Origin of the sequence: Polaromonas sp. SP1 (genome assembly GCF_003711205.1) — a bacterium.
Taxonomy (GTDB): Bacteria; Pseudomonadota; Gammaproteobacteria; order Burkholderiales; family Burkholderiaceae_C; genus Polaromonas.
In genome coordinates, this window is record NZ_CP031013.1 from 114666 (window position 1) to 567884 (window position 453219).

General features: G+C 62.7%; 425 protein-coding genes and 11 tRNA genes (2 of these 436 running past the window's edge). 219 read left to right on the top strand and 217 right to left on the bottom strand.

What is annotated here, in order from left to right:
- The 3 genes from DT070_RS00540 to DT070_RS00550 all read left to right on the top strand — a co-directional run.
- Positions 1-403: the end of a fumarylacetoacetate hydrolase family protein gene (locus tag DT070_RS00540; RefSeq protein ID WP_122953653.1), read on the top strand. The gene continues 464 nt to the left of window position 1, outside the view; only the last 403 of its 867 coding nucleotides appear in the window; the start codon falls outside the window, past its left edge; the stop codon is at positions 401-403.
- Between the two features lie 71 nt (positions 404-474).
- The gene (locus DT070_RS00545) at positions 475-1401 is read left to right on the top strand and encodes an alpha/beta fold hydrolase (RefSeq protein ID WP_122953654.1); all 927 of its coding nucleotides are present in this window, start codon (positions 475-477) and stop codon (positions 1399-1401) included.
- Between the two features lie 4 nt (positions 1402-1405).
- The gene (locus tag DT070_RS00550) at positions 1406-2383 is read left to right on the top strand and encodes a tripartite tricarboxylate transporter substrate binding protein (RefSeq protein ID WP_122953655.1); all 978 of its coding nucleotides are present in this window, start codon (positions 1406-1408) and stop codon (positions 2381-2383) included.
- Between the two features lie 106 nt (positions 2384-2489).
- On the opposite strand, the gene DT070_RS00555 is transcribed toward DT070_RS00550, so the two are convergent.
- Together DT070_RS00555 and orn are read right to left on the bottom strand one after the other, a co-directional pair.
- On the bottom strand, positions 2490-4421 hold the full coding sequence (locus DT070_RS00555) for a DEAD/DEAH box helicase (RefSeq protein ID WP_122953656.1): 1932 nt from the start codon (positions 4419-4421) through the stop codon (positions 2490-2492).
- 411 nt (positions 4422-4832) lie between these two features.
- Positions 4833-5396, bottom strand: coding sequence for an oligoribonuclease (gene orn, locus DT070_RS00560; protein WP_122953657.1), 564 nt, complete (start codon positions 5394-5396; stop codon positions 4833-4835).
- 35 nt (positions 5397-5431) lie between these two features.
- Here orn and DT070_RS00565 point away from each other — a divergent pair, with 35 nt between their 5' ends.
- From DT070_RS00565 to rsgA, 3 genes are read left to right on the top strand one after another with little or no spacing between them, the layout of a single operon-like run.
- Positions 5432-6721, top strand: coding sequence for a M48 family metallopeptidase (locus DT070_RS00565; RefSeq protein ID WP_122953658.1), 1290 nt, complete (start codon positions 5432-5434; stop codon positions 6719-6721).
- Positions 6718-7038, top strand: a complete 321-nt coding sequence (locus DT070_RS00570; protein ID WP_122953659.1) for a 4a-hydroxytetrahydrobiopterin dehydratase — start codon at positions 6718-6720, stop codon at positions 7036-7038. Before DT070_RS00565 ends, DT070_RS00570 begins: the two co-directional genes overlap by 4 nt.
- A complete protein-coding gene (gene rsgA / locus DT070_RS00575) occupies positions 7035-8018 on the top strand; it encodes a ribosome small subunit-dependent GTPase A (protein ID WP_122953660.1) in 984 nt (327 codons plus the stop codon). Before DT070_RS00570 ends, rsgA begins: the two co-directional genes overlap by 4 nt.
- A gap of 21 nt (positions 8019-8039) precedes the next feature.
- Here rsgA and DT070_RS00580 read toward each other — a convergent pair whose 3' ends face one another.
- From DT070_RS00580 to rpsP, 6 genes are all read right to left on the bottom strand, one after another.
- Complete coding sequence (locus tag DT070_RS00580) at positions 8040-9068, bottom strand: CobD/CbiB family protein (protein WP_122953661.1); 1029 nt, start codon at positions 9066-9068, stop codon at positions 8040-8042.
- A gap of 298 nt (positions 9069-9366) precedes the next feature.
- Positions 9367-10074: a CoA pyrophosphatase gene (locus DT070_RS00585; RefSeq protein WP_122953662.1), complete on the bottom strand. Its 708-nt coding sequence runs from the start codon at positions 10072-10074 to the stop codon at positions 9367-9369.
- A gap of 138 nt (positions 10075-10212) precedes the next feature.
- Positions 10213-10569 carry a 50S ribosomal protein L19 gene (gene rplS / locus DT070_RS00590; protein ID WP_007865865.1) on the bottom strand — a complete coding sequence of 119 codons (357 nt, stop codon included), beginning with the start codon at positions 10567-10569 and terminating at the stop codon, positions 10213-10215.
- Between the two features lie 142 nt (positions 10570-10711).
- Positions 10712-11491 carry a tRNA (guanosine(37)-N1)-methyltransferase TrmD gene (gene trmD / locus DT070_RS00595; RefSeq protein WP_122953663.1) on the bottom strand — a complete coding sequence of 260 codons (780 nt, stop codon included), beginning with the start codon at positions 11489-11491 and terminating at the stop codon, positions 10712-10714.
- A gap of 62 nt (positions 11492-11553) precedes the next feature.
- The gene (gene rimM, locus DT070_RS00600) at positions 11554-12162 is read right to left on the bottom strand and encodes a ribosome maturation factor RimM (protein WP_122953664.1); all 609 of its coding nucleotides are present in this window, start codon (positions 12160-12162) and stop codon (positions 11554-11556) included.
- A 24-nt stretch (positions 12163-12186) separates the two neighbouring features.
- The gene (gene rpsP, locus DT070_RS00605) at positions 12187-12447 is read right to left on the bottom strand and encodes a 30S ribosomal protein S16 (protein WP_092130837.1); all 261 of its coding nucleotides are present in this window, start codon (positions 12445-12447) and stop codon (positions 12187-12189) included.
- A 186-nt stretch (positions 12448-12633) separates the two neighbouring features.
- Between rpsP and DT070_RS00610 the strand changes: the two genes are divergently transcribed.
- Entirely contained in the window at positions 12634-13170 is a 537-nt protein-coding gene (locus tag DT070_RS00610) for a GNAT family N-acetyltransferase (RefSeq protein WP_122953665.1), read from the top strand.
- Positions 13171-13177: 7 nt separating this feature from the next.
- Positions 13178-13663: a hypothetical protein gene (locus DT070_RS00615; protein ID WP_122957176.1), complete on the top strand. Its 486-nt coding sequence runs from the start codon at positions 13178-13180 to the stop codon at positions 13661-13663.
- A 206-nt stretch (positions 13664-13869) separates the two neighbouring features.
- On the opposite strand, the gene DT070_RS00620 is transcribed toward DT070_RS00615, so the two are convergent.
- The 11 genes from DT070_RS00620 to DT070_RS00670 form a co-directional block, all read right to left on the bottom strand.
- Positions 13870-14907 (bottom strand): inorganic phosphate transporter, encoded by a 1038-nt coding sequence (locus tag DT070_RS00620; RefSeq protein ID WP_122953666.1) that lies wholly within the window; start codon positions 14905-14907, stop codon positions 13870-13872.
- Positions 14908-14924: 17 nt separating this feature from the next.
- A complete protein-coding gene (locus DT070_RS00625) occupies positions 14925-15572 on the bottom strand; it encodes a DUF47 domain-containing protein (protein ID WP_122953667.1) in 648 nt (215 codons plus the stop codon).
- Between the two features lie 396 nt (positions 15573-15968).
- Positions 15969-16331, bottom strand: coding sequence for a DMT family protein (locus DT070_RS00630; protein WP_122953668.1), 363 nt, complete (start codon positions 16329-16331; stop codon positions 15969-15971).
- 19 nt (positions 16332-16350) lie between these two features.
- Positions 16351-17313 (bottom strand): AEC family transporter, encoded by a 963-nt coding sequence (locus DT070_RS00635; protein WP_122953669.1) that lies wholly within the window; start codon positions 17311-17313, stop codon positions 16351-16353.
- 60 nt (positions 17314-17373) lie between these two features.
- Positions 17374-19470, bottom strand: a complete 2097-nt coding sequence (locus tag DT070_RS00640) for a TonB-dependent receptor (RefSeq protein WP_122957177.1) — start codon at positions 19468-19470, stop codon at positions 17374-17376.
- Positions 19471-19559: 89 nt separating this feature from the next.
- Positions 19560-19967 carry a hypothetical protein gene (locus DT070_RS00645; protein ID WP_164483693.1) on the bottom strand — a complete coding sequence of 136 codons (408 nt, stop codon included), beginning with the start codon at positions 19965-19967 and terminating at the stop codon, positions 19560-19562.
- Between the two features lie 367 nt (positions 19968-20334).
- On the bottom strand, positions 20335-20922 hold the full coding sequence (locus DT070_RS00650) for a DUF3299 domain-containing protein (protein WP_122953670.1): 588 nt from the start codon (positions 20920-20922) through the stop codon (positions 20335-20337).
- Between the two features lie 31 nt (positions 20923-20953).
- Entirely contained in the window at positions 20954-21238 is a 285-nt protein-coding gene (locus tag DT070_RS00655; protein ID WP_122953671.1) for a hypothetical protein, read from the bottom strand.
- A 7-nt stretch (positions 21239-21245) separates the two neighbouring features.
- Positions 21246-22457, bottom strand: coding sequence for an ABC transporter permease (locus tag DT070_RS00660; protein ID WP_122953672.1), 1212 nt, complete (start codon positions 22455-22457; stop codon positions 21246-21248).
- The gene (locus tag DT070_RS00665) at positions 22454-23110 is read right to left on the bottom strand and encodes an ABC transporter ATP-binding protein (RefSeq protein ID WP_122957179.1); all 657 of its coding nucleotides are present in this window, start codon (positions 23108-23110) and stop codon (positions 22454-22456) included. The genes DT070_RS00660 and DT070_RS00665 overlap by 4 nt, the downstream gene beginning before the upstream one ends.
- Positions 23107-23679: a Fur family transcriptional regulator gene (locus DT070_RS00670; RefSeq protein WP_228778618.1), complete on the bottom strand. Its 573-nt coding sequence runs from the start codon at positions 23677-23679 to the stop codon at positions 23107-23109. Before DT070_RS00670 ends, DT070_RS00665 begins: the two co-directional genes overlap by 4 nt.
- A gap of 225 nt (positions 23680-23904) precedes the next feature.
- On the opposite strand from DT070_RS00670, the gene DT070_RS00675 reads away from it, so the two are divergent.
- Positions 23905-24879 (top strand): succinylglutamate desuccinylase/aspartoacylase family protein, encoded by a 975-nt coding sequence (locus tag DT070_RS00675; RefSeq protein ID WP_122957181.1) that lies wholly within the window; start codon positions 23905-23907, stop codon positions 24877-24879.
- A 117-nt stretch (positions 24880-24996) separates the two neighbouring features.
- Here the strand turns inward: DT070_RS00675 and msrA are convergent, their stop codons facing one another.
- From msrA to DT070_RS00690, 3 genes are all read right to left on the bottom strand, one after another.
- Complete coding sequence (gene msrA, locus DT070_RS00680; RefSeq protein ID WP_122953673.1) at positions 24997-25536, bottom strand: peptide-methionine (S)-S-oxide reductase MsrA; 540 nt, start codon at positions 25534-25536, stop codon at positions 24997-24999.
- Positions 25537-25640: 104 nt separating this feature from the next.
- On the bottom strand, positions 25641-25976 hold the full coding sequence (locus DT070_RS00685; protein WP_228778617.1) for a hypothetical protein: 336 nt from the start codon (positions 25974-25976) through the stop codon (positions 25641-25643).
- A gap of 48 nt (positions 25977-26024) precedes the next feature.
- Positions 26025-26924, bottom strand: a complete 900-nt coding sequence (locus tag DT070_RS00690) for a LysR substrate-binding domain-containing protein (RefSeq protein WP_122953674.1) — start codon at positions 26922-26924, stop codon at positions 26025-26027.
- Between the two features lie 152 nt (positions 26925-27076).
- Here DT070_RS00690 and DT070_RS00695 point away from each other — a divergent pair, with 152 nt between their 5' ends.
- From DT070_RS00695 to DT070_RS00735, 9 genes are all read left to right on the top strand, one after another.
- Complete coding sequence (locus DT070_RS00695) at positions 27077-28273, top strand: acyl-CoA dehydrogenase (RefSeq protein ID WP_122953675.1); 1197 nt, start codon at positions 27077-27079, stop codon at positions 28271-28273.
- A gap of 100 nt (positions 28274-28373) precedes the next feature.
- Entirely contained in the window at positions 28374-29150 is a 777-nt protein-coding gene (locus DT070_RS00700) for a YdcF family protein (protein ID WP_122953676.1), read from the top strand.
- A gap of 139 nt (positions 29151-29289) precedes the next feature.
- Positions 29290-29988: a TetR/AcrR family transcriptional regulator gene (locus tag DT070_RS00705; protein WP_122953677.1), complete on the top strand. Its 699-nt coding sequence runs from the start codon at positions 29290-29292 to the stop codon at positions 29986-29988.
- Complete coding sequence (locus DT070_RS00710) at positions 29985-31199, top strand: efflux RND transporter periplasmic adaptor subunit (RefSeq protein ID WP_122953678.1); 1215 nt, start codon at positions 29985-29987, stop codon at positions 31197-31199. Before DT070_RS00705 ends, DT070_RS00710 begins: the two co-directional genes overlap by 4 nt.
- A 13-nt stretch (positions 31200-31212) precedes the next feature.
- Positions 31213-34428 (top strand): efflux RND transporter permease subunit, encoded by a 3216-nt coding sequence (locus DT070_RS00715; protein ID WP_122953679.1) that lies wholly within the window; start codon positions 31213-31215, stop codon positions 34426-34428.
- Positions 34429-34502: 74 nt separating this feature from the next.
- Positions 34503-35186 (top strand): protein-L-isoaspartate O-methyltransferase, encoded by a 684-nt coding sequence (locus tag DT070_RS00720; RefSeq protein WP_122953680.1) that lies wholly within the window; start codon positions 34503-34505, stop codon positions 35184-35186.
- A 41-nt stretch (positions 35187-35227) separates the two neighbouring features.
- Positions 35228-35587 carry a rhodanese-like domain-containing protein gene (locus DT070_RS00725; protein ID WP_122953681.1) on the top strand — a complete coding sequence of 120 codons (360 nt, stop codon included), beginning with the start codon at positions 35228-35230 and terminating at the stop codon, positions 35585-35587.
- Positions 35588-35652: 65 nt separating this feature from the next.
- Positions 35653-37011 carry a TolC family outer membrane protein gene (locus tag DT070_RS00730; RefSeq protein WP_194965976.1) on the top strand — a complete coding sequence of 453 codons (1359 nt, stop codon included), beginning with the start codon at positions 35653-35655 and terminating at the stop codon, positions 37009-37011.
- Between the two features lie 48 nt (positions 37012-37059).
- Positions 37060-38082, top strand: a complete 1023-nt coding sequence (locus DT070_RS00735) for a cupin-like domain-containing protein (protein ID WP_122953682.1) — start codon at positions 37060-37062, stop codon at positions 38080-38082.
- A gap of 128 nt (positions 38083-38210) precedes the next feature.
- Here the strand turns inward: DT070_RS00735 and DT070_RS00740 are convergent, their stop codons facing one another.
- The 3 genes from DT070_RS00740 to DT070_RS00750 form a co-directional block, all read right to left on the bottom strand.
- Positions 38211-39563 carry a 3-deoxy-D-manno-octulosonic acid transferase gene (locus DT070_RS00740; RefSeq protein ID WP_122953683.1) on the bottom strand — a complete coding sequence of 451 codons (1353 nt, stop codon included), beginning with the start codon at positions 39561-39563 and terminating at the stop codon, positions 38211-38213.
- The gene (gene waaC, locus DT070_RS00745) at positions 39560-40594 is read right to left on the bottom strand and encodes a lipopolysaccharide heptosyltransferase I (RefSeq protein ID WP_122953684.1); all 1035 of its coding nucleotides are present in this window, start codon (positions 40592-40594) and stop codon (positions 39560-39562) included. The genes DT070_RS00740 and waaC overlap by 4 nt, the downstream gene beginning before the upstream one ends.
- 207 nt (positions 40595-40801) lie before the next feature.
- Positions 40802-42187: a phosphomannomutase/phosphoglucomutase gene (locus DT070_RS00750; protein WP_122953685.1), complete on the bottom strand. Its 1386-nt coding sequence runs from the start codon at positions 42185-42187 to the stop codon at positions 40802-40804.
- Between the two features lie 221 nt (positions 42188-42408).
- Here DT070_RS00750 and DT070_RS00755 point away from each other — a divergent pair, with 221 nt between their 5' ends.
- The 5 genes from DT070_RS00755 (at position 42409) to DT070_RS00770 (ending at position 46198) form a co-directional block, all read left to right on the top strand.
- On the top strand, positions 42409-43917 hold the full coding sequence (locus tag DT070_RS00755) for a DNA-3-methyladenine glycosylase 2 family protein (RefSeq protein WP_122953686.1): 1509 nt from the start codon (positions 42409-42411) through the stop codon (positions 43915-43917).
- A 259-nt stretch (positions 43918-44176) separates the two neighbouring features.
- Entirely contained in the window at positions 44177-44701 is a 525-nt protein-coding gene (locus tag DT070_RS00760; protein ID WP_122953687.1) for a methylated-DNA--[protein]-cysteine S-methyltransferase, read from the top strand.
- The gene (locus tag DT070_RS00765; RefSeq protein ID WP_122953688.1) at positions 44698-45633 is read left to right on the top strand and encodes a DMT family transporter; all 936 of its coding nucleotides are present in this window, start codon (positions 44698-44700) and stop codon (positions 45631-45633) included. Before DT070_RS00760 ends, DT070_RS00765 begins: the two co-directional genes overlap by 4 nt.
- Before the next feature lie 8 nt (positions 45634-45641).
- Entirely contained in the window at positions 45642-45812 is a 171-nt protein-coding gene (locus DT070_RS21165) for a hypothetical protein (protein ID WP_164483694.1), read from the top strand.
- A gap of 35 nt (positions 45813-45847) precedes the next feature.
- The gene (locus DT070_RS00770; RefSeq protein ID WP_153976308.1) at positions 45848-46198 is read left to right on the top strand and encodes a hypothetical protein; all 351 of its coding nucleotides are present in this window, start codon (positions 45848-45850) and stop codon (positions 46196-46198) included.
- 22 nt (positions 46199-46220) lie between these two features.
- Here the strand turns inward: DT070_RS00770 and DT070_RS00775 are convergent, their stop codons facing one another.
- Positions 46221-46880, bottom strand: a complete 660-nt coding sequence (locus tag DT070_RS00775) for a DUF1345 domain-containing protein (protein WP_122953690.1) — start codon at positions 46878-46880, stop codon at positions 46221-46223.
- A 229-nt stretch (positions 46881-47109) separates the two neighbouring features.
- On the opposite strand from DT070_RS00775, the gene DT070_RS00780 reads away from it, so the two are divergent.
- On the top strand, positions 47110-48903 hold the full coding sequence (locus DT070_RS00780; protein WP_122953691.1) for a cytochrome c biogenesis protein DipZ: 1794 nt from the start codon (positions 47110-47112) through the stop codon (positions 48901-48903).
- 384 nt (positions 48904-49287) lie between these two features.
- Positions 49288-49713 carry an organic hydroperoxide resistance protein gene (locus tag DT070_RS00785; RefSeq protein WP_122953692.1) on the top strand — a complete coding sequence of 142 codons (426 nt, stop codon included), beginning with the start codon at positions 49288-49290 and terminating at the stop codon, positions 49711-49713.
- Positions 49714-50134: 421 nt separating this feature from the next.
- On the opposite strand, the gene DT070_RS00790 is transcribed toward DT070_RS00785, so the two are convergent.
- From DT070_RS00790 to pip, 13 genes are all read right to left on the bottom strand, one after another.
- Positions 50135-51463 carry an ATP-binding protein gene (locus tag DT070_RS00790; protein ID WP_122953693.1) on the bottom strand — a complete coding sequence of 443 codons (1329 nt, stop codon included), beginning with the start codon at positions 51461-51463 and terminating at the stop codon, positions 50135-50137.
- Entirely contained in the window at positions 51460-52197 is a 738-nt protein-coding gene (locus DT070_RS00795) for a response regulator (RefSeq protein ID WP_122953694.1), read from the bottom strand. Before DT070_RS00795 ends, DT070_RS00790 begins: the two co-directional genes overlap by 4 nt.
- 76 nt (positions 52198-52273) lie before the next feature.
- Positions 52274-52792, bottom strand: a complete 519-nt coding sequence (locus DT070_RS00800; RefSeq protein WP_122953695.1) for a thioredoxin family protein — start codon at positions 52790-52792, stop codon at positions 52274-52276.
- 326 nt (positions 52793-53118) lie between these two features.
- A tRNA-Asp gene (locus DT070_RS00805) sits at positions 53119-53195 on the bottom strand.
- Between the two features lie 103 nt (positions 53196-53298).
- Positions 53299-53374 (bottom strand) — tRNA-Glu (locus tag DT070_RS00810).
- 76 nt (positions 53375-53450) lie between these two features.
- A tRNA-Ala gene (locus DT070_RS00815) sits at positions 53451-53526 on the bottom strand.
- Positions 53527-53600: 74 nt separating this feature from the next.
- Entirely contained in the window at positions 53601-54995 is a 1395-nt protein-coding gene (gene gltX / locus DT070_RS00820) for a glutamate--tRNA ligase (protein WP_122953696.1), read from the bottom strand.
- Positions 54996-55003: 8 nt separating this feature from the next.
- On the bottom strand, positions 55004-56218 hold the full coding sequence (locus DT070_RS00825; protein ID WP_122953697.1) for an O-succinylhomoserine sulfhydrylase: 1215 nt from the start codon (positions 56216-56218) through the stop codon (positions 55004-55006).
- A 4-nt stretch (positions 56219-56222) separates the two neighbouring features.
- Entirely contained in the window at positions 56223-57752 is a 1530-nt protein-coding gene (gene purF, locus DT070_RS00830) for an amidophosphoribosyltransferase (protein ID WP_122953698.1), read from the bottom strand.
- A 34-nt stretch (positions 57753-57786) separates the two neighbouring features.
- Positions 57787-58272, bottom strand: a complete 486-nt coding sequence (locus tag DT070_RS00835; protein WP_122953699.1) for a CvpA family protein — start codon at positions 58270-58272, stop codon at positions 57787-57789.
- 18 nt (positions 58273-58290) lie between these two features.
- Positions 58291-59073: an SPOR domain-containing protein gene (locus DT070_RS00840; protein WP_122953700.1), complete on the bottom strand. Its 783-nt coding sequence runs from the start codon at positions 59071-59073 to the stop codon at positions 58291-58293.
- A gap of 69 nt (positions 59074-59142) precedes the next feature.
- A complete protein-coding gene (gene folC / locus DT070_RS00845; RefSeq protein WP_122953701.1) occupies positions 59143-60453 on the bottom strand; it encodes a bifunctional tetrahydrofolate synthase/dihydrofolate synthase in 1311 nt (436 codons plus the stop codon).
- Between the two features lie 39 nt (positions 60454-60492).
- The gene (pip, locus tag DT070_RS00850) at positions 60493-61452 is read right to left on the bottom strand and encodes a prolyl aminopeptidase (RefSeq protein WP_122953702.1); all 960 of its coding nucleotides are present in this window, start codon (positions 61450-61452) and stop codon (positions 60493-60495) included.
- Positions 61453-61670: 218 nt separating this feature from the next.
- Here pip and DT070_RS00855 point away from each other — a divergent pair, with 218 nt between their 5' ends.
- Both DT070_RS00855 and DT070_RS00860 read left to right on the top strand, forming a co-directional pair.
- A complete protein-coding gene (locus DT070_RS00855; protein WP_122953703.1) occupies positions 61671-62018 on the top strand; it encodes an ArsC family reductase in 348 nt (115 codons plus the stop codon).
- Between the two features lie 234 nt (positions 62019-62252).
- Positions 62253-62969: a glycine zipper 2TM domain-containing protein gene (locus DT070_RS00860; RefSeq protein ID WP_122953704.1), complete on the top strand. Its 717-nt coding sequence runs from the start codon at positions 62253-62255 to the stop codon at positions 62967-62969.
- 96 nt (positions 62970-63065) lie between these two features.
- Here DT070_RS00860 and DT070_RS00865 read toward each other — a convergent pair whose 3' ends face one another.
- Entirely contained in the window at positions 63066-63851 is a 786-nt protein-coding gene (locus DT070_RS00865; protein ID WP_122953705.1) for an anti-sigma factor domain-containing protein, read from the bottom strand.
- Positions 63851-64426, bottom strand: a complete 576-nt coding sequence (locus DT070_RS00870; protein WP_092130528.1) for an RNA polymerase sigma factor — start codon at positions 64424-64426, stop codon at positions 63851-63853. The genes DT070_RS00865 and DT070_RS00870 overlap by 1 nt, the downstream gene beginning before the upstream one ends.
- 213 nt (positions 64427-64639) lie before the next feature.
- Between DT070_RS00870 and DT070_RS00875 the strand changes: the two genes are divergently transcribed.
- The 5 genes from DT070_RS00875 (at position 64640) to DT070_RS00895 (ending at position 72598) form a co-directional block, all read left to right on the top strand.
- A complete protein-coding gene (locus DT070_RS00875) occupies positions 64640-64966 on the top strand; it encodes a pyrimidine/purine nucleoside phosphorylase (protein WP_122953706.1) in 327 nt (108 codons plus the stop codon).
- Between the two features lie 86 nt (positions 64967-65052).
- Positions 65053-66384, top strand: a complete 1332-nt coding sequence (gene argG / locus DT070_RS00880; RefSeq protein ID WP_122953707.1) for an argininosuccinate synthase — start codon at positions 65053-65055, stop codon at positions 66382-66384.
- A gap of 121 nt (positions 66385-66505) precedes the next feature.
- Complete coding sequence (locus DT070_RS00885) at positions 66506-69292, top strand: DNA methyltransferase (RefSeq protein ID WP_122953708.1); 2787 nt, start codon at positions 66506-66508, stop codon at positions 69290-69292.
- The gene (locus tag DT070_RS00890) at positions 69289-71412 is read left to right on the top strand and encodes a DEAD/DEAH box helicase (RefSeq protein ID WP_122953709.1); all 2124 of its coding nucleotides are present in this window, start codon (positions 69289-69291) and stop codon (positions 71410-71412) included. Before DT070_RS00885 ends, DT070_RS00890 begins: the two co-directional genes overlap by 4 nt.
- The gene (locus DT070_RS00895; protein ID WP_122953710.1) at positions 71405-72598 is read left to right on the top strand and encodes a GIY-YIG nuclease family protein; all 1194 of its coding nucleotides are present in this window, start codon (positions 71405-71407) and stop codon (positions 72596-72598) included. Before DT070_RS00890 ends, DT070_RS00895 begins: the two co-directional genes overlap by 8 nt.
- A 307-nt stretch (positions 72599-72905) precedes the next feature.
- Here DT070_RS00895 and DT070_RS00900 read toward each other — a convergent pair whose 3' ends face one another.
- Positions 72906-73718, bottom strand: coding sequence for a hypothetical protein (locus tag DT070_RS00900; RefSeq protein ID WP_228778616.1), 813 nt, complete (start codon positions 73716-73718; stop codon positions 72906-72908).
- A 39-nt stretch (positions 73719-73757) separates the two neighbouring features.
- A complete protein-coding gene (gene murB, locus DT070_RS00905; RefSeq protein ID WP_122953712.1) occupies positions 73758-74831 on the bottom strand; it encodes a UDP-N-acetylmuramate dehydrogenase in 1074 nt (357 codons plus the stop codon).
- A gap of 53 nt (positions 74832-74884) precedes the next feature.
- Here murB and DT070_RS00910 point away from each other — a divergent pair, with 53 nt between their 5' ends.
- The gene (locus tag DT070_RS00910) at positions 74885-75370 is read left to right on the top strand and encodes a YajQ family cyclic di-GMP-binding protein (protein ID WP_122953713.1); all 486 of its coding nucleotides are present in this window, start codon (positions 74885-74887) and stop codon (positions 75368-75370) included.
- A 5-nt stretch (positions 75371-75375) separates the two neighbouring features.
- Entirely contained in the window at positions 75376-76035 is a 660-nt protein-coding gene (locus tag DT070_RS00915; RefSeq protein WP_194965975.1) for a TIGR02281 family clan AA aspartic protease, read from the top strand.
- Positions 76036-76081: 46 nt separating this feature from the next.
- Here the strand turns inward: DT070_RS00915 and plsY are convergent, their stop codons facing one another.
- The 3 genes from plsY to DT070_RS00930 form a co-directional block, all read right to left on the bottom strand.
- A complete protein-coding gene (gene plsY / locus DT070_RS00920; RefSeq protein WP_122953715.1) occupies positions 76082-76714 on the bottom strand; it encodes a glycerol-3-phosphate 1-O-acyltransferase PlsY in 633 nt (210 codons plus the stop codon).
- A 93-nt stretch (positions 76715-76807) separates the two neighbouring features.
- Positions 76808-77320, bottom strand: coding sequence for an aminoacyl-tRNA deacylase (locus DT070_RS00925; protein WP_122953716.1), 513 nt, complete (start codon positions 77318-77320; stop codon positions 76808-76810).
- Positions 77321-77345: 25 nt separating this feature from the next.
- Complete coding sequence (locus tag DT070_RS00930) at positions 77346-78407, bottom strand: aldo/keto reductase (protein ID WP_122953717.1); 1062 nt, start codon at positions 78405-78407, stop codon at positions 77346-77348.
- 282 nt (positions 78408-78689) lie between these two features.
- On the opposite strand from DT070_RS00930, the gene DT070_RS00935 reads away from it, so the two are divergent.
- On the top strand, positions 78690-79355 hold the full coding sequence (locus DT070_RS00935) for an OmpA family protein (RefSeq protein ID WP_122953718.1): 666 nt from the start codon (positions 78690-78692) through the stop codon (positions 79353-79355).
- A gap of 195 nt (positions 79356-79550) precedes the next feature.
- On the opposite strand, the gene DT070_RS00940 is transcribed toward DT070_RS00935, so the two are convergent.
- Positions 79551-81347, bottom strand: coding sequence for an acyl-CoA synthetase (locus tag DT070_RS00940; protein ID WP_122953719.1), 1797 nt, complete (start codon positions 81345-81347; stop codon positions 79551-79553).
- 7 nt (positions 81348-81354) lie between these two features.
- Here DT070_RS00940 and DT070_RS00945 point away from each other — a divergent pair, with 7 nt between their 5' ends.
- From DT070_RS00945 to DT070_RS01025, 16 genes are all read left to right on the top strand, one after another.
- A complete protein-coding gene (locus DT070_RS00945; protein ID WP_122953720.1) occupies positions 81355-82290 on the top strand; it encodes an alpha/beta fold hydrolase in 936 nt (311 codons plus the stop codon).
- 116 nt (positions 82291-82406) lie between these two features.
- Positions 82407-85868, top strand: a complete 3462-nt coding sequence (locus DT070_RS00950; RefSeq protein ID WP_122953721.1) for a response regulator — start codon at positions 82407-82409, stop codon at positions 85866-85868.
- A gap of 122 nt (positions 85869-85990) precedes the next feature.
- Positions 85991-86815, top strand: coding sequence for a protein-glutamate O-methyltransferase CheR (locus DT070_RS00955; protein ID WP_122957184.1), 825 nt, complete (start codon positions 85991-85993; stop codon positions 86813-86815).
- Complete coding sequence (locus DT070_RS00960) at positions 86812-87429, top strand: chemotaxis protein CheB (protein ID WP_122953722.1); 618 nt, start codon at positions 86812-86814, stop codon at positions 87427-87429. The genes DT070_RS00955 and DT070_RS00960 overlap by 4 nt, the downstream gene beginning before the upstream one ends.
- Complete coding sequence (locus tag DT070_RS00965) at positions 87426-88640, top strand: hybrid sensor histidine kinase/response regulator (RefSeq protein ID WP_122953723.1); 1215 nt, start codon at positions 87426-87428, stop codon at positions 88638-88640. Before DT070_RS00960 ends, DT070_RS00965 begins: the two co-directional genes overlap by 4 nt.
- A 128-nt stretch (positions 88641-88768) precedes the next feature.
- A protein-coding gene (gene prfB, locus DT070_RS00970) for a peptide chain release factor 2 (RefSeq protein WP_122953724.1) occupies positions 88769-89873 on the top strand; the annotation gives its coding sequence in 2 pieces (ribosomal slippage) (positions 88769-88849 and positions 88851-89873; 1104 coding nt in all).
- A gap of 35 nt (positions 89874-89908) precedes the next feature.
- Entirely contained in the window at positions 89909-92632 is a 2724-nt protein-coding gene (pepN, locus tag DT070_RS00975) for an aminopeptidase N (protein WP_122953725.1), read from the top strand.
- Between the two features lie 120 nt (positions 92633-92752).
- A complete protein-coding gene (locus DT070_RS00985) occupies positions 92753-93760 on the top strand; it encodes a class 1 fructose-bisphosphatase (protein ID WP_122953726.1) in 1008 nt (335 codons plus the stop codon).
- A 23-nt stretch (positions 93761-93783) separates the two neighbouring features.
- A tRNA-Thr gene (locus DT070_RS00990) sits at positions 93784-93859 on the top strand.
- 162 nt (positions 93860-94021) lie between these two features.
- A complete protein-coding gene (locus tag DT070_RS00995; RefSeq protein WP_122953727.1) occupies positions 94022-94297 on the top strand; it encodes a hypothetical protein in 276 nt (91 codons plus the stop codon).
- 362 nt (positions 94298-94659) lie between these two features.
- Positions 94660-96201, top strand: a complete 1542-nt coding sequence (locus DT070_RS01000) for an ATP-binding protein (protein ID WP_122953728.1) — start codon at positions 94660-94662, stop codon at positions 96199-96201.
- Positions 96202-96685: 484 nt separating this feature from the next.
- The gene (locus DT070_RS01005) at positions 96686-98296 is read left to right on the top strand and encodes a ShlB/FhaC/HecB family hemolysin secretion/activation protein (RefSeq protein WP_122957185.1); all 1611 of its coding nucleotides are present in this window, start codon (positions 96686-96688) and stop codon (positions 98294-98296) included.
- A gap of 20 nt (positions 98297-98316) precedes the next feature.
- Positions 98317-100671, top strand: a complete 2355-nt coding sequence (locus DT070_RS01010) for a filamentous hemagglutinin N-terminal domain-containing protein (protein ID WP_122953729.1) — start codon at positions 98317-98319, stop codon at positions 100669-100671.
- Between the two features lie 11 nt (positions 100672-100682).
- Positions 100683-101156, top strand: a complete 474-nt coding sequence (locus tag DT070_RS01015; protein ID WP_122953730.1) for a hypothetical protein — start codon at positions 100683-100685, stop codon at positions 101154-101156.
- A gap of 44 nt (positions 101157-101200) precedes the next feature.
- On the top strand, positions 101201-101569 hold the full coding sequence (locus DT070_RS01020; protein ID WP_122953731.1) for a hypothetical protein: 369 nt from the start codon (positions 101201-101203) through the stop codon (positions 101567-101569).
- Positions 101570-101783: 214 nt separating this feature from the next.
- Positions 101784-102698, top strand: a complete 915-nt coding sequence (locus DT070_RS01025) for an amino acid ABC transporter substrate-binding protein (protein ID WP_122953732.1) — start codon at positions 101784-101786, stop codon at positions 102696-102698.
- Between the two features lie 150 nt (positions 102699-102848).
- Here the strand turns inward: DT070_RS01025 and DT070_RS01030 are convergent, their stop codons facing one another.
- Positions 102849-103694: a DUF2726 domain-containing protein gene (locus DT070_RS01030; protein ID WP_122953733.1), complete on the bottom strand. Its 846-nt coding sequence runs from the start codon at positions 103692-103694 to the stop codon at positions 102849-102851.
- 187 nt (positions 103695-103881) lie between these two features.
- Positions 103882-105219: a hemolysin family protein gene (locus DT070_RS01035; RefSeq protein WP_122953734.1), complete on the bottom strand. Its 1338-nt coding sequence runs from the start codon at positions 105217-105219 to the stop codon at positions 103882-103884.
- 37 nt (positions 105220-105256) lie between these two features.
- On the opposite strand from DT070_RS01035, the gene DT070_RS01040 reads away from it, so the two are divergent.
- Positions 105257-106126, top strand: coding sequence for a symmetrical bis(5'-nucleosyl)-tetraphosphatase (locus tag DT070_RS01040; protein ID WP_122953735.1), 870 nt, complete (start codon positions 105257-105259; stop codon positions 106124-106126).
- 2 nt (positions 106127-106128) lie between these two features.
- Here DT070_RS01040 and DT070_RS01045 read toward each other — a convergent pair whose 3' ends face one another.
- From DT070_RS01045 to DT070_RS01055, 3 genes are all read right to left on the bottom strand, one after another.
- Complete coding sequence (locus DT070_RS01045; protein ID WP_122953736.1) at positions 106129-107097, bottom strand: YihY/virulence factor BrkB family protein; 969 nt, start codon at positions 107095-107097, stop codon at positions 106129-106131.
- A gap of 93 nt (positions 107098-107190) precedes the next feature.
- Positions 107191-108642 (bottom strand): DEAD/DEAH box helicase, encoded by a 1452-nt coding sequence (locus DT070_RS01050; protein WP_122953737.1) that lies wholly within the window; start codon positions 108640-108642, stop codon positions 107191-107193.
- A gap of 330 nt (positions 108643-108972) precedes the next feature.
- On the bottom strand, positions 108973-109845 hold the full coding sequence (locus DT070_RS01055) for a neutral zinc metallopeptidase (protein WP_122957186.1): 873 nt from the start codon (positions 109843-109845) through the stop codon (positions 108973-108975).
- A gap of 147 nt (positions 109846-109992) precedes the next feature.
- Here DT070_RS01055 and DT070_RS01060 point away from each other — a divergent pair, with 147 nt between their 5' ends.
- A complete protein-coding gene (locus tag DT070_RS01060) occupies positions 109993-110670 on the top strand; it encodes a DUF4136 domain-containing protein (RefSeq protein ID WP_228778615.1) in 678 nt (225 codons plus the stop codon).
- A gap of 21 nt (positions 110671-110691) precedes the next feature.
- Here the strand turns inward: DT070_RS01060 and DT070_RS01065 are convergent, their stop codons facing one another.
- Complete coding sequence (locus tag DT070_RS01065; protein WP_122957187.1) at positions 110692-111543, bottom strand: 2-keto-4-pentenoate hydratase; 852 nt, start codon at positions 111541-111543, stop codon at positions 110692-110694.
- A 76-nt stretch (positions 111544-111619) separates the two neighbouring features.
- On the opposite strand from DT070_RS01065, the gene pcp reads away from it, so the two are divergent.
- Entirely contained in the window at positions 111620-112285 is a 666-nt protein-coding gene (gene pcp, locus DT070_RS01070) for a pyroglutamyl-peptidase I (RefSeq protein ID WP_206074060.1), read from the top strand.
- On the opposite strand, the gene DT070_RS01075 is transcribed toward pcp, so the two are convergent.
- Positions 112278-112571 carry a hypothetical protein gene (locus DT070_RS01075; RefSeq protein WP_122953739.1) on the bottom strand — a complete coding sequence of 98 codons (294 nt, stop codon included), beginning with the start codon at positions 112569-112571 and terminating at the stop codon, positions 112278-112280. The genes pcp and DT070_RS01075 overlap by 8 nt on opposite strands.
- A gap of 69 nt (positions 112572-112640) precedes the next feature.
- Positions 112641-113057, bottom strand: coding sequence for a hypothetical protein (locus DT070_RS01080; RefSeq protein WP_122953740.1), 417 nt, complete (start codon positions 113055-113057; stop codon positions 112641-112643).
- A gap of 169 nt (positions 113058-113226) precedes the next feature.
- On the opposite strand from DT070_RS01080, the gene DT070_RS01085 reads away from it, so the two are divergent.
- The 3 genes from DT070_RS01085 to DT070_RS01095 all read left to right on the top strand — a co-directional run bounded on the left by DT070_RS01085 (position 113227) and on the right by DT070_RS01095 (position 115101).
- Positions 113227-114138: a delta(1)-pyrroline-2-carboxylate reductase family protein gene (locus DT070_RS01085; protein WP_122953741.1), complete on the top strand. Its 912-nt coding sequence runs from the start codon at positions 113227-113229 to the stop codon at positions 114136-114138.
- 72 nt (positions 114139-114210) lie between these two features.
- Entirely contained in the window at positions 114211-114654 is a 444-nt protein-coding gene (locus tag DT070_RS01090; RefSeq protein WP_122953742.1) for a universal stress protein, read from the top strand.
- Between the two features lie 24 nt (positions 114655-114678).
- Positions 114679-115101 carry a universal stress protein gene (locus tag DT070_RS01095; RefSeq protein WP_122953743.1) on the top strand — a complete coding sequence of 141 codons (423 nt, stop codon included), beginning with the start codon at positions 114679-114681 and terminating at the stop codon, positions 115099-115101.
- Between the two features lie 68 nt (positions 115102-115169).
- Here DT070_RS01095 and dcd read toward each other — a convergent pair whose 3' ends face one another.
- The 3 genes from dcd to DT070_RS01110 form a co-directional block, all read right to left on the bottom strand.
- Positions 115170-115745 carry a dCTP deaminase gene (gene dcd / locus DT070_RS01100; protein ID WP_092130498.1) on the bottom strand — a complete coding sequence of 192 codons (576 nt, stop codon included), beginning with the start codon at positions 115743-115745 and terminating at the stop codon, positions 115170-115172.
- Between the two features lie 194 nt (positions 115746-115939).
- On the bottom strand, positions 115940-116833 hold the full coding sequence (locus DT070_RS01105) for a response regulator transcription factor (RefSeq protein ID WP_122953744.1): 894 nt from the start codon (positions 116831-116833) through the stop codon (positions 115940-115942).
- Positions 116826-120203, bottom strand: coding sequence for an ATP-binding protein (locus DT070_RS01110; RefSeq protein ID WP_122953745.1), 3378 nt, complete (start codon positions 120201-120203; stop codon positions 116826-116828). Before DT070_RS01110 ends, DT070_RS01105 begins: the two co-directional genes overlap by 8 nt.
- Positions 120204-120410: 207 nt before the next feature.
- Between DT070_RS01110 and urtA (DT070_RS01115) the strand changes: the two genes are divergently transcribed.
- The 8 genes from urtA (DT070_RS01115) to DT070_RS01150 all read left to right on the top strand — a co-directional run bounded on the left by urtA (DT070_RS01115) (position 120411) and on the right by DT070_RS01150 (position 128143).
- Positions 120411-121682 carry an urea ABC transporter substrate-binding protein gene (gene urtA, locus DT070_RS01115; RefSeq protein ID WP_122953746.1) on the top strand — a complete coding sequence of 424 codons (1272 nt, stop codon included), beginning with the start codon at positions 120411-120413 and terminating at the stop codon, positions 121680-121682.
- 113 nt (positions 121683-121795) lie between these two features.
- Positions 121796-122710 carry an urea ABC transporter permease subunit UrtB gene (gene urtB / locus DT070_RS01120; protein ID WP_122953747.1) on the top strand — a complete coding sequence of 305 codons (915 nt, stop codon included), beginning with the start codon at positions 121796-121798 and terminating at the stop codon, positions 122708-122710.
- Between the two features lie 39 nt (positions 122711-122749).
- On the top strand, positions 122750-123943 hold the full coding sequence (gene urtC / locus DT070_RS01125) for an urea ABC transporter permease subunit UrtC (RefSeq protein WP_122953748.1): 1194 nt from the start codon (positions 122750-122752) through the stop codon (positions 123941-123943).
- A 30-nt stretch (positions 123944-123973) separates the two neighbouring features.
- Positions 123974-124717 (top strand): urea ABC transporter ATP-binding protein UrtD, encoded by a 744-nt coding sequence (gene urtD / locus DT070_RS01130; RefSeq protein ID WP_122957189.1) that lies wholly within the window; start codon positions 123974-123976, stop codon positions 124715-124717.
- Between the two features lie 25 nt (positions 124718-124742).
- A complete protein-coding gene (urtE, locus tag DT070_RS01135) occupies positions 124743-125432 on the top strand; it encodes an urea ABC transporter ATP-binding subunit UrtE (RefSeq protein WP_122953749.1) in 690 nt (229 codons plus the stop codon).
- A 54-nt stretch (positions 125433-125486) separates the two neighbouring features.
- The gene (gene fmdA / locus DT070_RS01140) at positions 125487-126716 is read left to right on the top strand and encodes a formamidase (protein ID WP_122953750.1); all 1230 of its coding nucleotides are present in this window, start codon (positions 125487-125489) and stop codon (positions 126714-126716) included.
- A gap of 17 nt (positions 126717-126733) precedes the next feature.
- Complete coding sequence (locus DT070_RS01145) at positions 126734-127075, top strand: zinc ribbon domain-containing protein (protein ID WP_122953751.1); 342 nt, start codon at positions 126734-126736, stop codon at positions 127073-127075.
- A 30-nt stretch (positions 127076-127105) separates the two neighbouring features.
- Positions 127106-128143 carry an aliphatic amidase gene (locus DT070_RS01150; RefSeq protein WP_122953752.1) on the top strand — a complete coding sequence of 346 codons (1038 nt, stop codon included), beginning with the start codon at positions 127106-127108 and terminating at the stop codon, positions 128141-128143.
- Positions 128144-128157: 14 nt separating this feature from the next.
- Here the strand turns inward: DT070_RS01150 and guaD are convergent, their stop codons facing one another.
- The 10 genes from guaD to DT070_RS01200 form a co-directional block, all read right to left on the bottom strand.
- Entirely contained in the window at positions 128158-129444 is a 1287-nt protein-coding gene (gene guaD, locus DT070_RS01155) for a guanine deaminase (RefSeq protein ID WP_122953753.1), read from the bottom strand.
- A gap of 65 nt (positions 129445-129509) precedes the next feature.
- Positions 129510-129872, bottom strand: coding sequence for a 6-carboxytetrahydropterin synthase (locus tag DT070_RS01160; RefSeq protein ID WP_122957190.1), 363 nt, complete (start codon positions 129870-129872; stop codon positions 129510-129512).
- Between the two features lie 29 nt (positions 129873-129901).
- Complete coding sequence (gene queE, locus DT070_RS01165; RefSeq protein ID WP_122953754.1) at positions 129902-130537, bottom strand: 7-carboxy-7-deazaguanine synthase; 636 nt, start codon at positions 130535-130537, stop codon at positions 129902-129904.
- A 247-nt stretch (positions 130538-130784) separates the two neighbouring features.
- Positions 130785-132071 (bottom strand): YbfB/YjiJ family MFS transporter, encoded by a 1287-nt coding sequence (locus DT070_RS01170; RefSeq protein WP_369973908.1) that lies wholly within the window; start codon positions 132069-132071, stop codon positions 130785-130787.
- 59 nt (positions 132072-132130) lie between these two features.
- Complete coding sequence (locus DT070_RS01175) at positions 132131-133183, bottom strand: adenosine deaminase (protein WP_122953756.1); 1053 nt, start codon at positions 133181-133183, stop codon at positions 132131-132133.
- A gap of 153 nt (positions 133184-133336) precedes the next feature.
- Positions 133337-134494 carry a BMP family ABC transporter substrate-binding protein gene (locus DT070_RS01180; RefSeq protein WP_122953757.1) on the bottom strand — a complete coding sequence of 386 codons (1158 nt, stop codon included), beginning with the start codon at positions 134492-134494 and terminating at the stop codon, positions 133337-133339.
- Positions 134495-134629: 135 nt separating this feature from the next.
- Positions 134630-135550, bottom strand: a complete 921-nt coding sequence (locus tag DT070_RS01185; protein ID WP_122953758.1) for an ABC transporter permease — start codon at positions 135548-135550, stop codon at positions 134630-134632.
- On the bottom strand, positions 135550-136659 hold the full coding sequence (locus tag DT070_RS01190; RefSeq protein ID WP_122953759.1) for an ABC transporter permease: 1110 nt from the start codon (positions 136657-136659) through the stop codon (positions 135550-135552). The genes DT070_RS01185 and DT070_RS01190 overlap by 1 nt, the downstream gene beginning before the upstream one ends.
- On the bottom strand, positions 136656-138224 hold the full coding sequence (locus tag DT070_RS01195) for an ABC transporter ATP-binding protein (protein ID WP_122953760.1): 1569 nt from the start codon (positions 138222-138224) through the stop codon (positions 136656-136658). The genes DT070_RS01190 and DT070_RS01195 overlap by 4 nt, the downstream gene beginning before the upstream one ends.
- 92 nt (positions 138225-138316) lie before the next feature.
- Positions 138317-139249 carry a LysR family transcriptional regulator gene (locus tag DT070_RS01200; RefSeq protein ID WP_122953761.1) on the bottom strand — a complete coding sequence of 311 codons (933 nt, stop codon included), beginning with the start codon at positions 139247-139249 and terminating at the stop codon, positions 138317-138319.
- A gap of 70 nt (positions 139250-139319) precedes the next feature.
- Here DT070_RS01200 and xdhA point away from each other — a divergent pair, with 70 nt between their 5' ends.
- Both xdhA and xdhB read left to right on the top strand, forming a co-directional pair.
- Positions 139320-140798: a xanthine dehydrogenase small subunit gene (xdhA, locus tag DT070_RS01205; RefSeq protein WP_122953762.1), complete on the top strand. Its 1479-nt coding sequence runs from the start codon at positions 139320-139322 to the stop codon at positions 140796-140798.
- On the top strand, positions 140795-143320 hold the full coding sequence (xdhB, locus tag DT070_RS01210) for a xanthine dehydrogenase molybdopterin binding subunit (protein ID WP_122953763.1): 2526 nt from the start codon (positions 140795-140797) through the stop codon (positions 143318-143320). The genes xdhA and xdhB overlap by 4 nt, the downstream gene beginning before the upstream one ends.
- 12 nt (positions 143321-143332) lie before the next feature.
- Here the strand turns inward: xdhB and DT070_RS01215 are convergent, their stop codons facing one another.
- A complete protein-coding gene (locus DT070_RS01215) occupies positions 143333-143677 on the bottom strand; it encodes an antibiotic biosynthesis monooxygenase (protein ID WP_122953764.1) in 345 nt (114 codons plus the stop codon).
- A gap of 89 nt (positions 143678-143766) precedes the next feature.
- On the opposite strand from DT070_RS01215, the gene soxR reads away from it, so the two are divergent.
- Complete coding sequence (soxR, locus tag DT070_RS01220) at positions 143767-144246, top strand: redox-sensitive transcriptional activator SoxR (RefSeq protein ID WP_122953765.1); 480 nt, start codon at positions 143767-143769, stop codon at positions 144244-144246.
- A gap of 135 nt (positions 144247-144381) precedes the next feature.
- Here the strand turns inward: soxR and DT070_RS01225 are convergent, their stop codons facing one another.
- A complete protein-coding gene (locus DT070_RS01225) occupies positions 144382-145644 on the bottom strand; it encodes an Nramp family divalent metal transporter (protein ID WP_122953766.1) in 1263 nt (420 codons plus the stop codon).
- Positions 145645-146005: 361 nt separating this feature from the next.
- Here DT070_RS01225 and DT070_RS01230 point away from each other — a divergent pair, with 361 nt between their 5' ends.
- The 5 genes from DT070_RS01230 to DT070_RS01250 are packed head-to-tail and all read left to right on the top strand — an operon-like array spanning position 146006 to position 150169.
- Positions 146006-147670 (top strand): cbb3-type cytochrome c oxidase subunit I, encoded by a 1665-nt coding sequence (locus DT070_RS01230; RefSeq protein ID WP_122953767.1) that lies wholly within the window; start codon positions 146006-146008, stop codon positions 147668-147670.
- Positions 147660-148262 carry a cbb3-type cytochrome c oxidase subunit II gene (locus tag DT070_RS01235; protein ID WP_122953768.1) on the top strand — a complete coding sequence of 201 codons (603 nt, stop codon included), beginning with the start codon at positions 147660-147662 and terminating at the stop codon, positions 148260-148262. Before DT070_RS01230 ends, DT070_RS01235 begins: the two co-directional genes overlap by 11 nt.
- Positions 148263-148279: 17 nt before the next feature.
- Positions 148280-148894 (top strand): cytochrome c, encoded by a 615-nt coding sequence (locus DT070_RS01240; RefSeq protein ID WP_122953769.1) that lies wholly within the window; start codon positions 148280-148282, stop codon positions 148892-148894.
- 10 nt (positions 148895-148904) lie between these two features.
- Positions 148905-149546 carry an SCO family protein gene (locus DT070_RS01245; protein WP_122953770.1) on the top strand — a complete coding sequence of 214 codons (642 nt, stop codon included), beginning with the start codon at positions 148905-148907 and terminating at the stop codon, positions 149544-149546.
- Positions 149547-149548: 2 nt separating this feature from the next.
- Entirely contained in the window at positions 149549-150169 is a 621-nt protein-coding gene (locus DT070_RS01250) for a hypothetical protein (RefSeq protein WP_194965974.1), read from the top strand.
- Between the two features lie 25 nt (positions 150170-150194).
- Here DT070_RS01250 and DT070_RS01255 read toward each other — a convergent pair whose 3' ends face one another.
- On the bottom strand, positions 150195-151178 hold the full coding sequence (locus tag DT070_RS01255) for a hypothetical protein (RefSeq protein WP_122953772.1): 984 nt from the start codon (positions 151176-151178) through the stop codon (positions 150195-150197).
- 49 nt (positions 151179-151227) lie between these two features.
- A complete protein-coding gene (locus DT070_RS01260) occupies positions 151228-152583 on the bottom strand; it encodes a glycerate kinase (protein WP_194965973.1) in 1356 nt (451 codons plus the stop codon).
- 128 nt (positions 152584-152711) lie between these two features.
- Here DT070_RS01260 and DT070_RS01265 point away from each other — a divergent pair, with 128 nt between their 5' ends.
- Positions 152712-153044 (top strand): multidrug efflux SMR transporter, encoded by a 333-nt coding sequence (locus DT070_RS01265; RefSeq protein ID WP_122953773.1) that lies wholly within the window; start codon positions 152712-152714, stop codon positions 153042-153044.
- A gap of 20 nt (positions 153045-153064) precedes the next feature.
- On the opposite strand, the gene DT070_RS01270 is transcribed toward DT070_RS01265, so the two are convergent.
- Both DT070_RS01270 and xdhC read right to left on the bottom strand, forming a co-directional pair.
- The gene (locus DT070_RS01270; RefSeq protein WP_122953774.1) at positions 153065-154303 is read right to left on the bottom strand and encodes a urate hydroxylase PuuD; all 1239 of its coding nucleotides are present in this window, start codon (positions 154301-154303) and stop codon (positions 153065-153067) included.
- A 145-nt stretch (positions 154304-154448) separates the two neighbouring features.
- Positions 154449-155327, bottom strand: coding sequence for a xanthine dehydrogenase accessory protein XdhC (gene xdhC / locus DT070_RS01275; RefSeq protein ID WP_122953775.1), 879 nt, complete (start codon positions 155325-155327; stop codon positions 154449-154451).
- Between the two features lie 165 nt (positions 155328-155492).
- Between xdhC and DT070_RS01280 the strand changes: the two genes are divergently transcribed.
- Entirely contained in the window at positions 155493-156014 is a 522-nt protein-coding gene (locus tag DT070_RS01280) for a hypothetical protein (protein WP_122957192.1), read from the top strand.
- A 25-nt stretch (positions 156015-156039) separates the two neighbouring features.
- Here the strand turns inward: DT070_RS01280 and DT070_RS01285 are convergent, their stop codons facing one another.
- Together DT070_RS01285 and uraH are read right to left on the bottom strand one after the other, a co-directional pair.
- On the bottom strand, positions 156040-157068 hold the full coding sequence (locus DT070_RS01285) for a tripartite tricarboxylate transporter substrate binding protein (RefSeq protein ID WP_122953776.1): 1029 nt from the start codon (positions 157066-157068) through the stop codon (positions 156040-156042).
- 99 nt (positions 157069-157167) lie between these two features.
- Positions 157168-157521, bottom strand: coding sequence for a hydroxyisourate hydrolase (gene uraH / locus DT070_RS01290; RefSeq protein ID WP_122957193.1), 354 nt, complete (start codon positions 157519-157521; stop codon positions 157168-157170).
- 194 nt (positions 157522-157715) lie between these two features.
- Between uraH and DT070_RS01295 the strand changes: the two genes are divergently transcribed.
- The 8 genes from DT070_RS01295 to DT070_RS01330 all read left to right on the top strand — a co-directional run bounded on the left by DT070_RS01295 (position 157716) and on the right by DT070_RS01330 (position 166473).
- Positions 157716-158381: a GntR family transcriptional regulator gene (locus DT070_RS01295; RefSeq protein ID WP_122953777.1), complete on the top strand. Its 666-nt coding sequence runs from the start codon at positions 157716-157718 to the stop codon at positions 158379-158381.
- Entirely contained in the window at positions 158381-159316 is a 936-nt protein-coding gene (puuE, locus tag DT070_RS01300; RefSeq protein ID WP_122953778.1) for an allantoinase PuuE, read from the top strand. The genes DT070_RS01295 and puuE overlap by 1 nt, the downstream gene beginning before the upstream one ends.
- A gap of 2 nt (positions 159317-159318) precedes the next feature.
- Positions 159319-161094, top strand: coding sequence for a 2-oxo-4-hydroxy-4-carboxy-5-ureidoimidazoline decarboxylase (gene uraD, locus DT070_RS01305; RefSeq protein WP_122953779.1), 1776 nt, complete (start codon positions 159319-159321; stop codon positions 161092-161094).
- Entirely contained in the window at positions 161091-162332 is a 1242-nt protein-coding gene (locus tag DT070_RS01310) for an ArgE/DapE family deacylase (RefSeq protein ID WP_122953780.1), read from the top strand. The genes uraD (DT070_RS01305) and DT070_RS01310 overlap by 4 nt, the downstream gene beginning before the upstream one ends.
- Before the next feature lie 256 nt (positions 162333-162588).
- A complete protein-coding gene (locus tag DT070_RS01315) occupies positions 162589-163638 on the top strand; it encodes an ABC transporter substrate-binding protein (RefSeq protein ID WP_122953781.1) in 1050 nt (349 codons plus the stop codon).
- A 67-nt stretch (positions 163639-163705) separates the two neighbouring features.
- On the top strand, positions 163706-164611 hold the full coding sequence (locus tag DT070_RS01320) for an ABC transporter ATP-binding protein (RefSeq protein ID WP_228778612.1): 906 nt from the start codon (positions 163706-163708) through the stop codon (positions 164609-164611).
- Positions 164612-164613: 2 nt separating this feature from the next.
- Positions 164614-165381, top strand: coding sequence for an ABC transporter permease (locus DT070_RS01325; RefSeq protein WP_122953783.1), 768 nt, complete (start codon positions 164614-164616; stop codon positions 165379-165381).
- A 123-nt stretch (positions 165382-165504) separates the two neighbouring features.
- A complete protein-coding gene (locus DT070_RS01330) occupies positions 165505-166473 on the top strand; it encodes a LysR family transcriptional regulator (RefSeq protein WP_122953784.1) in 969 nt (322 codons plus the stop codon).
- Between the two features lie 996 nt (positions 166474-167469).
- Here the strand turns inward: DT070_RS01330 and DT070_RS01340 are convergent.
- The 15 genes from DT070_RS01340 to DT070_RS01410 form a co-directional block, all read right to left on the bottom strand.
- Complete coding sequence (locus tag DT070_RS01340; RefSeq protein ID WP_122953785.1) at positions 167470-168324, bottom strand: alpha/beta hydrolase; 855 nt, start codon at positions 168322-168324, stop codon at positions 167470-167472.
- A 31-nt stretch (positions 168325-168355) separates the two neighbouring features.
- Complete coding sequence (locus tag DT070_RS01345; protein WP_122953786.1) at positions 168356-169069, bottom strand: ABC transporter ATP-binding protein; 714 nt, start codon at positions 169067-169069, stop codon at positions 168356-168358.
- On the bottom strand, positions 169066-169821 hold the full coding sequence (locus DT070_RS01350) for an ABC transporter ATP-binding protein (protein WP_122953787.1): 756 nt from the start codon (positions 169819-169821) through the stop codon (positions 169066-169068). The genes DT070_RS01345 and DT070_RS01350 overlap by 4 nt, the downstream gene beginning before the upstream one ends.
- The gene (locus DT070_RS01355; RefSeq protein WP_228778611.1) at positions 169818-170813 is read right to left on the bottom strand and encodes a branched-chain amino acid ABC transporter permease; all 996 of its coding nucleotides are present in this window, start codon (positions 170811-170813) and stop codon (positions 169818-169820) included. The genes DT070_RS01350 and DT070_RS01355 overlap by 4 nt, the downstream gene beginning before the upstream one ends.
- Positions 170810-171730 (bottom strand): branched-chain amino acid ABC transporter permease, encoded by a 921-nt coding sequence (locus DT070_RS01360; RefSeq protein WP_122953789.1) that lies wholly within the window; start codon positions 171728-171730, stop codon positions 170810-170812. The genes DT070_RS01355 and DT070_RS01360 overlap by 4 nt, the downstream gene beginning before the upstream one ends.
- An 87-nt stretch (positions 171731-171817) precedes the next feature.
- Positions 171818-172987 carry an ABC transporter substrate-binding protein gene (locus DT070_RS01365; RefSeq protein WP_194965971.1) on the bottom strand — a complete coding sequence of 390 codons (1170 nt, stop codon included), beginning with the start codon at positions 172985-172987 and terminating at the stop codon, positions 171818-171820.
- A 165-nt stretch (positions 172988-173152) separates the two neighbouring features.
- Positions 173153-173701 (bottom strand): 3-hydroxyanthranilate 3,4-dioxygenase, encoded by a 549-nt coding sequence (locus DT070_RS01370; RefSeq protein WP_122953790.1) that lies wholly within the window; start codon positions 173699-173701, stop codon positions 173153-173155.
- A gap of 42 nt (positions 173702-173743) precedes the next feature.
- Positions 173744-174550: an aspartate dehydrogenase gene (locus tag DT070_RS01375; RefSeq protein ID WP_122953791.1), complete on the bottom strand. Its 807-nt coding sequence runs from the start codon at positions 174548-174550 to the stop codon at positions 173744-173746.
- Positions 174551-174579: 29 nt separating this feature from the next.
- Complete coding sequence (locus DT070_RS01380; RefSeq protein WP_122953792.1) at positions 174580-175158, bottom strand: CoxG family protein; 579 nt, start codon at positions 175156-175158, stop codon at positions 174580-174582.
- Entirely contained in the window at positions 175155-175991 is an 837-nt protein-coding gene (locus tag DT070_RS01385) for a xanthine dehydrogenase family protein subunit M (RefSeq protein ID WP_122953793.1), read from the bottom strand. The genes DT070_RS01380 and DT070_RS01385 overlap by 4 nt, the downstream gene beginning before the upstream one ends.
- On the bottom strand, positions 175988-176482 hold the full coding sequence (locus tag DT070_RS01390) for a (2Fe-2S)-binding protein (RefSeq protein ID WP_122957195.1): 495 nt from the start codon (positions 176480-176482) through the stop codon (positions 175988-175990). The genes DT070_RS01385 and DT070_RS01390 overlap by 4 nt, the downstream gene beginning before the upstream one ends.
- Positions 176483-176510: 28 nt before the next feature.
- Positions 176511-177467 (bottom strand): dihydrodipicolinate synthase family protein, encoded by a 957-nt coding sequence (locus DT070_RS01395; RefSeq protein ID WP_122953794.1) that lies wholly within the window; start codon positions 177465-177467, stop codon positions 176511-176513.
- Positions 177468-177487: 20 nt separating this feature from the next.
- Positions 177488-179584: a xanthine dehydrogenase family protein molybdopterin-binding subunit gene (locus tag DT070_RS01400; protein ID WP_206074049.1), complete on the bottom strand. Its 2097-nt coding sequence runs from the start codon at positions 179582-179584 to the stop codon at positions 177488-177490.
- Between the two features lie 258 nt (positions 179585-179842).
- Complete coding sequence (locus DT070_RS01405) at positions 179843-180334, bottom strand: DUF1854 domain-containing protein (RefSeq protein ID WP_122953796.1); 492 nt, start codon at positions 180332-180334, stop codon at positions 179843-179845.
- A gap of 14 nt (positions 180335-180348) precedes the next feature.
- Positions 180349-182688, bottom strand: coding sequence for an ABC transporter ATP-binding protein (locus DT070_RS01410; protein WP_122953797.1), 2340 nt, complete (start codon positions 182686-182688; stop codon positions 180349-180351).
- Between the two features lie 326 nt (positions 182689-183014).
- Between DT070_RS01410 and cphA (DT070_RS01415) the strand changes: the two genes are divergently transcribed.
- The 5 genes from cphA (DT070_RS01415) (at position 183015) to DT070_RS01435 (ending at position 190121) form a co-directional block, all read left to right on the top strand.
- Positions 183015-185237, top strand: coding sequence for a cyanophycin synthetase (cphA, locus tag DT070_RS01415; RefSeq protein ID WP_122953798.1), 2223 nt, complete (start codon positions 183015-183017; stop codon positions 185235-185237).
- A complete protein-coding gene (gene cphA, locus DT070_RS01420) occupies positions 185237-187834 on the top strand; it encodes a cyanophycin synthetase (protein WP_122953799.1) in 2598 nt (865 codons plus the stop codon). Before cphA (DT070_RS01415) ends, cphA (DT070_RS01420) begins: the two co-directional genes overlap by 1 nt.
- Before the next feature lie 132 nt (positions 187835-187966).
- Positions 187967-188797, top strand: a complete 831-nt coding sequence (locus DT070_RS01425) for an urease accessory protein UreD (RefSeq protein ID WP_122953800.1) — start codon at positions 187967-187969, stop codon at positions 188795-188797.
- Positions 188798-189054: 257 nt separating this feature from the next.
- Positions 189055-189525, top strand: coding sequence for a hypothetical protein (locus tag DT070_RS01430; RefSeq protein WP_122953801.1), 471 nt, complete (start codon positions 189055-189057; stop codon positions 189523-189525).
- Between the two features lie 254 nt (positions 189526-189779).
- Positions 189780-190121, top strand: a complete 342-nt coding sequence (locus DT070_RS01435) for a hypothetical protein (protein WP_122953802.1) — start codon at positions 189780-189782, stop codon at positions 190119-190121.
- Positions 190122-190143: 22 nt separating this feature from the next.
- Here DT070_RS01435 and alaC read toward each other — a convergent pair whose 3' ends face one another.
- From alaC to urtA (DT070_RS01480), 9 genes are all read right to left on the bottom strand, one after another.
- The gene (gene alaC / locus DT070_RS01440) at positions 190144-191355 is read right to left on the bottom strand and encodes an alanine transaminase (RefSeq protein ID WP_122953803.1); all 1212 of its coding nucleotides are present in this window, start codon (positions 191353-191355) and stop codon (positions 190144-190146) included.
- 103 nt (positions 191356-191458) lie between these two features.
- Positions 191459-191878 carry a DUF2809 domain-containing protein gene (locus DT070_RS01445; RefSeq protein ID WP_228778609.1) on the bottom strand — a complete coding sequence of 140 codons (420 nt, stop codon included), beginning with the start codon at positions 191876-191878 and terminating at the stop codon, positions 191459-191461.
- The gene (locus tag DT070_RS01450; RefSeq protein WP_228778659.1) at positions 191865-192710 is read right to left on the bottom strand and encodes a DUF817 domain-containing protein; all 846 of its coding nucleotides are present in this window, start codon (positions 192708-192710) and stop codon (positions 191865-191867) included. Before DT070_RS01450 ends, DT070_RS01445 begins: the two co-directional genes overlap by 14 nt.
- A 155-nt stretch (positions 192711-192865) precedes the next feature.
- Positions 192866-193558 carry an urea ABC transporter ATP-binding subunit UrtE gene (gene urtE, locus DT070_RS01455; RefSeq protein WP_122957197.1) on the bottom strand — a complete coding sequence of 231 codons (693 nt, stop codon included), beginning with the start codon at positions 193556-193558 and terminating at the stop codon, positions 192866-192868.
- A 78-nt stretch (positions 193559-193636) separates the two neighbouring features.
- The gene (locus tag DT070_RS01460) at positions 193637-194293 is read right to left on the bottom strand and encodes a TylF/MycF/NovP-related O-methyltransferase (protein WP_122953805.1); all 657 of its coding nucleotides are present in this window, start codon (positions 194291-194293) and stop codon (positions 193637-193639) included.
- A gap of 127 nt (positions 194294-194420) precedes the next feature.
- The gene (urtD, locus tag DT070_RS01465; protein WP_122953806.1) at positions 194421-195305 is read right to left on the bottom strand and encodes an urea ABC transporter ATP-binding protein UrtD; all 885 of its coding nucleotides are present in this window, start codon (positions 195303-195305) and stop codon (positions 194421-194423) included.
- Entirely contained in the window at positions 195302-196420 is a 1119-nt protein-coding gene (urtC, locus tag DT070_RS01470; RefSeq protein ID WP_369973909.1) for an urea ABC transporter permease subunit UrtC, read from the bottom strand. The genes urtD (DT070_RS01465) and urtC (DT070_RS01470) overlap by 4 nt, the downstream gene beginning before the upstream one ends.
- 256 nt (positions 196421-196676) lie before the next feature.
- Entirely contained in the window at positions 196677-198254 is a 1578-nt protein-coding gene (gene urtB, locus DT070_RS01475; protein WP_122953807.1) for an urea ABC transporter permease subunit UrtB, read from the bottom strand.
- A 244-nt stretch (positions 198255-198498) separates the two neighbouring features.
- The gene (gene urtA / locus DT070_RS01480) at positions 198499-199761 is read right to left on the bottom strand and encodes an urea ABC transporter substrate-binding protein (protein ID WP_122953808.1); all 1263 of its coding nucleotides are present in this window, start codon (positions 199759-199761) and stop codon (positions 198499-198501) included.
- Between the two features lie 484 nt (positions 199762-200245).
- Here urtA (DT070_RS01480) and DT070_RS01485 point away from each other — a divergent pair, with 484 nt between their 5' ends.
- The 5 genes from DT070_RS01485 (at position 200246) to DT070_RS21170 (ending at position 204212) form a co-directional block, all read left to right on the top strand.
- A complete protein-coding gene (locus tag DT070_RS01485; protein ID WP_122953809.1) occupies positions 200246-200740 on the top strand; it encodes a hypothetical protein in 495 nt (164 codons plus the stop codon).
- Positions 200741-200814: 74 nt separating this feature from the next.
- Positions 200815-201498 carry a hypothetical protein gene (locus DT070_RS01490; protein WP_122953810.1) on the top strand — a complete coding sequence of 228 codons (684 nt, stop codon included), beginning with the start codon at positions 200815-200817 and terminating at the stop codon, positions 201496-201498.
- Positions 201499-201643: 145 nt separating this feature from the next.
- Positions 201644-202198, top strand: a complete 555-nt coding sequence (locus DT070_RS01495) for a Panacea domain-containing protein (RefSeq protein WP_122953811.1) — start codon at positions 201644-201646, stop codon at positions 202196-202198.
- A 438-nt stretch (positions 202199-202636) separates the two neighbouring features.
- On the top strand, positions 202637-203329 hold the full coding sequence (locus tag DT070_RS01500) for a DUF4145 domain-containing protein (RefSeq protein WP_122953812.1): 693 nt from the start codon (positions 202637-202639) through the stop codon (positions 203327-203329).
- A 130-nt stretch (positions 203330-203459) separates the two neighbouring features.
- Positions 203460-204212, top strand: a complete 753-nt coding sequence (locus DT070_RS21170) for a hypothetical protein (protein WP_153976307.1) — start codon at positions 203460-203462, stop codon at positions 204210-204212.
- Positions 204213-204239: 27 nt separating this feature from the next.
- On the opposite strand, the gene DT070_RS01505 is transcribed toward DT070_RS21170, so the two are convergent.
- On the bottom strand, positions 204240-205112 hold the full coding sequence (locus DT070_RS01505) for a LysR substrate-binding domain-containing protein (RefSeq protein WP_122953813.1): 873 nt from the start codon (positions 205110-205112) through the stop codon (positions 204240-204242).
- Positions 205113-205291: 179 nt separating this feature from the next.
- Between DT070_RS01505 and DT070_RS01510 the strand changes: the two genes are divergently transcribed.
- The 4 genes from DT070_RS01510 to DT070_RS01525 all read left to right on the top strand — a co-directional run bounded on the left by DT070_RS01510 (position 205292) and on the right by DT070_RS01525 (position 207679).
- A complete protein-coding gene (locus DT070_RS01510) occupies positions 205292-205708 on the top strand; it encodes a nuclear transport factor 2 family protein (protein WP_122953814.1) in 417 nt (138 codons plus the stop codon).
- Between the two features lie 31 nt (positions 205709-205739).
- Positions 205740-206156 (top strand): YciI family protein, encoded by a 417-nt coding sequence (locus tag DT070_RS01515; protein WP_122953815.1) that lies wholly within the window; start codon positions 205740-205742, stop codon positions 206154-206156.
- A 67-nt stretch (positions 206157-206223) separates the two neighbouring features.
- Entirely contained in the window at positions 206224-206637 is a 414-nt protein-coding gene (locus DT070_RS01520) for a VOC family protein (protein WP_122953816.1), read from the top strand.
- A 112-nt stretch (positions 206638-206749) separates the two neighbouring features.
- A complete protein-coding gene (locus tag DT070_RS01525) occupies positions 206750-207679 on the top strand; it encodes an alpha/beta fold hydrolase (protein WP_122953817.1) in 930 nt (309 codons plus the stop codon).
- Here the strand turns inward: DT070_RS01525 and DT070_RS01530 are convergent.
- Complete coding sequence (locus tag DT070_RS01530; protein ID WP_122953818.1) at positions 207663-208604, bottom strand: LysR family transcriptional regulator; 942 nt, start codon at positions 208602-208604, stop codon at positions 207663-207665. The genes DT070_RS01525 and DT070_RS01530 overlap by 17 nt on opposite strands.
- Before the next feature lie 113 nt (positions 208605-208717).
- On the opposite strand from DT070_RS01530, the gene uraD (DT070_RS01535) reads away from it, so the two are divergent.
- Together uraD (DT070_RS01535) and DT070_RS01540 are read left to right on the top strand one after the other, a co-directional pair.
- Positions 208718-209275 (top strand): 2-oxo-4-hydroxy-4-carboxy-5-ureidoimidazoline decarboxylase, encoded by a 558-nt coding sequence (gene uraD, locus DT070_RS01535; RefSeq protein ID WP_164483695.1) that lies wholly within the window; start codon positions 208718-208720, stop codon positions 209273-209275.
- Positions 209276-209330: 55 nt separating this feature from the next.
- Positions 209331-210317 (top strand): tripartite tricarboxylate transporter substrate binding protein, encoded by a 987-nt coding sequence (locus tag DT070_RS01540; RefSeq protein WP_122953820.1) that lies wholly within the window; start codon positions 209331-209333, stop codon positions 210315-210317.
- Positions 210318-210416: 99 nt separating this feature from the next.
- On the opposite strand, the gene DT070_RS01545 is transcribed toward DT070_RS01540, so the two are convergent.
- A complete protein-coding gene (locus tag DT070_RS01545) occupies positions 210417-211397 on the bottom strand; it encodes a sodium-dependent bicarbonate transport family permease (protein ID WP_122953821.1) in 981 nt (326 codons plus the stop codon).
- A 164-nt stretch (positions 211398-211561) separates the two neighbouring features.
- Here DT070_RS01545 and DT070_RS01550 point away from each other — a divergent pair, with 164 nt between their 5' ends.
- The gene (locus DT070_RS01550; RefSeq protein ID WP_240642562.1) at positions 211562-212479 is read left to right on the top strand and encodes a LysR family transcriptional regulator; all 918 of its coding nucleotides are present in this window, start codon (positions 211562-211564) and stop codon (positions 212477-212479) included.
- 62 nt (positions 212480-212541) lie between these two features.
- Here the strand turns inward: DT070_RS01550 and DT070_RS01555 are convergent, their stop codons facing one another.
- A complete protein-coding gene (locus tag DT070_RS01555; RefSeq protein WP_122953823.1) occupies positions 212542-213420 on the bottom strand; it encodes a serine hydrolase in 879 nt (292 codons plus the stop codon).
- A gap of 146 nt (positions 213421-213566) precedes the next feature.
- Positions 213567-214661: a helix-turn-helix transcriptional regulator gene (locus DT070_RS01560; protein ID WP_122953824.1), complete on the bottom strand. Its 1095-nt coding sequence runs from the start codon at positions 214659-214661 to the stop codon at positions 213567-213569.
- A gap of 152 nt (positions 214662-214813) precedes the next feature.
- Here DT070_RS01560 and DT070_RS01565 point away from each other — a divergent pair, with 152 nt between their 5' ends.
- From DT070_RS01565 to DT070_RS01585, 5 genes are all read left to right on the top strand, one after another.
- Entirely contained in the window at positions 214814-215116 is a 303-nt protein-coding gene (locus tag DT070_RS01565; protein ID WP_122953825.1) for a putative quinol monooxygenase, read from the top strand.
- Between the two features lie 196 nt (positions 215117-215312).
- On the top strand, positions 215313-217319 hold the full coding sequence (locus DT070_RS01570) for an autotransporter domain-containing protein (protein WP_122953826.1): 2007 nt from the start codon (positions 215313-215315) through the stop codon (positions 217317-217319).
- A 105-nt stretch (positions 217320-217424) separates the two neighbouring features.
- Positions 217425-219413, top strand: a complete 1989-nt coding sequence (locus DT070_RS01575; RefSeq protein WP_164483697.1) for an autotransporter domain-containing protein — start codon at positions 217425-217427, stop codon at positions 219411-219413.
- A 21-nt stretch (positions 219414-219434) separates the two neighbouring features.
- Positions 219435-220430 (top strand): hypothetical protein, encoded by a 996-nt coding sequence (locus tag DT070_RS01580; RefSeq protein ID WP_153976306.1) that lies wholly within the window; start codon positions 219435-219437, stop codon positions 220428-220430.
- Entirely contained in the window at positions 220427-221053 is a 627-nt protein-coding gene (locus tag DT070_RS01585; RefSeq protein WP_122953829.1) for a hypothetical protein, read from the top strand. Before DT070_RS01580 ends, DT070_RS01585 begins: the two co-directional genes overlap by 4 nt.
- Positions 221054-221068: 15 nt before the next feature.
- Here DT070_RS01585 and DT070_RS01590 read toward each other — a convergent pair whose 3' ends face one another.
- A complete protein-coding gene (locus DT070_RS01590; protein WP_122953830.1) occupies positions 221069-221503 on the bottom strand; it encodes an SRPBCC family protein in 435 nt (144 codons plus the stop codon).
- A 371-nt stretch (positions 221504-221874) separates the two neighbouring features.
- Between DT070_RS01590 and DT070_RS01595 the strand changes: the two genes are divergently transcribed.
- Positions 221875-222861, top strand: coding sequence for a lysylphosphatidylglycerol synthase domain-containing protein (locus tag DT070_RS01595; RefSeq protein ID WP_122953831.1), 987 nt, complete (start codon positions 221875-221877; stop codon positions 222859-222861).
- An 876-nt stretch (positions 222862-223737) separates the two neighbouring features.
- On the opposite strand, the gene DT070_RS01605 is transcribed toward DT070_RS01595, so the two are convergent.
- The gene (locus tag DT070_RS01605) at positions 223738-224466 is read right to left on the bottom strand and encodes a glutathione S-transferase N-terminal domain-containing protein (RefSeq protein WP_122953832.1); all 729 of its coding nucleotides are present in this window, start codon (positions 224464-224466) and stop codon (positions 223738-223740) included.
- 110 nt (positions 224467-224576) lie between these two features.
- Here DT070_RS01605 and DT070_RS01610 point away from each other — a divergent pair, with 110 nt between their 5' ends.
- Entirely contained in the window at positions 224577-224810 is a 234-nt protein-coding gene (locus DT070_RS01610) for a SlyX family protein (RefSeq protein ID WP_122953833.1), read from the top strand.
- 7 nt (positions 224811-224817) lie between these two features.
- Here DT070_RS01610 and DT070_RS01615 read toward each other — a convergent pair whose 3' ends face one another.
- Entirely contained in the window at positions 224818-225192 is a 375-nt protein-coding gene (locus DT070_RS01615) for a GFA family protein (RefSeq protein ID WP_122953834.1), read from the bottom strand.
- Between the two features lie 131 nt (positions 225193-225323).
- Positions 225324-225818, bottom strand: a complete 495-nt coding sequence (locus DT070_RS01620; protein WP_122953835.1) for a hemerythrin domain-containing protein — start codon at positions 225816-225818, stop codon at positions 225324-225326.
- A gap of 324 nt (positions 225819-226142) precedes the next feature.
- Between DT070_RS01620 and DT070_RS01625 the strand changes: the two genes are divergently transcribed.
- Together DT070_RS01625 and DT070_RS01630 are read left to right on the top strand one after the other, a co-directional pair.
- Positions 226143-226385, top strand: a complete 243-nt coding sequence (locus tag DT070_RS01625) for a hypothetical protein (RefSeq protein ID WP_122953836.1) — start codon at positions 226143-226145, stop codon at positions 226383-226385.
- A 367-nt stretch (positions 226386-226752) separates the two neighbouring features.
- The gene (locus DT070_RS01630) at positions 226753-229176 is read left to right on the top strand and encodes a catalase (RefSeq protein WP_122953837.1); all 2424 of its coding nucleotides are present in this window, start codon (positions 226753-226755) and stop codon (positions 229174-229176) included.
- Positions 229177-229189: 13 nt separating this feature from the next.
- Here the strand turns inward: DT070_RS01630 and DT070_RS01635 are convergent, their stop codons facing one another.
- A complete protein-coding gene (locus tag DT070_RS01635) occupies positions 229190-230635 on the bottom strand; it encodes a DHA2 family efflux MFS transporter permease subunit (protein WP_122953838.1) in 1446 nt (481 codons plus the stop codon).
- A gap of 408 nt (positions 230636-231043) precedes the next feature.
- Here DT070_RS01635 and DT070_RS01640 point away from each other — a divergent pair, with 408 nt between their 5' ends.
- Positions 231044-231907, top strand: a complete 864-nt coding sequence (locus DT070_RS01640) for a hypothetical protein (protein WP_369973910.1) — start codon at positions 231044-231046, stop codon at positions 231905-231907.
- 65 nt (positions 231908-231972) lie between these two features.
- On the opposite strand, the gene DT070_RS01645 is transcribed toward DT070_RS01640, so the two are convergent.
- Genes DT070_RS01645 through DT070_RS01660 form a run of 4 tightly spaced genes read right to left on the bottom strand, consistent with a single transcriptional unit; the run spans position 231973 to position 234063 of the window.
- Positions 231973-232776, bottom strand: coding sequence for a thioredoxin family protein (locus tag DT070_RS01645; protein WP_122953839.1), 804 nt, complete (start codon positions 232774-232776; stop codon positions 231973-231975).
- Between the two features lie 52 nt (positions 232777-232828).
- Positions 232829-233206, bottom strand: a complete 378-nt coding sequence (locus DT070_RS01650) for a VOC family protein (RefSeq protein WP_122953840.1) — start codon at positions 233204-233206, stop codon at positions 232829-232831.
- A gap of 42 nt (positions 233207-233248) precedes the next feature.
- Positions 233249-233710 (bottom strand): SRPBCC domain-containing protein, encoded by a 462-nt coding sequence (locus tag DT070_RS01655; RefSeq protein ID WP_122953841.1) that lies wholly within the window; start codon positions 233708-233710, stop codon positions 233249-233251.
- The gene (locus DT070_RS01660) at positions 233593-234063 is read right to left on the bottom strand and encodes a helix-turn-helix transcriptional regulator (protein ID WP_122953842.1); all 471 of its coding nucleotides are present in this window, start codon (positions 234061-234063) and stop codon (positions 233593-233595) included. Before DT070_RS01660 ends, DT070_RS01655 begins: the two co-directional genes overlap by 118 nt.
- Positions 234064-234285: 222 nt before the next feature.
- Here DT070_RS01660 and DT070_RS01665 point away from each other — a divergent pair, with 222 nt between their 5' ends.
- Together DT070_RS01665 and DT070_RS01670 are read left to right on the top strand one after the other, a co-directional pair.
- The gene (locus DT070_RS01665) at positions 234286-235332 is read left to right on the top strand and encodes an endonuclease/exonuclease/phosphatase family protein (protein ID WP_122953843.1); all 1047 of its coding nucleotides are present in this window, start codon (positions 234286-234288) and stop codon (positions 235330-235332) included.
- A gap of 144 nt (positions 235333-235476) precedes the next feature.
- The gene (locus DT070_RS01670) at positions 235477-235866 is read left to right on the top strand and encodes a hypothetical protein (protein WP_122953844.1); all 390 of its coding nucleotides are present in this window, start codon (positions 235477-235479) and stop codon (positions 235864-235866) included.
- A gap of 151 nt (positions 235867-236017) precedes the next feature.
- Here DT070_RS01670 and DT070_RS01675 read toward each other — a convergent pair whose 3' ends face one another.
- Positions 236018-237571 (bottom strand): ABC transporter substrate-binding protein, encoded by a 1554-nt coding sequence (locus DT070_RS01675; protein ID WP_122953845.1) that lies wholly within the window; start codon positions 237569-237571, stop codon positions 236018-236020.
- A gap of 233 nt (positions 237572-237804) precedes the next feature.
- Between DT070_RS01675 and DT070_RS01680 the strand changes: the two genes are divergently transcribed.
- Positions 237805-238656, top strand: a complete 852-nt coding sequence (locus DT070_RS01680; protein WP_164483698.1) for an AraC family transcriptional regulator — start codon at positions 237805-237807, stop codon at positions 238654-238656.
- A gap of 98 nt (positions 238657-238754) precedes the next feature.
- Positions 238755-239204 carry a VOC family protein gene (locus DT070_RS01685; protein ID WP_122953847.1) on the top strand — a complete coding sequence of 150 codons (450 nt, stop codon included), beginning with the start codon at positions 238755-238757 and terminating at the stop codon, positions 239202-239204.
- Positions 239205-239284: 80 nt separating this feature from the next.
- Here the strand turns inward: DT070_RS01685 and DT070_RS21525 are convergent, their stop codons facing one another.
- Together DT070_RS21525 and DT070_RS01695 are read right to left on the bottom strand one after the other, a co-directional pair.
- On the bottom strand, positions 239285-244426 hold the full coding sequence (locus DT070_RS21525; RefSeq protein WP_164483699.1) for a PAS domain S-box protein: 5142 nt from the start codon (positions 244424-244426) through the stop codon (positions 239285-239287).
- A gap of 408 nt (positions 244427-244834) precedes the next feature.
- The gene (locus tag DT070_RS01695; RefSeq protein WP_122953849.1) at positions 244835-245776 is read right to left on the bottom strand and encodes a DedA family protein/thiosulfate sulfurtransferase GlpE; all 942 of its coding nucleotides are present in this window, start codon (positions 245774-245776) and stop codon (positions 244835-244837) included.
- A gap of 174 nt (positions 245777-245950) precedes the next feature.
- On the opposite strand from DT070_RS01695, the gene DT070_RS01700 reads away from it, so the two are divergent.
- The 11 genes from DT070_RS01700 (at position 245951) to DT070_RS01745 (ending at position 257248) form a co-directional block, all read left to right on the top strand.
- Positions 245951-248290, top strand: coding sequence for an ATP-dependent DNA helicase (locus DT070_RS01700; protein ID WP_122953850.1), 2340 nt, complete (start codon positions 245951-245953; stop codon positions 248288-248290).
- 71 nt (positions 248291-248361) lie between these two features.
- Entirely contained in the window at positions 248362-249351 is a 990-nt protein-coding gene (locus DT070_RS01705) for an aspartyl/asparaginyl beta-hydroxylase domain-containing protein (RefSeq protein ID WP_122953851.1), read from the top strand.
- Positions 249352-249611: 260 nt separating this feature from the next.
- The gene (locus DT070_RS21175) at positions 249612-249824 is read left to right on the top strand and encodes a hypothetical protein (protein ID WP_153976303.1); all 213 of its coding nucleotides are present in this window, start codon (positions 249612-249614) and stop codon (positions 249822-249824) included.
- A gap of 58 nt (positions 249825-249882) precedes the next feature.
- Positions 249883-250707, top strand: a complete 825-nt coding sequence (locus tag DT070_RS01710) for a VOC family protein (protein ID WP_122953852.1) — start codon at positions 249883-249885, stop codon at positions 250705-250707.
- A gap of 39 nt (positions 250708-250746) precedes the next feature.
- A complete protein-coding gene (locus DT070_RS01715) occupies positions 250747-251529 on the top strand; it encodes an IclR family transcriptional regulator (RefSeq protein ID WP_122953853.1) in 783 nt (260 codons plus the stop codon).
- Positions 251526-253205, top strand: coding sequence for a bifunctional 3-(3-hydroxy-phenyl)propionate/3-hydroxycinnamic acid hydroxylase (locus tag DT070_RS01720; RefSeq protein WP_122953854.1), 1680 nt, complete (start codon positions 251526-251528; stop codon positions 253203-253205). The genes DT070_RS01715 and DT070_RS01720 overlap by 4 nt, the downstream gene beginning before the upstream one ends.
- A 32-nt stretch (positions 253206-253237) precedes the next feature.
- Positions 253238-254248, top strand: coding sequence for a tripartite tricarboxylate transporter substrate binding protein (locus tag DT070_RS01725; protein WP_122953855.1), 1011 nt, complete (start codon positions 253238-253240; stop codon positions 254246-254248).
- A 37-nt stretch (positions 254249-254285) separates the two neighbouring features.
- Positions 254286-255134 (top strand): fumarylacetoacetate hydrolase family protein, encoded by an 849-nt coding sequence (locus tag DT070_RS01730; RefSeq protein ID WP_122953856.1) that lies wholly within the window; start codon positions 254286-254288, stop codon positions 255132-255134.
- Positions 255135-255136: 2 nt separating this feature from the next.
- On the top strand, positions 255137-255523 hold the full coding sequence (locus DT070_RS01735) for a nuclear transport factor 2 family protein (RefSeq protein ID WP_122953857.1): 387 nt from the start codon (positions 255137-255139) through the stop codon (positions 255521-255523).
- A 4-nt stretch (positions 255524-255527) separates the two neighbouring features.
- Positions 255528-256235: a class II aldolase/adducin family protein gene (locus DT070_RS01740; RefSeq protein ID WP_122953858.1), complete on the top strand. Its 708-nt coding sequence runs from the start codon at positions 255528-255530 to the stop codon at positions 256233-256235.
- 38 nt (positions 256236-256273) lie between these two features.
- On the top strand, positions 256274-257248 hold the full coding sequence (locus DT070_RS01745; RefSeq protein WP_164483700.1) for a tripartite tricarboxylate transporter substrate binding protein: 975 nt from the start codon (positions 256274-256276) through the stop codon (positions 257246-257248).
- A 30-nt stretch (positions 257249-257278) separates the two neighbouring features.
- Here the strand turns inward: DT070_RS01745 and DT070_RS01750 are convergent, their stop codons facing one another.
- The 6 genes from DT070_RS01750 to DT070_RS01770 form a co-directional block, all read right to left on the bottom strand.
- Entirely contained in the window at positions 257279-257956 is a 678-nt protein-coding gene (locus DT070_RS01750) for a hypothetical protein (protein ID WP_228778606.1), read from the bottom strand.
- Positions 257957-258362: 406 nt separating this feature from the next.
- Positions 258363-259181: a hypothetical protein gene (locus tag DT070_RS01755; RefSeq protein ID WP_228778605.1), complete on the bottom strand. Its 819-nt coding sequence runs from the start codon at positions 259179-259181 to the stop codon at positions 258363-258365.
- Positions 259182-259302: 121 nt separating this feature from the next.
- Positions 259303-259524 (bottom strand): hypothetical protein, encoded by a 222-nt coding sequence (locus tag DT070_RS01760; RefSeq protein ID WP_122953861.1) that lies wholly within the window; start codon positions 259522-259524, stop codon positions 259303-259305.
- Positions 259525-259768: 244 nt separating this feature from the next.
- Positions 259769-259942, bottom strand: a complete 174-nt coding sequence (locus DT070_RS21180; protein ID WP_153976302.1) for a hypothetical protein — start codon at positions 259940-259942, stop codon at positions 259769-259771.
- Positions 259939-260301: a hypothetical protein gene (locus DT070_RS01765; RefSeq protein ID WP_122953862.1), complete on the bottom strand. Its 363-nt coding sequence runs from the start codon at positions 260299-260301 to the stop codon at positions 259939-259941. The genes DT070_RS21180 and DT070_RS01765 overlap by 4 nt, the downstream gene beginning before the upstream one ends.
- Positions 260302-260314: 13 nt before the next feature.
- Complete coding sequence (locus tag DT070_RS01770) at positions 260315-260515, bottom strand: hypothetical protein (protein ID WP_122953863.1); 201 nt, start codon at positions 260513-260515, stop codon at positions 260315-260317.
- A gap of 178 nt (positions 260516-260693) precedes the next feature.
- Between DT070_RS01770 and DT070_RS01775 the strand changes: the two genes are divergently transcribed.
- Positions 260694-261311: a DUF502 domain-containing protein gene (locus DT070_RS01775; RefSeq protein WP_122953864.1), complete on the top strand. Its 618-nt coding sequence runs from the start codon at positions 260694-260696 to the stop codon at positions 261309-261311.
- 143 nt (positions 261312-261454) lie between these two features.
- Positions 261455-262807, top strand: a complete 1353-nt coding sequence (locus tag DT070_RS01780; protein WP_122953865.1) for a dicarboxylate/amino acid:cation symporter — start codon at positions 261455-261457, stop codon at positions 262805-262807.
- Positions 262808-262895: 88 nt separating this feature from the next.
- Here DT070_RS01780 and infA read toward each other — a convergent pair whose 3' ends face one another.
- The 4 genes from infA to DT070_RS01800 form a co-directional block, all read right to left on the bottom strand.
- On the bottom strand, positions 262896-263153 hold the full coding sequence (infA, locus tag DT070_RS01785) for a translation initiation factor IF-1 (protein ID WP_122953866.1): 258 nt from the start codon (positions 263151-263153) through the stop codon (positions 262896-262898).
- 64 nt (positions 263154-263217) lie between these two features.
- Complete coding sequence (locus DT070_RS01790; RefSeq protein ID WP_122953867.1) at positions 263218-263454, bottom strand: hypothetical protein; 237 nt, start codon at positions 263452-263454, stop codon at positions 263218-263220.
- Between the two features lie 468 nt (positions 263455-263922).
- Positions 263923-264954: a response regulator transcription factor gene (locus tag DT070_RS01795; protein WP_122953868.1), complete on the bottom strand. Its 1032-nt coding sequence runs from the start codon at positions 264952-264954 to the stop codon at positions 263923-263925.
- Positions 264938-268492, bottom strand: a complete 3555-nt coding sequence (locus DT070_RS01800; protein WP_122953869.1) for an ATP-binding protein — start codon at positions 268490-268492, stop codon at positions 264938-264940. The genes DT070_RS01795 and DT070_RS01800 overlap by 17 nt, the downstream gene beginning before the upstream one ends.
- 153 nt (positions 268493-268645) lie before the next feature.
- Between DT070_RS01800 and DT070_RS01805 the strand changes: the two genes are divergently transcribed.
- The 7 genes from DT070_RS01805 to ureG all read left to right on the top strand — a co-directional run bounded on the left by DT070_RS01805 (position 268646) and on the right by ureG (position 273770).
- Positions 268646-268948, top strand: coding sequence for an urease subunit gamma (locus DT070_RS01805; RefSeq protein ID WP_122953870.1), 303 nt, complete (start codon positions 268646-268648; stop codon positions 268946-268948).
- Between the two features lie 20 nt (positions 268949-268968).
- On the top strand, positions 268969-269586 hold the full coding sequence (locus tag DT070_RS01810; protein WP_122953871.1) for a HupE/UreJ family protein: 618 nt from the start codon (positions 268969-268971) through the stop codon (positions 269584-269586).
- 9 nt (positions 269587-269595) lie between these two features.
- A complete protein-coding gene (locus DT070_RS01815) occupies positions 269596-269901 on the top strand; it encodes an urease subunit beta (protein WP_122953872.1) in 306 nt (101 codons plus the stop codon).
- Between the two features lie 85 nt (positions 269902-269986).
- Positions 269987-271705: an urease subunit alpha gene (gene ureC, locus DT070_RS01820; protein WP_122953873.1), complete on the top strand. Its 1719-nt coding sequence runs from the start codon at positions 269987-269989 to the stop codon at positions 271703-271705.
- Between the two features lie 19 nt (positions 271706-271724).
- The gene (gene ureE / locus DT070_RS01825) at positions 271725-272381 is read left to right on the top strand and encodes an urease accessory protein UreE (RefSeq protein WP_122953874.1); all 657 of its coding nucleotides are present in this window, start codon (positions 271725-271727) and stop codon (positions 272379-272381) included.
- 6 nt (positions 272382-272387) lie between these two features.
- Positions 272388-273095, top strand: a complete 708-nt coding sequence (locus DT070_RS01830) for an urease accessory protein UreF (RefSeq protein ID WP_122953875.1) — start codon at positions 272388-272390, stop codon at positions 273093-273095.
- Between the two features lie 21 nt (positions 273096-273116).
- Positions 273117-273770 carry an urease accessory protein UreG gene (ureG, locus tag DT070_RS01835; RefSeq protein ID WP_122953876.1) on the top strand — a complete coding sequence of 218 codons (654 nt, stop codon included), beginning with the start codon at positions 273117-273119 and terminating at the stop codon, positions 273768-273770.
- A gap of 24 nt (positions 273771-273794) precedes the next feature.
- Here ureG and DT070_RS01840 read toward each other — a convergent pair whose 3' ends face one another.
- Positions 273795-274109 carry a hypothetical protein gene (locus DT070_RS01840; RefSeq protein ID WP_122953877.1) on the bottom strand — a complete coding sequence of 105 codons (315 nt, stop codon included), beginning with the start codon at positions 274107-274109 and terminating at the stop codon, positions 273795-273797.
- A gap of 307 nt (positions 274110-274416) precedes the next feature.
- Here DT070_RS01840 and DT070_RS01845 point away from each other — a divergent pair.
- Positions 274417-274506: transfer RNA gene (locus DT070_RS01845), tRNA-Ser, on the top strand.
- A 202-nt stretch (positions 274507-274708) separates the two neighbouring features.
- Entirely contained in the window at positions 274709-275023 is a 315-nt protein-coding gene (locus DT070_RS01850) for an I78 family peptidase inhibitor (protein WP_122953878.1), read from the top strand.
- Positions 275024-275084: 61 nt separating this feature from the next.
- On the opposite strand, the gene DT070_RS01855 is transcribed toward DT070_RS01850, so the two are convergent.
- The 6 genes from DT070_RS01855 to DT070_RS01880 all read right to left on the bottom strand — a co-directional run bounded on the left by DT070_RS01855 (position 275085) and on the right by DT070_RS01880 (position 279943).
- Positions 275085-275312, bottom strand: a complete 228-nt coding sequence (locus DT070_RS01855) for a hypothetical protein (RefSeq protein WP_122953879.1) — start codon at positions 275310-275312, stop codon at positions 275085-275087.
- 14 nt (positions 275313-275326) lie between these two features.
- Entirely contained in the window at positions 275327-276517 is a 1191-nt protein-coding gene (gene hemW / locus DT070_RS01860; RefSeq protein ID WP_122957200.1) for a radical SAM family heme chaperone HemW, read from the bottom strand.
- A 26-nt stretch (positions 276518-276543) separates the two neighbouring features.
- Complete coding sequence (gene rdgB / locus DT070_RS01865; protein WP_122953880.1) at positions 276544-277152, bottom strand: RdgB/HAM1 family non-canonical purine NTP pyrophosphatase; 609 nt, start codon at positions 277150-277152, stop codon at positions 276544-276546.
- A 45-nt stretch (positions 277153-277197) separates the two neighbouring features.
- A complete protein-coding gene (gene rph / locus DT070_RS01870) occupies positions 277198-277926 on the bottom strand; it encodes a ribonuclease PH (RefSeq protein WP_122953881.1) in 729 nt (242 codons plus the stop codon).
- 110 nt (positions 277927-278036) lie between these two features.
- On the bottom strand, positions 278037-278939 hold the full coding sequence (locus tag DT070_RS01875) for a PP2C family serine/threonine-protein phosphatase (RefSeq protein ID WP_122953882.1): 903 nt from the start codon (positions 278937-278939) through the stop codon (positions 278037-278039).
- Positions 278936-279943, bottom strand: a complete 1008-nt coding sequence (locus DT070_RS01880; protein ID WP_092132815.1) for a serine/threonine-protein kinase — start codon at positions 279941-279943, stop codon at positions 278936-278938. The genes DT070_RS01875 and DT070_RS01880 overlap by 4 nt, the downstream gene beginning before the upstream one ends.
- A gap of 70 nt (positions 279944-280013) precedes the next feature.
- Between DT070_RS01880 and DT070_RS01885 the strand changes: the two genes are divergently transcribed.
- The 4 genes from DT070_RS01885 to DT070_RS01900 all read left to right on the top strand — a co-directional run bounded on the left by DT070_RS01885 (position 280014) and on the right by DT070_RS01900 (position 284196).
- Positions 280014-280931 carry a YicC/YloC family endoribonuclease gene (locus tag DT070_RS01885; protein WP_122953883.1) on the top strand — a complete coding sequence of 306 codons (918 nt, stop codon included), beginning with the start codon at positions 280014-280016 and terminating at the stop codon, positions 280929-280931.
- Positions 280932-280974: 43 nt separating this feature from the next.
- On the top strand, positions 280975-281595 hold the full coding sequence (gene gmk / locus DT070_RS01890) for a guanylate kinase (protein WP_122953884.1): 621 nt from the start codon (positions 280975-280977) through the stop codon (positions 281593-281595).
- A 41-nt stretch (positions 281596-281636) separates the two neighbouring features.
- Positions 281637-281840 carry a DNA-directed RNA polymerase subunit omega gene (gene rpoZ / locus DT070_RS01895; RefSeq protein WP_092132810.1) on the top strand — a complete coding sequence of 68 codons (204 nt, stop codon included), beginning with the start codon at positions 281637-281639 and terminating at the stop codon, positions 281838-281840.
- Between the two features lie 109 nt (positions 281841-281949).
- Entirely contained in the window at positions 281950-284196 is a 2247-nt protein-coding gene (locus DT070_RS01900; protein WP_122953885.1) for a bifunctional (p)ppGpp synthetase/guanosine-3',5'-bis(diphosphate) 3'-pyrophosphohydrolase, read from the top strand.
- Here the strand turns inward: DT070_RS01900 and greB are convergent.
- From greB to DT070_RS21185, 4 genes are all read right to left on the bottom strand, one after another.
- Complete coding sequence (gene greB / locus DT070_RS01905) at positions 284193-284759, bottom strand: transcription elongation factor GreB (RefSeq protein ID WP_122953886.1); 567 nt, start codon at positions 284757-284759, stop codon at positions 284193-284195. The two genes, DT070_RS01900 and greB, sit on opposite strands and share 4 nt — an antisense overlap.
- 44 nt (positions 284760-284803) lie before the next feature.
- Positions 284804-285058: a DUF1488 family protein gene (locus DT070_RS01910; RefSeq protein WP_122953887.1), complete on the bottom strand. Its 255-nt coding sequence runs from the start codon at positions 285056-285058 to the stop codon at positions 284804-284806.
- 160 nt (positions 285059-285218) lie between these two features.
- Positions 285219-285295: transfer RNA gene (locus DT070_RS01915), tRNA-Arg, on the bottom strand.
- Positions 285296-285322: 27 nt separating this feature from the next.
- A tRNA-OTHER gene (locus DT070_RS21185) sits at positions 285323-285402 on the bottom strand.
- 1166 nt (positions 285403-286568) lie between these two features.
- On the opposite strand from DT070_RS21185, the gene istA reads away from it, so the two are divergent.
- From istA to DT070_RS01930, 3 genes are all read left to right on the top strand, one after another.
- Positions 286569-288113: an IS21 family transposase gene (istA, locus tag DT070_RS01920; RefSeq protein ID WP_122953888.1), complete on the top strand. Its 1545-nt coding sequence runs from the start codon at positions 286569-286571 to the stop codon at positions 288111-288113.
- Positions 288103-288894: an IS21-like element helper ATPase IstB gene (gene istB, locus DT070_RS01925; protein ID WP_122953889.1), complete on the top strand. Its 792-nt coding sequence runs from the start codon at positions 288103-288105 to the stop codon at positions 288892-288894. The genes istA and istB overlap by 11 nt, the downstream gene beginning before the upstream one ends.
- A gap of 288 nt (positions 288895-289182) precedes the next feature.
- The gene (locus tag DT070_RS01930) at positions 289183-289863 is read left to right on the top strand and encodes a hypothetical protein (RefSeq protein WP_122953890.1); all 681 of its coding nucleotides are present in this window, start codon (positions 289183-289185) and stop codon (positions 289861-289863) included.
- 224 nt (positions 289864-290087) lie between these two features.
- Here DT070_RS01930 and DT070_RS01935 read toward each other — a convergent pair whose 3' ends face one another.
- Together DT070_RS01935 and DT070_RS01940 are read right to left on the bottom strand one after the other, a co-directional pair.
- Positions 290088-291356 carry an McrC family protein gene (locus tag DT070_RS01935; protein WP_164483701.1) on the bottom strand — a complete coding sequence of 423 codons (1269 nt, stop codon included), beginning with the start codon at positions 291354-291356 and terminating at the stop codon, positions 290088-290090.
- Between the two features lie 22 nt (positions 291357-291378).
- A complete protein-coding gene (locus DT070_RS01940) occupies positions 291379-293682 on the bottom strand; it encodes an AAA family ATPase (protein WP_164483702.1) in 2304 nt (767 codons plus the stop codon).
- A 304-nt stretch (positions 293683-293986) separates the two neighbouring features.
- Between DT070_RS01940 and DT070_RS01945 the strand changes: the two genes are divergently transcribed.
- Both DT070_RS01945 and DT070_RS01950 read left to right on the top strand, forming a co-directional pair.
- Positions 293987-294259 carry a hypothetical protein gene (locus DT070_RS01945; protein ID WP_122953893.1) on the top strand — a complete coding sequence of 91 codons (273 nt, stop codon included), beginning with the start codon at positions 293987-293989 and terminating at the stop codon, positions 294257-294259.
- Positions 294260-294261: 2 nt separating this feature from the next.
- The gene (locus tag DT070_RS01950; RefSeq protein WP_122953894.1) at positions 294262-294711 is read left to right on the top strand and encodes a hypothetical protein; all 450 of its coding nucleotides are present in this window, start codon (positions 294262-294264) and stop codon (positions 294709-294711) included.
- A 241-nt stretch (positions 294712-294952) separates the two neighbouring features.
- Here DT070_RS01950 and DT070_RS01955 read toward each other — a convergent pair whose 3' ends face one another.
- The 8 genes from DT070_RS01955 to DT070_RS01985 form a co-directional block, all read right to left on the bottom strand.
- The gene (locus DT070_RS01955) at positions 294953-296146 is read right to left on the bottom strand and encodes a site-specific integrase (protein ID WP_122953895.1); all 1194 of its coding nucleotides are present in this window, start codon (positions 296144-296146) and stop codon (positions 294953-294955) included.
- 327 nt (positions 296147-296473) lie between these two features.
- Positions 296474-298798, bottom strand: a complete 2325-nt coding sequence (locus DT070_RS01960) for a PriCT-2 domain-containing protein (RefSeq protein WP_122953896.1) — start codon at positions 298796-298798, stop codon at positions 296474-296476.
- Positions 298799-299269: 471 nt separating this feature from the next.
- Positions 299270-299689, bottom strand: a complete 420-nt coding sequence (locus DT070_RS01965; protein ID WP_122953897.1) for an antirestriction protein — start codon at positions 299687-299689, stop codon at positions 299270-299272.
- A 271-nt stretch (positions 299690-299960) separates the two neighbouring features.
- Positions 299961-300194 carry a hypothetical protein gene (locus tag DT070_RS21190; RefSeq protein WP_153976301.1) on the bottom strand — a complete coding sequence of 78 codons (234 nt, stop codon included), beginning with the start codon at positions 300192-300194 and terminating at the stop codon, positions 299961-299963.
- Between the two features lie 169 nt (positions 300195-300363).
- The gene (locus DT070_RS01970; protein ID WP_122953898.1) at positions 300364-300951 is read right to left on the bottom strand and encodes a hypothetical protein; all 588 of its coding nucleotides are present in this window, start codon (positions 300949-300951) and stop codon (positions 300364-300366) included.
- A 141-nt stretch (positions 300952-301092) separates the two neighbouring features.
- Positions 301093-301503 (bottom strand): hypothetical protein, encoded by a 411-nt coding sequence (locus DT070_RS01975; protein ID WP_122953899.1) that lies wholly within the window; start codon positions 301501-301503, stop codon positions 301093-301095.
- A gap of 132 nt (positions 301504-301635) precedes the next feature.
- The gene (locus tag DT070_RS01980) at positions 301636-301827 is read right to left on the bottom strand and encodes a hypothetical protein (RefSeq protein ID WP_122953900.1); all 192 of its coding nucleotides are present in this window, start codon (positions 301825-301827) and stop codon (positions 301636-301638) included.
- Between the two features lie 74 nt (positions 301828-301901).
- Positions 301902-302465 (bottom strand): hypothetical protein, encoded by a 564-nt coding sequence (locus DT070_RS01985; RefSeq protein WP_122953901.1) that lies wholly within the window; start codon positions 302463-302465, stop codon positions 301902-301904.
- A gap of 222 nt (positions 302466-302687) precedes the next feature.
- Here DT070_RS01985 and DT070_RS21735 point away from each other — a divergent pair, with 222 nt between their 5' ends.
- Both DT070_RS21735 and DT070_RS01995 read left to right on the top strand, forming a co-directional pair.
- The gene (locus DT070_RS21735) at positions 302688-302948 is read left to right on the top strand and encodes a helix-turn-helix domain-containing protein (RefSeq protein WP_122957201.1); all 261 of its coding nucleotides are present in this window, start codon (positions 302688-302690) and stop codon (positions 302946-302948) included.
- A 90-nt stretch (positions 302949-303038) separates the two neighbouring features.
- Positions 303039-304010: a 5'-nucleotidase gene (locus DT070_RS01995; protein ID WP_122953902.1), complete on the top strand. Its 972-nt coding sequence runs from the start codon at positions 303039-303041 to the stop codon at positions 304008-304010.
- Between the two features lie 85 nt (positions 304011-304095).
- Here the strand turns inward: DT070_RS01995 and DT070_RS21195 are convergent, their stop codons facing one another.
- Together DT070_RS21195 and DT070_RS02005 are read right to left on the bottom strand one after the other, a co-directional pair.
- Positions 304096-304914, bottom strand: coding sequence for an HNH endonuclease (locus tag DT070_RS21195; RefSeq protein ID WP_153976300.1), 819 nt, complete (start codon positions 304912-304914; stop codon positions 304096-304098).
- An 8-nt stretch (positions 304915-304922) separates the two neighbouring features.
- The gene (locus DT070_RS02005; protein ID WP_122953904.1) at positions 304923-306347 is read right to left on the bottom strand and encodes an AAA family ATPase; all 1425 of its coding nucleotides are present in this window, start codon (positions 306345-306347) and stop codon (positions 304923-304925) included.
- A gap of 270 nt (positions 306348-306617) precedes the next feature.
- On the opposite strand from DT070_RS02005, the gene DT070_RS02010 reads away from it, so the two are divergent.
- Positions 306618-307520: a hypothetical protein gene (locus tag DT070_RS02010; RefSeq protein WP_153976299.1), complete on the top strand. Its 903-nt coding sequence runs from the start codon at positions 306618-306620 to the stop codon at positions 307518-307520.
- Between the two features lie 54 nt (positions 307521-307574).
- Here the strand turns inward: DT070_RS02010 and DT070_RS02015 are convergent, their stop codons facing one another.
- Complete coding sequence (locus tag DT070_RS02015; protein ID WP_164483703.1) at positions 307575-311366, bottom strand: SIR2 family protein; 3792 nt, start codon at positions 311364-311366, stop codon at positions 307575-307577.
- Between the two features lie 199 nt (positions 311367-311565).
- Between DT070_RS02015 and hxsA2 the strand changes: the two genes are divergently transcribed.
- Genes hxsA2 through hxsC form a run of 4 tightly spaced genes read left to right on the top strand, consistent with a single transcriptional unit; the run spans position 311566 to position 314819 of the window.
- The gene (hxsA2, locus tag DT070_RS21740) at positions 311566-311862 is read left to right on the top strand and encodes a His-Xaa-Ser repeat protein HxsA2 (protein WP_122953907.1); all 297 of its coding nucleotides are present in this window, start codon (positions 311566-311568) and stop codon (positions 311860-311862) included.
- Positions 311863-311918: 56 nt separating this feature from the next.
- Positions 311919-312230, top strand: a complete 312-nt coding sequence (gene hxsD, locus DT070_RS02025) for a His-Xaa-Ser system protein HxsD (protein ID WP_122953908.1) — start codon at positions 311919-311921, stop codon at positions 312228-312230.
- On the top strand, positions 312208-313665 hold the full coding sequence (gene hxsB / locus DT070_RS02030) for a His-Xaa-Ser system radical SAM maturase HxsB (protein WP_122953909.1): 1458 nt from the start codon (positions 312208-312210) through the stop codon (positions 313663-313665). Before hxsD ends, hxsB begins: the two co-directional genes overlap by 23 nt.
- The gene (hxsC, locus tag DT070_RS02035) at positions 313662-314819 is read left to right on the top strand and encodes a His-Xaa-Ser system radical SAM maturase HxsC (RefSeq protein ID WP_122953910.1); all 1158 of its coding nucleotides are present in this window, start codon (positions 313662-313664) and stop codon (positions 314817-314819) included. Before hxsB ends, hxsC begins: the two co-directional genes overlap by 4 nt.
- Before the next feature lie 1020 nt (positions 314820-315839).
- Here the strand turns inward: hxsC and DT070_RS02050 are convergent.
- Entirely contained in the window at positions 315840-317216 is a 1377-nt protein-coding gene (locus tag DT070_RS02050; protein ID WP_122953913.1) for a ThiF family adenylyltransferase, read from the bottom strand.
- Between the two features lie 23 nt (positions 317217-317239).
- Positions 317240-317905, bottom strand: a complete 666-nt coding sequence (locus DT070_RS02055) for a hypothetical protein (protein ID WP_122953914.1) — start codon at positions 317903-317905, stop codon at positions 317240-317242.
- Positions 317906-318057: 152 nt separating this feature from the next.
- Between DT070_RS02055 and DT070_RS02060 the strand changes: the two genes are divergently transcribed.
- Positions 318058-318399: a helix-turn-helix domain-containing protein gene (locus DT070_RS02060; protein ID WP_122953915.1), complete on the top strand. Its 342-nt coding sequence runs from the start codon at positions 318058-318060 to the stop codon at positions 318397-318399.
- Between the two features lie 2 nt (positions 318400-318401).
- Positions 318402-318965: an ImmA/IrrE family metallo-endopeptidase gene (locus DT070_RS02065; RefSeq protein ID WP_228778603.1), complete on the top strand. Its 564-nt coding sequence runs from the start codon at positions 318402-318404 to the stop codon at positions 318963-318965.
- Positions 318966-319390: 425 nt separating this feature from the next.
- Here DT070_RS02065 and DT070_RS02070 read toward each other — a convergent pair.
- Positions 319391-319467: transfer RNA gene (locus tag DT070_RS02070), tRNA-Ile, on the bottom strand.
- A gap of 24 nt (positions 319468-319491) precedes the next feature.
- Positions 319492-320511: a heat-inducible transcriptional repressor HrcA gene (gene hrcA / locus DT070_RS02075; RefSeq protein ID WP_122953916.1), complete on the bottom strand. Its 1020-nt coding sequence runs from the start codon at positions 320509-320511 to the stop codon at positions 319492-319494.
- 49 nt (positions 320512-320560) lie between these two features.
- Between hrcA and DT070_RS02080 the strand changes: the two genes are divergently transcribed.
- The 3 genes from DT070_RS02080 to rapZ are packed head-to-tail and all read left to right on the top strand — an operon-like array spanning position 320561 to position 323965.
- Positions 320561-321436, top strand: coding sequence for an NAD kinase (locus tag DT070_RS02080; RefSeq protein WP_122953917.1), 876 nt, complete (start codon positions 320561-320563; stop codon positions 321434-321436).
- 19 nt (positions 321437-321455) lie between these two features.
- Positions 321456-323099, top strand: a complete 1644-nt coding sequence (gene recN, locus DT070_RS02085; RefSeq protein ID WP_122953918.1) for a DNA repair protein RecN — start codon at positions 321456-321458, stop codon at positions 323097-323099.
- Positions 323099-323965 carry an RNase adapter RapZ gene (rapZ, locus tag DT070_RS02090; protein ID WP_122953919.1) on the top strand — a complete coding sequence of 289 codons (867 nt, stop codon included), beginning with the start codon at positions 323099-323101 and terminating at the stop codon, positions 323963-323965. Before recN ends, rapZ begins: the two co-directional genes overlap by 1 nt.
- A gap of 40 nt (positions 323966-324005) precedes the next feature.
- On the opposite strand, the gene mutY is transcribed toward rapZ, so the two are convergent.
- The 3 genes from mutY to mutM form a co-directional block, all read right to left on the bottom strand.
- Complete coding sequence (mutY, locus tag DT070_RS02095) at positions 324006-325088, bottom strand: A/G-specific adenine glycosylase (protein ID WP_122953920.1); 1083 nt, start codon at positions 325086-325088, stop codon at positions 324006-324008.
- Positions 325089-325138: 50 nt separating this feature from the next.
- Positions 325139-327118 (bottom strand): dynamin family protein, encoded by a 1980-nt coding sequence (locus tag DT070_RS02100; RefSeq protein ID WP_122953921.1) that lies wholly within the window; start codon positions 327116-327118, stop codon positions 325139-325141.
- Between the two features lie 78 nt (positions 327119-327196).
- Positions 327197-328012 carry a bifunctional DNA-formamidopyrimidine glycosylase/DNA-(apurinic or apyrimidinic site) lyase gene (mutM, locus tag DT070_RS02105; RefSeq protein ID WP_122953922.1) on the bottom strand — a complete coding sequence of 272 codons (816 nt, stop codon included), beginning with the start codon at positions 328010-328012 and terminating at the stop codon, positions 327197-327199.
- 166 nt (positions 328013-328178) lie between these two features.
- Here mutM and DT070_RS02110 point away from each other — a divergent pair, with 166 nt between their 5' ends.
- The 7 genes from DT070_RS02110 (at position 328179) to pth (ending at position 334391) form a co-directional block, all read left to right on the top strand.
- The gene (locus DT070_RS02110; RefSeq protein WP_122953923.1) at positions 328179-329960 is read left to right on the top strand and encodes a tetratricopeptide repeat protein; all 1782 of its coding nucleotides are present in this window, start codon (positions 328179-328181) and stop codon (positions 329958-329960) included.
- A gap of 132 nt (positions 329961-330092) precedes the next feature.
- Positions 330093-330497: an outer membrane lipoprotein LolB gene (locus tag DT070_RS02115; RefSeq protein ID WP_228778601.1), complete on the top strand. Its 405-nt coding sequence runs from the start codon at positions 330093-330095 to the stop codon at positions 330495-330497.
- A 51-nt stretch (positions 330498-330548) separates the two neighbouring features.
- Positions 330549-331487: a 4-(cytidine 5'-diphospho)-2-C-methyl-D-erythritol kinase gene (ispE, locus tag DT070_RS02120; protein ID WP_122953925.1), complete on the top strand. Its 939-nt coding sequence runs from the start codon at positions 330549-330551 to the stop codon at positions 331485-331487.
- 89 nt (positions 331488-331576) lie between these two features.
- Positions 331577-331653 (top strand) — tRNA-Gln (locus DT070_RS02125).
- 228 nt (positions 331654-331881) lie between these two features.
- Positions 331882-332856: a ribose-phosphate pyrophosphokinase gene (locus DT070_RS02130; protein ID WP_122953926.1), complete on the top strand. Its 975-nt coding sequence runs from the start codon at positions 331882-331884 to the stop codon at positions 332854-332856.
- Between the two features lie 111 nt (positions 332857-332967).
- Positions 332968-333663, top strand: a complete 696-nt coding sequence (locus DT070_RS02135) for a 50S ribosomal protein L25/general stress protein Ctc (protein ID WP_122953927.1) — start codon at positions 332968-332970, stop codon at positions 333661-333663.
- 113 nt (positions 333664-333776) lie between these two features.
- Complete coding sequence (gene pth / locus DT070_RS02140; protein WP_122953928.1) at positions 333777-334391, top strand: aminoacyl-tRNA hydrolase; 615 nt, start codon at positions 333777-333779, stop codon at positions 334389-334391.
- Between the two features lie 78 nt (positions 334392-334469).
- Here pth and DT070_RS02145 read toward each other — a convergent pair whose 3' ends face one another.
- From DT070_RS02145 to DT070_RS02165, 5 genes are all read right to left on the bottom strand, one after another.
- Complete coding sequence (locus DT070_RS02145) at positions 334470-334739, bottom strand: YfhL family 4Fe-4S dicluster ferredoxin (protein ID WP_092132787.1); 270 nt, start codon at positions 334737-334739, stop codon at positions 334470-334472.
- Position 334740: 1 nt separating this feature from the next.
- Positions 334741-335250 carry a pantetheine-phosphate adenylyltransferase gene (gene coaD, locus DT070_RS02150; protein ID WP_122953929.1) on the bottom strand — a complete coding sequence of 170 codons (510 nt, stop codon included), beginning with the start codon at positions 335248-335250 and terminating at the stop codon, positions 334741-334743.
- Between the two features lie 77 nt (positions 335251-335327).
- A complete protein-coding gene (rsmD, locus tag DT070_RS02155) occupies positions 335328-335981 on the bottom strand; it encodes a 16S rRNA (guanine(966)-N(2))-methyltransferase RsmD (RefSeq protein ID WP_122953930.1) in 654 nt (217 codons plus the stop codon).
- Positions 335978-337342, bottom strand: coding sequence for a pitrilysin family protein (locus DT070_RS02160; protein WP_122953931.1), 1365 nt, complete (start codon positions 337340-337342; stop codon positions 335978-335980). Before DT070_RS02160 ends, rsmD begins: the two co-directional genes overlap by 4 nt.
- A gap of 26 nt (positions 337343-337368) precedes the next feature.
- Positions 337369-338811: a pitrilysin family protein gene (locus DT070_RS02165; protein ID WP_228778600.1), complete on the bottom strand. Its 1443-nt coding sequence runs from the start codon at positions 338809-338811 to the stop codon at positions 337369-337371.
- 130 nt (positions 338812-338941) lie between these two features.
- Here DT070_RS02165 and ftsY point away from each other — a divergent pair, with 130 nt between their 5' ends.
- The 3 genes from ftsY to DT070_RS02180 all read left to right on the top strand — a co-directional run bounded on the left by ftsY (position 338942) and on the right by DT070_RS02180 (position 341100).
- Entirely contained in the window at positions 338942-340072 is a 1131-nt protein-coding gene (gene ftsY / locus DT070_RS02170; protein ID WP_122953933.1) for a signal recognition particle-docking protein FtsY, read from the top strand.
- Positions 340073-340228: 156 nt separating this feature from the next.
- Positions 340229-340711, top strand: a complete 483-nt coding sequence (locus DT070_RS02175; RefSeq protein WP_122953934.1) for a DUF962 domain-containing protein — start codon at positions 340229-340231, stop codon at positions 340709-340711.
- A gap of 104 nt (positions 340712-340815) precedes the next feature.
- A complete protein-coding gene (locus DT070_RS02180) occupies positions 340816-341100 on the top strand; it encodes a hypothetical protein (RefSeq protein ID WP_122953935.1) in 285 nt (94 codons plus the stop codon).
- A 30-nt stretch (positions 341101-341130) separates the two neighbouring features.
- Here DT070_RS02180 and DT070_RS02185 read toward each other — a convergent pair whose 3' ends face one another.
- Positions 341131-342324, bottom strand: coding sequence for an MFS transporter (locus DT070_RS02185; RefSeq protein WP_122953936.1), 1194 nt, complete (start codon positions 342322-342324; stop codon positions 341131-341133).
- Between the two features lie 267 nt (positions 342325-342591).
- Here DT070_RS02185 and DT070_RS02190 point away from each other — a divergent pair, with 267 nt between their 5' ends.
- From DT070_RS02190 to DT070_RS02200, 3 genes are all read left to right on the top strand, one after another.
- On the top strand, positions 342592-343743 hold the full coding sequence (locus tag DT070_RS02190) for a cysteine desulfurase family protein (protein ID WP_122953937.1): 1152 nt from the start codon (positions 342592-342594) through the stop codon (positions 343741-343743).
- A 372-nt stretch (positions 343744-344115) separates the two neighbouring features.
- Positions 344116-345051, top strand: a complete 936-nt coding sequence (rpoH, locus tag DT070_RS02195) for an RNA polymerase sigma factor RpoH (protein ID WP_122957203.1) — start codon at positions 344116-344118, stop codon at positions 345049-345051.
- A 320-nt stretch (positions 345052-345371) separates the two neighbouring features.
- Positions 345372-347054: a 7TM diverse intracellular signaling domain-containing protein gene (locus tag DT070_RS02200; RefSeq protein WP_164483704.1), complete on the top strand. Its 1683-nt coding sequence runs from the start codon at positions 345372-345374 to the stop codon at positions 347052-347054.
- 30 nt (positions 347055-347084) lie between these two features.
- On the opposite strand, the gene DT070_RS02205 is transcribed toward DT070_RS02200, so the two are convergent.
- The 5 genes from DT070_RS02205 to DT070_RS02225 form a co-directional block, all read right to left on the bottom strand.
- Positions 347085-347651, bottom strand: a complete 567-nt coding sequence (locus DT070_RS02205; RefSeq protein WP_228778599.1) for an SCO family protein — start codon at positions 347649-347651, stop codon at positions 347085-347087.
- A gap of 90 nt (positions 347652-347741) precedes the next feature.
- The gene (gene cyoE / locus DT070_RS02210; protein ID WP_122953940.1) at positions 347742-348662 is read right to left on the bottom strand and encodes a heme o synthase; all 921 of its coding nucleotides are present in this window, start codon (positions 348660-348662) and stop codon (positions 347742-347744) included.
- Positions 348659-349801: a heme A synthase gene (locus DT070_RS02215; RefSeq protein ID WP_122953941.1), complete on the bottom strand. Its 1143-nt coding sequence runs from the start codon at positions 349799-349801 to the stop codon at positions 348659-348661. Before DT070_RS02215 ends, cyoE begins: the two co-directional genes overlap by 4 nt.
- Positions 349802-349943: 142 nt before the next feature.
- A complete protein-coding gene (locus tag DT070_RS02220) occupies positions 349944-350576 on the bottom strand; it encodes a hypothetical protein (protein ID WP_122957204.1) in 633 nt (210 codons plus the stop codon).
- A gap of 95 nt (positions 350577-350671) precedes the next feature.
- On the bottom strand, positions 350672-351427 hold the full coding sequence (locus tag DT070_RS02225) for an SURF1 family protein (RefSeq protein ID WP_122953942.1): 756 nt from the start codon (positions 351425-351427) through the stop codon (positions 350672-350674).
- A gap of 18 nt (positions 351428-351445) precedes the next feature.
- On the opposite strand from DT070_RS02225, the gene DT070_RS02230 reads away from it, so the two are divergent.
- Positions 351446-351679: a twin transmembrane helix small protein gene (locus DT070_RS02230; protein ID WP_122953943.1), complete on the top strand. Its 234-nt coding sequence runs from the start codon at positions 351446-351448 to the stop codon at positions 351677-351679.
- A gap of 81 nt (positions 351680-351760) precedes the next feature.
- On the opposite strand, the gene DT070_RS02235 is transcribed toward DT070_RS02230, so the two are convergent.
- The 8 genes from DT070_RS02235 to DT070_RS02265 all read right to left on the bottom strand — a co-directional run bounded on the left by DT070_RS02235 (position 351761) and on the right by DT070_RS02265 (position 358372).
- A complete protein-coding gene (locus DT070_RS02235; protein WP_122953944.1) occupies positions 351761-352678 on the bottom strand; it encodes a cytochrome c oxidase subunit 3 in 918 nt (305 codons plus the stop codon).
- A 74-nt stretch (positions 352679-352752) separates the two neighbouring features.
- Positions 352753-352962, bottom strand: a complete 210-nt coding sequence (locus DT070_RS02240; RefSeq protein ID WP_122953945.1) for a DUF2970 domain-containing protein — start codon at positions 352960-352962, stop codon at positions 352753-352755.
- Positions 352959-353570 carry a cytochrome c oxidase assembly protein gene (locus tag DT070_RS02245; RefSeq protein ID WP_122953946.1) on the bottom strand — a complete coding sequence of 204 codons (612 nt, stop codon included), beginning with the start codon at positions 353568-353570 and terminating at the stop codon, positions 352959-352961. The genes DT070_RS02240 and DT070_RS02245 overlap by 4 nt, the downstream gene beginning before the upstream one ends.
- A gap of 40 nt (positions 353571-353610) precedes the next feature.
- Positions 353611-353721, bottom strand: coding sequence for a cytochrome oxidase small assembly protein (locus DT070_RS21530; RefSeq protein WP_228778598.1), 111 nt, complete (start codon positions 353719-353721; stop codon positions 353611-353613).
- Between the two features lie 23 nt (positions 353722-353744).
- Entirely contained in the window at positions 353745-355379 is a 1635-nt protein-coding gene (ctaD, locus tag DT070_RS02250; RefSeq protein ID WP_122953947.1) for a cytochrome c oxidase subunit I, read from the bottom strand.
- 90 nt (positions 355380-355469) lie between these two features.
- Positions 355470-356645, bottom strand: a complete 1176-nt coding sequence (coxB, locus tag DT070_RS02255; protein ID WP_122957205.1) for a cytochrome c oxidase subunit II — start codon at positions 356643-356645, stop codon at positions 355470-355472.
- Between the two features lie 146 nt (positions 356646-356791).
- Entirely contained in the window at positions 356792-357292 is a 501-nt protein-coding gene (locus DT070_RS02260) for a DUF2244 domain-containing protein (RefSeq protein ID WP_369973912.1), read from the bottom strand.
- Positions 357293-357466: 174 nt separating this feature from the next.
- Complete coding sequence (locus DT070_RS02265) at positions 357467-358372, bottom strand: biotin synthase (protein WP_122953948.1); 906 nt, start codon at positions 358370-358372, stop codon at positions 357467-357469.
- 68 nt (positions 358373-358440) lie between these two features.
- Here DT070_RS02265 and DT070_RS02270 point away from each other — a divergent pair, with 68 nt between their 5' ends.
- The 3 genes from DT070_RS02270 to DT070_RS02280 all read left to right on the top strand — a co-directional run bounded on the left by DT070_RS02270 (position 358441) and on the right by DT070_RS02280 (position 360247).
- Positions 358441-359229: a ComF family protein gene (locus DT070_RS02270; protein ID WP_228778597.1), complete on the top strand. Its 789-nt coding sequence runs from the start codon at positions 358441-358443 to the stop codon at positions 359227-359229.
- A gap of 29 nt (positions 359230-359258) precedes the next feature.
- Positions 359259-359735, top strand: coding sequence for a tRNA (uridine(34)/cytosine(34)/5-carboxymethylaminomethyluridine(34)-2'-O)-methyltransferase TrmL (gene trmL, locus DT070_RS02275; protein ID WP_122953949.1), 477 nt, complete (start codon positions 359259-359261; stop codon positions 359733-359735).
- A gap of 188 nt (positions 359736-359923) precedes the next feature.
- A complete protein-coding gene (locus tag DT070_RS02280; RefSeq protein WP_153976295.1) occupies positions 359924-360247 on the top strand; it encodes a hypothetical protein in 324 nt (107 codons plus the stop codon).
- A 29-nt stretch (positions 360248-360276) separates the two neighbouring features.
- Here DT070_RS02280 and DT070_RS02285 read toward each other — a convergent pair whose 3' ends face one another.
- A complete protein-coding gene (locus DT070_RS02285) occupies positions 360277-360732 on the bottom strand; it encodes a MaoC family dehydratase (RefSeq protein ID WP_122953951.1) in 456 nt (151 codons plus the stop codon).
- 63 nt (positions 360733-360795) lie between these two features.
- Positions 360796-361413: a ParA family protein gene (locus DT070_RS02290; protein WP_122953952.1), complete on the bottom strand. Its 618-nt coding sequence runs from the start codon at positions 361411-361413 to the stop codon at positions 360796-360798.
- A 66-nt stretch (positions 361414-361479) separates the two neighbouring features.
- Between DT070_RS02290 and DT070_RS02295 the strand changes: the two genes are divergently transcribed.
- Entirely contained in the window at positions 361480-362193 is a 714-nt protein-coding gene (locus DT070_RS02295; protein ID WP_122953953.1) for an NAD(P)H-dependent oxidoreductase, read from the top strand.
- Entirely contained in the window at positions 362193-364019 is a 1827-nt protein-coding gene (gene kefC, locus DT070_RS02300) for a glutathione-regulated potassium-efflux system protein KefC (RefSeq protein WP_122953954.1), read from the top strand. Before DT070_RS02295 ends, kefC begins: the two co-directional genes overlap by 1 nt.
- Before the next feature lie 103 nt (positions 364020-364122).
- Here the strand turns inward: kefC and DT070_RS02305 are convergent, their stop codons facing one another.
- The 6 genes from DT070_RS02305 to DT070_RS02330 form a co-directional block, all read right to left on the bottom strand.
- Positions 364123-366372 carry a serine/threonine-protein kinase gene (locus DT070_RS02305; RefSeq protein ID WP_122953955.1) on the bottom strand — a complete coding sequence of 750 codons (2250 nt, stop codon included), beginning with the start codon at positions 366370-366372 and terminating at the stop codon, positions 364123-364125.
- A gap of 202 nt (positions 366373-366574) precedes the next feature.
- Positions 366575-367465, bottom strand: a complete 891-nt coding sequence (locus tag DT070_RS02310) for an adenylate/guanylate cyclase domain-containing protein (protein ID WP_122953956.1) — start codon at positions 367463-367465, stop codon at positions 366575-366577.
- Between the two features lie 163 nt (positions 367466-367628).
- Entirely contained in the window at positions 367629-368384 is a 756-nt protein-coding gene (locus DT070_RS02315; RefSeq protein ID WP_122953957.1) for a sulfite exporter TauE/SafE family protein, read from the bottom strand.
- Positions 368385-368546: 162 nt separating this feature from the next.
- Positions 368547-369749, bottom strand: coding sequence for a 3-oxoadipyl-CoA thiolase (pcaF, locus tag DT070_RS02320; RefSeq protein ID WP_122953958.1), 1203 nt, complete (start codon positions 369747-369749; stop codon positions 368547-368549).
- A 33-nt stretch (positions 369750-369782) separates the two neighbouring features.
- On the bottom strand, positions 369783-370433 hold the full coding sequence (locus DT070_RS02325; protein WP_122953959.1) for a 3-oxoacid CoA-transferase subunit B: 651 nt from the start codon (positions 370431-370433) through the stop codon (positions 369783-369785).
- 156 nt (positions 370434-370589) lie between these two features.
- On the bottom strand, positions 370590-371300 hold the full coding sequence (locus tag DT070_RS02330) for a 3-oxoacid CoA-transferase subunit A (protein WP_122953960.1): 711 nt from the start codon (positions 371298-371300) through the stop codon (positions 370590-370592).
- Between the two features lie 111 nt (positions 371301-371411).
- On the opposite strand from DT070_RS02330, the gene DT070_RS02335 reads away from it, so the two are divergent.
- Positions 371412-372203, top strand: coding sequence for an IclR family transcriptional regulator (locus DT070_RS02335; protein WP_122953961.1), 792 nt, complete (start codon positions 371412-371414; stop codon positions 372201-372203).
- Positions 372204-372318: 115 nt separating this feature from the next.
- On the opposite strand, the gene DT070_RS02340 is transcribed toward DT070_RS02335, so the two are convergent.
- Positions 372319-372540 carry a hypothetical protein gene (locus DT070_RS02340; protein WP_122953962.1) on the bottom strand — a complete coding sequence of 74 codons (222 nt, stop codon included), beginning with the start codon at positions 372538-372540 and terminating at the stop codon, positions 372319-372321.
- A 193-nt stretch (positions 372541-372733) separates the two neighbouring features.
- On the opposite strand from DT070_RS02340, the gene DT070_RS02345 reads away from it, so the two are divergent.
- A complete protein-coding gene (locus DT070_RS02345) occupies positions 372734-373168 on the top strand; it encodes a DUF1841 family protein (RefSeq protein ID WP_092131785.1) in 435 nt (144 codons plus the stop codon).
- A gap of 56 nt (positions 373169-373224) precedes the next feature.
- Here DT070_RS02345 and DT070_RS02350 read toward each other — a convergent pair whose 3' ends face one another.
- On the bottom strand, positions 373225-373905 hold the full coding sequence (locus tag DT070_RS02350; protein WP_122953963.1) for a cytochrome c: 681 nt from the start codon (positions 373903-373905) through the stop codon (positions 373225-373227).
- A 134-nt stretch (positions 373906-374039) separates the two neighbouring features.
- Between DT070_RS02350 and DT070_RS02355 the strand changes: the two genes are divergently transcribed.
- The 8 genes from DT070_RS02355 to DT070_RS02390 all read left to right on the top strand — a co-directional run bounded on the left by DT070_RS02355 (position 374040) and on the right by DT070_RS02390 (position 383886).
- Positions 374040-374882 carry a MoxR family ATPase gene (locus DT070_RS02355; protein WP_092131788.1) on the top strand — a complete coding sequence of 281 codons (843 nt, stop codon included), beginning with the start codon at positions 374040-374042 and terminating at the stop codon, positions 374880-374882.
- A 15-nt stretch (positions 374883-374897) separates the two neighbouring features.
- Positions 374898-375116 carry a hypothetical protein gene (locus DT070_RS02360; protein ID WP_194965968.1) on the top strand — a complete coding sequence of 73 codons (219 nt, stop codon included), beginning with the start codon at positions 374898-374900 and terminating at the stop codon, positions 375114-375116.
- A 26-nt stretch (positions 375117-375142) separates the two neighbouring features.
- Positions 375143-375919: a hypothetical protein gene (locus DT070_RS02365; RefSeq protein WP_122953965.1), complete on the top strand. Its 777-nt coding sequence runs from the start codon at positions 375143-375145 to the stop codon at positions 375917-375919.
- Between the two features lie 28 nt (positions 375920-375947).
- A complete protein-coding gene (locus DT070_RS02370; RefSeq protein ID WP_122953966.1) occupies positions 375948-376535 on the top strand; it encodes a GNAT family N-acetyltransferase in 588 nt (195 codons plus the stop codon).
- Between the two features lie 25 nt (positions 376536-376560).
- A complete protein-coding gene (locus DT070_RS02375) occupies positions 376561-377775 on the top strand; it encodes a VWA domain-containing protein (protein ID WP_122953967.1) in 1215 nt (404 codons plus the stop codon).
- A gap of 62 nt (positions 377776-377837) precedes the next feature.
- Positions 377838-379817 carry an autotransporter assembly complex family protein gene (locus tag DT070_RS02380; protein WP_228778596.1) on the top strand — a complete coding sequence of 660 codons (1980 nt, stop codon included), beginning with the start codon at positions 377838-377840 and terminating at the stop codon, positions 379815-379817.
- Complete coding sequence (locus tag DT070_RS02385) at positions 379817-383746, top strand: translocation/assembly module TamB domain-containing protein (protein WP_122953968.1); 3930 nt, start codon at positions 379817-379819, stop codon at positions 383744-383746. Before DT070_RS02380 ends, DT070_RS02385 begins: the two co-directional genes overlap by 1 nt.
- Before the next feature lie 65 nt (positions 383747-383811).
- Positions 383812-383886 (top strand) — tRNA-Arg (locus tag DT070_RS02390).
- A 112-nt stretch (positions 383887-383998) separates the two neighbouring features.
- Here DT070_RS02390 and DT070_RS02395 read toward each other — a convergent pair.
- The 5 genes from DT070_RS02395 to hutC are packed head-to-tail and all read right to left on the bottom strand — an operon-like array spanning position 383999 to position 388688.
- On the bottom strand, positions 383999-385399 hold the full coding sequence (locus DT070_RS02395) for a formimidoylglutamate deiminase (RefSeq protein ID WP_122953969.1): 1401 nt from the start codon (positions 385397-385399) through the stop codon (positions 383999-384001).
- Positions 385389-386195 carry an N-formylglutamate deformylase gene (hutG, locus tag DT070_RS02400; RefSeq protein ID WP_122953970.1) on the bottom strand — a complete coding sequence of 269 codons (807 nt, stop codon included), beginning with the start codon at positions 386193-386195 and terminating at the stop codon, positions 385389-385391. The genes DT070_RS02395 and hutG overlap by 11 nt, the downstream gene beginning before the upstream one ends.
- Entirely contained in the window at positions 386192-387406 is a 1215-nt protein-coding gene (gene hutI / locus DT070_RS02405; protein ID WP_122953971.1) for an imidazolonepropionase, read from the bottom strand. Before hutI ends, hutG begins: the two co-directional genes overlap by 4 nt.
- Positions 387403-387981 (bottom strand): HutD family protein, encoded by a 579-nt coding sequence (locus DT070_RS02410; RefSeq protein ID WP_122953972.1) that lies wholly within the window; start codon positions 387979-387981, stop codon positions 387403-387405. The genes hutI and DT070_RS02410 overlap by 4 nt, the downstream gene beginning before the upstream one ends.
- On the bottom strand, positions 387978-388688 hold the full coding sequence (gene hutC / locus DT070_RS02415) for a histidine utilization repressor (protein WP_122953973.1): 711 nt from the start codon (positions 388686-388688) through the stop codon (positions 387978-387980). Before hutC ends, DT070_RS02410 begins: the two co-directional genes overlap by 4 nt.
- 228 nt (positions 388689-388916) lie before the next feature.
- On the opposite strand from hutC, the gene hutU reads away from it, so the two are divergent.
- The 8 genes from hutU (at position 388917) to DT070_RS02455 (ending at position 397720) form a co-directional block, all read left to right on the top strand.
- The gene (gene hutU / locus DT070_RS02420; RefSeq protein ID WP_122953974.1) at positions 388917-390623 is read left to right on the top strand and encodes a urocanate hydratase; all 1707 of its coding nucleotides are present in this window, start codon (positions 388917-388919) and stop codon (positions 390621-390623) included.
- A 6-nt stretch (positions 390624-390629) separates the two neighbouring features.
- Positions 390630-391643: an ornithine cyclodeaminase family protein gene (locus DT070_RS02425; protein ID WP_122953975.1), complete on the top strand. Its 1014-nt coding sequence runs from the start codon at positions 390630-390632 to the stop codon at positions 391641-391643.
- 14 nt (positions 391644-391657) lie between these two features.
- Positions 391658-392494: a phosphate/phosphite/phosphonate ABC transporter substrate-binding protein gene (locus DT070_RS02430; RefSeq protein WP_228778655.1), complete on the top strand. Its 837-nt coding sequence runs from the start codon at positions 391658-391660 to the stop codon at positions 392492-392494.
- Entirely contained in the window at positions 392494-393474 is a 981-nt protein-coding gene (locus tag DT070_RS02435; protein WP_228778594.1) for a tripartite tricarboxylate transporter substrate binding protein, read from the top strand. The genes DT070_RS02430 and DT070_RS02435 overlap by 1 nt, the downstream gene beginning before the upstream one ends.
- Before the next feature lie 7 nt (positions 393475-393481).
- Complete coding sequence (gene hutH / locus DT070_RS02440; RefSeq protein WP_122953977.1) at positions 393482-395026, top strand: histidine ammonia-lyase; 1545 nt, start codon at positions 393482-393484, stop codon at positions 395024-395026.
- A gap of 50 nt (positions 395027-395076) precedes the next feature.
- A complete protein-coding gene (locus DT070_RS02445) occupies positions 395077-396033 on the top strand; it encodes an ABC transporter substrate-binding protein (RefSeq protein WP_122953978.1) in 957 nt (318 codons plus the stop codon).
- Between the two features lie 12 nt (positions 396034-396045).
- Positions 396046-396819, top strand: coding sequence for an ABC transporter permease (locus DT070_RS02450; protein ID WP_122953979.1), 774 nt, complete (start codon positions 396046-396048; stop codon positions 396817-396819).
- 94 nt (positions 396820-396913) lie between these two features.
- Positions 396914-397720, top strand: coding sequence for an ABC transporter ATP-binding protein (locus DT070_RS02455; protein ID WP_122953980.1), 807 nt, complete (start codon positions 396914-396916; stop codon positions 397718-397720).
- Here the strand turns inward: DT070_RS02455 and DT070_RS02460 are convergent.
- Positions 397717-398679 (bottom strand): YeiH family protein, encoded by a 963-nt coding sequence (locus tag DT070_RS02460; RefSeq protein ID WP_122957210.1) that lies wholly within the window; start codon positions 398677-398679, stop codon positions 397717-397719. The genes DT070_RS02455 and DT070_RS02460 overlap by 4 nt on opposite strands.
- 293 nt (positions 398680-398972) lie before the next feature.
- Between DT070_RS02460 and DT070_RS02465 the strand changes: the two genes are divergently transcribed.
- The 5 genes from DT070_RS02465 to DT070_RS02485 all read left to right on the top strand — a co-directional run bounded on the left by DT070_RS02465 (position 398973) and on the right by DT070_RS02485 (position 403659).
- The gene (locus DT070_RS02465; protein WP_122953981.1) at positions 398973-399854 is read left to right on the top strand and encodes a glycine betaine ABC transporter substrate-binding protein; all 882 of its coding nucleotides are present in this window, start codon (positions 398973-398975) and stop codon (positions 399852-399854) included.
- Between the two features lie 62 nt (positions 399855-399916).
- The gene (hutH, locus tag DT070_RS02470; RefSeq protein WP_122953982.1) at positions 399917-401431 is read left to right on the top strand and encodes a histidine ammonia-lyase; all 1515 of its coding nucleotides are present in this window, start codon (positions 399917-399919) and stop codon (positions 401429-401431) included.
- Positions 401428-402051 carry an ABC transporter permease gene (locus tag DT070_RS02475; RefSeq protein ID WP_122953983.1) on the top strand — a complete coding sequence of 208 codons (624 nt, stop codon included), beginning with the start codon at positions 401428-401430 and terminating at the stop codon, positions 402049-402051. Before hutH (DT070_RS02470) ends, DT070_RS02475 begins: the two co-directional genes overlap by 4 nt.
- 16 nt (positions 402052-402067) lie before the next feature.
- Positions 402068-402709: an ABC transporter permease gene (locus DT070_RS02480; RefSeq protein ID WP_122953984.1), complete on the top strand. Its 642-nt coding sequence runs from the start codon at positions 402068-402070 to the stop codon at positions 402707-402709.
- The gene (locus tag DT070_RS02485; protein ID WP_122953985.1) at positions 402706-403659 is read left to right on the top strand and encodes an ABC transporter ATP-binding protein; all 954 of its coding nucleotides are present in this window, start codon (positions 402706-402708) and stop codon (positions 403657-403659) included. Before DT070_RS02480 ends, DT070_RS02485 begins: the two co-directional genes overlap by 4 nt.
- Before the next feature lie 140 nt (positions 403660-403799).
- Here DT070_RS02485 and DT070_RS02490 read toward each other — a convergent pair whose 3' ends face one another.
- The 3 genes from DT070_RS02490 to DT070_RS02500 form a co-directional block, all read right to left on the bottom strand.
- On the bottom strand, positions 403800-405191 hold the full coding sequence (locus tag DT070_RS02490) for an MFS transporter (protein ID WP_122953986.1): 1392 nt from the start codon (positions 405189-405191) through the stop codon (positions 403800-403802).
- A 501-nt stretch (positions 405192-405692) separates the two neighbouring features.
- Complete coding sequence (locus DT070_RS02495; RefSeq protein WP_122953987.1) at positions 405693-406262, bottom strand: hypothetical protein; 570 nt, start codon at positions 406260-406262, stop codon at positions 405693-405695.
- A gap of 74 nt (positions 406263-406336) precedes the next feature.
- Positions 406337-406558 carry a CsbD family protein gene (locus DT070_RS02500; protein WP_122953988.1) on the bottom strand — a complete coding sequence of 74 codons (222 nt, stop codon included), beginning with the start codon at positions 406556-406558 and terminating at the stop codon, positions 406337-406339.
- A 270-nt stretch (positions 406559-406828) separates the two neighbouring features.
- Here DT070_RS02500 and DT070_RS02505 point away from each other — a divergent pair, with 270 nt between their 5' ends.
- Together DT070_RS02505 and DT070_RS02510 are read left to right on the top strand one after the other, a co-directional pair.
- On the top strand, positions 406829-407245 hold the full coding sequence (locus DT070_RS02505; RefSeq protein ID WP_122957211.1) for a MarR family winged helix-turn-helix transcriptional regulator: 417 nt from the start codon (positions 406829-406831) through the stop codon (positions 407243-407245).
- Between the two features lie 90 nt (positions 407246-407335).
- Positions 407336-407734: a 4-oxalocrotonate tautomerase family protein gene (locus tag DT070_RS02510; protein ID WP_122953989.1), complete on the top strand. Its 399-nt coding sequence runs from the start codon at positions 407336-407338 to the stop codon at positions 407732-407734.
- A gap of 21 nt (positions 407735-407755) precedes the next feature.
- Here the strand turns inward: DT070_RS02510 and DT070_RS02515 are convergent, their stop codons facing one another.
- Entirely contained in the window at positions 407756-409366 is a 1611-nt protein-coding gene (locus DT070_RS02515) for an iron ABC transporter permease (protein WP_122953990.1), read from the bottom strand.
- A gap of 136 nt (positions 409367-409502) precedes the next feature.
- On the opposite strand from DT070_RS02515, the gene DT070_RS02520 reads away from it, so the two are divergent.
- Positions 409503-410597, top strand: a complete 1095-nt coding sequence (locus DT070_RS02520) for an ABC transporter ATP-binding protein (RefSeq protein ID WP_122953991.1) — start codon at positions 409503-409505, stop codon at positions 410595-410597.
- Positions 410598-410601: 4 nt separating this feature from the next.
- Here the strand turns inward: DT070_RS02520 and DT070_RS02525 are convergent, their stop codons facing one another.
- The 6 genes from DT070_RS02525 to DT070_RS02550 are packed head-to-tail and all read right to left on the bottom strand — an operon-like array spanning position 410602 to position 415198.
- On the bottom strand, positions 410602-411354 hold the full coding sequence (locus DT070_RS02525) for a 1-acyl-sn-glycerol-3-phosphate acyltransferase (protein ID WP_122953992.1): 753 nt from the start codon (positions 411352-411354) through the stop codon (positions 410602-410604).
- 15 nt (positions 411355-411369) lie between these two features.
- Positions 411370-412677 carry a dihydroorotase gene (locus tag DT070_RS02530; protein WP_122953993.1) on the bottom strand — a complete coding sequence of 436 codons (1308 nt, stop codon included), beginning with the start codon at positions 412675-412677 and terminating at the stop codon, positions 411370-411372.
- Entirely contained in the window at positions 412674-413636 is a 963-nt protein-coding gene (locus DT070_RS02535) for an aspartate carbamoyltransferase catalytic subunit (RefSeq protein WP_092131839.1), read from the bottom strand. The genes DT070_RS02530 and DT070_RS02535 overlap by 4 nt, the downstream gene beginning before the upstream one ends.
- 52 nt (positions 413637-413688) lie before the next feature.
- Positions 413689-414192, bottom strand: coding sequence for a bifunctional pyr operon transcriptional regulator/uracil phosphoribosyltransferase PyrR (pyrR, locus tag DT070_RS02540; protein ID WP_122953994.1), 504 nt, complete (start codon positions 414190-414192; stop codon positions 413689-413691).
- Positions 414189-414614, bottom strand: coding sequence for a Holliday junction resolvase RuvX (gene ruvX, locus DT070_RS02545; protein ID WP_122953995.1), 426 nt, complete (start codon positions 414612-414614; stop codon positions 414189-414191). Before ruvX ends, pyrR begins: the two co-directional genes overlap by 4 nt.
- Complete coding sequence (locus DT070_RS02550) at positions 414611-415198, bottom strand: YqgE/AlgH family protein (protein WP_122953996.1); 588 nt, start codon at positions 415196-415198, stop codon at positions 414611-414613. Before DT070_RS02550 ends, ruvX begins: the two co-directional genes overlap by 4 nt.
- A gap of 99 nt (positions 415199-415297) precedes the next feature.
- Between DT070_RS02550 and DT070_RS02555 the strand changes: the two genes are divergently transcribed.
- On the top strand, positions 415298-416767 hold the full coding sequence (locus DT070_RS02555; RefSeq protein ID WP_122953997.1) for a deoxyribodipyrimidine photo-lyase: 1470 nt from the start codon (positions 415298-415300) through the stop codon (positions 416765-416767).
- A 116-nt stretch (positions 416768-416883) separates the two neighbouring features.
- On the opposite strand, the gene DT070_RS02560 is transcribed toward DT070_RS02555, so the two are convergent.
- The 6 genes from DT070_RS02560 to DT070_RS02585 form a co-directional block, all read right to left on the bottom strand.
- Positions 416884-423087 carry an Hpt domain-containing protein gene (locus DT070_RS02560; RefSeq protein ID WP_122953998.1) on the bottom strand — a complete coding sequence of 2068 codons (6204 nt, stop codon included), beginning with the start codon at positions 423085-423087 and terminating at the stop codon, positions 416884-416886.
- 56 nt (positions 423088-423143) lie between these two features.
- Entirely contained in the window at positions 423144-425435 is a 2292-nt protein-coding gene (locus tag DT070_RS02565; protein WP_122953999.1) for a methyl-accepting chemotaxis protein, read from the bottom strand.
- A 30-nt stretch (positions 425436-425465) separates the two neighbouring features.
- Positions 425466-425996, bottom strand: a complete 531-nt coding sequence (locus DT070_RS02570) for a chemotaxis protein CheW (protein WP_122954000.1) — start codon at positions 425994-425996, stop codon at positions 425466-425468.
- Between the two features lie 21 nt (positions 425997-426017).
- Positions 426018-426383, bottom strand: a complete 366-nt coding sequence (locus DT070_RS02575; protein WP_007864987.1) for a response regulator transcription factor — start codon at positions 426381-426383, stop codon at positions 426018-426020.
- Positions 426383-426781 carry a PleD family two-component system response regulator gene (locus DT070_RS02580; protein ID WP_092131852.1) on the bottom strand — a complete coding sequence of 133 codons (399 nt, stop codon included), beginning with the start codon at positions 426779-426781 and terminating at the stop codon, positions 426383-426385. Before DT070_RS02580 ends, DT070_RS02575 begins: the two co-directional genes overlap by 1 nt.
- A 72-nt stretch (positions 426782-426853) precedes the next feature.
- A complete protein-coding gene (locus tag DT070_RS02585) occupies positions 426854-427027 on the bottom strand; it encodes a rubredoxin (protein WP_122954001.1) in 174 nt (57 codons plus the stop codon).
- Between the two features lie 82 nt (positions 427028-427109).
- On the opposite strand from DT070_RS02585, the gene DT070_RS02590 reads away from it, so the two are divergent.
- Entirely contained in the window at positions 427110-428078 is a 969-nt protein-coding gene (locus DT070_RS02590; RefSeq protein WP_122954002.1) for a bifunctional hydroxymethylpyrimidine kinase/phosphomethylpyrimidine kinase, read from the top strand.
- Positions 428059-429390, top strand: a complete 1332-nt coding sequence (hemL, locus tag DT070_RS02595; protein WP_122954003.1) for a glutamate-1-semialdehyde 2,1-aminomutase — start codon at positions 428059-428061, stop codon at positions 429388-429390. Before DT070_RS02590 ends, hemL begins: the two co-directional genes overlap by 20 nt.
- A 240-nt stretch (positions 429391-429630) precedes the next feature.
- On the opposite strand, the gene purH is transcribed toward hemL, so the two are convergent.
- The 3 genes from purH to dusB form a co-directional block, all read right to left on the bottom strand.
- Positions 429631-431214 carry a bifunctional phosphoribosylaminoimidazolecarboxamide formyltransferase/IMP cyclohydrolase gene (gene purH, locus DT070_RS02600; protein WP_122954004.1) on the bottom strand — a complete coding sequence of 528 codons (1584 nt, stop codon included), beginning with the start codon at positions 431212-431214 and terminating at the stop codon, positions 429631-429633.
- 89 nt (positions 431215-431303) lie between these two features.
- Positions 431304-431540, bottom strand: a complete 237-nt coding sequence (locus tag DT070_RS02605; RefSeq protein ID WP_122954005.1) for a Fis family transcriptional regulator — start codon at positions 431538-431540, stop codon at positions 431304-431306.
- A complete protein-coding gene (gene dusB, locus DT070_RS02610) occupies positions 431537-432610 on the bottom strand; it encodes a tRNA dihydrouridine synthase DusB (RefSeq protein WP_122957212.1) in 1074 nt (357 codons plus the stop codon). The genes DT070_RS02605 and dusB overlap by 4 nt, the downstream gene beginning before the upstream one ends.
- A 142-nt stretch (positions 432611-432752) precedes the next feature.
- On the opposite strand from dusB, the gene DT070_RS02615 reads away from it, so the two are divergent.
- On the top strand, positions 432753-433235 hold the full coding sequence (locus tag DT070_RS02615; RefSeq protein WP_122954006.1) for a YqaA family protein: 483 nt from the start codon (positions 432753-432755) through the stop codon (positions 433233-433235).
- 12 nt (positions 433236-433247) lie between these two features.
- Here the strand turns inward: DT070_RS02615 and DT070_RS02620 are convergent, their stop codons facing one another.
- The 3 genes from DT070_RS02620 to ychF all read right to left on the bottom strand — a co-directional run bounded on the left by DT070_RS02620 (position 433248) and on the right by ychF (position 435672).
- The gene (locus DT070_RS02620) at positions 433248-433985 is read right to left on the bottom strand and encodes an rRNA pseudouridine synthase (RefSeq protein ID WP_122954007.1); all 738 of its coding nucleotides are present in this window, start codon (positions 433983-433985) and stop codon (positions 433248-433250) included.
- Between the two features lie 41 nt (positions 433986-434026).
- The gene (locus tag DT070_RS02625) at positions 434027-434383 is read right to left on the bottom strand and encodes a RidA family protein (protein WP_122957213.1); all 357 of its coding nucleotides are present in this window, start codon (positions 434381-434383) and stop codon (positions 434027-434029) included.
- A 197-nt stretch (positions 434384-434580) separates the two neighbouring features.
- Positions 434581-435672, bottom strand: coding sequence for a redox-regulated ATPase YchF (gene ychF / locus DT070_RS02630; protein ID WP_122954008.1), 1092 nt, complete (start codon positions 435670-435672; stop codon positions 434581-434583).
- A gap of 31 nt (positions 435673-435703) precedes the next feature.
- On the opposite strand from ychF, the gene DT070_RS21200 reads away from it, so the two are divergent.
- On the top strand, positions 435704-437602 hold the full coding sequence (locus tag DT070_RS21200) for a 7TM-DISM domain-containing protein (protein ID WP_164483705.1): 1899 nt from the start codon (positions 435704-435706) through the stop codon (positions 437600-437602).
- Here DT070_RS21200 and DT070_RS02645 read toward each other — a convergent pair.
- Complete coding sequence (locus DT070_RS02645) at positions 437587-438462, bottom strand: MOSC domain-containing protein (RefSeq protein ID WP_122957215.1); 876 nt, start codon at positions 438460-438462, stop codon at positions 437587-437589. The two genes, DT070_RS21200 and DT070_RS02645, sit on opposite strands and share 16 nt — an antisense overlap.
- A gap of 120 nt (positions 438463-438582) precedes the next feature.
- Between DT070_RS02645 and DT070_RS02650 the strand changes: the two genes are divergently transcribed.
- From DT070_RS02650 to DT070_RS02660, 3 genes are all read left to right on the top strand, one after another.
- Positions 438583-439704, top strand: a complete 1122-nt coding sequence (locus DT070_RS02650; RefSeq protein WP_122954009.1) for an FAD-dependent monooxygenase — start codon at positions 438583-438585, stop codon at positions 439702-439704.
- Between the two features lie 48 nt (positions 439705-439752).
- Positions 439753-440469 carry a DsbC family protein gene (locus DT070_RS02655; RefSeq protein WP_122954010.1) on the top strand — a complete coding sequence of 239 codons (717 nt, stop codon included), beginning with the start codon at positions 439753-439755 and terminating at the stop codon, positions 440467-440469.
- A gap of 143 nt (positions 440470-440612) precedes the next feature.
- Positions 440613-442427, top strand: a complete 1815-nt coding sequence (locus DT070_RS02660; protein WP_122957216.1) for a M61 family metallopeptidase — start codon at positions 440613-440615, stop codon at positions 442425-442427.
- Between the two features lie 109 nt (positions 442428-442536).
- On the opposite strand, the gene DT070_RS02665 is transcribed toward DT070_RS02660, so the two are convergent.
- Positions 442537-443337 (bottom strand): enoyl-CoA hydratase-related protein, encoded by an 801-nt coding sequence (locus DT070_RS02665; protein ID WP_122954011.1) that lies wholly within the window; start codon positions 443335-443337, stop codon positions 442537-442539.
- Positions 443338-443439: 102 nt separating this feature from the next.
- On the opposite strand from DT070_RS02665, the gene DT070_RS02670 reads away from it, so the two are divergent.
- From DT070_RS02670 to mdoH, 9 genes are all read left to right on the top strand, one after another.
- Positions 443440-444237 (top strand): enoyl-CoA hydratase, encoded by a 798-nt coding sequence (locus DT070_RS02670; RefSeq protein WP_122954012.1) that lies wholly within the window; start codon positions 443440-443442, stop codon positions 444235-444237.
- Between the two features lie 161 nt (positions 444238-444398).
- Positions 444399-444475: transfer RNA gene (locus tag DT070_RS02675), tRNA-Met, on the top strand.
- 149 nt (positions 444476-444624) lie between these two features.
- Positions 444625-445092 (top strand): hypothetical protein, encoded by a 468-nt coding sequence (locus DT070_RS02680; RefSeq protein WP_122954013.1) that lies wholly within the window; start codon positions 444625-444627, stop codon positions 445090-445092.
- Positions 445093-445249: 157 nt separating this feature from the next.
- Positions 445250-446593, top strand: a complete 1344-nt coding sequence (gene miaB / locus DT070_RS02685) for a tRNA (N6-isopentenyl adenosine(37)-C2)-methylthiotransferase MiaB (RefSeq protein ID WP_122954014.1) — start codon at positions 445250-445252, stop codon at positions 446591-446593.
- A 33-nt stretch (positions 446594-446626) separates the two neighbouring features.
- Positions 446627-448048, top strand: a complete 1422-nt coding sequence (locus DT070_RS02690; RefSeq protein ID WP_194965966.1) for a sensor histidine kinase KdpD — start codon at positions 446627-446629, stop codon at positions 448046-448048.
- Positions 448032-448682 carry a hypothetical protein gene (locus tag DT070_RS02695; protein ID WP_122954016.1) on the top strand — a complete coding sequence of 217 codons (651 nt, stop codon included), beginning with the start codon at positions 448032-448034 and terminating at the stop codon, positions 448680-448682. Before DT070_RS02690 ends, DT070_RS02695 begins: the two co-directional genes overlap by 17 nt.
- Positions 448679-450043, top strand: a complete 1365-nt coding sequence (locus DT070_RS02700) for a sigma 54-interacting transcriptional regulator (protein ID WP_122954017.1) — start codon at positions 448679-448681, stop codon at positions 450041-450043. The genes DT070_RS02695 and DT070_RS02700 overlap by 4 nt, the downstream gene beginning before the upstream one ends.
- A 240-nt stretch (positions 450044-450283) precedes the next feature.
- Positions 450284-451894: a glucan biosynthesis protein G gene (locus DT070_RS02705; RefSeq protein WP_369973913.1), complete on the top strand. Its 1611-nt coding sequence runs from the start codon at positions 450284-450286 to the stop codon at positions 451892-451894.
- On the top strand, positions 451870-453219 hold the 5' portion of the coding sequence (gene mdoH, locus DT070_RS02710) for a glucans biosynthesis glucosyltransferase MdoH (RefSeq protein WP_122954018.1). Its footprint extends 651 nt past the window's final position; only the first 1350 of its 2001 coding nucleotides appear in the window; it begins with the start codon at positions 451870-451872; its stop codon lies off the right edge, out of view. Before DT070_RS02705 ends, mdoH begins: the two co-directional genes overlap by 25 nt.

The following is a 453219-nucleotide window of genomic DNA, read 5'->3' on the forward strand; positions in this document are numbered from 1 at the left end:
GATGCAGCATGTGTTCGGCTACACCATCGTCAACGACGTGACGGCGCGCGACGTGCAGATGCGGCACCAGCAGTGGGACCTGGGCAAATCGTTCGACACTTTTTGTCCCATGGGCCCGTGGATCGTGACGGCCGACGAGCTGGACGGCAACAACACGCGCGTGCGCGGCTGGGTCAACGGCGAGCTGCGCCAGGACGCGCAGACCACCGACCTGATCTTCGACCTTTCGACGCTGATTGAAACCTGCTCGCGCGGCATCACGCTTTACCCCGGCGACCTGATCGCCACCGGCTCGCCGGCCGGCGTGGGCATGGGCATGAGCCCGCCGCAGTACCTGAAAGCGGGCGACGTGGTGCGCATCGAGGTCGACGGCCTGGGCGTGATCGAGAACCGTTTTGTATAAGCCCTTGCGGGCATGGATTGATTGATTCACTGACTGACAGCGCGAGACGCGCCACAACAAAGGAGACATCGATGAGCAACGTGAAGTGGACGGGCGGTGTAGAGCACTGGACCCACAAGAAAACGCCCGAGGGCGATATCAAGCTTTTTCTCTGGGAGAAGAAGGCTTCAACGAAGGTGCCGCATGCGGGCACCATCTTTTTTGTGCACGGCTCTTCGATGGCCTCACAGCCGACGTTTGACCTGCACGTGCCGGGCCGGGCCTATTCGTCGGCCATGGACTGGTTTGCCGAGCACGGCTTTGACACCTGGACCATGGACAACGAAGGCTACGGCCGCTCCGACAAACACCGCGACATCAATTTCGACATCAGCAACGGCGCCGACGACCTGGCCGCCGGCAGCGAATACATCATGAAAAAAACCGGTGCGCAGTCGCTGCTGCTGTACGGTATTTCTTCGGGTGCTCTGAAGGCAGGCCTGTTTGCCGAGCGCCACCCGGAGCGCGTGGGCAAGATTGCACTCGACGCCTTTGTCTGGACGGGCGAAGGCAGTCACACGCTGGAACAGCGCAAGAAAAAGCTGCCGGAGTTCCTGGCGAAAAACCGCCGCGCCATCGACCGGCCTTTTGTGCACAGCATCTTCCAGCGCGACCATCCCGACACGGTGGAGCAGCGCGTCGTCGAGGCGTTTGCCGATGCCATCCTGACGCTGGACGACTCGATGCCGACCGGCACCTATGTCGACATGTGCTCCAAGCTGCCGTTGCTGGACCCGAAGAAGCTGACCGTGCCAACCATCATCCTGCGCGGTGAATACGACGGCATTGCCGGCATGGACGACCTGATCGACTACTTCAAGCTGCTGCCCAACATGAACAAGCAGTTCAGCGTGATGCGCGGTATCTCGCACGCCAGCTTCCAGCAGAAGAACTACATGATGGTCTACCAGATCCTGCACAGCTTTTTCACCATGCCTGAGCCTTCCTACAAGGGGTAGCGCCATGAAAACGATCTACCGATCCGCCATTGCGGGTGTCGCGGGTGTTGTGCTGTCGCTGACGTGCGGCATCGCATCGGCGCAGGGCTACCCGAACAAGCCGGTGCGCCTTATCGTGCCGTTTGCGCCGGGCGGCTTTACCGATGTGGTGGCGCGCATCCTCGGCCAGAAGCTGTCGATGGCCATGGGGCAGCAGTTCGTCGTCGAGAACAAGGCGGGTGCGGGCTCGACCATAGGCACCGACTTTGTCGCCAAGGCGGCGCCCGACGGCTACACGCTGGTGATGATCTCGACCACACACGTGATCAGCCCATGGATCTACAAGACCATGCCCTATGACCCGATCAAAAGCTTCACCGTGGTCTCCAAGCTGGTCGACTCGCCTTACGTGCTGCTCGTCAACCCGAAAGTGCAGGCCAACAACGTGAAGGAGCTGGTGGCACTGGCCAAGGCCGCGCCTGAGACGATCCACTATGCGTCGTCGGGCAACGGCAGCTCGCAGCATTTGATGGGCGGGCTGTTCGTGTCGATGACGGGTGCGCCGCTCAAGCATGTGCCTTATCGCGGCAGCAGCGGCGCGGCGACCGACCTCGTGGCCGGCGTGGTGGAAACCAGTTTTGCCGGCGTGCCCAATGCGTTGTCGCAGGTGCCGCAAGGCCGCCTCAAGGCCTTTGCGGTGACGACGGCCAGGCGCATTCCGCAATTACCCGATGTGCCGACCATGCAGGAAGCGGGGGTGCCGGGTTATGAGGCCTCGGTGTGGCTGGCCTTGCTGGCGCCGGCCGGCACGCCCAAAGACATCGTGAACAAGCTCAACGCGGAGATCGCCAAGCTGATGAACACGCCGGACACCAAAAAGGCCTTGTACGATGCGGGCGTGGAGCCCACCCCGTCCACGCCCGAGGCGATGTCCGAGTACCTGGTCAAGGAGATGGACCGCTGGGGCAAGGTGGTCAAGGACATCGGGATCAAGGTCGAGTAAGCCCTTGCTCATAGAGCGGTGACGGCTCCATAAAAAAAGCCGCTACAGACTTGAAGTCTGCAGCGGCTTTTTGCTTTTGCTTTGTCGTACGTTGATGACTTAAAAATCAATCACGGAAGGGCTTGGAGAACTTGCCCGGCTTCTTGGCCGCATCGCGGGGCACAAACACCTTGCCGGCAGGCTTGGCAAAACCAGGCTTGCGGTTGGCGAAGTCAGGGCGCGGTGCGAAGCCTTCATTGCGGGGGGCAAAGCCTTCGTTGCGCGGGGCAAAGTTGCGGTCGTCGCGCTGGGCGAAGCCACCGTTGTTGCCGCCGCCGAAGCCGCCGCGGTCGTCCTGGCGGCGCGGGCCGCGGTCATTGAAGCCCGAACGGTCTGCGTAGTTGTTGCCGCCGTGCGGTGCGGGAGGACGGCCCTGGAAAGAACCACGGTCGCCGCGATCACCACCACGGTCGTCGCGGTTGTTGCCAAAGCCGGCAAAGCCGCCATTGCCAAAACCGCTGGCCGGCTTGCGGCCGTAACCGCCGCGATCACCACCGCCGCCGCCGAAGCTGCGGCCACCGCGGTCACCACCGAAGTTGCCGCGTGGGCGCTCGGAGGTCGGGGCGAAGCGCTGCTGCGGCTCGAGGCCGGCGATCACGCTGGGCTTCAGGTTTTGCTGCATGTAGTGTTCGATGTCCTGGATCTTGCGGCGATCACGGAACTCGGCGATCGTCACGGCCTTGCCTTCGCGGCCGGCACGGCCGGTGCGGCCGATACGGTGCACGTAGTCTTCGGCTTTCATGGGCAGGCCGTAGTTGATCACGTGGGTGATGGTGGGCACGTCCAGGCCGCGGGCGGCCACGTCGGTTGCCACCAGGACTTGCACGCGGCCGTCACGGAAAGCCATCAGGCGGCGGTTGCGCAGGCCCTGGCCGAGCGCGCCGTGCAGCGCCACAGCGCTGAAGCCTTCCTGCACCAGGTCGTTGGCCAGGCCGTCACATTCAACCTGGGTGCTCGCAAACACGATGGCCTGGTTGATGGTGGTGTCGCGCAGCAGATGGTCCAGCAGCTTGCGCTTGTGGGTCATGTTGTCGGCCCACAGCAGGGATTGCGTGATGGACGTGTGCTTCTCGTGCGGCGAGTCGATTTCGACGCGCTGCGGCGTGCGCATGACGCGGGTGGCCAGTTGCATGATGCGGGGCGCGAAAGTGGCGCTGAACATCATGGTCTGCTTGCGCTCGATCGTGAGCTGGTTGACTTCGGTCAGGTCGTCGGCAAAGCCGAGGTCCAGCATGCGGTCGGCTTCGTCGACGACGAGGAACTGCACCTGGTCCAGCTTGATCTGCATGCTGCGCTGCAGGTCGAGCAGGCGGCCCGGCGTGGCGACCACGAGGTTGGCGTTCTGCAGCTTGGCGATCTGCAGTTGGTAAGGAATGCCGCCCACGACGTTGGCGATGCGCAGGCCGCGGCAGTGGCGAACCAGATCGATTGCGTCGGCGCAGACCTGCTGGGCCAGCTCGCGCGTGGGGCACAGGATCAGTGCGCCGGGCGTGGCGGCCTTGAAGTTGCGGGGGCTGGTCGGGTCTTTGCGCTTGGGCTTTTTCAGGGGGGCTTCGCCGCGGGCGACGGCTTCTGCGCTCAGGCGTTCGAACTCGGAGCGCTCAAAGCGCTCGGCTTCTTCCTGCTGCTTGAGCAGGGTGTGCAGCACGGGCAGCAGGAAAGCGGCGGTCTTGCCGCTGCCGGTCTGGCTGGAAACCAGCAAGTCGGTGAACTTGGCAGCCTTGGGGTCGGCGTCCAGCGCCTGCATGGCCTTGGGGATGGTGGCCATCTGCACGGCGGTGGGCTTGGTAAAGCCCATGTCGGCGACGGCCTGCAGCAGTTCCTTGGCCAGGCCAAGTTCTACAAAGCCGTTCGGCTCGGCCACGACGGCGTCGAGCGAGCTGGGGCTGGCTTCCAGCGCATCGGAAAAATCCGGGGCGGCGTTGAAACCGGTGTCGATGTTGTCGGCGGCAATGGCTTCAGGCAAAAAGTCGCCACGAGCCTCAAAAGAGTCAGTCATGTTTTTTTCTCACTAATCACCTGTTCGCAACGCTTTTGGCGAGGGAACAGGAAACTTCACCTCCTGCGATGCAGAAGGATTCGTTCATGGTTAATAAAACATCAACCATCAAACGAATATGCAGCTTGGGAAGCGAGCGATCAAAACCTTGTTTGATGCCGTACCCGAAGCGGTGACTCCGTTGTGGAGTCCAAAAGTGTGAGGTAGATGTACAAATGCAGCGCACCCTGTGCAACCGCAAGCCCACGATTATAGCGTGCTTTACGGGTTTCTACCAGTCCCCCAGCCAACGGGGGTGATTACGGCTTCACAGCCTCATTGCCCAAAGCTGCTCTCAGCCTCATTTCGCTATCATTTCAGGAGCAACATCCCAAGACGCTGCCTTGGCTAGAGCTCGAAAAGGCTTAAAAATCACTTCAGGAAGTGTTCCCGGTAATGTTCCAGCTCGTCGATGGATTCGTGCACATCGGCCAGTGCCGTATGGCTTTGCCGCTTCTTGAAAGCGCTGTAGACCTCGGGCCGCCAGCGCTTGGCGAGCTCCTTGAAGGTGCTCACGTCGATGTTGCGGTAATGCAGGAAGGCCTCCAGCTTGGGCATGTACTTGACCAGGAAGCGCCTGTCCTGGCTGATGGTGTTGCCGCACAGGGGTGAAACGCCCTTGGGCACGTACTGGGCCAGGAAGGCCAGTATCTGCGCCTCGGCGTCCGCCTCGTCCACCGTGCTGGCCTTGACCTTGTCGATCAGGCCGCTGCGGCCGTGGGTGCCCTTGTTCCAGGCGTCCATCTGGTCCAGCAACTCGTCGGTCTGGTGGATAGCCAGGACGGGGCCTTCGATGCGCGGCGTGAGTTGCGGGCCGGTCACGATGACGGCAATTTCAATGAGGCGCTCTTTTTCCGGGTCCAGCCCGGTCATTTCGCAGTCGAGCCAGACGAGGTTCTGGTCTGATTTTTTGAGTAGGGGTTCAGTTTCAGGCATCTTGCTATTCTCGTTGATCGCCTAAACTGCCACCCATGACCGACCATTCGCTTGTTTTCACCGGGGTGTTTTCCGCCGTGCTGGTGCTGGGCCTGTTGACGAAGTTCTACCTGGCTTCGCGGCAAATCCGCCATGTGGCGCGCAACCGGAACGCCGTGCCTGCGGCATTCGCCGGCACCATCCCGCTGGAGGCGCACCAGAAGGCAGCCGACTACACCATCGCCAAGGCGCGCTTTGGCATGCTCGAGATGGCGTTTGGCGCCGCCGTGCTGCTGGGCTGGACCTTGCTGGGCGGGATCGACGCATTGAACCAGGCCTTCAACGGCTCAGCCCTGTCATCCTGGGGGCCGCTGGTGCCGCAGCTGGCTTTGCTGGCGGCATTCGGCCTCGTCAGCGGCTTGCTGGACCTGCCCTTTACGCTTTACAGCACCTTCCGGATTGAAGAGCGTTTTGGCTTTAACAAGATGACGCTCAAGCTCTGGCTGGCCGACCTCGTGAAGTCGACCCTGGTGGGCATCGTCATCGGCCTGCCCATCGTCGCGCTCATCCTGTGGCTGATGGGCAGCGCAGGCAGCCTGTGGTGGCTGTGGGCCTGGGCCGTGTGGATGGGCTTTAACCTGCTGGTGCTGGTGCTCTACCCCACCGTGATCGCGCCGATGTTCAACAAATTCAAACCCCTTGAAGATGAAGCGCTCAAGGCACGCGTCACCGCGCTGATGCAGCGCTGCGGCTTTGCGGCCAAGGGCCTGTTTGTGATGGACGGCAGCAAGCGTTCAGCCCATGCCAACGCCTACTTCACCGGCTTTGGCGCGGCCAAGCGCGTGGTGTTTTACGACACCCTGCTCAAGCAACTAAGCCCCGGCGAGGTCGATGCCGTGCTTGCACATGAGCTGGGCCATTTCAAGCACAAACACATCATCAAACGCATCGTCTCGATGTTCGCCATGAGCCTGGCGGGTTTTGCGCTGCTGGGCTGGCTGTCGTCGCAGGTGTGGTTCTATACCGGCCTGGGCGTGCGGCCCAACCTGGCCGGCGCCAACGATGCGCTGGCGTTGCTGCTGTTCCTGCTGGTGGTGCCGCTCTTCAGCTTCTTTGTCTCGCCGGTGTTCGCCCAGTTCTCGCGCAAGCATGAATTCGAAGCCGACGCCTATGCCGTGGCGCAGACCGACGGCAAGGATTTGCAAAGCGCGCTGCTCAAGCTTTACCAGGACAACGCCAGCACCCTCACGCCCGACCCGGTGTTCGTAAAGTTTTACTATTCGCACCCGCCCGCCTCCGAGCGGCTGGGCCGCATGATCCCTTCCGCCGAAAGCACAGCAGCATGAGCAACCCCATCCACCAGAACCGCCGGGCGCTGAGCGCCACTGAAATCGTGACCCAGCTGAGCAAGCTCAACGGCGAACAGGCCGTGGGCTGGCGCCTGATCGACGGCTCGCTCGAAAAAACCTACACCTTCAAAAACTACTACGAGACCATCGCTTTTGTGAACGCGCTGGCCTTCATTGCCAATGCCGAAGACCACCACCCCGACCTGGCGGTGAGCTACGGCAAATGCACGGTGCGTTTCAATACGCATGATGTGGACGGCATTTCCGTCAGCGACTTCTTTTGCGCGTCGAAGGTTGACGCCCTGCTCGCTTGAGCAAACCTTCGCGCCCCGCCGCAGCCCCCACCGCGGGCACGCTGCCGGGGCTGGTGGTGGCGGGCTTCGGCCGCCATGTCCTGGTAGAGACCGACAGCGGCGAACGTGTCATCTGCCACCCCCGCGGCAAAAAAAGCCAGGCCGTGGTCGGTGACCGCATCCGCTGGCTGCCCTCGCAGGACGAAGGCACCATCGAAAAAATCGAAGAGCGCAGCAACCTCTTTTACCGCCAGGACGAGATGCGCACCAAGTCCTTTGCGGCCAACCTGGACCAGGTGCTGATCCTCATCGCCGCCGAGCCCGAGTTTTCAGAGAGCCAGCTGACGCGCGCACTGATCGCCGCTGAGGCTGAAGGCATCACGCCCGTGATCGCGCTGAACAAAAGCGACCTGGCCGAGCCCTTTGGCCGCGCCTGGACCAAGCTGGCGCCCTACCGGGCCATGGGCTATCGCATGCTCTCGCTGGCGATCAAGCCGAAGACTGCGAGCGAAAGCCAGGCGAGGACCCAGCCTGCCGAATTGCAGGAATTGATTGAACTGCTGCGCGGCAAAAAAACGCTGGTGCTGGGACCTTCGGGCGCCGGTAAAAGCAGCCTGACCAATCTGCTGGTGCCTGATGCACGGGTGCTGACGGCGGAGATCTCCCAGGCCCTGAACTCCGGCAAGCACACCACCACCAGCACCACGCTCTACTGGGTCGATACCGGCGATGGGAATGCGCGGGGCACGGCCTTGATCGATTCGCCCGGTTTCCAGGAATTCGGGCTGCACCACATCGACCCGATGCGGCTGGCCGGTTACATGCCCGACTTCAAGATCCATGCGCAGGACTGCAAGTTCTACAACTGCACCCACCTGCATGAGCCGGGCTGCGGTGTGATTTCAGAGGTCAATTCGGCCTCTAGCCCAAGCAGCATAAGCGCCAGCCGCTATCGTTTGTATAGCGAGCTGTTTGCGGAGCTGTCGCAGAGCCGCTATTGAAGCGTTGAGGTGATGCGCGGTTCAGCCCAGCAAGCGGGCCAGGGTCAGCAGCGCCAGAAGCACCATCCAGAGCACCACGGAGCGCCAGACCAGCCCCACGATGCTTCTGAGGTGCGCGACTTCGGGCTCACGGCCCGGCGTGGCTTCGGTCGCAATGCTGTCTTCCGCGTCAAGGCCGCCCGCCTGGAAACCCTGCGAGGTGTTCGGCGAAAAAGTCGTCTTGAGCGCTTCGCCGCCCAGGCGCACATTCACCGCGCCTGAGGTGGCGGCCAGGATGATGCCGTCGTTGCGATTCTCGGAGGCCATGGGCGCGTTGGCCGCAAACCGCTGCGTGTAATTGCGCCAGGCATCGATCGCATCTTCAAAACTGCCGACCACCGCAAAGCCCAGCGAGGTGACGCGTGCCGGCACAAAGTCGATCACGCCCCAGGCGCGGCTGGCGGCCAGCTGCAGGGCCATGCTGGCGCCCTCGCCCGCTGCGGCGGCCGTCTTTCTTTTGTAGGCCCAGTAGCGCGAGACAAACTCGCTCATGCGGTAGAGCACCGCACCCGCCGGCCCCAGGCCCAGCGCGGCGAGCACCGAGAACCAGCCCAGCACGCCAAACACATGGCGATGGGCGGCCAGCACCGAATACTCGATGACGTGGCGCACGATTTCGCTGCGCGGCAACTCACTGGCGTCGACCTGGCGCCACTGCGCCAGCAGCTCGCGCGCCGTGGTTTCGTCGCCGTCGTCCAGCGCATCGCGTATGTCGGTGAAGTAATGGCTGAACTGGCGAAAACCCAGCGTGACATACAAAATCGCCACGCTCCAGGCAAATGCCAGCACGGCGCTGACGCTCCAGAGCAGCCAGTGAATCAGTGCCGTGACGAGCGCCGGCACCACCACGGCGACCGTCCACGCGATCCAGCCATGGTGCGGTTTACCGGCATCCAGACTGCGGTTTGTCCATCGCGCCCATCCGCGAAAGCCCGCATGAATCCAGTTGCCGCGAGCCAGTGGCCGGGCCTGTTCGATGATGAGTGCAAACAAAACGGCAAAAAAGCTCATGGTCGGATGATAACTTGGCCCCCACGGTCGCTCACTGTGTATCGCTCCCGAGGCCTTGCAGGCCGCGGCTCATGCCGGGTTGAAGATTCGGGGGCATATTCAGGGGGTATTTAACCAGTGGGGGCCGCGGAACCGGCTCTGCCGGGCCGCAGGCCCCGTCCCCTCCAAGGGGAAAAGGGCTACACGAAGTGAGCCCGATAGGGGTGTGCCAGTTTTTCGGCTTTGCCAGACCGCAGGCGCCGTCCCCTTGAGGGGAGAACAGGCTACACGCAGTGAGCCTGGACAGGGGTGCGCTTATTTATGCGCTCAAGAATCTATAGAGATTGCGCAGCATGCCGGCTGTGGCGCCCCAGATGTAGCGCTCCCTGGCCTCACCTTCTTCGCCTTCGACGGAAGGGTCGGAATACGGCATGGAGAGCCATTGGCGTATCGCGCCGTCGAACTCCATTTCGTGGCGCTGGTGATTCGCCGGGTTCATCAGGTAGCCCAGCGGCACTTCGAAGACATCGGCGACTTCGCCCGGGTTGGGTTGCAGCACAAAGCCGGGCTTTACCAGGGCTACGACGGGCGTGATGATGAAGGCGGTGCCGGTGACGTACGTGGGCAAGGTGCCCAGCACCTCAACATGCGCCTCGGGCAGGCCGATTTCCTCCTGCGCTTCCCGCAGGGCGGTATGCACCGCATCGCGGTCGGTCTCGTCAGTGCGGCCGCCCGGCAGGGCGACCTGGCCCGAATGCGTGGAAAGGTTGGTGGTGCGCTCGGTGAGCAGCAACGTCAACTCGTCTCGCATGACCAGCGGCATAAGCACCGCAGCCAACGCCGGGGTGCGGTCGGTGAATTTTTTCTCGACGCTGTGCTCGGGCGTCCAGATCGGCGGGTGCCTGAAGCGTTCGCGCAGGGCGCCGGGCGAGAGCCGCTCCAGCGGCACACCCGCCAGGTGGTCGTCAATGCCGAGGACGGGAATGCTGCGCGGGTCGAACTTGGGCAGCGGCTTGGTGGAGTTCATGGGGGACGTGTGCGTGGGATCAGTTTGAACCGGTTTCACAAGACGTGCACCGCGGGCATAAAAAAAGCCGCTCGGTGAGCGGCTTTTTCAAAGGGGCTGTTCGGGCTGCCCTGCGTCCGGCAAAACCGGACTGGCAGATCAGGCGCCCAGCTTTTCCTTGATACGTGCAGATTTGCCGCTGCGGCTACGCAGGTAGTACAGCTTGGCGCGACGCACATCACCGCGGCGCTTGACTTCAATCTTGGCGATCAGCGGGCTGTACACCTGGAAGGTGCGCTCGACGCCTTCGCCGTTGGAAATCTTGCGGACGATGAAGCTGGAGTTCAGGCCGCGATTGCGCTTGGCAATCACCACACCTTCAAAAGCCTGCACACGCTTGCGGGTACCTTCAACCACGTTCACGCTCACGATGACGGTGTCGCCGGGTGCGTATGCGGGGATGGTCTTGTTGAGGCGGGAAATTTCTTCCTGCTCGAGGGTCTGGATCAGATTCATGATTTTTCCATCTAACTTCTTCGTTCATTCACGCGCTACGCTAAAGACCGCAAATCCATGGATTCATCCGGAGATGACTCAGATGGTTGCAGTGGCCGCCAGAGGATCGAAAAGCCTTTGATTATAGCAAGGCGGCGCTTTTTCAAGCGTCTTTGTCCGGGTTTTCGACCAAATCGGCCAGGAAAGCCTCGTCGCTTTCGCTCAAATACCCACTCTGCCGCGCCTTTTGCACCAATTCGGGGCGCTGGCGCTGGGTCAAGGCCAAGCGTTGCTCACGCCGCCAGCGCTCGATGTGGGCGTGGTTTCCGGACATCAGCGTGGCCGGCACGGGCTGGCCGCGCCAGTTTTCGGGCCGCGTGTAATGGGGGCAATCAAGCAGGCCGTCGAGCGCCGGGTTGAAGCTGTCCAGTTGGTGGCTGCCCTCGTCATTGAGCACCCCGGGCTGCAAGCGAGCCACGGCGTCCAGCAGGGCCATGGCGGCGATTTCACCGCCCGAAAGCACGAAGTCACCCAGACTGATCTGAAGATCAACATGGGCCTGGATAAAGCGCTGGTCAAGCCCTTCATAGCGGCCGCAGATCAGCACCGCGCCGGCGCTGGCCGACCAGCTTTCAACGCCGGCATGGTCCAGGGCCTTGCCGACGGGAGAAAAGAGAACAGTGGGCGCCTTGGGCGCGCCGCTTGCCGCACGGTCGGCCTGGATTTTTTCGAGGCAGAGTGCGAGCGGCTCGGCCATCATCACCATGCCGGGACCGCCGCCGAAGGAGCGGTCGTCAACCCGGCGGTAGTTGCCCTCGGCAAATTCGCGGGGGTTCCAGAGCCTGACGTCTACCAGGCCTGACTCGTAGGCACGGCGAGTGACACCGCTGGCCAAAAAAGGCGCGAAGAGCTCGGGGAACAGGGTGATGACGTCAAAGCGCATGGAGGGTCTATTTTGCGCGAGCCCGGCGCGCAAGGGCAATCAGCCCTGCAGGGCAAGCCAAATCAGTAATCGGGCTGCCAGTCGACGGTGATGCATTTGCCGGCGATATCGACAGCATCGACGTAGACAGAGACAAAGGGGATCATGCGTTCGGCGCTTACGCTGGTTCCGTCTTCCTGCTGGGCGGTGTATTCGACGCACAGCACTGAATGCGGGCCGGTGGCCATCAGGTCGCGCACCTGGCCCAGGGCCATGCCTTCGCGGTTGACCACATTCAGGCCGATCAGGTCGACCCAGTAGTACTCGTCTTTGGAGGCGGCGGGAAAGCTGCTGCGCGGCAAGAAGATGCGCGCGCCGCGCAAGGCCTCGGCGGCATTGCGGTCGTCCAGGCCGGTGAACTTGGCGACGACGGAATCGGAGTGGACTTTGGCTTCGTCGACGCTGAGCGTGACGGTGCCGGAAAATACGGTAAACCCTGGGCGAAATTTGGCGTCAGGCGCCTGCAAAAACCAGGATTTGGCCGCAAAAAGCGCTTCTGGATCGGTGCTGTGCGGCAGGATTTTCACCCAGCCCTTGACACCCCATGCATCCAGGATGCGCCCGACTTCGATGGCGTCGTCCGGCAGGCTTGAGGGTGTCAAGCCAGCGGACGGCTGAAGGCCGGGCTGCATCAAATCTCTAGATCAGTGCGGTTTTCAGGCCGTCTTGACGGCAGCGGAAGCACCTTGCTTGACCAGGCGCAGAACGGTAGGGGACGGCTGGGCGCCCACACCGATCCAGTGGGTCAGGCGGTCTTGCGCAATGCGCAGGCCTTCTTCGCCACCTTTGGCGATCGGGTTGTAAAAACCGATGCGCTCGATGAAACGGCCATCGCGGCGAACGCGTTTGTCAGCCACAACAATATTGAAAAAAGGACGGTGCTTGGAACCGCCGCGTGCAAGTCGAATGACGACCATGATTTATCCTTCGGGTGGTGGGGCTTACCGGTAAGGTAGATACCCCAATGTTCTGCAGCGCTTGAGACACACGACATGGCCACCCGGCCAGCGAATTGCTGCAAAGCCTGAGATTATAGCCTGCGGAACGGTTTTGGCCCAAACTCACCTCCCCCGCCCTCCCATACCCTTGAACCTGCGACCCACATGCCCCTCATACGCCCCAGCCGCGACGAAGACATTCCCGCCATCACCGCCCTCTACGGCCATCACGTGCTCCACAGCACGGGCACCTTTGAAACCGAGCCGCCCGGCGTGGCGGACATGACCGCCCGCCGGGCCGACGTGCTGTCCAAAGGACTGCCTTACCTGGTGGCTGAAGACGGCGGGAAAATCGCGGGCTTTGCCTATGGCAACTGGTTCAAGCCGCGCCCGGCCTACCGGTTTTCGGTGGAAGACTCGATTTACCTGGCGCCCGACCAGCACCGCAAAGGCCTGGGCCGCGCCCTGCTGGCCGAGTTGCTGGCCCGGCTCGAGGCAGTGGGCATCCGCAAGACCATGGCCGTGATCGGCGACTCGGCCAACGCCGGCTCGGTGGGCGTGCACCGCTCGCTGGGCTTCACCGAGGTCGGCACCATCGCCTCCTGCGGATGGAAGTTCGGCGCCTGGCGCGACATCGTCATCATGGAAAAGACCTTGGGCGCAGGCAGCACGCTGCCACCCCAAGATGCGCCCGCCGCATAATCGCCGCATGCAAGCAACCGCCTCGAACGCCACTAAGGCCCCTAAAGCCGCCAAAAACAAAACCCTGGCCGCCTGGCTGGCCTTTATCGGGGGCCAGCTTGGCGTGCACCGCCTTTACCTGTTCGGCCTAGGCGACGTCTGGGCGTGGATGCACCCCATCGCGGCCGCGCTGGGCTGGTGGGGTGTCGAGCGCGTACGCCTGTACGGCCAGGACGACCACCTGGCCTGGGTGCTGATCCCGCTGCTGGGCTTCACGCTGGCAGGCACCGCGCTCACCGCAATTTATTACGGCCTGATGTCGACGGACAAATGGAACGCGCTGCACAACACGGGCACGCCCGGTACCCAGGCCGGCAACACCAACTGGCTCACCATAGGCGCGGTCGTGTTCGCCCTGCTGTTCGGCACCATCTCACTGATGTCCAGCATCGTCTTCAGCTTTCAGCGCTACTTCGAATACCAGGTCGAAGAAGCCCGCAAGATCAGTCAGTAGAGCACCCACGCTCCCCCACTTCGTGTGGGTCGCTGCCCCCCGAGGGGGCCGCCCGCCTGTGGCCCGGCAAAGCCGGTTCCACGGCTCATGCTGGGTTTAAAAGGGACGAAAACCAAGGGTGCCGCGGGACTGGCTTCGCCAGACCGCAGGCGCCGCCCCCTGCAAGGGGGGAACAGGCTACACGAAGTGAGCCTGGACGGGGGTGTTCAAAAGACCTGCAAACTGACCCAGTAGGCGATTGCGGCGACGAAGGCCGAGGCAGGGATCGTGAAAATCCAGGCCCAAACGATATTGCCGGCCACGCCCCAGCGCACGGCAGACGCACGCTGCGTGGAGCCGACGCCCACGATGGCACCGGTGATGGTGTGCGTGGTGGAAACAGGGATACCCAGCCCGGTCGCCAGGAACAGCGTCATCGCACCGCCGGTTTCAGCGCAGAAGCCGCCCACGGGTTTGAGCTTGGTGATTTTCTGGCCCATGGTTTTCACGATGCGCCAGCCGCCGAACATGGTGCCGAAGCCGATGGCGATGTAGCAGACGATGACCACCCAGACTGGCAGGTATTCGGTGGTCGCCATCATCCAGGTCGGCAGGCCCTGAACATTGCTGGTGGTCGCAGCGATCAGCAGCAGCCAGATAATGCCGGCCGTCTTTTGCGCATCGTTGCCGCCATGCCCCAGGCTATACGCACCGGCAGACACCAGCTGCAGCCGGCGAAACCACCGGTCGGCCTTCGACGGCGTCGTCCGGCGGCACACCCAGGCCACCGCCACCATCATCAGCGAGCCGAGCAGGAAGCCGAGCAGGGGCGAGACAAAGATAAAAGCCACCACCTTGAACACGCCTGACGCGATCAGGGCACTTGCACCGGCCTTGGCGATGACAGCGCCCACGATGCCGCCGATCAGCGCATGCGAAGAGCTGCTGGGAATGCCGTAAAACCAGGTGAGGATGTTCCAGGTGATGGCGCCAATCAGCGCACCGAACACCACGTGCGTGTCCACCACCCCCGGCATCACGATGCCCTTGCCGATGGTCGCCGCCACGCTCAGGTGGAAGATGAAATACGCCAGGAAGTTGAAGAAGGCGGCGAACAGCACCGCCTGTCCCGGCTTGAGAACGCCGGTCGACACCACGGTGGCAATCGAGTTGGCCGCGTCATGAAAGCCATTCATGAAGTCGAAAGCGATGGCCAGGAAGACCAGCAGGAACACCACCCACAGGGCGGCCTGTACGGTTTGCATGGTTCAGCCGCCCGTGATCAGGAGTTCTCGAGGACGATGCCCTCGATCAGGTTGGCGACGTCTTCGCACTTGTCGGTGATGGTTTCGAGCAGTTCGTACACCGCCTTGAGTTTGATCACTTCCCGCACGTCGGGCTCTTCGCGGAAGAGGCGGCTCATGGCCGAGCGCATCACGCGGTCGGCATCGGACTCGAGCTTGTCGATTTCTTCGCAGGTCTTGAGGGCGGCTTCGGCCGTCGCGGCGTCGCTGACCTTTTCAATCAGCGCCACGGCGTCCTTCAGGCGTTCGCAGCATTTGACGCTGAGGTCGGTCAGCCGCACGATGTCTTCGGTCATGTGGCGCACGTCGTACAGCGCCATGGTTTCGGCCGAATCCTGGATCAGGTCGGCCACGTCGTCCATGGTGTTGATGAGCTTGTGGATCTGTTCGCGGTCGATCGGCGTGATGAAGGTCTTGTGCAGCGCGCGGTTGACTTCATGCGTGATGCGGTCGGCGGCGCGCTCGGCGTGGTCGACTTCGCGGTTGAAGGATTCGCGCTTCTGGACGTCACTGTAGTTGGCGACCAGGTTCGAAAACGCATGGGCGGCTTCGACGATCCGTTCGGCATGCTGGTTGAACATCTCGAAAAAATTGCCTTCGCGGGGCAGCAATTTGCCAAACAGCATGGGGACTCCTAGGGGGAATATGTCAAATTTGTGACGTTTTTGTGACTGCCGGGAGTTTAACCGCCTGGGGATTTAGGGGTTTCTTGCTGAGGCTGCTGGCCGGGGGTTGCCCGGCGGCAACTCACTTTTCTTTTGCTTCGCCAAAAGCAAAGTAAGCAAAAGGTCACGCAGTGGGGATTCGCTCACTTCGCGAAGCGAAGTTATGCGAATACCAAAAGGCGACCCTGCTGGCTGCGTCCCTTCGCTTCGCTACGGGCAACCTGCGGTGCTCGGTCCAGACGGGGTCAAAAACAACTCGCCTTCGGCTCAAACAAGTTTTTGCCCTGATCCGTCTGGCCCTCCGCTCCTCGGCGCATCCAGAAGGGGGTGGGGACAGAAATAACAAAAACCGAAGACTCAGGCGCTACGGAAGATGAAATAGACCGCGCCCACCATGCACAGCGCTGCCCACAGGTAGTCGAGTTTGAGCGGCTCATTCAAATAGAACACCGCAAAAGGCACAAACACGCTCAGCGTGATGACTTCCTGCATGATCTTGAGCTGCCCGACGCTGTATTGGGTGAAGCCGATGCGGTTGCCGGGCACCTGCAGCAGGTATTCGAACAGCGCGATGCCCCAGCTGACGAGTGCCGCGATGTACCAGGGCGAGGTGGACAGGTTCTTGAGATGCCCGTACCAGGCAAAGGTCATGAACACGTTGGACAACAGCAGCAAGCCGATGGTTTGCGCCGAGACCGGCAGTGATTGAAGGAACTGCATCAACTAACCCTTCCTTTATTTACGCAAAACGCCCGACCAGCAGCAGCACCATGGTCAGCGTGACCAGGGCCAGCGCGGTCGACACCACAACGCTCGCAGTGATCAGCTCTTCGGCCACCTTGTAGCGCTGGGAAAACAAAAACACGTTGGCGCCGATGGGCAAAGCCGAGGCGACCACCATCACCGCCATAGGGACGCCGCTCACGCCCAGCAGGCGGCACAGAAAAAACACCAGCAGCGGATGCAGCAGATTTTTCACCCCGGCCAGGGCCAGCGCCTGGCGCCAGTGCTCGCCCACGCGGGTGTTGGCCAGCGTCACGCCGACCAGCACCAGCGCGAGCGGGCCGAAGGCGTTGGCCAGCAGTTCCAGCGGCTTGTCGATCACGGCGGGAATCGCCAAACCCGTCTGCGCAAACAGCAGGCCCGCGATGATGGGCAGCGGCACCGGGTGCAGCAGCGCGTTCTTGACAGCCATCAGCACGGTGGCTACCGGGTGGCGCGGTGCGGTCGTGACTTCGTCGTTGGTGCCCAGCTTTTGCTCGTGCGCCACGGCCAGCTCCAGCACCACGGTAGCGCTGGTCAGCAGCACCAGCGAATGCACCGACACCAGCGTGAACAGCGTCACCAGCCCCTCGGGCCCATACATGAGGCCGATCAGCGCGATGCCGATCATCACGGTGTTGGAGAAAGTATTGGCCAGCGCCAGCACCGCCGCGCGGCGGTTAAACCCCTGCAGCAGCAAGGTGCCGCCAAACAAAATGATCACGGCCAGGAAGTAGGCGAGCACGGGTTTGAAGTCCAGTTGCTCAACGCGCACCTTGCTCATGGTGCGAAACAACAGCGCCGGTGTGAGCAGCAAGAAGACCAGGTTTGACAGGTCTTTTATGGCCCCAGCCCTTATCCACTGTGCCCTGCCCGCTATAAAACCTGTAGCAATCAACAGCACGACAGGGAACAGGGACACGAAGACAAGCTGGTTCATCCGCACAATCTTAGCGTGCGGGCGGCCGGCGAGCCTGCGTGTTTTACGTAGTGGCCCCGCTTAAAAAGCGAGCTGTAAGCCCACCTTCAGGCTGCGCCCCGGCAGCGGCGCCTTCGGGAACGCCGTCGTCGTCAGCACCGATGCCGCGCTGTAGGCCAACTGGTTGGTCAGGTTGTCGACTTTGGCATACCAGAGGATGTGACTCACGCCCGCCTTCATGCGGTAGGTGGCCGCCAGGTTCCACAGCGTATAGGCCGATGTGGCGCGCTGCCCCGCTGCCACGCGGTTTTGCGCCACTGAATGGTCAAAGCCGATGCTGCTGCCCCACGGCCCGCTGGCCCAGATCAGGCTGGCGCCCAAACGTGCCGGCGCAATGCGTGGCAGCGGCTGGCCGTTGCTCAGGTTGGTGGCGCGCACCAGGTCGCCCCGCAAGGCCAGGTCCAGGCTGGAGGCGCCTTCGATCAAACGCACATTGCCGCTGGCCTCCAGCCCGACAAAGCGGGCGCGCACACCGGTGTACGCAAACTCCGGCAACAGGCTGTTGTCCGGGTTGGCATCGTCCACGCCGTCGCCGTCCAGGTCGGCCGGGTTGAGCGCGCCGTCTTCCTGGCCGTAGCTGTTGCCCGTGGCCAGCAGGCCGATGTAGTTTTTGAAGCGGTGCACATAGGCATTCGCGCTGAAGCTGTTGGCGCCGGACTTCCAGTTGGCGCCTATGTCCAGGCTGGTTGACTTTTCCTTGCCCAGCGTGGGGTCGCCGGTTTCCCAGGCCTTGGTGGCCACGTGCGGGCCTTGCGCAAAGAGTTCATAGTCCTTAGGCGCGCGCTCGGTGTAGGCGAGGTTGCTGGTGACTTGCCAGCCCGGCGCTGCATTCCACAAGGCGCCCAACGCATAGCTGTGCGGCGTGAAGTCGCGCGTCAACGACGCAAAGCGCGCCACCAGCGGGTTGCCCAGCGACTCCACCTTCACCGACTCCAGCCGCCCGCCAAAGCTCAGCTTGCCCCAGCTCGTGGCGTATTCCTCATACGCAAACACCGCGTTCTGCGAGGTCTTGCTGTAGGGCGCAAACGCCTCGGCGCCGTCGGCCGAAAATTTGTTGTTCTCGGCCAGGAAGCCGATCACGCCTTCAAGATTGCCCAGGCGGGCATGGCGCGCCTCCAGCCGGAAGTCGCTGCCCTTGTTCTTGAACACCGTGCCGGGGTTGGGCCCTTCGAATTCGGTGTGCTGGTAGTCGGTGTGGCTCAACTGGCCCTTCACGCTCTGGATAAAACCACCCAGGTTGCGCATTTCGCCTTCCAGCGCCGCGCGATTGGACTTCATGTCGATGGTCACGTCGTCTTCGGCCACCGTGCCGTAATTGCTGCGATACGTGCTGACGGACGCGCCGAGGTAGCCATGGTCAAAAAACACCGAGCCGCCGGCCGAGCCGCCGCGCACCTTGCTGTCTGAATTGCAGATGCGGTGGGTGATCGTATTGACGCCGCCCTTGCTGCAGGCCAGGTCGGTGGGCACTTTGACGTCGCCGGTCTCGCGGTTGAACACATCCACGTGCAGGGCGTAGCGCTTGTTGCCGCCTTCCAGCAGAACGCCGCTGCTTCTCTCGCGGTTGCCGGTGGCCAGGCCCAGGTCGACCTTGCCGCCTATGCCGCCTTTCTCGTCAAACAGCGGCTCCCGCGGGATGCGGTTGTCGATCACGTTGACCACGCCGCCCACCGCGCTGCCGCCGTACAGCAAAGCGCCGGGGCCGCGCAAGACTTCGATGCGCTCGATGCTGATCGGGTCGCTCGTGACGGCGTGGTCGTAACTCAGGCTGGACGCATCGAGCGTCGCGCCGCCGTTGCCCAGAATGCGGATGCGGTCGCCGTCCAGGCCGCGGATGATGGGCCGGCTGGCGTTGGGACCAAAGTAGGTGCTGCTCACGCCCGGCACGCCGTCCAGCGTTTCACCCAGCGTGGTTTTAGAGCGCAATAGCAGTCCAGCCCCCGAATACTGTGCGGCAGGCGCTATCAAATCAGTAGCGCCCAGCGGGTTGCCGGTGACGGTGACTTCTTTCAGGCTGGGGGCGGGCGCGGGTGCCGGTGCGGTGGTCTGGGCATTGGCCAGGCCGCAGGAAAGCGTTGCCGCAGCGCAAAGCGCGCGGCTGATAAAAGGTGGTTTCATGATGACTCGCTGAATCGGGGAGCCGAAAAAATCGGCAAAAGCAAAGCTGCGCCCGGCCTGCTGGCCAGCGCGTAGCAACCTTGGAAAAATCAGCGAGTGGAAGGCGGGCCGCGCGCGTCAAACAACGCTGCCCAGCGGGCGAGTGCTTCGCCGCGGGAGATATCGAATGCCACCGTGCACAGCACCAGCGGCAAACTCAGCATGGGCAGAACGGGGGCTGCGTGGCCCTGGCTGGCTTGATCGAAAAGGCGGCAATCCGAATCGCCGCCGTGGGAAGAAAACAGCGACGCCAGCCAGTCGCCGTGCTCATCGTTTGCCGTGGATAAGTGATCGTGGTCGTGATGAACCTGCGCAAGGTGCGCAACCGTCGCCTTGTCATGCCGATGCGCCTGCGGCCCATGCACCACACCATGCATCAGCCCCAGCAGTTGCGCCAGCAGCAGCGCGGCTGCCAGCAGCCAGACCAGTGCAAAGCCGGCGCGCTTGGGGGCGCTCACAAAACCCAGCGAAGCGGTCCTGGTTAGGAGCCTGGGCAGCGGCAAGCGGGGCCTGCGCCGGCGCGCTGCCAGGGCTAGGCAAGGCGCCAGTGAGGCCGTGTGGTCAGCCACACAACGATCTGGCAACGCCGCATAGGCCTGACAGCGCACCGGCCCGAAGGGTTGAGCCTGAAAGGGGCGCATGCGGCGTTGCAAATGCTCGCCGGGTATCAACCCGGCTGCGCTTTGCGCCTTGCCTGCGCCCCTTTCAGGCTCAACGCAGACCCCGCTTGCCGCTGCCCAGGCTCCTAAGCGCGTCGCCGCAGACAGTGCTACAGCACGGCAAGGCGGCGCAACAACGCCAGGAGGGTTTTGTGAGCGCCCCCGCTTACTTGACGCTGGTGGCATCCGTAATCCGGTAATACAGCCCGTAAGAATCGTCGTTCAGCACCAGGAAGCGCCCCTCCACCACCACCGGCTCCATGCTGTATTTCACCGGCGTTTTGGTTTTGACTTCGACCATGCTTTCAGGCCCGCCGGGCAGGCAGAAGGCGCAGGTCAGCGGCACCGACGAGAGCAAAAAATGCTTTTGCTTTTCGCCCGGGTCCAGCGGCATCATGAAGCCCTGGATGCGCTGCGTCTTCTGGTTCAGCGCCATCTGCTCGAGGTTGAAGACCGGCAGAATGCGGTTCTTTTCGGTTTTGGTTTTCACCGCCGTCAGCACCGACCAGGGCACCACGTCCGTACGCGCCGCCAGCGGCGGAAACGGGCTGTTGGCGCCATGCACACCCGCACCCTGCCCCACCGGCAAATCAAAACCCGGCGCGGTAGCGCCCGGCTTTGCACCAGCGGGCGCCGGTGCAATCGGTGACGACAGCGTTTGCGCCTGCAGGCCGGCAACCGCCAGCAACGCGCCGCAGGCCAGTGCCTGCTTCAGGCCACTGACATTGACTATGTGTGCGTGAAGAGATGTCATGCGGTGCTCCGAAAGGAAAGGGACAGCCGTCTCAGTGGACGTGTTTCATCCCGCAGTATTTACCGACCGCCAGCCCTTTGCAAGCGGCCTGCAATTCCTTCATGCAGACGTCTTCTTTCTTGCCGGACTCCAGGCATTTTGCCGCGCCTTCGTGCGCGGTGGCCAGGGCGCGGTGGCGCTGGACGTCTTCCTTGGTTTCCTTGTCGGTGTGCTGCGCGTGGGCCAGGGAAAAGGTCGCGCTCAGCGCCAGGGCGGCAAAGGCGGCCAGGATGGGCGAGACGGTGAGGAATTTTTTGACGGAACGATGGCTTGTCATAACGGGATTACCTTGATTGGAGAAGTTCAAACACACTGACCCGGTAGGCCTCCCAGGCGGGCAGCAGCGCAGACGCCAGCGCCACCCCGAAAGCCAGTACCGGCACACTCACCAGTTCGACCGGCCACGACAGCGCACCGATCAACACGGATTTTTCAAGCTGCAGCGCCCAGGCCAGCAGCGCCGTCAGGCCCTGGCCGGCCAGCACGCCCAGCAGGGTCGCCAGCAACGCCAGCCACAAGGCCTCGCACAACAGCAGGCCGGCCACCTTGGCGGGCGGTGCGCCCAGCATGCGCAGCAGCGCCAGGTCGGCCCGGCGCTCGCGCACGGCGCCCCACAGCGCGATAAACACACTCAGGCCCGCCGTCAGCAGCAACACCCCGGCCAGCGCGCGCAGCACATCGGTGCCCACGCCCACCATGCTCAGGAGGCGTGTGATCTCCAGCGCCGGTGCGGCGGCCTGCATCTCGGTGCTGCTGTTGATGTAGCGCGGAAACGTCACCGCCGCCAGCGGCGATTTGTATTGAATGAGCGCCAGCGTGATTTCGCGGTCTTCTTCCAGCACCTTGCGGTCGTCGTCGTCCAGCGCGGTGTCGGTCTCATGCACCTGCCAGACGGACTCGGTGGCCGTCAGCACCAGGCGGTCGAGCACGGTGTGGCTGTCGGCCAGGATGCCCGACACCACATAGGGGCTCAGCTTGTGCTCTTCGCCGCCTCCACCATTTCCACCCAGGCCGTGCGTGCCGGCAAAGCTGTCGCCCACTTTGATACCGGTTTGCCGCGCCACCTGCGCGCCGACCACCGCCTGCATGGGCCGGGCCCACAGCGTGCCCTGCGCCAGTTGCGCGTCGTAGTGGCTGATGTAGTCGGGTGTGGTGCCCACGATGCGGTAGCCGCGAAAGCTGTCGCCCAGGCTGATCGGGATGATCCTGGCCACCTGCGGATTCGCCTCGAGTGCCTTCACCGCCGCCAGCGGCACATTGCCCGTCGGCGCGTCGAGGTGAAACACGCCCGACAGAATCAGCTGCATCGGGCTGCCCTTGGCACCCACCACCACGTCGATGCCGGCGACGTCGCGCTCAAAGGCCTGGCTGATCTGGTGGCTGACCAGCAGCAAGAAGGTAATTGATGCCAGCCCGAGGCTGAGCAGCAATAAATTCAGCGCCGCCGCCAGAGGCCGCGACCACAGGTAACGCCAGGCAAATGCTATCGTTTTCATAGCGAACTACCCATGATCTGTATGGACTGCAGGCCTTTTTTATCCTTAAAGAACTCAGCCACGCGCGCATCGTGCGTGGCAATCACCAGCGTGGCGCCCTCCCGGCTGGCCGCGGCTTGCAGCAGGCCGAGCGAGGCACGCGCCGCATCGTCATCCAGGCTGGCCGTCGGCTCGTCCGCCAGGATCACGCGGGGCTTGAGCAGCACCGCCCGCGCCAGCGCTACGCGCTGCGCCTGCCCGCCGGAGAGTTGTGAAGGTTTGCGTCCTGCCAGCGCCCGCACATCCAGCGCGTCCAGCGCCTCGGCAATGCGGCCCTCATCGGCCGGCTGGCCGGCTGCCCACTGCGCCATGGCCAGGTTGCCATGCACCGTCAGCGCCGCACTGAGATGCAGTTTTTGCGGCAAAAAGCCGATGGCCTGCGCGCGCCAGGCATCGCCCGCACGCGCGCCCAGTGCCTTGATGGACTGTCCCGCCACCGTGATGTCGCCTTCCGCCGGCGCCAGCAAACCGGCGGCCAGCGCCAGCCAGGTCGACTTGCCCGAGCCCGATGCGCCGCGCAGCAGCAGCGTGCCGCCCTGCGCCACATCCACGTCCGCAAAGCGCAGCGTGGGGCCGTTGGCGTAGCGGTAAGCCAGCTGGCGCGTGCTGATCATGAAGAAGCCGCGCCCGGTGCGCCGGTGGCGCAATCGGCACATACGCCGCGCACCGCAAAGTCCATGCTCATGCCCTGGTAGCCCAGCGCCTTCAAGGCTTCCAGCGCGGTTTGCGCGGCGCGCTCCAGGTCTTTGGCGCTGGCCTTGAGCGCGCCCGAGCGCTTGCCTGACAACGCGCCCGACAGCGGACTGTCGCGATGGCAGCTCTGGCATTCAAAATGCGGAATCGCATGCACGCTGCTGGGCATGGCCTGGTAGCGCCGCACGCGGTTGGCATCAACCCGACACAGCAGTAAACCGACCTGCGTGAGCCGGTCGATCAGGCGGTACAGCGTGACGCGGTCCAGCGCCGGCTCGGCATCGTCAGCCAGCGCCGCCTGCAACTGCGCGTGGGTGTAGCTGGTGTCAGGGTGCGCCAGCAGCCAGCCCAACACCAGCCGCGCCGCCGCCGTGCGGCGCAGGCCGTGGGCGGATAAAAGCGTGTCGATCGGATCGAGTTTGGCGTCACTGGCTACATGGCTTGCGCTGCGCTTGCGACTGCGACTGCTGGAGGACGAAACTGCGGGCATGGAGGTGAGCTTCCTGAGCCGGTAATAACGCAACCGGGTTGCAACACTATACCGCAACCAGATTGCGTTAGTGGTTTATTTTCCGCGAACGAACGGGGCTCATGCGCCACTGTCAAGATCGCCGCTTTGCGAAAAAAGCCAGCACGCAAAGACCCGCTTCAGGCCTCTAGCGAATCGCTGTATAACCAAACCATGAACGCCACAACCACCGCCGGCGCATTGCCCATGACACAAAACCACCCCACCCACCTGCGCAGCCACACCTTCCACGGCCTGGCGCCCGGCCCGCGTTTGCTCGTCACCGGCGCCGTGCACGGCAACGAAACCTGCGGCACGCAGGCCATCGCCCAACTGCTGGAAGAGATAGACAAAGGCCAGCTCGGCATCGAGCGCGGCACGGTGACGTTTGTACCCATCACCAATCCACTGGCCTACCAGCTCAAGCAGCGCATGGGGGACCGCAATCTCAACCGCAACATGGCACCCAGTGCGATCCCGCAGGATTTTGAGGACCGCATTGCCAATGTGTTGTGCCCGCTGCTGGATGCGCATGATGTTCTGCTGGACCTGCACTCCTTTCACACCGGCGGCGCGCCGTTTGTGATGATCGGCCCGCAAAACAACCACGGCCCGCTGGAGCCCTTTGCCCATGCGGTCGAGGAAATGCAGCTGGCGCTGCACACCGGGCCGCACCGCATCGTCGAAGGCTGGCTGGACACCTATTCGCGCGGCGTGAAACGGCGCGCGGAAGCTGCAAGCGCTTCAACGGCGAGCGACCGGGCGCAAACGCTGGTGACCGACCCGAACTACGGTGTTGGCACGACCGAATACATGCGCTCTCGCGGCGGCTACGGCGTGACGCTGGAATGCGGCCAGCACGACGACCCGCAGGCGGTGCAGGTGGCGCGGCACGCGATTTTGCAAACGCTGGGCTTGCTGGGCCTGATCGCGCAGCCGCCGGCGCCGGAGCCGGCCGAACGCGAGATCCTGCGGCTGGTCGACGTGATGGACAAGGGTCACGCGGGCGACACCTTCAGCCGCGAATGGCGCAGCTTTGACGCCGTCAAGCGCGGCGAGGTCATCGGCACGCGCCACGGGGGCGAGGCCGTCACCGCGCCGGCCGACGGCTTTGTGGTGTTCCCCAACCCGCGGGGTGAAGTCGGCCAGGAGTGGTTTTATTTCGCGCAGCGGCGGGTTTGAGGCCGGCTTGAGGCGGGCAACAAAAAAGGGCCCTGAAAGGCCTTTTTATATAAAAATGGGCTCCAGCCCAATTCCCGCATACACCAGTAGCTATCAAATCGATAGCAAATCCGCAGATCAGTCCTTCACCCTCGACGCAAACGTCTTGCGGAATTTATCGACCTTGGGGCCGACCACAAACGCGCAGTAACCCTGGTTGGGGTTGTTCTCAAAGTAGTCCTGGTGGTAGTCCTCGGCGGGCCAGTAGTTTTGCAGCGGCAGCACCTCGGTCACGATGGGCTTGCCGAAGGTCTTGTCCTGGCTGACGTCGCGGATGAAGCCGTCGATGACTTCTTTTTGCTCGGGCGTTGAGTAATAGATGCCGCTGCGGTATTGCGTGCCGGCGTCGTTGCCCTGGCGGTTCAGGCTGGTCGGGTCGTGGATGACGAAAAAAATCTCCAGGATTTCCTTGAGCGTGATCTCGGCCGGGTCGTAGGTGAGCTTGACCACTTCATTGCTGCCGGTGCGGCCCGAGCACACCTCTTCATAGCTGGGCCGCGCGGCCTGGCCGTTGCTGTAGCCGGACTCGACGTCGGTGACGCCGCGCACCTTGACGTAAACGGCTTCGGTGCACCAGAAGCAGCCGCCGCCGAGGGTGATGGTTTGGGATGAGGACATGAAATCTCCGCTTGAAAACCGTTAGTCGGAAAGCGAGCGGTCATCTTACGCCGCAGCCTGCGCGGCTGCCCTGCGTGCGCTGCTTGCCCCTGCGGCAGGCCGGCTCAATCGCGGCGGCGCGGGCCTTTGGTGACGTGCTGCTTGCCGACCACACGGCGCATCAGCCGCAGCAACGCCAGGGCCACAAGGCCGCCGGCCACCGCCAGGCCGAGGGAGCCCATGCTGAAAACCGTGTCGCTGGTCTTGCCGCCGCTGAGGACAGAGGCGACGAGGTCGCCGCCGATAAAGGCGCCGAACATGCCGACGCCCACGTTTTCGATCATGAGGATTTTTTCGCGGGTGCCCGCGAGCAGGCAGGCGGCCCCGCCGAGGAGGGCGCCCACCACACACCAGATATACGGGTTGATGCCGTTCTCCTTGAAGACTATGTTCTGCCCCATGGTGACAGCTTTACGGCCCGCGCAGTGGACATACTTTCGGCAAGGTCTTTAATCCGGCTTCGGCGGTGAAGGCGCGATGGCCCGCACCGCGTCGACAAACGCGTCCAGCGCCTGGTGGTCGCGCGCGGTTTTCCACAGGCAATGCGTGTCGTAGGGTGTGGTGCCGGCATCCAGCGGCACAAATGCCGCGCCCGCCATGGCCGACTGCCGCAGCGCCGCCGGCACCAGCGCCACGCCCATGCCTTGCGACACCAGCGACACCACGCTCAGCCAATGCCGCAGTTCGTAACGGATCTCCGGGTAAAAGCCGGCTTCGGTGCAGATCGCCAGGATGCGGTCGTGGTAGTCGGGCGAGACCGCGCGCGACACCACCGCAAAAGGCTCGCCCTGCAGGGCCGACAGCGAGAGTGACCGCTTGCGCGCCAGCGCATGGCCCGCCGGCAGGCAGCAGACAAAGGCCTGGCTGGAAACGAGGATTTGCGAGAGCTCGGGCGGCACGCGTGTGGTGTGCACAAAGCCGAGGTCCAGCCGGTCGTGCGCCAGCTCGATCAACTGCTCGCTGGAGCTGAGCTCTTTTAATGTGAGGCGCAGCAGCGGGTGCTGGGCCTGAAAGCGCTCCAGGATGTGCGGCAGGCCGCTGTACAGCATCGTCCCCGAAAAGCCGATGGCCAGGCTGCCGGCCATGCCCTGCCCCACGTCGCGCGCATGGCCTGCCGCCCGGGCGGCTTGCTCCAGCAGGGCACGCGCCGCCGGCACAAAGGCCTGGCCCGCAGCGGTGAGCTGCACCGACTTGCTGTTGCGGGTCAGCAGCCTGGCGCCGACGGACGCTTCAAGCTGCTGGATGTTCAGCGACAGCGGCGGCTGCGAAATCGACAGGCGCCGGGCCGCCCGGCCGAAGTGCAGCTCTTCAGCCAGGACGAGGAAATAACGAAGATGGCGGAATTCCATGAAACCCCCATGAATATGTTTTTTATATCGTTGAATCGATATTTGATATTAGACAACTATTCATGCTTGTCAAACAATCCTGCCACCACATGGCGCAGCGCAGCCCCCGGCCCGCGCCCCTACACTGCAACCCGGCCCCAAGGAGACACCGCATGAAAACCCAATTCAACTGGCAAGACCCGTTTTTCTTCATGGACCAGCTGAGCGATGACGAACGCGCCATCAGCGAAGCCGCCCACGCCTTTTGCCAGGAAAAGCTGCAGCCCCGCGTACTGATGGCCGCACGCCACGAGAAGTTCGACCGCGAGATCATGAATGAGGCGGGCGCCATGGGTTTCCTCGGCTCCACGATTGAAGGCTACGGCTGCGCCGGCCTCAATTACGTGAGCTACGGCCTGGTGGCGCGTGAAGTCGAGCGCGTCGACAGCGGCTACCGCAGCGCCATCAGCGTGCAGAGCTCGCTGGTCATGCACCCCATCAACGCCTACGGCAGCGAAGCGCAAAAACAAAAATACCTGCCCAAACTGGCCACCGGCGAATGGGTGGGCTGCTTCGGCCTGACCGAGCCCAACCACGGCTCCGACCCGGCCAGCATGCTGACGCGCGCCAAGCCGGTGGACGGCGGCTTCATCGTCAAGGGCGCCAAGATGTGGATCACCAACAGCCCGATCGCCGACGTGTTCATCGTCTGGGCCAAGCTGGAAGACCCCGACGGCAAGGTCGGCGGCCAGGAAAGCATCCGCGGCTTTGTGCTCGAGAAAGGCATGAAGGGCCTTTCCGCCCCCAAGATCGAAGGCAAGATGAGCCTGCGCGCGTCGATCACCGGCGAGATCGTGATGGACGACGTGTTTGTGCCTGAAGCGAATTTGCTGCCCAACGTGAGCGGCCTGAAGGGCCCCTTCGGCTGCCTGAACAAGGCACGTTACGGCATCGCCTGGGGCGCGCTGGGTGCGGCTGAAGACTGCTGGTTCCGCGCCCGCCAATACACCATGGACCGCCAGCAGTTCGGCCGCCCGCTGGCGCAAAACCAGCTCATCCAGAAGAAGCTGGCCGACATGCAAACCGAAATCACGCTGGGCCTGCAGGGCTGCCTGCGCGTGGGCCGGCTGATGGACGAAGACAAGTCGGTGCCGGAGATGATTTCGCTGATCAAACGCAACAGCTGCGGCAAGGCGCTGGACATCGCCCGCCTGGCGCGCGACATGCACGGCGGCAACGGCATCCATGACGAATACCACGTCATCCGCCACATGATCAACCTGGAAACCGTCAACACCTACGAAGGCACGCACGATGTGCACGCGCTCATCCTGGGCCGCGCGCAAACCGGGCTGCAGGCGTTCTATTGATGGTTTGATGATCAAATCGGGTCCTAGCCCAGGTAGCCATTAGACTATTAGCTATATTTTTAATAGCAGATAAAGCAAGCAGGACTTGCAGGGGCAACCGATGGAGCTTGGCGCACTCAAACCGATCTTGACCAGCCTGGCCATGCCGCCGGTTTCTCTGCTGGCGCTGGCCTTGCTGGGGCTGGTACTGGCCTGGCGCAACCACAAAAAAACCGGGCTGACGCTGGCCACCACCGCCGTGCTGCTGCTGGCGCTGTTCAGCAGCTACGGCGCATCAGCCTGGCTGGCGCACAACCTTCTGCCCCAGTTTGCCCCCCTCGACGTTGCCAGCCTCAAGGCGCGCCGGGTGCAGGCCATCGTTATCCTCGGCGGCGATGTGCTGCCCGAGGCGCCCGAGTACGGCAGCAGCCAACCCAATGGCGCCACCGCCGCGCGGCTGCGCTACGGCGCCTGGCTGGCGCGGCAGTCGGGCCTGCCGCTGGCCTTCAGCGGCGGGGTGAGCTGGGCGGCCAACAGCGCAGAAAGGGTGTCGGAGGCCGAGGTGGCCGCCCGCGTGATACAGCAGGACTACGGCATGACGCTGCGCTGGAACGAAGCCGAGTCGCGCGACACCGCCGGCAATGCGCGCCTGCTGGCGCCGCTGCTGCAACAAAGCGGCGTTCAGCGTATCGCGCTGGTGACCCACGCCTGGCACATGCCGCGCGCGGCCGCCGCCTTTGAGCAAGCCGGCCTCGCCGTGACGCCCGCACCCATGGGCTATGTGCTGCCGGCCTCCGGCTTTCTGGCCTGGCTGCCTTCCGCCGGCGGTCTGCAGACCTCGAGCCTGGTGCTGAAGGAATGTCTGGCGCTGGCGCTCCGCCGGTTCATGGTGGTTTGACTTCAGCCGCCGGGCGCCCGGCTTTACCGTGGGTTTACCTTTTACGCTGCGGCGCCCCTCCGGTGCGGTGTAGCCTACGGGGTTTGTGTTGACGGTCGCAAAGTAAGCAGATATATTACTAACCAGTCAGTCAGTAACTATGTCACTTTCCAAACTCTTTTGCGACAAAACCTCCGGCGTCGCCGCCAAGCGCGAACGGCGCAAGGAAGCACGACCCGGCGAGCTGCTGGACGCCGCGCTCGACCTGTTCGTCGAAAAAGGCTTTGCCGCCACCCGGGCTGAAGAAGTCGCCGCCCGCGCCGGCGTCTCCAAAGGAACGCTTTTTCTCTACTTCCAGAGCAAGGAAGAGCTGTTCAAGGCCGTCGTGCGTGAAAACATCTCCGGCCGCTTCACCGAATGGCGCGCAGAGCTCGACGTCTTCGAAGGCAGCACCCCCGAATTGCTGGCCTACTGCATGCACAGCTGGTGGGAGCGGGTGGGCCTGACGCGCGCCTCGGGCCTGACCAAGCTGATGATGAGCGAGGCCAAGAACTTCCCCGACATCGCCGCCTTCTACCAACAGGAAGTCATCATGCCCGGCCACGGCCTGATTCGCGACATCCTGCAGCGCGGCGTGGACCGCGGCGAGTTCGGCCCCATGGACCTGGACTACGCCGTCTACCTTGTGGTCGCGCCCATGATCTTCCTGATCCTGTCGCGGCACACCGCCGGCATTTGTATCAGCAGCGACACCACTCTGGACCCGAAAAAGTACATCGACTTCCAGGTGCAAACCATCCTGGGCGGCATTTCCGCCCCGGCGGCCACAGCCCCTGCAACCCGGAAAGCCGCCGCATGAAGCGCTGGGTCAAGTGGGCGGTCGCCCTTGTCATCGTGCTGCTCATCGCGGGCGGTGTGCTGCGGGCGCTGTCCGCACGCAAGGCCCAGCAGCAGGCGCTGGCCGCCAGCAGCGCCGCGCCCGACATGGGCCTGGTCGAGCTGGCCGCCACCGACGTCGTCAAGGCCCAGGTGCGTGAGGTCGTCCAGGGCCTGCCGGTGTCGGGCTCGCTCAAGGCAGTCAACTCCGCCCTTATCAAGGCCCGTGTGGCCGGCGAACTGCAGGGGCTCACCGTGCGCGAAGGCGACGTGGTCAAGGCCGGCCAGGTGATCGCGCGCATCGATGCGGCCGAATACCAGTCGCGCGTGCGCCAGGCCAGGGAGCAGGCCGAGTCCGCCAAGGCGCAGGTCGACGTGGTGCAGCGCCAGTACGACAACAACAAGGCGCTGGTCGACCAGGGCTTTATTTCCAAAACCGCGCTGGACACGTCGCTGGCCAACCTCAACGCCGCGCAGTCCACCTACAAAGCCGCGCTGGCCGCCACCGATGTTGCCGCCAAGTCGGTGGACGACACCATCCTGAAAGCCCCGATCTCCGGCCAGGTGTCGCAGCGCCTGGCGCAGCCGGGCGAGCGCGTTGGCATAGACACCAAGATTGTGGAAATCGTCGACCTCAGCCGGCTGGAACTGGAAGCCACCCTGAGCGCCAGCGACTCCATGGACGTGCGCGTCGGCCAAAGCGCCAGCCTGAAAATTGAAGGCAGCCGCAAGCAGGTGAACGCCGTCGTGGCGCGCATCAACCCCAGCGCGCAGGCCGGCAGCCGCAGCGTGCTGGCTTACCTCACGATCGACAACCCGGGTGTTAGCGGAACGACGGGCGAAGGCAGCGCCCCACCCTTGCGCCAGGGCTTGTTCGCCCAAGGCACGCTGGGCACAGCGCAGGCTTCGCTGCTGTCGGTGCCCGTCAGCGCCGTGCGCACCGACAAACCCACGCCCTACCTGCAGGCCGTTGAAAACGGTGTGGTGGTGCACAAGTCTGTCGAGCTGGGCGCGCGCGGCAACGCCGGCGGAGATGAAGTCGTCGCGGTGAAGGGGCTGGCCGACGGCGCCCTGGTGGTGCGCGGCGAAATCGGCGCGCTGCGCGAGGGCACCAAGGTGCGGTTCACGCAGCAGGCGCCTGCTGCCGCTGCCCCCGGCCCCGCAGCCAGCGCGGCCGCCAAACCCGCACCCTGAAGGCCAGTGACGCATGTGGTTCACGCAGGTCAGCCTCAGGAATCCCGTGTTCGCCACCATGGTCATGCTGGCCATCGTGGTGCTGGGCCTGTTCTCTTACCAGCGCATGCAGGTCGACCAGTTTCCCAACATCGACTTCCCGGTGGTGGTCATCACCGCCGAATACCCGGGCGCCTCGCCCGAGATCGTTGAAAGCGAAGTCACCAAGAAAATTGAAGAAGGCGTCAACTCGATTGCCGGCATCAACGCGCTGACCTCGCGCAGCTACGAAGGCCAGTCCGTCGTCATCATGGAGTTCCAGCTCTATATCGACGGGCGCCGCGCCGCGGAAGACGTGCGCGAAAAAATCGCCGCCATCCGGCCCAGCTTTCGCGATGAGGTGAAAGAACCGCGCGTGCTGCGCTTTGACCCGGCCAGCCGCGCCATCTGGTCCGTTGCCGTGTTGCCGGATTCCAGCAAAGGCGGCAACGCACTGACAGCCGTCGAGCTGACCAACTGGGCCGACCAGGTGCTGAAAAAGCGCCTGGAAAACGTGCGCGGCGCCGGCTCCGTCACGCTGGTGGGCGGCACCAAACGCGAGATCAATGTCTACCTGAACCCGCAGGCCATGGAGTCGCTGGGCATCACGGCCGACCAGGTGGTCAACGCGGTGCGCAATGAAAACCAGGACCTGCCGGTAGGGGCCATCCGCTCGCTGCAGCAGGAGCGTGTCGTCAAGATCGACGCGCGCATGAAGCGGCCCGAAGACTTCGGCAAGATCATCGTGGCGCGCAAGGGCGCGGCGCCCATCACCGTGGACCAGGTCGCACGCATCGCGGACGGCGCGCAGGAAATCGACAGCCTGGCGCTTTACAACGGCCAGCGCACGCTGCTGCTGTCGGTGCAAAAAGCGCAAGACGAAAACACCATTGCCGTGGTTGACGGCCTCAACCAGGCCATCAAGGACATCCAGCCGCAGCTGCCGCCCGGCGCCCGGCTGGAGCTCATCACCGACGGCTCACGGCCCATCCGCGTGGCGGTCGAGAACGTGCGCCGCACGCTGATTGAAGGCGCGCTGCTGACGGTGCTGATCGTCTTCCTGTTCCTCAATTCCTGGCGCTCCACCGTCATCACCGGGCTGACGCTGCCGATCTCCATCATCGGCACCTTCCTGTTCATGAACCTCTTCGGCTTCACCATCAACATGATCACGCTGATGGCGCTGTCGCTGTGCGTGGGCCTGCTGATCGACGACGCCATCGTGGTGCGCGAGAACATCGTGCGCCATGTGCAGATGGGCAAAGCGCCCTACCAGGCCTCGCTGGACGGCACGCAGGAAATCGGCCTGGCGGTTCTGGCCACCACCTTTTCCATCGTGGCGGTGTTCCTGCCCATCGGCTTCATGGGCGGCATCATCGGCAAGTTCTTCCACGAGTTCGGCGTGACCATCGTGGCCGCCGTGCTGATCTCGATGTTTGTCAGCTTCACGCTGGACCCGATGCTCTCCAGCATCTGGCACGACCCGGCGATTGAAGACCATGGCAAGCGCGGCGCGCCCGTCACCTTCTACGACAAAACCATAGGCCGCGTCACCGGCTGGTTTGACCACGCCACCGATTCGCTGAGCGACAGCTACCAGGGCATCCTGCGCTGGTCGCTGGGCCACAAGCTGGCCACGCTGGCATTGGCGGTCGTCATCTTTGTCACCAGCCTCTTCATGGTGCCGCTGCTGGGCACCGAGTTTGTGCCCAAGGCCGACTTCTCCGAAACCTCGCTGAACTTCTACACGCCCGTAGGTTCCTCGCTCGAAACCACAGAGGCCAAGGCCCGCCAGGTCGAGGCGATCATCCGCGAATTCCCGGAAGTGAAGTACACGCTGGCCACCCTCAACACCGGCAACGCCCAGGGCAAGATGTACGCCAGCATCTACGTGCGCATGGTGGACCGCAAGGCGCGCACGCGCAGCGTCGACGAGATGTCGGGCGTGCTGCGCGAACGCCTCAAGCAGGTGCCGGGCATCACGGTGACGCACGTCGGCCTGCTCGATGCCGTGGGCGGCAACAAACAGGTGGAGTTCTCGCTGCAGGGGCCGGACCTGAAAGAGCTGGAGCGCCTCACCCGCTCCATCAACGACAAAATCCGCGGCATTCCCGGCCTGGTGGACCTGGACTCCAGCGTCAAGGCCGACAAGCCGGTGATTGAAGTCGATGTGCGGCGCGACGCGGCGTCCGACCTGGGCCTGTCGGTCTCGCAGATCGCCGCATCGCTGCGCACCCTGGTGGCGGGGCAGACGGTGGGCAACTGGCGCGCCCCTGACGACCAGACCTATGACGTGAACGTGCGCCTGGCGCCCGGCGCACGCAACGCGCCGCAAGACCTTGAACGCCTGCCCTTTGTGAGCAGCACCATGGGCAGCAACGCCGACGGCTCGGCGCGCATCGTGCGGCTCAACCAGGTGGCCACGGTGAAAGAGTCGACCGGGCCCAACCAGATCAACCGGCGCGACATGGCGCGTGAAGTCGCCATCAACGCCAACGTCTACAACCGTTCGGCCGGCGAGGTCTCCAACGACATCAAGGCCGCGCTGCAGGACTTCAACTTCCCGCCGGGCTACCGCTACCAGTTCAGCGGCTCCACCAAAAACATGGCCGAGTCCTTCGGCTACGCCGTGTCGGCGCTGGTGATGGCGATTTTGTTCATTTACATGATCCTGGCCAGCCAGTTCAAGAGCTTTTTGCAGCCCCTGGCGCTGATGACCTCGCTGCCGCTGACGCTCATCGGCGTGGTGCTGGCGCTGCTGCTGTTCCGCTCCACGCTGTCGATGTTCTCCATCATCGGCGTGGTGATGCTGATGGGCCTGGTCACCAAAAACGCCATCCTGCTGGTCGATTTCGCCATCCGCATGCGCGCCGACCAGGTCGATGTCGACGGCAACCGCGTGCCGGGCATGGCGCGCGGCGAAGCCCTGCTGTATGCCGCCAAAGTCCGGCTGCGCCCCATCCTGATGACCACGCTGGCGATGATTTTCGGCATGGTGCCGCTGGCTTTTGCCCTGACGGAGGGATCCGAGCAGCGCGCCCCCATGGGCCAGGCTGTGATCGGCGGCGTCATCACCTCGTCGCTGCTGACGCTGGTGGTGGTGCCCGTGACCTATTGCTACATGGACGACCTGGCCCAGTGGTTCAAGCGCAAATTCGGGCCCAAAACAGGGGCTGGCGCCCACCCCGCGCCGGTCATGGACGGTCGCTAAAATCAAAGGTTTATCTCGTGAACACCCACTTCACCCCCGTTTCTTCCTTTATTTCGCCAACCCACAGGTCCGCCATGAACTACGAACAAGCCCGTTTCAACATGATTGAGCAGCAAATCCGCCCCTGGGAAGTGCTGGACAACCAGGTCCTTTCCCTGCTCGCCGTGGTCAAGCGCGAAGATTTCGTGCCGCCGGCCCACAAGGCGCTGGCCTTTGTCGACATGGAAGTCCCGCTGGGCGCCGGCCCGGGCCAGTGCATGCTGGCGCCCAAGGTCGAAGCCCGCATCCTGCAGGAGCTGGCCGTGCAAAAGCACGAAAAGGTGCTCGAAATCGGCGCCGGCTCCGGCTACATGGCCGCGCTGCTGGCGCACCGCGCGCAACAGATCATCACGCTGGAGATCGACCCCTCGCTGGCGCAGACCGCACGCGACAACCTGCAAAAAGCCGGCCTCTACAACGCCGAAGTGCGCACCGGCGACGGCGCGGCCAACCTGGCCAAGGCGGTGTCCGCCAACGACCCGCTGCAAGGCCCCTTCGATGTGATCGTGCTGAGCGGCTCGGTGGCCGAAGTACCGGCCTCGCTGCTGGCGATGCTGAAGGTCGGCGGCCGCCTGAGCGCCATCGTGGGTTTTGAGCCGGTGATGCGCGCCACCCTGATCACCCGCGTGGCCGAAGACGCCTGGCGCACCACCCAGGCCTGGGACACCGTCGCCCCGCGCCTTTTGAATTTCCCAGAGCCTTCGGCCTTCAGCTTTTAAGCCTTGAAACCTTTGCCCAAGCCACAGCAGGAAAGCCGACCATGATTGCCCAACTCAGCCCCATCGACTTCGCGGCCTGGCGCGACAACGCCGGCGCCGGCGCGGATGCCCTGCCCGTCGTGCTGGATGTGCGCGAGCCCTGGGAGCTGCAGACCGCCTCGGTGAAAGAAGACGGCTTCAAGCTGGTCCATATCCCGATGCGCGAGATCCCCGCACGCCTGGCCGAGCTGCAAGAGGCCAGCGCCGGCCAGCCCATCGCCTGCCTGTGCCACCACGGCATGCGCAGCCTGCAGGTGGCCAACTATTTGATCCAGAGCGGCGAGTTCCCGGAAGTCGTCAACCTGCACGGCGGCATTGACGCCTGGTCGCAGCAGGTCGACCGCTCGGTGCCGCTTTACTGACACCCCGTTTTTTAAAAGTTTTGATTTCCAGTTTTCAGCCGACCCTTCATTTCTTCAGGACTCTTATGACCACGCCCAAGAAACTGCCGGCCCGCCCGGTGATGTTGCCTCTGTCGATTGCGATCGCCATGGTGCTGGCAGCCGCTGCGCCCCTGGCAGGCGCGCAGAGTCTTGTCGACCTGTACGAGTCGGCACGCGCCTACGATGCGGCCTACCAGTCGGCCAAGCTGCAGTACGACGCCAACCTGGCCAAGGCCGACCAGGCCAAGGCCGGCATTTTGCCCACGGCGGGCATTTCGGCGGGCGTGACGCGCACGGGTTTTGAAAACACCGCACCCGTGACCGACCGCAGCTTCAACACGCAAAACGCCGCGCTGAATCTCTCGCAGCCGCTGTACCGCCCGGGCAACTGGGCCACTTATCAGCAGGCCGCCAAGCAGGTCGATCAGTCCAAGGCGCAGCTGGAGGCCGCCAATCAGGATTTGATCGTGCGCACCAGCCAGGCCTACTTCGACGTGCTGGCCGCGCAGGACACCCTGGCTTTTGTGCGCGCACAAAAAGCCGCGGTGGCCGAGCAACTGGCCTCCGCCAAACGCAACTTTGAAGTGGGCACCTCCACCATCACGGACACACGCGAAGCACAGGCCCGCTACGACCTGGTGATCGCCCAGGAAATCGCCGCCGAGAACGACCTGCGCGTCAAGAAGCTCGCCCTGGACACGCTGGTCGGCAGGACCGAAGCGCAACCCAGGCCGCTGCTGGTGCCGGTCAACCTGCCGGCCATAGAGCCCGCCGACGTGAGCACCTGGGTGGAGCAGTCAGAGCTGGTGCACCCCAACGTGCGCCTGGCGCAAAGCGGGCTGGAGATCGCGGAGCTGGAAGTCAAAAAAGCCGAAGCCGGCCACAAACCCACCGTGGACGTGCAGGCCGCTTACAACGTGACACGCAACCCGTCCGGCACCGCCACCACCATTCCGCCCTTTGCCTTTCGCACCAACACCACCACCGTCGGTGTGGTACTCAACGTGCCGCTGTTTGCCGGCTTTGCCACGCAAAACCGCGTGCGCGAAACGCTCTCGCTGCGCGACAAGGCCCAGAGCGACCTCGAAGGCGCACGGCGCACCGTGGCCCAGGCCACCCGCACCGCCTACTTCGGCGTGCAGTCGGGCCAGGGGCAGGTCAAGGCGCTGGAAGCCGCAGAACTTTCCAGCCAGAGCGCGCTGGACGCCAACAAGCTGGGCTACCAGGTCGGCGTGCGCATCAACATCGACGTGCTGAACTCGCAAAGCCAGCTGTTCCAGACCAAGCGCGACCTGGCCAAGGCACGCTACGACGTGCTGCTGGGCGACCTCAAGCTGCGCCAGGCCAACGGCACGCTGACGCCGGAAGACCTGCAGAAAATCAACGCGCTGCTGGCAAAGTAAACTCCGGCCACCACTCCAACAAAGGCCCCGCATCGGGCCACAATTTTCATGTTGATGCCCACAGACAATCCCTTGCCGCTGCCGATCGAGGCCGAACGGGTGACCGACGCGCCGCGCAATGTGCCCACTGGCCCGAGCTTTCAGGTCATCGAGGAAACCACTTGGGAAAAACTGGAAGCCTCCGGGCGGCAATTGCCTTTTGAGCGGCCCGTGCTCGTCAAGGGCGGCGTCAAGCATTGGCCGGCCTTCAGCAAGTGGTCATTCGAGCATCTCGCCAATGTCTGCGAGAGCAAAGGCTCCGAAGCCCCGGTGAAATTCACCGACGGCCTGGTCGAGCAAGGCGTGACCAAGGGCCGGCCTTTTTTGCCGGTGGCGCCTTACCTGCGCGAACTCAGCAAGCAATCGCTCGCCACACCCGACCCCGCCGCAGGCCTGCTGCCCAAGGCACGGCTGGAGCAGCTGCGCCAGCAACCCGGCGAGCGCTTTCACCTGAACTGGGCGCACATGCAGTCCTTCAAGCCCACCACGCTGTACCTGGCGCAGTGGGACATCCTGGAAACATTCCCCGACCTGCGCAAGGACCTGATGATCAAGAGCCTGTGGCCCGGCCAGCGCCTGACCTGGGAATACGTCTTCATGGGCCCGGCCAACACCGTCACCGGCCTGCACAACGACTTTCCGCACAACTGGTTTTGCCAGCTCAAAGGCACCAAGGAGTTCATCCTCTTCCCGCCCGACCAGCGCCAGCACATGTGCCCCGCCAAAAAATACGACTGGGGCGCCACGCTCAGCGACATCAACGTCTCGCGCCTGCCCGAACAAGCGAAGGAACTCGCCTCCTTCGAAAAAGCCAACGGCATTTATGCCCGTGTGGAAGCCGGCGACGCCCTGTTTGTGCCCCGCCGCACCTGGCATTCGGTGGTGTCGGTGGAGCCGTCGATCAGCTTGGGCATGTTCGGCCTTACGCCGTATGAAGTCGCCACCGGCGGCGCCTGGGCGACGCTGCGGGACTGGGCGCATCATTTGCGCCTTTACGCCTGGAACAACTGCACCTGCCACCAAAAGAAGTAGCGCCCACACCCCAACCCGTTCGCCCTGAGGTATCGAAGGGCCGGCACACCACCAGGCTTCGAGACCTCACCCCAACGGGTAACAGGTGCTTGAACGGGAAACCTGCACTCGTCAGGTAGACCTGAAGATCAGGCCGGCGCCTTGAGGAAATTCTCCAGGGCACTCACCGTCTTCCCCGTAGCTCCGCGGTTACGGTCCGCAAAAGCCAGCCCAGCCGCCACTGCCCGGGCGCGTGCGTCGGGTCTGTCCATCAGCTTTCTAGCGGCGCGCACGCCCTGCTCCATGTCGACCACACGCCGGGCAGCGCCTTCTTCGACCGCCAGCTCAGCCGCTTCGGTGAAGTTGAAGGTGTGGGGGCCCATCACCACCGGGCAGCCGCAGGCGGCAGCTTCGATCAGGTTTTGCCCACCCAGTGGCGCAAAGCTGCCGCCCAGCAGGGCGACGTCGCTCATCGAGAAATACAGCGCCATCTCGCCGAGCGAATCACCGAGCCACACGTCGGCCTGCTGCGCGTCGTCGCTGGCCGCGGGGCCGCCGGCGGCATCGTCCCAGCCGGAGCGGCGCGAGACGCGCAGGCCATGCTGCTGGGCCAGCGCCTCGACCTCATTGAAGCGCTGCGGGTGGCGCGGCACCAGCAGTACCTTGAAGCGGCTTCCCGTGCCTTCGGCATTCGCTACTGTTTTGATAGCGTCTTGTCCATGCTCTGATTGGGCTACAGCACTTATTTCCTTAAAAAACATGTCCTCTTCGCCCTCACGCGAGCTGGCGAACATCAGCACCGGCTGCGCCAGCGTGCGGCGCCAGACCTTGCCTTTTTCCTGCTGGGCGTCGTCTGCGGCAGCGTCGAATTTCAAATTGCCAAACACTCCCGCCACCACGGCGCCCGCCTGGCGAAAGCGCCGGGCGTCGTCGTCCGTCTGCGCATACACCGCCGACAAGGCGGCGTAGGCAGGCATCGAAAGCGGCGACATCTTCAGCGCCTGTTGCAGCGATTTTTCAGACAGGCGCCCGTTGACGAGCACCAGCGGCATGCCGCGCGCCTCGGCAGTGCTGACCAGCGTGGGCCAGATTTCGGTTTCCATCAGGAGGCCGAGACGCGGCTTGAAGTGATCAAAGAAGCGCGCCACCGCGCCCGCGCTGTCCCAGGGCTGCCACACCTGCACGTCGCCAGGCTGCAGCAAAGCCACGCCCTCAGCGCGGCCGGTGGCGGTGCCGTGCGTCAGCAAAATGCGCAGGCCCGGGTGCTGCGCACGCAGCGCCTTCAGCAAGATGGCCGCCGTGCGGGTCTCGCCCAGCGACACGGCGTGCACCCAGACCAGTTCAGAAACCGTTTCAGCCGGCTGGGTGTAGCGGCCAAAGCGCTCTTCCACCGCCTCGAGGTAACCCGGCTCCTGCTTGCCGCGCCGCGCCAGCTTGCGGCGCAGCAGCGGCTGGCCCAGCCACATCAGCAGCGAATACAGCTTGAAAGCAAACGCGCTCATGCCGCCCTCCCGCTGCAGGCCAGCCAGGCTTGCCAGACGGCATCGACGCCCGGGGCGGGCTGCGCGAACACGCTGACCTGCCGCCCGCCGGCACCGCTGCCTTCGGGGCCGGTGCGCCAGGCGGTGTCGAAGTTGTAGATCTGCACATGCGGCAAATCGAGCGCCACGGCGATGTGGCTCACGCCGCTGTCCACACCTATCACGCCGGCGCATTGGGCGAGTTCTTGCGTCAGCGCATCCAGCGGCAGCAGCGGCCACACGACGGCCATCGATGGCGCGGCACTATTCAGCGCCTCGGCAATCGCTTCGCTGGTGGCCAGCTCTTTCGCATTGCCATGCGCCAACGCCACCTGGCAGCCGGCTGCGTTCAGCCGCTGACCCAGCGTCACCCAGTGGCTGAGCGGCCATTCCTTGTTGGCGCGCGAGGTGCCGTGCACAAACGCGATGCGGCCGCCGGCAGCCTTCTTTGCTATCGTTTCAGGAGCGCCTGGCCCATACCCCACCTGGGCTGGGGGCACTTTTAATCCGAAATCCGGTTTGGCACCGAAGTTATAGCCTAGCGCGCGCGCGGCCAGCTCACGTGATCGCCGCACCGCATGAATGTGCGGCTCCACCGCAATCGCCACATCCGCCACCCAGCGTGTGGGTGCCTCGTAACCCGATCCGTCCGTCTGGTTGGCCAGGGCGTAACGCTTGCCACCCGGCGACAGTGTGGCCAGCCGAGCCACCACGGCAGACTTGGTCAGCCCCTGCAGGTCGATCACGGCGTCGTAGGCGTCCTGCTGCAGGTCGCGCTTGAAGGCCCGCCATTCCTGCCGCGTCGCGGCCGTCCAGAAAGACTTGCGCCAGCGCCGGATCTCACAAGGGATCACGCGGTGCAGGCCGCCCGCGCGCGCCAGCAGCGGCGCAAAGGCTTTTTCCACCACCCAGTCAATCTGCGCATCCGGCAAGGCGGCGCGGATGTCCTGAACCACCGGCAGGGTATGCACCACGTCACCGAGGGAGGACAGCTTGACCAGGAGAATTTTCATTAGGGCGGTAGAAGCAGAAAACGCTGATTCTAGGTGTTGGCCCCTCTGCCGTTCGCCCTGAGGTATCGAAGGGCCAGTGCGCTACGGGGCAGGCTTCGATACGCCGTCGGCGTAACCAGTCCTGAGCTTGTCGAAGGGTCAGCCCCAAACAGAGTGAGGTTCAGCCTGATTGAAGCGGGGAGCGGGGTTGCGCCCGGAGGGGTTGGCTCAGTGCGCCGAAGCCGCAAAGCTGGCATCAGGCTTCACGCTGCGCAGCAAGGTCAGCATGTCCGCCTCAATCCGCTCCAGCGCCGCCTGGGTATGCCCTTCAAAGCGCAGCACCAGCACCGGCGTGGTGTTGGAGGCACGGATCAGGCCAAAGCCATCCGGCCAATCCGCGCGCACGCCATCAATCGTCGATATCTTGGCAGGCGCCGCAAACTTCGCCGACTTGATCAGAGCCTCCACCACCGTATGTGGCTCGCCCTCTTTGCAAGCCACATTGAGCTCAGGCGTGCTGAAGCTGGTCGGCAAGGCATTGAGCACAATGCCGGCGTCGGGCACGCGGCTCAAAATTTCGAGCAGGCGTGCGCCTGCGTAGGTGCCGTCGTCAAAGCCGTACCAGCGTTCCTTGAAGAAGATGTGGCCGCTCATCTCGCCGCCCAGCGGTGAGTCGACCTCTTTCATCTTCGCCTTGATGAGCGAGTGGCCGGTTTTGTACATCATGGCCACGCCGCCAGCGGCCTCGATCTCGGGCGCCAGGCGCTGCGAGCATTTCACGTCAAACAAAATGGTGCCGCCCGGCACGCGCGAGAGCACGTCGCGGGCAAACAGCATCATCTGACGGTCGGGGTAAATGTTCTGGCCGTTCTTGGTCACGATGCCCAGCCGGTCGCCGTCGCCGTCAAAGGCCAGGCCCAGTTCGGCGTCGCCGCTTTGCAGGGCCTTGATGAGGTCCTGCAGGTTTTCGGGCTTGCTCGGGTCGGGGTGGTGATTGGGAAAGTTGCCGTCCACTTCGCTGAAGAGCTCAGTGACTTCGCAGCCCAGCGCACGGAAGATGGCGGGCGCCGACGCACCGGCGATTCCGTTGCCGGAGTCGATGACGATTTTCATCGGCCGCTCAAGCTTGATGCCGGAAACGATGCGGTCGCGGTAGGCCGCGCCCACGTCAACCTGGCGGATGGTGCCGGCCTGCGAAGGCAGTACCCATTTGTCGCCTTCAATCACGCGGCGCAGGCCCTGGATTTCTTCGCCGTAAATCGCACGCCCGGCCAGCACCATCTTGAAGCCGTTGTAGTCCTTGGGGTTGTGGCTGCCGGTGACCTGGATGCCCGAGCCGGCCAGCGTGCTGGCCGCGAAGTACAGCATGGGTGTGGTGACCATGCCTACATCGATCACGTCGATGCCGGTGGCGGCCAGGCCGCGCATCAGTGCCGCGCTGAGGGCAGGCCCGCTGATCCGGCCGTCGCGGCCGACGGCGACTGCCTTTTCGCCTTCAGCCAGGGCCGCCATGCCGAATGCCTTGCCCAATGCCTCGGCCATGTCTTCATGGATGGTGGACGGCACCACGCCGCGGATGTCATAGGCCTTGAAGATGGACGGGTTGATTTGCATCGATGCGCTTCCTGGAGGGAGTCAGAAAAAAAACTGATTTTCATTGTAGGGGCCGGCCCCCGCGCCCCCTGTAGGCCGCAGCCTTTTCCAGCAGGTCCGTTCAGACTATTGCGACCCCGTCAAAACCACCCAAAACAGCCCCAAAACAAGGATTTTCAAGCCCTCAGGGACATGTCCGAAAACGGCTAGTTCAAAGCACCCTGCGGCGTATCATTTCCCACATGAACCGCGAAATCACCCCTCTTGCCGACAACGACTGCTACCTCGCCCTGAAGGCGCGGGACGCCCGTTTTGACGGCAGCTTTTTTACCGGCGTGACCTCCACCGGCATCTACTGCCGGCCGGTCTGCAGCGTGAAAACGCCCAAGCGTGAGAACTGCCGTTTCTTCCACCATGCCGCGCAGGCCGAGAACGCGGGCTTTCGCCCCTGCCTGCGCTGCCGGCCCGAGCTGGCGCCGCATTCCGTCGTCTGGTCCATCCAGGACGCCTCTTACATCCTGGCGCACCAGGCGGCGCGGCTGCTCGATGAACCCGAAGTGTGGGCCGAGGAAGCGCCTTCCGTCGAAAAGCTGGCCGCCAAGCTGGGCGTGAGCGACCGCCATGTGCGGCGTATTTTTGAGGCGCAGTTCGGCGTCTCCCCCATGCAGTATCTGCAAACGCACCGGCTGCACACGGCCAAACAGTTGCTGGCCGACACCAACCTGCCGATCACGCAGGTGGCGCTGATCAGCGGCTTTGCCAGCGTGCGGCGTTTTAACGCGGCCTTTGTCGAGCACTACAAACTCAACCCCACGCAGCTGCGGCGCCAGGGCCCGGCGCGCGTCGGCGAGGTGGGCGAAGGCGTCACCGTGCGGCTGGGTTACCGCCCGCCTTATGACGTGCAGGCCATGCTGGCTTTTTTCACCAAACGCTGCATCAACGCGATTGAATTCGTCACGCCCGATGCAGCGCAGCCCGCGCTGGGCCGCACCTTCAGCATCGAGGCCGGCGGCAAACTGCACGCCGGCTGGCTGCTGGCCAGCTTTGACAAGAGCCGCTCGCAACTGGTGCTGCGCGTGAGCGACTCATTGCGCGAAGTGCTGCCGCTGGTGATACGCCGCGTGCGCACCACGTTTGACCTGGACGCCGACCCCGTCACCATCAACAGCGTGCTGCATGCGAGCTTCCCCGAAGGCGACGGCCTGCGGGTGCCGGGCGCGCTGTGCGGCTATGAGCTGGCCGTGCGCGCCGTTCTGGGCCAGCAGATTACCGTGGCCGCGGCGCGTACGCTGGCGCAGCGCATGGTGGACCGCTTTGGCGAGCCGGTCGAAACGCCGTGGCCGCAGCTAACGCGGCTGTTCCCGTCGCCCGCCGTGCTGGCCGCCGCCAGCGGCGATGCGCTGGGGCAACTGGGCATCGTCAAGCAGCGCCAGGCGGCGATCGTCGGCATTGCCGAAGCCGTAGCCGGCAAACGGCTGCAGCTGCACAGCGGCGCCGACATGAATGCCACGCTGGCCACGCTGAAAGACTTGCCCGGCATCGGCGACTGGACGGCGCAGTACATCGCGATGCGCGCCCTGCGCTGGCCCGACGCCTTCCCGGCGGGCGACGTGGCGCTGCACAAGGCGCTGGGTGTGCAAGGCATGAAGAACCCGGCCCGCGAAGCCGAAGCGGCCTCCGCCGCCTGGAAACCCTGGCGCAGCTACGCGGTGATTCGCGCCTGGAGCGGCACGCTGGAGCGGCCCGGCTGACGGTGCAGCGAAATCGATTCATTGATTCGCTGATTCATCGCAATTTATGCGTTTACGGAATGAATGCACGGCTTCGATTTCATTGGACGGAATGGCGCCTTCAGGCGACCATCGCCGTCGAATGGTTGAGGTGCGCTTTCCGCCGCTGACGCGCAAGAAAGACGACGACATAGTTTGCTACTAAATTGATAGCTAATTGCCCATGTCCTATATGGGCTACAACCCTAAAACACTCTCAACCACTCAAAAGGTGACAAAGATGAAATTCGACAACTCCATCGTTCAGACCACATTCCAGAGCCCGCTGGGCAAGATGATCATTGCTGCAACCGACAAGGGCCTGGCCGGCACCTGGTTTGCCGGCCAGCGCCACCTGCCGCCGCAGCTGGTCGAGCCTTATGTCTGGCGCGAAGACCCCGACCACCCGGTGCTGAAAAAAGCCATTGCGCAACTCACCGAGTACTACGCCGGCACACGCACAAGCTTTGACCTGCCGCTGGACCTGGCTTACGGAACAGCCTTTCAGCAATCGGTGTGGCAGGCTTTGCTGGCCATCCCGCAGGGCGACACCACCAGCTACGGCGAGCTCAGTCACCGCATCGGCAAGCCAGCCGCAGTACGTGCGGTAGGCGCGGCGGTCGGGCGCAACCCCGTCAGCGTCATCGTGCCCTGCCACCGCGTGGTCGGCGCTGATGGCTCACTCACCGGTTACGCTGGCGGCCTCGATAAAAAAACAGCGCTGCTCAAGCTGGAGGGCGCACACATGAAGGAGACCTTGTTTTGAGCTCAAGCACCACCGGGCTGGCCACGCCCGCCGCTATCGCAACGGCTCCCAAAAGCTGGGCCGCCGACTTCATCATGCTGGCGGCGATCTGGGGCTCGTCGTTTCTTTTCATGCGCATCAGCACGGTGGAGTTCGGCCCGCTGCCGACCGCCGCCGTGCGCGTGGGCATCGCCGCGCTCTTCCTGCTGCCCATCGTCTGGCTGCGCGGCCTGCTGCCTGATCTGAAGAAAAACTGGAAGAAGATTTTCCTCATCGGCATCCTCAATTCGGGCATTCCGTTTGCCTGCTTTTCGTTTGCGCTGCTGTCCATCACCACCGGGCTGTCGGCTATCCTCAATGCGACGGTGCCGATGTTTGGCGCGCTGATCGCCTGGCTGTGGCTCAAAGACAAACCCAATGCCTCGCGCATCCTGGGCCTCATCGTCGGCTTTGCCGGCGTGGCCATGCTGGCCTGGGACAAAGCCACCTTCAAGCCCGACGCCTCAGGCATCGCGCCCGGCTGGGCCGTGCTGGCCTGCCTGTTCGCCTGCATCTGCTACGGCATCTCGGCCAGCTACACCAAGCGCTACCTCACCGGCATGCCGCCGCTGGTGACGGCCGCCGGCAGCCAGATCGGCGCCACGCTGGGCCTGGCCTTGCCGGCCGCCTGGCTGTGGCCGGCGCATATGCCCAGTGTGAACGCCTGGCTGGCGCTGCTGGCCGTCGGCGTGGTCTGCACGGGCGTGGCCTACATCCTGTTTTTCCGCCTGATTGAAAACGCCGGCCCGCCGCGCGCGCTGTCGGTCACCTTCCTGGTGCCGGTGTTTGCCGTGATTTACGGCGTGCTCTTCCTGGGTGAGCACGTCACGGCGTGGATGATCATTTGCGCGGTGGTGATTGTCATCGGCACGGCGCTATCGACCGGGCTGCTCAAGCTGGGCCGCAAGGCCTGAACACAGCGATGACGTCGGCCCGCAAGACCAAGCTGAAGATCAAGCTGGCTGCGCCCAAGCCGCGCAACCCGCTAGTGGCGGCGGCGGTGCAGCGCAAGGCGGGTTCGCACCGCAAATCCGAAGCCAGCCTGCGCAAGAAAGAGAAGATGGCCTTGAAAAAGCAGCTGTTTCAGTTGTAATACGCGAACCGGTGCCGCCTGGCGTCAAGCCCATCATGAAAACATACCTGCTCCCACTGTTCGGCATTTTGCTCGGAAGCGTGGCCGCTGTCTGGGTCTTCGCGGTATTGTTCAGCACGCCTGTGGCCAAAGTCTTTCCAGAGGCGGCGCTACCGCTGGGTCTTGCAGCCGCGGCATCCTTCGCTCTGGCCAGGATGGAGCCCGGGAAATGGAAGCTGCTGGCAGGTTCGGTCGCCCTTCCCACCGTGCTCCTGGCCGCCCTGCTGCTCATCGCCTTGTGGACGGAAGGCCGGGGTGATTGGGGTTGGGCTGTGGTCGCCGGTGCAGTGCTGGCCGTTTGCATGGCTTCAGGCTGGCTTGCGCGGGTGAAGAACCAGCGGGTCTAACCTGTGGTTCGAGCAGCTCACCCTACTGCAACGACCCCGCCACCACATTGATGCTGAGCGCCAGGATCAGCATGTTGAAACCGAAGGACAGCACGCTGTGGATCAAGGTCAGCCGGCGCATTTCGCGTGAGGTGACTTGCACGTCTGAGACCTGCGATGTCATGCCGACCACGTGGGCGTAGTAGAGAAAGTCAAAGTAGTCCGGATCCAGCCCGCCGGGAAACTGCAGGCCGGGGCCGTCGGGCTCTTTTTGCTTTTCTTCAAAGTAGTAGCGGTGCGCATAACGAAACGCAAAAATCGTCTGGATAAACAGCCACGAGGCGGCCAGCGCCGCGATGGCGAGGGCGATGTGCAGGGTGCGCTCCATGCCGGACAGGCTGCGTGACTGCTGCATGGTGACGGTGATGGCGGCCACACAGGCCATGGTGGCCAGCAGCATCAGCAAAAAGAGCACCACGCTGGGTTCGTCTTGTGCCTGTGCGCGTTCGCGTGTGCGTTTGGCGTCAAAGCGCACGCACAGCCACCAGGCCAGCCCCAGGTAAATCCCCACCCCGACACACCAGCCCAGCAGGCCGCGAAATTGCCATACAGTGGGCAGCGGCAGTGCCGCGGCGGCAAGCCCGGCGACCAAGCCGGCGATGAGGCGCTGGGGCGCGCTGGTTTCGGAGAGGTGTTTGCGCATGAGGCATTGTGAGGCCGAGCCGCCCCGTTCTTCAAGCCATGGATGCCGGTTAGCCATTCGGCCGGGTTTTGTATGGCTTTGTATCTGGCCCGTACGGGGATACAGCCGCATGCGAAGAGGCCCCGCCCGCGACACAGCGGCGATACGAAGCGGCGGTTCAATCACGGAAGCCATCACCGGCATTGATGAACCCCTGCGAGCCCTAACCAAGCTTCACCCGAGACAGACCATGACCCTCCTGATCCTTGCCTTCCTGGGCGGCGTGCTCACCATCGTGAGCCCCTGCATTCTTCCTGTGCTGCCCTTTGTGCTGGCGCGTGCCGGCAAGCCTTTTTTGAAAAACGGTTTGCCGATGCTGTTGGGCATGGCGCTGGCCTTCACTGGCGTGGCCACGCTGGCGGCTGTGGGTGGCGGCTGGGCTGTTGAGGCCAATGAATACGGTCGGATCGCCGCGCTGGCGCTGCTGGCCGTGTTTGCCTTGACGCTGATGTTTCCCGCGCTGGCCGATCGCCTGGCGCGCCCGCTGGTGGCGCTGGGCGCACGCATCGCGGCCTCCGGCGACGGCGGTGCGCTCAAGGACCACGCCTTTGCTTCGTCGCTGTTGCTGGGTGCCGCCACCGGCCTGCTGTGGGCGCCCTGCGCGGGGCCGGTGCTGGGCCTGATCTTTACCGGTGCGGCCATCCAGGGCGCGAACGTCGGCAGTTCGCTCTTGTTGCTGGCTTATGCGGGCGGCGCGGCGACTTCGCTGGCGCTGGCATTGGGAGTGGGCGGGCGGGTTGCGGCGTTGATGCGGCGCTCGCTCGGCGCCAGCCAATGGGCGCGGCGCGGCATGGGGGCGGCGGTGCTGGCCGGTGTGGCCTTGATTGCCACGGGCCTGGACACGGGGCTGCTGAGCCAGCTGTCGTTGAGCAGCACTTCCCGGATCGAGCAGAAACTGATCGACACCCTGAAGCCGGAGGGGATGCATCCGGCCGGTGTGGAGGCTGACGCACCTTCACCCGAAGCGCAAGCCATGCCTCTTGTTCCGGCAAAGTCAGACGTCCCGGCCGCGCCCGTAGCCAGCCACGACCAAACCTTCGCCCCGCTTGCCGGTGCCACCGGGTGGATCAACTCACCCGCCCTGTCCGCCGCCGACCTGCGCGGCAAGGTGGTGCTAGTCGATTTCTGGACGTATTCGTGCATCAACTGCCTGCGCACGCTGCCCTTTATCAAGGCCTGGGCCGACAAGTACAAGGATGCCGGCCTGGTGGTGGTCGGTGTGCACTCGCCGGAGTTTGCGTTTGAAAAGAGCCCGGACAACGTGCGCAAGGCCGTGAAGGACTTGGGGCTCACCTACCCGGTAGCCATCGACAGCAACCATGCCATCTGGCGCGGCTTTCACAACCGGGCCTGGCCGGCGCTGTATTTCATCGATGCGCAAGGCAAGGTCAGGGACCAGCTGCTGGGTGAAGGGCGTTACCAGGAATCGGAGCGGCTGATCCAGAAACTGCTGGCGGAGAATGGCAAAACCACCGGCGCCGGCGGCTTCGTCAACGCGCAGGGCGAAGGCACACAGGCCGCGCCCGGCAGTGACGCGCAATCCGGCGAAACCTATGTGGGCTATGAGCGCGCGGCGGGTTTTGTGGCCGCGGGCGGCTTGCAGCCCGACCGGCAGCACCGCTACGAGAGCGCCAACAGCCTGCGATTGAACCAGTGGACGCTGGGCGGCGATTGGGCCGTGGAGGCCGAGCGCGCCGTTGCGGTGCGCGCGGGCGCGCGCCTGGCCTATCGCTTTCACGCACGCGACTTGCACCTCGTGCTGGGGCGTGAGGCCGGCGCCGGCCCGGTGCGTTTTCGCATCCTGGTCGACGGCAAGCCACCCTTGAAGGAACACGGCACGGACGTTGCCGCCGACGGCAGCGGCGTGATTGACGCACACCGGCTGTACCAGCTGGTGAGGCAACCGGCTTCGGCGCAAGAGCGCCTGTTTGAGATCGAGTTCCTCGACCCCGGCGCGCAGGTGTATGCCTTCACGTTCGGTTGATCCGGTTGATCCGCTTCATCAACATCATCAACACCCGCAATACCCGCAACGACACAGGAACACCCCATGAAAAAAATCTGGTTCGCGTTGACTTTCTTCCTGGGCGGCTTTGCGCATGAGTTGCGCAACCCGGTGAGCTGCCAATGCATCAGTTCCAGGCCCTCAGTGGTCTGGCGCCGCCGCTGAGCCGCCGGGCGCCGGGGAGATTTGTACCGCAGTGTGTCTGGCCGCCGGGTGCGTACAGAACATTGCGTTGCCGGAACACCTGGGACACGCCGGCCCGATGTAATTCATCTGTGTTTTGTGAAGACCCGTGGATTTCTCCAAAGTACTTTCCAAAAAACGCATTTTTTTCGTCCCTTCAACTTTTCAAAGGAACTCACCATGACTGCCATCAACACCCTCGACAAAGTTCTCTACACCGGCAAGACCCACACCCTGGGAGGCCGCAACGGGGAATCCCGCAGCTCTGACGGGAGGCTGGACATCAAGCTCTCTCCACCCGGCAGTGCGGGCCAGGGCACCAACCCCGAACAGTTGTTTGCCGCCGGCTGGTCGGCCTGCTTTATCGGTGCCATGGGCCGCGCTGCCAATGCGCAGAAAGTCACCTTGCCTGCAAACCTGTCGGTCGACGCGGAAGTGGACCTGGGCACGGCCGGCGATGCCTTCTTTTTGCAAGCGCGCCTGAATGTCAGCCTTCCGGGCCTGGACAGCGCCACGGCCCGCGCCATCGTGGATGCCGCCCATCAGCTGTGCCCTTACTCCAAAGCCACACGCGGCAACATCGACGTCGAGATCAACGTGGTCTGAGTTCGCGCAAGACTAAAGCCCGCCTGCCCTTTTTGACGGAGCAGATGGGCTTTTGCGATTCAACAGCGTGCCATTCCGCGTTTATGCATCAAATCGGCCTCCAGCCCAAGCATCACGCGCATTAGCAGCTACTAATTTCATAGCAAATGCGGCCGCGACATCAACAGGCGACTTTGCATGGCGATGATTTTCCCCGCATTCATCTATGTCATCTGCGTCATCTGTGGATATGGTTTTTATCCGCAGATTGCGCAGATGAACCCAGATTGAAGCCAGGACCTGAAGGCTGCGCGACTGATTTTCACCCCCGTTCGGGCTGACCCTTCGACAGGCTCAGGACAGGGAAGCCTTGCGGCGTATCGAAGCCGCTGCTCGGTGCTGGCCCTTCGATACCTCAGGGCGAACGGATCAGTCCTACCGCTCAAGTCCCGAAAGAGGACGGAATGACCAGCCGTGCCGCCAGCCCCCCGCCGGGCCGGTTGGCCAGGCTGAGCCGCGCGCCTATGGAAGACGCCAGTTGCTGCGCGATCGCCAGGCCCAGGCCGGTGCCGCCTGTTTCGCGGTTCCTGGAGTTTTCTACGCGGTAAAAGGGTTGCAGCACCGCCTGAAGTTCGGCTTCGGGGATGCCGGGCCCGCGATCCAGCACGCAGATTTCGATCTCGCCCGGCGCGTTGGTTTGCACTGTTAACTCGACCTCTTGCCCGAACTTGAGCGCGTTGTCGGTCAGGTTGGTCAGGATGCGCCGCATCGCCAGCGGACGGCTCATCACGGGGCGCCCAACCTGCCCGCTCACGCGTACCGGTTTGCCGGCGTCTTCGTAATCGCAGCGCAAGGTGTCCAGCAAGGCATCAAGGTCCACCCGGCGCGGGTTCTCGTCGGCGCCGTGCAGGCTGCGCGCATAGGTCAAGGCCTCGCGCACCAGGGCCACCATCTCGTCCAGGTCATGCTGAAGTTTGCCGCGCTGCTCTTCGTCATCCATCAAGTCGGTGCGCAGCCGCATGCGCGTGATGGGCGTCTGCAGGTCGTGCGAGATCGCGGCCAGGATTTGCGTGCGCTCCGTCAGGTAGCCGGCGATGCGCTGCTGCATGGCGTTGAACGCGGTGGAGGCGCGCGCGACTTCGGTGGGGCCGCTTTCGGGCAAGGCCGTGCCCTTGAGGTCGGGGCCCAGCGCATCGGCCGCGTTGGCAAGTTGCCGCAGCGGCTGGGTGGCAATGCGCACCGCAAAGAAGGCGCAGACCGCCAGCAGCGAGAGCTGCAGCAACAGCAGCGCCGGCAACCACGGGGAGGTCGGCATGGCGGCGGCCCAGAGGTTGATGGTCAAGGGCGCGCCGTCGCTGAGCCGCAGATGGATGTGCACGCGTTTCGGGTCACCGGGAATCGAATTGACCGTGACCTTGTAGCGCGGGTCGACGGCGTTGGCGATTGAGGCGCTGACCCGCTCGGCGATTTCGTTGTCGGTGCCCTGTTCGGTGACGCCCTCATCCAGCTGGTAGCGGTAGTTTTTGCGGTCTATCAGGGGCAGCCAGGCAGCACGTTCGGCCGCTGGCACCCTGTCCAGGATGGCGACGGAACTGGTGATGTCTTTTTCCAGGTTGTCCAGCATCAGGTCTCGGCCTACCAGGCCCCGCTCGTACATCACCAGCAGATAAGACATGGCCTGGGCGGCGAGGATGCCCAGGAGCAGGATCAGCATCAGGCGCGAAAACAGGCTTTTGGGCCAGCGCAGCCACGCTCTCGAAGGCACGGTCATGCGGCCTCCGGCCGGGCCTGGACGGCGACCGAGAACACATAACCTTCGCTGCGCACAGTCTTGATATAACGCGGCTCGCGTGCTTCATCCTGCAGGCGCTGGCGCAGGCGGCTCACCAGCAAATCGATGGAGCGCTCGAACAGTTCGGCATCGCGCCCCTGCGTGAGGTTGAGCAACTGGTCGCGGTTGAGGACGCGCTGCGGGTGGTCCAGGAACACGCGCAGCAGGCGGTACTCGGCGCCGCTCAGGGACACCAGCGTGCCGCTGGCGTCGATCAGATGGCGCCCGGTGGTGTCGAGCTGCCAGTCGCCGAAGGAGATCAGGTTGGAGGGCTCTTCCACCTGCAGGTTGGGCGGCAGCATGCGGGTGCGTCGCAACACCGAGCGGATGCGCGCCAGCAACTCACGCGCCGCGAAAGGTTTGGCCAGGTAATCGTCGGCGCCCATCTCCAGACCGAGGATGCGGTCGGCCTCTTCGTTGCGCGCGGTGAGCATCAGGATGGGAATGGCCTTGAATTTGCCGGCACGCAAATCCCTGCACAAAGTCAGGCCGTCCTCGCCGGGCAGCATCAAATCGAGCACGATCAGGTCGACGGCCACGTTCTCCAGCGCCGCACGCATGTGGCGGCCGGACTCCACCTTGGTCACGCGCAGGCCGTTTTTTTCCAGGTAGCTGCCCAGCAGTTCCCTGATCTCACGGTCATCGTCGACGATAAGGATGTGGTCTGGCTGCATGCGTGGGTCCTGGGTGAATCGTGATTCCGGCATTTTGCACTTCGGCTCCGGCAAAGCGCTGCTGCGCTCATTGTGCTTACTGGGCCAGCAGCGCCTGGATGGTTTTTTCGGTTTCCTGGTAGCGCCCCTCGCCAAAGTGGCTGTAAACGATCACCCCCTTCTTGTCGATCAGGTAAATCGCCGGCCAGTAGTTGTTGTTGAAGGCGCGCCAGGTTGAATAACTGTTGTCCTGGGCCACGGCATGCTTGATGCCCAGGCGCTCGATGGCGGACTGCACGTTTTTGGTCGACTTCTCGTAGGCAAATTCGGGCGTGTGAACGCCGACCGTGACCAGGCCCTTGTCTTTGTACTTCTCATGCCAGGACTTCACGGCTGGCAGGTGGTTGAGGCAGTTGATGCAGGTGTAGGTCCAGAAATCCACCAGCACCACTTTGCCCTGCTGATCGGCCATGCGCAGCGGCGCGGAGTTCAGCCATTGGTCGATGCCGGCGAATTCCGGCGCGATTGCCGGCGCGCGGCCCAGCGGCAACGCCGATGCGTAAGGCGTTGCGCATACCGCAGCCGCAGCGGCCATAAATTGACGACGGGAGTTCATGGTCAGTCCTTCGAAAAGAGTGAAAACGCAGCGGCACCAAAAGGCGTAGCCACCGGGATACAGGCCATGACACGGAGAGCCGCAACCTGATGGACGTATTGGAAGGCGGCCGGGTATCACCCGTGTGTCCTGCAGCGGCCCATGCGTAATCCGGGGTATCACGCACGCACGTGGATACAGTGGAATACAAAAATGGGCAGCCCCAAGCCAATGCGCCGCGGCTGGGCGGCGGGCGGGAATGAGGGCGGGAGAGGGAATGAGGGAGCTGAGCGGGGAGCCAAAAAAGGAAAAGGGCCTGCAAGAAAACTTGCAAGCCCTTTCGGATTTGGCGGAGTGGACGGGACTCGAACCCGCGACCCCCGGCGTGACAGGCCGGTATTCTAACCAACTGAACTACCACTCCTGGTAGCGACAACATTCGCTCTTTCGAGCCAAGTCACCTGCCCTTGCGGGCCGGCGGTTGTCAACTTGCGCCTTGGGCATCACGCGCTGGGCGTGATGAATGCTGGCGACCCCACGGGGATTCGAACCCCGGTACTCACCGTGAAAGGGTGATGTCCTAGGCCTCTAGACGATGGGGTCAAAACCTTGGAACTTCCGGATGGGCCCCTGCTTTCACAAAGACCCACAAAACTTCAAATTCTTCGCGACTAACTTTTGGTGGAGGTAAGCGGGATCGAACCGCTGACCTCTTGCATGCCATGCAAGCGCTCTCCCAGCTGAGCTATACCCCCGTCAAGTTATTGAGGTTTCCCTGCAATTGTCGAGCCTTGAATTATAGCCCGAAAATTCGGCCTTTTTCAAATCCTCAAACAAGCTTGAGCCGGGAGACCACATCTTCGCGTTTCATGAGCTCCAGAATCGCGTCCAGCGAGGGGGTTTGCGGGGTGCCCATGACCAGCACGCGTACCGGCATGGCCAGTTGCGGCATCTTCAGGCCGGTGTCGGCCAGAACCTGCTTGATGGCGGCGGAAATCGCTGCTTTGCTCCACTCGGCGGTGCCCAGGGCCTCGGCGAGTTTGGCGAGCGCAGGACGCACGGCATCGGTGACATGCGTCGCCACATCTTGCGGGCTGGGTTCGCCGCCGGTCACCAGCAATTTCAGCCAGCCGGCCAATTCAACCAGCGTGCTGCAGCGGTCCTTGAACAGGCCGCAACCGCGGACAACGTGCGCGGCATCCAGGCCTGTGACGCCCTGCGCCGCCAGGAAGGGCGCAACGGCTTCGGCCAGTTTGTCGTCAGCCATGGCCTTGAGGTGCTGGGCATTGACCCAGCGCAGCTTGGCTTCGTCGAACTGCGCGGCGCTTTTGCCGAGGTGGTCGAGGTTGAACCAGGCAATGAATTGCTCGCGGCTGAAAATTTCGTCGTCGCCGTGGCTCCAGCCCAGGCGCGCCAGGTAATTGACCATGGCATCAGGCAGATAGCCTTCGGCGGCGTACTGCGTCACCGGCTTGGCACCGTTGCGCTTGCTGAGTTTTTCGCCCTGCTCGTTGAGCACGGTCGGCAGGTGGGCGTACACCGGCGGCTCTTTACCCAGCGCCTTGAAGATGTTGATCTGGCGCGGCGTGTTGTTCACATGGTCGTCGCCGCGGATCACATGGGTCATGGCCATGTCGATGTCGTCGACCACCACGCAGAAGTTATAGGTCGGCGTGCCGTCCGGCCGCGCGATCACCAGGTCGTCAAGCTCGTCGTTGCTGATCTCGATGCGGCCTTTGACCTTGTCGTCCCACACCACGCTGCCGCCTTGCGGGTTCATGAAGCGCAGCACCGGCTGTACGCCTTCGGGCACGGGTGGCAGGGTCTTGCCCGGCGCGGGGCGCCAGGTGCCGTCATAACGCGGTTTTTCCTTGGCGGCCATCTGCTTTTCGCGCAGCGCATCCAGCTCGGCCACGCTCATGTAGCAGGGGTAGACCAGGCCGTCTTTCTGCATCTGCGCGAGCACGGCCTTGTAGCGGTCCATGCGCTGCATCTGGAAGAACGGGCCTTCGTCGTGGTTCAGGCCCAGCCAGCGCATGCCTTCGATGATGACGTCGACGGCTTCCTGGCTGGAGCGCTCGACATCGGTGTCTTCGATGCGCAGGATGAAATCGCCGCCGGTGGCGCGAGCAAACGCCCAGGGATACAGCGCCGAGCGGATATTGCCGAGGTGGATGAATCCGGTCGGTGAAGGGGCGAAACGTGTTCTGGTTTTTGGGGTCATGGGGGCAGTCATGCGATGAGGCTCAGGCCGCGGGACAGGTCGGCCTTGATGTCGTCCACGTGGTCCAGCCCGACAGCCAGGCGAACCAGGCTCTGGCCGATGCCGGCGGCCTGGCGCTGCTCTTCGCTCAGGCGTCCGTGCGAGGTGGTGGCGGAATGGCTGATGATGGTTTTGGTGTCGCCCAGGTTGGTCGCGATGCTCAGCACTTGCGTGCTGTTGATCACCTTGAAGGCGTTGGCGCGCGCCGCTTCCGGCGTGTCGCCGCGTACATCGAACGACAACACCGCGCCGCCCAGGCCCGACTGCTGGCGCATGGCCAGCTCGTGCTGCGGGTGCGACGCGAGGCCGGGGTAATACACGCGCGACACGGCGGGCTGCGTTTCAAGCCACTTCGCGACGGCCAGGGCGTTGGCGCTCTGGGCCTGCATGCGGATGTTCAGCGTCTCCAGGCCCTTGAGCACGACCCAGGCGTTAAACGGCGCCAACGTCATGCCGGCGGTGCGCACGATCGGGCCGAACACGTCGACGATCAGTTTGGACGGGCCGCAGAGCGCGCCCGCCATGACGCGGCCCTGGCCGTCCAGGTACTTGGTGCCCGAATGCATGACGAGGTCGGCGCCGAATTCGACCGGCCGCTGCAGGGCGGGCGAGCAAAAGCAGTTGTCGACTGCCAGCAGCGCGCCCACGCTGTGCGCCAGGTCGGCCAGCGCGGCGATGTCGCACACTTCGGTCAGCGGATTGGTGGGCGTTTCGGCAAACAACAGCTTGGTCGTCGGGCGCAGTGCGGCTTTCCATTCGGCCACATCGGTTTGCGACACAAAAATCGTCTCGACGCCGAACTTGCCGAACTCGCGGCCGATGAGCGCAATCGTCGAGCCGAACATCGAGCGCGAGCAGATGACGTGGTCGCCGGACTTCAACAGCCCCATGCACATCATCAGGATGGCGCCCATGCCGGTCGAGGCGCCGATGGCGGCTTCCGTGCCTTCCATGGCGGCCAGGCGGCGTTCAAAACTGGTGACCGTCGGGTTGGACGTGCGGGCGTAGGTGTAGCCCTCCGTCGGGTCGGCAAAGCGCCGCGCCGAGGTCTCTGCGTCGGGCTGCACAAAACCGCTGGTCAAATACAGCGCTTCGGAGTTTTCACCGTGCTGGCTGGGATCCACCGCCACGCGCACGGCCAGCGTGTCGCGGTGCAGGTTGCCGGGCAGTTGTTTCTTCGTCATGGGCTCAGGCTTCTTGCGGGTTGGGCAGCGCCAGGCGGGAGACATCCACGTCGCTGTCTTCGCCGATCTTCTCGGCAGTGTCGGCGCGCTGCGAGTTCATCGCGGCGATGGTTTCAGCGGTCACATCACCGGTGATGTAGACGCCGTCAAAGCAGGAGGCGTCAAAGCCGTCGAGCTTGCCGTTGAGCTTGCCGATCGCGCGCTTCATGCCTTCCACGTCCTGGTAGATCAGCGCGTCGCAGCCGATCACTTCGCGGATTTCTTCGACGGTGCGGCCGTGGGCCACCAGCTCGTCGGGCGTGGGCATGTCGATGCCGTACACGTTCGGGTAACGCACGGGCGGCGCCGCGCTGGCCAGGTAGACCTTGCGCGCGCCGGCGTCACGCGCCATCTGCACGATCTCGCGGCTGGTGGTGCCGCGCACGATGGAGTCGTCGACCAGCAACACGTTGCGGCCCTTGAACTCGCTGGCGATGACGTTGAGCTTCTGGCGCACGGATTTTTTGCGCACGCCCTGCCCCGGCATGATGAAGGTGCGGCCCACGTAGCGGTTCTTGACGAAGCCTTCGCGGTAGGGAATGCCCAGCAGGTGCGCCAGCTGCGTGGCGCTGGGGCGGCTGGACTCGGGGATCGGGATGATCACATCGATCTCGCTGGGCGGCACGGTGGAGACCACGCGCTTGGCCAGCGTTTCGCCCAGGTTCAGACGGGCCTGGTAGACCGAGATGCCGTCCAGCACGGAGTCAGGCCGGGCCAGGTAGACAAATTCAAAAATACAGGGGTTGAGCTTGGCGCTGGGTGCGCACTGCTCGGCGTGCACTTTGCCTTCGAGGTCCACATACACCGCCTCGCCCGGCGCGATGTCGCGCTCGAACTGGTGCGAGGTGCCTTCCAGCGCGACCGATTCGCTGGCCACCATGACGGTGGCGCCGTTTTCATTCTCGCCGTGGCCGATGCACAGCGGGCGGATGCCGAAGGGGTCACGAAACGCCAGCAGGCCGTGGCCGGCGATCAGCGCGACGACGGCGTAAGAGCCCTTCACGCGCTTGTGTACGCCGCGCACGGCGGCAAACACGTCGATGGGTTTGAGCGGCAGGCCGCGCGTGGTTTTTTCCAGCTCATGCGCCAGCACGTTGAGCAGCACTTCGGAGTCGCTGTCGGTGTTGATGTGGCGATGGTCGGTGTTGAAGAGCTCGGCCTTGAGCTCGGCCGCGTTGGTCAGGTTGCCGTTGTGCGACAAGACGAGGCCAAACGGCGCGTTGACGTAAAACGGCTGTGCTTCGTCTTCGCTGTAGGCGTTGCCCGCCGTCGGGTAACGCACCTGGCCCAGGCCCACCGTGCCCGGAAGCGCCCGCATGTTGCGGGTGCGGAACACATCGCGCACCATGCCCTTGGCCTTGTGCATGTAGAACTTGCGCCCTTGCTGCGTGACGATGCCCGCAGCATCCTGGCCGCGATGCTGCAGCAGCAGCAGGCCGTCATAGATGAGCTGGTTGACCGGGGCTTTGCTGACGACGCCGACTATCCCGCACATGGTGTTCCGATCATGAAGAGTTGACTCTTGAAAGTTAAATTAAATACTTGGCAAACTGTTCAGGCAGCAGGGGCTTCAGGGCGTGCAACGTGGCCGTCAGCAACGGCGCGCCCTTTGATTCCTGCCACCAGCTGCCGGATTTGAGCGCCGTCATGTTGATCACGACAGCCGCAGCCAGCAGCAAAATAATTCCGCGCAGCGCGCCAAAGGCGGCGCCGAACACCCGGTCTACCGGCGCCAGGCCGATGGCGGCCACCAGCTTTTTCACCAGAAACGCCAGCAGCCCCGCCGCGAACACCGAGGCAATAAAAATCAGCACAAAAGCCGCCGCGTAACGCACGGGGTCAGAAGCCGACTGCACCGGCAAGCGGGTGGCCAGGTCAGGCGCAAACCATTGCGCCACATAAAACGACACCGCCCAGCCCAGCACCGACAAAACCTCATACACCAGCCCGCGCCATGCGCCCAGCAGCATGGAAAACACCAGCACCCCCAGCAAAACCCAGTCAACAGCTGTCACAGAACAACGGAGTACTTATTACAAGGTCAGGATGGCTGCCGGCAAATCAAGGGTCTTGATCTTGCTGGCGGCTTTTTCGGCCTCGGCCCTGCTCGCAAATGGGCCCACACGGACCCGGATTCGCTTGCCGTCCTTGGTTTCAGCCACTTGGGTATAGGTTTTGAGGCCGGCTTTTTCGACCTTCTGGCGCGCTTCGCGGGCCTTGGCGTCTTCGGCGAAGGCGCCGACCTGCACCACAAAGCGGCCTTCGGCCTCGGCGGCGGCAGGCTTGGCCGCCGGCGGCGCAGTGCCGTTGAGCAGTGCGCTGGCGCGCGCGGCGTCGTCGGGCTTGGCCGCTGGCTTGGCGGCCGGCTTCGGCTCAGGCTTCACTTCGGGTTTCGGCTCAGGTTTGGGCTGCGGTTTTGCTTCGTTTTTGATAGCAGCAGGTGCAGATGCAGCCTGGGCTGGAGCCGGATTTGATGCAAGGATTTCTTCCTTGGGCGACAAGCTGGCGTTGGCCGCTACCTTGTCGGCGGGCTTTGGCGTGGCGGCCGGCGCTGTGGCCGCGGCAGGCGCCGGCACTGCCAGCGGCTTGACCGTGCCCTTGCCGGGAATTTCAATCGGGATGTCGACCGGGACCGGCCGGGGCTGGGTGTCGAACACCAGCGGAAACCCCACCACGCCGATCAGCACCAGCACGGCAGAGCCGATCAGGCGGTGTTTGGCGCGTTTGCGGATCACTTCCACGCTTTCCGTTTGAGCGGCTGACCCGGCGTTGGGAGCAGCGTTGGAGCCGCCCCGGCGGAAGTTGAAAAACGGCATGGTGTGGCTTGGATCCGATAAGGGTGACGTCGACGGTGAACGCGGGCTGAAAGCCCTCGAAAAAACGCTTCAGGGGGCCAGGTGCGGGGCCGAAAGACGGGGCACACCGTCCTTCAAAATGCCGCCCACCGTGTAGAACGAGCCGAACACGACAATTCTATCAGCGGGGGTCGCGGCCTTGACCGCCGCCTGCAGGGCCGCTTCGGGGGATTTGTAAGTGCCGGCGGTCGCGTCCGGCCGGGTGTTGGCGGCCGTCCACTTCGCCTGCAAATCGGCCGCCGATGCGGCCCGCGGCGTCGGCAAATCGGTGAAATACCACTTGTCGATAAGCGGCCCCACCCGCGCCAGCATGGGGGCGAGGTCCTTGTCGGCCATGGCGCCGAACACCGCATGGGTGCAGGGGTAAAAACCCATGGCGTCCAGGTTCTCCGCCAGCGCGGCCACCGAATGCGGGTTGTGCGCCACGTCCAGCACCAGCGTGGGCTGGCCGGGGACGATCTGGAAGCGCCCGGGCAGCTCGACCATCGACAGGCCGTTGCGCACGGCCTGGGCCGTCACCGGCAGGCGCTCACGCAGGGCCGTCAGCGCCGCCAGCACGCCCGAGGCATTGACCAGCTGGTTGGCGCCGCGCAGCGCCGGGTACGCCAGCCCGGCATAACGGCGCCCGCGCCCGGCCCAGCCCCATTGCTGCTTGTCGCCCGAAAAGTTGAAGTCCGTGCCGAAGCGCCACAAGTCAGCGCCCACTGCGGCGGCGTGGTCAACAACGCTTTGTGGCGGCACCGGGTCGCTCACGATGACCGGCTTGCCGGCGCGCATGATGCCGGCTTTTTCGCGGCCTATGCTTTCGCGGTCGGGGCCGAGGTATTCCATGTGGTCCAGGTCGATGCTGGTGATCACCGCGCAATCGGCGTCCAGCATGTTGACGGCGTCCAGCCGCCCGCCCAGGCCGACTTCGAGCACGACGACGTCGAGCTTGGCACTGGCCAGCAACTGCAGGATGGCCAGCGTGGTGAACTCAAAGTAGGTCAGCGAAATATCTTCGCCGTTTTGGGTCCTGGCCCGCTCCACCAGTTCAAAGTTCGCTATCAAATCAGGAGCACTGACGATATCGCCGCGCACCCGGCAGCGCTCTTCAAAATGCACCAGGTGCGGTGAGGTGAAGACGCCGGTGCGGTAGCCGGCCTGCAGCAGGATGGCCTCGAGCATCGCGCAGGTCGAGCCTTTGCCGTTGGTGCCAGCGACCGTGATGATGGGGCAGTCAAAAGCCAGTCCCATGCGTTTGGCCACCGCGCTGATGCGGGTCAGGCCCATGTCGATGCCGACGGGGTGCAGGTGCTCGCAGTAGGCGAGCCAGTCGTCGAGGGTTGTCAGTTGTTTCATACAGCCCAGCATTGTCGCGCAGGGCCTAAAACCCCGGGCTCAGCGGGCGAAGCGGTCGGTTGCGGCGATTAGTTGGCGCAGGATTCCAGGCTCGTTAAACGCATGCCCGGCGTCGGCCACCATATGAAATTCAGCCTCGGGCCAGGCGCGGTGCAAATCCCAGGCGGTTTTGGCCGGCGTGGCCACGTCGTAACGGCCTTGCACGATGACGCCCGGAATCCCGGCCAGCTTGTGGGCGTCGCGAATCAGCTGGCCTTCGTCGAGCCAGCCGGCGTGCACAAAGTAATGGTTTTCAATGCGCGCAAACGCCAGCGCGAAGTCGTCGCCGCCGTATTGGGTCGCAAAGTCCCGGTCGGGCAGCAGCGTGATGGTCTGGCCTTCCCAGAGGCTCCAGGCGCGGGCGGCGGCCAGTTGCGCCGCGCGGTCCGTGCCCACCAGGCGTTTGCGGTAGGCGGCGATCAGGTCGCCGCGTTCGGCCTCGGGAATGGGCTTGAGGAATTCCTCCCACAGGTCAGGGAACAACCACGAAGCGCCTTCCTGGTAGTACCAGAGCAGCTCGGCGCGGCGCAGCGCAAAAATGCCGCGCACCACCAGCGCCGACACGCGGGCCGGATGCGTCTGCGCATAAGCCAGCGCCAGCGAGCTGCCCCAGGAGCCGCCGAAGACCAGCCAGCGCTCCACGCCCAGCAGGGTGCGCAGCCGTTCGATGTCGGCGACCAGGTCCCAGGTCGTGTTGTTGTCCAGGGATGCGCTGGGGCGCGAGCGGCCGCAGCCGCGCTGGTCGAACAGCAGCACGCAGTAACGCTTGGGGTCAAACAGGCGGCGATGGTCGGGCGAGCAACCCGCGCCGGGCCCGCCGTGCAAAAACACCGCCGGCTTGCCCTTGGGGTTGCCGCACAGCTCCCAGTACACCGAATGGCCGTCGCCCGTTTCCAGCACGCCGGTGCGAAAGGGCTCGATGGGCGGGTAGAGGCTGGCTTGGGGAGTTGGGGCGGTCATGAATGGGCAGTCCGTGTTGAAGCGTCTGTGAAAAGCGGCTGGCGGGCAGGCACCGGGCCGGCGTTCTTCATTATTCCAGCCTTGCCAAAGAGGCGTCCCCGGGCAGGCTCATTCTGCGATTTGCTATTGAATTGATAGCTACCAGCCTATACAGCGCTTGGGCAAAACGGATTTTTTCCTTAAATTTTTCTGCCAAAGAAATCTGCCAAAATCGCCCCATGATCATTCTTTACGGCATTCCCAACTGCGACACCGTCAAAAAAGCCCGCGCATGGCTTGGCGACCAGGGCGTGGACTATCAATTCCACGATTTCAAGAAGAGCGGCGTTCCCGCGGACCAGCTTGCGCGCTGGACTGAAGCGGCCGGATGGGAAAAGGTGCTCAACCGCAAGGGCACGACCTGGCGCAAGCTGGATGCAGCCGAGCAGGCCGGCGTGCACGACAGCGGCAGCGCCCGGGCCCTGATGCTGGCCAACCCCAGCGTCATCAAGCGCCCGGTGGTGGACTGGGGCAAGAAGGGCATCACGGTCGGGTTTGATGCGGCGGACTGGGCGGCGCGGATTTAAGCGCCTCGGAAAATCGGGGTGCGTGCTTTTGTCACGCTTTAGCCCGCTTTACGCCCAATATCGTGGTTTTTCTGCCTTTCTACTCCTTACAGCTTTACCACCGATTTACCGAACTTGGCGGCCCAAAACGACTCTGACTTACTAAAATCGGGATTGCCGCCGGAGCACCCTCCGCACCACCGGCCAGCCCTCCAGCGGCGCAACTTCAGCCATTTGCTGAAAAAGGTTTGAATCATGAAAAAAGCACTTGTCCTCTCCACCCTCGCCGCAGCCACCGGTTTTGCGGCCGTGCCCGCCTCCGCCATGGACATCCTGGCGCGCGTGATCTCCAGCACGCCGGTGGTCCAGCAAGTGGCCGTGCCGCGCCAGGTCTGCAGCAACCAGCCCGTCATCACGCAGGCCCCCAGTTCCGGCGCGGGCGCGCTGATGGGTGCGCTGGCAGGCGGCGCCGTCGGTAACGCCATCGGCAACGGCGGCGGCCGGGCGGCGGCCACCGTGCTCGGCCTGGTCGGCGGCGCCATGATCGGCGACCGCATCGAGGGCAACAACACCCAGGTCCAGAACATGCAGCAATGCACGACGCAGACCTATTACGAAAACCGCCCCAGCCACTACAACGTGGTCTACGAATACCAGGGCACGCAGTACAACACCCAGATGGCCACCGACCCCGGCCAGTACGTGCGCCTGCAGGTCACGCCGGTCGGCGCCATGGCGCCGGCGCCGCAGACCTTCCAGTCGGCCCCGCAACCCCAGACCTATGTGGAACCCGCGCAGCAGGGCTATGTGGTTCAGCAACCCGTGACCTACGTGCAGCCTGCGTATGTGCAGCCAGCGGTTTACCCTGCTTACTACCCACGCCCTTACTACCAGCCTTATTACGCACCGATCGGCCTGTCGCTGAACTTCGGCTACAGCCGGGGTTATGGCGGGCACCGCCACTGGCGTTAAAAAAACGGCCGGAACCGCCGGTTTCGGTTGAATAAAAAAAGGGGCGTTTCAAACGCCCCTTTTTGTTGTCCGCCCGTAATGGCGATGCTGATGGTTTTATTTCGGCGTCTCGATGAGCGCGCCCTTGAACAGCAGTGGCCCGGTCGCCGCCGTGCCCGGCGGCACGCCGCCCTTGGGCTCCAGCGTGATGGCCAGACCCGGAACCTGCCGCATGTCGGTGTCCGCGACCTTCAGGCGGGCTACCCCATCCGAACCCATCACACCCAGCGACTTGGGCGCTACACCCGCCGCAGCCGGCAGGGCCCACAGCTCCAGGGACTTGTCAGGCGGCTCCCTGAAATTGCCCACGCGTTTGAGCACCAGCGATTTGTTCTTGGGATCAAAAGTCACCAGCAGCGATGCCGATGCCTTGTCGTCCGTCAGCACGGCCACGTATTCGATGGCCGGCGTCGCCGTCAGTTTGGCGGTCAGCTCGCTCACCTGCCCGCTCAGGCGGCCATTCACATTCAGCCCGACCACAACAGCCGCCACGGTGGCAATCGCACCGGCCGCCGCGCCGCCGCGCCACAGGCCCAGGCTGGCCCACAAGCCGCCCGCCGCAGCAGCCGGCGTTGCCGCACGCGCTGCCTGCATGGCCCGCGCCTCTTTGTCGGCCTTGACGAGGTTTTCAATGCGCTTCCACACGGCCGGGCTGGGCGCCTCCTGCGCTTGCAGTTCGGCCACGGATGCCAAACGGCCTTGCCAGATCAGCGCCGCGGCGCGCAAGGGCGCGTTGTCGCGTGCCAAAGCCTCAAAGCGCCGGCGTGCGCCACCGCGCAGCGTGCCCAGCGCGTAGCTGGCCGCCAGTTGGTCCATCAGGGAGGGGTTGTTTTGCAAATTCATTACGCGAACCTCGCCATGCAGCCGCGCAGCTGTTCAAGTCCGCGGCGGATCCAGGTCTTGACCGTACCCAGCGGCAGCTTCAGCTGCTCGGCCAGCTCACCATGGCTCAGGTCGCGCAAATACGCCAGGCTCACCACCTCGCGCTGCTTGTGCTCGAGCTGGCCCAGGCACTGGTGCAAAGCCCAGGCCTGTTCGCTGGCCTGGGTGGTGTCCATCGGGTTGGGCGAGTCGCCCGCCACGGTGTCAGAGATCACGTCGTCGAGTTCCTGCATCAGGTCGGCCCGGTCAGAGGCCCGGCGCCGTAAAAAATCAAGGCCGCGGCTGCGCACCACCAGACCCATCCAGGCCATGGGCGGCGAGAGGGTGGATTTGTAGTCGCCCGCGATGCGCCAGATATTGAGAAAAGCCTCTTGCAGCACGTCTTCGGCCCATTCGCGGTTGGTCACCACGCGCACCGCCACGCCGTAAAGCTTGGACGAGGTCAGCTCGTACAGCTCCCGCAGGGCCGACTCATCGGCTTGGGCCACACGGTCAATAAGTGCGATCAATTGGATATCCGGGCTTTCTGGTTTCATGCAGCCATTGTGAGGGATCAGCCGGAAATCGAAAATCAGCGAAAACACGGCAGGACATACCTCAAATACGCCATACAGGCCCAAACGGATTCACCGCCAGCCGGGCAAAAGGCCTCGGTGACCTAAAATCAGCGGTTTGGCGCTCTGCGGGGCCTCTGTGGGGCCCCTGCAACACACACCCTCTTCACCTTCTTTTATCGTCAGCACCTTTCCATGCCCACCGAAAAAATCGACAACGTCAGCGTCAGCACCCAGGCCAATGTGTACTTTGACGGCAAATGCGTCAGCCACGGCATCACTTTTGCCGACGGCACCAAAAAATCGGTCGGCGTGATCCTGCCGGCCAGCCTGACCTTCAACACCGGCGCGCCCGAGATCATGGAATGCGTGGCCGGCGCCTGCGAATACAAGCTGGCCGGCAGCGATGAATGGGTGAGGTCTTCGGCAGGCGAAAAATTCAGCGTGCCGGGCAACGCCAAATTCGAGATCCGCGTGGCCGCCGGCGAAGCCGCGTATCACTACATCTGCCACTTCGGTTAAGAAACGCCAGACTCACCAAACCGCTCCTTTTTTCATAGCTAAAGCCCATACCCAGCAAGGGCTACAGCCATATTCAGGCCTTAAACATGTCCAACACCATTCTGCAAAACATCCCCGCCAACCAAAAGGTCGGCATCGCGTTCTCTGGCGGCCTGGACACCAGCGCCGCGCTGTTGTGGATGAAACAGAAGGGCGCCCTGCCCTACGCCTACACCGCCAACCTGGGCCAACCCGACGAAGCCGATTACGACGAAATCCCGCGCAAGGCCATGGAATACGGCGCCATCAAGGCCCGCCTGGTTGACTGCCGCCCACAGCTCGCCGCTGAAGGCATTGCCGCGCTGCAAAGTGGCGCCTTCCACATCACTACCGCCGGCGTGACCTACTTCAACACCACGCCGCTGGGCCGCGCCGTTACCGGCACCATGCTGGTCAGCGCGATGAAGCAGGACGACGTGAACATCTGGGGCGACGGCTCCACCTTCAAGGGCAATGACATCGAGCGCTTCTACCGCTACGGCCTGCTGACCAACCCCGCGCTGAAAATCTACAAACCCTGGCTGGACCAACAGTTCATCGACGAACTGGGCGGCCGCGCCGAGATGAGCGCCTTCATGACGGCCAACGGCTTTGGCTACAAGATGAGCGCCGAAAAGGCCTACAGCACCGACAGCAACATGCTGGGCGCCACGCACGAAGCCAAAGACCTGGAAAACCTCAACAGCGGCATCAAGATCGTCAACCCCATCATGGGCGTGCCCTTCTGGAAAGACGACTGCGTCGTCAAGGCTGAAGAAGTCAGCGTGACCTTTGAAGAAGGCCGCCCCGTCGCCCTGAACGGCGTCGCATACCCCGACCTTGTGAGCCTGATCCTCAAAGCCAACGAAATCGGCGGCCGCCACGGCCTGGGCATGAGCGACCAGATCGAAAACCGCATCATCGAAGCCAAAAGCCGCGGCATCTACGAAGCCCCCGGCCTCGCGCTGCTGTTCATCGCCTACGAGCGCCTCGTCACCGGCATTCACAACGAAGACACCATCGAGCAATACCGCGACAACGGCCGCAAGCTAGGCCGCCTGCTCTACCAGGGCCGCTGGTTCGACAGCCAGGCCATCATGCTGCGCGAAACCGCCCAACGCTGGATCGCCAGCGCCATCACCGGCACCGTCACGCTGGAACTGCGCCGCGGTAACGATTACTCGCTGCTGAACACCGAGTCGCCCAACCTGACCTACGCGCCTGAGCGTTTGAGCATGGAAAAGGTGGAAGACGCGCCGTTCTCGCCGCTGGACCGGATTGGGCAGTTGACGATGCGTAATCTGGACATCACGGATACGCGGGCGAAGCTGGGGATTTATTCCAGTGCTGGGATGTTGGAGTTGGGTAAGGGGGATGATTTTTTGAAGCTGGGTAAGTAAACTGAGATAGGCCCAATAATGAAGCCCGCGAACGCGGGCTTTTTTCATCATCAAAATAGTTTCCAACTAGAAAGCCACCGGTCGGCTCGCCTCAAGGATATTCAACACAAGTGCCACACTAATGAACGCCGTAGAAATCGAACAAGCTATTTCAGAGCTCGCTCTTCAACCCTTTGACGCAGCGGAGTTCCCGTTCACGTTTCTAGCCGCATTCGGCAACAAGGACACCACGCTCAAGCGCCTGCGCACGGGCAACAACAATGCATCGGACGTGGCAGGTGGTGTGCTGCTACGCAATAACATCCATCTCGCGGTGTGCCCAGTCGGGGCCGTCGGTGACACGCTCAAGGCGCTGCGCGCCAGCCAAGCCACGACGAAGGCCAAGGCCAAGTTCATCCTTGCTACAGATGGCCACACGCTTCAGGCCGAAGAACTGGCGAGCGGGGAAACAATCGCTCCCGACTTCCCTGACTTCCCAAACCACTTTGGTTTCCTTTTGCCTCTGGCTGGCATCTCTACTATCAAGGAGATCAAGGACAACCCCATCGACGTGCGCGCCACGGGGCGTCTGAACAAGCTCTACGTTGAATTGCTGCGTGAGAATCCGGCTTGGGCCACGGACAAGCGGCGCAGCGACATGAACCATTTCATGGCGCGCCTGGTGTTCTGCTTTTTTGCCGAAGACACCGACATTTTCAACAGCAAAGGGCTCTTCACACATACCGTCGACAAAATGAGCGCAAGCGACGGCAGCAATACCCACGAGGTGCTGTCGGAGATCTTCCGCGCCATGAACATCAAGTCGATCGACCGCGCCACCGCCATGCCACGTTTGCCCAACTGGGCTAACGGCTTTCCCTATGTGAACGGTGGCCTGTTCTCTGGCAGCACCGAAGTGCCGGGCTTCACGCGCATGGCGCGCACCTACCTGCTGCACGCTGGCGCCCTGACTTGGCGCGAGATCAACCCCGATATCTTCGGCAGCATGATCCAAGCGGTGGCCGACGACGAGGAGCGCGGCGCCTTGGGCATGCACTACACAAGTGTGCCCAACATCCTGAAGGTATTGAACCCATTGTTTCTTGACGACCTGCGCGCGGCGTTGGCCGAGGCCGGCGACAACGAGCGCAAGCTGCTGAATCTGCGCAAGCGCATGGCGCGCATTCGGGTGTTTGATCCAGCCTGCGGCTCCGGTAATTTCCTGGTCATCGCCTACAAGCAGATGCGCGAGATCGAGGCGGACATCAATCGCCGCAGAGGCGAATTGCACTTGGGTAGCGAGATTCCTCTCACCAATTTTCGAGGCATTGAGCTGCGTGATTTTCCCGCTGAGATTGCCAGATTGGCACTCATCATCGCCGAATTCCAGTGTGATGTTCTGTATCGGGGACAGCAAGATGCGCTAGCAGAGTTTCTGCCACTGGATGCGCAAAACTGGATCGTGTGCGGCAACGCACTTCGGCTCGATTGGTTAAGCATCTGCCCGCCAACAGGCACAGGGGTTAGGGTGGTTGCAGATGATCTCTTTGAGTCGCCATTGGAACAAGCGGAAATTGATTTTGCAAATGAAGGTGGCGAAACATATATTTGCGGAAACCCACCGTATTTAGGTAGCCGTTGGCGAGATGAGCAGCAGCAGCGTGACTTGGCACTACTATTTTCAGCACGCGCTAAAAGCTTCAAAGATCTTGATTATGTTGCCGCATGGTATTTGAAAGCGGCGGACTACATTAGTTCTGTGGATGAGTGTCGCTGTGCATTTGTTGCCACAAAATCAATTTGCCAAGGAGAGCAGGTGGCCATGCTTTGGCCGCTGATATTCGGACAAGGTTTGGATATATTTTTTGCCCACAGGCCTTTCCACTGGAGCAATCTTGCCAGCAAAAACGCTGGCGTCACGGTCATTGTGGTTGGTCTCGCAAAAAAGAAAATCGGTCAAAAAATAATATTTGAAGAAGGTGAAAAAAGAGTTGTCGAAAACATCGGTCCTTATTTAATCCCGATGGGGAATGTGATTGTAGAAAAGTCCAGTCGACCACTCAACGGTCTCCCCAGAATGGACTATGGAAATAAACCAACGGATGGCGGGAACTTAATCCTTGATCGAGATGAGAAAAATGCGTTCCTGCGCATTGCCCCAACTGCAGAAAAATTCATTAAACAATACGTCGGCTCAACCGAGTTTATTAATGGAGTTCCACGATTTTGTTTTTGGATTGACGATCGATTTGTTCAGGAAGCACGATCAATCCCTGAAATTGAGGCGAGGCTAGAAAACGTAAGGGCGTTACGCAATAGCAGTAAAGGGCAGCAAGCTAACGCGAATGCAGACACGCCGCATAGATTTGTTTTTGCCCCCCATAGGGAAGGGGTAGCGCTCATAGTGCCGCGAGTCTCTTCTGAAAGACGCCCATATTTGCCTGCCGGGATTGTCGACAGCGCGACGGTCGCCTCTGATCGCGCCGCTGTTATATACAACCCAGAAATATGGCTTCTATCGATTGTGACCAGTCGAATGCATTTGGTTTGGATTGCCAATGTCTGTGTTCGCATGAGAATGGATTTCTCATATTCAAACACGCTTGGCTGGAATACCTTTCCTATTCCTCTGATCACCGAGCAAAACAAAGCAGATCTGACTGGTTGTGCTCAGAATATCCTGTTGGCTCGGGAGGCACACTTCCCCGCCACTATCGCCGACCTGTATGACCCAGACAATATGCCGGATAACCTGCTCCACGTCCACGAGCAGAATGACGAAGTGCTGGAGCGCATCTACATTGGCCGCCGCTTTAAGAACGACACTGAGCGGCTGGAGAAATTGTTTGAGATGTACACGAAGATGACGACTGCAGAAAAGGCTAAGCCCGCCGCAAAGGCCGCCAAGGAGAGAATGAACGCATCATGAGCGATTACGTCAACAATCCGACCAATGCTTACACCGTGCCGTCCGTCTCCATTGCCACCGCGCGGACAGGCGCATCCAGCAAAGCCAACGAACTGGGCATGCGCGCTATGCAAGAGCGTGCGTATGCCAAGCGCGGCGAGCAATACCTGCTGATCAAATCGCCACCGGCCTCCGGTAAGTCCCGGGCGCTGATGTTCATTGCGCTGGACAAGCTGCACAACCAAGACCTGAAGCAAGCTATCGTGGTAGTGCCTGAGCGGTCTATCGGAGGCAGCTTCTCCGACGAGGCATTGACCCGGTTCGGTTTTTACTGGGACTGGAAGGTTGCCCCGCAGTGGAACCTATGCAACGCGCCCGGTGGTGATGAGCCTCGCGCGGCCAAGTCCAAGGTGGATGCTGTGCGCCAGTTCCTGGCCAGCAGCGACAAGGTGCTGGTTTGCACACATGCGACCTTCCGTTTTGCGGTAGAAGCGATGGGTATAGAGTCCTTCGATGACCGCCTGATCGCCATCGACGAATTTCACCACGTCTCAAGCAACCCGGACAACGTGTTGGGCAAGCAGTTGGGCGCCTTTATCGCTCGCGACAAGGTGCACCTGGTGGCCATGACGGGCTCCTACTTCCGTGGCGACAGCGAGGCGGTGTTGGGCCCAGCGGACGAATCCCGCTTCGAAACCATCACCTATACCTACTATGAGCAGCTCAACGGCTACCAGTGGCTCAAGTCGCTGGACATCGGCTACTTCTTCTACACCGGGCCGTATGTTGATGCGGTGACCAAGGTGCTGGACCCGGCGCTGAAGACCATCGTCCACATCCCGAACGTAAACGCGCGCGAGAGCCTGAAGGACAAGCAGCGCGAGGTGGATGAGATCATGCACGGCATGGGCACCTGGACCGGCGTTGACCCTGTCACGGGCTTTCATCTGGTGCAGACCAAAGAGGGTCACGTGCTGAAGGTGGCCGACCTGGTGGACGATAGCGATCCCGCCAAGCGCACTCGGGTGTTGGGCGCTTTGAAAGACCCCGAGCAAAAGGACAACCGCGACCACGTGGACGTGATCATCGCCCTGGGCATGGCCAAGGAAGGCTTCGACTGGATCTGGTGCGAACACGCGCTGACCATCGGCTACCGCAGCAGCCTGACCGAGATCGTGCAAATCATTGGCCGTGCCACGCGTGACGCCAAAGGCAAGGAACGCTCGCGCTTCACCAATTTGATTGCCGAGCCTACGGCTGAGCAATCCGCCGTGACCGAGGCCGTGAACGATATGCTCAAGGCCATCTCCGCCAGCCTATTGATGGAACAGGTGCTGGCGCCGCGCTATGAGTTCACGCCCAAGAATGCGGGTGCCCTAGATGGTTTTGTCTACAACGACGGGCAAGGCTACCAGGAAGGTGGCGCAAACGTCGGCGTGAACGAGGCCACCGGCCAATACCACGTCGAGATCAGCGGCCTGGCCAAGCCAGAGACTCCCGAGGCGACCCGTATCTGCAAGGAAGACCTGAACGAGGTAGTGACCAGCTTCCTGCAGGACAAGATCGCGCTAGAGCGCGGCCTGTTCGACAAGGAAAATACCGTGCCCGAAGAGCTGACTCAGTTGCGCATGGGCAAGATCGTGCGCGAGCGTTACCCGGAGCTGAGCGAGGGCGACCAGGAGGCCATTCGGCAGCACGCTATCGCCGCCATGAACATCACCCAGCAGGCCAAGCTGGCCTTGGCCCAAGCCGACGCTGGCGGCAGCAGCGCGGTACAGGGCAACACGGCGTTACTGGACGGTGTGCGCAAGTTCGTCAATGTACGCGACCTGGACATCGACCTGATCGACAGCATCAACCCTTTCGACGCTGCCTATTCGGTGCTAGCCAAAGCGATGGATGAGAAGTCGCTGCGCCAGGTGCAGGCCGCCATTGCAGCGAAGAAGGTAAGCATCGCCGAGGACGAAGCGCGCGACCTGTCAAAGCGCGCCTTGCAATTCAAGAACGAACGAGGCCGCCTGCCCGACATCAATTCGGCCGATGCCTGGGAAAAACGCATGGCTGAAGGCGTGGCTGCCTTCGCGCGCTACCGCGCGCAGGCCAAGGCGGCGTTAGCTCAAGGGGAGTCCAGCAATGGCTGACCTGGACGACGACGAGCTGCTGGACGCCCTGGGGGTTGACGCGACGCCAATAAAGATCTCCAGTCGCACCCCGCGCGAGGAACGCATCATCGCGGGCTTTGAGGACATCCTTCGCTTCCACCAGACGCACGGTCGAGCACCCCAGCATGGCGAAGGGGGTGACATCTTTGAGCGACTCTATGCTGTGAGGCTGGATCAGTTGCGCAAGCTGCCGGAGGCGCACGCCCTTCTGGCAGGGCTGGATGCCCCAGGGCTGCTGGCAGGCGCCTCAGTCGCAAGCTCTAATGTCGATGCATTGGACGAAGATGCCCTGCTGGCTGAACTTGGCGTGGACGTCCCCAGCGTCGACGGACAAGACATCCGGGTTTTGAAGCACGTTCGGTCAATTGCAGAAAAACGCTTAGCCGAAGAGATCGCCAATCGAGAAAAATGCGTGGACTTCGCGCAGTTCGAACCCTTGTTCGACGCCGTGCGTAGCGACCTCAAATCGGGAATTCGGCAAGGTCGCAGCTTCCAGTCCAAAGAAAAGGCACTAGACGACATTGTGCTGGGGGCCTACTTCATCATCGGTGGGCAAATTGCCTACATTGCTGAGGTTGGCGAGGAATTCACTACAGAGTACGGACGGCGCGACAGCCGCCTTCGGGTCGTGTTTGACAACGGCACCGAGGCCAGCGTTTTGATGCGCTCACTGCAACGCTCCCTGCATCGAGACGAGTCCGCCAGGCTAGTTTCCGACCCTGAAGCTGGCCCACTGTTTGGAGGCACCCCAGAAGAGGGAGACATCGAGTCCGGGACCATTTATGTGCTTCGAAGCCTATCAAATCTGCCCTTCGTGGTTGAACACCGCCAGTTGATCCACAAGATCGGCGTAACGGGAGGGAAGGTTGAAAGCCGCATCGCAACTGCTAAAAATGACGCCACCTATCTTCTGGCCGATGTTGAGGTTGTAGCGACCTACAAACTTCACAACATGAATCGTGTCAAGCTGGAAAACATCTTCCACCGCCTATTCGGGGCCGCCCGGCTGGACTTGACGATTGAGGATCGCTTTGGCCAACCCGTAAAGCCCCAAGAATGGTTCTTGGTGCGGTTGGACGTCATTGACGAAGCAGTACAACGAATACAGGACGGTTCAATCACAAGGGTGCACTATGACGTCGCAAGCGGGCAGCTTGTTGAATAGATATGTAGAAGCCTGTTACGGCTTTTGTGCTGTTCATAGGTGCCGGTACTGCGCATTGTTTGAAAGCGTTCTTTAATTTAGTGAGTCACATTAAATTAATCTTTAATACGGGGCGCAAGTATGAAAACAAGCTTGAATAGAAGCCTAGGTGGCGAAAACCCGGCCGTGGCGGCATTCTTTTCGTGAAATTGGCCTCTAGCCCTTGTGGACTATGGGAAAGCAGCTATTAAAAGCATAGCAATTGCAGGGGGATGGGCTCTAATTCGAAATCTCTGCTGAACAGGTCCAACAAAGCCGGTCGGCAGACTCAGTCGCCCCCACCGCCACACCCCGAACCGCAACCACTCCCGCCGTCGCTGCCGCCGTCTCCGCTGCTGGATGAGCTTTCGCTGCCGCCGAAGCCATCCGCATCGCCGCTGTAGCTGCCGTCTGAAAAGCTTTCGCCGCAGTGGGCGCCGCAGCCGCCTCCCCCACCGTTATCGCGGCGCACGCCCTTGCAATCGGCCTGGTAGACAAAGCCGCCGGGGATGGCGAATTTGGCGTCCAGCGCAAACAGCAGGGGCAGGCGGCTGGGCTTTTTGGGGTTGATGGATTCTTCGCGGCAAGCCCAGTACCACGCGCGGCGCAGGCCGTCGTTGGTGGATGCCTTGTGGCCCAGCACTTCGGCGGGCACGTGGTCGATAAAACGGCCAATCACCAGGTTGCACCATTCGCGGTAGGCCGATGTGTGCAGGATGAATTCATGCCACATGCTGTCGACCACTTGGGACGGCATGGCGACGAAGCGCTTGTTGCTGCGCTGGCAGGCGATGAAGAACTGGCGCAGGCCGCGTTCGACCAGTTCGGCGTCGCGCAGGGTGAGGTGCGGGTAGGTGGCTACCAGCTTGTGCTTCAGGAAGTTGGGCAGCGGGGCTTCACGCACGAGGCGGCTGCGTTCGCGGCTGGCCCAAATACCGGCCATGCCCATAACGGCGAACAAGCCCACCGCCGTAACAATGACCACGGCCGGCGGGCGCCAGCCTATAAAAAACACGGCTAGCACGATGCAGACGGCGGTGAAGGCCAACCTGGCGGCGGTGGAAGCCGAATACCGCAGCACCAGCCGTCGCCACAGCGGCATACGCGGCCCGCGATAGGTCTCACCCAGCCGCGCCATGCCTTAGACCACCACCGGCTCGGGCTCCAGCAGGATGCCGAAGCGCTCATACACGCTGGTCTGGATGGATTTGGCCAGCGTCATGACCTCGCCGCCGGTGACGGGGTTGGCCGAGCCGCCGCGGTTGACGAGCACCAGTGCCTGCTTTTCATACACGCCGGCGTTGCCGATGGATTTGCCTTTCCAGCCGCAGGCGTCGATCAGCCAGCCCGCAGCCAGCTTTACCGAGCCGTCGGCCAGGTGGTAATGGACGATTTTGGGTTCGCGCTGGATGATGTCGGCGCATTGCTCGGGCGACACCGTAGGGTTTTTAAAGAAGCTGCCGGCGTTGCCGATGACCTGCGGGTCGGGCAGCTTGGCTTTACGGATCTCGCAGATCCACTCATAAATTTGTAGCGCGCTGGGCGCATGGATGCTGGACTGCAGCATCTTTTTCTCAATATCTGCATAGCCCAGCACGGCCTTCCAGGCCTTGGGCAGGGCAAAGCGCACCCTTGTAATGATCGCCTTGCCCTCCAGCCCGAAGCCGTGGACGCCTGGGCCGGCTGATTCCGGTGCCGAGCTGCTGTGCTTGAACACCGAATCGCGGTAGCCGAAGGCGCATTGCGCGGCATTAAGGGTAAAGGCCTGGCCGGTCGTCAAATCGATGGCGTCCAGCGACTCGAAGCGGTCTTGCAGCTCGACCCCGTAGGCGCCGATGTTCTGCACCGGCGACGCGCCGACCGTGCCCGGGATCAAGGCCAGGTTTTCCAGGCCGGGGTAACCGTTTTGCAGCGTCCAGGTCACCAGGTCATGCCAGTTTTCACCGGCGCCGGCCTCGACGATCCAGCTTTTGGCGTCTTCGCGCAGCAGGCGCTTGCCCATGATCTCGACCTTGAGCACCAGCGGCTTGACGTCGCCGGTCAGCACGATGTTGCTGCCGCCGCCCAGCACGAACTTGGGCGCGGCTTTCAGGGCCGGATCCTGCAGCATGGCGGCAATGTCGGCCTCACCCCCCACCCGGATCAGGCTGAGCGCCTTGGCCACGATGCCAAAGCTGTTGGAATGCTGGAGCGGAACGTTTTTCTCGACTAACATCCGTGGATTGTCTCACCCCCGCCCCACCCTATCCCCTAGCAAAGACTTGCACCATGCCCTCTTTCGACACCGTACTTGAAGCCGATCTGGTCAAGGTCAAAAATGCCGTGGAAAACACCGGCAAGGAAATCGCCACGCGCTTTGACTTCAAGGGAACCTCCGCCTCCATCGAGCTGAAGGAAAAAGACATCACGCTGATCGGCGACAGCGACTTCCAGCTCGACCAGATGAACGACATCCTGCGCAACAAGCTCACCAAGGCCGGCGTCGACATCCGCTTCCTGGACATCGGCAAGTCCGAAAAAATCGGCGGCGACAAGGTCAAGCAGGTTTCCAAGGTGCGCAACGGCATCGAGGCCGAGCAGGCCAAAAAAATCCAGCAGCTCATCAAGGGCAGCAAGGTCAAGGTCCAGGCCTCCATCCAGGGCGACGCTGTCCGCGTGACGGGCGCCAAGCGCGACGACCTGCAGGCCGCGATGGCCATGATCCGCACCGAGATCAGCGATTTCCCGCTGAGCTTCAACAACTTCCGCGACTGATCACCATGCGCGGCCCGCTGCTTGCGACATGCGCTGCCCTTGCGCTGCTTCACGGCACCGCGCAGGCCCAGTCCGTCGCGCTGGCGGGCATGCTGGGCAACAAGGCGCTGCTGGTCATCGACGGGGCGGCCCCCAAAATCCTGGCTCCGGGCCAAACGCATGAGGGTGTGAAGGTCGTTTCGACCACGGGCGATCAGGCGGTGGTTGAAATGTCCGGCAAACGCCATGCGCTGCGGGTAGGCGAGGCGCCCATCAGCAGCGGCGCCGGAGGTGGAACCGGCGCGCAGGCCGGGCAAGGCAACCGCATCGTGCTGACGGCGGGTAGCGGCGGCCACTTCATGACACAAGGCCAGATCAACGGCAAGTCCGCCCAGTTCATGGTGGACACCGGCGCCAGCGCGGTGTCGATGACGGTGACCGACGCCGAGCGCATGGGGGTTGACTACAAGTCAGGCCGGCCCGTGCAGTTGACGACGGCCAACGGCACCATCCTGGGCTGGCAAACCTCGCTCAACTCGGTGCGTGTGGGCGATGTGGAAGTTTTCAACGTACCGGCCGTCGTGGCTGCACGCGATATGCCTTTTATCTTGCTGGGCAACAGCTTCCTGACACGCTTTCAGATGAATCGCACCAATGAAGAAATGGTGCTGACCCGGCGGTACTAGCCGGCTGCACTAGCCGGCGCACCGTGCCGGCGCCGCTACGCGCCCGTCAGGCTTTCTTGCCGCTTCCCAGCTTCGACTCCGTGCCCTTGAGCAATTTGTTGATGTTTTCGCGGTGGCGGTAAATCAACAAGGCGCTGATGACAAACATCACCAGCAGGATGCGTTTGTCGACGTACCAGGCTTCGCGGTCGCCAAACAGGTAATACAGCGGCGCAAACACCGCCGCCACCAGGGACGCGAGCGAGGAATAGCGGGAAAAGAAGGCCACGATCACCCAGGTGAGCAGCGTGGCCAGGCCCAGCACCCAGCTCACGCCCATCAGCACGCCCGCCGCCGTGGCAACACCCTTGCCGCCCTTGAACTGGAAAAACACCGGATACAGGTGGCCCAAAAAGGCTGCAAGCCCCACCGCCGCGACCGTGCCGTCGCCCAGGCCGTAGTCGCCGCCAAACCACTGGACCAGCACCACCGGCAGCCAGCCCTTGAGGCCATCCAGCAGCAAGGTGATGACCGCCGCCGCCTTGCTGCCCGAGCGCAGCACATTGGTGGCGCCGGGGTTTTTGCTGCCGTAGCTGCGCGGGTCGCTCAAGCCCATGGCCTTGCTCACAATCACCGCAAACGAGAGTGAACCGAGCAGGTAGGCCAGCAGCGTGGCAGCGATGGAGTAGGCGTAGTTCACTTTGATCTTCCTCGTAATTTTTGTTGTCGTTGTCGTTGTCGTTGTCGTTGTCGGTATGGTGGTCGCGCAGTTGCAGGGGAGTGGCCGGCAGCTTTAACCGTAGCCCGCCGCGTTGTCCAGACTCAAAGCGCAATTCACTGATTTTGCACCCAGCAATGTGACACACACCTGCGGGTCAATACCGATCAGGTAGCCGCGCCGCCCGCCGTTGATAGCGATTTTAGGCAGGGTGAGGATGCTCTCTTCGATGTAGACCGGCATGGCTTTTCGCGTGCCGAAAGGCGATGTACCGCCCACCAGGTAACCGCTGTGGCGGTTGGCGACTTCGGGTTTACAAGGCTCGACCGACTTGGCACCGATTTGCCGCGCCAGATTTTTTGTGGAAACCTTGCGGTTGCCGTGCATCAGCACCAGCAGTGGCTTGGCGTCCTGGTCTTGCATGACCAGTGTCTTGACGACGGTGAACGGGTCAAAGCCCAGCACCTCGGCGCTGTGCTGGGCGCCGCCGTGCTCGAGGTACTCGTACGGATGCTCGGTGAAAGGCACCTTGCTCGCCTTGAGCAGCTGCGTAGCGGGCGTTTCGCTGACGTGGTCCTTTTTCCCCATCACCTAATCCCTCAACTCCCTGCCTTCACAGTGCCGGGTCGCGCGATTCCCAGCGGATTTTGTCGATCTCGGCGAGAACTTCGGCGGACAGCTTGGTGCCCCACGCATCCAGGTCTTCATCCAGTTGCGCGACCGAGGTCACGCCAATGATGGTGCTGGCGACCTGCCATTTGGTGTAGCAAAAGGCCAGTGCCAATTGGGTCGGGCTCAACTTGTTGTCGCGCGCCAGCGCGTTGTAGCGGCGCGCCGCGGCCAGGGCCTCGGGGCGGCCCCAGCGCTGCTTGCGCACGGATTCGAATTTTCCGATGCGCGCATTCTTGGGGGCGTTCGGGCCTTCGATGCCGGACTCGTCGTACTTGCCCGTCAGCAAGCCAAAACCCAGCGGCGAATAGGCCAGCAGCGAGACACCCAGGCGGTGCATGGTTTCGTCCAGGCCGTTTTCAACGGTTCGGTTGACCAGGCAATACGGGTTTTGCACGGCAGCCACGCGCGGCAGGCCGTGCTGCTCGGCCAGGCGCACAAACTCGTGCACGCCATACGGCGTTTCGTTCGACAGGCCGATGGCCTTCACCTTGCCGGCCTTGACCAGACCGCCCAGTGCTTCAAGCTGTTCGTGGATAGGCGTGGCAGAGCGCTCCTGCTCGGGGTTGTAATACAGCGCGCCGAAGGCGGGCACATGGCGCTCGGGCCAGTGGATCTGGTAGAGGTCGATCACGTCGGTCTGCAGGCGCTTGAGGCTGGCGTCGCATGAAGCCACGATGTCTTTGGCCGTCATGCCGCTGCCTTCACGCACCCAGGGCATGCCGCGCGAAGGGCCGGCCACTTTGGTGGCCAGCACCAGCTTGCCGCGGGCCGAAGGGTTTTTGGCGAACCAGTTGCCGATGATGGTTTCGGTCGAGCCGCAGGTTTCTGCGCGCGCCGGCACGGAGTACATCTCGGCCGTGTCGATGAAGTTGACACCGCGCTCCAGCGAGCGGCTCAGGATGGCATGGGAAGTTTTTTCGTCCACCTGTTCACCGAATGTCATGGTGCCCAGGCAAATGGGGGTCACGTGCAGGTCGCTGGAGCCGAGTTGGACTTTGTTCATGGGGATTGGCGGTTGAAGATGAAAGAAGCCACCCGTCGCGGGGGCGCAATGGCTTGTGAAAGATTTCACAAAACGGCTAGTTTATAGGCTCAGAACACGGCGTGCAGGGCGTCCAACTCGGGTCTTTGTCTTACATCTTCTCACCAATCGCCTGCCTACCATTCACACAGCAGCGTTTTAATCCCGTCGTGATTGAGCGCCGGTTGGTGAATCAAACATTCACCGGCTCACCCTTCATAACGACATCTTTCTAATTATTCAATTTTCCCGAGGAGCATTTTCATGAACAAACTGACCATCACATCCATTACCAGCGCAGCGCTGATCGCCCTGACCCTCTCCGGTTGCGCCAACATGAGCGAAACCCAAAAGGGCACGGCGCAAGGCGCGGGCATCGGCGCGGTTGCCGGCGCACTGCTGGGCGCGGCCACCGGTGGCTCCAAGGGCGCGGCCACGGGCGCCGTCCTGGGCGGCGCTGTTGGCGCCGGCGGCGGTTATATCTGGTCCAAGAAAATGCAGGACCAGAAAGCCGCGATGGAACAAGCGACCGCAGGCACCGGCGTGGCCGTGAGCCAGACCACCGACAACCGCCTGAAGCTGGACATCCCGAGCGACGTGTCGTTTGACGTGGGCCGCTCGGCCATCAAGCCCAACTTCGCGCCCATCCTGAACCAGTTCGCGACCAGCCTGAACCAGAACCCGGTGACCACCGTCACCATCATCGGCCACACCGACAACACCGGCTCGGATGCCGTCAACAACCCGCTGTCGATTGATCGTGCCGATGCCGCCCGTGACTACCTGGTCAGCCGCGGCGTCGCCCGTACCCGCATCGCCACCGACGGCCGCGGTTCGCGCGAACCCATTGCCGACAACAACACGCAACAAGGCCGCGACAAGAATCGTCGCGTTGAAATCTACGTAGCCGAACAGGTTGCCGCGAGGTAATTGCACACCCCTGCCGGCGCTCACTGCGTGTAGCGCCACCTCCCCTTGCAGATAACTGGGCACACCCCTATCGGCGTTCACTGCGTGTAACGCCTTTTCCCCTTGCAGGGGACGGCGCTTGTGGCCTGGCGAAGCCAGTTCCACGGCGCCTGCTGGAATAAAAAAGCACCCATCGGGTGCTTTTTTATGGCTGCGTCAGGTTGGTGATTGCGCCCTGAATCTTTCTTCTTCCTGCAACCGGAGCACCCGCCGCTGCACCTTGCCGGTCGTCGTCATCGGCAGCGCATCGATGAATTCAATCTCCTTCGGGTACTCGTACGGTGCCAGCATGGTTTTGACGTGGGCTTGCAGCCTGGCTGTCAATTCTTCATCAAATCGGGCTCTAGCCAAGGTGGCGTCTGGGCGCTCAGCTATCAAATCAGGAGCAAGCACGACATAGGCCTTGACGACGGCGCCGCGTTCCCGGTCGGGTTTTGGCACGACGGCGGCGTTGGCGACGGCGGCGTGTTTGACCAGGCAGTTTTCGATTTCGCCGGGGCCGATGCGGTAGCCGGCGGCCTTGAACACATCGTCGGCGCGGCCTTCGTACCAGAGGTAACCGTCGGCGTCGCGGCGGGCCAGGTCACCGGTGCGGCACCAGTCGCCGGTGAATTTGCCGCGGGTGGCTTCGTCTTTCTTCCAATAGCCCAGAAAGAAAATCGGGTCGGGCTTACCGTGGATGTCATAGCGGTTGACTGACACATCGCCCGGCACGCCGACTGCGCATTCATTGCCTTCGTCGTCGATCACCGCCACGCGGTGGCCCGGGTAGGCTTTGCCCATGCTGCCGGGGCGGGCGGGCCAAAGCCGGCTGCAGTTGCCGACGACGTAGTTCATCTCGGTCTGGCCGAACATCTCGTTGACGGTGACGCCGAGCTGCTCCTGGCAGTACGCAAACACCGCATCACCCACGGCTTCACCGGCGCTCATCATGGCCTGCAGCTTCAGCTTGAAATGTTCGCGGGGTTTGGGATAGGCCTTCATCATGGCCTTGAGCGCGGTGGGGAACAAAAAGGTGTGGGTCACACCCTGTTCGGCCATCAGGCTGAAGGCCAGCTCGGGGCTGAAGCGCCCGTTAAAGGCGACGATGGGCCGGCCGAAATACAGGCTGGGCAGCAAGGCATCCATCAGGCCGCCGGTCCACGCCCAGTCGGCCGGAGACCAGAACACGGCGTCCGATTTCTTGTTGGTTTTACCGTCGAAACCAAACCAGTTGTGGCTGCAGATAAAGCCCGGCAAGTTGCCGATCAATGCGCGGTGCGGCAGCAGCGCGCCTTTGGGCGGGCCGGTGGTGCCGCTGGTGTAGATCAGGATCGCGCCCTCGTCGGCCTTGGTCTTGACGGCGGTGAAGGCACTCTTGTGCGCGGCCAGCGAGGTTTCGTAATCCACGTCGCCCTTGCCCTTGGCCGTACCCGCAGCCACCACGGTGCGCAAGGCCGGGCAGTTACCGCGAATGGACTTGAGGCTGTCGATCGAGCTCTCATCGCAAATCGCCACCACCGCATCGCTGTCCTGCAGCCGGTATTCCAGCGCCTCCGGGCCGAACAGCATGGACAGCGGCATCGCCACCGCTCCCATCTGGAACACCGCCATATAGGCCACGGCGGTTTCCAGGCGCTGCGGCATCACGATGGCCACGCGGTCGCCGCGTTGGACGCCCAGCCCCGCCAGCACATGGCTGAGCGCATCGGCACCCGCCTGCAGCGCCTGGTAGGTATGAAAAACGGTTCCAGCCCTTGTCCCGTGTTCACGTATAGCTATCTTTTTGATAGCGCCAGGGGTTTCGCGCTCGGCACGGGCCCAGCGGCTGCAGCAGGCTTCGGCGATGTTGAAATGCTCATCCACCTGCCAGTGAAAGCCGGCGTGGAGGGCCGCGTAGTGGTCGGCCTGTGTGGGGGGGCCGGCGGGCTTGTCCCTGTGTTGACTGCTCTTGAATGTATGTCTGCTTATCATTGCGCCAATGTACAAAGAAAAACGATCTTCCCGCAGCGAGTTTGTCCCTATACGTGGCTTGAGTTACCACGTGCGCCTGTGGGAAAGTCCCTCGGACGCGAACGCTGCGCTGCCGCCGCTGGTGCTGGTACACGGCTGGATGGATGTGGCGGCTTCCTATCAGTTCATGGTGGATGCCCTGTCGGACGCCTTCGCGCAAGGCCGCACCCTCATTGCCCCTGACTGGCGCGGCTTCGGGCTGACCGGCTCAGGCCCCGAAGGCAGCCCTGCCGACAATTACTGGTTTGCCGACTACATGGCCGACCTCGATTTTTTGCTGGACCATTACGTGGGCGACAAACCCGTCGACCTGGTCGGCCACAGCATGGGCGGCAATGTCGCCATGCTGTACGCCGGCGTGCGGCCCGCGCGCATCCGCAAGCTGGTCAACCTGGAAGGCTTTGGCCTGCCGCCCAGCAAGCCCGAACAGGCGCCCGGCCGCTATGCCAAGTGGATTGACGAGCTCAAAACCCTGCACCGCGGTGAGCTGGCGCTCAAGGCCTATGACGACGTGGCCGGCGTGGCGCGCCGCCTGATGAAGACCAACCCGCGCCTGTCGGCCGACAAGGCCGGCTGGCTGGCCAGCCACTGGGCGCGCCCGGATGCGGCGGGACAATGGCAGATCCTGGGGGAAGCCGCGCACAAGATCACCAGCGCCCAACTCTACCGCGTGGACGAAGCGCTGGAAATCTACCGCCGCATCAGCGCACCCGTGCTGGCGGTCGAGGCTTCCGACGACTCCCTGGCCACCTGGTGGCAGGGCAAATACACCCTGGCCGAATACCACGAGCGGCTCCAGCAGGTGCGTCAGGCGCAGGTGGCGGTCATTGAGGATGCCGGCCACATGCTGCACCACGACCAGCCGGAACAGCTGGCCAGGCTGATCGAAAACTTCTTGCGCTAAAACTGATTCCAAGGCCTTCTCCTACAAGAAAACCGGTCAGTCTGAGTCACACTTGACGCTTTTTGCGGTGTAAGAGCCTGTTCAATGTGTAAACGGGCTCTAGAAGCGGAGACAGCATGACCGGGACAGCCAGCATCGATCAGGATAAATTTCGCACCATCCTGACGCGCAACATCACCCTGCCCCTGGGCCTGGGCGCCCTCAGTGCGGCGCTATTCGTTGGCCTGATTCTTTTCCTGCTTTCATCCCTGAAGTGGGTCGAGCACACTGAGCGGGTGATCGGCAACGCCAACGAGATCAGCAAGCTTGCCATCGACCTGGAAACCGGCATGCGCGGTTTCCTGATCACGGGCGAGGAAACCTTTTTGCAGCCCTACGACATCGCCAAATCGCGCATCGCCAGCGATACCGCAGCCCTGTCCGCGCTGGTCACCGACAACCCTCAGCAGACAGACCGCCTGCGCCGCATCGCATCGCTGCAAACCCAGTGGAACGAGTTTGCCCAGAGCGCCATCGACCTGCGCCGGCAGCAAGGCAATTACCAGGAGACCATTCGCGCGGGCCGCGGCAAGGCGATCACCGACGAAATGCGCCGCGAGTTCCAGTCTTTCATCACCATGGAAAGACGCCTGCTGCAGGAGCGCAACGACGACGCCAAGACCATCACGATCTGGAGTGTCGTGCTCTACCTTGTCTTCACCCTGGGCGTAAGCGTGCTCCTGGCATTGTTCGGCCGGCGCGAGCTGGTCCGCCTGTCCGACACCTATAACGCGGCGCTGCGCCAGCAGGCCGCCGACGCCGCCGTGGTGCAGGAACAGGCCTGGCTGCGCACCGGCCAGACGCAGCTGGCGGAGCAGATGATCGGCCAGCAGGTGCTGGGCGCCATGAGCCGCAGCGTGCTGGAATTCCTGGCCCGCTACCTGCGCTTCGAAGTGGCGGCGGCCTACGTGCGCGAAGACAACGGCGAGCTGCGCCGTATCGCCAGCTACGGTTTTAGCAAGGAAGCGGATGACGCCCGGCAAATCCTTGCCGGCAACGAAAGCCTGGTGGCGCAGGCGGCCCTGGAAAACCGCGTGATACAGATTGATGACCTGCCGGCCGGCTACCTGAAGGTCAGTTCCGGCCTCGGTGAGACCGCGCCGCGGCATGTCCTGATCGTCCCGGTGGCCCATGAACGCGCTGTCAATGGCGTAATCGAAATCGGCTTCCTGCGCGAACTGGCGCCGCGCGACATGGAATTTGTCAAGCTGATCAGCGGCAGCGTCGGCACCTCCATCCATAGCGCACTGGCGCGCCAGCGCCTGCAGGACTTGCTGGCCGAAACCCAGCAGCTCAATGAAGAATTGCAGGTGCAGCAGGAAGAACTGCGTACCGCCAATGAAGAGCTTGAAGAGCAATCGCGCGTGCTCAAGGAATCGCAGGCCAACCTGGAAAACCAGCAGGCGGAACTCGAGCAGACCAATGTGCAGCTGGGCGAGCAGGCGCTTTCACTCGACCAGAAAAACGAGGCCTTGAGCCTGGCGCAGACGCAGCTCGAGGCCCGGGCGGAAGAGCTCGCACGCGCCAGCCGCTACAAGTCGGAGTTCCTGGCCAACATGTCGCACGAGTTGCGCACGCCGCTCAACAGTTCCCTGATTCTTGCGAAACTGCTGGCGGACAACGCCAAAGGCAATCTGAGCGAAGAACAGATCAAGTTCGCCCGGTCCATTTATTCGGCCGGCAACGACCTGCTCAACCTGATCAACGACATCCTGGACATCTCCAAGGTCGAAGCCGGCAAGCTCGAACTCTCGCCGGAAGACATTCAGGTTGGCAGGCTGGTCGATTCGCTGAAGAGCACCTTTGAGCCGCTGGCCGGCCAGAAAAGCCTGAAGTTCGAGGTCATGGTGGACCCGGCCACGCCGGCGGCCATCTTCACCGACCGCCAGCGTGTCGAGCAGATCCTCAAAAACCTGCTGTCGAACGCCGTCAAATTCACCGAGACAGGCGCCGTCCGCCTCAACGTGTCGCCGCAACCCGGCGGCTACATCGCGTTTGCGGTGCAGGACTCCGGCATCGGCATCCGCGAAGACCAGCAGGCGATCATTTTTGACGCCTTCCGCCAGGCCGACGGCACAACCAGCCGGCGCTACGGCGGCACGGGCCTGGGTTTGTCGATCTCGCGCGACCTCAGCACCTTGCTCGGCGGATCGATCAGCGTCGCAAGCATCGAAGGCAAGGGCAGCACCTTCACGCTGCTGCTGCCTTGCAGCTGGAGCCAGCCTCAAACACTTCAGGCGCCTGCGCCGGCAGTGATCGTGGCCGCACCCGCCCCGGCCCCCGCAGCCGCGGCGGCCAAGGCCGTCCAGCCGAGGGAGCCTGCCTTCCCCGATGACCGCCACACCCCGTTCAAGGCCCGCCTCGCGCTGGTCATCGAGGATGAATCGGCGTTTGCGCAAATCCTGTACGACCTGGCGCACGAGCTGAACTACAGCTGCCTGGTTGCGCACAGCGCTGAAGACGGTTTTGCGCTGGCAAGCCAGTTTGTGCCCCACGCCATCCTGCTCGACATGAATCTGCCCGACGGCTCCGGCCTCTCGGTGCTGCAGCGCCTGAAAGAAAGCGCGCAGACGCGGCACATCCCGGTGCACGTGGTCTCGGCCCAGGACCGCAGCGAAGCGGCCCTGCAGATGGGCGCCATCGGCTACGCGATCAAGCCCACCACACGCGAGCAGCTCAAGGAGGTTTTCCGCAAGCTGGAGGACAAGCTCACGCAGAAGGTCAAGCGCGTGCTGCTGGTGGAAGACGATGCGATGCAGCGCGACAGCGTCACCCACCTCATCAGCGACGACGACGTGGAAATTACGGCGGTGGAGACGGGCGCAGAAGCCCTGGCACTGCTGACCACCACCATCTTCGACTGCATGATCATCGACCTGAAGCTGCCCGACATCCAGGGCGCGGAGCTGCTCAGGCGCATGTCGACCGAAGACATCACCTCCTTCCCGCCGGTCATCGTCTACACAGGGCGCAACCTGACACGCGATGAAGAGTCGGAGCTGATGAAGTATTCGCGCTCCATCATCATCAAGGGCGCCCGCTCGCCGGAGCGCCTGCTCGACGAGGTGACGCTGTTCCTGCACAAGGTCGAGTCCGAGCTCTCGGCCGAGCGCCGGACCATGCTCAAAACCGCGCGCAGCCGCGACCGCGTGTTTGAGGGCCGAAAAATCCTGCTGGTGGACGATGACGTGCGCAACATCTTCGCGCTCACCAGTGCGCTGGAACAAAAAGGCGTCCAGGTTGAAATCGGCCGCAACGGTTTCGAAGCCATCCGCAAACTTGAGGAGGTGGCCGATATCGACCTGGTGCTGATGGACGTGATGATGCCGGGCATGGACGGCCTGGAGGCCACGCGCCGCATCCGCCAGAACCCGCGCTTTCAAAAGCTGCCCATCATCGCCGTGACGGCCAAGGCCATGAAGGACGACCAGGAGCAGTGCCTGCAAGCCGGCACCAACGACTATCTCGCCAAGCCCATCGATCTTGACCGTCTGTTCTCGCTGCTGCGCGTCTGGATGCCCAACCTGGAACGTCTTTGAGCACGAACCAGGAAAAGGTGGGCAAGGCCGCCAGCGCGGCGGATGACGGCGCGGGCACACCCGAAGCCGCGCCGGGGGTTGCTGCGCCGCTGATCCGGAGTTCGGCGGCGATGGCCGCCGCCATGCGCGACGCGCCCAGCAATACCGACATCGAGCTGCGCCTGCTGATGGAGGCGATTTACCTGCGCTACAGCTACGACTTCCGCGACTACGCGGGCGCGTCGCAAAAGCGCCGCGTGCTGCATGCGCTGGGCCAGCTCGAGTGCCCGACCATCTCGGAGTTGCAGGCGCGGGTGCTGCACGACCCCGAGATGTTCCACCGCCTGCTGCAGTACCTGACCATCCCTGTCAGCGAGATGTTCCGCGACCCGTCGTTTTTTCTTGCGCTGCGCCAGCAGGTGGTGCCGCGCCTGGCCACCTATGCGTCGATCAAGGTCTGGATCGCCGGCTGCAGCACGGGTGAAGAGGTCTATTCGCTGGCGATTTTGCTGCGCGAGGAAGGCCTGCTTGATCGCGCGCTGATCTATGCGACCGACATCAATCCCGAGTCGCTGGACAAGGCGCGGCAGGGGATCTTTCCGCTCGAAAGCATACGCGGCCACACCAAAAACTACCAGAAGGCCGGCGGAAAACGCGCGTTTTCAGACTACTACACGGCCGCCTACAACGCCGCCGTCTTCGACAAATCACTACGCGAGAACATCACCTTCGCCGACCACAGCCTGGCGACCGACAGCGTTTTTTCCGAAACGCAGCTCGTGCTGTGCCGCAACGTGTTGATCTACTTCAACAAGCAACTGCAAAACCGCGCACTGGGCCTCTTCCATGAGTCCCTGAGCCATCGCGGCATCCTGGGCCTGGGCAGCAAGGAGAGCATCGACTTTTCCGCCTACGCCAACCACTTTGATGTGCTGGACCGGCCCGAACGCCTTTTCCGCAAAAAATGAGTACGCGCAACGCCGCCCCCGCCGCAGGCCACACCTTCCCTGTCCACAAAGTGGACGCGGTGGTGATCGGCGCCTCGGCCGGCGGCGTTGATGCGCTGCTGCAGTTGCTGACGGGCCTGCCCGACCGGTATCGCCTGCCCATCGTGGCCGTCCTGCACCTGCCCGACACGCGGGACAGCCTGCTGGCGGACATCTTCCGCCAGCGCCTGGCCATGCAGGTGCATGAAGCGGCCGACAAGGAAAGCGTCACGCCCGGAACGCTGTACTTTGCCGGTGCGGGCTACCACCTGTCGATCGAGAAAGACCGCTCCTTTTCCCTCAGCTGTGAAGCCCCTGTGCACTACTCACGCCCCTCGATCGACCTGCTGATGGAGTCGGCGGCAGATGCCTACGGCGCGCGCCTGGCGGGCATCCTCCTGACCGGCGCCAACTTCGACGGCGCGGCAGGCCTGGCCCGGATCAGCGAACGCGGCGGCCTCACCGTGGTGCAGGACCCGGCCGAAGCGCAGGTCGCCACCATGCCCGAAGCCGCCATCGCCCGGTTGCAACCCAGCCTTGTACTTCCCCTGGACGGCATCCGCCGCCTGCTTCTTCAATTGGATTCCCTCCCATGAACGACCACAGCGTCCACCACCGCGCCAATGTCCTGATCGTTGACGACCTGCCCGAAAACCTGCTGGCCCTTGATGCCTTGATCCGGCAGGACGACCGGCTCATCTTCCAGGCATCGAACGGCGACGATGCGCTGGCTTTGCTGCTGCAGCACGAGTTCGCGCTGGCCATCCTGGACGTGCAGATGCCGGGCATGAACGGGTTCGAACTGGCCGAGCTGATGCGTGGCACCGAAAAAACCCGCAGCATCCCCATCGTCTTCGTCACGGCAGCCGGCAAGGAGCTCAATTACGCCTTCAAGGGCTACGAAACCGGCGCCGTCGACTTCCTCTACAAGCCGCTTGACGTGGATGCCGTCAGGAGCAAGGTCAGCGTTTTCGTCGACCTCTACCGGCAGCGCCAGGAAGTGCGCCGCCAGGTCCAGGCGCTGGAAAAAAGCCGCCAGGAGCAGGAGGCGCTGCTCAAGGACCTGCGGGCCGCCCAGGGCGAGCTGCAGAACGCCGTTCGCATGCGCGACGACTTCATGTCCATGGTGGCGCACGAGCTGCGCACGCCGCTCAACACGCTGTTCCTTGAGGCGCAGTTGCGCAAGATGCAGCTGGACCGCGGCAACGCCGCCATCTTCGACGCCGCCTACCTGAAAAACATGGTCGCGCGCGACCAGCGGCAGATCCAGAGCATGGTGCGCCTGATCGACGACATGCTGGACGTCTCGCGCATCCGCAGCAACCGTCTGTCGATCCGCCCCAGCGAGGTGGACCTTCACGCCCTGCTCCAGCGCGTGGTCGGCAACCTGGCCAACCAGGCCGCCTCGGCGGGCTCCACCATCACCCTGGAAAGCGGACCGGCCATCACGGGCACCTGGGATGAATTCCGCATTGAGCAGGTCGTCATCAACCTGCTGACCAATGCCCTGCGCTACGGCGGGGGCAAACCGGTCAAGGTCAGGGCCGTCCAGTCCGAAGAGGGCGTGCGTATCGACGTCACCGACCAGGGAACGGGCATTTCCAGTGAAGACCAAAAACGCATCTTCGAGCAGTTCGAGCGTGCCGCCGGCAATGACGGCACCGGGGGCCTGGGGCTGGGCCTCTTCATCACCCAGCAGCTGGTCGAGGCACATGGGGGCCGCATCTGCGTGCAAAGCGCGCCTGGCCAGGGCTCGACATTCAGCGTGACGCTGCCGATGTCGCCACCGGGACAAATTGCCGCCTGAAAAACGGGTGCACGGCGGCCCGGGCGGCGGGATTCCCTTTTTCCCTCCACAGGGGGCCGCTCGTGAGAAAATAGCCGGTTACACCGCCGCAATGGCGCCCGACCCCGACAGCAGAACAGGACACCCTCATGGAAGCAGAACGCATCAACCTCATCGGCAATCAACTCGTTGACCTCAGCAACCGGGTCAATGAGCTTCGGGGGTATCTTTGACTACCCTGCCAAAGAACGCAAACTGAACGAAGTCAACGCCGCGCTGGAAGACCCGAAGGTCTGGGACAACCCCAAGCGCGCGCAAGAGCTCGGCAAGGAAAAAAAATCCCTGGAAGACGTGGTCCACGTCATTGACCGCCTGAGCTCCGAGCTGGCCGACAATACCGAGCTCTTCGAAATGTCCAAGGCCGAAGGCGACGACGCCGGCATGCAGACGATTGAAGCCGAAGCCGCCAAGGTCGCCGCTGAAGTCGAGAAGATGGAATTCCGCCGGATGTTCAACAACCCGGCCGACCCGCTGCCCTGCTTCCTGGACATCCAGGCCGGCGCCGGCGGCACCGAAGCCTGCGACTGGGCCAGCATGCTGCTGCGCCAGTACCTCAAGTACGCCGAGCGCAAGGGCTTCAAGACCACCGTCGAAGACGAATCCCCGGGCGACACGGCCGGCATCAAGGGGGCGACCATCAAGATCGAGGGCGAATACGCCTTCGGCCTGCTGCGCACCGAAACCGGGGTGCACCGCCTGGTGCGCAAGTCGCCGTTTGACTCCTCCGGCGGGCGCCACACCTCGTTCGCCTCGGTGTTTGTCTACCCGGAAATCGACGACTCGATCGAGATCGAAATCAACCCGTCGGACGTGCGCACCGACACCTTCCGCGCCAGCGGCGCCGGCGGCCAGCACATCAACAAGACCGACTCGGCCGTGCGCCTGACGCACATCCCGACCGGTATCGTGGTGCAGTGCCAGGACGGCCGCAGCCAGCACAGCAACCGCGACGTGGCCTGGAAGCGCCTGCGCTCACGGCTGTATGACTTCGAGTTGCGCAAGCAGCAGGAAGCCCAGCAAAAACTGGAAGACACCAAGACCGACGTGGGCTGGGGCCACCAGATCCGCAGCTATGTGCTGGACAACAGCCGCATCAAGGACCTGCGCACCAATGTGGAAGTCTCGGCGACCCAGAAAGTGCTGGACGGCGACCTCGACGTGTTTATCGAAGCCTCCCTGAAACAGGGCGTTTGAGATTTTGATTTTCAGGAAATTTTCAGGAATTAACCATGCCGCAAATGCTTGACGGATCGGGCCCCGGGGCCGCAGTGGTCATCAACCGCGCCGACTACGTCGCCCCCGCCTACTGGATCGACACGGTCGACCTGTGCTTTGACCTGGACCCGCAGAAAACGCGCGTGCTCAACAAGATGCGCCTGCGCCGCAACCCGGACGTGCCGGCACAAGCCCTGAGGCTGGACGGCGAGGAGCTCAATCTCTCGCGTGTGCTGGTCAACGGCCAGGGCACCTCGTTCAAGATGGACGGCAACCAGCTGGTGCTGGAGAACCTGCCCGAAGGCACCGAGCCTTTCGAGCTGGAAATCTTCACCACCACCTGCCCGGCCAAAAACACCAAGCTGATGGGCCTGTACGTCAGCAACGACTCTTTCTTCACGCAGTGTGAGGCCGAGGGCTTCCGGCGTATCACCTACTTCCTGGATCGCCCTGACGTGATGGCCAGCTACACCGTGACCCTGCGCGCCGACAAGGCCCAGTACCCGGTGCTGCTGTCCAACGGCAACCTGGTCGACCAGGGCCCGCTGGAGCCCGGCCCCAACGGCGCGCGGCATTTCGCGAAGTGGGTCGACCCGCACAAAAAACCGAGCTACCTCTTTGCCCTGGTGGCCGGCCAGCTGGTCAGCCGCGAGCAGCGCATCACCTCGCGCGCCGGCAAGCAGCACACGCTGCAGGTCTATGTGCGCCCGGGCGACCTGGACAAAACCGAGCACGCCATGGCCTCGCTGATGCATTCGGTGGCGTGGGACGAAGCCCGCTTCGGCCTGCCGCTGGACCTGGAGTGCTTCATGATCGTCGCCACCAGCGACTTCAATATGGGCGCGATGGAAAACAAGGGCCTGAACATCTTCAACACCAAGTACGTGCTGGCCAACCAGGCCACCGCCACCGACGTTGATTTTTCCAACATCGAAAGCGTGGTCGGCCACGAGTACTTCCACAACTGGACGGGCAACCGCGTCACCTGCCGCGACTGGTTCCAGCTCAGCCTGAAGGAAGGCCTGACCGTCTTCCGCGACCAGGAGTTTTCACAAGACCTGTGCGGCGAAGCCTCGGCCCGCGCCGTCAAGCGCATTGAAGACGTGCGCGTGCTGCGCACCGCGCAGTTCCCCGAAGACGCCGGCCCCATGGCCCACCCGGTGCGGCCCGACAGCTATGTCGAGATCAGCAACTTCTACACCGTCACCATCTATGAAAAAGGCGCCGAAGTCGTCCGCATGATGCAGACCCTGGTGGGGCGCGACGGCTTTGCCCGCGGCATGACGCTGTACTTTGAGCGCCACGACGGCCACGCCGTGACCTGCGACGACTTCGCCCAAGCCATCGCCGACGCCAACCCGATGTCGGACCTGGCGCGCCTGCTGCCGCAGTTCAAGCGCTGGTACAGCCAGGCCGGCACGCCGCGCGTGCGTGCGCAAGGCGCGTATGACGCTGCCGCACGCACCTACACGCTGACCCTCTCGCAAAGCTGCATGCCGACCGCCGGCCAGGCCGTCAAGGAACCGTTTGTCATCCCCGTCGGCCTGGGCCTGCTGGGCGCAGACGGCCAGGACTTGCCATTACAGCTTGCCGGTGAAAGCCAGGCGCCCGCCACCACTCGCACCGTAGTGCTCACACAGCCCAGCGAAACGCTGACCTTCGTCAACATCGATGCCGAGCCGGTGCCGTCCATCCTGCGCGGCTTCACCGCGCCGGTGGTGCTGGAGTTCGATTACACCGACGCCCAGCTGCTGCACCTGCTGGCGCACGACAGCGACCCCTTCAACCGCTGGGAAGCCGGCCAGCGCCTGGCGGTGGCCCGCGCTATCAAATCGATAGCTGAAAGTCCAAGCCCCGTAATGGTTACAGTGCTGGATGATGCATATCTTGACGCCATGCGTCAGGTGCTGCGCCACCCCACGCTGGACTCAGCCTTCAAGGAACTGGTGCTGACGCTGCCGTCTGAAACCTACCTGGCCGAGCAGCTCGATGTGGTGGACCCGCAGCGCATCCATGCGGTGCGCGAAGCCATGCGCCTGCAACTGGCCACGGCGCTTTCGGCCGACTGGGAAGCCGTGTACGCGGCCAACCACGACACCGGCGCCTACACGCCCGACCCTGTCTCCAGCGGCCGCCGCGCACTTGCCGGCATGGCGCTGACCTACCTGTGCCTGGCGGCGCAAAGCACCGGTGATGCCGTGTGGCCGGGCAAGACCCTGCAGCGCTTCAAGGACGCCGGCAACATGACCGACCGCTTCAATGCGCTGGCGGCGCTGGTCTCCAGCGGCCACGCGTTGGCCGCCCAGGCCCTGCCGCTATTCCACGCGATGTTCAAGGACGAAGCCCTGGTCATCGACAAATGGTTCGGCCTGCAGGCCGGTGCGCCTGACCGCGGCGGCAACATCCTGCCCGCCGTGAAGCAGCTCATGAAGCACGCCGACTTCAGCCTGCGCAACCCCAACCGGGCCCGCAGCGTGGTCAGCACCTACTGCCAGGGCAACCCGGCCGCCTTCCACCGCGCTGACGCCGCCGGTTATGTGTTCTGGAGCGACCGCGTGATGGAACTCGACGCCATCAACCCGCAGGTGGCCGCCCGCCTGGCGCGCGCCCTGGACCGCTGGAGCAAGCTGGCTGAGCCCTACCGCAGCGCGGCGCGCGAAGCGATTGCGCGCGTTGCCGCCAAGACCGACCTGAGCAAAGACACGCATGAAGTCGTGACCCGCGCCCTGGCCGACTAGAAATATGGCCCCCACGCTTGTCACTGCGTGTACTACGCTGCCCCCCGAGGGGGCTGGCCTTGCTTGGGGCGGCCCGGCGCGGCGGCCGCTTCTCTCATTGTTTCCATTTACGGAGTAACCATGGCAACCAAGATATCCCTCACCCGCTACCTTGTGGAAAAACAGCGCATGGACGGGCACATCCCGTCGCAGTTGCGCCTGCTGCTCGAAGTGGTGGCCCGTGCCTGCAAAAGCATCAGCCAGGCCGTCAACAAGGGCGCGCTGGGCGGCGTTCTGGGCACGGCCGGCAGCGAGAATGTGCAGGGCGAAGTGCAAAAAAAGCTCGACATCATCGCCAACGAGGTGCTGATCGAGGCCAACGAATGGGGCGGCCACCTGGCAGCAATGGCTTCGGAAGAAATGGACAGCATCTATGTGGTGCCCAACCGTTACCCACAAGGCGAATACCTGTTGCTGTTTGACCCCCTCGACGGCTCCAGCAACATCGACATCAACGCCAGCATCGGCACCATCTTCAGCGTGCTCAAAAAGCCCGAAGGCCACGCCGGTGTGGAAGAAAAAGACTTCCTGCAACCCGGCAACAAGCAGGTGGCGGCAGGCTATTGCATCTACGGCTCGCAAACCACCCTGGTGCTGACGGTGGGCGACGGCGTGGCCATGTTCACGCTGGACCGCGAGCAGGGCTCGTTCTTCCTGACCGACGAGGACGTGAAGATCCCGGCCGACACCAAAGAGTTCGCCATCAACATGAGCAACATGCGACACTGGGCCCCACCGGTCAAGCGCTACATTGACGAATGCCTGCAGGGCCAGGAAGGCCCGCTCGGCAAGGACTTCAACATGCGCTGGGTCGCCTCCATGGTGGGCGACGTGCACCGCATCCTCTGCCGCGGCGGCATCTTCATGTATCCCTGGGACAAGCGCGAGCCCGAAAAGGCCGGCAAACTCCGCCTGATGTACGAAGCCAACCCCATGAGCTGGCTCATCGAGCAGGCCGGCGGCGCCGCCACCAACGGCAAACAGCGCATCCTCGATCTGCAGCCCACCAAGCTGCACGAACGCGTCAGCGTGATGCTTGGCTCCAAAAATGAGGTCGAACGGGTGACCTCCTACCACTCCGGGCTATAATCGCGGGCTGTATTTCAGAATAAGCCGGTGTAGCTCAGTCGGTAGAGCAGCTCATTCGTAATGAGAAGGTCGGGTGTTCGATTCATCTCTCCGGCACCATTTACCGCGGTAAAACGCGATAGTGGTTACTAACTGAAAACAACTGATGTCAATATTGATGACAGTTGGTTTTCACTCAAGCACAAGCCCTCAATTGAGGGCTTTTTGCTTTCTGGGCCCTCGTGTCGCATCAAAAAAAAACAAAACAACACGAGGGTATTCATGAGTGATCCTTCTGGGAAAAAGGCCAACTCCGACATCTTGGCATTCGTCGCAAATGTTTCCGGCGTAGCGTATCTGGTCCTCACCGTTGCAAGTGGCAATCTGGAAAAACTCTCATCTATGCAGAGATGGGATTTAGTTATAGCTTCCGCCATCATGTTTTGGGTCTCCTTCATGGGCGGACTGATTAAATTTGCCCGGATTCAGTCAGAAGGCCGCAACCAAGGCCTGGCAGTTGCCATTGCATTCTCCGGCGGCCTAATCTGCGCGTGTTGACTGTTGGCCATCCTGCCAATGTTTTCTTTTGGACTTGCAGTTAGCCAGCAAGAAATAATTGCATTGAGTTCGGCTGGCATATTTACGTTGGCCAGCCTTGTGCTCACATACATGTGGGCAAGTTCTGACTGATTCGCATCTCGGTGTTGTCCAGGACGGAAGCTCCCCCAATGAACCTCCCCCTGTGGAGGTTTTTTACGTTGACAGGATAGTCCGGCGGCAGTCGGTACTGCATGCACGGTCCGACACGCCGCGCGCTGCACGACACAAAGGCGGGATTGTCCGGCTTGACTTTCCTGCTTGTCGGTCCCTAATGGGTACAGCGCCCCTCGAAGACCCACTAAAACAAAGAAGTCCGCGCCTTGCCTACACCCACGCAAACACCGCTGCAGGACATTGCCGACGCCAGGTTGGCCGTGCAGGAGTTGCATCGCAATCAGGTGCTTCTGAAAATCGCCAGCCGCATCGGCCAGCTTGGGGGATGGACTGTGGACGCCAAAAGCGGCGAGATCGGCTGGTCCGATGAGGTGTTCGCCATCCATGGCCTGCCGCCGGGGAAGCCCCCCCCCATGGACGACGGCCTGGCTTTTTACATACCCGAACACCGGGACGGCATGCGCGCCGCCGTACTGGCATGTATACGTGACGGCACGCCGTTTGACATCGAGGCCCAACTCATAGCCGCAACGGGCAAATGCTCCTGGGTGCGCGCCATCGGCGAGGCCGAGCGCGACGACACCGGCGCCGTCCGGCTCATCCAGGGCGCATTCCAGGACATCACGGAGCGCAAAGAGGCGCACGAGCAAAGCCGGCGGCTGATAGAGCGCCTGATCAATACCCTCGAGAGCATCACCGACGCCTTCTTCACGCTGGACCGCGACTGGCACTTCACGTACGTCAACCGTGAGGCTGAGAGAGTCCTGCAACGCTCCCGCAAGGAACTGTTGGGGAAAAACATTTGGATCGAATTTCCGCCCGCCCTGGGAAGTCAGTTCGAAATCGAATACAGGCAGGCCATCGCCACCCGCACGGCTGTGCAGTTCGAGTCCTTCTATCCCCCGCTGCAGTGCTGGTTCGACGTTCGGGCCTATCCGTCCGACCAGGGTCTCACCGTCTATTTCCAGGACGTGAGCAACAGGCGCGAGGCGCGGGAGGAAATACTTCGCCTCAATGCGCAGTTGGAGGACCGGGTGCGCCAGCGCACGGCGCAACTCGAAGCCGCCAACCGGGAGATGGAGGCGTTTTCCTATTCGGTTGCGCACGACCTGCGCACGCCTCTGACCACAATAGGAGGCTTCAGCGGACTGCTTGCGAAGTCTTTGCCTCCGGACGCTGGCGAACGCGCAAAACTGTATCTTGAGCGCATCGTGTCCGGCGTGAAGCAAATGAACGAAATGACCGATGCGCTGCTGTCGCTCGCACAGGTGTCGCGCAAGAGCCTGCAGCGGGAAGCCGTCGACCTTGGCGCCATCGCCCTTGGCGTGCTGGAGGGGCACCGCGAACAGCAGCCCGGCCGCGACCTGCGCATGTACGTGCAGCAGCCGCTGCCGGCTTGGGGAGACCCCCGGCTGCTTCGCCTGCTGATGGAAAACCTGCTGGGCAATGCGTGGAAATTCAGCGCGAAAAATCCGGTGACGGACATCACTGTCGGCAGCCAGCCCGGGCCTGAGGGCGAGACGGTTTATTTCGTGCGCGACAAAGGCGCGGGATTCGACATGGGCAGCGCCCAGCAACTGTTTGGCTCCTTTGTCCGGTTGCATGAGCAGACCGAGTTCACAGGCACTGGAATGGGCCTGGCGAACGTGCGCCGCATCGTCACCAGCCACGGCGGACGGGTCTGGGCCGAATCCGCGCCCGGCGAAGGCGCGACCTTCTATTTCACATTGGAGCACCCAAAAGCCTGAACCCGCCCCAGCCAGATCCGCCGCAGGTTCGCAGCACTTCTCGCCAACAGCTTTTCGGGACTGGCAACTCACCGGAAAAATTGGCGCGCTACAGCGTGTCGCTTAGCGTGGATTGATCACTTGCCGGTTCGACTCATCTCTCCAGCACCAATTGAAGCCCCAGTTTCGCAAGAAACAGGGCTTTCTCATTTCCCCGAATCATTCCACCTTCCCATTTCCCATTTCCCAATTCCCATTTCCCATTTCCGCGAAACTGCGGCTGCGCGACAACAAAACGGTTCCACAACGGGCCCGCGATACGTAAAGGCACCGGCAGAATGCATGCTTTTGTTTACACCCTGTTACGATAGGCCAAGCACTGAACAGAGCCCTTTGAGAGCTCGTTTTTCCAAGTCATTTGTTCAGCCCGCCGCCTCCAGTGGACGAAGAACAAATGAGACAAAGCCGTTTGATCAGATACCTGGCCCGTTGCGGGCTGACCGGCATGCTTGCCGTAGCTGCCGCAGCGGCGATAGCGGCCGACGAGCATTTCGACATCACGCGCTTCCAGGTTGAAGGCAATACGCTGCTGCCAGCGGCCGAAGTGGAGCGCCTGGTTGCGCCCGCTGCCGGCCCAAAACGCACGTTTGCCGATATCCAGCTTGCCGTTGAGGCCTTGCAGGAAGGCTATCGCAAGGCCGGCTACACCACGGTGCTGGTCTCGGTGCCCGAGCAGGAACTGGCCGGCGGCGCCGTCAGGCTTCTGGTCCGCGAAAGCGTCATTTCCTCGATCACCATCAGCGGCAACGAGCATTTCGACGAAGCCAATATCCGCGCCAGCCTGGTGCGGCTGCAGGTGGGGCGCACGCCCAGCCTGGGCGCGATTTCCGAATCCATCCAGCTGGCCAATGAAAGTCCGGCCAAACAGGTCGCCGTCACGCTGGCCGAGGGCGACAAGCCCGGCACCATCGACGCCAAGGTGCTGGTCACCGACAACAAGCCGCTGCGCATCATCACCACGCTGGACAACACGGGTGCGCCCTCCAGCGGCCGCTGGCGCACCGGCATCGCCTTGCAACACGCGAACCTGTTCAACCGCGACCAGGTGGGGACGCTGGCTTACAGTACCTCGCCCGACAGCCCCGCCGGGGTGAACCTGCGGGTCTATTCGGCCGGCTACCGCATCCCGCTGTACGCGTTTGGCGACAGCATCGACTTCATTTACGGCAAGTCCAGCGTCAATTCGCCGTCGACCTCGCCCGTGCTGGGCGGGCTGCTGGGCTTTACGGGCAAGGGCGACATCTACGGCCTGCGCTGGAACCACTTCCTGGGCCGCCGCGGCGAAAGCACCGCCAAGCTGGTGCTGGGCCTGGACCACAAGCTGATCGATTCGCGCTGCATCATCGGTGGCGTCACGGTCAGCATCGCACCGCCCACACCGCCCATCGCCTCCTGCGTGCCTTACACCACCACGCCGCTCAGCATCACCTACAGCAGCCAGAGCGAGGGCGTGGACCAGATTTCGGGCTACAGCATCGGCCTGTCGCGCAACCTGCCCAGCGGCGAGCGCTACACCAATGTGGACGGCCGCACCGACCGTTATTCCTACCTGACGCCGGGCAACCGCGCCAGCCGTGACGGCTTCATGGCCGCGCGCGGCACGGCCTCGGTGTTCAAGGCCTTTGCCAACGGCTGGCAGGGCCGCCTGGCCGGCAGCGCGCAATACACTGATACGCCGCTGGTCTCGAGCGAGCAATTCGGCCTGGCCGGCTCGACGCTGGTGCGCGGTTTCCAGGAGCGCGCCGTGGCAGCCGACAGCGGCATCGTGGCCAACGCCGAGCTCTATACGCCGGAGCTTTCCGCCAGCCTGGGCGTGCCCGGCCAGTTGCGTGCCGTGTTTTTCATTGACGCGGGCCACGGCAGCAACAACAAGGTGGGCAACAGCGGTGTGCCCAGCAGCATGACGATCTCAAGCATGGGCGCAGGCCTGCGTTATGTCCTGAGCCGCGACTTCAGCCTGAATGTGGACCTGGCGCGCGTGAACAACGCGGGCACCTCGGTCACGGAAAAGCGGGGCGACTGGAATGCCCACCTGAGCGCTTCGCTGGCGTTCTGAAGAACACAAGGTAGACCCCCATGCACCTGCATTCCCGCCCCCTTCGCCTTTCGTTGCTGGCCAGCGCCCTGCTGCTGGCGTGCGGCGCGCAGTCCTTTGCACAGGGCTTGCCCGCCAACGCCCTGCCCACGGGATGGAACGTCACCTCGGGCGCCGCGACCATCACGCAAAACGGCAACACGCTGAACATCAACCAGACCAGCCAGCAGGCGATTGCCAACTTCGCGAGCTTCAACGTCGGCTCCGGCGCACTGGTCGACATCCGCCAGCTCAACAGCTCGGCCGCCCTGCTGGCCCGCGTTACCGGCGGCGACCCGTCGCTGATCCAGGGGCAGATCCGGGCCGACGGCGCCCTGTGGCTGATCAACCAGGCCGGCATCATGGTGGGCCCCGGCGCGCGCATCGACGTGGCGCGTTTCATCGCGAGTTCGCTCAACGTCAGCGACAGTGATTTCCTGGCCGGCCGCCTGAACTTCAAAGGCGCGGGCACGCCGGGCGATGTGCGCAACGAAGGCACGATCAACGCGGCCAGCGGCGGCAGCATCTATTTGGTGGGCGCCAACGTCGCCAACAGTGGCAGCCTGAACGCACCGCAGGGCGAGGTGCTGCTGGCGGCCGGGCAAACCGTGCAACTGGTCGACACCGCGACACCCGGCGTTTCCGTGGCTATCACCGGCACACCGGGTGAAGCCCGGAACTTGGGCCAGATCACGGCCGAAGCCGGGCGCATAGGCCTGGCCGCCGGCCTGGTGAGCAACAGCGGCACCATCAACGCCTCCAGCGCGGTGCGCGAAGGCGGCAGGATTTTCCTTCGCGCTTCCGGCGACATCAAAACCTCGGCCACGTCGAACATCAGCGCCAACGGCACGACAGGCGGCCATGTCGTCCTGATTGCCGAAAACGCCGCGTCCATCGATGGCGAGGTGTCGGCCACAGGCAGCGCAGGCCGCGGCGGTTATGTCGACACCTCCGGCAAACGCTCTCTGGATGTCGTCAAGGCGCCGACCGTCGGCCAGGGCGGCGAATGGCACATCGACCCCTTCAACATCGAAATCGTGGCGGCCGGGCCGGACGCCGGCACCACGGGCGAAAACGTCATCACGTCGAATGAGACCGGCGCCCACATCAGCGCGGGCACCATCACCAATGCGCTGGACAACGGCATCAATGTGACCATCACCACGGGCCGGGGCAACCCCGCCGTGGACCTGGCGCACGGCGACATCACCGTGTCTGCCGCCATCAGCAAGACCGCGGGCGCCGATGCGGCGCTGACCTTGCGGGCCAACAACAACATCATCATCAACGCGCCCATCACCAGCACCTCGAACAAGCTCAACCTGACCCTGAACAGCAACTACCAGAGCGACTACCCGCTGGACGACCACGCGGTGCAGCTCAATGCCAACCTCGCACTGAACGGCGGCCTGCTCAGGGTCTCGCAAAGCGAAGGCAACGGCAACGGCACGCTCAACATCGCCGGCGGCACGACGACGCTCCTGGCCGGCTCCATCCTCAACGCCGCCGCCGTCAATGTGCTGGCCGGCGGCACGCTGTCCGGCGCCGGCACCGTGACGGGTGCGCTGTCGAACAACGGCAATGTGACGGTCGGCGGAGCCGGGGCCACCGGCCGGTTGACCGTACAGGGCAACTACACACAAGGCAGCACCGGCGGGCTCAACGTCGAATTGCAGGCGACGGACGGCTTTGACCAGCTGGCCGTCGACGGCACGGCCAGCCTGAACGGCAGGCTCAGCATCCGCGCGGTGGCCGGCTTTGTGCCGCCCCTGGACTCAACCTTCGATGTGGTGACCGCGCAAACGGTGGGCAGCACCGGCAGTTTCAGCACCATTGATGCGCCCCAGCAGTCAACGGCCGCCTTCCAGGCGAGCCTGCATGTCAGCTACCCGGGCGCGGGCACCACCGTTTCCCGCATCACGGCAAGGCCGCCGGTCGTCACACCGACGCCAGCCCCCTCGCCGGACATCTGCACGATCGCGCCGACCTCAGCGCTCTGCCAGGTGCTGTCGCCGCCGACCGCCTCGGTCCCGATCCGTCTGGTTCAGCAGGCACTTAACAACGTCATCAAAACCGTGACACCCAGCAAGCCCATGGATTCACCGCTGCCGGATGACTTCACGCCTGAGAAGGTCGCCGCCATGCCGGCCTCCATCCCCGCGGCGGACAACAGCGGCAGCAGCGGCAATAGCAGCACTAGCAGCAGCAGCACGTCATCCGGCGGATCCGGTGGCCCGGCATCCACCACTTCGACACCGGACGACAGCAAGTCGGACGCGAAAAAAGACGACAAGTCGACGGAGACCAAAACGACCGTCGCCAAAAACGAGCCGGCCAAAAAAATGTATTGCAACTAAAGGCGCATGACATGAAGCTGCCAATATTTTTCAAGCCGCTGCTACCCGCATTGGCACTCGCGCTGCTGGTGCTGAGCCCGCTTGCACAGGCACAGGTACAAGCGCAGGTGGTCGGCACCGTTACCAAAGTCTCCGGCGTGATGGTGGCCAAAAGCGCCGAGGGCCGCACCCGCGTGCTGGCCGAAAACTCGCCGCTGCGCCAGGGCGATACCGTCACCACCAGCCGCAACACCTTCGGCCGCCTGGAGTTTGTAGACGGCGCCGCCATCGTGCTGCGGCCCGAGTCGCTGCTGGTGCTGACGCGCTACAGCTACGACGCCGACAAGCCCGAGCTCGACAAGGTGGAGCTGGAGCTGACGCAAGGCGGCTTCAGCAGCACGGCCGGCGCCCTGGGCAAACGCAGCGCCAACGCCACCGTGATCACCACGCCCGCAGGCAACCTGCAGGGCAGCGCCAGCATGGAGGTTTCCCTCAGGCAGCCTTGAGCCCGCTTGAGCCATCCCTCCAACCCAACATCGCAGGAAACCCCATGAACAAACTCACTTCGGTCTCGCTGGCCTTGCTGGCCGCACTGGCCTCCACCTCCGCGCTGGCTCAGCTCAACATCCCGCTCCCCACAGGCATCACAACCAAGCCTGGCGGCACCCCGCCGCCGTTGCCGCCGGGGCTGTATGTGCAGGTGATAGACGGCCTGATCAACGTCACCAACAAGGGCGGCACCCAGAATTTCGCGGCGGGCCAGTTCGGCTATACAGCCGCGCCGTTCCAGGCGCCTGTCGTCGTGCCGAAAAATCCCGGCCTGCAGTTCACCCTGCCACCGGCGTTCAGTGCGCCGCCCCCTGTCTCCGGCACGTCGACCGCTCCCAAATCCAATGCGGTGGATTGCGAAGTGCGCTAAATCACGGATTCCGCGGCCAAAGGCGGGTACCCGATTCAACACCGCCACCCATCAAAGCCCCTGGCTCGCAAAGAGCAGGGGCTTTTTTATGCCTACCGCAGGCATGGACGGCAGGCCAATGAGTACCTTGGTCGTACCGGGGAAGCCCTCCCCTTGGGCCGTTGCTTATTGAAGCCTTTTACCCAAGAATCAGCCTGAACAACGGGAGGTTCTCATGAAGACTGGTTTTCTGAATCGCTCTTTCGCTTTCCAAGCGCGCCTGTTGCCGGCCGCACTCGCGGTACTGGCGCTTACCGCGCCGCAATGGGCACACGCCCAGGCCACGCTGGAGAAAATCAAAAGCCGCGGCCAGATCAACGTGGGCTACCGCGCAAACTCCGCGCCCTTCTCGTTTCACCAGACACCGGAAAAGCCGCTGGGCTACAGCATCGAATTCTGCAAGCCGATCATCGAGCGGCTGCGCCAGGCTGCCGGCAACAAAAACCTGCCGGTACGGTATGTCGAAACCTATGTGGACGCCCGCACACGCTTGCTGTCTGAAGGCAGTGTGGACCTGCTGTGCGAGAACGTGACCGACACGCCTGAGCGCCGCACGCGCATGGATTTCTCCACACCCATCTTTATCGACGGGATCCAGGTCGCGGTGCGCACCAAGGACATGATCAGCACGCTCGGCCAATTGCGGGGAAAAAGCATCGTGGGGATTGATGGCAGCACTGTCGTTGCCGCGCTGGACCGCTATGCCAAATCCAATGCGCTGCAATGGCAATATGCCAAGGCCGTCAACGCCGATGCGGCTCTGGGCCAATTGCAACTGGGTTGGGCCGCGGGGTATGCGCGCGATGGCGTTGCGCTGGCCGCGCAATTGGCCGACCTGCCCGACGCCGGCAACTACAGCATCCTGCCGGAGCGCCTGTCGGTCGAACCTATCGCCATCGCGTATCGCAAAGGGGACGCAGCCATGGGTGAATTGGTGAACGCCTCCATCAAGGAGTTCATGCGCAGCGGTGCGGCGCAGGGCTGGTACGAACAATGGTTTCTCAAGCCGCTCAAACCCGGCGGCAAACCCCTGGCAACGGCAATGCCCGCGGAGATGAAGGCGGTGATGGACGCCGCCAAAGCCAACTGAGCAAAGGCAGAGCCGGTTCGATATCAAATCGGGCTCCAGCCCAATAACCACTTGGGCTTTGTGCTACTGTTTTTATAGCAATGGCCCGCTCAGGCCGCACTACGCGAATGGCTTGGCGTGATGAAAAGGCCTCAAGCGGTTTAGGGCGAATCAGGTCTTGGTGCCTTTGGGCGCCTGGGGCTCTTCGGGGTTGATGAACGAGTCTTCCCACTGCACCGCGAAATGGTGCTCACCGTCGTCGTGGACGATGCCCGAGCCCGTGCTGAGCGGGTCGAAGTTGGTAAAGCGGATTTTGCGGTTGCGTTCGAGCTTGGCCTGCAGGCTGCTGCGGGCGGCGGCCATCGCGGTCATGTCGACATGCTGCGCATCGGCGACCAGGGTGGCACCGTCTGCCGCGCGCATGGTGTCGGGCACGGTGGCCACGTCGTCGGCTTCAGACTCGGGCATGGCCAGCGGCGGCTGGCCCAGCACGGCGGGTGCGCCCTCTTCGTCGTCCGACAAATCAATTTCGCCGAGGAAGGCGGCGCGCACGTCTTCCAGCGTGGGCAGGTTGCTGTCGCGCACCACCGCATAAGCGATGCCGCATTCGTCAAACAGCTTTCGCTTCAAGTCGCGGTTGCTGGCCCGCAGGCCCTGCGGGCCGGGCACGTCCAGGCAGCCGATCACGGTGCCATCTGCGGCGCAGACCGTGAAAGTGCAATACACGCTTTTGAGCAGTTCAAAGGAACGCTGGCCTTCGGCCTCATTGCGCGGCGAGACAAAACGGATGACGGGAATCTTGACCAGCACGTGGTGGTCGAAAAAGGCGCGCTGCAACCAGTGCCAGACTTCCTGCTCGCTGCCGAGCAGCAAAGGTCTCGCCTGAAGATGCCATTGCGCCGGAATACGCCTTTTCTTGCGCGCAGCGCGCGCCAGCCAGCCGTGATGGCAAGCCGCTCCCGCCGCCAATCCCGACACCGCCGTGGCGGTCAGGCCCAACACAAAAACATCAAACATGGGTGCCCTGCTTTTTTCTTCGAGTTTATACACAGCACCCAAGAGGTTACAACCGTTTACGAATTGAAGTGTTGTAGCCAGGTCTCAAAAGCCGGCTTTCCTCAATGCAAACTGCGACTTAAGTCACGTGGAAGCGCGTGGCGATCAGCGAAGCACCGTTCGCACGGCCAAAGGAGTAAGCGAAAAGTTACAACTCAGCGGCGTCGGGCACAGGACTGGCCAGCACCTTGTCGATGCGTTTGCCGTCCAGGTCCAGCACCTCAAAGCGCCAGCCGGCGCATTCAACATGCTCGGCCGCTTTCAGCAAACGGCCCGAAACGCTTTGCAGCAAACCGGCCACGGTGTTGTAGCGTCCCTTGCCTTCTTCAGGCAGCTCCTTGATGTCCAGGCGGGCCTTGAGTTCGGCCACGGGCATGACGCCGTCGATCAGCCAGCTGCCGTCTTCGCGTTCGGTGGCCCAGGCATCGACCTGGGCGCCGGGCTGCAACTCGCCGGTGATGGCTTCGAGCATGTCCATGGGCGTCATCAGGCCCTGCACCACGCCATATTCGTCGACCACAAACACGATGCGTGTCGAGCGGGCGCGGAACTGCTCGAGCAACTCCATGCCGGTGAGCGTTTCCGGCACAAAGACGGCGGGCACCGCATAAGCGCCAATGCGGTCGGCCACCGAAGGCACGGCGTCCGCATCTTCACCCGAAGGCACGGGCTGGATCTTGCCGCGCAGTGCCAGCAGCTTGGCGACGTTGACCACGCCCACCACGTCATCGAGGCTGCCGCGGCATACCGGGTACCACGAATGGCCCGTGGCGCCGGCCTTGTCGATGGCCTGGGCTACCGTGTCGGAGGCGTCCAGCCACTCAATATCAGAGCGCGGCAGCATCAGCGAGGTGAGCAGCCGGTCGTCGAGCAGGAACACGTTTTGCACCATCTGGTGCTCGTGCTCCTCGATCAGGCCGGCGTCCACACCTTCTTCCAGGCTGGCGGCGATTTCTTCTTCCGTCACCGCGCGGCCGGCGCTGTTGTCGATGCGCAGCAGTTTCAGCACCGCCAGTGTGCTGAGGGACAGCAGACGCACAAAGGGCTTGGCGCCGGTGGCCACCCACATCATGGGGCGCGAGACCAGGCGCGCCACGGTTTCGGGGTAGAGCTGCCCGATGCGCTTGGGCACCAGCTCACCGAAGACGATGGTGATGAAGGTGATGATGGTCACCACCAGCGCGGTGGCGGAAATCTCGGCGATGCGCGGCGGCACGTTGAAGGTTTGTATCCAGGCCGCCAGGCCGCTGCTGAAGGCCGCCTCGCCGATGATGCCGTTGAGCATGCCGATGGAGGTGATGCCCACCTGCACGGAAGAGAGAAACTGCGTGGGGTTGTCAAGCAGGCCCAGGGCCGCCTGCGCACCTTTGTCACCCGACTCTCCCATGGCCGTGAGCCTGGCCTTGCGGCTGGAGGCCAGTGCCATCTCCGACATGGCAAAAACGCCGTTGAGCAGCGTCAGGAAAGCAATCAGCAAAAAGTCCATGGATTCAGAGTCTGGGCGGCAGGCGCAAAATAAACACATGTCACTTTACTTGATCGGCGACCTGCAAGGTTGCCACGCACCTTTTCAGCGGCTGCTCGACAAGATCGATTTCTCCCCCAGCCGCGACACCCTTTACCTCCTCGGCGACCTTGTCAATCGCGGCCCCGGCTCGCTGGAGGTGCTGCACAGCCTCTCGGCCCTGGGCGACGCCGCGCAGTGCCTGCTGGGCAACCACGACCTGCACCTGCTGGCCGTGTGGCAGGGCGTGCGCAAGCCGGGCCGCAGCGACACCGTGCAGGGCATCCTGGAGGCCAAAGACAGCCAGGCGCTGCTGGACTGGCTGCGCCACCGCGCCATGGTCATCCATCGGCATGGCTGGCTGATGGTGCATGCGGGCGTGCTGCCGCAGTGGACTGCCGCGCAAACCGTGGCGCTGGGCTCGGAAGTCGAGCAGGTGCTGCGCAGCGGCAATCTCAAGGATTTTTTGCAGGCGATGTATGGCAACACGCCCGACCACTGGAGCGACAAGCTGCAAGGGGCCGACCGGCTGCGCACCATCGTCAATGCCCTCACGCGCCTGCGCTTTTGCACCCCCGAAGGCGTCATGGACTTCAGCAGCACCGACGGCCCCGGCAGTGCGCCAGAAGGTCACCTGCCCTGGTTTGATGTGCCGGGCCGTGCCACGCTCGGCACACCCGTGGCGTTTGGCCATTGGTCCACACTGGCCAGCGGCAAGAACAGCACGCCAACTCTGCGAAACAACACCTTGCCGCTGGACACCGGCTGCGTGTGGGGCGGCTGCCTCACGGCGGCCCGGCTGGGTGAAGAAGCGGGGGAGTTTGAATTGATCAGCGTGCAATGCGAGCAGGCGCAAAAACCCGGCAAGCCCGGCAAAGCCGGCAAATAAGCTCAGGCCGCCGTCACACCGGTCGACACAGCCACTTCGGGCAAAGCCGCCTTGCGCGACGCTTTCGCTTCGTCCGCCCATGCCCGGGCCACACTGGCTGCCAGCAACAGCACCGCTGACGAAAAGTAAATCCACATCAGGATGACCACCAGCGAGCCTGCCGCGCCATAGGCCGACACCACCGCAGCGGTGGAGAGATAAAAGGCCATCAGGTGCTTTCCGACCGCAAACAGGATGGCCCCCGCGGCTGAACCCAGCACCAGATAGCGTAAAGCGGGCTTGGGACCCACACTCATTCGCATGAGCGCCACAAACAACATCACACAAAAGCAGAAAGAGATGACCTCATTGAGGATCCAGGCGACCTGCTCGATCGGCAAGTAACTGCCGGCCCAGCCCGAGAGCAGGCTCAGCACGGTCGAGATCGCCAGCGAGACCAGCAGCAGGAACCCGAAAGCCAGGATGTAGGCGACCCCGCGCAATCGCACGGAGGCACCGTGCCACCATTTTTGCTGCGGCACCTCGCCGCTGCCTTGCCGCCACAGCCGCTCAAACGCATCTTGCAGCTCGGCAAAGACGCCGGTGGCGCCGAACAGCAGCAACACAAACGCAAACAGCGAGGCCGCAATGCCCTCCGAGGGCTCTTGCGCACTCGACAGCGCCTGCTGCACCACCTGGGCGCCCTGCGCACCGATCACGCTGCGGATCTGGTCGACCAGGCTGGTCTCGATGTAGCTTCGGTCCAGCCACCAGCCCAGCACGGCGACCAGCAGGACGAGCAGCGGCGCCAGGCTCAGGATGCCGTAGAAGGACATCGCCGCGCTCATGCGCATGCCGCCGGCGTCGATCCATTGATCTACGGCGCGCCACAAGGGGCGGAAAATTTTCAGGGTTTTGTCAAAAAGGGCGAGAAGCCCTAAAGCCGAAGCACCGGGTGCAGGCTTGGGGTTCGGGTCAAATTTCGCCATCATTCAGACAGCGTAGGAGGCGCGCCGCGGGCGCTGCACCGGACAGTCCCGCAAGCAGCCGTAGGCGCTGGCCGACGGCAGGGGGCATGAGAGCCGTCAGGTGTTCACGGTGGTCTTGAACAGGGCCGCGACTTTCTTCTTGGGCTTGATATTGGCCGACACGCTGCTGCGCGCGGGCGTGGCCTTGGCGGCGGCTTCCCAGGCGGGCTGGGCATCGGGCGCTGCGGACGGCTCGTAAGGCTGGTCGAAGAACGGGTCGCGCGGCGCAGCCGGCTGGCGGTGCGGCAGGTGCTCGCGGCGTTCGCGGGGCTGGCGGGCCTCGCGCGGGCTGACACCGTCTTCGGCATCGCGGTACATGCGGCGGCCGTCGTTGATGCGGCCCTGCTCCTTGATGCGGGGGCTGTCTTCCTCAAACTCGATGGGTTCGAGCTCGATCTTGGTCTTGATCAGCTTTTCAATGTCGGCCACGAGGCGCTGGTCGCTGCTGGAGACAAAGCTCACGGCCAGGCCCGATGCGCCTGCGCGGCCGGTGCGGCCGATGCGGTGCACGTAATCTTCCGCGTTGAAGGGCACGTCGAAGTTGAACACCGCCGGCACGTCCTTGATGTCCAGGCCGCGGGCGGCCACGTCGGTGCAGACCAGCAAATCGACTTCGCCCTTTTTGAAGGCGTCGAGGGCTTTGAGTCGCTCGTCCTGGCTCTTGTCGCCATGCAGCGCGGCGGTCTTCAGGCCTTCGCGTTCCAGCGAACGGGCCAGGCGCGCGCAGCCCAGCTTGCTGTTGACGAAGACGAACGCCTGCTTCATGCCGCGTTCCTTGAGGATCTGGTGCAGGGCGCGGCGTTTGTCGTCGGCGCCCACGCTGTAGAAATGCTGCTCCACGGTGGAAGCCGTGGCGTTGGAGCGGGCCACTTCGATCGTCACCGGGTCCTGCAGGTAGCTGGAGGCCAGCTTCTTGATTTCAGGCGAGAAGGTGGCCGAGAACAGCAAGGTGATGCGCTGCTTGGGCAGGTAGCTCAGGATGCGCTGCAGGTCGGGCAGGAAGCCGATGTCCAGCATGCGGTCGGCTTCGTCGAGCACCACGTATTCGACCTGGTTGAGCACCGCGTTCTTCGCTTCAATATGGTCCAGCAGGCGGCCGGGCGTGGCCACCAGCACCTCGACGCCTTTTTTGAGCTCGGCGGTCTGCGGCTTCATGTCCATGCCGCCGAACACCACGGTGCTGCGCAGGTTGGTGTATTTGGCGTACAGCTCGACCTGCTGGGCCACCTGCACGGCGAGTTCACGCGTGGGCAGCAGCACCAGCGCACGCACGGGGTGGCGCGCGGGCGAGGTCGAGGGGTTTTCGTGCTTCATCATGCGCTGCAGCAGCGGCAACGCAAAAGCGGCGGTCTTGCCGGTGCCGGTTTGCGCGGCGCCCATGACGTCTTTGCCTTGCAGAACGACCGGGATGGCCTGTTCCTGGATGGGCGTCATGGTTTCGTAGCCCATTTCGGCGACGGCGCGGGCCAGCGGTTCTGCCAGCGAAAGATTGGAAAAATTGGATGTCATAAGGAAGGCTCGGCGGTACGTTGCAGGTTGTCTTGCGAAGGGCGCGCGGACCGGAAGTCGTGGACCGGCGCGCTGGCAGCCAACAGCACCGCTGCACCATTGGCAAGAAAGGGAGCGCGGCAGGCCGGCCGTGGCAGGGCTTTTGTAGCGCTTCCCTAGCCCTCTATTGTCGCACTTTGGGCGAATTGGCCGTTTTTACCGGCCATTCCCGCATCCGGGGCAATTCCGGGCCGGGGACGGCGTCGCCGGGGTTGACCGGTTTGCTATGACTTTAATAGCTATCAGCCAAGGCAGATATTGGGCTGGAGCCTGATTTGACCATCAATCCGGCTACAGGCTGCGGGCGCTGAAGGTGTCGCAGGACTTGACCGTGCCGGTTTTGAGGCCGGTGTCAAACCAGCGCTGGCGCTGGGCGCTGGTGCCGTGGGTAAAGCTCTCGGGCACCACCGCGCCGCCGCCGGCGCGCTGCAGGGCGTCGTCGCCGATTTTGGCCGCCGCGTTCATGGCCTCCTCGACATCGCCCTGTTCCAGGATCTGGCGGGCGTTTTGCGCATGGTGGGCCCACACGCCGGCAAAGCAGTCGGCCTGCAGCTCCAGCCGCACGCTCAGCGCGTTGTATTCGGCCTTGCTGACGCGTCCGCGCATCTGGTCCATCTTGCCGCTGATGCCCAGCAGGTTCTGCACATGGTGGCCCACCTCATGGGCGATCACATACGCCTGGGCAAAGTCGCCCGGCGCGCCCAGCCGGTTTTTCAGGGTTTCGTAAAAGCCCAGGTCGATGTAGACCTTCTGGTCGCCCGGGCAGTAAAACGGGCCCATGGCCGCCTGGCCCTGGCCGCAGGCGGTTTGCGTCGCACCGCGAAACAGCACCAGCCGCGGTTTTTGGTACGTAGCCCCGCCTTTGGTAAACACATCGGTCCAGACGTCTTCCGTGTCGGCCAGCACGGTCGACACGAATTTGGCCATGCGGTCGTCGGCGGGCGGCTTGGGGGCCGGGCCCTGCTGCACCTGGGCGGGCGCACCGCCGCCGCTGAGCAAACTCAGGATGGTCAGCGGGTTGATGCCGAAGATCCAGCCGCCGACCAGCGCAATCACGATGGTGCCGATGCCGATGCTGCGGCCGCCAAAACCGAATCCGCCGCCTCCGCCGCCGTCGCGCCGGTCTTCAACGTTGTCCGATTCCCGGTTGCCTTCCCATTTCATGGTGTTCTCCATTCCCGTGTAGTGGTCATGACTGTGCCCCGGAGAGTCCCTCCCGGCTGTCAGCTTATGCGCCGACTTTACTTGAGCAGGGCGCCATTCGAGGAACAAAATTGAACCCCGATGTATCCACCCTTCATGAACGGTTTTATGACTTCCTTGCCGTCTTTCCCGTCCCCGCGCATCTGGCTTACGCTGGGCGTGGCCGCGCTGCTGACCGCCTGCGCCAGCCCCATCACCACGCGCGTGACCAGCTTTAACCAGTGGCCGGCCGACGCGGCGGGCGCCACCTTCAGCTACATCACGCCCATGGACACCACGCGCCAGCTGGAGCAAGCCACCTACGAAGGTTATGTGCAGGCCGAACTGGAAAAACGCGGCCTGCAGCGCGCCCCCGCCGGCCAGGCCGGGCGCCTGCAGGTCGATGTGGCCACCACGAGCCGCAGCGAAGAAAAAACCTGGCTGCAGCCGATTTACCAGGACAACATGGTGTTTGTGCCGCCGTACCGCGATGCCGCGGGGCGCTTTTACGGCGGCGGCTGGGTGCCCGACCCTTTCGGGCCGCGTTACGTGGGCGACCGGCCCGTGAGCATGACCGTCTACACCACCAACCTGCGCCTGCGGATGATGGACACCAAAGACACGCCGCCCGGCAAACCGCCGCGCACGGTCTTTGAGTCACGTGCCGTCTTTGAAGGCGGCACGGGCGAGCTTCCGCTGGTCGTGCCCTACCTGGTGCGGGCCGTGTTTGACGACTTCCCCGGCCAGAACGGCCAGGTGCGTGTGGTGAAGTTCGACAGCGAAACCGGCGCGGTGATCAAGAAGTAAGCCTGTGACCTAGAGCCGCCCTTACTCGAAGCGCACCTTCAGGCCTTTGAGTCCGCCACCCAACGGCCCGCTCGCTTCAATCTCCGTGTGCCAGGTCTGCCCCGCCGCCACCGGCCAGGCGTCCGTCAACGTTCCCGTCGTGATGACATCACCGGCCTGCAAAGCCGGCGCGCCCGGTGTAGCGCGCAACTCGTTCACAAAATGCAGCAGCGCCTGCACCGGGCCGTCCAGCACATTGGCCCCCGTGCCTTGGTCTTTCAGCACGCCGTCGCCATACAGCTTGATGCGCAAACCGGCCAACGACGCCATCACCGCCTCGGGCGCGGCACCGGCGTCCAGCCTGACGCGATGCCCCACCAACAACAGGCCGTGCAAGCCGCCGTCGGCCACCGCCTGTGCGGCGGTGAACTTCCAGGCCGGGAAATGCGTGTGCACGATTTCATAACCGTGCGCCACCCAGTCCACCGCCGCCACCAGCTGCGCCAGCGAGCATCCGGGCGGCGGCGCCTCGCGCAGGCCAAACACCACCTCGGGTTCGATGCGCGGCTCGCACAGGCCCTTGAGCGCGAGCACACCTTCGTTCGGCGCGGAGGCATCAATCTGCGTCAGCGTGCTGTTCCATACCGTGCCCCAGATGGGGCCGTAGACCTCGTAGCGCGGCCAGATAGTGCGGTTGGTAAAGCCGACTTTGTAGCCTACCGGGCGCTCCCCGCCAGCGCTGCGCGCCCCGCGCACGGCGAGTGCGGTGGCGTAGGCCATGGGCACGTCCGCCGGCACGGTGCTGGGCCAGGGCAAAGGCTGGGCCTGCAGGCGGGCGCGGGTCACGTCGGCAACGAGGTCTGGAATAGTTGAGGCAGAGGCTGGGGTGTTCATAAAGACCATGGTAGCCAAAAAGGCCACGCACCTCCTTCACAATGCCGGCATGACCGCAAGCCCGTCCATCACCGCCCTGCCCTCTGTACTCCTCACCGGTTTTGACCCGTTTGGCGACGTAGGCCCAGCCGGCCTGACCCTGAATCCCAGCTGGATGGCCGTGAAGGCGCTGCACGGCAAACGCATCGCCGGCCACCGTATCGTCGCCGCGCAATTGCCCACGGTTTTTGGGGAGTCGGCGATTGAACTCAAGCGCCTGCTGAAACTGCACAAACCGGCACTGGTCATCTGCGTCGGCCAGGCCGGCGGGCGCAGCGCGATCTCGCTGGAGCGCGTGGCCATCAACGTCAACGATGCCCGCATTCCCGACAACGCCGGCGGGCAGCCCATCGACACGCCTGTGGCGCCCGAGGGTCCTGCGGCTTACTTCAGCACGCTGCCCATCAAGGCCATGCTGCAGGCCCTGCAAACGGCCGGTGTCGCCGCCGAGGTATCCCAAACGGCGGGCACCTTTGTCTGCAACCATGTGTTTTATGCGCTGATGCACGCCCTGCAAACGCAGCGCGGCTTCAAGCGCACGCGTGGCGGCTTCATCCATGTGCCCTATGTTCCGGAGCAGGTGGCCGGGCAAGGCGCGCCCAGCATGCCGCTGGAGGAGATCGTGAAGGGGTTGCGCCTGGCGGTGGCCACGGCGCTGGCCACCGGGCACGACATTTCAAAGGGCGCGGGCGCCGTCAGCTAGGCTTGTCGGAGGGGCTTTCTTGGGAGATGCTTCCTTGCGCGACGTCTTGTGCGCCGGCCGGTTCATCCTGCAACAGCCGCCACACCAACCACATCCCCAGCACCGCATTGCCGATCGCAAAGCAGGTCAGCAGCAAGGCAGCCGCCGCATTCAGCGGCCGGTTGTGCACCACCCACGACAGCAAGGGCGACAGCCCGTTGAGCACGAGCATCAGCCAGAACAGGGGGTTGCGCGGCTGGTAAAGGCGCGAAAGACGTGAGAGTGGGGAAAGGGGTTGCGAGTCCATCGTGGCCACATGCTAACCGCAGCGGCCGCTGAACCTCACCGCTGCCGAGGGGAACGGTTAGGGAAACGGTCAGCGGACGCTGAACGACGCGGACATAAAGCCCTGCGCCGGCTGAGCGGGCAACATGCTGCTGACGGTAGCGCTTGCTGAGTTGCTGGCCATCATGCCGCTGGAATCATCCGATGTACTGGCCATCGTCTGGGCCTTAGGCGTATCGAAGTCATCAGTTGGCAAGGAAGTACCCGCCACCACGCGCGCCTGCTGGATGCAGTTTTGGCGGGCGGCGCCCGCGGCGTTGTCCATGCACTGCGCAATGGCCTGCATTTCAGACTTGCGCTGGAAGTCGCGAATCTTGGCTTTGGTGACTTGCCCGTCCGCCACGAATCCGACGGCCACCAGTTGGCACACAAACATCAGGCCGGCTGCGACCCAGAGCAGTGTTTTGTAAGGGGTTTCGTCGATTTTTTTCAGGTGGTCAGAGAACATGGTGGGCCTCGCGGTGAATCTGGTGTCATCGTGAGGCGGGCCCCGGCCGTTTCCATCCAGCGCTTTTCCCGGCACTTTGTAGGATAAAAACCTTTCATTTTTTTACGCGGCGTAACGACGGGCATCCCCGCCCCACCCAACGCCCACCCACCCGGCTTACCATTCGCCCATGACGCCCACCCTGCTCAACCCCGCCCAAACGGCCGCCCGCCTGCCCTACCCCCTGCTGGTCAGCGAACTGGCGCTGCTGCTCAAAGACATCGCCGTGCAGGCGCCGCCGCGTGTGGTGCAGCCCCTGCCCGGCGGCGGCAGCCTCTTTGTGATGCCCGCGCTGGACGCCCGCACCGCCATCACCAAGCTCATCACCTTCACCCCCGCCAATGCGGGCACCGGCCTGCCCACCATTCAGGGCGATGTGGTCGTGTTTGACGTGGCCACCGGCCAGCGCCGGCTGATGCTGGACGGCCCCACCGTCACCGCGCGCCGTACGGCCGCCGTCTCGCTGCTGGCCGCGCAGCGGCTGGCGCCCAACACCCAGGGGCCGATGCTGATCGTCGGTGCCGGTGTGCAGGGCCTGGCGCACCTGGAGGCCTTTGCAGAATGCCTCGGCGTGCACGAATTCCGGGTTGCGTCGCGCAGCGCGGCCAGCGCGCAAGCCCTGGTTCATCACGCGCACGCTTTGGGTTTGGGCGCCCGCATGGTGTTTGACGCCGACACCGCGCTGGCCGACTGCCCGCTGGCCGTGACCTGCACGCCCGCCAGCGCGGTAGTGCTCAACGCCATGCCGCGCCCGGACGGCTTCATCAGCGCCGTGGGCGCCTTCACACCCGCCATGACGGAACTGAGCGCCGCGCTGTGCCAGTACTTCGCCGCCAAGGGCTCGGTGTTTGTCGATACGGCCGATGCCGGCCACGAAGCCGGCGACCTGCTGCAGGCCGGCCTCGACGTGAGCCGCTTCGCCACGCTGGGCGACGTGATCCGCCAGGACATGAAAAAACCCGCCGGGCCGGTGCTGTTCAAAAGCTGCGGTTGGGCGGGCTGGGACCTGGCCGCGGCGCGCGCGGCGCTGGCCGCACCCTGAACCTGGCGCAACCCCGGCGCAGGCGCAAGCCGTGCAAAAGGTCTAAGCTGGCCCCAACTCCGGAAGAAGACCATGTACGACCGCATCCTCGCCGCCACCGACGGCTCCACCCTCTCCAAAAATGCCGTGTGCGGCGCCATCGGCCTGGCATCGTCTCTGGGCGCGGAGCTGGTGCTGCTGCACGTCGTGCCGCGCTATCCGACCAGCTACTTTGAAGGCGGCTCTTCCGTCTCAAGCGAGGACGTGAGCCGCATCGAAACCCAATGGGCCGAAAGCGGCCAGGCCATCATCGACACCGCACAACAGGCCGCCCAGGCCCAAGGGCTCAAGACCCGCGCCGTGATCATGCAATCCGACCAGGTGGCTACTTCCATCATGGCCGCCGCGAAAAAGCACAAGTGCGGCCTGATCGTCATGGCCCCCCACGGCCGCAAAGGCATCAAGCGGATCCTGCTGGGCAGTGAGACTCAGCAGGTGCTGACCTACAGCACCATCCCGGTTCTCGTGTTACGGTGAATCGTTCACACCGGAGAAAACACCATGAAGATTCTTTTCGCAGCCGACGGCAGCAAGTACACCAAAAAAGCCCTGGCTTTCCTGGTCAACCACGAAGACCTCGCGGGTGCGGAAGGCGAGGTCGTGGTGCTCAATGTGCAGGCCCCCGTGCCGGGCCGCGTCAAGACCATGCTGGGCGCCGCGAATGTCAGCGCGTACCACGATGAAGAATCGCAAAAAGTGCTGGCGCCCATCGAGCGTTTTTTGAAGCGCCACAAGATGTCGTTCAAGACGCTGGCCGTCGTCGGCTCACCCACCGCCGAAATTTTGCGCGCCGCCAAACGCGAGAAAGCGCACCTCATCGTGATGGGCACGCACGGCCAGGGACTGCTCAGCCGCGCGCTGATCGGCAGCGTGGCCCAGCGCGTGGTCGCTGAGTGCGATATCCCCGTGCTGCTGGTGAAGTAGGCAAAAGAAAACCCGCCGACCTTGCCGCCTCAAGGCGGTGGCTGGGCGGGTGATATTGCGCGAAAAGCTCAGGCCTTGGGCAGCGTCACGCCCACTTGCCCCTGGTACTTCCCGCCGCGGTCCTTGTAGCTGACTTCGCAGACGTCGTCTTTGTCGCTTTCAAAGAACAGGACTTGCGCGCAGCCTTCGCCGGCGTAGATCTTGGCGGGCAGCGGGGTGGTGTTGGAGAACTCCAGCGTCACGTAGCCTTCCCATTCGGGCTCAAACGGGGTGACGTTGACGATGATGCCGCAGCGGGCGTACGTGCTTTTGCCCAGGCAGATGGTGAGCACATTGCGCGGGATGCGGAAGTATTCGACCGTGCGGGCCAGCGCGAAGCTGTTGGGCGGGATGATGCAGCTGTCGCCGTGGAAGTCGACAAAGCTTTTTTCGTCGAAGTTCTTCGGGTCGACCACGGTGCTGTGGATGTTGGTGAAGACCTTGAACTCGGGGGCACAGCGGATGTCGTAGCCGTAGCTGCTGGTGCCGTAGCTGATGATTTTCTGGCCGTCGGCTGCCGCGCGTATCTGGCCGGGCTCAAAGGGCTCGATCATGCCGGTCGTTTCCGCCATGTGGCGTATCCATTTGTCGCTCTTGATGCTCATTCGGGGGAACTCCTCACTGTGCCCTCGATTGTAGGCAAGCGGGGCGCTGCCTCGCCGGGCGCATGATTGCTACAAGTTTGATAGCGGGTAGTCCATGCCCTGTATGGGCTAGAGCACGATTTGGCCACTAAAAATTCAACGTGACCACGCCAAGCCCGGAAAAGGCCAAAACCCGCAGAACCTGGGCCGACCGCCTAAAACACATGCCCGGTCGCCAGCGCCGCCGCGGCCGCGCGGGTCTCCACCCCGAGTTTTTCAAAGATGTGCTCCAGGTGCTTGTTCACGGTGCGGTGGCTCATGCCCAGGATGTCGCCGATGTCGCGGTTGGTCTTGCCTTTGGCCAGCCAGGACAGCACCTCGGTTTCACGCGGCGTAAGGGCGGCATTGGCCAGGCGCGAGGGCGAGGCGGCATTGGCGCTGCGCTGCTCCAGCAGCAGCATGGTCTCGCCGATGCCGACGCGGCCCATGTTGCGCACCGACAGCTGCACGCCGGCCAGGCTCAGCAGCACCTCGCCGGCATCACCGTCCAGCGCGGCGTACACCGGCTCGGGCAAGCGCCCCGGCTGCGCCCCGCCCTCCGCGCCTTGCAGCCACAGGGCGGCCTGCGGCGAGCGCCAGGCGACGCGCCCGCGCGCATCCACCAGCACCACGCCAAAGCCGGCCACGTCCACCGCCTCGCGCGCCAGCCGCGTCATGCGGGCGTTGCGGGTATGCGTGTGCAGGCGCGCCACCACCTCCTGCGCGCGCAGCGGCTTGACGACATAGTCGACGCCGCCGCAGGCAAAGCCTTCGAGCACATGCGGCGTCTCCGAAAGGCCGGTCATGAAGATCACGGGAATGTGCGCCATCACCGGGTTGGCCTTGATCTGGCGGCAGGTGTCAAAGCCCGAGAGTCCCGGCATGACGGCGTCCAGCAAGATGGCATCAGGCGCCACCAGCTCCAGGCGCTGCAAAGCCGAGTCGCCGTCGCGCGCCACGAGCACGGTGTAGCCCTCGCCTTCGAGCGTGTCGCACAGCATGCCCAGGCTGCTGGGGGCGTCGTCCACCACCAGCACCACGGGGCGTTGTTCGTCGGCGGCTTCAAGCATCGACGCCCTCCGTCAAATGATCGAGCAGCAGTTCCAGCTCACAGCGGCTGACAAATCCGCGCAGCCGGGCGCAGCTGGCGGCCAGCGCGGGGTCGTCGGCCGCGACGCGGTCCAGCAACCGGTGCAGGCCGTGCACATGGCCCAGTTTCACCAGGCGGATGAGCCCAGCGCGGGCCTCCTCGGGCAGGCCCAGTGAGCTCTCCCCGGCCGTGCTGGCCGCCAGCGGCGCCGGCGAAACCACAGAAGTCACCCACTCCAGCCCCAGGTGGCGCTGCAAGGCGTCCATCAGCTCGGACTCCAGCACCGGCTTGCCGACAAACGCCTGGCAGCCCGCCGCCTTGAGGCGCGAGGCCTGGTTCTCAAACACATTGGCCGACACCACGATGATGGGCACCTCCGCATAACCACGGTGGCGTATCTGCAGCGCTGTTTCCCACCCGTCCATGTCGTCCATGCTGATGTCGAGCAGGATGGCGTCGGGCACACCGTCTTTCAGGCTGTCGATGCATTCGAGGCCGCTGGCCGCTTCTTTCACGTCAAAGCCCAGCGGCGTGAGCATGCCGGCCAGCATCTGGCGCTGCACCGGCTGGTCGTCCACCACCAGCAGCGTCCTGCGCTTGCCGAAGAAGCCGGCGATCTGGTGCGGCGGGTCGGCCTGCGGGCCCGGGTCGTCGATCTCGCGCAAATACAGCCGCACGCTGAAGGTGCTGCCTTTGTCGGGCTCGCTCTGCAGCGTCAAATCGCCGCCCATCAGCGCCGTGAGCAGGCCGGTGATGGTCAGGCCCAGCCCGGTGCCCGGCTCGCCGCGGCGGCGGCCGGCTGCCCCGCGCTCAAAGGGCAAAAAGATTCGCTGCTGGTCTTGCGGCGCAATGCCGATGCCGGTGTCCACCACATCAAAGCGGATCACTTCGCGCCGGCAATCGACATGCAGCTTCACGCTGCCCTTGTCGGTAAACATCACCGCGTTGCTCAGCAGGTTGATGATGATCTGGCGCAGCCGCTTGGCGTCGGCCTGCACCCAGGCCGGCATGCGGCCGCTGTGGGTGTAGATGAAGTCCACACCCTTGGCTTCGGCCTGCGGGCGCACCATGCTGACCAGCCCCTCGATAAAGTCGGGCAGCGGCACGGGAATGGGCTCCAGGCGCAAGCGGCCGGCCTCGATGCGCGCCAGGTCCAGCAGGCCGTCGACCAGCTGCAGCAAATGCTCGCCGCTGCGCTGGATGGTTTGCACGGCTTCGCGCGGGGTGTGGGTGAGGGCCTCGCTCTTGAGCAGGATTTGCGAGTACCCCAGGATGCTGTTGAGCGGCGTGCGCAGCTCGTGCGTCATGCCGGCCACATAACGCGTCTTGGCCTGGTTGGCCGACTCGGCCACTTCCTTGGCGGTCTGCAGCGCCGCATCGGTGCGCTGGTGCGCCTCGATCTCACGCGACAGCAGCTGGTTCTGCCGGTTCGACTCGTCCTGCGCCATGCGCCGGCTTTCACTGCCCAGCACCACCCACCAGCTGCACACCGCAACGATGAGCAGCAGCATGGCGAACACTTTCACAAAGGCCGAGCGCAAGAGGCTGGAGAGATCACCCGACAGGGCAAAGGCGGTCTCCTGTGTGTACACCATGCCCATCACGGTGGCCAGCAGGGCGCACAGCGACAGCGTCACCACCATGTAGTGGCCGACGCGAAAGTTCACGCGGCCCGACAACGCGCTGGGCAGCAGCGTGGTCAAAAACTGCTCCGCCTGCTCGGCGGCGCGTGAGCGCGTCTTGCAGCGGTCGTGGCAGCGCGACTCCAGCGTGCAGCACAGCGAACAGATGGGCGCGCCGTAAGCCGGGCAGCCGGCCATGTCTTCGGCCTCGAAGGCGTTCTCGCACACATGGCAGCGCACCATCTGGCCCGGCACCCCCACGGCCTCGGGCAGGCGGGCGATGTAGTAGCGCCCCTTGGTGAGCCACGCCAGCAGCGGCGAGAGCACCAGCGCCATGCCCAGTGCGATGAAGGGCGAAAACGCCTCGGCCCGCGGCCCCATGGCGCCGGTGTAGGCCACCACCGCCACCGTGGCCGCCAGCAGCATGGAGCCCAGCCCCACCGGGTTGATGTCGTAGAGGTGCGCGCGCTTGAACTCGATGCCCCTGGGGCTCAGGCCCAGCGGCTTGTTGATGACAAGATCGGCCACCAGCGCACCCACCCAGGCAATCGCCACATTGCCGTAAAGTCCCAGCACTTTCTCCAGCGCCGAAAAAACATCCAGCGTCATCAGCAGCAGCGCGATGGTCACGTTGAACACCAGCCAGACCACGCGGCCCGGGTGGCTGTGCGTGAGGCGGGCAAAAAAGTTGGACCACGCGAGCGAGCCCGCATAAGCGTTGGTGAGGTTGATCTTGAGCTGCGACACCACCACAAAGACGACCGTCGCCGCGAGCACCCAGGCCGGGTTGCTGAACACGTAGGCAAAGCCGGCCAGGTACATCTGCGTGGGCTCCATCGCCTTGGCGGCAGGCAGCTCATGCTGCAGCACCAGGAAGGCCAGGAAAGCGCCGCCCAGCATTTTCAGCATGCCCAGCACGATCCAGCCCGGCCCGGCCATCAGCACGGCGGCCCACCAGCGCCGGCGGTTGGCATGGGTCTTTTCGGGCAAAAAGCGCAAAAAGTCCACCTGCTCGCCGATCTGCACCACAAGCGAGAACGCCACGGTGGCCGCCGCACCAAACATGAGCGGGTCAAACTCGCTGCTGCCCGAGGTGCGCCCGGCCAGGCCCGTGAAATCGAAAAAAGCCTGCGGGTTCTTCCAGAGCACGGCCAGGTAAGGCAGCAGCAGCAACACGCCCCACAGCGGCTGCGTCCACATCTGCAGGCGCGAGATCAGCGTGATGCCGCGCACCACCAGCGGCACGATCACCACCGCGCTGATCACATAACACCATGCGATCGGGATATCGAGGTACATCTGCAGCGCCAGCGCCATGATGGCCGCCTCCAGCGCAAAGAAGATGAAGGTGAAGCTCGCGTAGATCAGCGAGGTGATGGTCGAGCCCAGGTAGCCGAAGCCCGCCCCGCGCGTGAGCAGGTCCATGTCGACGCCGTAGCGGGCGGCGTAGTAGCTGATGGGCAGGCCGGTGAAGAAGGTGATCAGCCCCACCACCAGGATGGCCCACAGCGCATTGGTAAAGCCGTAGTTCAGTGCGATCGCGCCGCCTATCGCCTCCAGCGCGAGAAACGAGACCGCGCCGAAAGCCGTATTGCCCACACGCCACTCCGACCACTTGCGAAAGCCGCGCGAGGTATAGCGCAGCGCGTAGTCCTCCACGGACTCGTCGGCCACCCACGCGTTGTATTCGCGGCGGATGCGGAATATTTTCTGGGTGGCGATGGTCAAGGGGCGGTCTCCGTCGAACGGCCGTAGGGCTGCGGCAACGCACCCAAAGCGTTCCGCAAGAAGTGTGCCCGGCGCACCAAAAAGGTGGGCTACGTTGATTGACGTATTGGGATACGCGCCCCTGGTGAACATGATCCACCTGACCCCAACGCAATCCCTGATCACTTCACTTTTCACTCACCCTTTCACCAACCGCAGGAGCCCAGCATGTCCAACGACGATCGCGATCCATCTTCCCAGCCTTCCCTTATCAACCGCCGCCGCCTTATGCAGGGCGCAGCCGCTGCGCTTCCCCTGGCGGGACTGCCCGGCTGGGCCCTTGCGCAGCAGTTCCCCACAGCCAAGGTCAACACCACCAAGCTGGCCGTCACCGACACCGAAGTGACCGTGGGCCAGTTGCACTCGGCCACCGGCACCATGGCGATTTCCGAGACGGGTTCCATCCAGGCCGAGCAGCTGGCCATCGACCAGATCAACGCCATGGGCGGCGTGCTGGGCCGCAAGATCAAGGTCATCAAGGAGGACGGCGCCTCCGACTGGCCGACCTTTGCCGAAAAATCCAAGAAGCTGCTGGTCAACGACAAGGTGGCCGCCGTGTTCGGCTGCTGGACCTCGGCCTCGCGCAAGGCCGTGCTGCCGATCTTTGAAAAAGAAAACGGCATGCTGTATTACCCGACCTTTTACGAAGGCCTGGAGCAAAGCAAAAACGTGATCTACACCGGCCAGGAAGCCACGCAGCAAATCCTCTACGGCCTGGACTGGGCCTCGAAAGAAAAGAAAGCCAAGACCTTCTTCCTGGTCGGCTCCGACTACATCTGGCCGCGCACCTCGATGAAGATCGGCCGCAAGCACATCGAAGGCCACCTCTCCGGCAGCAAGGTCGTCGGTGAAGAGTACTACCCGCTGGGCCACACCAACTTCAACTCGCTGATCAACAAGATCAAGGTCGCCAAACCCGACTGCATCTTCATCGCGGTGGTGGGCGGCTCCAACGTGGCCTTCTACAAACAGCTGAAAGCAGCCGGCGTCACCGCCGCCAAACAATTCCTGCTGACCATCTCGGTCACCGAAGACGAGGTGCTGGGTATTGGCGGCGAAAACATGAACGGCTTCTACGCCTCCATGAAGTACTTCCAGTCGCTGGACAACCCCAATAACAAGGCCTTCGTCAGCGCCTTCAAGGCCAAGTACGGCAAGGACGCGGTGATCGGCGACGTGACGCAGGCCGGTTACCTCGGCCCCTGGCTGTGGAAAGCGACGGTTGAAAAAGCCGGCAGCTTCGACGTGGACAAGATCGCCGCGGCCTCCGCGGGCATCGAGCTCAAGACCGCCCCCGAAGGCTACGTGAAGCTGCACGAAAACCACCACCTCTGGAGCAAGGCACGCATCGGCCAGGCGCAGGCCGACGGCCAGTTCAAGGTGGTGGCTGAATCGCCGGCGCTGATCGAACCCAACCCCTTCCCCAAGGGCTACCAGTAATCGTTGGCGCTGGCTCCTGACGGTTCCCTCCGCCGTATGGCGGGGGGAGCCGGCAGGAGCTTCTTGACTGACGTATTGCCTTTTTTGATTCACCGCCGCACCGGAGCCCCACCATGAATCTTTCCGAAATGCTCAACATCGGCCTGATGCAAGGCTTTGCCGGGCTGAGCCTGTTTTCCGTGCTGCTGCTGATGGGCCTGGGCCTGGCCATCATCTTCGGGCAGATGGGCGTCATCAACATGGCGCATGGCGAATTCATGACCATTGGCGCCTACACCATCTACCTGTTTTCGCACCTGTCCGAAACCTACGCACCCGGTTTCGTGCAGGCCTACTTTCCCTTCGCCATCGTTGCGGCTTTCCTCTTCGCCTTCGCCGTCGGCTGGCTGGCTGAATGGGCTTTCATACGCCACCTGTACAAGCGCCCGCTGGACACGCTGCTCGCCACCTGGGGCTTGTCGCTGGGCATGCAGCAGATCTTTCGCACCACCTTCGGCGCCAAGGAAGTCAGCCCCACCCTGCCCGACTGGCTGATGGGCTCATGGGCGCCCGCTGAAGGCCTGGACATTCCCATCAACGGCATGTTCGTGATGGCGCTCACCCTGGTGGTGACCTGCGGCGTGCTGATCGCGCTGCACAAGTCGCGCTGGGGCCTGCGCGTGCGCGCCACGGTTGCCAACCGCGTGATGGCCAACGCCACCGGCATCAACACCAAGAAGACCGACCGGCTGACCTTTGCCATCGGCTGCGGCATCGCCGGCGTGGCCGGCGCGGCCTTCACCACCATTGGCTCGACCGGCCCGACCAGCGGCTCGCTCTACATCGTCGACGCCTTCCTGGTGGTCACCTTCGGCGGCGCGGCCAGCCTGCTGGGCACCGTGGTCTCGGCCTTCGGCATCGCACAGACGCAATCGGTTGCCGAATTCTTCATGACCGGCTCCATGGCCAAGGTGCTGACGCTGATGACCATCGTGACCATCCTGATGCTGCGCCCGCAAGGGCTGTTCGCCTCCAAGGTCCGGCGCTGAGCTTTCACCGTATTCCCATCTAGACAACCGGAGTTTTTCATGAACAGCCTCAAGCAATGGATAGAGCGCAACGGCCTGGGCAATGTCGCCCTGCTGGCCCTGGTGCTGCTGGTGGCCTTTCCCCTGGCACTCGACTTGTTCCGCCTCAACCTCGTGGGAAAGTACCTGAGTTATGCCTTCGTCGCGCTGGGCCTGGTGATGCTCTGGGGTTACGGCGGCGTGCTGAGCCTGGGCCAGGGCGTGTTCTTCGGCCTGGGCGGCTACGGCATGGCCATGTTCCTCAAACTGGAAGCCAGCGACCCCATCACCACCAAGATCCAGTCCACGCCCGGCATCCCCGACTTCATGGACTGGAACCAGATCACCGCCCTGCCGATCTGGTGGAAACCTTTCCAGTCCTTTCCGCTCACGCTGGCCCTGATCCTGGTGGTGCCCACGCTGCTGGCCTTCATCATCGGCTACGCCATGTTCAAGCGGCGCGTGGGCGGCGTGTACTTCGCCATCATCACGCAGGCCGTGGCGCTGATCCTCACCGTGCTCATCATCGGCCAGCAGGGCTACACCGGCGGCGTCAACGGCATGACCGACCTCAAGACCATTCTGGGCTGGGACACCCGCACCGACAGCGCCAAGTACATCCTCTACTTCCTCACCGTGGGCCTGCTGCTGGGCGCCATCGTGCTGTGCACCTGGATCCAGAAGAGCAAGCTGGGCACGCTGCTGCTGGCCATGCGCGACAAGGAAGACCGTGTGCGCTTTTCGGGCTATGACGTCGCCATGTTCCGGGTGTTTGCCTTCTGCTTTGCGGCCATGCTCTCTGCCGTGGGCGGCGCCATGTTCACCCTGCAGGTGGGCTTTATGTCGCCTTCGCTGGTCGGCATCGTGCCGTCCATCGAGATGGTGATCTTTGCCGCCGTAGGCGGGCGCATGTCGCTGGTGGGCGCGGTGTATGGCGCGCTGCTGGTGAACTTCGGCAAGACCTATTTTTCCGAAAGCTTTCCGGATCTCTGGCTGTTCCTGATGGCCGGCATGTTCCTGGGCGTGGTGCTGGCCTTTCCTGACGGGCTGGCCGGTGTGTACACCCAGCGCGTCAAGCCCTGGCTGGCCAAACGCTTCGCACGCACACAACGCGAAACGGTCGAGCCGCCTGCCGCCCCGCCCATGGCGCCGCCGCCGGTTGCGGCCCCTGAAACGCCCACGCTGCCTGCCGGTTTGAGCGGCCAGCGCACCTGAACCAAGGACGCCACCATGATCGCCCCCGCCATGACCCCCAACGATTTTGTGCTGTCGGTCGAAGACCTGACGGTCTCCTTCGACGGCTTCAAAGCCATCGACAGCCTGAACCTCTACGTCGACCAGAACGAGCTGCGCGTGATCATCGGCCCCAACGGCGCGGGCAAGACCACGCTGCTGGACCTGATCTGCGGCAAGACACGCGCCAGCCACGGCCGCATCAAGTTCAAGAACGCCGAGATGACCAAACTGCCCGAGTACCAGATCGTGCGCTCCGGCATAGGCCGCAAGTTCCAGACGCCGTCGATCTACGAAAACCTCAGCGTGTTCCAGAACCTGGAAGTCTCCTTCCCGCGCGGTCGCGGCGTGTTCGGCGCGTTGTTCTTCAAGCGCACGGAAGAAGTCAAGGCCCGGGTGCAGGCCGTGGCGGCCGAGATCGGCCTGGGCGAGCAGCTGGACACCGAGGCCGGCCTGCTCTCGCACGGGCAAAAGCAGTGGCTCGAAATCGGCATGCTGCTGATGCAGGACCCGGAGCTGCTGATGCTGGACGAACCGATTGCCGGCATGAGCGTGCGTGAGCGCGAGCTGACCGCCGAGCTGCTCAAACGCATCTGCAAGGGCCGCGCCATGATCGTCATCGAGCACGACATGGAGTTCGTCAAGCGCATCGCCGACAAGGTGACCGTCATGCACCAGGGAAAGATCCTGGCCGAAGGGTCGATGGAAAAAGTGCAGGCCGATCCGCGCGTGATCGACGTGTACCTGGGCCACTAAGCACCAAAGCACCAAGGAAATCACCATGCTCAACGTCAACAACCTCCACGTCAGCTACGGGCAAAGCGAGGCGCTGCACGGCATCAGCTTTTCTGCCAAGAAAAACGAAACCGTCGCCATCATGGGCCGCAACGGCATGGGCAAGACGACGCTCTTCAAGTCGCTGATCGGCATCCTGCCGCTCAAGTCCGGAACGATTGAAGTCGACGGCCTGGACATCTCAAAGGACGAAAGCTACCAGCGCGTGGCCAAGGGTGTGGCCTATGTGCCGCAGGGCCGCATGATTTTCCCGACGCTCACGGTGCAGGAGAACATCCTCACCGGCCTGGAGAACGCGAAACACAAGCAGATCCCCGAAGAAATCTATGCGCTCTTCCCTGTGCTCTTCGACATGCGCAGCCGCAAAGGCGGCAACCTCTCGGGCGGGCAGCAGCAGCAGCTGGCGATTGCCCGCGCGCTGGTGACCAACCCCAAGGTATTACTGCTGGACGAGCCGACCGAGGGCATACAGCCTTCCATCATCAAGGACATCGCCAAGGCCCTGAACGAGATCCGCAAGATGCGCGAAATCACGATTGTGGTGTCGGAGCAGGTGCTGAGCTTTGCGATGGACGTGGCCGACAGGCTCTTCGTCATTGAGGGCGGGCAACTGGTGCATGAAAGCACGCGGGCCGGCACCGACACGGCACGCATCAAGCAGTTTCTTTCCGTCTGATTTTTCCTTCCCTTTTTCCTTTCCCTTTTATTCATCACCACCAGGAGATATGGCATGACCGACACGCTGATCAAGGTTGACCTGACAAAGTCGCCCACCCTCAACGAAAACATCCACAACCGCTGGCACCCGGACATCCCCATGGCCTGCTGGGTCAACCCGGGCGATGACTTCATCCTGGAAACCTTTGACTGGACCGGCGGCTTCATCAAGAACAACGACAGCGCCGACGACGTGCGCGACATCGACCTCAGCACGGTGCATTACCTCTCGGGCCCGGTGGGCGTCAAAGGCGCGGAACCCGGCGACCTGCTGGTGGTGGACCTGCTGGACATAGGCGCCAAGCAGGACAGCCTCTGGGGTTTTAACGGTTTCTTCAGCAAGAAGAACGGCGGCGGCTTTTTGACCGACCATTTCCCCGAAGCGCAGAAATCGATCTGGGACTTCAAGGGCATGTTCACCAGTTCGCGCCACGTGCCGGGGGTCAACTTCGCCGGGCTGATCCACCCCGGCCTGATCGGCTGCCTGCCTGACAAGGCCATGCTGGAGATGTGGAACACGCGCGAACAGGCGCTGATCGACAGCGACCCGACACGCACGGGCCTGGCCAACCCGCCCTCGGCCGGCACCGCCCACATGGGCAAGATGACGGGCGCCGCGCGCGACAAGGCCGCGGCCGAGGGCGCGCGCACCGTGCCGCCGCGCGAACACGGCGGCAACTGCGACATCAAGGATTTGTCGCGCGGCTCCAAGGTCTACTTCCCGGTGTATGTCGACGGCGCAGGCCTGTCAGTGGGCGACCTGCACTTCAGCCAGGGCGACGGCGAGATCACCTTTTGCGGCGCCATCGAGATGGCCGGCTGGGTGCACATGAAAGTCACGCTGATCAAGGGCGGCATGGCCAAGTACGGCATCAAGAACCCGATCTTCAAGCCCAGCGTGATCACGCCGCGCTATGACGACTATTTGATCTTTGAAGGCATCTCGGTCGACGAGGCCGGCAAGCAGTACTACCTGGACGTGAACGTTGCCTACCGCCAGGCCTGCCTGAACGCCATCGAGTACCTGAAGAAATTCGGCTACTCGGGTGCGCAGGCTTATTCCATCCTGGGCACGGCGCCGGTGCAGGGCCATATCAGCGGCGTCGTCGACGTGCCGAATTCCTGCGCCACGTTGTGGCTGCCGACCGGCATCTTCGACTTCGACATCAACCCGAACGCGTCGGGGCCCATCAAGCACATCGACGGCAAGATCAGCATGCCGCTGTCGCACGACCTGCCCTGATACGGAAGGCGCCACACATGCCCACCTACGACTACGACTGCCCGCAATGCGGCAGCTTCGACGCGCTGCGTTCGGTCTCCATGCGCAATCAGGCGGCCGCCTGCCCCAGTTGCGGTGGCCTGTCGGCGCGCATTTTGTCCGTCGCGCCTTCGTTGGCGCTGATGGAAGACGGCGCGCGCCGCGCGATGGACACCAATGAGCGCGCCCGGCATGAGCCCAAGCGCTCCGGTGACTATGCGCGGCTCAAGCACCCGGCCGGCTGCGGTTGCTGCTCCAGCGGCAAACGCGGCGCCACGGTCACCGCACCCAATGGCAATAAAGCCTTCCCAAGCAAACGCCCCTGGATGATCAGCCACTAGAGGGCTTTCCCAACCCGCGAGGAGCACGACATGATTCACGGCGATATTTCCAGCAGCAAGGACACCGTCGGCGTGGCGGTGGTCAACTACAAGATGCCGCGCCTGCACACCAAGGCCGAAGTGGTGGAGAACGCGAACAACATCGCGCGCATGCTCGAAGGCATGAAGAAGGGCCTGCCCGGCTTGGACCTGGTGATCTTCCCCGAGTACAGCACCCACGGCATCATGTACGACAGCAAGGAGATGCATGAGAACGCCGCCACGGTGCCGGGCTTTGAAACCGAGATCTTCGCGGCGGCCTGCCGCCGCGCCAAGGTGTGGGGCGTGTTTTCGCTCACGGGCGAGCGGCACGAAGAGCACCCGCGCAAGGCGCCCTACAACACGCTGATCCTGATGAACGACCAGGGTGAGATCGTGCAGAAGTACCGCAAGATCATGCCCTGGGTGCCGATCGAAGGCTGGTACCCCGGCGACCGCACCTATGTGACTGACGGGCCCAAGGGCATGAAGATCAGCCTCATCATTTGCGACGACGGCAACTACCCGGAGATCTGGCGTGACTGCGCGATGAAAGGCGCCGAACTCATCGTGCGCTGCCAGGGTTATATGTACCCGGCCAAAGAGCAGCAGATCCTGATCAGCAAGGCCATGGCCTTTGCCAACAACACCTATGTGGCGGTGGCCAACGCGTCAGGCTTTGACGGCGTGTATTCCTATTTCGGCCACTCGGCGCTGATCGGCTTTGACGGCCGCACGCTGGGTGAATGCGGCGAAGAGGAAATGGGCGTGCAGTATGCGGCGCTGTCCAAGAGCCTGATCCGCGACTTCCGCCGCAACGGCCAGTCGGAAAACCATTTGTTCAAGCTGCTGCACCGCGGCTACACCGGCATGATCAACTCGGGCGACGGCGACAAGGGCACGCCGACATGCCCCTTCAGCTTTTATGCCGACTGGCTGCGCGACCCGGTGGCGGCGCGCCAGCAGGTGGAGTCATTTACGCGGACCACGATTGGCACGGATGAGGCGCCCATGGAAGGGATTCCGAACCAGAGCAGCGTGACGGCCTGAGCGGCCAGCCGCTCCTAAAGAGTGGCTTGCGAAATCACCGTCTTTTCAACCAGCCGGTCATCCCCCAGCACGATCAGCGCAAACAGCAGCTCGTCCAGGTTGCCCGCCTGCGCGGTCTTGCGCGCCAGCAGCGGCGTGGCCTGCGGGTTCAGCACGACAAAGTCGGCCTCGCAGCCGGGCTGCAGGTTGCCCACCACGCCGTCCAGCCCCAGCGCGCGCGCCGCGCCCGCCGTGTGCTGCCACCACAGTGCCTGCGGCTTGAGCGACAGGCCGGGTTTGGTCTGGCCTTCGCGGCCGACGTAATAGGCGGCCAGCATGGTGTGAAACGGGCTGAAGGAGGTGCCGCCGCCCACATCGCTGGCCAGGCCGTACGGAAAGCCGATGCGGTCCGCCCCTTCGTAGTCAAAAAAGCCGCTACCCAAAAAGAGGTTGCTGGTCGGGCTGATGGCCGCGGCGGTGCCGGTGCTGCGCATCAGCGCACGGTCTGCGTCGTCGATATGGATGCAGTGGGCGTACACGGCGCGCGGGCGCAACAGGCCGAACTGCTCGTACACGGCGAGGTAGCTGCGGGCATCGGGGTAGAGCGACTTCACCCAGGCGATTTCGTCCTTGTTTTCGGCGACGTGCGACTGGATCCACACATCGGGGTATTTGGCGGCCAGCGCGCCAGCGCCGCGCAGCTGCGCCTCGCTGCAACTGGGCACAAAACGCGGTGTGATGGCGTAGCCCAGCCTGTCCACGCCATGCCAGCGCTGGATCAGCGCCTCGGTGTCGATCAGGCTTTGCCCGGTCTCGTCGCGCACGCCGTCGGGTGCGTTCTGGTCCATCAAGCACTTGCCGGTCATCAGGCGCAGGCTGTTTTTTTGCGCCTCGGTAAAGAGCGCGTTGACGGATTCGGTGTGTGAGGTGGCAAAGGCCAATGCGGTGGTGACACCGTTGCGCAGCAGCTCTGCTATGAAAAATGTAGCGGCTTGTGCACTGTGGTCCTGGGCTGCGAAGCGTTTTTCTTCTGGAAAGGTGTAGTTCTCCAGCCAGGGCAGCAGGCCGTCGGCGGGCGAGCCGATCACGTCCAGCTGCGGGTAGTGGATGTGCATGTCGACAAAACCCGGCGCGATGATGCGGCCCGGGAAGTGTTCGGTCGGCACATCGGCAAAACGCGGCGCCAGGGACTGGTAGCTGCCCACGGCCTGCACGCGCTGGCGGCCTTCGGCGTCGGGGCCCACCACGAGCAGGCCGTCAGATTCGAAAACAGCCTGGGCAGGCCCGGCGAAGTAAAGGATGGCGGCGCGGTAGGCTTTCATGGCGCTTAGGGTAACGCAGGGGCCTGGCGCCGCGATATGCAAATCCCGATAAGGGTTATCAACCGTTAGCGACTCACCCGGCAGCCATCGCCCAGCGAGGCACGCCACACGCGCACCGAGGTCAGCCCCGGCAAACGCGCATCCAGCTTGCGAAAGATGAACTGGCACAGGTTCTCGAGCGTGGGCGGGCCCAGCTCTTTCACGTCATCGAGCAGATGGTGATCGAGCAGCTCGCGCAGCACCTCGATCTCGCGCCGCACCAGGCCCAGGTCCATCACCATGCCGGTGACCGGATCAGGCTCGCCGGCGACAAAGACCTCGGCGTTGTAGGTATGGCCGTGCACACGTTTGCTGCTGTCGGCCTCGATGGCGCGCTTGAGCGTGTGGGCCGCGTCAAAGTAAAAAGTCTGGCTGATCTCGCAGCGCATCGGCGCTGCCGTGGGGAGTTTTTTCGTGCTCATCGGATGCCGGTGATCTTGTGGGTCTGCAGGCTCAGGCGCCAGGCGGGGCGCGCCATGCACAGCTGGATGCAGGTTTCGGTGTTCTGCTGGCGCTGGGGGTTGTCCATGGGCTGCAGGTAGCGGTGGGTGAAGTCGGCGGCTTCGAGCTCGGCGAGGTCAAAGCTGGGCTGGGGCCAGACCACCTTCAATTCGTGACCCGCGCGCTGCACCCAGGGCGCACCGGCCTTGGGGCTCACACAAATCCAGTCGATGCCCTCGGGCGCGGCGATGGTGCCGTTGGTTTCGACCGCGATCTGGAAGCCGCGCGCATGCAGCGCGGCAATCAGTTCGGCATCGACCTGCAGCAGCGGCTCGCCGCCCGTCATCACGACAAAACGGTGGCGGCTGTCACCGGCCGGCCATTGCGCGGCAATGCGGTCGGCCAGCGCGTCGGCATCGCGAAACTTGCCGCCCAGCGTGCCGTCGGTGCCCACAAAGTCGGTGTCGCAAAACTGGCAGACAGCCGTGGCGCGGTCCTGCTCGCGGCCCGTCCAGAGGTTGCAGCCGGCAAAGCGGCAGAACACCGCCGGCCGCCCGGCGTTGGCGCCTTCGCCCTGCAGTGTGTAGAAAATTTCCTTGACCTGGTAGCTCATGGCGCGGCCTGCGCAGGGGTCTGCGGGTCCAGGATCGAAAGGAAAGATGGAGAAATAAAACGGGCGCCCACAGAGGCCGAAAGACCGGGGGTCGCGAGGTTTTTATACATGGTAGTCCTCTACATGACCCCGGAATAAAGCAAATGCCGGCGCGCCGAGGCAGCACGCAAGCCTGTGATTTTAACGGTTCAGGGCCGATGTCCGGATTTAAGGGGGATTCGCGCGTCTCACCGGTGTGAGCAGTCGCTTACTTTGCAGCCGCTGTACCACCTTTGGATTCGGCCGGGGCCGCCCGCAACACGGGGTGGGCCCTGGCCATCCAGAGGTACATCACGGCGCCCACCAGCAGCGAGGCCGCAGCGATCTCCAGCGATACCGTGAAGCCCGCGCCCGCGTTGGCCGTGCGTTTGAGCAGCACCGCGACCAGCGGCGGGCCGAGGATTTGCCCCACGCCGTAGGTGGCGGTGAGCAGGCCCATAAAACTGGCAGCCGTGGCGGGTTTGAGGCGCCGCACTTCCTGCATCGCAAAAAAGGTGATGGCGGTGAAGGGGATACCCAGCATCAGGCTGCCCAGGGCAAAGCCGGCGAGGCTGGGGCTCCAGAGGCTGGCGGCGATGCCCAGCGCCTGCAAAAAGTAGCAGCCGGCCAGCAGCAAACGGAAGTCTTTGCCGGGCGGTAGCCGCGTGGCCAGCAGCGCGCCCAGCATCACGCCCAGGCCGAAGATGGGCCAGAACATGTCGAGCCAGGCCGAGCCCGGCAAGGCCGCGCGCGCAATCACCGGCAAAAAAGTGGCGGTGATGATGTAGCCAAAGCCGGCCAGGCCGTAGGCCAGCGTGAGCAGCGTCATCTCGGCATTGCCGTGGTGCTGCGGCGCATCGCCCGGCTGCGCTGCGGCGCGCGGCGCCAGCGGGATCAGGCGCTCGTCACCGCCGCGCAAGACATGCCACACGGCGGCGGCCAGCACAAAAGACAACACACCAAAAATCACCCAGCCGGTCGCCGCCGTCCAGTGCCAGGCCACCATGCCGGTGGCAAACAGGCCACTCACCACAATGCCGGCGCCCGGGCCGACGTAGATGATGCCGCCCATCGCCGGCACGCCGCGCTTGGCGAGTTGTGAGAGACACCAGCCCGAAGTGAAGACAAACACCACGGCACTCGTCACGCCCGCGGCAAAGCGCAGAAACGGCCACGCAGCCGGCACATGCCAGCCCATGGCCAGCGTCAGCACACCGGTCGCGACCAGGCCCGCGCGCACCAGCGACGAATACGCCAGCGAAGGCAGCCCTTTAAAACGCGCCCACAGCCAGGGCTGCAAGGTGCACAAAATCGCGCCCAGCATGTAGCCGAAGTAATTGGCGCTGGCCAGCCAGCTGGCGGTGGGCAAATCGACCACACCGTCGTTGAGCATCATGGGCAGCAGCGGCGTAAACGCAAAACGGCCTATGCCCATGGCGACGGCCAGGGCCACAAGGCCGGCCAGCGCGATGGGCCATGGGCTTGATTCTTTGACTGACTCTTGGCTTGGCGTCATCGCCATAAGTGCGTCTCCATCGTGTGTTGTTTTGCGTTGTTGCCGGTGTATTGACTGGCTTACTGAAAGGTCTCGAACGCCTCGTCCAGCCGCGTGATGTAGCGGGCCTTGGCGGACGCATCGATAAAACTCGCCTCAAAGCTGTTGCGCGCCAGCGTGTAGGCATGCTGCACATCCAGCCCCGTCGCGGCAAAGGTCTGCATGAAGTTCTCGTTCATGTAGCCGCCAAAGTAGGCCGGGTCGTCGGAATTGACGGTGGCCACGAGGCCTGCGTCCAGCAGCTCGCGAATATTGTGGCTGGCCAGGTCGGGGAAGACGCAAAGCTTGAGGTTGGAGAGCGGGCACACAGTGAGCGGAATGCGGTCTTTGGCCAGGCGCTGCATCAGCGCCGCATCGCGGCTGGAGCGCACACCGTGGTCTACGCGCTCAACCTTCAGCACGTCAAGCGCTGTCCACACATATTCGGGCGGACCTTCTTCACCGGCGTGGGCGACGAGGTGAAAACCCAACTCGCGGCAGCGCGCAAACACGCGGGCAAACTTTTCGGGCGGGTTACCCACTTCGCCGGAATCGAGGCCGATGCCGATGAACTTGTCCCGGTACGGCAAAGCCTGCTCCAGCGTTTCAAACGCATCTTCTTCACTGAGGTGGCGCAAAAAGCAGAGGATCAAAGAGGCGCTGACACCGAACTCGGCCTGCGCATCCACACAGGCGCGGTGGAGGCCATTGACGACCGTTGCCATGCTCACGCCGCGCGCGGTGTGCGTCTGCGGGTCGAAAAACATCTCGGTGTGCACGACGTTATCGGCAGCCGCCTTGCGCAAGTAGGCCTGCGCCATGTCGTAAAAGTCCTGCTCGGTGATGAGCACGCTGGCGCCGGCGTAGTAGATATCGAGAAAGCTCTGCAGGTTGGTGAAAGCGTAGGCGCTGCGCAGCTCTTCAACACTGGCATAAGGAATCTTCACGCCATTGCGGCGGGCCAGTGCAAAGATCAGCTCGGGCTCAAGCGAGCCCTCAATGTGCATGTGCAGCTCGGCCTTGGGCATGCCGGCCAGCAGCGCGGGCATGCGGTCTGCGGCGATGGGTTTGACTTTGATTTGTGGGGGCGTCATCTCGGCTCCAGGCATTCAATTCATGGTGGTCGTATCAACGCTATCGACCATAGCCCATAACGAAAAAAGCTGCCCGAAGGCAGCTTTGAAACTACGTTGCGAGCGCTCCGGCCCGGGGCTGTTGCCTCGGGCACGGCGCTCTGTCCATTATCCTCAGTTGCCGGGAACCTTGCCTTCGACGCCCTTGACGTAAGTCTTCAGGCCGCCGAGGAATTTGTCGTCCGCCACCACGTCTTTGGCCAGCAGTTCCTTGCCGGTGTTGTCGGTGATGGGGCCTTTCCAGATCGAGAAGCTGCCGTCCTTCAGGCCGGCCTTCACTTCGTCGACGCGTTTTTTCGTCTCGTCAGGCACGTCGGCGGCGATGGACACGATGTCGATCGCGCCTTCCTTGACACCCCACCAGGCGGCGGCATTGCCCGTCCACTTGCCTTCCAGCGCCTCACCCACGGACTTCACGTAGTAAGGGCCCCAGTTGATGACGGCGGAAGCCAGGTGGGCTTTGGGGCCGTAGGCGGTCATGTCCGAATCCCAGCCGAAGGCGCGCTTGCCCATTTTTTCGGCGGTCTGCAACACGGCCGACGAATCGGTGTTCTGGAACAGCACGTCGGCGCCGCCGTTGATGAGGGCGGTGGCGGCTTCGGTTTCTTTGGGTGGGTTAAACCATTCGTTAACCCACACCACCTTGGTCTTGACCTTGGGGTTGACCGACTGCGCGCCCAGCGTGAAGCTGTTGATGTTGCGCACCACTTCAGGAATCGGCACCGAGCCGACCACGCCCAGCGTGCCCGTCTTGCTCATCTTGCCGGCGATCACGCCGGCCATGTAGGCGCCTTCGTAGGTGCGGCTGTCATAGGTGCGCATGTTGTCGGCCTGCTTGTAGCCGGTGGCGTGCTCGAACTTCACGTCTTTGGTGTCGTTGGCGACCTTGAGCATGGGCTCCATGTAGCCGAAGGTGGTGCCGAAAATCAGCTTGTTGCCCTGGGCGGCCATGTCGCGGATCACGCGTTCCGCGTCGGCGGACTCAGGCACTTTTTCGACAAAACTGGTGACGACCTTGTCGCCGTATGCCGCCTGCACGGCCTTGCGGCCGTTGTCGTGCGCGTAGGTCCAGCCGCCGTCGCCCACAGGGCCGACGTAGGCAAAGGCGATCTTCAGGGGCTCGGCATTGGCGGCGGGCGCCGAAGCCGCAGGCGCGGCTGCGGGTGCTGCCGGGGCGGCTTCTTCCTTTTTGCCGCAACCGGCCAGGGTTGCCGCAGCCACTGCGGACAGGGCCGCCAGCTTGAGCAGGGAACGTTTTTGCAGGTCGGTCATGTCATCTCGCTTTCGTCAAGGGAAGTGAAGAATTTGAAGGGAATTTCAAAAAGGTAAGAAACCGGAAATAAGAAACGAAAAAATCAGGCTAGGGCGAAAACCGCAATTATGCGGCGGATTGGGCGATTTGCACCATCAGGCGCCGGGGTAAAACGGCTTGCCGATGGAGCTGGGCATGTTGACGCGTATCCACAGCGGGTTGCGCGAAATCAGCACCAGCACCACGATGGTGGCCAGGTAAGGCAGCATGCTCAGGAACTGCGTGGGCACATCCAGGCCCACGCTTTGCAGGTGAAACTGCAGCATGGTCACGCCGCCGAACAGGTAAGCCCCAAGCAACACCCGTGCCGGGCGCCAGGTGGCAAAAGTGGTCAGCGCCAGCGCGATCCAGCCCTTGCCGGCGATCATGCCCTCGACCCACAGCGGCGTATAAACCACCGACACATAAGCCCCGGCCAGCCCGCACAGCGCGCCGCCGGCCACCACGGCCGCCAGGCGTATGCGCCGCACCGGGTAGCCCAGGGCGTGGGCCGACTCGGGGCTTTCACCCACCGAGCGCAGCACCAGGCCGGCGCGCGTGCGGTACAAAAACCAGATCAGCCCGGCCGTCAGCGCCATCGCGATGTAAACCATCGGATGCTGGCGGAACAGCGCCGGGCCCACCAGCGGGATGTCGGCCAGGAAGGGGATCGGGTACTGCGACTGCTCGGGCAGTTTTTCTTGCACATACTTGATGCCGGCAAAGGCCGAGAAGCCCGCACCGAACAGGCTGAGCGCCAGCCCGGTGGCGTACTGGTTGGTGTTGAGCCAGATCACCAACACGCCGAACACGGCGGCCAGGAAAGCGCCCGCGGCCATGCCGGCCGCAAAACCCAGCCAGCTGTTGCCGGTGTGCACCACCGTGGCAAAGCCGGCAATGGCAGCGCACAGCATCATGCCCTCGGCGCCCAGGTTGACGATGCCGGCTTTTTCATTGATGAGCAGGCCCAGTGCGGCGATGGCCAACACGGTGCCCGCGCTCAGCGTAGAGGCAATCAGCAATGCGGTGGAGTCCATCAGCTGGCTCCTTTCACAAGATCGGTTGAGGGCGGCGTGGCCACCGGCATGGGAAGGGGCTTGGCCAGCTTGAGGCGGTACGCGATGAGCGTGTCGCAGGCCAGCAGGCTGAACAGCAGCAGGCCCTGGAACACGCCGGTGATCGACTTGGGCAGGCCCAGGCGCGACTGCGCAAGCTCGCCCCCTATATAGAACATGCTCATCAGGATGGCCGAGAACACCACCCCCACCGGGTGCAGCCGCCCGACAAAGGCCACGATGATGGCAGCGAAGCCATAGCCCGCCGGCACGTAAGGCGTGAGCTGGCCGATCGGGCCGGCCACTTCCAGCGCGCCGGCCAGGCCCGCGGCGCCGCCCGATGTGAGCAGCGCCAGCCACAGCGCACGGCGCGACGAGAAGCCGGCATAGCGCGCGGCGGCGGGTGCCAGGCCGCTGACTTCATGCCTGAAGCCCGAGTAGGTGCGGAACAAAAACAGCCACAGCCCCGCCACGCCCAGCAGCGCCAGGATGATGCCGATGTTCACGCGCGAGCCCTGCATCAGCCGCGGGATCTGGGTCACCGCGTCAAAGGTTTTGGTCTGCGGGAAGTTGTAGCCCTGCGGGTCCTTCCACGGGCCGAAGACCAGGAAGTTGAGCAGCATGTCGGCCACATAGACCAGCATCAGGCTGACCAGGATCTCGTTGGCGTTGAAGCGGTCGCGCAGCAAGGCCGTGATGCCGGCCCAGACCATGCCGCCCATCACACCCGCCAGCAACACCGCCGGGATGATCCAGGGGCCGGTGGTCTTGTCGGCCAGCAGCGCGATGCCGCCCGCCGCGATGGCGCCCATGACGAACTGGCCTTCAGCGCCGATGTTCCACACATTGGAGCGAAAGCACACGGCCAGCCCCAGCGCGATGATGAGCAGCGGCGTGGCTTTGACCAGCAGCTCGCCGATGGCGTAGGGCGACTTGATCGGCTCCCAGAAAAACACCTGCAGGCCCTTGACCGGGTCTTTGCCCAGCGCGACAAACAGCGCCACGCCGATCAGCACGGTGATCAGCAAGGCCAGCACAGGCGAGGCATAGCTCCAGAAGGAAGACGGTTGGGGACGGATTTCGAGCTTCATGCTGCGGCTCCTTCCTCAGCGCGAACAGATGACGCAGCCCAGAGCCCGCTCATCCACTGCCCGACCAGTTCCACCGTGGCATCAGCCCGCGGCAGCGAGGGCGATATCTGCCCCTTGGCCATGACATAAAGCCGGTCGCAGATATCAAACAGCTCTTCAAGCTCCTCACTGACCACCAGTACGGCGCAACCGGCGTCGCGCAGCTTGAGGATTTCGCCGCGGATTTGCGTGGCCGCACCCACGTCAACGCCCCAGGTGGGTTGCGAGACGATGAGCAGCGCGGGTTTCGCTTCGATCTCGCGGCCCATGATGAACTTTTGCAGGTTGCCGCCCGAGAGCGACTTGGCCACCGCCTGCGGCCCGCCCGACTTCACCTTGTAGTCGGCAATGATGCGGGCGGCCTGCGCCTGCAGTGCGCCGCGGTTGAGCCAGCCGCTGCTGCTCACCGCCTCTTTGCGCGTGAGCAGCAGGTTGCGGGCGAGGGACAGCGAGGGCACGGCACCGCGGCCCAGGCGTTCTTCCGGCACAAAGTGCAGGCCCAGCTCACGGCGGCCGCGCGGCCCGAGCTTGCCCACAGGCTGGCCCTTGACGTGGATGGCGCCGGCCGCCGCGCGGGTGTCTTCACCCGACAGCGCGTAGAGCAACTCCTTCTGGCCGTTGCCCGAGACGCCCGCGATGCCGACGACCTCACCGGCGCGCACCTGCAGCGCGACCTGGTGCAGGTCGACGCCGAACTGTTCTTCTTTTTGCAAATCGAGCTGCTTGACCTCCAGCACGACCGCGCCGGCGCGCACCTCGCGGTGCTCCAGGGCAGGCGGCTCGGCGCCGATCATCAGGCGGCTGAGCGAGGCATTGGACTCCTGCCGCGGATCGCATACCCCCGAGACCTTGCCGCCGCGCAGCACGGTGCAGGCGGTACACAGCGCGCGGATTTCATGCAGCTTGTGGCTGATATACAAAATGCTGCAACCCTGCGCCGAGAGCTGGCGCAACGTGACAAACAGGTTTTCCACGGCTTGCGGTGTCAATACCGAAGTGGGCTCATCCAGGATCAAAAGCTTGGGGTGCGTGAGCAGCGCGCGCACGATCTCGACGCGCTGGCGCTCCCCCACGCTCAGCGTGTGCACAGGCCGGCCGGGGTCCAGCTGCAGGCCGTACGCCTGTGTGGTCTGCTCGATGCGGGCCGAGACTTCGGCCAGGCTCAGGTGTTTGTCGAGCCCGAGCCAGACGTTTTCTGCCACCGTGAGCGTGTCGAACAAACTGAAATGCTGGAACACCATGCTGATGCCCAGTGCGCGCGCCTCATGCGGGTTGCGCACCGTCACGGGCTTGCCGTCCATGGTCACGCTGCCGGCGTCGGGCTTGACGGAGCCGTAGATGATTTTCATCAGCGTGGATTTGCCGGCGCCGTTTTCACCGAGCACGGCATGGATTTCACCCGGCTGCACGGCCAGCGAGATACCGCTGTTGGCCACGACGCCGGGATAACTTTTGGTGATCCCGCTCAGTTGCAGCCGCGGCGGCGGCCCTGGGGGGCTTTCAATCTGGGGCGATGGTGCTGTCATTTGTCTCTTTGTCTCGTTGGTCTCGTGGTATCCGTTCTATGCCGGATTTATAAGAAAAATGCCTGCAGCCCTTGTCTGGCAACCGCAGGCAGCTATTCTTTTCGTAGCATGGCGGCCACCGACTTGACCCGTTCACGCAGCCACTTCGAGGCGGTGGAGGCGTGCGTGCGTTCGTGCCAGAGCTGGTAATACATCATGCGGGGGAACTCAATGGGGCTGGGCAATATTTTGACCGGCAGGAGGCTCGCAAAGCGTTCGCAATACTGACGGCCGGTGGTCATCACCAGCAAGCTCGATGCCACCATGGAAGGCATCAGGCCGAAATGCGGGCAGCGCACGGTGATGTTGCGCACCATGCCCAGCGAATCCAGGTGTTCGTCGATCACGCCCTTGGCGCCGGGGTGCATGGCGGCGGGCGCAATGTGCTCGGCCTCCAGCCAGCCGGCAGCGTCCCAGCCGCGGCGCACCGCCGGGTGGTCTTTGGCGACCAGGCACACCACGTCGTCGCCGAAAAGGCGCGCCATGTGCAGCTCGTCCGACGGGGCCGACCAGTTGCCGATGACCAGGTCTGCGTCGCCTTGCGCCAGGTGGGATCGGTAGTCCGACTCGGACGACAGCGGCTGGATCTCAATGTGGCAGCGCGGCGCCTGCGACTTGATCTGCGCCACCAGCTGCGGCAAAAAGAGCGGGTCCATGTAGTCGCTGGCCGCCAGGCGAAAGGTGATCTCGGCCGTGGCCGGATCAAACCCACGGGCGTCGCTGAAGAGCATGCCGGCGGCGCGCAGGATGCTGGCCGAGGGCTCGATCATGCGCAGGCCGGCATCGGTAGGCACCATGCCTGAGCCTGAACGCACCAGGATGGGGTCTCCGGCCAGCACGCGCAGGCGCTTGAGCGCCGCGCTGACAGCGGGCTGGTACATACCCAATTTGATGGCTGCGCGTGATACGCTGCGTTCAGTTAGCACGGTGTTCAAGACCCTGATGAGATGGAGGTCTATCTTGTCGAAAAGCGCCTGGTCTTTCATACCTTTTCACCCATGCGGTTGATACGCGGTTTTGTATGCTGGCCGTGACTGGGCTGTTTTAATCTGAAGCATGTCTGTCCCATCTTCTTTATCCCAATCCATCCGCTTCGTCAGGCGGGGCGAGGTCATTTCCGTCAGCAATGTACCACCCACCCGTACGTTGCTGGAGCTCCTGCGCGAGGACCTCCATTGCACCGGCACCAAGGAGGGCTGCGGTGAAGGCGACTGCGGCGCCTGCACCGTTGTATTAGGTGAAGCAGCGGACGGCGAAGTCCAGTACCGCGCCATCAACAGCTGCATCCGGCTGGCGCATTCCATTGACGGGATGGCGCTGTGGACGGTCGAAGACTTGGCGGCGCAAGACGGCGCCCTGCACCCCGCGCAGCAAGCGATGGTCGACAAGCACGGCTCCCAATGCGGCTTCTGCACCCCGGGTTTTGTGATGAGCATGTTCGGCATGTACCAGAACCATGTCTGCAAGGGCAACACCATCACACGCGAGCTGGCACAGGAAGAACTCTCCGGAAACCTCTGCCGCTGCACCGGCTACCGGCCGATTCTGGATGCTGCGCAGGCCATGGCCGCGCTGCCACCGGTGGCCGTTGATGAAAAGGCTTTGCTACAAAAAATGGAGCAGCTAGCCCATACCACGCCTGGTCTAGAGGCCGATTTTGCCTATAAATCTCCCCGCACGCTGGCCGCGCTGCTGCAGGCCCGCGCGGCCCACCCCGAGGCCCAGCTGGTGGCCGGCTGCACCGACGTGGGCTTGTGGGTCACCAAGATGCACAAGCAGTTTGGCCAGGTGCTGGACGTGACGAAGGTGCAAGAACTGCGGCAGGTGGAAGACTACCCGCACCACATTGCGATCGGCGCAGCCGTCACGTTGACCGACGCGTACGCCGCTTTGGTGAAGGACCGCCCGCAGCTGCACAACTTCGCCGCCCGTTTTGCCGGCCTGCCGGTGCGTAACTCCGGCACGCTGGGCGGCAACGTGGCCAATGGCTCGCCGATAGGTGACTCGATGCCGCTCTTGATCGCCCTAAACGCCAACGTGGTGCTGATGAGCGTTCGCGGCCACCGCGAGCTGCCGCTGGAAAAGCTCTACACCGGCTACCGCCAGAACGTGATGGCGCCGGATGAGGTGCTGGCGTGGATCAAGGTGCCCAAAGCCCAGGCCCGGGAGGCCATGAAGGTCTACAAGATATCGAAGCGCTACGACGACGATATTTCCGCCGTCTGCCTGGCGATCAATCTGCGGATTGAAAACAACACAGTCGTGTCCGCCTCGATAGGCGCAGGCGGCGTCGCAGCCACACCGGTGCGCGCCGTCAAAACAGAAGCCGTCCTCACCGGCCAGCCCTGGACGCAAGCCACCGTGCAACACGCGATGGCCACGCTGCGCGCCGAGTTCTCGCCGATTTCCGACATGCGGGCCAGCGCGGCCTACCGCAGCCAGGTGCTGGGCAATCTGCTGCAGCGCTACTGGCTGGAAAGCCAGGGCCTGCAGCAGATCAACCTGGCCAGCTTCACGCTGGAGGAGGCCGCATGAACGCCGCCAAAGATATTTCCGTCAGCCGCGACGCGGTGGCCGACCCGGACGTGCGCGAAGCCAACGCCCGTGCCGACAAGGCACCCGCCGCTGACCCCGCTGAAAAAGCCTCGCTGACGCGCAAGCCCGCGCATACGCAAGCGGCCGGTCGCTCCACCGCGCATGAAAGCGCCCGCGCGCAAGTCGCCGGTGCCGCAACTTATGTCGATGACATTCCCGAAGTGCGCGGCACACTGCACGCGGCGCCGATTCTATCGACCGTGGCGCACGGCAAGCTGCTGGGCGTTGACACCACGGCCGCCCTGGCCATGCCGGGTGTGCGCGACGTGATCCTGGCGCGCGACATTCCGGGCGACCCGGTGCTGGGCAATTTCTCACACGACGAACCGGTGTTTGCGCAAGACACCGTGCAGCACATCGGCCAGGTGATTGGCGTGGTGGTGGCCGACACCGTGATGCAGGCCCGCAGCGCCGCGCGCAACGTGGTGTGCAAGATCGAACCGCTTCCCGCCATATTGAATGTGCAGGACGCGCTCAAGGCCGAAAGTTATGTACTGCCGCCGGTGTTTGTCAGACGCGGTGACGCGGCGGCGGCGCTGAAGAAGGCTGCGCACACGCTGCACGGCACACTCGAAGTCGGCGGCCAGGAACACTTCTACCTGGAAGGCCAGGTCGCCTACGTCGTGCCGCAGGAGCAGCAGCAATGGCTGGTGTATTCCAGCACCCAGCACCCGGGCGAGATCCAGCACTGGGTGTCGCACGCGCTGGGCATCACCAACAATGCCGTCCGCGTGGAATGCCGGCGCATGGGCGGCGGCTTTGGCGGCAAGGAAACGCAATCAGGCCAGATGGCGGTGTGGGCCGCCCTTGCCGCGTACAAGCTGCACTGCGCCGTCAAGCTCCGCATGGACCGCGACGACGACTTCATGGTCACCGGCAAGCGGCACCCGTTTGCGTATGACTATGACGTGGGCTTTGACGACACCGGCCTGCTCACCGGCCTGAAGATCACGATGGCGGTGAACTGCGGCTTCAGCGCCGACCTCTCGGGCCCGGTGGCCGACCGCGCGATCTTCCATGCCGACAACGCCTACTTTCTGCAAGACGTGGAGATCGCGTCTTACCGCTGCAAGACGAATACGCAGAGCAACACCGCCTTTCGCGGCTTCGGCGGCCCGCAGGGCATGATCGTGATCGAGGCCATCATGGGCGACATCGCCCGCACGCTGGGCCTGGACCCGCTGGACGTGCGCAAGCGCAACCTGTACAGCGACGAACTGACAAACCCTTCGCCCCTTCGACAAGCTCAGGACAGGCCAGGCTCAGGGCGAAAGGATGAAAAAAATGCCGTTCGGGCTGAGCCTGTCGAAGCCCCTCGTCGAAACATGACGCACTACCAGATGAAGGTCGAAGACAACATCCTCGACCCCTTGCTATCAAAACTGGAGCAAACGGCCCAATACCGGCAAAGGCGGGAGGCCATTTCGGCATGGAACCAGGGCAGCCCGGTCATCAAGCGCGGCATCGCCCTCACCCCCGTCAAGTTCGGCATCTCCTTCACCGCCACGCTGTTTAACCAGGCCGGTGCGCTGGTGCATGTGTACACCGACGGCAGCGTGCAGGTAAACCACGGTGGCACTGAAATGGGTCAGGGCCTCAACACCAAAGTCGCGCAGATCGTGGCCGACGAATTGGGCGTGCCGTTTTCACAAGTGTTGGCCACCGCCAGCGACACCAGCAAGGTGCCAAACGCCTCGGCCACCGCCGCATCGGCCGGCACCGACCTGAACGGCCGCGCCGCGCAATATGCCGCGCGCAATGTGCGCGACAACCTGGCGCAGTTTGTGGCGGGGCTGGACCGCTGCGGCGCGGGCGCCGTTCGATTTGTGTGTGGCGAAAACGGCGGCGAGGTCATCACGCCCGAAGGCACACGCCCCTTCACTGAAGTCGTCAAGCTGGCGTACGCCAACCGCATCCAGCTGTGGAGCGACGGCTTTTACCGCACACCCAAAATCCACTATGACAAAACCACCCTCACCGGCCGGCCGTTTTATTACTTCTCCTACGGCGCCGCCTGCACCGAAGTCGCCATCGACACGCTGACGGGCGAAAGCCGTGTGCTGAAAGTCGACATCCTGCACGACGTGGGCACCAGCATCAACCCGGCCATCGATATCGGCCAGATCGAAGGCGGCTTCATCCAGGGCATGGGCTGGCTCACCACCGAGCAGCTGGTGTGGAACGACAAGGGCCTGCTGACCACACACGCCCCCAGCACCTACAAGATCCCCGCTACCGGCGATGTGCCTGAACACTTCAAGGTCGACCTGTGGCCCGAACCCAACCGCGAAGACAACGTCTTCGGCAGCAAGGCCGTGGGCGAGCCGCCTCTGATGCTGGCGATCAGCGTGTATGAGGCTTTGCGGGATGCGGTGGCTTCGGTCGCGCGCCCCGGTGAGTGCGTGGTGCTGGAGGCCCCGGCGACGGCCGAGCATGTGCTGAGGGCTTTAACACCGCGCTGAACACGATGCCCATCAAGCCTCGCGGTACATCCCCGAGTCGCCGCGCACGCCCAGCTTCTTCCTGAAGGCCTGAATGTCGAAGCCTTCGCTGGCGAGCTGCTTTTCCATGACAACCCGGGCGGCGGCCACGGCATCGGCGCTGGCCCACTCCACCACCGTCACCACATCGAATTCGCTGCTGTCGCCCGTCTGGGTGAGCACATGCTTTTGCAGGCAGCCCGGCTGCTCGCCCAGCATGCGCTGGACGTGATGGATCCGCTCGACAAAGGCAGAGATCGATTGCGAGGGCACCACAAATTTGTCGATACGGAATATGGAAGCGGAAGTGGCGGTGGGGGCTAAAGATTCGCCTGGCATTTGAATAACTCCTTGAAAACCAGGAGCTTAAAACCTCAAGTAAAGTTGAGGTCAAGCATTATCTGAAAAACGCTTGCAAGGAGCTCACCATGACCACCGAACTGGAAGCAGCCGGCTTCTCCCCCACACTCTCCGTCGGCGACATGGCACGCCGCAGCGGCGTGGCGGTGTCCACGTTGCACTTCTACGAAACCAAGGGCCTGATCAGCAGCACCCGCACCGACGGCAACCAGCGCCGTTATGCGCGCGAGATGCTGCGGCGCGTGGCCTTCGTGCGCGTGGCGCAGCGGGTGGGCATTGCGCTGGCCGACATCGAGGCGGCCCTGGCCACCCTGCCCGCCAAAGCAGCCCCCAGCCGCGCGGACTGGGCGCGCCTGTCGGCCGCATGGCGCAAAGACCTGGACGAACGCATGGCGCAGCTGAAAAAACTGCGCGACACGCTGGACGACTGCATCGGCTGCGGTTGCCTGTCGATCGACAAATGCCGGCTGCGCAATCCGTTTGACAAGCTGGGCGACAAGGGCGCCGGGCCGCAGCGGTTGTTGATAACGCGCCGGGATCGGTCCTAGTTTTTCTCCCTCTCCCTCGGGGAGAGGGCGGGGGGTGAGGGTCGCGGCCTTTGCAAGCGCTGCGCCATTTTTACCGCCGCCGGGCCCTCACCCTAACCCTCTCCCAGGGGGAGAGGGGATAAAGAAACAGTCGCCCTAAATAAGCGGGTGAAAAAGATCTACCAACATCATCACCACCGCAAACCCCATCACCACCACGCCACCCCAGCCAAACCAGGTGGTCTTCAGGCCCGAGGTGAAGTTGCCCATCACCGACTTGCGGCTGGCCAGCAGCATCAGGCCGGCCATGATGGGCACGGCCACCACGCCGTTGATCACGGCGCTCCAGTAGAGCGCTTTCATCGGGTCGATGGACGTAAAGTCCATGCCGGTGCCGACCACGGTGGCGATGACGATGATGGCGTAGAAACGTTTGGCCTCGTACCAGTGGCGCTCCAGGCCCTCGGGCCAGCCAAAGGCCTCGGCCACGGCGTAAGCCGCGGATGAAGCCAGCACCGGCACCGCCAGCAAACCGGTGGCGATGATGCCGCCGGCAAACAGCGCAAAGGCAAAGTCGCCGGCCAGCGGCCGCAGGGCCTCTGCCGCCTGCGCGGCCGAGGTCACGTCATGGATGCCGGCCGCATACAGCACCGCGCCGCCCAGCACCATGATGAAGAAGGCGATGGCGTTGGAAAAAAACATGCCGATATAGGTGTCGCGCTTGACGCGGCGCAGGTCGCGGCGGATTTTCTTTTCGGGGCCGATCACGCCGCCCTTCAGCCGCAGCTCTTCCACTTCCTGCGAAGCCTGCCAGAAGAAGAGATAGGGCGAAATCGTCGTGCCCAGCAGCGCGACGATCATCATCCAGTAGCCCGAAGTCCATTGCAGTTTGGGAATCACCAGGTCATGCAGCACCTGGGCCCACTGCACCTGCACCAAGAACACGGCAATCACATAGGCAAAAAGAAAGAGCGTCAGCCACTTCAAAATCGGCGCCAGCTTGCGGTAAGGCACAAACACCTGCAGCAGCACGGTGATGATGCCGAAGGCCACCGCATGAAAGTGGTCGCCGCCGCCCACGGCCAGCTGCAGCGCCTCACCCATCGCGGCGATGTCGGCCGCGATGTTGATGGTGTTGGCGATCACCAGCAAAAACACCATGCTCATCAAAAAAGCGCGCGGCGTGTGCTCACGCAGATTGGCCGCCACACCCTTGCCGGTGACGCGCCCGATGCGCGCGCTCACCAGCTGGATGGCGATCATGAAAGGCAAGGAGAGGAACACCGTCCACAGCAGCCCGGTGCCGAACTGCGCCCCGGCCTGCGTGTAGGTGGCGATGCCGGAGGGGTCATCATCGGCGGCGCCGGTGACAACGCCTGGGCCGACATGGCGCAGGAAGGAGGGGATGCGGTTCAACATGGCCGCGAGGCTAACACCGTTTGATGAGGTCAGGCTTAAGCCGGCTGACGGACGGCTTGCAGGGCTAACTTCAGTATTAAAACAGCCCGCAGCTCAATCAATACGTGGGCAAGTAGCTACAAAATCAATAGCAGATGCCGAACCGGCCGGCGACCGTGCAGACGAACTGCGGACAAAAGCGTAGGATGGCTCATCTGCGGCCAGCCCCCGTGGCCCATCGCGGCTCAGGATGCCAGAGGACCTTCGCGCAAGCGCAGCCTTCCCTCAATACCGGAGAAATCATGACCACTGCATCACGCATGAGCGTCCAAATCTCGCCACCCCGCCTTGCCGCCGGCTTGCACGCTGAAGGAGCCGTGTAATGGACAGCGCCGTCATCAGCCTCCTGGGCGCCTTTTTGCTCTCGATCATCGGTCTCTTCGTATTTATCTGGTCGCTGCGCAAAGGGCTGCTGGTCGAAAACCCTGCCGCAGCTTCCGTCATCTTTGCGCACGGCGAGATCGGCCAGGTGGACGACCCCGCCCTGCACGACACCGCCCAGGCATCGATGCAAAAAGCGGTGAAAGAAGGCGGCATCAAGACGTACACCGCCGATGCCGCCGAACTGCTGGACCGCATCACGTCGGACCGCTCCACCGCCTTCCCGGTTTTCATGTTCATCACCTTTGCCTGTATGTGGCTCATCGTGGGCTCGGTGGCCGGACTGATTTCGTCCATCAAGCTGCATGAACCCGACTGGCTTACCGACTATGCCTGGCTGACCTTCGGGCGCATACGCACCGTGCACCTGACCGGCGTGCTCTACGGCTGGATCACCAATGCCGCGCTGGGCATGGTCGTGTGGCTGCTGCCGCGCCTGCTGCGCACACGCCTGTACGGCGCCATCTGGGTGATGCTGGGCGGCGCGCTCATCAACATGGGCATTGCCGGCGGCATAGGCGCCATCGCGACTGGCTGGAACGACGGCATGGAGTACCTGGAGATTCCCTGGCAGATCGCGATCTTCATGTTCGCCGGTTTTGCGCTGGTGATCCTGCCGGTGCTGTACACGCTCGTCAACCGCAAGGTGTCGCACCTGTACGTCAGCGTCTGGTACATGACGGCGGCGCTGCTGTGGATCGCCCTGCTTTTCCTGGTCGGCAAGATGCCCGGCGTGCACACCGGTGTGCAGCAGGCCACCACCAACTGGTGGTACGGCCACAACGTGCTGGGCCTGTGGTTCACGCCGGTCAGCGTGGGCGCCATCTATTACTTCCTGCCCAAGGTCATAGGCCGGCCGATACGCTCCTACAACCTCTCGCTGCTGGGCTTCTGGACGCTGGCGTTTTTCTACGGGCAGGTCGGCGGCCACCATCTCATAGGCGGGCCGGTGCCGGGCTGGCTGATCACGCTGTCCATCGTGCAGAGCATCATGATGGTGATCCCCGTGATCGCCTTCACCATCAACATGGCCACCACCATGCAGGGGCGCATGCACCTGGCGCGTTATTCGCCGACGCTGCGCTTCATGATGTTCGGCGGGCTGATGTACCTGGCCTCGTCGTTACAGGGTTCGCTCGAGGCGCTGCGCAGCGTCAACCAGGTCGCCCACTTCACCCATTTCACGGTGGCGCACGCGCACCTGGGCGCCTATGCTTTTGTCACCATGGTGCTGTTCGGCGCCATCTACTTCATGATGCCGCGGGTGCTGAACTGGGAATGGCCCTATCCGAAACTGATCACGCTGCATTTCTGGCTGGCGGCCGTGGGGGTGATGATTTATTTCGTCGGCCTCACCATAGGCGGCTGGCTGCAGGGCCTGGCCATGCTGGATGCCACGCAGCCCTTCATGGCCTCGGTCGAGCTGACCCTGCCCTACCTCAAATGGCGGTCCATAGGCGGCAGCCTGATGGTGCTCAGCCACCTGGTGTTCGTCGGCCACTTCCTGGCGATGGCGCTGCGCTTTGGGCCGGGCCGCGCGGGCGCCGCCCTGTTCTGGCCCAACGACACGCGCAGCGCGGAACTGGGAGCCCACCATGGAAAATGAAGTCAAGCTGGCCTCGGGCGCCATGGTGGCGCTGGGCGTTGCCACCGCAGCTCTGGTGGTGATGCCCTATATGCAGGTGCGCGACATCAAGCCGCCGGCGCAGCTCAAGCCCTACACCAGCGCGCAGTTGCGCGGGCGCGAGGTCTACATCGCCAACGGCTGCGTCTACTGCCACAGCCAGCAGCCGCGCGACCGCAATTTCGGTCCCGATGCGGAGCGGGGCTGGGGCCGGGCGTCGGTGCCGGGCGATTATTTTTACGACAAGCCGCACCTGCTGGGCAGCATGCGCACCGGGCCCGACCTCTTCAACATCGGGGTGCGCCAGCCCAGCAAGGACTGGCACCTGGGCCACCTCTACCAGCCGCGCGCCTACGTGCCCGGCTCCATCATGCCGTCCTACCCCTACCTCTTCGTCGTCAAGGATGCCAAAGACGCCGAAAGCGAGGGCGAAACGCCGCTGGCCCTGCCGCCGGCCTACGGGCCCAACGTGGGCCAGGTGGTAGTGCCCACGCCGCAGGCACTGGACCTCGTCAAATACCTGCAGGGCCTGAACCACACCTACCCGGTGCTGCCGCCCGCCCCCAAGCCCTGAGCCCACAAGGTGATCCCATGTTGAACGACAACGACAAGACCTCCGAAAGCCGGGCGCAGGAGCGGGAGCAGGCCGAACCCTCCGAAAAAAGCCAGCCCATCCCGCTGCTCTTCCTGATCGGCGCGGCGGCGCTGGTGCTGTGGGGCGCAGGCTACATCGTGCTGTCCGGCTCCTTCGGCCGCGCCGACCTCGGCGACAGACGCACCGTGGCGGACCTGTCGGGCCCGGCGGCCCCCGCCGCAGGCGCGTCCGCCAACGGCAAGCAGCTGTTCACCGCCAATTGCGCGGCCTGCCACCAGGCCAGCGGCAAAGGGCTCCCGGGGGTGTTTCCGCCGCTGGACGGCTCTGAATGGGTCAACGGCGACGAACGTACCGTTGCCAACATCCTGCTGCACGGCGTGACGGGCGAAATCACCGTGATGGGCAGCGCCTTCAAAGGCGCCATGCCGGCGTTCCCGCAACTCAGCGATGCCGAGCTGGCCGCCGTGGCGAGTTATATCCGCGCCGAGTGGTCGAACAAGGCGGACGCCATCAAGCCCGAGCTGTTTGAAGCCGAACGCAAGGCCGCCACGCGCACCACGCCGTTCAACGGCGGCGCCGAGCTCAAAGCGCTCACGGCCAAAGCCTCCTGAAGCCGCCCCGATGTTGCGCACCGCCCTGCTCAGCGCCATGCTGGCCTTTGCGGGCTATGCCGCCGCCGCGTGGTTGACACACGGTTTTCAGGTCTGGACGGCCGAGGGCGCACGCCGGCTTGAAGTCGCCCTGCAACCGGTGCCCAGCCCGGCGGTCGCCATCGACGGGCACGGCATCGCCCCGCAGACCCTGCCGCAGCTTTTTGCCGACGGGCAGTCGGTAACCCTGGTGGACTTCATCTACACGCGGTGCCAGACCGTCTGCCTGGCGATGGGCAGCAGTTTTCAGCAATTGCAGCAGGCATTGCAGGAACGCGGCGGCAACGTCAGGCTGCTTTCGATCAGCTTCGACGGCCAGCACGACAAGCCTGCGGTGCTGCAGGCTTATTCGGAGAAATTGAGCGCCGATCCGGCCGTCTGGCGATTCGTGCGTGTGCAGGACCCTCAGGAGACCCAACGCCTTCTCAGGGATTTCCAGGTCGTGGTGGTACCGAACGGCCGCGGCGATTTTGAGCACAACGCAGCGCTGCTGGTGGTCGACAACAAAGGCCGGCTGGTCCGCATCTTTGACTATGCGGAGCAGCAACTCGCACTCGACTATGCGTATCACCTGGCGGGCGCCGCCGCACCGTCAACATCACCGTCGCCATGAAAATGCCGGCACTCCCCTCGCGCAGCACCCTGGCCGGCATGGCCGTGGCCTTGTTGTGCCTGCTGGCCTGGCCCGGCGTGCGGCAGGCGCTGGAGGCCAGCATGACGCGCCACATGCTGGTGCAATACCCGCTGTTGATGCTGGCCGGTTTCCTGTTCGCCGCGGCATGGCCGCCAGGCTGGACGGCGCGCCTGAACCGGTGGAATGCCCACGGCATCAGCGGCCTGCTCGCGGCCGGGGTCATGCTCGGCATTCTGATGATTCCCCGCGTGCTGGACCTGGCGCTGGTAGACGGCCGCGCTGAAATTTTGAAATTCCTGGCCCTGCTCATCTGCGGTGCTGCGACTCGCCTGTCATGGCAGCCGGCAGGCGTGCTGGTGCAGGGTTTCTTTCTGGGCAATGTGCTGCCGATGATGGTCGTCGCAGGCAATCTGTATGAAACATCCCCGGTACGCATCTGCAACGCCTACCTGCTGGACGACCAGGCCCGGCTGGGGCAGCTGCTGGTGTGGATTGCGGCGGTGGTTGCCGCCGCGTGGTTCGGCTGGCTGGTCGGGGCCTTGATGCGAAGAGACGCCGTCATGCTGCAGGCCGATACGGCCCCGAAAGCCGGGGCGCGCTGACGCCCTTCCTGCCACAAGACAGCGCTTACACGGCCCGGTTCAGGTCGACCTCCAGGCCGGCCCGCTTCATCTCGCGCGCCAGCAAAAGCCGCCACAGGCCCGCATCGTCGACAGAGATGCTCGTCGCGCCCTGCAGGACACCCGGCAGGGTGTCGTCTTCAGACAGCAGGCAGGCAATGCGGCTGCGGCCAAGCGCCGCAAGCATGAACCCGATGGCCAGCATGGCTGCGGGTCCATCGGATTTGTCGCCCGGCAGGAGCAGCAAAAACCCGACATTGCGCAACCCTTCAAGCTGGTCGATAGAGACGGTGTCGAGTATGGCGGCCTCCAGGCCCAGCTGTTCGATGAACTCACACGCCTCGCCCACGGCATCGCCGCCCAGGCCCAGGATGGCGACCGGCCCCGTGCCGGAAGGGGAAGAAGGAAGATCGGTCTTGGACATGGGCATCCTCTTTGGGGTGGAAGGTGAAGGCGTGGGGGCCGGTGCGGGGGGTGGTAACACCGGCTTCACTGGCTCGGGGGCGGGCGCAGGTGGTGGCGACGCTACCGGTGCCGGCGCAGGTGCAGGTGCGGGCGCCGGCGGTGCAGACGGCGGCTCCGGCTTCGCCTCCTCCTGCGGGGCCTCCACCGGCGCGAGGGGGGCCGAGCCGTCAAGGCGATCGCTCAGCAGTTTTTTGGCCGCATTCATGCGCATGGTGGCCAGGTCGATGCCTTGCTTGACCTTTTGCTCGCGTTCATCGTCCGTGAAGCGGTCGCCAAACGTTTTGTCCAGCATGAAGTCCTGCAAGGTGACCGCGAACTGCCGGTAGTCCGGTGTGCCCGCACCAAAGCTGTCGGCCAGGGTGGTGTTGATTTTCTTTTGCAGGGACTCCACGCTGGAGTCCCAGCCGGTCTGCGTCACCGATACCTTGAAGGCGCGCAGTATCTTGAGCTGCCGGTTGACCTTGGCGATCGCGCCCTCGATCAAGGCCTTCTCGCGGGGATCAGGTGTGTTTTTCGTGTTGGACATGCAGGTTCCTCGTGCGACCAGCCATACTCTAACGCCTCCCCCTCATGGCTTACAAGACCAGCAAGGCCCTGAAATCGTTGACGTTGGTGTGCGTCGGCCCCGGAATCACCAGCCCGCCCAGCGGCTCGAAGTAGCCGTACGCGTCGTTGCGGTCCAGGTACTGGTCCAGCTTCATGCCTTTGGCGAGGGCTTGTTTCAGCGTATCGGGCGCTACATAGGCGCCGGCATTGTCTTCCACGCCGTCGATGCCGTCGGTGTCGGCTGCGAGCGCGTACACGCCGGGCTGGCCCTGCAGCGCCAGTGCCAGGCCCATACAGAATTCGCCGGCGCGGCCGCCTCTTCCACGAGGTGTGCCCTCGGGCTGCTTGCGGACCGTCACCGTGGTCTCGCCGCCGCTGAGGATCACGCAGGGCTTGCTGAAGGGCTGGCCCTTCAAGGCCACGGCACGGGCCAGCGCCGCGTGCACTTTGCCGACTTCGCGCGACTCGCCTTCCATTTCGTCGCTGAGGATGTAGGCCTTCAGGCCGGCGTCGCGTGCCACGGCGGCAGCGGCCTCCAGGCTTTGCTGCGGTGTGGCGATCATGTGCACCTCATGGCCGGTGAAGGCCGCATCGCCGGGCTTGGGCGTTTCGAGCGCGCCCTGCTCCAGCAGGCTCATGATAGCGCCGGGGACTTCAATGCCGTAACGCTGCAGGATCGCCACCGCCTCGGCGCAGCTGGTGGCATCGGGCACCGTCGGGCCGCTGGCGATGATGGACGGGTCGTCGCCCGGCACATCGCTGATGGTGAGCGTCACCACACGCGCCGGCGCGCAGGCCGCAGCCAGGCGCCCGCCCTTGATGCGCGAAAGGTGCTTGCGCACGCAGTTCATCTCGGAAATATTGGCGCCGCTGTTGAGCAGCTCCTTGTTGATGCGCTGCTTGTCCGTCAGCGTCAGGCCCTCGGCGGGCAAGGTCAGCAGCGCGGAGCCGCCACCCGAAATCAAACACAGCACCAGATCGTTTTCCGTCAGGCCCTGCACCATGGCCAGGATGCGCTGGGCGGCTTCAAGACCGGCGGCATCAGGCACCGGGTGCGAGGCTTCAACAATCTCGATGCGTTGCTTCAAGCCCTCGGGCCGCGGCGGGATGTGGTGATAACGCGTGACGACCAGGCCTTCCAGCGGCGCATCGGCAGGCCACAAGGCCTCGACAGCCTGCGCCATCGAGCCGCCGGCCTTGCCTGCGCCGATCACGATGGTGCGGCCGCCGCTTTCGGGCGCGGGTGGTTGGGGCAGGTAACGCGCGGTGTTCTCCAGCGGCAGCGCGCGCCTGACGGCGGCCTGGTAGAGGTGTTCCAGGAATTCGCGCGGCTGTTTGGCCGGGTCGGGTGTGGGCTGAATGGCGGGTGTTTGGGCTGCGGTCATTGATGTGTCTCCAGACCGGATTGTGCCGTGGTAACCAGGCAGTAACCCGACAAAACGGGAGGTTTTAAGGGTCTGCGCACTGGAGCGCCTTCCTAGAATGGCCCATCACCACCCACGCAGAAAGCCGCATGAACTCCTACCTCGCCCTGGGCATCGCCATCGTTGCCGAAGTCATCGCCACCACGGCCCTGAAGTCCAGCGACAGCTTCACGCGGCTGGTGCCTTCGATCATCACCGTGGCCGGCTACGGCACCGCGCTGTACTTCCTCACGGTGACGATGAAGTCCATCCCGACCGGTGTGACCTACGCGATCTGGTCGGGCCTGGGCATCGTGCTGATCAGCATCACCAGCTTTTTTGTGCACAACCAGAAGATCGACCTCTGGGGCATGGTCGGCATGGCGCTGATCATCGCGGGCGTGGTGGTGCTCAACCTCTTTTCAAACTCGACCATGGCGTGATGCGCCGGGGCATCAGCCGGTCAATCGGTTTTGGCACCCGCCTCAAACCAGCCCTTGACCGCCAGCCGCTCGGCATCGGTGATGCCGGTGGCGTTGTTCATGGGCATGAGTTTGCTGACCACCACCTGCTGGTAGACCTGCTGCGCGTGGCTCTTCAGCGCGGCGGGTGAATCAAGCCGCACATTCTTCATCTGCACCTGCTCGCCATGGCAGAGGTAGCAGCGCTGGGCCATGATGGCCTGCACGTTTTGATAGCCATTTTGGCCTGCAGCCAATACAGTGCCTTGGGTTGTAGCTCCTGAATTGATAGCAACCGGTGTGGCGGCGGGTGGTACGGGCTTCATCCACACAATCACGCCAATGATGACGGTCACGCCGACCAGCGCATAGGCCAGCGGGTGCCGGTTGCGGCCCAGCTTGTAGCCGTGGCGCAGCACAAAAAACTGGCGTATGGCGGCGCCGGCCAGCATCATCAAAATCAGCACCAGCCAGTTTTGCGGGTGGCTCCAGGTAAAGCTGTAGTGGTTGCTGAGCATGGCAAACAACACCGGCAGCGTGAAGTAGGTGTTGTGCACACTGCGCTGCTTGCCGCGCTGGCCGTGCACGGCGTCGACCGGCTGGCCGGCCTTGATGGCGGCAACGACCTTGCGCTGGCCGGGGATGATCCAGAAGAACACATTGGCGCTCATGGCGGTGGCCATCATCGCGCCCACCAGCAAAAAGGCGGCACGCCCGGCAAACCAGTGGCACGCCAGCCAGGAGGCGGCACACACCAGCACCGCGACCAGTGCGCCGACGATGGCATCGCCATTTTTCCTTTGCCCAAACCATTGGCAAACGCCGTCGTACAGCATCCAGAAAATCACAAAGAAAGACAGCGCCACCGCACCAGCCGCACCGGGCGACCAGTTCATCAGCGACTTGTCGACGAGGTAGGTGCCGGCGTTCCACAAATAGGAGATCGTGAAAAGCGCAAAGCCCGACAACCAGGTGCTGTAGCTTTCCCAGTAGAACCAGTGCAGGTGAGCCGGCAGTTGCGGCGGCTTGACGGCGAATTTGACGGGGTGGTAAAAACCGCCGCCGTGCACGGCCCAGAGCTCGCCGCTCACGCCCTGCTTTTTGAGGTCTTCATCTTCAGGCGGCGTGAGGCTGCTGTCGAGAAAGACAAAATAAAACGAAGAGCCAACCCAGGCGATGGCGGTGATGACATGGACCCAGCGCAGCAGCAGGTTGGCCCAGTCGAGGAGGTAGTTTTCCATAGCGCTCAACTTTGCAAGGCTGCTCACCACTGCGGGCGCTGTAAGCAGAAAACTTGGGCCACGAACTAAAGAAAGCGATGGGCTGAGGCCCCTTCTTTCCCGGCTCCGCTGCGACCTGATGATGCAAGTCTATCGGCTTTGGCGTTCAGCGCAAAGCCTGCACGCCCTCCTTTTGGCTTGCGTTGACGGTCTGCAACAACTGGGCAGCGACAGCCACCGCAATCACCTCGGGCTCCTTGCCGGCGATGCCCGGCACGCCGATCGGGCTGGTCACCTGCGCCAGCTCCTCAGGCGTAAAGCCCCTGGCCTCCAGCCGGTGGCGAAAGACGGCCCATTTGGTTTTGCTGCCGATCAGGCCGATGTAGGGCAGGTCGGCTTTCTCACGCTGGCGCTGCAGGCAGGCGGCGACGATGTCGAGGTCTTCGGCATGGCTGAAGCTCATGATGAGCACGCGGGACTGCGGTGCCAGCCCCGGCACCGCGGCTTGCACCGGATCGGAATGCTCGGCCTCCACGCGCGGCGGCAAGGCGGCCGGGAACACGCCGTCGCGGCTGTCTACCCAGGTGAGCGAAAACGGCAAGGGCGCCAGCACCCGCACCAGCGCATGGCCGACATGGCCGCCGCCGAACAGGGCTACCGGTGCGAGCCCGGCCTGGCCCAGCCGCGAGGCAAGCATCGGCATGTCGGCCGCGGTCACGCTCTCAAACCGCAATTCGACGACGCCGCCGCAGCATTGGCCCAGCGAGGGGCCCAGCGCCACGCGCAGTGTTGTGGCCTCACCCTCACCCTCGCCATCGCCATCGCCATCGCCCGCCAGCAATGTGCGCGCCCGGGCGATGGCGTCGTATTCGAGGTGGCCGCCGCCTATCGTGCCCACAAGTGCATCGGCAAACACGGCCATCCAGGTGCCGGCCTCGCGCGGCACCGAGCCCTGCGCCCGGACGACTTCGACCAGCACCGCCGGCGCGGAGGGAAGGCGAGCCAGGAAGTCCTCAAGTTGCAGACTGGAAACACGGGAAACCATTGGTGACGACTTGTTGTTTGACGGTTAAAAATAGGGGGCAAAATGGCTGAACGCTACCTTGCCGCACCTTAGCACCCCTTGGGCACGCGGCAATCGGCGGACGTGATGGCAGATATACAAAGAATCCAATGAGCCGGCGCCCAAAACCCGGCAGAGGCAAGCATGATGAAACACGATAGTCCCGACGCCACACCACGCCGCTTCTGGCTGCTGGCCCTGATTTCAGCCGCCGGTGCCGCCGTGGTGAGCGCCTGCAAAACCGCCCCGGAACCGGCGCCGGCACCCAAGGCGCCCGAGCCCTCCCCGGTGATCGGGCCGGTAGCGGGACCGCAAGGCTCGGCCAGGAGTTCAGGGGCCACCACACCGCGCGCCTACCGGGAAGACGGCGCCACACATCTCTACGGCCTCAATTCCGACCGCATCTACAAAGGCCGGATGCCGCCGCTGCTGTATGCCGTGGGTGTGTTGAATGTGGAGATCGACCGCGTCGGCCGCGTGACCCGCCTGGACTGGATGCGCGCACCGCGCCATGCACCTGAAGTGATGGCGGAGATTGAACGCACCATCCAGCAGGCCTCACCCTTCCCGGCGCCAGCGCGCATGGGCAAGGTGGTTTATACCGACACCTGGCTCTGGCACAAGAGCGGGAAATTCCAGCTCGACACCCTGACCGAAGGTCAGGATTAGGCCTCGCCCCTTGCGGGCGAAGTGCTTATTCAATTTTCAAATTTTGCGTCTTGACGACGTTGCGCCAGGCGCGGTAGTCGGCTTCGATGAAGTGACCCAGCAGTGCGGGTGAGCCGGGTGCGGGTTCTACCGCGTCGGCCTTGAAACGGGCAATCACATCGGGCTGGGCCACGACTTTGTTGATGGCGGCATTCAACATGTTGACGATGGCCGGCGGGGTGCCTGCCGGCGCAGCCAGTGCGAAATAGTTGACGACGTCGATGCCTGCAAGGCCGGCTTCGGTCATGCTGGGCACGTCGGGCAAGGCGCTGGAGCGTTTGGCGCTGGTGACCGCCAGCGGCTTGATGCTGCCGTTCTTGATGAAGGGCAACAGGGCCGGGATGGTGCCGGTGATCAGCTGGATCTGGCCGCCGATCATGTCCATGGTGGCGGGCGCCACGCCGCGGTAGGGAATGTGCGTGATGAAGGTGCCGGTGCGCGACTTGAGCAGCTCCAGCACCAGGTGGTTGACGCCGCCTGCGCCGGCCGAGCCGTAATTGAGCGCGCCCGGTTTTTGTTTGGCCAGCGTGACCAGCTCTTTCATGTTGTTGGCCGGCAGCTTGGTGTTGGCCGCCCAGACCAGCGGGCCGCTGGCGATCATGCCGACGGGCGCGAACTGGCGCAGCGGGTCGTAACCGGCACTGGGCAGCGAGGCTGCCACCGTGGTGAAGGGCGAGGCCACCAGCAGCAGCGTGTAGCCGTCGGCCGGGGCTTGCGCCACGTATTGCGTGCCGATGGCGCCCGAGGCGCCGGCGCGGTTGTCGACCACGAACGTGGCGTTCAGCGTTTCACCCAGCTTTTGTGCGATCAGGCGGGCCATGGCGTCGGTGCCGGCGCCGGGCGCAAAGGGCACAACGATCCTGACCGGACGGTCGGGGTAGGCGCTGGTGGGTGCGGAAGCCGCATTCAAAGGGCCTTGCGCCAGGGCGGCGGGGAGTGCCAGGCTGGCGGCGGTGCCTGCGGACAGCAGCAGGGCTTGACGGCGGCTCAGGGCGCTCAGGGACTTGACATTCATGGGGTGGGAAGGAAAAGTTGTAAAAACAGTCGATTGTGACCCTGCCGCATGACGCGGGGATGACACGGCCGCGACCCCTCCTTCTACCGCCCGCGGCCCTTAACTGCCCCTGTAGGTGGAATAACTCCAGGGGCTCACCAGCAAAGGTACGTGGTAATGCAGGCTGGGGTCAGCCACGCCAAAGTCCAGCGCCACCTCGTCCAGAAAGGCCGGCTCGGGCAATTTCACACCGCGTGCCTTGAAGTAGGCGGCCACCTCAAACACCAGGCGGTAGGTGCCGGCTTTCAGGGTGGCGCTGTCATAGAGCGGCCCGTCCGGGTTGCGGCCGTCTTCATTGAGGGTGAAGCGCTTGACCAGCGTGGCCTGGCCCGCCTGCGTGGTGTAGAGCGAGGCCTTCATGCCGCCGGCGGGTGTGCCGTGCATGGTGTCCAGTACATGTGTGCTCAAGCCCATGGCGTTTCCTTGGTAATAGTTGAGGGAGCCGCTCAAAAACCCTCCTGGCGTTGTTGCGCCGCCTTGCCGTGCTACAGCACTGTCTGCGGCGGCGCGCCTAGCCAGGACCGCTTCGCTGGGTTTTTGAGCAGCTCTTGTTAATCTGGTTTACCAAAAGTGTATACAGTTTCTGTCATTCCGGCTATTATTTGGCGATGGAATCGTCAACCACCCACACCATCGTCGAAGCCCTGACCAAGGCCATTGTGGAGCACAGGCTGCACCCGGGCACCAAGCTGGCCGAGCAAAAACTGGCCGATCATTTCGGCGTTTCGCGCACGCTGGTGCGGCAGGCGCTGTTCCAGTTGTCGCAAAACCGGCTGATCCGCCTGGAGCCGGCGCGCGGCGCTTTTGTGGCCGCGCCGTCGGTGATGGAAGCGCGCCAGGTGTTTGCCGTGCGCCGCATGCTGGAGGCCGAGATGACGCGCGCCTTTGTGCGCGAAGTGACCCCCGCCAAGATCAAGGCGCTGAAAGAACACGTCGCGCGTGAAAAATCCGCCGTCGACATCGGCGACGTGCCAGGCCGCACCGAGCTGCTGGGCGACTTCCATGTGCGCATGGCCGAGCTGATGGGCAACGAGGTGCTGGCGCAAATGCTGGGCGAGCTGATCTCGCGCTGCGCCCTCATCACGCTGATGTACCAGACAGCCACCGCCGCCGAACATTCCAACGACGAGCATGCCGAGATCGTCAAGGCACTGGCCGCCAAGGATGAAACCCTGGCCGTGCGTTTGATGAACGACCACTTGCTGCACGTCGAGGAAAACCTCGCCTTCGACCGCAAGGTGCCGACCAACGATATTTCGATGGCGCTGTCATGATGAATACCGGCTACCCAAGAGACCTCGTCGGCTACGGCCGCAACCCGCCGCAAGCCAACTGGCCAGGCCACGCCCGCATCGCGGTGCAGTTTGTCCTTAACTACGAAGAAGGCGGCGAAAACTGCGTGCTGCACGGCGACGCCGGCTCCGAACAGTTCTTGTCCGAGATGGCCAACCCGCCCAGCTTTGCCGACCGGCACCTGAGCATGGAAGGCATTTACGAATACGGCTCACGCGTGGGCGTGTGGCGCATCCTGCGCGAGTTTGAAAAGCGCAAGTTGCCGCTCACCGTCTTCGGCGTGGGCATGGCGCTGCAGCGCCACCCCGATGTCGCCAGGGCCTTCACCGAACTCGGCCACGAAATCGCCTGCCACGGCTGGCGCTGGATCAACTACCAGCAGGTCGACGAAGCCACCGAGCGCGAACATATGCGCCTGGGGCTGGATGCGATTGAAAAGCTCACCGGCACGCGCCCGCTGGGCTGGTACACCGGCCGCGACAGCCCCAACACACGGCGGCTGGTGGCCGACGACGGCCGGCTCGAATACGACAGCGACTACTACGGCGACGACCTGCCCTTCTGGACCGAGGTGAAACGCACCGACGGAAAAGTCGTGCCGCGCCTGGTCGTGCCCTACACACTGGACACCAACGACATGCGGTTTGCCCTGCCGCAAGGTTTTTCGCAGGCCGAAGACTTCTTTATCTACCTGCGCGACAGCTTTGATGCGTTGTATGCCGAAGGCGATGCGGCGCCCAAGATGCTGAGCATCGGCATGCACTGCCGCCTGCTGGGCCGCCCCGGCCGCATCGTGGCGCTGCAGCGTTTCCTTGACCACGTGCAAAAGCACGAGCGCGTCTGGGTCTGCCGCCGCATCGACATCGCCCGCCACTGGCAGGCAACCCACCCTTACCTGCCCCGGCAAGAAAGCTGACCATGGCAAGCACCCTTGAACACCTCAATACCGCCCCGCGCGCCGAAGCGCTGCAGCTGCTGGACGGCCTGTATGAGCATTCCCCCTGGATTGCCGGCAAGGCGCTGGACGCCCGGCCCTTCCAGTCGCTGGCCCATCTCAAGCACACCCTGGCGCAGGTGCTGCGCGAGGCCGGCCGGGACGCGCAAATCAAGCTCATCCAGGCCCACCCCGAGCTGGCCGGCAAGGCCATGGTCAGCAAAACCCTGACGGCCGAGTCCACGAATGAGCAAGGCAAAGCCGGCCTGACCGACTGCTCGCCCGAAGAGTTCGCCACCCTGCAAAAACTCAATGCCGACTACAACGCGAAGTTCGGCTTTCCCTTCGTCCTGGCGGTGCGCGGCCCGCGCGGCGGCGGCTTGGGCAAACAGCAGATCATCGAAACCTTCACGCGCCGCCTGCAGAACCACCCCGACTTCGAGCTGCAGGAAAACATTCGCAACATCCACCGCATCGCTGAACTCCGGCTCAACGACAAGTTTGCCGCCACGCCTGTGCTGGGCAACGACGTGTGGGACTGGCACGAAACCCTCTCGCAATACAGCGACCCGGGCTACCTTGAAAAAGGCCAGCTCACGGTGACCTACCTCACCGACGCGCACCGCGCCTGCGCGGCCTACATCAGCAGCACCATGCGCGAATGCGGCTTTGACGAGGTAAAGATCGATGCCGTCGGCAATGTCGTCGGCCTTTACAAGGCGGCCACGCCCAACGCCAAAACATTGCTCACCGGCAGCCACTACGACACCGTGCGCAACGGCGGCAAGTACGACGGCCGGCTCGGTATTTTTGTGCCCATGGCCTGCGTGCGCGAGCTGCACCGCCAGGGCAAGCGCCTGCCCTTCAACTTTGAAGTCGTCGGTTTTGCCGAAGAAGAAGGCCAGCGCTACAAGGCGACCTTTTTGGGCTCGGGCGCGCTGATCGGCGACTTCAAACCCGAGTGGCTGGACCAGAAGGACGCCGACGGCATCACCATGCGCGAAGCCATGGCCAACGCGGGCCTGAAACCCGAAGACATCGCCGGCATCAGGCGCGACGCCAACAACTACCTCGGCTTTATCGAGCTGCATATCGAGCAGGGCCCGGTGCTCAACGAACTGGACCTGCCGCTGGGCATCGTCACCTCCATCAACGGCAATGTGCGCTACCTGTGCGAGATCACCGGCATGGCCAGCCACGCCGGCACCACGCCCATGAACCGCCGCCGTGACGCCGCCGCCGCGGCCGCCGAGCTGCTGCTGTACGTTGAGCGCCGCGCCGCGCAAGACGGCGACTCCGTCGGCACCGTCGGCATGCTGCAGGTACCCAGCGGCTCCATCAACGTCGTGCCGGGGCGCTGCCTCTTTTCGCTCGACATGCGTGCGCCGGTGGATGCGCAGCGCGACGCGCTCGTCGCCGATGTGCTGGCCGAACTCAAAAGCATTTGCGAGCGCCGCGGCGTGCACTTCACCACCGAGCTGACCGAGCGCGCCGCCGCCGCGCCCAGCGCGCCCGCCTGGCAACAGCGCTGGGAAGCCGCCGTCAAAAGCCTGGGCGTGCCGCTTCACGCCATGCCCAGCGGGGCCGGCCACGACGCGATGAAACTGCACAAGGTGATGCCGCAGGCCATGCTTTTTGTGCGTGGCCAGAACTCCGGCATCAGCCACAACCCGCTGGAAAGCACGACCAGCGACGACATCGATCTTTCGATCCAGGCCCTGACGCACCTGCTCACCCATCTTTCTCCTGAACAACAATGACCCTCACCACTGATTACGCCCAGCTCGACAGCTGGATCGACGCCCATTTCGACGAGGAAACGGCCTTCCTGCAGCAGCTCATCCGCGTGCCGACCGATACGCCACCGGGCAACAACGCGCCGCATGCCGAGCGCACAGCCGAGCTCATCAAGGCCTTTGGTTTTGACGCCGAAAAATACCCGGTGCCCGAGGCCGAGGTGCGCAGCTACGGCATGGAGTCCATCACCAACCTGATCGTGCGACGCCATTACGGCAACAAAGGCGAGGGTAAAACCATCGCCCTCAACGCCCACGGCGACGTGGTGCCGCCCGGCGAAGGCTGGACCAAGGATCCCTACGGTGGCGAGATTGAAGACGGCAAGATTTACGGCCGCGCCTCGGCCGTCAGCAAATGCGACTTCGCCAGCTTCACCTTTGCGGTGCGCGCGCTCGAGTCGCTGGGCGCGCCGCTCAAGGGCAGCGTCGAGCTGCACTTCACCTACGACGAAGAATTCGGCGGCGAGATGGGCCCGGGTTGGCTGCTGAAAAAAGGCCTGACCAAACCCGACCTGCTGATTGCCGCGGGCTTTTCGTACGAAGTGGTGACCGCGCACAACGGCTGCCTGCAGATGGAAGTTACGGTGCACGGCAAGATGGCGCATGCCGCCATCCCCGACACCGGCATCGATGCCTTGCAGGGCGCGGTGCACATCCTCAATGCGCTCTACGCGCAGAACGCGCTGTACCAGCAGGTGACGTCCAAAGTTGAAGGCATCCAGCACCCTTACCTGAATGTGGGCCGGATTGAAGGCGGCACCAACACCAACGTCGTGCCCGGCAAGGTGATGTTCAAGCTGGACCGCCGCATGATCCCCGAAGAGAACCCCACCGAAGTCGAAGCCAACATCCGCAAGGTGATTGCCGACGCGGCCGCCGGCTGCCAGGGCATCACGGTGGATATCAAACGCCTGCTGCTGGCCAACTCGATGCGGCCGCTGCCGGGCAACAAGCCTTTGGTCGATGCGATCCAGAAGCATGGCGAAGCCCTGTTCGGGCAAAAAATCCCCGCCATGGGCACGCCGCTGTACACCGACGTGCGGCTGTACGCCGAAGCCGGCATCCCTGGCGTGATCTACGGCGCCGGTCCGCGCACTGTGCTCGAGTCCCATGCCAAGCGCGCCGACGAGCGGCTGAACCTGGAAGACCTGCGCCGCGCCACCAAGGTGATTGCGCGCACCCTGCGCGACTTGCTGGCCTGAAGCCGTCCGGGTACGCCGCCCCCGACGGCTTAGTGGTAATCACGGACGCAAAAGCCCCGGGAAGCCGGTGAACCGGGTGCGACTTCGCCGAAAATAGGCGCCATGCCGTGCGAAAAGGGTGCCAGCATCTGCACCCCTCCCCCGAATAACAGGCGCGGCACCGTTTTTGCTAATCCCTTGAGACCTTCTTTCGCTCTGCACCAGATGGCTGGGGCGAGCGATACCGATCTTTTACGCCTACAGCCCAGGACACTCCATGACCCGCAACACGCCTTCGCTTCTTGCCGCGCAACTCCTCAAAGCCACCGGCCTGCTGGCCGCCACGGCCGCCTTCACCATCGCGCACGCGCAAAACACGCCCATCAAGTTCCAGCTCGACTGGCGCTTTGAAGGCCCTTCGGCCCTTTTCCTCACACCGGTGGCCAAGGGCTACTTCAAGGCCAACAAGCTCGACGTGACGGTGGACGCAGGCAACGGCTCGGGCGGCGCGGTCACGCGTGTGGCCTCGGGCACCTACGACATGGGCTTTGCCGACATGGCCTCGGTGATGGAGTTTCACGCCAACAACCCGGACGCGCCCAACAAACCCGTGGGCGTGATGATGGTCTACAACAACACGCCGGCTTCGGTCATGGCGCTCAAAAAATCCGGCATCAAGACCCCCGCCGACCTGAACGGCAAAAAGATGGGCGCCCCGGTGTTTGACGCCGGCCGCCGCGCCTTCCCGATTTTTGCCAAGGCCAACAACATCACCGGCTTCCAGTGGACGGCGATGGACCCGCCGCTGCGCGAGACCATGCTGGCCCGCGGCGACGTGGACGCCATCACCGGTTTTACCTTCACCTCGCTGCTCAACCTGGAAGCGCGCGGTGTGAAAGCCGAAGACGTGGTGGTGCTGCCCTACGCCGAGTTCGGCGTGAAGCACTACGGCAACGTGGTGATTGCCTCGCCCAAACTCATCAAGGAAAACCCGGCCGCCATCAAGGCGTTTTTGCAGGCTTTCTCCAAAGGCGTGAAAGACGTGGTGGCTGACCCGGCCGCGGCGATTGAGTTTGTCAAGGCACGCGACGGCATCATCAACGTGCCGCTGGAAGTGCGCCGCCTGCGCCTGGCCATCGACACGGTCGTCAACAGCCCCGACGCGCGCGCTGAAGGCTTCGGCCAGGTCAAGGGTCCACGCCTGACGCTGATGGCTTCGCAGGTGTCGGACGCCTTCGGCACCAAGACCCGCGTCAACCCCGACGCAGTGTGGAACGGCAGCTTCCTGCCGACGGCGGCTGAGCTCAACGTGCTGCCGAAGAAATGACATTTGCTACATTTTTGATAGCTATATCCCCATACACCATATGGGCTAAAGCCCGATTTGATACTAAATGACGCCGCAGACAGCTGACAGCCCCTTGAGCGCCGCCGGGCCGCCCCAAGGCGCGAGGGCCCCCTCGGGGGGCAGCAACCCACACGCAGTGGGGGAGCGTGGGGGCCATTTCGTTGATTTCCGCGATGTCTGGCTCGCCTACAACGACGAGCTGCTCGCGCGCAAACAATTCTCGGTCGAGGCGATCGACCTGCAGGTGCGCCAGGGCGAGTTCATCGCCATCGTCGGGCCCTCGGGCTGCGGCAAGTCCACCTTCATGAAGCTGGCGACCGGGCTGAAGATGCCTTCGGCCGGAAGCATCCTGATCGACGGCCGGCCGGTGACCGGCCCGCTGAAGATCTCGGGCATGGCCTTCCAGGCGCCTTCACTGCTGCCGTGGCGCACCACGGTCGGCAATGTGCTGCTGCCGCTGGAGATCGTCGAGCCCTACCGCAGCCAGTTCAAGGCCAGGCGCAAGGAGTTTGAAGAACGCGCGCGCCGGCTGCTGCAAAAGGTCGGCCTGGCGGGGTATGAAGACAAATTCCCGTGGCAGCTGTCGGGCGGCATGCAGCAGCGCGCCAGCATTTGCCGCGCGCTCATCCATGAGCCCAAGATGCTGCTGCTGGACGAACCCTTCGGCGCACTCGACGCCTTCACGCGCGAAGAGCTCTGGTGCATCCTGCGCGACCTCTGGACCGAGCAGCGTTTTAACGTGATTCTGGTGACGCACGATTTGCGTGAGTCAGTCTTCCTGGCCGACACGGTGTATGTGATGAGCAAAAGCCCGGGCCGCTTTGTGGTGCGGCGCGAGATCGAGCTGCCCCGCCCGCGCGACCTGGAAGTGACCTACACCCGCGAGTTCAGCGACATCGTGCATGAGCTGCGCGGCCACATCGGCGCGGTGCGCGGTGGAGCCCAGCCATGAACATGAGCAACAAACAGCTCGAACGCTGGGCGCCGTGGGTCTTGCTGGCCGCCGTGGTGGCGCTGTGGCAGGCGGTGTGCGCCGGCTTCTCGGTGCCGGAGTTCATCTTCCCCGCGCCGCTGGCCATTGCCCAGGCCATGCACGAATTCGCCGGCCCGATTGCCGAGGCCGCGTGGAAAACCTTCTGGGTCACGATGGTGGGTTTTGGCATTTCCATCGTCGTCGGCGTGATGCTGGGCTTTCTGGTCGGCTCGTCGCGGCTGGCCTATGCGGCCGTCTATCCGTTGCTGGTGGCCTTCAACGCCGTGCCCAAGGCGGCGATCGTTCCCATCCTGATTGTCTGGTTCGGCATCGGCGTCGGTCCCGGCATCCTGACGGCCTTCCTGATCTCCTTCTTTCCCATCACCGTGAACATGGCCACCGGCCTGGCCACGCTGGAGCCCGAGCTTGAAGACGTGCTGCGCGTGCTGGGCGCCAAACGCTGGGACGTACTGGTCAAGGTCGGCCTGCCGCGCTCCATGCCCTACTTTTTTGCCTCGCTCAAGGTTGCGATCACGCTGGCCTTTGTCGGCACGGTGCTGGCCGAAATGACGGCCGGTGATTCCGGCATCGGCTACCTCATGCAAAGCGCCGGCTCCCAGCAGCGGCTGGCGCTGGCCTTTGCCGGGCTGGTGGTGATTGGCGCCATGGCCATGGCGATGTATGAACTCTTCAGCTATATCGAGAAACACACCACGGGCTGGGCGCACCGGGGGTCACACAATGGCTGAGGCGGCATCCGCAACCGTTGCGCGGCCCTCGAGAGGTTTATGCATCAAAATGGCCTCCAGCCCAATCACCGCCTTGGCAAGCAGCTATCTATTTCATAGCAAAAAGAGTTTCACCATCAGCCCATGAGCGATCCCCGAAACGCCGTACGCCCCACCGGCGTGACCATTCGCCAGCTGCGCGCCTTTGTGGCCGTGGCCCAGGACGAAAGCGTCACGCGCGCGGCCCAGCGCCTGCACATCACGCCCTCGGCGCTGTCCATGCTGATCAGCACGCTGGAAGGCGAGCTCGCCGTGCGCTTGTTCGAACGCACAACGCGGCGCATCTCGCTGACCGACGCCGGGCTCGAGCTGCTGCCTTCCATCCGCAAAGTCTTTGACAACCTCGACCAGGCGTTTGACGGCCTGCGCCAGTTGTCAGACCGCCGCAGCGGCCGCTTTGCCGTCGCCACCTCGCCCCTGCTGGCGGCCACCTTGCTGCCGCCGCTGCTGGCCGGCTTCAGGGCGCGCTTTCCGAGCATTCGCGTCGACCTGTTTGACTTGCCGGTCGACGAGATCGCCCAGGCGGTGCGCAGCGGCCAGGCGGATTTCGGCGTGTGCACGGCCGACACCGACATTCCCGACCTCGTCGCCACCACGCTGTACCAGGACCGCCTGATGCTGGCCTGCCAGGGCAGCCACCCGCTGGCCGGGCGGCGCGAAGTGCGCTGGGCAGAACTCGTCGGCGAACCGCTGGCGGTGCTGCGCCACGGCAGCGGCCTGCGCACGCTGGTCGAAAAAGGTTTCGCCGATATGGGCGAGCCGTTACAGCCTGCTTTTGAGGTGGCGCATGTCACCACCGCTGTGGGCCTGGTCGAGGCCGGGTTGGCGCTATCCATCCTGCCGTCATATGCGCTGTCGAGTGCGCGCTCGCCTGGGGTGGTGGCTGTGCCGCTGACGGCGCCGGTGATGGAGCGCAACATCGTCGCGCTCACTGACGGGCAGCGGCAACTGTCTGCGCCTTGTGAAGCGTTTCTGGCGCACTTCAAGAGTGAGGTGACGGTGCTGGCGGCTGTCAGCGTGGTTAAGAAGGTCAAGAGGAAGGCTGCGGGTTGAGGTGATGGGTGTGGCGGTATGGATGGCAACCGTTAGCCGCCCGTTCTTCATCCATCGTTCTTCATTCACCGTTCGTCTCCCACCGTTCGGGCTGAGCCTGTGGAAGCCTCGCCCCCTCCCCGTTCGGGCTGAGGTATCGAAGCCTTTCCCCCTTCCGTTCGGGCTGAGCTTGTCGAAGACTTCCCTCCCCGTTCTCCGTTTCCCCTTCCCCGTTCGGGCTGAGGTATCGAAGCCTTGCCCCCTCCCGTTCGGGCTGAGCCTGTCGAAGCCTGGTGGTGCTCCGGCGGGGTGCTTTTTGCTAAGTCCTGCTGGCCGGAGTTGCCGGCAACAAGTAACTTTCTTTTGCTTCGCCAAAAGAAAGTCACCAAAGAAAAGGCGACCCTGCTGGCTGCGTCCCTCCGCTTCGCTGCGGGCAACCTGCGGTGCTCGATTCAGGCGGGGTCTCGCTAAACTCGCCTGCGGCTCAAACAACGCGATCCCTGATCCGCCTGAATCTCCGCTCCTCGGCGCATCCAGAAGGGGGTGGGGACAGGATTACCAATACCGAAATCCCAACAGCCAAAGACAGACCCCGAATACCTGAAGAAACAAGGACTCGCAGCGGCGAGTCCTTGTTGTATTGGAGTTTGGTTTTTGTCTTTGGTCCCCGCTCCCGATTGCCCCTTGTAAATGCGCCGAGGAGCGCAGGACCAGACGGATCAGGGCAAAAACTTGTTTGAGCGAAGCGAGTTGTTTTTGACCCCGGCTGGGCCGAGCACCGCAGGTTGCCCGAAGCGAAGCGTAGGGACGCAGGAACCAGGGTCGCCTTTTCTTTGCTTACTTTCTTTTGGCGAAGCAAAAGAAAGTGAGTCGCCGCCGGGCGACTCCCGGCCAGCAGCCTCAGCAGAGAGCACATCGCCGGTGCACCACCAGGCTTCGACAAGCTCAGCCCGAACGGGGAGGGGCAAGGCTTCGATATGCCGTCAGGCGTACCCCTGTCCTGAGCCTGTCGAAGGGTCAGCCCGAACGGTAATTGGGTCCAAACAACGCCCAAGTCGCCTGCGTCAAGGCAGCATCCGGATCCATCCAGTCCGTAATCACATCAAAGTGATTCCGCCCCGCCACATCCAGATAACTCACCTCACACCCCAACCGCCGGCAAGCCTCCGCGTACATCAAGGACTGCCGCTTGAACTCATCCGTATCAATCCCGGCAACCGCAATGCACAACTTCACGCTGGCAAGAGGCAACGACTCCATCGGGCTAAGCGCCAAGGCTTCAGCCTCGTTGAGCCCCAGCCACTGGTTCGGCGTCGTCTGCTGCACAGGCGCCAGGTCAAACAGCCCGCTCACCAGCGCAGCACCTTTGACCACATCCGCCGGCAAACCCAGCCCAGCCTGCCAGCCCTGTGAAATCAACATGCCGCCCAGATGCCCACCCGCCGAGCTGCCGGCGACCACGATGCGGTTCACATCCACACCATGCGCCGCACCGTTGCGGTACAGCCAGGCCACGCTGCGCCGGCATTGCGCAACGATCTCGGCCAGGCTGGCTTCGGGCGACAGGGTGTAGTTGACCACCGCCACCGCAATACCCCGCTGCGTGAAAGCCTTCGCCATAAAGGCCGAATCTTCGCGCCCCAGCGAACGCCAATAACCGCCGTGCACAAACACAAAAAGCGGTGCGTCCTTCTTGCCCGGTACGGGGAACAAGTCCAGCACCTCGTCGGCATGCTCACCGTAGCGCGCGCCCTTCACATGCGGCAGCGCATACATGGGGGTGGAGTGGTCGCGGTAGTCCCTGATGAACACCTCCGCGTCAGGCACCGTGCCGCGCGCGCTGTACTGGCGCGCCAGCTCGGCGGCGTCCATACGGCGCCAGTCTTCTCTCGTCGATAAAAAATCAGACACCCAGCGTCTCCTGCAATACGTCGCGATTGGCCAGCAGGCTAGGCGAGCTGCCGCTCCACACCGTGCGGCCTTTTTCAAGAATGAAATGCGTATCGGCAATGCGCAGCAGCGGGCCGATGTTTTTGTCGATCACCAGCACCGAGAGGCCGGTGTTCTTGAGCGACTGCAGGCAGTCCCAGATCTCGCCGCGCACGATGGGCGCCAGGCCTTCAGTCGCTTCGTCCAGCACCAGCAGGCGCGGGTTGGTCATCAGCGCACGGCCGATCGCCAGCATCTGCTGCTCGCCGCCCGACAGGTTCAGGCCCAGGTTGCCGGCGCGCTCTTTGAGGCGCGGGAAAAGTTTGTACACACGCTCCAGCGTCCACGGGTCTTTGTGCTGCAGGCGGTTGTGTGCGGTGGCCACCAGGTTTTCGACCACCGTGAGGTTGGGGAACACCTGGCGCTGCTCGGGCACCAGGCCCAGGCCCAGGCGCGCGATCTTGTACGAGGGCCAGCGCGAGACGTCTTGCCCGGCAAACTGCACGCGGCCGCTGCGTGCGCTCATGATGCCGGTGGCGGTGCGCACCGTGGTGGTCTTGCCCATGCCGTTGCGGCCCAGCAGGGTCACAAACTCGCCTTCGGCCACGCTGAGCGCGGCGCCGAACAGGGCTTGCGCGTCGCCGTAGCAGACCTCGATGTCGCTGATTTCAAGCAAATTGGTTTTCATACGGGCAGCACCTCGTCGCCCAGGTAAGCGGTGCGCACTTCTTCATTGGCGCGAATTTCTTCGGGTGTGCCGCTGGCGATGATGCGGCCGTACACCAGCACCGAGATGCGGTCGGCCAGCGCGAACACCGCGTCCATGTCATGCTCGACCAGCAGCATGGTGTAGCGGCCCTTGAGGCCTTGCAGCAGCTGCACCACCTTGCCGGACTCCTGGTGGCTCATGCCGGCCATGGGTTCGTCCAGCAGTAGTAAACGGGGTTGCGCGACCAGCACCATGGCCAGCTCCAGCTGGCGGCGCTCGCCGTGGGCCAGCTCGGACACCGGCGTGCGCGCGCGGTGCGTGAGGCCGGCCTGCTCGATCGCCAGCAGGGCAGGCTCCACCAGCTCGGGCTGGCTCAGCATGGGTTTCCAGAAACCGAAGCTGTGGCCGCAATGCGCCTGCATGGCCAGCGCCACGTTTTCCAGCACGCTGAACTCGGGGAAGACAGAGGTGATCTGGTAAGACCGCGCCAGGCCGCGCAATGCGCGCTGTGCCGGTTTGAGTGCGGTGATGTCGGCGCCGTCAAAGATGACGCTGCCGGTGTCGGGCGCGACCTCACCGCCCAGCTGGCCGATCAGCGTGGTCTTGCCTGCGCCGTTGGGGCCGATGATGGCGTGCAGCTCACCCGCGGCCAGCGAGAGCGAGACATGGTCGGTCGCCAGCAGGCCGCCGTAGCGTTTGACGAGTTGGTTGATCTGCAGGGTGCCGCTCATGGCTGGCCCTCCACACTTTCGGGCAAAACCGCCACGCGCTTGCGTTCACGCCACGCATCCCAGTCCAGCAGGTAGCCATACACACCGCGCCGCGCCGTCAACACCACCAGCACGATGAGCGGGCCGAGGATCATCATCCAGTGGTCTGTCAGTGCCTTGAGCAGCTCTTCGCTGATCAGCAGCACCAGCGCGCCGGCCAGCGGGCCAAACACCGTGCCCATGCCGCCCAGCACCACCATCACGATCAGTTCGCCGGACACCGTCCAGGCCAGGTAGGCCGGCGAGGCAAAGCCGGTGAGGTTGGCATACAGCAGGCCGGCCAGCCCGCACAGCATGCTCGACAACACATAGGCCGACAGCCGGTAGCGCAGCGTGTGAAAGCCCATGGCCTTCATGCGCCGCTCATTGACCCGGCAGCCGCGCAGCACCATGCCGAATCGCGCGGCCACCAGGCGGTGCGTGAAAAACAGCGCGGCCAGCACCAGCACCAGCGCCGTGTAATACAGCGTGACGGGCGATGCCAGCGTGAACAAGCCAAAGTCGCTGCGCGCCGAGATCGACAAACCATCGTCCCCGCCGTATTGCTTCAGGCTCACAAAGAGGTAATAAAACATCTGCGCAAACGCCAGCGTGATCATGATGAAAGCAATGCCGGTCGTGCGCAATGAAATCACGCCCGTCAGCAAGCCGACGGCTCCGCACACAGCCAGCGTGACACCCAGCTGCACCCATCCGTTGGTGACTTCATGCTGCGCAAGCAGGCCCACCGAATAAGCACCTAACCCCATATAAAGCGCATGGCCAAAGCTCACCATGCCGCCATAACCGAGGATCAAATTCAGGCTGATGGCCGCCAGCGCAAACACCAGCACCCGCGCCATAAAGGTGAGCGCAAACGGCTCGCCCGCCCAACTGGCATACACCGGTACTACCAGCAGCAGTGCCACCACCAGGGCGGCAAAGCCCAGGGAAATCTTGTTGCGCATCATCATTGGTTCTTCACCGGGAAAAGGCCTTGCGGCTTGAGCGCCAGCACCGCGGCCATAAAGATGCAGATCAGCATCGAGGCCAGCGCCGGGCCGGCGGCTTGCGCGGTACTGCGATCCAGAAACTCCCGCAGGATCATGGGCAAAAAGGCGCGGCCTGCCGTGTCAATCACACCGACGATCAGCGCTGAATAAAACGCGCCGCGCACCGAGCCGATGCCGCCGATCACGATGACGATCATGGCGGTGATCAGGATGGGCTCGCCCATACCGGGCTGCACCGACAAAATCGGCCCGCTCATGAGGCCTGCCACGCCGGCCAGTGCTGCACCGAGGGCAAAGATCGCGGCATTGAGCAGCTTGATGTTGACGCCCAGCGCCGCCACGATGGTCGGGTTGCTGGAGCCGGCGCGTATCAGCATGCCCACGCGGGTCTTGTTGATCAGCAGGTAGCAGCCCAGCGCCACCAGCAGGCCCACCACGATGATGGCGAAGCGGTAGGCCGAGTAGGAAATGCCCAGCAGGTTGATGGTGCCCGACAGCGCCTGCGGCACATTCATGTAATACGGCGACGCGCCCCACACGGTGCGCGCCAGCTCGTTGAAAAAGAGGATCAGGCCGAAAGTGGCCAGCACGTGGTCCAGGTGGTCGCGCGCATACAGCCGCGCGGCCACGATGCGCTCAATCGCAAAACCCAGCGCCGCGCTGCCGACGATGCCGACCAGCGCCGCGAGCAGAAAAGAGTCGGTGCGTGCATAGGCGGCCGCCGCAAAGTAGGCGCCCATCATGTAGAGGCTGCCGTGCGCGAGGTTGACAAAATTCATGATGCCGAAGACGAGCGTGAGCCCCGCCGACAGCATGAACAGCAGCACGCCCAGCTGCAGGCCGTTGAGCATCTGGATAAGAAACAGTGAAAGGCTCATGGAGAGGGGAAGTGGGAAGGGAGGTTCGAATGGATTTGAAAAGGGCCTGGACGGCGAAACCGGCCAGGCCCCTGGGCATTCAAGCCTTTACTTCATCGCGCATTCTTTGTAGTAGGCATCGGCATGGTCTTTCAGCACCACGCCCTTGTTCACGAAGGCCGCCTGGCCCGAAGCGTCCTTGGCCACGTCAACCCGGTAGAAGTTGCGGATCGGGAACTGGTTGGTGTTGAACTTGAAAGGCCCGGCCACCGACTTGAACTCGGCCGTTTTCAGCGCGGCGCGCAGTGCGTCCTTGTTGTCGGCCTTGCCGCCGGTCTTGGCCAGCGCGGCGTTGATCAGCATGGCGGCGTCGTAGCTCTGCGCCGCATACAGCGATGGCGAGCGGTTGTACTTCTTCTTGAAGTCTTCCACAAACTTCTTGTTTTGCGGGTTGTCGATATCAGGGCTGTAAGGCGAGCCTGTCACCACGCCCAGCGCGATGTCTTTCAGCGCCGGCAGGGTCGTGCCGTCCACCGTCGAGGTAGACAGCAGCGGCACCTTGCCCAGCAAACCGGCCTGCTGGTACTGCTTGACGAAGTTCACGCCCATGCCGCCTGGGTAGAAGACGTAAATCGCGTCGGGCTTGGCGGCCTGCAACTGGGCAATTTCAGCGGAGTAGTCGGGCTGGTTGACCTGGGTGTAGACCTCGTCGAGCACCTGGCCCTTGAAGAAGCGTTTGAAGCCTGAGATCGCGTCCTTGCCGGCCTGGTAGTTGGGCGCGAGCAGGTAGACCTTCTTGTAGCCGGCATCGTTGGCGTACTGGCCCATGGACTCGTGCAGCGAGTCGTTGTTCCAGGAGGTCGAGAAGAACATCGGGCTGCAGCCCTTGCCCGTCAGCGGCGTGGGGCCGGCGTTGGAGCCGACCAGCAGCACACCGGCGTCGGTGATGGGTTTGTGCACGGCCATCATCACGTTGGAGAAAGTCACGCCGGTGATGATGTTGACCTTGTCTTTTTCAATCAGCTTCTGCGCCATCTGCACGCCCAGGTCGGGCTTGAGCTGGTCGTCTTCCTTGATGACCTGCACCGTGGCGCCGCCGAGCTTGCCGCCCATGTGCTCCACGCCGAGCATGAAAGCGTCGTACTGGTCTTGCCCGAGTGCGCCTGCCGGGCCCGACAGGGTTCCCAGAAAGCCGATCTTGACCGCTTGCGCCTGGGCTGCAAGGCTGCACGCCGCCAGACCGAGCACCACCACCATGTTGTTCAACTTGAGTTTCATAAAAACCTTCCTTGCTAGTTAAATGCACTAAATGGACTCAATGGACCCGTCACCAAAAACCAGGACTCACACCGGATGCAAAATCAGGACGCATAATTCATGCCTAATTAGTTTAGATATAAACTTAATGACGTCAATACCCCAAAACCCGCGCCCATCCAGGCCCTAGCCCGCTGCACGCATCGCATGCCAGGCCTGCCAGTCGCGCCCGGGGTGGACGGTTCCGCACGAGGGGCAGGTACGCAACTTCGGTGCCGACTCGTAGAAATTGCCGTAGACCCTGGGCAGGTCTTCCACGATGCTTTGCAGCTGCAACTCGCTGCGATGCACCAAACCGCCGCATTGGGCGCAATACCATTCAAAGGCGTCAATGGTGCCGGCCGGGCGGGTGCGCTCGATCACGGTGCACAGGCTCTCCGGGTCGGGGCGCTGCGGCGAGTGGCGCACGTGGGCCGGCAGCAAAAACACATCGCCCTCATGCAGGTCGACACGCTCGAACTTGCCGCGGTCGGCAATCAGCAGATGGGCGCTGCCCTTGAACTGGTGGAAATACTCTTCGAACGGATCGTCATGAAAGTCGGTGCGCTGGTTGGGCCCGCCCACCACCGTGACGATGAGGTCGGTGTCGCGCCAGATCTGCTGGTTGCCCACGGGGGGCTTCAGCAAATGGCGGTGCTCTTCTATCCACTTGGGGAAATTGATCGGCTTCAACATGGCTTGGCTCCTTGTTTTATCGGGGTCTGTCTGGATTCTGGTTCACAACAGCACGGTGGCGGTCTGGTTGAGGATGCAGCGCACCACACTGTGCGCCGTCATCACCGAGGTGCGCGGGTTGTCCGGGTCGGGCCGGCCCACCAGGCGTGTGGCCATGCTGCCGCCTTCGCCCTCGGCTTCGATTTCGTGCACATTGCCTTCGGCGCCTGGGTCGGCCATCAGCTCGACCTGCGTGCGGTCAAAACCCAGTGTGGCCAGCGCCACGGTGGCGGCCACATTGGCATTGCGCGGGTACATCAGGGCCGCCTCGCGCGCCGAGCCGCGGAAAAACGTGGTGGCCGTTGTCAGTGACGCCAGGTCGACCTGTTGCTCGGCCGCACTGCCGGCCCAGGCCTGCGGCGGCTTGCGCGAGCGGTAGGTCACGCGGGCCAGGCCCGCCGTGCGCGCGGCGGCCAGCCAGTCAATGCCGCAAATCGCGCCGCTGGGCAGGATGAGGCGCCTGCCGGCGGCGCGGGCGGCCGCCACCAGCGATTGCTCACGCGCCGCTTCGGCCAGCGCGCCGACCGAGACCAGCAGCAAGTCAGTGCCGGCCTTGAATGTAGCAACGGCATGGTCGTCCACCGCCTGGTGGCCGGCGCATTCCACCACCAGCACCGGGCGGCGTGCGACCAGTTCCGCGTGGCTGTCTACCAGCAGGGATTCGACCTCCGGCGATTGCTCCAGCAAACGTGCGCGGTCACGCGCGAGGACGGCAACCACTTCTGCCTGCCCCGCGCCGTGGGTCAGCAGCAGGCGGTGAACCGCCCTGCCAATCGCGCCGTAGCCAATCAATGCAATTGCCTGTGTCATGGGTGACCTCGTTCTTTTTCTTGCAAAGCTCAGCGGCTCAGCCACCAGGCCATCGCCGCCGCCAGCACCGCCGCAATCGCAATGCGCACGGTTCTGAGGGATATCTTTGCCGCTTTGGGTGAAGGCTCTGCAGTGGCCGGGGCAACTTCCGCGCCCGCCTCCACCGCCGGGGCGTTCAGCTGCGCCGCAAAGCGTTCAAAAAAGTCGGCACTCATTTTTTTGACGCTGGCATCAATCAGGCGCGAGCCGATCTGCGCCAGCCGCCCGCCCACATGGGCATCGGCATTCCAGTCCAGCCGCGTGCCTTCACCTTCGGGTGTCAGCACCACACGCGCCTCGCCCTTGCCAAAACCGGCCACGCCGCCCTGCCCGGCAAACTTCAGCGTGCAGCTGGTGGGGGGTGTCACATCGGCCAGCGTGACGGTGCTGTTAAAGCGTGCCGACACCGGGCCGATCACGATCTTGACCGTGCATTTGTAGTCGTCATCCCCCACCCGCTCAAAGGTTTCGCAGCCGGCGATGCACTGGCGCAAAACCGCCGGGTCCAGCAAGGCCTGCCAGACACGTTCGGCAGGATGGGGAAGTAATTGGGAGCCTTGGTAGTTCATGGGGTCACAGGTTGGGGCGCCGCGGCAGCGGCAGCCGTATCAATAAGATGCTGCACCGCGCGCCGCGTCAGCACGGCGGCCAGGTGGGCACGGTATTCAGCGGAGGCGTGGATGTCCCCCGAGGCGAGTTCCGGATCGACGGCCAGGCCTTCAAGCGCCTGCGGTGCAAAAGAACGGTTGAGCGCCAGCTCGGCCGCTTCCCAGCGCCAGATGCCCGAGCCCAGGCCGGTGACCGCGACACGCACACCTTCGGCAACACGGGCCACCGCCACGCCTGCCAGGGCAAAGCGCGAAGCCGGTTGTTCAAACTTGAGGTAATGCGCTTGCGTCACACGCGGAAAGCGCACACCGCAAACAATCTCGTCGGGTTCCAGCGCGGTGGTGAAGAGGCCGCCAAAAAAATCATCCGCCGCGATCTCGCGCCTGTCGGTGCAGACCGTGCCGTTCAGCGCCATCACGCCGGCGGGCCAGCAGGCGGCCGGATCAGCGTTGGAGATGGAACCGCCCAGCGTGCCGCGGTTGCGCACCTGCTGGTCGCCGATGCCGTGGGCCAGACCCGCCAGCATGGGCGCGATGCGGCGCACCAGCAGTGAAGCCGCCACGCTGGCGTGCGTGCACATGGCGCCTATCCAGAGCCCGCCCTTTTCTTCGCGCAAATCCGTCAATTCAGGCAAGCCCTGCAGATCAATCAGCAGCGTGGGCGCGGCAAAGCGCAGTTTCATCGCGGCCAGCAGGCTTTGCCCGCCCGCCAGCAGCTTGGCTTCGGGGTCCTCACGCAGCCAGCCAATGGCTTCGGCCACATTGCGCGGGCGGCGGTAGTCAAACGAGTTCACGGAGAAACCTCTTGGGTTTGCGCCCGCATCTGCTGCAGGCCTTCGCACACCGCATCCACGATGCCGCGGTAACCGGTGCAGCGGCACAGGTTGCCCGACAGCGCACAGCGCACGGCCTCAGGTTCGGCAGGCACACCTTCAGCCGCCATGGCCACGCCGCGCATCACCATGCCGGGCGTGCAGTAGCCGCACTGCAAGCCATGGTGTTTGCCAAAGGCCTGCTGCATTGGATGCAGCGGGCCATCGCCGGGCTGCAGGCCTTCAATCGTCAGAATCTGCGAACCATTGACCTGCGCCACCAGCAGGTTGCAGGACTTGGCGGCCGCACCATTGACCAGCACCGTGCAGGCGCCGCACTGGGCCGTGTCGCAGCCCTGGTGCGTGCCGGTCAGGCCCAGGTCTTCCCGCAGGAAGTCCACCAGCAAGGTAGACGGCGCAAGCTGCGCCTCGGCAGGCTTGCCGTTGACCTCGAGCCGGATGGGAATCACCATGGCGCTGCGTTCTGTCATATGTACCGATTCAGGAGAGACGCAAGCCGCTGCGCGCCAGCGCGTCGCGTGTGGCGGCCTTCTCGGCTTCGGTCAGGTTCAGCAGCGGGCGGCGAACCGGGCCACCGACCTGGCCGAGCAGTTCCATCCAGTACTTGGTATAGGCCTGCGGCGTGCCGCTGGGGCGGGCCGAGCGGAAGGCCGCGCGCGCCGGCTCCAGGCTGTCGCGCACCACGCGTGCCTCGGCGTGCTTGCCTTCAAAAGCCAGGCGGGTGTACTCGTTGATGCGCTGGTCCACTGCGGTCTGCAGCAGGAAGGGTGGCGTCGAGCAGAGGTACAGGCGCCAGCCCAGGTCGATGATGTTGTCCAGCCACTCTTCTTCAGACGCGGTGCTGACAAGAATCCTGTCGCCGGCCAGCTCGGTGAGCCTGGTGTACATGGCGCGGTCCACGCTGTACTTCATCGCGACGATGTTGGGCAGCTCGGCGATGCGGGCGCAGAGTTCGGGGCTCATGATGTAGCCGCAGTCCGGGTGGTTCCACAGCGCAATGCCGATGTCGAGCTGCTCGCTCAGGTGGCGGTAGTACTCGTACACGGTGGCTTCGGCATTGTGGTGAAAGTGCAGCACCGGGCTGTGCACCACGATGTAATCGGCGCCGATGTTTTGCGAATGGCGGGCCAGGTCCAGCACGACGTCGAGGTTGGTGTCTGAGCAGGATGTCACCACGCCGCAATGGCCGAAAGCGCCTTCGACCGCCAGCTCAAAGGTGCGCTTGCGCTCGGGCACCGACATCGAGAAAAACTCGCCCTGCTTGCCGTTGACAAACAGGCCGCCGAGCTTGAGCGTTTGCGCCCAGTGCCGCATGTTTTTGCGAAAGCCGTCTTCGTCCAGCGACAGGTCTTCCTTGAAGGGTGTGGCCGTGGCGGCCCAGACGCCGCGAAAGTTTTCGCGGGCGTACTCTTTGGCTTCGTATTTTTTGTATTTCATGGTTTGCTTTTCAAAAAAATTCAGGTGGGTTGCATGGCCCGCCAGAGGCGTTCGGCCGTCAGGGGGAAATCGAGGGAGCGCTCACCCAGCGGTGAAAGCGCATCGGCCGCAGCATTGAGCAGCGCCGCCGGCACGCCGATGCAACCGGCTTCGCCCACACCCTTGGCGCCCAGCAGGTTGGCCTGGGTCGTGAAGGCCAGGCTTTCGAGTTCGATGGGCGGCATGTCGTCGGCGCGCGGCACGGCGTAGTCCATGAGCGAGCCGGTCAGCAGCTGGCCTTCGCTGTCGTAAACGATGCGCTCCAGCATGGCCTGGCCCAGGCCTTGCGCCAGGCCGCCCAGCAGCTGGCCTTCCGCCAGCTGCGGCGAGATGATGCGGCCCGCGTCGTCCACCCAGACCAGGCGCTCGATGCACGGCTGGCCGGTGTCACGATCAATCGCCATGCGGGCGATGACGCAGCCGTAGCTCCAGCCTTCGCTGGGCGCGGTGTACACCGTCCCGGCCGTGATCGGCAGTGCCTCGCCGGCATCGCGCCGCGCGGCCGCCATGCGCGCAGCCTCGGCGACGGCGCTGCCGCCTATCGCCATGCTGCGGCTGGCCAGTGCGCCCACGCCTTCGGGGGAGGTGGCAGTGTCGCCGTGGTCCACGCTCACCTGCGCAGCTTCGCAGCCCAGCACCTCGGCGGCAATCACCGCGTAACTCGTCTCGTGGCCCTGGCCTTGTGCGGCGGAGCCGCTGGCCACATGCACCCGGCCGTCGGCGTGCAAGGTGACGCGGGCGCTTTCCCAGCCCTGGCCGCAGGGCTCGACATAGATCGCGATGCCGATGCCGACCAGTTCACCGGCTGCGCGGCGCTGCGTTTGCAATTGCCGCTCGCCTGCGTAGTCAAAACGTGCGCAGGCTTTTTGCAGGGCCAGGCGGTAGTCGCCCGCATCAAAACGCTCTCCCGTCGGTGTGGCGTAGGGCATGGCCTCTACCTCCACCAAATTACGCAGGCGCAGTTCAACCGGATCCATGCCGGCGCTGCGCGCAGCCATCTCAACCAGGCGCTCCATCAGCAGCGCCGCTTCAGGGCGGCCGGCGCCGCGGTAAATATTGACGGCCGCCGCATTCGACATGCCCGCCTCGGCGGCGATGTCGACAGCGGCGACGCGGTAAGGCCCCGGCAGGATGCGCGCCGCATTGCGGGCCGGCACCACAGCGCTGTAGGGCAGCCAGGCACCCATCGGGAATTGCAGGCGCGCTTCCAGATGCAGGAAGCGGCCTTGCGCGTCCAGCGAGAGTTCGCCTTCCAGCTTCGCACCGCGGCCCTGCGCGGCAGACATGAATTCTTCGGAGCGCGAGGAGGTCCACTTGATCGCGGCCTTCAGCTGGCGCGCCGCAAAAGCGATGACCAGGTCCTCAGGCGAGACCGACGCCTTGGCACCGAACGCACCGCCGATGTCGGGCGCGATCACACGCACTTGCGCCAGCGGCACATCCAGCGTGCGGGCGATGTCGGCGCGTGCGCGTGAAGGCGCCTGTGTGCCCAGCCAGGCCGTCAGCGTGCCGCCGGCCGCGTCCCAGTGGGCCAGCGCGGCGCGCGGCTCCAGCGACATGGCAATCACGCGCGGCTGCTGGTGCGACACACGCACGCGGTGTGAGACGTTGGCTGGCGCGGCGCCGCTGGTCTGATGCCGCACCTTGCCCAGCGGCGGCGCACCGGGCGCCATGTCGCCTTGCGCCGCTTCAGCGTCGTAATCCACAAACACCAGCTCGGCCGCGTCTTGCGCCGCCTGAAGGCTGGTCGCCACCACCAGCGCGATGGGCTGGCCCACAGAATCCACCCGGCCCTGGGCCAGCAGCGGGCAGTTGGGCAACTGCATGCCGGACACCAGCTCGTTGATGGGCGGCATGAAGCGGCCGGCCAGCGCATCGGGGCCGATGACCGCGACGACGCCTTCGCTGTCTTGGGCAGCCTGCAGATCAACGGCAATGAGCCGCGCCCGGCCGTGGGTGCTGCGCACAAACACCGCATGCAGCATGCCGGGCTGACGCAGGTCGTGCACGTACTGGCCGCGCCCCGTCAACAAACGGCGGTCTTCCACGCGGGCCAGGCCGTCGGCTCTGGCGCTCATGGGGGATGCGGGCGGTTCGGGGTGGGAGTTCATGGGCAAGGCAAATTAGAGCCTTGGCCCGCCCCGGCAACAAGCGACTTTTATTGAAGGATTCTTCAGCTTTCCTTGAGAGTGCGCAGCGGGACGGGAGCGCCAGCTCGCCCTGGCGCCAGAACTGCTCAGGCAGGATTTATGAACAAAATCGGCCTCTAGCCCAGGCAAAGCCTTGGCTTATAGCTATCAAATCAATAGCAAACCAGGATTGACGGAAGCGCAGCCTTAAAGAAACCGCTCCAGCAACCGCCGTGAAGCGCGGTCCAGCGCGGTCATGTCGCGCACGCTGTACTGCACGCCCTGGCTGCCGGCGATCAGCAGGCCGACGCGGCCGAGGCGGCGGATGTCTTCTTCGCCCCGCAGGATGAAAGAGGTGTCGCCGCGGTCGGTCTCTACCGTCCAGACGCTGGGCGTGCCGAAACTGGAGACGCTTTTGAGACGCGTGACTTCAGGCACAAAGTCGCGCAGGGCAAGCTCTTCCTGCAGCAGCGTTCGCGCTGCCTCAGGCACGGCCTGCAGCTGGTCTATCCAGGCGACTTCATGGCCTTCGGTGTTGACGAGCGAAATGCCTTCGTCGGGTGCGGCCAGGGGAAAGGCCCGCACAGGCACCACGCCGGCGTGCACCTGGCCCGCCGCGTCGGTAAAGACCAGGTGGCCCGAGGCGTCGCGCGCCAGCTGGAGTGCAGAGGAAGAAGTGAAGGAAGTGGAGGAAGTCATGTCAGATCCTGCGCTCATGCGTTATTGACGTGCTGGGCAGCATGGGCCAGCTGCGAGGTGGCCAGCGCGATGCGGCGCTCTTCGGCTTCCTGGCCGCCCTCTTCGTTGTCGACCTGGCGCGCCTGCGCTTCATAGAGCCGCCAGTACGCGCCCTGCTTGGCCATGAGTTCGTCATGCGGGCCCACTTCCACCACCTGGCCGCGGTCCATCACGACCAGGCGGTCGGCCTTGCGCAGGGTGGAAAGGCGGTGGGCGATCGCAATCGTGGTGCGGCCCTGCACCAGGTTGTCGAGGGCGCGCTGGATTTCTTTTTCGGTCTCGGTGTCGACCGACGACGTGGCTTCGTCCAGGATCAGGATGCGCGGGTCGATCAGCAGCGCGCGCGCAATCGAAATGCGCTGGCGCTCGCCGCCTGAGAGGCCCTGGCCGCGCTCGCCCACCAGCGAGTCGTAGCCCTGCGGCAGGCGCAGGATGAACTCATGCGCATGGGCCGCACGCGCAGCCGCGACGATCTCGGCCCGCGTGGCGCCGGGCTTGCCATAGGCGATGTTTTCGGCAATCGTGCCGAAGAAAAGAAAGGGCTCCTGCAGCACCAGGCCGATGTTGCGGCGGTAGTCGGCCACGCCAAAGCGGCGGATGTCGGTGCCGTCCACGCTGATGGAGCCGTCGCTCACGTCGTAAAAGCGGCAGATCAGGTTGACCAGCGTGCTTTTGCCCGAGCCGCTGTGGCCCACCAGGCCGATCATCTCGCCGGGGCGGATTTGCAAATCCAGCCCGCGGATGACAGAACGGTTGCCATAGCGAAAGCCCAGGTTCTTCATGTCGATGCGGCCCTCGAGCGCCGTGATCTTCACCGGGTTGGCGGTTTCGGGCACGTTGGAGACGTGGTCCAGGATGTCGAAAATGCGCTTGGCGCCGGCGGCGGCCTTTTGCGTGACGGAGACGATGCGGCTCATCGAATCCAGCCGGCCGTAGAAGCGGCCGATGTAGGCGATGAACGCCGTCAGCACACCGACGGTGATCTGCTGGCGCGACACCAGCCAGATGCCGAAGGCCCAGACCACCAGCAGGCCGACTTCCGTCAGCAGCGAGACGGTGGGCGTGAACAGCGACCAGGTCTTGTTCAGCTTGTCGTTGACGGCCAGGTTGTACTGGTTGACTTCGCGGAAACGCTGGGCTTCGCGCTTTTCCTGGGCGAAAGCCTTGACCACGCGGATGCCGGGAATGGTGTCGGCCAGCACGTTGGTCACGTCCGACCAGACGCGGTCGATCTTTTCAAAGCCGGTGCGCAGCTTGTCGCGCACCACGTGGATCATCCAGGCGATGAAGGGCAGCGGCAGCAAGGTCACCACGGCCAGCCAGGGGTTGATGGAAAACAGGATGACGGCGGTCATCACGATCATCAGCACGTCGGTGGCGAAATCCAGCGCGTGCAGCGACAAAAACACGCAGATGCGGTCGGTTTCGGAGCCGATGCGTGACATCAGGTCGCCGGTGCGCTTGCCGCCGAAGTAGTCCAGCGAAAGCTCCAGCAGGTGGTCAAACGTGGCGGTGCGCAGGTCGGCGCCTATGCGTTCAGACACCAGGGCCAGCAGGTAAGTGCGCGCCCAGTTCAGCGCCCAGCCCAACACCGCGGCCGCCAGCAGGCCGCCCAGCAGCGCGCCGACCTTCCAGGGCTCGATCTGCTGGCCGTTCTGGAAGGGGATGAGGATGTCGTCCATCAGCGGGATGGTCAGGTAAGGGGGCACCAGGGTGGCGGCGGTGGACGCCAAAGTCAGCAAAAAGCCGGCCAGCAGCTGGAAGCGGTAGGGCTGGGCAAAGCGCCAAAGGCGCAGCAGCACCCAGGTGGACGGCGGGGTGTGCAGCTCGCGGGCGCAGGCCGGGCATTCCTCGCTGTCGGGCGGCAGCGGCAGGTCGCATTCGGGGCACAGCGCCGTGTCGTCCAGGGCCGGCGCCTCGGCCCCGCCTTGGGCTCGCTGCTGGGCGAAAAGCCGCACCAAGCGCAGCGCCTGGACATTGGCGCCCAGGGTAAACCGCCAGCTGGCCAGCCGCCGGCCGCCCTCGTGCAGCTCCAGCGTGCCGACGCCGGCGTGGTCGAAATGGCGCAGGGAAAGCCCCGCCAGCGGGGCGCCGGCCAGGTCTACCGTCGGCCAGCGGGTCCATTGGCCTGCAGGGTCACGGGCCAGCAGCTGGCGGTCGGTCAGGGCGATCAACCCCTCGGCAAAACGAAGTTGGCCATGTAGGTCAACCGTAAGAGTACATAGAACGTTCTCTTCGGTTACAAGTTGTGAGCGAAGCCCCTCCAAAGCGGGGTCGGTAAGGCTGAAATCGTCTGCCGGGTGTTTGTGTTGCATTGTGTTGGTGAATTCCTGGCGTCCCATATCTGGCGCGGCTGGGTTTTCGCAAGTCTTGGTCGTCGCGCGTGGGGAGCCCGAACAGGGGATTTTCGCTGAATGCGGCCAGGAACGACAGAGTTTGACCTTTCGACCCTGAAATTGGCGAAACCGGCGGTATCGGCCCCCCCTGCGCGGCCAGCACGTTCGCAATAAGAACAAATACATAACGAGACACAACGGGGATCCACCGGAGCCGTTACAGGCCCCACACTGAAATTTCGGCGGGGAACCAGGCCTTGCACCGACGGGTGCAGCCGCATGCCCTGCCGACCATGTTGCGAACAATGAGCCTACAGGACGACATCAAGCTGCTGCGCATCAATTACCTGCGCGGTCCCAATATCTGGACTTACCGGGCCGTGCTTGAGGTCTGGCTGGACCTCGGCAAGCTCGAAGACTTTCCCTCCAACCTTCTGCCCGGCTTCAACGACCGCCTGGTCGCCCTGCTGCCGGCCCTGGTCGAGCACCACTGCGGCGTGGGCGAGCGCGGCGGTTTTATCCAGCGCCTGCTGGAAGGCACCTGGTCGGGCCATGTGCTGGAGCACGTGGTGATCGAGCTGCTGAACCTCTCGGACATGCCCACCGGCTTCGGCCAGACGCGCAGCACCACCAAGCGCGGCGTTTACCGCATGGTGTTCCGTGCGCGCGACGAACAGGTCGCCCGCACCGCGCTGGCCGAGGGCCACCGGCTGTTGATGGCCGCGATCAACGGCACGCCTTATGGCCCGGCCGATGTGCAGGCTTCGGTGGAAAAAATCAGGGCCAAAATCGACGACTGCTACCTCGGCCCCAGCACGGCGTCCATCGTGGCCGCAGCGACCGACCGCCGCATCCCGCACATCCGCCTGAACGACGGCAACCTGGTGCAGCTGGGTTACGGCGCCAGCCAGCGCCGCATCTGGACGGCCGAAACCGACCTCACCAGCGCGATTGCCGAAGGCATCGCCCACGACAAGGACCTGACCAAAAGCCTGCTGGTGACCTGCGGCGTGCCGGTGCCCGAGGGCGAAATCGTGAACACGGTAGAAGAAGCCTGGGAAGCGGCCGAAGACATCGGCCTGCCGGTGGTCGTGAAACCCTCTGACGGCAACCATGGCCGCGGCGTTTCGCTGGACCTCAACACCCGGGAAGAAGTGCAAGCCGCATTTGAGATGGCGGCCCGGCACGGCAGCGAGGTCATGGTCGAGCGCTTTGTGCGCGGCCACGAACACCGCCTGCTGGTGGTGGGCGGCAAAGTGGTGGCGGCTGCACGCGGCGAAACCGCCTGCGTGACCGGCGACGGCGTCTCCACCGTCACCCAGCTGGTCGACGCACAGCTCAACACCGACCCGCGCCGCGGCGACGGCGAAGACTTTCCGCTGGGCCGCATCGAAACCGCCGAAGACGGCGCCGTGGTGCTCGATTTGCAGCGCCAGGGCCTGAGCCCCGACGCGGTGCCGGCCGCCGGGCGCGAAGTGCTGATCCAGCGCAACGGCAATGTCGCGATTGACTGCACCGACGAAGTCCACCCCGAGGTGGACCACATCGTGTCGCTGGCCGCGCGCGTCGTGGGCCTGGACATCGCCGGTGTCGACGTGGTGGCGCAAGACATCTCGCGCCCGCTGCACGAACAGGGCGGCGCGATTGTGGAAGTCAACGCCGGCCCCGGCCTGCTGATGCACCTCAAACCCGCTGAAGGCTCACCGCGCCCCGTGGGCCGCGCCATCTGCGACCACCTCTTTCCCAACACCGCCCATACCGGCGACGCGGACCACCCGCATGACGGCCGCATCCCCATCGTCGGCATTGCCGGCTCTGCCGGCAACGAGCGCGTGGCGCGCCTGGTGGCCTGGCTGCTGCACCTGTCGGGGCGGCACACCGGCCTGGCCTGCCAGGCTGGCCTTTTTCTGGACCAGCGCTGCGTGGATGCGGCCGATTGCACCACCTGGGAAGCCGGCCAGCGCCTGCTGATCAACCGCGCCGTGCAGGCTGCAGTGTTTCAAAGCGGCGCCGAGACCATCTTGCGCACCGGCCTGCCTTACGACAAATGCCAGGTGGGTGTGGTCACCGACCTGGGCGGCACGGCCGGGCTGGCCGAATTCGACATCACCGAAGACGACCAGATGTACAAGGTCATGCGCTCGCAGGTCGATGTGGTGCTGCCCGGCGGCGCCGCGGTGCTCAACGCCGGCGACGCACGCATTGTGGAAATGGAAGCGCTTTGCGACGGCGAAGTGATCTTCTACAGCACCAACCCCAAAACCTCCGCCATCGCCGCGCATTGCGCCAAGGGCGGCCGCGCCCTCTATATAAGACAAAACCAGGTGGTGCTGGCCACCGGCGCGAGCGAGGCTTTTCTGCCCGGCCTGGGCAAGCTCGCCGCCTGGCGTGAGCGCCGCGGCCTGAGCGAAGACGCGCTGCTGGCCGCCGTGGGCGCCGCCTGGGCGCTGGGCATACCGCTCAATTTGATAGGCGCCGGCATGGAAGCCTTTGAAACCACCCCCAAGAACGCAGGGAGTGCCGAGTAATGGAAGTGTCCCGTATCCGCGCGCTGCGCGGCCCCAACCTCTGGAGCCGCCACACGGCGCTTGAAGCCATCGTGGCCTGCACCGCAGCCGAATGCGACATCGCCGGCCTGCCCGGCTTCGAGCCACGCGTGCGCTCGCTCTTTCCCGAGATGGGCCGCTTCCGCCAGACCGGCCACGCCGGCCCCGTCTCCTTGGCCCATGTGCTGGAAGCCGCCGCGCTGGCGCTGCAAACCGCCGCCGGCTGCCCCATCACCTTCAGCCACACCGCCTCCACTGTCGAGGCCGGCACCTACCAGGTGGTGGTTGAGTACAGCGAAGAAACCGTCGGCCGGCTGGCCTTTGAACTGGCACAGGCATTGATCCACGCCGCCTTGCGCGACACCGCGTTTGACCTGGACGCTGCGATTGCCCAGTTGCGCGACCTCGACGAAGACGAGCGCCTGGGCCCCAGCACCGGCGCGATTGTCGACGCCGCCGTGGCGCGCGGCATTCCGTACCGACGCCTGACCAAAGGCAGCATGGTGCAGTTCGGCTGGGGTTCGAAGCAGCGCCGCATCCAGGCCGCCGAACTGGACGCCACCAGTGCCGTGGCCGAGTCCATCGCGCAAGACAAGGACCTCACCAAAAAACTGCTGCGCGCCGCCGGCGTGCCGGTGCCGCTGGGTCGGCCGGTAGCAGACCCCGACGATGCCTGGGCCGCGGCCCTTGAAGTGGGCTTGCCCGCCGTTGTGAAGCCGCTGGACGGCAACCAGGGCAAGGGCGTTACCGTCAATATCCTGACGCGTGAGCACCTGGATATTGCCTACAAGGCCGCCGCCGAATACGGCCAGGTCATGGTCGAGAAATTCCTGCCTGGCAGCGACTTCCGCCTGCTGGTGGTGGGCAACAAGCTGGTGGCCGCCTCGCGGCGCGAGCCGCCGCAGGTGGTGGGCGACGGCCTGCACACCGTGCGCGAGCTGGTCGACATCGTCAACCAGGACCCCAAACGCGGCGAAGGCCACGCCACCTCGCTCACCAAGATCCGCTTTGACGAGATTGCCGTGGCGCGCCTGGAAGTGCAAGAGTTGACGCCCGACTCCATTCCCGCCAAGGGCCGGCGCGTCATCCTGCGCAACAACGCCAACCTCAGCACCGGCGGCACCGCCACCGACGTGACCGACGACGTGCACCCGGCCGTGGCCGCGCGCGCCGTGGCCGCGGCGCAGATGGTCGGCCTGCACATCTGCGGTGTCGACGTGGTGTGCGAAAGCATGCTGCGCCCGCTCGAATCGCAAAGCGGCGGCGTGGTTGAAGTCAACGCCGCACCCGGCCTGCGCATGCACCTGTCGCCTTCCTACGGCAAGGGCCGCGCCGTGGGCGTGGCCATGATCGACGAGCTCTTTGCCCCCGGCGACAACGGCCGCGTGCCGGTGATCGCCGTGACCGGCACCAACGGCAAGACCACCACCACCCGCCTCATCGCCCACCTGATGGCCGCCGACGGCCTGCGCACCGGCATGACCAACACCGACGGCGTCTACATCAACGGCCGGCAGACCGACAGCGGCGACTGCAGCGGCCCCAAGAGCGCGCGCAACGTGCTGATGCACCCCGACGTCGATGCGGCCGTATTCGAGATCGCCCGCGGCGGCGTGCTGCGCGAAGGCCTGGGCTTTGACCGCTGCGAAGTCGCCGTCGTCACCAACATCGGCAGCGGCGACCACCTGGGCCTGAACTACATCACCACGGTGGAAGACCTGGCCGTGCTCAAACGCGTGATCGTGCAGAACGTCTCGACCACCGGCTACGCCGTGCTCAATGCCGCCGACCCCATCGTCGCCGACATGGCCGCCACCTGCCCGGGCAAGATCATCTTTTTCGCCGCCGACCGGCACCACCCGCTCATGGCCACGCACCGCGCGCAAGGCAAGCGCACGGTGTATGTCGACGGCGCCAATCTTGTCGCCGCCGAAGGCGCCTGGGTCGAGCGCATCCCGCTGCAGGGCGTGCCCGTCACGCGCGGCGGCACCATCAGCTTCCAGGTTGAAAACGTCATGGCCGCCGTCGCCGCCGCCTGGGGCGCCGGCCTGAACTGGGACACCATCAAGCGCGGCCTTTCCAGCTTTGTGACCGACGCACACAACGCGCCCGGGCGCTTCAACGTCATGGACTACAAGGGCGCCACCGTGATCGCCGACTACGGCCACAACCCCGACGCCATGCGCGCGCTGGTGGCGGCCGTTGACGCCATGCCCGCCACGCCCGGCCAGCGCCGCAGCGTGGTGATCAGCGGCGCCGGCGACCGCCGCGACAGCGACATCCGCGACCAGACCATCATCCTGGGCGGCGCGTTCGACGACGTCATCCTCTACCAGGACGCCGCCCAGCGCGGCCGCGCCGACGGTGAAGTGATGGCCCTGCTGCGTCAAGGCCTGGACAAAGCCCGCCGCACAAAGAACATCGACGAGATTCGCGGCGAGTTTCTGGCCATCGACACCGCGCTGGCGCGGCTGCAACCCGGCGACCTCTGCCTCATCCTGGTCGACCAGGTGCAGGAAGCGCTGGACCACCTGGCGGCGCGGGTGAAGGAAGCGAAAGAGAAGGTAGCCGTGCACTAGCCGGAATTTGGGCTGGGGCAATTTTCTTAAGCAAAAAGTGTCTCCAGCCCATACCATTCATGGGCCTATAGCTATCAAATTAATAGCAATCTGCCGCCGGGCACGGCATCGGCCGCACGTTAAACTTCCCCCATGACCTGGAACGCGACCCTCGCACTCGATTACACCCACCAGGCCGGCAAGACGCTTGCCCACTTTCGCCACAGCGGGCCGCTGCGCATCCTGCAAAGCCTTTACCCCGAAGGCGACGCGATCTGCCACAACGTCATCGTGCACCCGCCCGGCGGGCTGGTCGGCGGCGATACGCTGGAGCTGGCTTTCAGCGCCGCCGCCGGCTCACACGGCCTGATCACCACGCCCGGCGCCACGCGCTTTTACCGCTCGACCGGCGAGCCGGCCCTGCAAAACACGCGCCTGACATTGGAAGCCGACGCCCGCATGGAATGGCTGCCGCTTGAAGCCATCTGCTACAGCGGCTGCATCGCCGAAAACCGCCTGACCATGACGCTGGCGCCCGGCGCGGAGCTGATCGGCTGGGACATCACCGCGCTGGGCCTGCCGGCTGCCGGCCAGCCTTTTGAAAGCGGCAATTTCCGCCAACATATTGAAGTGCCCGGTGTGTGGCTGGAGCGCGCCCAGCTCGCCGCCGGCGACACCCTCTTGATGAACAGCCCGCTGGGCATGGCCGGCCACCGCTGCATCGCGTCGCTGTTTTTTGTGACGGGCAGCAAGCTGGAGCGCAACCGCAGGCAACTCGCACTGGACTGTGCGCGTGAAGTGATGGGCGCCCACGCCTTGAGTCCCACCGCCGGCGCCACCAGCCCGGATGCGCAAGTGGTCGTGGTGCGGGTGCTGTCGCCCGTGGTGGAGCCTGCGATGGCATTGCTGCGGCAGGTGTGGCAGGCCTGGCGCAAAGAGCTGTGGCAGCTCGCGCCGTCCACGCCGCGGCTCTGGTCTACATAGTCTCTACATAGTCCATAGAAGGCTGGACAAAACCATCGCCGGGAACACGCTTTCCGGCGAATTGAACCGGCCTGCAACACTCTGCAGCGATTTCGTGTCTTTGTTCACAGCGTCAAAGAGAACCTGAAAGACCTGTCCTACACCCTAATGGGCATAGGGGCACGGCCTGACCGCTGCATTTCCTTTCAAGGCGGCGTCAAGGCCCGGTCCAGACTCCATTCATCGACATCCGTCGAGTCCGAACAAGGAGTTTGACCATGATTTCAGCCCACAATTTCCGCCTCGTTAAAAGCGCCGCCTGTTTCGGCGTAGCCGCCCTGCTCTCGCTGGGCGCCACCGCACAGATCGCGGCCGGCACCACCGGCATTGACGCTTCGGGCAGTGCCCGCAGCGAAATGAATGCCTGCCTGACCGGCCGCACCCAGCAAGACCAGGAAACCTGCATGACCGAAGTGCGCAACGCCAATGCGGCCAAGCGCGCCGGCAAGGTCGACAACGCCGATGGCCAGTTTTCTGCCAATGCGTTGAAGCGCTGCGACGTCTTCCAGGGTGAAGACCTGGTGGCCTGCCAAGCCCGCATCGTCGGCTACGGCAAAACTGACGGCAGCGTGGCCGGCGGCGGCGCGATCCGCCAGGTAGAAACCGTTGTCATGCCCGCAGGCGCCACCAATGTGCGCGTGCAGCCGCAGACCAATTCCAACATTGTGGTGATTCCCGCACCGCAATAACAGTTGCCACTCGCTCCGCCGGGGTTTGATGAATTCACCGGATGAAGCAGAAGCAAAGGTGGGCCGCTTGCGGCCCACTTCTTTTTGGGCGTCCTCTTTTCTCGCCTCTGCGCCGCGCCTGGTCGCTGTGTAAAGCCCAACCACCGCCTTGATTTGGCGCGCATGATGAACAAGCCGTCCCGCGCGTGACTCTTTGGCGTCCGCTTCTTCCCGGACTCCCGTCTTCTTCAGCCCCATTGCACCCCAGGCCACGCATGTCCAAGCACACAACCCCTTCACAGCAAAAACCCCAGCTGGTCCGCGCGCTGGAAAAGAACGATGCCATCCAGGGCACGGTAGAGCGCTCTGCGCAAGAGCTGGACCTGGTCAACAGCGTTCTGGAAAAAGAAATCCCGGTGACTGTCAAAAAAGGCGACATCGCCATGGCGCTGGAGAAAACGGCCGAACTGGAAGACCAGATCCAGGCCTCTGCGGATGAATTGGCGCACGTCAATGAACTGCTGGCGCAGGAGGTCACCGAGCGCGAAAAACTTGAAGAAAAGCTGCAGAGCGCCGAACACGAACTCGGCAAAAAGAATTCAGCGGCCGACAGCTGATATCAAGCTCCGGTCCGGGCTTCTAGCCCTTGATCAAACCGTCGGCCTTGAACATGGCCTTGATCCCGCGCACCGCCTGACGGATGCGGGCCTCGTTCTCAATCAGTGCAAAACGCACATGGTCATCGCCATGGTCGCCAAAACCAATGCCCGGTGACACGCACACCTTGGCTTTTTCCATCAGCTGTTTGGCAAACTCCAGCGACCCGAGCTTGCGATACGCCTCCGGGATGCGCGCCCAGATGTACATCGACGCCTTGGGGCAGTCCACCGCCCAGCCCACCTCCGTCAGGCCCTTGTAGAGCACGTCGCGCCGCGCCTGGTACTGCGCTGCGATGTCTTTCACACATTGCTGGTCGCCCTCGAGCGCGGCAATCGCCGCCACCTGCAGCGGGGTGAAGGTGCCGTAGTCGTGGTAGCTCTTGATACGCGCCAGCGCCGCCACCAGGTCGGGGTTGCCCACCATAAAGCCGACGCGCCAACCCGCCATGTTGTAGCTTTTGGAGAGCGTGAAAAACTCCACCGCGATGTCTTTGGCGCCCGGCACCTGCATGATGGAAGGCGCTTTCCATCCGTCAAACACGATGTCGGCATAGGCCAGGTCGTGCACCACAAAGATGTCGTGCTTGCGCGCCAATGCGATCACCTTCTCGAAAAAATCCAGTTCCACACACTGCGCTGTCGGGTTGGACGGAAACCCCAGCACGATCATCTTGGGTTTGGGGTAGCTGCCGCGAATGGCTTTTTCCAGCTCGGCGAAAAAGTCGGTGTCCGGCGTCAGCGGCACCGAGCGGATGTCGGCCCCGGCGATCACCGCGCCGTAAATGTGGATCGGGTAACTCGGGTCAGGCACCAGCACCGTATCGCCGCGGTCCAGCGTGGCCAGCATCAGGTGGGCCAGCCCTTCTTTGGAGCCGATGGTGACAATGGCCTCGCTGTCCGGGTCTATCGCCACCTGGTAGCGGCTTTGGTACCAGTGCGCGATGGCGCGCCGCAGCCGCGGGATGCCCTTGCTCGCTGAGTAACCGTGGGTGTCGGGCCGCTGCGCGACCTCGGTGAGCTTGGCGACGATGTGCGCCGGCGTGGCCCCGTCGGGGTTGCCCATGCTCATGTCGATGATGTCCTCGCCGCGCCGGCGCGCCGCGAGTTTCAGCTCGGCCGTGATGTTGAAGACGTAGGGAGGGAGGCGGTCAATGCGCGCAAAGCGGCGCTTGCCTGGGGAAGAGGCGGACATAGGAGACTTTCACGTAAGCGCCCGGAACCGTCCGAGCGACGTGGCCGGCAATGGGGCCGGCCCGAAAACATCCTACCCGATGGGGCGGCGGCTTGCCACTGCCTCACCGCCTCGGTGTCTGAAATCGGCCACGGAAAAACTCAAACGCCAACACCAGCAAGAACCCAACGGCATACGCCAGCACATCCATCCAGTCGGCCACCGAACCCAGCACAATCTTCAGCACCCGGTTCTGGACATGCCAGCCGTTGGCGCTTGCCACGTACTGGCCCAGTTCCACCAGGCAACCCACCGCGAGTGCGGCCAGGGCCAGCCCATAAACGTTGGCCCTGAGCACGGTCTTGAGCAGGAAGTACACCCACACCACCGCCAATACGTCGCCAACGAAACCCCGTAGCCAGGGGTGATGCGACCACACGGTCGCGATCAGCACTTCCACAATAAAAATGAGGAGCGCCCACAGCGCCGCCTCACGGTCAAAGCGCAGCTGCATGCGAGGCGCGGCCGCCTCAGTCGGGGACATGGATGCGTGCCTTCACATGCTTCAGGTTGGCCACGATGGTGAAAGTCATGACCACCAGCAGCGACCAGGAACTCCACTTGCCCACATGCACGGCCGACCAGGCGCCCAGCTGGTTGGGGTAATGCCACAGGCTGAAGAAGGTGCTGATGTTTTCAGCCACCCAGATAAAAAAGCCGATCAATAAAAACGCCAGCAACAGGGGCATGTTACGGTCGCGGTCATAGGGCCGGAAGATCACGAACGACCTGGCGTACAAACCGCCCAGGCAGGCGGCGATGTACCAGCGGTAGTCGCCCCAATAATGGTGCGTGAAAAAGTTGCCGTAGATCAGCAGTGCAATCACACCGGCCATCCAGTAAGGCGGGTGGTGCCGGATGCGCAGGTCAAACAGCCGCCACGCCTGGATGATGTAGCTACCCACGGCCGCATACATAAAGCCCGAGAACAGCGGTACGCCAAACAGCTTGGTATAGGCAAAGTCCGGGTAGCTCCACGACTGGATGGTGCCGGAGGTCTTGAACACCTCTAGCGCGAACCCCACCAGGTGAAAGAGGCAGATCGCTTTCAGCTCGTCCAGCGTCTCCAGTTTGGCCAACACCATCCAGCCCTGAATCAGCAGCGCAATGAGCAGCAAGAGGTCATAACGCGGGATGCCGGCAACACCTGCACGCGGCACCAGAAACACCGCCGCAAAAAACAAACCCGCAAAGAGGCAGGCCCTCGCCTCCTTGAGGCCGAAGTAGCCGAACTCCACCACAAAGCGGCGAAAACCCGACAGGTTCGCAGGAGGCTCCGCCCGCATCAGCCAGTTGTCCAGCGCTACCAAAGCCATCGGCATATCCCTTTTCTTTTTGATTGTGAGAGCCGGCGGCAAGCGCTTCAACGGCCGCAGCGATTCTACGTTTGCGGTACAGGCATGAAAAAAGCCCGGATGAACCGGGCTTGGGGATTTATTCCCTCTCCCATAGGAAGAAGGAGCAAAAAAAACTAAATCGCCACCAGCTGCCGCACCCCGTTGGCCTCCATGTCCTTGCCCTGCCCGCGCGCAATGAACTCGCCGCGCTCCATCACCAGGTAGTCGTCGGCCAGCTCCTGCGCGAAGTCGTAGTACTGCTCCACCAGCAGGATGGCCATGTCGCCCCGGTCGGCCAGCATGCGGATCACGCGGCCGATGTCCTTGATGATGCTGGGCTGGATGCCCTCGGTCGGCTCGTCAAGAATCAGGAGCTTGGGCTTGGCGGCCAGCGCGCGTGCAATGGCCAGCTGCTGTTGCTGCCCGCCCGAAAGGTCGCCGCCGCGCCGGTTCAGCATTTGTTTGAGCACCGGGAACAGCTCATACAGCTCCGCCGGGATCGGCGTCGACGCGCTCTTGTAGGCCAGGCCCATGCGCAGGTTCTCTTCCACCGTCAGCCGCGCAAAAATCTCGCGCCCCTGCGGAACAAAACCCATGCCGGCGCGGGCACGCTCATAGGGCGTGTTGCCCTGGATGGCCTTGCCGTCAAACTCAATCGTGCCGGTCTTGATGGGCACCAGGCCCATCAGTGATTTGAGCAGTGTGGTCTTGCCCACGCCGTTGCGGCCCAGCAGCACCGTGACTTTGCCCAGGTGCGCCTCGAGGCTCACGTCCCGCAGGATGTGCGAGCCGCCGTAATACTGGTTGACGTTTTTGACGTTGAGCATGGTCTTTCCCTGCATGGCATTAGTTCGCCTTAATTCGCTTTAACTCGCTTTAACGCAACTTGCCGGCGCGTGTGCTGCTCACACCACGCCCTTGAACACGACAGCCTGGCCGGTCGGCAGGCACAGCGGAACACACAGCTCGTTCGCGAAGAACTCATCGACGGCAGCGCGCGCGCCCGGGCAAGAGGCAAAACCGTAGTCGTCGAACACAATCATTCCGCCCAAAGACATGCGCGGCCAGGCAAACTTCAAGGTGTCCAGGATGGCGCGGTAGATGTCCAGGTCCACATGCAGGAAGGCGATCCGGTGCGCCTCAAGCCCGGCAAAGGTCTGCGGAATCAGGCCCGGCCGGTAATCGCAGATCGCGTCGCAGCCGACATGGCGGGCCACCGCCTCGAGCGAGGTATCCGAAAAATCCCCCTGCACATGCAGGTCCCGCTCGGGGTCGGTCTCGGGCATGCCGGAGAAGGTGTCAAAGAGGTAGAGTTTTTTGACCGGCTGCTTTTCCTGCAGGTACGCGGCAAACATCGCCGCAGTGCCGCCCTTGTAAACCCCACACTCCCACACATCGCCGGCAACGTGCGCCGCCTGCCTCAGCAGCGTGTAGAGCACGTAACACCGGTCGGGCGACACCAGCGTCTTCGGTGCGGCCAGCGCATAAAGGCGGCCAAATTCGCCGCCGCCTAGCCAGGGAGAAAAAACGGGCTGGTAAAGATGCTGGTCAGGTATCGCCATGGGGGTTTGCCTTTTGCTCTGCAGCAAGGGAAGAAGGCTTGAATTATCAAACACGGCCAAACGTTTGGGGCCGGGCGCCCGCCTGCACCGCGGCCGATTGCGGCACCGGGCCCGCAGCACCTTTCTTTCAGCGTCCAAGGTAAACCTCGATCACCCGCTCATCGGCCTGCACCTGGTCGAGTGTTCCTTGGGCCAGCACCGATCCGTCACACAACACCGTCACGATTTCAGAAATCGTTTTGATAAAGCTCATGTCGTGCTCGACCACCATCAGCGAATGTTTGCCTTTGAGCGTTAAAAACAGCTCCGCCGTGCGGGCCGTTTCTTCATCCGTCATGCCGGCTACGGGCTCGTCGAGCAGCAGCAGCTTGGGGTCTTGCATCAGCAGCATGCCGATCTCCAGCCACTGCTTTTGCCCGTGGCTCAGGTTGCCGGCCATGCGGCCCACGCTGTCGGCCAGGTGAATCGTCACCAGGATCTCGGCCAGGCGGTCGCTTTGTGCCGAGTCGAGCCTGAAGAACATCGACGACTTCACGCCCTTGTTGGTCTTGAGCGCCAGCTCCAGGTTTTCAAACACCGTGAGCTGCTCAAACACCGTCGGCTTCTGGAACTTGCGGCCAATGCCCAGCTGGGCGATCTCGGCCTCCTTGTGGCGCAGCAAATCAATCGTGCTGCCAAAGAACACCGTACCTTCATCAGGCCGCGTCTTGCCGGTGATGATGTCCATCATGGTCGTCTTGCCGGCGCCGTTGGGGCCGATAATGCAGCGCAGCTCGCCAGGGGCGATGTCCAGGCTCAGCTTGTTGATGGCCTTGAAGCCGTCGAAGCTCACGCTCACATCTTCCAGGTAGAGGATACGGCCGTGGGTGACGTCGACCTCGCCCGTGGCATGTGCAATGCGGCTGCCGCTGGCGCTGCGGCCACCGGATTCGGTATTGGCCTTGCCGGCCTCCAGCGCAGCCAGGCGCTCTTCAATACGCCGCGCGCCTTGTTCGAGCAGGTCGGGCGTCATTTGCCACCCCCTTTGCGGAATTTCCTGACCAGGCCCACCACGCCGTCCGGCAGGAAGAGCGTGACGCCGATAAACAGCAGGCCCAAAAAGTACAACCAGAACTCGGGGTAGGCCACCGTGAGCCAGCTCTTGGCGCCATTGACGATGAAGGCGCCCACAATCGGCCCGATCAGGCTGGCGCGCCCGCCCACCGCGGCCCAGATGGCGATCTCGATCGAGTTGGCCGGGCTCATTTCACCGGGGTTGATGATGCCGACCTGCGGCACATACAAGGCGCCCGCCACGCCGCACATCACGGCCGAGATGACCCAGATCGTGAGCTTGTAGCCCAGCGGGCTGTAGCCCGAGAACATCACCCGCGTTTCCGCATCACGAATCGCCTGCAGCACGCGGCCAAACTTGCTGCCCACCAGCCATTTGGCAAAGAGGAAGAAGCCCAGCAGCGTCAGCCCCGTCAAGACAAACAGCGTCATGCGCATGGAGGGCGTGGCCAGCGGGATGCCCAGGATGCGCTTGAAGTCGGTAAAGCCGTTGTTGCCGCCAAAGCCCGTCTCGTTGCGAAAGAACAGCAGCATGGCCGCAAACGTCATGGCTTGCGTGATGATGGAAAAGTAAACGCCCTTGATGCGCGAGCGGAAGGCGAAGAAGCCGAAGACGAATGCCACGATACCGGGCACCGCCACGATGAGGAACAGCGTCGCCGCAAAACTGTCGCTGAAAGTCCAGTGCCAGGGCAGCGCCTTCCAGTCCAGGAAGACCATAAAGTCAGGCAAGTCGCTTTTGTAATTGCCGTCGCGGCCGATCTGGCGCATCAGGTACATGCCCATGACATAACCGCCCAGCGCAAAGAACACACCGTGGCCCAGCGAGAGGATGCCGGTGTAGCCCCAGATCAAATCCATGGCCAGCGCGCAGATGGCGTAGCACATGATCTTGCCGAGCAGCGCCACGGCATAGGTGCTCATGTGGAAGAGGCTGCCCTCGGGCACCCACAGGTTGAGGATGGGTGCGATGGCGCAGACGGCGATCAGCGCCATCATGAAGGCGCTCCAGCCGCCGCGCGTGAGCAGCGGGCCTTTGGCGGGGAGATGGACGATGGGAGGCATGGGGGTCATGGGAGTCATCGTCTTTACGCCGTTGTGGCCGCAGGATTCCGGCGGGGCGAGGTGGCAGGCTTCGATACCTCAGCCCGAACGGGTGTGGGGATTTCAACCCGAACGGATTTGCCGCCCTCCGTTCGCCCTGAGAGACCCCCACCCGTTCGCCCTGAGGTATCGAAGGGCAGTTCCGATCCCGCCCAACCCGTTCGCCCTGAGGTATCGAAGGGCCCTCCCTCCGCCAGTGCGCCAGATAAATCAAGCTTGTCCATGCTCATGCTTCCGCACTCCGCCCCTTCATCGCAAAGATGCCCTGCGGCCGCTTCTGGATGAAGATGATGATGAACACCAGTACGGCGATCTTGGCCAGCACGGCGCCCGTCCAGCCTTCCAGGAATTTGTTGAGGATGCCCAGGCCCAGCGCGGCATACACCGTGCCGGCCAGCTGGCCCACGCCGCCCAGCACTACCACCATGAACGAATCCACGATGTAGCCTTGGCCCAGGTCCGGCCCCACATTGCCGACCTGGCTGAGCGCGCAGCCGGCCAGGCCCGCAATGCCAGAGCCCAGCGCAAACGCATAGGTATCCACCCGCGCCGTGTTCACACCCATGCACGAAGCAATCGGCCGGTTTTGCGTCACGCCGCGAACAAACAGGCCCAGGCGGGTCTTGCTGATCAGCCAGGCCACGCCCAGCAGCACCGCCACGGCAAACACAATGATGACCAGCCGGTTGTAAGGCAGCGATAAATTGCCCAGCACCTGCACGCCGCCGCTCATCCACACCGGGTTTTCAACACCCACGTTTTGCGCACCGAAGATGGAACGCACGAGTTGCTGCAGCATCAGGCTGATACCCCAGGTGGCAAGCAAGGTCTCCAGCGGGCGGCCGTAGAGGAACCGGATCACGCTGCGCTCCAGCGCCGCGCCCATCAGCGCCGAGGCCATAAAGGCGACAGGCACCGCAGCCAGCAAATACCAGTCAAACGCACCCGGAAAGTATTTCTGGAACACGCCCTGCACCACATAGGTCGCGTAGGCGCCGATCATCATCAGCTCACCGTGCGCCATGTTGATGACGCCCATCAGCCCGTAAGTGATCGCCAGGCCCAGCGCCACCAGCAGCAGGATGCTGCCCAGGCTGATGCCGCTGAAAATCGCGCCCAGCCGGTTACCCCATTCGAGCGAGGCATCGACCTTTGCTAACGCGGCTTGCAGAGCTACCTTCACATCGGCATCCGCCTCCGTGCCCAGGCGCTCAATCAGCACCGTCTTGGTATTGGGGTTCTTGCTGGCAGACAGCAGTGACGCGGCTTCGAGCCGCTTGGCCTTGTCGGTGCTGCCCAGCATGATGGCGGCGCGCATCAGCTCCAGCTGGTTCTTCAGCTCAGGCACCGTCTCGGCCGCGTAGGCTTTTTCAATCAGCGGCAGGCGCGCTTCATCGGTGTCGCCGCCCAGCGTCTTGATGGCGTCGCGCCGCAGCTTCTCGTCTTTGGAAAACAGCTTCAGCGCCGCCAGCGCGTTGTCGAGCTCGCTGCGCATCAGGTTGGGGTTGATCACATCCTCGGCATCGGCCGGCAGCGGCACCTCGGCGCCGGTGATCGGGTCAAAGGCCTTGTCGTCCTTCATCACGAAGACCTTGTCGCCCTTGGTCTTGACCGCATCATCAGACAGGGCTTGGATGAATGCGGCCGTCTTTTCATCCGCTTTGGCCGCGGCCTTGGCCAGCGCTTCCACCCGCGCTTCTGTCTCGCCAATGGCCATGCCTTTGACTTCATCCGGAGTCAAGGCGTGGGCGTGGGCTGCTATGAGGAGCGTGGAGAGGAGAAAAGAAAGATGGCGTAGCAGCATGGGGGAAGAACCTGTAGGTTGGGCACAGCACGCAAACCGTGTGCGCCCAGACTGCAACTTCCTTGGGGGCACCGGCTCTTGTCAACTATGAGCAAGAACCGGGCCGTAGACACCAAAACGGTGCCTGGAGAAGTTGTCCAGAAAGCGTAGCGAGCAGCCCGAGGTGGGTTTTGCAGCGCGGAGCCATACAGACGTATGGCGAGCACTGCAGGGCCCAGATCGGGTTGCGCAGTAGCTCTATGGATTACTTCTTGACGGGTTCGTCCGGTTTCTTATCGTTGCCTTCGATATACGGAGACCATGGCTTGGCCTTCACAGGGCCAGGCGTCTTCCACACCACATTGAACTGGCCGTCAGCCTTGATTTCGCCGATGAAGACCGACTTGTGCAGGTGATGGTTTTTCTCGTCCATCTTGCTCACGATGCCGGAAGGCGCATTGAAGGTCTGGCCGGCCATGGCGGCGATCACTTTGTCGGTCTCGGTGGACTTGGCTTTTTCAACAGCCTGCTTCCACATGTTGATGCCGATGTAGGTGGCTTCCATCGGGTCGTTGGTCAGAGGCTTGTCAGAGCCAGGGAGCTTCTTGGCTTTGGCGTAGGCAGACCACTTCTTGATGAACTCGGTGTTGGCCGGGCTCTTGATCGACTGGAAGTAGTTCCAGGCGGCCAGGTGGCCGACCAGCGGTTTCGTGTCCACGCCGCGCAGTTCTTCTTCACCCACAGAGAAGGCAACCACTGGCACGTCTTTGGCCTTCAGGCCGGCATTGCCCAGCTCTTTGTAGAAGGGCACGTTGGAGTCACCGTTGATGGTGGACACCACAGCCGTCTTGCCGCCTTGCGAGAACTTCTTCACGTCAGCCACGATGGTCTGGTAGTCGCTGTGGCCGAAGGGCGTGTATTTCTCGTCGATGTCCTTGTCGGCCACGCCCTTGCTCTTGAGGTAAGCGCGCAGGATCTTGTTGGTGGTGCGTGGGTACACATAGTCAGTGCCCAGCAGAACCCAACGCTTGGCGCCGCCGCCGGCCTTGCTCATCAGGTAGTCGACGGCAGGAATAGCCTGCTGGTTAGGCGCTGCACCCGTGTAGAACACGTTCTTGGAGAGCTCTTCACCTTCGTACTGCACGGGGTAGAACAGCAGGCCGTTCATTTCTTCAACCACTGGCAGCACCGACTTGCGCGACACCGATGTCCAGCAGCCGAAGATGACGGAGACTTTGTCCTGGCCGAGCAGCTGCTTGGTCTTTTCAGCAAACAGGGGCCAGTTAGAGGCCGGGTCAACCACCACAGGCTCGAGCTTCTTGCCCAGCACGCCGCCCTTTGCATTGATCTCTTCGATCGCCATCAGCACGGTGTCTTTCAGCGTGGTTTCAGAAATGGCCATGGTGCCCGACAAGCTGTGCAAGATGCCAACCTTGATGGTGTCCTGGGCAAAAGCTGGCATGGCGCCAAGGCCAGCCAGTGCGACGGCGGCGGTCATCGCCTTGAGGGTAAATCGACGTTGCTGCATGTGAATCCACTCCGGTAGATTAGTTAGGTAAATCGCGTTTCGCTGCGCGAAAGCCGGGGAAACCAGGGCTTTTACTCAGCGATGAACCGATTCTGGGGACCGGAGCGGGATTGGGGAATACGCCGGGTGGCGTATGCGGTGCGCGTGCCCTACCGGCGGCAGCGGGCCGCGAGCAGCCTGTCGCTCGCGCTTCTCGCTCAGAGATCTTTATGCATCAAATAGGCCTCTAGCCCAATCAGGTCATAGGCCAACAGCTATTAAATCTATAGCGCTCGGCAAGTGCGAGTACGGCAAAGTACTTACGCAGCGATGAACCGACGCCGCAGCTCCAGGAGGATTCGGGAATACGCCGGGTACTGAATGCAGGGGTGGTGGCTATGCTGTGAATGCTCATCCGGGCTCGCATCAGCAGGGAGGCTGCTGCGCGAACTGATTTCTTCTTGAATCAGTTCACCCAATAAGTCAGAACAACAAGGATCTAAATATGAACGCGCTGATGTCCCGCCTGTATCTTGCTGCGTTAAGCGCGGCACTGGTCGCAGGCTGCCAGACCACCCAACCCACCGCAGCCACAGGAAAAGCCGAGCCAGAGATTATTTCCGTCACGCGCCAAGGCGGAAAAGGCATCCCCAATGGCCGCTCAGATTCAACAGCGCCCTATCTTCGCGTCATCAAGCTGCAAACCGCCACCGACCCAGGCTACGGCTACTCTGCCGCCAACCCCATCCGGACAGGCCCCTACGACAACCGGCTTCACCTTCTGTACCTCAACTCATTGCGCGGGCCGAAAGGCGAGCCCGTCACGTACGAGCGCCGAGGCGCCTGCTGCGAATTCGAAGACAAGTCGATCCCGACGGGCGGCGGGCTGCTGGATGTCTATGACATTCAGGTCGACGGAGGCAGCAAGACCATCACGATTTACGTGGATATGTACCGGAAGGGGCCGCCGTTGTTGCCGTTTGGATTTACGGCTCGGTAGAGACTGTGGTTTGCAGAGGCGCGAATTGCTTTCTTGCTTCGCCGTGAAACGCAACATGTTTGAAGGGGTGACGTATGGAAGTACCGGAAAATTCCAAAGAGACGCTTGAAGATACCGCTGTTTGGCAAAAAGTTAGCGCCGTAGTTAATGAAACACTGGAGGAAATGCTTTCTCAACTTTCGCCCGAGAAGGCAGGCCCTATTCGAGAGATATTTGATTTTCGGCGTTCAATCTCAAGTGAGTCTGACCGTGGGGCGGTACTGATGGCTGCGGCTTTCCTTGACGACAAACTCAAATATCTCCTGAGCGCAAAACTTGTTGACGATAAAAAGCTTGCCAGACGAGCTTTTGATTTCAACGGTCCCTTGGGCACCTTCTCCTCCCGAATAGACTTTGCCTACCTCATTGGCGTGCTCCCCAAAAATGTTCACTCTGATCTTCACACTATCCGAGGGATACGGAACAAATTTGCCCATAACGCCGCAAGTCTCACACTCGAGGACCAAGAAATAACCGAGCTATGCAATCGCTTAATTTTTCATGGAGTACGGGAGGTGGCGGCTCCTGGGCCAAAGTTCAGAAGGTCAGTGATGGCGCTCTTGACTTTCGTAGTCACGGCAACATCGGAGATTTCACACCTTGAACCTGCCGCCGACTATCCTGTTCCCGACAGAAAAGATGCATACAAAGAAATTTCACAAGTTTGGTCCTCTATGACTGATAGGCCATATCCAATTCGGGATCAACATGAGGAGTAGTGGGGCTTGGGCGACAAACCCTTGGGGGTATGGAGGTATGGAGGGTTAGGTAAAGCGCGCTAGGCAAGGCCTTCTTAGCGTGTTACTCTCACATTCGACATCGGTTTCCCCCCAAAGGCCCAGATGCTCGACCTCCAAATTCAACATGATTATTGACCGACAACGCGAGAAGCTTGTCGAGGCTGTCGTCTACTTTGCGCTCCACACTCGCAATCTAGGTAAGACAAAGCTGTTCAAGCTCCTCTACTTTTTAGATTTCAAACACTATCGAGATACCGGTCGTGCGGTTACTGGCTTGGACTACTTTGCGTGGCCTAAAGGACCCGTGCCTGTAAAGTTGTTTGAAGAATTGCAGCAGCCCGAAGTGTCTTGGGGAAACAGTGTGTCCTTTCGTCCTAAGGCTGTAGCCAAGGGAAGCATGCTTACCGTCACCGCTCATAAGCAGTTTGATCCAAGCTTGTTTACCAAACGTGAGTTAAAGATACTTGAAAGTCTCGCGACTCAATACCGAGACGTTTATGCGGACGACATGGTTGAGGCGACTCATCTTGAGAATTTACCCTGGGATAAGGTGTGGAATCAGGAAGGTCGACGCCAACAGCCTATTCCTTACTCATACGCATTGAGAGCGCAAGACTACGAAACTATGACTGCCTTCGTGGATGAGCGAGAAGAGTTTCTCCGAGTTATGAGTAAATAGATGCCCCCTGGATCAATAATTTTCCATAGGGACTTTCTTTTCGCTGATGGGACATCCAAGGACAAATACTTGGTCGTGCTCGGCGGTGACGCCTCGAAGATTGTTGCAGCCAAAACGACATCTAAAGGGCATCGATACCGTATAGATCATGGGTGCCAGGCTGGGAATCGGTTTGCCGCTTTCCTGCTTACCTCAGGATGCTGTTGCCTTCAAAAGAACACCTGGATTTGCCTCAGCGAGTTTTACGAAATTCCACTACACGTTCTTACCGTTCGACGGGGCACCGGAGAGGTCTTTCAGTACGGACAACTCGACCCCGGTTTAACACGAGATGTTCAAGCCTGTGCAGCTTCTTGTGATGACATATCCGGGGTTCATGAGGCATTGGTCCGCGCATCAATGTGATGCTTCCGGGCATACAAGTTTCAGGGGAAAGCAATGCATTCCAAATTAGAAGTTCGCGGCGCAGTTGGGGACACGATAAAAATCGTTTGCAGCAAGTGCAATGGAAGTACGTCGCACAAAATTCTGACTGAGGTAGAACAAAGTTGGTCCACCGAAGACTATGACATCGAGTGGGGGCAAGTGGACCAAATCGTTCAATGCTTAGGCTGTGAAAAAACGAGTTACCGCCTTACGACAAGCAACTCTGAAAATACTTTTTACGACGATGAGGGGAACGCACATGAGGATATAAGCGAGACGTTGTATCCGCCTAGGCATGCAGGAAGAAAAGGTATAGAACATATTTGGCAGTTACCGTTTAAGGTGCAGGGGGTCTACAAAGAAACCCTGCAAGCCATACTTGGTAGCTCCCCCGTTCTAGCGGGCATAGGCTTGCGGCTTCTTCTTGAAACGATATGTGGAGACAAGCGAGCGGAAGGAGTGAACCTCTACGACAAGATCACCAATCTCGTAGAAAGGCGAATTTTGACGCCGCAAAGCGCAGAAATCCTGCATCACATTCGCACGCTTGGAAACAATGCCGCACACGAAGCGAAGCCTCACAGTGCAAATCAACTTTCGTTGGCGATGGAGGTTATCGAGCACCTTTTGCACGATGTCTACTTACTTCCTGCAAGGGCTGCAGAAGCATTCCCTCGTCCCCCAGTAGCAATCCCTCCGCAATAATCAGAAGCACACAGCCCAGCCCAGCCCAACAGTCGGGATCGCACCGGCTACTCGGAGGACTTATGGAGCGACCTTCTTGAGGTCATTCAGCCTTCACGTCAGGAGGGGGCTTAGCAAATAGAGTTGAACAATGGATGCCAATAACGAGTCCAATGCACTTGGTGCAAGCAGCAACAACCCTACGTTGCAGGCAATCGTTGCGGTCGATAAGAGTGAAAGGGTGCAATGCCAGCAACCTGGATGCGGGCATTCCGTATATGCCGCTGTTCATATAGTCGAGGAACACAGTCGCCTCTTGGTGCTGGGCTCGACTTGCTTTGAAAAGCGATACGGAGGCAGAACCGCTCTTGGTCCGGCTTCTTACGGGGCTGGCAATGGCCGCAAGCTCACCGCCGAAGAGCGTGAAATGTTGATAAAAAATACAGCAGCCCTGCTCTCCTGGTTCCAAGAAGAGGAGGCAGCAGCGGCGCGAGCACAGAAGATTAGGGAGGACGCGATTGCCACTACGAATCGATCACCTATATCGAGGCCTTTGCAGCAACTTCCCCCTGTACCTCGCGGCGGATTCACTACCCAAGCGGTCCCTCGCTCTTCACCATGGCCTTGGCAAAGACCAGGAACATCAATTGCGCTTTTAATCTCCCCTCAAGGGAAATGCTGGATTCGCGTTCAACACGACAACGGCTCTCAGAAGCTGGTTCCATGGCCCAAATTCTCGGGATGGGAAACAGCCCTTCCTCACGACATCGGCTTAGCTGATACAAACCTCGGTGCGATCGCAGTAGACAACATCGTAGAAGCCATTCGTATTCTCCAAAACATCAGCTTCCAAGGTCCAATAGTTGGATCTTGGCAAGAAGTGCTCTCACGAACTCAGAGATAAGCCCGTCTACTACAGGCAAAAGCACCCTCACCCCCGTAACGCAGACACCAGCCATTCCTCAAACAGCCGGATATTCCGCTGCTCCCGCCGCTCAGGCGGATAGGTGAGGAAATAAGCATTCCCGCTGTCGACCTCAATGTCGAAGGGCTTCACGACTTTGCCTGAGGCGATCAGATCAGCGAACAAGGCGGCGTCGGCAATGGCAACACCCTGGCCGCGCTCTGCGCTCTGGACGCACATATCCAGCGTGTCAAACAGTTGTTCACCTGTGCCCTGCAGATCGGGCAGGCCGGCGCCGCGCAGCCAGGTCTGCCATTCGTGGCGGTTGGCTCTGGCGTGCAGGAGGGTGGCGCCGGCCAGGTCGGCGGGTTGTTGCAGGGTGGCGGCTATCTCCGGGATGCACAGGGGCACCAGGCGTTCGCGCATCAGCGGCACCTCAACCACTTGCGGCCAGCCGCCTTTGCCGTGGGCAATGATGACGTCGGCATCGGTGTTGCTGAAATCGGGTGCGTCTGTCCAGTGGGTCGCGACGCGAATTTCCAGTCCGGGCAGCGCCGCCTGCAATTCCGGCAGGCGGGGCAAGAACCACCTGACAGCCATGGTGGGCGGAAACTGCACTCTGAGGACATCGCTGACGCGCCGTACGCGTGCGCTGGCTTCAGACAGCGTGGTCATCGCTTGCCGTACCGGCGCGATCAGTTGCTGGCCTTCGGCGGTGAGTGTGAGGCCGCGGGCTACGCGCACAAACAGCGGGCACCCGTAATACTCTTCCAGCAACTGCACCTGCCTGCTCACCGCGCCCTGGGTCAGGTTGAGGCGGGTGGCGGCGCCTGTGAAGCTGCCGCAATCAGCGGCGGCCAGAAAAGCCTGCAGGGCGTACAGGGGTGGCAGGGCTGCCATGGCTCAGGCGCGTGGGGCGTTGTCGTTCATGGGCGCAGTTTATCGTGGCGGTCCGCCACGGCACGAGCCTGTACCAGCCATGCGCGCCGCACATGGCTGCCCCCAAAAACTTTCGTTGGTGCTCTGGCGCGGTGGCTCCTACGATCCACCCACTCATTCCAACAGGCTTCCCCAAAATCATGGTTATCAGCTCCAACGCACTGGCATATATCGACATCATCAACCGCTACCTGGCCCTGCTGGCCGCGGGCGACGTGCGCGGCATTGTGTCGCTGTTCAGCGCCCGGGGCACTGTGCACTCGCCCTTCCTGGGCATGCAGCCGGCGGGCAAGTTCTTTGACTTGCTGAAGGCGGCCACGCGGCGCAGCGTGATCGAAAAACCCGAGGTGTTTGTGAGCGGTGTCGGCTCGCGCCGGGCTTCGACCTGTTTGACCTACCGCTGGGAGCTGGCGGATGGTGCGCAGGTCAGCTTTGAGTGTGTGGACCTGTTTGACTTTAATGAGCAGGGCCTGATCGACACGATGACCATCGTCTATGACACGGCGCCCATACGCGAAGCCGTGGGCGACAAGTACCGCGGCGTGCAAACCCACTGATTTTTTTAACCCCAACCACAGGAGAGCTCACATGAAATTTATGGTCATGGTCAAAGCCACCGCCGACAGTGAAGCCGGCGTGATGCCCAGCGAGCAGTTGCTCACGGAGATGGGCAAGTACAACGAAGCGCTCGTGAAGGCGGGCATCATGCAGGCCGGTGAAGGCTTGCATCCCAGCTCGAAGGGTGCGCGCATACGCTTTTCCGGCAAGAACCGCACCGTGATCGACGGGCCCTTCAGCGAGACCAAGGAGCTGGTGGCCGGCTTCTGGATCTGGCAGTGCGCGTCACTGCAAGAAGCCATCGAATGGGCCAAGCGCTGCCCCAACCCGATGTCAGACGATTCGGACCTTGAGATCCGCCAGGTCTTTGCGGCGGAAGACTTTGGTGAAGCCTTTACGCCCGAGCTGCGCGAGCAGGAAGAGCGGCTGCGCGCGCAAATCGCTTGAATTCAATCCTCCATATCCATTTCCCAACCTCAACCTCAACCTCAACCTCAACCTCAAGGAGATAACCATGCCCAAAATGATCTTCGTCAACCTGCCCGTGAAGGACCTCGCAGCAGCCATCCGCTTTTACAAGGCGATCGGCTGTGAGCAAAACATGCAGTTCAGCGACGAGAAGGCCGCGATGATGGTCTGGTCGGACACCATCAGCTTCATGCTGCTGACGCACGAGTACTTTGGCACCTTCACGTCGAAACGCATCCCTGACGCGCAGCAGACCTGCCAGGTGTTGCTGTGCCTGTCGCGCGACAGCCGTGAAGACGTAGACGCCATCACGGCCGCCGCCGCCGCTGCCGGCGGCAAAGCCGACGTTCGCCCACCGATCGACATGGGCTTTATGTACAACCGCGCGTTTCAGGACCCGGACGGCCATGTGTTTGAGCCGGTGTGGATGGATATGGCGGCGGCGCAGGCTGCCGCGTAAGGGAATACGTAGCCGGACTGTGTCGATTTCAGCCGCCTCGTTCGTCGTGCTTATGTGAACAGGCCCAAACGACGACGGGCTGGTTCCTTATTTTTAACTCAAGGAGAAATCGATGAAGTTCCTGCGTACTCTTTTCGCCCCGCTGCTCACCGCCGCGGTGGCTGTTGCCACCATCGTTCCTGTCGCCTCTCACGCCCAGGAAAGCAAGCCCGTCAAAAGCGGCTACCTCAACGCCAATGGCGTCAACTACCACTACCAGGTGCACGGCCAGGGCGAGCCGCTGCTGCTTTTGCATGGCGGCCTGGGCCAGTTCGACATGTTCGGCCCGGTGCTGACGGCGCTCACCAAGACCCGCCAGGTGATCGGCGTTGACCTGTACGGCCATGGCCGCACGGCGCTGACCGAGCGGCCCGTGAGCCTGGTCGACATGGGCGACGACATGGCGCAGATCCTCAAGCAGCTTGGCTACGGCCCGGTGGATGTGATGGGTTATTCGATGGGCGGCGGTGTCGGCTTTCGCATGGCGGTGCAACACCCTGAGCGCGTGCGGCGCCTGGTGCTGGTGTCGGCCGGCTACGCGCAAGACGGTTTCTTTCCCGAGATGCTGCCGATGCAGGCGCAAGTCGGCGCGGGCATGGCCGACATGATGAAGGAAACGCCAATGTACAAGTCCTACGCTGCAGTAGCGCCGCGCCCGCAGGACTTCCCCAAGCTGCTCGACAAGATGGGCGCCTTGATGCGCACGCCTTATGACTATTCGGAAGACGTGAAAAAGCTGCAGATGCCGGTGATGCTGGTGTTTGGCGACAGCGACATGTACCGCCCCGAGCACATCGTGAAGTTTTATCAGCTGCTGGGCGGCGGGCTGAAGGACGCGGGCTGGATGCGGGAGAACATGGCGAAGAACCGGCTGGCGATCTTGCCGGGGTTCACGCACTACGACCTGTTCCTTGCGCCGGCGCTGGTGCCGACGGTGCTGTCTTTCCTGGATGGCAAGAGCAACACGGCGAGCTGGGCGCAGCAGGTTAACGCGCAGAAGTAGCGCGGGTGCGTGCCGCCGCAAGGCAGTCCTGCAGCGCAGCGATGAGCCGCTCGGACACCAGCTTCACGATAGGGCCGGGCGGCTTGGTGGCATCCACGGCGACGCTGATCTCTTGCGGTTCGGCCCCCCGGTCGCGCACCGGGATAAAGACCAGCTGGCCGGTGGCCAGTTCCGCCGCCACGTCCAGCTCGGACGTGAACACCACATGGTTGCCGCCGAGCGCAAGCTGCTTGACCAGCTGCAGCGAGTTGGTCTCGGTATAGCGGCGCGGCTCCTTGAACAGCCAGTTGTACTGCGCCTCGAGATAACGCCGGATCGTCAGCGCCTTGCTCTGCAGCGCGACCGGGTGGGCCATGGCCTCCTGGAAGCTCACCGTCTCGCGCTGCGCCAGCGGGTGCCCGGGCGCCACCACGCAGCCCAGCGGCAGCGCGCTCTTCCAGAGCACCAGCAACTCCCGGCGCGGTTTCAGGTTGAAGATGGCGGCCAGGTCGGCCTGGCCGGTCATCAGTGCGGCCTCGGCATCGTCGGGGGTAGCCAGTGCGATGGACAGGCTGACCAGCGGATGCTGCGCACCCAGGTCCCGCACCAGGGCGGGCATGACGCTGGTGGCGTGGCTGTCCATGGCCACCAGCGACACATGGCCCTGGTGGATGCCCTGGATGCGCCGGATCTCTGCGACCACGCCGCGTTCGTCCTGCAGCCAGTGGCGCGCCAGCGTGATGAGCGCGTCGCCCGAGGGCGTCAGGCGCATGCCGCGCGGCAGCCGCTCAAACAAGGGCACGCCGAGTTCTTCCTCCAGCTGCAGGATCTGCCGGTTGATGGCCGAAGCCGCCACGTGGAGCTCACGCGCGGCCTTCTGGATGGAGCCCGAGCGCGCCACCTGGTCGGCGTAGCGCAGTCCGGCGGGAACGAGCGAATAGCGCATGGATAGATGGGTGGCGAGTGGGATAAGTGCAGGTCGAGTGTACTGATTTTGCGTACGCAGCGTTGCAAAAATGGTGATGGACGGCAATGATTTGTGTCCCTACGATCCGTTTCATGAGCACACGATTCAGCCTGGAACACCTCAATACCTGCACGCCCGAGGCCTTTTGCGCCGCCCTGGCAGACATCTGGGAGCATGCGCCCTGGGTAGCGCGCGGCGTCGTGACCCAGCGCCCTTTCGCCACCGTCGAAGCACTGCACACGGCCATGGTGGCGGTGGTGGCCGGGCAGGACGAGCCCGCGCGCATTGCCTTCTATGCCGGACACCCGGAGCTGGCCGGTGATGACGCCCGCCGGGGCACGATGACCGATGCGTCCATTGCAGAACAAGGCACGCTCTCGCTGGCGCAGCTGGATGCACGCGAGGCCGAACGCTGGAACGCACTTAACCGGGCCTACCGTACGCGCTTCGGCTTCCCCTTCATCCTGTGCATTCGCCGCCACACGCGGGAGTCGGCGCTGCAAGCCTTTGAGCAGCGCCTGCAGCACGACCGAGCCACCGAACTGAGCACCACACTCGGCGAAATTGCCGCCATCACCCGCCTGCGGCTGGACCGCCTGGTGTCCGATGTTTCCCACGCGGCCAGCCACGGCGAATTCATTCCTTCCTGACCTTCCTGACCTTCCTGACCTCCCTCACCTTGCTGACCTACCACCGGAGTTACCCATGAACACTCGACGCAGAATTTCCCTCCTGACCGTGACGTGCGCGCTGGGCCTGCTGGCCGCGGCGGTGCCCGCCGTCGCCCAAGGCACCTATCCCGACCATCCGGTGAAAGTCATCGTGGCGCTGCCAGCCGGCGGCGGGGTCGACATCATTGCGCGCCTGGTCGGCCAGAAGCTGGCCGCCGTCACCGGCCAACCCTTCGTGGTCGACAACCGGGCCGGCGCCTCCGGCCGCATCGGCCTGCCGGTGGTGGCCAAGGCCGCGCCGGACGGCTACACGCTGATGACTTCGCCTGCCTCGTTCCTGACCACCAACAAGAGCATCTTCAAAGAGCTGCCTTACGACCCACAGGCTGATTTCGCCCCCATCACCAAGCTGGCCAACCAGTCCATGGTGCTGGTGGTCAAAGACAAGCAGAAGTTTTCCAGCGCAGGGGCGCTTCTGGCCGCCGCCAAGGCCAAGCCCGGCAGCCTGAACTACGCCAGCTCGGGCGACGGCAGCCCGCAACACCTGGCCGCGCTGATGTTCGAGACGCGGGCGCAGGTGCGCATGACCCATGTGCCTTACAAGGGCGGCGCGCTGGCCATCACCGACCTGCTGGGCGGCAACGTTGACCTGCTGTTCGCGCCTCTGCCCGAGGCACTGCCCTACCTCAAGACCGGCAAGCTGACCGCGCTGGCGCTGATGAGCGACAAGCGCTCGGCGCTGATCGCCGACGTGCCCACCATGCGCGAAGCAGGCATCCCGAACATGGTCATGCAGACCTGGATCGGCCTGCTGGCGCCGGCGGCGACCCCGCGCGCGCTCGTGGACCAGTTGAACCGCCAGGTACACGCCATCCTGCAGAGCGAGGACGTGAAAAAGCAGCTCTATGAAATAGGCATGGAAACGGCACCCACCACGCCCGAGCAATTCCAGCAAGTCATCGCACAGGAGATCGCGCTGCATGCGGACCTGGTGAAGGCTTCGGGGCTGGTGCCGCAATAGGGGCTGTAGAGAATCCGGCGCTGTCGCTGCAGTGCCGCGCAGCCCCGTGAAGCCAGGGGCAACCCCCTCAAGGCCTGCCGGGGCATATCGCCGTGCCACTCACCACAACGCCCCGACCAACCGTGTATAGACAGGAATGCCCACCAGGATGTTCAGCGGAAAGGTAATGCCCAGGGACATGCCGAAGTAAAGCGTGGGGTTGGCCTCGGGGATGGCGTGGCGCACCACGGCAGGCACGGCAATGTAAGAAGCGCTTCCAGCCAGCACCATCAGCAGGATGGTGTTGCCCTGCGACATTCCAGTCAGCCATCCCAATAGCAGCGCAACACCCGCATGCGAAACCGGGCCGGCCACGGCATAGAACGGCACAAACAGGCTTTTGCCGCGCAGGCCGCCGACATTGCGCGACACCAGCAGGCCCATGTCCAGCAGGAAGAAAGCCAGCATGCCCTTGAAGAGATCGGCGGTGAAGGGCTCGAAGGCTTTCTGGCCGGCTTCGCCGCTGCTGATGCCGATAAGCATGGCGCCCAGCAACAGCAAGGGCGTGCCGTCGGTGAGCGAATCCTTGATGACAGTCCACAAGGACGGGCCTGATGCCGGCGCGAGGCCTTGCGCCGCTGCGCTGCCGGCATCCCGCTTGCGCTGCAAATTGGCCAGCACAATCGCCGCGATGATGGCCGGCGACTCCATCAGCGCCATGGCGGCGGCCATGTGGCCGCCGTAGTCGATGCTGCGGGCGTCCAGGTATTGGGCGGCGGTGATGAAGGTCACGGCGCTCACGGAGCCGTAGGTCGCCGAGACAGCGGCGGCGTCGTAACCGTTCAGGTGCCTTCTGAGCAAGGCGTAGGCGGCCAGCGGCACCACCAGGGCCAGGCCGAAGGCGCAGGCCAGGCTGATCGCGATGTCGGGCGTCAGCCCCGATTTGGCCAGGGCAAAGCCGCCCTTGAGCCCCAGCGCCATCATGAGATACAGCGACAGAAAGCGCGAGATGGCCTGCGGTATCTCGAGGTTGGACTTGAGCGCGCCGGCGGCAATGCCGAGCAGGAAAAACATGACGACAGGGTCCAGCAGGGAATTCATGAGAAGGGTCCGAAGAAGAAGTTTGCAGCCGGTTTGCGGTGCGCTTCCGGCTTGGCTTCAGGGGATTCTCCCGACTCAACCCATAGACGTCTAATGATGTATTCTTATCTTTTGCATTGGTTAATCCGATGTATTCCCCCGATGTAATTTCTGATGTGTTGACGATGTACCTGAACGCCTACCCCAAAGTTACCTTCGTACAGCTGCGCAGTTTTGAAGCAGTGGCCAGGCTGGGCGGCATCACCAGGGCTGCGGCGGCGCTGCATCTCACGCAGCCCACGGTGTCGACACAACTCAAGGAGTTGCGCAGCGCGGTGGGTGTGGACCTGCTGGTGCCCGCAGGCCGGGGCGTGCGTATCACCGACGCAGGCCGCGACCTGCTGGCAACCATCGAGGCCATGTTTGAGTCATGGCGCGAGTTTGAAAGCGGGATTCTTGACCGCCAGCAAATGATCCGCGGCTCACTGAAGATCGCGGGCGTCACCACCACGGAGTATTTCCTCGCCCAGTGGCTCAAGCCTTTTGTCGACGCCTTTCCCGGCATCGACGTGGACCTGGTCATCGAGAACCGCGACAAGGTGGTGAGCCGCCTGGAAAACGCCCAGGACGACCTTGCGGTGATGATGACGCCGCCCCTGCACATCCCCCTGTCGGCCACGCCGGTGATGGAGAACCCCTTGTGCCTGGTGGGCCCGCTCGCGCACCCCTGGGCTGCCCGCCGCGCTATTCCCCTCAAAAAGCTGGCCGATGAACCCCTGCTGATGAGAGAGCCCGGCTCGGGCACCCGGCAGGCGGCGCTCGAGTTTCTGGCCGAACATGAATTGACGCCCAACATCCGCATGACCCTGGGCAGCAATGAAGCGATCAAACATGCGGTGGCCGCAGGGCTGGGCCTGGCCGTGGTGTCGCGGCACGCCATTGCGCCGGATCCGGCAGCGGACAACCTGGCCATCCTGAAAGTGGCGGGCTTTCCCATCAGCCGGCACTGGCATGTCGTGCACCGGGCCGATCGCCGGCTGCCCCGGGCAGCGGCCGTGTTTCTGCAGTACCTCGATCAGGCGGTGTCTATCTCCGCCACGTGAGGCAGCCGAATGCCGCAGCCATGCGTCCAGCACCACGGGTCAGGGTGACGGCGACATTCTCCCTATGCGTTCAGCGGTGGGTCAGCCTCCATCGCTTGACGTTCGACCGCGCCGGCATCGGCGCCCAGCGCGAATGCCGCAGCAGTGAAAGCGCTTGGCGAGCTTAAATTCCGGTAGACAGCAACACAGCTGCCGGGCCCTCCTCCAGTATGCCCAGCGACTGATCTGCCGCCGTGAGTTTCACCGACCATGACGCCAAGCCCGTACTTCGGGACCCGCCAGGGTCGCCCGGGAATAGATGGGCCGACAGGGTAAGCATCCATCATGGCTGCCAGCATCGAGGAAGAGATGAGCTGCCCCGCCATCAGCCGGTCCAGCATGAAGGCGGCTTCAGCGAGAGGGCCGACCATCAGGCCGTGATAAACCCAGCGCGGGTCGTAAGTGGAGGGTATACCCAAGACGGCCCCTTCGAAGTCCTGCTTCGCGTCAAGCAGGCGTACATCCTCAAGGCCCAATGGACGAAAAACCAGCCTGCGCAGGGCGGCCCCGAATTCCTCGCCGGCGCTGCGCTCGATGATTCGCCGCGCGTAGAAGTAGCCGACATTGGAATAACACCAGGACGCACCGGGGGGATATCCCAAATCAGCGGCCTGCACGCGCAGCAACATGTCCTCGTCCTTCCATGCAGCTTCTCCGCGTTCAACGGCAGCGTGATACTCGGGCAGTTGACCGTAATCCGCGAGTCCTGCCTGATGGCGCAGCAGTTGCCGCAACGTGAATGGCCACTCGAAAACCGGATCATCCAGTGCGAGGAGACCGTTTTGGACTTGGACCAGTAGTGCAGCGGATATCACAGTTTTGCCGAAGCTCCACCAGGGCACGACAGTCTCTGCGCCCTGATCGCACAGCAACCGATCGTCTTGAACAAGTACATGAAGCATCGTGAAGTCTCCTGATGAATCAGCTCAAATGGTGGGTGGATGCAATGGCAGCCCGTTCTGGAGGATGCGCGAAAGGTACTGCGCCAGGTTTATGCCGCCAGGCCGGCAGACGCCCATGGGTGGCGCCACCGATCTGGCCACGCGCGTCAGGCCAGCAGCACCTGCTGCAGGGCCTCGCGGTTGGGGTCGATCTCCAGCCGCTCGTAAATCACCTTCACGTACTCGGCCACGGTGTGCCGGCTGATGCTGAGCTGGTCGGAGATCTCGGCGACGGTTTTGCCTTCGCTGAAAAGCAGGGCCACCTCTTGCTGGCGCGGGGCCAGGTCCAGGCGGTGCAGGCCCTTCCAGGCTTTGAGTGAGCGGGGAATGAAGTGAAGCACGCGCACACCGACGGCTTTTTCGTGGGCGCCGTCCAGCCATGAGCCTTTGAAGACAAACTTGCCCCAGCTGTTGCGGCATTCAAAAAAAGGCGGGCGGGCGTTGCGGCCTTCAAAGATGAACACCAGTCGCTGGTGCAGCCGCTTGAGCTGGGGTGTGATGTTGTGTGAATCGAGATGGATCAGCGCGTTGCCGTCGATGCGGTCGTGGCTGGCCATCCACAGCAGGCGGCGGGCCTCGTGGTCCTGGTAGCGCAGGGCGCCGTCGCCGTTGAGCACCACCAGGCCTTCGCTGTCGGCGCTCTCGAACGCGTTGGCCACGCCGATGTTGACCGAGAGCGCATGCCGCAGGTAGGGCTCCAGCTGCGCCAGTTTTTCGTGGTCTGCCTGGGTAAACGGCTTGTCTGACGAAGACCGCAGCAGCGACAGCAAGCCCTTGGGCGCGCCCCGGATGTCGTGGGCCACCAGGTACAACATATAGCGGCCGTCGCACGGGCGCATGACGTCCTGGTACAGGCCTGAGCGCAGGTAGGCGTCGGCGCCTTCCTCGGCGCAGCCCAGCGTGCCGGAGGCGTTGGTGCGCATCAAATCGGCAAACGCCGGCATGACCCCGGGGTACTCAACCTTGGAGTTGTGGTTGAAGAAGCGCTGCACGGCGCTGATGTCGGTGAAACCGTCGCCGCTGTAGTTCACGGGCTGCAGCGTTTTGCCCTCGCACCAGATGAAGTGGCTGGTGTCGCAGCCCAGCCATTCCCGAACCACCTCAAGGAACTTGGCCATGAAGATTTCTTCGGGCAAGGCCATGCTGCAGAGCTGGCGAATGCTGGCTACCGTTCGCGAGTTGGACCGGGCGGGGGTTCTCATCGGCTCATTCTATTAGGGGGCTTTGGGCCACAACCCCCTGCCGCAGGGGGGTGCCTGGGCAGGGTTGGCTTCCTACGCTTTCAGGTCCCGGGCGCTGTCGCTTATCACCACAGCAGCGCCTCCCCATCCTGCCCCTTGAAAGTTCCCGGCTCATGTCGCACACCCTTACTCCCTCACGCCACCAGACCATCCGCAAACTGGTGCGCATCACCGCCAAACCGAATCAGGCCGCCGTGCTGGGCGGCGCGCTGCGCGAGCTGGAATTTGCCACGCGGCAGGAGCCAGGCTGCCTGGAGTTTGTCTTCTTTCAGGCGCTTTCAGCACCCCATTCCTTTGTCTTGCTGGAAGCCTTCAGGGACCAGGCCGCGCTCGACAGCCACATGGCGCTGCCGCACACGCGGCGCTTCTTTGAGGCCGACCTGACGGCCGACGTGAGCGCCCAGGACATCGGCTGACGATCAGCGAACGGACTGGCATGCGCGCGGCCCGCACGCCGCTTTGAAGGGCGCAGTTACACAGTGGCCGCGCCAAACCCCCCTGCGCCGGGGGGAGTTTGCGCACCCGCGCATTTCTAAACTTTTTCTGAACCCTTCCCTCTTTCACGCGCCGCCACAGCCTCGCTGCTTTTTTGGCGCTCTCCCAAAGGAAATCATGTTGAAAAAATTCAGGCTCAACCCCATGGTGTGGGCGCTCGCGAGCGCTTTCGCACTGCCTGCCGGCGCGCAATCGGTGCTTGACCTCGGCAGCCTGGGCAGGGAGACCGAGCCCGCCGCCATTTCATCGGACGGCAGCACCGTGGTGGGCATCGCTGTGCTGCCTGGATCGGCACGGGTCAACCGCGCCTTTCGCTGGACGGAAAAAGAAGGCTTGCAGAATATGCAATTGCCCGCGCTTGACAGCCGCGCCATGGGCGTTTCCCGCGACGGCAGTGTCATCGCAGGCAGGTTCTCCGCCGGCACACGGCAGGGCGCATTTCGCTGGACGGCGGCGACGGGCATGCAGGACATCGGCACGCTGGGCGGCCTCAGCAGCTATAGCGCGGTGGTCTCCGATGACGGCATCGTCATGGCGGGCGCGTCGGACCCCGCCACCGGTGAGCGCAAGGCCTATCGATGGACGGCTGCGGGCGGAATGACGAACCTGGGCGTCCTCGGGACAGGTACGTACAGCGAGGCTACGGGCCTGTCGGCAGATGGATCAGTCGTGGTCGGCTACGGCAACATTGCCCGCGGCGGCTCTCAACACGCCTTTCGCTGGACGTCCGCCGGCATGACGGACCTTGGCACGCTGGGCGGCCCCGGCAGCCAGGCCAATGCCGTGTCCGGCGACGGCACAGTGGTGGTCGGGTTTTCGCAACTGGTGAGTGCCGGTCCCGCGCAGGCTTTTCGCTGGACGCAAGCAGACGGCATGCAACACCTTGGCAGCCTGAGCACTGCCACCGGCAATAGCGCCGCCTACGGTATTTCCCGCGACGGCAAGGTGATCGTCGGCTATGCGCCGGGAATCGCCACATCCCTGACCGCCTTCCGCTGGACCGAGGCCACCGGCATGCAATCGGTCACCGACTGGCTCACCAGCAACGGAGCGTCCGTTGCGGGATGGACCCTCAGCCTCGCAACTTCGGCCAACGAAGACGGAAGCGTGTTGGTGGGGACCGGCTGGGCGCCGGGTGCAAGCGCCAGCCGGGGTTGGATCGCCCGCGTATCGCCTTACGGCTCCGGCATCATGCAACCCGACAACTACGTGCAAAGCACCATGGTCGTCAACCAGGCGTGGGCGAATGCCAACCAGCACCTCACGCGCATGGTGATGTGGGGCGCGCACCACCGGCCGCTGGCTTCTTACAAGCTCAACGGCCAGAGCTGCTTCTGGGCCACGGGCGACCTGGGCCACCGCGGCGGCGAGCGCGCCGTGACCGACACGGCCGGCGAATTCGGCCTGTGCCGGGACTTTGCCGGTGGCGCGGTTCGCGCCGGCATAGGCCTGGGCTTCGGCAGGCAAAGCCAGGACCTCGGCCAGTTCGGCTCCGCCAAAACCGGCGGCAACCATGTGGTGGCCGAAGTCAATTACCAGACACAGGCCGGCCCGTTGCTGTCGGTCACAGGCATGCATGGACGGTGGACTGCAGACGTCACCCGGGGCTATATCGGCGGCTCGGGTACGGACTACTCACGAGGCAGCACCGATGTGCAGTCCACCGCCTTGCGCCTTCGCGCCGACTGGAACGACGCCTGGGCCCTGGGCGCGACCGCGCTGTCGCCTTATGGGGCGCTCACCGCCACGCGCACCACCACCGGCGGCTACACCGAAAGCGGCGGCGGCTTCCCCGCGCGCTTTGACGCGCAAACGCAGTCGGGCCTGGAAGCACGCCTGGGCGTGGCGGCGGGCTACCCGCTGACGCCGGCCACGCGCCTGCGCGCCACGCTGGAAGGCATACGCCGCCTGGATGGCGACACGCCGCGCACCTCGGGCCAGGTGCTGGGCCTCTTCAGCTTCAGCCAGCCGGGCCTGAGCGAGTCAAAGACCTGGATGCGCGCGGGGTTGGACATTGATCACCAGATCAACAACTCCACGCTGCTGGGCTTTTCCGTGCACGCCGCCAGCCGGGGCGACGACCCGCGCCTGACAGCGGCGGTGACCTTGCGCGTCGGCTTTTAAGGCTGCTCTTGGGCAGGGTGCGGTCGCAGGCGCGCCTGCATGCGCCCTGCCCCGCACTTGATTCATTTTTACCCGTTCAGCTTCGAACGCTTATCAGGACACGACGTGAAAACTTCCCTATTGACTCCCCTGGCGCTCGCATTGATCGCCGCCTACCACCCGGCCGCCAATGCGCAAAATGAACTGCGCGGTTTCGGCGCGGGCAGCGTGATCTGGACTATCTCGGCCGATGGCAGCACGGTGGGCGGCAGCACCGACTCGCCCGCCGATGTGCCGCTGGCGTCCACCGGCACGGCAGGCTCGGCCATGGCGCCGCTCAGCGGCCTGGGCGCGGACCGCGGCGCCGTCTTCGGCCTGTCGGCCGACGGCAAGGTGGCCACGGGCGCGTACCTCGTCGGCAGCGAGTTTCATGCCTTTCGCTGGACATCCGCCGGGCTGGTCGACCTGGGCACGCTGGCCGTTGGCGGCAGCAGCCAAGGCCGCGCGGTTTCAGGCGACGGCAATGTGGTCGTGGGCGAAGCGGTGCTGGCCAGCGGCGCCAAACGCGCCGTGCGCTGGACGCAGGCGGGCATCCAGAACATCGCCGCCGGCTTTACCAACGGCGACAGCTCCGCGGCGGCAACCTCACATGACGGCTCGGTGATCGTCGGGGTCAAGACGACCGGCACCATCACCCACGCCTTTCGCTGGACGGAGGCCGCAGGCATGCAAGACCTGGGGTCGCTGCTGGGCGGGCCGCAAGCCGACCCTTACAGCGAGGCGACCGGCGTCTCCGGAAGCGGTGACGTGGTGGTGGGCGTGAGCCAGGCCGCGGGCGGCGGCCGGCACGCGTTCAGGTGGAACACCACCGGCGGCATGTCGGACCTGGGCACGCTGGGCGGACGCGACAGCCAGGCCAACGCGGTGTCAGCCAACGGCCTCGTCGTGGTCGGGCAGGCGCAAAAGGCCGACACCAGTTCACACGCCTTCCGCTGGACGGAAACCACCGGCATGCAGTCGGTGGCCGACTGGCTGGCCGGCGCCGGCGTGGACAGCAGCCGCTGGGAGCTGGAGCGCGCCACCGCCACCAACGCCGACGGCAGCATCGTGGTGGGCACCGGGCGCAACGGCAACATTGACGAGGCGTGGCTTGCGCGCGTGTCGCCCATCGGCTCGGGCGTGATGCAACCGGCCAACTACACCCAAAGCCTGAATGCGGTCAACGCATCGTTTCACCATGCCCAATCGCTCACGCGCATGATTCTTTGGGGCAGCCACCACCGCCCGCTGATGTCGTACGGCGACCTGGCCGGGCAAAGCTGTTTCTGGGCGACGGGCGATGCCGGGCAACACACGGGCGGGCGCGACAGCAGCGAGACCCTGGCCGAAGTCGGCGTCTGCCGTGACTTCGCGGCGGGTGCGGTGCGCGCCGGCCTCGGCCTGGGCTACAGCCGGCAAAACCAGCATCTGGGCGAGTTCGGCAGCAACCGCCTGGCCGGCAACCACGTGGTGGCGGAGGTGAACTACCAGCTGCCTTCCGGCCCGCAACTTTCAGCCACCGCGGTATGGGGCAACTGGCGCAGCGACATCCGCCGTGGCTACGCGGGCGGCGCCGGCACCGACCACTCGCAGGGCAGTACGGACGTGAAGTCCACCGCCCTGCGCCTGCACGCGGACTGGAACCAGGCCTGGACGGCGGGCGCTGTGGCGCTGTCGCCGTATGTGGCGCTGACCAGCACGCGCACCACCCGCGGCGCCTATACCGAAACGGGCGGCGGCTTTCCGGCGCGGTTTGACGACCAGGCGCACTCGTCGCTTGAGTCGCGCGTCGGGCTTGCTTCATCACATGCCATCAACGGTGCCACCCAGCTGCGCGGATCGCTGGAGCTGGCGCACCGTTTTGACGGCAACGGCCCTGCGCTGAACGGCCAGGCACTCGGGCTTTTTTCCTTCAACCAGAGCGGCGCAGAGACGCGCCGCTCGTGGATGCGTGCCGGCGTGGACCTGGACCACCGCCTGAGTCGCAACACCGTTCTGAGCTTTTCCGTGCATGCCGCGTCGCGCGGCGAAGACCCTGGCCTCTCGGCGGCGCTCAGCCTGCGCGTCGGGTTCTGAATCATCTGAAAGGACTCACCCATGTCAATTTCTTCCCTCTCCTCGCCGGCTCGTGTTATGGCCTGCGCAACCTTGCTTGCAAGCTCCTTTCACGCCCAGGCCACCGACCTGCTCAACGGCGTGCTGCAACAGGCAATCGGCCACGCCATCTCGCAGGGCCTGCAAAAAGCCGCAACGCCGGACCAGCCCGTGCGCCCTGACCCGGGCAAACAAGTGACCATGCCCGAGCCGGCCTACAGTGCAAAGGCAAAAGCCGCACCTGCGGAAAGACTGGAGAGCAGCGACAGCTTTCCACCACGCTATATCGCCCAGGCCTGGCAGCAACCGGCCAGCATCACCAGCATGCCCGGCGAAGCATCCAGCGTGAGAGGCTATGTCGAACCCGTGCCGGCGTATGGCGGCAAGCTCTCCGTCGCCGGCGCACCACAGATGCGCCTGAAGCTCGACGCGCTGTATGCCCTGCTGCTCAGTCAGGCGCCCCTGGCCAATCCGCAAGGCGTGAGCCTGATCAGCGGCGGCGGCTTCGGCCACAGGCGCGGCGGGCCCATGGGGCCGGCCGTGGCGGCCAGCCTGACGGTGCGCGCCCACCCCATCAAGCTGGCAGACAAGTCCACGGTGCGCCATGCCGACGGCAGCGCGCACACCCCGGGTAAAGGCGACAGCCTGACGGTAGTGGTCAATGACCTGGATGTGATTTCCGATTCGACGGTGCTGGGCACCTACAACGGCCTGACACTGCTGCGGCGCAGCGGCGGCTACCAGCTGGTGGCGATGAACACCACAAGGCCGCTGCTGGTCAACGGCACGATCAATAAAGACCTGATCGACGCTTCACGGCCGCCGTCGGACATCCAGTTCATGGTGGCCTACGTGGTGACATCCAAAGCGACCTGGACCGCGCTGCCCAAAGGCCAGGTGCATCCGGCCAGCGCCACGGGCCGCCTGCTGGGCACCTTGTTCACGGCGGACTGGGCCAACATGCTCAGGCAGATTGACCAGAAAGGACAACCATCATGAACAAGGCCGGGAAGCCCGTATGGAGATGCCTGCGGACGGCGGCGCAGATAGCGCTGATGGCTGCCTTGACCGTGGAGTCGCTGTGGGCCCAAACACCGCAGACGCCGCCACCGCCTGAGGAAGCCACGGCAGCGGCAGAACCCGCTGCAGCCGATGCGGCAATGGCCCGCTACGGACACCAGCCGGCCGGTGTCAAAAAGATGAGCGATGCGCGCATGACCTGCGCGCAAATTCAGGCAGAAACAGAGACCCTGCAGACCAAACTGAATGAACAGCAGGCTCAAGCCATGGCCACGCTCGCGGCCGCCGAAGATTCGCGCCAGAAAATGCTGCAGCAGACCGGCGGAGGGCTCAGCTCGCTGCAAAGCGGCGCCTCCACGGCAACGGGCCTGCTCAGCATGATTCCCGGGGTCGGCATGGTGGCCGGCATGTTCGGCGGTCTCAGCGCTCAGGCCACCATGAACTCCCGGATGGCCGAAGCACAGCAAACCACCAACGCCATGATGGCCACCCAGCAAAAGGCCATGGATGCGCAGATGGCCATGGCGGCCACACAAGCGCGCCACGAACATCTGGTGGAGATGTTTCTGGCCAAAAACTGCAAGCTGCAGGCACAGCCCTGAGGACGAAAGCCGGCCTTACAAGCCCGCCTCAAGCCGCAGCTTCAACCTGCGAAGGTCTGCCGGAACCTGCCTTGCCAGCAGAAAGCTGATGAGCGGTTCGAGCGGGCGAAACGGCCCCGTGTCACGCACATTCAGGGTGTAAGTGAACCGGGTGCCGAGTGGACCGGCACAAAACTCCCGGCTGCCATCGCAGCGCACAGGGCCGGACACCGTGCGAAACGCCGTACGGCCGGGCGTGTAGTCGGTCACCTCGGCGAGGATGACAGTCCGCAACCCCATCACCCGGAAGATTTCCCGCGTGCGCGCGCCGGGCGCCACCGGTCCGCCGGATTCATACGCCATGGAAAGAACGCCTCGCCGCCATGCCGAATCGTTGGCGTAGTCACCGGCATACCCGAATGCGGCCAGCGGTGAACACCGCATGTCTTCTACACAAGAGACGGTGAACATCGCTTTCCCTTTCGTTTGTCTCGTTTCATATGCCGATCCATCAGCAGATCCACATGCTGCTCATCAATTTTAGGAAGGCCGGCGCAAGGGCGCCCCCCTCAAGTCAGGGGGAGATGCGCCTTGGAGACAGCTGAAAAAAACCCCATGGGGCTTCACAGTCCGGATCAGTGTTTAGCATCAAATCGGCCTATAGCCCAATAAACACCTGGGCTGATAGCTCCTTAATTGATAGCAACCGGGGGGTCTTGGCAGGCTTGCAGCCGGCATCCGCCCTCATCCAGCCCGCGTCCTGTTCGTCGGTTTAGGCCTACAAAAACCATCGCCGGCCTCGCTGGCTTGGCCCTGCATCGCTGCGGACAATCACAGTCATCATGCCCAGCAACGCGGCCCCGGCCTCCGCAAATCCTTTCTTCGCCTTTGCATCCACCGCGTGGCCGCACGTGCGCCGGTGGGGCTTGCCGGTGTTCGGCATCCTCGTGCTGGGCCTGCTGGCGTCGCATGCGCACAAGGTCGACTGGGTGGGCGCCTGGGAGGCGCTGTGGCGCTACTCCCCTCTTCTATTACTGGCCGTGCTGGGCCTGGCCACCCTCAGCCACGCGCTGTATGGCTGCTTTGACCTGCTGGGCCGGCACCACACCAAGCACAAGCTGCCGCGCCTGCAGGCGTGGGCGATTGCGGTGACGAGTTATGCCTTCAACCTGAACCTGGGCTCGCTGGTGGGTGGCGTGGCCTTGCGCGCGCGGCTGTATGCGCGGGCCGGGCTCGACGAAGCCACGATTGCACAAATCGTGGGCATCAGCCTGGCGACCAACTGGCTGGGTTACGGGCTGGTGGCGGGTAGCCTGTTTGCGGCGGGGCTGATCGCGCCGCCCAGCCAAGCGCACATCGGCGCCGACGCTTTGCGGGTGCTGGGTGTCGGCATGGTGCTGTTGGCGCTGGGCTATGTGGTGGCCTGCGCTTTTGCACGCGGGCGGACGTGGCGTGTGCGGGGCAAGAATTTACAGCTGCCTTCTGCGCGACTGGCGGTGGTGCAGCTGCTGCTGTCAGCCGCCAACTGGGCGTTGATGGGCGCGGCCATGTATTTGCTGCTCGGTCAGAAGGTGCCTTACGGCATCACGCTGGGTGTATTGATGGCCGCGTCCATCATCGGCGTGATCATGCCGATACCGGGTGGCCTGGGGGTGATTGAGGCGGTGTACCTGGCGCTGCTGTCGGGCAGTGTGCGGCAGGGGGCGTTGATGGGGGCGGTGCTGGCTTACCGGGCGCTGTATTACTTGTTGCCGCTGGCGGGGGGATTGGTGCTTTATGTTTTGCTGGAGAGGTATACGGCCTCGCAGGCTGTTGGTAGTTCTGGCTGAGCTTGGCGAAGCCCTGCTCTCCCCCTCCCCGTTCGGGCTGAGCGTGTCGAAGCCTGGTGTGCTCCGGCGATGTGGTTTTTGCTGAGGCTTGCTGGCCGGGGGTTGCCCGGTAGCAACTCACTTTTCTTTTGCTTCGCCAAAAGAAAGTAAGCAAAGAAAAGGCGACCCTGCTGGCTGCGTCCCTTCGCTTCGCTACGGGCGACCTGCGGTGCTCGATTCAGGCGGGTCTCGCTAAACTCGCTTCGCTCAAACAACGCGATCCCTGATCCGCCTGAAACTCCGCTCCTCGGCGCATCCAGAAGGGGGTGGAGACAGGAATATCAAACTGCCGAATACCAATACCGAATACCAAAAGAATCAAGGACTCGCCACGGCGAGTCCTTGTTGGATTTGTCTTCGGTATTTGCCTTCTGTCCCCGCTCCCGATTGCCCCTTGTGGATGCGCCGAGGAGCGGAGGACCAGACGGATCAGGGCAAAAACTTGTTTGAGCCGAAGGCGAGTTGTTTTTGACCCCGGCTGGGCCGAGCACCGCAGGTTGCCCGCAGCGAAGCGGAGGGACGCAGGAACCAGGGTCGCCTTTCTTTTGCTTACTTTTGGTGTTTGCGTAACTTCGCTACGCGAAGTGAGCAAACCCCGCGCGCATAGCGCGCCTTTGGCGAACAAAGAAAACCCGCTTTGCGGGTTTCGGTAAAAGTGAGTTGCCGCCGGCAACCCCGGCTCCGGAACTCAACAACTCGGCGCTCGAAACAACCAGGGGCTTCGATACCTCAGCCCGAACAGAGGGGAGGCTTCGACAGGCTCAGCCCGAACGGGTGCGGGGTGCGGGGTGCGGGGTGCGGGTGCGGGTGCGGGGGACCTGCGCAAAACCCCGCTCATCAACCCCGCTTGGGAATCGTCAACCCCTTCACCACCGCAGGCCGCGCCACAAAAGCCGCCAGCACCCGCTTCACATTCGCAAAGCTCTCAAACTCCACCAGGCCGCCAGCCTCATAAAAGCCATTGAGGTTGCGCACCCACGGAAAGATCGCGATGTCAGCGATCGTGTACTCGTCACCCATCATCCAGTTGCGGCCTTCAAGGTGTTTGTCGAGCACGCCGAGCAGGCGTTTGGATTCGGCGACGTAGCGGTCGCGCGGGCGTTTGTCTTCGTACTCCTTGCCGGCAAACTTGTGGAAGAACCCCAGCTGGCCGAACATCGGGCCGATGCCGCCCATCTGGAACATCACCCATTGAAGGGTTTCATAACGGCCCGCGGTGTCGGCAGGAATAAGTTTGCCGGCCTTCCCGGCCAGGTAGACCAGGATGGCGCCGGATTCAAACAAAGCCAGCGGCTGGCCGTCGGGGCCGTTCGGGTCAATGATGGCGGGGATCTTGTTGTTGGGGTTGAGCGAGAGGAACGCCGGCGACATCTGGTCGTTGGTTTCAAAGTTCACCAGGTGCGGCTCATAGGCCAGGCCCAGTTCTTCCAGCAGGATCGAAACCTTGACGCCGTTGGGCGTGGGCAGCGAATAGAGCTGGATGCGCTCCGGGTGCTGGGCGGGCCATTTTTGGGTGATGGGGAAGTCTTTGGGGAAGGTCTTGGAGGGGTTTTTGGATTTGGTCATGGCGGGTATGAGGGTGTTTTGACGGAGCGAAACTGAATTTCAGCGCCAATGTAGCCCAAGCTGCCCAATCCTGCGCGTGGCAGGGAATTGCCCGGCCAAGCGCCAAATTCATGTCCAATACAGGGATGGAAGCACCGAACACCGACCAGCGCCTGACCGAACTCGAGATCAAGGCCAGCTTTACCGAAGACCTGCTGGACCAGCTCGACAAGGTCATCGTGCGCCAGCAGCAGCAAATCGACGCCCTGCTGCGCGAGGTGGCCGAGCTCAAGGCCAGCCCGGTGCGCGACGGCGACATCACCACCGCACGCAGCCTGCGCGACGAGCTGCCGCCGCACTTCTAGGCGGGGTTCACCAGAGGTTCTTGCCGTCGATCACGGTCACGGGCGCTTCGGCCGCGTCGAAGTTGTCAATGAGCCGCGCGTTGAGGCCGATGCTGCGCGTGACGCCGTCCCACTTGCCGTCCATCTCGAACGCCGGGCTGTCTGAATAGGTGTACACACCGCAGCCGGCGCAGAAGTGGTGCGCGACCATCTTGCTTTGCCAGCGGTAGATGGCGTCGCCGTCAGGCGATGAGGTGACATGGAACTGCTCGGGCGCGTAGTAGGCCCGCAGGGGGCCGCTTTTGGCGCAGAACGAACAGGTGCAGCGCGTGAGCTGCTCAGGGATGTCACCCTCGACGCGGAAGGTGTTCTTGCCGCAATGGCAGCTGGCCGTGATCGTCATACAAGGCTCCTTTTGTGAGGCTCGGGCACGTCATGATAGTTGCGCATCGCCATATCGCAAACACACAAAAGCACACACAAAAGCCCGCCGGCGTTTCCACCGGCGGGCTCTCGGCAAACCGATGCAGCGGGTTACATCGCGCTCATCAGTTCCTGCTTGCGGGCGGTGATTTGCTCGCCCAGTTCGGTCATGTCCAGGCTGGTGGCTCGCGCCTTGGGGAAGATCTCGTTTTGTTCTTCCTTGACGTGGTGCTTCACGTACTCAGACATGACCTTGATCTTCGCGTCAAACATTTCGCCGTCGGGCTCGATGCCTTCGACTTGCGCGATCAGATCTTTCAGCGTGGCGTGTTCCACGTTGGCTTCAGGAATAAGTTCGTGGTCTTTCAGGGCGGCTTTGACGGCCGGGTAGAAGATTTCTTCTTCGACCTGCGCATGCACTGTCAGCTCCTTGCAGATCTGCGCCACCAGATCCTTCTTTTTGGAAGTCGAGCGGCTTTTTTCGTATTGCTCAAACAGGTCGCTCACCAGTTTGTGGTCGGCCCGCAGCAGTGCAGTCGCCTCTTTGGGTGCTGCTGCTTTGGATGCGGGGGATTTGCTGGTCGAAGTCTTGGTTGCGGTGGGCATGATTTTTCCTTGGTGGGGTCTGATGGTCAGGGTTGGTAATTTCGCCGCAGCTGCTTCAAGCGGGATAGAAGCAGGCTGTAGTGCTATCTTTTCCGGCATGCGTATGGCGCAGGGTAGTCAAACCCAGCCACGCCTTGTAGGAAAGTGTGAAGCGGGTACATCGTTGCGCGGCGGGCCCCAAATCAACCGGCAAGCGCAGACGTAACGGTGTTGATTCTTAGGGAAAAGACTGAATACCGCCGTCACAAGCCTGGACTAAGCTGCATGGCAAAACCCGGCCAGCCCCCGCCGAACCACCATACAACCCGAAAGCAGGTGCACCCCATGCCACTTCCCCCTGATTTCAAGTCATCGGACTTTTCCATCGGTTCCATTTCAGACACCCAGCTGGTCAACCTGGCCAAGCTGGCCGGTGTGTTGGTAGAGGGTGAAGCCCTGACGCCGGAGTTGCAGGAATACACCCTGCTGATCATGGAAAAGTGCGCCGACGTAGGCGACAAGTACACCAGCGCCAAACACGGGCGCACCGCGGGCGACGAGATACGGGCGTTGTTCGGCGTGTATTGATCTGTATCGCCGCGCCTTGACGCGGCTTGGGCTCCATTCAGGTCCTTTGACCTCCCGCGCAAAGTTTTGCGCATCCCGACATCCCTCTAAAGGTTGCACCGCCCCGTGGCAGCAGGCCAGCGTGGACGGCGGCTCACGTACGCCTCGGTGCGTGTGGAAGGCACCTTCCGTGATGGGCTCGGCGCAGCGTCCTACATCGCACCTCATCCACGAAAAATAGCATCAACTGCGTTAGCGGTTTTTTGCTGTACCTGTTTGCGTTTTTCTTGATTTGCAGTGCCATGCACGCGTCTCAGTTCACACGCCCTGCCTCACCTTTCCGCGCAACACATACCCCCCATCCATCCACCCTACCTGATTGCCCCCCATGCCTAAACCTCCTGGTATCTCCTCAAAAGCAGCCCCCAAAAACACCGACAGCGGGCCTTCCAAAACATCACCCCCTGCAAGCGCAGACCCTGCCGCTGAAAAAGCGGCACAAGTGCAGGACCTGGCCGCGGGCATGCCCTACAACCCTAACAAGGCCGGCGAGCACGGCTTTCAAAACGGCCTCGCCCCGGCGCAGGGAGCGGGGGTTGTGCCCGAATCCCGCCTCGCCACGGGCAGCACCCTGAGCGAGGAAAACGGTTCCGAAAAAACCGGCAGCCTGGCGCCCGAAGGTGTCAACTCGACCATCGAGCCGCTGGACCGCGTCAGGGTTGACTCCGGCGGGCAGGTGCTGACGACCAACCAGGGCGTGGCGATTTCCGACAACCAGAACTCGCTCAAGCAGGGCCTGCGCGGCCCGGTGCTGCTGGAGGATTTTGTGCTGCGCGAAAAGCTCACGCACTTTGACCACGAACGCATCCCCGAGCGCATCGTGCACGCGCGCGGCTCCGGCGCGCACGGCTTCTTCGAGTGCTACAAGCCCTTTACCCAGCACACCAAAGCGGCGCCTTTTCAGGAAGAAGGAAAGATCACGCCGGTGTTTGTGCGCTTTTCGACCGTGCAGGGCGAGCGCGGCTCCAAGGACACGGCGCGTGACGTGCGCGGCTTCGCCGTGAAGTTTTATACCGACGAAGGCAACTGGGACCTCGTGGGCAACAACATGCCGGTGTTCTTTATCCAGGACGCGATGAAGTTCCCTGACCTGGTGCATGCCGTGAAGCCGGAGCCACACCACGCCATGCCGCAAGCCGCCAGCGCGCACGACACCTTCTGGGATTTTGTGTCGCTGATGCCGGAGTCGACCCACATGCTGATGTGGGTGATGAGCGACCGGGGCATTCCGCGCAGCTACGCCACCATGCAGGGCTTTGGCGTGCACAGCTACCGCTTCGTCAACGAGGCGGGTGAATCGGTGTTTGTGAAGTTCCACTGGAACCCGAAGTTCGGCACGCACTCACTGGTGTGGGACGAAGCCGTGAAGATTTCAGGCGCCGACCCGGACTTTCACCGCCGCGATTTGTGGGAGCGCATCGAGGCTGGCGTTTACCCCGAATGGGAGCTGTCTGTGCAGGTGTTTACCGAAGAGCAGGCAGAGCAGTTCAGCTTCGACATCCTGGACGCGACCAAGCTCATTCCGGAAGAACTCGTCCCGCTGCAGCCGCTGGGCCGCATGGTACTGAACCGCAACCCCGACAACTTCTTTGCAGAGACCGAGCAGGTGGCGTTTTGCACGGCGCACGTGGTGCCGGGTATCGACTTTTCGAACGACCCGCTGCTGGCCGGGCGCATCCACTCCTACGTCGACACGCAAATATCGCGTCTGGGCGGCCCCAACTTCCATGAGATCCCGATCAACGCGCCGCTGGCCCAGGTGCACAACAACCAGCGCGACGGCATGCATCGCCAGGCGATCCCGCGCGGGCGCGTGGCGTACGAGCCAAACTCGCTGGCCGGCGGCTGTCCCTTCCAGGCCGGCGCTGCTCAAGGTTTTGTCAGCGTGCCCGCGCGCCTTCAGGCCAAGGAGGAACAAGGCAAGGTACGCGCCAAGCCCGAGAAGTTTGCCGACCACTACACGCAGGCTGCGCTGTTCTTCAACAGCCAGACACCGGTGGAGCAGGCGCACATTGCCGCGGCCTTCCGCTTTGAGTTGAGCAAGGTCACGGTACCGGCGATCCGTGAACGCATGATCTCCTCACTGCGCAATGCCTCTGAGCCGCTGGCGCGCGAAGTGGCCAAAGGCCTGGGCATGGCGGACTTGCCGGAGCCCATGCCATTGGCGCTGGCCAGGCCGGCCAAGCCAGAGATCACCGTGTCGCCCGCGCTGTCGTTGATGGCGCGCCCGGGAGACGGCGGCATACGCGGGCGCAAGATCGCGGTGCTGGTGGCACCGGGCGCAGACGGTGCGGCGATAGACCAGATCCAGGCCGCACTGGCAGACGCAGGCGCGGTGCCGCGGCTGGTCGGTCCGCACATCGGCCCGATGAAAACAGCCGAGGGCCAGACGCTGGACGCCGATGCGTCACTCGAAAACGAGCCCGGCTTTTTGTTTGACGCGCTGGTGTTGCCGGACGGCGAGGACGCGGTGGCGACCCTGGCAGCGGACGGTCACACGATGGAATTCATCAAGGACCAGTTCCGCCATTGCAAAACCATCCTGGCGCTGGGTGCCTCGGTCGGCCTGCTGGATAAGGCCGGCATTTCAGCCGCGGCCGATGCGGGCGCGAAAGGCAAAAAAGGCGGCCCTGCCGACCCCGGCCTGATCGTGCAAGCCGGCGGCGATACGGCGGGAGCGGTCAAACGCTTTATCCAGGCGATGGCACGGCACCGCCACTTTGAGCGCGAGACGGATCCGCCCCTGGTCTAGGTTCTGCCAACTGCTAATGCGTAGCCGCTGCCGGGTTGCCGGCGCCGGCCGCCGCAGTGGCGGGGCGCAACAGCACCGCACCCAGCACCGCAGCGGCGGCGGCAAAGATGGCGCCCACCACAAACGCCATCTGGTAGCCGCCGTTGAGTGCCGCCACGGCATCGGCCCCACCAACCGCCAGCGATGCGGTGCGCGCCGCCGCCAGGCTGGCCAGCACGGCCAGGCCCAGGGCGCCGCCCATCATGAAAGAGGTGTTGACCACGCCCGACGCAATGCCCGACTCGCTCGGGTCGACATCGCTCATGGCGGCCAGCAGCATGGGGTTAAAGGCGATGCCCGCGCCCAGGCCCAGCAGCAGCATGCCGGGCAGCACATCGACGGCAAAGCTGCCGCCCACCGGCGCGCGCGCAAAGAGCGCCAGGCCGACAGCGGCCATCAGCAGCCCGGCCGCCAGCGGCGCGCGTATGCCAAAGCGCATCACGATCTTGGCCGACAGGCCCAGCGAGAACGCGGCCATGATCAGGTTGGCCGGCAAAAAGCCCAGGCCGACCTGCATGGCGCTGTAGCCCAGCACCAATTGCATGTACAGCGCCGAGATGAAAAACCAGGCAAACATGGCGGCCGCCCACATGACGCCCACCACATTGGCGGTGGCCACATTGCGCAGGCGGAACATGGCCAGCGGCACCAGCGGCGTCTTCACTTTGGACTCGATGACCAGGAACAGCGCCATCAGCACCACGGCCGCGCCGATCAGGCCCAGCGTCTGGCCCGAGAGCCAGCCGACTTCGTTGCCGTTGACGATGCCGTACACCGCCAGCATCAGCGAGGTGGTGACGGTGACGGCGCCCCACACATCGAGCTTTGCGCCGCCGGCGTGGCCCTTGCCGCCGGGCAGCAGCATGAGGCACAGCGCAAACACCGCCGCACCTATCGGCAGGTTGACCAGGAAGATCCAGTGCCAGCTGAGCGCATCCGTCAGCAGGCCGCCCAGCAGCACGCCAATGCTGCCGCCGCCGGCGCAGACAAAACCGTAGACGCCCATGGCCTTGGCGCGCTCGGCCGGCTCGGTAAAAAGATTCATGATGAGCGAGAGCGAAATCGCCGACACCACCGCGCCGCCCAGGCCCTGCACCGCACGCGCCACCACCAGCAGCGCCTGCGAGTTGGCCAGGCCGCAAGCGAGTGACGCCACGGTGAAAAGCGTGAGCCCGGCCAGGAACAGCCGGCGGTGCCCATACAAATCACCGAGCCGCCCGCCCAGCAGCAAAAAGCCGCCGAAGGTGAGCATGTAGGCATTGACCACCCAAACCAGCGAGGTCTCGGTAAAAGCCAGGTCGGTGCGGATGGAGGGCAAGGCCACATTCACGATGGTGGTGTCGAGCACGATCATCAGCACCCCGAGGCACAAGACGATCAGCGCCCACCAGCGCTTGCGGCTGTCCATGTCTTTTTTCATTTGCGGTTTCTCCTCTTTCTTTTGCTTCGTTGAATGCATATACCGATGAAGGCCCAGGCGTTTATCTGCAGATTACGCAGATTACGCAGATGACGCAGATGAATGCAGATGAACGCAGATTGGAAACAAGGTGTTTGTCACCCCGTCTGCGGGCTGTCCACATATGCCACAGCGGCTTTGAATCACGGCCTGTTGCTATCGATTTTGTAGCTGCTTGTGCACGTGTGCATTGGGCTACAGGCCTTTTTCTTCTAAAAATACTATCACCATTTCCGGCGGATGGTTCGTGTCCTACAAACCCAGCCGCTTTTGGCGGATAGAAGGCCGTGAGGCTTTTTATTAATTTAACGGGCAGCCGCGCATCCATCGATTCGCACCCCTTCACCTCTTTGCCTGGGAATTGCCTTCATGCTGTTGACTCACCTCTTCCGCTCTCATCCCAACCACTCCTCCCGCTCCGCCCACTCCATCCGCGTAGCCCGCCACCTTGCCGGCCTGGGCGCCTTGGCACTTCTGGGCTCTGCCAGCCTGCCGGCAATGGCCGAGCCCTCGCCCGCGCTGGACCGCGCCAGCTTTTCCATCGGCGCCTTTCACGCGGACCCGACCTTTAACGCCGGGGTCAACACACGCTTCGGGCGGCTGGACTCGGGCAATGTGGACAGCAGCAGCACGACGATGCCGCGCATCAAAGCCGATGTGCTGCTGTTTGACAGCCAGGGTTTGTCGTTTGACTACTACCAGTTCAAGCGCGGCTATTCCGATTCGCTGGCCAGCAACTTCAACGTGGGCAACGGCACGGTGACCACCACCGGCGCCGCCAACCTCGATGTGAAGGTCGACTTCGCCAAGCTGGCCTACAAGTGGTGGTTCGGCTCGGGCAATACCGTGCTGGGCCTGGGCGCGGGTGCAGCCTACTACCGCGTCGGCCTGGACTTGAACGCCACCGCGGCCATAGGCGGCGCCACCGGCAGCATCAGCGAAAGCTACAGCGACGACGCCGTGGCGCCACTGCTGGAGGTCGGTGTGCGGCACGCGATCACGCCCGACCTGCGCCTGTTTGCCGACGCTTCGGGCGTGAAGAAGTCCGGCGGCAGCGTGCGCGGCGAGATCTACAACGCCGCCGTGGGCCTTGAATGGTTCCCGATGAAGAACGTGGGCGTGGTGCTGGACTACGGCCTGACCGATATCGACCTGCACCGAGCGGACGCCAACAACGCGCGCTTTCGCGTCAAGCTGAAGGGGCCTTCGGCTTTCCTGAAGGTGCGCTTCTAACAACACCATGGCGTGCCGACTGCCTCAGGGCGTGGTCCCGCCGCGGCGCGTGCTTGTGGATGCCGTCATGCGGCGCGGGCTTCGGCGTGGCAACACGCGGGCGCGGGCTGGGCGCCGACCTTGTCCAGATCGTATTGGTCATGGTGGCGCAGCCAGCTCATGGTGAAAGGCAGGTTTTCCTCGTCGCGCCCCTTGGGGGTGAGGTCCATGTAGTTGTAGGCGCCCACCAGCAAGTCCGCGCCGCGTGCGTAGCTTGAATAGGTGTGAAAGACATTGCCCAGCCCGTCCTGGCTGAAGACGCTGATGCCGTGCCACTCCTGCACGCCTTCGCCTTCAACGCCCTCCATGCGGTAGTTGTAGTCAACCCTTCCGGTGGCCAGCTCCTCCGGCGTGAAGGACACATGAAAGTCATGGTTGAAATCACTGCCGAACGACGAGACCCATTTGAAGCTCCAGCCCATGCGGCGGCGGAACGCGGCCAGCTCCGGCAGCGGCGCGCGTGAGACCACCGCCAGCGTGATGTCGCGCGCCGCCAGGTGCGGCAGCGCGCCGTCGATGTGGTCGGCCACAAAGGAGCAGCTGGGGCAGCCTTCCTTCCAGCCGGGGCCGAACATGAAGTGGTAGATGACCAGCTGGCTGCGCCCCTCGAACAGGCCGGCCAGTGCCACCTTGCCGGCAGGGCCGTCAAACATATAGTCTTTGTCGACCTTCACCCAGGGCAGGCGGCGCCGTTCGGCGTTGACCAGGTCGCGCTGGGCGGTGAGCTCTTTTTCACGGGCCAGCAACAGGCGGCGGGCGGCCAGCCATTCGTCTTGGGAGACCACTGAACGGACGGCGGAATTGACGGAATTTGCGGAACTGGGCTTCACAACGGGCTCCCTGGGGTGCAATGGATGATGGCTTTGCGTCAGGAGGATGGTCTTATCGGTTGAGGATGTGCAGGATGTTGCCGTCCGGGTCTTTGAACCAGGCGCCTTTGAAATCGCCCATCACGTGCGCATCGCCCTGGAGCGTCATGCCGGGCATGTCGTAGTGTTCAAACACCACGCCTTTGGCCTTGAGTGTTTTCAGGATGCTGTCGAACTCGTCGCCCACGCCCCAGGTGGCGGATGTTGCCTGGTTGGTGCCGGCAAAAGCGGAGACATACACCACGATGGTGGCGGTGCCGCTCTGGTAGCTGAGCACGCCCTCTTCGCCGGCATCGAGCCGCGTGAGGCCCAACTTGCCTTCATAGAATTTTTGCGCGGCGGCAAGGTCCTTGACGGCGATGGTCGCCATGGCGTTGCGGTTGGCAAGCATGTGAAGTCCTTTCGAATGCGATGTGGCTGCGGGCTGGCGGCTTCAGGCTGCCAGCAGTTTGTCGAGCTTGAGGAAGGCGCCGCTCCAGCCTTCGTTGTGGCTGTCGCGGGCGGCCTGGTCGAAAAATTTCTCGTGCTTGAACACCAGCTCGGTGCCGCCGCCGGAGGGTTTGAGCGTGATGGTGACGCGCGAGATGCGCTCGGGCGTGCTCTTCCAGCCCCAGTCAAACACCAGCTTGCGGTGCGGCTCCACTTCGAGGTAGGTGCCGGCGACGTTGTGCGTCTCCTGGCCGGGCACGCCGAACTGGATGTGGTAGCGGCCGCCCACCCGCACGTCCATGTCGGCAACGGTGACTTTGCCCTGCGGCTCAGGGCCGAACCACTGCGCTAGCGCTTGCGGGTCGGTCCACGCGCGCCAGACTTTTTCGGGGCTGACGGGGTAGTGCCGGGTGAAGTCGACGGACGACTTTCCTTGCGGCTTGCCTTGCGTTGTGCTTCTTTCCATGGCGGGTTCAACTCCTCTTGACGGTAAAGGTAACGGCCCAGCGCATCCAGGCGCGCAGACCAGAATTTCTCGTAACGCGAAAGCCACATGGCGGCCTCCTGCATGGGCTCGGGCGAGATGGCCAGGTTCACCACACGCCCGTCCTTGGCGCGGGTGACAAGGCCGGCATCTTCCAGCACCCGCAGGTGCTTCATGAAGCCGGGCAATGACATGCCGTGCGGCGCGGCCAGCTCGCCCACCGAGAGATTGCCCTGCTCCAGGTCCTGCAGCACCTGGCGGCGGGTCGGGTCTGCGAGCGCGGCAAACACGGCATTGAGGGTGTCATCTTCGACGTCGTTTTTATACTTAACCATTTGGATAAGTATTTAACCGGACAGGGCAACTTGTCAACCGGGTGGCCACAGAAAACTGTTTCTTTGTGTGATGTTGAGCGGCCTGTCCACATTGGATGCCTCCGTCATCAAATCTTCATCAAAAAGCCCGACGCTGATACCTCAATTAGAGGATGCGGCGGGTGAACGCGCTGCCTAAACTGCCCTGCTGATCACCACCATCACTACCTGGGGAGGCGTGCCATGCTGCTGTGCAACTTCAACGTCAACAACCTGTTTGTGCGCTACAAGTTCGGGAAGACATTCCCCGGCGACCAGGGCGGCAAGAGTGCGGTGGCAGGCGCCGCATCCACCAACACCGGCTACCTGCCGCTGTACCAGAAGGGCGCATTCGAAATCTTCAACGCCGAGCAGCGCAAGCTGGCGGCGCTGGCCATCACGCAAGGCGGTGATGTGTCGCCCGACGTGGTGTGCGTGCAGGAGGTCGAAAGCCTGATCGCGCTGCGTGAATTCAACGACCGTTTCCTGGGCGGCGCCTACCCCTACGTGGTGGTGCTCGACTCGCGCGACCTGCGGCAGATTGACGTGGGCATCCTCTCCAAATACCCCATCGACAGCATCACCACCCATGTGGACGACACGGCCGCCGGCAAATACATCTTCAGCCGCGACTGCCTGGAGGTGCGCGTGCGGGTGAAGAAAACCACTTCGGTGACTTTGTTCATCAACCATTTCAAGTCCAAGCTGGCCATGGGCGCCAACGAGGAGGCAAAGGCCAAAGAGCGCGCCAATGCCAACCTCAAGCGCAAGCTGCAGGCCGACACGGTGGTGAAGTTGCTGAAGGAGCGCTTCCCCGGTCCTGAATTCAAGTCAGGCTACTTTGCGGTGCTGGGCGACTTGAACGACACGCCGCTGGCGCCCCAGCTGTCAAGCCTGTGCGTGAAGGCCGGGCTGGTGGACGCACTGGCCACGCTGCCGCCCGGGGAGCGGTGGACACATTACTGGAAGGCCAAAAACAGCGTGTCGCAGCTGGACCATGTGCTGCTCTCGCCCGCGCTGTCGGGCAAGCTGAAGAAAGACGGCCTTTACATCGAGCGCCGCGGCATCGGCTTTCGGTCTGAATCCAAAAAAGTCGACGGCGGCTATTTGCCCAAACAGGTGAAGGTGGAAGCGATAGAGAACGACCCGGACCCGGCGGTCATTGACTTCCAGTACGCGCGCTTTGACCTGGTCTCAAGCAGCAATGTGGCGTCTGACCATTGCGCCGTTTTTCTCGATTTCAAGCTCTAGGGCGCCCATAAGGCCGGATATCGGGCAAAGAAGTGTGTCGGGCGCCCGCCCGCATGTAAACCCGCGCAACACCCTGCAAGAACACTGGCTTTAGGGCCGGGGGTAGCATCCAATGGTGCTTATTGATCACTCTGCAGGAAGCCCATGAAACAGCCCACGACAAAGACAGCGTCTTCCGCCCTTGCCCAACTCCGCCGCCCGCGCACCCTGATGCTGGGGTCCTTGCTGGCCCTGGCCGCAGCGGCCGCCCTGCTGGCCACGCAGGCACACGCACAACCCCCGGCACCGGCCGCCGCGGCTTCCGCGGCCACCTCAACCCCGCCAGCCACGACGACAGTCACCTATTACGACCCCAAGGACCTGGAGCGCGCCTTCAAGTTCATGGACAAAACCGGCGACGGCAAGGTCAGCCGCGACGAGGCCTCGAACTTCCGCGGTGTGTCCAAACACTTCGACGAGGCAGACCTTAACAAGGACGGGTTTCTCTCGCGCGAAGAATTCGACAACGCGATGAACCGCAGCAAGCAGCCCTGAAAAGGGCCATAAAAAAGCCGTGCAGCTTGTGGCCGCACGGCTTTGCTTCGAGAGGTCGCAAAACCCAGCGAAGCGGTCCTGGCTAGGCGCGTCGCCGCAGACAGTGCTACAGCACGGCAAGGCGACGCAACAACGCCAGGAGGGTTTTGGCTCAGTTCTTGAGCTTCACGTTCCAGAAAAAGGGCCACAGCGCTGGTTGATAGTTTTCCAGCTTCGTGGATTTGGCTGAGAGGCTGTTGAACTTGCCGATGTCGATGTAGGGCACTTCGTCATACACCAGCTGTTGCACCTTGCCCCAGATTGGGCCGCGTTTGGCGGGCACCGGCGTGTGGTTGAACTCGAGCAGCGTGGCCTGCTTGCCCGGGGTGTTCCACCAGCCGGGTGCACCGTCGCCCAGTTGCGGCGGCGACAGCATCGGCTCGGGCAGCAGGCCCGAGTGCGTCACATAGATATCCCAGGCGGCCGAGTCGTTGCGGCGCTGTACCAGCGTGGCCCAGTCGACCACCGTCAGCTCCGCCTTGATGCCGGCGCGCTTGAGCTGCTCGGCCATGACCACGGCCATGTTGTAGTGAAAATCGTACTGGCGGCTCGTCAGGATGCGCACTGTCTCGCCCTTGTAGCCGGCGCCTTCGGCAAGGGCCTTGGCCTTGACGGGGTCGCGCTGGTTGTAGCTGTCGGCGCCTGCGGCCGAGTAGTAAGGCGAGCCCAGCGGGAAGTGGTTGGCCTCGGCCGTGAAGAAACGCGTGTCGCCAAACCCTGCGGCCATCATCTCGCCGGGGCCGATGGCGGTCTGGATCGCCTGGCGCATGCCTTTGTTGGCGTTGATGCCCTCACGCGTGTTGAACACCAGGTAGGGAAAACCGAAGGCCGGCGTGATCACCGCGGTGGCGCGGCCGCCGGTTTTTTCCAGGCGGGCCAGCGCGTCGATGGGCAGCAGGTCGGCAAAGTGGAACTGGCCTGACATCGCGCCCTCAACGCGCGTGTTGGGCGTGGGCACGGGGATAAAGCGCAGCTCGTCGACAAAGGCTTCGCGCTTGCCGCCGTAGCCGTTGGCCGGTTCCTTGCGGGCGGTGTAGCCGTCAAAACGCGTCAGCACCACGTACTGGTCGGTGCGGCGTTCCTTGAACTTGTAGGGCCCGGTGCCGACGAAATCGCGCAGCGGGATCTGCACCGCTTCTTTGGCCATGATGGCGGCCATGCCGCTGGGCAGCGCCAGTTGTGCGAGCAGCGGCGCATACGGGTTGCGCAGCGTCAGCTCCACCGTCAGCGGCGCGGGCGACTTCAGGTCGACCAGCTCCTTGCCCACGGCCTTGCCGCGCGGCGCTTCCTTGATCCAGCGCTTGAGGCTGACGATCACGTCCTCGGCATCCAGTGCACGGCCCGAATGCAGCTTCACGCCCTTGCGCAGCGTGATGGTGACGACCTTGCCGTCGGCCGAGAAGCGGGGCATGCCCTCGGCCAGCATGGGCACCACGTTCCATTTGGCGTCAAACGTATAAAGCGGCTCGTACACGTGCTGCATGATGGTGCCGACGAGGTCGGTCGTCGCCTGCATCGGGTCCAGCGATGGCGGCTCGCCCACCATGGCGAGGTTCAGGGCCGAGGGGGTGGTCTGCGCCTGTGCGGGCATCACGCCCTGCAGCAAGGCCATCAGGCCAAAAAACAGCGCCGGAAGCACTTTGCGCGTATTTGTGCGGTAAGCCATAAGGCACTCCTGTATGAAAGTAATTTTCAGAATCCGTAGGATATTTGGCGAATTGTTCGATTATGTAAGTGAATACCCTGAGATGTAAGCGTTGATTGTGAAATTAAATTTCCGTTTAGCGGAAAACCTGAAGGCCGGGCTGCTGCATGCGCGTTTCACGGCCGGCCGGCGGTTCCCTTGCGCAGGCCCAGCGCCTAGACTGCTGCCACAGCCCCTTTACCGCTTCCCCCTCCATGCAATGCGCGCCCCATCCCCAACTGGCCGGTCTGATCAAGACGGTGTGGTTCAGCGCGCCGGCGCCGGGCCTTGTGCGCATGCCGGCGCGCGAACACGTGCTGCCGACGGGCCTGATGCACCTGGTGTTCCGCCTGGACGGGCCGGCCGTGCGGGTGTTCAAGGATGCGGCGGATGAGGCGGGCCGCTCGATCGGCCACGCGCTGGTAGGCGGCGCGCGCGCCGGGTTTTATGCCAAGGACATGAGCGCCACCGCAGACGCCGTCGGCGTGCAGCTCTTGCCCGGCGCCGCGCAAGCATTGCTGGGCCTGCCGGCCGACGAGCTGGCCGGCCGGCACGTCAGCCTGGACGATGTGTGGGGAAGCCGCGCCGGCCTGATGCGCGAGCAACTGCTGGCCGCGCCCACGCCGCAGGAAAAATTGCGCACGCTGCAGGCCTTGCTGCTGCAGCGGCTGGCAGGCAGGCCGCTGCAAAATGCCAACCCCGCCGTTGCGCGGGCCCTGCGGCAGCTGGGCCACGGCATGCGGGTGGAAGAGGCCGTGGCCCGCAGCGGCTACAGCCACCGGCAGTTCATCCGGCTCTTCTCACAAGCCGTGGGCCTGCCGCCCAAGCTGTATGGCCGCGTGCAAAGGTTTCAGAAAGCGCTGGGCCTGATGCAAGCCGGGCCAGGCGGCGATGCGCAAGCCCTGGCGCTGGTGGCGATGGATGCGGGCTACAGCGACCAGCCGCATTTCAACCGCGAGTTCCGCGAGTTCTCGGGCGTGACGCCTGAGCAGTACCGGCTGGCGCGGCCGGCGTCGGTCAATCATGTGCCTGTGCCTGTGCCTGTTCCCGTGCCGCCGCTGCGGTAAGGGCCAGGGATGTCAATTTTGTTCAAGACCGGTGCAGCGTGCAGGCCTAGACTTTGCGCATTGCCCCTCTTTTTTCACCTGCCAAACCTGGAGCCTGTATGGCCATTCACGAACTGTTCGCTTACATCCATATCAAAAACGCGGTGGACGCGATCCCGTTCTACATCTCGGTGTTCGGCGCGACCGAAAAATTCCGCCTGACCGAACCGGACGGCCGCATCGGCCATGCCGAGCTGGACTTCGGCGGCGCCACCTTGATGATCTCCGGCGAGTACCCGGAGCTGGGCCTTGCAGGCCCCGTGCCGGCTGCGCCGGTGGCCATGACGCTGCACCTGCATGTTGACGACTGCGACGCGGTGATTGCACGCGCGGTGAAAGCCGGCGCCACATTGGAGATGGCCCCGGCAGACCACTTTTACGGCGAGCGCTCAGGCAGTTTTCGCGACCCTTTCGGCCACCGCTGGAGCGTGGGGCACAGCATTGAAGAGGTGACGCCCGAGGAGATGCAGCGCCGCTACACCGAGATCATGAACCGCCCGGCCGCCTGATACCGCTATCAAAATCATAGCTACCAGCCCACGCTGTACATGGGCTACAGCCCGATTTTGCTTAAAATCCCGGGATGAACTCAAAGGCGCGACGGCGGGAAAAACCGGCCCTGCGCCAGCACGCGTTGCAGTGTGTCGAGCAGCTCGGTGTTCGAGGTCTTGGCCTTGACCAGCACGGCGTCGGCCCGCGCAGCCTGCACGCGGTTGACTTCCATCGCTGAAAAAATCACCACCGGCGGCGGCCTGCTCAGCGCCTCGATGTCCGCCAGCAAATCCCAGCCCGAGCCTTCGGGCAGGGTCAGGTCCAGCAGGACGAGGTCAAAGCGCTGCTCGGCCAGCCGCGCGCGCCCCTCGGCCAGCGTGCCGGCAAACACAAAGGTGGCGAAATCCTGCGCGATGGCCGCGGCGATGCGCTGGATATCGGGGTCGTCTTCCACATGCAGGATGACGGGCCGGCTTTCGGCGGCGCCGGCAATGGCGCGCCGCACGCCCAGCACCAGCAGGTTTTCGTCGATCGGTTTGTCCAGCCAGTCCGACACGGTGAGCGACTGCTCGTTAAAGCGCACCCGCCCCTCTGCGGCCGAGGCCGAAATCACCACCACCGGCACGTCGCGCGTGGGCAGCTGCGCACGCAAGGTGCGGATCAGCGAAATGCCGTCCTGGCCCGGCAGTTTGAGGTCGACCGTGATGGCGGCGTAGCGCTCGTGCTGCAGCCGCTCCAGGGCCTCTTCCGCGCTGAAGACCGTCTCGGGGTCGAACCCGGCTTTTTCCAGCATCAGGCTGATGAGGCGTGCGATATCGCGGTCGTCCTCGCAGATCAGGATGCGCGGCAGGCCGGTGTGCAGCACCGAGGTTTCGGTGGGCAGCGGCTCCTGCCATTCGGGCAGCTCGAAGAAGAAGGTGGTGCCCTCCCCCGTGCGGGTGTCAAAGCCGATGTTGCCGTTCAGGCGCTCGACGATGGCGCGCGAAATATTCAGGCCCAGCCCGGTGCCGCCCTTTTGGCGCGTATCGGACGAGTCGGCCTGCGAGAACTTCTGGAAGATGCGCTTGCGGAATTCCTCCGGGATGCCGGGCCCGCGGTCGCGCACCTCCACACGCACATGGCGCATGCTGCGCGAGACATGGATCTCGACGACGCCGTCGGTGGGCGAGAACTTCATCGCATTCGACAGCAGATTGGTGACCACCTGCGTCAGCCGGTCGCTGTCGGCCCTGACCTGCAGGGGCTCGCCGTCGTCCTCAAACACCAGGGCCAGGCTCACATTCTTTTCCTTGCCGTAGCCTTCGTTGGCCGCGACCGCCTGCTCCAGCAAGGGCAGCAGCGCCACGGTCTGCAGGTCCAGCGTCATCTTGCCGGACTCGATTTTTTCAATGTCCAGGATGTCGTTGATCAGCCGGATCAGGCGCTCGCAATTGCTTTTGGCGATGCCCACCAGCGTCTTGACGGCCTCCGGCAGCTGGCCGGCCACGCCGCCCGAGATCAGGCCCAGCGAGCCGCGGATCGAGGTCAGCGGCGTGCGCAGCTCATGGCTGACGGTGGAGACAAACTCGCTTTTCATGCGGTCGATGCGCTTGAGCTCGGTGATGTCGTTGGCCAGGGTGTAATAGCCGACCACCTTGCCCTCGTCGGCGCCGTCGCCATAACGCGGGAAGTAGTTGATCACGTACTCGCGCAGGTCGCCCCGGGCCGTCTTCTGCACGCGCTCATAGACCACCGGATAGCCGCGCAGCACTTCTTCAATGCGGGGCCGCGCGGTTTCATAGATCTCTTCGCCCAGGATCTCGCGCACAGACCGGCCATCAAGTTCTTCATGCGACAAGCCAAAGGCCTCCTGGTAAGCGCGGTTATAAAAGACCAGGTTCTGGTTGACGTCGACGTAGGTGATCCAGGCCGGCACGGTGTCGGTGATCTCGCGCAGCTGCGACTCGCTGGTGCGCAAGGCCTCGGTGATGCGGCGCCAGTCAGTGGTGTCGCGGCCGGTGCCGCGGTAGCCGGTAAAGCGCCCCATCTCGTCAAAGATCGGCACGCCGCTGATGCTCAGGTAGCGGATCGTGCCGTTGGCGTCGCGCCGTATGCTTTCAAAGTTGCGGAAGACCTCGTGCCGCTCCAGCGTCGCCTTGTGCTCGGCCCAGACGGCGTCGCTCATGTTGACGTGGTCCAGCTCCCAGGGCGTCTTGCCGTAGGCCTTGTTCGAGATGCCCGACACATGCGGCGCGTCACCTGAAATTTCGATAAAGCGGAAGTTTTCGTCCTGCTCCCAGAACCAGTCGGACGACAGCGCCGTGAGCGCGCGAAAGCGCTCTTCCCGCGCGCGCAAGACCTGCTCGGTCTGCTTGCGCTCGGTGATGTCCTGGATCTGCGCAATAAAGTGGATCGGTTTGCGGTCTTCGTCGCGCACCAGCGAGCAGCTCATGTAGCCCCACACGGTGTGGCCCAGCTTGTGGATGTAGCGCTTTTCCACCTGGAAAGATTCGATCTCGCCGGCCAGCGCCCTTCTGCGCTGCTCCAGATCCCAGTCGATGTCGTCCGGATGGGTCAGGTCGTAAATGGAACGCGCCAGCATTTCGGCTTCCGAATAGCCGAGCATCTGGCAAAACGCGTTGTTGACCTTGAGCCTGCGCGAATCAATGCCGATCAGCGTCATGCCGATGGCGGCGTGCTCAAACGCATTGCTGAACTGCTGGTCCTTGAGCAGGAAGGCATCGTTGTCGCTGCTAAAGGGCATGCTGATCGAGGGATCGGCCAGCACAAAACCCGATTCTTCATCGATCTCGTCATCGAGCCCGACATTGGTCTGGTTGCCGCCCAGCGAAAAGTAAAAGGTGCTGCCCTCTCCCACCGTGGACTGCGCCCAGATCTTGCCGCCGTGCCGCGTGATGATGCGCTTGACCGTGGCCAGGCCGATACCGCTGCCGGCAAACTCTTCGGGTGCGTGCAGGCGCTGGAAAGTGCCGAACAGCTTGTCGACGTAGGCCATGTCGAAGCCGGCGCCGTTGTCCTTGACAAAGTACACGGTCGTGGCGCCCGCGCCGTCCTGCCTGCCGACGGAGATTTCGGTGCGCGGCTTTTTCGAGCTGAACTTCCAGGCGTTGGCAATCAGGTTTTCAAGGACCTGAGCAAGAAGTGCGCGATCGGCGCGCGCCACCAGGCCGGGTTCTATCGTGACGACGGCGTCGCGCCCAGGCTCCGCCTCCTTCAGCCTGCGCACGATGCCATCCACCTCGGCGCTGATGTCAACCGGCGCCCAGACGATGCTGGTGCGCGAGAGCCGCGCCAGGGACAGCAACCCGTCCGTCAGCTCACCCATGCGCCGCACGCTGCTGCGGATGCGCGAGAGGTAGTGCCGCGCGCGATCGTCCGTCTCCGGCGGCATGTTTTTTTGCAGCAGCACACAAAAGCCGTCGATGGTGCTGAGCGGCGTGCGCAGGTCGTGCGCAACGGAATAGGAAAACGCCTCGATCTCCTTGTTGGCCGCTTCCAGCTGCGCCGTCCTGCGCGACACGCGCGTTTCCAGGTCGACGTTGAGCCGGACAATTTCAATCTCGGCCTGCTTTCGCTTGCTGATGTCGGCAATCGAGGTGACAAACCCGGTCGGCACGTTGGTCTCGCCGTCAAAAAGCGGCTGCACATTGACCAGGCCCCACATGATGCTGCCGTCGGGCCGCCGGTAGCAGACGAGCGAGTTGCTCTGCGCCTGGCCGGTCTGTCTGGCGAGCACGCTGGGCCACTCGTCTTCGGGCATGGGCGAGCCGTCCTCGCGCAGGCGCTCCCAGTCCATCGCGGCGGAGGGCAGCCCCTTCATCTGCGCCAGCGACTTGCCGAAGATGCGCTCGGCGCTGCTGTTGCAGTCGATGATTTTCCCGTCGGCATCGCGCAGCACCACGCCTTCGGCCAGCGCCCCGACCACCGCACGGAAACGTGCCTCGCCGGCGTGCAGCGCGGCTTCGGCCTGCTTGCGCTCGGTAATGTCACTGCCCACGCCACGGTAGCCGGTAAAGTTTCCCTGGGCGTCCAGCACCGGCTCGCCGCTGATGCAAAACACCAGCACCCGGCCGTCCTTGTGCTGGTGCTCGTACTCAAAATTGCGAAAGGTCTCGTGCCGCTCGAGCTGCGCGCGGTGCTGCATCCAGGCGGCGCGGTTGCGCGGGCTGGTGTCGATCTCCCAGCGGGTTTTGCCGAGGTAGTCGCTGAGGGACACACCGGCCTGCTCGGTGACGCCCCCCGACAGCCGGGTAAAGCGGAACTGCTCGTCCAGCTCCCAGTACCAGTCGGAGGACAGCCGCGTGAGGCTGCGAAACCGGGCCTGGCTGTGGCGCAGCCGGGCTTCGGCCACGATGCGCTCGGTGATGTCTTCGGAGGTGACGAGGATGTGGGTGATGTTGCCGCTGGCGTCCTTGAGCGGCAGCTTGCGCAGGTGCACCCGTATGCGGCCGCGGTCCCGGGACTCCGCGGCCAGGTCGGGAAACTCCTGCATGTCGCCGCTGGCCATCAGCTCCAGGTCGGAGGCGTGCATGCGGTCGGCATCGGCTTTCGGCAACAGGTCATGGGTGGTCCGGCCCATGGCTTCTTCGCGCTTGATCCCGTAGAGGATTTCAGAAGCCTTGTTCCACGCCACGATCCGGAAGCCGTTTTCCACCGATTTGAGGTGTACCGCCATGGGAATGTTTTCCACGATGTCGTCGAGGAACTGCGCGGCCTTGCGTTCTTTTTCTTCGGTGCGGCGGCTTACCGTGATGTCGCGTGTGGTGCCGCGGTAACCGGTGAACTGGCGGTGCTTGTCGAACACCGGCACGCCGCTGGCCGAGAAGTAATGGGCAACGCCGTCACCCAGCACGCGTATGTATTCGAAGTCGCGAAAGGGCTGGTGCGCGTCGAGCAGCGCGCGATGGTCGAACCACGACATGCTCAGGGGAAAAGCGCCCGGCAGGTCCCACCGGGTTTTTCCGAGGGCGCTGTTCAGGTCGGGGTCGAGGTTCTCAGGATCGTCGGGCGCCTTTTCGGCGGCGAAGGCGATGAAGCGGCAATCGGCATCCTGCTCCCAATACCAGTCGGCCGATATCGAGGCCAGGCTGCACAGGCCTTGCACATCACTTTGCAGCGTCTCGACGACACGCTGCTGCTCGGCGAGCTCCTGCCGGAGCTTGTCGTTGGCATCGGCCAGGGCCTGCATTTCGGCCTGGAGGCGTTCGTTGGCTTCGCTAAGGTTTTCGTCTCTTTTCACCATGGCTCCTGCATGATGCGCACTGCGCGCGAAGGGGACTGCAAAGAAAAGGGCAATCCCGGCAGGCGATGCTCACAACAGCTTGTGATGAACGCGCCCGGCGAACAAAGGGTCATGCACTGCATGGAACTTTCTTTACAAAGATGAAGCGCCCATGATCCATTTTTCAGGGGCGCTCAGCAATTGCAAAGTGTGTGCCGCAGCAGGGAGATTCGCCATAGGACAACACCCTGTTTTCTTTCGTGCGGCTCTTTCGAACGCCCACATAACATTTGCATACTTAAGACCTCTCTTGAGGGTTCTCAAAATGCTTTCGTGATGCTTTGGCATCCATTGCGCGCGGCGCGAAGGAATGGCTACATGCACCAGCGTTCAGGAAAAGGTGAAAATTCACCCCCCCTCGCAAGGTCACGCAGGCTGCGCGGGATATTCCAGTGCAAGCCCGGCAGCCTGCCAGGCGTCGATGCCGCCGTGCAGCGGGCGGACATTGCGAAAACCCGCCGCCATCAAACGCCTGGCGACTTGTGCGGCCGAGGCATCGTTGGGACAGGCGCAATACACAACGACAGCAACGTCGTGCGCAAGGTCGAGCGTAGCCATCTTGCGGTCGGGGTCCGACCACAGCAGCGCGCCGGGAATGATGCCGCCGCCGGCGCGGGCGAGTTCGGTGCGCACGTCCAGGATCACGGCGGGCTGCTGGCCCTGCATGAGCTGCACCAGCTCTGCGGGCGAGATGCGGGCCATGCGCAGCTGGCGGTAAAAGCGCTGGCGCTGCCACCATTTGTGCGCGAGGAAAAGCGCAAAAGCTGCCAGCAGCACCATCAGGCCAATGCGGCCCATTTGCTCGAAGACGGCCAGCACATCGGCCACCGCATCATGGAACACCATGCCGATGGCCAGGCCCACGCCGGCATACAGCGTGGCCCCTATCGCGTCGAAAAACAGGAAGCGGCCGAAAGGCACACCGGTGCGCCCGGCCAGTGCGGTGGCCAGCGATGCAAAGCCCGGAATGAACTTGGCCAGCACCAGTGACTTGACGCCCCAGCGCGTGAAGATGGATTCAGTCTGGCGCACGCAGGAGTCGGGCGACAGCGAAATGCGGCACAGGGTTTTCAGCACCCGGCTGCCGTAGCGGTGGCCAGCCCAGTACCAGACGCTGTCGGCGATCAGGCAGGCCAGCACGGCCGTCAGCAGCAGGCCGCCGGCCGAATACTGGCCGTTAAAACTCAAGGCGCCGGTGAGGATCAGCACGGGGTACGCCGGGATGGGCAGGCCAAGCTGCTCCAGCCCGATATTCAGGAAAACGGCGGCCAGGCCGTATTGCTCCAGCCACGAGATGATCTGGTTCATGGAACGAATGTAGACGGGTGCGGGGCTTCGGTAAATGGGCTGACGGCCAATACTGTGTTTCAAAGCCTTGCGCCCTCTCCCAGGGGGAGAAGGCGTTGAATCGGGGAGAAGGGTTCAATCGACCTGCGCTACCATGACCATTCCCCCACCTTTCCTCCCCAGAGAGCCACCCCTTTGCAATACGTTGTAGCCGTCCGGGCCCTGTGCGAGTTCACGGCCAAGCATGGCGACCTGGACCTGCGCTTTACGCCCTCGCCTTCCGCCCAGGAAGGCATGGCGGGCCACGCACTGGTCGCCTCGCGGCGCGGCGGCGCCTACCAGTCGGAAGTGAGCCTGGAAGGCGAGTACAAGGCCTTGCGCGTGCGCGGCCGTGCCGACGGCTACGACCCGGATGCCAACCAGCTGGAAGAAGTCAAAACCTACCGCGGCGACCTGCACAGCATGGCCGACAACCGCCGGCACCTGCACTGGGCGCAGTTAAAGATCTACGGCTGCCTGTTGTGCGCCGAAAAAGGCCTTTCGGACATCAATCTCACGCTGGTCTACTTTGATGTGGCCAGCCTGCAGGAAACGCCGCTGACAGAGCATTTCACGGCGGCGTCGCTCAAGGAATACTTTGAAGCGCAGTGCGAGCGCTTCCTGGCCTGGGCGACGCAGGAACTCGCGCACCGCCAGGCGCGCGACGCGGCGCTGGGCACGCTGGCGTTTCCGCACGCCACCTTCAGGCCCGGCCAGCGTGAGCTGGCCGAGGCGGTTTATAAAACCGCGCAGGCCGGCGCCTGCCTGATGGCGCAGGCGCCCACCGGCATCGGCAAAACCATAGGCACGGTGTTTCCGCTGCTCAAGGCGGTGCCCAAAAAGCAGCTCGACAAACTTTTCTTCCTGGCCGCCAAGACACCGGGCCGCCGGCTGGCGCTGGATGCGATGGCGCGCATCAAGGGCGCCGGCCCGCTGCCTTTGCGTGTGCTGGAGCTGGTGGCGCGCGACAAGGCCTGCGAGCACCCGGGCAAGGCCTGCCACGGCGATGCCTGCCCGCTGGCCAAAGGTTTTTACGACCGGCTGCCCCAGGCACGCAGCGCCGCGGTGGCGCATGCGGCGGCAGAAGGCCCGCTGGACAAAGCCGCACTGCGCGAACTGGCGCTGGCGCACCATGTCTGCCCCTATTACCTGAGCCAGGAGCTGGTGACCTGGTCGGACGTGGTGGTGGGCGACTACAACTATTACTTTGACACCAGCGCGCTGTTGCACGGCCAGGCCAGCGGCAACCAGTGGCGTGTGGGTGTGCTGGTAGATGAGGCGCACAACCTGGTCGAGCGTGCACGCAAGATGTATTCGGCCACGCTGAGCCAGGCGCAGCTGCAGCAGGTGCACGCGACCGCGCCCCGGGCCGTGCGCGGCGCGCTGGAGCGGCTGAACCGCGGCCTGCTGGAGCTGCAGCAGGCGCAGCAGGCCGAGGGGCAGGCCTACCAGGTGCACCCGGAGCTGCCCGTGACCTTCCTCAAGACCCTGGGCCAGGCGCTGAGCCAGATCACCGACTTCTTGCTGGCCAACCCGACGCGCATGGACGGCGAGCTGCAGGATTTTTATTTCGAGGCGCTGCACTTTTCGCGCATGGCCGAAGACTTCGGCGAACACTCGCTGTTTGACGTGACCCTGCAGGAGGAAGCCGGCCGCGATGCGCTGGGCCAGGTGTTGGGCCAGCAACTCGCGGTGCTGAACATCCGCAACGTGGTGCCCGCGCCCTTCCTGGCGCCGCGTTTTGCCGCCGCGCAATCGACGGCGCTGTTCTCGGCCACGCTGAGCCCGCAAAACTATTACGCCGACACGCTGGGCCTGCCGGCCGGCACGGTGTGGACGGAAGTGCAATCACCCTTCCTGGCAGAGCAGCTGCAGGTATCGGTGGTGAGCGATGTCTCTACACGTTTTCAGCACCGGGACGATTCGCTCTCGCCCATTGTCGACCTGATGGCGCGGCAGTACGAAAGCCTGCCCGGCAACTACCTGGCTTTCCTGAGCAGCTACGACTACCTGCAAAAACTCGCCACGCTCTTTCGCCAGCGTTATCCGCACATTCCGATGTGGGAGCAGACACGCGGCATGGAAGAAACCGCACGCGACGCCTTCCTGGCGCGCTTCACGCTGGAGTCCCGGGGCATAGGCTTTGCGGTGCTGGGCGGCTCGTTCGCCGAAGGCATCGACCTGCCGGGCGACCGGCTGATAGGCGCCTTCATCGCCACGCTGGGGCTGCCGCAGGTGAACCCGGTGAACGAACAAATCCGGGAACGCATGGGCGTGAACTTCGGCGCGGGCCAGAGTTATGACTACACCTACCTCTACCCGGGCCTGCAAAAAGTGGTGCAGGCCGCCGGGCGGGTGATACGCACCACCTCGGACCGCGGTGTGGTCTACCTGATCGACGACCGCTTCACACGCCCCGAGATCCAGGGCCTGCTGCCGGGCTGGTGGAAGGTGACGCGGCTGCGTGCCAGGCGCAAGGAGCCGGCTCCTGCCTGAGCGAAAGCACCTGAAAGCCAGTGCAAACGCCGCGGGATCCGGCATTCAGCATTCAACACTGTCTAGCAGACATGAAAAAAGTAAACAGCTCCCGAGGAATTTTTGAAGATTTTCTTTGCCAAAGCCTTTATGAGCCGGAGTTGCTCAGGAACGTGGCAATCCTGCTGGACCAGGACCCTTATTTCATGAGGGGACATCTGGAGGTGCTATGGAGCACCCAAAAAAAGGGGCACCAAGATCTCCATGCCGAGGTTTTGCACACTGCCCTGAGCCGGGCAGCAGAACTTTTCCGCGGCAACGAGCTTCAGCTGGACAATCTGGCGCACTGGACGCTCTCGGACTTCGAAAGCCTGCGGGAGGTTCTATCGATGGGGCTGAAGGCAAAGGAGCTTTCCCTCTGGAGGCGGGTCGGTATTTTTCGCCAGTTGAGGGGTTTGTCACGCGTCACGCGATCCATGCCGCCGGAAGGCCTGGGCGAGCAGAAATATCTTGTGCTCCAGAAGACGGTGAATGTTCAGGAAATTGCCGCCGAGGTGAACGGCATTGCGCCTTACTGGTGGGGGCTTCACACCCACAGACAGGAGGACCTTCATGAGCACAGGCACACGCAGTCCATTGTGGTCAGAAGCCGGAAGGTGCATGACCGGCAATACCAGCCGGTCGACGGCATTCACGAAAGCGAGGAAACGGCGTTCTCAAGGCAGTATCCCAAGGTCAATGCACTCGTGAGCACTCTGGCGCATGAGCTGGGTTTGGCCCTGGGCCGCGTTGTACTGGTCAGGCTGTCGGCCCACGGCCAGGTTTACCGGCACTACGACGACGAAGAGTACCTGCAAGAGCGAGACCGTTACCACCTGGTGCTCAGCTGCGGTGAAAGCAATGTCCTGGAGTCCGGCAACAACCGTTTCAACGTCAAGCCTGGAGAGCTCTGGTTTTTTGACAACAAGGTAATGCACAGGTCTTCCAACCCATCCGGCATGCCACGCACACATATTATTTTTGACGGGTATCCTTTGTCGAAAATGGGCACGTCCGAACCCTCTCACATTCAGGCGCCGTGATTTCGCCATACCCCTCGGGCCCTGGCGGAAGAAAAGAAAAAAGCCCGCATTTGCGGGCTTTTTGCATTGATCAGCAGCAGGCGTTTAAAACACGCCCAGCAGCATCAGGATAAGGATCACGCTGAGGGGGACGCCGAGTAGCCAGGCAATGATGGGCATGTTGTTTCTCCTAAGTAGTGAGGATGTTGAAAGGAACAACTTCAATGTAGGGCGCGGGCCGGGGCGGTGATGCCAGCGTGAAGGCCTGCTCCAGGTAGGGAATGGCTGACGCGCTTGTAGTTGCCTGGCCTGCGGGCGCGCAGGCTCAGGGCGCATGCCGCAGAAAATTTACAAGAAACAGGGCTGCAGCCCAATCAGATCAAGGACTTTTAGCTCCTAAAACCATAGCAAAAGTTTTCCGGGCGGGCTTCACCCCATTCAAATGGCAAATCCCCAATATTGGTCAAATCTCACCTATTGAGATTTTTGTTTGACAGCACAGAGACCAAAAGCGAGAGTAGCGGCACCGATTCACACCGAGAGCCGCTACCTATGGAACCGCAAGCCGCACTGCACTGCATTCACCTTTATTCGCCCGGGCCGCTGGAGGCCGCGCGTTTTTACAGCAGCACCTACGGCCTGTCGATGGAACCTGTGGCCGGGGGCTACCTGTGCCGCGGCCCGGGGCGTGAGCTCCGGTTGTCGCAGGGCGCGGCCAACCAGCTTTGCTATGCGCACTACGCGCTGGCCAGCGCCGGCGCCTGGCAGGCGTTTGCGGCGCGGGTGCAGGGCCTGCCGCGTGAGGCCGTGCCCGCCGGCCTCACCGGCAGTGAAGCGATCGCGCTGAAAGACCCGGACGGCAACCTTGTGGTGTTCACGCCTCCCGTGGCGCCTTCTTCCATTGCAGGCACGGCATTGCCGCCTGCCACGCTGCAGCACTTTGCGCTGCGCACGCCTAACCTGCCGGCGATGCTGGCTTTCTACACAGAGCAGCTGGGCTTTGTGCTGTCGGATGCGGTCAAGGACGGCGAAGGCGCGCTGCGCGCCTGCTTTTTGCGCACCGATGCGCTGCACCATGCGCTGGCCCTGTTTTTTGCGCCCGCCGCCTGTTTTGACCACCAGTCGTTTGAAGCGCCCGACTGGGCCAGCATGAAGGTGTGGGGCGACCACATGGCGGCCCTGAAAGTGCCCATCGTCTGGGGCATAGGCCGCCACGGCCCGGGCAACGACGTGTTCTTTATGGTGCGCGACCCCGACGGCAACCTGGCCGAGATCTCGGCGGAGATCGAGCACTGCGCGCCCGGCCGCCCCGCCGGAACATGGCCGCACGAAGAGCGCACGCTCAACCTGTGGGGCAAGGCCATCCTGCGCAGCTAGGCGGCCCACATCCACACGCGCTCACGCAAAGGATTCACCATGGCAACCACCCACCGCATGCTCCGCATCCTCGGCTTGTTCAACCTGAGCCGGCCGGTCATCACGCCCGAGTGGTTGATGAAGGAGCTCGGCGTATCGCGCGCCAGCGTCTACCGCGACCTGGGCCAGCTGGCCGCCGTGGGCCTGCTCGAGCGCGTGGCCGACCGCGGCTATGTGCTGGGCCCCATGGTGGTGGAACTGGACCGGCAGATCCGCCTGGCCGACCCGCTGCTGCAAGCCGCCGACGAGCTGCCCGGCAAGCTGGCCGAGCAGACCGGCGGCACGGTCTTGCTGTGCCGCTTTCACGGCAGCAAGGTCATGTGCATTCACCAGGTAAAGGGCAAGAACCCTGCCCTGTCGGTGAGTTACGAACGCGGCCGCGCCATGCCGCTGTACCGCGGCGCGACTTCCAAAATCATCCTGGCCTACCTGCCGCCACCGCAGCTCAAGCAGCTGTGGACGACCGAGCGCAAGACGTTGGTGGCCGCGGGCCTGCCGGACGACTTCACGCAACTGGGCAAGGCGCTGCGCGCCATCCGCGAAGTCGGCCACTGCATCACCGAAGGCGAGGTCGACGCCGACGCGGTGGGCTTTGCCGTCGCCCTGCGCGATGGCGAACACCTGCTGGGCAGCCTGAGTGTGGTGATGCCCGCCGAATCGCTGAACACGGCCCTGCGCAAAACCACGCTGACCCGCCTGCAAAGCGCGGCCGGCCGCATTGAAGGCCGGCTGCAAGACCAGCGCGAAAAAGCCCGCGCCACCAAAAAAACGGAAGCCCCATGAACGCCCCACTCCCCTTGTCATCTGTACCGCCGGTATCGGACGGCGCGCACTTCCCCGTCGTGATCGTCGGCGCCGGGCCCACCGGCCTGATGCTGGCCAACCTGCTGGGCATGCAGGGCGTGAATACGCTGGTGATCGAACGCAACACCAGCACCGTGGGCGAGCCGCGCGCGGTAACCATCGACGACGAAAGCCTGCGCACCGTGCAGGCCACAGGGCTGATCGGCGAGGTGCTGCCGCATGTGGTGCAGGGTTACGGCGTGCACTACTACTCGTGGCGCGGCAAGGAGTTTGCGCGCATCGAGCCGAACGCGATGGAGCACGGCTTTCCCAAACGCAATGCCTTTCGCCAGCAGGTGCTGGTGGGCCAGCTGCGCGACGGGATGCAGCGCTTTGCCGGCTCGGCGATCTGGTTTGGGCATGAGCTGGTGACGTTTCGCGACGAGGGAGAGGCCGGCGAGGCCGTGCACCTGGAGCTGCGCCACGACGGTGAAACCAAACACATCCGTTGCAACTGGCTGGTGGCCTGCGACGGCGGGCGCAGCGGTGTGCGTGAGCAGCTCGGCATCCCGCTGACGGGCAGCACCTATTACGAGAAATGGCTGATCGTCGACCTGCTGGAGCGCAGCTCGGCCTTTCGCCACACCCGCACTTACTGTGACCCGGTGCGGCCTGCGATACGCCTGCCCGGGCCCGACGGCACGCTGCGCTACGAGTTCATGCTGCATGAGGGCGAAGACCCGGAGGAGATGCTGGACGAGGCGCGTGTGCGCAGCTGGATCCACGCACGTGAACCGGCCGACGCGCAGCTGGCCATCACACGCAAGGTGGTCTACGCCTTTCATGCACGGGTGGCCGGCCGGTGGAAGTCGGGCCGGGTCTTTCTTGCGGGTGATGCGGCGCACCTGACGCCGCCCTTTGCCGGGCAGGGCATGAACAGCGGCGTGCGCGACGCCGCCAACCTGGCCTGGAAGCTGGCGGCCGTGGTGCAGGGCCGCCTGCCCGCATCCTTGCTGGACAGCTACGAGCTGGAGCGCAAACCGCATGCCTGGTCGCTGATCCAGATGGCGGTGCGCATTGGCACCTTCATGCAGCCCAAGTCAACGCTGGCCGCGATGCTGACGCAAGGCGCACTCAAGCTCTTCAGTGTGTTGCCGCCGGTGCGCGACTACGTGCTGCAGTTGAAGTTCAAACCCAAGCCGCGTTTCTTTGAGGGATTTTTTGTGCCCGGCCACGCAGACAAAGCCCTGGTGCCTGCCGGGCAGCTGCTGCCGCAACCGCGTGTGGAACTGCCGGGCGGCTCGCAGGCTGCGCTGGACGACGTGCTCGGCAACGGCTTTGCCTTGCTGTCACTGGCGGATGCCGACAGCAGCAGCGTGGCCGCCGCACTGGCAGCGCTGGCCGCTGCGGACCTGGCCTGCCGCCACATCCGGGTGGTGGCGCAGAGCGACGACTTCCTGATGCAGACCGGTGAGGCCATGCTGCGCGACTGCAGCGGCACGCTGGAGGCCATCATCCGAAGCGCCGGTGCGCAAGCCGTGCTGCTGCGGCCCGACCGCTATGTGCTGGCCTACCTTGACCGCAGCGATCCCCAGGCCACGGCGCGCCTGCAGCAGTTGCTGCGCCCCTCTTCGCACTCTTCTTCCCACTCCTCTTCCATCCCCCAAGCGGCGTAGACCGCAACCTTTATCCACCTCTGGAGACAACCATGACGTCCGCTTTTCCCTCTTCTTTCAAACACCCATCAGGCCGGACCCTGGCCGCCGCATTGCTGGGCTTGTTCACCGCGGCAGCCGTACCCGCCATCCACGCCCAAGAATTCCCCACCAGGCCGGTGCGCGTCGTCACGCCCTTCCCGGCCGGCAGCGGGCCCGAAGTAGCGCTGCGCCTGGTGGCCGACAAGCTGTCAAAGCTCTGGGGCAAGCCCGTGATCGTGGACAACCGCCCCGGCGCCAGCGGCTTCATTGCGATTGAAGCCATCAAGCGTGCGGCGCCCGACGGGCATGAGCTGCTGCAGATGGACAACGCACAAATGGCGGCCCAGCCCTTTCTGTTCAAGAAACTGCCTTACGACCTGCTGCGCGACTTTGAGCCGGTGACACCCATCCTGCGCAACTATTTCTTTGTGACGGTGCCGGCGGGCAGCCGCTACAAAACCATGAGTGACCTGAGCGCCGCCGCCAAGGCGGGACCGGGCCAGGTGAACTACGGCTCATGGTTTGTCGGCAGCCCGGGCCATATCGGCGCTGCCATGCTGGAGACATCGACCGCCACGAAGATGACGCACGTGCCTTACAAGGAAATGTCCCAGCTGTATGTGGCCGTGGGCAACCAGGAGGTCGACTGGGCCTTTGGCAGCGCCGCCAGCGCGGGCGCCATGCAGCGCGCCGGCAAGACGCGTTACCTGGCAGTGGCCGCACCCAAACGCGTGGCGGGCTTCCCGGATGTGCCCACGGTGGCCGAATCAGGCGGGCCCGCGGGTTTTGAGCTGAGTGCGTGGACCGCGCTGCTGGTGCCCAAAGGCACGCCCAAAGCGGTTGTCGAAAAAATCCAGAAAGACGTGGCCGCCGTGCTGTCGGAGCAGGACGTGAAAGACAAGTACGCCGCCATGTATTACGAGCCCTACTTTCTGAACTCCGACCAATTTTTGCAGCAGCTGCGCAGCGACGCGCAGCGCTACGGCGACACCATCAAGCGGCTGAACATCTCGCTGGACTGAATCCCTCCCTTTTTATTTCACCCCTGGAAAGCACACCATGAAAATCATCAGTTACCTCCATCAAGGGCAGCCCGGCTGGGGCGCGGCCACCGATGCCGGCGTTCAGCCGCTGCACTCGGCGCAATACCCGACGCTGCTCAGCGCCTTGCAGGCCGGCAAGCTGGACGACATCGCCGCCGCACCCGCCAAGGCAGCGGCCATACCGCTGAAGGACATCCAGTTCCTGCCGGTGATTACCGCGCCGGGCAAGATCTTTTGTGTGGGCCACAACTACGAGGCACACCGCATCGAAACCGAACGCGACCCGACGCAGCACCCGCTGCTGTTCATGCGTGTGGCCGAGTCGCAGACAGGCCACCTTGAGCCCATCCTGATCCCGGCGGAATCCACCATGCTGGACTACGAGGGCGAGATCGCCGTGGTGATCGGCAAGGCCGGCCGGCGCATCCGCCAGGTCGATGCCTGGGATTACGTGGCGGGCTACAGCGCCTACAACGACGGCTCGGTGCGCGACTGGCAAAAGCACACCCTCCAGTTCACCGCCGGCAAAAACTTCACCGGCACCGGCGGCTTTGGCCCCTGGATGGTGACGCGCGGCGAGATCGCCGACGGCGAAGAGCTCACGCTGGAAACCCGCCTGAACGGCCAGGTCATGCAGCACACCACTACCGCCTTGATGATTTTCAGCATCCCGGTGCTGATTGAGTACATCTCGACCTTCACCTCGCTGCAGCCGGGTGACGTGATCGTGACGGGCACACCGGGCGGTGTCGGCGTCAAGCGCACGCCGCCGGTGTGGATGAAGCCGGGCGACACGGTGGAGATCGAGGTCGGCAAGGTGGGCGTGCTGCGCAACACCATCGCCGCCGACGCCACGCGGTTTTAAGCATGACGGCCGCTCTTGAACGCAGCCTGCTGGCCGCTGAGAAAACCCGGCGGCAGGCCATGCTGGCAGCGGATGTGGCCGCGCTGGGCACACTGCTGTCGGACACGCTGGCGTATACACATTCCACCGGCGTGACGGACAGCAAACAAAGCTACCTTGCGTTGCTGGCCAGCGGCGCGCTGCGGTATGAAACGCTGGAGTTTGCGACCCCGCAGGCACGGTTGATCGGCACTGCCGGCCTTGTCGGCGCGGTGATGTATGCGACGGTGCTTAAAGGCGGGGTGCGGCGTGACATTGCCAGCTCTTATCTGGCGGTGTGGGAACACACGGCGGCAGGATGGGTGCTGCAGGCAGTGCAGGCCACCGCGCTGCCTGCCAAGGCGGCCTGACACCATGACGCCCGACCCTTTGCTCGCACGGCAGCTGGTGCTGGCCAACCGCATCCTGTATGCGCGCGGTGTGGTGGACGGCTTCGGGCACGTGAGCGTGCGACAACCCGGCCAGGCAGACACCTTCCTGCTCTCGCGCAGCCGTGCGCCCGCACTCATCGAGGAGGCCGACGTGGGCTGCTACGGGCTGGACGGCGAGGCGCTGGAAGGCACGACCGGCAAGCCTTACCTCGAGCGATTCATCCACAGCGGGATTTACCGTGCCCGGCCCGACGTGATGGCGGTGGTGCACAGCCACTCGCCCAGCGTGATCCCTTTCGGCATCACCGGCCAAAGGCTGAGGCCGGTGTTTCACATGTCGGGTTTCCTGGGCAGCGGCTCGGCGCATTTTGAGATTCGCGACACGGCCGGTGACAGCGACCTGCTGATACGCAGCCCGGCGCTCGGCAAAGCGCTGGCCGCGTCGCTGGGCGCCTGCGCCTGTGTGCTGATGCGCGGCCACGGCAGCACGGTGGTGGGCGCCTCACTGCAGCACGCCGTGTACCGCGCCGTTTACACCGAAGTCAACGCCCGGCTGCAGGCTGCGGCCATGGCGCTGGGGCCACCCACCTATTTGACGCCAGCCGAAGCGGCGCTGGCCGCCGCCGCCAACGACCCGCAAATCCCGCGGGCGTGGGCCCTGTGGGTGCACGAGCTGGGCCTGGCACCCTGAGTTTCCGATTCAACAAACCATCCATGGAGGAAAGCAACATGACATTGAAATCACTTATGAACATCTGCTGCGTCGCGCTGGCTTGCCAGGCGCTTGCGCCGACTGCACTGGCCCAAACCTGGCCCGCGAAAGCGGTGCGCATCGTGGTGCCTTACGGCACGGGCGGCGGCGCCGACGTGCTGGCGCGCCAGCTGGGCGCCAGCCTGCAGCAAGCCTGGGGCCATGGCGTGGCGGTGGAAAACCGCACCGGCGCGTCCGGCAACATCGGCTCCGAGCTGGTGGTGAACGCGCCGGCCGACGGCTACACCTTGCTGCTGCAAAACAGCACCATGGTGGTCAACATGGGCCTGGGCGTCAAACTCAATTACGACCCCGAGAAGGACCTGACGCCCATCATGCTGCTGGGCGTGACGCCGATCGCGCTGGTGGCGCACCCCAGCCTGAACGTCAAGAACTTCAAGCAGCTGCAGGACTACGCCAAGGCCAACCCCGGCAAGCTGAGTTATGGCTCTTGCGGCGTGGGCACACCGATGCATTTTGTGATGGAGCTGGTCAAGCAGAAGACCGCACTGGACGCGGTGCATGCCGGCTACAAGGGCTGCGCACCGGTGGTGACGGACGTGGTGGGCGGCCAGATCCCGCTGGCCATCTTCAGCGCCAACCTGGCCGCGCCCTACGCCAAGGCGGGCAGGCTCAATGTGATCGGCGTGGCCAGCCAGAAGCGCTATTCATTGCTCCCGGATGCGCTGACGCTGGAAGAACAAGGCCTCAAGCCGCTGGATTTCTCGACCTGGTTCGCCTTGATGGGGCCGGCCAAAATGCCGCCGGCCGTCGTCAGCAAAATCGTGGCCGACGTGCAAAAGGTGCTGGCCGACCCTGCCGTGCAGTCGCGTTTGTCGAATGCGGGTGTCGAGCCCTATGCGGGCAACGGCGAGGCGCTGGTCAAGCTGATCCGCTCAGACAAGCTGCGCTATGAGCAACTGGCCAAGGCGGCCAATATCAAGCCGGAGTAAGACCGGCCATAGGGAAAGAGTGAGCCGGATTCAGTTCTGGCTCATCTGCAATGCGCCCAGCATGCGTTGCAGCGGCTCCGTGTCCGGCAGCACGTAGACGATGCTGCGGCTTTTTCCCAGCACCGGGCCGACCACGGCTTCGTAGAAACTGACCGGCACCACCACACAGCCCATGGAGATGCGGTTGTCGTCAGGGCTCTCGGAGGCCAGCCGCTCAGCGCGGCGCTCGGCCGCGGGCGCGGGGCGCAAGCGGTGGATGGCGAGCTTGGCGGCGTAATCAATCCACACGATGGCCTCGCCCTGCAGGTTGTGGCCCGGCTCGGACATAAAACGGCCCGCGGGCGTAGTGCGCTCAAAGTCGCGCAGGCTGGCGACGCTGCGCTGCTCCATGCCGGGCACGGCATGGTCGCCGCGCGCCAGGCCCGTCAACGCGGGTGATGCGCCACGCAATTGGCCATTGGCGTCAAACACAAAGATGCGCCCGCCCTTTTTATCGACGATGACAAACGGCAGGCCCTGGTTGTCATGCGCCTGCACCACCCACTGCAGGGCCTGGCGCGCGTCAGGAGACGCGGACACCAGTGCCATGCCGGCGGCAGTACCGGTGCCGGAGGTGTCTATGTAGGGAGCAAGAGGCGCCGCGAAGGAAAGCGAAGCAGAAAGCGAGGCGCCGGCGGCAAAAATCGCCAGCAGCGCTGTGCGAGCCATGTGTGCGTGCGTCTTGCCTTTGAACAACATTCCGATTCCGTGCCTTGCGCCGTTGGAGTGCGCGAACGCACAAAAAAGCCGGAATCACATTCAATGGAAAGCACCCGGCGGTGGTTGCACCATGTTAGCGATGCAAGCAAATGTTCACAACGGGAAAGCCCTGAGTTGCTTCAGGTATGTGCTATGTTTTTTATAGCTTAGTACCCTTTAAACATATGGGCTTGAGGGCTTTTTTATCCAAAAACAAAGACTCGGCACCAGCACTGTAACAAGCGCGGTGCGCGGGCATTTTTTGCACGGGAGATGCGCACGCGCAACACAAAATCCGGCGTGGAGCCGGCGGCGTTACAAGTTACAAATCGGGGAACAGAGCAGAAGCAATGAAGCGCTTGGCTATCGGGTGAAGTCAGCCTGCATGCGCGACGCGGCCCTGCTTCGCGGCGAAAGCGTGAGCGGCGGGGAACACCTCACCGAGCGGCTTGACCTCGGGCAGCACATAGACCACGCCGTAGCTGGCATTAAAAGCCGGCTTGAGCACCTGCTCGAAAAATTCAACCGGCATGTTGATGCACCCATAAGAGATGCGGTTGTCGTCGGTGGTGGGTGACGCCAGGCGTTCCAGCCGGCGCTCCTTGGGCTCCGTCGCGCGCACGCGGTGCATGGAGACGGCTGCCTCGTAGTCCACCCACACCACATCTTCGCCCAGTGTGTTGCGGCCGGGCTCTGCGAGAAAGCGGCCTGCCGGCGTGGTGCGCTCGTGGGGCTCTACCTGTGCGATCGGCCTGCCGCCGATCCCCGTCACGGAGTCGTCACCGCGGGCCGCGCCTATCAACACCGGCGTGGCGCTGCGCAACTTGCCCGAAGGCTCAAAGACAAACACCTTGGTGTTGGACTTGTCGAGGATGACAAAAAACAGCTTGCGGTTGTCGCCGGATGTGACCACCCAGTCGGCGACCTGGCGTGCTTCGTCGGAGGCGGTCTCGCCGGCAAAGTCGGCCGTGCGCGGCGCCTGCTGCAGTGCAGTTGCGTGGGCGGAACGGATGCTGGAAAACGGCGCGACGGGATGGGCGCGAAAGAGCGGCAAGGTCAGGACCGCGATGGCGGCGCCGAGCAAGACACCCTGTTTGATGCCGTCGAAGATATCGGCATGCGAATCGGGTTGCGAGCCGGCGTGCGCGGGCCGCCTGGTAAAGAGCTTTTGGAGTCGCTGCTGAAGTCGCTGCATGATCTGGCTGCCAAAAAACAATACGTCAATGGAGACATCAAAACGCCCCGGGAGCTGCAGCATTGCAACATGCCACAGCCGCCCGGGGCGGCTTTACGCAAAAGCGCATGACGTTCCTGGCTTAGTTGCGGTCAGCCTGGGCGGGACGCTCCGTCGGCGCGGCGGACATGTCGGTCGAAGGCGTCGACGTGTCGGCCGGCTGGTTCTGCATGGTCTGGCTGGACGTGTCCGTCGGCGATGCAGGCTGCGTGGTGGTATCAGGGGTCTGGGCGTAAGCCATGCCGATGGCGCCTACAACGGCTACTGCTGCTACCGCGGATGCCAGGGTCTTGGATGCTTTCATGGTGTAACTCCTTTAAGTCATGCCCATCACAGGCAATCAGGTTGGTAAATCGCTGACCGGGTGGGCAGCTAAGTCCAATTTACGTGGAGGAGTGTTCACCGTTTCGTCGGTCTCCTACAGCGTGCGATGTAGGACAAGCGAGGTCACAAAATGCTACGTGCCTCAGAGGCGCAGACACGAAGTACACACGCTGTCAGCGCCAGGCAGCCACCATGCCGCCTTCACTGAAGGCCGGAGTCAGCCTTTACTCGATGGGGTTGTTGCCCTTGACGCCGTGCTCAGCCTTGATCGCGAGCTGCAGTTTTTCGAGCTCGTCGATGAGCTGGTCTATGCGGGCGAAATCCTTGACGGGTGCGGCCTGCAGAGCCTCAAGCTGCGCACGCAGGTCTGCGTAGTCGGCCTCCAGGCGCGATGTCATGCCGGCACCGCACGGGGTTGGGTGTCGCCGTTGACGGGCGCGCGTTTGCCCTCGCTATCACCTGATGCACCGGATGCCGCCGCGCCGAACAATTCGACCTGCAGGTCTTCATCGCTGCGCGGCCCGTATTGCAGGTCGGGCCCGATGAGGCGCTGCAGTTCACCATAACCTGTGGCCAGCGCGGTGTCGTAGGCGGCAAAGCTGATGTCGGAGCAAGAGACTGATTCGAAAACCTGCGGGTTGGCGCGGCTTTCGAGGATGCGCCAGCAAAATTCACCGGGCGCAGTTTCCTCGACGGTCAGGGCCAGTGAGCGCAGGGGTGCACTGAGTTGCGCGTTGACCAGGGTGGAGTGACTCATGAAAAAATAATCCTCAAAAAAGTCCGGGCATGCCGGGTGTGAAGGTGCTGCGCAGCTTGGAGCGCTGCGAAAAAATATCAAGGGCTTGAAACGTAACTTTCAGCGTCGGTGCCGGCTGCGGCCGGCACGATTGCGGCCGGCATGAAGAGACCGGCAATCCCCAGGCGCACAGGCCTGTGTTGGCATTCATCTTCTCGGGAATGTCGGGTTGCATGGCGGTGCTCGCAATAGCGCCAGTTTACGCACGGGACTGTGACAGTTTGCAGTGATTAGTACCGGAAAAAATGTAGGAGAGCGCCGACAGGCGCGCCAAAGCGGTGCGTCACCCGAAGTAGGTATATTGCAGGCATGGTCCGCCCTGCATCGTGCACGGCGGCCTGAATGAAGAACCCATGAAAAGCCTCTACAAATATTTCTTTCGCGGCCTCATCACCATCCTGCCGGTGGCCCTGACGCTGTACCTGCTCTACATCTTTCTGGCATGGATGGAAACGGCTGCGCTGTGGATCCTGCGCCCGCTGATCGGCAGCTTCTACATACCGGGCATGGGCCTGGTGTTCGGCGTGCTGAGCATTCTGGCAATCGGCTACCTGGTCTCCAAACAAAGCGTGCGCAAACTGCTGTCGTTCGCGGAGCTTCCATTTACCAACCTGCCTGTCGTCAAAAGCATTTATTCGTCGCTCAAGAGTTTTGCCGACTACTTCTCCCCTTCCGGAAAGCAGGGCGAGCAAAGCGTGGTGATCCTTCGCATGCCCGGCCACGCCATGGAAATTGTGGGCCTCATCACGCGCCGCAGCTTTGACGACCTGCCCGCCGGCTTCCTGCCGGGCGAACGTGTCGCGGTCTATTTGCCCATGGGCTACATGATCGGCGGCTACACGGTTTTTGTGCCGGCAGACTGGGTGCAGCCCATCGACATGTCGGTGGAAGAAGCCATGCGCTCGTCCCTGATCGCCTGGATGGCACGCCCACCCGCAACGGGCGGCAGCGACACACGCGCGGCAGGCTAGTTTGACGCCCCAGCCGGGGCGCCCCCCTTTGCGGGAGCTGGTAAAGAGTTGTGATTTGTGGTTTCCCACATGCCAAAAATCCGTGGCGGGACTATATTGGGCGCGTCACTCACAACTTGCGCATCGGCAGATGCGCCCCGGCCATGACAAGCACAACTACTACAACAAGCCGCACGCCACCTCTTTACAAATCACTCTATCTGCAGGTGATATGCGCCGTGATCATCGGCGTGCTGCTGGGCCATTTTTATCCCGAAGCCGGCAAGCTCATGAAGCCGCTCGGCGACGGTTTCATCAAGCTCATCAAGATGATGATCGCGCCCATCATCTTCTGCACCGTCGTGATCGGCATTGCTGGCATGGAGGACATGAAGAAGGTCGGCAAAACCGGCGGCTTGGCACTGCTGTACTTTGAAGTCGTCAGCACCTTTGCGCTGATCATCGGGCTGGTCCTCGTCAATGTGTTCAAGCCCGGCGAGGGCATGAACGTCGACGTGGCCACGCTGGACACCAAAGCCATCGCGGCCTATACCGGCCCGGGCAAGATGGTCGGCACGACGGACTTCATCCTCAACATCATCCCGACCACCGTGGTCGACGCCTTCGCCAAGGGCGAAATCCTGCAGGTGTTGCTGATCGCGGTGATGTTCGGCTTTGCGCTGCACCGCTTCGGCGGGCGCGGCACGCTGGTATTCGACTTTGTCGAAAAAACCTCGCATGTGCTGTTCACCATCGTCGGCTTCATCATGAAGGTGGCGCCCATCGGCGCTTTCGGTGCGATGGCCTTCACCATCGGCGCGTATGGCGTGGACAGCCTGGTGTCGCTCGGCAAGCTGATGGCCGCTTTTTATGCCACCTGCCTGATCTTCATATTTGTGGTGCTGGGCACCATTGCGCGCATCCACGGCTTCAGCATCTGGAAGTTCATCAAGTACATCAAGGAGGAGCTGTTGATCGTGCTGGGCACGTCCTCGTCCGAATCCGTGCTGCCGCGCATGATGGAAAAAATGGAAAACCTGGGCGCGAAGAAAACCACGGTAGGCCTGGTGATCCCGACCGGTTACTCGTTCAACCTGGACGGAACCTCCATCTACCTCACGATGGCGGCGGTGTTCATCGCGCAGGCCACCAACATGCCGATGACGCTCATGCAGGAGCTGACCTTGCTGGCGGTCTTGCTGTTGACCTCCAAGGGCGCGGCGGGCATCACCGGCAGCGGCTTTATCGTGCTGGCTGCCACGCTGTCGGCCGTGGGCACCGTGCCCGTGGCCGGGCTGGCGCTGATCCTGGGGATTGACCGCTTCATGTCGGAAGCGCGGGCGCTGACAAATCTGGTCGGCAATGGCGTCGCCACGATCGTGGTCGCCAAATGGACGGATGAGCTGGACACCGGGCGGCTCAAGGCCGGGCTCAACAATGAGACCTGGGTCGAGGCGCAGGAGCCCGAAGTGCTGCTTGATAAAAAGACCGAGCACATGGCAACCGGCGGCCACTGACAACAGAGTCAAAAAATGACAAAGCCCGGCAGGCGGAGAGCTTCTCCGCCTGCCGGGCTTCGTGTTTGAGGATGCGGCTAAATGCTGCTTAGCGTGCCAGGCGCGGCGCAGGGCCTGGGCCGCGGCCTGCGATGTGGCGGAAGGTGATGCGCCCCTTGCTCAGGTCATAAGGCGACAGCTCCAGCGAAACCTGGTCACCCGCAAGAATGCGGATGTGGTTCTTGCGCATCTTGCCGGACGTATAAGCCACAAGCTTGTGGCCGTTGTCGAGCGTGACGCGAAAGCGCGAATCAGGCAACACTTCGTCTACCAGCCCATGCATTTCAATCAGTTCTTCTTTGGCCATGATGTAACTCCTAGGGAATTGAAAAAATTATCTGTTGATCTGTTTGTACTGGCAGGCAAACGCGTCAGGCGCATGCCGGCGACGAACGCTCGTGGATCCAGCCCAGGGCATGTTCCGTCGCGTAATGCACGGCCGCAGCCGCGCTGTCAAAGAGGCCGCTGAAGCGCATCACGCGGTCGTGCGTGGCGCTGCCGCGTCCGGAGCGGATGGAGACCGATGCAGCGTAGCCTTCGCCTTGCTGTTTGGCCAGTGGTGAGACAAGGTACTTGCCCACCGCGATTTTGGTGTGATCTGTGTTCATAAAAGTCCGTGCCGGGTATGTTTCCCGGCTTGATAAATAAGGAGTAATTGGCTTGCAAGCAAGCCGCGGGTGTTCGGTTTCCACCCGCCAGGCCCTTTGTCAAGGGGCTGGGCTGGTTGAGCCATGAGTGGGCACTGTCGGGAATAGTGCTCGCCGGGAAAACGGAACAGTGCTGAGAGGTTCAGGGCTGTATGGGCGCTGAAAACACTGTGGATTCGGGCTCTGGGAAGCGCCGCATTTGAGAAGGAAGCCTGTTGGGAAGAGGCCTCGATGTAAAAAGCTGATGCTTTACCGAAGCTCTTATTGTAACCGCTGGCGCCCAGGCGTGCATGAAGCCCGGTATGGCGCAAGGCCAGCCCGTATTCTTTGCAAGCATGAGCCCCGGAACCGGCTTCGCCGGGCCGGAGGGCGGGCGGCCCCCTCGGGGGGCAGGAAGCTACACGCAGTGAGCGACCGTGGGGGCCATATTCACCCCTCAAATTGGGGATGGAGCTGCTTGATGCGGTTCATCGCCATACCCGCGGCGGCAGTGCGGGTTTCGACCCCCAGCTTGGCGTACACACGTTCCAGGTGCTTTTTGACGGTGGCGGGGCTGGAGCCCAGGATGTCGCCGATGTCGCGATTGGTCTTGCCCTTGACCACCCAATACAGGACCTCGGCTTCGCGGGCCGTGAGCTTGAAGCTCAGGCTCATGGCTTCGACAACGGCATCGTCGGAAATCTCGCGCATGACGATCAGCCAGTCGCCGCTGCCATCGCCGTCACCCGTCTGTTGATGCAGGCGAAAGGTCAGGCGGCGCGGCCCGAACTCCACGGCCAGGCGTGGCGGCTCGATCTGGCGCTCGGCTTCCGCCAGGTGGCGGCGCAGCCAGTTCAGCACAGGCTCCGGCGTTTGCGGCGCCGATGTCCCGTAGTAACGCATCAGGAGCTCACGCGCCAGCGGCGTTTGCCAGACCAGTTTGCCGTCGGCCGTGCCGCCCATGCGCACGGTGATGCTGGCATAGCCAAAGGCGTCGAGTGCATTGCGCGCCTGACCGGCCTGCCGGGCCTCTTGCCGGGCGCGCCGGGCGCCCTGCAGGTGCACGCCCATGCGCGCCATCACCTCCTTGGGCTTGATCGGCTTGGTCACGTAGTCCACGCCGCCGGCCTCCAGCGCGGCCACCAGATGTTCGGTCTCGGTCAGGCCGGTCATGAAGATGATGGGAATATGGGCCGTCTCCGGCATGGCCTTGAGGCGCTTGGCGACTTCAAAACCATCCATCCCCGGCATCATGGCGTCCAGCAAAACAATGTCGGGCAGGGCCTGCAGCGCGCGCTGCAGCGCGGCCTCGCCGCCGGTGGCGACCAGCACGGTGTAGCCCGACTCATCCAGTGCGTCATGCAGCACCGACAGGTTGTCGGGCACGTCGTCAACAATCAGCACGACGTCGCTGTTGGCCCGGTCCAGGGTCCGGTCCAGACGCCTGTCGAGTCCTGATACGCCTTCAAGCACGCTGCTCATGGCCGGTCTCCTGGTTGGCAAGCTGGCGCCCCATGGCTTCGAACTGGAACTGCCTCGCCAGCACACGCATCTCGTTGACAAAAGCCGCAGTCGCCGGCTGCTGCCGTTCGATCTCTGCAAGGGTGTTCATGATGCCGCGGTAAAAACCGAGGTTGACGACTTCGAGCAAGGCGGCGAGCTGGGTCGCATCCGGCAGTGCACGCGGCGGCGCAGGCGACGGCCCGGAGGCTGTGACTTCTTCCTCCGCCACCTGGTACACCCACTTGAGGGCCAGGCGCCGCTCCAGCCAGTCGATCAGTTCGGTGTGCCGCACCGGCTTGAGGATGAAGTCCTCGGGGAGGATGCCGGCATCGTTTTCCATGCCCTTGTCAAATGCGTTGGCAGAAACAATGGCCAGGTGAATGCCGGTGTGCCCCGATCCACGGATGCGGCGCAGGGTTTCCCAGCCGTCAATGCCGGGCATGGCCAGGTCCATGAAGATCACATCGGGCTGGTAACCGGCGGCCAGCAAATCCAGGCAGTCGTGGCCGCTGGCGGCGGTGCGAAGCTCAAAGCCCATGGGCTCCAACAGTTGCACCAATAGCTCGCGGTCAGGCTCCTCGTTGTCAACCACCAGCAGCCTGCGGCGCTCGCCCTCATACCCTCGCGGCTGGCGCCTTGCCGGTTTGTCGATGGCGCCTTTCGCACCGCCCGCCGCCACATGCACCTCCGGCAAAAACAGCCGGATGCGAAACGCGGAGCCTTCTCCCGGCGTGCTGTCAACCGTCATCTCGCCGCCCATCAGGTCGGTCAGCATCTTGGCGATCGTCAGGCCCAGCCCCGCGCCCGGTGTGCCTTCCGCGCTTTGGCCGGCCGCCCCGCCCCGCGCGAAGGGCTCAAAGATTTGTGCCAGTTCTTCCTTGCGCATGCCGGGCCCGGTGTCCTCGATGTCGATGTAGGCCATTTCGCGCGCATGGCGAAGCCTGAAGGTCACCTGGCCCTGCGCCGTGAACTTGATGGCATTGCCGAGCAGGTTGATCAGGATCTGGCGCACGCGCTTTTCATCGGCGCGCACCAGCTCCGGCAAATTGCCGCTGGCTTCAAAACGAAAGCCCAGGCCTTTTGCGGCCGCCTGCAGCTCAAACATGCCCGCCATCTCGTGCACGCAGTCGGCAAAGTGCATGGGCTTGACGTTGAGCGTGAGCTTGCCGGCTTCGATGCGGGCGATATCCAGCGTGCCTTCGATGAGCGACAGCAGGTGTTCACCGCCGCGCTTGATGACGCTGACGGCCTGCTTGCGGTGCGGCGGTATGGCGTTGTCTTCGCCCATGAGCTGCGCATAACCCAGGATGCTGTTGAGCGGCGTGCGCAGCTCGTGGCTGATCGCGCTGATGTAGCGGCTCTTGGCCTGGTTGGCCTGGTCGGCATGGTGGCGGGCCTGCTCGGCCACCAGCTTCGCTTGCTGCAGCGCTTCGTCGGTCTGACGGTGCGATTCGATTTCGCGCATCAGCAGATGTGTTTGGCGGTTGGATTCCTCTTGCGCCACTTGCCGGCTCTTGTGCGCCAGCACGAGCCACCAGGCTACCAGCCCGGCGATGACCAGCAAGGCCATATAAGCTTTCAAAAAGCCAGAGCGCAAGGCGGCGGCCGGCGCTTCCAGCAGGTCGGCGTCGGTGGCGGCCATCAACAACGCAGACAACTCCTGCCGGTAGAGCAGGCCAAACACGCTGGCCAGCAAGGGAACAATGACCAGCATCAACAAAAGAAAGTGCCCCAGGCCGGTGTCCAGGTAGGGCCAGGCGCGGTGCGGCAGCAGCCAGCGCAGGGTGGCCGACCACTGGGCCGACAGGCTTGCTTGCGGCTTGCACAAATCACCACAGCGCGCGTCCAGCGTGCAGCACAAGGAACAGATCGCGCCCTGGTAGGCCGGGCAATGCGCCATGTCCGGGCCTTCGTAGTCGCGCTCGCAGATCACGCAGCGCTTGAGCGCATAGGGTTTGTAGCTGCCTTCAATATCCGCCTCGCGGGCAATGTAGTAACGCCCCCTGGTGGCCCACGCAATCAGCGGTGAGGTGACAAAGGCCGTGCCCAGCGCGATCAGCGCCGAGAAAGCCTGGGCGAGCGGACCGAACAGTCCCAGATGTGCGGCCACCGACAACACCGAGGCCAGCGCCATCGCGCCCACACCGACCGGGTTGATGTCGTAGAGATGGGCGCGCTTGAACTCGATGCCCTTGGGCGACAGGCCCAGCGGCTTGTTGATGACGAGATCAGCCACCACCGCCATCATCCAGGCAATGGCAATGTTGGAGTACAGGCCCAGCACGTCGCCCAGCGCCTGGAACACGTCCATCTCCATCAGCATGAAGGCGATCAGGGTGTTGAACACCACCCAGACGACGCGCCCCGGGTGGCTGTGCGTCAGGCGCGAAAAAAAGTTGGACCAGGCCAGCGAGCCGGCGTAGGCGTTGGTGACATTGATCTTGAGCTGCGAGATCACCACGAACAGCGCCGTCGCGGCCACGGCCCAGCCGTAATGCGGAAACACATACTCATAGGCCGCCAGGTACATCTGGTTCGGGTCCACCGCGCGGTCCAGCGGCACCATGTGCTGGATCGCCAGGTAGGCCAGGAAGGCGCCGCCCAGCATCTTGACCACACCGAGCAGCACCCAGCCGGGGCCGCCGGCCAGCACGCTGGCCCACCAGCGGCGGGTGGTGGCGGCGGTGCGCGCGGGCATGAAGCGCAGGTAGTCGGCCTGCTCGCCCATTTGGGTGATCAGCGCGATGCCGACCGTCAGTGCAGCACCAAACAAGTGCAGATCAAATCCTGAAGTCGTGCCTTTTTCACCTTTGTAGTGCGTGATTCCCACAAAAGCCCCGGGGTCACGCACCAAAACATAGATAAACGGGACGACCAGCATGACCAGCCACAGCGGCTGGGTCCATATCTGCAGGCGGCTGATGACGGACACCCCATAAGTCACCATCGGGATCACGACCAGCGCACATATCAGGTAGCCCCAGCTGGGCGGAATGCCCAGCGCCAGCTCCAGCGCATAGGCCATGACGGCCGCCTCCAGCGCAAAAAAGATGAAGGTGAAGGACGCGTAGATCAGCGAGGTGAGCGTCGAGCCGATGTAGCCAAAGCCGGCGCCGCGCGTCAGCAGGTCCATGTCGACGCCATAGCGGGCGGCGTAAATGCTGATCGGCAGGCCGGCCATGAAGATGATCAGCCCTGTGGCCACAATGGCCCAGAAGGCATTGGTGAAGCCGTACTTCACCAGCAAGGTGGCGCCGACCGCCTCGAGGATCAGGAAGGAGGCCGCGCCGAATGCCGTATTGGCCACGCGCCACTCCGACCATTTGCGAAAGCGCTGCGGCGTGAACCGCAAGGCGTAGTCCTCCATGGTTTCGCTGGCGACCCAGCTGTTGTAGTCGCGCCGGACCTTGATGACGCGCTGCACCGGGGCCTCGGCCTCACCCGCGGGCAGCGGCGCGGGCGCCCATGCGGGCACGGCCTGCGCAGGCAGGGGCAGCGGAGCGGCCGGAGTGTCCATGGAGGTGCGTCGTCAATACGTCATAAGGCGGAGTCTGTGGAGTGCAGATTCCATGCCACAGCGCCAAAACAGGGGCTGCGCGCACCATCCTGTGGCACCATTCTTGCAGCCCGGCCCCTAACAACCCTGCCGCAGCCGCGCCCCGGAGAACCCATGGAATTGACCCCGAGAGAAAAAGACAAGCTGCTGATCTTCACCGCTGCGCTGCTGGCCGAACGGCGCCAGGCCCGGGGGCTGAAACTGAACTACCCCGAGGCTGTCGCGCTGATCAGCGCCGCCGTCATGGAAGGTGCGCGCGACGGCAAATCCGTCGCCCAGCTCATGAGCGAGGGCCGCACCGTGCTGACCCGCGCCGACGTGATGGACGGCATCCCCGAACTGATTCCCGACATCCAGGTTGAAGCGACCTTTCCCGACGGCACCAAGCTGGTCACCGTGCACCAGCCGATTGTTTAACCACCACCCGAGACAGCCACATGCAAGCCAAAACCCGGCCTGCTCTGTTTTTGATAGCAATATGTGCAATACCCACCTTGGCTAGCGCCCATATTGGCCATGAAGCCGGCGAAGCCGCGCACAGTCATGCCCGCGCCTTCATGGGCGGCTTCCTGCATCCCCTGACCGGCCTGGACCACCTGGCGGCCATGGTCGCGGTAGGCCTGTGGAGCGTCCTGGCGGCGCGCCGTGCGTGGCCCGACCTGCTGTGGGCGCCGCTCGGTTTTGCCGCCATGCTGCTGGCCGGCGCCCTGCTGGGCCTGCAGGGGGTGCAGTTGCCCGCGGTCGAGCCGATGATTGCCGCCTCCTTGCTGGTGCTGGGCCTGCTGGTGCTGACGCGCTGGCGCGTCCCAGGCATCGCCGCCGCGGCTTTGGTCGGCGTGTTTGCCGTCTTCCACGGCCTGGCCCATGGCTATGAGCTGGCCGGTGATGCGAATGCGCTTCCGGTCGTGGCCGGCATGCTGGCTGCCACCTTCCTGCTGCACATCAGCGGCATGGCGGCAGGCTGGGCCTTGCGCCACGCCAATGTCTGGGCGCCGCGCCTGGCCGGCGCCGGCGTGGCCGTTTTCGGCGTGACCCTGCTGGCCCGCCTGGCCTGAGGGCGCGCCATGATTCCCGGCGAACTCATCACCGACGGCCCTGACCATGCACTCAACACGGGCCGGCGCACGCTGACCGTCGTTGTGCAGAACACGGCCGACAGGCCCATCCAGGTCGGCTCGCACTACCACTTTGCCGAAACCAACGGCGCACTCGGCTTTGACCGCGACGCGGCGCGCGGCATGCGGCTGAACATCGCGTCGGGAACGGCCGTGCGGTTTGAACCGGGGCAGCAGCGCACGGTGGAGTTGGTGGAATTTTCCGGTGACCGAAAAGTCTTCGGATTTCGCGGCCTCGTACAAGGAGCGCTTTGATGCCCCCACGTTCATCACTTCGTGTATTCACTGCCCCCCGAGGGGGCGCTTGCCTCCCTTGGGGCGGCCCGGCGGGAGTCATCTGATGGCAACGATAGGACGCCGCGCCTACGCGGAAATGTTCGGCCCCACCGTCGGTGACAGGCTGCGCCTGGCCGATACCGACCTGATGGTCGAAGTCGAGGCCGACTACACATTGCGCGCCGGCAGCTACGGCGAAGAAGTCAAATTCGGCGGCGGCAAGACGATTCGCGACGGCATGGCGCAGTCGCAGAAAACCCGGGCCGAAGGCGCCATGGACTGCGTGATGACGAATGCGCTCATCATCGACCACTCGGGCATCATCAAGGCCGACATCGGCCTCAAAGGCGGGCGCATCGCCGCCATCGGCAAGGCCGGCAACCCCGACACACAGCCCGGCGTCGACATGATCATCGGCCCCGGCACCGAGATCATCAGCTGCGAAGGCATGATCGTCACGGCGGGCGGCATCGACTCGCACATCCACTTCATCTGCCCGCAGCAGATCGAAGAAGCGCTGACCGCCGGCATCACCACCATGCTGGGCGGCGGCACAGGCCCGGCCACCGGCACCTTTGCCACCACCTGCACGCCCGGCCCCTGGAACATCGAGCGCATGCTGCAGGCGGCCGACGCCTTCCCGATGAATCTGGGTTTTCTGGGCAAGGGCAATGCGAGCCTGCCCGCCGCGCTGCACGAGCAGATCAGCGCCGGCGTCATCGGCCTGAAGCTGCACGAGGACTGGGGCACCACGCCCGCGGCCATCAGCAACTGCCTGGATGTGGCAGATGAAACCGATACGCAAGTCGCCATCCACAGCGACACGCTCAATGAATCAGGCTTTGTCGAGGACACGATTGCCGCGACCAAGGGCCGCAGCCTCTGCGCCTTCCACACCGAAGGCGCGGGCGGCGGCCATGCGCCCGACATCCTGCGTGTGGTGGGGGAGGAAAACTTCCTGCCCTCTTCCACCAACCCCACCATGCCCTACACCGTCAACACACTCGACGAACACGTCGACATGCTGATGGTGTGCCATCACCTGGACGCCGGCATTGCCGAAGACCTGGCTTTCGCCGAGAGCCGCATCCGCAAGGAAACCATTGCCGCTGAAGACGTGCTGCACGACCTGGGCGCCATCAGCATGATGAGCAGCGACAGCCAGGCCATGGGCCGCGTCGGCGAGGTCATCATCCGCACATGGCAGACCGCACACAAGATGAAGCAGCAGCGCGGCAAGCTGCCGGGGGACTCAGACCGCCACGACAATTTCCGCGTCAAGCGCTACATCAGCAAATACACCATCAACCCGGCGATTGCTCACGGCATTTCGCATGAGGTCGGCTCGGTCGAGCCCGGCAAGTGGGCCGACCTGGTGGTCTGGAAGCCGGCCTTCTTCGGCATCAAGCCCGCGGTGATCCTCAAGGGCGGCTTTATCGCGATGGCGGCCATGGGCGACCCGAACGCTTCCATCCCCACACCGCAGCCGGTGCATTACCGGCCCATGTTCGGCGGCTTTGGCGGCGCGATCGCGAAAGGCTCGCTGACCTTTGTCTCGCAAGCCGGGCTGAACGCCGGCGTCAAGGAGCGCTTCGGCCTGGCCAAGACGCTGAGCGCCGTGAAAAACATACGCGGCGTGCGCAAGCAGCACATGGTCCACAATGCCTGGCTACCCAAAATGGAAGTGGACGCCCAGACCTACCTGGTGCGGGCCGACGGCCAGTTGCTGACCTGTGAAGCGGCCAGCAGCCTCCCGATGACGCAACGCTATTTTTTGTTTTAAGTCTTGTTTTTAAGGCCCCATGCTCCAGGTTTCCAAAGTCATTTCGCAGGGCGCGGGCCTTGCCCCCGTCCTCGTCAAACGCGCCGCGACGGTTGAGCTCGACTGGGACGTGCGCCAGAAAAGCCGCTTTGACGCGACCGACTCGCAAGGCCGTCAGCTGGGCGTGTTCCTGCCGCGCGGCACGCTCGTGCGCGGCGGCGATGTGCTCGTGGCCGAAGACGGCTCCATGGTCAAGGTGATTGCCGCGCCGCAGGCCGTGCTGCGCATCACCGCCTGCACTTCGCACGGCTCGCCGTTTGACCTGACGCGCGCGGCCTACCACCTGGGCAACCGCCATGTGCCGATAGAACTCAAGCCCGACCACCTCAAGATTGAGCCTGACCACGTGCTGACCGACATGCTGCGTGCGATGCACCTGATCGTGAACGCGGTGAACGAGGCCTTCGAACCCGAAGGCGGGGCTTACAGCGCCGGCGGCCACAGCCATGCCTCGCATGATCACGCACATGAGCACGCCCATGGCCACGAACACACGCATGAGCACAAGCCGGCGCAGGCCGCCGCTGCAGCGCCGCACGTTCACGGCCCCGATTGCAAGCACGACCACCATGACCACGCCCATGAGGTCAAACCGGTCGCCATCCAGATCCACAAGCACAAGCCGCACAGCCATTAGCCGACCATGGACCTGTCCGCACCGCCCGCAGGCCAGCTGCCGGCCCCCAGCCTGCTGCAGCTGATCTGGCTCGCATCACCGGCCTTGCCGGTGGGCGGGTTTTCATACTCGGAAGGGCTTGAGACCGGCGTGGAGCGTGCAGGAGTAGCTACAGAAATCATAGCAAGCGACTGGCTGGCCGACCAGCTGCACCTGAGCCTGGCGCGCGGCGACCTGGCGGCCATTGCCCAGGCCATCCCCGCCTGGCGCACCGGCGACCTGCCTCGCGTGCGGCAACTCAACGACTGGGTATTGCAAACCCGCGAGACCAGCGAGCTTCGCGCCCAGGCCGAGCAAATGGGCCGTTCGCTGCTGGACTGGCTGCGCAACCATGACGGCGCCAATCCGGCCCACATTGAGGCCTGCGCCGGCATGCAGCCCACCTACCCCGTGGCCTTTGCGCTGGCCGCCTCACAGACTGAAGCCGGCGTGCGCGACTGCCTGCTGGCCTACGCCTTTGGCTGGGCGGAGAACATGATGCAGGCCGCGATCAAATCCGTGCCGCTGGGTCAGAGCGCCGGGCAGCGCATGCTGGCACGCCTGGCCCACGTCATTCCCGCGGCGGTCGAGTCTGCGATGCAATTGCCCGACAGCGAGCGCCAGGCCTTCTCGCCCATGCTCGCCATCCTCTCGTCACAGCACGAAACCCAGTATTCGCGTCTGTTCCGTTCCTGATCACATCCTGAAAAGCCAAGCATGAGCCTGCACCACATTGCCAACCGCACCAAAAAACTACCGCCCCTGCGCGTGGGCATAGGCGGGCCGGTCGGCTCCGGCAAGACCACCCTGCTGGAAATGCTGTGCAAGGCCATGAAGGAAAAATACGACCTGGTGGCGATTACCAACGACATCTACACCAAGGAAGACCAGCGCCTGCTGACGGTGAGCGGCGCGCTGGACGCCGAACGCATCATGGGTGTGGAGACCGGCGGCTGCCCGCACACGGCCATACGCGAGGACGCCTCCATCAACCTGGAGGCCATTGACCGCATGCTGGTGGACTTCCCCAACGCCGACGTCGTGTTTGTGGAGTCCGGCGGCGACAACCTGGCCGCCACCTTCAGCCCCGAACTGAGCGACCTCACGATTTATGTGATTGATGTGGCGGCCGGCGAGAAGATTCCGCGCAAGGGCGGCCCCGGTATCACCAAAAGCGACCTGTTCGTGATCAATAAAACCGACCTGGCGCCTTATGTGGGCGCCGACCTGGGCATCATGGAAGCAGACACCATCCGCATGCGCACCACGCCCAAAGGGCTCAAGCCGTTTGTGATGACGAACCTGAAGACCCGCTCCGGTCTTGCCGACGTCATCGCCTTCATAGAAACCAAAGGCATGCTGCCCCAGTGACCGGGCAGGCTGGCCGCAGCAGGATCAATCCTGGAATTCGCTGGGGTGAACCGTCTCGTACATCTTGCCGTCGCTGAAGAACACCACCATCCAGAGGCCAAACTTGTGGTCGGGGTGCGTCGGCATGACCTTGTTGAGCGCTTGCGCGATGGATTTCCTGACCGGCAGTTCCAGGGTTTGGGCCTCCGACGGCTCCGTGTCCACACTCACCAGCACCAGCGGCTCTTCGTCCTGGTCCTGAATCTGGACACGGGGAAACGACCACCGCGCGCCCGTGGCATGAACAAAAGCAGTCGCCACTTCATCTGCAATCTCGGGAGGAAAAATATTCTTGACCATAGAAAAAACCGCCGCCTCTCGCTGTAACTGAATGTTTCAATGATGGCAACATCAGGGCCCCGCGTCACGGGGGGCGGGCACGGCTTTCCAACGAAACGGGAACTAGTTCCAGGAAATAATGCCGGTTTTTGCGGGAAGTTCAGACCTGCGTCAAAACAGGGCCCCGACCGGTTCCTGGATGGCCGGGAAGGCTCAATCGCGCCTATTTCTATTTCCGGTGCCAGTCCAGCCCCTGCCGCGAAAGCAAATCTCACCCATTTCACCAGCGAAACAGGCAGGCCCCGCCAGCGGTTAAACTATGCGGCTCGGAAGCGTGGCAGAGCGGTTGAATGCAGCAGTCTTGAAAACTGCCGAGGATGCAAGTCCTCCGTGAGTTCGAATCTCACCGCTTCCGCCACATCGGCAACCCATCAGCCCGACCGCTTTGCGGCTGATATGACGCCTGCCAATAGTCGTCCTTACACCCATCCAATTGGGCGTACCCAGACCCCTCTCTGGCAACAAAAGCCCTGCGCCTACATTTGTGCTGACTGTCCAGCGGTAAGCTGGTAACGGCCCGCTCAAGCCCGCTTAAGGCACCCTTTCGAAAGGACATCACCATGCGTTTGATTTTTTCCGCTCTCGCGATCACTGCGACGCTGCTGCTGTCAGCTTGCGCGAACACGGCTCCGGCCGGGGCCGAGGCGGCTCCCGCTTCGGGGCCTGCGTCTACACGTTGCAACGCAGCGCCTGCGCAGTTTGCAGTGGGGCGCAATGTGGATGCAGCGCTGGAAAGTGACGCCCGCGCGCGTGCTGGGGCCAGGACGAGCCGGGTTCTCAAGCCGGGCCAGGTGGTGACGATGGAGTTCAATGCGGAGCGCTTGAATCTATCGGTGGACGACGCCGGCCGTGTGACGCGCGTCAACTGCGGCTGAACTGCGGCTGAAGAGAGGCTGAAGAGGGGCGCCGCCCATCGGCCACGCCTGGCTTGCCGTGTCAGCGTTTGCGGCCTTTGGCTTCTTCTTTTTCCTGCTGCTGAAGTTGCCGCTTGCGTTTGGCCTTGTTCAGGGCCTCGGGCTCGGGCGGGCGGTTGCGCAGGGCGATAGCCTCACGCTCCTCTGCGGCCTTCTTGCGTCTTTTGTCGCGGAAGTGCACGAAGAGCCTGCCCAGCGCAAAGCTGATCGCACAGCTGACAACGAGAAAAATAATGGCGGGTGTTTCCATGGATCGCGGGCCGCTCAGTCGGCCAAGAAAAGTGACTGCAGGTCGTTAAGGAAGTCGAAGCCGCGCTCCGTCGGCTTCACGCGCACAAAGTCGCGCTCGATAAATCCCTTGCGCTCGGCCTCTTCCAGGCCTTTCTGGATGGCGGTAAAGGGCAGGCCGGTTTTCTCGGTGAAATCCTGCAGCTTGAAGCCGTCGCGCAGGCGCAAGGCATTGAGCATGAACTCGAACGGCAGGTCGGCGCGGCTGACTTCGGTTTCCTGCGTCACGGCGTTGCCGGTCAGGGCTTTTTCCATATAGAGCTTAGGCTCACGAAACCGCACCTGCCGCACGACGCGGTGCGCAAAGCTCAGCTTGCTGTGGGCGCCGGCGCCTATGCCCAGGTAATCACCGAACTGCCAGTAATTGAGGTTGTGAAAGCAGCGATGCGCCTGTTTGGCATAGGCCGAGACTTCATAACGCGCCAACCCTGCAGCCCCGGTCATCTCGGTGATTTTGTCAAGCATGGCGTAGGCAGTATCTTCTTCAGGGACCACCGGCGGGAATTTGGCGAAGTAGGTGTTGGGCTCAATCGTCAGGTGATAAATCGAGATGTGGGGCGGCTGCAAGGCCAGCGCCTGGCGCATGTCCTGCTCCAGGCTTTGCATGGTCTGGCCGGGCAGCGCGTACATGATGTCTAGGTTGAAGGTGTCGAAGGCTTGCGCGGCCTCTTCGACCGCGGCGATGGCCTGGGCGCGGTCATGCACGCGGCCCAAAGCCTTGAGATGGCCGTCATCAAAACTCTGCACCCCCACGGACAGGCGCGTAACGCCGGCGCTGCGAAATGCCTTGAAACGGTCTTTTTCAAAAGTGCCGGGGTTGGCCTCCAGCGTGATCTCGCAATCGGCCTCCAGCCGCAGGCGGGCGCGGATGTCGGCCAGCAGGCGGTCTATGGCTTGCGGTGAAAACAGGCTTGGCGTGCCGCCGCCGATGAAAATGCTGTGCACCGTGCGGCCCCAGATCAGCGGCAGCGAAGCCTCCAGGTCAGCGATGACAGCGTCGATGTAGCGCTGCTCGGGCATCTCGCCGGCCACCTCGTGCGAGTTGAAGTCGCAGTAAGGGCATTTCTTGAGGCACCAGGGCAGGTGCACATACAGCGACAACGGCGGCAAAGCCGCGAGTTGCAGCGTGCCGCTGCGCATGTAGTGCTGGATGTCTTGCTGGGCCATGAGGGAAAACTTGAACGGCGTGGTGACTACAGCCACCGCTCGCGCATCAGCTCGATCATCTGCCGGGCCGCCTTGCCGCGGTGGCTGTTGGCGTTTTTGACTTCAACGGGCAACTGCGCAAACGTTTGGCCGAATTCGGGAATGAACATCACCGGGTCGAAGCCGAAGCCGTTGGCGCCCACAGCCTCCGGCGCGATTTGCCCGGCCACACGGCCCGAGGCGATCAGCGGCTCAGGGTCGTCGGCCGACCGGACCGCCACCAGCGTGCTGACCAGGGCGGCGCGGCGCTGTGAAGCGTCGGTCAAAGCGGCCATTTGCTCCAGCAAGGCCTTGACGTTGTTGTCGTCGCCCTTTTCATAGCCAAACTGCGTGGCGTAATACGCGGTGTCCACGCCCGGCAGGCCGCCGAAGGCATCCACGCACAGGCCGGCATCATCCGCCAGGGCCGGCAAGCCGCTGAGCCGGGAGGCCTGGCGCGCTTTGGCCAGCGCGTTTTCAACAAAGGTGCGAAACGGCTCTTCGGCCTCAGGCAGGCCCAGTTCGGCCTGGCTGACGAGCACCAGCCCCAGCGGGGCGAGCATGGCTTTGAGTTCGGCAAGCTTTCCCTTGTTGTTCGAGGCGAGGACGATTTTCATAAGAAAATAGGGCTCTAGCCCAATGAATACATAGGCTATTAGCTATTAATTTGATAGCGACTTCGTTTGAAGCGCCACCAGCTCACGGATGCCTTTTTCGGCCAGCACCAGCAGCGCATCCATTTCCTTGCGAGAAAATGCCACGCCCTCTGCCGTGCCCTGCACTTCCACATAGTTGCCGGCGCCGGTCATGACGACGTTCATATCGGTGTCGCAGGCCGAGTCTTCGGTGTACTCCAGATCAAGCAGCGGCGTTCCTTGCACGATGCCGACCGAAATCGCGGCCACGTGGTCAATGATGGGCGTTTGCTGGAGCTTGCCGCTGGCCAGCAAGGTATTGACCGCATCCTGCGCCGCCACAAAGGCGCCGGTGATGCTGGCGGTGCGGGTGCCGCCGTCGGCCTGGATGACGTCGCAGTCAAGGTGGATGGTGCGCTCGCCGAGTTTTTTCAGGTCGAACACCGAGCGCATCGAGCGGCCGATGAGGCGCTGGATTTCCTGGGTGCGGCCGCTTTGCTTGCCGCGGGCCGCTTCGCGGTCGCTGCGGGTGTGCGTCGCGCGCGGCAACATGCCGTACTCGGCGGTCACCCAGCCTTCGCCGCTGCCCTTTTTGTGTCCGGGTACCTTCTCTTCGACAGACGCGGTGCAAAGCACTTTGGTGCCGCCGAATTCGATCAGCACCGATCCTTCGGCGTAGGCGGTGTAGTTGCGGGTGATGCGCACCGCGCGCAGGGCATCGGCTGCACGCGCGCCGCTTCGTTCAAACTGGCTCATGATGGAAGGCTTTCTGGCAAAGCGCCAAACGGATAAGCAGGAGGGGAAAGTACAAAAGAATCGGGAGCCGGCACAAAGATGCCCGGCCGCTCAAGCGCGAAGCTGCGATGTCAGGCTTTTTTGGCGGCGGAGCGGCGTATGGCTTCGTTGATTTCGGCGATCGATCTCTCGATGGTCGCCTCATCAAGGTCATCCACCACCGTATCGAGCACGCCGGCCTGGATGGTCGAGGCAAAAACCCCGTCCATGATGCTGTCGGTGGACACGCCGCGAGTCGACTCGAAGGCGTCCGGCGTCTCCCACTCCATGGCGAGCACCGTGACGTTGTCGCTGTGCTCACCACCGGTGCGCAAGGCGTTCTCGACCAGGTCGGGCACGGCGTCGGACACGCCCTTGCTGGCCAGCTGGCGAACAATTTCAGCGTCGCTCAGGCTGCCCCACAGGCCATCGGAGCACAGCAACAATTTGTCGCCCTGCTGCAGGGTCACAGGGCCTGCCACGTCAAAAACCGGCTTGGTCGGAGAACCCAGGCAGGTAAAAAGAATGTTGCGGTTGACGCGCTCCAGCTTGATGACGCCGGCACTTTGCTGCTCAAGATAGGAATGGTCGCGGGTGCGCGTAAGCAACTCGCCGTCACGCACCACATACAGGCGTGAATCGCCGCAGTGGACCCAGGTAGCGCCGGTGCCCTGCAAAATCGCGGCGACCAGTGTGGTGCGGGGCGTGTCGAGCATGCCTTTTTCGCTGGCGTAACGGATGATTTGGTGGTGCGCCGCCATCAGGGCGGTCGACAGGAATTCGGTCGTGTCCTCAATCGTGGGACGCGCCTCTTTCTGGTAGAGCGCAGAGATGGTCTGCAGCGCAAGCTGCGCGGCCACTTCGCCTTCAGGGTGGCCGCCCATGCCGTCGGCCAGCACGAACAACCCCGATTCGCGCGTGTAGCAATAGCCCATGCGGTCTTCGTTTTTCTCGCGCCCGCCTTTTCGGCTTACCTGAAAGACAGAGAATTTCATTTGAATTTCGTCGCAAAGCCAGTAGCCTTACGCGCGGTTTTTTTGGTGTCGGACACCATGTTGTCGAACTGCAGGCGGACCTTTTCGCTGACGGTCAGCTTGGTGTAGCGGCGCTCGCCCTCGCGGCTCAACTCTTTTTGCAGGGCAAAGACGGACTGCGGGCGGGACAGGGGGTCAAGCGACATGCACCACTCTACAACCTCAATCAGGTTATCGGAATAGACGCCGCGCAAACGGGACAGGGCAAGCGACAAACGGTCTTTTTCAAGACGTTGCGGCGCATCGTTGGGCGGGTAGCCCTGCATGGTGGCGTAAATGCAGGCGCCAATCGCATAAATATCGGTCCATGGGCCCATGGAGGAATCCCTGCGGTACATCTCGGGGGCGGCAAAACCGGGGGTGTACATGGGCCGGATGAAGTTGCCTTCCTTGCTCAAGACCTCGCGGGCGGCGCCGAAGTCGATCATCACGGCGCGGTTGTCGTCGGTGATGAAGATATTGGCCGGCTTGATGTCCAGGTGCAGCATCTTGTGCTGGTGGACGATCCGCAGGCCTCGCAGGATTTCGTCGAAGAGCGAACGAATCGTCGATTCGCGGAAAACCTTCTGCTTCTTGAGTTCGCGGGCGGTGATGATGAAGTCCTGGAGGGTGCCGCCTTCCAGGTAGTTCATCACCATGTAGACGGTTTCGTTCTCGCGGAAGAAATTCAGCACGCTGACCACGGAGCCATGTGCGATCTGGGCCAGCGAGCGGCCTTCTTCAAAAAAGCTTTTGAGGCCCAAACGGTACAAGGAGAGCTTTTCGGGCTGCACCTGCGGGAGCAACTCACCCGGCGAACGGCTCGCCAGGGAAGAAGGCAGGTATTCCTTGATGGCGACCTGCTGGCCCTCGTTGTCAACGGCCAAGTAAACTACGCCGAAGCCGCCGGCTGAAAGCTTTCGCACAACACGATAGCCACCAATCACGGTGTCGGGCGGCAACGGTGCGGGCTTGACCTTTGACATAATTTGGGATGAGCCAGACATGACAATGTCAGTCTGGTCTTGTTCTCTCTCTAGTAAAGCGTATTTACAAATGTCAGTTTACAGCATGACGGGTTATGCAGCCGTGCAATCAAGCATGGCGCAATCCGCCCCGGAAACTGATTCGGGTGCGGATGCCAGCTCCCGTCTGGGCGTCGAGATACGCTCTGTCAACAGCCGGTTTCTTGACCTGGCTTTTCGCCTTCCCGACGAGCTGCGGCAGGCCGAACCGGCCCTGCGGGAGCTGCTCACCGGCAAGCTCAAGCGGGGCAAGGTGGAAGTTCGCGTATCACTTGAAAGCGCATCGTCCGGCACCTTGCGGGCGCCCTCGTCGGCCACGTTGCAGCGCCTGGGGTCCCTGGAAGACAGCATCAAGTCCTGGCTGCCCCAGGCTGCAGCGCTGAGTGTTGCGGACATCCTGCGGATCGCCACGAATGAGGACAAAAAGCCCCACGATTACAGCGAAGAATTGCTAAAGCTGGCAAAAAAAGCCCTGAAAGAGCTGATGGCTGCCCGCGAGCGGGAAGGCGCCCGGCTGGCGCTCATGCTGCTTGACCGCACGGCGCAGCTGCGCGCACTGGCCGCGCTGGCCGTGCCCATGATCCCCAAGCTGGTGGAGCAGCAAAAAGCCCGCTTTCTGGAGCGCTGGAAAGAGGCCATGGCCCTTTCGGAAAGCGCCACGCTGCCGGAAATCGCTCAGGACAGGGCCCTGACGGAAGCCACGGCCTTTGCCATCCGGATTGACGTGGCCGAGGAGATCACCCGCCTGTCGTCCCACCTGGATGAAATTGACCGCCTGCTCTCAAGCGGCGGGGAACTGGGAAAACGCCTGGACTTTCTGATCCAGGAACTGCACCGCGAAGCCAATACCCTGGGCTCCAAGTCCGCGTCACTGGAACTCACCCGCATTTCTGTCGACATGAAAGTCCTGATCGAGCAGATCCGCGAACAGGTCCAGAACATCGAGTAGCCTTCTACGCTACTAAATTTATAGCAATAAACCCACAGCACGCATGGACTATCCCGGAAATCTCTTTGTAGTCGCCGCCCCCAGCGGGGCAGGAAAATCCAGCCTGGTGAAAGCCCTGATGGAGCTGGATTCCCGCATCCAGCCGGCCGTGTCGCACACGACCCGCCCTCCCCGCGGCCAGGAAAAGCACGGCAGGGAGTACTTCTTCCTCTCGCCCGAAGACTTTGACGGCATGGTCTTGCGCGATTCTTTCCTGGAATGGGCGCATGTCCATGGCCACCGCTACGGCACGTCCAGGCAGACCATTGAAGAGCGGGTGGCCACCGGCGCCGACGTGATCCTGGAGATCGACTTCCAGGGCGCCATCAATATCAAGCGGATTTTTGCCAATGCGGTGCTGATTTTCATCCTGCCGCCAAGCTGGGAGGAGCTTCGCTCCCGCCTGCAGCGCCGCGGCGAAGACAGCGCCGAAGTGATCGAGTTGAGGCTGAAAAACGCCGCCACCGAGATGGCCCAGGCCCGGGAATTCGACTTCGTTATAATCAACGAGTTGTTTGAGCGGGCAGTTTTCGACCTGAAAACCATTGTGCATGCCCAGCGGCTCAAGTTTTCGGCCCAGCGGCGAGCCCGTGCCGAGACCTTCCAGGCCCTTCAAATTCCCTGAATTCATCGCTTTTCACGTTATCGATCACACCGGAGATCCCCATGGCCCGCATTACCGTCGAAGACTGCCTCGAGAAAATCCCGAACCGGTTCCAGCTGGTTCTGGCCGCCACCTACCGCGCACGCATGCTCAGCCAGGGGCACGCTGCCAAGATCGAAAGCAAGAACAAGCCCGGCGTAACGGCCCTTCGCGAAATCGCCGAAGGCAAGATCGGCCTGGAAATGCTGAAAAAAGTACCCACCTGATTCAGTACCGGTTCTGCAAAAAAGCACCGCATAGCGGTGCTTTTTTCGTTTCCGGCCCCATAAAGTCCACTTTTCTCACCTTTTCGCCCCGCCGCGATACATTTAAGGCATGAGCGCCATGCTTTCGCCCGTTGTTTCCAGCAAGTCGACCCCGGCAGCCGCCAACGCTGCCGCGGCCAGCTTTGCCGCGCTCACTGCCAGGCTGGACTACCTGAGCGCCGCCGACATTGAAAATGTCCGCCGCGCTTACCGTTTTGCCGATGAAGCCCACCTGGGCCAGCTGCGCAACAGCGGCGAGCCCTACATCACCCATCCGATCGCCGTCGCGCAGCAATGTGCGGAATGGAAGCTGGACGCGCAGGCGCTCATGGCCGCGCTGCTGCACGACGCCATTGAAGACTGCGGTGTCACAAAACCGGAACTGATCGAGCGTTTTGGCGCCCCTGTCGCCGAGCTGGTGGATGGGCTGACCAAGCTTGAGAAGCTGGAGTTCAACACCCGCGAGGAAAACCAGGCCGAGTCATTCCGGAAAATGCTCCTGGCCATGGCGCGCGATGTACGTGTGATCCTGATCAAGCTGGCAGACCGGACCCACAACATGCGCACGCTGGGCGACGTGCCCCGCGCCAAATGGACACGCATCTCGCGCGAAACCCTCGATATCTATGCGCCCATCGCCCACCGCCTGGGCCTGAACACGACCTACCGCGAGCTGCAGGACCTGTCGTTCCAGCATTTGCATCCGTGGCGCTATGCCACCCTGACGAAGGCGCTGCAGCGGGCGCGCGGCCGCCGGCGCGACGTGATCAAGCGCGTGCAGGGAGAGGTCGAGTCTGCGTTTGGCACCGCCGCTGTGCCCGTGCAGATCTCGGGCCGTGAAAAAACGCTTTACTCCATTTACCGGAAGATGGACGAAAAACATTTGTCTTTCGCGCAGGTGACTGATCTGTACGGCTTTCGGGTGATCGTGAAGGACCTCACCGCTTGCTACACGGCCATGGGGGTTTTGCACCAGCTCTACAAACCACTGCCAGGCAAGTTCAAGGATTACATCGCGATTCCGAAGATCAATGGCTACCAGTCTCTGCACACCACCCTGGTCGGCCCTTTCGGCACCAACATCGAGTTCCAGATGCGCACCGATGCCATGCACGTCGTCGCAGAATCCGGCGTCGCTGCGCATTGGCTTTACAAGGCCACTGATCCCGACGGCGATGCTTCACAGCGGCTGGGAGCGCAATGGCTCCAGTCGCTTCTCGATATCCAGCATGAAACCCGCGACGCGGCAGAGTTTTGGGACCACGTCAAGATCGACCTCTTTCCCGAGGCCGTTTATGTATTTACGCCCAAAAGCCAGATCATGGCCATGCCGCGCGGTGCAACCATCGTGGACTTCGCCTATGCGATCCACAGCGACGTGGGCCATCGCGCCGTCGCGGCCAAGGTCAACGGAGAGCAGGTTCCGCTGCGGTCGGAATTGCAAAACGGTGACGTGATCGAGATCATCACCGCATCGGTCTCCAGCCCCAACCCGGGGTGGCTGGGATTTGTGCGCACAGGCAAGGCCCGCTCCAAGATACGCCATCACCTCAAGACCATGGCGCTGTCAGAGTCGCAGGATCTTGGCGAGAAGATGCTGGCCCAGGCGCTGCGCGCCGAAGGCATAGAGCGCGAGCGCCTGCCCGACGACGATGAAGCCCACCACGCAACCTGGGAAAAAATCCTGCGATTTACCGGCAACCGTTCCCGTGCTGATTTGCTGACGGACATCGGGCTGGGCAAACGCATTGCCAGCATGGTGGCCAAACGCATCGTCACCCTTCTTGCCGAGACCGGCGAAAAACCCAACGCGCTCCTCATGAGCCGCGAGCGCTATACCGCCCATGAGTCCGTGTCCCAGGGCGGTTTGGTGATTGATGGCAGTGAAGGCGCATCCGTGCAGTTTGCGCCCTGCTGCAAGCCGATCGCCGGTGACGACATCGTGGGCTACCTGGGCCGCGGCGAAGGGCTGGTGATACACACGGACGACTGCGCGGTCGCCAAACGCCTGCAGCACCGCGACAGTGAGCGCTTCATCGCAGTGGACTGGTCGGACGAACCGGTGCGCACCTTTGAAACCAATCTGCTGGTGACGGTTTCCAACGGCAAGGGCGTGCTGGCGCGTGTGGCCGCCGCACTTGCCAGCGCCGAGGCCGACATCACCCACGTGGACATGCAGCAGGAGCCTTCGCACGACGCCACCGACCTTCGCTTCGGTGTGGCGGTGCGCGACCGCATCCATCTTGCGTCGGCTCTGCGCAGCGTCAAACGCACTCCCTCGGTGCTGAGGGTGCAACGCGCCAAGTCGACCGGTTAAGCCGCCGCCATCTTGTCCGGCGCCGGGTAGTCCACCTTCAAGACCTCCAGTGTCTGCAGGCCCTGCGGTGTGACCAGGCTCACTTCGTCGCCGACCCTTGCCTTGAGCAAGGCCCTGGCGACAGGCGATATCCAGCTGATTTGCCCCAACGCGCTGTTTGCCTCGTCGATGCCCAGGATGGTCACGCAGCGCTCCGCGCCGCTGTCATCGGCGTAGGCCACCGTCGCACCAAAAAACACCTGGTCGCTGCCGTGATGAATGGACGGATTACTGATCTCGGCAATTTCCAGTCTTTGCGTGAGGAAGCGGATGCGCCGGTCAATTTCCCGCAAGCGCTTTTTGCCGTAGTGATAGTCGCCGTTTTCAGAGCGGTCGCCGTTGCTCGCGGCCCAATGGACAACATCTACCATCTTGGGGCGCTCGTTGTCGATCAACTCCAGCAGTTCGCTGCGCAGGCGCTGATAGCCCTGCGGCGTGATGTAGTTTTTGCCACCGGCAGGCAAAGGCGCGAGCGCCGGCTCGTCGTCTTCCTGCTCGGTTTCTTTGGTAAAGGCTTTGTTCATGCTCCGGCCACCATAGCATTCATGGCCGCCAGCCGCGAACGCCTTTAGAAATCTTCCATGCCCAGCACGAGGGGATTTTCGGGCGTGTAACTCTTGCCCGCCACAACCATGTCAGCGGCCCGGGCATGAATCATCTCGGCGTCCCCTTCGTAGGCCTTTTTCAGGGAATCCGGCCCTGGCACGGCGCCAAAGAACTCTTCCATCGCCTCACGCGAAATCCTGACCGGAATGGTCGTGCCTGCGTGCGACAGGCTAAAACTGAGCCACTCGCCGTGGTCCTCGACGTTCTGTGATTCCATTTCTCTCCTCCGCAATGAGCTTCCAGAATAGCGGAGCTCTCGCCGGGCGTACAGCCCACCGGGGGCTGTATGGCCTCAGGAAAACCACTAAAAAGCCCTTGCGCAAAGAAAAATAGCCTAGAGGGGTGAGCCTCTAAGCTATTGAAATCACTAATAAAAGTGGTGCGGCTGGCAGGAATTGAACCCACGACCCCTTGGTTCGTAGCCAAGTACTCTATCCAACTGAGCTACAGCCGCTAAGCCTCAAATTATAGCTTATTTAAATGGTAGGGCGTGAGTGACTTGAACACTCGACCAAAGGATTATGAGAACAACTGAATCCTGTGCCTGCCCCTGCTAAGCCTAAGAAGTGTAAGCACTTTTTCTTTTGAGTTCGCGTGGCCGCGTGCCGACCGAGCCTATTCCGACCTTTTATGGCCTGTTTGCCCGGCCACGCCGAGTTTTCTCAAAGCAAATCAACGAGTTGCGGGCGCCGAGCCGAACCGAAACCGAGTTCTGCGGGGGCGCGGGCCCCTAGCGAGTGTCTCTGGAAAACTGAAACTCTGGAAAACTCCGTCCAAGCCGCCCGCTGGGGGGAAGAGCGAATGGCATGGAAATTGAATCAGATAGGGTCTCATTTTTGTGCCGGCCATACAATCAAAGCTCAATCCAAGATGCACCGTCGAGGAGCGGCTTGAGAACTGAGCAAAATCCTTTGCCGAAACAATTAGACCTTCGAATAGCGCTCTCGAGCCTTTTGGGGGGAGTTCTTTTCGCATTGGCAGTGTGGGCGGCAATGGAAAAAGTTAAGCCCCCTGAAGGCTTCGTCTTTCAACGCCTACCCACTCAAACCGGCGTCTACCGGTGCTGCAGTGACAACGACAGTAATTCGCGCACGAGTCAAAGCACACTTAACAACGTACGGCTCGAATGTCTTGACATAGGCTATTTCCAGAATTCACGTAGTCGCGATTGCGGTGTCAGGCCGCTAAACCTGGAAGTGGTCGAAGTTGAGCAGGTTCTCATACCGACTTTTTCTGGACCATCGCCAATAGTCTCAAAGATCAGCTTCAGAGGGCATAGCTACCTCCACGTGAGCGACAGTGAAATCCGAAAGCGATGGTTATTAAGCAATACCGTTGTTCTTGTATTTGCTGTTCCGTTTGGTGCAATGGTTTCGGCTCTTCTTCTACTTGTCCTGGCCAAGCTCCTGCGATGCGGACAACTAAGCCGCCGATGACGTTTCACGCGGCATGGCAATCTTGATCTGGTTATAAATTCCCTTAGGAATTGAACCACTCGTTTCATTCAACAAAGACCAGCTACGTGCCAGCGCCCCACTGCTGATTCGCTCGATTACGCGGGTCAATCAACTTGAAAACTTCCGCGTCCAGTGGATCAGTTTTCGGTGAAAAACTGCGCCCGTGTTGAATGCCGTCGAAATCTGACCCGGTTAGAGCAGTAATTTCCATCGAAACCTGACCCACGTAGGCACTACTCTGCTTGTTTTAAAAGCAGAGGGAAATTAGGAGTGATAGACGTGGCGACATTGAATGTCATCAGGCGGTGGGCATTGAGAGATCAGTTGTCCATCCGCGAGATTGCAAGGCGTACAGGCCTGGCTCGCAACACAGTAAAGAAGTACCTTCGGTCCGATGAGGCTGAGCCCAGGTACGCAAGGCGGGTCAGCTCAAGCAAGCTCGATCCCTACGCTGAGAAGCTGGCCACCTGGCTGGGAATCGAGGCAACAAAATCGCGGAAACAGCGGCGCACTTTGAGGCAGATCCACACAGATCTAATGGCCCTCGGGTTCGATGGATCCTACGGAAGAGTGGCAGCTTTCTACCGGAAATGGCGGTTAGACCGTCAGGAGGCGCTTCGAACTGCCGGCCGCGGCACCTTCATTCCGCTGATATTTGGGCCGGGGGAAGCGTTTCAGTTTGACTGGAGCGAGGACTGGGCAATGATTGCCGGCGAGCGCACCAAGCTGCAGGTGGCTCATTTCAAGCTAAGCCATAGCCGCGCTTTCAGCGTCCGAGCCTATCTGCTGCAGACGCACGAAATGCTATTTGACGCCCATAACCACGCCTTCGGGGTGCTGGGTGGGGTGCCAAAGCGCGGCATCTACGACAACATGAGGACGGCAGTAGACAAGATTCGCAGTGGCAAAGAACGAGACGTCAATGCTCGCTTCAATGCAATGGTGAACCACTACCTCTTCGAGGCCGAGTTCTGCAACCCCGCCTCTGGCTGGGAAAAGGGGCAAATCGAGAAGAATGTCCGGGATTCCCGTCATCGCCTTTGGCAACCCATGCCGGCTTTCGGCACCTTGATAGAGCTGAATGAGTGGCTCGAGATACGTTGTAAAGCCCTCTGGAAGGAGATAGCCCACGGCAAGCTGCCGGGCACGGTGGCTGATGTCTGGGCAGAAGAGAAGTCGTTTCTGATGCCTCCGCCGCCGGCCTTTGACGGGTTCGTCGAGCACACGAAGCGCGTTTCACCCACCTGTCTTGTGACCCATGAACGGACCCGATACAGCGTTCCTGCATCGTTTGCCAATCGACCAGTAAGCCTTAGGGTGTACGCGGACCGCTTGGTTGTTGCTGCAGAAGGTCGGCTGATCTGCGAACACCAAAGAATCATTGATCGCCGCCACGACGGGGCGGGACACACCGTCTATGACTGGCGTCACTATTTAGCTGTACTGCAGCGAAAACCTGGGGCCCTAAGAAACGGCGCCCCGTTCACCGAGTTCCCGACCGCCTTCAAGCGGTTGCAGGCATTGCTACTCAAAAAGCCTGGCGGGGACCGTGAGATGGTGGAAATACTGGCACTTGTTCTGCACCATGACGAGCAAGCGGTACTGGCGGCCGTAGAGACCTCCCTGGAAGCAGGGGTCGCCACCAAGACCCACATACTGAACGTATTGCACCGCCTGGTTGGCGGAAAGCCAGCCATTCCTGAGATCATCGCTCCGCAAGCACTGAAACTCGGTACAGAACCGCAGGCCAACGTGCGTCGCTATGACTCACTTCGGGAGGTCGAGGTCGACCAGGAGGTGCGATATGGCACGTGAATCCGAGTCAAATTCAATCGTCGCGCTTCTAAAGGGACTCAAAATGCACGGCATGGCCCAGGCTGTGTCGGAGTTGGGCGATCAAGGTGCACCCGCGTTCGAAGCAGCAAAGCCCATCCTTGCGCAGCTGCTCAAAGCGGAAACGGCAGAACGTGAAGTACGGTCTATGGCTTACCAGATGAAGTTGGCCAGGTTCCCCGCATACCGGGATCTGGCTGGCTTTGACTTCGGCCATAGCGAGGTCAACGAGGCAATGGTGCGCCAGCTACATCGATGCGACTTCCTCGAAAAGGCTCAAAACATCGTTCTGGTCGGTGGTCCAGGCACCGGAAAGACTCATTTGGCCACTGCGATCGGGGTTCAGGCTATTGAGCATCACCACCTACGTGTCCGGTTTCTCTCCACGATTGAGCTGGTCAACGCTTTAGAAGTTGAGAAATCAACTGGCAATACAGGCCAGCTCGCCCACCGATTGATGTACGTGGACTTGGTGATCCTTGACGAGCTGGGTTACCTGCCGTTCAGCCAGTCAGGAGGAGCTCTCCTCTTTCATTTGCTTTCAAAGCTCTACGAAAGAACTAGTGTCGTAATAACGACCAATTTGAGCTTCGGAGAATGGGCCAGCGTCTTTGGTGATGCAAAAATGACAACCGCTCTTCTGGATCGACTCACCCACAGATGTCATATCCTCGAAACCGGAAACGACAGCTATCGATTCAAAAACAGCTCTGCAAAGACTCAGCCCAAAAAGGAGAAGATCAAGAACTTATCCACACCGTGAGCACTCTCTGCTCACAAAGAGTGTGGGTCAAGATTTGATGGAAAGATCGGGTCAGGCTTCAGCGGAACTCAACACCATTCCTGACTTGCGCCTGAGTCTCAAAGATGGAGGTGGCAAGCCACCTTTTTAACCCCCGCAGCTTTAGACGGTATAGGGCCTAACCGCGCCGACGCTACCGCCGCTTCCAAGCTGATTGGTCTGTGAATTGACTAGGACCGTGATATTTTTCTAAAAGTTCATTCTCGCCCTGAGGCATACTAAAAGCGTAACAATGTAACAAAGCCAAATATGACAGAACAAGCCGACACTGGTTCATCGCTAATGAAGATGGTTGAGGCCATCGCCATCAGTCCTCAAGATGCACGTGTCGTAGTAGAACAGTATGAAACGCAAGCAAGGAAAGCCCTCCCAAGAGCTAGCAATAGGAACATCCAAAAGATCGTTACGGATAAGATCATCCAGCGCTACTCAAGGTTAGCCGCGACGTCAGGGGCGGTTAGTGCGATTCCCGGCGTAGTACCTGGCGTTGGAACTGCCGCTGCAGTTCTTGGTGGCGGGCTGGCCGACGTCACTGTCTGCATGAAACTACAAATCGATATGACGATGTGTCTAGCGGTAGCGATCAATAAAGAACTTTCAAATGAAGATGCAAAGCACATGTCCTTTCTCATCGCGCTGGCGGGCAGTCTTGAGAAATTAGGTACGGCGGGTATGACTAAAGTTGCCTCCAAAGCCGGAGTGAAAATGGTCAAAAAATATCTTACCGGTCCTACGCTCGCAACGATCAAAGAGCTATTCAAGAAAATCGGTATTGTTTTCACTCAAAATGCAGCAGCTAAAGCCATCCCTTTTGGAGTTGGCGTACTCATCGGCGGCTCTGCTAATTACGCATTGACGCGGTACGTGGGTAAAACAGCTTGCGAACTATTTCTGCTGGACATTGCTGAGAACTGCGAAGCGGTCGACTAAAAAACTGCATTCTGCGTTTATGACCAGTTGGTGTTAGCCATCTGTTTTGTGGTCGGAGGTCATCCATGTGATCTGGAGTGGTCAGGAGCGCCCTGGATTCCAACCTCCTGGATGCATTCTACTTATTGATGTAGCCGAACTAAATATTAGCTTACAACGAGCTGTCCCGATATCGATAGTTAGCTAGATTCCAACCGATAAACTCGCCAGATTCAACGTGTGAGCTAGTGAATATTGGAGATAAGTCGGGAAGCCAGAGCACGAGCTGAACAGCCATCATCGCGCTTTGAAATGGCTGCTGCCATCTCGGTTAGAGGCACTGGTCGGATTACGACCGTAGCCAAGTTACCGCCCGTTGATGGGTCCTTGATCTCTATCCGCTCGTCGCGTCCGTCGGTGGCCATCGTTGCATAAAGCAAAACGCTCGTTTTCGCTTTTGACGGTATCGCATAAATTGAAAGCTGGTACAGCCATTCGGGCGGAAGGGAAAGCTTCCATAGGTCTCGGTACTTGGCGTCGAAAAATCCCACCAGGTTTTCGTCCTGATAAATCGCGAGGTCAGGTCTTGGCGTTGGCGTTCTCCTCGAACGCGGGTTCGCACCCTTCGCGAATGCAAATAAGGTGCGGATTGGCACCTCATCTTTCACGGCGTACCGTGTAAGGTGATCATCCAGAAAGCGGCATAAGAGCCGTTGAAAAAACATGTTCATGTCGAAGAGATGCCCGCTCATTTCCGCAGACCTATCGCTATCCGAACCAAGTCCTTGGTCCTGCAGAAGCAAGGTAATAATACGAAGGGCGGCGCCAGCGGGCTCGGTCACGCGGGTCAATCCTGATTCAGCCGCCTCAACTTCTCTGAGAGAAATGCGGGAAGGCACTTGGATACCCGAAAATGACGGATATTGGTGCTGCACGTAGCGCCTGACCTCCTGGCTGTCAGCAATCGCTGCCGCGGCTTGGAGCCCTCCGAGCAATACCTGATTAAGGCTCCAATTGGTACTCCGGTCGAAGCGGCGGCAAGGAAGGGTGGCATCGATAGCGCCACCTCGGCGAATATACTCACTTACCAGTAACTGGCCGCGTGGGCTCACGAGATTCTCATTTCTCCCTATATATCGTTGGTCTAACCCGCGGCGTAGCAATCGCTCGGTTTCCTTACCTAACATCACGATCAATAAGTCATGAATTCCGAGATCTTCAACATTGGCGAATGTGGTGTCAAAGGTGCCCAGGTCGTGTAGACCGTAGGCATAGCTTAGAAGTCGTGCCAGTGGAAGCCCCGCGAGCTTAGGCTTGATCCTGATGCGCAATGGCCCTATATCTACACATCCGACGTATGAGTTGCTAACTAACTCTAGGCCATTGCGCAACTCTCGGACTGTTATGCGATGAGCCAAAGCACCAACAACGCGTCGCAGGGAAGGATCGTCATCAAAAAAGTTATATTTGAGCTCGGGCGCGGACCGCGCGTCAGCCTGGTCCCATTCAGTCATTGAAACTGATTTTCTCATTCAGCTAGGCAGGCGAGCCGCCATCGATCTCGGCATCTTCATCTTGGGCTGCATCTTCTTGCCCTGTTCCTGTCGCCTCTTCGGTTAATGTCAGACGGTGCATCTCTGGGAAATGCAAGGCGGCAAACAGGTCATCCTCGTTATGCTGATCAAAGAGCTCCTCGCGAATCCGAGAATTCTCAACATCGATCAGCGCGCCCCCGAGAATTTGTCCCAAAGTTTCCAGGTCGTCGTAGCAGTATTCTTCTAAGAGAGGCAGGATTTCGTCTCGAAAAACACGCGAGAAATCGGCGGCGGAATTGACCGGCATTAGGTAAGCATGCCCTATCTGCAGATTTCTCGCGTCGCGCTTCAAGTGCTTGCGTATTCTTGCGTTGAGCGCATCGAGCCACGGCCCAAGCGCGATTGCCCCCACTGAGCGGCGCAGCAACGAGCCACTATCGGGCATCAATTCCACAAACCCAAAGCGGCGGCGCAAAGCGGTGTCAAGAAGCGAGATTGACCGATCGGAGGTGTTCATGGTTCCCAAGATGAACACGTTTTCAGGGATACGGAACTTGGAGCCGGTCACTGGCAACAGGATGTCCCTTCCGCGCTTGTCCCGTTCGATGACAGTGATCAATTCACCAAAAATTCGCGGAAGATCGCCTCGATTGATCTCATCGATTACCAAATAGAAGTGCTTCTTGGATGCGCTTGCATCCCGGCATAGTTTTTTGAACACTCCGTCCCTTGGCTCGAAGACCATGCCGCCGCTCACGGTTTTGGGGTGCAGCCCCTCCATAAAATTCTCGTAGCCCCAGCCAGGGTGGAATGTGCAAATCCGGACAAGTCCGTCCTCCGCCTCGATCTCCTGCTTTTCGCTGACCGCGAGATCTCCGAAGCTCCGGTTGAATGCGTGTCTGGCGGCCAACTCCTGGGCAACGCCCAGTCCTCTATAAGTTTTGCCCGTCCCCGGGGGACCGTACAAGATAACTTGTCCTTTTCGTCGAAGTATTGCCTCAACGCGTGCAGCAAATACATCCAGAGGCTTCAGAGTCGATGCCTTGACGGGACTTGCAGGCTTGACGGACGGCCCAGCCACTCCTGCAACCTGTTTTTCGATTTCCAGGAGGTTAATGGCGTGTTTGCCAAGTTCGTACACAGTCGTACGCGGTCCCTCCAATTCACCGAGCTTGAACTGTCCCACAGTCATCCATTTGACCGGCCGCTTGTGCGGAAACCGGAGAGACCCATCGTATTCATACGGGCCAACGATTCGACCGACGCCTAATACCGTCTGTCCCTCGCACGCCACGACCATATCAGGCTCTGCCATCTCGCGAGCAAAGTTAAGAATCTCCCCGGCCTTACGAGTCGCCATCGCGCCGTTGTCATAGTCATTCTTCAAAAATTCTGCGATCTGACCCTTTGCTTCCCCTGGATCCAAATTCAATGTCTGTGTTAGGTCCGGAACAGAATTCTTCCAGCCAATAGAAATAAAGCCGCCGTCTCGCATGTCCTGCCAATGGCTGTCTCCTGCGCTTCCTTCGGTGGTGCCTACCTTCCAGTACCTGTGAAAAGCAGTATCGCGGAGATTAAGAAGTTTATTGAAGGTGACGATGGGAACACCGATATCGTTTGCTCCTTGCGCGAACCGTCCAGCGCAGAGAAATCTGGGAGCAGATCCTTTCAGGATCCCCACCCCGTCTGGTGGCATCTGCAACAACTTGATCAAATGAAATCGCTGATACGCCGGACTGTGATACGCGTCGAGGGTCTCTGGATGCATCAGAAACCAGTACTTGTGCGCCCAACCGTCTCGCGATAGATTCGGAGCAGCAGTCTCCATCGCTTCCTGCAGCCGTTGATAGGAGGCGTCAGTTGAATCGCCGCGGGGATACTGTGAAAGGACGCTGGTTCCGTTAACCAGTTCTGCTCGCTGGCTTTCGGCGATGGCAATTGCTTGGTCGAGGGTGAGCAAAACCGGCGCCCGAGGTGTGCCACTGGTCCATGCGCCGTCTTGCTGACGTTGGTAGATCCCGAACTTGAGCGCGGTGCCGCCGCGGATACCGCCGAAAGAATTCCCAGCGAATTCATCGTCGTTTTTGAACTCCAACCAATAGGCCATGCACCGGGCCTCATTGTCCTGGCGTCCATGCATTAACTTCAATAGTTCTTCACCGTCAACGGCTTGCAGTGCAAGAGGGCCAAACCTTGCCCGAAAAAGAGATGTCTGTTTATCTAGTTGAACAGGCGCTGGAATATCGCCGTTCGCAACTCCTTTTGCGTGCAACGTTCGCAATTCTGCTTGAATACTCGCATTCATGTCCCTCATCCTCCACTCTTTTGTATCCTAGCACTCCCGCGGGTCGCGACCTCTCGTACATGCGCAGTGCATCCGGCTCTGCTACTTCCGGCCATCATCGACGCATGAAGCCGCAAGGTCGTTGGCTAGGAATCAATCGACCACCGGATTGAAGAACGCGCTGATACCCGATGAGCGCCTTCGATCACGCTCTTATCCCTCGGGAAAACTTAACAACATATCGCTGCCCCTCCAATCGAAGGAGGCGCCAAACACTCTTTCATGTCACGATTGGATCGTAATCAATCCTGCACAAGGTAAAAATATGGAAGAGAAAAAATTAGCCGACCGCATCGACGGAAGCTCCCTCAACTCGGCCGTTTTAGTGGCGGCGCAGTTGGTTAAAGAAATCCCAGATAGCAGCTATGAGATGTCTAAGGATCCATTTCTACTTGCACGCGCCAAAGCCGTAAACATCGGTCACCTTGCTTCCGCAATAGTAGAGACTATCCAGAGCCGAATGGATGGACCGCTTCCCGAGTATCACAAGCTACCCGGTGATTGTGGGTTCTATTGCAGAAAGCCAGCAAAGAGCTGACCATGCTTCCTCTCGGGCTACGCACAACCTCGACGCTTTCGGCCGATAAGCAATTCATCGCCATACTCTCAAAGCTCTCCCAAGAAGAAATGGGGCGTTATGTAAAACGCGTGGTACGAGAGAAAGGCGTGTCAATCGATCTAGCTGATACCTATAGGGTGCAGTTCTTGAGGTTCTTTGCGTTAGCGGTTCACTTGCAGCTGAATCTGGCACCAACCAAAGCTATCGATATTTTCTGGCATGAATTCATCCTTTATACACGCCCATATACCGAGTTTTGCACACGTCATTGCGGCTTCTATTTCCACCACGAGCCGTTTGACGATGAAACATCAGGCAAAGACATTTCAGAAACTTTTAATGCAGATTTAGTAATTGACCAGCATTTCACTAGGCTAGATCTTTTGCAGGATGACGCAGCGCATAAATGCGCCAGCGGGCAGAGACGATAAGGATTTAGAAACCTGCGCGCAGCTGATGTAGGCTTGGCCCACTCCATAAAGAAAGACCGGTGATCCAAAAGAGCTAGTTCACCTTCCAGGACTCGCTCACCCCGGGTAACTTCGAAGGGTTGACTCAAGGCGCCGGGGAACAAAAAAAAAGCAATAAGAACCCCGGCACCCGTTAGGGCACCGAGGCGTAGGTCGTAGCAATGCCGCTCGTAGGCAGCTATAGAGCACCGCTCAAGGAGGGTTACCTCTGCGCTGAACTCGCCCCGCGAATCATCGCCGAGGCACTGTTCGCCGCATCCATCAAAGACTTCGAGCTCAAGTGGGCGTAGCGTTCCGTCACGGAATGGCTGGAGTGGCCCAAGATCTTCTGCACCTCATAAAGGCTACGGCCGCTGTTGACCAGGAAAGACGCATACTGATGTCGCAGATCGTGCAGCCTCAGCTTCGGTAGCCCCGCCTTCACGCGCAACCTGGCCCACACCTTGTGGATGTTTTGCAGGTGCTCGCCCGTCCTGCCGCTGATGAACAGGTGCGGTGACGTACGATCCGGGTTTTCTCCCTTGAGCATCTCGAGCAGCTCGATTGCGCTGTCGTTGAGCGGCACCGACCTGACCCGCTTGCTCTTGCTGGTGGCCGCCGCGATACGCCAGACTCGAGTTTGGAAGTCGATCTGGTCCCATGTCGCGGCCAGCGCTTCATTGAGGCGAGCACCCGTGCACAGCAGAAAAAGCGCGACATTGCAGACCGTGCGATTCTCATCGGTGCGAAACACCGTCAGCAGCCGCTCCAGCTCCTGTGGCGTCAGGTAGTTCTCCAGCCTGTTGTCGGCGTTGAACAGTTTGATGCGCACGATCGGGCTCATCGGGATCACATCCCACTCCACCGCACGATTCAACATCTGGCGTATGAGTTTAACCACGTGATCGGCCGTTGCGGGCGCCAAGCCTCGGGTCAATATACGCCCATGGAATTCCTGTACATCCTGCCTGCGCAGCTCGTTCAGCCGTTTATCGCCAAAGGCCCCTTGAATGTAATTGTTGAACAGGCCCTCGTCCTTTTTCCAGGACCGCTTGTGCAGCTTGGCATAAGGGAGATAAGAATCCCTGAAGAACGTCGCCATAGTGGGTACTGACTTCTGGGCCTTGAGTTCGCCGCGTGGGTCCGCTCCCATCGTGATCGACGCCCTCAGGTTCTTGGCCTGTTTGCGGGCGTCTGCCAGGGTCATGTCAGTGGTGCGCCCGATTTTCTGGTGGCAGGTCTTGCTGCCGGCGTCCTTGTAACGCAGGTAGTAGGTGCCCTGGCCGGGACTGGTGGCGCGCACTTCGATGTAAAGGCCGCTGCGTAGCGGGTCCACCAACTCCACACGGCGCTGGCCGGGCGGGCATTGGAGGCTGCTGTCGACAAATGCCTGGTCTAATTTTTCGATGATTGCCATGGTTCTCCTTTTTGCTCTCGAGCGGACAGACGGCAAAACGCCATCCGCCCAGGTTCGTTAAATGGTCAATGCAAGCGCACCGATCGGGCACTCGACGAAAAGTCACTTCAGGGCTCCTTTACTAGATAAGCGGGCACAGCTAAGCCGCGACCCAAACAGTCACAGCTCACTAGCGGTGGGAGAAAATAGACAGCCCAGCCAGCAATTTCCAGCGCTAGAGTCACCGGGGCCCTTGGCCGGCCCGACTGAATAGCTAGATCTGGAAAACTGCGGCAGGCTGGCTTTGATGCAGCGGACTTTGCGTCACGCCGTCAGATTGGCAGAATTTCAGGTTGCCGGTCGATCCAGCAGCTCAAAGAGATGGGCACCCCGGGCCCCGGTCTTGTAGTTCCACCTGTGCATAGTGGGATCCCCGCCCGTGTAGCGGGTAACAATACCGGAGACATTCGCCCGAGATGCGCCGCAAAGGTCCGAAACGCCCTTAATCAACTCCATCCGCTTGACCACCCCGGCCATTATTTGGCCTTCGACCATCTTGATGAGCACCTCATCAGCCACCAAAGCCGCAGCTTGCTTGATAGGGTCCAAGTCCATCAAATCGATCTCTTTCACGGTGAGCAACACGTCCTCGTATCGCGCCTGGCGCTCAATCGAGTAACTGTAGCCCGCCCTTTCCGGGTTATTGCCGCGCCGCTTGATGTTCTTGAACTCCACAGTCTTGACGCCTTCTGCGACCGCGACCTGCGTAAGCATGTATGCGTTGTCGAAGTCGTCAACGATATCTGTCGTGCCCGCAAAGACCCTTTGGCCGTCTGCTCCTGGATTCTTGTTCACGTGCGCAAGGGCAATAAGGGTGCCTCCCTGCATTGCGAAGGTGCGCATTGCGCTGGCAAATCGGCTGCAGTCCTTCTTGTCCATGACATTCACGAATTTTTTCATGGTGTCCAGGACGATAACGGCGCCGTCGATAGTGCGCTTTGCCACCATGTCCCTCACAAGGGCCTCAAGATCATGGGCTTTGAACCCTTCATAGCCGTCGACCAGCATATGAAATCCCGAATCGTCAGCGATGCGACTTTTCTCCGCCAGCCCTGTACTGTTATCGTCCATGTTGAGATAGAAAAGCCTGTCCGGGTTGATGCGCCCCCTCTGGATGCTCTCCCATAAGAGACTGAAGGTAATCAAGGTCTTTCCGGTATTCGGCGCGGCGTAAATCACCAGCAACTGGCCTTGAATACCAATTTCGCCCAAGATCGGCCGCTCGCCCAGAGAACGCTTCCTCAGTTCAGCGCTTTGGCCGCGTAACGAAAACTTCTCGAGCGGGTGTCTCTTAGGCTGCACTGCCGGTGCGGGAGCTACAGGCACCACAGGCGCAGAATCAATCGGGACTAGCGGCGGGGGAGTTATCGGGGCATCAAGCTTCAGGCTTTTGCCCGGGGCAATCACCTCCATTTCGCAAGGTATGAACCCTTTGGCCAGGGCATCGATGTACTCAAGGTCGGAATCGCCTGCATCCTTGGCCATCTTGATGAGCGTACCTATGGTCAAGGGATTTGCTGCGCCGCCCCGGAACGACCGCCACTTCGCCTCCATGGTGCTGCGTCCCGGATATCCCCTACCGCCACTGCTCCAGGCATCCACCAGATCCAGCCCTTCATCGCTGCCGCCTGTTTCGTTGTGAACTGCCATAAGGGCATTTGCCCAATCGCGATAACCGCAATTCGGGTCGATGAAGTCCAACAGCATTGCCAGCACTTCCGTTGAGTTTTCATCAGCGGTTTCACGTTGGAACTGTGGGGTTACCTGATTGACCGAGGCCGCAAACTCTGCCTCGATTGACAGCATCTTGACGATTTGATCTATCGAATATCGGCGTTCGGGATTCCAAGTGATCAGCTGGCACTGAAAAGGAGCACCGGCGGCGTCGCAATGCTTGGCCTTTCCGTTCACAGCGACCGGCAGCCTCACCCAGCGAGTGCTTCCATTCAGTGCATCACCATCAGACAAGTTTCTGGTTTTGAGCGCCTTTTGGAATCGCTCAATCAGGGCCAGATCTTGCAGCGGTACGTCGTGGATGATCCCGACTTGGTAATTGCCGCGGCTAGTTTCGATGATCCACGACGGCTTTAGCCCGACGATATCCCGAAAGGGTACTTTGGTGCCAATGTCGTCCAGTACCGTGACCTGATAGGAGGCAAAGTTCGCCTTGCGGGCTCTAATGGTCCCGTCGGGGTCAGGCCGGACAGTCGCGCAATTGACGTAATTGTTCCTGCCCGGCGGGCATTGCACATTCACATTCAACGCAGCCATGGCGGGCCAACCGCTATGGTCGGTCGGATCTCCTGCCTTCGAGCAGACTGCAGCAGTGGCGCCATCAAGGGTTGTCTCAAAAACAGCCGAGACAAACCTTGAATTAGTAATGGAATCTACCGCAGGCTTCGTGCCCAAGGTCGCAGCGTCGAATCCAGAGCTCGTGATGGGAATATCCGATGTATCGCCTTCCGGGAAGGGACTAAGTGGCTCGAAAAGCCTGCTGGCTTCGGCCGCAAAGGCGCGTAAAGATTCGGAATCATCGCGAGGTTTTGAATCAACCACCCCGTTATCGATCGAGGTGGGTTCTTCGATATTTGAAATTAAAAAGCTATTTATCATTATTTATTGTTATAAGTTGAGGGGTTGGCATTAAAGCCGTGTTTTGGAGGCCGACGCAATTCAGCCTTGGCCAGCGGAACACAATATCGCCGGCACAAATCGCCCGTTTGGGACTTTCCGTTTAGTTAATTTTTAAAGAGCCGCTAAAACTGCCTGCTGTAATCAGCAGGGGGAGCGGATTCTACGCGCGGATTCGCTGTTGGCGGCTACCTGCCGAGGCTGGGACCGTGAAAAACTGAAAATCTGCGGCAGGTCGTCTTCTGCAGGTTCCCAGAATTCCAGGTTTTCAGGTCCACCAGCTTTTCCGCCGAAGTGAGAAATATGCCGTGGGCAAGCACTACTTAGTGCTGGAGCGGCCCCTCGCTACTTTTCACCAGTCTTGCAGGATATTTCACCAATACAATAAGAAAAAGCCGCATAAAATGCTGATTAGCATTTTTGGTACTTGGGATGATAAAAGCCCACTAGGACTCAGTCGGTGGCTTTCAGAATAACGGTCATCTCAGCGTGTTCTGCCATGTACTCACGGAGCCAGTGGTACTGCTGCGCACAGGTCTGCGCAAACTCCTCATTACCCGAGAACGACAACATGCTGTACGCGTATAGGCAGACGGTGATGCCGAACGCATCGGCCGAAAGGTCTCCCTCAAACCCGTTGTCGCAGATCACGTGGAAAGGCTCGGCCTGGTCTGGCGCCATATAGAAGCCGCCGTTACTGAGCAGGTTGAAATGCCACAGCCCCCCGTTGTACTGCTCGCTCAGGCTGCCGGCGGTGTCGAACACAAACGATTCGACGTACATCGGGAAGCGGATCCCGAACAGTTTTGCCGGGACGTCCAGTCGGCGGCGGTCATCCAGGCGCTCGCTGAAGATGGATGCGGGTGAAGTCATAAGGTTCTTTCTTAAGTTGGTGATGCGAGGTGCCCTTGCGCTTAACCCGGGCACGGCTGTGCCTCCACACGCGGCGGAACCCGACATTTCTGCGGGTGGGTCAGGTCAAAGGCGGTAAAGGTGGGGAAAGCGGCGTTTTGGGCAGGTCAGGACCGGTCAGTCCTCGCCGGACCAGTTGCCCTGATCTGCAGCGGCTCCGGCCATAAGCCCAGCCTGGTCGCTCGCAGCACGGCAGCAAGCCTCATCGGACAGGTCCCAGTTCAGAACCTCTTCAAGGGCGGGTATCAGGTAGTTGTAGATTGGCACGGTGAAATTTCCTTTTGCGTCGGTTGTGGTGATGGATGAACAGAAACACTGCCGCCCCGAAGAGCAGCAGGAAGAAGGCATGGACGGGATAGAAAAGGCACAGCAGCACTGCGACTCCTCCGCCCAGCCAGCGCGGCGATTGCGACACCAGACTCAGCAGAGCGGTCGCGACAAGAACGCCAATCAGAAGCAGCGACATCGATCTCCTTGCTTGAAAACGTAATCAAAGGGGTACAAAAAGTAGGGTCGGTTTGCGGGCGGTATTGCGCCAGCCGCAGATGGGTAAAAAGCAGAATCCGTTGCGAATCAACGGGTTAGCCGCGATCGCATTGCACGACCAAAGGACTAGCACTCCTGTGGTCTAAGCCTCAGGCCTTCGTTTTTACAGACTTGGCGCTCTTGGCCGGCGCCTTCGCGGGTCGATCCCACGGCGCTTGGGCCGCCGGTGACTTGATCGCCGCCTTCACCGGGTTTACCGGCTTTGGCTTGGCCCCGGGCGAGACACGCACCGCTCTGGCTTTGCTGCCGGGCACCGCGTCGGGGTCCAGGTCCACGCCGCCCAAGATCAGCTTCTGGATTTCGGACACAAAGGCCGGGGACTCCGTGGCGACGTAGCAGCGCGGGTTGTCGGTTGACCGCTGGAACAGCCCCTCATGCTTCAAGACCGCCAACATGAAGCCCCCCGAATTGGCGGACTTGCTCTTGAACAGCGGAAACAGAGAAGCACTGGTGACGAGCGGTAGCTTGCTGAGCGTGCGCTGGATGTCCGTGGCAGCGACCCAGTCCCGCCCGTAGAACCCTCCGCCGTCGTTGTCGTAGATGCGAAAGCGCACATCGGCCTCGCCCAGCGTGCCCACGTGATAAGTCAGCTTGGACTTGCCGGTCAAGGTCCGACAGGTGCCGATCTTCAGGATGCGAACCGGCGAGTTGGCCGGGATAGTTTTCTTGGTAGACAAAATTGCTCCTTGGTTGATGAATAAATAAAAGAAGACTCTTCATTTCAGAAACAAGATTTCTCGCTTTGGACCTGACCGGGTTAGTGCCCGAGAAACACAAAAGCCACCCGTAGGTGGCCTGTGGCAAGGGCTGGCGGCGCGTCACCGCTCGGTGCCTTCCGGTGCCTTTACCGCGTATTGCCGGCACATGGCCAACAGCTCGGGGTCAACTGCGCCGGACTTGGGCACAAAGACCAGTACCCCATAGCCGTCGTCGCTGAGGACGAAGACGAACTCATAGCAACTGACGTGTTCCTCCAGGATTTCCCAGCAGCCCGTGAAGCCTTCTTCGCCATAACTCTTTCCGTCAAAGCGATTTGTCAGGACGGGAAAACCCAGCTGCTTATCCAGAACCTCCGGCATGTCCCCATCCCTGACCACGATGAAGTAGCCGCACACATCGGAGTCATATGGACCGTCCTGGCTGAGCGCGGTAAATCGTTGCCGCAGCAGGATTCGCAGCTCGGGATCGGTAATGGCGTCTATGGCTGCGGGATCACGTAGCACCAGCATGGGCGCCCTCCTCTCTCTTCAAATCGAAATTTATTTCCTTCACAAATGACTCCTTTGGTGTGAAAAGCAAAACGCCCCAGGGCTGTAAACCGAGGGGCGTGCGGGGTGGATGAAGCGGACGGCGGGTCTGGCTTATGAACACCCATCCCGACGATCAAGCCGGCGAATCCGTGCGTACATGCCCACGGCTGCGAACGATGCGGCGAGCACGAACAGCACGAGCGCCTTCAGGACAAACGACAGATAACTCAGGTGCATCGACAGCGACCCTATATAGATCAGCGCTGAGCCCAGAACGACCATCGTGGCGGTTAACAGAAACATGGACCTCCAGAAACAACAATGCCCTCGACCCGTAACGATCGAAGGCAGTTAGTGGATGAACGTGCCGAGGCTGACTATGTGCGGGCCTTACTCCACAAGAACCAGAACAAACCAAGTTCGAACAGGACTTCAACGATGAGCCTGCCCACCATCAGTGGCTCTTTGGCACCGATCAGCATGCGCGTCGGGAACTCCGTTGCAACCCCCTGTGGGTAGTCGATGACCAGGTGAACCGGGTAAGAGATGGACAGGCCAACTACGATGACGGCCAGCACCATGATGTGCACGCGGCGCACTTTGCTCCACGCAACTAGCCAACCTGCTTTTAGGTCATGACCGGCCCGCGAGAATTCCGAGCCCAAAAGCTGCACCTCCTCTTTGGCCTTGGCCTGTACCGCCTCCCTCGCCGCCTTGTCCGCGGCTTCCTGGTCAGACGTTTGCTTCATCTTCAAGACCGCGAACAAAACGATGCCGCCCAAGAACAGGAAACACCCCAAGATCAGGAACGTCTGCTGCTGGTTCTGAAGGCCGATGTTGTGCACCCGTCCCATCCCGGTCGAAACCGTGGTGTCCATCCCGAGCGAGATGAAAACCAACAGGGCGCCCAGCCCGACCAATAATTTCCACGCCAATTTCATTGATTTTCCTCCCATGTGGGGGCGGGAGATGCACCCCGTAGCTGCCGATAAATAGGCATAAGCACTGACTCCTTTGATAAATCGAAGAGATATTTCTTCGTTATAGATACGTGAAATTTCTCAGTTTTCTGGGTGCCAAAAGAAGCACTAAGTCGGCTGATACGTGACTATAGGCCGTGGACTATAGGCTACACCAAAACGAGCATGTAACCCATGGCGGACATGCACGGCAAAGATATTGGGGTGATATTCGGAGAGGTACTCCGGGTGCACCGCATGGCGGCCGGTATCTCTCAGGAAGAACTTGCGTTCAGATCAGATGTGGACAGGACTTATGTGTCGCGCTTGGAGCGGGGAACGCGACAGCCTACGATAACGACAATGATCAATATTGGGGCGGCGCTTGGCATACCGGCTGCCGTACTAATGCAGGATGTTGAAGAGCGTTATTTAGAGTCAATCAAAGCGACCGGCCGGGGGTAGCGGTGGGGCGAGTCAAGCCGGTCCTTCAAACTAACCCATGCGCAGGCAAGAAATTACATTCAACCTGCATTCATAATTTGGATTGCTGCTATGCCCTATCCAATTGAGAAAAAGCTTGTTATTGCCGTGTCAAGCAGGGCTGTTTTCGATATGGACGAGGCGAATTCAGTTTTTGAAGAGCAAGGCGTCGAAGCCTACCGCCGTTTTCAGCTACTGCATCTGAATACTCCATTTAACAGAGGAGTAGCCTTTCCTTTCATCCGACGATTGTTGCGTCTGAATGAGCTGTATCCGGAGCAACATCCGGTTGAAGTCGTGGTTCTATCTAGAAATAGCCCTGACACCGGCCAGAGGTTCTTCCGTTCATGCCAGCACTATGGACTGTCCATTACTCGCGGCGCGTTTCTGTCCGGTGAGTCGCCACATCTTTATATCGGGGCATTTAATGCTTCGCTTTTTTTGAGTGCCAATCGGGGAGATGTCGTGGACGCGATTCTCCGTGGATTTCCTGCTGGACTCGTAATGCCCACTAAGTCTGAAGATGATGAAACAGACCATGAACTTCGGATCGCTTTCGACTTCGATGGAGTCCTTGCAAATGATGAAGCGGAACGTATCTATGCAAAAGAAAATAAGCTTGAGCATTTTCATAGTCACGAAGTAACTCACGCCACGACGCCACATGATCCAGGTCCACTAAAGGACCTGTTCACAAAGATTGGATTTTTTCAAAAATTAGAGGCCAAGAGATCACTTGAGGAAGCATCCTACGTTCCAGCCTTGCGTGTTGCCATCGTTACCGCGAGAAATGCGCCCGCAAATGAACGCATGGTCACCACACTGCGCGAGTGGGGCTTCGAAGCAGCTGAACTATTTCTCATGGGAGGCATTGAGAAGAAACGAGTTCTCGACGTGCTAAAGCCGCATATCTTTTTCGACGATCAGATTACGCATCTCGAGGGAACCGCCATGACGACACCCTCCGTCCTAATTCCGTTTGGAATCAGAAACGAAGACCTCTCCAAATCGGTGATGCCTGATGCAGACGCCTTAACCATGTAGGTGCTCTTCCCAAGCATCTTGTTATTCGGCATTGGAGCTACTTATGTAGTTCAGCTGGATTACGAGTAAGCTGCGCGCGCCAGATCTATGACTTCAAAGGCGGTCTTGCGTTGACCACTCTGAACATGCGACGTAAATCTTCACGAACCTTAATATCCGCGTCCACCGAGTCAGTTAGCTTTGTTTGCAGAACTGTCTCCGCTTCAACCATGTTGAGATTGAATCGCCTGATAAGCGCTTTTGCCCCTTGCTCTATCCCATAAATCTTTCCCCGAATGTTGGCGGCAATAGTATCCACCGCGTGCTCAAGCCCATCTGCATGAACGACATTAGTCACAGCTCGCGCAAGAAATCTTTTCTCTAAACTCTCAACTAGGTTGAGCTTGCACGCACGGATTACGAAATCGCCACCGTCGGTTCTTTTCGTAAATGTGAAATTTTCATTGAGAGTAATGTGCTCTGAGTATTTGTGGAAGTGAGGATGGAACCATAAAAATCTCTTCGCAGCCGGATAGCGAATCGGCTTTCTTTTTCTATTGATTAGAGAGTCAAACATTCCTTTTGAGTTGTTGCAGTCGGCGCAAGAAATCGCGAGGTTTAGTGGTTCGTAAGAAAAGTCAGAGTAACCGAATGTGCTCCTTCTATGGTCGAAATCTTCACTATGCCCTCTAGGCAACTTGCAAGCACGAGAAGCCCCCTTAGGCAGAATATGCTCTAGCTCCCTGTAACCAATGCCGTCGGCCTCGATCGGTGATTGACAATACACACATCGGCGATTCTGTAGCTGCAAAAGCAATTTTCGAAGTTCGACCACTGCATCCTGACCTGTGGACCACTCGTTGCCTTTTAAAGCGCGCACTTTTTTTAGTAATTTCGAATCTTGAGGTCTTAATTTGATCTGCACGAATAGGCTCATTTCGGAGCCTTAATTCTGAGTCGACTAATATCTCTACTGATTTGCACAAGGACATCCCGCAGCGCATCGAACGGAGGAAGCTGACTAGCCTTCTCTGTCAGTTTCTGGCATAACGCATCGGCTTTATCAGTGGAAATTTTCTGCCCATTTCGAATGACTTCTAACGCCTGATCAGCAACTTTTGTGAAGTTTTTCGCCCTTGTATTTCTGACACCAAACGCTTGCTCGTAGACGTCTGTTGCCGACCAACCAAACGTGCTAACAACCTCTTGACTTCTAACAACTGCATCTCGTCGGTTAGTAGTTTTTCTTAAAACACGGACATTGCCTTTTTCCGGCGAGACTCCTGATGCAATCAGCGGCGAATGTGTGGCCACTACTACCTGGCAGCCTTGAAAATGACTCAATATTGCATCGAGCGAAGGCACGAATTCGAGCTGCCAATCAGGATGCAGACTATTTTCCGGCTCATCAATCAAGATCAAGCTGCCATCTCTCAACTCACAACATAGCCCGGCAAAGTTGCCTAGCCAGCTCCATTGCCCTGAGCTTAACCATGCTCCTCCCGCAGTTTCTGGGACTTGCTTTGAATTTTTTGGGGACTTTCGGAAAGTTGTACTTCCAACCTCTAGCATCCCAATACGCAATAGAAGTTCGCAGTCTGAGACCGTAAGTGATGCGCCGTAAACCGAAGTTCTGGTTGTGCTGATTGATAACCTAATGGCGCTTTCATCGACAGATGTCAGCGCGCGCACAAGCCTGGACATACCGCTAGAGGAGGAGACAGTTTCTATGCCGCGCTCCAAAATCTTGTCGTCACTGGAAAGCGAGCCGTCAGCGTGCAATCCTTCCAGAATTTTCATTATTCCGTTTTTTAACTCGCGCAGAAGCTTTGCTCGGCTATGAGGCAATGACCAATTTTCTGCACGTTTCAATCTGACCAGCACCCTCGGTAGCAATCCCAACCGCCCAAAAACATCGGTCAGCAATTTCTCCCTTTCATGCAGCAGCCGCCTATTAGCGATGAGAGAGCCCACTAGGCTACGCTCACTTTGCGCCACTCCGGACATGCCGTTTGCTGCACGCTGTCCGAGGTAAACGAATTGTTGTTTATAAGCAGATCGTTTGCGAGTTTTTAAATCTGTCGTACCCGATCGCGGAAAACGATCCAATGGAGTTCCAGAAACTGCAATAACCCGCGACGGGCCTTCGCTCACGGGAACAATTGAGATGCGACCGCCCCTATTCGAAGAATAGCTGGTGCGCCCTAGCGCAGAATCCGCAATCAAGCGAAGGACTAAGCTTTTTCTGCCTCCGTTCTCCCCGATAAATACAGTGGTCCAATTTGCGGATGCATTCGGAGGGGTAATCCGGAGCGAGGGCTCTAATCCCCCAGCATTCGTTTGCAGCTTCTCAATCATTAATTGCACCTACTTATTCCAACTAGATTTAGAACAACGATATCCTCCAGAGCGGAATATCATCAACGCCGAACGTAAATTGATCGTACTGCTATGGCGCCCCCAGCACTTTGTCACAGATAGTGACAGGCGGTCTTTCTAGACGCCTCCTCCAATTAGAGGGGAAAGCCAGTCAGGGGCGCAGCAGGCCCACTCTTCAATTTGGTTAGCCTCTTCCGTATAGGAAAGTGTCGAGCGGCCCGATACCTATTGATAAATCTGGAGGACTACATGTATCTGGGAATCGAACAAAATTCGGGACTCGTCTACGAGGGAGCAGGTAGGCCGGACGTTCCATCCATTCCGCTTCCAATAGTCACTCACGCCAAGTTGATCGAGAAGCCAGAAGATTGGAAGTCGCTCCCCGGCCCATCGGAGACGTTCGGGTGGGTGTTTCGCGAGGATTCGTTTGACGCTGTTACGCGCACGCGAAGAGGCAGGCTGTATTCAAAAAAGGAGGGAACACAGCCGGAGACGCACACTGTTCCGCAGCATCCCTACGATCGACCGGACCCTACCTTCATTGGCGGCGCAAGACGAAAATCAATGTACGTCTACATGGCATGTTTCGAGTTGCTAAACATGCCAAACAACGGGCAAGGACTGACGTTGGCTCTTGGATCAAGCCGTGGAGCATCCGCCTGGCTCATCGTCCAGTGCGAGTCACTGTTCAACGGAACCGTAATGGTCACACTGAAGGCTTTGACAGCATACGGAATCGTGCCTGAGCTCAATAGGGAGAAAATCGATGAGCGGTTCAGAACATCTGTAATGCAGGCGGTCTCGCGAGTTGTTGACGCCGCCTTCAAGGAATCCCCGGGCTCTGTTATTGACCACTGCAAAGACGCCATGCAAGTGGTGATGTCGAGTTGGCTAGCACAAAACGGCTCTCCGGAAACGGTGATCGGCAAAGAGATAGCAGACACTGCAGCGCTCTTAGAAAAGGCGCCCAATCTGAAATTTTGTGCAGCCAACCTAGGGAAGATCGCAGGAATCTTGCACACACGCAACAAGAGCAGCGCCAAGCTCGGTAAAGGGTATCGCTCGTTGGTGGAAGAGGATGCTGAGTTTGCACTCCAGTCCCTAGGCTTGACATTGCGCGAGCTTGGCTGGGCAAAAGGTGGTCAGATTTAAGTGTTCGCCAAGATTCTCAGATCTTAAGCGCTTGCGCTTGAAAACCAAAGATATCTATTGCCGATCTTCAATAAAGCGAATTTCTGGGAGTGGGTCAACTGCGATCCAATCTATCCAAGCCGATGTAATCACATCTGGCACCACTACTCCATTTGCGAGCAGACTCCGGACAAGCTCAGTGCATTTGAATCGCAAAAATGGGATGTCGCCCTGTAGATGCTCTGGGTTCACGCGTATTTCGTAGCGAAGTTCGTCTTGAAAATTCTTTAATGCAACGTGCACCATGGCCAACAACCCGCCGGAGCACCAATCTTTTCGTTGTTTTGAAACTCTCACCAGAAGATCCAAGCAGTAAGTCAGCGCCGCACTGCGCCTCGATCCCACAACAGCACCTATCGCGTTCAGCGCTAAGGTAGGTTGAGTTTTCTGGAGCTGTGCATTTCTATCTATCCAAAAAATCATCGTCCTATAGGCATCATAGATATCCGCCTTTTTGCCGCAGAGAAAAGCAGTGCTTATCTCTTGTTCAATTAAAGCGAGTGAGTCTGAATCACCTTTCATGGCTGCTAGCGCCAACCGGCAGCACCAAAAATGAGCTCCAATTGCGAGCCCACCCTCGATCATTTCCGCCAGCCATTCACCGACCTCCTCTTGCACTACAAGTAGTTCTAAAGCGTCTGGATCGATAGAACGCCCAATAATCAAATCTATGAGGCCCAGTCGGTCACGTACGCAGGCCGCTACCTCTTCGGATTCGACAACATCCCACGTAATATCTTCCCATTCAAGAACCCACCACTGCCGGATGATGCCCAATCCCTGAGCTACGTCGGAGACTGGCCAATCGGCCCTCCGTTGCGAACGCGCCCACGACGTTAGAAATTCAGATCTATCTGAGAGGGTCCAAGCCTTTCGAAGCCTTCCGCCGGATGATTTTTTCGGAGCCTGCATTGGTTGCAATGTGAGCGTCAAAATCCACTCTCGAAATTGCGCATTCGCATCGATCCCCTTTGGCGCCGGCCAAAGAGTAGCGAGTGTGGGTTCGAAGGCGGGAAGTGTTGGCCAACTACTCTTGTTGCCCCACAAAAGGTTACTAACTTCCTTTTCCTGCTGGGCAGTTAGCAGTTTCAGTGAGGAAGAGCCAATTAATTTATTCCAGAGCAGCTCATTCTGTTTTCTACGGATCCTGTCAGGCTTTGCCGGGCTAGCTTTAAGTTGCTTAATGACCTGTTGAATTTCTTCCGTTACCTCATCGGATGCAAATGACCCAGGCCGAAAGTGCTGCAGCACGACGGTCCACCGCAACCAGTCATCCAACAAGTGATCACGAGTTTCCACTGTGGGAAACACTGGTAGCGAAAACAGTTCTACTGCAATTGTTTTATGCAGCTTAGGGTCAAGAGCCTCAATGCAACGCGCCAAAGCCTTCCCAAACTTCTTCCACAGCTGAGGATGACGCAGGATATATTGTTCTTTGTGAAAATCCATTAAGCGATCTGCAAATCGAATCAACAACGTTGAATCCGTGCATCGAAGCACGAGTCTGGAAAACAACTCCAGATGAAATTCGCAGATATGCTGTATGGATCGATCTTCTCTCTGAGACGCTAGCGCGGCTTCTACTTGCCGAAAAGACCTCTGACACATCTCCTGAGCAGTTTTCAGGTCTAAGACGCCAATCTGAAAACGCGAAAACCATCCGGTCTTGTGAGCCGGCCCGGACGTATCAAATGGCTTTAGAGCATCTAGGCTTCGGCCTCGAATAGGGATGCTCAATATTCGGGGCCAATTTTCGACATATTGCGCCCACCAAGCCGCCTGCACATGCGAAGCCAAGTCGAAACTGACTTGCCCAGCCCGCGAAACGATAGCAACTCTATCGACAAACTCAAGCCATCTTAGAGAACTTCCGAGCTTGTTTCTCAGTTCCGAAGGCATCCCAAACCGCCGGCTTGAGGATATATGACCTAAATCAAACTCGTCGAAAGAGAGTTCGGCCTCAGTGGGCAATGCTGCTTCAGTATTAATTCCTTCTATAAGTTCTTCTTGCTCACGTTGAACGTCATATCCCCGACCGGCAAGATCAGTGAGGCGTTGGCTGAGTTTTTCCGGCGATCCGAATCCGTCTCTCAGGTCAACTCGATGATCAAACTTCTGAGCCCTTTGAATATTTAGGCATATGTGACAGGCCCAGGCCTCTTCGGATAAGAACTTGGCGCTGCTTAGATTGGTTTTCTGTTTTACACGGAGTCGCTGGATGCCATCCAGGCACGCCGCCAGACCGGCATCTAAGTCACCGACCTCTGCAAGCAAAGCGCCTTTCCTAATCGCCATATAGGCGTCTCCTGAGTTGGGAATCCATGAACTCAGTTTGCTCTCTGCAACATCCAACTCGCCAAGATAGAGGTAAAGCAATATTTCCTCATAGCGCACTTGATCCAGAACAAAGCGATCCGTAGCGGCAATCAGTTCGATCGAGGTCTTCAACTTATTGAAACCGTCTATTTCGATCTGCTGTCGTTTCCACCTCAACACATTTACCGCCAAGAAAATCCACTCATCCTTGAACGCTTTTTGCTTGGTAATTCGGAGTTTCTCCAGAGATTCTCGTAGTTCGTCACTACCTTCGGAGATGTTCCAGCCAGCAGAAGCAAGGAGCTGCTGAAAGGCTATTTCACCAAGAGAATCGGTCAGAGGTTCCAGTAGAACCTCCTGCTGCCACGCATACTGAGCAAGCAATACCACGGTCATTACAGGGTTCAATGCGGTGATCTTTTTGCGAATTAAGTGGTCCTCAAATCGCCAAGTCACCGATCGCAAACTGTTTTCAAAATTCCGCCGCGTTCGCTTTGGCGCCACCAACCATCCGGGATATGTGGACCGGAGATCAAGGAGGGGAGGGAGCGCATCCAGCATACGACTGAAGATCTCATCAACATCATCGCTAAATGCGCTGGTCACAGGCGCCACCTTAAAGCTGCCCCATTCACTGTCCGCGGCCTGCAACGGCTGACCTAGTATGCGAAAGAGTTCCTTGTATCGCTGACCTATATCAGTATCTTCTTCATTCCCCACTTGAGGAAGAACAACTGGCGTTACCTTTCGGGACTCCAGTAGTTTAAGTTCTCCATACGAAGGTTCTTTCGAGACAAACAAATAGATCGGTAGTGTGTGCTTGTCAAGCATGTCTCGAACCCAGCCAATCCAATGAAGAAAATTAGGGTCTTCGCCTGAAAATCCCACTAAACAAAAAACATTCTCCAGAAGAGACTGGCGGACCATATTCACAAATGGAGAAAACTTTTCAGGGTACGTACGATAGTCTTCTTCGCTGAAGATAAACGGGCGTTGCGAAGGAAACGAACCATGCAGTTTGACGATTCTTCGCTTTCCGAGCACTTTAGATCTCGGAATATCTTCTCGACACAGAACTGCAAAATGCGCGCGTTCAATGATGTTGTCCGCAGCCCTCTCTAGCAACGTGTCATAGTTCGTCGTGAAGATTTCGGTCCAGGGGAGGCGCAGAAGATCATCATGCAGTTGTCCAGGGCTAACCCTTTCGTCAGGCACCAGACGCTTCAGAAGATCTTCAAGGTCAGTTGTTGAAAAAGCTCGACAGTATTGTTCGCCGAGCTGCGTTACAAGCCCGCTTGAGAAGGCTGGGGCTGGAACTCCCGGATTCAATGTTGCCCAGAGCTCTTGCGCCATTCCCGCCCATGTCGCCAGCTGGTGCCCTCCTTCAGCGTTGCGGCTGAAACCAGCCCCAACCATTACCGCGGCATTGCCGCTTTCCAACGCACGTCGCAAAGACGTTAGATGAATCTCACTGCTACTGGTATTTTTCATTCTTCGCTGCCAGGTAAATTTCGGAGACATAGCCAGCTCGGATCTCAGACCTGGGAGCTCAGGGACTATGCAGGTTTATTGGATTTGCCTCCTCCATTTAGAGGATGCAAAGATGCGCTCAAAGGAGAAAATAACGCTTCACAGTAACACTTGTTGACAGGTTGTTACGAGCGGCGTATAAAACCCACAGGAGCAAGCAATGGCAAATCACAAATTCCTCATTCCTATGGGTATGGCCATTGCAGCCATCAGTGCTGCCCAGCCAGTTTTAGCGGTATCTGTTCAGACCGCGCCTGCAACTGCGCAAGCTGCGGCTCGAAGTTCTGCCGATCCCGTAGTCCAGGAAATTACCTATCAGATTGGTACCGAGGCACATGGATTGCTCATGAAGCGCAGTGAGGCTGGCGAGATATACGCATATCATCAATCTCACAGTTCACATAGCTCCCATAGCTCGCACAGTTCACATAGCTCTCACCGCTCCAGCGCGTACTGAGAAACGTGACCACGACCGTCAGGCCGTTACTGTCGGGAAATATTCGGAAGGGAAGCATGCCTGAAATCCGGTTTGACTCGACGCTATACAGCGCCGATACGATAAAGCGCGCCCTTTATAGGATGAGTGATCGGCTATCTGCAGACATTCAGACAGGGGATGGTTGTTTTATTTGCACGTTGCACTTCCTCCCAGGTAAAAGCCCTGAGAGCATTGCATATGACGTCGCCAACTTTCGCAAGGAAGTCCTAGATCAAGACTTGCGCGAAAAAATCCGCACCGAAACCGAATCCGTGAGGAACTTGATCCTGGCCCACGCATTCTCTAAAACAGGCCTGATAGCAGATGAGCAAGTTTCAGCCCATTGAGTTTTACGGGAAGAAGCGGCCCTCGACGTATCAGCTATTGCCCTTTCGTTTTTCCGAGCTTGATGAGAACAGATATGTGCTTACCAACCTCTCCGGCGAGTACTTAGTTGCACCGAAGAGCACTGTAAAGCCATTTGTTGAACATCAGCTAGATGCTTCAGATCCCCTCTACAAAGAACTAAGGGCCCGCCATTTCCTCGTAGACGATAAGACAAATATCGCCCCAGACCTCTTGGCCATTAAGGTGCGGACACGGTACGAACGCCTCTCGGATTTCACCGGCCTGCATATTTTTGTCGTCTCGCTTCGTTGTGAGCACAGTTGTCCCTATTGCCAAGTCTCCAGGCAGTCAGAGGACAAGGGTAAATTCGATATGTCAGCGGCCGATGCGCTGGCGGCCATCGATCTTGTGCTGCAAGCGCCGGCAACCAATTTGAAAGTCGAATTCCAAGGAGGAGAGTCTCTCCTAAATTTCGAACTCATTAAATTCATCGTTAACGAATTTAAAGCCAGGCAATCTGGCAAAAATATTGCGTATGTGATCGCCACAAACTTAGCGTTGATTGATGAAGCCATTTTGAATTTCTGCAGAGAACACAAGATTCTTATATCGACCTCACTCGATGGCCCCCGCGAACTTCACAACAAGAATCGTCCTCGACCAGGAAAAGACAGTTACGAAAGAGCTGTGGCGGGAATCCACTTGGTTCGAGAGCATCTAGGGCGCGATCAGGTTTCCGCATTAATGACAACCACCGAATCCAGCCTGGCATTCGGGAAGGAAATTGTCGATGAGTACTTGGCTCAAGGGTTCAGCGGAATCTTTTTACGACCGCTATCCCCATATGGTTTTGCAATCAAGACCAGGAGCTACTTGGCATACAACACAGATAGGTGGTTGGACTTCTACCGGAAGACGCTGGACTACATCGTTGATCTCAACCGAGAAGGCATTCCGTTTCGGGAGCAATACGCGGCCACCATCCTTACAAAGATGTTCACAAGCACCGATCCTGGGTACGTGGACTTAATGAGTCCGGCGGGAATTGGTATCGGCGCGGTGGTCTACAACTACGACGGTGCCGTCTACGCCTCGGATGAAGCACGCATGCTGGCCGAGATGGGCGAGACAAAGTTCAAAATTGGGCAGCTCAATAGGGATAGCTACAAAGATATCTTTCTTTCCCCGAATTTACTGGATCCGTTGGACGATTCTTTTGCGTTTAGCGCACCTATGTGCAATGACTGCGCATTTGAACCCTACTGCGGAGCCGACCCCGTCTTCCATTTTGGTATTTACAAAGACTATGTAGGCCGTAAGCCAGAGTCGGAATTTTGCCGGCGAAATATGGCCACCTTTCAGTACCTGATCGGGAAAATGGAAGAAGACCGCTTCGTCAAAAGGCTATTCTTGAGCTGGGCGAGACACTCATGATCAAGCTCTATGGAAAAGTTGAGCGGCTAAGCGGTGAGCTGCTGGAACCTCAGCTATTCACGCTTTCAGCGAATCGTAATCTGCCAGAGCGGATGCGCCGTAATTTGGCTTTTCTCTGTGACGGTGCGCCAATACCGCACGGCTATGCTGCCTACGTAACCAAGAGCGGAGTCACGGGGATCGTTGGCGAGGATGCAATTCCCTTCTTTCAACTCCCTGCCGAGTTATCGTACCTAGCCGATGGCGATGTAGTACGAGTCAACCCTTCAAACAATTCACTCCACACTCTATTTCGGAGAAGTTCCAGGCACAACACCATCCTCCTCACTGAGCAATGCAATCACTATTGCCTGATGTGTTCACAGCCGCCCAAAGATATTGATGATTCATGGCTGATGGACGAAGCAATGCAGTTAGTTGACCTCATTCCGCCAGAGACTACCAATATTGGCTTCTCGGGTGGGGAGCCAACTCTGTATGGCAAGCGATTTATTGATCTCATCCGACGTACCAAGAACCTGCTTCCAACAACTCATGTAGACGTACTGAGCAATGGTCGAGCATTCAAGGACTCTCATTTTTCTAGAGCATTGGGTGAGGTCGGGCATCCAGGTCTGACGCTTGGGATTCCCATTTATTCGGACGACCCAGTTCGTCACGACTACGTCGTTCAAAGTGACGGGGCCTTTGACGAGACCATTCGAGGAATTCTAAACTTGAAGCGTGAACGACAACGGGTTGAGATTCGGATCGTCATACACAAGCAGACCGTTGAACGCCTCGTGGAGACCTGCGAATTCATTGCAAGGAACTTGCTGTTTGTAGATCACGTGGCGCTAATGGGACTTGAGATTACTGGATTCACACGCGCCAATCTCGACAAGCTATGGATAGATCCATACGAGTATCGGGACATATTGGCCGAGGCAACTCACGTTCTAAACGCCTATGGCATCAACGCGTCCGTGTACAACCATCAACTTTGTGTCATAAAAAAAGAAGTCGAGACCAACTATACGAAATCAATCAGTGACTGGAAGAACGAGTACGTCGATGCTTGCCAGGGATGTAATCGGATGAATGAGTGCGGGGGGTTCTTTTCTTCATCAAAGATGTATCGCCACAGTGACTTTATAAAGCCATACTTGGCTTAAGAAGGCTACGCTCGTCTATTTGCTCCACAAGCCATGCATCGATAGTGTGGGCTATACCTGCCTGGTGAGATAAAGCGAGTGGGCATTCCGCAGCCGTAACACAGCTCCCCAACACCTTGTACTGCTTGCCATATTTTCCAGATACTCAATCCAAAAGTGAATGCCGCTGTGGCAAAAAGGCCGGCGGTCCCCCACCGAATTAGCGGCACAAGAGACCCAAGCATAGGCTGACTCTCAAAGCACTCAATCCCCAACGATGCAGACAACGCCAGTACAAATAAGACTGAAGGCGCAAGGAAAAGATTGAACGCTAGCCGAATGTGATTGATGTTCATATCCTCGCCTATCAACGCTTTTTGTTGGCTTGCGACAGCACAGAAGCTGCTAGCTCCCTCGTGGTCTCTGAAGACCGCTCATTCCGCAAGGCGCGAGAGGCCAAGTCCTCCATCTCCGCCCCGGTTTGATGTGAGGTGTTGCGCTGAGAAAGAGCAGACGCCGCAAGACTTCTCGAGATTTTTGACGATTGATTATCTTGCAGTGTCTCTGACGCCAGGGTAGCGATGCGACCAGAGGTTTGCTTGCTATTGTTTGGCATGCTTATTACTCCTGAAATGACTGGGTTAAAGGTTCTACAAACTAGTGAAACTTCTTATCCCGCGGCGCTAAGCCACAGAGCAGCAAGAAGAGCAGCGATGGCCCAGAACCCCACTTGGGGACTTTGAGGCTCTTCAAGCAAGATCGTCCTTGCGAAAATCTCACAGTTATTAAGGATAGGGTCATATGGCGCTTGCTTCGTCAACAGCTTTTGAAGTCGCTGCAATGCTTGTTGATGCATCAGCGGATGCAGTTCGTGTTCAATCTTGATTGGGAGTTTCGCCTTGAATTGGTCAAAAGTGCAAACATGAGCCCCCTTCTCTTGGGTTGTATGCGCGACGTGACCTGTCGGGAGAAGCACACCCTCGTGTCGACCAACACCCGAGATTTTTGGGCGGGAAATACGAATCATCCGGCCATAGATATTCATACGACACCCTTCACATGTTCAGTTACTTTGTATGGCGAGTCATCGCCAAGCCCAACTTGCCCAGGCATCAGACAATTGGGGTTGCACTCGGTAAAGCTGTTGGGCTCCATCTTTGAATCGACGAAGTGATATCTTTGGCGTCCGCCATTTGAAATGCCCAGTGGGGCAATCACCATGTTGAGCAATTGCAGGATCTGCAAACTTGCGCATGCCATTGAGAACGCAAAGACGTTTTGCCGGACTTTCAGCGGATGATCTTCAGGCAGTCCTTCGATGTACTTGGGGTCATCAAGCATGCCTTCTCTCTCAAGCTGCACTAATCCTGCGTCGTACTGACCAAGACACTGGAGACACGGTCGATCAATACCTACCGTCTGTGCTGTCCAGTCAGCGGCCGCTAAGCGCTTGCTCCGGTTTGTCCGGACCAGGATGCCGCCATCAATCACCGGGATAAGATGCGCGTATGCAACATGATTGAGAACATGGCGCCCCCATGGACGATCTACGCAGGAGAATAGAACGTCACAATCCAGTGCGTCCCTGTAAGCCTTTTCTTCGTACACCGCTCCTATATTCACTTTGGCCCTAAAGCTTTTGGCGGTTGCGGCGGCTTCCAATCGATCACCAAGCACTTGAGCCTTGGCCTGGCCGACATCTAATTTGGTTGCGTACAAAAGTCGGTCGAGGTTGTGAAGTTTGATTGAATCAAAGTCAATAAGAGTTACGTCCTCAAATCCTGTTCGTGCGAGTGCCTCGGCCACAAATCCGCCTACGCTTCCAGCGCCAATTACCCCAATGCGAAGCCGTGCGAGATCCGCTTGACAGGCTGCACCCCATGCAGAAATTGTTCGAACCTGGCTTTCCGATGGCACCGGGGCAGGCGCCAAATGATTCATAAATGTGGGGGTGAGTTGCTGCCCCACGACTCTGACGCTACCGCACCAACGACCTTCATATTTACGCGGTGCGATCCGTTCCCAAAATCTCGCGCTCCACGCTCCGTCGCTAGCGATGGTCAGTCCAACAAAGGGACGGCCTGTGGCACCCATCACGGCGCCAGCATTACTTTGCTCGGCGACGACGTCATCCGGACTCATTCCCTGCCATCCTCGACCCATAGGATGGCTATGCAGCATGGCCAGCCCTGCCCCCTTAGCAGAGGCCTCCGCCATGGCACGTTCAAAAAACTGCGGTTCGAAGCTGACGTTGCCATGAAGCCGGCGATCACCCAAACCAGGGAGAATTAGCTGATCGATAAGAGCAGTGCAACGGGTAGCACCAGTGCTTGGTCGCCAGAGTCCGAAACATATATCTTCCTGCCCATCTTCACGCAACAGATGTCGTTGAGCCGCCTCGTGAGCGGCTTCAGTCATGGCAACGCTGTGAGTTACCCGACTCACTGGGTATCCCACAAATGCCAAATGTGGCTGAGATACCCCGCAACGGTTTTACGACGGGCTTGCCAGTCATGAGCAGGGCGCGACCAGTATTCCCATTCCCCTCCGACCCCCTCTTCGAAAGGCTGCGCCTGCGTTGCATGGATAGCTCCGTGCGGATGCTGGCCGTCCGTCTTAATGGGGAAGACACGCGGAGAAACATAAGGGCCGCTCGGTGTAGTGGCAGGAAAGTCGGGCGGAACCACAAAGCCAAGCCTCACTGTCGTCTCTTTTTTGCTGCCAGTCTCAACGACATAGTCGAAGACTACGTGCTCGGGCCGATTTGGGAGGGTCATCGGCTTGTAGCCCAGTTCGCGCAAGCCTTCGATGAAGAAGGCCGCACCAACGGTCGCATGAGAGCCATCCGAAACCGGTGTTGGCCCCAGAGACACGGTCTGAAAACGCATCCCGTTTTTCAGTTCGATCGGTACATCCGCACGACCTTCATAGCTTTCGCGTTCATTGCCGTGGATACGTACCAAGTACGTTTGGGTCGGATCCCGGGTGGTGAAGAGAGCGATGATTTGGGCCGCCGTGAGGCTGCCTTCAGTCGTGTCTTCTTTTTCCCCATCCACAAAAATGTGGATTTGGTGGGGTTTGTCTTTCGCTGGCTTGTCTGTGCTCATTTACAACTCCTTTCGCGTTGTGTTTGGCCGAAAGTCAGTAAGCATTGACTTCCTACAGCCCGCGAGAGACAATTGTCTTACGCGTAAGACAGTATTGTGCATATTCCGTCTTACATGTCAAACGCTTTGTCTTATTAAAGGAACACCACTACGTGGACTCTATCAAGATCCAGCAACTGGCACAACATATCCAAGCACGCAGAGCCGGAAAAGGCGTACGCGAATCGGCGAGGGAAGTAGGCGTTAGTCCCGCAACGCTTTCCAGAGTGGAGAACGGCAATATTCCGGATTTAGAGACTTTTGGAAAAATCTGTCATTGGCTCCAAGAAGATCCCGCCATCTATTTAGGAATGAGACCCGCAGGCCAGTCAACTCCCACCGCTCGAGTTCACTTTAAAAAAGGTGCGGCTATTAAGCAGGACAGCGCGAAAGCGCTAAGCGAAATGATCGTATTGGCTCAACAGGCCTTTCTCGAGGAAGAGCTTGAAGGCTGATAGTGTTTGAACGCGGCTTTAAAACATGGTGCGAAAAGTACGCCACCGAAAAACGCAAGGAATTAGGGTTGAAACCCAATTCCCGCCTGGACACGAGGCTGCTTGCTGAAAATCTCGGCGTTCTTGTCAAGATGCCCGCGGATATTCCTGGGCTGAGTCAAGACAATTTAGATGTGTTGCTGCGCAATGACGGCAAGACGGCGAGCTGTTGGTCGGCAGTCACTCTAGTAAAGGGCACCCGCATTGTTGTGATCCTGAACTCTTCTCATTCACCTGCTCGTCAGGCAAGCGATTTAACGCATGAGCTCGCACACATCATCCGCGGTCATGCCGCGCAGGAAGTAGACATCTCCAGCGAAGGACTAATGCTTCTGAAGAGCTACGACAAAGTGCAAGAAGAGGAGGCCGACTGGCTGTCAGGCTGCTTGCTCTTACCGCGTGAGGCTTTGGTCACAATAAGAAGTCGGAGACTCGAAGACAGTGCTGCGGCCACCGAGTACGGCGTAAGCATCCAGATGCTGAATTATCGGATGGCCCGAACAGGGGTAACACGTCAATTTACTTGAGGCGTTTGCACCGTGTTTACAGGATTGCTGACTTCCGTCGAAATCTGACCCCGTATGGAGTGAGCCCCTCGGGCTGGCTTTTTTGTTGGTATTCTAAGAACTATTTTCCGTTACTCAGCAGGGCAATTTCCCCCAATCGGGCTCCTGGCCGAACCGCCCATGCGCAGGATCTTCCTAAGAGGTTACCTGTGAACGCTCATGTATTGCAAAAAAAAACATGGAATCGCCTGCAAGGCATAGATACGTAGCTTTAGCAACAAGGCGGCCTTGCTGGTGGGGCTGGGATTGCTCCTAGCCCTGATGTCTAAAGGCTAAAACTGGCCTTCAGCCCCTTCAGAACCCCAGAACCCCAGTTTTTCAGGGTCCCAGACGCAGAAACGCCCCAGAACCCGAACCGGACGCTGAGGCGCACATGAAAATATAAATGGTAGGGCGTGAGTGACTTGAACACTCGACCAAAGGATTATGAGTCCTCTGCTCTAACCAACTGAGCTAACGCCCCACTCAAGAGGGCAATTGTAAGGGGCTACTTGCTGTGGCTGAGGGCCGTGCTGACCAGCTTGGAGGTGATGTCGACAATCTGGATCATTTTTTCGTAGGGCATGCGCATGGGGCCGATCACGCCCAGCGTACCCACGACCTGCCCATCGACCTCGTAGGGCGCCGTTACCACCGACAGCTCCTGGTAGGGGATCACCTGGCTCTCACCGCCGATGTAGATGCGCACGCCTTCCGCGCGGCTGGACACATCGAGCAGGCGCATCAACTGCGCCTTTTGCTCGAACAGATCGAACAGCTTGCGCAAATTGCCCATATCGCCCGAAAAATCGCTGACCGCCAGCAAGTTGCGTTCGCCGGAGATGACGACTTCATCGCGCGACTCGATGGCTTCGGAGCTGACCTGGACGGCGGCCTGCATCAGCGTGGCGATTTCGCCCCTGAGCGCTTCCACTTCGTTCTTGAGGCGCTCACGCACTTCCTCAATGGCCATGCCGGCGTAGTGCGAGTTGAGGAAATTGGCGGCCTCCACCAGTTGCGACTGGGTGTAGTCGGCCTCGGTAAAGATGACGCGGTTCTGCACGTCGCCGTCGGGCGAGACGATGATGACAAGAAAGCGTTTTTCAGACAGACGTAAAAATTCGATGTGGCGGAACACCGACGTACGCCGCGGCGCCATGACCACGCCGACGAACTGCGAGAGGTTGGACAACATGTGCGCCGCATTGCTCAACACTTTTTGCGGCTGGTCCGGCGCCAGCCGGGGTGCGCCGATCTGCCCCGCCACAGGGAAAGGGTCGCGCTGCGTGGTCAGCATGGTGTCGACAAAAAGGCGGTAGCCGCGCGCCGTGGGAATGCGCCCGGCCGATGTGTGCGGGCTGACGATCAGGCCGAGCTCCTCCAGGTCGCTCATCACGTTGCGGATGGTGGCGGGTGACAACTCAAGGCCGGAGGCTTTCGAAAGCGTACGCGAACCCACCGGCTGGCCGTCGGCGATATAGCGCTCAACAAGCGCTTTCAGCAGCAATCGGGCACGATCATCAAGCATGCAGTCATTCTACGAAGCTTCGGTCACCATGTTGTGATGTAATTTGCCGATGAAGTCGCAATTTCGCCATGTCGCACTGATCGGCAAGTACCACGCACAAGGCTCCCGGTCGGCACTGGAGGACATCGCGAACTTCCTGGGCACCCAGGGCTGTGATGTGGCGATAGAACAGGACACTGCCAGCAACACCGGCCTGACGCAGTTTCCGACACTTGATGCGGCAGGCATCGGCGCGCACTGCGACCTGGCGCTGGTGGTCGGCGGCGACGGCACCATGCTGGGCATAGGCCGGCGGCTGGCCGAGTTCGGCATTCCGCTGGTGGGCATCAACCAGGGCAGGCTCGGCTTCATCACCGACATCGCCTTCGAGGACTACCAGAATACGCTGATCCCCATGCTGCGCGGCGAGTACGAGGAAGACCGCCGCTGGATGATGCAGGCCAAAGTGGTTCGCGACGGGCGTTGCGTCTTCAGCGCCACCGCCATGAACGACGTCGTCGTCAACCGCGGCGCGACCGCCGGCATGGTGGAGCTTCGTGTCGAGGTGGACGGCCGTTTTGTGGCCAACCAGCGGGCGGACGGCCTGATCATCGCCTCGCCGACCGGCTCCACGGCTTACGCGCTTTCTGCAGGCGGCCCCTTGTTGCACCCGTCCATCGCCGGTTGGGTGCTGGCCCCCATTGCCCCGCATACATTGTCAAATCGACCCATAGTCCTTTCAGACTCTGGAGAGATTGCTATCGAAATAGTAGCAGGGCGGGATGCCAGCGCCAACTTTGACATGCAGTCGCTGGCCAGCTTGCTGCACGGCGACCGCATCACCGTGCGGCGTTCGGAGCATCAAATGCGCTTCCTGCACCCCAAGGGCTGGAGCTACTTCGACACCCTGCGCAAAAAACTTCACTGGAATGAAGGCGTGGCCTGAGCGGCCCGTATCCCACGTTATGAGCCTTAAAAGCATCTCGCTTCGCGATTTCGTCATCGTCCATGAACTCGAACTGGATTTGTCCAGCGGGTTCACGGTGCTCACGGGTGAAACCGGCGCCGGTAAATCCATCCTGATTGACGCCCTTCAGCTGGCGCTGGGCGCGCGTGCCGACGCCGGCGTGGTGCGCGAGGGCGCCGCGCGCTGTGAGATCAGCGCGGAATTCGACAGCCCCGCAAGGCTCGCCTCGTGGCTGGAGCAAGCCGGCTTTGACAGCGGCGACACCTTGCTGCTGCGCAGGACGATTGATGCGCAAGGCAAGAGCCGCGCCTGGATCAACGGCAGCGCAGCGACGGCAGGCCAGCTCAAGGAGATCGCCGACCAGCTGGTGGACATTCACGGCCAGCACGCCTGGCAAAGCCTGACGCGGCCGGACGCGGTGCGCGGCTTGCTGGACTCCTATGCTGACATTTCCACCGGTGAGCTGTCACGCCGCTGGCAGCAGTGGCGGCTTGCCCAAAAGACATTAAGCGACGCGCGCGACGCCCAGGACAGCCTCCAGCGCGAGCGTGAGCGCCTGGCCTGGCAGATCGGCGAGCTGGACAAGCTGGCGCCGGCGGCCGATGAGTGGGACGAGCTCAATGCCCAGCACGGGCGGCTGTCGAATGCCCAGGCCCTGCGTGACGCGGTTCAAACGGCCGTCGATGCCTTGCAGGAAGCCGACGACAACAGCGCCGCGCTGCTCGGGCGGGCCATCACATCGCTCCAGGGCCAGGCGCACATCGAGCCTGAATTCAAGGGTATTGTTGAAGTCCTGAACAGCGCGCTGGCCCAGGTGGAAGACGCGGTTCATTCGCTCAACGGCTACGCCAGGCATGCCGAGCTGGAGCCCCAGCGGCTGGCGGAGCTGGACGAGCGCCTTTCACTGTGGGTGAGCCTGGCCAGGCGCTACAAGCGCACGCCGGCGGAGTTGCCCGAACTGCTGTCCTCCTGGCAGGCCGAGTTGCAAAAACTCGACGAAGCCGCCGACCTGGCGCAACTGGAAAAGAACGAGAGCCAGGCCAAATCGGCTTACCTCGACGAAGCAGGCCAGATCTCCAAAACGCGCGGCAAGGCCGCACCCAGGCTTGCCAAAGCCATCACCCTGGCCATGCAGGGCCTGGGCATGCAGGGCGGGAAATTCGACGTCGCACTCAACAAGCTCGAGCAGCCGGCCCAACATGGGCTGGAGCAGGCGGAGTTTTTGGTGGCAGGCCATAGCGGCAGCACGCCGCGGCCTGTCGGCAAGGTGGCCTCCGGCGGCGAGTTGTCCCGGATCGCCCTGGCGATTGCCGTCACCACCAGCCAGTTGGGACAGGCGCAGACACTGATATTTGACGAGGTCGATTCAGGCGTGGGCGGGGCCGTTGCAGAAACGGTGGGCCGCCTGATGAAGCAGCTCGGCAAAGACCGCCAGGTCATGGCGGTGACGCATTTGCCCCAGGTCGCGGCCTGCGCAGACCAGCACCTCGTGGTCGCCAAACGGGCGGAAAACGGCGCCACGCTCAGCACGGTCGATCACGTCAATGGCGAGCAGCGCGTGGCTGAAGTCGCGCGCATGCTGGGCGGCGAGCGGCTCTCAGGCACCACGCTGGCCCATGCCAAGGAAATGCTGGGAGAGTGATGGCAGCCCTGGAAATGGTTCTTATCACCGGCATGTCGGGCTCCGGCAAATCGGTGGCCCTGCACGCGCTGGAGGATGCGGGCTATTACTGCGTCGACAACCTGCCGCCCGAGCTGCTCACCCCCTTCGTCGCGCTGGAGCAGCAGCACGGCGCCGCCAAGGTCGCGATTGCCATGGATGTGCGAAGTGCGACTTCGTTGCCATTGGTGCCGCAGCAGCTGCGGCAACTGCGCGAATCCGGCGTAGCGGTGCAGTCGCTCTTCCTTGATGCCAACACCGAGACGCTGGTACGCCGTTTTTCAGAGACGCGCCGTTTGCATCCCCTGTCCCGCATCGACGCCTCCGACCAGCACCGTGCGCTGGTGGACGCCATCGAGCTGGAGCGCGAACTCCTGGGCGAAATGCGCGAGCAGGCGCACGTGCTGGACACCAGCATGATCCGGTCGTCGCAACTGCAGGGCTACGTCAAGTCACTCATCTCCGCGCCCAACACCCAGTTAACGCTGGTATTCGAATCCTTCGCCTTCAAGCGGGGCGTGCCGCTCGATGCGGACTACGTCTTTGATGTGCGGATGCTGCCCAACCCGCACTACGAGTCGGGCTTGCGCCACCTGACGGGACTCGACCAGCCTGTGGCGAACTACCTCAAGGCGCACTCCGAGGTGGCCGACATGTTCGGGCATATCGAGCAGTTCCTCAATCACTGGCTGCAGGCATTGGTGCGGGATCACCGCAGTTACGTGACTGTCGCCATCGGCTGCACGGGCGGCCAGCATCGTTCGGTCTACCTGGTCGAACAACTCGCAGCGGCTTTCAGCCCCCAGTGGCGCACGCTGAAGCGGCACCGCGAGCTGGACGCCGGCTAAAACACGCAATCCGCCACGGCAGCTTGCCGTGGCGCATCACTTAGGCATCCTGCTCCAGCAGCTTGCGTACGGGCGCGGGCAATCCCAAAGCAGGCCAGGCATCACGGCCGAACCACGCACCCGGCCGCTCCTGCGACACCATGGCTTTCGGCAATGCCTGGCGGGCGCCAAAGCCCGCGATCCAGGGTGACAGGTGCAAGTCCTTGTGCGTGAGCACATGAACAAACTGCGGCAGAGGGTCAAGCCGTGATTGCAGCGAGGGCGGCAGCACCGCTCTCAATTCATCGTCACTGTCAAATACAGGCAGGCAATACAAGCCGCCCCATACACCCTTGCCGGGGCGCCTTTCCAGCCAGACCGAGCCATCGGGCCGCTGCGCCCACAGCAGGCTCAAGCCTTGTGCGCTGCGTTTGAGCTTGCGGGTCTTGACGGGGTATTTGCCGGGATCGCCTTCGGCATACCCCTTGCACAACGCCTGGACCGGGCACAGCAGGCACTGAGGCTGGCGCCTGGCGCAAATCGTTGCACCGAGGTCCATCAGCCCCTGCGTGTAACGCGGCATGTTTTGCGGCAGGTCATGGTCGGGCAGGAGTTCTGTAGCGCGGCTCCACAGCGCCTTTTCATTGGCGCTTTGCGCCAGGTCCGCAGAAAAACCCAGCACCCGTGTGAGTACCCGCTTGACGTTGCCGTCCAGGATGGCGACACGCTCTGCGAAGCAGAAGGACGCGATGGCTGCCGCCGTTGACCGGCCTATGCCGGGCAAGGTTTGCAGTTGCTCCGCTGTGGGCGGAAACCGCCCGCCGTGCAAGACCATGACGTCTTTTGCGCAGCGGTGCAGGTTGCGCGCGCGGCTGTAGTAACCCAGCCCGCTCCATAAGCCCAGGACTTCGTCTTCACTGGCCGCAGCCAGTTCAGCGACTGTCGGGAAGCGCGCCAGAAACCGGGCGTAGTAGTCAAGGACTGTCGCAACCTGGGTCTGCTGCAGCATGATTTCAGACAGCCAGACACGGTAGGGGTCGCGCGTGTTCTGCCAGGGCAGGCTGTTGCGGCCGTGCGTGCTTTGCCAGCGGACGATTTCGCCGGAAAACCCGGCCAAGGCATCGCGGCCTGCCTGCTTCACCATTGGCTCACCGCCCCGTCAAGGTTCAGCAGGATGACAGGCTCCGTCAACGCTCAGGCGGCTTCAGGAATAGCCGCGGTTTCCGGTGCGGCAGGGGCGCCCGGTGTTTTCGCAGCCGATGACGTGCCGCTGATCAGGTGCGAAGTCAGCTCGGTGAGCTTGGTGTCCAGCTCGTTGAGGATTTTTTCCTGGTCGTCGATTTCGGCGATCCGTTCATCCAGCCCCGAAGCTGCCTGCTGTATGCGCTCGATGGCTTCCAGTCTGCGGCCGAAATTGCGCCGCCGCTCGCGCAGCTGCGCATCCAGTTGCGATGCGGCCGACTTGTTCCAGAGCTCGACCTCGCCAAGCGCGGACTCATAGACCACCCGCAAGCGCGTGGCCAGGGCGCGCACCAGCCGCTCGGAGAACTCAGGCTGTGACAGCTTCAGCACATTGCCGACCCCGAGGTACTGCAAATGGCTGCGCTCGATCTGCTCGAGGTCGTGCTCATAACGGATCAGCTCGGGCTCTTTGGGCGCCTGCAGCGAAAAACTGAACTCGGCATTGAGCTGGCGGAAGGACGCCGTCAGCATGGACTGGATCTCGCCGCTGAGGATCTGCGATTTCTGCAGGCCTTCGCGCAGTCGCGAGAAAGTCTGGCCATAGGCCTTTTTGACGCCCAGCTTGATGCCCGGCTGCTTCAGCGCGTGCGTCAGCTCGGCCAGCTCCGCCTTCAGGGTCGGTGTGCTGAGGAGGTTGAACACTTCCCGAAGCAATTTGAGATGCACCGAGCGCACCGCCTGGATCTTGGCGCCGCTGGTATCGAATTCGGACTGCTCCTGCTCGATGCGGCTTCGCATGTGCTTGATCACCGAAATATTTTTGCCGCGCAAGCCGCGCAACTCGATCATCTGCTCGGCCAGGTCGCGCCGGCGGATGTGCATGGCACGCCCGGCTTCCGTGCGGAGCTCGCCAATGCCGCCGCCGACTGCCGTGCGCAGGATTTTCTGGCGCTGGCCCATGACGCCCTGGCCCAACGCGAGTTCAAGCGCGGGCAGGTGGCTGGCTTCCAGCAATGCCTTGTCGCGCGTGACCTTGGCCACCAGCCCCTTTTGGGCCGAAACCGGGATGACCTGGCTCTCAGGCAGGCCGAGAATTTCGGCCGACGTTGCGCGTTGCCTGTCAATTTGCGCCTTCACCTGTTCGGGCGTGCTCAGGGCATCCCACAAGGTGTCGATCTTGTTCAGGACCACCAGGCGTGCGTCCGTGCCGTCGCCGTCGGTGATCAGGTGCTCACGCCAGATCGACAGGTCGGATTTGGTGACGCCTGTATCGGCCGCCAGGATGAAGACCACCGCATGCGCCTGCGGGATCAGGCTCACGGTCAGTTCAGGCTCAGCGCCGATGGCGTTCAGGCCGGGTGTATCCAGGATGACCAGGCCCTGCTTGAGCAGCGGATGGGCAATGTTGATGAGCGCATGGCGCCATTTGGGAACCTCAACAAGGCCGTCGGTGCCGGTCAGCGGGTTGTCCTCCGGGCTGTTGTCGTGCCAGAAGCCCAGTGCGCGGGCCTCGTCCTTGGTGACGTGCCGCACTTCTGCGACCTTTTCAAGCGCCTGCGCCAATTGCGCCGGGTCGTTGACGTCCAGGTCCAGCCGCGTCCATTTCTCGGGCACCGCGCGCCATTCCATCAGCGCCTGTTTCTGCAAGCGCGTCTCAATCGGCAACAGGCGCAGGCAGGGCGGCACGTCCGCGTCGTAACCCAGCTCGGTCGGGCACATCGTCGTGCGGCCGGCGCTGGCCGGCATGATGCGGCGGCCATAGCCGGCAAAAAAGATCGCGTTGATCAGTTCGGACTTGCCGCGCGAGAACTCCGCCACGAAAGCCACCATGACCTTGTCGGAACGCACCTGTGACTCAAGCCGCTGCAGGCGCTCCTCGACCGCCGCATCCAGCAGGTCATGGTCTTTCATCCACTCTGCAAGCAGCTTCAGACGCAGTGCAAATTCGCGCCGCCATGCGCCATGCTGGTCAAATTGTTCGTTAAAAGACATCGGTGGTCCGTCAAGTTGGTCGGTCAATATAGCATCGCGCACCGTAAAGAGCCATTGGAGCGTGTACGTAGCATCGGCTCACGGCTTCTGGCAATTCACACAATAAAACGTCGAACGCTGCCCCTGGCGGATGCTTTTGACGGGGGTGGCGCAGACCCTGCAAGGCTGCCCGGCACGGTCGTACACCATGGCTTCGAGCTGGAAGTAGCCCGATTCACCCTGGGCATTCGAAAAATCCCTCAAGGTGCTCCCGCCTTTTGTAACAGCCTGTGCCAGCACCTGCCGGATGGCTCCGTGCAGTAGCGCTGCCCGCGGCTTGCTGATGCGGCTGGCCCGGGTGGTCGGCCGAATGCCCGCCAGGAAGAGCGCTTCGGAGGCATAAATGTTGCCGACGCCCACCACGGCCTCCCCGCCCAGCAACACCTGCTTGATCGCCGTGTTGCGCAGCTTCAGCGCCCGGTGAAACGCCGCGGCCTCGAATTCGTCGCTCAGCGGCTCCACACCCAGCCGGCCCAACAGCTTCTGGGCTGCGGGGGTGTGTTCTCCGCGGGCATAGACCACCGCGCCGAAGCGGCGGGGATCGTTCAGCCGCAACGTCCCCTGGGTGGTGACCATCTCAAAGTGATCGTGCTTGCCCGGCAGGGGAAAGCCGGTGCCAAAACTCACGCTGCCGGACATTCCCAGATGGATCAGCAGCAGGCCCTCGCTCAGGTCGACCAACAGGTATTTGCCGCGCCGGCGCACCGCCAGCACCTGCTGGCCGGCCAGCAGCGCGGGCTTGCAACCCAGCGGCCAGCGCAGCGGTTTCCCCACCTGGACGCTTTCGATATGGGCGCCTGCAATGCGGTCCGCAAAACTCAGGCGGGTGACTTCAACTTCTGGCAGTTCGGGCATAGGCTCATCAATTGGGGGAATAGTCAGTCAGCGCAAGGGCCTTGCAGTTCTGGATGTGCGGCAAGAAGGGAAAACAAGAGAAGCAGGGCTGTGTCTGGCGGTAAAGGACACCCGGCCGCAGGGTAAAGCGGCAGCGCCGTATGAACGCATCAATTATCATGGTTCGATGAAGAAAAAACTTGGCCTTGCCATCAGCGGCCTGTGGCTCGCAGCACCTTTTGTCCTGGCACAGACAGCCGAGCCCCCCGAGCCCCTGCTGGCGGCGCCTTCGACGCTGGCCGAGGCCAAGGCTGCGCAGGAGACAACGCCCTCCTCGCTCCTGGACAGCGCCCTTTTCTACCAGCTGCTGGTGGGCGAGATGACCCTGCAGGACGGCGAGCCCGCCGCCGGCTTTGCGCTCATGCTGGATGCGGCCCGCAAAACCAGCGACCCCCAGCTTTACCAGCGCGCCACGGACATCGCACTGCAGTCGCGCTCGGGCGACGCCGCACTGCAGGCCGCCCGTGCCTGGAAGCAGGACCAGCCCGCCTCGCGCGAAGCCAACCGCTATGTCCTGCAGATCCTGCTGGCGCTCAACCGCATCGCCGACACGGCCGAACCGCTGCAAACCGAAATGCGGCTGGCTTCCGAAATCGAGCGCCCGGCGGCGCTCGCCGCGGTGCCGCGCGCCTATGCCCGCGTCACGGACAAAAAGCTCGCCAGCACCGTCGTTGAGCAAGCCCTGGCCGATTACCTGGCCAACGCCGGAACCGCCGGCCCCGCCTGGACGGCGGTGGGACGCATGCGCCTCGCTGCGGGCGACGCCGGCGGTGCATTGGCTGCGGCAAAGCGCGCCCAGGCGGCCGCCCCCCAGTCGGAAGGCCCGGCGCTGGTCGCCCTGGAATTGATGGATCCGAAGCAGCCTGAAGCTGAAAGCCTGGTCCGCAACTACTTCGAAGGCAATCCCAAGGCCATGCCTGAAATCAGGATGGGCTATGCCAGGGCCCTGCTCGACGCGCAGCGCTACGCCGAGGCCAGCGCCCAGTTGCAGGTCGTGACGCGCGACAAACCCGATCTTGCGGAAGGATGGCTGGTGCTGGGCTCCCTGCAGCTGCAGGACAACCAGCTCGCCCCGGCCCAGGCCTCGCTGGAGCGTTATGTCGCCCTGGCGCAGCAACAATCGCCCGACGGCGAACGCAACCGGGGCCTGGCACAGGCCTACCTTGCCCTCTCGCAACTGGCGGAAAAGCGCAAGGACTACGCGGCGGCCGAAGGGTGGCTCGCCAAAATAGAAAACCCCGCCGACCTGGCGATGGCGCAAACCCGGCGCGCCTCCATCCTGGCCAGCCAGGGCAAGCTGGAAGAAGGCCGCCAGCTGCTGCGCAAGCTGCCCGAGCGCAATCCGGCAGACGCCCGCCTGAAGTTGAACGCGGAAGTGAGCCTGCTTCGCGAGTTCAAGCAGTACAAGCCGGCCTATGACCTCCTCGCGCAGGCGCTGGCCAAAACGCCGGATGAGCCCGACCTGCTGTACGACCAGGCCATGATGGCCGAAAAACTCGGTGACCTGGACGGCATGGAACGCCTGCTGCGCCGGGTCATCCAGGTCAAGCCCGACCAGCACCATGCCTACAACGCCCTCGGATATTCGTTTGCAGACCGCAATGTGCGGCTGCCGGAAGCACGCCAGCTGATCCAGAAAGCGCTGGAATTCGCGCCGTCCGATCCCTTCATCCGCGACAGCCTGGGCTGGGTGGAATTTCGCATGGGCAATAACGCCGAGGCCGTGCAGATTTTTGAGGCCGCCTACAAGGCCAAGCCCGATGCGGAGATCGCCGCGCATTTCGGCGAAGTGCTCTGGGCCATGGGCCAGCGCGACCGCGCCATCGCCATCTGGAAGGAAGGCCGGCTGCTCAACCCGGAAAACGAAACCCTGCTCGAAACGCTCAAGCGCCTGCGCGTGAAGCTGTAACCGGAAACCCTCACCTTGCCGCTCCTTTTTCGCACGCGCCCGGCGCACCTGGCTTTTCTTTGGGCAAGCGTTTTTGCTCTCCTTTTGATAGCAGGGTGTGCACAGCCCATAAGGGCTACAGGCCAAAATGGCTTGAATAGTGAATTTTGGTCCGGCCGCATCAGTTTGCAGGTGCAAAGTGAGCCCGCACAATCTTTTTCCGCCAGCTTCGAGCTCAAGGGCCGGCCCGAGCGGGGTGAACTCTCGCTGATCAGCCCCCTGGGCAGCGTCCTCGGCGTGCTGCGCTGGTCGCCTGGCGAGGCCGTGCTGGACTCAGGCAACGGCAAGATCCAGCGCTTTGCGTCCGTCGACGAATTGATGGCGCAGGCCACCGGCGCGGCCGTTCCGCTGGCTGCGCTCTTCGCATGGCTTCAGGGCGAGCCCGCCAGCGCCAGCGGCTGGTCTGCCGACCTTTCCCGCCACCAGGAAGGCCGTATTTCCGCCAAAAGAACCGATCCCGCGCCGCAAGCCGACCTGCGCGTTGTGCTTGACCAGTAACGCCGGCCTTCCGCCCGCCTTCGCTTTCGCCTTCCCCCGCGCCGCCGTGCCATGACCTCACCCCTGCCGCCCTCGCCTGTTTCACCGCCCGCCCGGCCGCTCAAGGCCCTTTACGACGTTGCCGCGCCGGCCAAGCTCAACCTCTTCCTGCACATCACCGGCCGGCGGGCCGACGGCTACCACCTGCTGCAATCGGTGTTCATGCTGATCGACTGGTGCGACACCCTTCACTTTGAATTGCGCACAGACGGCCAGATCAGCCGCGAAGACCTGGGCGGCTCCGCCGGAGTTGGCGACGTGACATCGGACCTTCCCGCCGAAGACCTGGCCGTGCGGGCCGCCAGGGCGTTGCAGGCGGCCTGCGGCACGGCGCTGGGCGTTCACATCGGCCTGCACAAGCGGATTCCCTCACAAGCCGGCATGGGCGGCGGCTCCTCGGATGCGGCCAGCTGCCTGCTGGCGCTGCAGCGGCTGTGGGGCGTCAGCCTGCCGGCGCCGCGGTTGCACGCCATCGCCCTCAAGCTGGGCGCGGATGTGCCCTTTTTCCTCTCGGGCGGCAACGCCTGGGTCGAGGGCATCGGCGAAAAAATCACGCCGCTGGCCCTGCCGCCGGCCCGCTTTGTCGTGGTCAAACCACCCGCCGGGCTCCCCACGCAAGGTATTTTCAGCGCGCCGGGGCTCAAACGCGACACAGAAACTGCTACAATCCAAGGCTTTGCTGCAAATGCTGAAGGCCAAATGAAATCAGTCGATTTCGGTTTTGGCCGCAACGACTTGCAGCCGGTAGCGCAGGAGATGTGCCCGCAGATTGGCCAGTCGCTCGACTGGCTTGAACGCAAGGGACTTCAAGGGCGCATGACCGGCTCCGGAAGTGCTGTATTTGCGCAACTGCTGCACGAGGCAGATTTGCCCGACTTATCAGGTTTGCCTGATGGCTGGAAAATCCGCAAATGCAGTAATTTGGCGGTGCATCCACTGGCCGGTTGGTAAAATAACCGCTCCAAAAAAAATGCGCTGCCAAGCGACCTTAAATGGAAAAGTTTATAGGTCTGTTGTTGGCAACAACAACTGTCCTGTGTAGGGGTGTCGCCAAGCTGGTTAAGGCACCGGATTTTGATTCCGGCATTCGCAGGTTCGAATCCTTCCACCCCTGCCAAATTTCTCACCGAGGGCCATAGCCCCGGTGTTGCGGTCCCGCCCGGAGCGGGCCCGCATGACTCCTGACAGACCCGCATGATGTGTATCAGCGGGTCTGTGTGTTTTTGGAAACACGCCAGGCAAGCGGCGCTCACTGCCAAGCCCGTTGCAACGTGTTGTCCCGTGCGTCTTTTGCTTCGATAAAAATTTCAGCCACGTTCAAGTCCTTGTTGCAGCTGGGCCCCACATGCAAACGCACCACCCCGATTTCATGGTTTTCACCGGCAATGCCAATCCGAGCATGGCCTCCGACATCGCCCAGCACCTGGGCATTTCACTGGGTGCAGCCCATGTCGGCCGGTTTTCGGATGGTGAAGTCACCGTCGAGATCCAGCAAAACGTACGGGCCCGTGATGTGTTTGTGGTGCAGTCGACCTGCGCGCCGACCAACGACAACCTGATGGAACTGCTCATCATGGTCGACGCGCTCAAACGTGCTTCGGCCGAGCGCATCGCCGCGGTGATCCCGTATTTCGGCTATGCGCGGCAAGACCGCCGCCCGCGTTCGGCGCGGGTGCCGATCACGGCCAAGGTGGTGGCCAACATGCTGCAGGCCGTGGGCGTGTCGCGCGTATTGACGATGGACCTGCATGCCGACCAGATCCAGGGCTTTTTTGATATTCCGGTCGACAACATTTATGCGTCGCCGGTTTTGCTGGGCGACCTGCGCCAGAAGAATTACACCGACCTGATGGTCGTGTCGCCCGATGTGGGCGGCGTGGTGCGCGCCCGGGCGCTGGCCAAGCAGTTGGGCTGCGACATGGCCATCATCGACAAGCGCCGCCCCAAGGCGAACGTCTCCGAAGTGATGCACGTGATCGGCGACATCGAAGGCCGCAACTGCGTGATCATGGACGACATGATCGATACGGCCGGCACGCTGGTCAAGGCGGCCGAGGTGCTCAAGGAGCGCGGCGCCAAGAAAGTTTATGCGTATTGCACGCACCCGATTTTTTCGGGCCCGGCCATCGACCGCATCGCCCAGGGCGACGCACTCGATGAGGTGGTGATCACCAACACCATCCCGCTGAGCCCCCATGCAGCAAGCTGCAAGAAGATTCGCCAGCTCTCCGTGGCGCCGCTGATCGCTGAAACCATCCAGCGCATCGCCAAGGGAGAGTCGGTCATGAGTTTGTTTTCGGACCAGGACAACCTGTTCTGACCTGAAACAAAAAGCGGCTGCCGTACCCAAGAGGTCCGAGGACTTCACCGGGTGGCAGCCTTTTAAACCAGGACGAGACTGGTCGCGGTCCGTTCTTTATTGGAGTTGATTATGAAATTCGTCGCTTTTGAGCGCGCAAAGCAGGGCACGGGTGCGAGCCGCCGTCTCCGCATCACCGGCCGCACGCCCGGTATTGTTTACGGTGGCACCGGTGAACCCACGCTGATCGAAATCGATCACAACGCGTTGTTCCACGCCATCAAGAAAGAAGCATTCCATGCTTCCATCCTCGAGATGGAACTGGCCGGCAAGGCACACAAGGTCCTGCTGCGCGACCTGCAAATGCACCCGTACAAGCAGCAGATCCTGCACATCGACTTCCAGCGCGTGGAAGCCAAGACCAAGATGACCGTGAAAGTGCCCGTGCACTACAGCGGTGAAGAAGAGTCCCCGGCCGTCAAGACCGAGAACTGCCTGGTCAACCACGTGATCACCGAATTGACCGTGTCCTGCTTCCCAGCGGACATCCCCGAATTCATCGCCGTCGACCTGAAGGGCCTGAAGAAGGGTTCGCCACTGCACATCAAGGACATCACCCTGCCAAAGGGCGTGAAGTTCGTGGCCAAGGGCCAGGACAACCCGGTGCTGGTGTCGGTGTCTGCCGTTTCCGAAGAAGCCGAGGCCGATGCCGCAGCAGCCGCTGCAGCAGCCGCACCGGTGGATCCGAAAGCCGCTAAAGCCGCTGCCGCCAAGGAAGCCAAAGCCGGCGCCAAGGCCGACGCTGCCAAGCCTGCCGCCAAGAAGTAATCCACTTCCCGCACAGGCCTGAAAAGGCTCACGGCCCTTGTCCTCTTGCAGGACAAGGGCCGTTTTTCTTGATGGTCACGCGCACCTAGAATCGAGCGGATGGAAATCCTCCAATGATCAAATTGTTTGTAGGCTTGGGCAACCCAGGCCCTGAATACGAAGCCACCCGCCATAACGCCGGTTTCTGGTTTATTGACGCGCTCTCGCAAGAGCTGAAAGCCCCACTCAGCCTGGACAAGAGCTACCACGGCCAGGTCGCGCGCATCACGATCAACGGCCAGAACGTCTGGCTGCTCAAGCCGCTGACCTTCATGAATGTGTCCGGCAAATCGGTGGCGGCGCTTGCGCGCTTTTTCAAGGTCGCGCCAGAAGAGGTGCTAGTGGCGCACGACGAAATGGACATCGTGCCCGGCCAGGTCAAGCTCAAGTTCAGCGGCAGCCACGCCGGGCACAACGGCCTGCGCGACATCCACGCGCAACTGGGCACCGCCGACTACTGGCGGCTGCGCATTGGCGTGGGCCACCCGGGCGTGAAGTCCGAGGTGGTCAATTGGGTGCTGAAAAAGCCCTCACAGGAACATCGCGTGGCGATTGAGGACTGCATCGCCCGCTGCATCAAAGCCGTGCCGGAGCTGCTCAAGGGCGAGATGGAAAAGGCCACGATGATGATCCACACCAGCACGCCGCCACGGCCCAAGCCGCCGCGCAAGATCGATACGGAAGACTGAGTCAGGCAGCTTTATGCTATCTTTTTGATAGCTATAGGCCCAGGTATAGTCTAGGCTAGAGGCCGATTTGGCCAATAACTACCGGGCCGCTATCACCGGGATGACGGTTTGCAGGCGCTGGTACTTTTCCCAAAGCGTTTCCCGCGTTTCAATGTGCTGCGGGTTCAGCGGAATGCAGGCCACCGGGCAGACCTGTACGCACTGCGGCTCATCAAAATGGCCGACGCATTCAGTGCATTTGTGCGGGTCGATCTCGTAGATTTCCTTGCCCAGGTAAATCGCCTGGTTGGGGCATTCGGGTTCGCAGACGTCGCAGTTGATGCACTCGTCGGTGATCATCAGGGCCATGTCAGCCCCCTTTGCCGGTTTGACCTGCTTTGTGCGCCGCCGCCAGGGCGGACGCCACCGCCGGGCTCACCATCTGGCCGACATCGCCGCCCAGTTTGCTGATCTCACGCACCAGCGTGCTGCTGATGCATTGCAGCGGCGCGTCGGGCAGCAAAAACACGGTTTCGACTTCGGGGCGCAGCTTGCGGTTCATCGCCGCCATTTGCGCTTCGTAGTCAAAGTCGGTGATATTGCGAATGCCGCGCACCACGGCCGTTGCCTTTTGTGCCGCGCAAAAATCGACGACCAAGCCGTCAAACGGCAGCACCTTCACGCCGGCGATGCCCTGCGTGGCGGCCTGCACCTGCGCCACGCGCTCGTTCAGCGTGAAGAGGGTTTTCTTGTGATGGGCCATGGCCACCGCGATAACCAGCTGGTCGAAGAGCCCCGCCGCGCGGCGCACCACGTCGTCATGGCCCAGTGTGAAGGGGTCAAACGTGCCGGAATAAACAGCGATGCGAGGGGTAGCCATAGTGGGAATTATGCCCGCCCTGCCCTTTTTCCCATCGTGGGGCCGCTGTAACCACGAGGCAGGCAAGGCTGGCAGGTTTAGCCCTCTAGCGCGCCCAGCCCGGCCAGCAAATGGAAATGCACCGCCCCGGCCTTGCCGCTGCGGTGCACCTGCAGGCCCAGCGGCGCCAGTTCTTCGTCGCTCCAGGGCTTGGGCGCCTCCAGGTAGACCACGCCGGTCGGGCCTATGGCCTGGGCTGCGGCTTTGAGGGTGGATTCGAACAGCGCCGACTCAAAGGGCGGATCCAGCAGCACCAGCTGCAGGCTGCCTGGCGATACGCGTTTGAGGGCACTCAGGCCGTCGCCGCGCTCGATGCGGCACATATCGGCCTTGAGCTTGGCCTGCACCGCCTTGAGCTGCAGCGCCAGGGCCGGGTCCTGCTCGCACAGCAGCACGTCGGCGGCGCCACGCGAGGCGGCCTCAAAGCCCAGCGCGCCGGTGCCGGCAAACACGTCAATGCAGCGCCAGCCCGTCAGGTCCTGGCCCAGCCAGTTAAAGAGCGTTTCGCGCACGCGGTCGGGCGTGGGGCGAAGGCCGGGCTTGCTGGGCACCGGCAGCTTGGTGCGCTTGTACAGCCCGCCGATGATGCGGATCTCGCCGGGCGGAACGGTCTTGCGGCCCACCACCTTGCCGCCTTTGGGTTTGGCCGCGGTTTTGGCGGGCGCGGGGGATGACGCGGGGGTGTATTTCATGGCGCGGCGCCCAGAATGACAGTGACCATTTTTTCGGGTTGCAGCTTGCGCGCAAAAGCGGCCTTGATGTCGGCCACCGTGACCTTGTCGACCTGCTGCGTCCAGGTGTCCAGGTAGTCCAGCGGCAGGCCGTTCCAGGCGATGCTGGCGATGTTGTCGAGCAGTTTGCGGTTGCTGTCGATGCGCAGCGCAAAGCCGCCTATGAGATTGTCTTTGGCGGCCTTCAGTTCGGTCTCGGTGGGGCCCTGGGTGACAAAGTCCTTGACCACATCGCGCACCAGCGTCACGGCCTGCCCGGCCTGGTCGGGCCGCGTCTGCAGGCCCACGGTGAAGCTGCCGGCATGCAGGCCGGGCGAGAAATAGCTGTAGACACCGTAAGTCAGCCCCCGCTTTTCACGCACTTCCAGCGTCAGGCGCGAGACAAAACCGCCGCCGCCCAGGATGTAGTTGCCGACGGTCAGGGGAAAGTAGTCCGGGTCGTCGCGCTTGAAGCCGGGCTGGCCCATGAGCACATGGGCCTGCGCCGAATCAAAGGGAATGCGTTTTTCCTCGGCTTGGGCCAGCGGCGCCACTTCGGGCACCTGCGGCATGGACGGCAGTCCGGCGCAAGGCACCTGCGGCAAGCGCGACAGCAGGCGCGCCGCGATCGCATCGGCCTGCGCGCGCGTCACCGCACCCACCATGCTGATACGCGCGCGGCAGGCCACCACGCCTGCGGTATGGAAGGCGCGCATGTCGGCGATGCTGATGCGCGACAGCGTGGCCTCGGTCACCTCATAGCCGTAGGGATGCGTGCCGTACACCGCCTTCGCGTAGGCGCGGGCAATGATGCTGCCGGGCCGGGTGTAGGACTCCTTGAGCGAGGCCACCATGCGCTCGCGTTCTCGCTGCCAGATGGCGCCCGGGAAGGACGGCTCCGCGATCTGGCGGGCCGCGAGCGCCACGGCCTTGTCGAGCAGCTCGGGGTCGGTCAGCGACCGGAGCGAAAAACCCAGGCGCTCACCGGTGGCGCTGGCGCCGAACTGCGCGCCCAGATCGGCCCAGGCCTCGCTGAGCGTGTTCTCGTCCATGGCCGGCGCACCATTTTTGGCCTCCAGGCCTTTGTCCAGCATGATCGCGACCATGCTCGCCAGGCCCGCCTGGGCGGCCGGGTCGCGCCGGGTGCCGGCGTCGAAATCAATCTGCACGTCCACCATGGCAATGGCCGGGCTTTCGACCAGGTAGACCTGCGCACCGCCGGCCTGAGTCCAGTGCTGGATCGGGATGGCGGCCAGGGCGCCCGCCTGGAAATTCAAGCAAAAAATGCCTGTAGCCAAAGCCAGTATTAGGCTTGTAGCTCTCTTTTTAATAGCAATCATCATGGAAATTCAGGCCGTTCGTTCAGGTGTCAATGCCGGATGGTGACGGCCGGTTTGCGCGGTTTTCGGTTGGGATCTACGGGCTGCGGCAGCAGCGTGGCGGTGGTCATCTGGTCGTCGCCGAAGTATTTGGCGGCGACCGCCTGCACTTCGGCGGCGGTCACGCGACGCAGCCCGGCAATCACGCGCGCACTGCCGTCCAGCGGCTGGCCCAGTATCCAGTTGGAGCCCAGCTCGCGCGCCTGGCTGAACACGGAGTCGAGCTTGTAGGTTTCGCTGGCCACCCACTGGGTCTTGACGCGCCTGAGTTCCGCCTCGCTCACGCCTTCGCGCGCGATCAGGGCGACTTCGCGGCGCAAGGCCTCTGCCACCTGCTGCGTGGTCTTGCCGTCCGCGGGGACGCCGTCAAGCACAAACAGCTGCGGCCCGCGGCCTATCAACCCGTTGGAGGCTCCGGCGCCGTCGGACACCCTGTCGTCGCCCTGCCCCAGGGCACGCTCCAGGCGCGCACCACCATAGCCGTCAAGCACGGCTGCCAGCACGGTCAGGGCCAGCGCGTCGCGGCTGCCCGCCGCCGTCGGCGAGTCCGGTGCGCCGGCGACCGGATCCGCGAGATCACCGGGCTCCAGCTTGGGCACCTTGAACGACATGCCCACATAGGCCTGGCTGGCCGGCGCCTTGTAGTCGAGGCGGCGCTGGCCGTCCTGCTCGGGCTCGGTGCGCGGCTTGCGCACGGGCACCGGTCGGGCGGGGATGCCGCCGTAGTATTTTGCGGCGAGCGTTTTGACCTGCGCGACCGTCACATCGCCGGCCACCACCACGGCCGCGTTGGCCGGCACATACCAGCGACGGTAAAACTCGCGCACGTCGGCCGGCGTCATGGCGTCCAGGTCGCTCATCCAGCCGACGATGGGGCGGCGGTAGGGCGAGGCCAGGAAGGTCATGGCCGTGGCCTGTTCGTACAGTATGGCGCGCGGCGAGTCTTCGGTGCGCAGGCGCCGCTCTTCTTTCACCACTTCGATTTCGCGCTTGAACTCGTCGTCGGGCCACTGCATGTTGGCAAAGCGGTCCGCTTCCAGCCGCATCACATCCTCGAGCTTGCCGGCCGGAATCTGCTGGTGGTAGCCGGTGGCGTCGCGGCTGGTGAAGGCGTTGTCGCGCCCGCCCAGCGCGGCCACGCGCTTGGAAAAGTCACCGGGTTTGACCGTCGGCGTGCCCTTGAACATCATGTGCTCCAGCGCGTGCGCCACGCCCGAGGTGCCGTCGACCTCGTCCATCGCGCCGACGCGCACCCACAGCATGTGCACCGCCGTGGGCGCGCGGTGGTCGGGTTTGACGATGACCGTGAGGCCGTTGGCGAGCGTGAACTGCTCGACCTCGGGCTTCAGGACGGGCGCCTGCGCCAACGCGGCTGCACCGAAGCACAAGGCCAGCAAGGCGAGCGGGGCCCGTGAAAACCGGGAAAGCCGCATAAAAGAAGGGGGAAGGGGTACTGGGAGCGTCAAAAGGGCTTGCCTGGGGTGTTTCATAGAATAGCTGTGTGGCGCCGTACGCTGGCACTGCAAGGTGCAGCAAACCACTAGGACTCCACAAGCATACCCAATGTTCAGTTTTTTCAAGAAAAAATCCCCCCCTCCCGCGGCTGCGCCTTCTACGGCACCTGCGACGGCACCTGCGACGGCCCCCGCGACGGCCCCTGCCACCGCCCCGGCCGCGCCTGCGCCGGCCCCCAGCGGCGGCCTGATCGGCAGCGCGCTCGTCACACCCATTGCGATTCCAGTCCCCGGCGCCGCGCCGCCCGAGCGCGAGCGCTGGCTCAGCAAGCTGCAGGACGGCCTGCGCAAAACCGGCTCCAGCATCTCGACCGTGTTCACCGGCAGCCGCATCGACGATGCCCTGTATGAGGACCTGGAAACCGCGCTGCTGATGGCGGATGCCGGCTCCAAGGCCACAGAACACCTGCTGGCCGACGTGAAACGCCGCGTCAAGGAAGGCGGCATGACGCACCCGGTCGCCGTGAAGAACGCGCTGGTCGATTCCATCGCGTACCTGCTCAAGCCGCTGGAGCAAGCCCTGGTGATAGGCCAGTACCAGCCTACCGTGATCATGGTGACGGGCGTGAACGGCGCCGGCAAAACCACCTCCATCGGCAAACTCACGCGCCACCTCGCCAGCGAGGGCGCCTCGGTGCTGCTGGCGGCGGCCGACACCTTTCGCGCCGCGGCGCGCGAGCAGCTCAGCGTCTGGGCCGACCGCAACACGGTGGAGATCGTCAGCCAGGAAGGGGGCGATCCGGCCGCGGTGAGCTTTGACGCCGTGAGCGCCGGCAAGGCGCGCGGCAAGGACGTCGTGCTCGTCGACACCGCCGGCCGGCTGCCCACGCAACTGCACCTGATGGAAGAGCTGCGAAAAATCAAACGGGTGGTGCAGAAAGCTGACGCAACGGCGCCTCACGAGATTCTTCTGGTCATTGACGGCAACACCGGCCAGAACGCGCTCACCCAGGTCAAGGCCTTTGACGAGGCACTTCAGCTCACCGGCCTCATCGTCACCAAACTGGACGGCACCGCCAAGGGCGGCGTGCTGGCGGCCATCGCCCTTTGGGCACGTGAGCGCTCGCTGGCGTCGCCCGGCTTGCGGCCCGTGCCGGTGTACTTTATCGGCGTGGGTGAAAAGCTCGAAGACCTGGAAACCTTCAGCGCACGCGAATTTGCCCAGGCGCTGCTGGCCTGAGCGTTCCGCCCAGGCCGCCGGCTGTTGCACAAGCGACAGCAAACAAGGGGAAACACCCTAAGACAAGGCCTTGCGCAAACCGGCCGCTGTATTAAAGTCATTGGTGAACCCGCCGGCCCCCCCCCGCTCCTGGAGCCGGCCCACAGGAGGCACGCCATGACCACAACCACCGACTCTTCCACCCCCTCTACGCCTTCGGCCCCGGTCGGCGGCGAGCGCCGGGTCGACATCCTGCTGGCCCATTACGGCGAAAGCCACCAGAACCCGCGCAACGAGTTGATCCACTTCATCGCCATCCCGCTCATCATGCTGAGCCTGGTCGGCATGATGTTTGCGCTGCACCCCTATGTGGCCTATGCCTTTATCGCTGCCAGCATGGTGTATTACGCCCGGCTGTCGGTGGTGTTTTTGATCACCATGGCCGTGCTGTCACTAGCCTTTATCGGCGTGATCTTTGCCATGGGCCCGCTGGTGCTGCCGGTGTGCATCGCGATTTTTGTCGGCGCCTGGATCTTGCAGTTCATCGGCCACAAGATCGAAGGCAAGAAGCCTTCGTTTTTCGAAGACATCCAGTACCTCTGGGTCGGGCCGCTGTTTGTGCTGAGCAAACTGTTTGAAAAGCTGCACATCCGCTGGTAAGTTGCCGGGTGATTTGGCTGGTGATTCATCCAGTCTTCATGCAGCTTGAAAACCCGCCCTTCGCCTCCATTTATGAGGTTTAAACCTTTTCAAAGGCGCCCCGCTTGATCAGCAAAATTCTGCGTTTCTTCCTCAAACTCGTGCTGGGCGTTTTCGCCGCCGTGTTTGCCCTCAGCCTTTTGGCCGCGGCGCTGATTGTGGTGGTGCTGAGCGTGCTGAAGTCATTGATCACCGGCCGCAAGCCTGCCCCTGCGGTGGTGTTTGGCCGGTTCCAGCGCTATTCGCCGCAAGGCATGTGGCCGGGCCAGGGCAATGCCGCCAATCCCCGTACAGGCGATGTGGTGGACGTTGAAGTACGCGAAGTTCGCGACGACAAGCGCCTGCCTTAAATCCTTAAGCCCTCACGCCTGCGCGTGCCCTCATGAGCGGGCGCAGGCGGCGCCCGCCGCACGGCGCGAACGGGCCGATGCGACGGCGAACAGCAGCAGCAATGCGGCCACCATCGCCAGGACCACCACCCCCGCCGCAACACCGCCTACCGAGGCCAGGCCCCAGCCGTCGATGACGCGCCCGCCGATCAGCGCGCCCAGGCCTATGCCCACATTGGCGCCGGAAATATTGAGCGAGGCCGCAAAGGCCTGTGCCTCAGGCGCCGACTTCATCACGCGCACATGGCAGACGATGAGCAGCGCCGCCTGCGCGATGCCCCAGGCGCCGAGCGCCACCGCCAGCCCCCACTGCGACGACAAGGCGGGCAGGATGGCCGCCATGGCCAGCGCCACGATCACACTAAAAAACAGCGTAGCCCCCAGCGGGCTGCGATCGACCACGCGCCCGCCCAGCGAATTGCCCAGCAGGCCCACCGCGCCAAAGCCCATCAGCCACCAGCCCACATGTGCGCTCGGGATGCCGGCCAGCCGGCCCAGGATGTCGGCCAGGTAGGTGTAGGCGGTGAACATGCCGGTGAACACCAGCACCGACAGCAACACATGGCCCACGATGATGGGGTCGCGCAGGATGCGCAGCTGGCTGCGCATGGATGCCGGCTTGGCGGGCAATGCGATGCGCGGCAGGAAAAACAGCAGCAGCATGGCCTTGGCAAACGCCACCAGCGACAGCGCGGCGAAGGCATTGCGCCAGCCGAAGGCGTCGGAGATCAACGTGCCGATGGGAATGCCCAGCACGGTGGCCGCCACGATGCCGAAGGCGATCATGGAAATCGCCTTGCCGGCGCGCGCCGGGCCGGTCAATTGCACAGCGGTGTCGCTGGCCAGCGCCCAGAACACCGGCAGGATCAGCGCGGGGATAAAACGCGCAATCGCCATCACGCCGATGTTGGGCGCGACGGCGGCCAGCGCATTGGCAAAGCCGATGACCACCAGCACGCCCACAAACAGCCGCTTGCGCTCCACCCCCGACAGCCAGGCCGTGAGCGGCGGGCCGGCGGCGGCCACGGTAAAGGCAAACAGCGTGACCAGCAGGCCGGCTTGCGCAATCGTCACGCGCAGGTCCAGCGCCATGGCCGGCAACAGGCCGACGATCAGGAATTCGGTGGTGAGCACCGTGAAACCGGCGGCAGAAAGCAGCAGGATGGGGAGAAGGGCAAACGGCATGGAAGTCCGGGCAATCAAAGTTGGTTTTGGGAGGCTCAAAGCGCGGCTTGCGCGGCTTGGGCCTGAGGAGCGCCAACTTTAGGAGTTACGCCTCATTCAATAAAGTAGTGCTACTGCACTTCTTTATTTCTCTATTGCAATAATGAGTTGAGTGTTCGCCGCGTGGTTTGCACGTCTTATGCTATTAATTTAATAGCATAAGAACCATGCTACACATGGGATTTAGGCCGATTTGATCAAAAGAATGCGCCGAGTGCGCACTGGCGCTTGAGGCTCAGCCCACGCTTACACGCAGACGGCATCTACCTGGACCACCAGGCGACCGACCGTCCCAGGCCCGAGGCCGTCCAGGCTGTCATGCATTTCATGAGCGACCACTTCGGCAACGCCAACGCCGGCGCCAACGAAAGGGGCCGGCTTTCCAGGCACTACCTCAACCTGTTCCGCGAGACCGCCGCATCGCTGGTGGGCGGGCGCGCCGACACCCTGCTGTTTACCAGCGGCGCAACGGAGAGCAACAACCTCGTGATGTCGTCCGAAGGGCGGCGCCGGCACGCGCACCTGGCTGTCTCCGCGATAGAACACAAATGTGTGCTCGAAAGCGCCGAACGCGCCCGCCGGATGGGCGCCAGGGTCTCCATCCTGCCGGTCACGCCCGAAGGCGTCGTCGAGCTGGAGGCCGTGCGGCGCGCACTGGCCGACGGCGCGACTCTGGTCTCGGTCATGGCCACCAACAACGAGATCGGCACGCTCCAGCCCATCCGCGAAATCAGCGCGCTCTGCCAAAGCGCCGGCGCACGGTTTCACACCGATGCGGCCCAGGCCATCGGGAAAATCGCCATCGACTTTGCCACGCTGGGCGCCGACTACCTGACCTTCACGGCCCACAAGTTCGGCGGGCCCCAGGGCATTGGCGGGCTGATGTGCGCAGGCGAGGCCTTTGAGCGGCTGGAGCCGCTGCTGGTCGGCGGCGGCCAGGAACAAGGCCTGCGCGCCGGCACCACCCCGCTGGCGCTGTGCGCAGGCCTGGCCGCAGCCGCGCTGGTCCTGGGCGAAACCATGGACGAGGAAATCAGCAGGATGCGCCGGCTGCGCGACCGGTTGGCCGGGGCGCTCAGGCAGCTGGGCCCTTTCTTCACCAACAGCCGCGCTGCCGGCACGCTGTGCAACAACCTCAACGGCGGCTTTATGGGCATCCCCGCGCTGATGCTGATGCGCCGGGCGCCGGAGCTGCATTTTTCTGCGGGCTCCGCCTGCACCGGCAGCGGCGGCAGCCATGTCCTCAAAGCCATCGGGCTGCCCCGGGACAAAATTGACGCCAGCTTCCGCCTGAGCGTCGGCTGGGCCACCACCGACGACGACATCGACCAGGCTATCGCGTCCTTTGAGCGGGTGCTCAAGACCTTTTCCCGCCACTAGCCGCTAGCCGCTAGCCGCCAGGCCGGCGCCCTGGGCTCCCGTCAAATTCAGAGCCAAATCGGGCTCTGGCCCATACAGTACATTGGCCTTTAGCTATCAAAAATATAGCGAAATGCCGATTTTTCGCGATTTTCCAGCCCCGACAAACCGGGCCGAATCACGTCATTACCCGCGTTTACATCCCGGACACCCCAAAGGCTGAACCAAATGCCGGCCGCCGCAGTCATACTGAAAAGCAAGGGTTTCTACGTATTAGCCTCGCGCTATCCGAGTCATTGAACCTATTGTTTAGCACTCTCTCTAACAGAGTGCTAATATTTAGCACTAGAGAAAAGGAGTTCTGCAGTGTCATATGCTCTTTCCCCCCAATCGCTGACGGCTGCCGTCGCCGCACCCCAAGCCGGCGCCGTGGCAGCCGTCAACCCTTGGTCGCTGGTTCCGCCACTCGGTAACCTGGACGCGTACATTTCCGCCGTGAATCGCCTTCCCATGCTCACTTTGGAGCAGGAGCAGGAATTTGCCAAAAACCTCAAGGAAAACAACGACCTTGATTCAGCCGGTAAGTTAGTGCTCTCTCACTTGCGCCTGGTCGTGTCGATTTCGCGCAAATACCTGGGTTATGGCCTGCCCCACGGCGACCTGATCCAGGAAGGCAACATCGGCCTGATGAAGGCGGTCAAACGCTTCGACCCGGACCAGAATGTGCGCCTGGTGAGCTACGCCATGCACTGGATCAAGGCCGAGATCCATGAGTACATCCTGAAAAACTGGCGTATGGTCAAGGTCGCCACGACCAAGGCCCAGCGCAAGCTGTTTTTCAACCTGCGCTCGATGAAGCAGGGTTTCAAGGACGACGCCGATGTGGCGACGCACCGCGACACGCTGACTGAAGGCCAGATCGATTCCATGGCGAAGACGCTGAACGTCAAGCGCGAGGAAGTCATTGAGATGGAGCAGCGCATGTCGGGCGGTGACGTGCTGCTGGACCCGAGCCCGAGCGACGACGGCGAAGACGCCTTCGGCCCGATCGCCTACCTGGCCGACGCCACGCAGGAGCCGACCGCGCTGATGGAATCGCGCCAGCGCGACAACCTGGCCTCCGACGGCATTACCGCCGCGCTGGAAGACCTGGACCCGCGCTCGCGCCGCATCGTGGAAGAGCGCTGGCTCAAGGTGAACGACGACGGTTCAGGCGGCATGACGCTGCATGACCTGGCGGCCGAATACAAGGTGAGCGCCGAGCGCATCCGCCAAATCGAAGTGGCGGCCATGAAAAAAATGAAGAAGGTGCTGGCGGCTTACGCGTAAAGCGCTTTCAGGCAGGAAGCCTTCTTCACGAAGCCCGCACCGTCAAACGTGCGGGCTTTTTTGTGGGCGCGTTTTGCGTGACAGCACTTTCGGCGCTACGGACAGGCCTGCAGCGTGATTTGCTGCACTAAATTGCAGTTGCGCGCGCGCACCAATGCAAATTAAAAAACGCATTTGGTTACGCCTGGTCGCACAATGAATTTGTGCTGATCTTCAACGCGCTTTCAGGCCAGTTCAGGCGTGTTCAGCGGTTCATGCGCTCGCTCCTCCCCGCGGGTTGCGTCCGGGGGATGTTGGCGGCGTACCTGCTGGGAGTGGCCATGCCGGGGTGGACTCAACACAGCGCCGACGCCCGGCTGCCGGTGCTGCAGCTCAACGCACCCGACGGCCAGATCGAGCTGGCCGAACACAGCCAGTACTGGGTCGACACCACCGGCCGGGCGGTTGCCGAGCAGGTGGAGGCCTGGGAGTACGACCTTCCCTTTGCCATGCGCCCGGCAGGCCACACCGTCCTGCTGGACGGTCAGGTGCTGTGGATACGCTTTAACGCGATGCAGCCGGATCTGCAGCAGCGCTGGTCGCTGGAAGTCAGCAGCGCCGGCGTCGACGCCGTGAGCCTGCATTACCGCGACGCCGTCGGCAACTGGGTCGAGCAAAAAGCCGGTGACAGGATGCCGGTGAACCGCTGGCCGCGCCCCGACCGCTTTCCGGTCTTTGACCTGGACACCGAGCAGACGCGGCCTGTCACGTATTTCATCCGCGTCGAGCATGCGCGCACGCCGTTTTCAGCGCCCATCTTTATCTACAGCCACCCGGCTCTGCTGGCGCAGCGCATGCAGGAGCAATTCCTGCTGGGCGCCTACTTCGGCCTGGCGGTGCTGATGGCGCTGGTGGCCGCCGCGTATGCCGTGGCGTTCAGTGACCGGAGTTTTGCAGCCTACGCCGTCTACATCGCCGCACTGGCGGCGGCGCAGGCCGGCCTGCTGGGCATAGGCGGGCAATACCTCTGGCCCGACTTTGCGGGGTGGAACGACCTGTCGTCATTTTTGCTGCCGGTGCTGGCGGCCTGCAGCGGCATCTGGTTTTCACGCGTGGTGACGCGGCCGCGGCAGTTCTCGGCCGTGCTGGACTGGCTGTCGATGAAACTGATGATCGCGCTGGCGGTGGCGGCGGCGGTGGATGCGTTCTTTCCGACGCGCGCGAGTTTTATCGCGATCACGGCGCTCATCGTCGTGGCGATGGCGGTTGTCTGCGTGATGGTGTTCATCGCGTGGCAACGTGGCGACGCCACCATGCGCTGGATCGCGCTGGGGTTTGTGCCGGTCATCGTGACGGCGCCGTTTCCCATCCTGCGCAACCTGGGGCTGATTCCCGTCAGCTTTCTCACGCAATACGGGCTGACGCTGGGCGCCGCGCTGGAAACGCCCTTGCTTTTTTACGGCCTGCTGCGGCGCGCCGCGCAGCGCCGCGAAGCCCGCGCGCGCGCCGCGGCGCTGACGCAAACCGAGCCGCTGACAGGCCTGACCAACCTGCACACCTTTGAAGAGCGGCTGCACGATGCGCTGCTGCGGTCCAACCGCTACAAGCACCGCTCGGCGCTGCTGATGGTGGACCTGTCCAACCACGGCTGGTTTGCCAAGGAGCACGGCCGGCAGATCGCCGACTACGCGCTGGTGCTGACAGGCTCCTGCCTGCGCAAGCTGGCGCGCGACATCGACATCGCGGCGCGTGTGGGCGACAGTGAATTTGCGTTGTTGATCGAAGGCCCGGTGACCGCGGCGCAAGCCGTGGCGGCGGCCACGCAGCTGGTGGCGCGGGCGTTGCAGCCTTCGGATTTGCTGCCGGTGGGCTCGCACCTGAAGCTGCATGTGGCGATCGCGCTGGTGCCTGATGCGAGTTGCAGCCGGCACCTGGACGCCAGCGAACACCTGCACTACCTGCTGGGCTCGCTGCGGGAGATGCCGCCCAACACACGCAAGTCCATCAAGACGGTGAACTTCTGATGGGTGCAGGCGCGCGCGCCTGCGCTGCGATCAGGAGTTCTTCAGCAGCAGGCGGATGTCGGAGGCCAGCGATTCGGCGCCGCTGCCATAGCGGTTGTACAGGCGCACGCGGCCCTGGCCGTCATAGATATAGCTGCCGGCGGAATGGTCCATGGTGTAGCTGCCGGGCGTCTTGCCGTCGACCTTCTTGTAGTACACCTTGAAGTCCTTGGCCACCTCGGGCAACTGGGCCATGGTGGGGCGCAGCGCGAGAAAGGCCGGATCGAAATTGCCCATGTAGGCCTTGAGCAGCTCGGGCGTGTCGCGCTCCGGGTCGACCGTGATGAAGATCGCCTGCAGTTTGTCGCCGTCGGCGCCCAGTAGTTTTTTGACTTCGGCCAACTCGGCCATGGAGGTCGGGCATACGTCAGGACACTGCGTGAAGCCGAAGAACACCACGACCACCTTGCCGGCAAAGTCTTTCAGTGTGCGCACCTGGCCGTTGTGGTCGGCCAGGGTAAAACCTTGCGCGTAGTCGGCGCCGGTGAGGTCTATGCTTTTGAACTGGGGTTTGTCGGGTGCGCAACCGGATAAGAAGCCAAAAGTGGCTGCAGCCATTGCCACTGCTGCACCTTTAGCTATACTTTTAATAGCAGACCGCCGGCCGGGAGAAGATGGAAGTGTTGCGCGAGATGTCATGAAGAAGGCCTAGACAAGGTAGTGGTCAAGCAGCAGCGCCGCGAACAGCACCGAGAGATGAATCAGCGAGAAGCGGAAGGTCTTGCGCGCCAGCACATCGGAGTAATTGCGCCAAAGGCGAAAGCCGTACCAGCTGAAGCCGATGCTGAGCGCGACAGCGGCCACCAGGTAAAGCCAGCCGCTCATCTTGAAGATGAAGGGCATGAGGCAGGCGGGGAACAGCACCAGCGTGTAGAGAAACACCTGCAGGCGCGTGAACTCGTTGCCGTGCGTGACGGGCAGCATGGGCAGGCCGGACTTGCGGTAGTCTTCAACGCGGTACAGCGCCAGCGCCCAGAAGTGCGGCGGCGTCCAGAGGAAGATGATCAGGAAAAGGATGAGCGCCTCGGGCCCGACTGAGCCCGTCATGGCGGCCCAGCCCAGCACCGGCGGCATGGCGCCCGAAGCGCCGCCGATCACGATGTTCTGCGGCGTCATCGGTTTGAGGATCACGGTGTAGACCACCGCGTAGCCGATGAAGGTGGCAAAGGTCAGCCACATGGTGAGCGGGTTGACCCATACATACAAAATCCACGAGCCCAGCGCGCACAGCGCGGCCGAAAACGCCAGCGTGAGCGGGTTGCTGAGCTCGCCCTTGGCCGTGGGGCGCCAGGCGGTGCGGCGCATGCGGGCGTCGATCTGCTGCTCGACCAGGCAGTTGAAAGCCGCAGCGGCGCCGGCCACCAGCCAGATGCCGGCGCAGGCAATCAGCGCAAGCCGCACGTCGGGCCAGGTCGGCACGCCGGGAACGGCCAGCACCATGCCGATGAGCGCGCAGAACACGATGAGCTGCACCACGCGCGGCTTGGTCAGCGCATAGAACTGCGCGAACTTCGACGGAACGTGGGGCGCGGCGGAAGCCGGGGCGGCGGACGGGGTGCTGGGATTCATGGGGAATGGGTAGTCAATTTTGACGCATGTGCTGCAAGGGCCTGGCCGCGGCTGGAAAAGACCACGCCGCTGAGCACGATCACCAGCGCCGCAGCCCCGCCCGTGTGGGTGACCGCAGCAATCAGGGGCCAGCCCAGCACGGCGTTGCTGATGCCGGTGACAGCCTGCAGCAGGATGAGCCCCGCCAGCCAGCGCGCGGACGCGCGGAACGCGGGCACGCGGTGCAGGCACAAAGCCAGCATCAGGAACACGGCAAACACGAGGTAAGCCATCAGGCGGTGAACATAGTGAATGGCGGTGAGCGCCTCGAAGCTGATGTTGGCGCCGTCATGGCCCGCACCCAGCTCGCGCCACAGCGTGAAGCCCTGGTTGAAGTCCATGGCCGGCCAGAGCGAGCCCTGGCAAGCCGGAAAGTCGGTGCAGGCCAGCACGGCATAGTTGGTGCTGACCCAGCCGCCCAGCGCAATCTGGATCCAGAGCAAAGCGAAGGCCGCGATCACGGCCAGGCGCAGGCCGGCGGAAAGCAGCGTTGCACTGGCGCCCTGCGCCTGCGCATACCGCGCAGCCTGCGCACGCAACAGCGCCAGCAGCACGAGGCCGCCCAACAGGTGCATCGTGACGATGGCGGGGAACAATTTCATGGTGACGGTGAGCGCGCCGAATGCGCCTTGCAGGCAGACCCACGCAAGCGTGACCGCAGGCCACCAGAACGAGACCGGTGTACGTTTGCGCTCCAGCCAGCTGGTGATTGCGAGCGTGAGGATCAGCACACCCACACCCGTTGCCAGGTAGCGGTGGATCATTTCAATCCAGGCTTTGGAATGTGTGACCGGCCCTGTCGGCATGGCGGTTTGCGCGGCCTCAATGTGCATTTGCGCGCCCACCGGGCTGGCGCTGCCATAGCAGCCGGGCCAGTCAGGGCAGCCCAGGCCGGAGTCGGTCAAACGGGTGAAGGCGCCGAAGATCACCAGGTCAAAGGTGAGAAAGAGCGTGACCAGCGTCAGCACCCGCAAGCGCTGCGCCACCGGCGCGTTCTTGTTGTGCACCCACACCCAGGCCAATGGCCCCAGCGCCACCACCAGGCCCATGATCATCAGGCGCAGGGCGGGGCTCAGGTCGTAGAGGTTTTGCGCGGCCATGATTAGAACAAGCGGCAGCCCAAACTGCCCCGAAGATATTCAGCCAAGCAGGAGCCGCGGAACCGGCTTTGCCGGGCCGCAGGCGGGGCGGCCCCCTCGGGGGGCAGGGAGCTACACGCAGTGAGCGACCGTGGGGGCTTCATTACCTGCCTTCCTTGTCCCAGCTGTTCGAGGCGCGTAAAAGGCGCTCCAAATCGCGCTTGGCTTTGGCGGCGGCGGCGGCATCCATGTCGGCCGGGAAACGCATCATCCAGTTGCCGATCGGGTCGACGACGTAAAGATGGTCTTCGAGGCGCTTGCCGGCGGCGGGCTCCAGCCACTGCGCCAGCGCGGCGGGCGCCACGCGCAGAACGGCCGACGAAGCCAGTGCGGGAAGCAGGGCGTCGCGCACCGGCGCTTCATCCACCACCAGCCAGACGCGGTCCAGGCGTTCTTTTTCCTTGCCCAGCGACTCGCGCAGCTGGCGCTGGAAATACAGGTTCTGCTCGCATTTCGCATCGCAGGCGCCGCCCGACACGCTGACCAGCAACCATTGGTCTTTCAACGCCATCAGGGTCCCGGCCTTGCCATCGAGTGCGCGCGTCGCCAGCGGCGGCAGCGGCCGCTGCGGATCGATCAACTCGCCGAAATTGCGGCGGCCTTCGGGCCGGATCACGTAATAGGTGAAGTACGACGCGATCACCGGCGCGGCGCATACCAGCAGCACAGCCAGCATCTTCCAGCGGCCGGCGACGGTGCTGGGCGCGCGCGTGCTGGTCTGGTCGAGTACGGGCATGGCATGCACCGTAAGGCCCAGGGGCTGATCTTGCGCGGCAGGCGTGGCGGCGCGGCTTGAAGAGGTGTCAGGCGTATCGTTTGTCACGGCAGTTGTCACGGCTTTTGTGGGCCGTGTGTTTGATTACGTAAATGGGCGCGAAGAGGAAGCAGCAGCTGAAACCAGCCATACAGAATGATCACCAGGCCACAAAGCCCGAACCACTGGAAGGCATAACCGTAATGTTTGTCCACGCCCAGATTGGGCGCGGCCCATTCACGCAGCAAACCCTGGCTGGCCGCGCCGGTCTGAAGCAGCGAGACCTCCAGCAGGGGCAAGCCGGTTTCCTTGCGGAAAGCGGGCAAGTCGAGATTTTGCCGTATCCGGCCACCCTCAAGACCTGCGAACTCATAGAGCCTTGAAGGCGGCGGGGCAATGCGGCCTTCCACCGTGACGCTGCCCGCAGGCGTTGAGACATCGGGCAGGCGTGTGCGGTCGGCAAAATTGCGCGGCACCCAGCCGCGCTGCACCAGGATGGCCTGCGGCGTGCCTTCAAGCCGCAGCGGCGTCACCACCACAAAGCCCGTCTTGCCGCTCATAGGCCGGTTGTCGAGGTAGACCGTGTGCTCCGCCAGCCAGGTGCCCTTGAGCGTGGCGGGGCGGTGGATGTCTTCCGTGATGTTTGGGGCCGCCAGCAGCGAGCGCGCATCCAGCGTGGGGAGCCGGCCTTTGGCGTCGACGGCTGCCTGCAGCGCTTCTTTTTGCGCGGCGCGGCGCAGCTGCCACTGCCCCAGGGAAAAAGTCGTGCCGGCCACCAGCAGTGCGGCCACCGTGAGTATCCAGAAGCGCGGGGAGTGCAAAGCGCGTGTCATGAGCCGATAATCCTGTTCATGACGTACCTCATCGCATTGGCATTTATCGCCATCTTCGCCAGCCTGGCTTCAGCGCTTTTTTTCATGCTCAAGGGCGGCCAGGGCAACGAAGAAGGCAGCAAACGCAAAACCGGCAACATGGCGCGCGCACTGGCGTTCCGTATCGGGTTTTCGGTCTTGCTGTTTGTCTGCATTCTGATCGCGTGGAAGCTCGGTTACATCCAGCCCACCGGCATCCCGGCTGGCAAATAAGCGCCACTCTCGTGACGAAAAAATAACAAAGGCCGCATCAAGCGGCCTTTGATTGAGCGGCCGTAGCCGCAGTTGGTTCCCTTACAACCAGTACACCAGGATGTACAGGCCCAGCCACACCACGTCCACAAAGTGCCAGTACCAGGCGGCGCCTTCAAAGCCGAAATGCTTTTCAGGGGTGAAGTGGCCCTTTTGCAGGCGCAGGGTGATGAACAGCAGCATCAGCATGCCGACGAAAACGTGAAAACCGTGGAAACCCGTGAGCAGGAAGAAGGTCGAGCCATACACGCCGGACGACAGCTTGAGGTTCATCTCGGTGTAGGCATGGAAGTACTCATAGCCCTGCACGTAGAGGAAAATCACGCCGAGTGCGACGGTCGCCCACATGAAGGCAATGGTCCGGGCGCGCTTGCCTTCGATCAAGGCATGGTGGGCGATGGTGATGGTGACACCGGAGGTGAGCAGCAGCGCCGTGTTGACGGTGGGCAAAGAGCCCATGATGCTGGCCCAGATGCCGCCGCCGATTGCCAGCGGCTTCATGGCCGTGAAGGGCTCGATGATGTCTGCGGGAGACGTCGTGGCGCCCGCCACGATGGTAGGCCAGGCGGCCTTGAAGTCAGGCCAGAGCAGCGCGTTTTCCAGGCTGCCCAGCGTTGGCAGGGAGTGCGAACGCGCCCACCACAGTGCGGTGAAGAAGGCGCCGAAGAACATCACTTCCGAGAAAATGAACCAGCTCATGCTCCAGCGGAAAGACAAATCGATCTTGCGCCCGTACATGCCGCCTTCGCTTTCGGCGATGGACTGGCTGAACCAGCGGAACAGCGTGACCAGCCACCACACCATGCCGAAGGCCAGCGACCACATGCCCCAGTGGGCGCCGTTGATCCATTGGCTGGCGCCGAGGATGACAAAAAACAGGCCGATAGACGCCATCACCGGATGGCTCGATGGGCTGGGGACAAAGTAATGGGGGGTTGACCCGTGGACTGCTGATGACATCGCTCGACTCCTGTTTTTCTCTCGAATTTCCAATAATCTTTAACTCAACCGTGAGGTGCTGCGGGATGCGGCCTTCAGCCCGCAACCATCCACTTCGCCAGCAACACCAGGGTTGCGACAAACACCACCACGGCAATCAGCCCGACCACGATGATGTGGAGGGGGTTCAAGCTTTTCACGTCTTCTTCGTAGTCGCCGCGCGCGCGCAGGCCCACAAAAGACCAGGCCACGGCCTTGACCGTGCGCCAGAAGGAAGGTTTGGCGGGCGTTGCGGCCATGCTCATGCACCTGCCTGTTTTTCAGGGGGTACGGCGGCCGTCGTCGCCTTGGGCGTGACGGGCGCGGCCGGCGTTTTGCCACCGACCTCAAAGAAGGTGTAGGACAGTGTGATCGTGCTCACGTCTTTCGACAATTTGGGGTCGATCACGAAGGCCACGGGCCACTGCTTTTTCTCGCCGGGCGCCAGGGTGTACTGGCTGAAGCAAAAGCATTCAAGCTTGTTGAAATGTGCGCCCGCCTGTGCCGGTGCATAGCTGGGAATGGCCTGGGCGGACATGGTCCGGTCCTGCACGTTCTGGAATTCGTACATCACCGTGGCCAGCTCGCCCGGGTGAACCTGCAGCGTGTTCTGGGCGGGCTTGAAATGCCAGGGTCCGCGCGAGTTCGCATCAAACTCCACCGTGATGGTGCGCGTGCGGTCTACCTGCGTGTTGGCGGGGAGGGTCGCCGTGGCGCCCGGAATGCGCTGGTCGCCGAGGGCCAGCACGTTGATGCCGGTCATCTCGCAAATCGCCTTGTAGATGGGCACCAGCGCATAACCGAAGCAGAACATGCCGAGCACGATCACGGCCAGCTTGCCCATCATGTTGAAGTTTTCGCGCTTGAGCCGCATCACGTTGGTACCGGTTTTACCTGGGGTCGCTGGGGCCGGCTCAGCGGGCCAGGAAAATCATCTTGGCCATGAAGCCGGCGAAGAAGACGAGCGCTACCGACGCGAGTATCAGCGCCAGCTTCAGGTTGCTTTTCTTTTGCTCGGGTGTCATGTGTCGTTACCGGTTCTGCTCAATCAGCCGATCACGCGGGTTGCCGAAGCATCCAGCTTGGGCGGCGTTTCGTAGGTGTGGAAAGGCGCGGGAGACGGAACTTCCCACTCAAGGCCTTCGGCGCCCTTGCCGCCTTCGTCCACCCAGGGGTTCTGCTTGGCAGGTGCGCCCTTGCCGCGCATCGTTGGCACCACAATGAACAGGAAGAAATAGAGCTGGGCAAAACCGAAGAAGAACGCGCCCACGCTGGCCACGGCGTTGAAATCGGCGAATTGCATGGGGTAGTCGGCATAGCGGCGCGGCATGCCGGCCAGGCCCAGGAAGTGCATCGGGAAGAAGGTCACGTTGAAGGAAATCAGCGACCACCAGAAGTGGATCTTGCCGCGGGTTTCGTTGTACATCACGCCGGTCCATTTGGGCGACCAGTAGTAGTAGCCGGCAAACAGGGCGTAGAGCGAACCGGCCACCAGAACGTAGTGGAAGTGCGCCACCACATAGTAGGTGTCCTGCAGTTGCGTATCGATCGGTGCGACCGAGAGGATCACGCCCGTCAGGCCGCCGATGGTGAACACGAAGATGAAGCCCACCGCAAACAGCATGGGGGTCTCAAAGGTCATGGAGCCGCGCCACATCGTGGCGATCCAGTTGAACACCTTCACGCCCGTAGGCACGGCGATCAGCATGGTGGAATACATGAAGAACAGCTGGCCGGTGACCGGCATGCCGGTGGTGAACATGTGGTGAGCCCACACCACAAAGCTCAGGATGGCGATGGAGCCGGTGGCGTACACCATGGAGGCGTAACCGAACAGGCGCTTGCGCGAGAAGGCGGGAATGATCTGGCTGATGATGCCGAAGGCCGGCAAGATCATGATGTAAACCTCGGGGTGGCCGAAGAACCAGAAGATGTGCTGGTACATCACCGGGTCGCCGCCGCCGGCGGGGTTGAAGAAGCTGGTGCCGAAGTGGCGGTCCGTCAGCGTCATGGTGATGGCGCCGGCCAGCACGGGCATGACGGCGATCAGCAGGTAGGCGGTGATCAGCCAGGTCCAGCAGAACATCGGCATCTTCATCAGCGTCATGCCGGGGGCGCGCATGTTGAGGATGGTGACGATGATGTTGATCGAGCCCATGATGGACGAAGCGCCCAGGATGTGCATCGCAAAAATACCGGCGTCCATGGACGGGCCCATTTGCAGCGTGAGCGGCGCGTAGAGCGTCCAGCCCGCAGCAGGGGCGCCGCCGGGCATGAAGAAGGAACCGACCAGCATGGCGCCGGCAGGGATCATCAGCCAGAAGCTGAAGTTGTTCATGCGGGCGAAGGCCATGTCGGCCGCGCCGATCTGCAGCGGGATCATCCAGTTCGCGAAACCCACAAACGCCGGCATGATGGCGCCGAACACCATGATCAGGCCGTGCATGGTGGTGAGCTGGTTGAAGAGCTCCGGGTTGACCAGTTGCAGGCCGGGCTGGAACAGCTCGGCGCGGATCAGCAAGGCCAGCACGCCGCCGAACATCAGCATGAAGAAACTGAACAGCAGGTAAAGCGTTCCGATGTCTTTATGGTTGGTCGCGAACACCCAGCGGCGCCAGCCCGTCGGGGCATGGTCGTGGTGGTCATCATGCGCGTGGTCGTGATGGTCTAGAACTGCACTCATCTTGGCTTCCTTTGGTGGCTTTGGCCTGTAGCTTTATCTTGGCGGCCGGCACGTCTCGTGCCGGCGAATTCGGTCGTGGGCGGACTGTGCTTACTTGCGTGCAGCCTGAACTTCGGCGGGCTGAACGATCTGTCCGGTCTGGTTGGACCAGTTGTTCTTGGTGTAGCTGGCAACGGCCGCGAGGTCGGTATCGCTCAGTGCCTTCCACGAGGGCATCGCACCACCGGCAGCGCCGTTCAGCAAAATCATGATCTGTTTCTTGTGGTCGGCATCCAGCACGATGGCCGAACCGTCGAGTGGCTTGATCGGGCCGGCGCCCTTGCCGTTGGCCTGGTGGCAGGCGGCGCAATTGGCGGCATAGACTTTTTCGCCGCGGGCCTTCAGGTCGACCAGCGTCCAGACCTTGGAAGGATCATCCGCCTTGGCGGCAGCCTCCTTGACCTTCAGGGCCACCCAGGCGGTGTAGTCGGCGGCGGACACCACTTTCACGTGGATGGGCATGTAGGCATGCTCCTTGCCGCAAAGCTCCTGGCACTGGCCGTAGAAATCGCCGACCTGTTCGGCACGGAACCAGGTGTCGCGCACAAAACCGGGGATCGCATCCTGCTTGATGCCGAAGGCCGGCACGGCGAAGGCGTGGATCACGTCGTTGGCGGTGGTGATGATGCGGATTTTCTTGTTGACGGGAACAACCATCGGGTTGTCGACCTTCAGCAGGTAGTTGTCGGGGGCTTCGCCAGCTTTCGGGCCGCCGTTGTCGGACATTTCGCGGTGCGTGTTGTCAAGCGTGGAGACAAAACCGATGCCTTCGCCTTCACCCTTGATGTAGTCGTAGCCCCATTTCCACTGGATGCCGGTGGCTTTGATGGTGAGGTCGGCGGCGGTGGTGTCCTTCTGGGCGACCAGCACCTTGGTGGCCGGCAGGGCCATGGCGATCACGATGAGGAAGGGAACGACGGTCCAGGCGATTTCGACGGCGGTGGATTCGTGGAAGTTGGCGGATTTGTGGCCCACCGACTTGCGGTGCTTCAGGATGGAATAAAACATCACCCCGAACACGGCCACGAAGATCACGAGGCAAATCGCCATCATGAACCAGTGCAGCCATTGCTGCTCTTCGGCGATCTTGGTGACGGCGGGGTGCAGATTCAGCTGATTGACGGCGGGGCCGCCTTTCAGGTCATTGACGGCGTAAGCGGCGGTGCTGACCCAGGCGGCCGCAGATACCAGAATTGCGCCTGCGTGCTGCATGCCAAGCCGTGTCATTTTGCTCATGGTGTTGCTTACGTTCATCGTGATCACTTTTTCTGCTTCAATTACCGACGTTACCGACCAAATTAACCTGCTGATTATAAAGTTAGCGGCGAGGCGTCCCGCCGCCCCTGAACTGACGCGAGACTTTCAGGGCCCCCTCAGCCGCCGCGCAGCGCCATGCGGAGCTCGCGGGCCAGCGCCGGGCGGAGCTCCGGCCGCACATGGCGCCCTACCCGCACCGACCGGCCCTGGCCGGACACTTCAATCAAGGAACCGTCTTCTGCCCTGGGCTCAATCCTCACCCATTCGCGATTGAATTCAGCACGCTCCGTGCGCCCTGCCGTCTCCAGTTCCACCACCAGTTGCCCGCCTTCGAGGACGATTTTTTCACCGTCTCCCGCATGCCGGGCGTACACCACAAAGGCCGCTCCCACCGCCACCAGCTCGATCCAGGCAAAGGGCATCACCATGGTGGCGCCCTGTACCCAGAAAAATGCCGCAATGCCCAGCGAGACGCCGCACAGCGACACATACAACCACCCCAGCTGTGCCGGTGTGAGTGAGCAGTGACGCTTGAGAAGCCACAGCACAGCATCATGGCTGTGAGCGCCCTGCGCGGGCATGGTGGCAAAACGAAACGCTGGTATTGGCTGCAGCATGTGGCAACCCTCAAAAAAACTGCGGTCAATGCCGGGCATTGGCCGCATGAGGCTTGGGAACATACCCAAAATTCAGCTTTGAATTGTAGCCGGGTTTACCTTGGCGGCCCCCTGAAAAGCCCCCTTGAAGGGTGATTGCCGCATGCGGATGAGCGCCCGCGCAACACATGTTCGTCAGGCAGGCGGCCGCTGGCCTTGAAGCATGCTGCGCATGTCGTCCACCGACACGGCGCTGAGCGCACTGACCTTGATTTTGGGCGGCGCCTTCAGCGCGTGCCCGTAGATGACTTCGAAAGTGAGCGACAGCCTTCCGTCATCGCCCTTGATGAGGTGGCGGGCCAGCGCATCTTCGAGTTTTGCCTTCCAGGCCCTGCCGCGCAACGCGGGAAAGCGCGCCGGGTGGAAATTGCGGCCCAGCTCCGCCAGGTCCTGCAAGAGCCGCGCCGGCGTGGTGTAGGTCAGGGTGATGCGTTCCATGTCCATCACCGGCTCGGCAAAGCCGGTTTGCACCAGCATGTCGCCCCAGTCGTGCATGTCGGTCAGCTCGTGGCTCGCGGGCGGCCAGCCGAGTTGCGCATACACCTCGCGCAGCTCTTTGGCCGTGTCGGGGCCCAGGGATGAAAACATCACAAAGCCGTTGACCTTGAGCGCCTGGTGCCACTGCGCCAGCAGGGCCTGCGGGTCGGCCGACTCATGCAGCGCCATGTTGGCCCACAGCATGTCGGCGCTGCCGGGCGCAGGCGCCTCAAAGCGCACGGCAGGCGCCGTCCACCGGCCGGGGTACCACCAGGGCTTTACTATCTTTTTGATAGCAGCCTGCCTACGCTGCGCCTGGGCTTCAAGCACAAAACATGTTGAATCGGGATAAAGGCCGGTGAGCCGCGCATGCGCCTGCAGCCCCCCGCGCAGCGCGCCCCAATGAATCCATGAGGCGGGCTGCAGTTTGATCCACTGCAGCCGGTCCATCATGCGGCGCGCCACTTCTTCATGAAGCCAGGGCGACGACAGCGGTGCGGTGCGCTCCCAGCGGCTCACGGCAAGCGGGTCTAGCGTGGGCGGGCGCTGGTGGGGAGTGGTCATGAAAGAAGACGGTGCGGTTCGCTGAAAAGTACGGGGAGCACTAAAAAGTACGCGAGTATATTGACACGGTGTTCACACGCCTGCTTGCGCCCGCCGCATTACCGTCCCGCCTGCCCGGCCTTCTTGCCCGCCTTCGCCCGGAATTTTCCAGCGAATGCGCCGTCTGCCGCAGCTGGCCCGCGCATCCGGTGTGCGGGCCTTGCGTGGCCCGTTTCGCCTCGCCTGCGCCACGCTGCGGCCGTTGTGCCCTCGCCCTGCCCGCCGATCTGTCGATGGGCCTGCGGACGGGCCCGCCGCTGTGCGGCGCCTGCGCCGTCCAGCCGCCGCCGCTGGACTGCGCCGTCGCCGGCGTCGACTACGCCTACCCGTGGTCTACCTTGATTGCGGGCTATAAATTCGGCGGCCAACACGGCTGGGCCGGCTTTTTTGCCGGCCTGCTGCTCCAGTCGCCCGGCGCCGCCCAGGTGTTTGCCGACCTGCGCCCGCAGGACTGGGTGCTGCCCATGCCCCTGGCCACGCATCGCCTGCAGACGCGGGGCTTCAACCAGGCTTGGGAGCTCTGCGCCGAGCTGGCGCGGCAAACGCGCACGCAGGCCCGAACCGACGCGGGGCTGCTGCTGCGCGTGCGGCACACCCGCCCGCAAAGCCAGCTCAAGCGCAAGGAGCGGCTGGCCAATGTGAAAGGCGTCTTCCAGGTCGATCCGCTGCGCGCGGCGCAGCTGCAGGGCCGGCGCATCGTCCTGGTCGACGACGTGATGACCAGCGGCGCTTCTATCTATACAGCGGCTCAGGTTTTGCGGGAGGCGGGCGCTGCGCACGTCACGGCCGTCATCCTCGCCAGAACAGCCCCCGCCTAGAATGCCGGCTCCGCCTTACCGCTCTGCGCATGTTCAATATCGTCCTCGTCGAACCCGAAATCCCGCCCAACACCGGCAACGTCATCCGGCTGGCGGCCAACACCGGCTGCCGTCTGCACCTGGTGGAGCCGCTGGGCTTTTCGATGGACGACAAACACATGCGGCGCGCCGGCCTGGACTATCACGAATACGCAAAGGTGTTGCGGCACGCCAGCTGGCAAGCGTTTCTGGAAAGTGAGCAACCACCCCCGGAGCGGCTTTTTGCCATGACCACGCATGGCTCGGGCAGTGTCTACGCCATGCGCTTCCAGCCTGGCGACTGGCTGGTGTTTGGCGCCGAAACCCGCGGCCTGGCGCCGGAGCTGCGCGAATCCTTCGCGCCCGGCCAGCGCCTGAGGGTGCCCATGCAGGCCGGCCAACGCAGCCTCAACCTCTCCAACACCGTGGCCGTCACGGTGTTTGAAGCCTGGCGGCAAAACGGTTTCAGCGGCGCAACACCTTCCTGACCTCTGTCGGGCATCCGTTGGATTCCCCTTGCCAGAATCTAGGTGAAAACCCTATAATTCGATACTTCAAGCCTAAAGCTTCAGGTCTGTGGATGCCGATACCCCGGCCGCTTTCCACTTTCCTACCTTCCGCCCTTCCCGCGTATCCCTTTCCATAGTCCCAGTTCACAAGACTGGCAGGAGTCTTCGTGAACATGGTTATCCAGCGCCTCTTCGGCATCAAAGCACCCGCTTTCTCCGACTCGGGCCGCGCCACGGCCAGCCGTTTGCCCCTTGAGCAGATCCGGGAAAGCCTGCAGGCCCTGCTGCACGACTGCAAGGACATGCGCTCGCAGCGCGTCCTCTACAAAATCAATGTGGCGCACACGCCTTCGGAGTTGTGGCTGCTGCGCAGCGACCTGCACCAGTGCATCGCCCAGACCCACACCCAGGCCGAAGCGGCCGAGCGCATCAACAGCCTGATCGAGGTTTTTGAGGGCTGGCTGCCGGCCGGCCAGCTCACGCGCATCTAAACCTGCGCGCCTGGCCCCTTCAGGTCAACTCAGGGGTAGCGCCGCACCAGCGATTCGGCCACGCACACCGGTTTGGCCGAGCCCTCGCGCTCTACCGTCACTTCCCAGCTCATCTGCATCCCGTCACCGGCGATCGCCTCCACCGCCAGCAATTTCATGCGCCCGCGCAGGCGGCTGCCCACCGGCACCGGCGCCGTGAAGCGCACCTTGTTCAGCCCGTAGTTCACGCCCATGCGCGAGCCGGTGATCTCAAAGGACGATTCAAAGAAGCGCGGCAGCAGCGACAGCGTCAAAAAGCCATGCGCGATCGGCCCGCCAAACGGCCCGGCGTTTGCCTTTTCGACATCCACATGGATCCATTGGTGGTCGCCTGTGGCCTCGGCAAACAGGTTGACTTGTTGCTGGGAGATGGTGATCCAGTCGCTGACGGCGACTTCCTGCCCGGTGCAGGCGGCCAGGTCGGCCAGGGTGGCAAAGGTTTTCATGGCGCCACTGTAGCGGCACACCCCCGCCGGGCTTGTCGGCTCAGCGACAAGACCTTGCAGCGCTCAGCGGTCCAGCCACTTGCAGATGCCCTGCCACTGCTCCATGTCTTTTTCGACCCGGCTGGGCGCCACGTCAAACACCGTCAGGCCGCGGGCCGCCAGGTGGATGTAGTTTTGCGTGTCGCGCAGGTAGCCCAGCACCGGCAGGCCCAGGCCTTCGACGAAACCGCGCAGCTTGTCGGCGGCAATCGTGCGTGAATCCACGCGCATCCCGACAATGCCGACCTGCATCTTGCCGGCATGCTTGTGCTCGGCCAGCTGGTCCAAAAAGGTGCGGGTGGCAAAGATATCAAAGACGCTGGGCTGCAGCGGCACGATGACCTTGTCGGCCAGCTTCAGCACGTCGTTAAAGCGCCAGCCGTGCAGGCCGCCGGGCGTGTCGAGCACCACGTGGGTCGTGCCCTTGGGCGGTTTGACGATGAGGTCGGCGTTCACATCCCAGGTGGCGATGGGGCGGGCGGCCGGCGGGCGCAGGCCCAGCCACAGCCGTGAGGACTGCTGCCGGTCGGCGTCTCCCAGCATGACCGAATGGCCCTGGCTGGCGAAGTAGCCGGCAACATTGGTGGCCAGCGTCGTCTTGCCGACGCCCCCCTTCGGATTGGCGATCACAACCACGGGCATGCGAATCTCCTCATTGTTCAGGGGAAGGCCCTGATCTTGCTCTTGCTTTTCCGCTATGGTAACGGCATGGACACCCTTCTCACAACCACTCATAAGACCACAGACGATACGGCAAACCCTGACATTTATGTCATTGCCGCCCATCCAGCGTGGCGCGAATCGCGGGTCAACCGGCCCCTGATGGAGGCGGCGAAGGCCTTGCCGCGCGTGCTGGTGCAAGACCTTTACTCCAGCTACCCCGACTACGCCATCGACGTGCCCCGGGAGCAGGCCGCCATGGAGCGCGCCGGGCTGGTGGTGCTGGTGCACCCCATCCAGTGGTACTCGATGCCGCCGCTGCAAAAGCTCTGGCTGGACGATGTGCTCACCTACGGCTGGGCTTACGGCGAGGGAGACGGCAACGAAGAAGCCGGCAAGGGCCGGGCCCTGGAGGGCAAGGACCTGTGGCTGGTGGCCACCACCGGCGGGCCCGAAGAGTCTTACCACCCGCAGGGCTACAACCGCTATTTTTTTGACGCCTTTTTGCCGCCTTACGAGCAGACGGCGGCCCTGTGCGGCATGCGCTTTTTGCCGCCGCTGGTGCTGCACGGCGCCCATACCGTGGACCGCCAGACTGTTGTGAGCCACGTCGAAACCTTCCGGCAGCGCCTGCAGACTTACCCCGACTGGCCCGAGCTGGAAGACCTGGAGCAATGCGCCGCCTGCGTGGTGCCGATGCGAGACAGGTCTGTGGCGTCGCCTGAAGACACCGCCGGCGCCAATGCCGCGAGGGCTTCGTGATGGAACATGCGCCTGCCTGGCTGACCAACAGCCTTATCTATCTGGCCGCGGCAGTCATCGCCGTGCCCCTGGCCAAAAAACTCGGCCTCGGCTCCATCATCGGCTACCTCGCCGCCGGCATCGCCATCGGCCCCTGGGGCCTGGGCCTGGTCACCAATGTGCAGGACATTCTTCACTTTGCCGAATTCGGCGTGGTGCTGATGCTATTTCTCGTCGGCCTGGAGCTCGAACCCAAGCGGCTGTGGAATTTGCGCCGGCCCATCTTCGGCTGGGGCAGCGCGCAGGTGCTGGGCTGCGCGATTTTGCTGACCGGCGTGGCCATGGTGTTCGGCGTGAGCTGGCAAATCGCGCTGGTAGCCGGCCTGGGCCTGGCGCTGTCGTCCACCGCGATTGCGCTGCAGGCCATCGGTGAGCGCCACCTGATGCCCACGTCCAGCGGCCAGGCCGGGTTTTCCATCCTGCTGTTCCAGGACGTGGCGGCCATCCCGATTCTGGCCCTGCTGCCACTGCTGGGCGCCATGTCTGGGTCAAATGAGGCTGCAGCCCACACCAATACTGGGCTTGAAGCTCTCAAAATCGTAGCAGCCATCGCCGCCATCATCCTCGGCGGGCGCCTGTTGCTGCGCCCGCTGCTGCGCTGGATCGCCAACAGCGGCACGCCCGAAATCTTCACGGCCGCCTCGCTGCTGCTGGTGGTGAGCATCGCGGCGCTGATGCAGTTCGTGGGCCTGTCGATGGCGCTGGGCGCCTTTCTGGCCGGCGTGCTGCTGGCTGAAAGCGAATACCGGCGCGAGCTCGAAACCGACATCGAGCCCTTCAAGGGCCTGCTGCTGGGCCTCTTTTTTATCGCCGTGGGCATGAGCATCGACTTCGGTGTGCTGCTGAAGTCGCCCGGCCTGATGGCCGCCATTTTGTTCGGTTTCCTGGGGCTCAAGCTGGTGGTGATTTACGGCCTGGCCTGGCTCATGAAGCTGCCCTTCCAGGAGCGCCCGGTGTTCGCGGTGCTGCTGGCGCAGGGCGGCGAGTTCGCCTTCGTCGTCTTCCAGGCCGCCGCCGGCGCCAAAGTCTTTTCTGCGGAAACCGCCTCGTTGCTGATAGGCGCGGTGGCGCTGTCCATGCTGCTCAGCCCGCTGTTGCTGGTGGCCGTCGACAAGATTTTGCTGCCGCGCTGGGCCGACTGCGACACGCCGCAGCTCGAGGAAATCTCCGAGCAGCAGCAGGCGCCCATCATCATTGCCGGCTTCGGCCGCTACGGCCAGATCATCGGCCGCATGCTGCTGGCCCAGGGCATCCCGGCCACGGTGCTGGACCACGACGCCGAGATGGTGGAGACCGTGCGCGCCTTCGGCTACCGCGTGTTTTACGGCGACGCGACCCGGCTGGACCTGCTGCGCACCGCCGGCGCCGCGACCGCCAAAATCCTGGTGCTGTCGGTCGACGACATGGAGCAGTCGCTCAAGATCGTGGACCTGGCGCGCGAGCATTTTCCGCAAATGGAAATCGTTGCCCGCGCACGCGACGTGACGCACTGGAATGCGCTGCGCGACCGCGGTGTGATGCGGGTGGAACGCGAGGTGTTCGAGTCCAGCCTGCGCAGCGCCCGCACGGTGCTGGAACTGCTGGGCCAGCCCCCGCACGAAGCTCGCCAGGCCGCCATGCGCTTTCGCCAGCACAACCTGGACCTGTTCGAGCGCATGTACCCGCACCGCAAGGACCGCACCAAAGTCATCGCCGTGGCCACGCAAGGGCGCTTGCAGCTTGAGGAGCAACTGGCCCAGGAACGCCAGCAGCAAGCCCAGCGCCGGCCGACCGGCTGGCATGACTAGGATTTAAGCAAAAAGAGGCTGCAGCCATCTCCAGTATTGGACAGTTAGCTATATTTTTTATAGCACCCTTGCTGCCCTGGCGATGATCCCGCCGGCGATGGACTTACCGGCTGAACTGCTCGGCTTCGCGCCGCCGCTGTTCCATCGCGCGGCGTTCGACGCACACCGGGTGGTTGGTGAACACCGGCCTGGCGCATTGCTCCTGCAGGCAGATCTGCATGCCGATCAGCATCCGCCCTTCGCAGGCCTGCCGCGGGCCTGCGGGGGCAGCAGCCGCTGCCGGCGCGGCGGCGTGTTCGGCCGCTGCCGCGGCGGCAGGCGCTGCGGTGTTGCCCTTGGTTTGCGCACCCTGTTTGGCCAGGCGCTCTTTCTCGAGGGCGGCTTTGCGGTTGGCGACGACAAGCGCTGCGGCCGCTTTAGAGGCAGGCGACAGCGGCGCAGCTGCCTGTGAAGCCGCCGGCGCGGCCGGCTGGGCTTGCGCAGCCTGCACAGCAGGCGCAGGAGCCGCAGGCGCAGCGGAAGGCGCCGCCGCGGTATCGGCAGCAGCTTCGGCCTGCAGGGCAGCCGGCGCTTGCGGCGCACCGGCGCCCCGCAATGCCTTGAAACCGAAGCCAATGCAGGCCAGCGCCACAACACCCGCCACGCCCCACATCACAAAACGCGGCGCGGGGGTCTTTTCAGTTTTGGCGGCCTTTTCGGTCTTGGCGGTTTTTTCCGCGCTGGTGCCGGTCTTGGCCGAACTGTCGGGCCGGGCATTTTTTGCCGCTGCGGCGTCCGCTACCTTCACCGGCCTGGCGGCCTTGGCTGATTTGTCCGATTTGTCTGCCCTGGCAGACCTGCCCACCGTGCCATCGGCTACCGCGGCCGCCACTGCGGCGGGTTTGGCGGCGGCGGGTTTAGCCTCAGGCTCGGCGGGCATGAGGGCAGCATCGGAAAAAACGGTTTCCGGCCATTCGGAGGCTTCGTCGGCGGCGGCGGGTTTCGGTTCGGGTTTCGGCTCCGGCTTCACCGCCACGGCAGGCAAAGGCGCACCCAGTCGCGTGGCGTCCGGGTCGTCTGCGGCGGGCACCGGCGGCACGTAAGGCGCCACAGGCGCTTGCGCCGCGGCGGCTTCAAGCGCTTTCCAGGCGTCGTCGGCCGTCGTCCCAGTGGTACCGGTGGTGCCGCCGGCTGCGGGCGCCTGGCTTGCCGGGCGCGGCACGACCAGCGTCCCCGTGCCCAGGCGCGACCCGATGTCGGAATCTTCCCCGCCGGAGGCACCCATTTTTTTCAGGCGCCGGCGGGCCAGGTCGGCATAAATGCCGGAGGGAAACTTGGCCAGAAAACCCTGGATGTCTTCCACATCCATGGATTCCTTGATGTCTTTCCAGTAGACGAGCTCGAGCTCTTGCGTCACGACCGAGATGTTGGCGCTGGTGCCCGAAGGCTGGTCCACCAGCGCTTCACCGGCCAGCATGGTGGACGTCCAGGTCGAGTTGCTGCCCGGCCCGGGTTTGACGGCCGGCGGCAGCACGGTGGTGTCGGAGGCTTCGCGCGCCGCGGCCTGCAGCGCCGCGAGGAAGTCCTGTGCGCTGGCGTAGCGCTGGTCGCGCGATTTGGCCAGCGCCCGGGCCACCACCGCGTCGATCGCGGGCGGCAGCTTGGGGTTGAACGAGCTGGGCGCGGCGGGCGTGTGGCCGACGATCTGCTGGATGGTGGCGAAATCGGTGTCGCCGTCAAACGGCCGCTTGCCGGTGAGCAGCTGGTACAGCACGATGCCGGCGGCAAACAGGTCGGCGCGGGCGTCGATCGGGCGGCCCTGCACCTGCTCGGGCGACATGTATTTGAGCGTGCCCACCATTGAGCCCTGCGTGCGGGTGGCCTCGCCCGAATCCTGGATGCGCGCCACGCCGAAGTCGGTCAGCTTGACGCGGCCGGTGGTCTCGATCAGCAGGTTGGCCGGCTTGATGTCGCGGTGCACGATGCTCTGGCGGTGCGCGTAATCGAGCGCCGAGAGCAGGTCGCCCATGATGCCCAGCGTTTGCTCCAGCGTATAGAGATCGCCCTTGTCGAGGTGGTGCTTGAGGTCGTCGCCGGCGATGAATTCCATGACCAGGAAAGCGATGTCGCCGTCGCGGTCGGAGTCGTACACGCTGACGATGTGCGGGTGCTGCAGGCGCGCCGCCGAGCGGGCCTCGGTGCGAAAGCGCACCTCGTATTCGGCCGCTGCCTCTTCCGACAGGTTCTCCACCTTGATGGTCTTGATCGCCACGCGCCGGTCGAGGTTGGGATCGCGCCCCTCGTACACCAGCCCCATCGCGCCCTTGCCGAGCACGCGGATGAGATCGTATCGGCCAAGCTTCTTGAGACTCATGGGGAGATGGAATTGGGCGAAATGGGCAGGATGGGCGAAAGGGGCAGGAAAGGCGGGATGGCCTGCGGGCCGTGCGGGGAGCCCGGCTACGTCTTGAAACAAAAAACGATTCTAGCTTGCAACGCCGGAGGGCAAAACCCGTGAAAGCCGTTACTTTTTCCGGTGCGCGGCCGCTGCTGCGGCCTGCCCGGCGGCCCCGCCGTCAGTTGCTGATGGAAAACGCGATCAGCGGCGCGTTGTCGTCGGCGCGGTCGCAGCCCGGCACGATGTGGCCGCTGCCGACCAGGTAGCACTCGGTGCGGCGCAGCACCACAGCTTCGCTCTGGTTGCCCAGGTAGACCCAGGTGCCGTAGCTGGAGGCGTCGGTCAGCACAAAATGCCCGCCGCGCCATTCCAGCGTGGCGTGCATGCGCGACACGCGCGGGTCGTTCAGCGTGAGGGCGGCGTCGGCCGCGCGGCCCAGCGCGAGCTTGCTGCTCTTGGCGTCCAGCCGCACGGTCTGGCCCGAGAACGTGAGCTCCAGGAAAGCCTGGCTGGGCGAGGCAAACATGGAGCGCCCGGCCATGGTGGCGTCTTCATCGCGGCCGGCCAGCCATTCGACCCGGTACACATGGCTGGCGCCGGCCCGGCCCCGCAGGTACATGGGGCCCATGCTGCGCAGCGAATTTTTTTGTGCCGGCAACAACGCGGCCCAGACGTTTTCGGTGGTGAGGATTTGCGCCGCGCCGGCCAGGTCTGCCAGGCGGGCGGCGGAATTGACGGTGTCGCCGAAGCAGTCGCCGTCGATCTCGACGACTTCGCCCGACTCGATGCCCATCTGCATCTGCACCGGCGCGCCGGTGCCGCCGGGCTTGATGGGGTTGTCCTGGAGGCGTTTCTGGATGCTGATACACGCCGAGAGCGCATCGCCCTCGTTGGGAAAGACCACAAAGAGGCCGTCGCCCAGCAGCTTGACGACCCGGCCCTGGTGCTGCTCGAAGACCTGGCTGAGCACGCCGATGAGCTGCGTCACAAAACGCGACGCGGTCTCATCGCCCAGCCGTTCAAACATGCTGGTGCTGCCCACAAGATCGGCGAAAACAACGGTGGTCATGAAAGGGAGGTCAACCGCGTTGTAAGCATATTGTTCTCATGCCCACAATTCTCACAGAAATTCGCAAAACGAAGGCGGGTAGAAATCCGGGTGCCGGCCCAATCCCGGGCCGGCCATGGGGCCGTGCTGGACGGCGCCGGCAATTCCCGTTAGGGGCGCGGCCTCAGCGAAAGCCGTCCCAGACCAGCTTGCAGCCCGTGAGCAGCATGCCCAGGTACAGCAGCCGGTAAAACAGCACCGGGCTGATGCTGCGGGCCATGCGCACGCCCATCCACACACCCAGCGGCGCCAGCGGCAGCAAGGCCAGCGACGTCGCCATGTTGCGCATGTCCAGCAGGCCCAGCCATGCGTACGGGATCCATTTCGACAGGTTGATGACAAAAAAGAAGGCCGCCATGGTGGCGGTGAACTTCACCGGGCTCAGGCGCATGGGAATCACGTAGGCACTGAGCGGCGGCCCGCCGGCGTGCGCCACAAAGCTGGTGAACCCCGACGTGACCGTGAGGATTGCGCCCAGCCATTTGGGCGGCGGCGGGCTGTGGGGCCGGGGCGGGAACAGCAGGCGCTGCGCCAAAAACAACAGCGTGAATATTCCCACCAGGGCGGCAACGACCTTGGCGTCAAGCACCTTGAACAGCAGCGCGCCCACCACGGTGCCCACCAGGCCGAAAGGCACCAGGAATTTCAGGAACTTGAAGTCAAAGTCGCGCCGGAACGCCGCCAGCCCCAGCAGGTCCATCAGCAGCAGCACCGGCATCAGGATGGCCGCGGCCTGCGGCACCGTGACGGCCAGCGCCATGACGGGCACCGCCAGCGAGCCGAAGCCCGCGCCAAAGCCGCTTTTGCTGACGCCCAGCATGAGCACGGCAGGCACGGCCACGGCGTAGAAAAACGGGTCGGTGATCAGGGGGAAGGCCATGGACTGCGTCGTTCCGGTTTCGCATTTACGAAAGAAAAGTGCCTCCAGCCCATACCGCACCTACGCAAGTAGCTATCAATTTAATAGCAAAACCAGCGTGATGCGACGTTGGCCACAGGGGCCCATGCCGCCGGGAACGTGGGCGGCGGGGCGATTGGCAGATCAGACGCGCTCAAGTATCACCGCAATGCCCTGCCCCACGCCGATGCACATGGTGGCCAGCGCATAACGCCCGCCGCTTTTGTGCAACTGGTTGACGGAGGTAGTGGCCAGGCGTGCGCCCGACGCGCCCAGCGGGTGGCCCAGCGCAATCGCGCCGCCGTTGGGGTTGACGCGCGGGTCGTCGTCTTGCACGCCCAGCATGCGCAGCACGGCCAGGCCTTGGGCGGCAAAGGCTTCGTTGAGTTCGATCACGTCCATCTGCGCCATCGTCAGGCCGGTGAGTGCCAGCACTTTTTGCGTGGCGGGTGCGGGGCCTATGCCCATGATGCGCGGCGCCACACCGGCTGTCGCCATGCCGACCACACGCGCTTTGGGCGTGAGGCCGTTTTTGGCAGCGGTGGCTTCGTCGGCCAGCAGCAGCGCGCACGCACCGTCGTTCACGCCGCTGGCGTTGCCGGCGGTGACTGTGCCGTCAGGCCGCACCACGCCCTTGAGTTTGGCCAGCGCTTCGAGCGAGGTCTCGCGCGGGTGCTCGTCTTTGCCCACCACGATGGGGTCGCCCTTTTTCTGGGCGATCGTCACCGGCGTGATCTCGGCGTCGAAGTACCCGGCCTTTTGCGCGGCCACGGCCTTCAGCTGGCTGGCCAGCGCCATCTTGTCCTGGTCTTCGCGGCTGATCTTGTAATCGGTGGCGACGTTCTCGGCGGTTTCAGGCATGGCATCGACGCCGTATTTTTCTTTCATCAGCTTGTTGATGAAACGCCAGCCGATGGTGGTGTCGTACACCGCATTGGCGCGGCTGAAGGCGGCGTCCATCTTGGGCATCACAAAAGGCGCGCGGCTCATGCTTTCCACGCCGCCGGCAATCATCAAGGTGGCTTCGCCCGACTTGATGGCGCGCGCGGCGCTGCCCAGCGCGTCCAGGCCCGAGCCGCACAGGCGGTTGAGGGTGACGCCGGGTACATCGATGGGCAAACCCGCCAGCAGCGACGACATGTGCGCCACATTGCGGTTGTCTTCACCTGCCTGGTTGGCGCAGCCGTAGAGCACGTCGGTGACGGCCTGCCAGTCGACATTCGGGTTGCGCGCCATCAGCGCCTTGATCGGGATCGCGCCGAGGTCGTCGGTGCGCACGCTGCTCAGGGCGCCGCCGTAACGGCCGAAGGGGGTGCGGATGGCGTCGCAGATAAAGGCTTGGGTCATGGTGTGTGTGCTTTGAAAAAATGAAATCAGAGATCAGGCCGCCGCGATCGGTAGACCCACCAGTTTTTCGAGTTCGGCATGCGAGAGGCCGTCGACGGTGTCGATGAGCTTCAGGCCTTGCGGTGTGCATTCGAGCGTGGCGATGTCGGAATAGACGCGCTTGACGCAGGCGATGCCGGTCAGCGGATAGGTGCATTGCGCCACCAGTTTGCTCACGCCCTGCTTGGTCAGCAAATCCATCATCACCCAGGTTTGCCGCGCGCCTATGGCCAGGTCCATCGCACCGCCGACCGCGGGGATGGCGCCCGGCTCACCGGTGCTCCAGTTGGCCAGGTCGCCCGTGGCGGAAACCTGGAAAGCGCCCAGCACGCAAATGTCGAGGTGGCCGCCGCGCATCATCGCGAAGCTGTCGGCATGGTGGAAGAACGCGCCGCCCGGGAGCAGCGTCACGGGCTGCTTGCCGGCGTTGATGAGGTCGAAGTCTTCCTCGCCCTCGGCGGGCGCGGGGCCCATGCCGAGGATGCCGTTTTCGCTTTGGAGGATGACTTCGCGCCCGGCCGGCAGATGGTTGGCCACCAGCGTCGGCTGGCCGATGCCGAGGTTGACGACGGCGCCGTCGAAAATATCCTGCGCGACGCGGGCTGCGAGCTGGTCTTTGGTGCGGCGTTGGTAGTTGGTATTCATGTCAGTTACTCCACACTTTTTCCAATTGACTTGTTGCGTCTGAAACCGACGCGGAGCGATGCCAGCAGGCGCCGCGGAACTGGCTTCGCCAGGCCGCTGGCGCCGCCCCCTTGAGGGGGGAGGCTGCTACACGAAGTGAGCGGCAAAGGGGGTGTTTCATTTCTTGAAGCCGCCTGCTTGCGTGGCGGTGCGGGGAATTTTGACGATGTGGTGGACAAAGATGCCGGGCGTCACCACGGCTTCAGGATCCAGCGCGCCGAGCTCGACGATCTCGTGCACGGTGGCGATCGTCTTTTTCGATGCCGTCGCCATCACCGGGCCGAAGTTGCGTGCGGCCATGCGGTAGGTCAGGTTGCCCCAGCGGTCGCCGCGCTCTGCCTTGATCAGGGCCACGTCGCCGTGGATGGGCATTTCGAGTACGTAGTGTTTGCCGTTGATCTCGCGGGTTTCTTTGGCGCTGCCATCGGCGTTGCGTGCCAGTTCGGTGCCGTAACCCGTGGGGCAGAAGAAGGCGCCAATGCCCGCGCCGGCGGCGCGTATGCGCTCGGCCAGATTGCCCTGCGGCACCAGTTCGAGCTCGAGCTTGCCGCTGCGGTACAGGCCGTCAAACACCTGGCTGTCGGCCTGACGCGGAAAGCTGCAGATGATCTTGCGCACGCGCCCGGCCTTGAGCAGCGCCGCCAGGCCCGTCTCGGCATTGCCGGCGTTGTTGTTGACAACTGTCAGGTCTTTGGCGCCCTGCGCTATCAGGCCGTCGATCAGCTCATTCGGGATGCCGGCGGTGCCGAAGCCGCCAATCAGCACGGTCGAGCCGTCTTTGACGTCCGCCAATGCGTCGGCGACGGAGGCGGCAATTTTGTTGATCATTCAAAAGTCTCCGGTTGCGGGCGGCTTGTTGAATCGATCAAGCCGCTGCAAAATATTGTTCGACATAAGAACAAGAGTTCGTATAATGAATTCTAGGAGATTTTCCGCACCATGGCAAACGCTGCACCCACGCCCATTAGCGGCCACAAACCCGGCGACGCTTATGTCCAGTCGTTTGCGCGCGGGCTGGAAGTCATACGCTCGTTCAGCACCGAAGCGCCGCGCCAGACGCTGACCGAGGTGGCCGGGCGCAGCGGCCTGAGCCGCGCGGGCGCGCGCCGCATCTTGCTGACGCTGGAAACGCTGGGGTATGTGCACAACGACGGCAAGTTCTTCAGCCTCACGCCGCGCATCCTGGATTTGGGTTTTGCGTACTTGTCGTCCATGCCTATCTGGAACCTGGCCGAGCCGGTCATGGAAGCACTGGTCGCCGAGGTGAAGGAGTCGTGTTCGGCCGCAGCGCTGGACGGCACGGACATCGTGTATGTGCTGCGCGTGCCCACGCACAAGATCATGAGCATCAGCCTGGGCGTGGGCTCACGCCTGCCGGCCTATTGCACGTCGATGGGGCGGATGCTGCTGTCTGCCCTGCCCGAAGAGGAGGCCATGAAATGCCTGCAGGCCTCAGCGTTGACGGCACGCACCAAGTACACCGTGACCGACATGAAAGAGCTGATGGCCAAAATCGCGCAGACGCGCAAACAGGGCTGGTCGCTGGTGAATCAGGAGCTGGAGGAAGGCCTGGTGTCGATGGCGGCACCGATCACGAATCGCGCCGGCCAGACGGTGGCGGCGCTCAACATCAGCGGCCAGGCCAACCGCACCAGCGCCAAGGCGATGCAGGAGACGATGCTGCCGCAGCTTTTAGAGGCGGCGCATGCGATCTCGCGCATGCTGATCTAGCTTCACCCCTGTCCAGGCTCACTGCGTGTAGCCTGTTCTCCCCTCAAGGGGACGGCGCCTGGGGCCGGCGAAGCCGGACCCTCGGCCCCCGCTGGTGTGGGGCCCGGGCGTTGGTTTACGACTTTTTGAAGCCGATGACCAGAACGACAGCGCCCAATACGACGGCACCCAGGCTCAGCCACTGGGGAATGTTCACCGATTCTTTTTCTTTTACCGTCAGCTGAATGGGGCCGAGCTTGGCGGCTGTCGTGTCTTTGGTGAAGCTGAAGCCGCCGGTGAAGAAACCGGCCAGGCCCAAAACGATCAGGACAATGCCTGTGATGCGTGCTGCGTTCATGTGAAATCTCCTCGCCGGGCTTGTGGATGTTTATCGAGTGGCCTTGCCCCGGAACCGCGCCACTGTGCTTCGTAATGTAGGCAGGGGCTCGGAAGTTGTCTGTAGGACGTGGCCGGGGAGATGAGTGGCCCAAGCACTGATAAGCAAACCACCACACCGGCGACGGAAAAGGCCTGCGTGATAACCTTTCGCCATGTTCACGCCCTCGCAAGCCGACGTTCGCCGGTTCTTCTGCTCTGTTTACGCCAAGGCCCGCGCCGGGCAACCGATGGAAGCTATCGAAACGATAGCAAGCCAGTGGATTGAAGAGCACCCCGAATACCACGCGGACTTTGCCGACGCCGACGCTGCGCTCGAAAAAATGTACGACGTGGAAGCCGGCAAGACCAACCCGTTCCTGCATTTGTCCATGCACCTGTCGATCAGCGAGCAATGCTCCATCGACCAGCCCCGCGGCATACGCCAGGCCGTGGAGTTGCTGACCGCCAGGCGCAACTCCCTGCACGACGCACACCACGAAACCATGGACTGCCTGGGGCAGATGGTCTGGGAGAGCCAGCGGGCGGGCCGCCCGCCTGACGGCGCTGCTTATATAGATTGCGTACAGCGCAGGGCAACAAAGGACTGAGCCATCAAAAAAGCCGCTGGGACAGCGGCTTTTTTGTGGGGCGAAAGATCTCCGGGTCAGCGGAATTTCTTTTGCGGAATGGTCTTCAGGTCACCGTCCACCGACGACAGGTAGTTGGCCAGCAGTTTCAACTCGGGGTTGGTGTACTGCTTGGCCATGCCGGCCATGATGGCGTTGCTGCGGCCAACTTTGGGATTGTTGTCGACCTTGTAGGCCTTCAGGGCCACAAAGAGGTAATCAGCATGCTGGCCGCCAATCTTGGGGTAGCTCGGGTCAATCGGCGAGCTGAAGTTGGCGCCATGGCAAGACGCGCAGTTGGCCTTGTTCAGCAGGGCCTGCACCTGGGCGCTGGGCTCCTTGCTTGGCGCCTTCACTGCTTTAGGGTCGGCCGGCGCGGCAGAAGCCACTGCGCCGTCAGCGCTGTAATGGGCGGCCAGATCGGCGATGTCCTGGTCGGACAGGGAGTCGGCAATCGCGCGCATCGTGGGGTGCTTGCGGTCGCCTTTTTTGTATTCGTTGAGCGCGGCGGTGATGTATTTGGCGCCCTGGCCCGAAATCATGGGCACTTTGTAGACCTCTGGGAAGGAAGCCTGGTAGCCCTTGATACCGTGGCAACCGATGCACATGGCATTCTTGGTTTCGCCGGCTTTGGCGTCGCCCTTGATTTCCTGGGCCAGGCTGGAGGCCGTCGCACAAGAGACAGCAACGGCGAATATCGTGGTGAACAGCTTATTCATTTTGCGCGCACAATCAGGTGGGAATTCATCTTATAAACAACCCCGGATTATATCTGGGCCTGTTGCCCCAAGGCACCGGCTGCTTTCAAACAACCGAGAATAGCCCTCAAACCCGCACACACTGACGCCAGACCATGAAATTTCAAGGATCCAAGAACTACGTCGCCACCCAGGACCTGATGCTCGCCGTGAACGCCTCGGCCGCACTGAAAAAGCCGCTGCTGGTCAAGGGCGAACCCGGCACCGGCAAGACCATGCTGGCCGAGGAAGTGGCCCAGGCGCTGAACCTGCCACTGTTGCAATGGCACATCAAATCGACCACCAAGGCCCAGCAGGGCCTGTATGAATATGACGCCGTGTCGCGCCTGCGCGACTCGCAGCTGGGCGATGAAAAGGTCAAGGACATCCACAACTACATCGTCAAGGGCGTGCTGTGGCAGGCCTTCACCGCCGACCAGCCGGTCGCGCTGCTGATCGACGAGATCGACAAGGCCGACATCGAATTCCCCAACGACCTGTTGCGCGAAATCGACCGCATGGAGTTCTATGTGTATGAGACACGCGAACTCATCAAGGCCAAGCACCGGCCGCTGGTATTCATCACCTCCAACAACGAAAAAGAACTGCCCGACGCTTTTTTGCGCCGCTGCTTCTTTCACTACATCAAGTTCCCCGACGCCGACACCATGAAGCAGATCGTGGACGTGCACTTCCCCGACCTGAAAAAAGAGCTGCTGACCGCGGCCATGAAAACCTTTTACGACGTGCGTAACCTGCCCGGCCTCAAGAAGAAACCGTCGACCTCCGAGTTGCTGGACTGGCTCAAGCTGCTGGTGGCCGAAGACATTCCGCTGGACGCCCTGCAGAGCAAGGACGACAAGGTCGCCGTGCCGCCGCTGGTGGGCGCGCTGCTTAAAAACGAACAGGACGTGACCCTGTTCGAGAAACTGGTTTTCATGCAGCGCAACAATCGCTGAACACGGAGTCTGATCATGAGTCAAAAATCCTTGCTGATCGAAGGCCTGTCGGATGCGATCGGCTTTGTCGGCGGCGCGCTGCTCGGTTTCTGGATCGGCCACCTGCTCGGCTTCGATATTTTTGAAGCCGGCTACGGCAACGGCGCCATCGCCGGCATCGTGCTGGTAGGCCTGGGCGGCGGCGGCGGATTGCAACTTGCGCGGGCCTGGCGCCGCCGCAGGAAAGCCGACTGACGCAGACACCTGACTGGGATAAGCCCATGCAACGCCCAACCGCCCACTTCCGCCGCGCAGCCCTGCACAGCAGTTGCCTGGCCGCATTGCTGGCCCTGACATTGCTCCCCGCCCCGTCCTATGCCTTCTGGGGCCTACTCGGCAAGGTGGGCTCCACTGCCGGCAAAGGCGCCGCCGCGGCAGGTGCTGCGGGTAAAGGCGCCGCTGGCGCAGCAGGCGTGGCCGGCGCTGTCGAGGTGACACAGGGCGCCAATGCGGCGGCGAAGGCTGCCAAGGCCGCCGGTGCGGCAGAGCTCGGCGCGGGCGACGTCGCTGCCGCAGCCGGCGCCGCCGAGCGCAACGCGGCAGCCGGCGCAATGAGCGCCGATGAACTGTCGCGCGCTTCAGGCCTGGGCAAAGCCGTGCCCGACGACATCGCCGCCATGCTGACGGCGCCGGGCCGAAAACTCAGCGATGTGCCTGACGCAGGCACACGCTCCTGGCTGTCGCTCCCGCGCAAGCAGCTCACGGCGACGGATGCCGACCTGATGGTCCACGACTACGTGAAGCTGCTGGAAGGCCGGCCCGCCGCCGGGCCGCCGCGCCGGCGAGCCAGCGCCTCCATCGAAACCGAAAAGGCCCTTGCCGCGCGGCCGGTGCCGCCGCACCGACCGGTCGCGGACGTCCCCTGGCATGCGGTCGAGCTGCTGGTGCGCGCGGCCCATGCCGGCCACGTCGGCGCCCGGAACGAACTCAACAAGCTGTGCCGTGAGAATCCGCGCGGCGAGGCCGCCGCGGCGTGCACCACGCTGCGGTCCACGTGAACACGCTCAACAGGAAAAGGATTGCCGGATGGCCTTCGTAGAACCCGTCACCCTCACGGCGCGCGGCGTCAAGCTGGTCCCGCTCGCGCTCGACCACGAAGCAGGCCTGAAGGCCGCGGCCGCCGACGGCGAACTCTGGAAGCTGCGCATCACCTCGGTGCCCGAGCCCCATGAAACCCGCGGCTATATTGAGACCGCACTGGCCACCGGCAACCGCCTGGCCTTTGCCGTCACCGACGCCGCCAGCGGCGAAGTGCTGGGCTCCACCAGTTACCACGACATCGTGCCCAACCTCAAGCGTGTCGAGATTGGCTACACCTGGTACGCCGCGCGCTGCCAGCGCACCCACGTCAACACCACCTGCAAGCTGCTGATGCTGAGCCACGCCTTCGACACGCTGGACTGCAACGTCGTGGGCTGGCGCACCGACAACTTCAACCACGCCTCGCAGCGTGCCATCGAACGCCTGGGCGCCCGCAAGGACGGCGTGCTGCGCGGCCATGCACTGCGCCGCGACGGCACGATTCGTGACACGGTGATGTACAGCTTGCGTTCGGGCGAATGGCCCGAGGTCAAGGCGCAGCTGCTGTATTTGCTCGACAAGCCAAGAAACTGAAGCGCCTGCGGCCAAGGAGTTTTCCATGCTGATCGATTTTTTCTACACCCTGCGCTCGGCCAAGCTGCCGGTTTCCGTCAAGGAATACCTGATGCTGCTCGAGGCGCTGCAGGCCGGCGTCGTCGGCCCGAACAGCGACAAGCTTGAAGCGCATGACGGCGAAGGTGCCTGGAAGATCGATGACTTCTATTACCTCAGCCGCACCGTGCTGGTGAAGGACGAAAAAAACTACGACAAGTTCGACCGTGCCTTCGCCGCCTACTTCAAGGGCGTGGAGATGCTGGCCGACTTCACCAAAGACATCCCGCTCGAATGGCTGCGCAAAAACCTCGAGCTCGAACTGAGCCCCGAGGAGAAAGCCCTGATCGAGAAGATGGGCTGGGACGAGCTGATGGAAACGCTCAAAAAGCGTTTTGAAGAACAAAAAGAACGCCACGAAGGCGGCAACAAGTGGATAGGCACGGGCGGTACCTCGCCCTTTGGCGCCAACGGCTTCAACCCGCAGGGCATACGCATCGGCCAGGAAAAAAGCCGCAACAAAAGCGCCGTCAAAGTGTGGGACCAGCGCGCCTACAAGGACTACGACGACACGCAGGAACTGGGCACGCGCAACATCAAGGTAGCGCTGCGCCGCCTGCGCAAGTTCGCGCGCCAGGGCAATGTGGAAGAGCTGGACCTGGACGACACCATACGCTCGACCGCGGCCAACGCCGGCTGGCTGGACATCAAGATGGTGCCCGAGCGCCACAACAACGTGAAGGTGCTGCTGCTGATGGACGTGGGCGGCACGATGGACGAGCACATCCATCGGGTGGAGGAAATGTTCTCGGCCGTCAAAGCCGAGTTCAAGCACCTGGAGTTTTATTACTTCCACAACTGCGTCTATGACTTCATGTGGAAGAACAACCGCCGCCGCTTCAGCGAGAAATTCCCGACCTGGGACATCATCCGCAAGTACAACAAGGACTACAAACTCATTTTCGTCGGCGACGCGACCATGAGCCCTTACGAAATCCTGCAGCCCGGCGGCAGCGTGGAATACAACAACGAAGAAGCCGGCGCCGAATGGATGCAGCGCCTGACCAACGCCTTTCCCAAGTTCGCCTGGATCAACCCCGAGCCCCAGGGCGTCTGGCAATACCGCCAAAGCATCAGCGTCATCCAGCAACTGGTGAACCAGCGCATGTACCCCCTGACCATCAAGGGTCTTGAAGAGGCCATGCGCTTGTTGTCCAAATAGGAGGCATTCCAGGCGCCTGTCTCCTACAAGGGCGCGCAGAGGGGCTCAAGTAAACTGCCCCAGTGACCCTTCCCAGCACCCACATCTTCTGCGCACGGACGGCCACTCCAGGACTGACTGGCACCGGTTTTATCCCTGCCCTCGCCCTCTTTGCGATCTTTCTCGCGCTGCCCGCGGCCGCGCAAACGCCTGCGCCCATGGACAGCACGGCCACGCCACCTTCCGGCGTCACACAAACCGCGCCCGCCCCGGCGCCGCCACCCCAAAAGGTCACGCCAGAACCCACCCCCGAAGGCTCCACGGGCCCCACCAGCGCCGAACCCGAAGTCACGGCTTTTGACATCGCGGTGCGCGCCCCGCAGGGCATCAAGGAATTGCTTGAAAGGCACCTGGAGCTGCAGCGCTACCGTGCGGTGACCGACCTGGACGAGGCCGAGCTGGCCCGCCTGGTTGTACTGGCCGAACGCAATGTGCGCAACCTGGTGGGTACGCTGGGCTACTTCAGCCCCAACATCGCCATCACCAAGGAAGGCGCGGCAGGCCAGCACCCGACCATCGTGGTGGCCGTGGACCCCGGCGAGCCCACAGCGGTCGGCGCGGTGGACATCACCTTCGCCGGAGATATTGCCGAGTCGGCCGATCCCGGCGCCCTCAGCCAGCGCGCAGATATCCAGCGCGACTGGCGGCTGCCCACGGGCCGCCGCTTTACGCAGGACGCCTGGGACAGCGCCAAGACGCAAGCCCTGCGCGACCTTGTCGCACGCCGCTATCCGGCCGGCAAGCTGGCCGGCAGCCTGGCCGACATCGACGCACCGGCGCGCACCGCGGGCCTTTCCCTCAAGCTCGACTCCGGCCCGCTCTACCGGCTGGGGCCGATGCAAATCACCGGCGTCGAGCGTTACGACCCCGTGCTGGTGCCGCGCCTGGCGCGCCTGACCACCGGAGCGGTGTACGACCAGAACCAGCTCGTCGAGGCGCAGCAACGGCTGGCCTCCAGCGGCTACTTTGATTCGGCCTACATCTTTGTCGACCCGGAAAGCGACCCGCTGGCCGCACCGGTTCAGGTACAGGTGCGCGAGGCGAAGCTGCAAAAGATCGTCCTCGGCGTGGGCGTCACCACCGACAGCGGCCCGCGCGCATCCGTCGAGCACACGCACCTGCGTGTGCCGGGCACCAACTGGCGCGCCGCCACCAAACTGCAGATCGAAAAGAAATCTCCCTTTGCTCAAACGGAATGGACCTCCATCCCCGACGAATCGAACTGGCGCTGGGTGGCGCTGGCGCGCACGGAGCGCGTCGACGACAACGAGCTCGTCACACGTTCCGGCCGCTTGCGTTTCGGCCGCACGCAAGCCGGTGAGCGCATAGACCGCAATGTCTATCTGCAGTACGACAGGGCCAGCGTGAGTGGCAGCGGGCAGATCAACAGCTCCGCTGCCGACGTCGGCGACGGCTCGGCCCTGACCGCCAACTACGTCTGGACCGGGCGTTACTTCGACAGCCTGATCGCCCCCAACAAGGGCTACGGCCTGGGCTTTGAACTGGGCGGCGGCAGCACCATGGGATCGCAGCACCTGCCCCTGGGGCGCGCCGTCGGCCGCTGGCTGGGCATCGTGCCGCTGGAACGCGGCCGCATCGCCATGCGCGCCGAGGGCGGCGCAGTGGTGGCAAAAGACTCGGCCCGCATTCCCGGCACCCTGCTGTTTCGCACCGGCGGCGACACCACCGTGCGCGGCTATGGTTACCGCGACATCGGTATCAAGCTGGACAACGGCGTGACCGGGCCGGGCCGCTACATGGCGGTGGGCAGTGTGGAATACCAGCGCCCCATGCTGCGTGACGGCCGACCCAGCGAATGGGAGAACACCTTCTTCATCGACGCCGGCGCAGTGGCCGACAACCCCAAGGACATGAAACCCTCCATCGGCATAGGCACGGGCGTGCGCTGGAGAAGCCCCATCGGCCCATTGCAGATTGACCTGGCCTATGGCGAGAAAGTCAAACAGGTACGCCTGCACGTCAGCGTGGGGTTTGTTTTCTGATGGACACGCCCAAGCCCCCTGCCCCTTCCGCCTCGCCGATGCCTGCGCGCCCGCCGCGGCGTTGGCTGCGCGCCACCGCCTGGGCCGCGGGCAGCGTGGTGTTGCTGGCTGTTGGCGCCACGGCAGGCGCCTGGTGGTGGGCTGGCACCGACGGCTCGCTCGCCACCGCCCTGAACTGGATCGCCCGGACGCAGCCGCTGAGCGCCGAGCGCGTCACCGGTTCGCTGCGCACAGGCGGGCATATCGATCAACTGGTCTGGCAGCAGGACGGCCTGCGCGTAGACATAAGAGACATCACCCTGGCCTGGCAACCCTGGTCGCTGCTGCACGGCACGCTGGAGGTCAACCGGCTGGCAGCGGCGCGCGTGCAGGTCACCGATCAACGCGCACCTTCCACCACGCCGTCGGTGCCGCCCTCAGCACTCGGCTTGCCGCTGCCGGTGGTGCTGGACGGGTTCTCCATCGGCCAGTTTCAATGGACGGGTGCTGCCACTTTCTCTGCTTCAGGCATCACCGGCAACTACGCGTTCAAGGGCATAGACCACCAGCTGGAATTGCTGGGCGCACAAGTGGCGCGCGGGCGCTACAACGGGCGCGCCACCTTGTCGTCGCGCAGCCCCCTGCAACTCGATGCCAGCCTGGCGGGCGCGCTCGACACCCTGATCCCCGGCAACAAGACAGCGGTGCCGCTGGCCTTTAAAGCCACAGCGCGCGGGCCACTCACCGAGTTGCTGCTGAAGGCCGAATTGCAAATGAGCGCCCAGCCGTCAAAAGCATCGTCACAAAAACAGCCCCAACCCCAGGCCACCGCCACCGCCCGCGTGATGCCTTGGGCCCAGCAACCCCTGCCGCAAGCCGATGCGAATTTCCGCGACCTGGATGTCGCGGCCTTCTGGCCGGAGGGGCCGCAAACCTTGCTGACGGGCAATGCCAGCGTGCGGCCCACCGAAAAATCCGCCTGGCTGCTGCAGCTGCAACTGGCCAACGCAATGCCCGGCCCCTGGGACCAGCACAGGCTGCCTTTGGATCGACTGGAGACCCAGGGCGAATGGCGCAGCGGCACGGCCATGGTTCGCTCGCTCAAGGCCCAACTGGGCGGCGGCGAGCTGCTGGCCAATGGCGAATGGGCCGATGCCTCAGCAGCCTGGAAGCTGCAAGCCACCCTCAAAAACATCAACCCGGCCCTGCTGCACAGCCAGCTGGCGCCGCTGCCGCTCGACGGCAAGGCCGACGTGCGCAGCCAGGGCGCGGCCATCGCCTTTGACGCGAACGTGCAGGCCGCGCGCAATGACGCGAATGCCAAAAACAATCCCCTGGGCCAGCTGCGCCTGCGCGATGCCAGCGCCACCGGCAGCTGGAATGCCGGGCAAGCCGGCGGCACGCTGGTGCTGTCGGCCCTGCGCGTACGCACGGACGACGCCGAGCTGGCAGGCCAGCTCGAGGCCCAGCCCAGCGCAAAAGGTGGCAAGGGAAAACTCACACTCACGGCTCCCGGTCTGGACGCCCAGGTGCAAGGCGAGCTGCGGCAAACCAGCGGCAAAGGCGATGTGAGCCTGCGCGGACGCGACATGGCGCAGGCCCTGCGCTGGCTGCAAAAACTTCCGGGCCTGCCCGCATCGTTCAAGAGCGCATCCGCCAGCGGCAGCGCCGAGCTGCAAGCCAGCTGGCAAGGTGGTTGGCAAGACCCGGCCTTGCAGGCGCGGGTGGACCTGCCTTCGCTCGACTGGCGCATGGCGGCGTCTGCCTCTGCAACTGCACCTGCCGCCGCTACGACCGCCGCATCACCCGCCATCCCGGAGATGCTGAAGATCCGCGCCTTCCAGGCCACACTCTCCGGCCGCCTGAGCCAGGCGCAACTGGCCACGCAAGGCCGCATGGAAGCCGGCCAGCGCCGCTACACCCTGCAGCTCGCGGCAGAAGGCGGCCGCCTGGGCACCGGCGCTGCGCGCAACGCCCCGCTGGCCGAATCCACCTGGCAAGGCCTGGTCAAGCAACTCAGCGTGGGTGTGGAAGACCCAACGCTGGGCGCAGGCGCCTGGCAGCTCAAAACCCGCAGCACCGTGCCGCTGAAGTGGACGCCGGGCCGCAATGGCGATGTGCTGGAAAGCGGCGCCGGCGAAGCCCTGCTGATCGCACCGCCCTCCAGCACATCCGCTGGCGCGCCGTCGCAGGCCACGCTGGCCTGGCAGCCCGTACGCTGGCGGCCCGGCCGCGAGCTGGTGACGGCCGGCAAACTCACCGGCCTGCCGCTGGCCTGGATCGAACTCTTTGCCGGCCCGCAAATGGCCGGCGCCGGCCTGGGCGGCACGCTGCTGCTTGACGGCGAATGGGACGCGACGCTGGGCGACAGCCTGCGCCTTAAAGCCAGCCTGGGGCGCAGCAGCGGCGACATCACGGTACAGGCCGAAACCGGCCAGGGCACCTCGGCGCGCGTGGCGGCCGGCGTCAAGGAAGCTCGCATTTCACTCAACAGCGAAGGCGAGGCCGTCGCGCTGGCACTGCGCTGGGACAGCGAACGCGCGGGCAGCGCCGACGGCCAGCTCCGCACACGCCTGGCACGCGCACCCGCCACGGCCGGCGGCGGCTGGCTTTGGCCCGCTGATGCGCCACTGGCCGGCCAGCTGCGCGCACAGCTGCCGCGCATCGGTGTGTGGTCGGTGCTGGCGCCGCCTGGCTGGCGCTTGCGTGGCTCGCTGGGCGCCGACGTCGCCATCAGCGGCACACGCGCCGCGCCCCAGCTGGCCGGCGACTTGCAAGCCAACGACCTGGCGCTGCGCTCCGTGGTCGACGGCATCGAGTTCGGTAACGGTCGCCTGCGCGCCAAACTCGACGGCACCCGCATGCGCATCAACGAATTCACGCTGCAGGGCGCCGGCGACAAAGGCACGGGCGGCGTTCTCACCGCGCAGGGCGACGCCGGCTGGGTCGAGGGCAAGCCGCAGGTGGATCTCACCGCCAAACTCGAACGCCTTCGCGCCAGCATCCGCACCGACCGGCAACTCACGGTCTCAGGCGACGTGCAGGCCAGCCTCAAGGGCAAGCAGACCGAACTCACCGGCAAGCTGCTGGTCGACCAGGCCCGCATCATCCTGCCCGACGAAGGCACGCCGCAACTGGGCGACGACGTGGTGGTGCGCACCACCAGCGGCGCAGCGGCAGGGCAAAAGGCCCCGGCGCAGACCAGCGGCGAGGTCACCGACAAAGACGCGCGGCCAGTCAAGCTGAACGTGCAACTCGACCTCGGCCGCGACTTCCGCATCCAGGGCAAAGGCATAGACACCCGCGTGCGCGGCACGCTGGCGCTGAGCGGTGAAACACTGCGCGACCCCCGGCTCACCGGCACCATCAACACCGCCGGCGGCCAATACCGCGCCTATGGCCAGCGCCTGGATGTGGAACAAGGCGTGTTGCGCTTTACCGGCGCCATCGACAACCCTTCCCTCGACATCCTGGCCATTCGCCCCAACCTCACGCAGCGTGTGGGCGTGCAGATCACCGGCACAGCGCTGCTGCCGCGCGTGCGCCTCTACGCGCAGCCCGAGCTGCCCGACGCCGAAAAACTCTCGTGGCTGGTGGTGGGCCGCTCATCCGCATCAGGCGGCGCCGAAGCCGCGCTGCTGCAACAAGCCGCACTGGCATTGCTCGGCAGCAAAGGCGGCGGCATGTCCGGCGGGCTGGCCGCCTCGCTCGGGCTGGACGAGCTGTCGTACCGTGGCGCCTCCAGCAACAACGACGGCACCACCACCGAAGGCGCCGTCACCTTGGGCAAACGCTTTTCGCGCAACTTCTACGCTGCGTATGAGCGGACCGTGTCAGGCGCACTGGGCACACTCTACGTGTTCTACGACTTGTCGCAACGCTTCACCGTGCGGGCCCAGGCCGGGCAGCAAAGCGCGGTGGACCTGATCTTCACCGTGCCTTACGACTGAGGTGATTCCGCAGAGCCGGGCCTGCGCGCACCACCGAATACAATTGCAGCTTCTCCCAGAGACGTGCGGCCATAGTTCAATGGATAGAACGGGCCCCTCCTAAGGGCCAGATAGGGGTTCGATTCCCTTTGGCCGCACCAGTGCTATTGTTTTAATAGCTACAAGTCCATGCTGCACCTGGGCTAGAGGCCGATTTGGTTCATTAAATCGGTGCTTCAGGACTTTCCCGACCTTCTGCCATCACCCGGGTTTTCAAGCCCACAGGCCATGCATCGCCTGGCTGAAAGCGCTTGCCAGCGCCGCTTGTTGCGCCTTGGCCGCTGCCCGCTCCCCGGCCACAAACACCTCGCCGAACGCCGCGCACGGGCTGGAGAACACCAGTGCGTCCAGCACATGGCTTGGCGGCACGCCCAGCAGCGCCGGCGATTCCATATCGACCGTCACAAAATCCGCGCGATGGCCGGGCGCCAGGCCGCCTTGCTTCTGGCCGCTGGCCGGTAGGCCGCCACCCAGTGCGGCTTCGAACAACCCGGCGGCGCTGCTTTCTTCGCCCAGGATGCGCGCGGCGATGTTGCGCTGGCGCAGGGTGAGGCGTTGTGAGTATTCGAGCAGGCGCAGCTCTTCGGGCCAGCTGCGGGTGACGTGGCTGTCGGAGCCTATGGACCATTTGCCGCCCTTACCGCCGGCGGCCGCGTAGGCCGGCAGGTCAAACACGCCATCGCCCAGGTTGGCTTCGGTGGCGGGGCAGATCACGATGGATGCGCCCTTGGCTTGCACGCCTTGCAGTTCGGCCGGCGTCGCATGGGTGGCGTGCACCAGGTTCCAGCGGGCGTCCACGCCGGCGTGGTTCAGCAGCCATTCAATCGGGCGCTGGCCGGTGTGCGCTACGCAATCGTCGACTTCCTGCGTCTGCTCGGCGATGTGGATGTGTACCGGCAGGCCGGCCGCCCTGGCGGCGCCTGTGAGTTCATGGATCGCACCCGGGCTGGCGGCGCGCAGTGAATGCACGGCCACACCGGCGTTGATGCGTGCATCGCCCTTCGTCTGGCGCTGGACGTCTTCGACCATGCGCAACACGCTTTCGGGTGTGGATGAGAAGCGGCGCTGGTCTTCACGCAAGCCCGTGGCCTTGAAGCCTGAGCGCATGTACAGCGTGGGCAGCAAAGTGAGGCCGATGCCGGTGCGCTGCGCGGCGCGCACCAACGCCAGTGCCATCTCAATCGGGGTGGCATACGGTGCGCCGCTGGTGTCGTTGTGCAGGTAATGGAAATCGCAGACCTGCGTGTAGCCGCCGGCCAGCAGCTCGGAATACAGCTGGCCGGCAATCGCCTCCAGCTGCTCAGGCGTGATGCGGTTGGCCGCGGTGTACATGCGGTCGCGCCAGCTCCAGAAATCGTCGGAGGCATGCGCGCCGGCGCTGCGGCGTTCCGTCAGGCCCGCCATGGCGCGCTGAAAAGCGTGGCTGTGTGCATTGACCAAACCGGGCAGCACCGGGCCGGGCAAACGGGTGGCGCCGTCCTGTTGCTGCGCGCTGGCGCCAGGCTCAATGCTCTGCCAGGTGCCGTCGCCGGCAACCGTCAGCAGGACGTCTTTGGCCCACGTGCCCTGCACCCAGGCCTGCGCGGCGAAAAATTTTTTTGCTTCACTTTTCATAGCAAACTGTACAAGCTGCAAGCGTGCTGGAGACCATTTTCCTTAACAAAGGCCGCACCTGCGCGGCCAGCGTTTCGTCATACGCATAGGGGGGCGCCTCCTGCATGTACAGGCTCTGGCACATCTCCAGCTGGATCGCATGCACATCGTTGGCCGGCTGGCCGTAGTGGCGTGTGATGTAGCCGCCCTTGAAGCGGCCGTTGACGGCGGTGGTGATGTGGGGTGCGCTGGCGCAGGTTTGCACCACCGCGTTGGTGATGGCTTCATGTGCGCTGGCGCCGCTGGCCGTGCCGATGTTGAGGTCGGGCAGCTTGCCTTCAAACAGCCAGGGGATTTGCGAGCGGATGCTGTGCGCGTCCCACAGCAGGGCAAAGCCGTGGTGCGCCTTCAGCCGCGCCAGTTCACCGGCCAGCGCCGAGTGGTAGGGCTGCCAGTAAGCTTCACGGCGCCGCGCGCGCTCTTCAGGAGCGGGCTCGTAACCTGGTTTGTAGAGCGGCGCACCGCTGAAAAAGCGCGTCGGGCACAGCTCGGTGTTCGACGCGCCCGGGTACATGGGCGCATCGTCGGGCGGGCGGTTCAGGTCGATCACATAACGCGAGTAACGCGGGCGCAACACGCTGGCGCTCAGCGCCGGCAAGAAGTTGTAGAGCAGGTGCAAATGCCAGTCGGTGTCTTCGACCCGCAGGGCTTCGTCGGTGTAGCCGCCTTTCAGCCCCGCCGGGATTTCGGTGCCGATGTGCGGCATGCTGACCAGCAGCGGAACGGTGCCCTGCTGCAGGGTAAAAACTTCACTCATGTGATCTGGCCCTTGAAAACAGTTTGAAGGCGCGGGTTCGCGCCAAAGGCATAGCTCAGCGCCGCCGGCCGCTCCACGCCCCACAGCACAAAGTCGGCCCGCATGCCGGCGGCCAGCACGCCGCGGTCATGCAGGCCCAGTGCCGCGGCGGCATGGCGTGTGATGCCGGCCAATGCTTCTTCCGGCGTCAGGCGGAACAGCGTGCACGCCATATTGAGCATCAGCAGCAAGGAGGTGCAAGGCGAGCTGCCGGGGTTGCAGTCGGTAGAGATTGCCATCGGCACGCCGTGTTCGCGCAGCAAGGCCATGGGCGGCAGCTTGGTCTCACGCAAAAAATAAAACGCACCGGGCAGCAGCACCGCCACGGAACCGGCGGCGGCCATGGCTTGCGCGCCCTCGGCCGATAGCCATTCGAGGTGATCGCAACTAAGCGCACCGTAGCGCGCCGCCAGCTGCGCACCACCGCTGTCGCTGAGCTGCTCGGCATGCAGCTTCACCGGAATGCCCAAGGCTTTGGCCGCAGCGAAGACACGTTCAGTTTGTGCTGTGCTGAAAGCAATGCGTTCGCAAAACGCATCAACCGCATCGACCAGGCCTTCGGCATGCAGCACCGGCAGCATCTCCAGCACGGCGTCGACATACGCATCGGTGCGCCCGGCAAATTCGGCCGGCACGGCGTGCGCACCCAAAAACGTGGTGCGAATATCCACCGCATAGGTTTGCCCCAGCGCGAGCGCCACCGACAAAGTCTTGCGTTCATGCGCCAGCGCCAGGCCGTAGCCGGACTTGATCTCCAGCGTGGTCACGCCTTCGGCCATCAATCGCTGCAGCCGGGCTGCGCTTTGCGCCTGCAATTGATGCGCAGTGGCAGATCGGGTCGCCTTCACAGTGGAAGCGATGCCGCCGCCGGCGCGGGCAATCTCCTCATAGGTTGCGCCGTTCAGGCGCAATTCGAATTCGTGAGCACGGTCGCCGCCATAAACAAGATGGGTGTGGCAATCGATGAGGCCGGGGGTGATCAATGCGCCGCCGGCATCGTGTTGCGTCTTGCAACGAGCAAGAAGATCTGCCGGCACATCGGCACGCGGGCCCACCCAGGCAATGGACTCGCCCTCCACCACCAGCGCCGCGTCTTCGACCAAGCCATAGGGCTGCGCCGCGCCGGCTTGCAGCGTGGCGGCGCGGCAGTGACTCCACAGTTGCAGGCTCATGCGGGTATCTCCATCCAGAGGGCTTGCTCTGCGGCGATGCGCACCGCCGCACTCCCCGTCACTGTGCGCCAGGCCAGAGTGGCCGGCTCCAGCTGCAGAACTTCTTCATCAAATAGCACGGTAGCGCTTGACCCATATGCATATACCGCTATTGTTTTCATAGCATGCAGGGTTTCTGAAAAGCGGCCTTGCACGCGCACCATGCGCGAAGGCTCGCTGCCCCGGCGCACCATCAGGTTGAAGTCGCGCGTCTTCCCGTCGATCAATTCGCAGCCGGTGGCCGCAGCGCCATCGAAAAAAAGAGGCGCATCCGCAGCCGTCACGCGATGCGGCACGCCCGCCACATCCAGCTGCACGCCGGCGCCTTCAAGCACCGCAAACCAGCGCTCGATGCCCTCGAACTTCGAAAACGGCCCGCTCTTGTCCACGTCGGCCACCGACATGCGCCAGGCCCAGTCACCCGCGTCGGGCCACATCGCCAGCTCGCGCGTCACGCCGCCGCCGTTGCGCCACGGCGTCGCGGGGATGTCGGCCAGCCGCACGACATTCCAGCCGGAGCTGTGCGCCGATGTCATGCCTGAAACTTCCCTGCAAAGCTGTAGCGCGAGCCCGGGTACACCAGGCGCGCCACGCTGGCGATATTGCTGCCGCTCACGGTGCGCCGCATCATGGCCAGGCACGCCTCTGTCGGTTTGATGTCCAGGTGTTTGGCCTCCAGCGCAGATGGCAGGCAAGCCTCGATGGAATAGCTGGCCTCGGTCAGCGGCGCCTGTTCGAGCAGGTGGTGGGTGGGCGTGGTCTGGGTGAAGTCGGTCTTTAAATAATCAGGCGCCGCTGCCGGGTTCACATAGCGGTCTTCATATTGAATCGGCACGCCGTTTTCAAGGTGAATCAGGATGGTGTGAAACACACGGCCGCCCGGCCGCAGGCCCAGGGTGCGCGCCAGGTCGGCGCTGGCTTTTTCAGATTCGGCCAGCAGCACGCGCGAGGTGTGCACATGGCCGCGCTCCACCACTTCCTCATGAATGTCACGAATGGTAAGCGTGGAAGAAATGCGATGCAGCTCTGCCACAAAGGTGCCCGAGCCCTGCACGCGCGTGACCATGCCTTCGTCCATCAGCTCGCGCAGCGCCCGGTTGGCCGTCATGCGGCTCACGCCGAACTGCTCCATCAGCACGGCTTCGCTGGGCACCGGGTCGCCGGGCTTCCAGGTGCCGGCGCTGATGCGTTTTTTGATGAATGCCTTGACCTGACCGTAGGCAGGCAGTGGTGTGGTGGCCATGGTTCAGCGCAGTGCTCGCGTGTGTAAGAAAAATTCATTGTCACCGCAAAAGCCGGCCTGGCAACCTTGCAACCCCCATGAACGGCCAGGCTTTTACGTACAAACCATAGATTACCGCAGTTGACACAAGTTGTATAGACAACTACGATTTATCCCATCGCCGGCCGATTCTTTTTTTCGGCGCTGTTTGAACTCTTGCGTATTCCCGCCCACTTCCGGAGCAGCCTCATGTCCGATCTTTCCCAAACCCCCTTCCTTGACAGCAAGGCCCGCCCCGTGCGTGCGCCGCGCGGCAGCACCCTCAGCTGCGCCAACTGGCAGATCGAAGCGGCCTACCGCATGATCCAGAACAACCTGGACCCGGAAGTCGCCGAAAACCCCGACGAACTGGTGGTCTATGGCGGCATCGGCAAGGCGGCCCGCAACTGGCCGGCCTTTGACGCCATCCTTGATTCCCTGCGCAAACTCAAGGCCGACGAAACCCTGCTGGTGCAGTCGGGAAAACCGGTCGGCGTGTTCCGCACCCACACCGGCGCGCCGCGCGTGCTGATCGCCAACTCCAACCTGGTGCCCAAGTGGGCGACCTGGGAACATTTCAATGAACTGGACCGCGCGGGCCTGATGATGTACGGCCAGATGACGGCCGGCAGCTGGATCTACATCGGCACCCAGGGCATCGTGCAAGGCACCTATGAAACCTTTGTGGAAGCGGGCCGCCAGCATTTCAATGGCGACCTCGCAGGCCGCTGGGTGCTGACCGCCGGCCTGGGCGGCATGGGCGGCGCACAGCCGCTGGCCGCTACGTTTGCCGGCGCCTGCTCGCTCAACATCGAGTGCCAGCAGTCCAGCATCGACTTCCGGCTGCGTACGCGGTATGTCGACAAGCAGGCCAAAGACCTTGATGAAGCGCTGGAGATGATCAAGCACCACACCTCGCGCAAGGAGGCCGTCTCCATCGCCCTGTGTGGCAATGCGGCCGAAATTCTTCCGGAGCTGGTCAAGCGTGCCAAGGCCGGCGGCATCCGCCCCGACATCGTGACCGACCAGACCTCGGCGCACGACATCATCAACGGCTACCTGCCCGCCGGCTGGACGGTGGCGCAATGGAAGGCTGCGCAAAAAGACCCGGCCCAGCACGCCGCACTGACAAAAGCCGCCGGTGAATCCTGCGTGGCCCACGTCAAGGCCATGCTGGCCTTCCACGAGATGGGCATCCCCACGGTGGACTACGGCAACAACCTGCGCCAGGTCGCGAAGGACTTCGGTGTGTCCAACGCCTTTGACTACCCCGGTTTTGTGCCGGCCTATATTCGCCCGCTCTTTTGCCGCGGTGTCGGCCCCTTCCGCTGGGTGGCGCTCTCGGGCGACCCGGAAGACATCAAAAAGACTGACGCGAAGATGAAAGAGCTCTTCCCGGACAACAAACACCTGCACCGCTGGCTGGACATGGCCGAAGAGCGCATCGCCTTCCAGGGCCTGCCGGCACGCATCTGCTGGATAGGTCTGGGCGAGCGCCACCTGGCGGGCCTGGCCTTTAACGAGATGGTCAAGAACGGTGAGCTCAAAGGCCCCATCGTGATCGGCCGCGACCACCTGGACAGCGGCTCCGTCGCCTCGCCCAACCGCGAAACTGAAGCCATGAAAGACGGCAGCGATGCCGTGAGCGACTGGCCGCTGCTGAACGCCCTGCTCAACACCGCCAGCGGCGCGACCTGGGTCAGCCTGCACCATGGCGGCGGCGTCGGCATGGGGTACTCGCAGCATTCAGGCGTGGTCATCGTCTGTGACGGCACGGCCGACGCAGCGGAGAAACTGGGCCGAGTGCTCTTTAACGACCCGGCCACCGGGGTGATGCGCCATGCCGATGCAGGCTACGACATCGCCAAACAAAGCGCCAAAGACAACGGGCTGAACCTGCCCATGATGGGAAGCTGAAAAGATATGTCCGATAGCACTGCCGAGATCCATCTCACCTATCTGAACCACCCCGATGTGCAGGCGCTGGCCCTGACCGACGCCGAGATCATTGCCGCCGTCGAGCAGGCCCTGCACGCACAGGGCAACAAGCAAACGACCATCGAGCCGCGCATGCACCTGGTGCCGGAAAAGGACTACCCCGGCCACTTCAATGTGCTGCGCGGCTACATCCGCCCGCTGGGCCTGGCGGGTGTGAAGGTGGTGGGCGATTTTTACAAAAACTACGAGCAGGGCCTGCCTTCGGAGCTGGCGGTCCTGAATTTGTTCGATCCCAAGAACGGCTCACCGATTGCCATCATCGACGCCTCGGACATCACCGACATGCGCACCGGCGCCATCACCGCGCTGGGCGCCAAACACCTGGCGCGCAAGAACTCGAAGATCCTGGGCCACATCGGCGCACGCGGCACCTCATACTGGAATGTGCGCCTGCTTGACTCGATCTACGACTTCGACGAGATCCGCGTGCATTCACGCCGGCCTGAAAGCCGCAACGCCTTTGCCGCCAAACTTGAAAAAGACCTGGGCAAAAAAATCATCGTGACCGAAGACTGGGAATCCTGCGTGCGCGGCGCCGACATCGTGGTCGAAGCCTCGCGACTGGAAAAGCCAACGCCCATGCTCAAGACCGAGTGGATCAAAAAAGGCGCTTGCGTGATTCCCTACGGCACCATGAGCGCGGTCGAGCTTTCGCTCACCGACATCATGGACAAGATGGTCATGGACGACTGGGGCCAGGCCAAGGCCGGGCCGCTGGGCGCTCTGCGCGCCCATGTGGATGCCGGCAAGCTGTCGGAAGCCACACTGCATGCCGAACTCGGCCAGATCGTCGCGGGCCTCAAACCCGGGCGCGAAAGCGATGACGAAACCAATTTGTTCTGGCACCGCGGCCTCTCGCTGTCGGACATCGCGCTCGGCGCCTTCATGCTGGAGAAAGCCAAGCGCATGGGCCTGGGGCAAAAGCTGCGCTTCCGCTAAGTAACCCAGCCATGGTGCACGCCTTGAATTCGCCACAAGCTGCTCAGGCGCTGATCGCCAACGCCCGCATGTACTCGGCCACTCCCTCGGTCAAGGCCGATTGGAAGGCCTTGCTGGCCTGGGTGCTGGCGCGTGCCGGTTTCCCCTGGGACCTGATCGATTACGACGCCCCCGCGCCGCTGTCGGTGCTGTGGGCGCGCAACGACCTGGGTCTGGCGATGATGTGCGGCCTGCCATTTGCCCAACGCGGCGAGCGGCCCACGCTGGTGGCCGCGCCGATTCCATCACCTGCGCGCTATGGCGGCAAACCGGTGTACTTCACCGACATCGTGGTGCGTGCCGATGCGCCCTATCGCACGCTGGAAGACACCTTTGGCGGCGTCATCGGCTACACGCTGGCCGACTCCATGTCGGGTGGCGTGGCGCTGCGCCATCACCTGGCGCCTTACCGCAAGCCGCAGGGCCCGCGCCTGTACCGCAAGGCGGTGGGCGAGTTGATCAACGCACGGGGTGTGATCACCGCACTGGCCGACGGCCGCATCGACGCCGGCCCGCTGGACAGCTACTACCACGACCTGCTGAAAGCGCACGACCCCGCCTTTGCGGCGCAGGTGCGCACCCTTGCCAGCACGGCGGCCTTGCCGATTCCACCGCTGGTGGCCACGGCGGATGTGCCCCGGGACGTGTTGACGCGTGTGCGTGCCGCGCTGCTGGCAACCGCCACCGCACCCGAGGTGGCGCCGCTGATGCAGCGCCTGCTGCTCGCAGGTTTTGCCTTTCCCGACCCCGCTACCTACCTGCCGCTGGCCGCGATGGACGGCGGGCCTGCACCTGCACTGGATGACATCTGATGAAACTCATCAAGCTGCTAACCACACGATCTGCGTTTCTGGCCTTGTTGCTGGCTGCCGCCTCATTCGGCGCCGCAGCCCAGGCGTATCCGTCCAAACCCCTGCATGTGATCGCGCCCTTTCCGCCCGGCGGGCCTGTCGATGTGTTGGGCCGCGTCTTGGCCCAAGGCCTGTCGGACGCCATGGACCAGCCCGCCATCGTAGAAAACAAAGTCGGCGCCGCCGGCAACATCGGCATTGAACAAGCCGCCAAAGCCGCACCCGACGGCTACACAATGGCCATCGTGCCGCTGGGCAATATCGCGGTCAACCCGGCCCTCTACCCCAGCCTGCCTTACAAGGCCTCAGACCTCGCGCCGGTCACCATGCTGGCCACGGTGGAAAACGTCTTGGTGGTCAACGCCGCAGTGCCGGCCCGCTCCGTCAAGGAACTCCTCGCGCTGGCCGCACAGAAGCCCGGCAGCATCAGCTTTGCGTCGCCCGGCGCCGGCAGCCAGGCGCACCTGGCCGGTGAATTGATGGGCCTCAACGGCGGCGTGCAACTGCTGCACGTGCCCTACAAAGGCATAGGCCCGGCGATCAACGATTTGCTGGGCGGCCAGGTCAGCATGATGTTTGCGCAGATGTCGTCAGTGCTGCCGCACATCAAAAGCGGCAAGCTGCGCGCACTGGGCGTGGCCAGCCTCAAGCGCTCGCCCGTCATGCCCGACACACCCACCATTGCCGAGCAGGGCCTGCCGCGCTTTGAAGCCGTGTCCTGGTATGCGCTGATGGTGCCGGCCGGCACACCGCGCGCGGTCATCGACAGACTCAATGCGGAAACCGGCAAGCTCTTCGCCACGCCCGCCCTCAAGGAAAAGCTGGCCGCGCTCGGCATGGATGCCGCGACCGGAAGGCCGGCCGACCTGGCCGCCGCCATCCAGGCCGACACCCAGCGCTGGACCGAGGTGATCCGGCAAAAGAACATCAAACCCGAATAGCACCACCATGACCCTCACTATCCAGCCCGGCCAACTCACCCTGGCACAACTGCGCGATATCCACACCCGCCAGCAGACGCTCGCCATCGACCCTGCAGCCACTGCCGGTATTCGCGCCAGCGCCGCCCTGGTGCAAAAAGCCGCGCAGGGCGGGGACGCCGTCTACGGCGTGAACACCGGCTTCGGCAAGCTGGCCAACCAGCGCATCGCGCAGGCTGATCTTGAAACGCTGCAGCTCAACCTGCTGCGCTCGCATGCCGTGGGCGTGGGCGAGCCCATGCCCGAGCGTGTGGTGCGCCTGGTGCTGCTGCTCAAGGCCGCAAGCCTGGCACGCGGCTTCTCGGGTGTGCGTGAAGTCGTCATCGACACGCTGATGGCGCTTTACAACAAGGGCCTCACGCCGGTGATCCCTTGCCAGGGCTCGGTCGGCGCGTCTGGTGACCTTGCACCGCTGGCCCATTTGTGTCTGCCGCTGATTGGCGAAGGCGAGGTCTTCTACCAGGGCACGCGCATGGCCGCAGCCGATGCGCTCAAGCAGGCTGCCATCACGCCGGTCAAGCTGTCGGCCAAGGAAGGCCTGGCGCTGATCAACGGCACACAGGTCTCGACCGCACTGGCGCTGGATGCGCTGCTCGCCACCGACCGCCTGTTTGAAGCGGCCGTGATTTCAGGCGCCGTCACGCTGGACGCCGCGCGCGGCAGCGACGGCCCGTTTGACCCGCGCATCCACGCGGTGCGGGGCCAGCCGGGGCAGATCGACTGCGCCGCCGCCTACCGCGCCATCATGGTGGGCAGTGAGATCCGCCGTTCGCACCTGGAAGGCGACGACCGCGTGCAAGACCCCTACTGCCTGCGCTGCCAGCCGCAAGTCATGGGCGCCTGCCTGGACCAGATGCGTTACGCCACACAGGTGCTGATGCGCGAAGCCAATGCCGTGACCGACAACCCACTGGTATTCGCCGATGACGAGACGCTGCTCTCCGGTGGCAACTTTCATGCAGAGCCGGTTGCGCTGGCCTGTGATGCGCTGGCTGTGGCGATTGCCGAGATCGGCGCCATCACCGAGCGCCGCATTGCCATGCTGGTCGACACCGTGGCGTCGCGCCTGCCGGCTTTCCTCACGCCCGAGCCGGGCCTGAACTCCGGCTTCATGATCGTGCACGTCACCGCCGCCGCGCTGGCCTCTGAAAACAAGTCGCTGGCCCATCCCGCCAGCGTTGACAGCCTGCCCACCTCGGCCAACCAGGAAGACCATGTGAGCATGGCCACCTTCGCGGCGCGACGGCTGCAGCCCATGCTGCGCAACACCGAATACATCGTGGCGATCGAGCTGCTGGCCGCCGCGCAGGGCATTGAATTTTTGCGCCCGCTCAAGAGCTCCGCCGTGCTGGAAGGCGTGCTGCAACTGGTGCGCCAGGCCTCGCCGGCCATGATGCATGACCGCAGCCTGGCACCCGACATGGAGAAGGTGCACCAATTGGTGGCGGGCGGGCGCATCGGCCTGGCCGGAGAAGCCCAAATCACCGAGTTAACCGCCTTGCGGCTGGCATGAAGCCTGCATACATTAGCCGTATCAATCCGCTATCTAACAGGAGCATCTTCATGAAGTCATCACTTGCCCTCTCACTGCTGGCCGCCGCGTCCGCCCTGGCCATGGGTGCCGCGAACGCACAAGAGACCAAGGTCGCCGTCGGCATCTCCGGCTGGACGGGTTTTGCCCCGCTGACCCTGGCCAAGGAAGCCGGCATCTTCAAGAAGAACGGGCTCGACGTTTCCATCAAAAAAATCCCGCAGAAAGACCGCCACCTGGCCATTGCCTCGGGCGATGTGCAATGCGCTGCCACCACGGTCGAAACCTGGGTGGTGTGGAACGCCAACGGCGTGGCCACCACGCAGATCTTCCAGCTCGACAAGAGTTATGGCGCCGACGGCATGGTGGTCAAACCCGCCATCATCAAAATCACCGACCTCAAAGGCAAGACCGTGGCCGCCAGTGCGCCCGGCACCTCGCCTTACTTTGCCCTGGCCTGGATGCTGAAGAAAAACGGCATGAGCACCAAGGACGTGAAGATCGTCAACCTCGAACCCCAAGCCGCGGCCAACGCCATGATTGCCGGCACGGATGGCGTCGATGCCGCGATGACCTATGAGCCTTACCTCGGTGCGGTGCGCGCCAAGCCGGAGGCCGGCAAGATCATTGCCACCACGCTGGACTACCCCATGGTGATGGACACCTTCGGCTGCACGCCCAAGTTTCTGGCAGAAAACCCGAAAGCCGCCAAGGCCCTGGCCGACAGCTACTTTGAAGCCGTCGAAATGATCCAGAAAGAGCCGAAGAAAAGCTTTGAAATCATGGGCGCCGACGTGAAGCAGACCGGCGACGCCTTTGAAGCCTCGTCCAAATACCTGCGCTGGCAGGATCGTGCGGCCAACCAGAAATTCTTTGCCGGCGAGCATGCCGCCTTCAGCAAAGAAGCGGCCGACCTGCTGCTTGAAGCGGGCATCATCAAATCACTGCCCGACATGACCAAGCTGGCTGACACGCGTTTTCTCAAGTAAGCACGCGAGCGCATGCGGCCACTCCAACCCGTCTCCCCCGGCGCGCGCATCGCGCTGGGTGTGAGCTTCTTTATCCTCTTTTTCGTGGTGTGGGCCATCTTCACGCTCGGCGGCTATGTCTCCAAGACATTCCTGGCCGACCCCATCACCATGGTGAAATCAGGCTACGACCTGCTGGCCAACCAGGGGTTTATCAAGGACATCGGCATGACGGTCTGGCGGGTGCTGGGCGGTTTTGCGATTGCTGCCTTGCTGGCTGTGCCGCTGGGCGTGATGATGGGCGCCTACAAGCCGGTCGAAGCGTTCTTTGAGCCTTTCGTAAGCTTTGCACGCTACCTGCCTGCCTCGGCTTTCATTCCACTGCTGATCCTCTGGGCCGGGATTGGTGAAGCACAAAAGCTTGCTGTGATTTTTATCGGCTCTTTCTTTCAACTCGTGTTGATGATCGCCGTGAGCGTGGGCAACACGCGGCGCGACCTGGTAGAGGCGGCGTACACACTGGGTGCCGCAGACCGCGGCATCGTCGTGCGCGTGCTGCTGCCCAGCGCTGCGCCTGAAATCGCTGAGACCCTGCGCATGGTGCTGGGCTGGGCCTGGACTTATGTGATCGTCGCCGAGTTGATTGGCGCATCGAGCGGAATAGGCCACATGATCACCGACAGCCAGGCGCTGCTGGCGACGGATCAGATCATCTTCGGCATCATCGTGATTGGTGTGTTCGGTCTTGTGACTGATCTCGCCTTCAAGGCGCTGAATCGCAAACTCTTCCCCTGGGCAAGACTATGACCCCCACGCTTGTCGCTTCGCGTACTGCGCTGCCCCCCCGAGGGGGCGCATTTTTCCTTGGGGCGGCCCGGCGGAAAAACGGGCCGATGACTCGATGACTCCCTCCACTCCTATCCTGACCGTCACCCAGCTGTCGAAAACCTTCGCCGCCAACAAGGGGCCGGGCACTGTCGCGCTGCAAGCCACCGACTTGAGCGTCGCAGAAAACGACTTCATCACCATTCTTGGTCCCTCAGGCTGCGGCAAGTCCACCCTGCTGCGCATGGTGGCCGGGCTGGACACACCCACCAGCGGCACCATCGTGCTGGACGGAAAACCCATCACCGGCCCGGGCGCCGACCGGGGCATGGTGTTCCAGAGCTACACGCTTTTCCCCTGGCTCACCATCCTGCAAAACGTCTGCTTTGGCCTGCGCGAAAAAGGCATGGCGCTGGACGCTCAACGCGACATCGCGCACCAGTTCATCAAGAAGGTCGGCTTGCAGGGTTTTGAAAACCATTTTCCCAAACAGCTCTCCGGCGGTATGCAACAACGCACAGCGCTGGCACGGGCGCTCGCCAATGACCCGCGCATTTTGTTAATGGACGAGCCCTTCGGAGCGCTCGACCATCAAACGCGGGAGCTGATGCAGGAGCTGCTGCAGGGCATCTGGGAAGCCGAGCAGAAGACCGTGCTCTTTGTGACGCACGATATTGATGAAGCCATCTTTATGGGCAACCGCGTGGTGGTGATGAGCGCGCGGCCGGGCCGCATCAAATGCGACATCCCGGTGCCGCTGGCGCATCCGCGCCACTACTCCGTCAAGACAACGCCGGTGTTCACGGAGCTCAAGGCGCGACTCACTGAGGAGATTCGCATTGAGGTGCACAAGGCGGCGGGCCTGCAAGCCCCGGCCGCTTAAAGTCCGAGCCGCAGCACCATCACCGATGCCAGGACCAGCGAGGCAATAAAGACCGTCTCACCGACCAGCATGGCCACGGGCTGCCAGCCCAGTTTCATCAGGTCTTCAAAACTGGTCTTGATGCCGGCGGCCGCAATCGCCGTGACCAGCAGCCAGCGCGAAGCGTCGCTGGCGGCCTGCACCACGGCGGGCGTAAAAGCGCCAATGGTGGCCAGCAGCACCAGTACGATAAAGGCCAGCAGGAAACCGGGCACCAGCGGCACTTCTTCGTCGACTGTTTTGGCGTCCGGGTGATTGCGGTAGCTGACGGCGATCAGCAGCACGATGGGCATGAGCAACATCACGCGGAAAAGCTTGACCACGGTGGCCGTGTCGCCCACCTCGGGGCCCAGCATCATGCCGGCCGCCACCACTTGTGCCACATCGTGAATCGTGCCGCCCAGGAAGATGCCGCCCTGCGCGGGTTCCAGGCCGATGAGCTTGAGGGCGAAGGGATAAAGAATCATGCTGAGGGTGGACAGCACCGTGACGCCGACCACGGCCAGCAAGGTGAAGCGCTCGTTCTCTTTGGTTTGCGGCAACACGGATGAAATGGCCAGCGCGGCGGACGCACCGCAAATGGCCACCGCGCCGCCCGACAGCACGCCCTCTTCGCGCGGGCGCTTGAGCCACTTCGCCAGCAGCAGGCCAAACACAATGGTGAGCGCCACCGCCACCACGATCACCAGCGCCGTCTCGACGCCGAGCTTGGCGACCTGCGTCAGCGTGATGCGCGCACCCAGCAGGGCCACGCCCACGCGCAGCAGCACACGGCCGCAAAAGTCCACGCCGGGCTTGACCTTGGGGTTGCTGTTGAGGAAGTGAAACGCCAGGCCGATCAGCAAGGCGTACAGCAGCTGGGGCCCGCCGTAGTGCTCTGACAGAAAAGTCGCCGCCAGGGCGATGACCACGCACACCATGGCGCCGGGCACGCTGGCTTTCAAAACGGAAACTGAGGGGAGAAAAGACACTGCGGATCAGTACCAGAAAGGACACCGGCGGCGGGGCCTCCGGAGGGGTTTGTTTTTATGCGGAAAACAGGTATCGCCGAGTGATTTTCCGTCTTGCACACGCTATTTCCATATGCTACTATTATTAGGTTGTATATACAAGTTGAGGTGCTAATAACACCAGGATGGCGTGCTTTTCAGGCACGGGATGTGCATGCAACGGGCCAGAAGATTCGTCGTTTTAAATTCATCCGGAGATTCCCATGAAGATCAGCAAACTTTTGGCCCTGTCCGCGTTCGCGCTGGCCACTTTCGCACCGCTCACCTCGCACGCCCAGCAGGCCGTGCGCGTCGGCTCCAAAAATTTCACCGAACAATTTGTGCTGGCCGAAATCTATGCCCAGGCGCTCGAAGCCGCCGGGATCAAGACCGAGAAGAAGCTCAACCTGGGCGGCACGCTGATCGCCCAGAAGGCGATGGAAGAAAAGCAGATCGACTTCTACCCCGAGTACACCGGCACCATGCTGCTGGCCGTGCTCAAGCAGGAGCCCATGACCGACGCCAAGGCCGTGTACGACAAGGTCAGGGAAGGCTACGCCAGGATGGGCTTTGTGGTGCTCAACCAGTCCAACCTGAACAACGGTTATGTGATGGTGGTGCGCGCCGATACCGCGCAAAAGCTCAAGCTTGAAACCCTGTCGGACCTGGCCAAGGTCGCCAAGGACCTGAAGGTCGGCGCCGGCCCCGAATTCCGTGACCGCAAGGACGGCCTGCCGGGCCTCAAAGCCAAGTACGACATGGTCTTCGGCGAAGACCTGCAGATGGCCATCGGCCTGCGCTACCAGGCCCTGCGCAACGACCAGATCCAGGTCGTCAACGGTTACTCCACCGACGGCATGATCAGTGCGCTCAAACTCAAGCGCCTGCGCGACGACAAGAGCCTGTGGCCGCCGTACTTCGTCGTGCCCGTGATCCGCAAGGAAGTGCTGGACGCCAACCCCAAAGTCGGTGAAGTGCTCAACCGCGTGAGCGCCCTGCTGGACGAAACCACCATGGCTCAAATGAACTACCAGGTCGACGGCGACAAGCTCGAGCCCAAGGACGTGGCACGCGACTTCCTCAAGGCCAAAGGCCTGGTCAAGTAAACAAACCCTTCCTCTTTTCCCCTCTTTCTGTTTCGCCTCATCACCGTGAAAGCTGGCACGCCATGACACTCGTGGTCGGGGAGCAATGGTTGGGCATCAACGACCTGGTGCGCGTGGCGCGGGCCGGCGAGCCTGTCTCGCTGGCGCCCGCCGCACGTGAGCGCGTCACCGCCGCGCGTGCGCTGGTGATGCAACTGGCCACCTCGGGCCAGCCGATCTACGGCCTCAATTCCGCGCTGGGCGCCAACACCGGCGCCGTGCTGGCCGAAGGCGACCTGGAAGCCTACCAGCGCCGCGCCGTGCGCGCCCGGGCCGTGGCGGTGGGCCCGGCTTATGACAAAGCCTCTGTGCGCGCGATGCAGTTCGCACGCATCGCGGGGCTTTCGCGCGGCGGCTCGGGCATCTCGCCCGCTGTGCTCGACGCCTGCATCAATCTGCTGAACTTCCAGGTGCACCCTGTCGTGCCGCGCTTCGGCTCCATCGGTGTCGCCGACCTGCCCCAGCTCTCCCACCTGGCTTTGCCGCTGTTTGGCGAAGGTCAGGCCGAGGTGCGCGGTGAAGTGTTAAGCGGCGCCGCTGCACTCGAACGCGCAGGGCTTGAGCCCGTCACGCTGGGTGCCAAAGACGGACTGGCATTGATCAGCGCCAACGCCGCCACCACGGCGCGCGCCGCCCTCGTGCTGCATGACGTGAATGTGGCGCTCGATGCCTGGCTGGCCGCAGTGGCGCTGGGTTATGAAGGCTTCAGGGCCAACCTCTCGCCGCTGCACCCCGGTGCAGTGGCTGCCCGCCCTGCGGCAGGCCAGGTTGAGGTCGCACGTCAATTGCGTGAACTGCTCAAGGGCAGCGCCCTGCTGGAACCAGGCGCCGCCCGCCGCGTGCAGGACCCGGTGTCGACACGCGTCGTGCCCCAGGTGCACGGCGCCGCCCGCGACATGGTGGACACCGCCTGCGCGCAGGTCGAGATTGAACTCAACAGCGCGGCCGACAGCCCGCTGGTGCTGGCCGAAGAAGGGCTGATGCTGTCCAACGGCAACTTCCATGTGCCGGCTTTGGCGCTGGCGCTGGACGCCTCGGCGATTGCACTGGCGCAGGCGGCCAGCATGTCGGTCGCGCGTAGCCAGCGCTTCATGTCGCCGGCGCTGACCGGCCTGCCGCTGCAGCTCACGCGCCACGGTCCGGCCCATTCGGGTTTTGCCACGGTGCAAAAAACCCTGACCGCGCTCTGGGCCGAGGTGCGTTTACGCGCCAATCCTGGCTCGCTCGACTACATGCCGGTGTCTGAAGCACTCGAAGACCATGCCTGCATGGCGCTGGGTGTGGCCGAAAAACTCGGTGAACTGGTGGAGCGGGTGCGCTACCTGATCGCCATCGAGTTGCTGGTGTCAGCGCAGGCGGTGGATTTGCGCGAGTTGGACATCGCCCGCATGGGCGAAGGCACGCGCCGCACCTTTGCGCAGGTCCGCAAGCTGGTGCCCATGCTGGACGAAGACCGCCCGCTGGGCCCGGACATCGACCGCATCCAGAACGCCATCGCGGCGGGTGTTTTCAAGCTTGATGCCGGAGGCGCTGCATGACCTGGTTCCTGCGCAACTGGCCCGACGTGCTGCGCTCGCTGTGGGAGCACATCGCCATCTCATTGACCGCGCTGGTGATTGCCTTTGCGATCTCGCTGGTGATCGGTATTTTTGCGGCACGGCGTGAAAAGCTGTACGGCACGGTCATGACCATCTCGGGATTTTTGTACACAATCCCGACACTGGCCTTTCTCGCCTTTTTGATTCCCGTGGTCGGCCTGGGCCGCACCAACGCCATCATCACCATGGTGGCGTTTTCACTGATGATTTTGATCCGCAGCGTGGCCACCGGCATCCGCGAAGTGCCGGCCGACATCATCGATGCGGCGCGCGGCATGGGCATGAACAAGGCGCAGATCATGCGCCGCATCGAGCTGCCGCTGGCCCTTCCGCTGATCGTGGCCGGCCTGCGCGTTTCGGCCGTCACCGTGATCAGCGTGACGGTGGTAGCCGCGTATGTGAATGCCGGCGGGCTGGGCACACTGATCTTCAACGGCATCGCCAGCGACCACCCGGCCAAGATCTGGACCGGTGCGCTCACCGTCTGCCTGCTGTCCGTCGTCGTCGACCTGGGCCTGGCCCTGCTGGAGCGGCGCCTGAAAAACCGGCGCGCCGCCTGAACCCCAAGAGGCCCTGATGCTTGCCGATGCCTGGAACTATGTCCTGACGCACCCTGCGCAGTTTTACCGCGCACTGGGTGTGCACGTGGCGCTGTCGGCCTCGGCGCTGCTGATCGCCGCGTTGATCTGCATACCCGCGGGCATTGCCGTCGCGCGCAAGAACGGCCTGTCGCTGGCCGTGGTGAATGTCGCCAACGTCGGGCGCACCCTTCCCTCGCTGGCCGTGCTGGCGCTGGTGATGCCGATACTGGGCACCGGTTTTACCCCCGCGCTCTTTGCCCTCACGCTGATCGCGCTGCCGCCCATCGTGACGCACACCATTGTCGGCATGCGCGGCGTGGATGCCGACGCGGTGGACGCCGCCATCGGCATGGGCATGACGCGCGCCGCGCTGCTGTGGCAGGTCGAGCTGCCCATGGCCATGCCGGTCATCTTTGCGGGCCTGCGCACGGCGGCGGTGCAGATTATCTCGGGTGCCGTGCTGGCCGCCTTTATCGGCGGCGGCGGGCTGGGCGACTTCATCACCGCGGGCATCGCCATGATGGCCGTGCCCCAGCTGCTGGTGGGCGCCATCCCGGTCGCGCTGCTGGCGCTGGGCACTGATTTTCTTTTTGGCGCGCTGCAGCGCCGCATGACTCCGCAAGGGCTTCGCGCATGATCACTCTCGACCGCCTCACCAAGTCCTTCGGCGGCAGCGCCCAGTCCGCCGTCGACGGGCTGTCGCTCACCATCAACACGGGCGAGATCTGCGTGCTGATCGGCCCCTCGGGCTGCGGCAAGACCACCACCATGCGGATGATCAACCGCATGGTCGAGCCCGACTCGGGTCGCATCGAGGTGGGCGGGCGCGACGTCACCAAGATTGACGCGGTGGAACTGCGCCGCTCCATCGGCTACGTGATCCAGCAGGTGGGCTTGTTCCCGCACATGACGATCGGCGAGAACGTGGCCACCGTGCCCAAGATGCTGGGCTGGGATTCAGCCCGCATCGCCAAACGCGTGGATGAGCTGCTGGCGCTGGTGCACATGGACCCTTCGATTTACCGCGACCGCTTTCCGCGTGAGCTGTCGGGCGGACAGAAGCAGCGCATTGGCGTGGCGCGCGCGCTGGCGGCCGACCCGCCCGTGATGCTGATGGACGAGCCCTTCGGCGCCATCGACCCCATCACGCGCGCACGCCTGCAAGACGAGTTTTTGCGCATCCTGCGCGAGCTGGGCAAAACGATTGTGTTTGTCACGCACGACATCGACGAAGCCATTCGCATGGGCTCGCGCATCGCGATCTTGCGCAGCGGCAAGGTCGTTCAGTACGACACGCCCGAGCGCATCCTGTCGCATCCGGCCGATGCGTTTGTGGAAGCTTTTGTGGGCGGCGACCGCTCACTGAAACGGCTGGCCCTGCTGACGGCCGGGCCGTATGTGGAAAGCGGCACGCCTGCTGCCAATGCGCCGCGCCTGCCGGCGACGACCCCATTGCGCGATGCGCTGTCGGCCATGCTGGATGCCGGCGCCAATGAGGCCGTGATTGTGGATGCGGGTGGCGCCGTGCTGGGCCGCGTCACGCTGCAGACGATTCAGCAGGCTGCAGCGGTCGCGCGCTCGTCCTGAGCTCCTTCTCCGTTCGCCCTGAGGTATCGAAGGGCTGGTGCGGCGCAAGGCTTCGATACGCCTTCAGGCGTACCCTGTCCTGAGCCGGTCGAAGGGTCAGCCCGAACGGGGGATGAGAGATAAAGCTTGAGCGGCGCCCCTCACCGGCGCAGGCGCAGGGCACTGCAGATTCCAGCCAGCGCCGCAAACCCCGCCGCAATCCACAAGGCCACCAGCGAACCCTGTCCATGGTGCGGATCGGCCACCGCAAAAATCATTGCCAGCAACACCGCGCCCAGCGTCTGACCTGTGAGGCGCGCCGTACCCAGCATGCCGCTGGCGCCGCCGCTGCGGTGGGCAGGCGCGGAGGTGATGATGGTGTGGTTGTTGGGTGACTGAAAGAGCCCGTAGCCGATGCCGCACAGCGCCATGCGCCACACAATATCCAACTGCCCTGGCTGCGCGGGCAAGAGGGCCAGCAGCACCAGCCCCAGGCAAAGCATCGCCATGCCGATGCCGCCCAACAGGCCGCCTGAATAACGGCCTATGAGCCGGCCCACCAGCGGCGACGTGACCACAATCGCCAGCGGCCAGGCTGTCAGCAGCAAGCCCGCCTCGAGGTGGCTGAAACCGTAGCTACCGAGCAGCAAAAACGGCAGGCAGATATAGGCCAGCGTTTGCGCGCAGAAGGCGCCAATCGAGGTGCCCATGGACAGCGCAAACACGGGAATGCGCAGCAAATCGAGCGGGAAAAGCGGCACGGGCATGGCCAGCTGGCGGCGCACGTAAATGACGCCAATGACGATGCCGGCGGCCAGTTCGGCCAGTGGCAACCACAGCGACGACGACGCTGCATCGCCCGGCACGGCTTCAACACGCACGCCCAGGCCGTCGACGCCCAGGAACACCAGGCCGAACATCAGCGCGTTGAGCACCACATCGACCGGCGAGAGTTTGAGGCCCTCGGCCCTGGCGGTGTTTTCAGGCAGCGTCTTGCGGCCCCACCACAGCGACATCAAACCGAAGGGCACGTTGAGCGCAAACAGCCACGGCCAGGAGCCGACCGACAGGATGCCGGCGGCAATCGACGGCCCTGCGACCGAGGCGACGGCCACCACCAGCGAGTTGATGGCGATACCACGGCCGAGCAGGTGTTTGGGGTAGATGAGCCGCACCAGCGCCGTATTGACGCTCATCAGGCCGGCCGCGCCCAGGCCTTGCAGCACACGGGCCAGCGCCAGCGTGGTCAATGAATCGGCCAGCGCGCAGAGCAATGAAGCCAGCGTGAACACCGCCATGCCGGCCAGGTAGACGCGCCGGTAGCCGATGATGTCGCCCAGCGTGGCCAGCGGCAGCAAGAGCGCCAGCGTGGCGACCTGGTAGGCGTTGATGACCCAGATGGACTGGGCGGGCGTGGCGTTCAGTTCCCGGGTGATGTCGGGCAGCGCCAGGTTGACGATGGTACCGTCAAGCACCGCCATGACGATGCCGAGGATGATGACCAGCAGCGCCCGCAAGCGCTCGGGCGCGGGCAAACCATCCTGAACAAGCATTGAGACCTTTGGTTGGGGCCGCGGCCAGGTGAGCCCCTGCCGCGTGGATTCTGATTTTAAGAGCGCCGCGCCCCACAGCGCCCGGGCCGGCGCCTTGCCCGAGCGGCATCCTTGGGCAAGCGGACGGACCAGGCCGGCGAAGGCGCCTGCCGCGTCACAGCGGCGCGGCGCGGCGACAGCGTTGCGCGCTGCGGCGCGCGTCCGTATCAGGCTTATAAGGAAGTAATAGCCTCAGCCCTTATAGAATATGGACTTATAGCTCCTGAATTGATAGCAGAAGAAGATAGCCGGACGTTTTTTTGTGTTCTTGCACCGAAGGCCGGCTCAATGCCGCTGGACAGGTGCATGTTCTGGAAAGGCTGTTCCGGCTGTTCAGGCACCTGGCATCTGGCGGTTGGGCCTGCCGAAAAGGGTTTCGAAAATGGCGTAGCGCTGACGTGACTGCGGCGCCTGCAGATCGTTGGGATCATGCAGGCGCCGCAGGCGGCAGCTTCTTGCCGCTTACTTCATGCCGAACTTGGTCTTGGCGTCGTTCTGGCAAGTGTCCTTGGCAGCGCCGGTGAGGGCGTCGCAACGCTCCTTGGCGGCCTTGTACTCGGCTTCACGCTTCTCTGCGTTGGCGTCTTTCTTGACTTCGGCTTTTTCGGCCTTGTCCTTGGCGGGATCAGCCGCGGTCTTGGCGACCTTGGCATCTTCCTTGGCCTTGACGTGGGCAGCCTTGGCGTCCTTCACACAGACGTCCTTGTCGTTGCCCTTCAGGTCGTCGCACTTCTCCTTGGCGACGTCATAGGCAGCGTCGCCTTTGGCCAGTGCCACCTTTTCGGTGTTGCGGGCGCTGGGCTTGTATTGCGACTCCAGCTCGGCCTTGGCGACCTTTTCAGCGCCCTTGGCTTCGGCCATACAAATGTCTTTGGCGTTGTCTTTCAACGTGCCGCATTTGTCCTTGCCGGCTTTGTAGTCGGCCGAAATACGGTCGCCCTGGGCTTTGTATTCTTCCTTGGTCAGGGCCATGGCCTGGCCGGCAAAAGCGCAAGACATGACGGCGGTCAGCATCAGGAGTTTGGTTTTCATGGATTTTCCTTTGGGTGAGTTGAAGTTGGAGTGGTTATGGATTTGGTTTGCGTTGGCTTGCGTGGTGCAAAGCCTCAATAGCGCTCGAAGAAGTCGGTCGGGTTGCGATCCTTCCAGGCTGCAACCTGTTTCTCGGCTTCTTCCTGGCTGAGGCCGTGGCGCTCCTGGATGCGGCCCAGCAGCTGGTCGCGCTTGCCGGCAATGACGTCGAGGTCGTCGTCGGTGAGCTTGCCCCACTGCTCTTTGACCTTGCCTTTGAATTGAAGCCAATTACCTTCTATGCGGTCCTGGTTCATGGTGTCCTCCTGAACGTCAGTTGATGAAGTTGATGAATCGCCCGTGGCACTTGACGTGGGCTCTCGGGCGGCATGGGTTAAACCATACGTTCGATATTTCCTGCACACCGTAGGCCCCTGTATTTGATGGGCGTAGGCACATGCTTACAGCCTTGGTGCGCTAGCGGACAGAGGCGGACAGGCGTAAAAACGACGGCAATCTGTAACGGAATTCCTGCAAGCGGATCCAACTAGTTGCATAGCTAATTAATTCCTGATACGATGGCTTCCATGTTTGACCACTGCCTTTATTTCAATACCACCGCCCTGGCCCGCCTGGTCGACAAAGAGTGGACGCTGGCCTTCAAGCCGTTTGGTGTGACGCCGTCGCAAGGCTTCATGCTGCGCCTGGTATTGAAGCAACCGGGCATGCCGCAGCACGAGATCGCCGACGAGCTGACGATCTCGCGACCGACCGCCACACGGCTGCTGGACGGCCTGCAGGCGCTGGGCCTGGTCGAGCGCCGCAGCCTTGAAAGCGACGGCCGGCACTGGGCCGTCTTCCCGACGGCTGAAGCCGAAGCCATGCACACCGCCATCAACAAAGCCAGCGGCGACGTCACGCGCCGAATCCAGCAACAAATCGGAAAGGAGAACTTCGATGAGACCGTAGCCCGCGTCAGGAGCGTGTCTTCCGCCCTGAAATGAACCACTTTTCATTTGTCCTTTTTTTTACCCATATAGTTGCATAGCTAACTATATTTTTCAATATCACCTGTCATTCACTGGAGAAACTTCATGCCTATCCTCAACGTCAAAGTCAGCCAACCCGCCAGCGCCGAGCTGACCCACAACATCGCCGAAACCCTGCTGGAGCTGACCACGCGCATCCTGCGCAAAAAGCGCGAACTCACCGCGATCGCGATCGACTTCGTGCCGCCCGAGCACTGGATCGTGGGCGGCAGCACGCTGGCCAGCCAGGGCAAGAACAGCTTTTATTTCGACATCAAGGTAGTGGACGGCACCAACACCAAAGACGAGAAAGCGCAGTACGTAGCCGAGGCCTTTGCCGCCTTCAGCAAGCTGCTGGGCAATGTGCACGAAGAAAGTTATATCTATGTGCACGACGTGCGCGCCGAGGCCTACGGCTTTGGCGGCCTGACGCAGGAATACCGCTACATCAAGGCCAAGGCCTGAGAACCGGACAGCTCGTTGCGCTTACTTCGACCGCAGCGTGCGGCTGAGCAGCGCGACGGGCAGCAGGCCCACCAGCACCAGCGCCAGCGCAGGCAAGGCGGCCTCCCCGAGGCGCTCGTCGCGCGCGAGCTGGTAGGTGATGACGGCCAGGGTGTCGCTGTTGAAGGGCCGCAGCACCAGCGTGGCGGGCAGCTCTTTCATCACATCGACAAACACCAGAAGGCCCGCCGCTGCCACCGAACGCTTGAGCAGCGGCCAGTGCACGCGGCTCAAGATGCCAAAGCCGGGGGTGCCCAGCATGCGCGCGCTGTCGTCAAAGCTGGCGGGGATGCGCGAGTAGCCGCTTTGCAGGCTTTGCAAGGCCACGGCGCTGAAGCGGACCAGGTAGGCCCAGACCACGCCAAGGATGGTGGCCGTGACCCAGTAGCCCGCGCTGGTCTGCGGCGCTGCGGCCTGCAGCCAGCCCACGGGCAGCAAAAGGCCGACCACGATCACCGCGCCGGGCACGGCGTAACCCAGGCCGGCCAGTTGCACGGCCGCGCGGGTCAGCAGGCCAGGCTGGCGGCGCACCGCAAAGGCCAGGCCCACAGCCAGTGCGGTGGCCAGCAGCGCGCTCAAGCCCGCCAGACCGATGCTGTTGAGTGTCCAGCCGATGAATTTATCCCACAGCAGGTTGTCCCAGTCCAGCACCAGCGGGCGCAGCATGAAAAGCACCGGCAGCACAAAACCCAGCGCAATCGGCACAGCGCACACCCCCCAAGCCGACACGGCGCGCCAGCCGCGCAGTTGCACGGGGGCGGCATCTTGCGCGCCGGCACGGGCGCCACGGCCGGTGGCAAAGCGCATGCGCTTTTGCGCGCTGTGCTCTATCCACAACAGCAGCGCGACGAAAAACAGCAGCACGGTGGCCAGCTGCGCGGCGGCGATGCGGTTGTCCATCGACAGCCACGCCTTGTAGATGCCGGCGGTGAAGGTCTGGATGCCGAAGTAGCTGGAAACCCCGAAGTCGGCCAGCGTTTCCATCAAGGCCAGCGCCACACCGGCCGCCACAGCCGGCCGGGCCAGCGGCAACGCTACGCCGCGGATGCGGCGCGACAGCGGCGCGCCCAGCAGGCGTGCGGCTTCCATCAAATGCACGGCGCGTTCTGACAAAGCCGTGCGCGCCAGCAAATACACATACGGGTAGAGCGCGACCGTAAAGACCAGCACCGCGCCGCCCAGGCTGCGCACTTCGGGCAGCAGCCGGCCCTGCAGGCCGAAGCTGGCGCGCAGCCAGGTTTGCAGCGGGCCGGCGTATTGCAGGAAGTCGGTGTACGCGTAGGCCAGCACATAAGCCGGCATGGCCAGCGGCAGCAGCAAGGCCCACTCAAACACCCGGCGCCCCGGAAAGTCGAACAAGGTGACCATGCTGGCGGTGGCCATGCCCACCACGGCCACGCCAAAGGCCACGCACAGACAAAGCAGCAGCGACGTCCGGGTGTAGTCGGGCAGCACGGTTTGCAGCATCTGCAGCAGGATGGATTGCGCCTCGCTGTTGAACTGCAGCCAGGACAAGGCCACGGCCAGCACCGGCAGCGTCAGCAGCCCGACCAGCAAAAAAAGCACAACAGGAGGGAAATATCGGCGAAACATGGGGCCCCGGAAAGCCTGGGAACAGGTTCTTAACAAAAGGCCTCTCGCGGGAAGGAGCCCTGCCCCCGCCTGCGTTCGCCATGGTCTTGCAGTCAGTCACTGCAAATGAGAATTGTAAGCATCTACAATCATTTGCATGTTTCTGGATATCTCCCAGCTGGGCGTGCACTACGCCGGCCGCACCAAGCCCGCCGTGGACGGCGTGTCGTTCAGCCTCCAGGCGGGGGAAATCGGGGTCCTGATCGGGCCGTCGGGCTGCGGCAAAACCACCTTGTTGCGTGCGGTTGCCGGCCTGGAACGCGCCAACGGCGGCAGCATCAGGCTGGCGCAGGACGTCGTGAGCAGCGCCGCCCTGCATGTGCCCGCCGAATCACGCCGCATCGGCATGGTGTTTCAGGACTACGCGCTGTTTCCGCACCTTGATGCAGCGCACAACGTTGCTTTCGGCCTTACCCATCTGCCGCCCGTTCAGCGCGACCAGCGCGTCGGCGAAGTGCTGGAACTGGTCGGCCTGGGCAATGTCCACAAGCGCTTTCCGCATGAGCTTTCAGGCGGCCAGCAACAACGTGTGGCGCTGGCGCGCGCGCTGGCGCCGCAGCCGCGATTGCTGCTGCTGGACGAGCCCTTTTCAAACCTGGACGTAGACCTGCGCGAGCGGCTGGCGCATGAAGTGCGCGGCATCCTGAAGGCAGCCGGCGCGACGGCGCTGTTTGTCACGCACGACCAGCTGGAGGCCTTTGCCATCGGCGACCGCATCGGCGTGATGCACCAGGGCCGGCTGCACCAATGGGACGAGGCCTACGCGCTCTATCACCGCCCCGCCACGCGTTTTGTGGCCGACTTCATCGGCCATGGCGTGTTTATGCCCGCGCATATCGAGCAGCATGGCGCCGATGTGGTGGTGCACACCGCGCTGGGTGACCTGACCGACATGCTTGAATGCCCCCTGCCGGGCGCGTATGCCGGCGGCCTGTGCGATGTGCTGCTGCGCGCCGATGACATCGTGCATGACGACAACGCACCGGTCAAAGCGCAAATCGTGCGCAAGGCGTTCCGCGGCTCGGAGTTTTTGTACACCCTCAAGCTGAAGACGGGCGAGACGGTGATGGCGCACGTGCCTTCGCACCACAACCACGCGCTGGGCGAATGGATAGGGATTCGCGCCGAGGTCGACCATGTGGTGACTTTTCCGCGTGAAGCCGGCGCGGCAGAAGCTACGGCGCCGGCCTGAGCTTTCAGCGGCTTGAGCCCTGCGTCTGCCTCAGGCGCTCAATGTCTTCCCGCAGGGTTCCTGCCCACGCCCGCCGTGTCTGGCCTTGCGGCGCCTGCGCCTCACCAAAGGTGACAACCGCCTTGAGCGGCGGCGCCGTCAGGGTGCGCCAGATCGAACCGACCAGCGTCTCATCGTCCACATAGCTGGGCGCAAAACTGGTCTCACCGCTGGCGGCGTCAATAAACTTCAACGCCACCGGCTGCACCGGCACTGACGCCTCGATGGCGGCCTGGATGAGGTTGGCGTGAAAGTGTTTGAGGGTGATGCCATCACCCGTGGTGCCTTCGGGAAACACGGCCAGGATGTCGCCCGCGCGCAGGCTGTCCGCCATTTGCGTGACGACGCGATGGGCGTCGCGCCGCGACTCGCGCTCGATATACAGCGTGCCGGCGCCGTCGGCCAGCGTTCGCACAAAAGGCCAGCTCCTCACGTCGGCCTTGGAGACAAAACGGCAATGGCGCGCCGCATGCATCACCAGGATGTCGAGCCACGAAATATGGTTGGCCACCAGCAGCACCGGGCCGGCGACGGGGCGCGTGCCCCTGACCACCAGCTCAATGCCGACGATGCGCAGCATGGCCTCGGCCCACACCTGCACGCGCGCCTCCTGCTCGGCCTGCGGCAGCTTGGGGAACAGCGTCCTGATGGTCCAGAAGCCCTGCACGGCGTGCACGACCGCACGCAGCAAGGTCCAGCAAAAACGAAGCCACCTCATGGGAGAACGGACACGTCAGTGCGAAGCTTCAGGGGCTTCATAGGCAAGTTGCCCGCCCACGATGGTCCAGCGCACGCGGGCCGGCATCTGGTGGCCGGAGAACGGCGTGTGCTTGCCCTGGCTGCGCAAGGCGGCGGGCTCGACCGTCCACTCACCGGCCGGGTCAAACACGCAGATATCGGCCACACCGCCCTTGACGAGCTGGCCCGCGCTGGCTTGCAAGGTTCCGAGCGCGTTACCCAGCACCCGAGCTGGTTCGCTGGTGAGCACGGCCAGCGCACGCTGCAAACCGGCTTCACTGTCAGCGCCCCATTTGCAGGCCAGGCCCAGCAGCAACTCAAGCCCCGTGGCGCCTGGCTCAGCCTCGGCAAAAGGCAAGGTCTTGGCGTCTTCGTCGACAGGCGTATGGTCTGAGACCAAGGCGTCGATGGTGCCGTCGGCCAGGCCCTGGCGGATGGCGTCGCGGTCGCGCTGCTGGCGCAGCGGCGGGTCCAGCCGCATGCGGCTGTCGAAGTAGCCGATGTCAACGTCGGTCAGGTGCAGGCTGTTGATGCTGACATCGCAGGTCACGGCCAGGCCCTCGGCCTTGGCCTTGGCGACCAGCGCCACGCCCGCGGCGCTGCTGATGCGGCACAGGTGCACGCGCGCGCCCGTGGCCCGCACCAGTTCGAAGATGGTGTGCAGTGCGATGGTTTCGGCGGCGACGGAGACGCCGCTCAAACCCAGGCGTGTGGCCAGCGCGCCGCTGGCGGCGACGCCGCTGCCCAGGTACATCTCTTGCGGGCGCAGCCAGACGGTGTAGCCGAAGGTGGAGGCGTATTGCAGGGCGCGCATCATGACCTGCGTATTGGCCAGCGGCACCTCAGCCTGGCTGAAGCCCACGCAACCCGATTCCGTCAATTCAACCATCTCGGTCAGCGTCTCGCCCTTGAGCGCACGTGTGAGTGCCCCCAGCGGGAACACACGCGACTGGTGCAGCTTTTCAGCGCGGAACTTGAGCATCTCGACCAGGCCGGGCTCGTCGAGCACCGGGTCGGTGTCGGGCGGGCAGACCAGGCTGGTCACGCCGCCGGCAACAGCTGCTGCGAGTTCGCTTTCGAGCATGCCCTCATGTTCATGGCCGGGCTCCCGCAGGCGGGCGGACAAGTCGATCAGGCCAGGCGCGACGATGCAGCCGGTGGCATCCATCGTTTTGTTGGGTGCGAAATCGGCGGGGGTACTTTTGAGCGAGACGATGCGGCCCGCGGCAATCGCCACATCACAGACTTCGTCGAATTTGGAGGCGGGGTCAATGACGCGGCCGTTTTTGATGAGTATCTTCATGCTTCGTTTCCTGCAACTATGCTCATGACCGCCATGCGGACCGCGATGCCGAAAGTCACTTGCGGCAGGATCACGCTCTGCGTGCCGTCGACCACGGCGGAGTCAATTTCAACCCCGCGGTTGATGGGCCCGGGGTGCATGACGATGGCGTCGGGTTTGGCCAGTTGCAGCTTTTCTGTGGTGAGGCCGAAGCTCTTGAAGAACTCCTGGCTGCTGGGCAGCAGCGCGCCGGACATGCGTTCGTTCTGCAGCCTGAGCATGATGATCACGTCGGCGCCCTTGATGCCTTCTTCGAGCGTGTTGCAGACGCGCACGCCCATCTGCGCCATGTCGGCGGGCACCAGCGTCTTGGGGCCGACCACGCGCACTTCGGGGCAGCCCAGCGTGGTGAGCGCATGGATGTCGGAGCGCGCCACGCGGGAGTGCAGCACGTCGCCGACGATGGCAACAGTGAGTTTGCTGAAGTCTTTCTTGTAGTGCCGGATGGTGTACATGTCGAGCAGTCCTTGCGTGGGATGCGCATGGCGGCCGTCGCCGGCGTTGATGACATGCACGTGGGGCGCGACGTGTTGGGCGATCAGGTAGGGCGCGCCCGATTCGCTGTGGCGCACGACGAAGAGGTCGGCGGCCATGGCGCTCAGGTTGGCGATGGTGTCGAGCAGCGACTCGCCCTTGGAGGCAGACGAGCGCGCGATGTCCAGGTTGATGACATCGGCCGAGAGCCGCGTGGCGGCGATCTCGAAGGTGGTGCGGGTGCGGGTGGAGTTTTCAAAGAAGAGGTTGAAGACGCTCTTGCCGCGCAGCAGCGGGACTTTTTTGACTTCGCGGTTGTTGACGCTGACGAAGTTGGCGGCGGTGTCGAGGATCTGCGTCAGCGTGGCCTTGGGCAGGCCTTCAATCGACAGCAGGTGGATCAGCTCGCCGTTTTTGTTGAGTTGCGGATTTCGTCGGTACAGCATGTGATGGACTCCTTGGGGTCTCTTGGTTTTTTGATGTGGCCTGAAGCTGCACTCAGCCCTGGACCTGGAAGCTGAACTTGCCGTCTTCCGCACGGGCCAACTCAAGCGATTGGGAGGCGGGCAAGGCCACGCGCGCCACGGCCAGGTCGGGCTGCACGGGCAGCTCGCGCCCGCCCCGGTCGACCAGCACGACCAGCTTGACGCTGGCGGGCCGGCCGTAGTCGAACAGTTCGTTGAGCACCGCGCGGATGGTGCGCCCCGTGTAGAGCACGTCGTCGACCACCACCAGGTGCGCGCCGTTCACGTCAAAGGGCAGAAGGGTCTGGCCGCTGGAGGAAAGGCCGCGCTGGGAGAAATCGTCGCGGTGCATGGAGGACGACAGCACGCCGGCCTCGCCCTCCAGGCCCAGGTCTTTTTGCAGGCGCTGCGCCAGCCAGGCGCCGCCAGAGGCCACACCGACCAGCCTGGGCGGCAGGGGATACGACGCCAGTTGCTGGCGCATGCCGCGCAGCAGGTCGCTGTACAGCGCCTCGGCGTCCAGGGTCAGACTGCTCATGATGGGAAACTCCTTAAAAACTGCTCGAGGATGATGCAGGCCGAAGCCGCGTCGGCGTCGGCTGCGCCGCCGGCGAGGGCCTCGGTGGTGCTGTAGCGCTCGTCCACCTCAAAGACCTGGAGGCCGAAGCGACTGCGAAGCTGGCGGGCGAACTTCTGCGCCCGGGCGGTATTGTCGTGGCTGGCGCCGTCGGGGTGAAAGGGAACGCCGACGACGAGCGCGTCAGGCTGCCACTCCTTGATGCGCGCCTCGACGGCTTTGAGCCGGGCGTCGCTACCTTCGGCGGCGATGGTGGGCTGGGGGGTGGCGGTGCGGGTGAGCACGTTGCCGGTGGCAACGCCGGTGCGCTTGAGACCGAAGTCAAAAGCAAGAAAGGTGTGGAGGGCGGCGGCCCGAGGAGATGGCATGGCCGTGAGGCTCATGCGTGGCCGGCCTCGGGCGAGAGCATCCAGCTTTGCAGGCCCAGCAGCATGAGGGCCTTGTCATAGCGTTGCTCGACCGGCGTGTCGAAGATCACGCCCAGGTCGGCGGCGACGGTGAGCCAGCTGTTGTCGGAGATTTCGGATTCCAGCTGGCCCTCGCCCCAGGCGGAGTAACCGAGCGAGACAAACACCTTGCGCGGGCCGGCGCCGGTCGACAGCGCTTCAAGCACGTCTTTGGAGGTCGTCATCTCCAGCCCACCGGGGATCGTCATGGTCGAGGCATAAACGGATTCGTTGCCGGGCATCATGGATTCGTGGAGCACAAAACCCCGCTCTGTCTGCACCGGGCCGCCCTGGAACACCGGCGCCTGGGTCAGGTCGTCGCGGCGCAGTGGCAGCTCGACCTTGTCGAACAGATTTTTGAGGTTGATATCGCTTGGCTTGTTGATGATCAGGCCCAGGGCGCCCCTGTCACTGTGTTCGCACATATAGACCACACTTTTGGCAAAAGCTTCGTCGTCCATCCCGGGCATGGCGATGAGGAAGTGATGCGTGAGGTTGATCGATGCGGAATCCGTGGCCATGCGGGGATTTTACGCCGGACGGGCCGGCGCGGGGCGTTTGCCTTTCCCCGAACCTTCCCCGAAAGCGGCCGGCGGGCGGCTTTTCGTTACCATGGGGCGATGCAAAAGAAGTATGAAACAGGGCTGATGTGGTTCAGGCGTGACCTGCGGGTTGCGGACAACGCAGCCCTTTACCACGCGCTGAAGTCATGTAAGCAGGTGTATTGCGCCTTTGTTTTTGACCGCGGCATCCTGGACACCTTGCCGCGGGTCGACCGCCGCGTGGAATTCATCCGGGAGTCGGTGCTGAGCCTGGACGGCCAGATCCGGAGGCTGGGCGAGGCGGCCGGCAAGCCCGGCGCCTGCCTGCTGACGGCCCATCACGGCGCCGTCGATGCGGTGGTGCAGCTGGCGGCTGAGCTGGGCGCCGATGCGGTCTTTGCCAACCACGATGACGAGCCCCGGTCGCTGGCGCGCGACGCTGCGGTGCAAGCCGCGCTCGAAGCCGGCGGCAAGGCCTTTTACAGCTTCAAGGACCACGTCATTTTTGAACGCCAGGAGGTGCTGACCCTGGCAGGCAAGCCCTACACCGTGTTTACGCCATACAAGAATGCCTGGCTGAAGAAGGTCGATGACTTCTACCTCAAGCCCTATCCCGTCGAAAAATATGGTGCGTCCCTGGCACCGGTTTCGGCCAGCAGGCGCACTATTCCGTCGCTGGGCGATTTGGGGTTTGAAGCCAGCAATCTCTCAGCGCTAAAGATTCCCACGGGCAGCGAAGGCGGTGCCCAGCTTTTTGAGGACTTCACGGGCCGCATGGCGCACTACAAGGAGACGCGCGACTTCCCGGCCGTCAAGGGCCCGAGTTACCTGGGCGTGCACCTTCGGTTCGGCACCGTGTCGATACGGCAGATGGCTTCGGCGGCCTTGCGCCAGCCCTCCCGGGATGAGGGGGCCGCCACCTGGCTTAGCGAGCTGATCTGGCGTGATTTTTACGCCCAGATCCTGGCCAATTTCCCACACGCCGTCGGCGGTGCATTCAAGCCGGACTATGACGCGATTGCGTGGGAAAGCGGCGACAAGGCCCAGGCGCTGTTCCAGGCCTGGTGCGATGGCCGCACCGGCTACCCGCTGGTGGATGCGGCGATGGCCCAGATCAACCAGACCGGTTACATGCACAACCGCCTGCGCATGGTGACCGCCAGTTTTCTGGTCAAAGACCTCGGGATCGACTGGCGCTGGGGCGAGCGTTACTTCGCGGAAAAGCTCAATGACTTTGACCTGTCGGCCAACAACGGCGGCTGGCAATGGGCGGCGAGCACCGGCTGCGATGCGCAGCCTTATTTCCGCATCTTCAACCCCGTCAGCCAGAGCGAGAAGTTCGATGCCGGGGGGAAGTTCATCCGCAAATATGTGCCCGTGCTGGCGCAACTGCCCGACAAGGCGCTGCACAGCCCCTGGCTGGCAAAACCGCTGGAGCTGGCCGCTGCGGGCGTGGTGCTGGGCACAAACTACCCGATGCCCATCGTGCAACATGATGAAGCGCGGGCGCTGACGCTGCAGCGCTATGCGGTCGTGAAAAAGGCCTGAGAGAAACTCCCAGGCCTTTTTTTAATTCCTGCTACTTTTGCTGTTTTTGCTATTGTTTTAGGAGCTACATGCCCAGGCACCGCCTGGGCTAGAGCCTGATTTGGCTGTTTTTTACCTCAGGCGGAAGCGGCGGTCTCAGCAGCGCAGTAGTGCCGCACCAGGCTCATCAACTCTTCTTCCGAGAACGGCTTGCCCAGGTAGTGGTCAACGCCCAGCTCCTTGGCATGTTCACGGTGCTTCTCGGCGATGCGGGACGTGATCATGATGATGGGCAGGTTGTTGAGGCGCACGTCGGCCCGGATGTTGCGCGCCAGGTCGAAGCCGTCCATGCGCGGCATTTCGATGTCTGACAGCACCACGGCCGGCCGCTCTTCCTGGAGACGCTCGAGCGCCTGCAGGCCGTCTGCCGCCATCGAGACGCGGTAGCCTTCACGCTGAAGCAGGCGCTGCGTGACCCGGCGAACCGTGATGGAATCATCGACCACCAGGATCAACGGAATCTGCGAGACGGCCGGCACAGGGACGAGCGTTGTCGCGACACTGCCAGAGCCGGAAGCTGCCGCTGTGGCACCTGAGCCTTCGAGCATGTGCGGCTCGGCCCGGTCTGAACTCCAGGCGCGGGCCTGCTGGCCATACACGGAAGCGAGCGCAACCGGGTTGTAAATCAGCACGACAGCACCGGAAGCGAGCACCGACATACCGGCCAGACCAGGCAGGCGGGACAACTGCGGGCCCAGATTCTTCACCACAACTTCCTGGTTACCCAAAACTTCATCGACGTGCAGCGCAATACGCTGCGCGGCGCTTCGGAAGATCACGACAGGCGTGGTCTTGCCCTGGGCTTCGGCGCTGTGGTGCGAGGCCTGGAGCAAGGCGCCCGACCAGAAGAAAGGAATCGATTCCCCGGCGACCTCAAGCGTCCCGGTGTTGTAGGCCTGCTGCAGCTCTTTGGCTGAAGCGCGCCGCACGGTTTCCACCACGTTGGCGGGCACACCGACGGAAAGATTGCCGGAGCGGATCATCACCACCTGCGTCACAGCCGTGGTCAGGGGGAGCACCAGCTTGAAGTGCGTTCCCTTGCCGGCGACCGTGGAGGTTTCGATCCGGCCACCGAGCGCGTTGACTTCGGAGCGGACCACGTCCATGCCGATACCGCGTCCTGCCAGCTCGGTCACCTGAGCCGCTGTGGAGAAGCCCGGCATGAAGATCAGGTTGGCGGCGTCCTGGTCATTGATCGCCTGGTCCGCCGTGATCATGCCGAGGCTGATGGCTTTTTCGCGGATACGTGCCAGGTTCAGGCCGGCGCCGTCATCGCTGAAGTCGACCGAAACGTCGTTGCCTTCCTGGCGCAAGTGGACGGTGATCAGGCCGACCGGGTCTTTGCCAGCATCGGTACGAACCTGTGTGCTTTCAATGCCGTGGGCGACGCAGTTACGCAGCAAGTGCTCAAAGGCAGGCGTCATGCGGTCCAGCATGCCGCGGTCCATTTCCATGGTGCCGCCCAGCAAGTCCAGCCGGACCTGCTTGCCGGTTTCCTTGGAAGCCTGGCGCACCACACGGTAGAGACGCTCGGAGATGCCTTCAAACTCCACCATGCGGGTACGGAGCAGATCGCGTTGCAGTTCACGGGTCTGGCGGGCCTGGGCGATCAAGTCGTCTTCGGTGGCTTCCACCGTGCGTTGCAAGGTACGCTGCACGGTTGCAACGTCATTCACAGACTCGGCCATCATCCGGGTCAATTCCTGAACGCGGGTAAAGCGGTCGAACTCCAGCGGGTCGAACCCGGCCTGCGCTTCCTTGGCCTGGGCCAATCGCGACTGCATCTGGGTTTCAGCCTGCAGCTCGATGTCTCGCAGCTGCTGGCGCAAGCGGTTCAAGTTACCGCTCATGTCGTTCAGCGAACCGCGCAGCTGGCTGAGCTCAGCCTCCAGACGGGAACGCGTGATCATGACCTCACCGGCCTGGTTGACCATGCGGTCAAGCAACTGGGAGCGCACACGTATAGAAGCAGAGGCCGCCTGCCGCAGCGGCTGCATGGCCATGGACTGCGGCGCCGGAACCGTCAGCTTGCGGGAACCGGTTTCGGCGCCCGACGGCGCTGCCGCCTGCACAGGAGCTTCCTGAACAGCCGGTGCGGCTTCTTCCACTGGTTCAGATTTCGGCGCGGACGCGGGCTCGGCCGCCGCGAGAGGCGCCAGCACCACAGGGGCGGCAGCCGCAGCGGCGTCCGCATGGCGCAAGGTTTCAAACGCGGCTTCCATCGCGTCGAAACGCGTCAGGAGGGGATCGAACGCCTGGGACGCGGCCGCATCGGAGCCGAGGAATTCGATCTCGGACTCAATCCGGTGGGCCATTTCGCCCATGCGCAAGGCGCCTGCAAGACGAGCACTGCCCTTGAGCGTGTGCAATGCACGCAGCACTTCCATGCGGGCGCCCTGGTTGTCGGGACGCGCAGACCACTGCCGCAAGGCACCGCCCAGTTGGGGCATCAGTTCGGCAGCCTCTTCTTCGAAGATCGGGAAGAGGTCGGGGTCAATGGCGTCGACCGCATCGATTTCGTCATCTTCCCCATCGTCGAACTGCGAAGCGGCAGGCGACGGTGCCGGCGTCACCAGCCGCACCGGCGGCGCGACAACCGCGACAGGCGGTGGTACGGGCACAGCGCGCACAGGAGCAGCTGCCTGCGGAACTTCAGCCTTGATGACTTCCGGCTCAGGCTCGGCCTGGGCTTGGCGTTGGAGTTCAGCCTCCAGTTCAGGCGGAAGTACAGAATCCACAACCGCCTCCAGGGCTGGTTCGCCGGAGAAATCAAAATCGGAATCGCTGCCGGGAGCCAAAATCGAGTCGGAGAAATCAAGCTCCCTCAGGCTGTCAAGAATGCCTGCGTCCGGCTCTTTGAGGAAACCGGCGGCAAATTGATGCAGAAGCCTGCGAATGTCTTCCGCCGCATTCACAAAGATTTGTCCGTACTTGGCCGCGCCATTGCTGTGGTGCGCCCTGGATTGCTGCAGCGCCTGCTCGAAAGCACGCGCCATTTCGGACAAGGCGTCGAAGCCGACCGTCGCCGAACTGCCGGCCAGGGAATGCGCCAGTGCAACAGTGGAATCGCTGACCGGCTGATTGCGCTCCAACGACCATTCAGCGACCTCAGTCACCAATCTGCGCGACCATTCGTCAGCTTCATTCAGGTAGACGTTGTACAGCGGAATACCGATGCGCAGGGAGCCGATGACCTTGACTTGCTCGTCGCCGTTGCCGTCTGCCGGCAACACACTGTCGGTCGCCTCGGCGGCAGTGACCTCTGCAGCCGCCTCAATGGCAGGCGCTTCCTGGAGTGACACAGGCTCAGCGAATTCAAAGGTTTCGGGCAAACCGGACGCCACCGGCTGCACGCCGGGCGCCGCAGCGGCGAAATCGAATACGACTGCTGCTTCGTCGGGTTTTGCTGCCTCTGAGTGGAAATGTTTTTCAAAATCGGCGTCAGATAGCTCAATCGCTTCCGCCTCATTTGGCGTTGAAGCGGCGGGCTGCTCTACCGCGGCTGGAGGGACGTCGGCGCCGCCAGAAAGCGCAGAAAGGCTGTCAAAGTCAATGCCTTCAATTTCGCCGACGGCTTCGCGAACTGAAGCTGCAGACTGCGTCGTTGCGGCGACCGGCGCCGCTGGCGCGTCTTCAAAGACGAGATCAAAGTCCAGATCATCTGCCGGTGCGGGGGCCTCGGGCAAATTAGTGCTGGTCGCCGAGGGTACACCGGCGTCCAGCTGGAGATCCGGCAAGGACAAGGCATCTGCTGGAGCAGGCTCGGCTGCGGGAGAAGCAGGCTGCGCCGCAGCAGGCTTGGCGGAAAGATTCAATGCGACATAATGCGCTTCGGTCCGCATGGCATCTGCACTGGCGCGGAAAACCGAGGCAGACCACGCGCCGTCCTGGTTGTTTGCGATGTCTGCAACCCAACTTGCGAAACCATTCATGGCTTCAGAAGACAAGGCCCTGAATTCGTCGGTAGCAGCCTTCTGGTCGGCCAGCCAGCTATTGAGCATTTGCTCAAGCGACCAGGCGGCTTCACCAAATTCATTCAGCCCCACCATCCGGGAACTACCCTTGAGGGTGTGGAAAGCACGTCGCAGGACGGTGAGTTGGGAGACATCGGCAGGATCGCTGGCCAGCGCAGCCAGGGCCTCGAGGCCGTTGCCAACCACCTCACGCGCTTCTTCCAGGAAGATATCGCGCAAGTCGTCTTCTTCAAAATCGGCAGCATTGTCCTGGCTTTCGGCCGCGACAGAGGCCGGCGTCACGGCAAAGGCCAAAGTCGTCAGGGCCGTGGCGGCGGCATCGGCGTTGCTGCCCGACACAGCGGCCGACGCATCTCGAGCCGTCTGGGCGAGCCCCGACTGCTCGGCAAGCGCAGCATGCGTTGCCAGGGCATCCAGCTTGACAGTGAGGTTCTCACTTTTCTCGCCAAGGCCGGCATCCTGCACCACCGAGATGACTTCCTGGGACAGCATGTCGCTGTTGACTGTCACGGAGGAAGCGGCAGTCGATGCGTTCTGGGCACGCCCCATCAGAGGTTTGAGTTCACCCTTTTCCTCGTCATAGACAAAAAGCTTTTTCGCCAGCGCAGGCTGGTAATTCAGCATGTCGATCAGGAAACTCAAGGCGCCCAGGTTGTTGCCGAGATGTTCGAAAGTCCCGGCAGCGCGTGCCATTTGTTCATCGATTTCGGTAACGAGCATCTGCTCCACGCTGTCGCGCATGCGCAAGACTGCGTGAGAGGCCTGGTCAAGGCCCAGCACCGATAGCACACCGCGCATTTGGGAGAGCTGGCCCGGAACCGACTGCAAGGCAACCTTGTCTTGCGGATTGCGAAAGAACACGTCCAGTGATTTTTCAAGCTCACCAAGGGAAACGCGCAATTCGCCCACGACACTACCCATGGTCTGCTTGTCGCTGACCCGGCGATACAACTCCTCCATCCAGCCTTCGAGTGGCTGAGGCTCACCGCCCGCCCTGACGCCTTCCAGGCGAGAGGCCAGATTTGCGGTTCGCACCGCCAGTTGCGGATCGTTCGGATCCAGGTCGTCAAAAGCGGCTTCAAGGTACAGCACCGAAGTTGCCACTTCCATGGCGAGTTCAATGCCAGGCGCCTGACCTGAACGTACGGTCGTTTCGACGGCGTGGGTCAAGGCTTGCGCCAGCGGCTCGCTGGGCGGATGCAGCTTGAGCAGGGAGTCGGTCACCAGGCTGAACTGGTCGGATACCGTTTTGAATTTATTGGCATCGCCCGCAGACAGCGATGACCAGGTTTCCTTGGCCGACGTAATACGCTTGCGTGCCTGCGCCAACAGCGCGGGGTCAAAACGCCCGAACTGGACCAATTCATAGTCCACTGGCCGGAACCGGTTGAGCCCATAGGTCGACCGGACCGCCGACAGGACGGGCGTATCGCTGGCACGCGCAGAAACTGCCTGGGAGCAAAAGAACAACAGGTCCTGGGCCAGACGATCCGAAACAGCCGGGTCGCCCTTGGCAAGCAAGGCGTACTGCATCAGGATCCGGGAAGCGGCGCGACGCACGTAGATGTCGGAGCCGAGCAAATCATTGGCAACCGCTTCGAAGTAGGCTGCCGCTATCTTCCAGAATATTCTGGGCTGGCGATCCGCCTGGCGTGCAGCAAAACCGAGACTCAGCTCTCCGAGTTTTTTGGCGGCCTGAGGCGCCTTGCCCTTCATGAGCTGAAGCACCGATTGGTCCATGACCGCGCGGGCGCTGTCGTCGTAATTCCGGGGCTCCGTCCTGTCCGCCAGCTCAGGCTCCAGCCAGCGCCACTCAAAAGGCCACAGGTCGGCCGGATGAATGCGGTCAGCGCGAATCAGTTCCTGCACGTCGCGGTATTGAGGGAACAGGGAAACCGCAGAGACAGGCTTGTCCGCCAGCACACCCTCGAGATACTCCGTCAGGGCGTAGCTGGCCCGCTCGATCTTTCCTGCCGCGTCCTGGTTGCATTGTTCGGGCTGCTGTACAAACTTTTGGACGGCGGCTTCCATGGACCGAAGAACCAATGCAGGCCCTGCGAGGCCCACCATTTCCAGGGCTCCTACCGCCTGGTGCAATTGTTGACGGGCAATCCGCAGCTGGCTTGCATCAAGGGCCGCGAGGTCAGACCCGCGCGCCGCCTCCGCGTCACGCACAAAACGCTTGAGGGCCTTGGCCGCGCCGTCCAGTGACTTGCGAAGTTCATCAAGCACCCATGCGAGGGGGCCCAGGTCATTGACGTCAAGATCGGGTTCAACAGTTGTTGAATTCGAGGCTTTGGATTGCATAGATAACGGGCCGGTTCAGGAATCGGGATTCGCGGTCAGCGCAGGACAAACAGGCATCAGGCGATCTTGAATCGGGACACCGACTGGCGCAATTCTTCAGCCATGCGGGAAAGATCCCGCACCTGCTGTGCCGTAGAACGCGTACCTTCTCCGGTTTGCTCCGTCACCGCGAAAATGTGCTGGATGTTGCCGGCCACCACGTTGGCCGATGCGGCTTCGCGGGAGGCGGAGTTTGAAATCTGCTCAATCAGGTCAGCGAGACGGCGTGACACCTGGTCAATCTCGGTCAGCGCGGTACCTGCGTTATCGGACAGTTTGGCCCCTTCAACCACACCCTGTGTGGAGCGTTCCATAGCGGCCACCGCATCCTGCGTATCGGTCTGAATGGCTTTCACCAGGGCCGAAATCTGACGCGTAGCATCTGCGGAACGTTCAGCCAGTCGCTGAACTTCTTCCGCAACCACCGAGAAGCCTCGTCCGGCTTCACCGGCCGACGCGGCCTGAATAGCTGCATTGAGCGCCAGCACGTTGGTCTGTTCGGTAATGTCGGAAATCAGTTCGGTAATTTCACCAATCTCCTGCGAGGACTCACCGAGTCGCTTGATCCGCTTGGAGGTTTCCTGGATCTGGTCGCGGATGGAGTTCATACCGCCGATGGCGTTCTGCACAGCCTGCAAGCCGGATTCGGCGGCGGTCAGCGATTGACGCGCCACCTGGGAAGATTCCTGCGCCTGTGTGGACACTTCGTTAATTCGGGATGCCATGTCAAGCACCGACTGGCCGGTTTCGCGAATTTCGCGCAGCTGTTCGGTAGAGGCTGCCAGCAGTTCGGTGGATGTGCTTTCCACCTGTGCCGTCGTCTGTGCAACCCGGGTAGCCGTGTTCTGTACGTTACCCACCAGCTGTCGCAACTCTTCCACCGTGTAGTTCACCGAGTCGGCGATAGCGCCGGTAATGTCTTCGGTCACGGTCGCCTCTTGCGTCAAATCACCTTCAGCCACTGTCTGCAACTCATTCATCAATCGCAAAATGGCGGCCTGGTTGGCGTCATTGACGCGCTTGGCGTCCTGTTCCTGTCCTTTAGCTTCCTGACGCTGGGTTTCAGCAATTGCCTGGCGCTGCTGGCTGTCCTGCACTTGCAAGCGGGCCAAACCGGCCGCGCAAAGCAGCGCAAGGAAAGCCGCAATGGCGAGGGTGATCAATGAAGAGGCCCCCAGACCGGTTTGTGAAGAGAGCTTGCCCTGCAGATCTTCCAGGCCGCGGCGAAGGGGTTCGCTGTCAGCAATAATCGAAGACTGCGCTTCACGCGCGGAAACCAGGCCCTGCAAGTTGCCGAGAATTGCGCCAGCTTGCACACGGGTTTGCTCGTAAAGAGCCATCAAAGCCTCAAGGCGTTCACGAGTTTGCGGGTCTTTGGAGCCGGCAAGCCGCAATTCGGGGCTGCCTTCCTGCAGTCCCTGGGCAATTTCCTTGAAGGAGTTCAAATCCTTACCCAGCAAGAACACGGCTTCGGGGCTCACACCTTCCATCGTCAAGAACTCATTGGCAGACTTACCAATACGCTGGGTCAACATCACCAGCTGGCCAGAGGCTGAAATTTCCGCTGGCGCAGCATTCTGTTGAAGCTTGAGTGAGGACACGGTTTCGGCGATTTCCAGCAAATCCGAAGACTGGCGGTTAATGGTGCGCAGAGCGTTACCCACCTGGGTCAGAATGTTCTGCTGGCCCATCACAGTCTTGGCGTTCTTTTCAGCGCGCTCCATGAAGGGGGTCACTTTCTCAACGTCGGGCTGCAATTCCTCGCCCACCGGCGCCAGGCGCAGGCTCTCTTCGCCGGACTTGAGGCCGCGCACCGTCTTGGACAGCACTTCGGAGCTTTCGCGCACGTCAGGGAAGGCCTGCGCGCTACCCACCAAGGCCTGCGAAACAGATTTCGCCAGACGCTGCGACTGCATCAGCGATTGACCGGTCGCAGCCACCTGTTGAGCGACTTTGTCGGCCTGATTCAGCGCCAGGAATGTCACCGTACCCAGAACCGCGACGGAAACCGCCAGGAAAAACACCAGAATCCGCTGATGCTGGCCGATGGTCCTGCGGCCCAGTACAGGCAGACTCAGGAGTTCGGTGCCTTCGGCGGACGGAGCTTCTTCAGCCGTGGCCATGCGGCTGGCCGGGAAAGCGTCGTCATTGCCGCCTTGCTGCCTCACGGCGGCAGTCTGAAGGGAGGCTTCATCCATGGCTCCGGTTGCAAGGGGATCTGGCGTACCGACAGAAGCCATGTCCATGCTGTCTTCGGGCTGGACGGATTTGGTTTTAAACAGCTTCTGGATATTTTCAATAACAGACATGGTGAACCTTCCGGGGAGAAACAGTGTGCGCTATGCGCCTATCGTCAAAAAATGGGCTTGCTGGGCAAGTAACTGAAGGTTGATTTCCTGCCAGGTCGCACCATTAAGGTCGACGTACTGGTTGCCAAAGAAATCGGGCGCATCGGGCGCTTTTTCGGAGAAATCGCTGAACGCCTCCTGGTTGCGAAGCCCGGAGAGTTTGTCGATCAGCAGTGCGCAATTGACTTCCAGCGCGCTATTGAGCGCAACAAGCCGTGAGTCGGTGCGCGCCAGTTCGTTTTTGGGCGGGGGGGCCTTGCCGCTGACATAGCTTGCCAGGTCGACGACGCCGAACAGACCGCCCCGTAAATTGGCAACTCCTGCAAACCAGTTCTGCGTGTAGGGAACGGCTTGCGTGCTGACCCACGGAAAAATTTCACCAGACTGGCTCAGGGGAAACAGGTACTTCTTTCCACCGGCTTCCACAGCCAGCCAGGAAGCAGCAACACCTTGCGTCCGTGCAATCTGCAGCCTGTCGGCCAGCCGGGTTTGAAGTTCTCTAAGAGCTTGTCTATTCGCCATGCTGTGGTTTTACGCCTTAAATCAGCCAAGGGCCTTGATTTTGGCCATCAGCTCATCTGCATCCACCGGTTTGGTGATGTAGTCGCGGGCGCCCTGCCGCATGCCCCAGACCCGGTCGGTTTCCTGGTTTTTGCTGGTGCACATCATGATGGGGATATCGGAATACAGCGGATCGCGCGTGATGGCGCGCGTCAGCTGGAAGCCGTTTTGGCCGGGCATCACAACATCCATGAGGATCAGCTCGGGTTTGTCTTCCGCAAGGCGGCGAAATGCATCTTCCGCGTTTTCAGCAGTTTTAACGGTAAAACCGTTTTTAACCAGCAGATCGGTCAGAAACATCAATTCGGTTTTGGAGTCATCCACCACCAGAATTTTCTTGATTGCCATCACACTACTCCTTGTTTGGCGCTGCCCAGTTCCTGAACGGTCTGCAGCAGCTGATCTTTGGTAAAAGGCTTGGTCAGGTAGTCTTGCGACCCCACCATACGACCACGCGCCTTGTCGAATACACCGTCCTTGGAGGACAGCATCACAATGGGAACGGCGGAAAACTTCACATTGCGTTTGATAATCGCGCACGTTTGATAGCCATCCAGGCGGGGCATCAGAATGTCGCAAAAAATCAGATTGGGTTCGTAGTCGTTAACTTTGGACAAGGCGTCAAAGCCGTCTTCCGCCAACAACACCTCATGGCCACCCTGCTTCAGGAATATCTCGGCGCTACGCCGGATGGTATTGCTGTCATCGATGACCAAAACCTTCAGTCCGGAACTGGGAATGCTCACTGCCTTTGCTCCTCATGTTGCAGGCCACGGCTATCGGCCGGCCTGCGATTGTCCAGGCAAGTGCCTAAACGCTTATATCTGAACCATTTCAAAATCTTCTTTGCGCGCCCCGCATTCAGGGCAGGTCCAGTTCATGGGCACTTGGGCCCATGGCGTCCCGGCGGGAATGCCGTGCTCGGGCGCGCCGGCAGCTTCGTCATAAATCCACCCACAAATTAAACACATCCACGTCATTGATTGAGTCACAGCTTAAGTTGCCTTCGAATAGAATGCAACAATTGTATCGAGGCGGCGTTGCTTATTCGCGTACAAGGCAAAATCGCAGCCTATGGCAAACCCCAAACCTCCTCAACTGGACAGCCGACAACTCCAAATTGAGGACGCAGACGCATCACCGGCCTGCGTCATGACCTTCAATGCCAACGACCCGAGCGGCGCTGGTGGTTTGACAGCGGATATCGCCTCCATCACCTCTGCCGGGGCCCATCCGCTGGCGGTTGTAACAGGCGCTTATGTGCGCGACAGCGCCGAAATTTTCGATCACTTCTCCTTCGATGAAGAGGCTGTCACAGACCAGGCGCGTTCGGCCCTGGAAGACATGCCGGTTTCCGCCATCAAGGTCGGTTTTGTCGGCAGCCCGGAGAACATCTCCACCATCGCGGAAATCGCATCGGATTATGCCGATGTACCGCTGATCGCCTACATGCCAAATCTCGCATGGTGGGAAGAAAGCGAAATCGACAGCTACCTGGATGCCTTTCGCGAGCTGATGCTGCCCCAGACGACGGTGTTGGTCGGCAACCACAGCAGCCTGTGGCGCTGGCTCCTGCCGGACTGGCCGGGCGAGCGAAATCCCACCGCACGCGACATCGCCAAGGCGGCGGCCGACCTCGGCGTGCCTTACACGCTGGTGACGGGCATCCCCATGCCCGACCAGTTCATCGACAACGTGCTGGCCACACCCCAGGCCGTGCTTTACAGCGAAAAGTTCGAGCGCTTTGAGGCCGTGTTCGCGGGCGCCGGCGACACCCTGTCTGCCGCGCTTTCGGCCCTGCTGGCCAACGGCCACGACCTTCAGGCGGCCACCGCCGAAGCCCTGACCTTCCTCGATCACAGCCTGGACGCGGGTTTTCACCCCGGCATGGGCAATATCGTGCCGGACCGTCTGTTCTGGGCGCAGGCAGATGTTGAGTCCGAAGAAGAATCCGGGGAGGAGCCGGGCGAAGCCAATGACGACGTCGAACTGACGTTAAAACCCAACCTTGACCTGCCCCCCAATGGAACAACCAAGCACTAAGCCCACCGCCCCCCAAACAGCCTCCCGCAACGACGCCCTCTTCGAACGCGCCAAAAAACTGATTCCCGGCGGGGTCAACTCCCCGGTCCGGGCCTTCAAGGCGGTCGGCGGCACGCCACGCTTCATACAGCGCGCCCAGGGCGCCTATTTCTGGGATGCCGACGGCAAGCGCTATATCGACTACATCGGCTCCTGGGGGCCCATGATCCTGGGCCACGGCCATCCCGCAGTGGTTGAGGCCGTGCAAAAAGCCGCCCTGGAAGGTTTTTCCTACGGCGCACCGACCGAACGCGAGGTCGAGCTGGCCGAAGAAATCGTGCGGCTGGTGCCTTCGCTCGAAATGGTGCGGCTGGTGAGCTCTGGCACGGAAGCGGCCATGAGCGCGATCCGCCTGGCGCGTGGCGCCACAGGCCGCAGCAAGATCATCAAATTTGAAGGCTGCTACCACGGCCATGCCGACGCCCTGCTCGTCAAGGCGGGTTCGGGCCTGGCCACCTTCGGCAACCCGACCAGCGCCGGCGTGCCGCCCGAGGTGGTGCAGCACACCCTGGTGCTGGAGTACAACCACATCGCCCAGCTCGAAGAAGCTTTCGCCCTGCACGGCAAGGACATCGCCTGCCTGATGATCGAGCCGATCGCGGGCAACATGAATTTTGTCCGCGCCAGCGTGCCCTTCATGAAGCGCTGCCGCGAGCTGTGCACGCAGCACGGCGCGTTGCTCGTCTTTGACGAGGTCATGACGGGCTTTCGGGTGGCGCTGGGCGGCGCGCAAAGCGTCTATGCCAAAAGCATCCCCGGCTTCAAGCCCGACATGACCGTCATGGGCAAGGTGATTGGCGGCGGCATGCCGCTGGCGGCTTTTGGCGGCACACGCGCCGTGATGGAGCAGCTGGCGCCCCTGGGCCCGGTCTACCAGGCCGGCACGCTCTCCGGCAACCCGGTGGCCACCGCCTGCGGGCTGGCCACCTTGCGCGAGATCGCCAAACCCGGGTTTTACGAAGCGCTGGGCGAGCGCACGCGCAGCCTGGTCGCAGGCCTCACGCAGGCGGCCGGCAAGGCGGGCGTGCCGTTTTGCGGCGACAGCGAAGGCGGCATGTTCGGCTTTTTCCTGCTCGGGCAGCTGCCGCAGAACTACGCGACCGTGATGACCACCGACAGCCCGGCTTTCAACCGCTTCTTTCACGCCATGCTGGACAGCGGCGTGTATTACGCACCGGCGTTGTATGAGGCCGGTTTTGTCAGTTCGGCGCACACGGCATCGGACATTAACGCCACGGTGGATGCGGCGGCGAAGTTTTTCGCGACCGCTTGATTTTCGCGGCTGCTTGAGCCGGCGGAATTTTTATCCTTTTCGGCCTCTAGCCCAATACCTGTCTTGGTATACCGCTATTAAATTAATAGCGAATCGTTTCTCGAAGCGCTCCGGCCGGCCTGCGGACTCAGCCCAGCCCGAATAGTCAAAAAGGACGGCCAGAAACCGATTAGCTATCAATTTGATAGCTACAAACCCAGGTGCTTTCTAGGCTGGAGGCCAAAATAGCTTGAAACCGGTTTAATGCCGGAAGTGCCGCACGCCGGTCAGCACCATGACGACTTCGCGCTCGTTCGCTGCTGCGATGACCTCGTCGTCCCGCATGCTCCCGCCGGGCTGGATCACGCAGGAAGCCCCGGCGTCCACCACCACATCCAGGCCGTCACGGAAGGGGAAGAAGGCGTCGCTGGCGACGGCCGAGCCCTGCAGCGTCAAGCCGCCGTTGGCCGCCTTGATGGAGGCAATGCGGGCCGAGTCGATGCGGCTCATCTGGCCGGCGCCCACGCCCAGCGTCATGCCGTCTTTGCAGAACACGATGGCGTTGGACTTGACGTATTTGGCGACCTTCCAGGCAAACAGCATGTCGTGCAGTTGCTCCTGCGTAGGCTGCAGTTTGCTGACGACCTTCAGGTCGCCGATGGCGAGTTCATGGTTGTCGGCGGTTTGCATCAAAAGGCCTGAGCCGACGCGTTTGACGTCCATCAGGTTGCGGCCCTGCTTCCAGGCGGTATCACCGCCCGGCGGCAGGTCGATCTGCAAGATGCGGACATTGACCTTGCTCTTGAAGACTTCCAGCGCTTCGGGGCTGAAGGCCGGGGCCATGAGCACCTCGACAAACTGTTTGGAGATTTCCTGCGCGGCGCGTTCGTCGAGCGGGCAATTGAGGGCGATGATGCCGCCGAAAGCCGAGGTCGGGTCGGTCTTGAAGGCCTTGCTGTAAGCCTCCAGGCCGTCCTTGCCGACTGCCACGCCGCAAGGGTTGGCGTGCTTGACGATCACGCAGGCGGCGCCGTCCTTGATGAAGTCAAAACTCTTGACGCATTCCCAGGCGGCGTCGGCATCGGCGATGTTGTTGTAGCTGAGTTCTTTGCCCTGCAGCTGCCTGGCCGTGACCAGCGAGCCGGGCGCTGGGTACAGGTCGCGGTACAGCGCCGCCTGCTGGTGCGAGTTCTCGCCGTAGCGCAGATCCTGCACCTTGATGAACCGGCCGTTGGCCTGGCCCGGGAACATGCCGTGGCTGCCGTCGGCCTGGATGCCAGAGAGGTAGTCGCTGATGGCGCCGTCGTACTGGCTGATGCGGTTAAAGGCCGCCACCGACAACGCGAATTTGGTCTTGTCGGTCAGCTTGCCGCCGGCTTTCAGCTCGGCGAGCACGCCTTCGTACTGCGATGCGTCGGTCAACACGCCCACGTCTTTCCAGTTTTTGGCGGCAGAGCGCACCATGGCCGGGCCGCCGATGTCGATGTTTTCGATCGCGTCTTCCAGCGTGCAGCCGGGCTTGGCCACGGTCGCTTCAAACGGGTAGAGATTGACGACCAGCAAATCGATGGTGGCGATGCCGTGTTGCTTGATGGCTGCCATGTGCTCAGGGAAATCGCGGCGTGCCAGCAGGCCGCCGTGGATCTTCGGGTGCAGCGTCTTCACGCGGCCGTCCAGCATTTCAGGAAAGCCCGTGTGGTCGGCGACTTCGGTCACGGGCAGGCCCGCATCGGCCAGCAGCTTGGCGGTGCCGCCCGTGGAGAGCAGCTTGATGCCCAGGGCATGCAGCGCCTGTGCAAATTCGAGGATGCCGGTTTTATCGGAAACGGAAATCAGTGCGTTCATGGTGGTCTTCTCAAAAGGATGCCGTCTCGACCTCAATCGGAGGGGCCGGACGAGGAAAAATTCTGGCGCCCGTTTTCGGCGCGTGTTATTTATTTGATGAGCTTGTGCTCAACCAGCTTCTTGCGCAGGGTGTTGCGGTTCAGACCCAGCCATTCGGCTGCGCGCGACTGGTTGTTCTCTGCGTGCTGCATGACGACTTCCAGCAAGGGCTTTTCCACCACGCGGACCATCATGTCGTACATGCCGTCGGGCTCAATGCCGCGCAGGTCCTTGAAATAACCTTCCAGGCTGGCGCGTACGCACTCTTCGATATGTTTCTTGCTCATGCAGCAGCTTCCTCCTCGTTTTTATAGCTGTTCTTTTTTGCCGGGCCAGTTTCGTCGCCCGTACCTTCAGCACCGGCCGGTATGCGGTCCATGTGCGCTCCCAATTCCTGGAAAAACCCGCTCACCGCCTGCAATTGCGCTTCGCAATCTTCCAGCAGGTTCATCCGGGCGCGAAAGGCCTCGCCGCCGGGCAGGGTTTTGACATACCAGCCGATGTGCTTGCGCGCGGTGCGCACGCCGGTGAATTCACCATACAGGGTGTAGTGATCGCGCAGGTGGTCGACCAGCAGGCGCTCGACCTCGCCTACCAGGGGGGGCGCCAGGTGCGTGCCGGTGGCCAGGAAATGCGCGACCTCGCGGAAGATCCAGGGCCGGCCCTGGGCCGCTCGCCCTATCATCACGGCGTCGGCACCGGTGTAGGCGAGCACGTCACGCGCCCGTTCGGGGCTGCTGATGTCGCCATTGGCCACCACCGGAATGCGCAGCGCGGCCTTGACCGCGGCAATCGTGTCGTATTCGGCGGCGCCCTTGTAGCCTTGCTCGCGCGTGCGGCCGTGCACGGTAATCATCTGCACGCCGGCGCTTTCGGCGGCGCGGGCAATCGTCAGGGCGTTTTTTTCGGCCTGGCACCAGCCGGTGCGCATCTTGAGCGTGACGGGAACGTTATGCGGTTCGCAGGCGGCCACCACGGCCTCCACGATCTGCAGCGCCAGGGTTTCGTCCTGCATCAGCGCCGAGCCCGCCCACTTGTTGCAGACCTTCTTGGCCGGGCAACCCATGTTGATGTCGATGATCTGCGCGCCGCGGGCTATGTTGTAGGCTGCGGCGTCGGCCATCATCTGCGCGTCGGTGCCGGCGATCTGTACGGCGATCGGCGCGTCCTCGCCTTCGTGATTTGCGCGGCGCGAGGTCTTCAGGCTGTCCCACAAATCACGGCGCGATGTCACCATCTCGCTGACCGCGTAGCCGGCGCCCAGTTTTTTGCTGAGCTGGCGAAACGGCCGGTCCGTCACGCCGGCCATGGGCGCGACAAACAGGTTGTTTGCCAAAGCGTAGGGGCCGATGTTCATGGGAAAGGGGTGCTGCCGATTGCTGAAAAAGGAGGCACGATTGTACCTGCTCAAAATTTCAGCAATTGAAAATTGCACACGCAGTTGTAAGCGTCTTCCTGACACAACAGTCGCCCCGCCCTGCCTATACTCGAATGCATATATGCCCGCCTGGATTACCCACCTGATTGAACTTTTGGCCCTGCCCGAGTACGGCCTGAGCACGGTCTTCGTGGTGTCCTTCATTTCGGCCACGCTGCTGCCGCTGGGCTCGGAGCCGGTGGTCTTCGGCCTGGTCAAACTCAACCCCGCCATGTTCTGGCCGGCGGTACTCGTCGCCACTGCCGGCAACACGCTGGGCGGTGCACTGGACTGGTGGATGGGCTACGGCGCCCACAAGGTGGTCGACAAATACCAGCATTCTTCGCACCACGGCCACGCCATCCGCTGGCTGGAAAAGCTAGGCCCCAAAGCCTGCCTGCTGGCCTGGTTGCCGGTGGTGGGGGACCCGTTGTGCGCGGTTGCGGGCTGGCTCAAGTTTCCGTTCTGGCCTTGCCTGGCGTACATGGCCGTCGGGAAATTCCTGCGCTACTTTTTGATGACCGGCAGCCTGATCTGGGCATTTCCGGGCATCTTCACCGGATAAAGTTCGCTGGAATCAGAAACGCTCGTGCGGCAGCAAATAGCGCCACTGCCCGGGTTGCAGCTGGCTCATCGCCACCCGGCCAATGCGCAAGCGCTTCATGCCGTTGACCTGCAAACCCACGCTCTCGCACATGTAGGCGATCTGCCCCGGCACCTCGCCCTTGAGGGCAAACCGCAAGCGCGTTTCGTTTTGCCAGCTGACTTTGGCCGGCGGCAGCAGCGCGCCCTGGTAGGTGAAACCGTGGTCCACGCGGTTCAGCCGCTCGAGGCCACCGGGCTTGATGGTGCCGCTGACATCCACAACAACTTCATGCTCCATCACGCGGGCGTCTTCACGCAGCTTGCGCGTCACGCGCCAGTCCTGCGTCAGCACGACGAGCCCGGTGGCTGGTGTGGCCAGCGGCGTCACCAACTCGACCGACGAGAAATGTTTTTTGAGCGGGCGGATGCCGGAGCGGTCATCGGGCGACTGCGTGGCCGCCGACAACAAGGGCGCCAAGGGTCCGGCAAGGCCATCAGCCCCGGCGACATAACCCGCGGGTTTGTGCAGCAGCATAGTCACCGGCGTCAGCGCCAGCAGGCTGGCGTTTTTGTCGAGCACGATGGCCTGGTCCAGCACGCGGAACTGCGGCTCTTCCACCGTGACGCCGTCGACCGTGACCCAGCCGCCCTCGATGTACTGCTCGGCCTCGCGGCGTGAGCAGGCCAGCACTTCGGCAAGGCGCTTGGCCAGGCGTACGGGCTCTGTCATTACGGCGAGGCCTTCATGGCGAATCAGGCGCTGATGCAGGTTTATTTCTGGGCCGCCACCACGCCGATTTCGACGTGGTACTGGGGCGCGGCCAGGCGCGGGCTCATCACCGTGGCGCGCGCGGGCGTGGCGCCGGGTACCACCCAGGCTTCCCAGGCGCGGTTCATGTCGCCAAAGCTGTCCATGTCGGTCAACCAGATGGTGGCGCTGAGCAATTGCGACTTGTCGCTGCCGGCGGCAGCCAGCAAACGGTCGATGTTGGCCAGGATGCTGACGGTCTGTTCGTACACACCGGGGCCGGCGTCATTGCCTGCCACCTGGCCTGCCAGGTACACGGTGTTGTTATGGACCACGGCCTGGGACATGCGTGGGCCGGTTTCAATGCGCTGGATGGACATGGTGTTCTCTTTCAAAGCGAGTGGTTCAAGGGTGATGGCCTGCCCTGGCAAGCCGTTTGGCCAAGCGTACAGGTCCATGCAATCTACACGGTCCTATCAAGTGCCGCCGTCGAACCGGCCAAACCGGGCGACAAGCGGCGTCCCCTGCCAGGGGAGGATGGGCCACACGCAGTGAGCCCAGGCAGGGGTGTACCCATTCAGCTGCTGAACAGGAAGTTCATCACGTCGCCGTCCTTGACGACGTATTCCTTGCCTTCGCTGCGCATCTTGCCGGCATCCTTGGCACCTTGCTCGCCCTTGAAGCTGATGTAGTCGGCAAAGGCGATGGTCTGCGCGCGGATATAGCCTTTTTCGAAATCGGTGTGGATCACGCCGGCGGCTTGCGGGCCGGTGTCGCCCACATGGATGGTCCAGGCGCGCACTTCTTTCACACCGGCCGTGAAGTAGGTCTGCAGGCCCAGCAGCTTGTAGGCCGCCAGGATGAGGCGATTGAGGCCCGGCTCGTCCTGGCCGATCTCGGCGAGGAACATCTTTTTGTCTTCCTCGTCCATGTCAGCCATTTCGGCTTCCATCTTGGCGCAGATCGCCACCACCGGCGCTTTCTGGGCGTCGGCATAGGCCTTGAGGCGGTCCAGCAGCGGGTTGTTCTCAAACCCGTCCTCGGACACGTTGGCCACAAACATGGCCGGTTTGGCGGTGATCAGGAAGAACTGCGTGAGCAGCGGCAGCTCTTCCTTGCTGAAATCGATGGTGCGCACCGGCTTGCCCTCGTTGAGCGCGGCCTGGCATTTCTCGAGGATGACGACCAGCTTGGCCGACTCCTTGTCGCCCGAGCGGGCGGTCTTGGTGACGCGGTGCAGGGCTTTTTCGACGGCGGCGAGGTCGGCCAGGCACAGCTCGGTCTGGATGACTTCGATGTCGGAGATCGGGTCCACCTTGCCGGCCACGTGGATCACGTTGTCGTCTTCAAAGCAGCGCACCACATTGATGGTGGCGTCGGTTTCGCGGATATGGGCCAGGAATTTGTTGCCCAGGCCCTCGCCCGTGCTGGCACCCGCCACCAGGCCGGCAATGTCCACGAACTCGACGATGGCCGGAACAATGCGTTCGGGCTTGACGATTTCGGCCAATTGGGCCAACCTCGGGTCGGGCACTTCCACAACGCCGACATTCGGCTCAATCGTGCAAAAGGGGTAGTTTTCAGCCGCAATCCCCGCTTTGGTCAACGCATTGAACAGGGTGGATTTTCCGACGTTAGGCAAGCCTACAATGCCGCACTTCAAACTCATGACAAACCTTCAAAAACAGGCTGAGAAGTGTATGCGATGCGCGGCCGGGCGGTATTGGAGCGCTTTACAACGGTCATTTGCCTTATTTGCGCTTGCCGCGCTTTGGGCCGCCCTGCCTCTTCCCGCGCAGGCCCAATCACCCGTCGTACTGAAGGACGCTCATCCCACCCAGGACCTGTCGAGCGAAGGGCTCGCGTGGATCGATGCCGATGGCCAGGCAACCATTGAGCAAATAGCGAGCGGAGGGGCAAGCGCGACCTTCGCGCCTCCAAACCCCAACATGATGTATTCCCTGGGTGCGCAGGGCGCCCTCTGGCTTCACTACCGCTTTACAAAGCCCGCAGAGTCTCGCCAGGAATGGCTGCTGGAGTTTCCCCTGCCCGTGCTCGACATGAGCACGGTTTACCAGCGCACACCGGCCGGTGCTTGGGCCGCCCTGAGCGCGGGCGACACCGTTGCGGTGTCCAGTTGGCCAGAACCTGGCCGATACGGCATTTTCCGCCTGAACCTGCCGGACAACGGGGTCCATGACGTCTACGTGCGCCTGCAGCACCAGACGGAGGTGAGCATTCCCGTGCGGGTCAGCACCCGCGGCCAGCTGACACAGCGTCTGCACCTGGAATACCTCGCCGTCGGCGTGGCATCCGGCGCACTGTTCCTGCTCATCGTCGCCTGCGCGGTGCAAAGCCGGGTCTATCGTGACAGTGCTTACGGCTGGTACGCGATTTATGCCAGCATCATGCTGCTGGGCGTATGGGCGTGGACGGGCGTGGCCGGCCAGCTGTTGTGGGGAAACTTCATTACCTGGAACAACATGGCGCAGGGGTGCCTGGCCATCCTGGGTGGCGGCGCTGCCTTGATGGTGGTGCATCACCTGTGCGGCGCCGGCTCACGGCATAAATGGTTCGAGCGCCTGGCCCACCGCATCGGCATGGCAGGTGCGCCGCTTGCGCTGGTGTACCTGGCATTGGACCGCCCCTCGGGGGTGATCCTCATAGGCGCTTATCTCGTCGCGGTGGTCGTGCTGGGGATCAGCCGCGCCTACATGACATGGCGGCGGCAAGACATCGTCGGCTTCTGGGTCATGGCTGCTTTTGTCCCGCTGGGGGTGGTGACGCTTCTGGTGGTTTCGAGCATTCTTGGTTTTTTTCGCGCATCGGGGCTGTCTCAATACGGCCTGATGGCGGCGTTGACGCTTGAAGTGCCCCTGCTGCTGGTGGCACTCAACACGCGCTCCCACCAACGCCACACCGTCGAAGCGCGTGAGCAGGCCATGTCCAGCCACGATGCGCTCACCGGCCTTCTTGCCGCTCACTTGTTCCATGACCGCCTTATGCAGGTGATAGAGCGCGCCAGGCGCTACCAGGAGCCGGCGGCCGTGGTGTACATCGAGCTGGTCAACTACCGCTACATCAAAAAAACCTGGGGCACCGCGGTGGCCGAGCAAAGCCTGCTGCGCAGCGTCATCAAGCTGCGCCGCATCTTGCGCGATGTGAACACCGTAGGGCGCGTCGACGAGGCCCGCTTTGGCCTGATCCTCGAAGGCGTCGAGTCGCGCACGCCGGTCACCGAACTCTCCGCGCGCCTGATTGCGGCCGGCCTGATGCCGCTGAAGGGCCTGAAGCCGGAGGTGGTGCTGCAGTTTCATGTGGCGGGTGTGCTGCTGAGCGAACGCCTGGGCAGCCACGAAGCCATTTCACAGGCGCTGGCCGACCTGCTGCACAGCATGGGCGCCCGCACGCGCCGGCCCATCCGCTTCCTGGAGCCCGAGCTCACGCACCCCATGCCGCTGGAGGCTGAAGCGGACTCGGGTTTTGACGGCGCCGACTCCGGGCCCCGGACATCCCGCCTGCCTCACGAATCCAGACCACCCCACGCCGGCCACGCACCCACGCCGCTGCGGGCGGTGAGAAGTCACTCAAACAGGTAACTTGCGCCGGCGCGCTGGCCCACTTTGAGCTGGTGGTCGATGCCGGCCAGCACAATGACATTCATGCCGAAGGTCAGCGCACCGTTGACGCGCGCATCCTGGCGGTAGGTTTGCAGCATGTCCCCCACCTCGGGGCTGCTGGTGGCGGTCGCCGGGTCGATATTCGGAATCGGGCAGCGCGGGCAGGGCTTGACCGGCTTGAGCTGCACCGCCCCCTGCTCCGTTTCAATCTGCAGCAGGTCGATGCGGTCTTCGTCATGCGGCGCAAGCTCCTGCCCGCCCGGCGCATCGCCCAGCACGATGTTGGGACGAAAGCGCTCCATGCCGACCGGGGCGGAACCCGCCGCTACCAGCTTTTCGTTGAACTGCGCCAGCGATGCCTCGCTGATGACCAGCAGCGGGTAGCCGTCGCTGAACTGGTTGAGCGCTTCCACGCCGTCCGTCCACTGCAGGCTGCAGACACGCTTGTGCTCGGGGTCGAAACGCACCAGGCGCGCGGGCTGGCCGAGGAAATCGGTGAACCACTGGGCAGCGATGGCGCCCATGTCATAGGCTTGCACTTCGTCCTTCCACACCTGCACGCGCACGGGCTCTTCGACCTGGTCCAGCGCGATGTGCAGCGACAGCATGCCGGGCGCGCGCAGCACCATGTCGCTGTGCCTCAATTGGGGTTTGATGAGCGCCATGCGCGGCAACTCGCGCTGCGTGAGGAAGTGGCCTTTGTCATCCACCACCATCCAGGCGCGGTCAAACTCCAGCCCGGTTTCGGTCAGGATGACGTCCTGCACCTGCACGCCGGCGCAGGATTTCACGGGATACACAAAGAGGCGTGAAATCACGGCCGGGATGTCGAAGGGCATGTCGCCGGCGGCCGCCGATGTGTGGGGGGATGTATCGCTCACGTCTTCCAGGCCTTTATCTTTATGGGTGCAAATCAGAGGGGCAAAGGAGCAATTTTGCACTGCCTTCTAAAATGAGTCATGACCAAGACCTTTGATGTCTGTATTCGCGGCGACGGTGTGGTGGGCCGCACGCTGGCCCTGTTGCTGGCGCGCGAGCGCCTGCGCGTGGCGCTTGTCACCCGGCCGGAAAAACCCGCGGGCGTGCATTCGGCGCCCGATGTGCGTGCCTACGCGCTCAACAGCGCCTCACGCGGGGTGCTGGAAGGCCTGCGCGCCTGGCCCGAGGCGGCCTTTGCCACGCCGGTGCTTGAAATGCAGGTCTGGGGCGACGACGGCGGCAAGCTCGACTTCACGGCCAAAAGTGTCGGCCAGGACGCCCTCGCCTGGATCGTCGATGTCCCGGCGCTGGAGGAGCAGTTGATCCAGGCGGTGCGCTACCAGCCGCAAATCGAGACCGTGACGGCGCCCGCCAAAGCGGCGCTCAACGTCATCTGCGAAGGCCAGAAAAGCGCCAGCCGCGACGAAGTCGGCCTGACCCGGCCGCTGAACTGGACGGTCAAACCCTATCCGCAGAAAGCGATTGCGGCCAGGCTTCAGATGGACAAACCGCACGGCGGCGTTGCACGCCAGTGGTTTTCTGGCGGCGATGTGCTGGCCCTCTTGCCTTTATCCGCAGAACACGGGAACTTGGCAGCGCTGGTGTGGTCTGTCTCTACAGAGCGCGCAGCCGCACTGGAGAAATTGCCGCCCGAAGAATTTTGCAAGGCGCTGGAGGCCGTGTGCGGCCAGGAAACCGGCGCGCTGAAGCTTACCAGCGAGCGGGCGAGCTGGCCGCTGGCGCTGTCGAGCGCCGGGCACTGGGTCGGCCCCGGCTGGGCCCTGGCGGGCGACGCGGCGCACACAGTGCATCCGCTGGCGGGCCAGGGGCTGAACCTGGGCCTGGCCGATGCGGCTTGCCTGGCCGGCGTGATTGCCCAACGCGAGTATTGGCGCGGGCTGGGCGACGAAAAACTGCTGCGCCGCTACGAAAGGGCGCGCAAGGCCGATGTGGCGGCCATGGGCGCGGTGACAGACGGGCTGCACGGGATTTTTGCGCAGACCGACGGGCGCTGGCAGGCCCTGCGCAACTGGGGCATGAAGGGCTTTGAGCGCAGCGGTTTCCTGAAAAACTGGCTGACGCGGCAGGCTGCGGGTTTATAGAGAAATCAGAGACAACGGCTAGCGATAGCGATACCTACTGGAACACCGATGAAATTCATGAAATCAATCGCCGTCGCCGGCCTGCTGGCGCTCAGCCTTATCCCCGCTTTTGCGCAGGAAGCGGCCATCCGCAAAAACCTGTCCGAGAGATTTCCCTCTTTTGAAAAAATCGATGAAGTCACCAAGTCGCCCATGAACGGGCTCTATGAAGTGCGTGTCGGTTTTGATATTTTTTACACGGATGAACGGGGCGACTACCTGCTGCAGGGCAACCTCCTGGACACGAAGAACCGGCGCAACCTGACCGAAGAGCGCGTCGAAAAACTCACCGCGGTGGACTTCGACAAGCTGCCGGTGAACGACGCCTTCAAGATCGTGCGCGGCGACGGCAAACGCAAGCTGGCGGTGTTTGAAGACCCCAACTGCGGCTACTGCAAACGCTTCGAGCAGGACCTGACCAACGTCAACAACGTCACCGTCTATCTCTTTTTGTACCCCGTGCTCGGGCAGGACTCCATCGTCAAGTCGCGCAACATCTGGTGCGCCAAAGACAAGGTCAAAGCCTGGAACGACTGGATGTTGCGCAACACCGCACCCGCGGCGGCCGAGTGCGATATGGCGCCCATCAAACGCAACCGCGAATTCGGCCAGAAGTACAACATCACCGGAACGCCTACGCTGCTTTTCAGCAACGGCACGCGCGCGCCCGGCGCCATCAGTGCGCAGGAAGTCGAAAAAATGCTGGTGGCGGCGCAAAAACCTTAAGCAAAAAAAGCCTCCAGCCCAGGCAGCACCTGGGTAAGCAGCTCCTTTTTTGATAGCAAAGGCATCAGCCGGCCCTCCCCGCCCTGGATGGCGCGTTTCGCCGCCTGCAAGCCCCCGCCGACCTGGAGTATTCTGTGAGCAAGATGCCAGGCACCCCCAAAAATCCCCCCGCCCCCCTTCACTACCGCATCGAGATCGGCGACCTCCACGCCCATCTCTTTCGCATCACCCTCACGATCGCACGGCCCGAAGCGATGCAGCGCCTCTCGCTGCCGGTCTGGATCCCCGGCAGCTACCTGGTGCGGGAGTTCTCCAAAAGCCTGCAACAGCTCGAAGCCCGCCAGGCCAGCCGCACGCCGCTGCATGTCGAGCAGCTCGACAAATGCACCTGGCAGGTCGCCTGTTCTCCGGCCAAACCGCTGGTGCTGCGTTACGAGGTGTATGCCAACGACAACTCGGTGCGCACCGCCTGGCTGGATGCGCACCGCGGCTTTTTCAACGGGACCAGCCTGTGCCTGAAAGTGCATGGCCAGGAAAAAGCGGCGCATGTGCTGGAAGTGCCGGCGCCCAAAGCCGTTTCAGGCTGGTCGCTGGCCACGGGCCTGGCGGCGCGCGACGTCAACAAGCAGGGCTTCGGCAGCTATGAGGCGGCCGACTACGACGAGCTCGTCGATTGCCCGGTGGAAATGGGCGCCTTCTGGAGCGGCACTTTCAGCGCGCGCGGCGTGCCGCACCGCGTGGTGGTGGCAGGCGCCACGCCGAGTTTTGACGGCGCGAGGTTGCTGGCCGACACCCAGAAAATCTGCGAGACGGAAATCCGCTTCTGGCACGGCGCCAAAAAACCGCCTTTCCAGAATTACCTGTTCATGGTCAATGCGGTGGACGACGGTTACGGCGGGCTGGAGCACCGCAACTCCACCGCCCTGATCTGCAACCGCAAAGACCTGCCCCGCGTGGGCGAGCCGCGCACCAGCGAGGGCTACACCACGCTGCGCGGCCTCATCAGCCACGAGTACTTCCACACCTGGAACGTCAAGCGCCTGCGCCCCGCCGAGTTTGAACACTACAACTACAGCGGCGAAAACTACACCAGCCTGCTGTGGTTTTTTGAAGGCTTCACCAGTTACTACGACGACCTCTTCCTGCGGCGCGCGGGCCTCCTGGACAACGCGGGCTACCTCAAGGTGCTCAACAAAACCATCAACCAGGTCATGCAGACGCCGGGCCGGCTGGTGCAGTCGGTGGCCGAGGCCAGCTTTGACGCCTGGGTGAAGTACTACCGCCAGGATGAGAACACGCCGAACGCCACCGTGAGCTACTACACCAAGGGCGCGCTGGTGGCGCTGTGTTTTGACCTCACGTTGCGCAGCGAAGCCAAAGACCGCCGGGGGGCCAAAGGCGCCACGCTGGACGACGTGATGCGCGCGCTCTGGCTGCGCTGCAAGGCCGGGCCGATGCGCGAGGCCGATTTTGCGGACGCGCTGGCCGCAGCCGGCCATCGCCCTTACGCGGGCGAGCTGTCGCGCTGGGTGCACGGCCGCGGCGAGCTTCCGCTGAAGGGCTTGCTGCAGCAGCACGGCGTGGCCGTTGCGGAAGAACCCGCCCAACTCGCCCAGCGGCTGGGCCTGAGGGCCACTGAAAATCAGGGTGTGGTGCAGGTCAAGACCGTGCTGCGCGGCGGCGTGGCCGAACGCGCCGGCTTTGCGGCGGGCGACGAATGGCTGGGCGTGGAGCCGGTGGCCAAAGCGGGAAGCCGCGCGGCAGACGGCGGATGGCGCATGAGCCGGCTTGAGGACCTGACGCACTACGCCGGCAACGCCAAAAAAGTGGTTGCGCTGGTTTCGCGCGACAAGCGCCTGATGCGGCTGGAGCTGGCCATGCCGCCCGCGCTGACCACCTGGCGCCTGGCGGTGCAGGATGCAGCGCTGATGGACCAGTGGCTGGCGCCCAAGGCCTGAGCGTTGATGGCGGCCACTGGCTTTTTAAAAGCCAAATCGGCCTCCAGCCCTTTATCTGCCTGGGCGATCAGCTATCAAAAACATAGCAAGAGAACCAGCAAGCGCAGTTTTACTCGCCCTTGAAAACCGCCGGCCGCTTTTCAAGAAAAGCCGCCACCCCCTCGAAATAATCATGCGTATGGCCCAGGGCCGATTGCATGTCGCGCTCGGCGTCGAGCTGCTGGTTGAGGGTGCGCGTCACGCCTTCACGCATAAGCTGCCGGGTCGCCACCAGCGCCTTGGTCGGCAGGGCTGCCAGGCGCTGCGCCATCGCGGTGGCGGCGGCCAGCGGGTCGTCCGCCACGTCCCAGATCAAGCCCCATTCCTTGGCCTGCGCGGCCGGCAGTTTGTCGCCGGTGAAGGCCAGCGCCATCGCGCGGGCCAGCCCGAGCTTTTGCACCAGGAACCAGCTGCTGCCGGCATCGGGCACCAGGCCGATCTTGCTGAAGGCCTGGATAAAGCTGGCGCCGGGCGCGGCCACCGCCATGTCGCAGGTCATCGCCAGTGAGGCGCCCGCGCCGGCCGCCACGCCGTTGACCGCCGCCACCGTGGGCATGCGCAGCGCCGTGAGCCGGCGCGCCGTGGGGTTGAAGGCCTGGTCGATCAGCGGGCCGGGGTCGGCGCGCTCGATGCGGTTGGGGCCGGGAGAGAAATCGAACTCGGCCAGGTCGGCGCCCGCGCAAAACCCGCGGCCTGCGCCGGTGAGGACGAGGGCGCGGATGTGTGGGTCCGCTTCGGCCTGGTCCAGCGCGGCCCACAGCTCGCGGTGCATTTGCCGGGTAAAACTGTTGAGCGCCTGCGGGCGGTTGAGCGTGACGACGGCGACAGCGCCCTCGACGGCGTAAAGAACAGTGGATTCGGGTGTGGTCATAAGAGGTCTCCTCCCCTGAATCTAGCATCGCCGGCGAGCTTGCGTTGGCCGGGCCCATGGCATCATTGGAGACGCTTTTTCAGCTCAAAGAGGACTTCCGACATGCCTTCCACGACTTACGAAACCATCGCAACCCGCACCGAAGGCCCTGAAGGCCGCAAAGTGGGCATCATCACCCTGAACCGGCCCAAGCAGCTCAACGCCCTGAACGACCAGCTGATGGACGAACTGGGCCAGGCGCTCAAGGGTTTTGACGCCGATGCAAGCATCGGCTGCATGATCCTGACCGGCAGCGAAAAGGCCTTTGCCGCCGGCGCCGACATCGGCGCGATGGCGACCTACACCTTTGCCGACGTCTACAACCAGGACTACATCACCCGCAATTGGGAACAGATCCGCAGCGTGCGCAAGCCGGTGATCGCGGCCGTCAGCGGTTTTGCCCTGGGCGGCGGCTGCGAACTGGCGATGATGTGCGACTTCATCATCGCGGCCGACAACGCGAAGTTCGGCCAGCCCGAAATCAAGCTGGGCATCATCCCCGGCGCCGGCGGCACGCAGCGCCTGCCACGTGCCGTGGGCAAATCCAAAGCCATGGACATGGCCCTGACCGGCCGCATGATGGACGCCCAGGAAGCCGAGCGCTCGGGCCTGGTCAGCCGCGTGGTGCCGCTGGACAAACTCATGGACGAAGCCCTGGGCGCCGCCCTGCTGATCTGCGGCTTCGGCCAGACCAGCGTCATGGCCGCCAAGGAAGCCGTCAACCGCGCCTTTGAAAGCAGCCTGAGCGACGGCGTGATGTTTGAGCGGCGCCTGTTTCATTCGTTGTTTTCCACCGACGATCAGAAAGAAGGCATGGACGCCTTCGTCAACAAACGGAAACCGGTGTTTAAACACCGCTAAACATGGAGCCCCCACGGTCGCTCACTTCGTGTAGCTTCCTGCCCCCCGAGGGGGCCGCCCGCCCTCCGGCCCGGCGAAGCCGGTTCCGGGGCTCATGCTGGTTTTAGGTAGCCCCCGGCGTTGCGGCATGCCTGAAGTTTTGGCTATAATCGTCGGCTGTCGGTCGTATAGCTCAGTTGGTTAGAGCGCAGCATTCATAATGCTGATGTCGGTGGTTCAAGTCCACCTACGACCACCAAAAATACTTTCAAAGCCCCAGAGGGTCCCCTCCCCTGGGGCTTTGTTCATTGTGTTTTGGGTTTTCCGGGTCCGTTTAGGGCATTTTGTGGCGCGCTTTCGCCATTCTTTGCTATCCTTTTGATATTCAACAGCCTCTGGACACATACCATGAACCGCTGCAACTCCCGCCTCCACACCCTCCTGCTGGCACTGGCCGCCAGCGCCGGCCTGCTGGGCCTGCCCGCACTGGCGCAGACCGACCCGGCCGAACCCGTCAAGCCCAATATCCGCCAGTTCCCCGCCAAAGCGATCCGCGGTGAAATGGTGGTGCTGGCGCCGCCGGTGATCTCGATGGACGGCAAGCAGGACCGCCTCTCGGTCGGTGCGCGCATCCGCGACGTCAACAACAATTTTGTGCTGTCCGGCCCGTTTCTGAACCAGAAACTGGTGGTGAACTACGTGCGCAACCCCAACGGCCTGATCCAGGAAGTCTGGATCCTCAATGCCGAGGAAGCCAAGGAAAAGCGTGCCGGCAACAAGGACACGCTGTTCAACTTCGTCACCGACTCCTCCACCAAGGCGCCGGCGGACAACGGCAAGACGCCGTACCACCAGCTGCCGGCCTACAAGCAGTAGTCTGCGCCGCCCTGGCCTGCAAGCGCAGCTCAGGCATGAAATCAGCCCCCAGCCCTTTAAGCGCCTTGGCTGATAGCTCCTAAATTCATAGCAGACCGGCTTCCACCCCACCGCCGCTGCCGCCCCCTCCCAATACCCAGCCCCACCGACCGCCATCATGAGCAAAAAAGTCTTTATCAAAACCTTCGGCTGCCAGATGAACGAGTACGACTCGGACAAGATGTCCGACGTGCTGCATGCCGCCGAGGGCTACGAGCCGACGCAGGACATGGAACAGGCCGACCTGATCCTCTTCAACACCTGCTCGGTGCGTGAAAAAGCGCAGGAAAAAGTCTTCAGCGACCTGGGCCGCGTCAAGCACCTGAAGGAAAAAGGCGTGCTGATCGGCGTGGGCGGCTGCGTGGCCAGCCAGGAAGGCGCGGCCATCATCCAGCGCGCGCCCTACGTCGATGTGGTGTTCGGCCCGCAGACCCTGCACCGCCTGCCGCAAATGCTGGCCAGCCGCGCCCGCCTGGGCAAGCCGCAGGTCGACATCAGCTTTCCCGAGATCGAAAAGTTCGACCACCTGCCGCCGGCGCGGGTCGAGGGCGCCAGCGCCTTTGTGAGCATCATGGAAGGCTGCTCCAAGTACTGCAGCTACTGCGTGGTGCCCTACACCCGCGGCGAAGAGGTCTCGCGGCCCTTTGAAGACGTGCTGGTCGAAGTCGCCGGCCTGGCCGACCAGGGCGTGAAGGAAGTGACGCTGCTGGGCCAGAACGTCAACGCCTACCGCGGGCCCATGGGTGATACAGCCGAGATCGCCGACTTCGCGACGCTGCTCGAATACGTCTCCGACATCCCCGGCATCGAGCGCATCCGCTACATCACCAGCCACCCCAACGAATTCACGCAGCGCCTGATCGACGCCTACGCCAAGCTGCCCAAGCTGGTGAACCACCTGCACCTGCCGGTGCAGCACGGCTCCGACCGCATCCTGATGGCGATGAAGCGCGGCTACACCGCCATGGAATACAAGAGCACCATCCGCAAGCTGCGCGCCATCCGGCCCGACCTGGCCATGAGCAGCGATTTCATCGTCGGCTTTCCGGGCGAAACCGAAGACGACTTCGGCAAGATGATGAAGCTGATCGACGAGATCGGCTACGACACCTCTTTCAGCTTTATCTACAGCCCGCGCCCCGGCACACCGGCCGCCGCGCTGCAGGACGACACACCGCACGAGGTCAAGCTCAAGCGCCTGCAACACCTGCAAGCCGCGATTGACGACAACGTGCGCGCCATCAGCGCCAGCCGCCAGGGCACGGTGCAGCGCATCCTGGTCGAAGGCGCTTCGCGCAAGGACCCGACCGAGCTCATGGGCCGCACCGAATGCAACCGCGTGGTCAACTTCAAGGGCCAGCCGCGCCTGATCGGCCAGATGCTGGACATCACCATCACCCAGGCCACGCAGCGCTCGCTGCGCGGTGAAGTCCTCACGCGGGACGTCGCTGTGGCGGCCTGACGCACCGGCGCGCTGCTGACGCACCCCACGCGCATGCTTCAGAGATTCTCGTTCCGCCAGCTGCTGGTCATCGCCTTCCTGCTGATCGCAGCGCTGCTGGGCGCCGCCTCGCTGCGCGCCCTGTTCACCCTGGAAGACCTCACCCAGCAAAGCCGCAGCAATGCCGCGCAGGCGCTGGAGCTCAGCGGCGCGGCGCAGTCGCTGAGCGAACGCAGCGTCTCGATGGAGCGCACCTCGCGCCAGTCGGTTGTGCTGGACGACCGGGTGCTCAGGGAGCGCTTCAATGAGGAAGTGCGTGAAGCCACCCAAATCCTGGACGGCCTGGCCCGCGAAAACATCCCGGCGGCAAGGGCCCGGCAGTGGCGCGCCCACCTGCAGGCCATGGCCGGCCTGCTGACCGGCCCGCCCGACACCGCACTGGACCGCGAACGCCAGCTCGCGCAGGAGTTTCGCGAACTGGAGAGCATTAACGCCGCGATTGCGGTGCAGGTGCAGCAGGCCATCCAGCAGCGTAATAAATCGCTGGAAGGCAAGCTCGAAGCCAGCCGCCAGCAGCTGGCGCAGCAAGTGACCTGGGCCATCGTGCTGGCCGTGGCCATGGCGCTGGCCTTCGGCATCTGGTTCACACTGCCGCTCAAACGCCTGGAAAACGCCATCGTCGGCCTGGGCGAAAACCGGCTCGACAAAGTCATCGCCATCCAGGGGCCGGCCGACCTGGCGCTGGTCGGCCAGCGGCTGAACTGGCTGCGCCTGCGGCTGGTGGAGCTCGACGCCGACAAGTCGCGCTTTCTGCGCCACATCTCGCACGAGCTCAAGACGCCGCTGGCCTCGCTGCGCGAAGGCGTGTCGCTGCTGGAAGACGGCGTGGCCGGCACGCTGACCAGCGACCAGCGCGAGATCGCGCAAATCCTCAAACACAACACCGGCGTGCTGCAGGGCCAGATCGAAGACCTGCTGCGCTTTAACACCGCGGCTTTTGAGGCACGCCAGTTGCGCCGCCAGGGCGTCGATCTGCTGCAGGTGCTGGAAGAGCAGGTCTACGCCCAGCGCCTGCAGTGGCGGGCCAAAGAGCTGTCCGTCACCGTCGTCGGCGAGCCGCTGGTGATGGAAATCGACGCCGAAAAAATCGGCACGGCGCTGGCTAATTTGCTGTCCAACGCGATCCGCTACTCGCCGGCCAAAGGCCTGATCCGCCTGGAACTCAGCCACCAGCAGGGCTTTGCCCGCATCGACATCCATGACCAGGGCGTGGGTGTGGCCGAAGGCGACCGCGAGCGGATCTTCGAGCCGTTTTACCGCGGCGAGCGCCAGCCCACCGACGTGGTGCGCGGCAGCGGGATCGGCCTGTCCATCGTCCATGAATACATTGCCGCGCACGGCGGAAGCATCTCCCTGATGCCGGACCAGCCTGGTGCACACTTCAGAATAGAGCTACCCCATGCTTCCAAGTACTGATTTTTCCCTTCGGCCATTGGCGGCCCTGGCCACGGCGGCCTTGCTGGCCGCATGCGGCAGCGGCCCGGCCCCCGATCACGCCGCTGACGCCGCTGCGGCCGCCCAGGCGGCGCGTGCCGCAGCCGCTGCCGCCGCCGAGGCCGCGCGGGCCAGCGCCAGCCAGCCCGCCCCCTTGCCCGAGGCCGTGGTATTCACCAGCGGCATGACGCTGCGCATGCTGGCTTATGCCGAGCGCGTGCGCGTGATGCCGCCGGCCGACCTCACGCAGGAAGCCGCCCGGCTGGGCGACGCCGCCAGCCCCGAGGCCCAGGTCCAGCTGTCGCTGGTGCTGAGCCAGTTGCGCCAGTTACCCGAATTGATACGTGCCCAGGAACTGCTGGCCCGCGTGCTGGGCAATGCCGAGGCGCAGCCGCTGCACCCGCTGGCCCGGCTGCTGGCATCGCGCTATGCCGAGCAGCGCCGCCTTGAAGAACAACTCGACAAACAAAACCAGCAGTTGCGTGACGTGCAGCGCCGGCTGGACCAGACCAACGAGCGGCTGGAAGCCCTCAAGGCGATTGAACGCAGCCTGACAAGCCGACCACCCGCCGCCCCGGCCTCGGCGCCTTCAGTTCGAAACCGCCCCGCGCCATGAACGATATCGCCAGCGTCATATCGCCGCACCTGCTCGTTGTCGATGACGATGCGGACATGCTGCGCCTGCTCACCATGCGGCTCACCGCGGCGGGCTACCGTGTCACGGCGGTCACCTCGGCTGAAGCAGCACTGACGCAGATTCACATCGAGCGGCCGCAACTGGTGCTCAGCGATGTGCAACTGCCGGGACGCGACGGCCTGGCGCTCTTTGACGACATCCGCCAGCAACACCCTTCGCTGCCGGTGATTTTGCTGACCGCGCACGGCACCATTCCCGACGCGGTGGAGGCCACCGAGCGCGGTGTGTTCACCTACCTCACCAAGCCGTTTGACGGCAAGGGGCTGCTCGACAAGATCGCCCAGGCGCTGGCGCTGAGCGCGCCCGCCAACCCGGCCAAACGCGGCAGCCCCGAAGCCTGGCAAAACCAGATCATCAGCCGCTCCAGCCGCATGGCCGAGGCGCTGGCCGAGGCGCGCATGGTGGCGCAATCCGACGCCAGCGTGCTGCTGCGCGGCGAAAGCGGCACCGGCAAGGAGCTGCTGGCCCAGGCCATCCACCAGGCCGGCGCGCGGGCCAGCAAACCGTTTATCGCCGTGAACTGCGGCGCGATTCCCGAAGCCCTGCTCGAGTCCGAGCTGTTCGGCCACGTCAAGGGCGCCTTCACCGACGCCGTGGCCAACCACAAGGGCCTGTTCCAGGCGGCCGACGGCGGCACCTTGCTGCTCGACGAGATCGGTGACATGCCGCCCGCGCTGCAGGTCAAGCTGCTGCGCGTGCTGCAAGAGCGCGTGGTGCGGCCGCTGGGCTCCAGCCAGTCGATCCCGGTAGATGTGCGCATCATCTCGGCCACGCACCGCGACCTGGATGCGGCCATGGCCGAGGGCCAGTTCCGCGCCGATTTGTATTACCGGCTCAATGTGGTCACCTTGACCTTGCCGCCGCTGTCGGAGCGCCGCGAAGACATTCCGCTGCTGGCCAACCACTTCCTCCTGAAGCTGGCGGCCAAATACGACAAGCGCCTGAGCGGCTTCGCGCCCGAAGCCCTCAAGGCCCTGACCACCGCGGCCTGGCCGGGCAATGTGCGCCAGCTCTACAACGTGGTGGAGCAGGTCTGCGCGCTGTCGACCACGCCGCTGGTGCCGCTGGCACTGGTGCAGCGCGCGCTGCGCTCGCCGAGCGTGCAGGTGCTCACTTTTGCCGAGGCCAAGCAGCACTTTGAGCGCGACTACCTGGTGGGCTTGCTCAAATTGACGGACGGCAATGTGGCCGACGCAGCCCGGCTGGCCGACCGCAACCGGACCGAGTTCTACCGGCTGATGCAAAAGCACGGGCTGACGCCGGGCCACTTCAAGGCTTAGGCTTGTCCTGAGTTTGTCGCCATGCCGCCGGTGATCGTCGCTGTCTGGCGACAGGTTTAAGCTGTTGATTTAAAAAGGTTTAATTACTTCACCCCCAGAAGTTGTCGCTCACTGGCGACAAAAACAGCGGTTCTGGGCACCTTTCGGCCTGATTACATTTTGTGATGTCAGGTATCACTCGTAAGCCATTGATTTAAAACAATTTTTTGAAGCTGGCACAGGGTTTGCCCTAGTCATGGCATGCCAGCTTTTTTCCTGTCTTTTTTTGATAGCTCCGGCGGCCCGAAACGCCGCGGCGGCTTTGGGCTGCAGGCCCGGATGGCGGCCTGCGCCAGCCTGGCGGTATTGACCCTGGCGGCAGGCCAGGCCCATGCCTTTGACCTCGACGATGTGGCCGCCATCGCGCGCCAGCGCTCGCAAGCGCCCTGGCGCGAAGCCTCCCACGCCGTGCCCACCGAGCTGGCAAAGATGGAGTACGACGACTACCGCGACATCCGTTTCAATGCCGCCAGCACGCTGTGGCGCGCCGACAAACTCCCCTTTGAGGCGAACTTTTTCCACGTCGGCCGGCACGGTGATTCGGTGCGCATTCACGAAATCACGACAAGCGGCGTGAAGCGCCTGCCCTACGACCCTGCCACCTTCAATTTCGGTAAAAACAAGCTGTCGCCCGAAACCTGGGGCGACCTGGGCCACGGCGGCGTGCGCTTTTTCAGCAACCTCAACTCGCCCACCTACAAGGACGAGCTGGTCGTGTTCACCGGCGCGACCTACTTCCGGGCGCTGGGCGCCGGCCAACGCTACGGCCTCTCGGCACGCGGCCTGGCGGTCGACACCGCGGGCGGCGCCGGCGGCGCGAAGGAAGAATTTCCCCGCTTCACGGATTTCTGGCTGCAAAAGCCCACGGGTGAAAGCCAGCAGCTGACGCTGTATGCGGTGATGGACTCTGAGCGCATGACGGGCGCCTACCGCTTTGACGTCCAGGCGGGCGAGCAAACCACCACGAATGTGCAGGCGCGCATCTTCATGCGCCCGGCCGCCACGTCCGGCAACAGCGCGCCCATCACCTCGCTGGGCATCGCGCCGCTGACCAGCATGTTTTTCTTTGGCGAAAACCAGCCCCGGCCTGGCGACTTTCGCCCCGAGGTGCACGACTCCGACGGCCTGATGATGGCCACCGGCGACGGTGAATGGCTGTGGCGCCCGCTGCAAAACCCGTCGTCGCCGCTGGTGACTTCTTTTGCGATGAAGTCGCTCAAGGGCTTTGGCCTGATGCAGCGCGACCGCGCCTTTGCCAACTACGAAGACACCGAGGCCCGCTACGAGATGCGGCCCAGCGCCTGGGTGACGCCCGTGGGCGACTGGGGCGCCGGCCGGGTCGAGCTGTTTCAATTTGCCACGCCCGATGAGACGCACGACAACGTCGCGGCTTACTGGGTGCCTGAAAAACTGCCGGCCCCGGGCCAATCGCTGGACATCGCCTGGCAGATCAGCTGGCAGGGCAAGAACCAGCAGCTGCCGCCCAACGGCTGGGTGACGCAGTCGCGCCGCGGCTTCGGCTACGCCAAGGCCGGCACCGACCTCAAGGACCAGGTCCAGTACGTCATCGACTTTGCCGGCCCGGCGCTGGACGCGCTGCCCGAAGACGCGAAGGTCGAAGCAATTTCCAGCGCCAATGCCAACGGCCGTGTGCTCGAAAGCCTGGCCTACAAAAACCCCGCCACCGGCGCCTGGCGCATGACGCTGCGCGTGCAGCGGCTGAACGCGGCCCAGCCTGTTGAGCTGCGCGCCTTCCTCAAACACGACAACCACACCGTAAGCGAAACATGGACCAACCTGATCACACCCTGACCACCGCTGCCCCGCGCAGCCCCCTGCGTGAGGAACGTCATCCGAATTCGGTCACGGCGCCGCCGCTGAACCGTGGTTCGATGGCGCCGCGCCCCTGGCGCGGCTTCTGGAACAGCATGGCAACCGCCGTGTTGCTGCCCATGCTGGCCCTCTTCAAGGCGGCCGACCCTGCCGCCTTGCGACCCCTGCCCGCCCCACGGCCCGAGGCCTGGCAGCGCGCGGCCAAACGCCGCCGCACCGTGTTCCTGCTGCTGACGCTGGTCAGCACGGTGCTGGCGACCAGCATCTTTGCCGACATGCAGCCCGACTACGACAACGCCTGGCTGCAGTACGGCCAGATCACGCTGTTTGCGCTGCTGTCGGCCTGGGTCGTGACGGGTTTCATGACCGCGATGATGGGTTTTTACGTGACGATTTACGGCGACAAGCACGCGCTGTCGGCCAAAAAAGTCCAGCATGTCCCGCTGGATGCGAGCACACGCACCGCGATCATCATGCCGATCTGCAACGAGGACGTGCGCACCGTGTTTGCCGGCCTGCGCGCCACCTGCGAGTCGGTCGCGATGACCGGCCATGTGCAGAGCTTTGACGTGTTCGTGCTGTCGGACAGCAACAACCCGGCCATCATCCAGGCCGAGCGCGCCGCATGGGAAGACCTGCGCACGCAACTGGCGGCCCACCCGGACCAGCCGCAGATCGAGGTGTATTACCGCCTGCGCAAACGCCGCACCGACCGCAAGGCCGGCAACGTGGCCGACTTTTGCCGCCGCTGGGGCAAGGACTACCGCTACATGGTGGTGCTGGACGCCGACAGCGTGATGAGCGGCGACTGCCTGGTCTCCATGGTCAAGCTGATGGAAGCCAACCCCAAGGCCGGCATCATCCAGACTGCCACGCAGGCCATCGGCCACGTGACCCTGCATGCGCGCGCGCAGCAGTTCGCCTCGCGCGTGACGGGCCGCCTCTTCACGCTGGGCATGCAGTTCTGGCAGATGGGCGAGTCGCACTACTGGGGCCACAACGCCATCATCCGCATTGAGCCTTTCATGAAGCACTGCGCGCTGGCGCACATCAGCGGCACGGGCGGCATGGCCGGCAGCATCATGTCGCACGATTTTGTCGAGGCCGCGCTGATGCGCCGCGCCGGCTACCACGTGTGGCTGGTGGGCGACCTGGTGGGCAGCTACGAGCAGCAGCCGCCCGATTTGCTGGCCGAGCTGCAGCGCGACCGCCGCTGGTGCCAGGGCAACCTGCAAAACTCGCGCCTGATCGCCGAGCCGGGCATCCACCCGGTGCACCGCTCCATGTTCGGCACGGGCGCGATG

Bases quoted from the DNA above. Each gene is read 5' to 3' on its own strand.
- DT070_RS00545 (WP_122953654.1), top strand. From the start codon at position 475: ATGAGCAACGTGAAGTGGACGGGCGGTGTAGAGCACTGGACCCACAAG.
- DT070_RS00550 (WP_122953655.1), top strand. From the start codon at position 1,406: ATGAAAACGATCTACCGATCCGCCATTGCGGGTGTCGCGGGTGTTGTG.
- DT070_RS00555 (WP_122953656.1), bottom strand. From the start codon at position 4,421: ATGACTGACTCTTTTGAGGCTCGTGGCGACTTTTTGCCTGAAGCCATT.
- orn (WP_122953657.1), bottom strand. From the start codon at position 5,396: ATGCCTGAAACTGAACCCCTACTCAAAAAATCAGACCAGAACCTCGTC.
- DT070_RS00565 (WP_122953658.1), top strand. From the start codon at position 5,432: ATGACCGACCATTCGCTTGTTTTCACCGGGGTGTTTTCCGCCGTGCTG.
- DT070_RS00570 (WP_122953659.1), top strand. From the start codon at position 6,718: ATGAGCAACCCCATCCACCAGAACCGCCGGGCGCTGAGCGCCACTGAA.
- DT070_RS00580 (WP_122953661.1), bottom strand. From the start codon at position 9,068: ATGAGCTTTTTTGCCGTTTTGTTTGCACTCATCATCGAACAGGCCCGG.
- DT070_RS00585 (WP_122953662.1), bottom strand. From the start codon at position 10,074: ATGAACTCCACCAAGCCGCTGCCCAAGTTCGACCCGCGCAGCATTCCC.
- rplS (WP_007865865.1), bottom strand. From the start codon at position 10,569: ATGAATCTGATCCAGACCCTCGAGCAGGAAGAAATTTCCCGCCTCAAC.
- trmD (WP_122953663.1), bottom strand. From the start codon at position 11,491: ATGCGCTTTGACGTCATCACCCTGTTCCCCGAGCTCTTCGCGCCTTTT.
- rimM (WP_122953664.1), bottom strand. From the start codon at position 12,162: ATGCAGCCCGGCCTTCAGCCGTCCGCTGGCTTGACACCCTCAAGCCTG.
- rpsP (WP_092130837.1), bottom strand. From the start codon at position 12,447: ATGGTCGTCATTCGACTTGCACGCGGCGGTTCCAAGCACCGTCCTTTT.
- DT070_RS00610 (WP_122953665.1), top strand. From the start codon at position 12,634: ATGCCCCTCATACGCCCCAGCCGCGACGAAGACATTCCCGCCATCACC.
- DT070_RS00615 (WP_122957176.1), top strand. From the start codon at position 13,178: ATGCAAGCAACCGCCTCGAACGCCACTAAGGCCCCTAAAGCCGCCAAA.
- DT070_RS00620 (WP_122953666.1), bottom strand. From the start codon at position 14,907: ATGCAAACCGTACAGGCCGCCCTGTGGGTGGTGTTCCTGCTGGTCTTC.
- DT070_RS00625 (WP_122953667.1), bottom strand. From the start codon at position 15,572: ATGCTGTTTGGCAAATTGCTGCCCCGCGAAGGCAATTTTTTCGAGATG.
- DT070_RS00630 (WP_122953668.1), bottom strand. From the start codon at position 16,331: ATGCAGTTCCTTCAATCACTGCCGGTCTCGGCGCAAACCATCGGCTTG.
- DT070_RS00635 (WP_122953669.1), bottom strand. From the start codon at position 17,313: ATGAACCAGCTTGTCTTCGTGTCCCTGTTCCCTGTCGTGCTGTTGATT.
- DT070_RS00640 (WP_122957177.1), bottom strand. From the start codon at position 19,470: ATGAAACCACCTTTTATCAGCCGCGCGCTTTGCGCTGCGGCAACGCTT.
- DT070_RS00650 (WP_122953670.1), bottom strand. From the start codon at position 20,922: ATGACATCTCTTCACGCACACATAGTCAATGTCAGTGGCCTGAAGCAG.
- DT070_RS00655 (WP_122953671.1), bottom strand. From the start codon at position 21,238: ATGACAAGCCATCGTTCCGTCAAAAAATTCCTCACCGTCTCGCCCATC.
- DT070_RS00660 (WP_122953672.1), bottom strand. From the start codon at position 22,457: ATGAAAACGATAGCATTTGCCTGGCGTTACCTGTGGTCGCGGCCTCTG.
- DT070_RS00665 (WP_122957179.1), bottom strand. From the start codon at position 23,110: ATGATCAGCACGCGCCAGCTGGCTTACCGCTACGCCAACGGCCCCACG.
- DT070_RS00670 (WP_228778618.1), bottom strand. From the start codon at position 23,679: ATGCCCGCAGTTTCGTCCTCCAGCAGTCGCAGTCGCAAGCGCAGCGCA.
- DT070_RS00675 (WP_122957181.1), top strand. From the start codon at position 23,905: ATGACACAAAACCACCCCACCCACCTGCGCAGCCACACCTTCCACGGC.
- msrA (WP_122953673.1), bottom strand. From the start codon at position 25,536: ATGTCCTCATCCCAAACCATCACCCTCGGCGGCGGCTGCTTCTGGTGC.
- DT070_RS00685 (WP_228778617.1), bottom strand. From the start codon at position 25,976: ATGGGGCAGAACATAGTCTTCAAGGAGAACGGCATCAACCCGTATATC.
- DT070_RS00690 (WP_122953674.1), bottom strand. From the start codon at position 26,924: ATGGAATTCCGCCATCTTCGTTATTTCCTCGTCCTGGCTGAAGAGCTG.
- DT070_RS00695 (WP_122953675.1), top strand. From the start codon at position 27,077: ATGAAAACCCAATTCAACTGGCAAGACCCGTTTTTCTTCATGGACCAG.
- DT070_RS00700 (WP_122953676.1), top strand. From the start codon at position 28,374: ATGGAGCTTGGCGCACTCAAACCGATCTTGACCAGCCTGGCCATGCCG.
- DT070_RS00705 (WP_122953677.1), top strand. From the start codon at position 29,290: ATGTCACTTTCCAAACTCTTTTGCGACAAAACCTCCGGCGTCGCCGCC.
- DT070_RS00710 (WP_122953678.1), top strand. From the start codon at position 29,985: ATGAAGCGCTGGGTCAAGTGGGCGGTCGCCCTTGTCATCGTGCTGCTC.
- DT070_RS00715 (WP_122953679.1), top strand. From the start codon at position 31,213: ATGTGGTTCACGCAGGTCAGCCTCAGGAATCCCGTGTTCGCCACCATG.
- DT070_RS00720 (WP_122953680.1), top strand. From the start codon at position 34,503: ATGAACTACGAACAAGCCCGTTTCAACATGATTGAGCAGCAAATCCGC.
- DT070_RS00725 (WP_122953681.1), top strand. From the start codon at position 35,228: ATGATTGCCCAACTCAGCCCCATCGACTTCGCGGCCTGGCGCGACAAC.
- DT070_RS00730 (WP_194965976.1), top strand. From the start codon at position 35,653: ATGACCACGCCCAAGAAACTGCCGGCCCGCCCGGTGATGTTGCCTCTG.
- DT070_RS00735 (WP_122953682.1), top strand. From the start codon at position 37,060: ATGTTGATGCCCACAGACAATCCCTTGCCGCTGCCGATCGAGGCCGAA.
- DT070_RS00740 (WP_122953683.1), bottom strand. From the start codon at position 39,563: ATGAGCGCGTTTGCTTTCAAGCTGTATTCGCTGCTGATGTGGCTGGGC.
- waaC (WP_122953684.1), bottom strand. From the start codon at position 40,594: ATGAAAATTCTCCTGGTCAAGCTGTCCTCCCTCGGTGACGTGGTGCAT.
- DT070_RS00750 (WP_122953685.1), bottom strand. From the start codon at position 42,187: ATGCAAATCAACCCGTCCATCTTCAAGGCCTATGACATCCGCGGCGTG.
- DT070_RS00755 (WP_122953686.1), top strand. From the start codon at position 42,409: ATGAACCGCGAAATCACCCCTCTTGCCGACAACGACTGCTACCTCGCC.
- DT070_RS00760 (WP_122953687.1), top strand. From the start codon at position 44,177: ATGAAATTCGACAACTCCATCGTTCAGACCACATTCCAGAGCCCGCTG.
- DT070_RS21165 (WP_164483694.1), top strand. From the start codon at position 45,642: ATGACGTCGGCCCGCAAGACCAAGCTGAAGATCAAGCTGGCTGCGCCC.
- DT070_RS00770 (WP_153976308.1), top strand. From the start codon at position 45,848: ATGAAAACATACCTGCTCCCACTGTTCGGCATTTTGCTCGGAAGCGTG.
- DT070_RS00775 (WP_122953690.1), bottom strand. From the start codon at position 46,880: ATGCGCAAACACCTCTCCGAAACCAGCGCGCCCCAGCGCCTCATCGCC.
- DT070_RS00780 (WP_122953691.1), top strand. From the start codon at position 47,110: ATGACCCTCCTGATCCTTGCCTTCCTGGGCGGCGTGCTCACCATCGTG.
- DT070_RS00785 (WP_122953692.1), top strand. From the start codon at position 49,288: ATGACTGCCATCAACACCCTCGACAAAGTTCTCTACACCGGCAAGACC.
- DT070_RS00790 (WP_122953693.1), bottom strand. From the start codon at position 51,463: ATGACCGTGCCTTCGAGAGCGTGGCTGCGCTGGCCCAAAAGCCTGTTT.
- DT070_RS00795 (WP_122953694.1), bottom strand. From the start codon at position 52,197: ATGCAGCCAGACCACATCCTTATCGTCGACGATGACCGTGAGATCAGG.
- DT070_RS00800 (WP_122953695.1), bottom strand. From the start codon at position 52,792: ATGAACTCCCGTCGTCAATTTATGGCCGCTGCGGCTGCGGTATGCGCA.
- gltX (WP_122953696.1), bottom strand. From the start codon at position 54,995: ATGACCCCAAAAACCAGAACACGTTTCGCCCCTTCACCGACCGGATTC.
- DT070_RS00825 (WP_122953697.1), bottom strand. From the start codon at position 56,218: ATGACGAAGAAACAACTGCCCGGCAACCTGCACCGCGACACGCTGGCC.
- purF (WP_122953698.1), bottom strand. From the start codon at position 57,752: ATGTGCGGGATAGTCGGCGTCGTCAGCAAAGCCCCGGTCAACCAGCTC.
- DT070_RS00840 (WP_122953700.1), bottom strand. From the start codon at position 59,073: ATGCCGTTTTTCAACTTCCGCCGGGGCGGCTCCAACGCTGCTCCCAAC.
- folC (WP_122953701.1), bottom strand. From the start codon at position 60,453: ATGAAACAACTGACAACCCTCGACGACTGGCTCGCCTACTGCGAGCAC.
- pip (WP_122953702.1), bottom strand. From the start codon at position 61,452: ATGACCGCCCCAACTCCCCAAGCCAGCCTCTACCCGCCCATCGAGCCC.
- DT070_RS00855 (WP_122953703.1), top strand. From the start codon at position 61,671: ATGATCATTCTTTACGGCATTCCCAACTGCGACACCGTCAAAAAAGCC.
- DT070_RS00860 (WP_122953704.1), top strand. From the start codon at position 62,253: ATGAAAAAAGCACTTGTCCTCTCCACCCTCGCCGCAGCCACCGGTTTT.
- DT070_RS00865 (WP_122953705.1), bottom strand. From the start codon at position 63,851: ATGAATTTGCAAAACAACCCCTCCCTGATGGACCAACTGGCGGCCAGC.
- DT070_RS00870 (WP_092130528.1), bottom strand. From the start codon at position 64,426: ATGAAACCAGAAAGCCCGGATATCCAATTGATCGCACTTATTGACCGT.
- DT070_RS00875 (WP_122953706.1), top strand. From the start codon at position 64,640: ATGCCCACCGAAAAAATCGACAACGTCAGCGTCAGCACCCAGGCCAAT.
- argG (WP_122953707.1), top strand. From the start codon at position 65,053: ATGTCCAACACCATTCTGCAAAACATCCCCGCCAACCAAAAGGTCGGC.
- DT070_RS00885 (WP_122953708.1), top strand. From the start codon at position 66,506: ATGAACGCCGTAGAAATCGAACAAGCTATTTCAGAGCTCGCTCTTCAA.
- DT070_RS00890 (WP_122953709.1), top strand. From the start codon at position 69,289: ATGAGCGATTACGTCAACAATCCGACCAATGCTTACACCGTGCCGTCC.
- DT070_RS00895 (WP_122953710.1), top strand. From the start codon at position 71,405: ATGGCTGACCTGGACGACGACGAGCTGCTGGACGCCCTGGGGGTTGAC.
- DT070_RS00900 (WP_228778616.1), bottom strand. From the start codon at position 73,718: ATGCCGCTGTGGCGACGGCTGGTGCTGCGGTATTCGGCTTCCACCGCC.
- murB (WP_122953712.1), bottom strand. From the start codon at position 74,831: ATGTTAGTCGAGAAAAACGTTCCGCTCCAGCATTCCAACAGCTTTGGC.
- DT070_RS00910 (WP_122953713.1), top strand. From the start codon at position 74,885: ATGCCCTCTTTCGACACCGTACTTGAAGCCGATCTGGTCAAGGTCAAA.
- DT070_RS00915 (WP_194965975.1), top strand. From the start codon at position 75,376: ATGCGCGGCCCGCTGCTTGCGACATGCGCTGCCCTTGCGCTGCTTCAC.
- DT070_RS00925 (WP_122953716.1), bottom strand. From the start codon at position 77,320: ATGGGGAAAAAGGACCACGTCAGCGAAACGCCCGCTACGCAGCTGCTC.
- DT070_RS00930 (WP_122953717.1), bottom strand. From the start codon at position 78,407: ATGAACAAAGTCCAACTCGGCTCCAGCGACCTGCACGTGACCCCCATT.
- DT070_RS00935 (WP_122953718.1), top strand. From the start codon at position 78,690: ATGAACAAACTGACCATCACATCCATTACCAGCGCAGCGCTGATCGCC.
- DT070_RS00940 (WP_122953719.1), bottom strand. From the start codon at position 81,347: ATGATAAGCAGACATACATTCAAGAGCAGTCAACACAGGGACAAGCCC.
- DT070_RS00945 (WP_122953720.1), top strand. From the start codon at position 81,355: ATGTACAAAGAAAAACGATCTTCCCGCAGCGAGTTTGTCCCTATACGT.
- DT070_RS00950 (WP_122953721.1), top strand. From the start codon at position 82,407: ATGACCGGGACAGCCAGCATCGATCAGGATAAATTTCGCACCATCCTG.
- DT070_RS00955 (WP_122957184.1), top strand. From the start codon at position 85,991: ATGCGCGACGCGCCCAGCAATACCGACATCGAGCTGCGCCTGCTGATG.
- DT070_RS00960 (WP_122953722.1), top strand. From the start codon at position 86,812: ATGAGTACGCGCAACGCCGCCCCCGCCGCAGGCCACACCTTCCCTGTC.
- DT070_RS00965 (WP_122953723.1), top strand. From the start codon at position 87,426: ATGAACGACCACAGCGTCCACCACCGCGCCAATGTCCTGATCGTTGAC.
- pepN (WP_122953725.1), top strand. From the start codon at position 89,909: ATGCCGCAAATGCTTGACGGATCGGGCCCCGGGGCCGCAGTGGTCATC.
- DT070_RS00985 (WP_122953726.1), top strand. From the start codon at position 92,753: ATGGCAACCAAGATATCCCTCACCCGCTACCTTGTGGAAAAACAGCGC.
- DT070_RS00995 (WP_122953727.1), top strand. From the start codon at position 94,022: ATGAGTGATCCTTCTGGGAAAAAGGCCAACTCCGACATCTTGGCATTC.
- DT070_RS01005 (WP_122957185.1), top strand. From the start codon at position 96,686: ATGCTTGCCGTAGCTGCCGCAGCGGCGATAGCGGCCGACGAGCATTTC.
- DT070_RS01010 (WP_122953729.1), top strand. From the start codon at position 98,317: ATGCACCTGCATTCCCGCCCCCTTCGCCTTTCGTTGCTGGCCAGCGCC.
- DT070_RS01015 (WP_122953730.1), top strand. From the start codon at position 100,683: ATGAAGCTGCCAATATTTTTCAAGCCGCTGCTACCCGCATTGGCACTC.
- DT070_RS01020 (WP_122953731.1), top strand. From the start codon at position 101,201: ATGAACAAACTCACTTCGGTCTCGCTGGCCTTGCTGGCCGCACTGGCC.
- DT070_RS01025 (WP_122953732.1), top strand. From the start codon at position 101,784: ATGAAGACTGGTTTTCTGAATCGCTCTTTCGCTTTCCAAGCGCGCCTG.
- DT070_RS01030 (WP_122953733.1), bottom strand. From the start codon at position 103,694: ATGTTTGATGTTTTTGTGTTGGGCCTGACCGCCACGGCGGTGTCGGGA.
- DT070_RS01035 (WP_122953734.1), bottom strand. From the start codon at position 105,219: ATGGACTTTTTGCTGATTGCTTTCCTGACGCTGCTCAACGGCGTTTTT.
- DT070_RS01040 (WP_122953735.1), top strand. From the start codon at position 105,257: ATGTCACTTTACTTGATCGGCGACCTGCAAGGTTGCCACGCACCTTTT.
- DT070_RS01045 (WP_122953736.1), bottom strand. From the start codon at position 107,097: ATGATGGCGAAATTTGACCCGAACCCCAAGCCTGCACCCGGTGCTTCG.
- DT070_RS01050 (WP_122953737.1), bottom strand. From the start codon at position 108,642: ATGACATCCAATTTTTCCAATCTTTCGCTGGCAGAACCGCTGGCCCGC.
- DT070_RS01055 (WP_122957186.1), bottom strand. From the start codon at position 109,845: ATGAAATGGGAAGGCAACCGGGAATCGGACAACGTTGAAGACCGGCGC.
- DT070_RS01060 (WP_228778615.1), top strand. From the start codon at position 109,993: ATGACTTCCTTGCCGTCTTTCCCGTCCCCGCGCATCTGGCTTACGCTG.
- DT070_RS01065 (WP_122957187.1), bottom strand. From the start codon at position 111,543: ATGAACACCCCAGCCTCTGCCTCAACTATTCCAGACCTCGTTGCCGAC.
- DT070_RS01075 (WP_122953739.1), bottom strand. From the start codon at position 112,571: ATGGACTCGCAACCCCTTTCCCCACTCTCACGTCTTTCGCGCCTTTAC.
- DT070_RS01080 (WP_122953740.1), bottom strand. From the start codon at position 113,057: ATGTTCTCTGACCACCTGAAAAAAATCGACGAAACCCCTTACAAAACA.
- DT070_RS01085 (WP_122953741.1), top strand. From the start codon at position 113,227: ATGACGCCCACCCTGCTCAACCCCGCCCAAACGGCCGCCCGCCTGCCC.
- DT070_RS01090 (WP_122953742.1), top strand. From the start codon at position 114,211: ATGTACGACCGCATCCTCGCCGCCACCGACGGCTCCACCCTCTCCAAA.
- DT070_RS01095 (WP_122953743.1), top strand. From the start codon at position 114,679: ATGAAGATTCTTTTCGCAGCCGACGGCAGCAAGTACACCAAAAAAGCC.
- dcd (WP_092130498.1), bottom strand. From the start codon at position 115,745: ATGAGCATCAAGAGCGACAAATGGATACGCCACATGGCGGAAACGACC.
- DT070_RS01105 (WP_122953744.1), bottom strand. From the start codon at position 116,833: ATGCTTGAAGCCGCCGACGAACAACGCCCCGTGGTGCTGGTGGTGGAC.
- urtA (WP_122953746.1), top strand. From the start codon at position 120,411: ATGTCCAACGACGATCGCGATCCATCTTCCCAGCCTTCCCTTATCAAC.
- urtB (WP_122953747.1), top strand. From the start codon at position 121,796: ATGAATCTTTCCGAAATGCTCAACATCGGCCTGATGCAAGGCTTTGCC.
- urtC (WP_122953748.1), top strand. From the start codon at position 122,750: ATGAACAGCCTCAAGCAATGGATAGAGCGCAACGGCCTGGGCAATGTC.
- urtD (WP_122957189.1), top strand. From the start codon at position 123,974: ATGACCCCCAACGATTTTGTGCTGTCGGTCGAAGACCTGACGGTCTCC.
- urtE (WP_122953749.1), top strand. From the start codon at position 124,743: ATGCTCAACGTCAACAACCTCCACGTCAGCTACGGGCAAAGCGAGGCG.
- fmdA (WP_122953750.1), top strand. From the start codon at position 125,487: ATGACCGACACGCTGATCAAGGTTGACCTGACAAAGTCGCCCACCCTC.
- DT070_RS01145 (WP_122953751.1), top strand. From the start codon at position 126,734: ATGCCCACCTACGACTACGACTGCCCGCAATGCGGCAGCTTCGACGCG.
- DT070_RS01150 (WP_122953752.1), top strand. From the start codon at position 127,106: ATGATTCACGGCGATATTTCCAGCAGCAAGGACACCGTCGGCGTGGCG.
- guaD (WP_122953753.1), bottom strand. From the start codon at position 129,444: ATGAAAGCCTACCGCGCCGCCATCCTTTACTTCGCCGGGCCTGCCCAG.
- DT070_RS01160 (WP_122957190.1), bottom strand. From the start codon at position 129,872: ATGCGCTGCGAGATCAGCCAGACTTTTTACTTTGACGCGGCCCACACG.
- queE (WP_122953754.1), bottom strand. From the start codon at position 130,537: ATGAGCTACCAGGTCAAGGAAATTTTCTACACACTGCAGGGCGAAGGC.
- DT070_RS01170 (WP_369973908.1), bottom strand. From the start codon at position 132,071: ATGACGCCAAGCCAAGAGTCAGTCAAAGAATCAAGCCCATGGCCCATC.
- DT070_RS01175 (WP_122953756.1), bottom strand. From the start codon at position 133,183: ATGACGCCCCCACAAATCAAAGTCAAACCCATCGCCGCAGACCGCATG.
- DT070_RS01180 (WP_122953757.1), bottom strand. From the start codon at position 134,494: ATGACCGACCTGCAAAAACGTTCCCTGCTCAAGCTGGCGGCCCTGTCC.
- DT070_RS01185 (WP_122953758.1), bottom strand. From the start codon at position 135,550: ATGGACTCCACCGCATTGCTGATTGCCTCTACGCTGAGCGCGGGCACC.
- DT070_RS01190 (WP_122953759.1), bottom strand. From the start codon at position 136,659: ATGAAGCTCGAAATCCGTCCCCAACCGTCTTCCTTCTGGAGCTATGCC.
- DT070_RS01195 (WP_122953760.1), bottom strand. From the start codon at position 138,224: ATGACAGCACCATCGCCCCAGATTGAAAGCCCCCCAGGGCCGCCGCCG.
- DT070_RS01200 (WP_122953761.1), bottom strand. From the start codon at position 139,249: ATGAAAGACCAGGCGCTTTTCGACAAGATAGACCTCCATCTCATCAGG.
- xdhA (WP_122953762.1), top strand. From the start codon at position 139,320: ATGTCTGTCCCATCTTCTTTATCCCAATCCATCCGCTTCGTCAGGCGG.
- xdhB (WP_122953763.1), top strand. From the start codon at position 140,795: ATGAACGCCGCCAAAGATATTTCCGTCAGCCGCGACGCGGTGGCCGAC.
- DT070_RS01215 (WP_122953764.1), bottom strand. From the start codon at position 143,677: ATGCCAGGCGAATCTTTAGCCCCCACCGCCACTTCCGCTTCCATATTC.
- soxR (WP_122953765.1), top strand. From the start codon at position 143,767: ATGACCACCGAACTGGAAGCAGCCGGCTTCTCCCCCACACTCTCCGTC.
- DT070_RS01225 (WP_122953766.1), bottom strand. From the start codon at position 145,644: ATGTTGAACCGCATCCCCTCCTTCCTGCGCCATGTCGGCCCAGGCGTT.
- DT070_RS01230 (WP_122953767.1), top strand. From the start codon at position 146,006: ATGGACAGCGCCGTCATCAGCCTCCTGGGCGCCTTTTTGCTCTCGATC.
- DT070_RS01235 (WP_122953768.1), top strand. From the start codon at position 147,660: ATGGAAAATGAAGTCAAGCTGGCCTCGGGCGCCATGGTGGCGCTGGGC.
- DT070_RS01240 (WP_122953769.1), top strand. From the start codon at position 148,280: ATGTTGAACGACAACGACAAGACCTCCGAAAGCCGGGCGCAGGAGCGG.
- DT070_RS01245 (WP_122953770.1), top strand. From the start codon at position 148,905: ATGTTGCGCACCGCCCTGCTCAGCGCCATGCTGGCCTTTGCGGGCTAT.
- DT070_RS01250 (WP_194965974.1), top strand. From the start codon at position 149,549: ATGCCGGCACTCCCCTCGCGCAGCACCCTGGCCGGCATGGCCGTGGCC.
- DT070_RS01255 (WP_122953772.1), bottom strand. From the start codon at position 151,178: ATGTCCAACACGAAAAACACACCTGATCCCCGCGAGAAGGCCTTGATC.
- DT070_RS01260 (WP_194965973.1), bottom strand. From the start codon at position 152,583: ATGACCGCAGCCCAAACACCCGCCATTCAGCCCACACCCGACCCGGCC.
- DT070_RS01265 (WP_122953773.1), top strand. From the start codon at position 152,712: ATGAACTCCTACCTCGCCCTGGGCATCGCCATCGTTGCCGAAGTCATC.
- DT070_RS01270 (WP_122953774.1), bottom strand. From the start codon at position 154,303: ATGGAAAACTACCTCCTCGACTGGGCCAACCTGCTGCTGCGCTGGGTC.
- xdhC (WP_122953775.1), bottom strand. From the start codon at position 155,327: ATGGTTTCCCGTGTTTCCAGTCTGCAACTTGAGGACTTCCTGGCTCGC.
- DT070_RS01280 (WP_122957192.1), top strand. From the start codon at position 155,493: ATGAAACACGATAGTCCCGACGCCACACCACGCCGCTTCTGGCTGCTG.
- DT070_RS01285 (WP_122953776.1), bottom strand. From the start codon at position 157,068: ATGAATGTCAAGTCCCTGAGCGCCCTGAGCCGCCGTCAAGCCCTGCTG.
- uraH (WP_122957193.1), bottom strand. From the start codon at position 157,521: ATGGGCTTGAGCACACATGTACTGGACACCATGCACGGCACACCCGCC.
- DT070_RS01295 (WP_122953777.1), top strand. From the start codon at position 157,716: ATGGAATCGTCAACCACCCACACCATCGTCGAAGCCCTGACCAAGGCC.
- puuE (WP_122953778.1), top strand. From the start codon at position 158,381: ATGAATACCGGCTACCCAAGAGACCTCGTCGGCTACGGCCGCAACCCG.
- uraD (WP_122953779.1), top strand. From the start codon at position 159,319: ATGGCAAGCACCCTTGAACACCTCAATACCGCCCCGCGCGCCGAAGCG.
- DT070_RS01310 (WP_122953780.1), top strand. From the start codon at position 161,091: ATGACCCTCACCACTGATTACGCCCAGCTCGACAGCTGGATCGACGCC.
- DT070_RS01315 (WP_122953781.1), top strand. From the start codon at position 162,589: ATGACCCGCAACACGCCTTCGCTTCTTGCCGCGCAACTCCTCAAAGCC.
- DT070_RS01320 (WP_228778612.1), top strand. From the start codon at position 163,706: ATGACGCCGCAGACAGCTGACAGCCCCTTGAGCGCCGCCGGGCCGCCC.
- DT070_RS01325 (WP_122953783.1), top strand. From the start codon at position 164,614: ATGAGCAACAAACAGCTCGAACGCTGGGCGCCGTGGGTCTTGCTGGCC.
- DT070_RS01330 (WP_122953784.1), top strand. From the start codon at position 165,505: ATGAGCGATCCCCGAAACGCCGTACGCCCCACCGGCGTGACCATTCGC.
- DT070_RS01340 (WP_122953785.1), bottom strand. From the start codon at position 168,324: ATGGACGCCGCCGAGCTGGCGCGCCAGTACAGCGCGCGCGGCACGGTG.
- DT070_RS01345 (WP_122953786.1), bottom strand. From the start codon at position 169,069: ATGAAAACCAATTTGCTTGAAATCAGCGACATCGAGGTCTGCTACGGC.
- DT070_RS01350 (WP_122953787.1), bottom strand. From the start codon at position 169,821: ATGAGCGGCACCCTGCAGATCAACCAACTCGTCAAACGCTACGGCGGC.
- DT070_RS01355 (WP_228778611.1), bottom strand. From the start codon at position 170,813: ATGATGATGCGCAACAAGATTTCCCTGGGCTTTGCCGCCCTGGTGGTG.
- DT070_RS01360 (WP_122953789.1), bottom strand. From the start codon at position 171,730: ATGAGCCTTTCACTGTTTCTTATCCAGATGCTCAACGGCCTGCAGCTG.
- DT070_RS01365 (WP_194965971.1), bottom strand. From the start codon at position 172,987: ATGAAACTCAAGTTGAACAACATGGTGGTGGTGCTCGGTCTGGCGGCG.
- DT070_RS01370 (WP_122953790.1), bottom strand. From the start codon at position 173,701: ATGTTGAAGCCGATCAATTTCCCCAAGTGGATAGAAGAGCACCGCCAT.
- DT070_RS01375 (WP_122953791.1), bottom strand. From the start codon at position 174,550: ATGACACAGGCAATTGCATTGATTGGCTACGGCGCGATTGGCAGGGCG.
- DT070_RS01380 (WP_122953792.1), bottom strand. From the start codon at position 175,158: ATGAACTACCAAGGCTCCCAATTACTTCCCCATCCTGCCGAACGTGTC.
- DT070_RS01390 (WP_122957195.1), bottom strand. From the start codon at position 176,482: ATGGTGATTCCCATCCGGCTCGAGGTCAACGGCAAGCCTGCCGAGGCG.
- DT070_RS01395 (WP_122953794.1), bottom strand. From the start codon at position 177,467: ATGAAATACAAAAAATACGAAGCCAAAGAGTACGCCCGCGAAAACTTT.
- DT070_RS01400 (WP_206074049.1), bottom strand. From the start codon at position 179,584: ATGAGCGCCAGAGCCGACGGCCTGGCCCGCGTGGAAGACCGCCGTTTG.
- DT070_RS01405 (WP_122953796.1), bottom strand. From the start codon at position 180,334: ATGACTTCCTCCACTTCCTTCACTTCTTCCTCTGCACTCCAGCTGGCG.
- DT070_RS01410 (WP_122953797.1), bottom strand. From the start codon at position 182,688: ATGCAACACAAACACCCGGCAGACGATTTCAGCCTTACCGACCCCGCT.
- cphA (WP_122953798.1), top strand. From the start codon at position 183,015: ATGAGCCTACAGGACGACATCAAGCTGCTGCGCATCAATTACCTGCGC.
- cphA (WP_122953799.1), top strand. From the start codon at position 185,237: ATGGAAGTGTCCCGTATCCGCGCGCTGCGCGGCCCCAACCTCTGGAGC.
- DT070_RS01425 (WP_122953800.1), top strand. From the start codon at position 187,967: ATGACCTGGAACGCGACCCTCGCACTCGATTACACCCACCAGGCCGGC.
- DT070_RS01430 (WP_122953801.1), top strand. From the start codon at position 189,055: ATGATTTCAGCCCACAATTTCCGCCTCGTTAAAAGCGCCGCCTGTTTC.
- DT070_RS01435 (WP_122953802.1), top strand. From the start codon at position 189,780: ATGTCCAAGCACACAACCCCTTCACAGCAAAAACCCCAGCTGGTCCGC.
- alaC (WP_122953803.1), bottom strand. From the start codon at position 191,355: ATGTCCGCCTCTTCCCCAGGCAAGCGCCGCTTTGCGCGCATTGACCGC.
- DT070_RS01445 (WP_228778609.1), bottom strand. From the start codon at position 191,878: ATGTCCCCGACTGAGGCGGCCGCGCCTCGCATGCAGCTGCGCTTTGAC.
- DT070_RS01450 (WP_228778659.1), bottom strand. From the start codon at position 192,710: ATGGCTTTGGTAGCGCTGGACAACTGGCTGATGCGGGCGGAGCCTCCT.
- urtE (WP_122957197.1), bottom strand. From the start codon at position 193,558: ATGCTCAACGTCAAAAACGTCAACCAGTATTACGGCGGCTCGCACATC.
- DT070_RS01460 (WP_122953805.1), bottom strand. From the start codon at position 194,293: ATGGCGATACCTGACCAGCATCTTTACCAGCCCGTTTTTTCTCCCTGG.
- urtD (WP_122953806.1), bottom strand. From the start codon at position 195,305: ATGACGCCCGACCTGCTCGAACAAGGCGCGCGGCGTATTGAAGAGCGC.
- urtC (WP_369973909.1), bottom strand. From the start codon at position 196,420: ATGACCCCCATGCCTCCCATCGTCCATCTCCCCGCCAAAGGCCCGCTG.
- urtB (WP_122953807.1), bottom strand. From the start codon at position 198,254: ATGCTGCTACGCCATCTTTCTTTTCTCCTCTCCACGCTCCTCATAGCA.
- urtA (WP_122953808.1), bottom strand. From the start codon at position 199,761: ATGCAGCAACGTCGATTTACCCTCAAGGCGATGACCGCCGCCGTCGCA.
- DT070_RS01485 (WP_122953809.1), top strand. From the start codon at position 200,246: ATGAACGCGCTGATGTCCCGCCTGTATCTTGCTGCGTTAAGCGCGGCA.
- DT070_RS01490 (WP_122953810.1), top strand. From the start codon at position 200,815: ATGGAAGTACCGGAAAATTCCAAAGAGACGCTTGAAGATACCGCTGTT.
- DT070_RS01495 (WP_122953811.1), top strand. From the start codon at position 201,644: ATGATTATTGACCGACAACGCGAGAAGCTTGTCGAGGCTGTCGTCTAC.
- DT070_RS01500 (WP_122953812.1), top strand. From the start codon at position 202,637: ATGCATTCCAAATTAGAAGTTCGCGGCGCAGTTGGGGACACGATAAAA.
- DT070_RS21170 (WP_153976307.1), top strand. From the start codon at position 203,460: ATGGATGCCAATAACGAGTCCAATGCACTTGGTGCAAGCAGCAACAAC.
- DT070_RS01505 (WP_122953813.1), bottom strand. From the start codon at position 205,112: ATGGCAGCCCTGCCACCCCTGTACGCCCTGCAGGCTTTTCTGGCCGCC.
- DT070_RS01510 (WP_122953814.1), top strand. From the start codon at position 205,292: ATGGTTATCAGCTCCAACGCACTGGCATATATCGACATCATCAACCGC.
- DT070_RS01515 (WP_122953815.1), top strand. From the start codon at position 205,740: ATGAAATTTATGGTCATGGTCAAAGCCACCGCCGACAGTGAAGCCGGC.
- DT070_RS01520 (WP_122953816.1), top strand. From the start codon at position 206,224: ATGCCCAAAATGATCTTCGTCAACCTGCCCGTGAAGGACCTCGCAGCA.
- DT070_RS01525 (WP_122953817.1), top strand. From the start codon at position 206,750: ATGAAGTTCCTGCGTACTCTTTTCGCCCCGCTGCTCACCGCCGCGGTG.
- DT070_RS01530 (WP_122953818.1), bottom strand. From the start codon at position 208,604: ATGCGCTATTCGCTCGTTCCCGCCGGACTGCGCTACGCCGACCAGGTG.
- uraD (WP_164483695.1), top strand. From the start codon at position 208,718: ATGAGCACACGATTCAGCCTGGAACACCTCAATACCTGCACGCCCGAG.
- DT070_RS01540 (WP_122953820.1), top strand. From the start codon at position 209,331: ATGAACACTCGACGCAGAATTTCCCTCCTGACCGTGACGTGCGCGCTG.
- DT070_RS01545 (WP_122953821.1), bottom strand. From the start codon at position 211,397: ATGAATTCCCTGCTGGACCCTGTCGTCATGTTTTTCCTGCTCGGCATT.
- DT070_RS01550 (WP_240642562.1), top strand. From the start codon at position 211,562: ATGTACCTGAACGCCTACCCCAAAGTTACCTTCGTACAGCTGCGCAGT.
- DT070_RS01555 (WP_122953823.1), bottom strand. From the start codon at position 213,420: ATGCTTCATGTACTTGTTCAAGACGATCGGTTGCTGTGCGATCAGGGC.
- DT070_RS01560 (WP_122953824.1), bottom strand. From the start codon at position 214,661: ATGAGAACCCCCGCCCGGTCCAACTCGCGAACGGTAGCCAGCATTCGC.
- DT070_RS01565 (WP_122953825.1), top strand. From the start codon at position 214,814: ATGTCGCACACCCTTACTCCCTCACGCCACCAGACCATCCGCAAACTG.
- DT070_RS01570 (WP_122953826.1), top strand. From the start codon at position 215,313: ATGTTGAAAAAATTCAGGCTCAACCCCATGGTGTGGGCGCTCGCGAGC.
- DT070_RS01580 (WP_153976306.1), top strand. From the start codon at position 219,435: ATGTCAATTTCTTCCCTCTCCTCGCCGGCTCGTGTTATGGCCTGCGCA.
- DT070_RS01585 (WP_122953829.1), top strand. From the start codon at position 220,427: ATGAACAAGGCCGGGAAGCCCGTATGGAGATGCCTGCGGACGGCGGCG.
- DT070_RS01590 (WP_122953830.1), bottom strand. From the start codon at position 221,503: ATGTTCACCGTCTCTTGTGTAGAAGACATGCGGTGTTCACCGCTGGCC.
- DT070_RS01595 (WP_122953831.1), top strand. From the start codon at position 221,875: ATGCCCAGCAACGCGGCCCCGGCCTCCGCAAATCCTTTCTTCGCCTTT.
- DT070_RS01605 (WP_122953832.1), bottom strand. From the start codon at position 224,466: ATGACCAAATCCAAAAACCCCTCCAAGACCTTCCCCAAAGACTTCCCC.
- DT070_RS01610 (WP_122953833.1), top strand. From the start codon at position 224,577: ATGTCCAATACAGGGATGGAAGCACCGAACACCGACCAGCGCCTGACC.
- DT070_RS01615 (WP_122953834.1), bottom strand. From the start codon at position 225,192: ATGACGATCACGGCCAGCTGCCATTGCGGCAAGAACACCTTCCGCGTC.
- DT070_RS01620 (WP_122953835.1), bottom strand. From the start codon at position 225,818: ATGCCCACCGCAACCAAGACTTCGACCAGCAAATCCCCCGCATCCAAA.
- DT070_RS01625 (WP_122953836.1), top strand. From the start codon at position 226,143: ATGCCACTTCCCCCTGATTTCAAGTCATCGGACTTTTCCATCGGTTCC.
- DT070_RS01630 (WP_122953837.1), top strand. From the start codon at position 226,753: ATGCCTAAACCTCCTGGTATCTCCTCAAAAGCAGCCCCCAAAAACACC.
- DT070_RS01635 (WP_122953838.1), bottom strand. From the start codon at position 230,635: ATGAAAAAAGACATGGACAGCCGCAAGCGCTGGTGGGCGCTGATCGTC.
- DT070_RS01640 (WP_369973910.1), top strand. From the start codon at position 231,044: ATGCTGTTGACTCACCTCTTCCGCTCTCATCCCAACCACTCCTCCCGC.
- DT070_RS01650 (WP_122953840.1), bottom strand. From the start codon at position 233,206: ATGCTTGCCAACCGCAACGCCATGGCGACCATCGCCGTCAAGGACCTT.
- DT070_RS01655 (WP_122953841.1), bottom strand. From the start codon at position 233,710: ATGGAAAGAAGCACAACGCAAGGCAAGCCGCAAGGAAAGTCGTCCGTC.
- DT070_RS01660 (WP_122953842.1), bottom strand. From the start codon at position 234,063: ATGGTTAAGTATAAAAACGACGTCGAAGATGACACCCTCAATGCCGTG.
- DT070_RS01665 (WP_122953843.1), top strand. From the start codon at position 234,286: ATGCTGCTGTGCAACTTCAACGTCAACAACCTGTTTGTGCGCTACAAG.
- DT070_RS01670 (WP_122953844.1), top strand. From the start codon at position 235,477: ATGAAACAGCCCACGACAAAGACAGCGTCTTCCGCCCTTGCCCAACTC.
- DT070_RS01675 (WP_122953845.1), bottom strand. From the start codon at position 237,571: ATGGCTTACCGCACAAATACGCGCAAAGTGCTTCCGGCGCTGTTTTTT.
- DT070_RS01680 (WP_164483698.1), top strand. From the start codon at position 237,805: ATGCAATGCGCGCCCCATCCCCAACTGGCCGGTCTGATCAAGACGGTG.
- DT070_RS01685 (WP_122953847.1), top strand. From the start codon at position 238,755: ATGGCCATTCACGAACTGTTCGCTTACATCCATATCAAAAACGCGGTG.
- DT070_RS01695 (WP_122953849.1), bottom strand. From the start codon at position 245,776: ATGAACCAGATCATCTCGTGGCTGGAGCAATACGGCCTGGCCGCCGTT.
- DT070_RS01705 (WP_122953851.1), top strand. From the start codon at position 248,362: ATGAAAAAAGTAAACAGCTCCCGAGGAATTTTTGAAGATTTTCTTTGC.
- DT070_RS21175 (WP_153976303.1), top strand. From the start codon at position 249,612: ATGGCTGACGCGCTTGTAGTTGCCTGGCCTGCGGGCGCGCAGGCTCAG.
- DT070_RS01710 (WP_122953852.1), top strand. From the start codon at position 249,883: ATGGAACCGCAAGCCGCACTGCACTGCATTCACCTTTATTCGCCCGGG.
- DT070_RS01715 (WP_122953853.1), top strand. From the start codon at position 250,747: ATGGCAACCACCCACCGCATGCTCCGCATCCTCGGCTTGTTCAACCTG.
- DT070_RS01720 (WP_122953854.1), top strand. From the start codon at position 251,526: ATGAACGCCCCACTCCCCTTGTCATCTGTACCGCCGGTATCGGACGGC.
- DT070_RS01725 (WP_122953855.1), top strand. From the start codon at position 253,238: ATGACGTCCGCTTTTCCCTCTTCTTTCAAACACCCATCAGGCCGGACC.
- DT070_RS01730 (WP_122953856.1), top strand. From the start codon at position 254,286: ATGAAAATCATCAGTTACCTCCATCAAGGGCAGCCCGGCTGGGGCGCG.
- DT070_RS01735 (WP_122953857.1), top strand. From the start codon at position 255,137: ATGACGGCCGCTCTTGAACGCAGCCTGCTGGCCGCTGAGAAAACCCGG.
- DT070_RS01740 (WP_122953858.1), top strand. From the start codon at position 255,528: ATGACGCCCGACCCTTTGCTCGCACGGCAGCTGGTGCTGGCCAACCGC.
- DT070_RS01745 (WP_164483700.1), top strand. From the start codon at position 256,274: ATGACATTGAAATCACTTATGAACATCTGCTGCGTCGCGCTGGCTTGC.
- DT070_RS01750 (WP_228778606.1), bottom strand. From the start codon at position 257,956: ATGGCTCGCACAGCGCTGCTGGCGATTTTTGCCGCCGGCGCCTCGCTT.
- DT070_RS01755 (WP_228778605.1), bottom strand. From the start codon at position 259,181: ATGCAGCGACTTCAGCAGCGACTCCAAAAGCTCTTTACCAGGCGGCCC.
- DT070_RS01760 (WP_122953861.1), bottom strand. From the start codon at position 259,524: ATGAAAGCATCCAAGACCCTGGCATCCGCGGTAGCAGCAGTAGCCGTT.
- DT070_RS21180 (WP_153976302.1), bottom strand. From the start codon at position 259,942: ATGACATCGCGCCTGGAGGCCGACTACGCAGACCTGCGTGCGCAGCTT.
- DT070_RS01765 (WP_122953862.1), bottom strand. From the start codon at position 260,301: ATGAGTCACTCCACCCTGGTCAACGCGCAACTCAGTGCACCCCTGCGC.
- DT070_RS01770 (WP_122953863.1), bottom strand. From the start codon at position 260,515: ATGCAACCCGACATTCCCGAGAAGATGAATGCCAACACAGGCCTGTGC.
- DT070_RS01775 (WP_122953864.1), top strand. From the start codon at position 260,694: ATGAAAAGCCTCTACAAATATTTCTTTCGCGGCCTCATCACCATCCTG.
- DT070_RS01780 (WP_122953865.1), top strand. From the start codon at position 261,455: ATGACAAGCACAACTACTACAACAAGCCGCACGCCACCTCTTTACAAA.
- infA (WP_122953866.1), bottom strand. From the start codon at position 263,153: ATGGCCAAAGAAGAACTGATTGAAATGCATGGGCTGGTAGACGAAGTG.
- DT070_RS01790 (WP_122953867.1), bottom strand. From the start codon at position 263,454: ATGAACACAGATCACACCAAAATCGCGGTGGGCAAGTACCTTGTCTCA.
- DT070_RS01795 (WP_122953868.1), bottom strand. From the start codon at position 264,954: ATGAGCAGCGTGCTTGAAGGCGTATCAGGACTCGACAGGCGTCTGGAC.
- DT070_RS01800 (WP_122953869.1), bottom strand. From the start codon at position 268,492: ATGGACACTCCGGCCGCTCCGCTGCCCCTGCCTGCGCAGGCCGTGCCC.
- DT070_RS01805 (WP_122953870.1), top strand. From the start codon at position 268,646: ATGGAATTGACCCCGAGAGAAAAAGACAAGCTGCTGATCTTCACCGCT.
- DT070_RS01810 (WP_122953871.1), top strand. From the start codon at position 268,969: ATGCAAGCCAAAACCCGGCCTGCTCTGTTTTTGATAGCAATATGTGCA.
- DT070_RS01815 (WP_122953872.1), top strand. From the start codon at position 269,596: ATGATTCCCGGCGAACTCATCACCGACGGCCCTGACCATGCACTCAAC.
- ureC (WP_122953873.1), top strand. From the start codon at position 269,987: ATGGCAACGATAGGACGCCGCGCCTACGCGGAAATGTTCGGCCCCACC.
- ureE (WP_122953874.1), top strand. From the start codon at position 271,725: ATGCTCCAGGTTTCCAAAGTCATTTCGCAGGGCGCGGGCCTTGCCCCC.
- DT070_RS01830 (WP_122953875.1), top strand. From the start codon at position 272,388: ATGGACCTGTCCGCACCGCCCGCAGGCCAGCTGCCGGCCCCCAGCCTG.
- ureG (WP_122953876.1), top strand. From the start codon at position 273,117: ATGAGCCTGCACCACATTGCCAACCGCACCAAAAAACTACCGCCCCTG.
- DT070_RS01840 (WP_122953877.1), bottom strand. From the start codon at position 274,109: ATGGTCAAGAATATTTTTCCTCCCGAGATTGCAGATGAAGTGGCGACT.
- DT070_RS01850 (WP_122953878.1), top strand. From the start codon at position 274,709: ATGCGTTTGATTTTTTCCGCTCTCGCGATCACTGCGACGCTGCTGCTG.
- DT070_RS01855 (WP_122953879.1), bottom strand. From the start codon at position 275,312: ATGGAAACACCCGCCATTATTTTTCTCGTTGTCAGCTGTGCGATCAGC.
- hemW (WP_122957200.1), bottom strand. From the start codon at position 276,517: ATGGCCCAGCAAGACATCCAGCACTACATGCGCAGCGGCACGCTGCAA.
- rdgB (WP_122953880.1), bottom strand. From the start codon at position 277,152: ATGAAAATCGTCCTCGCCTCGAACAACAAGGGAAAGCTTGCCGAACTC.
- rph (WP_122953881.1), bottom strand. From the start codon at position 277,926: ATGAGCCAGTTTGAACGAAGCGGCGCGCGTGCAGCCGATGCCCTGCGC.
- DT070_RS01875 (WP_122953882.1), bottom strand. From the start codon at position 278,939: ATGAAATTCTCTGTCTTTCAGGTAAGCCGAAAAGGCGGGCGCGAGAAA.
- DT070_RS01880 (WP_092132815.1), bottom strand. From the start codon at position 279,943: ATGTCAAAGGTCAAGCCCGCACCGTTGCCGCCCGACACCGTGATTGGT.
- DT070_RS01885 (WP_122953883.1), top strand. From the start codon at position 280,014: ATGTCAGTTTACAGCATGACGGGTTATGCAGCCGTGCAATCAAGCATG.
- gmk (WP_122953884.1), top strand. From the start codon at position 280,975: ATGGACTATCCCGGAAATCTCTTTGTAGTCGCCGCCCCCAGCGGGGCA.
- rpoZ (WP_092132810.1), top strand. From the start codon at position 281,637: ATGGCCCGCATTACCGTCGAAGACTGCCTCGAGAAAATCCCGAACCGG.
- DT070_RS01900 (WP_122953885.1), top strand. From the start codon at position 281,950: ATGAGCGCCATGCTTTCGCCCGTTGTTTCCAGCAAGTCGACCCCGGCA.
- greB (WP_122953886.1), bottom strand. From the start codon at position 284,759: ATGAACAAAGCCTTTACCAAAGAAACCGAGCAGGAAGACGACGAGCCG.
- DT070_RS01910 (WP_122953887.1), bottom strand. From the start codon at position 285,058: ATGGAATCACAGAACGTCGAGGACCACGGCGAGTGGCTCAGTTTTAGC.
- istB (WP_122953889.1), top strand. From the start codon at position 288,103: ATGGCACGTGAATCCGAGTCAAATTCAATCGTCGCGCTTCTAAAGGGA.
- DT070_RS01930 (WP_122953890.1), top strand. From the start codon at position 289,183: ATGACAGAACAAGCCGACACTGGTTCATCGCTAATGAAGATGGTTGAG.
- DT070_RS01935 (WP_164483701.1), bottom strand. From the start codon at position 291,356: ATGACTGAATGGGACCAGGCTGACGCGCGGTCCGCGCCCGAGCTCAAA.
- DT070_RS01940 (WP_164483702.1), bottom strand. From the start codon at position 293,682: ATGAATGCGAGTATTCAAGCAGAATTGCGAACGTTGCACGCAAAAGGA.
- DT070_RS01945 (WP_122953893.1), top strand. From the start codon at position 293,987: ATGGAAGAGAAAAAATTAGCCGACCGCATCGACGGAAGCTCCCTCAAC.
- DT070_RS01950 (WP_122953894.1), top strand. From the start codon at position 294,262: ATGCTTCCTCTCGGGCTACGCACAACCTCGACGCTTTCGGCCGATAAG.
- DT070_RS01955 (WP_122953895.1), bottom strand. From the start codon at position 296,146: ATGGCAATCATCGAAAAATTAGACCAGGCATTTGTCGACAGCAGCCTC.
- DT070_RS01960 (WP_122953896.1), bottom strand. From the start codon at position 298,798: ATGATAAATAGCTTTTTAATTTCAAATATCGAAGAACCCACCTCGATC.
- DT070_RS01965 (WP_122953897.1), bottom strand. From the start codon at position 299,689: ATGACTTCACCCGCATCCATCTTCAGCGAGCGCCTGGATGACCGCCGC.
- DT070_RS21190 (WP_153976301.1), bottom strand. From the start codon at position 300,194: ATGTCGCTGCTTCTGATTGGCGTTCTTGTCGCGACCGCTCTGCTGAGT.
- DT070_RS01975 (WP_122953899.1), bottom strand. From the start codon at position 301,503: ATGCTGGTGCTACGTGATCCCGCAGCCATAGACGCCATTACCGATCCC.
- DT070_RS01980 (WP_122953900.1), bottom strand. From the start codon at position 301,827: ATGTTTCTGTTAACCGCCACGATGGTCGTTCTGGGCTCAGCGCTGATC.
- DT070_RS01985 (WP_122953901.1), bottom strand. From the start codon at position 302,465: ATGAAATTGGCGTGGAAATTATTGGTCGGGCTGGGCGCCCTGTTGGTT.
- DT070_RS21735 (WP_122957201.1), top strand. From the start codon at position 302,688: ATGCACGGCAAAGATATTGGGGTGATATTCGGAGAGGTACTCCGGGTG.
- DT070_RS01995 (WP_122953902.1), top strand. From the start codon at position 303,039: ATGCCCTATCCAATTGAGAAAAAGCTTGTTATTGCCGTGTCAAGCAGG.
- DT070_RS02005 (WP_122953904.1), bottom strand. From the start codon at position 306,347: ATGATTGAGAAGCTGCAAACGAATGCTGGGGGATTAGAGCCCTCGCTC.
- DT070_RS02010 (WP_153976299.1), top strand. From the start codon at position 306,618: ATGTATCTGGGAATCGAACAAAATTCGGGACTCGTCTACGAGGGAGCA.
- DT070_RS02015 (WP_164483703.1), bottom strand. From the start codon at position 311,366: ATGAAAAATACCAGTAGCAGTGAGATTCATCTAACGTCTTTGCGACGT.
- hxsA2 (WP_122953907.1), top strand. From the start codon at position 311,566: ATGGCAAATCACAAATTCCTCATTCCTATGGGTATGGCCATTGCAGCC.
- hxsD (WP_122953908.1), top strand. From the start codon at position 311,919: ATGCCTGAAATCCGGTTTGACTCGACGCTATACAGCGCCGATACGATA.
- hxsB (WP_122953909.1), top strand. From the start codon at position 312,208: ATGAGCAAGTTTCAGCCCATTGAGTTTTACGGGAAGAAGCGGCCCTCG.
- hxsC (WP_122953910.1), top strand. From the start codon at position 313,662: ATGATCAAGCTCTATGGAAAAGTTGAGCGGCTAAGCGGTGAGCTGCTG.
- DT070_RS02050 (WP_122953913.1), bottom strand. From the start codon at position 317,216: ATGACTGAAGCCGCTCACGAGGCGGCTCAACGACATCTGTTGCGTGAA.
- DT070_RS02055 (WP_122953914.1), bottom strand. From the start codon at position 317,905: ATGAGCACAGACAAGCCAGCGAAAGACAAACCCCACCAAATCCACATT.
- hrcA (WP_122953916.1), bottom strand. From the start codon at position 320,511: ATGCTTGATGATCGTGCCCGATTGCTGCTGAAAGCGCTTGTTGAGCGC.
- DT070_RS02080 (WP_122953917.1), top strand. From the start codon at position 320,561: ATGAAGTCGCAATTTCGCCATGTCGCACTGATCGGCAAGTACCACGCA.
- recN (WP_122953918.1), top strand. From the start codon at position 321,456: ATGAGCCTTAAAAGCATCTCGCTTCGCGATTTCGTCATCGTCCATGAA.
- rapZ (WP_122953919.1), top strand. From the start codon at position 323,099: ATGGCAGCCCTGGAAATGGTTCTTATCACCGGCATGTCGGGCTCCGGC.
- mutY (WP_122953920.1), bottom strand. From the start codon at position 325,088: ATGGTGAAGCAGGCAGGCCGCGATGCCTTGGCCGGGTTTTCCGGCGAA.
- DT070_RS02100 (WP_122953921.1), bottom strand. From the start codon at position 327,118: ATGTCTTTTAACGAACAATTTGACCAGCATGGCGCATGGCGGCGCGAA.
- mutM (WP_122953922.1), bottom strand. From the start codon at position 328,012: ATGCCCGAACTGCCAGAAGTTGAAGTCACCCGCCTGAGTTTTGCGGAC.
- DT070_RS02110 (WP_122953923.1), top strand. From the start codon at position 328,179: ATGAAGAAAAAACTTGGCCTTGCCATCAGCGGCCTGTGGCTCGCAGCA.
- ispE (WP_122953925.1), top strand. From the start codon at position 330,549: ATGACCTCACCCCTGCCGCCCTCGCCTGTTTCACCGCCCGCCCGGCCG.
- DT070_RS02130 (WP_122953926.1), top strand. From the start codon at position 331,882: ATGCAAACGCACCACCCCGATTTCATGGTTTTCACCGGCAATGCCAAT.
- DT070_RS02135 (WP_122953927.1), top strand. From the start codon at position 332,968: ATGAAATTCGTCGCTTTTGAGCGCGCAAAGCAGGGCACGGGTGCGAGC.
- pth (WP_122953928.1), top strand. From the start codon at position 333,777: ATGATCAAATTGTTTGTAGGCTTGGGCAACCCAGGCCCTGAATACGAA.
- DT070_RS02145 (WP_092132787.1), bottom strand. From the start codon at position 334,739: ATGGCCCTGATGATCACCGACGAGTGCATCAACTGCGACGTCTGCGAA.
- coaD (WP_122953929.1), bottom strand. From the start codon at position 335,250: ATGGCTACCCCTCGCATCGCTGTTTATTCCGGCACGTTTGACCCCTTC.
- rsmD (WP_122953930.1), bottom strand. From the start codon at position 335,981: ATGAAATACACCCCCGCGTCATCCCCCGCGCCCGCCAAAACCGCGGCC.
- DT070_RS02160 (WP_122953931.1), bottom strand. From the start codon at position 337,342: ATGATGATTGCTATTAAAAAGAGAGCTACAAGCCTAATACTGGCTTTG.
- DT070_RS02165 (WP_228778600.1), bottom strand. From the start codon at position 338,811: ATGCGGCTTTCCCGGTTTTCACGGGCCCCGCTCGCCTTGCTGGCCTTG.
- ftsY (WP_122953933.1), top strand. From the start codon at position 338,942: ATGTTCAGTTTTTTCAAGAAAAAATCCCCCCCTCCCGCGGCTGCGCCT.
- DT070_RS02175 (WP_122953934.1), top strand. From the start codon at position 340,229: ATGACCACAACCACCGACTCTTCCACCCCCTCTACGCCTTCGGCCCCG.
- DT070_RS02185 (WP_122953936.1), bottom strand. From the start codon at position 342,324: ATGCCGTTTGCCCTTCTCCCCATCCTGCTGCTTTCTGCCGCCGGTTTC.
- DT070_RS02200 (WP_164483704.1), top strand. From the start codon at position 345,372: ATGCCGGGGTGGACTCAACACAGCGCCGACGCCCGGCTGCCGGTGCTG.
- DT070_RS02205 (WP_228778599.1), bottom strand. From the start codon at position 347,651: ATGGCTGCAGCCACTTTTGGCTTCTTATCCGGTTGCGCACCCGACAAA.
- cyoE (WP_122953940.1), bottom strand. From the start codon at position 348,662: ATGAATCCCAGCACCCCGTCCGCCGCCCCGGCTTCCGCCGCGCCCCAC.
- DT070_RS02215 (WP_122953941.1), bottom strand. From the start codon at position 349,801: ATGGCCGCGCAAAACCTCTACGACCTGAGCCCCGCCCTGCGCCTGATG.
- DT070_RS02220 (WP_122957204.1), bottom strand. From the start codon at position 350,576: ATGCCCGTACTCGACCAGACCAGCACGCGCGCGCCCAGCACCGTCGCC.
- DT070_RS02225 (WP_122953942.1), bottom strand. From the start codon at position 351,427: ATGACACGCGCTTTGCACTCCCCGCGCTTCTGGATACTCACGGTGGCC.
- DT070_RS02230 (WP_122953943.1), top strand. From the start codon at position 351,446: ATGACGTACCTCATCGCATTGGCATTTATCGCCATCTTCGCCAGCCTG.
- DT070_RS02235 (WP_122953944.1), bottom strand. From the start codon at position 352,678: ATGTCATCAGCAGTCCACGGGTCAACCCCCCATTACTTTGTCCCCAGC.
- DT070_RS02240 (WP_122953945.1), bottom strand. From the start codon at position 352,962: ATGAGCATGGCCGCAACGCCCGCCAAACCTTCCTTCTGGCGCACGGTC.
- DT070_RS02245 (WP_122953946.1), bottom strand. From the start codon at position 353,570: ATGCGGCTCAAGCGCGAAAACTTCAACATGATGGGCAAGCTGGCCGTG.
- DT070_RS21530 (WP_228778598.1), bottom strand. From the start codon at position 353,721: ATGACACCCGAGCAAAAGAAAAGCAACCTGAAGCTGGCGCTGATACTC.
- ctaD (WP_122953947.1), bottom strand. From the start codon at position 355,379: ATGAGTGCAGTTCTAGACCATCACGACCACGCGCATGATGACCACCAC.
- coxB (WP_122957205.1), bottom strand. From the start codon at position 356,645: ATGACACGGCTTGGCATGCAGCACGCAGGCGCAATTCTGGTATCTGCG.
- DT070_RS02260 (WP_369973912.1), bottom strand. From the start codon at position 357,292: ATGCTGCAGCCAATACCAGCGTTTCGTTTTGCCACCATGCCCGCGCAG.
- DT070_RS02265 (WP_122953948.1), bottom strand. From the start codon at position 358,372: ATGACCACTCCCCACCAGCGCCCGCCCACGCTAGACCCGCTTGCCGTG.
- trmL (WP_122953949.1), top strand. From the start codon at position 359,259: ATGTTCAATATCGTCCTCGTCGAACCCGAAATCCCGCCCAACACCGGC.
- DT070_RS02285 (WP_122953951.1), bottom strand. From the start codon at position 360,732: ATGAAAACCTTTGCCACCCTGGCCGACCTGGCCGCCTGCACCGGGCAG.
- DT070_RS02290 (WP_122953952.1), bottom strand. From the start codon at position 361,413: ATGCCCGTGGTTGTGATCGCCAATCCGAAGGGGGGCGTCGGCAAGACG.
- DT070_RS02295 (WP_122953953.1), top strand. From the start codon at position 361,480: ATGGACACCCTTCTCACAACCACTCATAAGACCACAGACGATACGGCA.
- kefC (WP_122953954.1), top strand. From the start codon at position 362,193: ATGGAACATGCGCCTGCCTGGCTGACCAACAGCCTTATCTATCTGGCC.
- DT070_RS02305 (WP_122953955.1), bottom strand. From the start codon at position 366,372: ATGAGTCTCAAGAAGCTTGGCCGATACGATCTCATCCGCGTGCTCGGC.
- DT070_RS02310 (WP_122953956.1), bottom strand. From the start codon at position 367,465: ATGACCACCGTTGTTTTCGCCGATCTTGTGGGCAGCACCAGCATGTTT.
- DT070_RS02315 (WP_122953957.1), bottom strand. From the start codon at position 368,384: ATGGCCTTCCCCCTGATCACCGACCCGTTTTTCTACGCCGTGGCCGTG.
- pcaF (WP_122953958.1), bottom strand. From the start codon at position 369,749: ATGACCCAAGCCTTTATCTGCGACGCCATCCGCACCCCCTTCGGCCGT.
- DT070_RS02325 (WP_122953959.1), bottom strand. From the start codon at position 370,433: ATGAATACCAACTACCAACGCCGCACCAAAGACCAGCTCGCAGCCCGC.
- DT070_RS02330 (WP_122953960.1), bottom strand. From the start codon at position 371,300: ATGATCAACAAAATTGCCGCCTCCGTCGCCGACGCATTGGCGGACGTC.
- DT070_RS02335 (WP_122953961.1), top strand. From the start codon at position 371,412: ATGGCAAACGCTGCACCCACGCCCATTAGCGGCCACAAACCCGGCGAC.
- DT070_RS02340 (WP_122953962.1), bottom strand. From the start codon at position 372,540: ATGAACGCAGCACGCATCACAGGCATTGTCCTGATCGTTTTGGGCCTG.
- DT070_RS02345 (WP_092131785.1), top strand. From the start codon at position 372,734: ATGTTCACGCCCTCGCAAGCCGACGTTCGCCGGTTCTTCTGCTCTGTT.
- DT070_RS02350 (WP_122953963.1), bottom strand. From the start codon at position 373,905: ATGAATAAGCTGTTCACCACGATATTCGCCGTTGCTGTCTCTTGTGCG.
- DT070_RS02355 (WP_092131788.1), top strand. From the start codon at position 374,040: ATGAAATTTCAAGGATCCAAGAACTACGTCGCCACCCAGGACCTGATG.
- DT070_RS02360 (WP_194965968.1), top strand. From the start codon at position 374,898: ATGAGTCAAAAATCCTTGCTGATCGAAGGCCTGTCGGATGCGATCGGC.
- DT070_RS02365 (WP_122953965.1), top strand. From the start codon at position 375,143: ATGCAACGCCCAACCGCCCACTTCCGCCGCGCAGCCCTGCACAGCAGT.
- DT070_RS02370 (WP_122953966.1), top strand. From the start codon at position 375,948: ATGGCCTTCGTAGAACCCGTCACCCTCACGGCGCGCGGCGTCAAGCTG.
- DT070_RS02375 (WP_122953967.1), top strand. From the start codon at position 376,561: ATGCTGATCGATTTTTTCTACACCCTGCGCTCGGCCAAGCTGCCGGTT.
- DT070_RS02385 (WP_122953968.1), top strand. From the start codon at position 379,817: ATGGACACGCCCAAGCCCCCTGCCCCTTCCGCCTCGCCGATGCCTGCG.
- DT070_RS02395 (WP_122953969.1), bottom strand. From the start codon at position 385,399: ATGAAAAGTGAAGCAAAAAAATTTTTCGCCGCGCAGGCCTGGGTGCAG.
- hutG (WP_122953970.1), bottom strand. From the start codon at position 386,195: ATGAGTGAAGTTTTTACCCTGCAGCAGGGCACCGTTCCGCTGCTGGTC.
- hutI (WP_122953971.1), bottom strand. From the start codon at position 387,406: ATGAGCCTGCAACTGTGGAGTCACTGCCGCGCCGCCACGCTGCAAGCC.
- DT070_RS02410 (WP_122953972.1), bottom strand. From the start codon at position 387,981: ATGACATCGGCGCACAGCTCCGGCTGGAATGTCGTGCGGCTGGCCGAC.
- hutC (WP_122953973.1), bottom strand. From the start codon at position 388,688: ATGGCCACCACACCACTGCCTGCCTACGGTCAGGTCAAGGCATTCATC.
- hutU (WP_122953974.1), top strand. From the start codon at position 388,917: ATGTCCGATCTTTCCCAAACCCCCTTCCTTGACAGCAAGGCCCGCCCC.
- DT070_RS02425 (WP_122953975.1), top strand. From the start codon at position 390,630: ATGTCCGATAGCACTGCCGAGATCCATCTCACCTATCTGAACCACCCC.
- DT070_RS02435 (WP_228778594.1), top strand. From the start codon at position 392,494: ATGAAACTCATCAAGCTGCTAACCACACGATCTGCGTTTCTGGCCTTG.
- hutH (WP_122953977.1), top strand. From the start codon at position 393,482: ATGACCCTCACTATCCAGCCCGGCCAACTCACCCTGGCACAACTGCGC.
- DT070_RS02445 (WP_122953978.1), top strand. From the start codon at position 395,077: ATGAAGTCATCACTTGCCCTCTCACTGCTGGCCGCCGCGTCCGCCCTG.
- DT070_RS02450 (WP_122953979.1), top strand. From the start codon at position 396,046: ATGCGGCCACTCCAACCCGTCTCCCCCGGCGCGCGCATCGCGCTGGGT.
- DT070_RS02455 (WP_122953980.1), top strand. From the start codon at position 396,914: ATGACTCCCTCCACTCCTATCCTGACCGTCACCCAGCTGTCGAAAACC.
- DT070_RS02460 (WP_122957210.1), bottom strand. From the start codon at position 398,679: ATGGTGTGCGTGGTCATCGCCCTGGCGGCGACTTTTCTGTCAGAGCAC.
- DT070_RS02465 (WP_122953981.1), top strand. From the start codon at position 398,973: ATGAAGATCAGCAAACTTTTGGCCCTGTCCGCGTTCGCGCTGGCCACT.
- hutH (WP_122953982.1), top strand. From the start codon at position 399,917: ATGACACTCGTGGTCGGGGAGCAATGGTTGGGCATCAACGACCTGGTG.
- DT070_RS02475 (WP_122953983.1), top strand. From the start codon at position 401,428: ATGACCTGGTTCCTGCGCAACTGGCCCGACGTGCTGCGCTCGCTGTGG.
- DT070_RS02480 (WP_122953984.1), top strand. From the start codon at position 402,068: ATGCTTGCCGATGCCTGGAACTATGTCCTGACGCACCCTGCGCAGTTT.
- DT070_RS02485 (WP_122953985.1), top strand. From the start codon at position 402,706: ATGATCACTCTCGACCGCCTCACCAAGTCCTTCGGCGGCAGCGCCCAG.
- DT070_RS02490 (WP_122953986.1), bottom strand. From the start codon at position 405,191: ATGCTTGTTCAGGATGGTTTGCCCGCGCCCGAGCGCTTGCGGGCGCTG.
- DT070_RS02495 (WP_122953987.1), bottom strand. From the start codon at position 406,262: ATGAAAACCAAACTCCTGATGCTGACCGCCGTCATGTCTTGCGCTTTT.
- DT070_RS02500 (WP_122953988.1), bottom strand. From the start codon at position 406,558: ATGAACCAGGACCGCATAGAAGGTAATTGGCTTCAATTCAAAGGCAAG.
- DT070_RS02505 (WP_122957211.1), top strand. From the start codon at position 406,829: ATGTTTGACCACTGCCTTTATTTCAATACCACCGCCCTGGCCCGCCTG.
- DT070_RS02510 (WP_122953989.1), top strand. From the start codon at position 407,336: ATGCCTATCCTCAACGTCAAAGTCAGCCAACCCGCCAGCGCCGAGCTG.
- DT070_RS02515 (WP_122953990.1), bottom strand. From the start codon at position 409,366: ATGTTTCGCCGATATTTCCCTCCTGTTGTGCTTTTTTTGCTGGTCGGG.
- DT070_RS02520 (WP_122953991.1), top strand. From the start codon at position 409,503: ATGTTTCTGGATATCTCCCAGCTGGGCGTGCACTACGCCGGCCGCACC.
- DT070_RS02525 (WP_122953992.1), bottom strand. From the start codon at position 411,354: ATGAGGTGGCTTCGTTTTTGCTGGACCTTGCTGCGTGCGGTCGTGCAC.
- DT070_RS02530 (WP_122953993.1), bottom strand. From the start codon at position 412,677: ATGAAGATACTCATCAAAAACGGCCGCGTCATTGACCCCGCCTCCAAA.
- DT070_RS02535 (WP_092131839.1), bottom strand. From the start codon at position 413,636: ATGCTGTACCGACGAAATCCGCAACTCAACAAAAACGGCGAGCTGATC.
- pyrR (WP_122953994.1), bottom strand. From the start codon at position 414,192: ATGAGCAGTCTGACCCTGGACGCCGAGGCGCTGTACAGCGACCTGCTG.
- ruvX (WP_122953995.1), bottom strand. From the start codon at position 414,614: ATGAGCCTCACGGCCATGCCATCTCCTCGGGCCGCCGCCCTCCACACC.
- DT070_RS02550 (WP_122953996.1), bottom strand. From the start codon at position 415,198: ATGGCCACGGATTCCGCATCGATCAACCTCACGCATCACTTCCTCATC.
- DT070_RS02555 (WP_122953997.1), top strand. From the start codon at position 415,298: ATGCAAAAGAAGTATGAAACAGGGCTGATGTGGTTCAGGCGTGACCTG.
- DT070_RS02560 (WP_122953998.1), bottom strand. From the start codon at position 423,087: ATGCAATCCAAAGCCTCGAATTCAACAACTGTTGAACCCGATCTTGAC.
- DT070_RS02565 (WP_122953999.1), bottom strand. From the start codon at position 425,435: ATGTCTGTTATTGAAAATATCCAGAAGCTGTTTAAAACCAAATCCGTC.
- DT070_RS02570 (WP_122954000.1), bottom strand. From the start codon at position 425,996: ATGGCGAATAGACAAGCTCTTAGAGAACTTCAAACCCGGCTGGCCGAC.
- DT070_RS02575 (WP_007864987.1), bottom strand. From the start codon at position 426,383: ATGGCAATCAAGAAAATTCTGGTGGTGGATGACTCCAAAACCGAATTG.
- DT070_RS02590 (WP_122954002.1), top strand. From the start codon at position 427,110: ATGGCAAACCCCAAACCTCCTCAACTGGACAGCCGACAACTCCAAATT.
- hemL (WP_122954003.1), top strand. From the start codon at position 428,059: ATGGAACAACCAAGCACTAAGCCCACCGCCCCCCAAACAGCCTCCCGC.
- purH (WP_122954004.1), bottom strand. From the start codon at position 431,214: ATGAACGCACTGATTTCCGTTTCCGATAAAACCGGCATCCTCGAATTT.
- DT070_RS02605 (WP_122954005.1), bottom strand. From the start codon at position 431,540: ATGAGCAAGAAACATATCGAAGAGTGCGTACGCGCCAGCCTGGAAGGT.
- dusB (WP_122957212.1), bottom strand. From the start codon at position 432,610: ATGAACATCGGCCCCTACGCTTTGGCAAACAACCTGTTTGTCGCGCCC.
- DT070_RS02615 (WP_122954006.1), top strand. From the start codon at position 432,753: ATGCCCGCCTGGATTACCCACCTGATTGAACTTTTGGCCCTGCCCGAG.
- DT070_RS02620 (WP_122954007.1), bottom strand. From the start codon at position 433,985: ATGACAGAGCCCGTACGCCTGGCCAAGCGCCTTGCCGAAGTGCTGGCC.
- DT070_RS02625 (WP_122957213.1), bottom strand. From the start codon at position 434,383: ATGTCCATCCAGCGCATTGAAACCGGCCCACGCATGTCCCAGGCCGTG.
- ychF (WP_122954008.1), bottom strand. From the start codon at position 435,672: ATGAGTTTGAAGTGCGGCATTGTAGGCTTGCCTAACGTCGGAAAATCC.
- DT070_RS21200 (WP_164483705.1), top strand. From the start codon at position 435,704: ATGCGATGCGCGGCCGGGCGGTATTGGAGCGCTTTACAACGGTCATTT.
- DT070_RS02645 (WP_122957215.1), bottom strand. From the start codon at position 438,462: ATGCCCTTCGACATCCCGGCCGTGATTTCACGCCTCTTTGTGTATCCC.
- DT070_RS02650 (WP_122954009.1), top strand. From the start codon at position 438,583: ATGACCAAGACCTTTGATGTCTGTATTCGCGGCGACGGTGTGGTGGGC.
- DT070_RS02655 (WP_122954010.1), top strand. From the start codon at position 439,753: ATGAAATTCATGAAATCAATCGCCGTCGCCGGCCTGCTGGCGCTCAGC.
- DT070_RS02660 (WP_122957216.1), top strand. From the start codon at position 440,613: ATGCCAGGCACCCCCAAAAATCCCCCCGCCCCCCTTCACTACCGCATC.
- DT070_RS02665 (WP_122954011.1), bottom strand. From the start codon at position 443,337: ATGACCACACCCGAATCCACTGTTCTTTACGCCGTCGAGGGCGCTGTC.
- DT070_RS02670 (WP_122954012.1), top strand. From the start codon at position 443,440: ATGCCTTCCACGACTTACGAAACCATCGCAACCCGCACCGAAGGCCCT.
- DT070_RS02680 (WP_122954013.1), top strand. From the start codon at position 444,625: ATGAACCGCTGCAACTCCCGCCTCCACACCCTCCTGCTGGCACTGGCC.
- miaB (WP_122954014.1), top strand. From the start codon at position 445,250: ATGAGCAAAAAAGTCTTTATCAAAACCTTCGGCTGCCAGATGAACGAG.
- DT070_RS02690 (WP_194965966.1), top strand. From the start codon at position 446,627: ATGCTTCAGAGATTCTCGTTCCGCCAGCTGCTGGTCATCGCCTTCCTG.
- DT070_RS02695 (WP_122954016.1), top strand. From the start codon at position 448,032: ATGCTTCCAAGTACTGATTTTTCCCTTCGGCCATTGGCGGCCCTGGCC.
- DT070_RS02700 (WP_122954017.1), top strand. From the start codon at position 448,679: ATGAACGATATCGCCAGCGTCATATCGCCGCACCTGCTCGTTGTCGAT.
- DT070_RS02705 (WP_369973913.1), top strand. From the start codon at position 450,284: ATGCCAGCTTTTTTCCTGTCTTTTTTTGATAGCTCCGGCGGCCCGAAA.